The 343,610-nt window shown below is 37.7% G+C and carries 326 protein-coding genes, 4 tRNA genes and 1 pseudogene (1 of these 331 only partly in view); 178 read left to right on the forward strand and 153 right to left on the reverse strand.

Translation table 11 applies throughout. The annotated features are described in order from the left end of the window. Positions 1-284, forward strand: the 3' end of a protein-coding gene (locus V3Z67_RS04605; RefSeq protein WP_330442202.1) for a TonB-dependent receptor. It extends 1,909 nt beyond the left edge of the window; 284 of the gene's 2,193 nt are visible here — the last part of the coding sequence; the start codon falls outside the window, past its left edge; the stop codon is at positions 282-284. A gap of 37 nt (positions 285-321) precedes the next feature. On the opposite strand, the gene V3Z67_RS04610 is transcribed toward V3Z67_RS04605, so the two are convergent. Together V3Z67_RS04610 and V3Z67_RS04615 are read right to left on the reverse strand one after the other, a co-directional pair. Further along, positions 322-801, reverse strand: coding sequence for an SRPBCC family protein (locus V3Z67_RS04610; protein ID WP_330442203.1), 480 nt, complete (start codon positions 799-801; stop codon positions 322-324). Beyond that, complete coding sequence (locus V3Z67_RS04615) at positions 801-1,229, reverse strand: Rieske (2Fe-2S) protein (RefSeq protein ID WP_330442204.1); 429 nt, start codon at positions 1,227-1,229, stop codon at positions 801-803. Before V3Z67_RS04615 ends, V3Z67_RS04610 begins: the two co-directional genes overlap by 1 nt. 167 nt (positions 1,230-1,396) lie before the next feature. Here V3Z67_RS04615 and greA point away from each other — a divergent pair, with 167 nt between their 5' ends. Further along, positions 1,397-1,873: a transcription elongation factor GreA gene (greA, locus tag V3Z67_RS04620; protein ID WP_035136006.1), complete on the forward strand. Its 477-nt coding sequence runs from the start codon at positions 1,397-1,399 to the stop codon at positions 1,871-1,873. Between the two features lie 17 nt (positions 1,874-1,890). Continuing rightward, on the forward strand, positions 1,891-2,280 hold the full coding sequence (locus V3Z67_RS04625) for an HIT family protein (RefSeq protein ID WP_330442205.1): 390 nt from the start codon (positions 1,891-1,893) through the stop codon (positions 2,278-2,280). A 34-nt stretch (positions 2,281-2,314) separates the two neighbouring features. Here V3Z67_RS04625 and V3Z67_RS04630 read toward each other — a convergent pair whose 3' ends face one another. Next, positions 2,315-3,463 carry a sensor histidine kinase gene (locus V3Z67_RS04630; protein ID WP_330442206.1) on the reverse strand — a complete coding sequence of 383 codons (1,149 nt, stop codon included), beginning with the start codon at positions 3,461-3,463 and terminating at the stop codon, positions 2,315-2,317. A gap of 158 nt (positions 3,464-3,621) precedes the next feature. Between V3Z67_RS04630 and V3Z67_RS04635 the strand changes: the two genes are divergently transcribed. Together V3Z67_RS04635 and V3Z67_RS04640 are read left to right on the forward strand one after the other, a co-directional pair. Continuing rightward, positions 3,622-4,500, forward strand: coding sequence for a flavin reductase family protein (locus V3Z67_RS04635; protein WP_330442207.1), 879 nt, complete (start codon positions 3,622-3,624; stop codon positions 4,498-4,500). Positions 4,501-4,549: 49 nt separating this feature from the next. Then, the gene (locus V3Z67_RS04640) at positions 4,550-4,936 is read left to right on the forward strand and encodes a DUF3127 domain-containing protein (RefSeq protein ID WP_330442208.1); all 387 of its coding nucleotides are present in this window, start codon (positions 4,550-4,552) and stop codon (positions 4,934-4,936) included. A gap of 35 nt (positions 4,937-4,971) precedes the next feature. Here V3Z67_RS04640 and V3Z67_RS04645 read toward each other — a convergent pair whose 3' ends face one another. Together V3Z67_RS04645 and V3Z67_RS04650 are read right to left on the reverse strand one after the other, a co-directional pair. Continuing rightward, positions 4,972-5,607 (reverse strand): hypothetical protein, encoded by a 636-nt coding sequence (locus V3Z67_RS04645; protein WP_330442209.1) that lies wholly within the window; start codon positions 5,605-5,607, stop codon positions 4,972-4,974. 846 nt (positions 5,608-6,453) lie between these two features. After that, on the reverse strand, positions 6,454-7,119 hold the full coding sequence (locus V3Z67_RS04650; RefSeq protein WP_330442210.1) for a hypothetical protein: 666 nt from the start codon (positions 7,117-7,119) through the stop codon (positions 6,454-6,456). A 283-nt stretch (positions 7,120-7,402) separates the two neighbouring features. On the opposite strand from V3Z67_RS04650, the gene V3Z67_RS04655 reads away from it, so the two are divergent. The 5 genes from V3Z67_RS04655 (at position 7,403) to V3Z67_RS04675 (ending at position 12,570) form a co-directional block, all read left to right on the forward strand. After that, the gene (locus tag V3Z67_RS04655; RefSeq protein ID WP_330442211.1) at positions 7,403-9,112 is read left to right on the forward strand and encodes an AraC family transcriptional regulator; all 1,710 of its coding nucleotides are present in this window, start codon (positions 7,403-7,405) and stop codon (positions 9,110-9,112) included. Between the two features lie 61 nt (positions 9,113-9,173). After that, positions 9,174-10,883 carry an AraC family transcriptional regulator gene (locus V3Z67_RS04660; protein WP_330442212.1) on the forward strand — a complete coding sequence of 570 codons (1,710 nt, stop codon included), beginning with the start codon at positions 9,174-9,176 and terminating at the stop codon, positions 10,881-10,883. A gap of 75 nt (positions 10,884-10,958) precedes the next feature. Then, the gene (gene aat, locus V3Z67_RS04665; protein ID WP_330442213.1) at positions 10,959-11,594 is read left to right on the forward strand and encodes a leucyl/phenylalanyl-tRNA--protein transferase; all 636 of its coding nucleotides are present in this window, start codon (positions 10,959-10,961) and stop codon (positions 11,592-11,594) included. Positions 11,595-11,634: 40 nt separating this feature from the next. Further along, positions 11,635-11,994, forward strand: coding sequence for a hypothetical protein (locus tag V3Z67_RS04670; protein ID WP_330442214.1), 360 nt, complete (start codon positions 11,635-11,637; stop codon positions 11,992-11,994). A gap of 105 nt (positions 11,995-12,099) precedes the next feature. Next, the gene (locus V3Z67_RS04675; protein WP_330442215.1) at positions 12,100-12,570 is read left to right on the forward strand and encodes a hypothetical protein; all 471 of its coding nucleotides are present in this window, start codon (positions 12,100-12,102) and stop codon (positions 12,568-12,570) included. Positions 12,571-12,618: 48 nt separating this feature from the next. Here V3Z67_RS04675 and rpmA read toward each other — a convergent pair whose 3' ends face one another. Both rpmA and rplU read right to left on the reverse strand, forming a co-directional pair. After that, positions 12,619-12,879, reverse strand: coding sequence for a 50S ribosomal protein L27 (rpmA, locus tag V3Z67_RS04680; RefSeq protein WP_035135155.1), 261 nt, complete (start codon positions 12,877-12,879; stop codon positions 12,619-12,621). A 24-nt stretch (positions 12,880-12,903) separates the two neighbouring features. Continuing rightward, the gene (gene rplU, locus V3Z67_RS04685; RefSeq protein ID WP_035135157.1) at positions 12,904-13,263 is read right to left on the reverse strand and encodes a 50S ribosomal protein L21; all 360 of its coding nucleotides are present in this window, start codon (positions 13,261-13,263) and stop codon (positions 12,904-12,906) included. A 202-nt stretch (positions 13,264-13,465) separates the two neighbouring features. On the opposite strand from rplU, the gene V3Z67_RS04690 reads away from it, so the two are divergent. Beyond that, positions 13,466-14,791, forward strand: coding sequence for a M16 family metallopeptidase (locus V3Z67_RS04690; protein WP_330442216.1), 1,326 nt, complete (start codon positions 13,466-13,468; stop codon positions 14,789-14,791). A gap of 15 nt (positions 14,792-14,806) precedes the next feature. Next, positions 14,807-16,858: a M16 family metallopeptidase gene (locus tag V3Z67_RS04695; protein ID WP_330442217.1), complete on the forward strand. Its 2,052-nt coding sequence runs from the start codon at positions 14,807-14,809 to the stop codon at positions 16,856-16,858. 70 nt (positions 16,859-16,928) lie between these two features. Here V3Z67_RS04695 and V3Z67_RS04700 read toward each other — a convergent pair whose 3' ends face one another. Further along, positions 16,929-17,795, reverse strand: a complete 867-nt coding sequence (locus V3Z67_RS04700) for a DMT family transporter (RefSeq protein WP_330442218.1) — start codon at positions 17,793-17,795, stop codon at positions 16,929-16,931. Between the two features lie 114 nt (positions 17,796-17,909). On the opposite strand from V3Z67_RS04700, the gene V3Z67_RS04705 reads away from it, so the two are divergent. After that, on the forward strand, positions 17,910-18,452 hold the full coding sequence (locus V3Z67_RS04705) for a heavy-metal-associated domain-containing protein (protein ID WP_330442219.1): 543 nt from the start codon (positions 17,910-17,912) through the stop codon (positions 18,450-18,452). A 48-nt stretch (positions 18,453-18,500) separates the two neighbouring features. Here V3Z67_RS04705 and gldD read toward each other — a convergent pair whose 3' ends face one another. Genes gldD through mutY form a run of 4 tightly spaced genes read right to left on the reverse strand, consistent with a single transcriptional unit; the run spans position 18,501 to position 21,935 of the window. Then, positions 18,501-19,070, reverse strand: coding sequence for a gliding motility lipoprotein GldD (gene gldD / locus V3Z67_RS04710; RefSeq protein WP_330442220.1), 570 nt, complete (start codon positions 19,068-19,070; stop codon positions 18,501-18,503). Next, positions 19,070-20,356, reverse strand: coding sequence for a gliding motility-associated protein GldE (locus tag V3Z67_RS04715; RefSeq protein ID WP_330442221.1), 1,287 nt, complete (start codon positions 20,354-20,356; stop codon positions 19,070-19,072). Before V3Z67_RS04715 ends, gldD begins: the two co-directional genes overlap by 1 nt. Before the next feature lie 23 nt (positions 20,357-20,379). Further along, entirely contained in the window at positions 20,380-20,853 is a 474-nt protein-coding gene (locus tag V3Z67_RS04720; protein WP_330442222.1) for a single-stranded DNA-binding protein, read from the reverse strand. A 41-nt stretch (positions 20,854-20,894) separates the two neighbouring features. Continuing rightward, a complete protein-coding gene (gene mutY / locus V3Z67_RS04725) occupies positions 20,895-21,935 on the reverse strand; it encodes an A/G-specific adenine glycosylase (protein WP_330442223.1) in 1,041 nt (346 codons plus the stop codon). Between the two features lie 147 nt (positions 21,936-22,082). Here mutY and V3Z67_RS04730 point away from each other — a divergent pair, with 147 nt between their 5' ends. The 7 genes from V3Z67_RS04730 to V3Z67_RS04760 all read left to right on the forward strand — a co-directional run bounded on the left by V3Z67_RS04730 (position 22,083) and on the right by V3Z67_RS04760 (position 29,832). Beyond that, entirely contained in the window at positions 22,083-22,379 is a 297-nt protein-coding gene (locus V3Z67_RS04730) for an HU family DNA-binding protein (protein ID WP_035135169.1), read from the forward strand. A gap of 393 nt (positions 22,380-22,772) precedes the next feature. Then, on the forward strand, positions 22,773-24,329 hold the full coding sequence (locus V3Z67_RS04735; RefSeq protein WP_330442224.1) for a ribonuclease E/G: 1,557 nt from the start codon (positions 22,773-22,775) through the stop codon (positions 24,327-24,329). Between the two features lie 96 nt (positions 24,330-24,425). Next, positions 24,426-25,817 (forward strand): DUF4041 domain-containing protein, encoded by a 1,392-nt coding sequence (locus V3Z67_RS04740; RefSeq protein ID WP_330442225.1) that lies wholly within the window; start codon positions 24,426-24,428, stop codon positions 25,815-25,817. Between the two features lie 96 nt (positions 25,818-25,913). Continuing rightward, the gene (locus V3Z67_RS04745; RefSeq protein WP_330442226.1) at positions 25,914-26,735 is read left to right on the forward strand and encodes an SDR family NAD(P)-dependent oxidoreductase; all 822 of its coding nucleotides are present in this window, start codon (positions 25,914-25,916) and stop codon (positions 26,733-26,735) included. A 66-nt stretch (positions 26,736-26,801) separates the two neighbouring features. Further along, positions 26,802-27,698, forward strand: a complete 897-nt coding sequence (locus V3Z67_RS04750; RefSeq protein WP_330442227.1) for a helix-turn-helix domain-containing protein — start codon at positions 26,802-26,804, stop codon at positions 27,696-27,698. A gap of 387 nt (positions 27,699-28,085) precedes the next feature. Continuing rightward, positions 28,086-29,201 carry a DUF6438 domain-containing protein gene (locus tag V3Z67_RS04755; protein WP_330442228.1) on the forward strand — a complete coding sequence of 372 codons (1,116 nt, stop codon included), beginning with the start codon at positions 28,086-28,088 and terminating at the stop codon, positions 29,199-29,201. Positions 29,202-29,280: 79 nt separating this feature from the next. Further along, the gene (locus V3Z67_RS04760) at positions 29,281-29,832 is read left to right on the forward strand and encodes a dihydrofolate reductase family protein (protein ID WP_330442229.1); all 552 of its coding nucleotides are present in this window, start codon (positions 29,281-29,283) and stop codon (positions 29,830-29,832) included. 3 nt (positions 29,833-29,835) lie between these two features. Here V3Z67_RS04760 and V3Z67_RS04765 read toward each other — a convergent pair whose 3' ends face one another. Both V3Z67_RS04765 and V3Z67_RS04770 read right to left on the reverse strand, forming a co-directional pair. After that, positions 29,836-30,297: a hypothetical protein gene (locus V3Z67_RS04765; RefSeq protein ID WP_330442230.1), complete on the reverse strand. Its 462-nt coding sequence runs from the start codon at positions 30,295-30,297 to the stop codon at positions 29,836-29,838. Between the two features lie 58 nt (positions 30,298-30,355). Then, complete coding sequence (locus tag V3Z67_RS04770) at positions 30,356-31,228, reverse strand: AraC family transcriptional regulator (protein ID WP_330442231.1); 873 nt, start codon at positions 31,226-31,228, stop codon at positions 30,356-30,358. Positions 31,229-31,413: 185 nt separating this feature from the next. Here V3Z67_RS04770 and V3Z67_RS04775 point away from each other — a divergent pair, with 185 nt between their 5' ends. Beyond that, complete coding sequence (locus V3Z67_RS04775; protein WP_330442232.1) at positions 31,414-32,001, forward strand: hypothetical protein; 588 nt, start codon at positions 31,414-31,416, stop codon at positions 31,999-32,001. A 65-nt stretch (positions 32,002-32,066) separates the two neighbouring features. Here the strand turns inward: V3Z67_RS04775 and V3Z67_RS04780 are convergent, their stop codons facing one another. The 4 genes from V3Z67_RS04780 to V3Z67_RS04795 all read right to left on the reverse strand — a co-directional run bounded on the left by V3Z67_RS04780 (position 32,067) and on the right by V3Z67_RS04795 (position 40,789). Then, positions 32,067-32,348: a hypothetical protein gene (locus V3Z67_RS04780; protein WP_330442233.1), complete on the reverse strand. Its 282-nt coding sequence runs from the start codon at positions 32,346-32,348 to the stop codon at positions 32,067-32,069. Further along, positions 32,349-34,718 carry a penicillin-binding protein 1C gene (pbpC, locus tag V3Z67_RS04785; protein WP_330442234.1) on the reverse strand — a complete coding sequence of 790 codons (2,370 nt, stop codon included), beginning with the start codon at positions 34,716-34,718 and terminating at the stop codon, positions 32,349-32,351. Further along, complete coding sequence (locus V3Z67_RS04790) at positions 34,691-40,207, reverse strand: alpha-2-macroglobulin family protein (RefSeq protein WP_330442235.1); 5,517 nt, start codon at positions 40,205-40,207, stop codon at positions 34,691-34,693. Before V3Z67_RS04790 ends, pbpC begins: the two co-directional genes overlap by 28 nt. A 138-nt stretch (positions 40,208-40,345) precedes the next feature. After that, a complete protein-coding gene (locus V3Z67_RS04795) occupies positions 40,346-40,789 on the reverse strand; it encodes a nucleoside deaminase (RefSeq protein WP_330442236.1) in 444 nt (147 codons plus the stop codon). Positions 40,790-40,866: 77 nt separating this feature from the next. Between V3Z67_RS04795 and V3Z67_RS04800 the strand changes: the two genes are divergently transcribed. Continuing rightward, positions 40,867-42,636 (forward strand): 1-deoxy-D-xylulose-5-phosphate synthase, encoded by a 1,770-nt coding sequence (locus V3Z67_RS04800; protein WP_330442237.1) that lies wholly within the window; start codon positions 40,867-40,869, stop codon positions 42,634-42,636. A 47-nt stretch (positions 42,637-42,683) separates the two neighbouring features. Then, positions 42,684-43,631, forward strand: a complete 948-nt coding sequence (locus V3Z67_RS04805; protein WP_330442238.1) for a DUF3078 domain-containing protein — start codon at positions 42,684-42,686, stop codon at positions 43,629-43,631. 5 nt (positions 43,632-43,636) lie between these two features. Here V3Z67_RS04805 and V3Z67_RS04810 read toward each other — a convergent pair whose 3' ends face one another. The 5 genes from V3Z67_RS04810 to V3Z67_RS04830 form a co-directional block, all read right to left on the reverse strand. Further along, entirely contained in the window at positions 43,637-44,983 is a 1,347-nt protein-coding gene (locus V3Z67_RS04810; RefSeq protein ID WP_330442491.1) for a deoxyguanosinetriphosphate triphosphohydrolase, read from the reverse strand. A gap of 32 nt (positions 44,984-45,015) precedes the next feature. Then, on the reverse strand, positions 45,016-45,240 hold the full coding sequence (locus V3Z67_RS04815) for a hypothetical protein (RefSeq protein ID WP_035135186.1): 225 nt from the start codon (positions 45,238-45,240) through the stop codon (positions 45,016-45,018). An 83-nt stretch (positions 45,241-45,323) separates the two neighbouring features. Further along, on the reverse strand, positions 45,324-47,726 hold the full coding sequence (locus V3Z67_RS04820; RefSeq protein WP_330442239.1) for a ribonucleoside-diphosphate reductase subunit alpha: 2,403 nt from the start codon (positions 47,724-47,726) through the stop codon (positions 45,324-45,326). Between the two features lie 73 nt (positions 47,727-47,799). Further along, positions 47,800-48,777, reverse strand: coding sequence for a ribonucleotide-diphosphate reductase subunit beta (locus tag V3Z67_RS04825; RefSeq protein WP_330442240.1), 978 nt, complete (start codon positions 48,775-48,777; stop codon positions 47,800-47,802). 247 nt (positions 48,778-49,024) lie between these two features. Next, positions 49,025-49,612 (reverse strand): DUF3109 family protein, encoded by a 588-nt coding sequence (locus V3Z67_RS04830; RefSeq protein ID WP_330442241.1) that lies wholly within the window; start codon positions 49,610-49,612, stop codon positions 49,025-49,027. A 116-nt stretch (positions 49,613-49,728) separates the two neighbouring features. Between V3Z67_RS04830 and V3Z67_RS04835 the strand changes: the two genes are divergently transcribed. The 3 genes from V3Z67_RS04835 to V3Z67_RS04845 all read left to right on the forward strand — a co-directional run bounded on the left by V3Z67_RS04835 (position 49,729) and on the right by V3Z67_RS04845 (position 51,190). Beyond that, entirely contained in the window at positions 49,729-50,304 is a 576-nt protein-coding gene (locus tag V3Z67_RS04835) for a MarC family protein (protein WP_330442242.1), read from the forward strand. A 70-nt stretch (positions 50,305-50,374) separates the two neighbouring features. Then, positions 50,375-50,569 (forward strand): hypothetical protein, encoded by a 195-nt coding sequence (locus V3Z67_RS04840; protein WP_157484110.1) that lies wholly within the window; start codon positions 50,375-50,377, stop codon positions 50,567-50,569. A gap of 9 nt (positions 50,570-50,578) precedes the next feature. After that, positions 50,579-51,190: an FAD-dependent oxidoreductase gene (locus tag V3Z67_RS04845; RefSeq protein ID WP_330442243.1), complete on the forward strand. Its 612-nt coding sequence runs from the start codon at positions 50,579-50,581 to the stop codon at positions 51,188-51,190. Between the two features lie 48 nt (positions 51,191-51,238). On the opposite strand, the gene V3Z67_RS04850 is transcribed toward V3Z67_RS04845, so the two are convergent. Genes V3Z67_RS04850 through V3Z67_RS04860 form a run of 3 tightly spaced genes read right to left on the reverse strand, consistent with a single transcriptional unit; the run spans position 51,239 to position 53,932 of the window. Next, complete coding sequence (locus V3Z67_RS04850) at positions 51,239-52,852, reverse strand: S41 family peptidase (RefSeq protein WP_330442244.1); 1,614 nt, start codon at positions 52,850-52,852, stop codon at positions 51,239-51,241. A gap of 1 nt (position 52,853) precedes the next feature. Continuing rightward, the gene (locus tag V3Z67_RS04855) at positions 52,854-53,288 is read right to left on the reverse strand and encodes a deoxycytidylate deaminase (protein WP_330121850.1); all 435 of its coding nucleotides are present in this window, start codon (positions 53,286-53,288) and stop codon (positions 52,854-52,856) included. Between the two features lie 56 nt (positions 53,289-53,344). Further along, positions 53,345-53,932 (reverse strand): HupE/UreJ family protein, encoded by a 588-nt coding sequence (locus V3Z67_RS04860; RefSeq protein WP_330442245.1) that lies wholly within the window; start codon positions 53,930-53,932, stop codon positions 53,345-53,347. Positions 53,933-54,097: 165 nt separating this feature from the next. Here V3Z67_RS04860 and V3Z67_RS04865 point away from each other — a divergent pair, with 165 nt between their 5' ends. Further along, positions 54,098-54,529 carry a tellurite resistance TerB family protein gene (locus V3Z67_RS04865; protein ID WP_035135207.1) on the forward strand — a complete coding sequence of 144 codons (432 nt, stop codon included), beginning with the start codon at positions 54,098-54,100 and terminating at the stop codon, positions 54,527-54,529. Between the two features lie 30 nt (positions 54,530-54,559). On the opposite strand, the gene fbp is transcribed toward V3Z67_RS04865, so the two are convergent. Next, on the reverse strand, positions 54,560-55,567 hold the full coding sequence (gene fbp, locus V3Z67_RS04870) for a class 1 fructose-bisphosphatase (RefSeq protein WP_330442246.1): 1,008 nt from the start codon (positions 55,565-55,567) through the stop codon (positions 54,560-54,562). Positions 55,568-55,678: 111 nt separating this feature from the next. Here fbp and V3Z67_RS04875 point away from each other — a divergent pair, with 111 nt between their 5' ends. Next, on the forward strand, positions 55,679-56,152 hold the full coding sequence (locus V3Z67_RS04875; protein ID WP_330442247.1) for a GNAT family N-acetyltransferase: 474 nt from the start codon (positions 55,679-55,681) through the stop codon (positions 56,150-56,152). Beyond that, positions 56,149-57,405, forward strand: a complete 1,257-nt coding sequence (locus V3Z67_RS04880) for an aspartate kinase (RefSeq protein WP_330442248.1) — start codon at positions 56,149-56,151, stop codon at positions 57,403-57,405. The genes V3Z67_RS04875 and V3Z67_RS04880 overlap by 4 nt, the downstream gene beginning before the upstream one ends. Positions 57,406-57,433: 28 nt before the next feature. Here the strand turns inward: V3Z67_RS04880 and V3Z67_RS04885 are convergent, their stop codons facing one another. Beyond that, on the reverse strand, positions 57,434-58,507 hold the full coding sequence (locus V3Z67_RS04885) for a mechanosensitive ion channel family protein (RefSeq protein ID WP_330442249.1): 1,074 nt from the start codon (positions 58,505-58,507) through the stop codon (positions 57,434-57,436). Between the two features lie 449 nt (positions 58,508-58,956). On the opposite strand from V3Z67_RS04885, the gene V3Z67_RS04890 reads away from it, so the two are divergent. Continuing rightward, positions 58,957-59,271, forward strand: a complete 315-nt coding sequence (locus V3Z67_RS04890; protein WP_330442250.1) for an HPF/RaiA family ribosome-associated protein — start codon at positions 58,957-58,959, stop codon at positions 59,269-59,271. A gap of 88 nt (positions 59,272-59,359) precedes the next feature. On the opposite strand, the gene V3Z67_RS04895 is transcribed toward V3Z67_RS04890, so the two are convergent. Together V3Z67_RS04895 and V3Z67_RS04900 are read right to left on the reverse strand one after the other, a co-directional pair. Continuing rightward, positions 59,360-61,060: a DUF6029 family protein gene (locus V3Z67_RS04895; RefSeq protein ID WP_330442251.1), complete on the reverse strand. Its 1,701-nt coding sequence runs from the start codon at positions 61,058-61,060 to the stop codon at positions 59,360-59,362. 4 nt (positions 61,061-61,064) lie between these two features. Beyond that, positions 61,065-61,544 (reverse strand): TlpA family protein disulfide reductase, encoded by a 480-nt coding sequence (locus V3Z67_RS04900; protein WP_330442252.1) that lies wholly within the window; start codon positions 61,542-61,544, stop codon positions 61,065-61,067. A 316-nt stretch (positions 61,545-61,860) separates the two neighbouring features. Between V3Z67_RS04900 and V3Z67_RS04905 the strand changes: the two genes are divergently transcribed. From V3Z67_RS04905 to V3Z67_RS04920, 4 genes are all read left to right on the forward strand, one after another. Next, positions 61,861-63,348 carry a T9SS type A sorting domain-containing protein gene (locus tag V3Z67_RS04905; RefSeq protein ID WP_330442253.1) on the forward strand — a complete coding sequence of 496 codons (1,488 nt, stop codon included), beginning with the start codon at positions 61,861-61,863 and terminating at the stop codon, positions 63,346-63,348. A gap of 114 nt (positions 63,349-63,462) precedes the next feature. Continuing rightward, positions 63,463-64,230 (forward strand): T9SS type A sorting domain-containing protein, encoded by a 768-nt coding sequence (locus V3Z67_RS04910; RefSeq protein WP_330442254.1) that lies wholly within the window; start codon positions 63,463-63,465, stop codon positions 64,228-64,230. Positions 64,231-64,263: 33 nt separating this feature from the next. Then, entirely contained in the window at positions 64,264-65,325 is a 1,062-nt protein-coding gene (locus tag V3Z67_RS04915; RefSeq protein ID WP_330442255.1) for an Omp28-related outer membrane protein, read from the forward strand. Positions 65,326-65,382: 57 nt separating this feature from the next. Beyond that, positions 65,383-66,363 (forward strand): sugar phosphate isomerase/epimerase family protein, encoded by a 981-nt coding sequence (locus V3Z67_RS04920; protein ID WP_330442256.1) that lies wholly within the window; start codon positions 65,383-65,385, stop codon positions 66,361-66,363. On the opposite strand, the gene V3Z67_RS04925 is transcribed toward V3Z67_RS04920, so the two are convergent. Then, on the reverse strand, positions 66,351-67,235 hold the full coding sequence (locus tag V3Z67_RS04925) for a 3-keto-disaccharide hydrolase (RefSeq protein ID WP_330442257.1): 885 nt from the start codon (positions 67,233-67,235) through the stop codon (positions 66,351-66,353). The genes V3Z67_RS04920 and V3Z67_RS04925 overlap by 13 nt on opposite strands. Positions 67,236-67,369: 134 nt before the next feature. On the opposite strand from V3Z67_RS04925, the gene V3Z67_RS04930 reads away from it, so the two are divergent. Both V3Z67_RS04930 and V3Z67_RS04935 read left to right on the forward strand, forming a co-directional pair. Further along, entirely contained in the window at positions 67,370-67,570 is a 201-nt protein-coding gene (locus V3Z67_RS04930; protein ID WP_035135249.1) for a YqaE/Pmp3 family membrane protein, read from the forward strand. A gap of 68 nt (positions 67,571-67,638) precedes the next feature. Beyond that, on the forward strand, positions 67,639-69,783 hold the full coding sequence (locus V3Z67_RS04935) for a glycoside hydrolase family 97 protein (protein WP_330442258.1): 2,145 nt from the start codon (positions 67,639-67,641) through the stop codon (positions 69,781-69,783). 48 nt (positions 69,784-69,831) lie between these two features. Here V3Z67_RS04935 and V3Z67_RS04940 read toward each other — a convergent pair whose 3' ends face one another. From V3Z67_RS04940 to V3Z67_RS04965, 6 genes are all read right to left on the reverse strand, one after another. Next, positions 69,832-70,437 (reverse strand): hypothetical protein, encoded by a 606-nt coding sequence (locus V3Z67_RS04940; RefSeq protein WP_330442259.1) that lies wholly within the window; start codon positions 70,435-70,437, stop codon positions 69,832-69,834. Then, positions 70,427-70,930: an RNA polymerase sigma factor gene (locus V3Z67_RS04945; protein ID WP_330442260.1), complete on the reverse strand. Its 504-nt coding sequence runs from the start codon at positions 70,928-70,930 to the stop codon at positions 70,427-70,429. The genes V3Z67_RS04940 and V3Z67_RS04945 overlap by 11 nt, the downstream gene beginning before the upstream one ends. A gap of 7 nt (positions 70,931-70,937) precedes the next feature. Beyond that, positions 70,938-71,798, reverse strand: coding sequence for a TraB/GumN family protein (locus V3Z67_RS04950; RefSeq protein WP_330442261.1), 861 nt, complete (start codon positions 71,796-71,798; stop codon positions 70,938-70,940). A gap of 26 nt (positions 71,799-71,824) precedes the next feature. Next, complete coding sequence (locus tag V3Z67_RS04955; RefSeq protein WP_330442262.1) at positions 71,825-72,037, reverse strand: hypothetical protein; 213 nt, start codon at positions 72,035-72,037, stop codon at positions 71,825-71,827. Positions 72,038-72,132: 95 nt separating this feature from the next. Beyond that, positions 72,133-72,849, reverse strand: a complete 717-nt coding sequence (locus tag V3Z67_RS04960; protein ID WP_330442263.1) for a YoaK family protein — start codon at positions 72,847-72,849, stop codon at positions 72,133-72,135. A 341-nt stretch (positions 72,850-73,190) separates the two neighbouring features. Beyond that, the gene (locus V3Z67_RS04965; protein ID WP_330442264.1) at positions 73,191-73,601 is read right to left on the reverse strand and encodes a hypothetical protein; all 411 of its coding nucleotides are present in this window, start codon (positions 73,599-73,601) and stop codon (positions 73,191-73,193) included. A 602-nt stretch (positions 73,602-74,203) separates the two neighbouring features. On the opposite strand from V3Z67_RS04965, the gene V3Z67_RS04970 reads away from it, so the two are divergent. The 8 genes from V3Z67_RS04970 (at position 74,204) to V3Z67_RS05005 (ending at position 81,811) form a co-directional block, all read left to right on the forward strand. Further along, a complete protein-coding gene (locus tag V3Z67_RS04970; RefSeq protein ID WP_330442265.1) occupies positions 74,204-75,523 on the forward strand; it encodes a site-specific integrase in 1,320 nt (439 codons plus the stop codon). Positions 75,524-75,525: 2 nt separating this feature from the next. Continuing rightward, positions 75,526-76,404 (forward strand): hypothetical protein, encoded by an 879-nt coding sequence (locus tag V3Z67_RS04975; RefSeq protein ID WP_330442266.1) that lies wholly within the window; start codon positions 75,526-75,528, stop codon positions 76,402-76,404. 158 nt (positions 76,405-76,562) lie between these two features. After that, positions 76,563-76,844 carry a helix-turn-helix domain-containing protein gene (locus V3Z67_RS04980; RefSeq protein WP_330442267.1) on the forward strand — a complete coding sequence of 94 codons (282 nt, stop codon included), beginning with the start codon at positions 76,563-76,565 and terminating at the stop codon, positions 76,842-76,844. 8 nt (positions 76,845-76,852) lie between these two features. Further along, positions 76,853-78,331: a hypothetical protein gene (locus tag V3Z67_RS04985; protein WP_330442268.1), complete on the forward strand. Its 1,479-nt coding sequence runs from the start codon at positions 76,853-76,855 to the stop codon at positions 78,329-78,331. A 323-nt stretch (positions 78,332-78,654) separates the two neighbouring features. Continuing rightward, positions 78,655-79,812 carry an HNH endonuclease gene (locus V3Z67_RS04990; RefSeq protein ID WP_330442269.1) on the forward strand — a complete coding sequence of 386 codons (1,158 nt, stop codon included), beginning with the start codon at positions 78,655-78,657 and terminating at the stop codon, positions 79,810-79,812. 2 nt (positions 79,813-79,814) lie between these two features. Then, positions 79,815-81,038: a nucleotidyltransferase gene (locus V3Z67_RS04995; RefSeq protein WP_330442270.1), complete on the forward strand. Its 1,224-nt coding sequence runs from the start codon at positions 79,815-79,817 to the stop codon at positions 81,036-81,038. After that, a complete protein-coding gene (locus tag V3Z67_RS05000; protein WP_330442271.1) occupies positions 81,022-81,489 on the forward strand; it encodes a hypothetical protein in 468 nt (155 codons plus the stop codon). The genes V3Z67_RS04995 and V3Z67_RS05000 overlap by 17 nt, the downstream gene beginning before the upstream one ends. A gap of 1 nt (position 81,490) precedes the next feature. Then, entirely contained in the window at positions 81,491-81,811 is a 321-nt protein-coding gene (locus V3Z67_RS05005; RefSeq protein WP_330442272.1) for a DUF3892 domain-containing protein, read from the forward strand. A 51-nt stretch (positions 81,812-81,862) separates the two neighbouring features. Here V3Z67_RS05005 and V3Z67_RS05010 read toward each other — a convergent pair whose 3' ends face one another. After that, positions 81,863-82,432, reverse strand: a complete 570-nt coding sequence (locus V3Z67_RS05010) for a hypothetical protein (protein ID WP_330442273.1) — start codon at positions 82,430-82,432, stop codon at positions 81,863-81,865. Between the two features lie 314 nt (positions 82,433-82,746). Here V3Z67_RS05010 and V3Z67_RS05015 point away from each other — a divergent pair, with 314 nt between their 5' ends. The 8 genes from V3Z67_RS05015 to V3Z67_RS05050 all read left to right on the forward strand — a co-directional run bounded on the left by V3Z67_RS05015 (position 82,747) and on the right by V3Z67_RS05050 (position 93,345). Next, positions 82,747-83,175, forward strand: a complete 429-nt coding sequence (locus tag V3Z67_RS05015) for a lipocalin family protein (RefSeq protein WP_330442274.1) — start codon at positions 82,747-82,749, stop codon at positions 83,173-83,175. A 3-nt stretch (positions 83,176-83,178) separates the two neighbouring features. Beyond that, positions 83,179-83,829 carry a hypothetical protein gene (locus V3Z67_RS05020; protein WP_330442275.1) on the forward strand — a complete coding sequence of 217 codons (651 nt, stop codon included), beginning with the start codon at positions 83,179-83,181 and terminating at the stop codon, positions 83,827-83,829. 119 nt (positions 83,830-83,948) lie between these two features. Continuing rightward, positions 83,949-85,664 (forward strand): type I restriction-modification system subunit M, encoded by a 1,716-nt coding sequence (locus tag V3Z67_RS05025; RefSeq protein ID WP_330442276.1) that lies wholly within the window; start codon positions 83,949-83,951, stop codon positions 85,662-85,664. Beyond that, positions 85,664-86,893, forward strand: a complete 1,230-nt coding sequence (locus V3Z67_RS05030; protein WP_330442277.1) for a restriction endonuclease subunit S — start codon at positions 85,664-85,666, stop codon at positions 86,891-86,893. Before V3Z67_RS05025 ends, V3Z67_RS05030 begins: the two co-directional genes overlap by 1 nt. A gap of 83 nt (positions 86,894-86,976) precedes the next feature. Further along, a complete protein-coding gene (locus tag V3Z67_RS05035; RefSeq protein WP_330442278.1) occupies positions 86,977-87,867 on the forward strand; it encodes a hypothetical protein in 891 nt (296 codons plus the stop codon). 1 nt (position 87,868) lies between these two features. Beyond that, on the forward strand, positions 87,869-88,498 hold the full coding sequence (locus V3Z67_RS05040; protein ID WP_330442279.1) for a hypothetical protein: 630 nt from the start codon (positions 87,869-87,871) through the stop codon (positions 88,496-88,498). After that, positions 88,498-90,162 (forward strand): RNA-binding domain-containing protein, encoded by a 1,665-nt coding sequence (locus V3Z67_RS05045; RefSeq protein ID WP_330442280.1) that lies wholly within the window; start codon positions 88,498-88,500, stop codon positions 90,160-90,162. Before V3Z67_RS05040 ends, V3Z67_RS05045 begins: the two co-directional genes overlap by 1 nt. A 165-nt stretch (positions 90,163-90,327) precedes the next feature. Next, positions 90,328-93,345 (forward strand): type I restriction endonuclease subunit R, encoded by a 3,018-nt coding sequence (locus tag V3Z67_RS05050; RefSeq protein ID WP_330442281.1) that lies wholly within the window; start codon positions 90,328-90,330, stop codon positions 93,343-93,345. A gap of 395 nt (positions 93,346-93,740) precedes the next feature. On the opposite strand, the gene V3Z67_RS05055 is transcribed toward V3Z67_RS05050, so the two are convergent. The 4 genes from V3Z67_RS05055 to V3Z67_RS05070 form a co-directional block, all read right to left on the reverse strand. Beyond that, positions 93,741-93,828 (reverse strand) — tRNA-Ser (locus tag V3Z67_RS05055). A 47-nt stretch (positions 93,829-93,875) separates the two neighbouring features. Further along, positions 93,876-94,907: an asparaginase gene (locus V3Z67_RS05060; protein ID WP_330442282.1), complete on the reverse strand. Its 1,032-nt coding sequence runs from the start codon at positions 94,905-94,907 to the stop codon at positions 93,876-93,878. Continuing rightward, positions 94,897-96,033 carry a 1-acyl-sn-glycerol-3-phosphate acyltransferase gene (locus V3Z67_RS05065; protein WP_330442283.1) on the reverse strand — a complete coding sequence of 379 codons (1,137 nt, stop codon included), beginning with the start codon at positions 96,031-96,033 and terminating at the stop codon, positions 94,897-94,899. Before V3Z67_RS05065 ends, V3Z67_RS05060 begins: the two co-directional genes overlap by 11 nt. A gap of 68 nt (positions 96,034-96,101) precedes the next feature. After that, positions 96,102-96,869, reverse strand: a complete 768-nt coding sequence (locus V3Z67_RS05070; RefSeq protein ID WP_330442492.1) for a TatD family hydrolase — start codon at positions 96,867-96,869, stop codon at positions 96,102-96,104. 96 nt (positions 96,870-96,965) lie between these two features. Here V3Z67_RS05070 and V3Z67_RS05075 point away from each other — a divergent pair, with 96 nt between their 5' ends. Beyond that, positions 96,966-97,403: a retropepsin-like aspartic protease gene (locus tag V3Z67_RS05075; RefSeq protein WP_330442284.1), complete on the forward strand. Its 438-nt coding sequence runs from the start codon at positions 96,966-96,968 to the stop codon at positions 97,401-97,403. A 65-nt stretch (positions 97,404-97,468) separates the two neighbouring features. Then, entirely contained in the window at positions 97,469-97,921 is a 453-nt protein-coding gene (locus V3Z67_RS05080; RefSeq protein ID WP_330442285.1) for a hypothetical protein, read from the forward strand. 50 nt (positions 97,922-97,971) lie between these two features. Here the strand turns inward: V3Z67_RS05080 and V3Z67_RS05085 are convergent, their stop codons facing one another. From V3Z67_RS05085 to V3Z67_RS05100, 4 genes are all read right to left on the reverse strand, one after another. Beyond that, complete coding sequence (locus V3Z67_RS05085; RefSeq protein WP_330442286.1) at positions 97,972-98,922, reverse strand: hypothetical protein; 951 nt, start codon at positions 98,920-98,922, stop codon at positions 97,972-97,974. 227 nt (positions 98,923-99,149) lie between these two features. Then, on the reverse strand, positions 99,150-99,518 hold the full coding sequence (locus tag V3Z67_RS05090) for a hypothetical protein (protein WP_330442287.1): 369 nt from the start codon (positions 99,516-99,518) through the stop codon (positions 99,150-99,152). A gap of 218 nt (positions 99,519-99,736) precedes the next feature. After that, positions 99,737-100,963, reverse strand: a complete 1,227-nt coding sequence (gene odhB, locus V3Z67_RS05095; protein ID WP_157484154.1) for a 2-oxoglutarate dehydrogenase complex dihydrolipoyllysine-residue succinyltransferase — start codon at positions 100,961-100,963, stop codon at positions 99,737-99,739. A gap of 56 nt (positions 100,964-101,019) precedes the next feature. Further along, a complete protein-coding gene (locus tag V3Z67_RS05100; RefSeq protein WP_330442288.1) occupies positions 101,020-103,797 on the reverse strand; it encodes a 2-oxoglutarate dehydrogenase E1 component in 2,778 nt (925 codons plus the stop codon). A gap of 115 nt (positions 103,798-103,912) precedes the next feature. Between V3Z67_RS05100 and V3Z67_RS05105 the strand changes: the two genes are divergently transcribed. The 4 genes from V3Z67_RS05105 (at position 103,913) to V3Z67_RS05120 (ending at position 106,619) form a co-directional block, all read left to right on the forward strand. Next, positions 103,913-104,452: a hypothetical protein gene (locus V3Z67_RS05105; RefSeq protein ID WP_330442289.1), complete on the forward strand. Its 540-nt coding sequence runs from the start codon at positions 103,913-103,915 to the stop codon at positions 104,450-104,452. Between the two features lie 33 nt (positions 104,453-104,485). Next, positions 104,486-105,457, forward strand: a complete 972-nt coding sequence (locus tag V3Z67_RS05110; protein ID WP_330442290.1) for a hypothetical protein — start codon at positions 104,486-104,488, stop codon at positions 105,455-105,457. 33 nt (positions 105,458-105,490) lie between these two features. Beyond that, a complete protein-coding gene (locus tag V3Z67_RS05115) occupies positions 105,491-106,099 on the forward strand; it encodes a hypothetical protein (RefSeq protein WP_330442291.1) in 609 nt (202 codons plus the stop codon). 124 nt (positions 106,100-106,223) lie between these two features. Next, on the forward strand, positions 106,224-106,619 hold the full coding sequence (locus tag V3Z67_RS05120) for a hypothetical protein (RefSeq protein ID WP_330442292.1): 396 nt from the start codon (positions 106,224-106,226) through the stop codon (positions 106,617-106,619). Positions 106,620-106,666: 47 nt separating this feature from the next. Here V3Z67_RS05120 and V3Z67_RS05125 read toward each other — a convergent pair whose 3' ends face one another. From V3Z67_RS05125 to V3Z67_RS05155, 7 genes are all read right to left on the reverse strand, one after another. Further along, a complete protein-coding gene (locus V3Z67_RS05125) occupies positions 106,667-107,050 on the reverse strand; it encodes a CDI toxin immunity protein (RefSeq protein WP_330442293.1) in 384 nt (127 codons plus the stop codon). A 16-nt stretch (positions 107,051-107,066) separates the two neighbouring features. Continuing rightward, the gene (locus V3Z67_RS05130; protein ID WP_330442294.1) at positions 107,067-108,032 is read right to left on the reverse strand and encodes a hypothetical protein; all 966 of its coding nucleotides are present in this window, start codon (positions 108,030-108,032) and stop codon (positions 107,067-107,069) included. Between the two features lie 77 nt (positions 108,033-108,109). Continuing rightward, positions 108,110-108,601: an ankyrin repeat domain-containing protein gene (locus V3Z67_RS05135; RefSeq protein ID WP_330442295.1), complete on the reverse strand. Its 492-nt coding sequence runs from the start codon at positions 108,599-108,601 to the stop codon at positions 108,110-108,112. Positions 108,602-108,629: 28 nt separating this feature from the next. Continuing rightward, complete coding sequence (locus V3Z67_RS05140; protein ID WP_330442296.1) at positions 108,630-109,187, reverse strand: hypothetical protein; 558 nt, start codon at positions 109,185-109,187, stop codon at positions 108,630-108,632. A gap of 72 nt (positions 109,188-109,259) precedes the next feature. Further along, positions 109,260-109,829: a hypothetical protein gene (locus tag V3Z67_RS05145; protein ID WP_330442297.1), complete on the reverse strand. Its 570-nt coding sequence runs from the start codon at positions 109,827-109,829 to the stop codon at positions 109,260-109,262. A 347-nt stretch (positions 109,830-110,176) separates the two neighbouring features. Beyond that, positions 110,177-110,527 carry a hypothetical protein gene (locus tag V3Z67_RS05150; RefSeq protein ID WP_330442298.1) on the reverse strand — a complete coding sequence of 117 codons (351 nt, stop codon included), beginning with the start codon at positions 110,525-110,527 and terminating at the stop codon, positions 110,177-110,179. Next, positions 110,527-111,501: a polyprenyl synthetase family protein gene (locus V3Z67_RS05155; RefSeq protein WP_330442299.1), complete on the reverse strand. Its 975-nt coding sequence runs from the start codon at positions 111,499-111,501 to the stop codon at positions 110,527-110,529. The genes V3Z67_RS05150 and V3Z67_RS05155 overlap by 1 nt, the downstream gene beginning before the upstream one ends. A gap of 142 nt (positions 111,502-111,643) precedes the next feature. On the opposite strand from V3Z67_RS05155, the gene V3Z67_RS05160 reads away from it, so the two are divergent. The 8 genes from V3Z67_RS05160 (at position 111,644) to V3Z67_RS05195 (ending at position 123,696) form a co-directional block, all read left to right on the forward strand. Further along, positions 111,644-112,243 carry a TetR/AcrR family transcriptional regulator gene (locus tag V3Z67_RS05160; RefSeq protein ID WP_330442300.1) on the forward strand — a complete coding sequence of 200 codons (600 nt, stop codon included), beginning with the start codon at positions 111,644-111,646 and terminating at the stop codon, positions 112,241-112,243. An 80-nt stretch (positions 112,244-112,323) separates the two neighbouring features. Continuing rightward, positions 112,324-112,917, forward strand: coding sequence for a TetR/AcrR family transcriptional regulator (locus tag V3Z67_RS05165; protein WP_330442301.1), 594 nt, complete (start codon positions 112,324-112,326; stop codon positions 112,915-112,917). A gap of 29 nt (positions 112,918-112,946) precedes the next feature. After that, positions 112,947-114,320 carry a TolC family protein gene (locus tag V3Z67_RS05170; RefSeq protein ID WP_330442302.1) on the forward strand — a complete coding sequence of 458 codons (1,374 nt, stop codon included), beginning with the start codon at positions 112,947-112,949 and terminating at the stop codon, positions 114,318-114,320. 19 nt (positions 114,321-114,339) lie between these two features. Next, complete coding sequence (locus tag V3Z67_RS05175) at positions 114,340-115,497, forward strand: efflux RND transporter periplasmic adaptor subunit (protein WP_330442303.1); 1,158 nt, start codon at positions 114,340-114,342, stop codon at positions 115,495-115,497. Positions 115,498-115,520: 23 nt separating this feature from the next. Beyond that, positions 115,521-118,979, forward strand: coding sequence for an efflux RND transporter permease subunit (locus tag V3Z67_RS05180; RefSeq protein WP_330442304.1), 3,459 nt, complete (start codon positions 115,521-115,523; stop codon positions 118,977-118,979). 267 nt (positions 118,980-119,246) lie between these two features. Further along, positions 119,247-121,694 carry a TonB-dependent receptor gene (locus tag V3Z67_RS05185; protein WP_330442305.1) on the forward strand — a complete coding sequence of 816 codons (2,448 nt, stop codon included), beginning with the start codon at positions 119,247-119,249 and terminating at the stop codon, positions 121,692-121,694. Between the two features lie 64 nt (positions 121,695-121,758). Then, complete coding sequence (locus tag V3Z67_RS05190) at positions 121,759-122,490, forward strand: DUF4198 domain-containing protein (RefSeq protein WP_330442306.1); 732 nt, start codon at positions 121,759-121,761, stop codon at positions 122,488-122,490. A 12-nt stretch (positions 122,491-122,502) separates the two neighbouring features. Next, positions 122,503-123,696 carry a PepSY-associated TM helix domain-containing protein gene (locus V3Z67_RS05195; RefSeq protein ID WP_330442307.1) on the forward strand — a complete coding sequence of 398 codons (1,194 nt, stop codon included), beginning with the start codon at positions 122,503-122,505 and terminating at the stop codon, positions 123,694-123,696. Between the two features lie 124 nt (positions 123,697-123,820). Here the strand turns inward: V3Z67_RS05195 and V3Z67_RS05200 are convergent, their stop codons facing one another. Further along, positions 123,821-124,174, reverse strand: a complete 354-nt coding sequence (locus V3Z67_RS05200; protein WP_330442308.1) for a toxin-antitoxin system YwqK family antitoxin — start codon at positions 124,172-124,174, stop codon at positions 123,821-123,823. Positions 124,175-124,583: 409 nt separating this feature from the next. Between V3Z67_RS05200 and aspS the strand changes: the two genes are divergently transcribed. The 16 genes from aspS (at position 124,584) to V3Z67_RS05280 (ending at position 140,206) form a co-directional block, all read left to right on the forward strand. Then, positions 124,584-126,329: an aspartate--tRNA ligase gene (gene aspS / locus V3Z67_RS05205; protein WP_330442309.1), complete on the forward strand. Its 1,746-nt coding sequence runs from the start codon at positions 124,584-124,586 to the stop codon at positions 126,327-126,329. A 382-nt stretch (positions 126,330-126,711) separates the two neighbouring features. After that, positions 126,712-126,906, forward strand: a complete 195-nt coding sequence (locus V3Z67_RS05210; protein WP_035135311.1) for a cold-shock protein — start codon at positions 126,712-126,714, stop codon at positions 126,904-126,906. A 295-nt stretch (positions 126,907-127,201) separates the two neighbouring features. Next, positions 127,202-127,570 (forward strand): NADH-quinone oxidoreductase subunit A, encoded by a 369-nt coding sequence (locus V3Z67_RS05215; protein WP_330442310.1) that lies wholly within the window; start codon positions 127,202-127,204, stop codon positions 127,568-127,570. A 53-nt stretch (positions 127,571-127,623) separates the two neighbouring features. Beyond that, positions 127,624-128,175, forward strand: coding sequence for an NADH-quinone oxidoreductase subunit B (locus tag V3Z67_RS05220; protein ID WP_035135315.1), 552 nt, complete (start codon positions 127,624-127,626; stop codon positions 128,173-128,175). A 6-nt stretch (positions 128,176-128,181) separates the two neighbouring features. Then, positions 128,182-128,718, forward strand: coding sequence for an NADH-quinone oxidoreductase subunit C (locus V3Z67_RS05225; RefSeq protein ID WP_330442311.1), 537 nt, complete (start codon positions 128,182-128,184; stop codon positions 128,716-128,718). A gap of 13 nt (positions 128,719-128,731) precedes the next feature. Continuing rightward, on the forward strand, positions 128,732-129,967 hold the full coding sequence (locus V3Z67_RS05230) for an NADH-quinone oxidoreductase subunit D (RefSeq protein WP_157484172.1): 1,236 nt from the start codon (positions 128,732-128,734) through the stop codon (positions 129,965-129,967). A 5-nt stretch (positions 129,968-129,972) separates the two neighbouring features. Beyond that, positions 129,973-130,497, forward strand: a complete 525-nt coding sequence (locus V3Z67_RS05235; RefSeq protein WP_035135321.1) for an NADH-quinone oxidoreductase subunit NuoE family protein — start codon at positions 129,973-129,975, stop codon at positions 130,495-130,497. 21 nt (positions 130,498-130,518) lie between these two features. Then, positions 130,519-131,886: an NADH-quinone oxidoreductase subunit NuoF gene (gene nuoF, locus V3Z67_RS05240; RefSeq protein WP_330442312.1), complete on the forward strand. Its 1,368-nt coding sequence runs from the start codon at positions 130,519-130,521 to the stop codon at positions 131,884-131,886. A gap of 57 nt (positions 131,887-131,943) precedes the next feature. Further along, entirely contained in the window at positions 131,944-132,987 is a 1,044-nt protein-coding gene (locus V3Z67_RS05245) for a 2Fe-2S iron-sulfur cluster-binding protein (RefSeq protein ID WP_330442313.1), read from the forward strand. A 2-nt stretch (positions 132,988-132,989) separates the two neighbouring features. After that, complete coding sequence (nuoH, locus tag V3Z67_RS05250; protein WP_330442314.1) at positions 132,990-134,021, forward strand: NADH-quinone oxidoreductase subunit NuoH; 1,032 nt, start codon at positions 132,990-132,992, stop codon at positions 134,019-134,021. A gap of 64 nt (positions 134,022-134,085) precedes the next feature. Further along, the gene (locus V3Z67_RS05255) at positions 134,086-134,631 is read left to right on the forward strand and encodes a NuoI/complex I 23 kDa subunit family protein (RefSeq protein WP_330442315.1); all 546 of its coding nucleotides are present in this window, start codon (positions 134,086-134,088) and stop codon (positions 134,629-134,631) included. A 1-nt stretch (position 134,632) separates the two neighbouring features. Then, positions 134,633-135,136, forward strand: a complete 504-nt coding sequence (locus tag V3Z67_RS05260) for an NADH-quinone oxidoreductase subunit J family protein (protein WP_330442316.1) — start codon at positions 134,633-134,635, stop codon at positions 135,134-135,136. Position 135,137: 1 nt separating this feature from the next. Beyond that, on the forward strand, positions 135,138-135,458 hold the full coding sequence (gene nuoK / locus V3Z67_RS05265) for an NADH-quinone oxidoreductase subunit NuoK (RefSeq protein ID WP_035135337.1): 321 nt from the start codon (positions 135,138-135,140) through the stop codon (positions 135,456-135,458). A 6-nt stretch (positions 135,459-135,464) separates the two neighbouring features. Beyond that, positions 135,465-137,348, forward strand: a complete 1,884-nt coding sequence (gene nuoL / locus V3Z67_RS05270) for an NADH-quinone oxidoreductase subunit L (protein ID WP_330442317.1) — start codon at positions 135,465-135,467, stop codon at positions 137,346-137,348. A gap of 10 nt (positions 137,349-137,358) precedes the next feature. After that, positions 137,359-138,795 carry a complex I subunit 4 family protein gene (locus tag V3Z67_RS05275; protein WP_330442318.1) on the forward strand — a complete coding sequence of 479 codons (1,437 nt, stop codon included), beginning with the start codon at positions 137,359-137,361 and terminating at the stop codon, positions 138,793-138,795. Between the two features lie 16 nt (positions 138,796-138,811). Continuing rightward, a complete protein-coding gene (locus tag V3Z67_RS05280) occupies positions 138,812-140,206 on the forward strand; it encodes an NADH-quinone oxidoreductase subunit N (protein ID WP_330442319.1) in 1,395 nt (464 codons plus the stop codon). Between the two features lie 71 nt (positions 140,207-140,277). Here the strand turns inward: V3Z67_RS05280 and V3Z67_RS05285 are convergent, their stop codons facing one another. Continuing rightward, on the reverse strand, positions 140,278-141,030 hold the full coding sequence (locus tag V3Z67_RS05285) for an SDR family NAD(P)-dependent oxidoreductase (RefSeq protein ID WP_330442320.1): 753 nt from the start codon (positions 141,028-141,030) through the stop codon (positions 140,278-140,280). Between the two features lie 147 nt (positions 141,031-141,177). Between V3Z67_RS05285 and V3Z67_RS05290 the strand changes: the two genes are divergently transcribed. Both V3Z67_RS05290 and V3Z67_RS05295 read left to right on the forward strand, forming a co-directional pair. After that, positions 141,178-142,452 (forward strand): Y-family DNA polymerase, encoded by a 1,275-nt coding sequence (locus tag V3Z67_RS05290; RefSeq protein WP_330442321.1) that lies wholly within the window; start codon positions 141,178-141,180, stop codon positions 142,450-142,452. Then, complete coding sequence (locus V3Z67_RS05295; RefSeq protein WP_330442322.1) at positions 142,439-142,888, forward strand: LexA family protein; 450 nt, start codon at positions 142,439-142,441, stop codon at positions 142,886-142,888. Before V3Z67_RS05290 ends, V3Z67_RS05295 begins: the two co-directional genes overlap by 14 nt. Before the next feature lie 34 nt (positions 142,889-142,922). Here V3Z67_RS05295 and V3Z67_RS05300 read toward each other — a convergent pair. Further along, positions 142,923-143,002, reverse strand: a tRNA-Leu gene (locus V3Z67_RS05300). A gap of 152 nt (positions 143,003-143,154) precedes the next feature. Between V3Z67_RS05300 and V3Z67_RS05305 the strand changes: the two genes are divergently transcribed. The 4 genes from V3Z67_RS05305 to V3Z67_RS05320 all read left to right on the forward strand — a co-directional run bounded on the left by V3Z67_RS05305 (position 143,155) and on the right by V3Z67_RS05320 (position 146,005). Then, complete coding sequence (locus V3Z67_RS05305) at positions 143,155-144,096, forward strand: ribose-phosphate pyrophosphokinase (RefSeq protein ID WP_330442323.1); 942 nt, start codon at positions 143,155-143,157, stop codon at positions 144,094-144,096. Between the two features lie 30 nt (positions 144,097-144,126). Then, a complete protein-coding gene (locus V3Z67_RS05310) occupies positions 144,127-144,732 on the forward strand; it encodes a 50S ribosomal protein L25/general stress protein Ctc (RefSeq protein WP_330442324.1) in 606 nt (201 codons plus the stop codon). A gap of 77 nt (positions 144,733-144,809) precedes the next feature. Further along, entirely contained in the window at positions 144,810-145,433 is a 624-nt protein-coding gene (gene pth, locus V3Z67_RS05315) for an aminoacyl-tRNA hydrolase (RefSeq protein ID WP_330442325.1), read from the forward strand. Between the two features lie 77 nt (positions 145,434-145,510). Further along, the gene (locus V3Z67_RS05320; RefSeq protein ID WP_330442326.1) at positions 145,511-146,005 is read left to right on the forward strand and encodes a hypothetical protein; all 495 of its coding nucleotides are present in this window, start codon (positions 145,511-145,513) and stop codon (positions 146,003-146,005) included. A gap of 53 nt (positions 146,006-146,058) precedes the next feature. On the opposite strand, the gene V3Z67_RS05325 is transcribed toward V3Z67_RS05320, so the two are convergent. Continuing rightward, entirely contained in the window at positions 146,059-148,332 is a 2,274-nt protein-coding gene (locus V3Z67_RS05325) for a zinc-dependent metalloprotease (RefSeq protein WP_330442327.1), read from the reverse strand. 191 nt (positions 148,333-148,523) lie between these two features. Between V3Z67_RS05325 and V3Z67_RS05330 the strand changes: the two genes are divergently transcribed. The 10 genes from V3Z67_RS05330 (at position 148,524) to V3Z67_RS05375 (ending at position 160,883) form a co-directional block, all read left to right on the forward strand. Then, on the forward strand, positions 148,524-149,459 hold the full coding sequence (locus V3Z67_RS05330) for a bifunctional riboflavin kinase/FAD synthetase (RefSeq protein ID WP_330442328.1): 936 nt from the start codon (positions 148,524-148,526) through the stop codon (positions 149,457-149,459). Then, positions 149,456-150,772 carry an HTTM domain-containing protein gene (locus tag V3Z67_RS05335; RefSeq protein ID WP_330442329.1) on the forward strand — a complete coding sequence of 439 codons (1,317 nt, stop codon included), beginning with the start codon at positions 149,456-149,458 and terminating at the stop codon, positions 150,770-150,772. Before V3Z67_RS05330 ends, V3Z67_RS05335 begins: the two co-directional genes overlap by 4 nt. Positions 150,773-150,980: 208 nt before the next feature. Further along, positions 150,981-151,445 (forward strand): hypothetical protein, encoded by a 465-nt coding sequence (locus V3Z67_RS05340; protein ID WP_330442330.1) that lies wholly within the window; start codon positions 150,981-150,983, stop codon positions 151,443-151,445. 72 nt (positions 151,446-151,517) lie between these two features. Continuing rightward, a complete protein-coding gene (bioB, locus tag V3Z67_RS05345) occupies positions 151,518-152,600 on the forward strand; it encodes a biotin synthase BioB (protein WP_330442331.1) in 1,083 nt (360 codons plus the stop codon). Positions 152,601-152,715: 115 nt separating this feature from the next. Next, positions 152,716-154,371 carry a tetratricopeptide repeat protein gene (locus tag V3Z67_RS05350; protein ID WP_330442332.1) on the forward strand — a complete coding sequence of 552 codons (1,656 nt, stop codon included), beginning with the start codon at positions 152,716-152,718 and terminating at the stop codon, positions 154,369-154,371. A 192-nt stretch (positions 154,372-154,563) separates the two neighbouring features. Beyond that, entirely contained in the window at positions 154,564-155,499 is a 936-nt protein-coding gene (locus V3Z67_RS05355) for a PorP/SprF family type IX secretion system membrane protein (protein ID WP_330442333.1), read from the forward strand. Between the two features lie 20 nt (positions 155,500-155,519). Next, positions 155,520-157,382: an OmpA family protein gene (locus V3Z67_RS05360; RefSeq protein WP_330442334.1), complete on the forward strand. Its 1,863-nt coding sequence runs from the start codon at positions 155,520-155,522 to the stop codon at positions 157,380-157,382. 154 nt (positions 157,383-157,536) lie between these two features. Next, the gene (locus V3Z67_RS05365; protein ID WP_330442335.1) at positions 157,537-158,409 is read left to right on the forward strand and encodes a cupin-like domain-containing protein; all 873 of its coding nucleotides are present in this window, start codon (positions 157,537-157,539) and stop codon (positions 158,407-158,409) included. A gap of 69 nt (positions 158,410-158,478) precedes the next feature. Continuing rightward, a complete protein-coding gene (locus V3Z67_RS05370) occupies positions 158,479-158,952 on the forward strand; it encodes a regulatory protein RecX (protein ID WP_330442336.1) in 474 nt (157 codons plus the stop codon). Positions 158,953-159,041: 89 nt separating this feature from the next. Beyond that, positions 159,042-160,883, forward strand: coding sequence for a tetratricopeptide repeat protein (locus V3Z67_RS05375; RefSeq protein WP_330442337.1), 1,842 nt, complete (start codon positions 159,042-159,044; stop codon positions 160,881-160,883). A gap of 803 nt (positions 160,884-161,686) precedes the next feature. Here the strand turns inward: V3Z67_RS05375 and V3Z67_RS05380 are convergent. The 4 genes from V3Z67_RS05380 to V3Z67_RS05395 form a co-directional block, all read right to left on the reverse strand. Next, positions 161,687-162,847, reverse strand: coding sequence for a beta-ketoacyl synthase N-terminal-like domain-containing protein (locus V3Z67_RS05380; RefSeq protein WP_330442338.1), 1,161 nt, complete (start codon positions 162,845-162,847; stop codon positions 161,687-161,689). Positions 162,848-162,937: 90 nt separating this feature from the next. Then, the gene (gene bioA, locus V3Z67_RS05385) at positions 162,938-164,230 is read right to left on the reverse strand and encodes an adenosylmethionine--8-amino-7-oxononanoate transaminase (RefSeq protein WP_330442339.1); all 1,293 of its coding nucleotides are present in this window, start codon (positions 164,228-164,230) and stop codon (positions 162,938-162,940) included. Position 164,231: 1 nt separating this feature from the next. Further along, the gene (gene bioD / locus V3Z67_RS05390) at positions 164,232-164,849 is read right to left on the reverse strand and encodes a dethiobiotin synthase (RefSeq protein WP_330442340.1); all 618 of its coding nucleotides are present in this window, start codon (positions 164,847-164,849) and stop codon (positions 164,232-164,234) included. Then, complete coding sequence (locus V3Z67_RS05395) at positions 164,846-165,259, reverse strand: putative signal transducing protein (RefSeq protein ID WP_330442341.1); 414 nt, start codon at positions 165,257-165,259, stop codon at positions 164,846-164,848. The genes bioD and V3Z67_RS05395 overlap by 4 nt, the downstream gene beginning before the upstream one ends. 163 nt (positions 165,260-165,422) lie before the next feature. Between V3Z67_RS05395 and V3Z67_RS05400 the strand changes: the two genes are divergently transcribed. Next, positions 165,423-166,553 (forward strand): AI-2E family transporter, encoded by a 1,131-nt coding sequence (locus V3Z67_RS05400; RefSeq protein ID WP_330442342.1) that lies wholly within the window; start codon positions 165,423-165,425, stop codon positions 166,551-166,553. On the opposite strand, the gene V3Z67_RS05405 is transcribed toward V3Z67_RS05400, so the two are convergent. After that, positions 166,525-167,673: an aminotransferase class I/II-fold pyridoxal phosphate-dependent enzyme gene (locus V3Z67_RS05405; RefSeq protein ID WP_330442343.1), complete on the reverse strand. Its 1,149-nt coding sequence runs from the start codon at positions 167,671-167,673 to the stop codon at positions 166,525-166,527. The genes V3Z67_RS05400 and V3Z67_RS05405 overlap by 29 nt on opposite strands. Positions 167,674-167,799: 126 nt before the next feature. On the opposite strand from V3Z67_RS05405, the gene V3Z67_RS05410 reads away from it, so the two are divergent. Genes V3Z67_RS05410 through V3Z67_RS05425 form a run of 4 tightly spaced genes read left to right on the forward strand, consistent with a single transcriptional unit; the run spans position 167,800 to position 169,596 of the window. Beyond that, on the forward strand, positions 167,800-168,300 hold the full coding sequence (locus V3Z67_RS05410; protein WP_330442344.1) for a DUF2975 domain-containing protein: 501 nt from the start codon (positions 167,800-167,802) through the stop codon (positions 168,298-168,300). 8 nt (positions 168,301-168,308) lie between these two features. Next, entirely contained in the window at positions 168,309-168,815 is a 507-nt protein-coding gene (locus tag V3Z67_RS05415; RefSeq protein WP_330442345.1) for a DUF2975 domain-containing protein, read from the forward strand. 9 nt (positions 168,816-168,824) lie between these two features. Beyond that, the gene (locus V3Z67_RS05420; RefSeq protein WP_330442346.1) at positions 168,825-169,367 is read left to right on the forward strand and encodes a hypothetical protein; all 543 of its coding nucleotides are present in this window, start codon (positions 168,825-168,827) and stop codon (positions 169,365-169,367) included. A 4-nt stretch (positions 169,368-169,371) separates the two neighbouring features. After that, entirely contained in the window at positions 169,372-169,596 is a 225-nt protein-coding gene (locus tag V3Z67_RS05425; protein ID WP_035131343.1) for a helix-turn-helix domain-containing protein, read from the forward strand. Positions 169,597-169,915: 319 nt separating this feature from the next. Here V3Z67_RS05425 and V3Z67_RS05430 read toward each other — a convergent pair whose 3' ends face one another. The 6 genes from V3Z67_RS05430 to V3Z67_RS05455 form a co-directional block, all read right to left on the reverse strand. Continuing rightward, positions 169,916-170,473 (reverse strand): hypothetical protein, encoded by a 558-nt coding sequence (locus V3Z67_RS05430; RefSeq protein ID WP_330442347.1) that lies wholly within the window; start codon positions 170,471-170,473, stop codon positions 169,916-169,918. 71 nt (positions 170,474-170,544) lie between these two features. Next, positions 170,545-170,829 carry a F0F1 ATP synthase subunit epsilon gene (locus V3Z67_RS05435; RefSeq protein WP_157483507.1) on the reverse strand — a complete coding sequence of 95 codons (285 nt, stop codon included), beginning with the start codon at positions 170,827-170,829 and terminating at the stop codon, positions 170,545-170,547. Positions 170,830-170,913: 84 nt separating this feature from the next. Beyond that, the gene (gene atpD, locus V3Z67_RS05440) at positions 170,914-172,425 is read right to left on the reverse strand and encodes a F0F1 ATP synthase subunit beta (protein ID WP_330442348.1); all 1,512 of its coding nucleotides are present in this window, start codon (positions 172,423-172,425) and stop codon (positions 170,914-170,916) included. 339 nt (positions 172,426-172,764) lie between these two features. Continuing rightward, positions 172,765-174,612, reverse strand: coding sequence for a glutamine--fructose-6-phosphate transaminase (isomerizing) (gene glmS, locus V3Z67_RS05445; RefSeq protein WP_330442349.1), 1,848 nt, complete (start codon positions 174,610-174,612; stop codon positions 172,765-172,767). A gap of 17 nt (positions 174,613-174,629) precedes the next feature. After that, positions 174,630-176,255: a DUF4270 domain-containing protein gene (locus V3Z67_RS05450; protein ID WP_330442350.1), complete on the reverse strand. Its 1,626-nt coding sequence runs from the start codon at positions 176,253-176,255 to the stop codon at positions 174,630-174,632. Positions 176,256-176,277: 22 nt separating this feature from the next. Then, positions 176,278-177,084, reverse strand: a complete 807-nt coding sequence (locus V3Z67_RS05455) for a glycogen/starch synthase (RefSeq protein ID WP_330442351.1) — start codon at positions 177,082-177,084, stop codon at positions 176,278-176,280. 109 nt (positions 177,085-177,193) lie between these two features. Between V3Z67_RS05455 and panC the strand changes: the two genes are divergently transcribed. The 8 genes from panC to V3Z67_RS05495 all read left to right on the forward strand — a co-directional run bounded on the left by panC (position 177,194) and on the right by V3Z67_RS05495 (position 187,055). Continuing rightward, positions 177,194-178,039 (forward strand): pantoate--beta-alanine ligase, encoded by an 846-nt coding sequence (gene panC, locus V3Z67_RS05460; protein WP_330442352.1) that lies wholly within the window; start codon positions 177,194-177,196, stop codon positions 178,037-178,039. 13 nt (positions 178,040-178,052) lie between these two features. Continuing rightward, entirely contained in the window at positions 178,053-178,403 is a 351-nt protein-coding gene (gene panD, locus V3Z67_RS05465; RefSeq protein ID WP_035131358.1) for an aspartate 1-decarboxylase, read from the forward strand. A gap of 1 nt (position 178,404) precedes the next feature. Continuing rightward, positions 178,405-179,364 (forward strand): lysylphosphatidylglycerol synthase transmembrane domain-containing protein, encoded by a 960-nt coding sequence (locus tag V3Z67_RS05470; protein ID WP_330442353.1) that lies wholly within the window; start codon positions 178,405-178,407, stop codon positions 179,362-179,364. A 41-nt stretch (positions 179,365-179,405) separates the two neighbouring features. Then, the gene (locus V3Z67_RS05475) at positions 179,406-180,542 is read left to right on the forward strand and encodes an alpha/beta hydrolase (RefSeq protein WP_330442354.1); all 1,137 of its coding nucleotides are present in this window, start codon (positions 179,406-179,408) and stop codon (positions 180,540-180,542) included. A 5-nt stretch (positions 180,543-180,547) separates the two neighbouring features. Then, positions 180,548-181,909 (forward strand): DNA repair protein RadA, encoded by a 1,362-nt coding sequence (radA, locus tag V3Z67_RS05480; protein ID WP_330442355.1) that lies wholly within the window; start codon positions 180,548-180,550, stop codon positions 181,907-181,909. A gap of 11 nt (positions 181,910-181,920) precedes the next feature. Beyond that, complete coding sequence (locus V3Z67_RS05485; protein WP_330442356.1) at positions 181,921-183,912, forward strand: biosynthetic peptidoglycan transglycosylase; 1,992 nt, start codon at positions 181,921-181,923, stop codon at positions 183,910-183,912. A gap of 63 nt (positions 183,913-183,975) precedes the next feature. After that, on the forward strand, positions 183,976-185,613 hold the full coding sequence (locus tag V3Z67_RS05490; protein WP_330442357.1) for a DUF4139 domain-containing protein: 1,638 nt from the start codon (positions 183,976-183,978) through the stop codon (positions 185,611-185,613). Positions 185,614-185,684: 71 nt separating this feature from the next. After that, positions 185,685-187,055 carry a PQQ-dependent sugar dehydrogenase gene (locus V3Z67_RS05495; RefSeq protein ID WP_330442358.1) on the forward strand — a complete coding sequence of 457 codons (1,371 nt, stop codon included), beginning with the start codon at positions 185,685-185,687 and terminating at the stop codon, positions 187,053-187,055. Positions 187,056-187,129: 74 nt separating this feature from the next. On the opposite strand, the gene V3Z67_RS05500 is transcribed toward V3Z67_RS05495, so the two are convergent. Both V3Z67_RS05500 and V3Z67_RS05505 read right to left on the reverse strand, forming a co-directional pair. Then, positions 187,130-188,092, reverse strand: a complete 963-nt coding sequence (locus V3Z67_RS05500) for an OmpA family protein (RefSeq protein WP_330442359.1) — start codon at positions 188,090-188,092, stop codon at positions 187,130-187,132. 35 nt (positions 188,093-188,127) lie between these two features. Then, entirely contained in the window at positions 188,128-188,889 is a 762-nt protein-coding gene (locus V3Z67_RS05505) for an exodeoxyribonuclease III (RefSeq protein ID WP_330442360.1), read from the reverse strand. Positions 188,890-189,080: 191 nt separating this feature from the next. On the opposite strand from V3Z67_RS05505, the gene V3Z67_RS05510 reads away from it, so the two are divergent. Beyond that, positions 189,081-190,904 (forward strand): lysophospholipid acyltransferase family protein, encoded by a 1,824-nt coding sequence (locus V3Z67_RS05510; RefSeq protein WP_330442361.1) that lies wholly within the window; start codon positions 189,081-189,083, stop codon positions 190,902-190,904. A gap of 47 nt (positions 190,905-190,951) precedes the next feature. Here V3Z67_RS05510 and V3Z67_RS05515 read toward each other — a convergent pair whose 3' ends face one another. From V3Z67_RS05515 to V3Z67_RS05530, 4 genes and pseudogenes are all read right to left on the reverse strand, one after another. Continuing rightward, on the reverse strand, positions 190,952-191,335 hold the full coding sequence (locus V3Z67_RS05515; RefSeq protein WP_330442362.1) for a DUF805 domain-containing protein: 384 nt from the start codon (positions 191,333-191,335) through the stop codon (positions 190,952-190,954). Between the two features lie 129 nt (positions 191,336-191,464). Beyond that, entirely contained in the window at positions 191,465-191,881 is a 417-nt protein-coding gene (locus tag V3Z67_RS05520) for a VOC family protein (RefSeq protein WP_330442493.1), read from the reverse strand. Beyond that, positions 191,861-192,829 (reverse strand): annotated as a pseudogene (locus tag V3Z67_RS05525) (2-hydroxyacid dehydrogenase); the annotation flags it as partial. The gene V3Z67_RS05520 and the pseudogene V3Z67_RS05525, both read right to left, overlap by 21 nt. Before the next feature lie 45 nt (positions 192,830-192,874). After that, complete coding sequence (locus V3Z67_RS05530) at positions 192,875-194,224, reverse strand: ammonium transporter (RefSeq protein ID WP_330442363.1); 1,350 nt, start codon at positions 194,222-194,224, stop codon at positions 192,875-192,877. 295 nt (positions 194,225-194,519) lie between these two features. On the opposite strand from V3Z67_RS05530, the gene V3Z67_RS05535 reads away from it, so the two are divergent. Beyond that, complete coding sequence (locus tag V3Z67_RS05535) at positions 194,520-195,287, forward strand: Eco47II family restriction endonuclease (protein WP_330442364.1); 768 nt, start codon at positions 194,520-194,522, stop codon at positions 195,285-195,287. Here the strand turns inward: V3Z67_RS05535 and dcm are convergent. Both dcm and V3Z67_RS05545 read right to left on the reverse strand, forming a co-directional pair. Continuing rightward, positions 195,263-196,504 (reverse strand): DNA (cytosine-5-)-methyltransferase, encoded by a 1,242-nt coding sequence (dcm, locus tag V3Z67_RS05540; RefSeq protein ID WP_330442365.1) that lies wholly within the window; start codon positions 196,502-196,504, stop codon positions 195,263-195,265. The two genes, V3Z67_RS05535 and dcm, sit on opposite strands and share 25 nt — an antisense overlap. Before the next feature lie 143 nt (positions 196,505-196,647). After that, positions 196,648-197,058, reverse strand: coding sequence for a hypothetical protein (locus tag V3Z67_RS05545; RefSeq protein WP_330442366.1), 411 nt, complete (start codon positions 197,056-197,058; stop codon positions 196,648-196,650). Positions 197,059-197,234: 176 nt separating this feature from the next. On the opposite strand from V3Z67_RS05545, the gene V3Z67_RS05550 reads away from it, so the two are divergent. After that, positions 197,235-197,453, forward strand: coding sequence for a hypothetical protein (locus V3Z67_RS05550; RefSeq protein WP_330442367.1), 219 nt, complete (start codon positions 197,235-197,237; stop codon positions 197,451-197,453). Here the strand turns inward: V3Z67_RS05550 and V3Z67_RS05555 are convergent. Further along, positions 197,450-198,931: a tetratricopeptide repeat protein gene (locus V3Z67_RS05555; protein ID WP_330442368.1), complete on the reverse strand. Its 1,482-nt coding sequence runs from the start codon at positions 198,929-198,931 to the stop codon at positions 197,450-197,452. The two genes, V3Z67_RS05550 and V3Z67_RS05555, sit on opposite strands and share 4 nt — an antisense overlap. A 542-nt stretch (positions 198,932-199,473) precedes the next feature. Between V3Z67_RS05555 and V3Z67_RS05560 the strand changes: the two genes are divergently transcribed. From V3Z67_RS05560 to V3Z67_RS05575, 4 genes are all read left to right on the forward strand, one after another. Next, positions 199,474-200,886 (forward strand): dicarboxylate/amino acid:cation symporter, encoded by a 1,413-nt coding sequence (locus V3Z67_RS05560; RefSeq protein WP_330442369.1) that lies wholly within the window; start codon positions 199,474-199,476, stop codon positions 200,884-200,886. A 61-nt stretch (positions 200,887-200,947) separates the two neighbouring features. Then, entirely contained in the window at positions 200,948-201,541 is a 594-nt protein-coding gene (locus V3Z67_RS05565) for a Crp/Fnr family transcriptional regulator (RefSeq protein ID WP_330442370.1), read from the forward strand. Between the two features lie 98 nt (positions 201,542-201,639). After that, positions 201,640-201,927, forward strand: a complete 288-nt coding sequence (locus V3Z67_RS05570; RefSeq protein WP_330442371.1) for a hypothetical protein — start codon at positions 201,640-201,642, stop codon at positions 201,925-201,927. A gap of 159 nt (positions 201,928-202,086) precedes the next feature. Beyond that, positions 202,087-202,374: a hypothetical protein gene (locus V3Z67_RS05575; RefSeq protein WP_330442372.1), complete on the forward strand. Its 288-nt coding sequence runs from the start codon at positions 202,087-202,089 to the stop codon at positions 202,372-202,374. A gap of 122 nt (positions 202,375-202,496) precedes the next feature. On the opposite strand, the gene V3Z67_RS05580 is transcribed toward V3Z67_RS05575, so the two are convergent. Continuing rightward, on the reverse strand, positions 202,497-202,946 hold the full coding sequence (locus tag V3Z67_RS05580) for an OsmC family protein (protein ID WP_330442373.1): 450 nt from the start codon (positions 202,944-202,946) through the stop codon (positions 202,497-202,499). A gap of 95 nt (positions 202,947-203,041) precedes the next feature. Between V3Z67_RS05580 and V3Z67_RS05585 the strand changes: the two genes are divergently transcribed. The 3 genes from V3Z67_RS05585 (at position 203,042) to V3Z67_RS05595 (ending at position 206,115) form a co-directional block, all read left to right on the forward strand. Then, entirely contained in the window at positions 203,042-203,533 is a 492-nt protein-coding gene (locus V3Z67_RS05585) for a DinB family protein (RefSeq protein ID WP_330442374.1), read from the forward strand. A gap of 366 nt (positions 203,534-203,899) precedes the next feature. Beyond that, a complete protein-coding gene (locus tag V3Z67_RS05590) occupies positions 203,900-204,952 on the forward strand; it encodes a glycosyltransferase family 9 protein (protein ID WP_330442375.1) in 1,053 nt (350 codons plus the stop codon). A gap of 77 nt (positions 204,953-205,029) precedes the next feature. Beyond that, a complete protein-coding gene (locus V3Z67_RS05595) occupies positions 205,030-206,115 on the forward strand; it encodes a hypothetical protein (protein WP_330442376.1) in 1,086 nt (361 codons plus the stop codon). Between the two features lie 75 nt (positions 206,116-206,190). Here the strand turns inward: V3Z67_RS05595 and V3Z67_RS05600 are convergent, their stop codons facing one another. The 14 genes from V3Z67_RS05600 to V3Z67_RS05660 all read right to left on the reverse strand — a co-directional run bounded on the left by V3Z67_RS05600 (position 206,191) and on the right by V3Z67_RS05660 (position 218,859). Beyond that, the gene (locus tag V3Z67_RS05600) at positions 206,191-207,228 is read right to left on the reverse strand and encodes a hypothetical protein (RefSeq protein WP_330442377.1); all 1,038 of its coding nucleotides are present in this window, start codon (positions 207,226-207,228) and stop codon (positions 206,191-206,193) included. Between the two features lie 6 nt (positions 207,229-207,234). Further along, entirely contained in the window at positions 207,235-207,699 is a 465-nt protein-coding gene (locus tag V3Z67_RS05605) for a hypothetical protein (RefSeq protein WP_330442378.1), read from the reverse strand. A 25-nt stretch (positions 207,700-207,724) separates the two neighbouring features. After that, complete coding sequence (locus V3Z67_RS05610; RefSeq protein ID WP_330442379.1) at positions 207,725-208,024, reverse strand: hypothetical protein; 300 nt, start codon at positions 208,022-208,024, stop codon at positions 207,725-207,727. Then, complete coding sequence (locus tag V3Z67_RS05615) at positions 208,021-208,326, reverse strand: hypothetical protein (RefSeq protein ID WP_330442380.1); 306 nt, start codon at positions 208,324-208,326, stop codon at positions 208,021-208,023. The genes V3Z67_RS05610 and V3Z67_RS05615 overlap by 4 nt, the downstream gene beginning before the upstream one ends. A 219-nt stretch (positions 208,327-208,545) precedes the next feature. After that, on the reverse strand, positions 208,546-209,838 hold the full coding sequence (locus V3Z67_RS05620) for an HlyD family secretion protein (RefSeq protein ID WP_330442381.1): 1,293 nt from the start codon (positions 209,836-209,838) through the stop codon (positions 208,546-208,548). A gap of 2 nt (positions 209,839-209,840) precedes the next feature. Further along, positions 209,841-212,036, reverse strand: a complete 2,196-nt coding sequence (locus V3Z67_RS05625) for a peptidase domain-containing ABC transporter (RefSeq protein ID WP_330442382.1) — start codon at positions 212,034-212,036, stop codon at positions 209,841-209,843. Between the two features lie 4 nt (positions 212,037-212,040). Further along, positions 212,041-213,342, reverse strand: coding sequence for an amidohydrolase family protein (locus tag V3Z67_RS05630; RefSeq protein WP_330442383.1), 1,302 nt, complete (start codon positions 213,340-213,342; stop codon positions 212,041-212,043). Between the two features lie 2 nt (positions 213,343-213,344). After that, on the reverse strand, positions 213,345-214,469 hold the full coding sequence (locus tag V3Z67_RS05635) for a hypothetical protein (protein WP_330442384.1): 1,125 nt from the start codon (positions 214,467-214,469) through the stop codon (positions 213,345-213,347). Positions 214,470-214,474: 5 nt separating this feature from the next. Further along, entirely contained in the window at positions 214,475-215,512 is a 1,038-nt protein-coding gene (locus tag V3Z67_RS05640) for a PDZ domain-containing protein (RefSeq protein ID WP_330442385.1), read from the reverse strand. A 206-nt stretch (positions 215,513-215,718) separates the two neighbouring features. Next, positions 215,719-215,961, reverse strand: coding sequence for a hypothetical protein (locus tag V3Z67_RS05645; RefSeq protein ID WP_330442386.1), 243 nt, complete (start codon positions 215,959-215,961; stop codon positions 215,719-215,721). 365 nt (positions 215,962-216,326) lie between these two features. After that, a complete protein-coding gene (locus tag V3Z67_RS17450) occupies positions 216,327-216,986 on the reverse strand; it encodes a lysostaphin resistance A-like protein (protein WP_442902258.1) in 660 nt (219 codons plus the stop codon). 72 nt (positions 216,987-217,058) lie between these two features. Then, the gene (locus tag V3Z67_RS05650) at positions 217,059-217,262 is read right to left on the reverse strand and encodes a hypothetical protein (RefSeq protein WP_330442387.1); all 204 of its coding nucleotides are present in this window, start codon (positions 217,260-217,262) and stop codon (positions 217,059-217,061) included. A gap of 157 nt (positions 217,263-217,419) precedes the next feature. After that, entirely contained in the window at positions 217,420-218,061 is a 642-nt protein-coding gene (locus tag V3Z67_RS05655; RefSeq protein ID WP_330442388.1) for a response regulator, read from the reverse strand. 726 nt (positions 218,062-218,787) lie between these two features. Continuing rightward, positions 218,788-218,859 (reverse strand) — tRNA-Arg (locus V3Z67_RS05660). Positions 218,860-218,965: 106 nt separating this feature from the next. On the opposite strand from V3Z67_RS05660, the gene V3Z67_RS05665 reads away from it, so the two are divergent. Both V3Z67_RS05665 and V3Z67_RS05670 read left to right on the forward strand, forming a co-directional pair. Beyond that, positions 218,966-219,247: a uracil-DNA glycosylase family protein gene (locus V3Z67_RS05665; RefSeq protein WP_330442389.1), complete on the forward strand. Its 282-nt coding sequence runs from the start codon at positions 218,966-218,968 to the stop codon at positions 219,245-219,247. Beyond that, positions 219,195-219,548, forward strand: coding sequence for a uracil-DNA glycosylase family protein (locus V3Z67_RS05670; protein WP_330442390.1), 354 nt, complete (start codon positions 219,195-219,197; stop codon positions 219,546-219,548). Before V3Z67_RS05665 ends, V3Z67_RS05670 begins: the two co-directional genes overlap by 53 nt. Positions 219,549-220,310: 762 nt before the next feature. Here the strand turns inward: V3Z67_RS05670 and V3Z67_RS05675 are convergent. From V3Z67_RS05675 to rseP, 3 genes are all read right to left on the reverse strand, one after another. After that, positions 220,311-220,619: a hypothetical protein gene (locus V3Z67_RS05675; RefSeq protein WP_330442391.1), complete on the reverse strand. Its 309-nt coding sequence runs from the start codon at positions 220,617-220,619 to the stop codon at positions 220,311-220,313. A 143-nt stretch (positions 220,620-220,762) separates the two neighbouring features. Then, positions 220,763-220,836, reverse strand: a tRNA-Asn gene (locus V3Z67_RS05680). Positions 220,837-220,998: 162 nt separating this feature from the next. Then, positions 220,999-222,342 (reverse strand): RIP metalloprotease RseP, encoded by a 1,344-nt coding sequence (gene rseP / locus V3Z67_RS05685; RefSeq protein ID WP_330442392.1) that lies wholly within the window; start codon positions 222,340-222,342, stop codon positions 220,999-221,001. 220 nt (positions 222,343-222,562) lie between these two features. Here rseP and V3Z67_RS05690 point away from each other — a divergent pair, with 220 nt between their 5' ends. The 5 genes from V3Z67_RS05690 (at position 222,563) to V3Z67_RS05710 (ending at position 228,283) form a co-directional block, all read left to right on the forward strand. Beyond that, the gene (locus tag V3Z67_RS05690) at positions 222,563-223,639 is read left to right on the forward strand and encodes an NADH:flavin oxidoreductase/NADH oxidase (RefSeq protein ID WP_330442393.1); all 1,077 of its coding nucleotides are present in this window, start codon (positions 222,563-222,565) and stop codon (positions 223,637-223,639) included. 247 nt (positions 223,640-223,886) lie between these two features. Beyond that, on the forward strand, positions 223,887-224,930 hold the full coding sequence (locus V3Z67_RS05695; RefSeq protein ID WP_330442394.1) for a Gfo/Idh/MocA family oxidoreductase: 1,044 nt from the start codon (positions 223,887-223,889) through the stop codon (positions 224,928-224,930). Positions 224,931-224,936: 6 nt separating this feature from the next. Further along, the gene (locus V3Z67_RS05700) at positions 224,937-225,890 is read left to right on the forward strand and encodes an aldo/keto reductase (protein WP_330442395.1); all 954 of its coding nucleotides are present in this window, start codon (positions 224,937-224,939) and stop codon (positions 225,888-225,890) included. A 141-nt stretch (positions 225,891-226,031) separates the two neighbouring features. After that, positions 226,032-227,237 carry an MFS transporter gene (locus V3Z67_RS05705; RefSeq protein ID WP_330442396.1) on the forward strand — a complete coding sequence of 402 codons (1,206 nt, stop codon included), beginning with the start codon at positions 226,032-226,034 and terminating at the stop codon, positions 227,235-227,237. A gap of 50 nt (positions 227,238-227,287) precedes the next feature. Beyond that, the gene (locus V3Z67_RS05710) at positions 227,288-228,283 is read left to right on the forward strand and encodes an aldo/keto reductase (protein ID WP_330442397.1); all 996 of its coding nucleotides are present in this window, start codon (positions 227,288-227,290) and stop codon (positions 228,281-228,283) included. 134 nt (positions 228,284-228,417) lie between these two features. Here the strand turns inward: V3Z67_RS05710 and V3Z67_RS05715 are convergent, their stop codons facing one another. After that, positions 228,418-230,331, reverse strand: coding sequence for a M1 family aminopeptidase (locus V3Z67_RS05715; RefSeq protein WP_330442398.1), 1,914 nt, complete (start codon positions 230,329-230,331; stop codon positions 228,418-228,420). Between the two features lie 144 nt (positions 230,332-230,475). Here V3Z67_RS05715 and serS point away from each other — a divergent pair, with 144 nt between their 5' ends. The 9 genes from serS to mgtE all read left to right on the forward strand — a co-directional run bounded on the left by serS (position 230,476) and on the right by mgtE (position 238,990). Then, complete coding sequence (gene serS, locus V3Z67_RS05720) at positions 230,476-231,747, forward strand: serine--tRNA ligase (RefSeq protein WP_330442399.1); 1,272 nt, start codon at positions 230,476-230,478, stop codon at positions 231,745-231,747. A gap of 110 nt (positions 231,748-231,857) precedes the next feature. Next, positions 231,858-232,232 carry a hypothetical protein gene (locus V3Z67_RS05725; protein WP_330442400.1) on the forward strand — a complete coding sequence of 125 codons (375 nt, stop codon included), beginning with the start codon at positions 231,858-231,860 and terminating at the stop codon, positions 232,230-232,232. 114 nt (positions 232,233-232,346) lie between these two features. Then, entirely contained in the window at positions 232,347-232,901 is a 555-nt protein-coding gene (locus V3Z67_RS05730) for a hypothetical protein (RefSeq protein ID WP_330442401.1), read from the forward strand. A gap of 92 nt (positions 232,902-232,993) precedes the next feature. After that, entirely contained in the window at positions 232,994-233,707 is a 714-nt protein-coding gene (locus tag V3Z67_RS05735; protein ID WP_330442402.1) for a hypothetical protein, read from the forward strand. Between the two features lie 2 nt (positions 233,708-233,709). Next, positions 233,710-235,488 carry a tetratricopeptide repeat protein gene (locus tag V3Z67_RS05740; protein WP_330442403.1) on the forward strand — a complete coding sequence of 593 codons (1,779 nt, stop codon included), beginning with the start codon at positions 233,710-233,712 and terminating at the stop codon, positions 235,486-235,488. A 19-nt stretch (positions 235,489-235,507) separates the two neighbouring features. Next, positions 235,508-236,395, forward strand: coding sequence for a restriction endonuclease (locus tag V3Z67_RS05745; RefSeq protein WP_330442404.1), 888 nt, complete (start codon positions 235,508-235,510; stop codon positions 236,393-236,395). Between the two features lie 100 nt (positions 236,396-236,495). Next, positions 236,496-236,813, forward strand: coding sequence for a DUF4286 family protein (locus tag V3Z67_RS05750; protein ID WP_330442405.1), 318 nt, complete (start codon positions 236,496-236,498; stop codon positions 236,811-236,813). A 55-nt stretch (positions 236,814-236,868) separates the two neighbouring features. After that, a complete protein-coding gene (gene rsmA, locus V3Z67_RS05755; RefSeq protein ID WP_157484637.1) occupies positions 236,869-237,648 on the forward strand; it encodes a 16S rRNA (adenine(1518)-N(6)/adenine(1519)-N(6))-dimethyltransferase RsmA in 780 nt (259 codons plus the stop codon). Beyond that, complete coding sequence (mgtE, locus tag V3Z67_RS05760; RefSeq protein WP_330442406.1) at positions 237,638-238,990, forward strand: magnesium transporter; 1,353 nt, start codon at positions 237,638-237,640, stop codon at positions 238,988-238,990. Before rsmA ends, mgtE begins: the two co-directional genes overlap by 11 nt. Here mgtE and V3Z67_RS05765 read toward each other — a convergent pair whose 3' ends face one another. Beyond that, positions 238,991-239,398: a hypothetical protein gene (locus tag V3Z67_RS05765; protein ID WP_330442407.1), complete on the reverse strand. Its 408-nt coding sequence runs from the start codon at positions 239,396-239,398 to the stop codon at positions 238,991-238,993. It lies immediately after the preceding gene. Positions 239,399-239,443: 45 nt separating this feature from the next. Between V3Z67_RS05765 and V3Z67_RS05770 the strand changes: the two genes are divergently transcribed. Then, positions 239,444-239,965 (forward strand): nuclear transport factor 2 family protein, encoded by a 522-nt coding sequence (locus V3Z67_RS05770; protein ID WP_330442408.1) that lies wholly within the window; start codon positions 239,444-239,446, stop codon positions 239,963-239,965. A 139-nt stretch (positions 239,966-240,104) separates the two neighbouring features. Here the strand turns inward: V3Z67_RS05770 and V3Z67_RS05775 are convergent, their stop codons facing one another. Continuing rightward, complete coding sequence (locus tag V3Z67_RS05775; protein WP_417368019.1) at positions 240,105-241,052, reverse strand: L-threonine 3-dehydrogenase; 948 nt, start codon at positions 241,050-241,052, stop codon at positions 240,105-240,107. A gap of 219 nt (positions 241,053-241,271) precedes the next feature. Here V3Z67_RS05775 and V3Z67_RS05780 point away from each other — a divergent pair, with 219 nt between their 5' ends. Then, a complete protein-coding gene (locus tag V3Z67_RS05780) occupies positions 241,272-241,946 on the forward strand; it encodes a hypothetical protein (protein WP_330442409.1) in 675 nt (224 codons plus the stop codon). A 47-nt stretch (positions 241,947-241,993) separates the two neighbouring features. Beyond that, positions 241,994-245,302 (forward strand): transcription-repair coupling factor, encoded by a 3,309-nt coding sequence (gene mfd, locus V3Z67_RS05785; RefSeq protein WP_442902259.1) that lies wholly within the window; start codon positions 241,994-241,996, stop codon positions 245,300-245,302. Between the two features lie 35 nt (positions 245,303-245,337). Here the strand turns inward: mfd and V3Z67_RS05790 are convergent, their stop codons facing one another. The 5 genes from V3Z67_RS05790 to V3Z67_RS05810 form a co-directional block, all read right to left on the reverse strand. Then, positions 245,338-246,429 (reverse strand): MBL fold metallo-hydrolase, encoded by a 1,092-nt coding sequence (locus tag V3Z67_RS05790; protein ID WP_330442411.1) that lies wholly within the window; start codon positions 246,427-246,429, stop codon positions 245,338-245,340. A 78-nt stretch (positions 246,430-246,507) separates the two neighbouring features. Then, a complete protein-coding gene (locus V3Z67_RS05795; RefSeq protein ID WP_330442412.1) occupies positions 246,508-247,068 on the reverse strand; it encodes a TetR/AcrR family transcriptional regulator in 561 nt (186 codons plus the stop codon). A 126-nt stretch (positions 247,069-247,194) separates the two neighbouring features. Beyond that, complete coding sequence (locus tag V3Z67_RS05800; protein ID WP_157484627.1) at positions 247,195-247,857, reverse strand: aspartate kinase; 663 nt, start codon at positions 247,855-247,857, stop codon at positions 247,195-247,197. A gap of 77 nt (positions 247,858-247,934) precedes the next feature. Continuing rightward, positions 247,935-248,294, reverse strand: coding sequence for a YraN family protein (locus tag V3Z67_RS05805; RefSeq protein ID WP_330442413.1), 360 nt, complete (start codon positions 248,292-248,294; stop codon positions 247,935-247,937). Beyond that, positions 248,294-249,274, reverse strand: a complete 981-nt coding sequence (locus tag V3Z67_RS05810) for a S66 peptidase family protein (protein WP_330442414.1) — start codon at positions 249,272-249,274, stop codon at positions 248,294-248,296. Before V3Z67_RS05810 ends, V3Z67_RS05805 begins: the two co-directional genes overlap by 1 nt. Positions 249,275-249,437: 163 nt before the next feature. Between V3Z67_RS05810 and metG the strand changes: the two genes are divergently transcribed. Further along, positions 249,438-251,573, forward strand: coding sequence for a methionine--tRNA ligase (gene metG, locus V3Z67_RS05815; protein ID WP_330442415.1), 2,136 nt, complete (start codon positions 249,438-249,440; stop codon positions 251,571-251,573). A 141-nt stretch (positions 251,574-251,714) separates the two neighbouring features. Here the strand turns inward: metG and V3Z67_RS05820 are convergent, their stop codons facing one another. Continuing rightward, positions 251,715-252,344 (reverse strand): nitroreductase family protein, encoded by a 630-nt coding sequence (locus V3Z67_RS05820; protein ID WP_330442416.1) that lies wholly within the window; start codon positions 252,342-252,344, stop codon positions 251,715-251,717. Positions 252,345-252,569: 225 nt separating this feature from the next. Here V3Z67_RS05820 and V3Z67_RS05825 point away from each other — a divergent pair, with 225 nt between their 5' ends. Beyond that, complete coding sequence (locus V3Z67_RS05825; protein ID WP_330442417.1) at positions 252,570-252,887, forward strand: hypothetical protein; 318 nt, start codon at positions 252,570-252,572, stop codon at positions 252,885-252,887. Then, positions 252,887-253,789: a histone deacetylase family protein gene (locus tag V3Z67_RS05830; protein ID WP_330442418.1), complete on the forward strand. Its 903-nt coding sequence runs from the start codon at positions 252,887-252,889 to the stop codon at positions 253,787-253,789. Before V3Z67_RS05825 ends, V3Z67_RS05830 begins: the two co-directional genes overlap by 1 nt. Before the next feature lie 37 nt (positions 253,790-253,826). Here the strand turns inward: V3Z67_RS05830 and V3Z67_RS05835 are convergent, their stop codons facing one another. From V3Z67_RS05835 to V3Z67_RS05855, 5 genes are all read right to left on the reverse strand, one after another. Further along, positions 253,827-258,680, reverse strand: coding sequence for a DNA repair ATPase (locus V3Z67_RS05835; RefSeq protein WP_330442419.1), 4,854 nt, complete (start codon positions 258,678-258,680; stop codon positions 253,827-253,829). 121 nt (positions 258,681-258,801) lie between these two features. Further along, positions 258,802-260,835, reverse strand: coding sequence for a flotillin family protein (locus V3Z67_RS05840; protein WP_442902260.1), 2,034 nt, complete (start codon positions 260,833-260,835; stop codon positions 258,802-258,804). A gap of 130 nt (positions 260,836-260,965) precedes the next feature. Then, on the reverse strand, positions 260,966-261,619 hold the full coding sequence (locus V3Z67_RS05845) for a hypothetical protein (RefSeq protein WP_330442421.1): 654 nt from the start codon (positions 261,617-261,619) through the stop codon (positions 260,966-260,968). A 13-nt stretch (positions 261,620-261,632) separates the two neighbouring features. Beyond that, complete coding sequence (locus tag V3Z67_RS05850; RefSeq protein ID WP_330442422.1) at positions 261,633-262,349, reverse strand: PspA/IM30 family protein; 717 nt, start codon at positions 262,347-262,349, stop codon at positions 261,633-261,635. A gap of 4 nt (positions 262,350-262,353) precedes the next feature. Continuing rightward, positions 262,354-262,749 carry a YbjN domain-containing protein gene (locus tag V3Z67_RS05855; RefSeq protein WP_330442423.1) on the reverse strand — a complete coding sequence of 132 codons (396 nt, stop codon included), beginning with the start codon at positions 262,747-262,749 and terminating at the stop codon, positions 262,354-262,356. A 207-nt stretch (positions 262,750-262,956) separates the two neighbouring features. On the opposite strand from V3Z67_RS05855, the gene V3Z67_RS05860 reads away from it, so the two are divergent. After that, positions 262,957-263,703 (forward strand): helix-turn-helix domain-containing protein, encoded by a 747-nt coding sequence (locus V3Z67_RS05860; protein ID WP_330442424.1) that lies wholly within the window; start codon positions 262,957-262,959, stop codon positions 263,701-263,703. Positions 263,704-263,734: 31 nt separating this feature from the next. On the opposite strand, the gene V3Z67_RS05865 is transcribed toward V3Z67_RS05860, so the two are convergent. After that, on the reverse strand, positions 263,735-264,067 hold the full coding sequence (locus V3Z67_RS05865) for a single-stranded DNA-binding protein (RefSeq protein ID WP_330442425.1): 333 nt from the start codon (positions 264,065-264,067) through the stop codon (positions 263,735-263,737). A 163-nt stretch (positions 264,068-264,230) separates the two neighbouring features. Between V3Z67_RS05865 and V3Z67_RS05870 the strand changes: the two genes are divergently transcribed. Genes V3Z67_RS05870 through V3Z67_RS05880 form a run of 3 tightly spaced genes read left to right on the forward strand, consistent with a single transcriptional unit; the run spans position 264,231 to position 266,949 of the window. Continuing rightward, complete coding sequence (locus V3Z67_RS05870; RefSeq protein ID WP_330442426.1) at positions 264,231-265,799, forward strand: bifunctional GNAT family N-acetyltransferase/carbon-nitrogen hydrolase family protein; 1,569 nt, start codon at positions 264,231-264,233, stop codon at positions 265,797-265,799. A 5-nt stretch (positions 265,800-265,804) separates the two neighbouring features. Continuing rightward, the gene (locus V3Z67_RS05875) at positions 265,805-266,161 is read left to right on the forward strand and encodes a hypothetical protein (RefSeq protein WP_157484613.1); all 357 of its coding nucleotides are present in this window, start codon (positions 265,805-265,807) and stop codon (positions 266,159-266,161) included. Further along, on the forward strand, positions 266,161-266,949 hold the full coding sequence (locus V3Z67_RS05880) for an SDR family oxidoreductase (RefSeq protein ID WP_330442427.1): 789 nt from the start codon (positions 266,161-266,163) through the stop codon (positions 266,947-266,949). The genes V3Z67_RS05875 and V3Z67_RS05880 overlap by 1 nt, the downstream gene beginning before the upstream one ends. Before the next feature lie 186 nt (positions 266,950-267,135). On the opposite strand, the gene V3Z67_RS05885 is transcribed toward V3Z67_RS05880, so the two are convergent. Both V3Z67_RS05885 and V3Z67_RS05890 read right to left on the reverse strand, forming a co-directional pair. Next, the gene (locus V3Z67_RS05885; protein WP_330442428.1) at positions 267,136-267,798 is read right to left on the reverse strand and encodes a response regulator; all 663 of its coding nucleotides are present in this window, start codon (positions 267,796-267,798) and stop codon (positions 267,136-267,138) included. Between the two features lie 164 nt (positions 267,799-267,962). Next, positions 267,963-270,014 (reverse strand): M13 family metallopeptidase, encoded by a 2,052-nt coding sequence (locus V3Z67_RS05890; RefSeq protein WP_330442495.1) that lies wholly within the window; start codon positions 270,012-270,014, stop codon positions 267,963-267,965. 165 nt (positions 270,015-270,179) lie between these two features. On the opposite strand from V3Z67_RS05890, the gene V3Z67_RS05895 reads away from it, so the two are divergent. The 5 genes from V3Z67_RS05895 to V3Z67_RS05915 are packed head-to-tail and all read left to right on the forward strand — an operon-like array spanning position 270,180 to position 274,242. Next, positions 270,180-270,872: an SCO family protein gene (locus V3Z67_RS05895; RefSeq protein ID WP_330442429.1), complete on the forward strand. Its 693-nt coding sequence runs from the start codon at positions 270,180-270,182 to the stop codon at positions 270,870-270,872. 55 nt (positions 270,873-270,927) lie between these two features. Then, positions 270,928-271,167 carry a FeoA family protein gene (locus V3Z67_RS05900; RefSeq protein WP_035131503.1) on the forward strand — a complete coding sequence of 80 codons (240 nt, stop codon included), beginning with the start codon at positions 270,928-270,930 and terminating at the stop codon, positions 271,165-271,167. After that, on the forward strand, positions 271,167-273,272 hold the full coding sequence (gene feoB, locus V3Z67_RS05905) for a ferrous iron transport protein B (RefSeq protein ID WP_330442430.1): 2,106 nt from the start codon (positions 271,167-271,169) through the stop codon (positions 273,270-273,272). Before V3Z67_RS05900 ends, feoB begins: the two co-directional genes overlap by 1 nt. 2 nt (positions 273,273-273,274) lie before the next feature. Then, positions 273,275-274,111: a hypothetical protein gene (locus V3Z67_RS05910; protein WP_330442431.1), complete on the forward strand. Its 837-nt coding sequence runs from the start codon at positions 273,275-273,277 to the stop codon at positions 274,109-274,111. 2 nt (positions 274,112-274,113) lie between these two features. Next, a complete protein-coding gene (locus V3Z67_RS05915; RefSeq protein ID WP_330442432.1) occupies positions 274,114-274,242 on the forward strand; it encodes a FeoB-associated Cys-rich membrane protein in 129 nt (42 codons plus the stop codon). A gap of 39 nt (positions 274,243-274,281) precedes the next feature. On the opposite strand, the gene V3Z67_RS05920 is transcribed toward V3Z67_RS05915, so the two are convergent. Together V3Z67_RS05920 and V3Z67_RS05925 are read right to left on the reverse strand one after the other, a co-directional pair. Then, positions 274,282-276,168: an Nramp family divalent metal transporter gene (locus V3Z67_RS05920; protein ID WP_330442433.1), complete on the reverse strand. Its 1,887-nt coding sequence runs from the start codon at positions 276,166-276,168 to the stop codon at positions 274,282-274,284. Position 276,169: 1 nt separating this feature from the next. Next, positions 276,170-276,823, reverse strand: coding sequence for a metal-dependent transcriptional regulator (locus V3Z67_RS05925; RefSeq protein WP_330442434.1), 654 nt, complete (start codon positions 276,821-276,823; stop codon positions 276,170-276,172). Between the two features lie 87 nt (positions 276,824-276,910). Here V3Z67_RS05925 and V3Z67_RS05930 point away from each other — a divergent pair, with 87 nt between their 5' ends. Further along, positions 276,911-279,265 (forward strand): TonB-dependent receptor, encoded by a 2,355-nt coding sequence (locus V3Z67_RS05930; protein ID WP_330442435.1) that lies wholly within the window; start codon positions 276,911-276,913, stop codon positions 279,263-279,265. 65 nt (positions 279,266-279,330) lie between these two features. Continuing rightward, positions 279,331-280,467: a lycopene cyclase family protein gene (locus V3Z67_RS05935; protein WP_330442436.1), complete on the forward strand. Its 1,137-nt coding sequence runs from the start codon at positions 279,331-279,333 to the stop codon at positions 280,465-280,467. On the opposite strand, the gene V3Z67_RS05940 is transcribed toward V3Z67_RS05935, so the two are convergent. From V3Z67_RS05940 to recA, 4 genes are all read right to left on the reverse strand, one after another. Beyond that, complete coding sequence (locus V3Z67_RS05940) at positions 280,464-282,320, reverse strand: hypothetical protein (protein ID WP_330442437.1); 1,857 nt, start codon at positions 282,318-282,320, stop codon at positions 280,464-280,466. The two genes, V3Z67_RS05935 and V3Z67_RS05940, sit on opposite strands and share 4 nt — an antisense overlap. Continuing rightward, on the reverse strand, positions 282,317-282,865 hold the full coding sequence (locus tag V3Z67_RS05945; RefSeq protein WP_035131519.1) for an RNA polymerase sigma factor: 549 nt from the start codon (positions 282,863-282,865) through the stop codon (positions 282,317-282,319). Before V3Z67_RS05945 ends, V3Z67_RS05940 begins: the two co-directional genes overlap by 4 nt. Positions 282,866-282,890: 25 nt before the next feature. Beyond that, complete coding sequence (locus tag V3Z67_RS05950; protein WP_330442438.1) at positions 282,891-283,313, reverse strand: hypothetical protein; 423 nt, start codon at positions 283,311-283,313, stop codon at positions 282,891-282,893. A gap of 103 nt (positions 283,314-283,416) precedes the next feature. Next, a complete protein-coding gene (gene recA / locus V3Z67_RS05955) occupies positions 283,417-284,421 on the reverse strand; it encodes a recombinase RecA (RefSeq protein ID WP_330442439.1) in 1,005 nt (334 codons plus the stop codon). A 143-nt stretch (positions 284,422-284,564) separates the two neighbouring features. Here recA and V3Z67_RS05960 point away from each other — a divergent pair, with 143 nt between their 5' ends. From V3Z67_RS05960 to V3Z67_RS05995, 8 genes are all read left to right on the forward strand, one after another. Beyond that, the gene (locus V3Z67_RS05960) at positions 284,565-285,932 is read left to right on the forward strand and encodes an AAA family ATPase (RefSeq protein ID WP_330442440.1); all 1,368 of its coding nucleotides are present in this window, start codon (positions 284,565-284,567) and stop codon (positions 285,930-285,932) included. After that, positions 285,925-286,575, forward strand: coding sequence for an HNH endonuclease (locus V3Z67_RS05965; RefSeq protein ID WP_330442441.1), 651 nt, complete (start codon positions 285,925-285,927; stop codon positions 286,573-286,575). Before V3Z67_RS05960 ends, V3Z67_RS05965 begins: the two co-directional genes overlap by 8 nt. A 116-nt stretch (positions 286,576-286,691) precedes the next feature. Further along, on the forward strand, positions 286,692-288,035 hold the full coding sequence (gene trhO / locus V3Z67_RS05970; RefSeq protein ID WP_330442442.1) for an oxygen-dependent tRNA uridine(34) hydroxylase TrhO: 1,344 nt from the start codon (positions 286,692-286,694) through the stop codon (positions 288,033-288,035). Between the two features lie 201 nt (positions 288,036-288,236). After that, positions 288,237-289,631, forward strand: coding sequence for a PSP1 domain-containing protein (locus V3Z67_RS05975; RefSeq protein ID WP_330442443.1), 1,395 nt, complete (start codon positions 288,237-288,239; stop codon positions 289,629-289,631). Further along, complete coding sequence (locus V3Z67_RS05980; RefSeq protein WP_330442444.1) at positions 289,615-290,112, forward strand: gliding motility lipoprotein GldH; 498 nt, start codon at positions 289,615-289,617, stop codon at positions 290,110-290,112. Before V3Z67_RS05975 ends, V3Z67_RS05980 begins: the two co-directional genes overlap by 17 nt. 10 nt (positions 290,113-290,122) lie before the next feature. Next, entirely contained in the window at positions 290,123-292,438 is a 2,316-nt protein-coding gene (locus V3Z67_RS05985; RefSeq protein ID WP_330442445.1) for a penicillin-binding protein 1A, read from the forward strand. Positions 292,439-292,509: 71 nt separating this feature from the next. After that, positions 292,510-293,211 (forward strand): CoA transferase subunit A, encoded by a 702-nt coding sequence (locus V3Z67_RS05990; protein ID WP_035131533.1) that lies wholly within the window; start codon positions 292,510-292,512, stop codon positions 293,209-293,211. Between the two features lie 2 nt (positions 293,212-293,213). Further along, positions 293,214-293,873 carry a CoA transferase subunit B gene (locus tag V3Z67_RS05995; protein ID WP_035131535.1) on the forward strand — a complete coding sequence of 220 codons (660 nt, stop codon included), beginning with the start codon at positions 293,214-293,216 and terminating at the stop codon, positions 293,871-293,873. 161 nt (positions 293,874-294,034) lie between these two features. Here the strand turns inward: V3Z67_RS05995 and V3Z67_RS06000 are convergent, their stop codons facing one another. From V3Z67_RS06000 to V3Z67_RS06025, 6 genes are all read right to left on the reverse strand, one after another. Next, entirely contained in the window at positions 294,035-294,661 is a 627-nt protein-coding gene (locus V3Z67_RS06000; RefSeq protein WP_330442446.1) for a class I SAM-dependent methyltransferase, read from the reverse strand. Further along, complete coding sequence (locus V3Z67_RS06005) at positions 294,661-296,349, reverse strand: ABC transporter ATP-binding protein (protein WP_330442447.1); 1,689 nt, start codon at positions 296,347-296,349, stop codon at positions 294,661-294,663. Before V3Z67_RS06005 ends, V3Z67_RS06000 begins: the two co-directional genes overlap by 1 nt. A gap of 51 nt (positions 296,350-296,400) precedes the next feature. Beyond that, positions 296,401-297,114 (reverse strand): 3'-5' exonuclease, encoded by a 714-nt coding sequence (locus V3Z67_RS06010; protein WP_330442448.1) that lies wholly within the window; start codon positions 297,112-297,114, stop codon positions 296,401-296,403. Between the two features lie 3 nt (positions 297,115-297,117). Next, positions 297,118-298,332, reverse strand: a complete 1,215-nt coding sequence (locus tag V3Z67_RS06015; protein ID WP_330442449.1) for a serine hydrolase domain-containing protein — start codon at positions 298,330-298,332, stop codon at positions 297,118-297,120. Between the two features lie 94 nt (positions 298,333-298,426). Then, positions 298,427-298,903: a methylated-DNA--[protein]-cysteine S-methyltransferase gene (locus V3Z67_RS06020; protein WP_330442450.1), complete on the reverse strand. Its 477-nt coding sequence runs from the start codon at positions 298,901-298,903 to the stop codon at positions 298,427-298,429. A 127-nt stretch (positions 298,904-299,030) separates the two neighbouring features. Beyond that, positions 299,031-299,471 (reverse strand): DUF1573 domain-containing protein, encoded by a 441-nt coding sequence (locus V3Z67_RS06025; protein ID WP_035131552.1) that lies wholly within the window; start codon positions 299,469-299,471, stop codon positions 299,031-299,033. Between the two features lie 170 nt (positions 299,472-299,641). Between V3Z67_RS06025 and V3Z67_RS06030 the strand changes: the two genes are divergently transcribed. Together V3Z67_RS06030 and V3Z67_RS06035 are read left to right on the forward strand one after the other, a co-directional pair. Then, positions 299,642-300,922: a sensor histidine kinase gene (locus tag V3Z67_RS06030; RefSeq protein ID WP_330442451.1), complete on the forward strand. Its 1,281-nt coding sequence runs from the start codon at positions 299,642-299,644 to the stop codon at positions 300,920-300,922. Further along, the gene (locus tag V3Z67_RS06035; RefSeq protein WP_330442452.1) at positions 300,919-301,605 is read left to right on the forward strand and encodes a response regulator transcription factor; all 687 of its coding nucleotides are present in this window, start codon (positions 300,919-300,921) and stop codon (positions 301,603-301,605) included. Before V3Z67_RS06030 ends, V3Z67_RS06035 begins: the two co-directional genes overlap by 4 nt. A 51-nt stretch (positions 301,606-301,656) precedes the next feature. On the opposite strand, the gene V3Z67_RS06040 is transcribed toward V3Z67_RS06035, so the two are convergent. From V3Z67_RS06040 to hemA, 13 genes are all read right to left on the reverse strand, one after another. Then, positions 301,657-302,067: a c-type cytochrome gene (locus V3Z67_RS06040; RefSeq protein ID WP_330442453.1), complete on the reverse strand. Its 411-nt coding sequence runs from the start codon at positions 302,065-302,067 to the stop codon at positions 301,657-301,659. Between the two features lie 45 nt (positions 302,068-302,112). Further along, positions 302,113-303,090, reverse strand: a complete 978-nt coding sequence (hemB, locus tag V3Z67_RS06045; RefSeq protein WP_330442454.1) for a porphobilinogen synthase — start codon at positions 303,088-303,090, stop codon at positions 302,113-302,115. 12 nt (positions 303,091-303,102) lie between these two features. Continuing rightward, positions 303,103-304,056 carry a DUF4421 family protein gene (locus V3Z67_RS06050; protein WP_330442455.1) on the reverse strand — a complete coding sequence of 318 codons (954 nt, stop codon included), beginning with the start codon at positions 304,054-304,056 and terminating at the stop codon, positions 303,103-303,105. Then, positions 304,047-304,949 carry an oxygen-dependent coproporphyrinogen oxidase gene (hemF, locus tag V3Z67_RS06055; protein ID WP_330442496.1) on the reverse strand — a complete coding sequence of 301 codons (903 nt, stop codon included), beginning with the start codon at positions 304,947-304,949 and terminating at the stop codon, positions 304,047-304,049. Before hemF ends, V3Z67_RS06050 begins: the two co-directional genes overlap by 10 nt. Then, the gene (locus tag V3Z67_RS06060; RefSeq protein ID WP_330442456.1) at positions 304,939-306,792 is read right to left on the reverse strand and encodes a hypothetical protein; all 1,854 of its coding nucleotides are present in this window, start codon (positions 306,790-306,792) and stop codon (positions 304,939-304,941) included. The genes hemF and V3Z67_RS06060 overlap by 11 nt, the downstream gene beginning before the upstream one ends. Positions 306,793-306,820: 28 nt before the next feature. After that, positions 306,821-307,369 carry a GNAT family N-acetyltransferase gene (locus V3Z67_RS06065; RefSeq protein WP_330442457.1) on the reverse strand — a complete coding sequence of 183 codons (549 nt, stop codon included), beginning with the start codon at positions 307,367-307,369 and terminating at the stop codon, positions 306,821-306,823. Between the two features lie 6 nt (positions 307,370-307,375). Next, positions 307,376-307,744, reverse strand: a complete 369-nt coding sequence (locus tag V3Z67_RS06070) for a hypothetical protein (protein ID WP_330442458.1) — start codon at positions 307,742-307,744, stop codon at positions 307,376-307,378. A 72-nt stretch (positions 307,745-307,816) separates the two neighbouring features. Next, entirely contained in the window at positions 307,817-308,839 is a 1,023-nt protein-coding gene (hemE, locus tag V3Z67_RS06075; RefSeq protein WP_330442459.1) for a uroporphyrinogen decarboxylase, read from the reverse strand. 35 nt (positions 308,840-308,874) lie between these two features. Further along, on the reverse strand, positions 308,875-309,558 hold the full coding sequence (locus V3Z67_RS06080) for a uroporphyrinogen-III synthase (protein WP_330442460.1): 684 nt from the start codon (positions 309,556-309,558) through the stop codon (positions 308,875-308,877). 12 nt (positions 309,559-309,570) lie between these two features. Beyond that, positions 309,571-310,257 (reverse strand): potassium channel family protein, encoded by a 687-nt coding sequence (locus V3Z67_RS06085; RefSeq protein ID WP_157484574.1) that lies wholly within the window; start codon positions 310,255-310,257, stop codon positions 309,571-309,573. Positions 310,258-310,268: 11 nt separating this feature from the next. Continuing rightward, entirely contained in the window at positions 310,269-312,005 is a 1,737-nt protein-coding gene (locus V3Z67_RS06090; protein ID WP_330442461.1) for a TrkH family potassium uptake protein, read from the reverse strand. 3 nt (positions 312,006-312,008) lie between these two features. Beyond that, positions 312,009-312,929, reverse strand: a complete 921-nt coding sequence (hemC, locus tag V3Z67_RS06095; RefSeq protein WP_330442462.1) for a hydroxymethylbilane synthase — start codon at positions 312,927-312,929, stop codon at positions 312,009-312,011. Next, positions 312,926-314,182 (reverse strand): glutamyl-tRNA reductase, encoded by a 1,257-nt coding sequence (gene hemA, locus V3Z67_RS06100; RefSeq protein ID WP_330442463.1) that lies wholly within the window; start codon positions 314,180-314,182, stop codon positions 312,926-312,928. Before hemA ends, hemC begins: the two co-directional genes overlap by 4 nt. A gap of 228 nt (positions 314,183-314,410) precedes the next feature. Here hemA and V3Z67_RS06105 point away from each other — a divergent pair, with 228 nt between their 5' ends. From V3Z67_RS06105 to V3Z67_RS06150, 10 genes are all read left to right on the forward strand, one after another. Further along, positions 314,411-315,283 (forward strand): helix-turn-helix transcriptional regulator, encoded by an 873-nt coding sequence (locus V3Z67_RS06105; protein WP_330442464.1) that lies wholly within the window; start codon positions 314,411-314,413, stop codon positions 315,281-315,283. Further along, on the forward strand, positions 315,283-315,621 hold the full coding sequence (locus V3Z67_RS06110; protein WP_330442465.1) for a hypothetical protein: 339 nt from the start codon (positions 315,283-315,285) through the stop codon (positions 315,619-315,621). Before V3Z67_RS06105 ends, V3Z67_RS06110 begins: the two co-directional genes overlap by 1 nt. 45 nt (positions 315,622-315,666) lie before the next feature. Continuing rightward, positions 315,667-316,137 carry an Appr-1-p processing protein gene (locus tag V3Z67_RS06115; RefSeq protein ID WP_330442466.1) on the forward strand — a complete coding sequence of 157 codons (471 nt, stop codon included), beginning with the start codon at positions 315,667-315,669 and terminating at the stop codon, positions 316,135-316,137. A gap of 107 nt (positions 316,138-316,244) precedes the next feature. Further along, a complete protein-coding gene (hemH, locus tag V3Z67_RS06120) occupies positions 316,245-317,276 on the forward strand; it encodes a ferrochelatase (protein WP_157484570.1) in 1,032 nt (343 codons plus the stop codon). Further along, positions 317,277-318,617, forward strand: a complete 1,341-nt coding sequence (locus V3Z67_RS06125; RefSeq protein WP_330442467.1) for an MATE family efflux transporter — start codon at positions 317,277-317,279, stop codon at positions 318,615-318,617. Beyond that, complete coding sequence (locus tag V3Z67_RS06130; protein ID WP_330442468.1) at positions 318,617-319,168, forward strand: CopD family protein; 552 nt, start codon at positions 318,617-318,619, stop codon at positions 319,166-319,168. Before V3Z67_RS06125 ends, V3Z67_RS06130 begins: the two co-directional genes overlap by 1 nt. 8 nt (positions 319,169-319,176) lie before the next feature. Next, a complete protein-coding gene (locus V3Z67_RS06135; RefSeq protein ID WP_330442469.1) occupies positions 319,177-320,682 on the forward strand; it encodes an ATP-binding protein in 1,506 nt (501 codons plus the stop codon). An 11-nt stretch (positions 320,683-320,693) separates the two neighbouring features. After that, positions 320,694-321,476 (forward strand): enoyl-CoA hydratase/isomerase family protein, encoded by a 783-nt coding sequence (locus V3Z67_RS06140; RefSeq protein ID WP_330442470.1) that lies wholly within the window; start codon positions 320,694-320,696, stop codon positions 321,474-321,476. A gap of 100 nt (positions 321,477-321,576) precedes the next feature. After that, positions 321,577-323,130, forward strand: a complete 1,554-nt coding sequence (locus V3Z67_RS06145; protein ID WP_330442471.1) for a hypothetical protein — start codon at positions 321,577-321,579, stop codon at positions 323,128-323,130. 75 nt (positions 323,131-323,205) lie between these two features. Then, positions 323,206-324,777, forward strand: coding sequence for a hypothetical protein (locus V3Z67_RS06150; RefSeq protein WP_330442472.1), 1,572 nt, complete (start codon positions 323,206-323,208; stop codon positions 324,775-324,777). Positions 324,778-324,809: 32 nt separating this feature from the next. Here the strand turns inward: V3Z67_RS06150 and V3Z67_RS06155 are convergent, their stop codons facing one another. The 4 genes from V3Z67_RS06155 to yiaA all read right to left on the reverse strand — a co-directional run bounded on the left by V3Z67_RS06155 (position 324,810) and on the right by yiaA (position 327,612). Beyond that, positions 324,810-325,367, reverse strand: coding sequence for a GDYXXLXY domain-containing protein (locus V3Z67_RS06155; RefSeq protein ID WP_330442473.1), 558 nt, complete (start codon positions 325,365-325,367; stop codon positions 324,810-324,812). Then, complete coding sequence (locus V3Z67_RS06160) at positions 325,357-326,628, reverse strand: DUF2157 domain-containing protein (RefSeq protein WP_330442474.1); 1,272 nt, start codon at positions 326,626-326,628, stop codon at positions 325,357-325,359. Before V3Z67_RS06160 ends, V3Z67_RS06155 begins: the two co-directional genes overlap by 11 nt. 105 nt (positions 326,629-326,733) lie before the next feature. After that, on the reverse strand, positions 326,734-327,051 hold the full coding sequence (locus V3Z67_RS06165) for a hypothetical protein (protein WP_330442475.1): 318 nt from the start codon (positions 327,049-327,051) through the stop codon (positions 326,734-326,736). A 72-nt stretch (positions 327,052-327,123) separates the two neighbouring features. Then, positions 327,124-327,612 (reverse strand): inner membrane protein YiaA, encoded by a 489-nt coding sequence (yiaA, locus tag V3Z67_RS06170; RefSeq protein WP_157484562.1) that lies wholly within the window; start codon positions 327,610-327,612, stop codon positions 327,124-327,126. Positions 327,613-327,737: 125 nt separating this feature from the next. On the opposite strand from yiaA, the gene V3Z67_RS06175 reads away from it, so the two are divergent. Then, positions 327,738-329,258 carry a hypothetical protein gene (locus V3Z67_RS06175; RefSeq protein WP_330442476.1) on the forward strand — a complete coding sequence of 507 codons (1,521 nt, stop codon included), beginning with the start codon at positions 327,738-327,740 and terminating at the stop codon, positions 329,256-329,258. On the opposite strand, the gene V3Z67_RS06180 is transcribed toward V3Z67_RS06175, so the two are convergent. From V3Z67_RS06180 to V3Z67_RS06200, 5 genes are all read right to left on the reverse strand, one after another. Next, positions 329,231-329,878, reverse strand: a complete 648-nt coding sequence (locus tag V3Z67_RS06180) for an HD domain-containing protein (protein WP_330442477.1) — start codon at positions 329,876-329,878, stop codon at positions 329,231-329,233. The two genes, V3Z67_RS06175 and V3Z67_RS06180, sit on opposite strands and share 28 nt — an antisense overlap. A gap of 52 nt (positions 329,879-329,930) precedes the next feature. Beyond that, a complete protein-coding gene (locus V3Z67_RS06185) occupies positions 329,931-330,929 on the reverse strand; it encodes an acyl-ACP desaturase (protein ID WP_330442478.1) in 999 nt (332 codons plus the stop codon). A gap of 5 nt (positions 330,930-330,934) precedes the next feature. After that, positions 330,935-331,669, reverse strand: coding sequence for a lysophospholipid acyltransferase family protein (locus tag V3Z67_RS06190; protein WP_330442479.1), 735 nt, complete (start codon positions 331,667-331,669; stop codon positions 330,935-330,937). 132 nt (positions 331,670-331,801) lie between these two features. Beyond that, a complete protein-coding gene (locus V3Z67_RS06195; protein ID WP_035131614.1) occupies positions 331,802-332,212 on the reverse strand; it encodes a BrxA/BrxB family bacilliredoxin in 411 nt (136 codons plus the stop codon). Positions 332,213-332,294: 82 nt separating this feature from the next. After that, positions 332,295-333,044, reverse strand: coding sequence for a lysophospholipid acyltransferase family protein (locus tag V3Z67_RS06200; RefSeq protein WP_330442480.1), 750 nt, complete (start codon positions 333,042-333,044; stop codon positions 332,295-332,297). Between the two features lie 75 nt (positions 333,045-333,119). On the opposite strand from V3Z67_RS06200, the gene trpS reads away from it, so the two are divergent. After that, complete coding sequence (gene trpS / locus V3Z67_RS06205) at positions 333,120-334,091, forward strand: tryptophan--tRNA ligase (protein ID WP_330442481.1); 972 nt, start codon at positions 333,120-333,122, stop codon at positions 334,089-334,091. Between the two features lie 102 nt (positions 334,092-334,193). On the opposite strand, the gene dprA is transcribed toward trpS, so the two are convergent. Then, on the reverse strand, positions 334,194-335,297 hold the full coding sequence (gene dprA, locus V3Z67_RS06210) for a DNA-processing protein DprA (protein WP_330442482.1): 1,104 nt from the start codon (positions 335,295-335,297) through the stop codon (positions 334,194-334,196). A gap of 102 nt (positions 335,298-335,399) precedes the next feature. Between dprA and V3Z67_RS06215 the strand changes: the two genes are divergently transcribed. Together V3Z67_RS06215 and V3Z67_RS06220 are read left to right on the forward strand one after the other, a co-directional pair. Then, positions 335,400-336,353, forward strand: a complete 954-nt coding sequence (locus V3Z67_RS06215) for an SPOR domain-containing protein (RefSeq protein ID WP_330442483.1) — start codon at positions 335,400-335,402, stop codon at positions 336,351-336,353. A gap of 72 nt (positions 336,354-336,425) precedes the next feature. Next, positions 336,426-336,938 (forward strand): acyl-CoA thioesterase, encoded by a 513-nt coding sequence (locus V3Z67_RS06220; RefSeq protein ID WP_330442484.1) that lies wholly within the window; start codon positions 336,426-336,428, stop codon positions 336,936-336,938. Positions 336,939-336,996: 58 nt separating this feature from the next. On the opposite strand, the gene V3Z67_RS06225 is transcribed toward V3Z67_RS06220, so the two are convergent. From V3Z67_RS06225 to V3Z67_RS06250, 6 genes are all read right to left on the reverse strand, one after another. After that, positions 336,997-338,256 carry a murein hydrolase activator EnvC family protein gene (locus V3Z67_RS06225; protein ID WP_330442485.1) on the reverse strand — a complete coding sequence of 420 codons (1,260 nt, stop codon included), beginning with the start codon at positions 338,254-338,256 and terminating at the stop codon, positions 336,997-336,999. 21 nt (positions 338,257-338,277) lie between these two features. After that, the gene (locus V3Z67_RS06230; protein ID WP_330442486.1) at positions 338,278-339,054 is read right to left on the reverse strand and encodes a DUF4292 domain-containing protein; all 777 of its coding nucleotides are present in this window, start codon (positions 339,052-339,054) and stop codon (positions 338,278-338,280) included. 3 nt (positions 339,055-339,057) lie between these two features. Further along, positions 339,058-340,413 carry a tetratricopeptide repeat protein gene (locus V3Z67_RS06235; protein WP_330442487.1) on the reverse strand — a complete coding sequence of 452 codons (1,356 nt, stop codon included), beginning with the start codon at positions 340,411-340,413 and terminating at the stop codon, positions 339,058-339,060. Positions 340,414-340,417: 4 nt separating this feature from the next. Beyond that, a complete protein-coding gene (locus V3Z67_RS06240) occupies positions 340,418-341,428 on the reverse strand; it encodes a sugar phosphate nucleotidyltransferase (protein ID WP_330442488.1) in 1,011 nt (336 codons plus the stop codon). Positions 341,429-341,534: 106 nt separating this feature from the next. Beyond that, complete coding sequence (gene dut, locus V3Z67_RS06245; RefSeq protein WP_330442489.1) at positions 341,535-341,969, reverse strand: dUTP diphosphatase; 435 nt, start codon at positions 341,967-341,969, stop codon at positions 341,535-341,537. 66 nt (positions 341,970-342,035) lie between these two features. After that, entirely contained in the window at positions 342,036-343,493 is a 1,458-nt protein-coding gene (locus V3Z67_RS06250; RefSeq protein WP_330442490.1) for a lipopolysaccharide biosynthesis protein, read from the reverse strand. Between the last annotated feature and the right edge of the window lie 117 nt (positions 343,494-343,610).

Consider the following 343,610-nt stretch of genomic DNA (forward strand, 5'->3'; position numbering starts at 1 on the left):
TAAAAAACTTCCAGATTACTTTGCTTTCAAAGTTTGTGGGAGAACAGTTTATGAATAACATTGAACAGCCTGAATCTAAGCTTGAAAGTTATTTTGTAAACGACCTTAACCTTAACTATAACTTTGAAACCGGTTCTTTTATAAAAGAAGTAGTTTTAAGCGGAGTAATAAATAACATTTTTGATGAAGAATATATATCTAACGGATACATGTATGGCAGCACACCATACTTTTACCCACAGGCAGGTATTAACTTCCTGCTTGGCGCAACATTGAAATTTTAATTTTCGAGTATAGTTAACCAATAAAAAATCCTGCCGTTTATAACGACAGGATTTTTTTATGCTTTGCACTGTCTTCAGCAAACTCTTTTATTGTTTGGTTTCGCTTTTCCAATAGCCTCTTCATGTATTGTTTTAAAAATAATCGGTCTGACATTTTTCCCAGCAAACCTAAAGGACTTTTATAATCAAACACATCGGTCATAACGGTTACTCCGTTCTTCTCCTCAAAATAATGATGATGTACAAAACTTTTAAAAGCTCCGTCTATCATTTCATCGGTAAACTTATTAGGATAGTCAAAAAAAGTAATCTTTGAGGTAAGTATTTGGTAAAAGCCCAAATGCTTTGCTCTCCATGTTACACTCTCCCCCTCCCCCATAAGCCCTGAGGTTTTTCCGGCGATAGCCTCTTCACTTGTTTGTACAGTAGATAGTTTATGTAAATCTATGCTTCGGGACAGGTCAAACACAACCTGCATTGGTGCATTAATAGTTGTTATAATGGTTATAACAGGCATTAATTATACACTCTTATAACATTTTCATTTATAATCTCTACCCTATACGGTTTTAACGGAAATTCTACCTCACTGGTTGCAAGACCAGTAAACAGGTTATATTCTACATCGTCGCATGGACAAACGGCATTAATCCCATTAATTTCGAGCGTTGAGCATGAACTCAACTCCTGGTTTGGGCAACTGGCCTCAAAAGCCGTATAACCTCCACCGGTATTCATTACTATAATACCTCTAATACCTATCCCTGCCTGACCTATATAAACCGGACTACTGGTAAACTGCAACTGCGAATATAACGGCAGGCTCATGTCTATATTTATAGAAAAAGCATAATTAGGCAGATACCTGTTGTTATTATTGTAGTCGTCCTTGCTACAGGATGACAAAAAAGCAACTGCAAGCAGCAGTAACAGATATTTTCTCATTTTGATAAATTTTTACTGTATAATTATGAAACAAATTTAATTTATTTAACTTTGACAAACGCATTAGCGCGAATTTAAAAATTGACGTAATAAAAAAAATAGTATCTTTGTGATATGAAAAATCCCGTCCTGATGGGATTTTTTCTATTTATATAAACGATGAAGTTATGAGTACAGTATCTTACTACACAGCAGAAGGATTAAAAAAATTAAGAGATGAGTTAGATCATCTTAAAGCTATAGAAAGACCAAAAGCTTCTCAGGCTATTGCCGAAGCACGTGATAAAGGAGACCTTTCGGAAAATGCAGAATATGATGCAGCAAAAGAAGCACAGGGACTTCTTGAAATGAAAATAGCTAAAATGGAAGACCTTCTTGCTAATGCACGACTTATAGACGAGTCTCAACTTGACCTGTCTAAAGCACTGGTACTTTCTACAGTAAAAATTAAGAACCAGGCCAATGGCATGGAAATGAAGTATACCCTGGTAGCAGAAAGCGAAGCCGACCTGAAAACAGGAAAAATATCGGTTACCTCACCTATTGGTAAGGGGCTTTTAGGAAAATCAGTGGGAGAAGTTGCTGAAATTAAAGTTCCAAACGGGACGCTTCAGTTTGAAGTACTTGAAATTACAAGAGAATAACCTTTAAACTTATCGCTATGAGTTCCATATTCACTAAAATTGTAAACGGAGAAATCCCGGCATATAAAGTAGCCGAAGACGATAAATTTCTTGCCTTTCTGGATGTAAACCCAAATGCTAAAGGACATACCCTTTGCATACCTAAGCAGGAAATAAACAAAATTTTTGATATGGAAGAAGACCACTATCTTGAACTGATGAAGTTTTCAAGAAAAGTGGCAAAAGCGCTTGAAAAAACAGTAGCATGTAAGCGTGTGGGTGTTGCGGTTGTAGGTCTTGAAGTACCTCATGTACACGTTCACCTTATCCCGTTAAACGAAATGGACGAAATGCGTTTTACCAATAAGGTAAAACTTGAAAAAGAAGAATTTGAAGAACTGGCAAATGCTATAGATGCCAACCTTTAAAAAATAAAAAAGGCACTTTTAAAAGTGCCTTTTTTTATGCTTTGCGGTAACTTGCCTGCATGGTGGTACCTACACCAATTTCAGACTCTTTTACCTTAATCTTTCCTTTATGATATTCTTCAACTATACGTTTGGTTAAGGATAGTCCTAATCCCCAGCCTCTCTTTTTAGTAGTAAAGCCCGGCTCAAAAACCTTTTTAAACCTATTCTTTGCTATTCCCTTACCGGTATCGGTTACCTGAATTTTAATCAACTCTCCGGTATCCTCCAGCACCACTTTTAGTGAACCTTTACCTTTCATAGCATCTACTGCATTTTTAACCAAATTCTCTACAGTCCAGCTGTGCAGTTCTCGGTTAAGCATAACGTAAACAGGACAGGTAGGCGCCTTAAATAAAAACTCTACCTGGCTTGAAGTACGTGACCTTAGGTATTCAAACGAATGTTCGGTCTCGGCCACAATATCAAGTTTTTCAAGCACGGGTTCAGATCCAATTTTGGAAAAACGGTCGGCAATGGTTTGTAATCTACTTACATCTTTTTCCACTTCGGTCACAGTAGTCTCATCCACATTATCAATCTTCATAATCTCTATCCACCCTAACAGTGATGAAAGTGGTGTACCTATTTGGTGAGCGGTCTCTTTTGCCATACCCGCCCATAACTTATTTTGAGTTGCCATTTTTGATGCTCTGTAAAAATTAAAAACAACAGCACCAAACAGCACTATAATAAGTATTAAGGCAATAGGGAAATATTTAAGCTGATTGAGCAGAAAGGAGTTACCATAATAAACAAACTGATGTTCTGTAGGAGAGAGATCCATCACTATAAAGTTATTCTCTCTTTTAATATCCTCTATATATTTTTTGAGCTTCACAGAATCTTTTACAATTTCCTCACTAACATTACTAATATCCTTCAGGTTGCCTTCAGAGTCTGTCCAAACTGTTGGAATAGTGGTATTTTTACTCATTATCCGTCTTAGAAACTCAACATCAGTAGTACTTTCTGCCTTGTTTAATTCCTCAAGAGAATCTGCCCAAATCTCCATTTTATTCCTCTCTTCATATTTAAAAACCTGAAAAAGATAATAGGTATTCCATAGTATTAATACGACTATGAGAAAAGATGCCAGAATAATAAATCCGCGGGTAAAATTCCTGTTGTTAGAAAACTGCATACAATGGTATTTGTGGTCTAAAGATACTAAATATGGTAAAAGTGCGGGCATTTATAACGATACAAAGCAGCGTTTATTATTTTGTTATTAACTCTGCTTTGGTAAAATGGTTTAAGTAGTCAGGAAAATTTATCTTTGCATAAAACACAATTTTTGCAATGCTTAGTATAGATCCAAAAGAAATACCTGCAGCAAAGCTACAGGGCTACCTTCAGGGAGCCGTAGGCCCAAGGCCGATAGCTTTTGCCAGCACGATTGATAAAGACGGAACCCCTAACCTTTCTCCGTTCAGTTTTTTTAATGTATTTAGCTCTAACCCACCAATACTGGTATTTTCGCCGGCACGCAGGGTTAGGAACAATACAGTAAAACACACGCTTATTAATGCCGAACTTAACCGTGAGGTGGTTATCAACATAGTGAATTATGCTATTGTACAGCAGGCTTCGCTAGCGAGCACCGAATATGGTGAGGGAGTTAACGAATTTATCAAATCGGGGCTTACCATGCAGCCGTCAGATATCGTTAAGCCATTCCGTGTAAAGGAATCGCCTGTGCAGTTTGAATGTAAAGTAAACGATATTATAGCATTAGGTAACGATGGTGGTGCCGGTAACCTTATTATATGTGAAGTGGTAAAACTACACGTAGACGAAAGTGTACTGGATGAAAACGGAGCTATAGACCAAAACAAAATTGATTTGGTTTCCCGTATGGGTGGTAACTGGTACAGCCGTGCCAATGCAGGCCTTTTTGAGGTTGAAAAACCACTTACAACACTTGGAATTGGTGTAGATGCCATACCTGATTTTGTAAAGGAAAGCACTGTTTTTAACGGAAACGACCTAGGCAAGCTGGGCAATGTTGAAACTTTGCCTACCGAAGAAGAAATTGATACCTTTGTAGAAGAGTCTTTTGAGGCTAAAGCTGTTTTAAGCGCTGATGACGACACTAAAAAATTCCTAAAAGCAAAGGAGCACCTAGATAACAATGAGGTAGCTACGGCGTGGAAATTACTTTTAGCAACAAGAAAATAATACGATTGACTGCCTTGTAGCAGTAAAACAATAAAATAACAATTTGAACATGGAAGTTACAGGAAGAATTAAAATGATTGATGAAACTAAATCTTTTGGAAGCAACGGATTTAGAAAAAGAGAATTGGTAGTTACAACAGATGAGCAATACCCACAGCACATCCTTGTTGAGTTCACTCAGGACAAGTGTGATTTACTTAACAGCTATACCGTAGGAGAACCTGTTAGAGTTTCCATTAACCTTAGAGGCAGGGAGTGGGTTAACCCACAGGGTGAAACCAAATACTTTAACTCTATACAAGCCTGGAGAATTGAAAAACTTCAACCTGCTGCACCGGCACAACAAACGCCTCCGCAACCGGGTCCAAACTCATATGACTCTTTTGAGCCTGCAACAAATTACAAAGAAGAAGATCACGACGATCTTCCGTTCTAATACAACTAAAAAGCCCTGTTTTAAACAGGGCTTTTTTAATAATCACTCGTAAGTGTTTTTACTTCTAACTGCAAGCCAATAGAAAAATCTTGCTTCTTTTTGTATATATTATTCTCTTCTGCTTTTAAGTAACGACAGTACCCGTCTTTAGCTTTATAATTTACAGGAGCATAATAGTAGCAATCCCTACAGGAAGTATCTGTAAGCTTTTTTACAGATATAAAAAACTTATTGGTTTTATAATTGTATTTTGATAAATCTAACTCAACTTTTTTTAACCTATCATTCGTACACTCCTCAAGCGCTATTAACATAGGTTCACTATTCACCTTCTCACCAACACTATAATCATCATTAACCTCATACAGCGTAACTTCAAACTCTGTTTTATTAACTTTAAATGTACTGTAATCTCGTCCACCAAATTCTATAACATGAGCTATTTCTGTAAAAAAAAGTTTAATCACCTGTATAGTACCTTCCGGCAGACTATCTGTTAAATAAAAAACAGGATCTTCAGTAAAATACAGGTTACTATTTACATAAACCTGTTTAAAGTTACCACATTTTACTTTTTTTACTTTAGGTTTTTTTACATCTTTTTCAACAACAACATCCTGTAAGTGGATAACATCCTTTTCAAGGTTTTGAGAAAACAAAATTGTAGGCATTAAAGCCACAAAGCAAATTAAAAAGCGACTAAACATGTAATAAAATTTGTACCTAACTAACGACATACTATAATTAGTATTGTAGTTTATTAAAAAAATAAAGCCCCGAATTACTTCGGGGCTTTTGTGTTGAAAAAGACAACTCTCTTTTTGCAACAACCCAATAACATATTAAAGTCCCTGTTTAAAGCAGATATGGAAAAGCAAAACAAGGATACTTATCACAAGTACCGGATATAATTCTCATAGCAATTTTTTTTAACACTAAACAGCAGTCTGACCTAACTAAGTGTGTAATTTTAATTTGTTTCTAAGCCTCCGTCCCTAAGGATATTACAAGGTGTGGGGATAGGAGACCTAAAAACTTTATAGCTTAACAATTAAATACAACGAACGTAAAACCCCTTTTAACAAACTAAATAATAACCTTAACCTGTTTCTAATTTAAAAACGCAGAACCTAAAACATTAAATAGCATTCCGTTTGTATTAACCATTAGCCTACTTATAAATAATTTTATTTTTAAGCCTTCGCCTTTAAGTATATTACAAGGTGTGGAGGCAAAGGACTTAAAAACAATATGCGGCTGTGTAAACTGTATATAACTGATTCCCTTTACTAACTTTAAAACCTCAGTCTCCTGCCTTAAGTATATCATTAGGTGTGGAGCAGGAAAACCAAGGAACATTATGAACAAAACCCTATACTCAATACATCAAATAACAGTAAATAATCAATCCTTTCATTAAAGAGCTTTTAGCTCCTGCCCTTAAATATATTATCAGGCGTGGAGGCAGGGCAACCAAAAGCATTGTGATTACTCTTCTATCAAAAACTAAACTATTACTACAATGTAAGTGCTGTTACTACAGCCGCATTTAATACTGCTTGTGCAGGACTGTCAATACCGCCGGAAAGACCCGCTGCCATAATTGAATTACTTCTTGACCAATCATCATCATCCCCTCCGTTTGATGGAGATTGCATTAAACCGCGACATTTAATAGTCAACAAACAAGCATTTAAAACAACCAATTTTTCTTCTTCATCTATCTTCATGTTTGAAGTTATATTATCAATAAGATTATTTAATAACATATCAATATCACTACTTGATTTTATTGTACTATTAAAAAAATCATCAATCAAATAACCTGCCTCAGCACTTAAACTTAAATTATTACTTACTTCTTTAGGGTAGATAACAATTCTATCTAAATCTAATTCATTTAAAACTACTTTATCACTACCTGTCAATCCAAGAAAATTTTTACTTGAGGCAGACAAATCAAAAACCTGATTCATTACAATACCTGTATCATCATCCCCACCCTTATAGTAAACTTTATATGCATCAATGATTTCATTTAAAGCTCTTACTTCTACACTTTCAGTGGCATCTATTTTCAGATTAACCTGTGCTTCTTTTTCAAAATTTTCATTAAAACTATCTTCACTACATCCTACTAAACTCATTATAGCAACCGCCATAAACAAAGAAAATCTTTTCATAACTTTTTTTTTAGATTTATTTCTTTGTCTACTTCCCGGGCAGTAAACTTTTGTCTTGTTATCGATACAGGGCAAAACTATGGGAGATGAAAAAGGCCTGCAAAAGGTTGTTCTGCAGATTTATAAATCTGCAGCTACAAATTCTTTAATAAACTGATTATCAGTTAAAAAATTTAACTTTTTTGATTTTGAAAAAGATGTATTTTTGCAGAGAATACATTGTTTAAACCCCATAACAAACTAATTATGCCTTTTTAAAAAGCTTAAAAAGGCACGACCTATCATGAAATCTTATTATTTATTTATTTTATTGCTTTATAATTTTTGTGCAATTGCACAAAATGGCATTAAAACACCTGACTCACTTGAAGACAAATCATACGACGAATTAATCTCAAGAATAAATGACTCTAAGCAAGACAGCATTCTTAACTTAATATATATTAATACGTATATCCAAAAATCAAAAAAAGAAAATGACCCCGAACATTTAATGATAGGATACAGAAAAGCTCTTATTCATTTTAAAGAAGAAGTTGCTCTAAAATATACAGACAGTATAGCTAAAATTGCATTTTCTCTAGGAGATGATATGTTAATAGGAAGGTTATATATAGATAAAGCCATTATATATTATACTTCTAAAAACTACGAGAAATGCCTTTCCAATTATCTACTAGCTGATAAATATATTAATGAAGAAAATGACATCTACACACAATACAAAATCAAATATGGCATTGCCAATATGAAATTATATCTTGGCTATTTCGACGAAGCCATAAGTTTATTTTCTGAGTGCAGTGAATTTTATAAAAACAGAGAAGGCTATAATAACTCTCAGGGATATCTTTATTCACTAAGATCATTAGGCCGTTGTTACAATCAAATTAAAGAATATGAAAAATGTACTGAAATAAACAATTTAGGCATAGAAAAATGTATCGGAAAAAAATATGATCTAATAAAAACATATTTTGTACAGTCAGAAGGAATAAACCAATACGGAAAAAAGAACTATGCTAAATCTATTGACCTACTTAAAACTTCACTTCCAAGAATAATTGAGAATGATGATTTTCTTAATGTAGCTATTAACTATATGTATTTAGGAAAAAGTTACATAAAATCAGAAAAAGAAGAAATTGGCATAACCCTCCTTCAAAAGGTAGATAGTATTTTACAAAAGCACAATTATGCTAATCTGGATTTAAGACAAACCTATGAGGATTTTATAAATTATTACAAAAAGAAAGGCGACCTAGAAAACCAGTTATTGTATACCAACCGATTACTGGATGCCGATAAAATACTTGAGAAAAACTATAAAGATCTTATATCTACCATACACAAAGAGTATGATACTGCCGAACTGGTTGCCTCTAAAGATAATCTTGAAAAAACACTTAAACGTAACAAAATAATAAGTTATACAATATATGGTTTAAGCAGTATTATCATACTGATAATAACTTATATGCTTATTGCCAACTATAAAAAACAAAAAGTATACAAACAAAAGTACGAAGAGCTTATTGCCAAAACCAGTGAACGTGAAAAGCAACCGGAAGAACCTGTCCAAATAACAAAGGTTGTTACTGATGAACTCGATATTAATAAGGATATAGTTTTCAAAATACTAAAAGGACTGGAAGCTTTTGAAAACAAAGAAGAATATCTGGGTATAGGCCTAACACAGTCGGCACTGGCAGAAGAGCTTGACACCAATACCACCTATCTGTCTAAAGTAATAAACCATTATAAAGGCAAAAACTTTAACTCCTACCTTAATGAGTTGAGGGTAAATCATGCCGTATCATTATTAAAAAACAGCCCTACCCACCGCAGGTACACTATAAAAGCACTTGCCGAAGAACTTGGTTTTAGTAATCCCAGAAGTTTTTCAGATGCTTTCTTTTCCCAAACAGGTATTAAACCGTCTTACTTTATTAAGCAGATTGAAAAAGAACCTGACTTATTAATGAGTGCTTAAAATACAATTCCCATAAATCTAAAATGAGCCTTTTACTAATAGTAAAAGGCTATACTCCCCCATGAAACCGCCTTACTTATTCCTTTTTCTGTTATTCCCTTTTTTTGCTAAAGCACAAACAAATTCTAAAATACCCGATTCTTTATCAAAGAAAAGTTATGATGAATTAACCGATTGTATTGATAATCATGATTTAGACAGTACTACTATAAATCTGTTCATAACAGCTTATATCGAAAAGTCAAAAAGAGAATCAGACACTTTAAATCTAATTTCAGGATACAGAAGTCTTTTAAACAGAAAACCTCAAACACTAGCGCTAAAATATGCCGATACAATTTTCAAACTGGCAAACACATTAAAAGAAGATGAAGAAATAGGCCATGCATATCTTGACAGAGCGGTCATATACTATATTTCTAAAAACTACCAAAAATCTCTGGATAATTATTTAGAGGCAGACAAATACATTAATGAAACAAATGATCCATATACCCAATACAAAATCAAATATGGAATAGCGAACATCAAATATTATTTAGGCAATTATCAGGAAGCTTTAGAACTATTCACCAGTTGTAAGGATTTTTACAAAAAAAGGGAAGGACGCAACAACAAGCTGGGCTATCTTCACACACTCTGCTCTACCGGACAATCATATTTTAAACTCGGTCAATATGAAAAATGCAGCGAAACAAACAGGGCAGGAGTAAAAGATAGTAAAGACCCAGTTTATAAAGTAATCCATAATTATTTTCTTCAGTCTGAAGGTATAAATCAGTTTGCTAAACAAAATTACAATGAAGCCATAAAGTATTTATTAAAATCACTTCCCGAAGTCACCAATAACAATGATTTTGTAAATATTGCAATCAATGATATGTATCTGGGTAAAAGTCACATTAAGCTTAACCAAGAAGAAACAGGTATAAACTACCTACAGAGGGTAGACTCCATTTTACAAAAACATCATTATGCCAATCTTGACTTAAGAGAAACCTACGAGCTATTTATAAATTATTACAAAAAAAAGAATGATCTTGAAAACCAGTTAAAATACACCAATCGATTACTGGAAGCCGACAGGATACTTGAAAAAAACTATAAGGATCTTATCCACACAATACATAAGGAGTATGATACTGCCGAGCTGGTCGCCTCTAAAAACAATCTTGAAAAAATACTTAAACAAAATAAGGTAATAAGTTATAGTATATATGGAGTAGGGAGTATTATCATACTGGTAATTACCTTTATGCTTGTAGCCAATTATAAAAAACAAAAAACATACAGGTTAAAATACAACGAACTTATAGCCAAAACAAAAGAATATGAAAACCAGCCTGAATTACCAACAACAGTCCCTAAAGTTACACTGGAAGACCTAGATATAAATAAAGAGATTATCTCAAAAATACTCAAAGGCTTAGGGGAATTTGAAAAGAAAAAAAACTATCTAAACTCAGGCATAACCCAGTCGGCTTTGGCAGAGGAATTGGAAACTAACACTACCTACCTGTCTAAAGTAATTAACCATTATAAAGAGAAAAACTTTAACTCCTACCTTAATGAGTTAAGAGTAAATCATGCTGTATTATTACTAAAAAACAGCCCTACTCATCGAAGGTACACCATAAAGGCTCTGGCTGAAGAACTTGGCTTTAGTAACCCGCGAAGTTTTTCGGATGCTTTCTTTTCCCAAACCGGTATTAAACCTTCCTACTTTATTAAACAGGTTGAAAAAGAACAGGGACTACAGCCTGAAGAATAAATGATATACACCTATCACTTTTATCAAAATAGGTAAATGCTTACCTTTGAGCATTAAATAAAAGTACATTAATCCATGTATTATCTTTCCAGAGACCTTTACTTCCCTCCTGCCTGCCAAGCCTCACCCGAAGGTATTGTGGCTATAGGCGGCGACCTGTCTCCTGAAAGACTGCTTCTTGCCTACCACAACGGTATATTCCCGTGGTTTGAAGATGACGAACCCATACTATGGTGGTCACCGCCGGAAAGAATGGTGCTTTTCCCTAATGAACTCAAGGTATCTAAAAGCATGCGCAATATTATAAACAGGGGAATTTTTAAAGTTACCTTCAATACTGCTTTTAGAGATGTTATTACTAACTGCCGCAATATAAAACGTGATGGACAACCCGGCACATGGATAACTCCCGAAATGGTAGACGCCTACTGTGAACTTAACAGTCTGGGTAAAGCAAAATCAGTAGAAGTTTGGCAAGATGATGTACTTGTTGGAGGGCTATATGGTATTGATCTTGGTCATATATTTTGTGGCGAAAGTATGTTCTCTAAAGTATCTAATGCCAGCAAGATAGCCTTTATCGCTTTGGTCAAACAACTGGAAATGGCAGGGTATTTGCTTTTAGACTGCCAGGTATACAACGATCATCTTGCAAGCCTGGGTGCACGCGAAATATACCGTGAAGATTTTTTAGACATCCTAAAACGTTAAAATAAAACCACTTATACTTAAATAAAGTATATTTGCGCCCGTGAAAGAAAATTTCAAAAAAATATCATTATCCTTAATTGCTCTTATATATCTGTTAGCAACAGGTATATCAGGTAATCATACACCCGACTTTAATACTAACATAGTAAAGTCAAAAGAGCAGGTATTTTTCACTAAAACCGACTTTAAGTCTTCTTTCCATTCTGCCACAAACGAAACCAAGCTTTTAGAGACTGATGCAAAGAAGGCAGATGTGCCATTTTATAGCATAATAAGCAGTCTTAAAGCAATAACCTGGTTTATTCAGGACAACTATTCTCAATATCTGTTCAATAATGGAGATTCACTGCTCCGCTTTACTTCTACAGATATTATTTACCCTTTCCATTTTTTTTGGTAAACACCTAAGTCATTTTACAGCAGCCATATCCATGGCTAAAACTTTTACACGCCGGCAGTAAAAACTGTATGGCAAACTCATTATAAACATATAACAATTCAAAAAATGGACTTAGGTACAGCAATAATAGGTGGTGTATTACTTTTAGTATGCATTATACCTATAGTAATAGCACATAACAGCAGTAATAAAAAATATAAAAAAACACTGGGAGCATTAAGCGATTATGCAGCAGAGAAATCATGTAAAATAAACCAACAGGATATTTGGATACACGCCGCTATTGGTATAGACTCCCAAAATCGTATGCTCTTCTTTTTAAAAGGCGACAGTAATGCACACACTATAGAACATATTGATTTAAACAAAATAGAAGAAAGCAGGGTTGTCACTCCCGATAGCAGGGAAAAGTCAGACCGTATTAACAGGCTGGTACTGGAACTCCAACCGGCAAACAACAGTGAACAACCAGCAGTGCTGGAGTTTTATAATGCTAATGTTTCCATGCAGCTTGCAGACGAACTGATACTGGCTAAAAAGTGGAAACAAATAATTAATGATATGGTAGGTGCCTAAAAACAAAAAGCCCACTCAATGAGTGGGCTTTTGTATTGTTGCAAATTCTTAAGCTTCAAATGGAACTATAGAAACAAAAGATTTGTTGTTAGCTTTTTTCTGGAACTTAACAACACCGTCAACTTTAGCATGTAAAGTATGATCTTTACCCATGTAAACGTTTTCACCCGGGTTGTGTTTAGAACCTCTTTGTCTAACGATAATGTTACCGGCAATAGCAGCCTGTCCACCATAAATCTTAACGCCTAGACGTTTCGACTCTGATTCTCTACCGTTCTTGGAACTACCGACACCTTTCTTGTGAGCCATGATGTTTTAGTTTTTAATTGTTAATTATTCTTCTGTAGCTTCCGCTTTTTTAGTCGCCTTTTTCTTAGTACCACCAGCTGTAATTCCTGAAATTACAATTTGTGTTAATGATTGACGGTGACCATTTTTAACTTTGTAACCTTTTCTTCTTTTCTTTTTGAAAACGATTACTTTGTCTCCTTTTAAGTGTTGTAACACTTTGGCTTCAACTGAAGCACCTTCTATAGCCGGGGCGCCAAGGGTAACTGTTCCGTTGTCATCTAGTAAAAGAACTTTTGCAAATGAAATTGCATCTCCTTCTTTACCTTCAAGACGGTGAACATAAACCTTTTGGTCTTTGCTAACTTTAAATTGCTGCCCTGCTATCTCTACGATTGCGTACATAACAATATGGTTTAATTAATTTTTTGAGTTTGCAAATATACAACTTAATATTTATCACACAACAGGTTAGCACAAAAAAACAAAGTCAAAAATCATATTTGTAACCCCCTAATTATCAATATTTAAAAAAAATGAAAATTTATTGTAACAAATTGCCGAAATTGCGTACCAATTAGCAAAATCAAAAATATTATTAATTTTTATGAAAAAATCTTTAATGGCTTTGGGTTCACTTCTTATGCTTAGCGGAGTAGCTTCGGCCCAAAAAGTAGCATTTGAGGAATACGATCTGGATAATGGTCTTCACGTTATCCTACATCAGGACAAATCGGCTCCTGTTATCGTTACATCAGTTATGTATCACGTAGGTTCTAAGGATGAAAACCCTGAGAGAACAGGATTTGCTCACTTTTTCGAACACCTTTTATTTGAAGGTACAGAAAACATCGCCCGTGGCGAATGGTTTAAAATAGTTACTGCTAATGGTGGGAACAACAATGCCAATACTTCTGACGACAGAACGTACTATTACGAAGTTTTCCCTTCTAACAACCTTGAGCTTGCCATTTGGATGGAATCTGAAAGGTTAATGCACCCGGTAATCAACCAAATTGGTGTTGATACTCAAAACGAGGTAGTAAAAGAAGAAAAAAGACTACGTGTAGACAACCAGCCTTACGGCAACCTTATTGCACAGGTTAAAAAGAACCTGTTTAAAGTTCACCCGTACCAGTGGGCTACTATTGGTTCTATGGACCACCTTGATGCCGCAACTCTTGAGGAGTTCCAGGCTTTCAACAAAAAATTCTATATTCCTAACAATGCCGTTTTAGTTGTAGCTGGTGACCTTGACATCAACCAAACTAAAAAATGGATAGATCAGTACTTTAGCGCTATACCTAAAGGAACACCTATTTCACGTAAGCATTTTGAAGAAGCTCCTATTAAAGAAACTATTCACGCTACATATGAAGATCCTAATATTCAGCTTCCAATGGTTGTTGCTGCTTACAGAACTCCTTCTATGAAAACAAGAGATGCAAGAGTACTTGACATGATCTCTACGCTATTAAGTGGCGGTAAGAGCTCAAGAATGTACAAAAGAATTGTAGACGAAGAGAAAATGGCACTTCAAATGGGCGCTTTCAGTTACAATCAGGAAGACTACGGCTCTTACATCATTTACGGTATCCCAATGCAGGGACACACTGCTGAAGAGCTTGTTGCGGAAGCGGATAAAGAAATCGTAAAGCTTCAAACTGAGCTTATCTCTGAGAACGAAATGCAAAAGCTTAAAAACCAGTACGAAAGTCAGTATGTTAACAGTAACTCAAGCATAGAGGGTGTTGCAGAAAATCTTGCAACTTACTACCTTCTTTACGGTGATGTTAACCTTATCAATACTGAAAACAGTATTTACCAAAGCATTACAAGAGAAGAAATCAGAGAAGTGGCTAAGAAATATCTTAACCCTAACCAAAGATTAATTCTTGATTACGTTCCAGCTACAGATAAAGCACAAAACTAAGCATACAGAAATATCATGAAAAAAGTTATATATATATTAGCCGGCTTGTTTTTATCAGTGACTTCAATGCAGGCTCAAGACAGACCAATGCCACAACCAGGTCCTGCCCCAACAGTAAACGTGGGTAAACCTGAAACTTTTAAACTTAAAAACGGTTTAAGAGTACTTGTTGTGGAAAACCACAAACTACCTAGAGTATCTTACACCCTTACAATGGACAACGCTCCTTATGCTGAAGGAAGCAAAAAAGGTGTTTCAGACCTTTTAAGTGCTGTAATAGGTAGCGGTACTAAAAAAATATCTAAAGAGAAATTCAATGAAGAAATTGACTTTTTAGGTGCTAACATCAACTTCTGGGCAAGTGGTGCTTCAGGAGGCGGACTTTCAAAATATTCTAACAGAATACTTGAGTTAATGGCAGACGGTGCCCTTAACCCGGTGTTTACTCAGGAAGAGTTTGACAAGCAAAGAGACAAAATGATTGAAGGTCTTAAATCTGACGAGAAAAGCGTTCCTGCTGTATCGTCAAGAGTTACAGATCTTTTAATTTACGGTAAAAACCACCCTAACGGTGAGTATGTAACCGAAGAAACACTTAACAACGTTACTCTTAATGATGTTGTCAGCAACTACAACACTTACTTCGTTCCTGGTAATGCTTACCTTGTAGTAGTAGGTGACGTTAAAGTAAAAGACGTTAAAAAACAGGTAGAGAAATTATTCGGTTCTTGGAAACCTGCTGTTGCTCCAAATGTAAGCTACACTGATCCTAAAGATGTTCAGTACACTCAAATCGACTTTGTCGATATGCCAAACGCTGTACAGTCTGAAATCTCTGTAGTAAACGTTTCTACACTTAAAATGACTGACAAAGATTACTTTGCTGCTATACTTGCTAACCAAATTCTTGGTGGTGGTGGTGAAGGCCGTTTATTCCTTAACCTTCGTGAGGCTCACGGATGGACTTATGGTTCTTACTCTTCTCTTGGAGCTAACAAACGTGTTACTTCTTTCCGTGCTACTGCATCTGTAAGAAACAACGTTACTGACAGTGCTGTTGTCGAGATACTAAACGAGCTTAAGAAAATAAGAACTGACCTTGTAAGCGAGGAAGATCTTAAAAATGCTAAAGCTAAATACATAGGTAACTTTGTAATGCAGATTGAAAAACCATCTACAGTTGCAGGTTACGCTCTAAGAACAGAAACTCAAAACCTTCCTGAAGATTTCTACGAGAACTACATTAAAAACATTAATGCGGTAACTCCGGAAGACATCAGAAATGCTGCTCAGAAATACTTCAAGGTTAACAACTCAAGAATCGTTATTGTTGGTAAAGCTGCCGATGTATTACCGGGACTTGAAAGTCGTAAAATTCCTATTAACTACTACGACAAGTTTGGTGCTCCTGCTTCAAAACCTGTACTTAACAAACCGGTTCCTGCAGGTGTAACTGCTAAAACTGTTGTAGAAGGATACATTAACGCTATTGGTGGTGAAAAAGCTCTTAAAGAAGTAAAAACACTTTACACTAAAGCAAGTGGTACTATACAGGGAACTACTCTTGATATGGTTGTAAAAACATCTGCAGATCACAAAATGGCTTTTGAAATAACAGCTATGGGCATGAGCATCATGAAACAGGTTGTTAACGACAAAGAAGGCTACATGATTCAGCAGGGGCAAAAAATGCCTATTGAAGGAGAACAACTTGAAGACATGAGAAAAGGTGCAGTTCCTTTTGATGAGCTTTCTCTGTTAAGCAATAATGATATCACTTTAACAGGAATAGAATCTTTCAACGGTACTGATGCTTATGCTGTTAAAAACGACAAAACTACACTTTACTTTGACGTTAAAACAGGTTTAAAAATTGCTGAAGTAATTGAAGTTGAACAAATGGGGCAAAAAGCTTCACAAACTTCTACCTACAGCGACTATAAAGAAGTTAAAGGAATTAAAATTCCATTTAAAAGAGGCCTAACAATGGGCCCTGGTATGGAAATAGAAATGACTGTATCTGAAGCTAAAATCAATGAAGGTGTTAGCGATGCTGACTTCCAATAATCATTAAAGATTTTTGATATACAAAAAAGGCTGCCTATTGGCAGCCTTTTTTATTATGTAATTATAAACTTTATTTCCTCGCTGAGAAATATACTCCTACTAAAATTATAAGTGCCCCAAAGCCCTGTGCAAGGCTTAACGACTCATTATCCAATAGACCCCATATACATGCCACAACCGGAATTAAATAAGTTACCGATGATGCAAATACAGGCGAAGACATTTGTATAAGCCTAAAGAAAACAATATTAGCAATACCTGTACCTACTATCCCTAGTATAGCAATATACATCATGGCTTTTTGCGCTTCTGGATTTACCACAACATCTGAAAAGCCCGAGCAAAACAATATAATTATAGCCGGAATAAGCATTACCGAAAAGTTACCTACGCTAATACTAAGCGGACTCAAATCTGACAGGTATTTCTTAATCAGGTTTACATTTAGAGCATAACATATAGTAGCCACAACAACAAACAAAGCATAAAAGTAATTTTGATTTGGGTTATCCATTGCGCCGTTATACACAAGCAGTATACTCCCTATTAAACCTATAACAACTCCAAAATACTGCCTCCTTTGGAACTGTAAACCAAATAGCAGCGCCCCCATAACAAGCGTATTAAGCGGCACTAACGAGTTTAGTATAGCACTTACCGAACTGTTTATCTCGGTTTGCGCCACAGCAAACAAAAAAACAGGCATAAACGTACCTACAAGCGCTGTAAGAGCAATATATTTCCACAGACCCAACGGAATTGTTTTAAGACTCTTAAAACCTATTATTAAAAGGAACAGTCCGCAAAAAATAATACGCAAAGCCCCCATTTGAGAAGCGGTTAATCCCTCAAGGCCACGCTTCATGAGTATAAACGAACTACCCCATACACATGCTAATATTATTAGCAAATACCATTTTAAATTTTTAGACTGCATACTTTTTAACTTATTTGAGTCCAAAAATCCGTTATTTAAAACTACCCGACAATAGTTTTTTCATATTTTTGTAAACTCTTTTACACGAGTTTATTAACTATAACAGTATACATTATGAACAGTATTAAAAAAATTGCATTTTTTGCTCTAACAGCCGCCCTTTTTGCAAGCTGTAAAGACAATGCTAAAAACAACATGGAAGCTCCGGAAGGAACTACTAATGATACTACGGCAACAGCTCATGAAACAGCTGCTAACCTTGAAACTACAACCTTTAAAATTGACGGCATGACCTGCCCACAGGGATGTGCTGCCACAATTGAAAGCAAACTTGCAGGTATGGAAGGCGTAGAGGATGCTAAGGTTGATTTTGAAAGCAAAACAGCTACGGTATCGTTTGACGCTTCAAAGCAAACTCCTGAAACATTAGTTACTAAAGTTGAAGGTATTGCTGATGGTGCTTACAAAGTATCTGATGTAAAATCTTCGGGAGATAAAGCTTACTACAGCGTAGACCAGGAAAAAGAAAAAGCGAAAACAACAACTAAGAAAGCAGGCGGTAAATCATGTACTTCTGGTGAGAAAAAAGAAGGTAAAAGCTGTTGTGGCGGAGCTAAAAAATGCTCATCTGAAACTAAGAAAGAAAGCAAAATGTAATTTCTTTTAAACGATATAAACAAAAAAGCGGCTATTAAGCCGCTTTTTTTATTTCCATTGAATGCTCTCCATTAAAGTTCGCATATCGTTCTTTATATAGTTTGCCGCAGGCATTAACGAGTCGTAATTAGGTTTTACATAAAAGTATAGCGATCCGCTCACAAAATGGCTCACACTATCTGTTACATAAAACTGGGCATTTGTAGCCGCATCTCCCCCTACCTGATAAAACATCCCGTAAAGTTTTTTCTCCGGAATCATAAAAGGCTGCTCCTGTATACCATCGGCTTTTATAACGTGCTCGTAAGTATGTTTTTGAGCATCTCTTAAAAGTCTATTCAAATCGTTATTAACAGGGTTGTAAGTAAGATAAACTGTAGCTTTCATATCAGGATAACGAATATCCAGATTGCAATTACCCTTATCCACTATAGTAGCCTTAGAGTTAGCTGCAAAACTAAAAGCACAGTCTTCATTATACATCATGTAATCAGCTTCCTGATAATCAAGCCTTAAATAAGCTTCAGGCTTAGGCACTACATCTTCTCCACACGATGTAAAAACTGCGATTGCCGGAAGAAGCACTCCTAAAGCAAAAAATCTTTTAATGGTATTCATTATATAAGTGTAACCTTAATTTGTTTAATCCTTCTCTTATCAACAGATTCGACGGTAAATATATTGCCATTAAAACTAATTTTTTGTCCTTTTTTAGGAAAATTTCCCGATATCTCTAAAATAAACCCACCCAGGGTTTCGGCTTCACCTTTTGCATCGTCAAATTCCTCTTCATTAGCATCGGTAATCCTGTAAAAATCTTTCAGACTTATCTTTCCGTCAAAAAGGTAATTGTTATCATCTATTTTAGAGTATATAATATCTTCGTCGTCAAATTCATCGCTAATATCTCCTACTATTTCCTCAAGAATATCTTCCAGACTAATAAGCCCCGATGTTCCTCCGTACTCATCTACCACAATAGCAAGGTGATTTTTCATTACCTGAAACTCTTTAAGTAAATCGTCGAGCATTTTGTTTTCGGGCACAAAAAATGCCGGCCTTATTATTTCCTGCCAATTGAACTCATCTTTATCAATATGTGGAATAAGATCCTTCACAAAAAGCACCCCTTCAATCTGGTCAATATTATCACTATATACAGGAATCCTTGAAAAGCCTTTATCTATAATTTTAGGAAATATCTCCTGAAAGGTTTCCTCAATCTCCAGTGCAAATATGTCTATACGCGGACACATTACCTGTTTCACATCGGTATTACCAAAAGACACAATCCCCTGTAATATCTTCTGTTCCTCCTGCGTAGCATCACCATAATCAGTAAGCTCTAACGCCTGCGAAAGCTGATCTACAGAGAAGTTGGTTTTTTTATTCCCAAACCTCTTGTTAAGTGCCAGTGTTACCTCACGCATAGGCACACTTATAGGGGACAGTAGTATATTAAGTAAATATAAAGGATAGGCAATACGCTGTGAGAAACGAATACTGTTTCTGGAAGCATACAGCTTAGGCATTACCTCACCAAACAACAACATACAAAAAGTTACCAAAAGTATTTCCAGCCCAAACCTAAGAAAAGGCGAAATTACATTAGCAAACAAATTAGACGACAACCTGAAGAACAGGATAATTACCGCCAGATTAAAAATATTGTTTGTAATAACTATGGTAGCCAGTAGCTTTTTAGGCTTATCAAGCAAAGTAGAGAGAAGCTTCCCTTTTTTAGGATTCTCTTCATTGATCTTATCAAGATCGTTTGGTGTTAGTGAAAAAATGGCTACTTCTGTTCCCGACATGTAAGCGGAACATATTAGCAGGATAAGTATCCCTGCTGCACCTATAAAAAGGTTATAATCTTGAAAGTAACTCGAGGGGTCAGGATCCAAAATAATGCAAATTAGTTAAACAATCAGAACGGAAGGTCGTCATCAGGAGCCGGTACATTTTGCGGTGCCGGATTTGCGTTCCTTGCAGGTTCGCTTCCCTGTGTGTTACCATAATTAGGCTTAGCCTGGGCATTACCACCACCATTGCCTTCAATATCCTTTTTAGTGGTTAAAAAGGTAAACTCGGTAACCTGAATTTCCGTTGTATACTTAGTACTGCCGTCTTCAGCCTGCCATTGGCGCGACTTAATACGGCCTTCAATATAAATTTTATCTCCTTTGGTAAGGTATTTTTCACAAATCTCTGCCGCTTTATTCCTCACCACAAGGTTATGCCATTCGGTAGAAGTAATTTTCTCGTTAGTCTGTTTGTTTATATACACCTCGTTTGTAGCAAGAGGAAATCTGCCTATACAGTTACCTCCCTCAAAGTAATGTAATTTTACATCATCTCCCAAGTGCCCTATAAGCATAACTTTATTTAACGTTCCGTTCATGGCTTTTACTGTGTTTACTCAAAAATACTAAAAATTAGTTACTATACCCAATGCTTATCTATAAAATTATGGATAACCACAGGGACAGGCAGCTCCCTCAATTCACTATGGGAAAGTGCATTTTTTACTACATTATTGGTACTCACCTCCCAAAACCTGATATGTAGGTGTTGGTGTGAAAGTTTATGAATCACATTTACAGGGGTAAGTAATTTTATATCGGTTACCGGAAAATCAAATCCGGGAAAAGTATTTATTAACTGAAACGTTTCTTTTTCGGGCACTTCGGTTACAGTTTCCAGTAGCGGAAATTCATATAGGTTATACCATATCCCTTTTGCAGTACGTTTTTGCATAAGCGAATTACCATTGGCATCTTTAACTATTAAATAATTGAAGTAGCGATTGGTGACTTTTATCTTTTTAAGTTTAACAGGTAACTCACTTACCCTGCCCGTAGCATAAGCCACACAGTTAGCATTGAAAATACAGTTGGCACAATCAGGGCTTTTAGGCACGCATTGCAGGGCACCAAACTCCATAATTGCCTGATTGAAGTCGGCAGCATTATCTTTAGGTAACTGGGAACCGGCAAGCTCCCTGAACTCGGCTTTCGCCTGAGTTGAAGAAATATCGGTATCCACACCAAAATAACGCGACAGTACTCTATACACGTTACCATCTACCACAGGTACAGGCTCACCATAGGATATAGAAGCAATGGCTGCTGCAGTATAATCACCCACACCCTTTAGTTTTAAAAGCTCTTTATAAGTAGCAGGAAATTTTCCGTCAAGGTTATAAGCTACTTGTTTAGCGGTAGCATGCAGGTTACGTGCACGGGAATAGTAGCCAAGTCCCTGCCATAGTTTAAGCACTTTTTCTTCTGGTGCATTTGCCAGATCAAACACGGTTGGAAAAGCTTTGGTAAAACTTAAAAAGTAGGGTAAACCCTGAGCCACCCGCGTTTGCTGAAGCATAATTTCTGACAGCCATATAAAATAAGGATTGTCAGTTTTTCGCCACGGCAAATCGCGCTTATTTTGTAAATACCACTGAATTAGAGACTTATAAAAAACCATTATTACTTATTAGCCAACAAAAGTAAAAGTTTATGTTATTAAATTTTAATACATTAACATTGAATAATTGTTTTTTTAATTCATATATTTGCAAACTCAAAAATTTGGACAAGTAAAATATCTAAATACTTATAAATAAGAATAAAAATGACGAAAGCAGACATCGTAGCGAAAATCTCGGAAAAACTGGGTCTTGAAAAAGGTGATGTACAAGCAACAGTTGAGTCTTTTATGGAAGAAGTAAAAAACTCCCTGGAAACCGGAGATAATGTTTATCTAAGAGGTTTCGGTAGCTTTATTATTAAAACCCGTGCCGAGAAAACCGGTAGAAACATTTCTAAAAACACTACCATTAAAATCCCTGCACATAACATTCCGGCATTTAAACCAGCAAAAATATTCATTGACGGAGTAAAAATGAATACTGAAGTCAAAGTAAACTAATTATTAATCACAAAACCTTAACACTATGCCAAGTGGTAAAAAAAGAAAAAGACATAAGGTAGCGACTCACAAACGTAAAAAGAGAGCGAGAGCTAACCGTCACAAAAAGAAAAAGTAGTTTAATACTACTTTTTCTTTTTTAAGAATTAAGTTCATTGATATTGGCTTTACATAAAAATTTAAGGCACAACACAATAGACTCTAAACCCCGTTTAAAATCTATTTCTAGCCTAAATTTTAAAAAGCCGCCGGGTAATTTATACCTGTAAAAAAATTATTGTTTAATCCATCTGTATAGAGTTGGTAGTTTCGGGTTCCGTGTTCGGCGTTTTATATTCCTAATACAAAACGACAACCAGTAACGGGAAACCTCTTAACCATGTGCGGATAAAAATGTACAGTGTGAACAAGGAATTAATTATCAGATCCAGTTCAGAAGCCGTAGATTTTGCCTTATTAAAAGATGGAAAACTAATTGAATTACACAAGGAACAGGAAGATAAAAACAAGTTTTCTGTTGGCGATATATTTATAGCCAAAATAAGAAAACCGGTTGCCGGCCTTAATGCCGCCTTTGTAAATGTAGGCTTTGAAAAAGATGCCTTTTTACATTATCATGACCTGGGGCCTAATTTGCCCTCCCTGTTAAAATTCATAAAACTTGTAAGCGCAGGTAAAATAAAAGATTTCACCCTTAAAAACTTCCCTTTTGAAAAAGAGATCGACAAAGACGGAGCCATTACAGATGTATTGAGCGCTAATCAGTCGGTTTTGGTTCAGGTAGTTAAAGAACCCATATCTACAAAAGGCCCAAGGATAAGCTCAGAGCTTTCACTGGCCGGAAGATATGTTGTACTGGTTCCTTTCTCAGACAGGGTTTCAATTTCACAGAAAATTGACTCCAAAGAAGAAAAAGACCGATTAAAAAGACTGGTTCTGTCTATCAAACCAAAAGGTTTTGGTGTTATTGTGAGAACAGTAGCCGAAGGCAAAAAAGTAGCCGAACTGGATAAAGATTTACAAAACTTGCATGACAAATGGATTGCAATGTGTAAACGTATCCCTACAGCCCACCACCCTTCTAAAGTTTTGGGCGAAGTAAACAAGGTTTCCTCTATGCTAAGGGACATATTCAACGATACCTTTACCGGTATTTATGTTGATGATGAGGACCTATTTTATCAAACAAAGGACTATCTGCAGGAGATAGCTCCTCAAAAAGCGAATATCGTTAAGCTATACCAGAACAGGGATTTGCCTCTATTTGAAAAATACAATATTGAAAGGCAAATTAAAACTTCATTTGGAAAAACCGTTTCCATGAGCAAAGGTGCCTACCTTATTATAGAGCATACCGAAGCACTGCACGTTATAGACGTAAACAGTGGCAACCGCTCTAACAAGGCACAAAGCCAGGAAGACACAGCACTTGAAGTAAACCTGATTGCTGCTGCAGAAATTGCAAGGCAGCTACGGTTAAGGGATATGGGCGGAATTATAGTTGTCGATTTTATAGACATGTCTAATCCGGATAACCGAAAAACCCTTTACGATTTCCTTAAACAGGAAATGAGCGACGATAAAGCCAAACACAAGATCCTGCCTCCTAGTAAATTTGGGCTTATCCAAATTACAAGGCAACGTGTACGGCCTGAGGTTAATATTAAAACCAGAGAAGAAAACCCTAACAAGGTTGCCGGGGAAATTGAAGCCCCTATACTGGTTGTAGACCGTATCACGGCCGAATTAGAAAGAATTGTAAAAAGCCATAAAAAAATAGTGCTTAACGCACACCCTTTTGTGGCAGCATACCTTACCAAAGGTTTTCCATCTATACGTTCAAAATGGTTTTTTGAACATAAAAAATGGGTGAAAATCATACCACGTGACGCTTACACGTATTTAGAATACCACTTTTTTGATAGCAAAGGAAACGCTATCAGCGAATAAAGTTTAAAAAACCGTTTCAAAATTTTTGGAACGGTTTTTTTGTTTAATCTTATTAAGATTTTTTTTAAGTTTATAAAAACTAACACACCTTACATTATGGGATTTTTTGATTTTTTAAAGAAAAAAGAATTAGAGCAAATTAAAACCTTACAAACTACTATTGAGCGCTATAAACCTTTATTAAACATTGAAGAAGAAGTAATAAAGAAAGAAAACGAATTCAAAGATCAAATCGTCGAAAAGGAAAAAGAGTTAAATCTTTTAATTAATCAAAAACAGGAAAGGATTAACTCTTTAGAATCTGAATACTCAGATTTAAAATCTAACTATCAAAGCTCAAAAGAAGTTTATTCAAGACTAAGAAAGGACATAAATCTATATGAAAATAAAATGGATTTTATTGAATATGGAGTCTATGAGCCTGTTTATGATTTTGAAAAATCTGATGACTATCGTGAAGAATTAAACAACATCAAGAATAAACAAAAACAAATGATACAATCTGAAACAGCCGCAACCTGCAGTGTCAATTGGACAATCGACGGTAGTTTTTCAAAAGGAAAATCTTCTACAAAAAGACTTATTAAACTTGTTTTACGAGCTTTTAATGGTGAAAGCGATTCGCTAATAGCAAAAGTAAAATGGAATAACATAAACCAGATAAAAGAAAGAATTAGAAAGTCATTTGAATCAATAAATAAATTAGGTGAAGGAAATGCCATATCTATAAGCCATAAATATTTTGAACTAAAAATTGATGAGCTAACATTAGAATACGAATATCAAGCAAAAAGACAAGAAGAGAAAGAGAAAATGAGAGCTCTTCAAGAAGAATTAAGAGAAGAAGAGAAAGCTAAAAGAGAATTTGAAAAGGCACAAAAAGAAGCTGCAAAAAAAGAAGCTGATTTTCAAAAAGCACTAGAAAAAGTACAAAAGGAATTAGGTCTAGCTGACTTAGAGTCACAAGAAAAATTAAAAAAACAAATTGAAACTTTAGAAGCCCAGCTTGAAGAAGCTCGTTTAAAAAAGGAAAGAGCCTTATCAATGGCACAGCAAACGAAAAGGGGGCATGTGTATATAATATCGAATATTGGCTCTTTTGGAGAGAATATATATAAAATAGGCATGACACGACGATTAGAACCATCGGATCGTGTTAGAGAGTTAGGCGATGCATCAGTTCCTTTTCAGTTTGACATTCATGCTATGATATATTCGGATGAAGCCCGTACTCTGGAATACGAACTTCACCAAGCATTTGCAGAAAAAAAAGTCAATATGCTAAATTATAGACGAGAATTTTTCAATGCTACATTAGAAGAAATTGAATCTAAAATAAAAGAGTTAGGTTTTAAAGCAGAATTCTCTACAATCCCAGAAGCGATGGAATATAGAGAAACTCAAGTAATTTTAAACAAAATAAAAAATCAAGAAACAATTAAAACTGTTGATGAGCTAATAAATGAAGAATATCCTTCCGAGCTATAATCTCCGTCAAAATGTATTATACTTCCCTACTTTTGTATAAGTGCTAAGGTATACCCCCAGCATAAATTTGTATCATTAATTTTAAATGATGCAACCATGTCAAAAACAATTTTTATAACCGGCGCTTCAAGAGGATTTGGTCGCCTGTGGGCCGAAGCCTTTTTAAACCGTGGCGATAAAGTAGTAGCTACTGCCAGAAACACTCAATCCCTTAATGACCTTAAAGAGAAATATGGCGAAACTATACTAACCCTTCAGCTGGATGTAAACAGCCGCGAACAGAGTTTTGAAGCCGTTAATAAAGCCAAAGAACATTTTGGGCAAATTGATGTAGTAATAAACAATGCCGGCTACGGACTGTTTGGCACCATTGAGGAGACCAGTGAGGAAGACGCCCGCCAGCAAATTGAAACCAATGTATTCGGGCTGCTTTGGGTTACCCAGGCGGCACTCCCTATTATGAGGGCTCAGGGTCATGGTCACATCATACAGGTATCAAGTGTATTGGGTATTACCACACTGCCTAATTTAGGTATATACAACGCATCTAAATTTGCTGTAGAAGGCCTTAGCGAAACACTGGCAACAGAGGTAAAAGACTTTGGCATTAATATCACTCTTGTAGAACCAAACGGTTTTGCTACCGAATGGGCAGGAGCTTCGGCTAAACAATCTGAAAACATTCCGGCTTACGATAAGGTAAGAGAAGCTTTTACCGAAGGTATGAGCGACTCTGATATTTTTGGTATACCAGAAGCTACTATCCCTGCAATACTTAAACTGATAGACGCACAAACACCGCCTCTTCGCCTGTTTTTAGGTAAAGTAGCTCTGCCATGGGCAAAACAAACCTATGAGCAACGCATTAATGAATGGGAACAATGGAATGATGTGGCAACTGCTGCACATGGTAAATAATAACGTCCATTTTTACTAACTTTACATTAGCACCCTAGCGGGTGCTAATGTTTATACTTTAAAGTTATGCAGCATTTTAAAAGCTTAAGCGAGTTTAACCGTTATAACGGTTTTCCACCACCCGAGAATCCTTTACTGGGCATGGTAGAATGTAGCAAGGTAGATCCTTGTTCTATTATCCAGGAAGAATTTACCAGTGATTTTTATGCCATTATGTTTAAGAAAATGAAATCGGGGGTAGTTTTGTACGGACGTACAAAATACGATCACGATAACGGTTCACTATCGTTTGTAAAACCTAGGCAGATTATTCAGCTGGATAATATCGAACTGGAAGAAAATGGTTTTATAATATACATACATGAGGATTACCTTAACGGACACGGCCTGCATAATGAAATAAAAAAATACGGCTATTTTGACTATGAAGCCAATGAGGCGCTGCATATTTCAGCAAGAGAAGAAGAGATTATCTGGGATTTATTTTACAGGATTAAGTCGGAGTACAACAATAACACCGATGAGTACAGCCGAGACATTATCCTTACCCATATCGATTCCATACTCAAATACTCACAGCGTTTTTACAAAAGGCAGTTTATTAACCGCAAACAGCTTTCTGGCAAAACCATCTCTAAGTTCAATGAACTATTGGGTTCCTATTTTGAAAACGGACAATTAAAAGAAAGCGGACTGCCAACAGTAAAAACAATGGCTGACTCCCTAAATCTTTCTCCGCGTTACCTCAGCGACATGCTAAGGCAGGAAACAGGAAAAACAGCTATAGAGCTTATCCATATCTACCTTATTACCGAAGCCAAACATTTGTTACAGGCATCGGAAAACACGGTTGCCGAGATTGCTTACCTGTTAGGGTTTGAGAATCCTCCCTATTTTACAAGGCTATTTAAAAAAGAGGCAGGAATGACTCCTAACGAGTACCGTAAACAGTTACTCAATTAACAATCAATATATACCTGATCCGCTAAAAGCGGCTTATTTTTTTACCCAAACAACCCTTTTTTATCCTGACTCCCTCTTATGTTTTAATTTGATTTTAAGAACTTTGAATCTCAACAAAAAAAGTTGGGGTTTAAATCATGAGGTAATGAAATTTATAGAGAATCAAGTAATTGGGACAGATGAAAAAACAATAAATAATTAAAATTGTTTATGAATTATAGAACATTAAATTTTATTTAAACTCCCTTATTTTCACACAAGTTCTAGGTTAGCTGATATATATAACTTTGTATCATCAAAATTAAATAATACAACAAAATGCTTTTAAACTTAAACAACTAATAATAAAAAATCTTCAAAACAGTTTCAATTATAAATAGCCAAACCATGAAAAATTATTTTTTCTACCTTTTTTTAATTGTATTGATATCTTGCGCAGATAGAAATAAAAAGTATTGTTTTAATGCCTCAACAACAGATGATCAAATATCTGCATTATATATAGCTGTTTCAAATCAGGATTCTGAAATTAATGGTAATCTATATGAACAATCATTAATAACTAAGACCAGAAAATCAGGAAAAACTCCATCTCTTAAAAATGAAACAGAGATTGAAAATTATCTAACTGAAATAGACTCTTTTTATAGAAATTTTAAACTAACAGCAATTAAAGATATGAATCTGACTGAAGATACTATCATAAAAACATTTGCTCATAATCTAGGTATAAATAAAAGTTTCTATAAATATGATATTGACAAAAACGGTCATGATGATATAATAACAACGGGGTGTTTTTATTGGCCTGAACAAAAGTACTGTTCCTTTAATAGCATAGCTCTCATGAATACCGGAAACGAATACGTCATTAAACCTCTTCTAAAAAGTCATAATTCCTCATTGGTTCCGGTAATCATACCCGGAAATAATACTTTTTTAAAAATCTATAACCCACCGATAGCAATACGTGGATATACTCTACAAAAAGGTTACAGCACAACTCTTACATATAAATTTGATAATTTTATAGAGTACAATCCAAATCCTATCCAAAAAAACATTCAAAGGATTGAGTTTGGAACCACACCATGCTATGGAACATGCCCTGTATTTCAAATCATTATTGATAAAAACAGAAAAGCTTATTACATAGCTAAGTATTATAATTTTACTCAAAAATTACCAGAGGATTTAGCCAAAGAGGAAGGTTTTTTCACAACAAATTTGAAAAATGAAGATTTTAACAGTATAGAAAAAATAATCAACTATTTAGATTTTAATAATTTAAAACCAGGATATAGTGTTTATCACACTGATGCCCCAAGCTGCTTATTGAAAATTACTTATAACGATGGTAAAAGCAAAATTATAAATGATTACGGATTATCGGGCACTTATGGCTTAAAAATACTTTACGCTTTATTAACCGATCTACGAAATAATCAGGAATGGATTAAAACCGATGAAATTGAAGGTATAAGAATTAAAGACCTCTATTAACCCCCTTCTTCTGTCCTGTATACCCCCTGTATTTTATTCAGATTTTAAGAACTTTGGATATACCTAAAATCAAAACAGTATGAGAAAGTTAACAATGTACAACTTTATTACCCTTAACGGGTTTTATAAAGGAATAAATGAAGATATAAGATGGCACAGGCATGGCAGTGAAGAAGAAGGCTTTTCACAAGACAGCCTGCAACACAAAAACACCCTTGTTTTTGGTCGTGTTACCTACCAAATGATGGCTTCCTATTGGCCCACAGCTATGGCTATGGAAAGTATGCCCGAAGTGGCAAAAGGCATGAACAGCGCCGAAAAAATAGTATTTTCAAACACGCTTACTCAGACCGATTGGCAAAACACAAAAATCCTTACTGGTGATATTATAGAAACTATGCGTAACCTGAAACAGCAATCCGGTAATGACATGACCATACTGGGCAGTGGCAGTATAGTATCGCAAATGGCCAATGCCAATCTTATAGATAACTATGAAATTATGATTGACCCTGTGGCAATAGGCAACGGTACTCCATTATTTAAGGGTATTGACAACAACCTAAACCTCAAACTCACCAATTCACGGGTATTTAAAAGCGGGGTAATATTACTTAGCTATGAGCCGTAATAATTATTCGGCAGTTTCAACACTAATTCCTAAGGCTACTACATTAGGCAAATAAGGTAACAATCCTACTTTATTGGTAAGGGTCACTGTGTAATTACCTTTTTCCAGATTAAAATTTTCTTTTACCTCCTGTTCCAAATCACAAACATCACCCATACAGCTGGTAAGATTTTCCCCTTGTTCATCTTTTAATAGTAAGTCGGTCGTAAAAATTTCTTTACTTCCGCCCTCTTTTTTAAAAGTAACCTCAACAGGAACTTTATCATATCCAGGTTCATATACATGAGAAAACAGGATTAGAAGGTTTGCCTTTTTCACATCTTCATTAATTTGAAAAGAAAAACTTTTAGTATCGTTTTTCTCCCATCGGTTATTATCAAAACCTTTTATGGTTTCACTATATAATCCAAATTGTGTACATGAAGCCATAATAAGCAGTGGGAGCAGTAAAAACAGTTTTCTCATAGTAAGTTATGGTTTGTATTGTGTTCCAATATACATAATTTACCATAAATCTCAATACTTATTTAATAACCGATTTAAGCTCTTTTCTGTATTGTGATGCGCTTTTACCTGTAAACTCCTTAAAGGCTTTATTAAAGTGACTGAAATTATTAAATCCGCTTTCATAGCATACCTCCGTTATCCCAATAGGTTTTTCTGCCAGTAATTTTGAAGCGTGTACCACACGATATTCATTAACAAAGCGTGTAAATGTCTTATTGGTTATCTTTTTAAAATATCGGCAAAAAGACGGTACGGTCATACTCACCTTATCGGCAACCTCCTCCAGCGGAATCTGTTCCTTAAAATGATCTTTCACATAATTAAAAACAGTATTCAGGCGGTTATTGTCCTGCACCTGCATTTCCATAGTAAGTCCCTGTGCGTTGAGCACCTTAAAATCAGAAGCCATTTCCAGATCATTCAATATATCCAGCAGGGCAAGTAATCGTTTAAAATAAGGCATATCGTTAAGCTCCTCAATTTTCTCCCCAAGCCTTGCTTTGGTTTCCTCGCCAAAAGCCAGTCCGGTTTTAGCTCTTTCAAAAAGATGCTGAATATTTTTCATTTCGGGTATACCTAAAAAACCCTGCCCTAAAAAATCAGGTTTCATTTGTATTACCGTTTCATTCCTGTTTCCGGTGGTGCTGTCGGTAAACCCACAATGTGGCAGGTTGCTGCCTATAAGTATTAGGTCGCCATCAGTGTAATAAGACAAATGCGTACCTATTTGCCTTTTGCCCGAACCGCCGTTTACAAACACCAGTTCTATTTCCGGATGGTAATGCCAAACATGTGCTTTTACATTTGCACTCTGCACATACTGCGAATAGTAAAACGAACTACCGAAAGCAGGTTCAATTACCTCAAAAGTAGCCTTTAGTGATTTCATGTTTTCGATTTTTCAGACTTTACAAAATTACCTAAAAATTACACATATTTACCAAAATTAACACTATAACGTTTTAGTAAAGTTAATATAGCATATAAATTAGAAAATTGTGTAGTAATCACCACCGCTTAAACATAGTAATTTAGCAACATAGAAACAGGAGTTGAACCTTAAAACTTTTAATTATGAAAAATTTTGCGAAAATTGGTTTAGCCTTAGCGATGTTATTAACAACGTTTGGTGTTAGTGCGGGTGAATATGATTTTTCACTGAAAGTGACAAACGAAACAGGAAAAACAGTTAGTTTTTCTGTGGTGGATGCAGAAACAGTTACATTCTCTATATATAACAGTAAAGAAGAATTAATCTTTAACGAAAAAGTATCAGGATCTAACGCGATTAACAGAACGTATGACCTCACTGCTTTCCCTGAGGGTATTTACTACCTTGAGGCAGAAACTGCAGCAAAAGTGGCACGTTATGAAATAAGCGTTGTAAAAGAGACTGCTTCTATTTCTGAAAAAGCTGTTGAAGAGACTTACAAACCGGTTATCTCTAAAAGCGGAGATACTTTTATTGTAACCGTTCCGGGTAAAGTAAACACTCCTATAAACATCACTCTTTATGATGAGAACAGCGGAGAGCTTTACAACCAGAACCTAAAAGATGGTAAAGTGGCTAAAAAGTTCAATACTTCAAAAATTTTCTCAAAAGAGTTGACTTTTGTAGTAAGCTATAACAACAAAATTTTCACAGAGACCATTTCAAAATAAACCCATAATTAATTCTGAATATGCGGCAGCTTCCTTTTTGATAAGGGAGCTGTTTTGCTTTTATATCAACAGGTAATATTAACCACCAGTAGCTGTAAAATAAGTAATATTACCGGGAGGAAAAACAATAGCAGGCACATCCATATATAACGCCCGCCATCCTTAACCACATGTAAAATAATCAACACCAAATTACAAAACGCTGACAGCATTAAGTATAATAGATAATAATATCCCAACTCATCAGGAATATCTGTAACTAAAAAAACTGTAGGCAGTATAAAAAGAAGCAGTTCTGTTATAATAACCTTTTTACTTATAGGTCTTAAATCAAATGTAATCGTCATTTATTTACTTATTACTTCTATTTTACGTTTCAGTTCATGTCCCCGTTCATCGGTAACGGTTAGGTAATAACTTCCTGTTTGGGTTATTACAGGCATTTCATGGAACGTTTGGGTTTCTCCTAGGTATTGGTCGTCAAGATACCAAAAAAGCCTTGCATTTGCCCTTGTATGGGCTGCCTTAAGCACAATAGGCTGTAATTCCCCGTTAAAATCTTTGGTTAGATACATCTTACTGTCATCTTTAGGATAAATAAAATCCATAACGTTAGCTGTAGTACCTATACAGTCGTCCCTAAACGGAGGCAGGGAAACATAGTTAAGATGGTTGCTCCTGTAATACCATTCCATTACCGGAGGCAATACAAACCATGATTTGGTTACTATATTGTCTACATTTTCGCAATTACTGTTTACCTGATACTGCCCATCGGCATCCAAATGTACCAGCCTGTGATACGGACAGGTTTCGGTTTGCCTGTGGGTCACAGGAATCCACTGTTTGGAAACAGGGCAGTCCGGTCCCGCCAAATGTCCGCTCAACGCACAAATATCGGCTTCTTCCAAATCGTTATAAGGTGTTTCAAACCAGTTTTTAGGTCTTGGCATAATGTTAAACACATCAAACAGTACAGGGGCAGCACTTCCTACCCCGGTAAGGCTTGGCCGTCCCTCACCCGATGCATTACCAACCCACACACCAACCACATACCTTGAACTTGTACCTATAGCCCAGGCATCACGACCTCCAAAACTGGTTCCGGTTTTCCAGGCTATTTCAAGTGATGAATCATAAAACTTCCAGGCTTCGTCACCCTCGGGGCGGTTTACTTCTTTCATGGCATTATAAGTAAGCCATATTGAACCGGCACCTAATAACGGTTTACTGAAGCCTTCATCTCCAAAATCCCTCTTTACACTACTGTCCCAGTTAAGGTCAACAAACTCATTTTCTCTGTATTTGGCATCATGGGCTGTATAGTAATTAAGTGTGGAGCTCAGCCCTGCGTAAGCACGGCACAAATCCCATAGGTTAGATTCGGCACCTCCCAGTATAAGCGATAAGCCATAGTGATTAGGGTGCTGTTTTATATCCGATAATTTCAGTCGTTGCAACTGCTCGTAAAAACGATAAATCCCGTAGTCCTTCAGCATAAGTACGGCAGGTACGTTTAACGACCTTGCCAGTGCCTTTTGTGCGGGTACGGCTCCGTCATAGGTATTATTGAAATTTTTAGGACTATACCCCGATATGTAGGTAGGTACATCTGCAACCAAAGTATTAGGTAATAGTTCGCCATCGTTTAGCATGGAAGCAAACAATAATGGCTTTAGTACGCTTCCTGTACTCCTTGACGCAGGAATAATATCCACATCCTTTTGGTGTGCCTTATTTGTGGGAGAGTTGCCTACATAGGCTATAATATCCCTTGTTTTTACATCTACTACCAATATGGCTAGATTGTAAATCTCGGTTTGTTTGTATTCACCATAATAACGGGCAGCGATTTGGTTTACCCTGTTTTGTATCCTGTTACTTACTGTGGTTTTTATACGTTGCCCTTCATGGGTTTTGGCAATATTCTGTAACAGGTGCTGTGCAGCCTGCGGAAGCTCATACGGTTTTTGCGGAAGTTCTTCCAGTATGGAAAGTTCGTAGGTATCCCTGTCAATCACCTCTTCTTCGTACAGCTTTTTTAAGAGCCTGTTACGTTTGTTTAGTAGTCTTTGCTGATTTTTACCCGGATAGATAAGGCTTGGAGCATTAGGCAATACTGCCAGTGCAGCTGTTTCTGCCCATGATAACTGGTGTGGCTGAACGCCGAAATAACGCCATGATGCCATTTCCAGTCCTACTACGTTACCTCCATAAGGCGCATGTGCCGCATACAGGTTTAGTATCTCATCCTTACTGTACCTAAACTCAAGGCGTGTTGCCAGTATAAGCTCAATGAATTTTTCAAAGTAACTGCGCTTTTTACCGTCTCTTGAAAGGCGTATTACCTGCTGGGTAAGGGTACTGCCACCCCTAACCACTTTGCCTGCCCTGTAATTTTGCCCTATTGCCTTAACAATGGCTACGGGATTAAAACCCGGATGACCGTAAAAATACTGGTCTTCAAAATAAACAATGCACTTTTTGAATTTGTAAGGCACGCTGTCCTGAGCAGGAAAGCGCCATTGCCCGTCGGCAGCGATACGTGCCGAAAGTAAATCACCCTCTGCACTTTCAATCACTGTTGAATACGGCTCCTGAAAAAGTACTTTTGGTAAAGAAAAATAATAGATAAGCAACAGGATAAAACCTATTCCAAGTTTTATCCTGCGCTTTTTAATACGGTTTATTATTGCTGTTTTTCTACTTTCACCCATTGTCCCCTTGTTCTCGCTATATACGAGTCATCATACATTGCCTCACACTGTACACCCGGCAGGTAATAACTTCCCGGATATGACGCATTAAGCAGTATCCTGAATGTTTTGGTTTGATGCGGGGTTATTGTGAAATAGAAATTAGTCCTGTCATCTCTTATATCGGTATAATCCACCTTGTTTTCGGTAGCTTCTCCAAAGTCGGTAAACCTTGTATTTACTATTTCCCAACCTGAAGGTATTATTTGGGTAAGCGCCACATTATCTACCCTGTCTCCTGTAGTATTGGTTACATATACCTCAGCAACAAACTCAGTTCCCTGTGTAAGAGAAACAGGATTAATACTATTACCGGCCCTGTCCTTAAAGTTTATCCTTGTAGTAAATCCTTTTTGTTCGGTTTGTTCCTGCCCTACAGGCAATATACCGCTGTAAACCACTTTTACATACAACGTTGCACCTTTGTTATTTTTAACCGTTACCGAATTATTAGCAGATACTGTAAGTACCCTGTCGGCAAACGTTTTACCCGTTGTAATATTTTGCGACTTACCGGCACTGGTGTAAGCTACATCAATACCTTTACCGCCATTCTCTTTTGCAAATTTAGACATGGCATACAAACAGTAAGCCGTAGTTTGCGTACTCATCCATTCTTTAGACGACAAGGCTTCTGCAAGCTTGTTAGCTACATCAAATGCTTTTTGTTTCTGTCCTAAAACAACCAGTGTTTCCAGCGCCATAGCCCTGTTACGTTCGGCCGACCCATAATAGTAATAATGACCTCTTCCGCTACTGTAATCACTATCTATATTGCTTTGGTTTAGTAGTGACTGTCCGGTATTTTTCTGTCCGGCAAGGGCATAAGCGGCTGCAAGCCTTAATTTCGCCTGGTTGCTTATTCCTCTTGTTTCCCTTAACCTGTTCATTGACGACAGGTCGGCAGCTCCTGCAAGCGCCAGCGTATATAACCTGTAAGCCTGTGCAAAATCGTTATGATAGCCTTCGCTGTAACGCCACTGCCTTGCCATTTTCTTTTGGTACGACAGCCACTGCTTTTTGGCATTTAACGGTAAAGCATATCCTTTTTTCTCTGCTTCTATAAAGAAGTGTCCTACGTAACTTGAACCCCAGTCGTCCGGATTTTCATTACCCGGCCAGTACACAAAACCTCCACTTGCTACCTGGAACTGTGCCAGCCTTTCTATACCGGCAGCCACGTTACGTTGTATTTTCTGTTTTCTTGCCTCGTCTATATCGGCAATATCACTTAGGTACAACTGTGGGAACACACTTGATGTGGTTTGCTCTAAACATCCGTGCGGATACTGTATAAGATAATCCAGTCTTCTGTTAAAGTCTATTGAAGGGAATGAAGACACCTCCAGTTTGGCTTTATTACTTCCCGGAACTCCAAAAGATTCCCAGTCTATAGTTGCCGAACTGTTAGGGTCAAGCACCACCGTTTTAAAGTCGGTCGTTACAGGGTTAGGATTCATTATATCCAGTTCTACCTCATAACTTGCCTTTTCATTACCCGAGAAGGCCTGTATCTCAACCTTACCGATACCTGTTAGGTTACCCACCTCAAGATCGAAGTAAGCTACTTTTTCATCCGGACTGTTAAACGATACGGTTTGTTTTGCCGCACCATTCACGATAAATCCGTTATTGGTTTTTATCTGTACGGTTACGTTCTTAACGTGTTTCTCCATGGCAAATACCGTTACCGGAAGGGTTACCTTCTCGCCCGGTGTTACCTTTCTTGGTAATGATGCCAACAGCATTAACGGACTCCTTACCGGAGTTGCTTTCTCTGCACTTCCGTAAGCACTTTGATCTTTGTTTGATGCCACAACCATGGTACGCACTGAACCTACATATTTTGGCAATGTAATTTCGTGTGATTTTGTTTCTCCCTTACTTATAGTAAACGGACCCAAATACACTACCACAGGTTTAAATCGGTTGGCTTTTTTAGCCTTACCTCCACCAAGATCTTCGTCACCACCTATACTGAATATTTGGTTTACCTTACCTCCGTAAGCTCCAATAACATCGTCATATACATCCCATGTTTTAACACCCAGCGCTTCTTTAGCATAGAAACTATTCCATGCATTTGGTGTTTTAAAACGGGTAAGATCTAAAAGTCCTTCGTCAACAATAGCCAGTGTATAGGTCATTCCCTTACCTGTTTTCTCATTTACCTTAACGGTAAATTTCTGTTCCGGCCTAAGTACATCCGGCATACTAATTTGAGGTTCCAGTATGGTATTTTTATCTACCACCTCAATAGGGATAATACCATACAGCCTTATAGGCGAATCGTTTTTACTTGTAGCGTGTGGCTGAATCATGGTAACGTTCACATACACATTAGGCGCCATTTTTGCCGTTACAGGAATTTCCATCTGGGTTTCGCCTTTTTCGGTTTTTACCCAATAGGTTTCAAGCACTTTTGATCCGTTTTCTAACGAAACCAAAGCCCTTCCTCCTTCACTTGAAGGGAATGAAACTTTTACTTTTTCGCCTACACTGTATTTCTCCTTATCAGTAGTGAATACAAGCATTTTTGCCTCATCACCTCCGTTATTTTTAGTACGACCAGACCAGTATGGATAATCTATAAGTATAGTTCCCCCTGCCGAGTGTCCGCCATCTTCATCGGTAACCCTTATCAGGAACCTGCCCCATTCGTTTTTATCGGTAGAGAAGTTAAAGCTTGCCTTACCGTTAGCATCGGTTGTGATATCGGTCTCATAGTAAGGAGTATTTGATATCGCCGAACTGTATGACGATACATTACCGTGAGAGGCATCCCACCACCAACTCCATTTTACTTTAAATACTTTAGCCGTAAGCTGTCGCTTAGCCTTAGGTTTACCGTTATCACTTACGGTTGCTACCTCAATTTTATTGCTCTTACCGTTTTCAAGTATACCGTATTTATTTCCCTCTGGAAGCCTAACTCCTACATAGGTATCATAAGGCGAATAAGTAGATGTTATAACATCGGTACTAAAGTCACCACCTTTCTCGTAGGCTTTGGTCATGATAACCGTTTTAAGCATACCCGGCGCACGCACCTGTAGTTTAGGTTGTAGTGTTACTGTTGCCGTACCGTAAGCATCGGTCTTACCTGCAAAAATGTTCATCTCCTCGGTACTGAATCGTTGTGCCGGGTCGTCAAACTGGTAATTTACATAACCTTTAAATGTAGTTTTCTGGTTCAGGAACTTGGCCTGCATTTCCAGTTTCAGGTCTTTTGCCACAGCACCGTGTAACCAAGCCACATCTACCTTAGCCACATTTTTTTGTGAGGCATAAATGGTTTTTCCGTCAAAACCGTTTTTTATTTTAAGCCTGTTTGGCTTAATGGTTTCAATTTTTATGCTTTTATAGAATTTAGCCCCTCCTACAGATACCACAGCCTGCCAGTTTCCTGTTGGCGCCGACTGCTGCGTAGGTACAATGAACTTATAATGATTTTTAGCGCTGTGCGACTGTACCGTTTCATACACCATTTTACCGTTAGGATCACTCAGCCTAAGTTTTATTGGGTGTGATGGTGGCAGTTTAGCCGCTTTATCGTTTAGTATAAAGCCAATGAATAAAGTATCTCCCGGGCGCCATACACCACGCTCACCATACACATAACCTTTAAGTCCTTTTTGCAGACGGGTACCGTCTACATCAAAATTACTTACCGATTGCGAGTTACCTTCACCCATTTTTACATAGGTCGTATTGTCTCCTTTTTTAACAATAGCAAAATAAGCATGCTTATCACTGGTTAAGGTAATGGCACCGTCACCGTTTGTTTCTCCCTCTGTCAGTTTTTGTTGCTGGTAGTTATAAATAGCTACTTTTGCTCCGGCTACAGCCTCGGTAGTGATTATACTGCTTACCGTAAAATAGTAGCTGTTATCCTCACCACGCTTAGCAATAACACCAAGATCACTTGCCAGTACATTCGTCGCTATATCCCTGTTATAGAAATAAGAGTTGGTACATGGATTATCCCTGTCCCTCCAGTCGTAATCATAATCGTAGTAGTCGTAGTAATCATAATCACCTCTCATACCAGGGTAGTACTCTTCCAGTTCCTGCTCTTCTTCAACTTCTGCTTCACTACTTTTTTCACCCGAATCACATTTATATAATGAGTAGGACTTCTTAATGCCCATTTCTACCCTGTATATTGCTCCCCTTTCTGGAGTTATAATAGTTGACAGATCCAGCGCATAGGAATTCCATTTGCTGTAATCGGCCATCTTATCAGTATTCAGTGTAATTGTTTTTTTAGCAACCGGTAGAGCTACGTTTCTTATATAGCTTCCGTCAATTTCGTTTTCCTGTAAAAACTGTAGTATGTTGTTTTCATATATCCTGTACACCTTAACATCTACCGCACTAAGATTTACCGCCTGAAAATTAAGTTTAAGATTATTAGAACCCGGCAGTATGGTACCACTCTTTAAAAATTTCACTTCCGGCTTTAACTGTTCAAACAATACTTTGGTCGAATAGGTCTCTTTGGTTTTATAACCATCAGTACTTTCTATACCCTGAAAAACCTCAACCAATAAGTTACCTGTTAATGCATCCGAAAAGAATACCTTTAGCAGGTTACCGTCTACCGAGAATTTTAGGTTACTCACCCCCTGTACCGATACCAGTCCGTCAAAATTCTGTTCTTTTTTAAGCGGGTCTGAAAAGTTAATATACATCACCTGACTATCGGCAAGGGAAACATCTATACCGATAACCTTAAAGTTATTTTTCCCCGGAATGGTAAATTCTTCCGATCCTTCCCTTTCAATATCAAAGGGTTTACCGTTCCATATAATTTTTATATTGGAATCTTCCTCCTGTCGCTGTATACTGTCTATTATAAAAGGAAATTCTGTTTGTGAAGCCAGCTTCTCATCAAAACGGATAGCCAGCTGCCTGCCGTCCTGTTCGGCCCTTACCAGTTTTTTTGCCGTAGCGGCATCAATGTAATCACTGGTTCTAAGCTCGGCATTAAGGAACTGTAAGTCCTTACTGTAAGACTGTAAATCTTTTGTGGTTACCATAAAGTCCTGCTCCAGCGTTTTTACGATGAAGTTAAAATCCTTCAGTTCTTTAGGCAGGTCTATAAATTCAGACAGATGCAGGCTAACCCTATACTCTGTACCTGATTTAAGAGGCTGATCTGGCTTAAAAGCAATCATGTTACCCGGAAGGTAAATTACCTTACCTGCTACCGAAGGCGATATACTGTAATAATCGCTGTCCAGTTCCTGGTTTAACTGCCATTCCTTTTTATCAAATGCTAATCCCACGCCAATATCGGCATGTGTAGATATTACTCCCGAGGTGAAACTCGTGATGTATTCCCTGTATTGGGAGAAATCAGACTCAAAATCTTCAGAAGATTTTTTTGAACACGAATGCAAAATGGTAACAGCTGCAAAAAGCAGTATCAGCTTAAAGATTTTCATAGGCCGGTATGATTTGTTTTACAGATAGTTATAACACAAAATTACAACTAAAACAGGATTGGTTTTATTGTAGTAAATTTATGATTAATTGATTAAAAATCAGCTACCCTAAATCAGTGATTTTTAATAAAAATGAAATTAACGCCTCTTTTTAAAGAATTCTTTCATCAAAACCGAACATTCATCAGCCATAACTCCGGTTACCACCTGTGTTTTGGGATGTAGTTTTGCCCCCATAACCTTATACCCCCTGTGAGTATCATCTGCGCCATATACCACTTTTGAAATCTGGCTCCAGTACAACGCCCCGGCACACATCTGGCAGGGTTCGAGCGTTACATACAATGTACAGCCTGTAAGATATTTACCGCCTAAAAAATTAGCTGCCGCTGTTATGGCCTGCATTTCGGCATGTGCCGTTACATCTGTAAGCAACTCGGTTAGGTTGTGGGTTCTGGCAATAACCCTGTTGTCCACCACTATAACAGCACCTACCGGTATTTCGCCTTTATCAAAAGCTTCATGCGCCTCGTTAAGTGCTTTTTTCATAAAATACTCGTCGGTAAAAATATCTTCTGTCATCAGGGTTGACCAATTGTTTTGTATTGCCATTCAAAAATAGGAAACTATATTGTAAATTTGTCCTTTCAAAACCTATAATGTCAGGCAATTTACTCTCACATATCCAAACCCCCTCAGATTTAAGAAAACTGACCCCCGAACAGCTCCCTGAGCTGGCACAGGAGTTGCGCGATTTTATTATTGATGTGGTTTCGGTTAAGGAAGGGCATCTTGGCGCAAGCCTTGGTGTGACAGAACTTACCATTGCACTGCATTATATTTTTAATACTCCCGAAGATTTACTGGTATGGGACGTGGGTCATCAGGCATACGGACACAAAATACTTACCGGACGCAGGGATAATTTTGATACCAACAGGCAATTTGGCGGTATTAGTGGATTCCCGAAAAGAAGCGAAAGCGAATATGATACCTTTGGGGTAGGTCACTCCTCTACCTCCATATCAGCAGCACTGGGTATGGCTATTGCTTCGCAACTTAAAGGTGATACCAATAAAAATCATATAGCCGTGATTGGTGATGCTTCCATTGCATCGGGTATGGCATTTGAAGGGCTTAACCATGCCGGGGTAACCGATGCCAACCTACTGGTTATATTAAACGACAATGCGATAGGCATAGATCCAAGCGTAGGAGCATTAAAACACTACCTTACTCAGGTTAAGGAAGGAAAGAATCCGCGCCAGAACAATATGATAAAATCCCTGAATTTTGACTATTCAGGACCTATTGACGGGCACGACCTTCCAGCACTTACCAAAGAGCTGCAACGTCTTAAAAACAAAAAAGGACCACGTTTCCTTCATATTATAACCACAAAAGGTAAAGGCCTTAAAAAAGCCGAAGAGGATCAGGTGAAATACCATGCTCCAGGAAAATTTGATAAAATTACCGGAGAGATCTTAAAAATTACCGATGAAAATCTGCCTCCTAAATATCAGGATGTATTCGGGCTTACCCTTACCGAACTGGCAGAGAAAAATGAAAAGATAATAGGCATTACTCCTGCTATGCCATCGGGCAGTTCCATGAAGTTTATGATGGAAGCCTTCCCAAAAAGGGCTATTGATGTAGGTATTGCCGAACAGCACGCCGTAACCCTAGCCGCCGGTATGGCCACACAGGGCATGACGGTATACTGTAATATTTACTCTACCTTCCTGCAAAGAGCATATGACCAGATAATACACGATGTGGCACTGCAAAATCTACCGGTAATTTTTTGCCTGGACAGGGCAGGATTAGTTGGGGAAGACGGGGCTACCCACCACGGGGTTTTCGACATTGCATACCTTAACTGCATACCTAACCTTGATGTTTTTGCTCCGCTTAACGAAAAAGAATTACGCAATATACTCTACACAGCACAACTGGGGATAGAACGACCTATAGCCATTCGTTACCCGCGTGGGCGTGGTGAAAGCACTAAATGGCAATTGCCTTTTGAGAGCATTCCTTTCAGCAAAGCGAAACAACTGCAACAAGGCAGTAAAGTAGCCATAGTATCTACAGGAGCTATAGGCAACAATGTAACTAAAGCGCTAGACGACGTTGACAATTCCGAACTATTTTCCCACTATCACTTCGGCTATATTAAACCGATAGATGAGGAAACATTACACACAATATTTTCTACACATAAAACGGTTATTACCATAGAAGACGGCACAATAATTGGAGGATTTGGAAGCATTGTGTCCGATTTTGCCGCCAAACATAATTATTGTAATAAAATTATTACATTAGGCGTTCCGGATGAATTTATTGAACATGGAAGTATAAACCGTTTACAACAATACTGCGGCATTGACGTTAAAAGCTTAAAAGATATTTTTTCAGCTTATTAAAAATACCGACTTTTGCATCGCATCTATTTAATATACCGATTAGTAAAATGAGAATAAAAGCCTTTCTTGCATTATTATTTATTATTATAAGCACCAAAGCATTTTCACAAGTTATCATAACCACTACATTACCTGACAGTATAAGCCATTGGGACAAGACCAATAAAGTAGGACTGGACATTAACCAGGTAGCTTTTATCAACTGGAGTGTAGGGGGTAACAATGCTATATCGGGAGTTATAAAAGGTGAATTTGACCGAAACTATACCAAGAAAAATGTAAACTGGGCAAATGAGCTTATACTTCGCTACGGACTGAACAGTCAGGAAGGACAGGAAGTACGTAAAACAGAAGATAAAATTCAGCTAACTTCTACTTTTGGTTACAGGAAAGACACTATTTCCAACTGGTATTACAGTGCCAAGTTTAATTTTAACACTCAATTTGCCAACGGTTATGCCTATCCTAATACCGATGATGAAATATCCGGCCCTTTTTCACCTGCCTATATATTTCTTGGTATTGGTTCTGAATACAAGCGTAAAGATTTAGGCCTTACTGTTTACATGTCTCCGCTTACTAACAAGACAACTTTAGTATTAAACCAAACCCTCGCCAACAAAGGAGCTTTTGGTGTGGACAAAGCTATTTATGATGATCTTGGCAATCTTATAAAGTCAGGTAAAAACTCACGTACCGAAGTAGGTACACTTTTAACAGCTCAGCTAAAAAGGCAGATATTTAAAAACATCATGATGGATCAGCGTATATCCCTTTATTCTGATTACATTAATAAATTCGGAAATATCGATGTAGACTGGCAGCTTCAGCTGGACATGACCGTAAATGAATATGTAAAAGCCAATATAGGTACCCAGCTTATTTATGATAACGACATAAAATCTACCAAAGAGGTGGAAGGCGAAGTAGTAACAGCAGGACCAAAAATACAGCTAAAGCAAATGCTTGGCGTAGGCCTTAGCTATACTTTTTAATCTATCTAGGCTTTTGTATTTCCGGTAATGGTATTGTATAATAACAATGCCTTACCATCTGTTAGCGTAGACACAAAGTGGCATATATGCAACAACCTGTCATATAAGTTCATCTTATCTGTAATAAACCTTTCAGGAAGCATTTTTAAAACTAACTTATCATAGTTACTTTCTGTGCCGTCAAACTTGTTATTATAGGCTGTACAAAAGGTGTCCAGCAGTGTATTGATAATACGATACCCTATTATCTCTTTTTCTACTACCTCTCTACTCTGGTAAATATTTTGAATACTAAGATCAATGATATCCTTCATTTGTGCTGTGTACTTACCCTGATCGGTTAAGGCATAAGGATATTCGCCTTTCAGTATTTTCTCCTCATTTTCTATAAACACATCAACAGCATCGTTAATCAGGCTGCTAATCGCCAAAGCACGCAGGTAACTTATCCTGTCCTCTTTAGTCACAAGTGTATTGTATTTTGCCACATCAATACTGCCTTTTACCAGTTTGATTAGATACTCCAATGCAAACTCTTCAGGTATAAGCCCTAGGTTTATACCATCTTCAAAATCGATAATGGTATAGCAAATATCATCGGCAGCCTCTACAAGATAAGCCAGCGGATGGCGCTCAAAACCTATATCATTCCCAGTTTTATTCGGGATAAGCCCAAGCTCTTTTGCTACATCCTGAAAAAAGTCTTTATCGGTTTGAAAGAAGCCATATTTCTTATCGGCTATATTAGCTGTCGGTTTTTTAGGCAGTGACTCCTTAGGGTACTTCATAAACGCACCCAGTGTAGCATAAGAAATACGGAGTCCACCCTCTATACCCGGCCTTGAAGCCGAAAGCAGGTTAAAACCGTTTGCATTACCTTCAAAATCTATCAGGTCCTGCCACTCCTTATCGGTAAGATCACTTTTATACTGTTGCCCCTTACCGGTTTTAAAGTACTCTCCTATTGCTTTTTCACCCGAGTGTCCAAACGGAGGGTTACCTATATCGTGAGCCAGTGCAGCAGCAGCCACAATTGCCCCAAAATCATTCATTTGGTAACCGTGTGTATCCCGAAGATACGGATGTTTCTCGATAATTTTTTTACCTACAAGCCTTCCTAAAGAACGTCCTACAACCGAAACCTCAAGACTATGCGTAAGCCTGGTATGTACAAAATCGGTTTTGGAAAGTGGTATAACCTGTGTTTTATCCTGCAGGCTTCTAAAAGCCGATGAGAATATTATACGATCATAATCTACCTCAAAGCCCAAACGGGTATCGTCCTGCTCCCTGCGGAGGCGCTTACTGGTATCACCCTGCCTTTTAAGCGACAGTAGTTGTTCCCACTGCATCATTGTAGCCATAATTAATGAGGGATTGCCCCTTATTTTTTATTATTAAACAAAAAGAAATCCTTCGACTTTTTAGGATACTTGTCGTAGCTCTTATCGCTTGGATTCTCAATAACCGACCTGATGTTTACTTTATCACCCAGTTTAAATTCGGCCGTTACGCGTTTATAATCTAACAGGTATTCACCGCAAAAAAAGTTTCCTTCTTCGTCTTTCTCAATAATACCAGTATAGATATCCTTCTTGTCTTTTGACATATGTTTTAGTTTAAAATTATTTTTAACCAAATAAGGAGCATTACTGCTCCTTACCTTATTTATTATTTATGTTTTGCCATCAATTACGATCCGCACATTTCACAATCGTCCGGTTCAGCATTACGGGAACGCTCAATCATTGCCTGAAATTCTGTAACCGACATTGCTTCTGATTCGCCCGAAGCATTAGCTACAGCTGCAACAGGTTCTGCTTTTTTCTCGTTATTAAGGGTAAACTTAATAGCGTCAACAGCACTCTTAGTTCTTAAGTAGTACATACCTGTTTTAAGTCCGCTCTTCCATGCATAAAAGTGCATTGATGTAAGCTTTGAAAATGTTGCATTTTCCATGAACAGGTTAAGTGACTGTGACTGGTCAATAAAGTAACCTCTTTGGCGGGACATATCGATAATGTCTTTCATACTCATTTCCCAAACCGTTTTGTAAAGGTCTTTTATATCCTGAGGAATAATGTCTATATGCTGAATAGAACCGTTAGCCCTCATAAGCTCCTGCTTAAGCTCTTCGTTCCATATACCCAGTTTCACAAGGTCTTCAAGAAGGTGTTTGTTTACTACGATAAACTCACCCGAAAGTACCCTTCTGGTATAAATGTTAGAAGTGTAAGGTTCAAACGCTTCGTTGTTTCCTAATATCTGAGAAGTTGAAGCAGTAGGCATTGGTGCCATTAACAGTGAGTTTCTCACACCGTGCTCCATAACTTCTTTTCTTAAAGAAGCCCAGTCCCAACGACCGCTTAGTTCTTCATCTTTTAAGCCCCAAAGGTTGTACTGGAACTCACCCTGAGAAATTGGAGAACCTTCAAAAGTTGAGTATGGTCCTTCTTCTTTCGCCATTTCCATAGAAGCGGTTACAGCTGCAAAGTAAATGGTTTCAAAAATCTCCTGGTTTGCTTTCTTAGCCTCATCACTTGTAAACGGCATACGCATCATGATAAAAGCATCTGCAAGACCCTGTACCCCGAGTCCTACCGGACGGTGGCGCATATTAGAGTTTTCTGCCTCAGGTACCGGGTAGTAGTTTCTGTCAATTACCTTGTTAAGGTTACGCGTTACACGTTTGGTTACATCATACAGGTAATCGTGGTTAAACTTACCTTCTTCCACAAACATTGGTAATGATATAGAAGCAAGGTTACAAACCGCAACCTCATCGGCAGCAGTGTACTCCATAATCTCTGTACAAAGGTTTGAAGAACGGATAGTACCCAGGTTTTTCTGGTTTGACTTTCTGTTAGCCGCATCTTTGTAAAGCATGTATGGCGTACCTGTTTCGATTTGAGACTCAAGTATTTTTTCCCAAAGCTCACGTGCTTTGATTGTTTTTCTTCCTTTGCCGGCAGCTTCGTATGATTCGTACATTTTCTCAAATTCCTCACCATACACATCATAAAGTCCCGGGCATTCGTTAGGACACATTAATGTCCATTTAGCATCTTCCTCCACACGTTTCATGAAAAGGTCAGACGTCCACATAGCATAGAATAAATCTCTTGCTCGCATTTCTTCCTTACCATGATTCTTTTTAAGATCAAGGAAGTCAAAAATATCAGCATGCCATGTTTCAATATATACAGCAAAGCTACCTTTACGCTTACCTCCACCCTGGTCTACATAACGGGCAGTGTCGTTAAATACGCGAAGCATAGGCACAATACCGTTTGAAGTACCGTTTGTACCACGAATGTATGAACCTGTAGCTCTTACATTGTGAATAGAAAGACCAATACCTCCTGCAGACTGCGATATCTTAGCAGTTTGCTTTAATGTATCATAAATACCGTCAATACTGTCGTCACGCATGGTTAACAGGAAGCATGAAGACATTTGCGGTTTTGGTGTACCAGAGTTAAATAATGTAGGAGTTGCATGCGTAAAGAACTTTTTAGACATAAGTTCATACGTTTCAATAGCTGCCTCGATATCATCAATATGGATACCTATAGACACCCTCATAAGCATGTGTTGCGGTCTCTCTACAATCTTACCGTTTATTTTAAGCAGGTAAGAACGCTCTAGGGTTTTAAATCCGAAATAATCGTAGTTAAAGTCCCTGTTATAAATAATGGTTGAATCTAAAACCTCAGCATTTGCCATGATTACCTCATAAACCTCGTCTGACAGAAGTGGGGAAGCCTGACCGGTTCTTGGGTTTACATAGTTATACATATCGTGCATCGTTTCCGAGAACGATTTTTTGGTATTTTTATGCAGGTTAGACACCGCAATACGCGCTGCAAGCTGAGCATAATCAGGATGCGTGGTTGTCATCGAAGCAGCAGTTTCAGCCGCAAGGTTATCCAGTTCAGATGTGTTTACACCATCATATAAACCTTCGATAACACGCATAGCTACCTTTACCGGATCGACTAATTCATTAAGCTCGTAGCATAATATCCTTATTCTGTCCGTGATCTTGTCAAACATTACCGGCTCTCTGCGGCCATCTCTTTTTACTACATTCATAAGGCAACAATTTAGGGGTTAATACACTGGGCGTACCCGACGCCCGTTTTAGTTAGTTGGGGTTATATTTTTATTAAAAGTCAGCGTCAAAACTAATTTTCTGAGAATCGGTATCCTTGTTAATTACACCGGCTTTCTGATACTCAGAAACCCTTTTCTCAAAGAAGTTTGTTTTACCCTGAAGTGAAATCATATCCATAAAATCAAACGGGTTACCCGAGTTGAATTGTTTTTCACAACCAAGCTCAACTAAAAGCCTGTCGGTAACAAACTCAAGGTACTGCGTCATCAAGGTAGCGTTCATACCAATAAGACTTACAGGAAGTGATTCGGTAATAAACTCTCTCTCTATAGTTAACGCATCTATAATGATTTCTTTAATTCTTTCTTTAGGAACCTTGTTTACAAGGTGGTTGTTGTGCAGGTGAACCGCAAAGTCACAGTGCACACCTTCATCTCTCGAGATAAGCTCGTTAGAGAAGGTTAGCCCCGGCATTAAACCACGTTTTTTAAGCCAGAAGATAGAACAGAATGCACCCGAGAAGAAAATACCCTCTACAGCTGCAAATGCAATAAGTCTTTCTGCAAACGAATCAGACTCTATCCATTTAAGTGCCCACTCTGCTTTTTTCTTAATAGCAGGGAATACCTCAATGGCATGGAAAAGCTGATTTTTCTCTACATCATCCTTTACATACGTATCTATAAGGAGTGAGTACGTTTCACTATGAATGTTTTCCATCATAATCTGGAAACCGTAGAAAAACTTCGCTTCAGCATACTGAACCTCGTTTACAAAGTTCTCAGCAAGGTTTTCGTTAACAATACCGTCAGAAGCCGCAAAGAATGCTAATATGTGCTTTATAAAGTATTTCTCATCATCATTAAGCTTAGTATTCCAATCGGTAAGATCCTGATGTAAATCTATCTCTTCTGCCGTCCAGAAACTAGCCTCCATTTTCTTGTACCAATCCCAAATATCGTGGTGTTTTATCGGAAAAATTACAAATCGATTCTTGTTTTCTTGTAAAATTGGTTCTACTGCAGACATATCTTTTTGACTTTTATGGTATTATAAAAATGATTTTTTTGGTAAAGCGGCAATACAAAGATTGGCATTTGTATCAATAAATGAAAGGCAAACTTATTCACAATCGGGCATAGTTTTTAACAACCCTAATTTTAACAGGCAATAAAAATCACATTCGCAATGTATTGATTGCGAACATATTGCATAAAAATAAATTTACGAATTATTTTGCGGTTTTCCCGCAATTGACGGGGGTTTTTAAAGCATTTTAACGTCTTCTTGGAGAAGGGTCGTCCTTTAAATCCTCTGCCACCTTTTCAAGTTCGGCATACCAATCGGGACCAAACCTTCTTACCAGTGCTTCCTTTACAAATTTGTAAACAGGAACTTCAAGCTCCTTACCTAAAGCACAGGCAGGATTACATATATCCCAGCGGTCGTAGTTAACCGCCGCAAACTCTGTAAAATCTTTTACACGCACAGGGTATAAATGGCATGAAACCGGTTTTTTCCAGCTTACAATCCCTTCGTTGTATGCCTGCTCAATACCGCAAAGTGCAGTATCGCCGTCAAAAATAACGTAGGCACAATCTTTATTATCTATAAGCGGAGTTTCCAGGTCACCATCGGTACCGGTTACCCACACTCCCTGAGCCTCTATAGCTTCAACACCTTCTTTTCTTAAAAAAGGCTTAACCTTCGGATAAATTTCCTCCAGTATCTTTGTTTCCTCTTCACTTAATGGAGCTCCTGCATCTCCGTCTACACAACACGCTCCCTTGCATGCCGTTAAATTGCACACAAATTCTTTCTCTAAAATGTCCTCAGACACTATTGTTTTACCCAGTTGAAACATGCCGCAAAGATAGTCAAAGTTTAGCTGTGTTAATCACCCAAAACGTCACTTGAAAAATTTTAACTATATATCTCTATATTATTAATACTTTTGTTAATTCTTAAAAACAAACTAAAATGGGATTTGACTGGAAAGAAATCTTCACCATCAGCATGGTGCTTTTTGCGGTTATAGACATTATAGGTAGTGTGCCTATTATAGTAGACCTTCGTAATAAAGTAGGGCACATACAGTCGGAAAAAGCATCTCTGGTTGCTGCTATAATCATGATTGCCTTTCTATTTGTAGGAGAAGAAATTCTTAAACTTATAGGAATAGATGCCAGCTCGTTTGCCGTTGCAGGTTCGTTTGTACTGTTCTTCCTGGCACTGGAAATGATATTAGGCATACGTCTATATAAGGAAGACAACCCTAATACGGCATCTATCGTACCCATTGCCTTCCCACTTATTGCAGGGGCAGGTACCATGACCACCATATTATCCCTACGTGCCGAATATGAAAAAATAAACATCATCATAGCCATTGTTATAAATATACTGGTAGTATATATAGTACTAAAAGCCTCTGCTAAAATAGAAAGGCTTTTGGGAGAAAACGGCCTTGGTGTTATCCGTAAGATTTTTGGAGTGATACTTTTAGCGATAGCTGTTAAATTATTTGCCGCTAATGTTAAAGGATTATTCGCTTAGTTATATATTTATTACATTCACAGTCTATGTTTTAATTAAATCAGACTGTAACTATTTAAGATTTAATAGAATGAAAATTTTAATTTACACACTACTGGCGATTGCAGTTGCCATAATTATATTTAACATCACCTTACTTGATTTCAGTAATCTTTTAGAAGGCAATAGTCTTATAGCCCTTATAGGGATTGTAGCATCACTTTGTGCCGTTTGCATCCTTCTTATATTTAAGATGGCTAAAAGTATTGAAGAAAAAACAAGATAAGGGAAAAGCATGTTTGACGTTTTAATTATTGGCGGAGGGGTATCTGGCGTATCCTGCGCACTTATATTGGGCTCTGCCCTAAACAAGCCTTATGCACAGGGCAAAAAAATAGGAATATTTACACACCAGAAAGCATCATCATTACAGGATGCGCTATTCAACAATGCTTACGGAATACCACAGGGAAAACTAGGCAGGGAGATCATGGAAGAAAGTCTTGACCACCTGCATAGCGCCTACCCTGATGTGGAGCAGATTGAAAAAGAAAAAGTTATTAAAGTGGAAGGCGAAGCCGGAAACTTTACAGTCACTACAAACAAAAACACCTACAACACAAAAATTATAGTGGTTGCCATAGGGTCGGCTAATACTTTTGCTATTGAAGGTCTTACGGAATATGTTATACCACATAAAAAAGCCATGCCAGAAAAAAACAGGATACAGCTTAAAAATGATGACCATTTAGTAGCCGAAGGCATTTATGCAGCAGGAACACTTGCCGGATGGAGAAGTCAGCTTTCTATCGCTGCCGGAAGTGGCGCATCTGTAGGTGCAGATATCCTTACATTATGGAATAACGGAATCCCGTCGCAACATCACGACAGCACACGGGTAAAATAATAACAGGTAATTTCAACAGATTAAAAGCCGTAGTGGACCGGAAAATAACTATTTTTTCTCATCAGCCAGTACGGCTTTTATCATATTATCTTCTCCCAGCACCATTTTATAATAAGCACTATCACTTACCAACTGCCTTACAAACTCGGCAGCTATATAAAACTTAACTCTTTGTTTGTGCTTAGCCAAATCAAATATCAGTCCGTTGTCAGACAGGTATTTTGCAAAGTGAGCGTAATACTTATCGGTATTTAAAACCTTATCAGCAACTTCTATTTCATTAAGAGAGCTAAACTCTTTTCTATGTTTGTCCAACTCTTCAAAAACAAAATAGCTTACAAAGCCCGACTGCATTATCATGCTTACTCCCTCATCACCGTGTTTACCCTCCATAGGCACAAATAAATCAGGGATTATACCTCCTCCTCCATAAACAGTACGTCCTTTAAGGGTTTTGTATTTTAGAGTATCGGCTATTTTAATACTGTCGGCAGCATAAAGCTCTCCGCTTTCATAGCGTTTAGAAAAATCATTAAAGTATTCATCACCACCATGAGCATAACTACGCTGTATAGACCTGCCCGATGGCGTATAGTAACGCGCAACAGTTAATCGCACAGCCGAACCATCCCCTAAAGGCATTTCGCGCTGCACAAGTCCTTTTCCAAACGAACGGCGACCTACAATAGTCCCTCTGTCATTATCCTGAATAGCTCCGGCTAATATTTCACTTGCCGATGCACTGTTTTCGTTTATCAGTAAATACAGTTTACCGTTTTCAAAGTCCCCCTTATCGGTAGAATAGGTAATATCTTCTCTGTCTTTTTTATTCTTTGTTTTTACTATTACCAAATCATCCTGCAAAAGATCATCGGCAATATCAACCGCCATTTCAAGATAGCCTCCGCCATTATCCCTTAAGTCAATCATAAGCGACTCTGCTCCCTGACTCTTTAAATCAAGCAACGCCTTATGAAATTCCTCATAAGTAGTTTCGGCAAAACGGTTAATTTTTATGTAGCCTGTTTTATTGTCAAGCAACACTGCGGCATCAACACTTTTTATAGGTATTATATCCCTAACCACATTTACTTTAAACTGTTTGCCTTCGGTTTTACGGTAAACGGTAAGCTCTATAGATGATCCTTCTTCACCTTTAAGTTTAGAGAAAAGGCTGTCGTTAGGCAACTTCCTGCCATAAAGCTGATCGTTACCCGCAAACAGTATACGGTCTCCGGCTTTTATACCTGCCTTATCAGACGGTCCCTGAGGTACCGGCTTAATAATCGCAACAGAATCTTTATACATATAAAAGTTAACCCCTATACCCACAAAGTCACCCTTCATGCTTTGGGCTACCTGCTGCATATCTTCTTTAGCAATATAAACCGAATGCGGATCCAGTTTTTCCAGTATGTTGTTTACGGTAAGATCGACAATGGAGTCGGTATTTACATTATCCACATAGTCGCTCTCAATAAAATCCATAAGCCTGTTAAGCTTGTTTTTATGGGAGTTTTTGGAAATAAATATTCGGTTTCCGGAGAATACATTAAAAAAGTTACCCATAATCACTCCGGACGCCAGGGCTACTGCGATTATAATAGGCAGGTAAATTTTATTCACCTGATTGTTTTTTGGCCTGATATCTCCGTTTTCCATATTACTCTGTATCTAAATCCTCTACATGCACCACTTCTACCCCTGCCCTCATTAAAAAGTCGATACCCGAATTATCTTTATAACTGCTTTGGTATACCACTCTTTTAATACCCGACTGATGTATTAGCTTACTACAGTCCTTACAGGGAGACATGGTTATGTAAAGTGTAGCCCCCTCACACGATTGTGTGGAACGCGCTACTTTTAATATTGCATTTGCTTCGGCATGCAGTACATACCATTTTGTAAGGCCTCCGTCATCTTCACAGCAATTCTCAAAGCCCGATGGGGTACCATTATATCCATCAGATATTATCATTCTGTCTTTTACAATAATTGCACCAACTTTTTTCCTGACGCAATAAGACAGCTGTCCCCATTCTCTGGCTATTCTTAAATAAGCCTTATCGTATTTGTTGAGTTTTTTATCCTTCATTATCCAAGCCTACATTCAAATTTAAGCTTTTTCACTTAATTTATTATGCTATTTATTTACCAGATACGATTATGAATTATCATAGGCACCACTACCCCTGCCACAAACGAACAGGTAACCAGTATCCAGTCTCTTTGTGAGAAACGTAAAAAGGTTTGTACCGCCCACGACAGTATTAATACTATAAGTACTATAATTACCTGAGCCACCTCTATACCCAATGCAAATTCCATTAACGGAACCAGTTTATCTCCGCTGTTATTTGCCACAAGCATTTTAAAATAGCTTGAAAAACCAAGACCATGTATTATCCCAAAAAACAGGGTAGTAAAGGCGAGGAAGTTCACATTATCTCTTTTACCTGATTTATTAGCCCGAAAAATATTATACACTGCCGTTATAAAAATAGTGACCGGAATAAGGAACTCCACTAAACTTGATTTCACAGATATAATATCATACACGGCAAGTATAAGCGACATACTGTGCCCTATGGTAAACAGGGTTACCAGCAACAATACATTTTTCCAGTCCTTAAAAACATAAGGTACGGTTAAGGCTACAATAAAAAGTACGTGGTCATAAGCGTTGATATCCAGCACATGGTAAAGCCCCTGCTGAAAGTATAATTGAAATTCCGACATAATATAGATTCAGTATTTGCAAGCTGTAAACTTACATCAATTTTTACAAAATACCTTACTGGAAAAACGCGATTAAGACATAATATTGTCAAAAACTTTTAAAAAAATACTCCCGACATAAAATATAGAATTATATTTGCCGAAAATTTATAACATATAGAAATTATGTCTATTTCAGATTTATTTGACAGCGGCTTTAAAAACAGAAACAAAGGACACTTTTCGGCTATTGTAAGAGTAGCAATGGAAAACGGTCACGTGAGTTCTGAAGAAAAAGCGTTTCTTGACAAGCTTGCCAAACAACTTGAAATTTCGGAAGAGGAATATCTTGAGATAATGGCAAACCCGTTAAAATATCCTATTAACCCTCCATACCTACACGTACACAGGCTGGAGCGTTTATACGACCTGTCAAGAATGGTATATGCTGATCACATACTGGGACCAAAACAAAAAGAGATTCTTACCCGTTTTGCCCTTGCCCTGGGCTTTACACCAGGAAACGTAAAATACATTGTAGACAAAGCACTTTCGCTTTTAGTATTAAACGTAGACCTTGACACTTTCCTTTACGAAATGCAACACATGAATAAATAAAAAAAGCCCCGATATCGGGGCTTTTTTTATTTATTGGTATTTCTGCATAAACTCATTTGCTTTATCAACCATGCTCTCGCTTCCGCAGAAGAACGGAACACGTTGGTGCAGTTCGGTTGGCTGGATTTCCATAATCCTGTTAAACCCGTCTGAAGCCTTACCTCCTGCCTGCTCTGCAATAAAGGCCATAGGGTTACATTCATAAAGCAGTCTTAACTTACCTTTTGGCGACTTAGAACTGGTAGGGTAAATATAAATACCTCCCTTAATCATATTGCGGTGAATGTCTGACACCAGGCTACCTATATATCTTGACGTATAAGGCCTGTCCCCTTCTTCAGTCTGGCAATACTTGATATAGTCTTTAACTCCTTGCGGGAAATGTACATAGTTCCCTTCGTTAATAGAATAGATATTTCCGTCCTTAGGAAACCGCATATTAGGATGCGACAGGTAAAAAGTACCAATAGCAGGGTTAAGCGTAAAACCGTTTACCCCGTGACCGGTAGTATATACCAGCATGGTAGAAGTACCGTAAATTACATACCCGGCAGCAACCTGATTTACCCCCGGCTGAAGGAAATCTTCCTTGGTTACCGGTGTGCCTACTGGCGTTACTCTCCTGAAAACAGAGAAGATTGTACCTACAGATACATTCACATCTATGTTAGATGAACCGTCTAACGGATCCATAAGCACCACATATTTGTTATTATGCAGCCCATCTTTGCCCTTTATTGTGATAAAGTCATCATTCTCCTCAGAGGCGATACCACAAACAATTTCGCGGTTTATTAGTGTTTGCATAAACGTTTCGTTTGCATACACATCCAGTTTTTGCTGGTCTTCACCTTGTACATTTTGTTCACCAAAAGCACCTACTATATCCACAAGCCCGGCCTTATTTACCTTATAATTAACCACTTTAGCGGCTAATCGTATAGAGTTAATAAGCCTAGACAGCTCGCCCGAAGAATACATAAACTCTTCCTGCTTTTCAATAATAAACTCTCCCAGTGTCTTGTTGCGTTCTTCCATTACTATAACGTTGTAGTTGTGTTGAGGGCACAAATATCGATATTTTTGTGATATGATAATAATTTATTCTTATATAGCTAAATAGAATGTATTTTTGCCCAAATTTTGCTTATGGTTATTCGAAAAGGAAAGAAAGAAGACATGCCGGCCGCACTGGAACTTATTAAAGAACTTGCTGTTTTTGAAAATGAACCAGATGCGGTTGTGGTAACTGTTGATGAACTGGAACGAGACGGATTTGGCTCTAACCCTTTATTTAAAACCTTTGTTGCCGAAAAAGACAACGAGATTATAGGTATGGCCCTATTTTATTACCGCTATTCTACCTGGAAAGGAAAAACCATACACTTGGAAGATCTTATAGTTAAGGAAGCCTACAGAGGCACGGGCGCCGGAAGCGCTCTTTATAAAGAAGTTATAAAGTTTGGCAAACAGGAAGGCGTGCGCCGCATTGAATGGGCTGTACTAAACTGGAACCAGCATGCGATTGATTTCTACGAACGATCGGGGGCTACGGTTTTTCAGGACTGGTTAACAGTGCAAATGGACGAAGAAGGAATTACAAAGTTTACACTTAATTTATGAGAGTATTTAAATTTGGAGGAGCATCGGTAAAAGATGCCGACGGTATTAAAAACGTGTATGATGTTTTGCAGAAAGTAGGGCACGAAGATGTGCTTGTTGTTATTTCTGCCATGGGTAAAACAACTAATGCCATGGAGGTTGTTATCAAGAACTATTTTGATAAATCTCCTGAGCTTAAGTCATCCATACAGGACGTTAAGAAATACCATAACCAAATACTACTTGACCTGTTTGACGACGAAAACCATTCGGTTTTTGCTGCTATCAACAGTCTTTTTGGTGATCTTGAGTATTTCCTTGAGCATAACAAATCGCCTAACTATAACTTTGTTTACGACCAGATAGTAAGTATGGGAGAGCTTATCTCCACTACTCTGGTAAGCCACTACTTTAACCACCGCGGACTTAAAAACCAGTGGGTAGACGTAAGGGAGTTTATCAAAACGGATAATACTTACCGTGATGCTGTTGTAGACTGGGAACAAACACAGCAAAACATTAAAAAAGGTATTAAAAAGAAAATCCTTAATATCACCCAAGGCTTCTTAGGATCTGATGAAAACAGCTTTACCACAACCTTAGGAAGGGAAGGATCTGATTATAGTGCCGCTATTTTTGCTTACTGCCTTAATGCCGAAAGCGTAACTATATGGAAAGATGTACCGGGTGTACTTAATGCCGACCCAAGGTATTTTGACAATACGGTACTACTTAACCAAATCTCTTACCGAGAGGCTATTGAACTTGCGTTTTACGGAGCATCGGTTATTCACCCTAAAACATTACAGCCGCTTCAAAGAAAAGAAATCCCGTTATACGTAAAATCGTTTATTAACCCGTTATTACCGGGAACAAGCGTTAGCAAAGGGTCTGATCTTGAGCCGCAAACCTCATGTTTTATTGTTAAAAAAGGACAGTTGCTTATATCACTTTCATCACTTGATTTCTCTTTCATTATGGAAGAAAACATCAGTGAAATATTCAGCCTGTTGCACAAATACAAAATGAAAGTACACCTTATCCAGAACTCTGCCATTAGTTTCTCGGTATGTGTGGACGATAAGTTCAATAACTTTAATGAACTTAAAACAATACTTTCTAAAAAATTCAAGGTAACTTATAATGAGGATGTTTCCCTTTATACCATCCGTCACTTTGATGATAAGTCGGCAGATGCCGTTACCGAAAACAAAGAGGTTTTGGTACGCCAGTTAAGCCGTGAAACTTTACAATTAGTAACTGTAGATCTATAAAAACAAAAGCCCCTTTAAAGGGGCTTTTTTATTGTTCGCTTTTTCCTGCTGGTTCTGTTTCTTTATCCTTTATACCTTCTTTCAGTGTAACCCTTGTAAAAGGTAAACTGTCGGGATAATTTTTCTGGATAAACTCAATCAGTTTTTCCCTTACATACACTCTTAAATCCCATGATATGGAAGAATCACTGGAGCTCATAAGTGCGCGCAGCTCCATCACTTTTTCACGGGCATCGGTTACCTGAAGTACATTTACCTGTCCGTCCCAAAGGTCAGATTCTTCCAATAGTTGTGTAAGTTCTTCCCTCACTTTATCCACTTCCACCTTAAAATCAGTATAAATGAAAACCGTACCCAGTATATCTGCCGAATTGCGGGTCCAGTTTTGAAACGGTTTCTCAATAAAATAAGTGGTAGGAACCACCAGCCTGCGTTTATCCCAAATTTTAACCACCACATAAGTAAGGGTTATCTCTTCAATCTTACCCCATTCACCTTCAACAATAACCACATCATCCAAGCGAATAGGTTGTGTAAGGGCTATTTGTATACCTGCCAGTAGCGTTCCCAAAGCCTTTTGTGCCGAAAAACCAATAATAATACCCGCTATACCTGCCGAGGTTAAAAAACTAATCCCTATTGAGCGTATGCTTTCAAAACTCATAAGTGCCACCCCAATAGCACATATCACAATAAGAAATACAACTACCCTTTCCAATATGGTAAACTGTGTGTAAATTCTTCGGGCAGCCAGATTGTCGGAAGCCGAAATATCATACCTTCTTACCAGTACCGTTTTGAGTACCTTTATAAAAATGATTAGAAACCAGGTAATACTCAGTATAAAAAGCAGTGTCCCAATATGCCCTACTATTTTTGAAGCTTTTACATTAAACACACTGCTTGCCACACCAATGCGTAGCGCAAGTGCCGAAATAAAAATGATAAGCGGAATTTTAATGCGGTTAGCAAAATTTACAGGCAGTATATTACGAGGATCCTTACCCACTTTTTTAAGAATGTAAAAAATTATACTGAAGGTAACTACCAGTCCGGCTATACTTATGGCAATATACTTAAGGAGTGTTGTGTCGATATTCATGGTCAGGTATTTTAAAAAATAATCTTTAAAGTTAAAAAAACACACAGCCTCATAATAGACATTAAAGATTATATTAACATAATTACCTAAAAAACAAAAGTAAGTATTTAAAGCAACCATAGTAACTTAACCGTTGTATTGAAGCCCCTCCTGTAAACACTCCGGTAGTAAAATCAATCTTTTCTAACATAAAAAGGCATCCATTAGCAGAGCCTTTCCTGTTAAAAAAGACATTATTTTTCTATAATAAACCTGTGTATCTTTTGGCCATAATCATTATTAACTTCAAATGAGAAAAAAATTACGCCATCAGGGGTAATAAGGTAAATTTTTAACGCTTTTTTTTAGAACTCCCACTGCAAAAGCTATTCAATAATTTCGTAAATTGCATAGACCGCACCACGTTTGATGCGGGTAATTTTAATGAAATAACTTTAAATTTCAGAATTATGCAAATTAACATAAATACCAACAATCACGTTGAAGGAAGCCAAAGAATGAAAGACTACTTTCAAGGAGTAGTAGCCGATTCATTAAAACGTTTTGAAGACAAAGTAACCCGAGTAGAAGTCCACTTAGGTGACGAAAACAGCCATAAAGAAGGTGATACAGATAAAAAATGCACCATTGAGGCACGTATTGCAGGCATGCAGCCTGTTGCTGTTACAAACCACTCTAACACGATTGAAAAAGCTGTAGACGGAGCCATTGACAAAATCAAGAAAGTACTGGATTCTACTTTCGACAAAATGAGAGCGCACTAATAAGCTAAATAATTTACCATGAAAAAAGCCGCCCGGGATACCGGAGCGGCTTTTTAAATTAAGTATGTAAAGTATAGTAGTTTTTAAATTAAAATGCTGTACTAAGCGATAGTGAGAAACCGGTACTTTCAGGCACAAAACGACACACACCACCTACACATACAAGTCCGCCACGTTGTCTACCATAGTTAACCGCAAGCCTTGAAGCACCTATACGATAAGCACCACCAAAGTTGTAGTAATGATTTCTTCTTGACTCATCATCATTACCATAGTTAATTATATCCCAAACGTAAAACGAATACTTATCGTTAAGATTAAGCTCTACAGTACCACCTGCCCAGTTTTTAAAATCGGCATCGGCCCACATGTGCTCACCCTCCACACGAATAGATTTTGACGGAGAGAAATTATAAGTAGCCTCAGCAGCAACTATATTAGTATTTACCTTTTCACCACCCTGTAACCATTGTTTGTTATAAAACTGGTTTACATAGTAAAAACCGGTATGCCAGTTTTCAGAAAGCTTTTTCTTAACCTCGATATTATAGTCAGAATAGTATTTTTCACCTACACCAAAGAATTTGGTATCATAATCTGCAGGAGCCAACCTATATGACCCCGGAAGGTTATACCAGCTTGAAATGTTAACACCTATATTAGTACCGTATTTACCCCCAAGAGCAGTTTCGGGCGCTATATCATAAAAAATATCAATTTGTCCACCAGTCTCACCTGCTTTCATGATTTCAGCTCCCTGAAAATCTACTTTTGCCTGAGCCTGATATACATAAATATTAGCCAGGTTAGAGTGATGCTGCTTTGTTAATGCAGGTACAAAGTTCAATACCTTATCATTAAAGTTTAAACTGGTTGTCTCTGTAGTAGCAAAGGTAGGCTCCCTTTCAGAAAGGAAACTCATGTTTTCAATTCTCCTGAAAGTAGCATCGACACCCAAACCGTTTGCAGAGTAACCAAGATTAAGCAATACTGCACTCCCCGGTTTGATAAAATCATTGTTTATTTTATTCTGCAGGTCAAGTACAGCGTCTTTTTGCTTGTAGTTGTACTCCCCCGATACATAAAAAGAACCGTGAATAAAGTTTACCCTACCGGCAAAAGCATTAGTAAGCTCATCAAAATTAGGATTGGTTATATACGTTTTCTCGTAGCGACCAACATAAGTAAGTCCTACAGAAAGATCTGACTCTTCAAACGAAAGCAGCTTATCTAAATTAAAATCAGAATCAAAGCCATATATTTTTCCTTTAGCTACATCAAAACCTGTTCTTTGCTGACCATAAAGAGCCGTTAACCTAACATTATCACTAGGCCTGTATACAACCCTACCCCCTCTAAGAGCGGTATTGATACCTAAAGAACGGTCTTCCCAAGCCCTTAAAAGTAACCCGCTACCAAACTGCTCGTAGAAATAACCGGCAGTAGCATCAAATTTCTCCGACTTATAGCTTAAATAGTAAATACCTACATTAGTACCTTTAAACCCTGGATTATAGTTTAACAGTGCATTAGGTTCATAAGCCTCACCCTGCACACCTGCTGTCCAGTTTTTATACTGATAATTTAAATAAAGGTAGTTGTTAGACCTGATTGGATCTTCAGGATGATCTATATTTCTTTCCTTATCGTTAAGGTACCATTGGGAATTAGATTCAAAACTACCGTAAACCTTACCATAATCTTTTTTCTCCTGTTCTGTATCTTCCTGTGCAAACACAGATGTTGTACATAATGATAATGGTAATAAAAGTAATAGTGCCTTTTTCATTAGCTTACAGCTCCTTCAGTTTGTTATACAGTTCTTCTTCTGCTCCCTGGCTATAACCGTTGTGTACATATACCACTTTTTTGTTTTTCACAACTACAGTATATGGTACGTTTGCAATACCCAAAGCTCTTTTCAAATCCTGATTAGTATCAAGAAGCACCTGATAAGGCCACTTTTTACCATTAAGTAACGGTTTTACTCTTTTTTGAGTACGGCTATCATCTACAGATACCGCTACAACTTCCATATTAAGCTCTTTAGACCATGCAGAATATTTTTCATTTATAGCATCAAGTTCCTTAATACAAGGTGCACACCAGGTAGCCCAAAACGAAAAGACATAGATTTTATCTTTCTCAGCAAAATCACTCTTTACGTTATAGCTCTTATTATCAGATGATTTGATTGTCACATTTGGCATTTCCTTTTGGGCGTACATAGCTGTACCCACCAAAAACAAAAATAGCATTAGAATCTTTTTCATTTGTGTTTCAGTTTTATTAATTACAGTTTTCCAGTTAGGTCGCAATATTAAAAATTTTTTAACAGTAATCAGCACTTTTTTTCTTAAAAAAAATTTCTAAAAACCTATCGAATTAGTAGAGAAATAGACTGATTGCTAAACTTTTAGTATTAATTTTACTACTTTATCATAAAAAATCGTTCCAAACGTAACTTTTTTTGGATTTTTTTTTTGACATAAGTTTTTTTTGTATACTTTCGGAAAAAATTTTTCTATTATTTTTTTGTTAAAACTTATTTATTAAAAGAAAACTCTAACTTAAAATTACCATTTTTCTATGAAAAAATTATTACTTTTAGGGTTAATGCTATTAGGCGGTCTTACTGCAAAAGCGCAGGAAGCAGGTTTACCTGACGGAACTGTTGCTCCGGATTTCACCGCTGAAGACATTAACGGAAACACACACACCCTTTCTACGTACTTAGAAGAAGGAAAAACAGTTATCCTATACATCTCAGCTACATGGTGTAGTCCTTGCTGGCAGTTCCACAACACGCACTATCTTGCAGATTTATATGAATCTTACGGACCAGGCGGATCTGATGAAGTTGTTATACTATATGTAGAAGGAGACCCGGCTACTACTCTAGCAGATATCCAGGGAACAGGATCTAACACTTGGGGTGACTGGACAGCGGGAAGCCCTTTCCCAATTCTTGATAATGCTCAGATTGCTGATGATTATGAAATTGCCTTCTTCCCAACATTATACATGATTTGCCCAGAAACAGGTACTACAACTCAAATAGACAGAAATACTCCTGCCGGTTTTGTTGAAACTATCGAAGCTACTTGTGGTGGTACTCTTACAGGTATCCCAACCCGTGCTGAAGCACGTGGCGTTGACAGAAGATTTTGTTCTAACGCAGGCGAAGCTAGTGCTATTGTACGTAACCTTGGTACAGAAGACATTACAACTGCTACTGTTGTTCTTAAAGAAAACGGTTCTGTAGTTGCTACTGCAACTTACAGTGGAGATGCTATTGCTCAGTTTAGCAATGGAGTAGTTACTTTTGATGAGTATGAATTTGACGCTAACGCTGATTATACTGTAGAGATCACTCAGTACAACGAAGTTACAGGTAGTGATGACGAATTACTTTCAACTGAAGCTACTTTTACTTTAAATGCTGCTGATGAGAACCTGTCTGGTATAAACATTAAAGTTGATATCTATACTGACTACTACCCTGGAGAAATGTCTTGGAACCTATTAAACAGTGCTGGTGATGTAGTTGCTAGCGGCGGTCCATACCAACCAGGAACTGAAGACGAGTATGGTGGTGGTGGTCCAGATGCTCTTACTGTTAAAACGGAGTACTTCACTTTATCAGAAGACATCGACTGTTACTCAATTGAATTACTTGATTCATTTGGTGACGGATGGTCTGCTTACAACCAAGGTGACTTTGTAGGTGTAAAAATATTCACTGGTTCTCAAAGCGTATTTGAGGCTCAGGTAGGTAACTTCGGTCCTCGTGCTTTTGGAGAAACTATTTTCAAAACTACAGGTCAACTTGATAACCCTACATTCCAAACTGCTAAATTTGCTGTTTATCCAAACCCAACTTCAGGTATCTTAAACTTTACAACAGAAGAAACTGTTAATGTAACTGTAGTAGACCTATCTGGTAAAGTTGTATTTACAGCTAACAATATCAATGATGGAGATTCTATCAACCTAAACTCTCTTCAAACAGGTATGTACATCGCTAAAATTAACGGTGAAACTACTGAAAGAGTAGAGAAAATTGTAATCAAGTAATTTATTACAATATATAATATCCTTACAGAAAAGCTATCGGTAATTGTAAAAGATTACCGGTAGCCTTTTTGCTTAAATAGCACACAATACACACTAAATGTTAAAAAAAATACCATGAAAAAAATTATTCTTTTTGCCGGGCTATTATTTTGCTCGTTAACAAATGCACAGGAAATTGTATCTGTAGTAAATGATGGAGTAGAAATTGAAGACGGACAGGTTTTCATTTTCAATCAAACACACACATTACAGGTTCCTCGAGAAGTAAAGGTTAAGGTAACTAACTTAACAGATGCCGACATTAACCTAAAAATGAGAATGGAGTCTATCACTAATAATAGTGAAGGACAAAACGTACAGTTTTGCTTTGCAGAGTTTTGCTACTTTGATATTCAAGAAGGAACAACTGTTCCTGCAGCGGTAGGTCAAACCCCAGAGGGTTACATAACATTAGCTCCGGGAGCATCTAACCCTAATGGAGACCACTTTGCCAATGGTTATACCGGTGATACCCAGGGTGAGCCTGTAGAATACACTATAGCTCTCGTACAGGTTGATGCCGAAGGAACTCAAATAGGTGAACCTCTACGTACTTTTACTTACAAATATGATGCAAATGCAATGAGTGTAGATGATTTCAACTCGCTACAAAACATGGGTATTGCTTTAAATAACACTATAGTAAAAGAAGAGCTTAACCTAAACTCAGCATACAATGCTACTATGCAGATTTATGCTATTAACGGACAGTTAGTTAAAACCGCCGAAATCAGAACAGGAGCTCAGTCTCTTAATTTATCTGACCTAAACGCAGCAGTTTATATTGCTAAGTTTACAACTGAAGAAAACAAAACAGCCCAAATAAGAATTGTAAAAAACTAATTTGAGAAGATATTCTCTGCTAATTTTTGCATAATGAAACGTTTTATACTACTTTTTGCCTTTATTTCAGCACTGCTTTCATCGTGCTCGTCAGACTATACTATCCTAAAATCTGTAGGATCTGTTATATTAAAACCAGACAGCTCGGTAAAACTGATTGATGGTACAATAACTTTCACAGTAAGCAGTGTAACCAATAACGAAAGTGAGGATATTACCCAGGAAGCCGTTATTTATATAGACGGCGAACCTATTACAGGTAACACCTTTTCTTCGGGAACAGTGGGTACTTTTGAGGCCAAAGCCATATATGCAGGCTTGGAGTCAGATCCTGTAGTTCTTACCTTTCATGACGGTTCTGAAATAAACTTTGAAAAAAGAGTACTTATTGAAGACTATACAGGTACATGGTGCGGATACTGCCCAAGGGTAGCACACGCTATTGAACTGCTAAAGGAAGAAACAGATAACGCTGTAGCAGTAGCAATACACAGACCAACTTCTAACGAAGCCAGTCTGAACTACGATCCATATAACTACGACGCATCTGAACTTGAAGCTTTGCTAAGCACAGTAGGTTACCCTAAAGGATACCTTAACAGAATGACTTTATGGCAAAGCCCTGAACCAAACAACCTAAGTCAGGCTATAGGTCTTACACAAGGACTAAACCCAAAACTGGGTATAGCAATAACATCAGTTATTGAGGAAACGACTATAAACCTTGATGTAAACGTTAAATTTGGTAAAGATTTTACAGGAAGCGGAATCAAATTAGTGGTATATGTTCTTGAAAACGGTTTAATATACGATCAGGTAAACTATACCTCTTATTATGGTGGCGACCATATAGTACACGGTTTTGAGCATAACCACGTGCTTAGGGAGTGCCTTACACCTCTTTTAGGTGAGGCAGTTACCGGAGACATGACTATTGCCAATACTTTTACAAAATCATTTAATATACCTGTACCTGCAAATGTAGAAAATGCAGCAAACCTTGAGTTTGTGGCGTTTATAACAGATGCCGATGGTAATGCCCTAAATGTTAGGAGTAATTACCCGGGTGAAGATCAGGTATTTGAAGAATTATAAAAAATAATTTATATTTTTAAGCCTCCCCTACGGGAGGCTTTTTTATTTCTGCCCATTATGAACAGACGTCATTTTATATCATCTACAGGTAAAGCTGCACTGGCTACAGGAGCACTATCAGGATTTATCAGTCCTATTTTAGAAAACCTATTGGAAAACAATTGTAAAGAACCTTTCTTTAAGTTGTCACTGGCACAATGGTCGCTACACAAAGTCATACTGGAAACGAAAACACTTTCCAGTCTTGACTTTGCAAAAAAAGCCAGACAACTGGGATTTGACGGCATTGAATATGTATCGCAACTATATAAACTGGATGAATCTAACCAAAGTGCTTCCCTTAAAAAACTGGTAAAGGAACTAAAACTGAGAAGCAGTGATGAGGGAATTAAAAACGTACTCATAATGGTAGATAATGAAGGTGAACTGGCCGCTGTCAATAAAAAAGACCGCGATCAAGCCATTGCAAAGCATTCCAAATGGGTTGACGCTGCTGCCGAACTGGAGTGTCACTCAATAAGAGTTAACCTTTTTGGCACAGGTACTGAACAGGATTTTAACCTATGGCTGGAAGCATCGGTAGACGGATTGAGTCGATTGTCTCAATATGCAGCAAATAGCAATATTAATGTGATAGTTGAAAATCATGGAGGATTATCATCCGATAGTGAAAAACTCACTCAGGTAATAAAAGCCATAAACCATCGCAACTGCGGTATATTACCCGATTTTGGAAACTTTTGCGTAAAACGACAGGGTGGCGAACGTTGGGGGACTCCATGTATTGAAGAGTATGACCGTTACAAAGGTATGCTGGAAATGATGCCTTTTGCACATGGTGTTATCGCTAAATCATACGACTTTGACAAAAAGGGTAACGAAACTACTATTGATTACTATAAAATGCTTCAAATAGTAAAAGACGCAAATTATAATGGTTTTATAGGTGTGGAATATGAAGGTAACCGATTAACAGAAGAAGAAGGGATTCTTGCTACTAAAGCACTACTATTAAAAGCGGCAAATCAGTTAAAATAAGCTGCATATTCGTGTGGTAATGCTTCAATATTTTTAATTTTTACATCTTTAAAATAAGCCTCGGCTGCCTCGCTTTGCAATTGTATTTTCCCTTTTGTAAGTGGGTAATTTTTCCCCTCTTCCACATAGCGGGAGTTTTGAAGCACCATTACGACCTCACCGTTTACAATATGAAGACTTTTATCTCCAAAACATATCAGTTCCAGTTGGGTCCACTCCCCTTGCTCGCTTTCATTATCAACACTCCTTAGGCAAAATCCACCATAGTTTGATGCGGTTCCTATAGGCAAAAAAGGCTGCTCATGCCCGGCAACGGCGTTCATCACCCCTTCAGGTAAAAAGGCTCTAATATCAATAGCCGCATTAGCTATGTTCCAGTAATCACCTATGTGTCCTTCCATAATCTGAAATTCCTGCGAAAGCATCCAGGCGCGCCAGTAATCCTTACCGCTCTCCCCTACCGAATGGTATAGTATACCGGTATCTTTAAGTTTATCCTCACGGGGGATCCATTTCTTATCACCCCACTTCACTTTGACTTTTAAATGATAGTTTTCAAACTCTTCTTTAGTAAATACACAACCATAACGCTCACCACTCACTTTTAAAACAGGCTCTCCGTTTTCCTCAATCATGATAAACACCCCTTCAGCATCATTATCATAACCTAGTGGCTCAATTGCGTTACCAAGGCTATCTGTTGGTATACTCCCATTATAATCTGTAGTGTGTTTATAGCTAAGGTATTTCCCCCATTGGGACATGTTATTATCCAACAGGCATTTCCAGTCTTGTTCTTCCTGTTCCTGTTTACATCCGGAAAGGGAAATAGCTACTAATAAAAATAACGAGGCAATAGTTGTTTTAAACATGTAAGATTGGTTTTACAAACAGCGAAATATACTCTTTATTTTTTTAATCAGGTATGCTAAAACCGTCATATACTAGTACTTAATTTGCAAATCGTGTGTATAACGCTTACTTTTATGGCTTCATTACTATTGTTATGCGTTACGTTATAGCTTTTTTCTTTCCGTGGCTTTCCCTTTTCTTTCAGGGTAAAATCCTTTCGGGCATAATATGCCTTATCTTACAGCTAACCATAATAGGCTGGCTACCTGCTTTTATATGGGCTTTTACCTCTTTAAACAGGATGTATGCCGACAGAAGGACACGCAAAATTATAGCGGCTATGCCAAAACGGTAAACCTTCATATTATCCCCTTACCTCAGGGATCAATATATATTCTTTAACTATCATCTATTAATAAAAAAATGAAAAAAGTAATTTTCGCCTTATGTTTCTGCCTGGCAGTACTCGCAAATGCCAATGCACAGGAACTTAAATCCCCGAACGGGAATTTTAACCTCAAATTTTTCCTCGAAAACGACGGAACCCCTGCCTACTCACTTACCTACAAAGGTAAAGAGGTATTAAAACCAAGTAAACTGGGACTTGAGCTTAAAGACGATGAAAAATCCTTACTTAACGACTTTACTCTAACCGATACCAAAACCGCAACGTTTGACGAAAACTGGACTCCGGTTTGGGGAGAGGTTAAAACCATTAGAAACCATTATAACGAACTTGCCGTATCGCTTAACCAAAAGGGTAGCGACAGGCAAATGGTTATACGTTTCCGCCTTTTTGACAACGGACTTGGTTTCCGTTATGAGTTTCCGCAGCAAAAAAACCTTGTGTACTTTATTATCAAGGAAGAAAGAACACAGTTTGCCATGACGGGCGACCATACCGCTTACTGGATTCCAGGGGATTATGATACTCAGGAATACGATTATACCGTTTCAAAACTAAGCGAAATAAGAGGTCTAATGGAAAAATCGATTACTGCCAATGTATCGCAAAAATCGTTCTCTCCTACAGGGGTACAAACCTCACTTATGCTTAAAACTGCTGACGGAATTTACATTAACCTTCACGAAGCAGCCCTTATAAACTATGCCTGTATGCACCTTAACCTTGACGATAAGAATATGGTGTTCGAATCATGGCTAACCCCTGATGCTCAAGGCAACAAAGGTCATGTTCAGGCTCCGTTTAACACACCGTGGCGTACTGTTATAGTAAGTGATGACGCCCGCGATATTCTTGCCTCAAAAATTACCCTTAACCTTAACGAGCCTTGTAAACTAGATGATACATCATGGATCAAACCAGTTAAATACATTGGCGTATGGTGGGAAATGATTACAGGAAAAAGTACTTGGGCATATACCGATGATTTACCATCGGTGCAACTGGGTGTAACTGACTTTAGTAAAGTAAAGCCAAACGGAAAACATGCTGCAAACACAGCTCATGTTAAAGAATATATAGATTTTGCCGCTAAACACGGTTTTGATGCCGTACTTGTAGAAGGCTGGAACGTAGGTTGGGAAGACTGGTTTGGTCACTCTAAAGACTATGTTTTTGACTTTGTAACGCCTTATCCTGATTTTGATGTGACCGGAATTAGGGATTACGCTAAATCAAAAGGTGTAAAAATGATTATGCACCATGAAACCTCATCATCTGTTCGTAACTACGAGCGCCATATGGATGCAGCTTATAAATTTATGAAAGACAACGGTTATGATGCCGTAAAAAGCGGATATGTAGGTAATATACTTCCAAGAGGAGAAAACCACTACAGCCAGTGGATTGTAAACCACTATCAATATGCTCTTGAAAAAGCTGCCGAATACAAAATAATGGTTAATGCTCACGAAGCAGTTCGCCCTACAGGCATTTGCCGCACCTACCCTAACCTTATAGGTAACGAGTCGGCAAGAGGCACAGAATACCAGGCTTTTGGCGGAAGCAAGCCTAATCACGTTGCCATGCTGCCGTTTACCCGTTTAATTGGCGGACCTATGGATTATACACCGGGTATATTTGAAATGGAAATCAGCAAATTTAGCCCTAACAACAACTCACATGTAAACAGCACACTGGCTAATCAGCTGGCGTTATATGTTACTATGTACAGTCCGTTACAAATGGCTGCCGATTTACCGGAACACTATAACCAGTTCCTTGATGCCTTCCAGTTTATTAAAGATGTTCCTGTAGAATGGGACGACAGTAAATATATTGAGGCAGAACCGGCAGAGTACATCACAGCTGCACGTAAGGAAAAAGGTACTAACAACTGGTTTGTAGGTAGCGTAGGCGGCTATGAAGCCCGTACCTCAACCATTAAGCTGGATTTCCTTGACAAAGGAAAAACATACATCGCTACTGTTTATGCCGATGCTAACAATGCACACTACAAAACCAACCCACAGGCGTATACCATTACAAAAGGTATAGTGACCAGTAAAACAAAACTGTCTCAGTTTGTTGCTCCGGGTGGTGGATATGCCATAAGTATTATCGAAGCTACAAAAGCGGAAACAAAAGGTTTAAAAAAGCTGTAAGACTGTTTTATTTATACAAAAAGCTCCCTTTTTGAGGGAGCTTTTTTATTATTCTTCTTTTAGTTCATCAATAACTTTTCTTATCTCTTTGGCATATTTGCCATAAAAGTATCTTACCCATATCTCCAGAACAACACCCATTGTTAAAACTGAAGCCACAATAACAACAAACATCGTTATTACAAACGAATCGCTTAAAGTATTTATATCAATCCCCTTTTGCTTATAAAACAGATATGCCACTAAAAAAAGCACCATAAACGGAGTTAAGGCAAAACCGAATGTTTTGTAGATTTCCATATTAAGACGAATGTCAAAATAGGTTTCATACAAACTGTCTTTGGTTGTAAGATCTGTTTTATTTATCCTTTTATAAAACATATAGAGCTTTACTAAATAATAAATACATATAGCTACAAATAAGCTATAAATCAAATAAAACAGAAAAAATGTTTCTTTTGGAAAATGATATATAAAAGGCGTAAAAGCTATTACAACAATAGATATTACCTGATATATAAACTCCTTTTTTAAATTTTTCCTAATCTTGTCCAGTGGCGTATTTGCCGACTGTATTTTCTTTAAACTGCTGGGCATTTCCACCTTATCGGTTTTTTCATTATCCCAAGCCGATTGTATATCGTTAAAATCCATACCCCTGATTTTTAATAATTTCTTTTAATTTTTCTTTTGCTCTGTTAAGCTTTACTCTGGCATTACCTTCGCTAATCCCCAGATTCTCCCCTATCTCCTTATGCGAAAACCCTTCCAACTGATAAAAAATAATGGCCTTATCAATTTTATCCAGTTTTTGAACTGCGCGGTAAAAATGCTCCAACTGACTTTCCTTTATGTCATCTTCCCCTTCTTCCTCCTTTATATCATGCGATACCATACTGTGAGTATCAACCTTTCGTTTTTCCTTCCGGAGGAATACTATAGAAGTATTTATAGCCACACGGTACATCCAGGTGGAAAAGCGGCTTTCTCCCCTAAAGGTGCCATAAGCCTTCCAGAGCTGGCAAATAATCTCTTGGAACAAATCCTGCTGATCGTCCGGATTGTCCATGTACATTTTAGAGACTTTATATAAAATCCCCTTATGTTCACTTATTTTTGCCAAAAACTCCTTTTCGTTCCCTTTCAAAGCACTACTATTTCAACACAGGTTTTACACTGTATCCGGCATTTCTTAATAAGTTAATAACTCCGTTCTCACCCGGTAAATGACCTGCTCCTACCGCAAAAAATACCGGTTGTGCCTTCATAAGTTCAGGCATTATTGCAACCCAGTTTTTATTACGGTTATCCAGCATTATGGTTTTTACCTCAGCATCCATAAATTTCTCATCAGTAATCATTTCATATAGTCCGTTAAGATTCTCCTCTTTGTATATGGCAACCATCTCATCAAAGTATGAAATATCATAATATTTTAACTGATCAATAAACTCCTCATCAGTGTACGATTCACTGAACCCTGTAACCTGAGCCTCCACTTTTTCCAATCCCAGTATTTCCCTTTTATTAACCATTGCCTGCTGCATAAACTCTACCTCATACATTTTTGGCGGACAGTTTAAACTTTTAAACATTACTACACTCATAATACCTATTAGCGTATAATTCTCAAACTGACTCGCTTTTACACCAAGTTTGGTTTGTAAAAAATTGTCCAGTGTTGCATAATCCTCTTTGCTTAATCTTTCACTAAGAGGTGTGGTTGAAGTAGTCATGCTTTGCATAGCCATTAGTTCGGACGGATCGTCAAAATCGAGTTCCAATGCTAGCTTATCGGTATTTTCAAAAGCTTTTTCTACCTTTTCCTTAATAAGGAAATCGTCTTCACACATCATGTGCATGGTTCCGTACAGATAAGATGGTTCGGTTAACCCGTTACCCGATATTTCCCATAAAAGTGAATTCTCTAATTTTACTTTTTTCTCCTGAGCGTGCAAATTGCCCGACAAGACTACCGCTGCAAAAACTACTGCTAATTTGATTACTTTTTTCATAATCGATTGTTTTGATTGACTGATGATTAAACTTCCTTATTATTTTTAAAATACTGCGTAACTGTAGGTGTAAGCCCCTTCATTAAAAATATTACTGAAAAGAGGAATAACAGACTCTGAAAATGTTCCTCAAATACAAAATGACTTACTAAAGTATAACTAAGCCCTGCTGCTCCTAAAAAGACAAGCAAAAGGCTAACAATACTATTTTGCTGTGTTACTTGTGACTTATTTTTCATAATTGTTTTGATTGATGTTATATAGAGTAAGTAACAACAAACATCAAACGTTACAGAAAAAATGAATTATTTTTAAAAGTAGATTATGGTATATGTCAATGTCTTTGTAACACCTTTCTTTTAATGACATAGAATTTAAGCAGTATATAGTCGTAAAGCAAGGCTAATATAAGCGCTGAGCTCGCTATAAAAAGAACTCTCAGCTTTAAGTAGTAGTAAGCAAATCCACCTGCTATACCCCCGGCAAAAAAACATACTATAATAGCCAATTTTAAATAGATACTTCTTTTAAGGGTAAAGTTCTCATTGGTCTTTCTGTAAAACAAAAGCTGAGACAGTTCAATACCCAAGTCTGTAAATATGCCTGTTAGGTGTGTTGTTCTTACTACCGACTGCGATACCCTAGTTACCAAAGCATTTTGCAAACCCATTGCAAACAACAGAATACAGGCTAATACATCAGGCTGATTAAAGTGTAAAGTGGCTGCTGTAATTAAAAGAATAATTTCAAGCAGGATGGGAACAACATAGGAAAGATTTTCCCTTTTGCGGACAATAGTCTCACTTATAAGATTGGAACAAAAGGCTCCGGCGAGGAAACTCACCAGAAACCACAGGTAAATAACAGCGCTGGAGAACTCTTCGCTTACAAAAGTTCTTGAAAAGAAAGCAAAATGGCCCGTTACATTTGTTGTAAGTACATTTACCGATAATAGCCCTACAATGTTTACAATCCCAGCCACAAAAGATAAAAGGGAGGCCAACCTGAGGTTATGCCCATATGATCTTCTTTTGCCTTTATGACGAAACATTTATTATAATTTTTGCAACATAAAGATACTGTTTTTCTGAAGAAGATTTTAGTCGATACTTGAGGGTTTAAAAAGAGCATGCTCTCGGAATAATACAAAAATAAATCATGACCACAATTGAAGATTTTGATGTAATTATCAAGCTATGTTTGAACTAAAATAATTTTACTTTCATACTAGCCATGATTATATTTAAATTTATACAGATAAAATTGTATTATGAGACTATTAAAATTATTAATTACACTTTGTGTTTTTATATCTACTCCTGAACAAAAACAAAGGCAACTCTAAGGATGCCTTTATTTTGCTTTAAAGTATGCACAAATTGCAAATCAGTGCTATCGGGTATCAGGACATAATCCTTTTAAATTATCGCAATAATATAATTCAAAAATGCCCTTGTCTCTCTCCAAACAAATATCTGTATCCTCTTCAAAATAATAACAATCAATGTCAGGAGAATATATTTTAATACTATTTATGATAGGCGCAATAGAGCTAAAAGATCTTAATCTCAAGTTATAATTACCTTGTAATGCAATTTTTTTACAATTACTTATTTTTTGTTTTTCTGATACAATCTTATAAATTGAGTCTTGCTTTTTCGCGTAAATTAAATAATAATTATTAATTGAGTCAATTTTATAAATATTATAATATGCTTCATTTATAGTATATCTTCTCTCCATACTTTTACAAGAAATTAATATAAAATATATTCCTATGACTAATGTAAAATAGTTTTTCATGGTTATAATATTTTTAAGGAACAAAAAGAATAGGATGTGATTTCTGGTTAACGCCTAATCCTTTAAATGTATGAATTTCCCCTCTAACCTTATTAGGACTATTAAAACTTACAGGTTTATTATTTGCATCATACCAATATAGTAAGATCATTAATCTCTAAATTACTGTTATTGACTCTTTCAATATTTTTAATCGAAAATTTCATAAATAACTGATATACAAAACAATACTACAAGTTTAAATTATTTTATATACTATAAAGAAATTGCTATACAACAACTCTCTATAAAGTCCCATAACTATATTAATAAAACTTAGATATACAACAATTGTTAAATTATTTATTGCAGATAATTTAACAATTCTCCAAAAACAAAAAATCCTTACAAAACCGAACATCAGTTTTATAAGGATTTTACTAGCAGAGAGGAAGGCTCTCCAACTATTGTATTCAATTATTCCTTTTTATATCTAAAACACCTATAAATAAAGAGAATACATAAAAACAAAATATAAATAGATACATTTAAACATAACTAAATTTAGACCTTGTTGACTAAATGTTGCCTAATTATTTATCTTTGCCATATAAATCCAATATATGGCTACTATTAAATTTTTACTTCAAAGCACAAGCAGTACTGCACCTATTTACCTTAGACTGTCTTTAGGAAGAAACAATACATTAAAACGAAAAACTGGTTACATCATTGATGCAAAAGCTTGGGGCAGTAACGGATTCCCTAAAGAGCGAGATGCAAACAGCAAGAACATAAAAGGACAACTTTTAAAACTATCAGCTCATGTCATTAATGAATATAATTCAGATAATTCTAAAGGAACCAATATAACTGGAGAATGGTTAAGTGAAGTCATTGAAAAGTTCCATAATAGAAAGGAGCCGGAGCAAAAAGAATTTCTCACAATATATGGAAACTCTTTTGTAGAGGCTTTACCTAATAGAGCACCAACGAATGGTGGAAAAGGAGTAAATAAAGATACTGTAGGTAAATACAAAACCATAGTAGACAAACTAAAAGGTTTCGAAGAATATAAAGGGAAGAAGTATCTAATTAAAGATGTAGGGATTACTTTTAGAGATGAGTTTATCAAATATTTAATTGAGATAGATGGATTAAATAGTAATACTGCCGGAAGATATATAAGCTTTGTTAAAACCATTATACTGGATGCAAGAAAACATGGTTATGAAATCAGCCATCAAATAGACAATTTTAAAGGCTATACTGTAGACGCCCCTATAATCACACTCTCCTTTGAAGAAATTGAAAAAATTAAGAAAGCAGACCTTTCATCTGACAAACTACAAATAGCAAGAGATTGGCTTGTAATAGGATGCTATACTGGGCAACGTGTTAGCGACCTCCTTAGAATGAATGAAGGAATGATAACTAAAGTACAGAGATATAACTTGCTAACTATTGTTCAACAAAAAACTAAAAAGACTGTTCAAATACCCATACATCATGAAGTAAAAGCAGTACTTGAAAAGAGGAATGGAGAGTTCCCCCCTACCTTCGCTAAGACATCAGACAGTAACAGTGCTATGTTTAATAGGTACTTGAAGGAACTTTGCAAAGAGGCTGGCATAGACACTCCTACTAAAGGAAACCTTATTGACCCGGATACCGGAATTTACGGTACAGGTATATACCCTAAACACATGCTTATTTCTTCTCATATATGCCGAAGAAGTTTTGCAACAAACTTCTATAGTCAGCGTGAATATCCTACCCCATTGTTAATGAGTGTGACCGGACATGCTACTGAAACAATGTTCCTGAACTATATTGGCAAAAAACCATTAGATTATGCTCTTCAACTTGCCGAAATTTGGGAATCAAAAGCCAACAACAAGAAAAATAAAAACAAATCAGAATTAACCACATTAAAAGCCTGAATATGATACCTGAACAATTTACATCTACAAGAGAACAATACGAAAGGTATAAAGATTTTATAATGCTATATCATGAAGACAAACTTCAAGAGATATATGATTTAGGACTTGAGACTACACTTAGAGACCCAAAAACAGGCTTATACTGGGATGATCTTTTAAACGACTCCTTTAGTCAAGAATATTTACGATTAACTGAAAGTTCTTCATATTTTGAAGGCTGCCAACACAGCATCTATATAAAAACATATAAAGAAAGACTTAATGAGTACATTAAACTTCATCCTGATGCTGATGAATCGCACTTTATAAAATCAGAATATGATGCTGCAAACAGTATAAGGGAGTTTCACTATGGAACCAAGGAACAGTTAACTAATTTATTTATAGCAACCGAAAAAAGGAAGAAGTTCTTATCTGAAAGATTAACTACAACTGGACACACACCTGAACTATCCAATTCAGAAACAAAAAATAGTGAAAATGCTAACCCTGAACAAACCCCAACAGTATTTGGCAACTATAACTATCAACTAATCTATAACATTTATGAAGAATTGAGAGACTTATTACCTCCCAACCTTAATAAACAAAATTTTACAAATATTTTTTTATTAACTGAGAAGCCTACACATAAAATTGATTTTATTGGAGCAAACATCTCAACATTTGCATACCTCATTAATAACTTACACCAATACTTTACAACTGAACTTCGCAACAAAACTATTTACAACCAATGGTGGGCTGACAGGTTTACATTTAATGGCTCTTCCAGAGACAAAAAGGGAATTTCAACAATATGTAGCGCAGTCAGGAAGGGTGACAAAACACCTGATAGACGAGAAACCATTAATAAAGTAATTGCTTTATTAACTTAAACCTGTATATCCTCTATAAATTTATTCCAAAAAAAACACCCCGCTTAGAATCAGACATTTGGATATTTATTTTAGATACTTTTTCTTTTAGCATCCCTCCCCATCCCCCATTTCCCCCCAGTGCTTTGCATCATACATAACCTTTAAACGGATACATTATGATGCAACAAAGCACTATTTTAAATCAAGTATCTCCTGAAGATCTCCATAATATGATTATTGAGGGGGTTAAAACTTGTCTTAAAGATTTAAGCAATTACCTACAGCCAAAGAAGCCAGATGAACTACTGACTCGAGAAGAAGCTGCTAAGAAGTTAAAAATCAGCATTAGCACACTAAATAACTGGGTAGGTAAAGGTATCTTACAAACCTACGGAATCGGAGGCCGGGTATATCTCAAAAACAGCGAGATAGAGCAAGCTATGGTTAAACTTAATTAACCATAGTCATGCATACAAAACTTAATAGAAGAGGCATAGTTTATTTGCCTAAAACTCTTAATGACCATATTAAATCATTACCAAACAAAAAGGGGATTGACAAATCATTTTTATCATATATACTTCATCTAATATTGAAAGAGCAAACAAAAAGAAAGTTTAATGCTAACATGTGGGTAAACATTTCATCTAAAACCTTAAAGAGATATGAATTTATTGCTAATAACACCCTATATGGTTACAAAAAACATTTAGATTACTTAGAGGACTGTAGGGTAATTGAGAGAAGTAAGTCATATAGCATCATTAACGAGATAGCTAAAGGACATAGAGTAAATAATAGTCTTTTTCGAATTACAGACGAGTTAACACAGGTTACTCTAACCCCAAGACTGGCACTAAAAGTTGATAGCTTATATAACAAAAGAAAAATAAAGGCAAAGAGAAGCACCTCTCACCTAACAAATTGGCTTGACAGCAATACATTTACTATTGATTCAGACACTGCATTATTGTATACCAACACTAAGTATGCAGTACAACCGGATAAACGGATGGCAAGAGTTAGGGAAATCCTCGAGTTTGACAACATACAATACTCCCGGGAAGGAAAAGACGGTAGGCTGCATACAAACCTTACAAGGCTACCATCAGATTTAAGAGAATTTGTCACTTATGAGGGCAATCAATTATACACCTTAGATTTACCAAATAGTCAGCCTTTAATGCTGTCTATTTTAATAGATGCCTTTTTAAATGAACTCAGTATAGAAGTAAGTAAAGAAAAACCAAGTATTAACTATTTAGCACGTCGTATTAATAAAGTTATAAAAAAGTATTGTTATATAACAGGCATACCTAAAACTAATAATGTTATAACTAATAGTAATAAAATATCTTATGCTTTATCTTCTATAATGTTTCCGAAAGAAACAAAAAATATTGACTATGAAACAATTAGCAAGTTCAAAACTTTAGCAAGAACTAAAAAATTATATGAGTATGTAGGTCAGGAATTATTAGATCGAGGAATTATTAAACAGAAAGGAAGCATGTATGAGGTATTACTTACTGACGAGGTTTTAAAACAACCTTCTGTTCAATCCTATGATTCCCTGAAGGAATGTGGAAAAAAAATAACCTTTTATGCATTATACTCATCAATCCGGAACTCTAACAAAGCTATTAAAGCTTTTAAGGCACTATTCCCGGGCGTATTTAAAATAGTTGATGTGATGAAAGGAGAGGAAAGCGGTGGCTACAGGTCTTTTTCATCTTTACTCCAAAACATGGAATCTAAATTCATATTAGACTACTCCACTAAGAGGATAGCTAACAAGTATCCTATGATGCCTTTAGTAACTATACACGATAGTGTAGCTACAACAAAAGAATATATTTCAACATTAAAACATGAATTTGAGATTGACTTTTATAAACATTTTGAAATCAAAATAAACACAACTATTGAATCTTGGCGAAAATAAGTTAAGACTTAAAAATATTCTACCCTACATCGATATAGTGATGACAAAAAATCAGTTTTTTCACTTACACAGTAAAAATATGACAATATGGCACTTGGAGTAAAAATCCCGCTATAGCTATTCATAAGGACTTATTAATAAGAAATTTACATGTATTTTGTCAGAAACAGACAGCGATGGTATAGTGATTGAAACAAGTTAGTACAGATGATTTGGAGTCCCCCAAGACTTCCGCATTTTACAAGAAATTACTACATAGTATAATTTCTTTCCGGAGAACTTCAATGCCGTAAAAGTTTGAATTTACTAAAATTAGTTATTTTATGTCTAAAACAGAAACAGACCAAGCTACTAAAAAACGCAGACCCAAAATTCCTGAAAAGGTTCAACTAAAACTTTGGCTAAAAGCCGGTGGAAGATGTCAGTATAGAAACTGCAATGAAAATCTTTATGAAGACAAGTTAACTTTTAACCAATTAAACAAAGCCTATATGGCTCACATTTACGGTTATGCTAAAAACTCAGCAAGATATGATGCAGTACACTCTCCTAAACTTGAAACTGATTTTTCTAATTTAATGCTATTATGCGATGCCTGTCATAGAAAAATTGATAAGGAAGAAAAAGATACTCATCCAGCTCCATTGCTAATAGAGATGAAACGAGAACATGAAGACAGGATTGAGAATTTAACATCAATTAAAGAAAATGTAAGAACAAATATAGTTTTCTACAACAGTAAAATAGGTGAGTTTAACCCTCCAATGGAATTAGAACCTATACAACAAATGCTTATAAACAGAAACCTTTACCCTGTAAGGGAAGTAATTACATTAGCACCAAACAACACAGTCATTCCAGATAATAATCCGTTGTTCTGGCAGTATGAAGCAGAATCATTAGAAGGCTTCTTCCAAAATAAAATTACACCCTATTTCCAATCGGATTCACTAAAGCACTTTTCTTTATTTCCTTTTGGAACAATGCCTTTACTGATAAAGCTTGGTACCCTTTTTGGTGACAAATATGACGTTAAAACATATCAACTTCATAGAGAACCAAGAACTTGGGAATGGCAAGAATCTTCTGATTTTACAGATTTTCAATTAATTCAGCCAGAAAACGTAAATGGGTTTCCTGTGTTAAACATATCACTAAGTGCAACAATTGATAATAATCGAATTAAGAGCCTATTTTCTGAAAAAGACCTATCAATTTGGACTTTGACTCACGATAATCCAAACGTCAATTTTTTAAAGACAGAAGAAATTTTATCTAAATGGAGAACCATTGCTCGTGAGACCTTTAGCAGAATGAAAAACATGCATGGCCATGATGCTGAACTTCTTGTATTTCCGGCAATGCCGTTATCAGCATCTGTTGAATTTGGCAGGGTATGGAATCCTAAAGTGGACTTGCCAATGGTTATTTATGATGGCAGAGATGTGTTCAATAAAGCTATAGAAATAAAAAGAAGTTAATCATGGTGAATATTATACAAAAAAGAGAATATTTAGAAGGGGTACTAAGGAAAATGGTAGAAATTCTTGACATAACACCTACACAGCACAAGGAAGCTGTTGAGAAATATCAAGCTGTAACTAATTATCTTAAAGAAGACGACAATATTGCAAGGTATGGTTTAGAAATGTATCCGCAAGGTTCCTTTAGCTTAGGCACCGTGACTAAACCTGATTCTGATATAGATGAGTTGGATATTGACCTTGTATGTGAGCTTACGAGTGCTAATCATAACGACTTTTCACAATATCAACTTAAACAACTTATCGGTAATAGGTTAAAATCCGGCAGATACAAAGACATGCTTGCTTCACCCGACGGGAGAAGATGTTGGAGGATAGATTATGCCGAATCAACTCGTTTTCACTTGGATATTTTACCATCTATTCCCGACAAATCAAGAACAAATGTAACCTTTTTACATGTTAAAGATTATTCTAAATCTGCTATAAGCATAACAGACAAGCAGGATGATAATTACTATCGAATTAATGAAAACTGGCATAAATCCAACCCAAAAGGTTATTTAGAGTGGTTTAAAAAGCAAATGATAGTTCAGTTAAACGAGAGTAAGAAACTTTTTTCTGCACGAAACAATGTTAAGATTGATGAAGTACCGGACTATGAGGTTAAAACACCTTTACAACGTGCCATACAAATAATGAAGCGACATAGAAATACAATGTTTTGCAACACTCCTGGCTTAAATTATGATGATAAGCCTATTAGTATAATAATAACAACTTTGGCAGCAAAAGCATATTCTAATGAGGCAAATCTCTACGATGCCCTGATGAATATTCTTGCTAAAATGCCGGACTACATAAATTACAAATATATTAATGGCAGAAAAGTCACTTGGATCGAGAATCCAGTTGACAGTCGTGAAAACTTTGCTGATAAGTGGGAAACCTACCCTGTAAGAGAAAAAAACTTCTATTTATGGATAGAAGAGGCTAAGGAATATTTCAGAGCCTTGCTTCAAAAAGAAGGCCAGCATGTGTTGAATGAATCTCTACAAAAAGGCTTCGGGGATAAGCTTATAAAAAAGACATTCAGTGCTATTGGAGAAGATACTCGTATACAAAGAGAACGAGGAGCTTTAGGGGTCACTATGACAGGAATAATAAATGAATCTGCTCCTAAAAAAGTACATAACCACACTTTTTATGGGAAGAAGGAATAAAAGGAGACAAAAGAGCAGGAAAATAAGTATTCCAATACAAGGTGCTTTATTAAAAAAGTATTATCCTAATTCTTCTCTATCGAGTTACATGGGATTAAAATTGGTATGGGAGGCTGAGTTAACACCAACCCCTTTTAGTCAAAGCTATAAAGTTAGAATTGAGTACACTTTAGGGTATGCTCCAAAAACCTTTGTAGTACACCCTAAAAAACTTAGCCTTTATACAGGTGAAACATCACTCCCCCACGTATACGATAACAAGAAGCAAAGGCTGTGCTTATACTACCCTGATGGAAAAGACTGGCATCAGGGTATGTCTCTGGCTGATACAATTGTTCCTTGGACTGCTGAATGGCTTTACTTTTATGAGAACTGGCTAAATACAGGAGTGTGGCACGGAGGTGGCGAACATCCTCCAAGAAAAAAAAAGAAGAACATTAAAAACAAATAATATGGCAGAATACAAAATATCAGGTGTATGGAAAAATGAAAATAACACTATAACACATTATGCATTTCACACACGTACAGCGAATGGACATACAAGAGCAGAAAAAGTTAGTAAGTCCGAAGCAATAAGAAGATTGGAAATATCAGGTAATGTGGCTTTTGTGTGGATATGGAACTACTCAGAAGCACTTTGGAACACTAAAGAAAAAGTACATGTGGTTACCGGGAGCACAGGCAAGTACTTACGTTCTAACCATGATGGTACTGAAAGAAACAATCTCGCCCATTTAATTGATTATGATTGGTTAGAACAAGAAGAATAACCTCAACTATATTTAGTTCAATAAAGCTCATTAAATGGGCTTTATTGAGTTTTATAAAGATTCAGGTGCTGAAATAGTACATTTAAGTCCGTGGCATTTTACAATTGCCCTATATTTATTACCTAATCTATCTTCGTAAACAACCTCAATTTCAGATTCAATCTCTCTTACTGGTTTTCCTGAATTATTTTGTGTAAAAATAAATCTTCGAGTTGTATCTGATAGTATAGCCTGACTAAAAGGCTGTTCAAGTTCCCAAGGAAGATGTTTATTAACTTCATCCATTTCTAAATCTCCCGACAACACTTTAAACTCTAAAAGTCTACACCAAGCTCCTTTATTATTCAAGTCAAAATCTACACAATTGTTAGGTCTTGTACTCATACCATTAAGCCATAAATAGGGTTGATATCTCAGTTCTAAATCTCTTTCCAAAGTAATAGCAACACGCTCTAAATCTGATATACGCTTACCTTTTTTATAATCTTCATAGAGAAGATAGAGAAAAGTTAAAAATGTAGCTACACTACCTAAAGCATTTGCAAATTGCAATAACATATTAAGTTGTCCTTCTCCAACCCTAATACCTAAAATATTATAAATTGGTTCTGAAAATTCCATAAGGTTTATTTTTAAAGTAAGGTTAAGTAAATATAAGTTTATTAATTTTACAGTCAGAAAAATTTGAAAAATATAAGAACAAAAAAGTAAGAACATATCATTAATAGAATAGCGTTAGCTTTTTAATCTGTCTTTGAAAATCGCCAATTTTACAAATACACACAGATTATGAACTATCGCTCACGGCTGGCGTGGGCTTGGTTTATATGTGTGTAGGGCGTTTGGCGATGCCTCAAAGACTATAGGCTATTGACCCACGCTCATATTTATATAACTTTCACTTTAGGGTCAGGGGTGAGTAAACCTTACAATCAATGAAAAATTTATTTTTTTTGGCTTCCATAGCCTTCCTTGCCCTATCTTCTTGCTCAGGAGATGACAACAATTCAACTACACCACAAACCTCTTTAACAGGGACATGGCAATTACAGGAAACATCACTAAACAATGAAGCCTTCGAGCTATCTCCTTGTCAGCTACAGAATACTATTGAGTTTACAGATACCGGACGAGTAACTTTCAGGTACTATTATGGCAATAATACCGAGAGTTGTCAAACAGATGCTATAGAGACCGGAGACTACATTAAAAATGGTAATACCGTTACAATAACTTGGGATGAATCTGATGAAGGCATGGAAGTATATCAGTTAACTGTTACAGAATTATCTGATACCAACTTAAAGTGGCAAACAAATATAACCGGAGAAGGACAGCTAAAGGAAACCTATTTAAAACTGTAGAATATGAAATTATATTCAAGGATAGTAGGAATAATTCTTACAGCAGGATTATTCACATCATTAGTATGTTTAATCGTGGCATTAATAGTAAGCGAAGATACTCAAGAGAAGTTTGTGTACACGTTCACAATGATACCATGTTTAGCATTCCTGTACTTTATGTTCCTTCACAGGTTTGGCTTCAGTTTAAAGCCTAAAGAAACCAACTATACAAAATTTACACTTATTCTTACAGGCTGCTCCTTCATACTGATAGCTTCTATACCTACATGGAATTTACTATCACAAATCAGAAAGGAAAAAGAATATGAAATTATGGTTGACCGTGGAGAATACATTACTCCTACGGGGCTTGTAAGTTCTCTTAAAACAAAATACAACAAGGGTAACATGAAATACATTGTTGACTTAAAAAAGTCAGGCATAGTTCCTTTTGAAAAAAATTTCAGAAACTTTATAGTATTACAAGACGAAGAAGGATTTCGTTTAAAGGCTTTTGAGTTAAAGGGGTACACTACTTACAAAAAAGACAGCATTGGTACTTTAGAATCAATTACTATTAATTCTGAACAGGATATTGAACTCGATGAGTATATAAAAATTAAAAAATGGGATATACTACGAACAGATGAAAAAGGCAATCCTTTACAATAATCAAATAGAGTTAGAAGCTACTTAAGCTAACAACTTTACTCCATATTTATTACTTTAAGGCTTGTCATGACAAGCCTTTTTGTTATATTTTAGCACCTCAAAACAATAAGGAAAACAAAATGGGTATAAAAGAATCTGCTAACTTTATCTGGTCAATTGCCGACCTTTTAAGAGGAGATTATAAGCAAAGTGACTATGGCAAAGTAATACTTCCTTTAACAGTACTGAGAAGGCTGGATTGCGTACTGGAAAGTTCTAAAGAGAAAGTTCTAAAACGATTTGAACAAGTCAAGACCATGAACATTCAAAACCTTGACCCAATCCTTAACAAGGAGGCAGGATATAATTTTCACAACCGAAGCAAATTCGATTTTAATAAATTAATAGCTGACCCTAATAATTTAGCATCTAACCTTAGAGACTATATTAATGGGTTTTCTGACGATGCCAGAGAAATCATAGAACAATTTGAATTTGACAACCAGATAACAAAACTTGACGATAATAACCTCCTATTCTTAGTACTAAAACGCTTTCAGGAGGTTGACCTACATCCTGAAGTTATTTCCAGTGTGAGCATGGGGTACATGTTTGAAGAACTTATACGAAAATTTGCAGAGCTTAGTAACGAAACGGCCGGGGAACACTTTACCCCTCGAGAAGTTATCAAGCTAATGATTCATATCCTATTCTTGAATGATAACGACATTCTGACCCAAAGAGGTAAGAGAAGAACAATATATGACTGCTGTGCAGGTACAGGGGGTATGCTCTCAGTAGCAGATGAGTACATAAGAGAACATAATGAGCATGCACACCTTGAAATGTTTGGTCAGGAACTAAATCCGGAGTCTTATGCTATCTGTAAGGCGGACATGATCATTAAGAATCAAAACCCCACTAACATCCGGAAGGGCAATTCAATATCAGATGATAAGTTTGAGGATAAGCAATTTGACTACCTCATTACCAACCCACCGTTTGGGGTGAAGTGGGAGAAGTTCTCTAAACCAGTTATTGATGAGCATAAAGCAAAAGGGCATGCCGGGCGATTTGGTGCCGGACTACCTTCTAAAAGTGATGGCTCCTTCTTATTCCTAATGCACCTCATTTCTAAAATGAAGCAAGATGATGAAGGTTCTAAACTGGCTATAGTATTTAATGGCTCTCCCCTATTTTCAGGCTCTCCAAGTTCTACTAAAAACGAAAGCAGCATCAGGCAGTGGATAATAGAGAACGACATGCTGGAAGCCATTATAGCCCTTCCCACACAGCTTTTTTACAATACCGGTATAAGCACATACATTTGGGTACTGAACAACCGTAAGAAAGGAAAAAGAAAAGGAAAAGTACAACTTATTAATGGGGTAGATTTCTTTAAAAAGATGTCGAAATCGTTAGGAAACAAGCGCAATGAGATAAGTAAAAAACAAATTGAAGAGCTAACCTCTGTGTATGGGGAATTTACAGAAACCAAGATTAGTAAAATATTTGACAATACCGACTTTGGCTACCATAAAGTAACCGTAGAACGACCACTATATAAAGACGGCAAGAAAGTAATAAGTAAAGGCAAGCCCAAACCGGACACCTCATTACGTGATACAGAGAGTATACCCCTGAAAGAAGACATTCAAGCCTATATGGAGCGTGAAGTGCTGCCACACGTGCCGGATGCATGGATAGATGAAAGCAAAACCAATATAGGTTATGAAATAAACTTTACCAAGTATTTTTATGAGTACAAGCCTCTAAGGAGCTTGGAGGAAATACGTGCTAATATACTTGCATTAGAAACTGAAACCGATGGTTTACTTAAAAAGGCTATTGTATAATGAAAAGATACGAAGCTTATAAAGATACGAATATTGAGTGGATAGGACAAGTTCCGAACCATTGGAAAATTGTAAGGCTAAGATATTTAAGCTCCATTACAACAGGTGATAAGGATACGATAAATAAAGAGGATGATGGATTATATCCCTTTTATGTACGTTCAAAAAAAATAGAGAAAATTTCTACGTTCAAATACGATGAAGAAGCTATTCTAACACCGGGTGATGGAGATATTTGTAAGATATGGCACTATATTGATGGGAAATTTGAATGTCATCAGAGAGTATATAAGTTGAGTGATTTTAAAGAGGTTAATGGTAAGTTTTTATACTATTACCTGTTAACTAATTTTGAAAACGATGTAATTAGGCTTTCGGCTAAATCAACTGTTGACTCCCTCAGAATGCCAATGTTTCAAAATTTTGTAGTTGTCTTTGGTAGCTTTGAAGAGCAACAAGCCATAGCTAACTACCTTGACCGTAAGACCTTAGAAATAGACTCCCTCGTAGAAAAGAAAAAGCAACTCATAACCCTACTACAGGAAGAGCGTACAGCAATTATTAATCATGCGGTAACCAAAGGCATAGACCCTAATGTAAAATTTAAGTACACTGGCATAGAATGGATTGGTGAGATACCTGAACATTGGGAGGTGAAGAGGTTGAAGTATGCTTGCTCTCTCATTAATAATAAAACTTCTGAAAAACCGGAATATATTCTTGCTTTAGAAAACATTAGTAGCTGGTCAGGAGTTATCACTGGCAATCCTTATAAAAATAATATGGAAGGGGACGTTAACCTATTTAAGAGAGAGGATATTCTTTTTAGCAAATTAAGACCTTATTTAGCCAAAGTAACAAAAACCGAAAGGGACGGGGGCTGTATAGGTGAGTTACTGGTTCTAAGAGCAAAAAAAGGTATTATTTCGGATTTTTTATTTTACAGGATGATTTCCGAAGCTATAATAAATATAGTAGATGGTTCCACTTATGGAACTAAAATGCCAAGAGCAAGTTGGGAAAAATTCATTAGCCTAATTTATATCCCTATACCACCATTACATGAACAAGAGAAGATCTGTAATTTCATAAGAAGTAAAGTTTCAGAAATAAACAACGTTATTTCTAAAACTGAAAGAGAATTAGAATTACTTGAAGAATATAAAATAGCCTTAATAAGTGAGGTAGTAACTGGCAAAGTGGATGTAAGGGAAGAAATTGTAAATTAGCATTCTAACCAATAAACCAATCAATGAACTTATCGGTAGAATATAAAGATAGCACAGGGACTATTGCTAATAACACTTACAATATGTCAAGACTTGCTTTTGCAAAACACTTTGCAATAGCTGGTCAGGGTTATGCACCTAAGCCCCAAAAATTAATGAGGGCTATCGCAATGTTTTTACACTACAGTTCATACTTACAAAAACGAGAATTTCAAAACAATAGATTTTCTTTACCTCCAATACAACTTTCCGACCCTACCGAAAAAGGTCAATTTTCAAACCTCGCAGGTAAGGCTATTGCTGACTTTTTATCAAAAAGAATTGATAAGAGTATTTTCACGATAAATTATGAAGCTGCAATGCGAATGAAGGAAATGCCATTAAATGTGGGAAGACCTGACTTAATAGCTTTTAGGCAGAACTCAACCGATAGCAATGCAATGTTCGCAATAGAGGCTAAAGGTTTTCAAAAGAGCAGTAGTGGTGATATGAGTGTTCACAAAGCCCAATCAAAAACAGGAGGAATAGCTGTTAACTTTACGGTCGCCTGTGTTTCTTATAATCTTTACAATAAGGTTAAGTGCAAGTACCACGACCCCTTCAATGACAATATTAGTTACGATTTAGATTTAGTAACAAAGTTAACCAAGAATTACTATGCGGGGTTATTAGGCTTCCTCAATAACAGATTTTTTGAGTATAGTGAAATTGATTATAATGGAGAAAAATTTTATGCTGTAAGATTGAGACACAGATATTTTGAAGAAATACTTCAAGAGTCTTTGTTAAGAAATTTTTGGTGGCATGAGTTTTATGACTTTAGTCCGTCTCTTATATTACCGGGAAATATCAATGATTTAGCAAAAGAAGGTATTTGGAAAGGTACAATTCCATTTAGTTTTGAAACAAACTCAGAAAACAGCTACATCTACATAGATAATGATAGAATCGGACTTAGCTTAAGAAGATGGTAGTATGGAAGCATTAGTAACACGCATTAATAATATGATTAATTTCTGCTGGGAAAGCTTCTCAGCTAAGGTGGGCTGTGGGCTTATTGAGGTTAATAAAGAAGCCTCTATGCAGCTACATTTTGCATACATCCTTAAAAATGCTGCCGATTTAGTATTATACAATAAAGACGAGCAGGTAACCATAGAGCTTGAAACCTCCATCCCAGTTAACGGCAGATTTAGAGAATGTGATATTGTAATACGTATTGAGAAAGCTGACAAACTGTACTTTCTTCCTATAGAAATGAAATGCTACAAAACCAAAAGTTCAAGCGGTGGTTTAAGAGGAGCACAAGACCTGTTCCGGTATGGTATATATGAAGACCTGCAATTGTTAGAAAACTACTGTAGTGAATCTATTTTACAGGGCATACAGCTAACTATGACAGATAGTAAGAACTTTGTATATCCAAAAAGTAAGACAGGTAAAAGCTGGGTATACGATATTTCCCATGGCAGTACAATTTCAGAGATACTTTGCCTTGACACTCCTATTGGAGGCAAGCCCGTTTCGGTATCTTTAAATAAAAATTATATATTTGATTGGAAGCAGGTAGGAAACTATTACTTCCTTCAACTAAAAGGCATATAATGGCATTACCAATAAACATAGAAGACTTATTATCCGGAGCTATTGTTGAAGGCACCCGAATGGAGTTTAAGGAGGGTTGGAATCCTGCACCTATTATGCGCTCTGTATGTGCCTTTGCCAATGATTTCGAGAATGAAGGTAGCGGTTACATCATAGTGGGTGTTGAAGAAAAAGATGGAAAGCCAATACGCCCTGTAAAAGGTTTTAATCCTGATCATTTAGAGAAAGTCGAAAAAGAGCTTATAGGATTCAGTAATTTAATTAAGCCCTCTTACTATCCCCGACTATCTTTAGAAACCATAGACGGAAAGCATGTACTTGTCCTATGGGTTCCTGCCGGAAGCAATAGACCTTATAAAGTACCGGATGATGTTTCAGCCAAACACAAAACTTACAATTACCGGATACGATACCGTTCCAATAGCATTGTCCCTAACGAAGAGCAGGAAAGAGAGCTTATAGAACTGACTGCTAAGATACCATTTGACGACAGGGTAAACAGTCAGGCTAAAGTTAGCGACCTGAGCTTTGCCCTGATGCGTGACCACCTTGAAAAAACGAAAAGCAAACTCTACGAAGACAGCTTAAGAATGAGTATTGAGGAGTTAGCTCAGCAAATGAACTTAAGTCAGGGAACTAAAGAACACTTATTCCCTAAAAATGTTGGACTGCTCATGTTCACCGAGCATCCGGAACGTTATTTTAAAGGAGTACAGATAGATGTTGTAGAATATCCCGAAGGCTTGGCAGGTAAAAACTTTACAGAAAAAACCTTTACAGGCCAGATACAAAAACAGCTTACTGATGTACTGTCTTACATTCAGACAAACATCATAAAAACCAAGGTAACTAAATTTAGGAATAAAGAGCAAGCAGAAAGTATTGTAAACTACCCTTATGATGCTATTGAGGAAGCACTTTCCAATGCTGTTTATCATAGAAACTATGAGTTGCAAGACCCTATAGAAGTAAGGGTTTTACCGGAAGCAATAGAAATAATAAGCTATAGTGGTGTTGACTCTTCCCTTAAGCAAGCTGACTTTGATAAAGGTGTTGTAAGGGCAAGACGTTATAGGAACCGAAGGATAGGTGAGTTTTTAAAAGAGTTAAGGCTCACCGAAGGGCGGGGTACCGGAATACCTACAATACAACGGGCTTTAGAAGAGAACGGTTCAGATGAAGCCAAGTTTGATACTGATGAACCGGACAGGAAGTATTTTCTCGTTGAGATTCCAATACATAAGTCTTTCCGGGATTTTAGAAACCAATTTGCTGAATTAGGTAAATCTTTAATAAACTTCAAAAAAGGTTTTGAGTCTTACACTAAAACCTTGGAAGAGGTATTTGCTCATGAAGAACAGCCTATTACTTTTGATGTTATTGAAAAATATATAGAAATAGCTAAGACTCTTAGCCATGAACAAAAACTCGTATTACATTTTGTAACCACCCCTAAGAAGAGAAAGGAGATTTTGGAAGACTGTCTTGATCTAACAAACCAGTCTAAAAACTTTACTACCCATGTAGAGCCTCTTATTGAGATGGGACTTATTGAACGTACTTTAAAAGATAAACCCACAAGCCAGCTACAGAGATACGTTATAACAGATAAAGGTAATGCTGTAAAACATGTACTTGATGAACGTGATTTTTACCATACTTAAGAAGTAACTATGTCAGTAACTAAGATAATAACTAAGTCTAAAGTTAGGACAGGAGATAAAATAGTAACTAAGACGGTAACTAAGGTAGTAACTAAGTCTAAAGATAAAGTAGTAGGTTAAGTTAAAGATTATACACACTTGACAACTACAGATAAAAATAAAGGTATGGCAATACATACAGAACTAACTTTTGAAGCTGCTATAGAAGCTTCTTTATTAGAACATGGAGGTTATGTAAAAGGCTTCTCACAAGACTTTAATCCAAACATGGGTATATTCCCAAGTTATGTAACATCATTTCTTAAAGAGTCACAGCCTAAAGCTTGGGATAAAATCTCAGCTATGCATAAAGAGGAAGTAGAACAGAAAGTAATACAAAGGTTGCTTAAAGAGCTTGACTTAAGAGGCTCCCTTGATGTTATACGTAAAGGTTTTACAGACTATGGGGTTAAATTTAACATGGCTTACTTTCAACCGGAAACCAGCTTAAACCCCGAAGCATTTACATTATACCAAAAAAACCATTTAAGTGTCACCAGACAGCTTTATTATGAGCGTAAGGGCAAGAACTCGCTTGACATGGTATTATCTCTTAATGGGCTTCCTATAGCTACAATAGAGCTTAAAAATCAGTTCACAGGCCAGTCTATTGATAATGCACAAAAACAGTATGTATATGACCGAGAACCTTCAGAACCAATATTCCAATTTAAAAAACGTTCGTTAGTTCATTTTGCTGTAGATACCGATGAGTGCTATATGACAACTAATCTTGCAGGAAAAAACACTCGTTATTTACCCTTCAACCTGGGTTCTGATAACGGAGCAGGAAACCCGGTAAATAGAAACGGTTACAGAACATCTTACCTATGGGAATATGTTTGGGCTAAAGACAGTTTCATGGATATTTTAGCACGATTCCTACACCTCAAAGTAGAAGAGTTTACACTTAATGGTGTAAAGAAAAAAAAGGAATCATTAATTTTCCCCCGCTATCATCAGTTAGATGTAGTAAGAGAGGTGGTAAAAGATGTAAGGGAGAAAGGTGCCGGGCAAAACTACCTTATACAGCATTCGGCAGGTTCCGGTAAATCTAACTCAATTGCATGGCTCTCCTACAGGCTTTCAAGCCTCCATAGTAAAGCAGACGAAAGGATATTTGATTCTGTCATTGTCATAACCGACAGGAAGGTACTGGATAGCCAATTACAAGACACCATATACCAGTTCGAGCATAAAATGGGGGTGGTTCAAAAGATTGACAAAAACTCTCAACAATTAGCCGATGCAGTTACGGCAGGTGCTAATATCATCATAACCACATTACAAAAGTTTCCGTTTATACTCGACAAGATTGGAGAACTCCCCAACCGTAAATATGCTGTTATTGTAGATGAAGCACACTCATCTCAAGGAGGTGAGGCAACTAAAAAGATGAAGGAGGTGCTTTCTGCGAAGTCGTTAGAAAGTGCTGAAGAAGAGGAATTATATTCAGGACTTGATGAAGATGCTGAAGACCAGATAAGGAAGTCGATGGCAGCCCGGGGCAGGCAGGACAATCTTAGTTTTTTTGCATTTACAGCAACACCTAAAGCCAAGACTGTTGAAGTATTTGGCACAATAAAAGATACATCAGGAAAACCCAAGCCTTTTCACCTCTATTCTATGAAGCAGGCTATCGAAGAGAAGTTTATTTTAGATGTGTTAGAAAATTACACTACTTATAAAACCTATTTCAGGCTATCTAAGAAGATAGAAGATGACCCTAATGTAAATAAAAAGAAAGCTGCAAGAGCTATAGGCAGGTTTCTATCTCTACATCCACATAATCTTGCACAGAAAACAGAGGTAATGGTAGAGCATTTTAGGCAGGTAGTTTCAAAAAAAATTGGTGGTAAGGCTAAGGCTATGGTGGTAACAGGTTCCAGACTACATGCCGTCCGTTATAAAGATGAGTTTGACAAATACATACAGGCTAAAGGTTATAATGACATTAAAACCCTTGTAGCATTTTCGGGAAAGGTTATGTATGATGTTTTTCCTGAAGGAGTAACAGAATCAGAAATAAATGGCTTTGGAGAAAAAGAATTACCTAACAAATTTGCATCAGAAGAATATCAATTACTGATAGTGGCTGATAAATACCAGACAGGATTTGACCAACCTCTTTTACACACTATGTATGTAGATAAGAAGCTCTCTGGCGTTAAGTGTGTACAAACTCTCTCAAGACTAAATAGGATGCATGTGGGTAAGGAAGATACTTTTGTCCTCGACTTTGCAAACGAGACACAAGATATACTGGATTCTTTCCAACCTTACTACGAGCTTACTACAATTGAATCATCAACCGACCCTAACCACTTATATGACCTGAAGACAGAAATAGAAAAAGGTCAGGTAATCTGGGAAAGTGAAGTTGACAGCTTTTGTAATATATTTTTTAAGTCTGCCGTAGAACTGTCTGTAAAAGAGCAAGCAAAACTTAACGCATATATAGATCCGGCAGTAGAAAGATTTAAAGGGTTACCTCAAGAAAACTCAGAGCAAGATACAATCAGCAATCAAATCAATCAGGAAAACTTTAAACATGCATTACAGTCCTTTGTAAGACTATACTCCTTCCTGACACAAATAATGCCCTTCTCCGATATTGATTTAGAGAAGCTATATGTATATGGCAGATTCCTTTTAAAAAAGCTTCCAAGGGGTTCTAAAGACGTTTTTAAGCTTGGTGATGAGGTTTCATTGGAATATTACAGACTTGACCTAATATCAAAACAAAAACTTGTTTTAGAGCCCAAAGGTGAATACGATATTACCGGAGGAGGAAGTGCCGGGATAAGACTTCAAAATAAAGAAGAACAAGCAGCACTCTCAAGCATCGTGGAATTACTTAACAAAAAATTCCAAACTGAATTTACAGAAGCAGACAGATTATTCTTCGAACAGATTGAAAAAGAGCTATTAAAAGATGAGAGACTAAAGGAACAGGCAAAAGCTAACACCGAAGAAAACTTTGGTTATGGCTTCTATGACATTTTCCTTGACAAGTTAATTGCTCGCATGGAGCAAAATCAAGACATCTTCTCAAAAATCATGGATGACAAGGAGCTTGGAGGGCTTGTAACAAATTACTATAAGAAGAGAGTTTATAATACTTTAAGTAAGCAGCCATTATAAGAAAATTAACGACACATCACATACTGTATATGAAATAGCCCCTCCTTCTCAAAAAGGGAAATGTCTTTTTTTGAGGGGGTGGGGTCATCCAATAACTTAATTACTAAAAAAAATTTAGACTTTTTTATATTATCAACCCTGAGTACTGGCTATCCTAATAAGAGTTAATAGCAATATATATTGAACACCCCTTATTATATACCCTTTTACCCCTCCAAAGTAAGACATAATAATACGTTGATAATATCTGAGCAGCAGAATTTAACACTCCAAGTTACAGCATTCACTTACCCTTATACACTATACTCCTTTAAGAACATTGACTATATGTTGACTAATTTGTAAAAAATAAATCCTTACAAAACTGAATACCAGCTTCATAAGGATTTTATCAGCAGAGAGGAAGGGATTCGAACCCTCGATGCCCTTTTGGAGCATACACACTTTCCAGGCGTGCGCCTTCGACCACTCGGCCACCTCTCTAAATTATTGCGGCTGCAAAAATAGTATTAAATAGTTTATATCAAAAATTATTGTGACAATTCTCCACAAATAGGAGCTTCGAAGATTGTTTTAAAATCGGCTACAGGCGTACCTTTACCTAAAAGGTACATCAGTTTAGTTATGGCAGCTTCGGTAGTAATATCAGCCCCCGAGATAACCCCTATTTCCTTTAGCTTGGTACTGGTCTCATAATGTCCCATATTAACACTACCGCCCGAACATTGCGTTACATTTACAATGTACAGTCCGCGGTTAATGGCATCCTGCAGTATGTTTATAAACCAGTCTTCGGTAGGTGCATTGCCTGAACCATAGGTTTCCAGCACTACCCCTTTAAGTTCCGGAGTATTCAGTATGGAAGTAAGCACCTTTTCGTTAATGCCCGGAAATATTTTTATGATAACCACATTATCGTCCAGCTTATAATACACGTTAAGATCCTTGTTTCCGTCAGCTTTAAGCAGTAATTCCTTATTGATTTTTAAATGCACACCCGATTCTGCCAGTGGCGGATAGTTAGGCGATGTAAAGGCATTAAAATGCTCGGCACTAATTTTAGTTGTGCGGTTACCCCTGTACAGTTTGTATTCAAAATACAGTGATACTTCCCTAACGCCAGGATGATTGTTATGCCTTAACGAAGCGATTTGAATAGCTGTGATAAGGTTTTCTTTAGCGTCGGTACGCAGGTCACCAATAGGAAGCTGAGAACCTGTAAATACAACAGGCTTGTTAAGTCCTTCCAGCATAAAGCTCAATGCAGAAGCCGAGTATGACATGGTATCTGACCCGTGCAGGATAACAAATCCGTCAAAGTCATCATAATGCTCTTCTATCATTTTGGCCATTTGAGCCCATTGGGCAGTGTCCATGTTAGAAGAATCTATAGGAGTTTCAAAAGACACCGTTTCTATGTTACAGTCCAGCTGTTTTAGTTCGGGTATCCTTTGTAATAGTTTTTTAAAGTTGAAAGCTTTTAATACACCGGTTTCAAAATCTTTAACCATACCAATGGTACCTCCGGTGTAAATAAGTAATATAGTAGGCTTAGATTGCATTTTGATATTTCATTTTATTAACCACCGGATTGGCATACATAGCCAGGAAACCTTCTCTTAAAACCTTATTATCGTTATCAATACGCATTTCAAGGCGTCGTTCAAACAACTGTTTTTCCTTATCGGTATAATATTTTGAAAAACGGGTAGTATCGTTCAGTAAATCGTAAGCAATATAATTAGTAGGCCAAAGCTTGTATGTAGTAAGTATCGACTCGTCTATTACCTGAGCCAGTGCCTGTATTTGCTTGTTTTGATTATCAAACTCATCGGCAATCTTATCCAAATCGTCAGTAAGCATATCGCCCACATGGATATGGATTCTTTTCTTTTGCCCCATGATTCCGCTTAACAGCGTAATGAAATCCTCATTCTTTTCCTTAATGTAAATCTCATCTTTGGCTTTAGCCAAAAGCTGTGGCATTTTCAGCATATCGGTAGGATCATACTCATACGATATGGAAACCGGAACAATTTTAAGCTTTTTAAAATAATGCATAAGGTTCTTCTCGTCAGATCCCATTGCAAGCATTTTAAGCACACCCTGCTGGGTAGCATCGTCACCGTCTTTAGTTCTACCCTCGCGCTGTGCTATCCAAACCGAACGGTTTTCACGGTTAAGCAACTGGCAAATGTATTCAGACATCAGTTTAGAGCTTTGCAGTAATTCCCTTGGCGAAAGATTACGCTGTACCAAAAAGTTTCGGTTAAGTCGTGACAGCACATGTAAAAAGGTTTTCTGCACCAAGTTATCACCAATGGCAGAAGCCGTCATTACAAGTCCGTGATCGTATAATGAAACATTAAGCAGTGAGGTATCCAGTATTATATCCCTGTGGTTTGAAATAAACAGGTAAGGAGTATGCGGTTCCAGTTTTTCGAACCCTGAAGTGGTAAGGCCTTCTGAGCTTTTTTCCAACACCTTTTGTACGGCGTGGTAAATAAAATTAATCTGAAAATCCCTTTTAGAATGCGTCTTTCTCAGTTGCTCAGCCCACACCGTTTCTTCAACATCGGGGAAAGCAAAACTCATAAGCGCTTTCATCATAGGGTGATCTACAACGCTACAAATAGCTTCATTCACCTCGGTATCATAAAAGGGCCTGATATGGTCAAATTTCGACATGTACTTCTTTAGGGTTAAAACAGTTTACAAAAAAACAAAAAAAATATCAATTTTACAGGAATTCTGCGTTAAATCCCGAAAATATCCAAAGCATTCTTTGTTGTTATTTCGGCTATTTCAGTCAGGTTTTTATTATAAATAAGCGCCAGTTTTTCAGCTACCAGTTTAGTATAACTACTCTCGTTTCGCTTACCCCTGTGAGGCACAGGCGAAAGATAAGGCGAATCGGTCTCCAATACTATATTACTGAGTGGTATATCATTAAGAAACTGATCTATCTTACCGTTCTTAAAAGTTACCACCCCGCCAATACCTAATTTCATGTTATAGGATATAGCCTGCTGTGCCTGTTCAAAATTTCCGGTAAAGCAGTGGAAGATTCCAAACAGGTCGTCCCCTTTTTCAGACTCCAGTACTTCAAAAACCTCATCAAAAGCATCCCTGCAGTGAATGTTTATTGGCAAATTATATTTTTTAGCCAGCTGTATTTGGTGTTTAAAGGCATACTGCTGTTGCTTTAATGTCGATTTATCCCAATACAAATCAATACCTATTTCTCCCACGGCGGCAAACTTACGGCTGGCAAGTTCGCGCTCCACATGAGCCAGTTCTTCCTCATAATTATCTTTTACATAAGTAGGATGCAATCCCATCATTAAAAATACATTATCAGGATATTTAGCCTCAAGTTCATACATGGATTGGGTGTAAGATGAATCTATAGACGGAACAAACAAACGGGTAACTCCGGCATCAAAGGCACGTTGTATCATCTGGTCGCGGTCTTCGCTAAATTCTTCACTGTATAAATGGGTATGTGTATCTGTCAAAATCATCATAAAAGCTTTTGGGCTGCAAAATTACAAAGCCTTATGGTTTTTTGCCTTAATAATATCATATTTTAAAGTATTTTTGGAATGCAATAAAAAATTATGGAAAACTTACACCTCACACTTAAAGAAAAAGGCTACAAACGTATAAAATTTAAAATATCAAAAACACAACACCTTTTAATAAAAGGAAAAATAAACGGGATTGCAGGAACTTTTATCCTGGACACAGGAGCTTCAAACAGTTGTGTGGATTTTGAAGGCATTGAACGTTTTGAACTTAGCGCAGACGACTCTGACACTAAAGCTGCAGGAGCAGGAGGTATAGGTATGATCACACAAACATCGGTAAAAAATACCCTGCGACTGGGACACTGGAAGGACAAAAACTTCGGACTGGTAATTTTTGACATGTCTCACGTTAACGAAGCGCTTAGGCAATACAAAGCCAAACCTGTACAAGGTATTTTAGGCGCTGATATATTAATGAAAGGAAAAGCAATTATCGATTATTACAATCACTGCGTTTATCTAAAATAATACAACCTGACCTTTACACGTAGCTTTTTTCTGTATATTGCGCAACCAACCAAACAACTCAAATTATGAAAAAAGCACTTTCGCTGATACTTTTCAGCTTTATGACCGTTGCATTAACCTCATGCACCGAAGAAGACGATACCCCATCACAAGGAGGGTCGGTTAAGTTTAAACTTGAGGGAACACAAAAGGAACACGTTATTTGTATTATTACCCAAACAGAACCTCAACCGGGAGAAACCATACTGGTACTTACCTCATCAAATACCGAGGAAACAGGTGTTTTCCGTTACGAGATAGCCTTAGGGGACACCGGTAGCAACATTACACCCGACTTTATTGCTTACCAGCTTTCTAACAAAATGATGGTGGCTAATGAAGGTGAATACCAAACCAACGTATCTGTTAACAGCGACGGACATTTAAAAGGAACGTTCTCGGGCATCTTTAGAAGTAACCTCGCCAATGATGATGAATTTATCACCATTACCGATGGTACTTTTGATGTACACTACTAATATTTGATAGAGTATAAAAAAAAGCCCCTGCAATGCAGGGGCTTTTTTTATTATGCGGCTACGCTATCGCTATCACCACTAGAAGAATTCGAACTCCTTATAATCTCAACTGAAACCCTTATTAAAGATTCAAGAGTAGGTTCTCCATCAGAATACTCCACTAATGACGTCACATCGATATTAGATCTAATTTTAGACTTATCTTTTACATAAAATGTTTTATCTCTAGAATCAAGCGATAAAACAAAAGAAACTTCATCAAAAGACTCATTGAAAACCTGTACTTGCTGATAATCTAAATATCTTTCTCTATATAAACGATATAAAACATTTTTATAATCAACAGTAAGAGAATCGCTATTAAATCGTAAAATCCTCTCAAAAACCCCTGGATTAGGAGTCCCCTCGCTTAAAAGCTGCTCTTCAAAAGTAGAAAAAAGAGCCTTCCTTATTAACTTAATCTCTTTTAAATCACCAAATTCCAACATTCTGTTTAAAAGAAAATAATCTGGAGCATATTCTAACTTAACACGATAATCCAAAAAGCCTTTAAACTTTAAAAAGTCATTAAAAGAATTTTCTAAAACTCCTTTAATAGCATGATTCGATTTCTTTTGTATTACTACATATGCATATTTAGCACCTGAAGGAACATCAATATAGAAGAAAAAATTTCTACTTTGTAAATCACGTTCACCAACATTGAACAAAATATCATTAGTAACTCCTTCTTTAATCTTCAGTTTTTCGCCTGTATATGCCGAATCAAAATAGCCATACAAGTTTCTGTTATCGTTATTCAAGGTCTGAAGACCATCTAAGGTAAAAGTTCTAAGATTACCAGTACTATCAGTATAACTCACAATATTTCTATGAATATAGTCACAGTAGTCATTAATAGTATTTAATAAGTCGTCTTCTCCGTTAAAACGACTAAGAATTTGCTTCTCTGAAACTTTATTCGTCAGAGAAATTCTGTAAGAAACTAAAATTGTTTTCATTTCTTTTCTTATTTGTTTTTTTAAGCCTCTACGGTAATGAAGCGTTAAAACCGAATTTGATTTTTGGAAAAGAATTATTAAAAACTTATTTTTGTGGAAGTTTTTAACATGAGATGAGGTAATCTCAATTCATTCAATAAATTTAAAAGCTTTGGACGGCATTAAATTTAAAACTTATCAAATTTCCAAAGGGTGTTTATTCACCCTTTATTTATTTTCTATCCCTCTTACCTGCTTCTTTTAGTTAATAAATAAAACTCAATATCATTTTCAGTTTCTTTTTTAATATCGAAGATTATAGTTTCATTTTTATAATCTATACCTCTTTTATCAAAAACATACTTTAAATTTATATAGAAGTAATCACCAGCTTTTGAAACTTTAAAGGCTTTATCATTTTCTGGTGAAGACACCAAATACAAAAAATCGTCTTGATTTTCTTCATTAAAACCTACTAAAAAGTAAGTGTTCTCATTAATCCCTATAAATTCCTGAGCAGCAGCAGAAAAGCCCAATTTACCAGTTTTATGTATAGTCGCCTTTATAACTCCACCACCTTTACTTGCATCTTCAAAAAAAACAGCATCTAATTTCATAATACTTTATTTATAAAAACAAAGCTATACATATTTTCTTTAAAATACAATACGATAACACCTGTTTTATAAACATAATTTATTCTCTTATGCATTCTCTTTTAATTTTACACACAAAAAACGCACTTAATCGTATTTATTTACACTTTATCTGTTCGGTAAATAAAAAAAGCCCCTGCATTACTGCAGGGGCTTTTTCGTTGTATACTGACTTTTTATTATAGTTCTAACGCTTTTCTTGCATTACCATCCATAAGCAATTCTACCGGATTTTCTAATCCTTCTTTAACCGCTACTAGGAAACCTACAGACTCACGACCGTCAATAATTCTGTGGTCATAAGAAAGTGCCACATACATCATTGGGTGAATCTCAACTTTACCGTCTACAGCAATAGGACGCTCAATAATGTTGTGCATACCAAGAATACCTGATTGCGGAGGGTTAATAATTGGAGTAGATAACATACTACCAAATACACCACCGTTAGTAATAGTGAACGTACCACCTGTCATATCGTCTACAGTGATTTGTCCGTCACGCGCACGAAGGGCAAGACGCTTAATCTCTGCCTCAATACCACGGAAAGTTAATGCCTCAGCATTTCTTACCACCGGCACCATAAGTCCTTTAGGTCCTGACACTGCAATAGAAACGTCTACAAAGTCATAAGACACTTTGTAATCGCCATCCATCATAGAGTTTACATCAGGATATAGTTGTAATGCTCTAACAACTGCTTTAGTAAAGAATGACATAAAGCCAAGGCTTACACCAGCGTGTTTCGCTTTAAACTCATCTTTAAACTCAGCACGTACTTTGTTTATAGGCGTCATGTTCACCTCGTTGAACGTAGTAAGCATAGCTGTTTCGTTTTTAGCCGAAACCAAACGCTCTGCCACTTTTCTTCTAAGCATAGAAAGCTTAGTACGCTCACTGGCACGGTTACCACCTGTAGGAGTACCCATAGAGGCTTTTGCATTTACAGCATCATCTTTAGTTACTCTACCGCCTTTACCTGTACCTGTTACAGTAGCAGGATCAATGTTTTTCTCGTCTAATATTTTTCTTGCCGCAGGCGAAGGTGTTCCTGTAGCATATGTTTTCTCTGCAGGAGCTTCTTTCTTAGGCTCTTCTTTTTTCTCTTCAGCTTTTGGAGCCTCTTCTTTTTTCTCCTCTTTAGCAGGAGCAGATCCTTCCGGTTTTGCCGCACCAGTATCTATAAGGCAAACAACCTGGCCTACAGCTACTGCATCTCCTTCTTCAGCTTTTAGTGTAATGATACCGCTAGCCTCAGCAGGAAGTTCTAGTGTTGCTTTATCTGAATCAACTTCGGCAATTGCCTGGTCTTTTTCTACATAATCCCCGTCACTTACCAGCCATGTTGCAATCTCAACTTCTGTTATTGATTCCCCCGGCGAAGGAACTTTCATTTCTAAAATCATGTCAGTATAATTTTATTTGCGTTGTTGTTAATCTATTGAAAATCAAAAATACGATATTAATTAAATAAATCTTTATCAAAAACCATTGCTATAGCAGTAGCATGACGTTTTTTAGCACGTGTATAACTACCTGCTGCAGGAGCACTATAGGCTTTTAATGATGCCACCCTGAACTTAACCTCGGTAAAGTTCATTAACATGTAGCTGTAAGCCCCCATGTTTCTTGGCTCTTCCTGCGCCCACACATAATCGTCGGCGTTAGAATATTTGGCAATCACCTCTTTTAACTGCTCTATCGGTAACGGAAACAGCTGCTCCAGCCTTACAAAAGCCACATCGTCACGACCAAGGTTTTCTCTTTCGGCTACAAGATCGTAGTAGAACTTACCGGTACAGAATACCAGTGTTTTTACTTTTTTAGCATCTGCTGCCGGATCGTCAAGCACCTCGTGGAATGTTCCTTCTGCAAGTTCCTCTACTGTAGAAACCGCTGCAGGGTGACGCAGTAAGCTCTTAGGTGTAAACACGATAAGTGGCTTTCTGAACGTGGTTTTCATCTGCCTTCTTAATAAGTGAAAGAAGTTAGCAGGCGTAGTACAGTCGGCTATATACATATTGTGGTTAGCACAAAGCTGCAGGTAACGCTCCATACGCGCAGAAGAGTGTTCTGCACCCTGACCTTCATAACCGTGTGGCAGTAACATTACAAGACCGTTTTGGTTATTCCATTTATCTTCGGCTGCCGAGATGTACTGGTCAATCATAATCTGAGCACCGTTTGAAAAATCACCAAATTGTGCTTCCCAAATAGTAAGTGTTCTTGGACTTGCCAATGCATAACCGTAATCAAAACCTACAACACCATACTCTGAAAGCAGTGAGTTATAAACCTGGAAATTACCGTTTTGCTCTTTAAGCCTGTTAAGTAGCACTACCTCTTCTTCAGAGTCTTCTACTTTAACAACAGCATGACGGTGAGAGAATGTACCCCTCTCCACATCCTGACCGGATAAACGAATGCTGTATCCTTCTGTAAGAAGTGATCCGTAAGCTAAAAGCTCACCCATTGCCCAGTCCAGCTTATCGTTATCGAAGTACATTGCCTTACGGTCGTTGATAAGCTTTTGTATCTTATTAATGAATTTTTTGTCTGTAGGAAGTTGCGTGATAACTTCAGCAATTTCGTCAAGCATCTCTTTAGAGAATGCCGTGTTTACTTTTTGAAGCATTTGCTCTTCTGTAGCCTGAGAGAACCCTTCCCACTCGTTTTGCATAAACGGAGTGATAATCGTAAGATCCTTTTTCCTTGAAGCCTCAAGGTTTTCTTCAAGCACAGCTTTGTACTGCTGCTCCAGCTCTTTCACAAAACCTTCCTGAATTACACCACTGCTTAAAAGCTCGGCAGCATAAATATCTCTTGGGTTTTTGTGCTTAGCGATTATTTTATAAAGTTTTGGCTGTGTGAAACGAGGCTCATCACCTTCGTTGTGTCCGTACTTTCTGTAACCTAAAAGATCAATAAATACGTCTCCGCCAAATTTCATTCTGTAGTCAAGCGCAAACAACATAGCGTGCACCACTGCCTCTACATCATCGGCATTTACGTGAAGTACCGGAGAAAGAGTAACCTTAGCAATATCTGTACAGTAAGTAGATGTACGTGCATCAAGGTAGTTAGTGGTAAAACCAACCTGGTTATTTACTACAAGATGGATAGTACCTCCGGTTTTGTAACCGTCAAGACCAGCCATTTGTACAATCTCATACACTATACCCTGGCCTGCAACCGCAGCATCACCGTGTAGCGCAATAGGAAGTACTTTAGAGTTGTCTTCAGGGTAATACTTATCCTGTTTTGCTCTTGCAATACCTTCAATCACTGCACCTACAGTTTCAAGGTGCGACGGGTTTGGTGCAAGGTTAATATTTATGTTTTTACCTGTTCTTGTTTTCTTGTCGGCAGTAAGACCAAGGTGGTATTTTACGTCACCGTCAAACAGGGCATCATCATCATAATCCTTTCCGTCAAACTCACTAAAGATATCTGATGTTGACTTACCAAAAATATTAGCAAGTACGTTTAGACGTCCCCTGTGTGCCATACCCATTACAAACTGCTCTACACCTTTTTCGGCAGCAGCCTCGACAAGGGCGTCAAGTGCCGGGATAAGAGCCTCTGCACCTTCAAGCGAGAAACGTTTTTGACCCACATACTTAGTATGAAGGAAGTTCTCGAAAGCAACAGCTTCGTTAAGTTTTAAAAGGATGTGTTTTTTAGCCTCATCAGAGAAAGCCGGTAAATTTTCATTTACACCAAGCCTGTCCTGAATCCACTTTCTAACCTCAGGGTTACGTATGTACATATACTCAACACCAATGTGCTGGCAGTATACTTTTGTTAAGTGATCGATGATTTGCCTAAGAGTAGAAGGCTGTAAATTGATCTCTTTTGCTGCATCAAAAACAGTATCTAAATCGGCGTTGGAAAGCCCGAAGTTTTCAAGCTCTAAGGTTGGAGTGTAAGTCCTTCTGTCCCTAACCGGATTGGTTTTGGTAAAAAGGTGTCCTCTTGTCCTGTAGCCTTCAATTAGGTTAAGTACCTTGAACTCTTTTTGTATCTTTTCAGGTACTCCCGAAAAGTCTGGCGCTGCTGTGCCATTTTGTTGTGGAGTGGCTTCAAATAAGCCTGACCCGTAATCCGAAGCTGCAAAGTCAAATCCCTGGAAAAAACTTCTCCAGCTAGGCTCTACACTGTCAGGATTTTCTATATATTGTTCATACAAATCTGCAAAAAAAGCAGTATGTGCTGCGTTTAAAAAGGAAAACCTGTCCATACTAATGTCTTTATGACCTTTGTTTTAAAAAATTTTATGCAAAAGTACAATATTTGTAATAATCTTTCAGTGTTTTTTATATATTTATATTCATAAACCTACAACCTTTACCAACATGAAATCAGGCTTTTTGAGTTTTTTAACAAAAACGGGCATCGCATTGGCTTTTTGCCTTAGTTGCATAAGCGCCAAAGCCCAAAATAATAGTGATTTTTGGAGCAGGGTACGTTTTGGCGGTGCCATAGGCGCTTCCTTCGGAAATAACTATACCGATGTTACCCTTGCACCGGGCGCATTATATGAAGTTAACCAGTATTATGGCGTTGGTTTATCCCTGCAGGGAACCTATGTACAACAAAAGGATTTTTATGAATCGTGGATGTATGGAGGCTCAATAATAAACGTTTTTAACCCTATACCGCAAATACAGCTTTCTGCCGAACTGGAACAACTAAGGGTAAATCTTGATTTTGACGAGAGATATACCGATTTTTATGGCAATCAGGACAGGGATTTTTGGAATACCGCACTGTTTTTAGGAGCAGGTTACCGCGCTCAAAATGTAACCTTCGGCATACGCTACAATGTATTGTATAACGACAACGACTACGTTTACAGCGAAGCCTGGATGCCATTTATAAGGGTTTATTTTTAACCAACCAATAAAACCATCACCAAATACATTAAAATGCAACCCACGTTACTTAAAACCCTCTTTCTATTTATAGCAGCGAATACTTTTCTATTTGCACAGGAACCAAATATTGAAACCAAAATAAAAAACAAAAAGGTTGACTACTACATCATTCTTGAACAAAAAATAAAAAGTGAGCCATACGAGAGTAATACAAATTTCATTACCCCTTATGCACAACCTTTAATTTTTAAGCGAAAAGAAAAAGGAATACCCGATCTTTTAGTGTATTATTATTTCACCAAAAACGACTCTATCGTAAAAAAAATACTGTATGAATGGGATGTAAACAACTTTGAGGACGAAGAAAACAACCCAAAACCCCAGTCATTTCAGAAAAAAATGATCAAAAAATACAACAGTATCCTATCAACCATCACATCAAAATACGGAGAAAGCACCTCAACAGGAAGTCTTGCTGATTTATCGCAGGCGGCCACCGAAAACGGAATAAAGAAAAGTGATGAATGGAACACAAATGATACTGAGGCAGAATTATACATTACCCTTTCTAACTATTACAATAAGGAAGGAATTATAACCACCCCAACGACTCACAAAATAAGATATTACCTAAAAGAGACATCCAAACAGAATGCGCAGGCTTCAATCCAGGAAAAGCAAACTGCTTTAGACAGCAACTTTAAAAAATTTATAACCAGTGTAGAAAACAACAACCTTGCGGAAGCTAAAAACCTATGCTCACAAAAAATAAGACATAGTATTACTCAGGAACTAATTAACCAAATAAAACCGGAACTTACAGGCGACAGCAAACTAATACCATATATGGCAGGCATGCAAATAATGCAGGATGGCAACTCTTACCCAATGATAAAATACAAATACGAAAACGACACCAACACTCCGCCTGCAAAACTTGTAAATGTATTTTTTGACAACGACAATACTATTTTAGGAATCCAGCCAATAGAACGCTCTGAATACAAGGCAACCCCGAATTAAACTTTAAACATCAAAAACAAATAAAACTACACCATGATAGTATTCGGAGTCGGGTCTACCCGCAAGGAAATTGGACGCGGTAAAATAAGAACAACCTGTATTAAATGCCAGGAACCAACCAATATCAACATCTTTATAATTCAGCGCTATGCTCATGCCTATTGGATTCCGTTTTTCCCTTCAGGGAAAAAAATCATTTCAGAATGCACTAACTGCGAACACCTTTTAGAGAAAAAAAACTTTCCCGAAAAATACTTAAACGGCTACAAAGAGATAAAGTCAGGCATAAGAACACCTATATGGATGTATACAGGTCTTGGCATTATTGGGCTTATTCTTATTGCAATTTTCGCATCCAGAGAACAAAAATACTCTGAAAATACCGAACTCATACTATCACCTCAAAAAGGTGACATTTATGAGGTTAGACTTCCTGACGAACAGTACACCATTTACAAAGTAGACAAAGTAGAAGGCAATACTGTGTATTTTTTTGAAAATGAATACATGACCGATAGGTTAAGTGGCGTTGAAGAACTTTCACAAAAACCATTTACCACAGAAAGTTATCCGGTAATGAAAACCGACCTTAAAGTAATGCTGGAGAACCACGAAATAATGGATATAGAAAGACCGGAATAAAAAGTTGTTTATTTTATTTACAGGGGAGGTAGAATAGTAATTAAGAAATCACAACTATCTTTCTAAATCATACCAACTGCGCTAGCTCATTATAACAGAAATATCAAATAATTAATTTTACAAAATGAAGAAATGCTTAACTCTTACTATAATAGCAACAGGCATGTTTCTAATTAGCTGCAACAACAGCAAAGAACCTCTTAAAACATTAAGACCAAGCACTCAAAAACTAATCAATCCAGGCGAATGGATTAGCGAAACCGACTCTATGGCTGGTATTAGTATTAGAGAAAATAGACTGGCTTTTTTTAAGGATATGAAGTTTACCGCAGACAAAGTTTACGAGTACGAACTTATCGATTCCATATACATATACCCTAAAGCAGAAAACAAAGTTGGAGAGTACCTGATAATTAAAAAACCGAAAGACACACTTCGTTATCAGATTATAACTAAATCTGAAAATATTCTGATTTTAAAAACCGACAACAAAGAGGAAAAATTCACTATTAAAAACTAGGTTCAAACACATTAGCCTTTCAATTAAAAAAGCTACCCCAATAGCCCTTAATTGGTTTTTACCAATTTTATTAGCCTGTCATGAAAGAACTCAATTATTACCTTTTTTGAATTCACAACCAACCATGTATCAAAACTAACCGCTAAAACATCGTCAATATTTTCCAGAAAAGAAGCAACAGTAGTTTCAATAACCGGCAATGACATGTCGTTCCACAACACAAGGCACTTATCCTCAGCACTAATATGATTTAGTATTTCTCTTGAGTTTTGTATCTCTTCAAAATCGTTTAAATTCTCCCAATCAATCCTACCATACCAGGTAATAGGTACACTATTTTCAAACTTTTTAAATACTACAGCTGTTTCAGTTTTATCTAACACCTTGGCAGACTCCCCAAGAACTTCAATACACTCTTCAAATAAATTCATAATCACATTACGACATTTAGTTTAATTTAAATGTTATCCCTGCTGATTTCTGCCCTTTAAGTGAAATAGCTAACAATCCATTTCCCTCAATAACAGTTGCCTCCTGTAAAGTAACCTCCCCATTATTATCAATAAAACTGGAAGCTATTTGCTTACCCCCTAACAAAACCATATTCTCATCAAAAAGCAGGTACCCTACCTCCTTAACCGAATTATAGGCACTTAAATAAAAAACTATTATCCTTTTATCTGCCAGCACTTTTGAATCAATAAAACAACCATTTAACAATCTTACCTCATCCATACCGGGCAACTCTGCTAAGTCAGCCTGAGGAGAGCAAAATTTTAACGGTATAAGATTTAGGTTTTGTTCAAAAAAAACCTTCCCAAAAGAAAGTGTTTTCATTTCTCTTTGAGGTATTACATCTGTTTTCCTATTAAAATCTATACAGTCCGACTCTTCACAATCTAACCTATAAAAAGGGAAGAATCCATCCATCTGTTTATAAACCATATATTCAGTAGTATTCTCAGGACTTAATTTACCCACAATCCTGTTAGGATATACTACCGCAGACTTAGACTCTAATTCCGTTCTCCAGGCAATACATTCAAAACTAACCAGTTTTTGATTCTTATCATACAAATTCAGAAAACACGTTGGTGTGTTTGTTTCCTCATTTTTAAAAAATAAAATCACTGCCAGACAATCATGATAATCAAACTTACCATACACATAAATAATACTTTCATTATTGGGTAGTATAAGCGAAAAAGAATTGTCTTCATTTTTTAAAAGCCCCGAAACATCTCCATACCTCACGGGAGTATAGTTATCAATTTCGCTAAAGTTAAAATCATCAACTACAACCGGAAGATTAAGGTATTTTACATCGTCAAAAAAATATTTCTTTCCCTCCTGACAAAAACCGAGAGAAGATATAAAGACACCAATTATTAAAAAGTAATATAGTTTTTTCATTGACTAAGTATTTCTATTACCGGAAGCAATTATTCTTCATCCGCTTTCACAAGCCGTTAAGTTAAACACAGACGACTTTATTTCTTTAAAAGTGGCTTAGAATCATAATTTGCCATCACATTAGAAAGCCCTAACGGAGATACTCCGTGTTTGTTTTCAATATTTTTATCTGCTCCCTTCTCTAATAAATAACTAATATAAAACGGATCATCATTTCTATACCACATAACGGCAATCCATAATGGCGTATTACCCTCTTCATCTACAGCATCTATATCTACATTATACTCCACAAGCTGAACAACCAAATCTCGTTTTTTAAGTTTAACAGCTAAATGCAATGCGCTGCTTTTAGGCGATTTTGACTGTAGTGAATTCAAATCAAACCCTTCACTAAACAACATATCAAGAAACTGTTTACTGTCAATAGCCAAACTCTCACTATTTTTCAGATAATAATGCAGTATGTTATTACCATGCTTATCGTAAGAATTAACATCAAAATCTAAAAATAAATTTTCTATTTCATTATTCAACAGTCTCACCTTTACTTCTTCAATACTTGCCATACCTATAAAACCTACAAGGGTGTTTTAATTAAACAATTTTGACATTATGCTTTTCCTGTATATCATAAACCAAACCATATGCCTCATCAGTATAAAAACCTGAGTTTTTCCATTCCAATAAAACCGTATTGATTTCACACTCGAGATGTTTTAAAAAATCAGTCATCATAAAATTATGAACTATATAATTACCATTTTCAAAATAAGACACCTCTCCTATCCTTTTATTATTAAGCCCGATATAGAAAGTAGGCAAAAAAGTTCCACTCAGGGTAAAAGTATGATTTGAAAAATAATCTTCCAGCTTATGCAGGTAATCATCAATGCTGTAATTTTCAATATTATCAAACAGTAAACTTCTTAGTTCGGCTATACTTAAATCATCAGGATTGTTAATTGGGATTTCTTTTTCAAGATTATACCTTACTCTATAATACCATTCAACAACTGGGAGTAAATTCCACTCCTGCTCAAAAAGCAACTCATCATTAAAAGACAAACTTATCCTGCTCCAAATTTCATATTCAGAACCAGATTCATTTTTATACGGATTATTTCTTAATTCAAACGTAAACCTTAAATCCATTTTATCAGTTTAATATATAAATCAACCTCTTCTTTATTAAAGAGATTAGGGAAAAACACTTTACAATCAGGCTTATTCATCAGCATTATCTACAGAAACCCAGTCTTCAAAATCAAAATCCCTCCAAATTTCGGTATCGTAAATCATTGAAAGGTTATTAACCACTTCTTTTGTCTTTCCATTCATATAAAAATAACACTTAACCCCTTCATGATCGAAAGGATTTTGCGGATCTAAAAGCCTGAAAAAATAAGCCTTATCTCGAGTTAAATTTATTGATGCATAATGCAAAAAACCTCCGGGGTCACCAAATATACACGGACCATCCATTTTTTCATCCATAAAACCTGAATAATAGTATGACGCCTGAAACCACACCTCAACTTCTCCGTATTTATTTTTAGAAAAAATATACTCGAACATGTATTCCTTTAGCTCTATGTTTTTATACAGTTTTAAGAATGAATCCAAAACTTTGTCAAAATGTTTTCTTTCTTCATCCGTAGGAATATATGCCGTATTTTGAGGAAACCAACTATTTGGTTCTGAAAGCCCACTTTTTACCAAATCATACTCAAACATAATCTTTTTTGAAGAACATGATACCAAAAGAAAAAGCATAACAATACTAATAACTCTCATAATTCCACCTGTACTTAAAGGTTAACAAAACAGAGTATTCTAAACTGATTTATAAATATATAAATCTCTTTTTGTATTAATTGATGATAGGAATATTTTTAAAGAATTTACCTGCAAAAATATCGCTTACCTAAAAAGAAGAGCAGAGAAACAAAAGAAATTAGCGATGAAAGTAAAAAGGCATATACCATTAAATACACCATCCATAAAAGGAAGTTACTATAACAGTCAACATAATGCAGAAACGAAGAAAAAAGCCAGGTAAAAATGACTCCGCTAATACTTACTATAAAAATCTTCGTTAAAAATGATATCTTTTTCTGCATTGTTAAGGTGTGTTATTATAATTAAAACCTGTTTCTAAACCATACCTTTTGCCATTCCCTTTTAAGTATTAAAAAAGCTACCTGTTCGGCCAGTTCGCTAAGATCGCCCCCATTAAGGCTTTTTATTTCTTTTTCAGGAACATCTATTATATACAGCAGGTTAAGGTATTCGCCAAATTTATACTGAATTAGCTTATACACCTTTTCATGTAGCTCCATTTTAATGTTTATAGGAGTAATGGCAACATCAAAATCTACCGGTTCATTTGCCAGCGCAAAGTCCTTATTAACCTGTTCAACCAGTTTAACATAAAGCGACTCTTTCTGTGCTTCAGAAAGCAGTAAATCAGTATTGGCAGGAGCTGTATACATTATACCTTGCGTTGCATTAAGTTTTCACCAAAAGCCCTAAGCATGGCTTTTTTACTATCATCAATATCCAGTTTTTCCAGCATATCAAATGCTTTAAGTGTATACTCCTCAATAGCATTTTTGGTTTGAACATCAGCTCCGCTTGTGGTAAAAATATTCTTTACTACCTCCACCTTTTCATCACTGTTTTCCGGCTGCAGGCAAAACAACTCTTTAAGCTGCTCTTTACTAACGTCGTCACCGTGTTGCAGCGCCATTAAATAAAGGTACGTTTTTTTGTTTTCAATAATATCACCACCTACCTGCTTACCAAAAGTTTCGGGGTCACCAAAAGCATCCAGGTAATCGTCCTGTAACTGGAAGGCAATACCCAGATTTCGGCCAAAGTCATAAATCAAATCGGCATTCTCCTGAGAGGTGTTTGCCACTATAGCACCCATTTTCATGGCTGCACCTACTAACACTGCCGTTTTGTATTCAATCATTTTAAGATATTCCGGAACGGTTACATCATTCCTTTCCTCAAAATCAACATCCCACTGCTGCCCTTCACACACTTCAAGTGCTGTTTTACTAAATAGCTTTGCCAAATCACGGAAGGTCTCCGGCTCATAAGCCTCAAAATAACGGTAGGCCATTATAAGCATAGCATCTCCCGAAAGGATAGCGGTATTGGTATTCCATTTTTCATGCACGGTTTCCTTACCTCTTCTCAGAGGGGCATCGTCCATAATATCATCATGCACCAGTGAGAAATTATGAAAAATTTCAACTGCTACTGCCGCCGGAAGAGCTTCTTTGCAGTCGGCATTAAAAATTTCGGCAGCCATTAAAGTGAGCACCGGGCGCATTCTTTTACCTCCTAACGATAAAATGTAGGCTGCTGGCTCATATAAATTAACCGGATCTTTTACTACTGAAAGTGCATTGAAATAATCTGAAATTACCTGCTGATAGTGCGATATAGCTTGCATGAAATATTTTTTTGCAAAAGTAAACCCTTTCAGTTTTTTAACCAAGTATTATTTTTTTGATGAAATTTTACAAAAAAACTACGGAAACTTTTTTGGTTTTAAAAGTTTCCTTCATACATTTGCCCTCATCTTAATACATTGAATGAGAGATACTATATTAAAAAAAGCAAACGAAATGTTTCTTGCCTATGGTTTTAAAAGCGTTACCATGGACGACATTGCAACAGAGCTGGGAATATCTAAAAAAACCATATATCAGCACTTTGCAAACAAAAACGACCTGGTAGAAGCAAGTACCGACCATTTGTTTGAAACAGTATCATGCGGTATAGATAACATTAGGGAGCAGGATAAAAACTCTATTGAAGAGATTTTTATCATACGTAGCTTTATGATGCAGCAGTTAAACAACGAGAGTGCCTCTCCGTTTTATCAGCTGCAAAAGTTTTTCCCAAAAATATTCTCATGCCTTCGCGCCAAACAGTTTGAAAAGATGAATGACTGTATGATAGAAAACCAGGCTAAAGGCATAGAACACGGCTTATACAGGCCGGATATAGATGTAAACTTTATATCCAGAATGTATTTTACCGGATTAACCGGTATTAAGGATAGTGATGTTTTTCCTACAGACCAGTTTAATGCATATGAGCTTACACAAAAATTCTTAGAATATCATTTAAGAGCCATAGTCACACCAAAAGGATTAAGCATACTGGAGGGTTTGATAAAAACCGATTAAATAAAATTTAACATAAAAGTTTGTTACAAACAGCCGACTTTTGCGTTAACAAAAATGTCAAACATTAAAGTTAAACAAATATGTCAATACAGGAAATAGACATAGACACCGAAGAGTTGATTAAAGAAACCGCCAAAAGAGTATTTTTTGGCGAAGGCCGTTTTAAGGCCACAACACAGGAGATTGCCGATGCCGCAGGTGTAAACAGGACGTTGATAAACTACTATTTCAGATCCAGAAATAATCTCTTTGAAATTGTTTTTGAAGATGCCCAAACCAAGGAAAATGCCATAGCAGAACAGATTATTTTTTCTGACCTGCCTTTCCACCAAAAAATAGAGAAATACCTTGACCTGTTTTTTGAGCAGGCAAAAAAGTACCCTTATCTGGAAATATATATGGTTACACAAATGAATCAGGGAAGTTGTTTTAAAGATCCCGATACCATGAACAGGATGCTGGACAAGTTTTACCTTGAAATAGCTTTAGAGATGGAAAAAGGCAATATAGCCAAAATGAGGCCTGAACAGTTTATGCTAAACCTTATATCGCTTACCTCCTTCCCTGTTTCTATGCGCCCCCTTTTACAGGAAAGCATGGGCATGAGTAATGAAGCTTACGATTCACTTATAGACGAGCGTAAGAAAATAGTAATGGATACCCTTTTTAAATAATAATCATCAAATCAATTAACACAGTTAGTATGGAGAAAATCATCAATTCTTTAAACGGTAAAGCCATAAGGCGTTTTGCTGCTGCATTGATTCTCTTGTCTGTACTCCCTTCACAGGCACAGGAAGAGCCCCAAAGCTATTCCTTTAGCCTTAACGAGGCAATACAGCATGCCATGGAATATAACTACAAGGTTATAAACTCGGGCAGGGATATAGAAGCTGCAAACAAGAAAAAATGGGAAACCATTGCAACGGGTTTACCACAAATTAGCGCAAGCGGTAATTACCAGTACAATTTCGAGCTGCAAAAGTCGGTTGTACCTGCCGAATTCTTCGGTGGTAACCCGGGCGAATTTGTAGAAGTGGCCTTTGGCACAAAGCATTCGGTAGATGCTAAGGCTACACTTAATCAGCTGATTTTTGACGGAACATACATAGTAGGCCTTAAAGCGGCAAGGGTATATCTGGACTACTATGAAAGCTCTAAGCAAAAAACAGACATCGACGTAAAAGAACAGGTTATTAACGCTTACGGTAATGTATTGCTACTGGAAGAAAGTGTTCGCATCCTTGAAAAAAACAAGGAAACACTGGAAAAAAATTACCGCGAAACCAATGAAAGCTTTAAAAACGGGCTATCGGAAGAGGAAGATGTGGAACAAATTTCCATTACACTTGCTACCATTAACAGCTCCCTTAAAAACTCAATAAGGGTAAGGGAAATTTCCCTTAATATGCTTAAAATAATATTAGGTATTGAATTGGAAGATCAGCTTGCACTTACCGATAATCTGGAAGACCTGACCACAGATAACCTCGATATTACCGTTGCAGCAGAAGGTTTTAATGTAGAACAGAATATTGACTACAGGTTGGGACAGATAAACACCATTCAGAAAGAGCTTTTAATGAAGCAGGAAATGAGCAAAGCACTACCTACACTTTCTACAAACCTTGCTTTTGGTTACAACGGGTTTAATGACAGCTTTGATTTCTTCCAGAGAAATCAGCAATGGTTAAACTATTCGTACTTAGGGTTAAGTCTTAACGTGCCTATTTTCAGCAGCCTTGGACGTAGTGCCAGGACACAGCAGGCAAGAATCGCTTTAGAGCAGGCAAAAACACAACAGGAAGAGCTGGAGCAAAACCTTAAACTGGAATACCAGCGCGCTAAAAGTGAGTATGAGTACAGTATTGAAGAATACTTTACTTCAAAAAACAACCTTAAGCTTGCAGAGCGTATTGAGAACAAACAACAAATAAAATTTAAAGAAGGTTTATCCAGCAGTTTTGAGTTTACCGAAGCACAACGCCAGTTGTATTCGGCACAGCAAAGCTTTCTGGAGTCTATGACCGAAGTGATAAACAAAAGGGCTGCCCTTGAAAAACTAACCGCACAATAAAACACCTAAAATTTAAGAGATGAAAAAATTAGCATATATCACTACACTATCCCTTATGATGTTTTCATGCGGGGAAAAGAAATTAAACGTAGACGAAGTCGTTGACACCAATGATATAAAAAAGATAAGGGAAGCACGCGAACAGGTACAAACCGAATATGATAAATTGACTGCCGATCTTGCCAAAATAGATAAAGCAATCGATTCACTTGACCCTAACAGAAGCCGTGTACTTGTTAGAACCATAACCGTTAAGGATACATCGTTTGTACACTATATAGAGATACAGGGTAATGTAGATACTAAACAAAACATACTTATCTACCCAGAGATATCTGGTATACTGCAACAGCTTAATGTAAAAGCCGGGCAAAAAGTATCTAAAGGACAGGTACTGGCAAGAATAGACGATGGTGGTATTAGCGCACAGCTGGCACAGGCTCAGGCGCAGTTAAGCCTGTCGCAGACTACTTTTGACAGACAGAAAAGGCTTTGGGATCAAAAAATAGGTAGTGAAATACAATACCTACAGGCTAAAACCTCACTGGAAAGTCAGCAAAAAGTGGTAGATCAGCTTCAGTCACAATTAAACAAATCGGTAGTAAGAGCTCCGTTTACAGGAACTATAGACGAGGTAATGACTGAAAGAGGTAAAGTTGTAGCTCCAGGTCAGGAACTGTTCAGAATAGTAAACCTTGGCGACATGTATGTTTCAGCTACCGTGCCTGAAACCTATTTAAGTCAGCTAAAACTTGGTGCACCTGTAGAGGTACATCTTAACGCTATTGGTAAAACTTATAAAGGTAAAGTACGTCAGGTAGGTAACTACATTAACCCTAATAACAGAACTTTTGGTATTGAGGTAGCACTTCCAAACCCAGACAACCTATTACGCCCTAATCAGGTAGCAGTACTTAAAATTGAAGATTACAAAACCGACACTGCCCTATTGCTTCCTGAAACAATTATTCAGCAAAAAGCAGGCGGAAGACTTGTAGTATACGGCTTAGACAAATCTAACAAAGAAGAAATCAAAGCTGTTGAGAAAACCATTGAAACCGGTTATACTTCTAAAGGTTATGTTGAGATCAAATCAGGTATCAAAAAAGGCGACGAAATTGTTACCGATGGTGCTAAGAGTATAAAAGAAGGCTCAACTGTAGAAATCATTAAATAAAACAAACTCATAACACAACCAAAATGAGTAAAAAAATAGAGAAAAGTTTCGGTATTTCCACCTGGGCCATTAACAACAAGATGACAGTTTATGTTATCACGGCTATTTTATTTCTGGGCGGACTTATCTCCTACTATTCCATGCCAAGGGAAAGCTTCCCTGAAATTAAGGAGACTAAGATATATGTAAGCTCCATAAATCCCGGCAACTCTGCCGAGGATGTGGAGAAACTAATAACCAAACCCCTTGAAGACGAGTTTAACAACATATCGGGGGTTACAAAAATCACCTCAAACACACTGGAAGACTATTCCATGGTACTGGTGGAGTTTGATGAGGATATTACTGTTGAAGATGCTAAGCAAAAGATTAAAGATAAGGTAGATAAGGTAAAGGCTGATACTGAGTGGCCAACCCTTGACGGTGGTGCTAAAGTAGAGCCTAACGTATTTGACCTTAACATTGCCGAGGAGACTCCTATACTAAACGTTAACCTTACGGGTGACTTTACATCGGAGAAACTAAAGGAGTTTGCCGAATATCTTGAAGACCACATAGAAAGGCTTCCGCAAATTAAAGAAGCTGCCATTCGTGGTGCAGAAGACAAAGAGGTCGAAATTGCTGTAGACATCTACAAAATGGCCTCTGCAAAAGTAAGCTTTGACGATATTATCAATGCCGTAAAATATGAGAACAAAACCATATCTGGTGGTAGTGTAACGTTAGACGGTATCAAGAAAAATATTAGGGTAATTGGTGAAATCAGTGATCCGGCACAGCTTAACAACATTATCGTTAAGCATCAGGACGGTAAAGTATACCTTAAGGATATAGCAAAAATTACCTTTAAAGAAAAAGAAAGAACCACTTATGCCAGGGAATATGGCAACCCTGTAGTTATGCTTGACATCAAAAAGCGTAGCGGTAAAAACATGGTTGAAGCTGTAGATGGCGTTAAGGAGATAATCAGCAAGGCACAGGAAAACTATTTCCCTAAAGGGCTTAATATTACCTATGCTAATGACCAGTCTACAAGAACCATTGCCCAGGTAGACGACCTTGTAAACAACATCATTTTTGGTGTGGTACTGGTGGTTGTGGTACTTATGTTTTTTCTTGGGTTACGCAATGCTATCTTCGTAGGTATAGCTATCCCGTTATCCATGTTCATGTCATACATGATACTGGCAGCACTGGGTATTACCCTTAACACCATGGTACTTTTTGCCCTTGTAATGGGACTGGGTATGCTGGTAGATAATGGTATTGTGGTTGTAGAAAACGTATACTCACTTATGAGTCAGGGTATGTCGCGCAAAAAAGCAGCTATCGAAGGTATTGGTGAGATTGCATGGCCTATTATAGCCTCTACTGCTACTACACTGGCGGCCTTCTTCCCGCTTGGTTTGTGGCCGGGTACTATGGGTAAATTCATGATCTATTTCCCTATGACGCTTTCTATCGTACTGGGTTCATCACTGTTTGTGGCACTGGTTATTAACGCTATGTTCACTTCAGACTTTATGAGGCTTGAAGAGAAAGAGATGCCTAAAAAGAAAATGATATTGCTTAGTGCCATTATTGGGGGTATAGGGTTAATAACTCTTGTTATAGGTTTCTCAAGTGGATCTGGAGCTGCAAAAGGTATGGGTAACCTTATGCTGTTCTTTGTAATCATGATGTGGGTATACAAGTACTTCCTGCTTAAACGTATGGACAAGTTCCAGAGAAACAGTTTGGTTTGGCTTGAAAACAAATACCAAAACTTCCTTGATTTTGCACTTACAGGTTACAGACCACGCTTGTTCTTTATAGGTACCTTTGGTATACTTATCGCATCGTTTATTGCTGTTGGTGTAAGTCAGCCTAACGTATTATTCTTCCCGGAAAACCAACCGAACCAAATTATGGTTTATATAGAGTTCCCGGAAGGTACAGACATTAAGAAAACCGATGCCTTTACCAAAATCATAGAGGAAAAGGTATATAAAATTGCCAAACAATATGTGGAAGACGGCAGCAACTACATGGTAGAAAGTGCCATTGCACAGGTAGGACAGGGTGCCGGAAACCCGCAAACCGATGGCGGATCTGAAAACGACATGCCTCACAGAGGTAAGGTTACACTTACCATGACTGAGTTTAAATACCGTAAAGGTAAAAACAGCCAGGATGTGATGGATGAAATCAGGAATGCTGTTAAAGGTTATGCAGGGGTATCGGTAATTGTAGAGAAAGAACAAAATGGTCCGCCGGCAGGTTATCCGGTTAATATCGAAATTACCGGAGAGGATTATGACCAGATGCTTGCTGAGGCAGAGCAACTGAAAGCCTTTATTAATACCAAAAACATCGCTGGTATTGAAGAACTTAAAATAGATGTAAACAAACAAAAACCGGGAGTAGATATCAGGGTAGATATTGATAAGGCGGGTCAGCTTGGTATTACATCAAGCCAGGTAGGACAAACCCTTAGACGATCTATATATGGTGAAAAAATATCGACTTACAAGGAAGGGAAAGATGACTATGAAATTAATGTAAGACTGGAGGAAGATCAGCGTAATGACAACGCTGTTCTTTACAATCAGCCGGTAACATTCAGAAATCAGGCAAACGGGCAACTGGTACAGGTACCAATATCTGCCATCACCGATGCTAAGAACTCTGTTACCTTTAATACTATAAAAAGAAAAAACCTTAAAAGGGTAATCACTGTTTACTCTAACGTTACCACTGGCTATAACGGTAACGACATTGTAGCACGAATCAAAAAGGAACTGGCAACCTACAAAATGCCAAGCGATATAACTTATGCCTTTACAGGAGAGCAGGAAGAGCAGTCTAAAAACATGGGCTTCCTTGTTAAAGCGCTTCTTATTGCACTGGGTGGTATTGTACTTATCCTTGTGGCACAGTTTAACTCGGTTTCCAAACCTATTATCATCATGACATCGGTATTACTGAGCTTTGGTGGTGTATTCTTCGGTATGGTATTCCTTGGCGATGACTTCGTGATTATCATGACCATGATGGGTATTATATCCCTTGCGGGTATTGTGGTAAATAACGCCATTGTACTTATTGACTATACCCAACTCCTTATTGACCGTAAACTGGCCGAAAAAGGAATGGATAAAGACGAGCTACTTACTAAAGAAGAGTATAAAGAACTTATTGTAGAAGGTGGCCGTAGCCGTTTAAGACCGGTACTTTTAACGGCAATTACAACCGTACTGGGGCTTGTACCACTGGCAATAGGGCTTAACATTGACTTCTTTAACCTGTTTATTGAATACAATCCAAAAATATACCTGGGTGGTGACAACGTAATCTTTTGGGGACCACTGGCTAAAACTGTTATTTACGGTTTGATATTCGCCACGTTCCTTACCCTGGTTATTGTACCGGTTATGTTCTTTATGCTACAGAAAATTAAAATCTGGCTTAAGAAAAAACCTGCCGAACCTACCCTTCATTAATACTCAATTATATAATTTGTAAATAGCCAAGCAATCTTGTTTGGCTATTTTTTTTGGTTTTACACTTCAAAAAAGCCATTATATCACTATTAATATTTAACTCATGACCTGATTTTTTTTCACTTCTTTCAAAAAAAGGACTAATTTTTTAATTATAATAAATCTAAATAAACGTTTTTTACATTTATTTAGAATAATTAAAAATAATTTGTCTGGTTGTTTATTGCCCTGTACTTTTGTGCCCATAACAAATACCCATTACAAACAATGAACAACTCAATATTAAAGCAATTACTGTTTTGCTTCGTTTTAATGTGTTCGGTAACTGTATCGGCACAGGAAAGAGCCAAAATAAACGGTACTGTAACTTTAAGCGGAAACACACCGGCCGAAAACATTTCGGTTGTGCTTAAAGGTTCTTCTTTTTCTGCTGTAACCAATTCGGTAGGTAAATACGAAATCAAAAACATCAAACCGGGTACTTATGTACTTCGTGTTTCTGCCATCGGTATTACTCCGGTAGAGGAGAACATTACCCTTGAGGCAGGACAAACCATAACAAAAAGCTTTACCCTATCTGAAAGCCTTGAAGAGCTTAACGAAGTGGTAATTGACGGTAAAGGAAATAAGTTTACCAGAACACAAAGCAGGGTAGTTTCTAAAATGCCTTTAAAGGATATAGAAAACCCTCAGGTATATAACGTTATTACAAGCGAGCTTTTAAAAGAGCAGGTAGTTACTAACTTTGACGATGCTCTTAAAAATGCGCCTGGTATAGACAAACTATGGGAATCTACAGGTCGTGGTGGCGATGGTGCCGGTTATTTCTCTTTAAGAGGTTTTGCAGTACAGCCAACATTGGTTAACGGCTTACCAAGTATTACAAACGGTAGCCCAGACCCAGCTAATATGGAGAGTATTGAGGTTGTAAAAGGTCCGTCGGGAACTTTATTTGGTAGCTCACTGGTTTCTTACGGTGGTTTAATTAACATAAATACTAAAAAGCCATACAATTACTTTGGCGGAAACATGTCATACACTGCAGGTACTTACGGATTAAACCGTTTCACTGTAGATGTTAACACTCCGCTAAACGACAGTAAAAATGCTCTTTTCCGTTTAAATGCGGCTTACCACACAGAGAACAGCTTTCAGGATGCAGGATTCAAAAAATCACTTTTTGTAGCGCCATCTATCTCTTACAAGGTGAACGACAAATTGTCTTTCCTTGTTAATACTGAATTTTACAACGGTAAAAGTACTAACCAAACAATGCTTTTCCTTGACCGAGGTGCTGAACTTAGAGTTCATGACATGAACGAATTGAAATATGACAGCTACCGCTCATACACCGGTAACGACCTATACATTGAAACACCTACCTTCAGTATACAGGGACAAATGTTCTATAAAATATCTGAGCAGTGGACATCTCAAACTGTATTCTCAAGAACATCGGCCAAATCAGACGGATACTACTCATACTTATATGAAGGTACTCAATATACTCCGGTAACAGAAGGTATCGTACTTAACCGTTACATCAACAAACAAAACTCTGAAACCTACGGTACAGATATTCAGCAAAACTTTATTGGCGACTTTAATATCGCAGGCCTTAGAAACAGAATGGTTGTAGGTTTTGACTACTTTAACAGAAACGTAACAAACAACAGCAGCCCTTATGTAACAAATGGTGCAATTTACATAGGTGACAACCTACAACAGTTTAATGAACTTGTATTAGGTATAACAGATCCTGCTGCTTATACAGATGAAACAGGCGTGCTTACACAGGCAGGTACTGATGCTCTTTTAGGAAACAGTCAAATAAACCCTATAAAAACAAGTCAGGAAATATTCAGTGCTTATGCTTCAGATGTTATTAACATTACCCCTTCCCTATCGGCTATGTTAAGTTTAAGGGTAGACCGTTTTGCTAACAAAGGTAACCTTAGCACTAAGGCAGACGATTATAACCAAACGGCGCTTTCTCCAAAATTCGGATTAGTATACCAGCCTATTCTTGATAAAGTATCGGTTTTCGCTAACTACATGAACGGATTTAGCAATGTAGCCCCAATCGTTTCGGGTACAGGAGAGGAAACTTTCACTTTTGACCCAGAGCAGGCCGATCAGTTTGAAGTAGGTACTAAATTAAACCTAATAAACAATAAAGTAACAGCTACATTAAGCTATTACGATATTAAAGTAACAAACACTGTACTACAGGTAGCCCCAAATAAGTATACTCAGGGTGGGGAGCGCACAAGTAAAGGTTTTGAAGCCAGTGTAGTGGCAAGCCCTGTAAACGGACTTAACATTATAGCAGGTTACAGCTACAACGACAGCCGTCTTGATAAAGCGGCAGAAGGTGACGACTTTGTAGGCAGAAGACCAGAGAGTGCAGGTCCGCAAAACTTGGCAAGCCTTTGGGCAAGCTATAAGTTTACTACAGGTAAACTAAACGGTTTCGGTCTTGGATTTGGTGGTAACTACGGTAGTGAGAACAAAATATTTAACCGTAACCTGGGTGGTACATTCACACTTCCTGAGTACACCGTGTTAAATGCATCTGTTTTCTATAATGCAGAAGCCTTTAGCATCACTCTTAAAATGGATAACATTACAAATAAGGAATACTTTAAAGGTTGGTCTACAATCAGCCCGCAAAAACCAAGAATTTTTGCTGCTAACTTAACGTATAACTTCTAAGAAATAATAACAAAACAATCCCCTTCCTGTAATAGAAGGGGATGTTTTAATTTACATAAACACCATGAAAAAATCAGTTTTATTATTGCTTTTACTTTTGGTTTCAGCAAACTCTTTCGCACACTTCATGTGGGTAGAAACCGCTATGACAGGTAAAGTAAACCAAAAACAGGAAGTAAAGGTTTATTTTGGCGAATATACCTATGGTATGATTGAAGAAGTAAACGGCGAAGCGTTTAATAAAATGAAAAAGTTTACGGTATGGGTTGTGGCTCCAAACGGAGAAAAACAACAACTTGAAATGAAAGCCGGAGAAACTTTTTACAGCGGTTACTTTACGCCAAAAGCAAACGGTACACATACCGTAGTGCTTAATAATAATGAAATTGATGTGGTAGATTATACTCAGTACGATTTCGGAATATTTAAAACCCATTACCACTCGGTAGCAAAAGTGGAAGTAGGCAATAAAACTGCCGAAACTGCCGCTATAAATCCTGAGGGACTTACAATTGTTGATCTTACTAAAAAAGTACATACTGAGAAAGGTGAAACCGTTTTAAAAGTTTTATATAAAGGCCAATCGGTAAAGGAACAGGAAGTAACTGTATTCATTTCTGACCTATGGTCTAAAAAAGTATATACTGATGAAAAGGGTGAAATCCGTTTTACATTACCGTGGAACACAAAGTACATCCTTGAGGTAACCCACAAAGAAGAAGTACCGGGAAGCTACAACGGACAGGATTATCAATTTATATGGCATTCTGCCACTTATGCAATCCCTCTTGGATAAAAATAAAGCCTGATGAGTAAGCAGAAAGGTAAAAAGAAAAAAGGTTTCAAACACTGGGTTGGCAAAGCCCATTTATGGCTCGGATTAGCATCCGGGCTCATTGTTTTATTGCTGTCGGTAACAGGGTGCATTTATGTTTTTAGCCAGGAAATAAACGGAGCCATTCGTAAGGATGAAATTTATGTCCCTAAGGTAAAGGAAACACGCCTGCCTGTAAGCAAGCTTTGGAATGAAACCCAAAAAACACTGGGCGATTCCATAATAATAAACAGGGTTGATGTATTTAACAACCCCGAAAAATCGGTACGTTTCTTTTGTTATAAAGGAGCTACCGAGAAAAACTCCGTATTCTATTTCAGGAATATAGACTATTACTATACAGTATATACTGACCCCTACACAGGTAAGGTACTGGGCATTTATGATGAAAAGAAAGACTTTTTCAACATAATTAAAATGCTACACTGGAGCCTGTTACTTGAAACCGAAATAGGACAGCCCGTAGTAGGCTGGGCTACCTTTATTTTTGTGATAATGCTTATTACAGGTATTATACTGTGGTGGCCTAAAAATAAGGCTGCCCGCAAACAACGCTTTAAATTTCAGTGGAAAGACAGTACCCAATGGCGTCGCAAAAACTACGACATCCATAACATACTGGGCTTTTATATATCTACCATCGCTGCGATAATTGCCTTTACGGGTATGGTTTGGGCCTTTACCTGGTTTCAGGCTATAGTATATGTTGCCGGATCACAAAGCCTTACTCCTCCTGAGGTTAAAAGGGAACAATCTGTATTTTTAGAAAAAAGTGACAAAGATGCTGCTTTTGATACCGCCATTCAAACAAGCATGGAAAGGCACAGTACTGCCGATGCTTTTGGGGTAAGCAAAGCTGCCGATTCCACAGGAGTTATTAGTGCTTACATACAGCAACATGAGGGAACCTATTATGTAAACCATCAGTTGCAGTTTGACCAATATACCGGTAGGCTATTAAACGAAAGATTACACGATGAGAAAAACTTTGGCGAGAAACTTATAACAGCTAATTATGATATCCACGTAGGAGCCATTTTAGGTATTCCGGGTAAGATAATCGCTTTCATTGCCAGCTTTATAAGCGGCTTGCTACCTATTACAGGTTTCCTTATATGGTGGGGCCGTAAAAACAAAAAAGCAAAGCATGCCAAGGCTAAAAAATAAAGTTATATAAAAAACCACCTTTCCACAATCTTAGATTGGTAAGTGATTAGTGTATTCTATTTTTACAAAAAAAAGGCTGTAAGTATACTACTTACAGCCTTTTCTCAATAAATAAATCAACGACTTACTTATTTACAACTACAGCTTCTTTAGACCACTTTTTAACATCTGCGATCCTGCTGTCTGTATAATCTACCTCATTAAGGATAGACCCGGTCCAAAAGAACCATTTTCCTGTTTTATTTCCGTTAGTGTACTCACCTATTGCCTGCTTTGTTCCGTCTTCATTATAAGCCACCCATGTTCCGTGAAGCTTACCGTCTTTATTATAAGAACCTTCTTTTTTTATTTGTCCGTTATCATAATAAAAAGTAGCTTTAACTGTTTGGCTTTCTAACTCATATTTTGGCTTTACGTTTTCCTGTGCTGAAATTAAACCTGCTGATAATAGCATCCCGGCAATAATAATCTTTCTCATATCAGTTTTGTGTTTATATTTACCATTTATATATACGAATATACAAAATAATTTTACATTAAATATACGTTGAGTTAACAGTTTGGTAACATTGAATTAAAATTTAACATACAGGTTATGTGAATATTAGCCAAAACACCTGTAAACACTGGGATTTACAAATAAAAAGCTTACTATTGAAAAAATCGCATAAATTACTATTAATACATAACAAAACTGTATTATTTTAAGTTTTTACGTACTATTTTATCTTTACTACCCTATTCGCTTAACATTAAATTTACATTAAAAACACTGTACACAAATCAAGACTTACACCTATATATATACATTTATAATTTTTGCGGTCACAAACTCAGGCATTATTCGTAATTGTTTCTAAATTTGCACTCTAAAATTAATTGAGATAATGTATAGAAGTCATAATTGTGGAGAGCTTAACGCTTCACATATCAACCAGGAAGTAACTCTAGCAGGATGGGTACAAAAAACACGTAACAAAGGTTTCCTAATCTGGACTGACCTTAGAGACCGTTATGGCGTAACACAGTTAATATTTGACGAAGCCAGAACCCAGAAAGATGTTTTTGAACTTGCCGAAACCCTTGGTCGTGAATTTGTAATTCAGGTAAAAGGTACCGTTATAGAGCGTGAGTCTAAAAACCCTAATATGGCTACAGGAGATATCGAGATCCTGGTTAAAGAACTTACTATACTTAACGCAGCACAGGTACCTCCTTTCACCATTGAAGATGAAACCGATGGTGGTGAGGATATCAGGATGAAATACCGTTACCTGGACATTCGTCGTAACCCGGTTAAAAACAGTCTGCTATTCCGTCATAAAGTAGCAATGGAGGTAAGAAACTATCTTTCTGCACAGGGCTTTATAGAGGTAGAAACACCTGTACTTATAAAATCAACTCCCGAAGGAGCACGTGACTTTGTCGTACCATCAAGAATGAACGAGGGTCAGTTTTATGCACTTCCGCAATCACCACAAACCTTTAAGCAGTTGCTTATGGTAGGTGGTATGGACAAATACTTCCAGATTGTTAAATGCTTCCGTGATGAAGACCTTCGTGCCGACAGACAGCCTGAGTTTACACAAATTGACTGTGAAATGGCATTTGTGGAACAGGAAGACATCATGCAGGCTTTTGAAGGACTTGCAAGCCACCTTTTAAAAGAACTTAAAGGAGTGGAAACAGGTGCTTTTCCAAGAATGACCTATGATGAAGCCATGAGAAAATACGGTAACGACAAACCGGATATCCGTTTCGGAATGGAATTTGGTGAACTTAACGAAGTGGCACAACACAAAGATTTCGGGGTATTTAATAACTCTGAGCTTGTAGTTGGGATAGCCGTACCGGGCGGAGCAGCTTATACACGTAAAGAAATCGATGCACTTATTGACTGGGTAAAACGCCCACAAGTAGGCGCAAGCGGTATGGTATATGTAAAATGTGAAGAAGGCGGTACTTACAAATCATCTGTAGATAAGTTTTACGATCAGGAAGATCTTAAAAAATGGGCAGATATTACCGGTGCTAATGCCGGAGACCTTATATTAGTGCTTTCGGGCGATGCCTTTAAAACACGTACACGCTTAAGCGCCTTACGTATGGAACTGGCAACACGCCTGGGCTTAAGAAAACCGGATGAGTTTGCACCACTTTGGGTTGTAGACTTCCCGTTATTAGAGTGGGACGAGGATAGTGAAAGATTCCATGCTATGCACCACCCGTTCACATCGCCAAAACCGGAAGACATTCCGTTATTGGAAACCAATCCGGGTAAAGTAAGAGCAAACGCTTATGACCTTGTATTAAACGGTAACGAAATAGGCGGTGGCTCTATCAGGATACACGACAAGGATGTACAGGCACTTATGTTTAAACATCTTGGATTTACAGACGAAGAGGCTAAAGCACAGTTTGGGTTCCTAATGGATGCATTCCAGTATGGTGCACCACCACACGGCGGACTTGCATTTGGTTTTGACAGGCTGGTAGCGATACTTGGCGGACAGGAAACAATCAGGGACTTTATTGCATTCCCTAAAAATAATTCAGGTCGTGATGTAATGATCGATGCTCCGTCTGTAATCAACAATGCACAACTGGAAGAGCTTCACATTAAGCTGAAGTAATTTCAATACCCATAAACAGATACATAAAATCCGGATTTATTAATTATATACACCTAATTATATAATAATAAACCCGGATTTTCATTTTTTTAAAATGCTTTTACAACTTACAAACTTCCCTCTCTTTATAGCAAAAACAAAATCTTAATATTGAAAAAAGGCACAATTACAGCCTTAGCAATATTAACAATTCTGCAAACAATATTATAAAGACTAATACATTTAACTTATTAGTTAACTGGAATTTTCAACATTAATTTTAAAATTTCTTAACAAAGAAGTGCAAATAAAAAAAACTTCAAACTTTTTTAACATTTTTTCTTTGCCATATCATAATTAAGATTACCTTTGGGTTATTATTAATTTTTTTTATATTACCCTTATGCGCACAGGCAAAGTAAAATTTTTCAATGAATCTAAAGGTTACGGTTTCATTGTAGACGACGAAACAGGCAATGAAATTTTTGTTCATGCTACCGGAATCAACGTAGAAAATCTTCGTGAAGGAGATAAAGTAAGCTACGAAGAAGAAGAAGGAAGAAAAGGTAAAGTAGCAGCTAAAGTTGCTATTATTTAATATACTGAATTATTAAATTACCTCTTACAAAGGCTTAAAGCTGCTCTGGTGAGCAGCTTTTTTTATTGCATAATTCCCAGTAAAAACACAGTTTTTTAATTCTTTCTTTAAGATATAATTAACATAAAAACCCTGTTTTTGGTAATTCGGCATACACAGCAAAAACAGCCTTTTATTATTTTTATTAGTTCTAAATAAAAATTAACCATATACAACTTCATCAATCGGCAAATCCTTTAAATAGTTCACACAGGACATGTATATTTGTGAATTGATTTAATAAAAAGACCCGATTATGCAATCTTCAACTCAGGTAGATTTCTATCCTATATTAATGCAAACCCTACTGGCGGTAGGCTTTGTGGCTGCAACCATTGCTGTATCAAACTTTTTAGGACCTAAAAGGAGCTCCATAAACAAAGACAAAAACTTTGAGTGTGGTGTAGAGTCTGTAGGTAACGCACGTATTCCTTTCTCTGTAAAGTACTTTCTGGTAGCTATCCTATTTGTATTGTTTGACGTAGAGGTAATATTTATGTACCCTTGGGCTGTTAACTTCCGCGAAATGGGATTTGAAGGCTTTTACAAAATGGGTATCTTTATGACCCTGCTTGTTGTTGGGTTCTTTTACGTTATCAAGAAAAAAGGATTGGAATGGGAATAGTATCAGGTATGCTTTTTGTAGCATAATAACCTGATAATCAAAATTAAATTACTATGAGCAATTCATCAGATATAAAATTAGTAGACGCTCCTGAAGGAGTTCAGGGCGAAGGATTTTTTGCAACCAAACTAGACTCTGTAGTAGGTTTGGCACGTGCTAACTCACTATGGCCTTTACCATTTGCAACTTCTTGTTGTGGTATTGAGTTCATGGCAACAATGGCATCACATTATGATGTGGCACGTTTCGGGTCTGAGCGTATGAGTTTCTCTCCGCGCCAGGCAGACATGCTACTGGTTATGGGTACCATTGCCAAAAAAATGGCACCTATATTACGTCAGGTTTATGAGCAAATGAGTGAGCCTAGATGGGTAATCGCAGTAGGTGCATGCGCATCGTCAGGCGGAGTATTCGATACTTACTCAGTACTACAGGGTATTGACAAAGTAATTCCGGTAGACGTATATGTACCGGGATGCCCTCCAAGACCGGAACAGATTCTTGAAGGTATTATGAGCCTGCAGGAGATTGTAAAATCAGAATCGGTTAGGCGAAGAAACTCTCCTGAATATAAAGAATTATTAGCTTCTTATAATATTTCATAAAGTAATATGGCTTTAGAAACAACTGTTATACAGGACAAGCTTACAGATAAATTTGGTAACAAGGTAACCGGATTTGTTCAGCAACACGATATATTTACCTTTGAGGTAGACTCCAACTCAATGAACGATGTAATGCGTTTTCTTAAAGAAGACGATACTTTACGCTTTAACTTCCTAACCGATATTTGTGGTGTACACTATCCTGATTTTGAGAAGGACAGACAGTTTGCCGTGGTTTACCACATGCACAACTGGATGGACAATGTACGCATTAGGTTTAAATGTTTTCTTAACGGAGACAAACCTGAGGTAGACACTGCCACAAACCTATTTTTAGGAGCTAACTGGCAGGAGCGCGAAACGTATGACTTTTATGGTATTATATTTAAAGGTCATCCGCAGCTTAAAAGGATACTGAATATGGACGAGATGGAATCGTTCCCTATGAGAAAAGAGTTCCCTATGGAAGATGGCGGCCGTACCGATAAGGATGACCGTTTCTTTGGTAGGACAACCGACAATGCTAATAATAACCTGAAATAATTTTTGATATAAAATGTCAGACCTGTTATTACCACCAGAACATCGCTATGCCAAACAGATTGAAGAGAGGCGTAATGAAGACGGCAGCGAACTATCTGTACTAAACCTTGGGCCTACACACCCTGCCACACACGGTATTTTCCAAAACATCCTTTTAATGGATGGTGAAAGAATCCTTGATGGCGAAGGTACAGTAGGATACATACACCGTGCTTTTGAAAAAATTGCCGAAAACAGGCCGTTCTATCAAATTACTCCGCTAACAGACAGGATGAACTACTGTTCTGCCCCAATTAACAATATGGGTTGGTGGATGACATTAGAAAAAGCATTAGGTATAGAAGTACCTAAAAGAGTACAATATCTAAGGGTTATTATTATGGAACTTGCCCGTATTGCAGACCATATTATATGTAACTCAGTACTTGGTGTGGATACCGGAGCCCTTACAGGTTTCCTTTATGTATTCCAGTACAGAGAAAAAATATACGAGATATACGAAGAGATATGCGGAGCCCGACTTACTACAAACATGGGACGCATCGGCGGATTTGAAAGGGACTGGAGCCCTGCCGCTTTTAAAAAAATCAACGAGTTTATGGACGAATTCCCAAAAATTTGGGAAGACTTTGAAAACCTGCTTACACGTAACAGGATTTTTATGGACCGTACCATTAACGTTGGTCCTATCTCTGCCGAAAAGGCAATGAGCTATGGCTTTACAGGTCCTAACCTTAGGGCAGCGGGCGTAGATTATGACGTTCGTGTTATGCAACCATACAGCTCTTACGAAGACTTTGAATTTAATGTACCGGTTGGTAAATCAGGAGATACTTACGACAGATTCTGTGTGCGTAATGCAGAGGTTTGGGAAAGCCTTAAAATTATACGCCAGGCACTTGATAAGCTTCCTGAAGGACCTTACCATGCCGATGTACCGGACTATTACCTTCCTCCAAAAGAAGACGTTTACACTAACATGGAAGCGCTTATTTACCACTTTAAAATCGTTATGGGTGAAGTACCTGTTCCGGTTACAGAAGTGTATCACCCTGTGGAAGGCGGTAACGGAGAACTTGGTTTCTACCTTATTACCGATGGTAGCCGTACACCATACAGATTACACTTCAGAAGGCCGTGTTTTATATACTACCAGGCTTTTAACGATATGATTAAAGGACAAATGCTGTCTGACGCAATTGCAACACTATCAAGCCTCAATGTTATTGCAGGCGAACTAGACGCTTAAGGATTATGGAAATTTCAAACGCAAAACAGGTTATCAATATAGATGCGCAACTTATGGAACGCATCAACGAACTATTAAGCCACTACCCTGCCGATAAGAAAAAATCAGCATTGCTACCGGTACTTCACGAAGTACAGGATGCTCACGATAACTGGCTTAGTATAGAGCTTCAGGATAAGGTGGCCGAAATACTGGAAATTAAACCTATTGAGGTTTATGAGGTGGTTTCTTTTTATACCATGTACAACCAAAAGCCTATAGGCAAATATATGTTTGAATTTTGCAGAACTTCATGCTGTGCCATTCGCGGTGCCGAAAATCTTATGGATTATACCTGCGAAAAACTGGGCATTAAAGAAGGTGAAACCACTCCCGACGGTATGTTTACCGTAGTAGGTGTTGAGTGCCTTGGAGCATGTGGTTATGCACCAATGATGCAGCTGGGCGACTACTACAAGGAAAACCTTACCAAAGAAAAGGTAGACCAGATTATTGAAGATTGCAGGAACGGCAAAGTTAATTTACACTAGGACCATTATACCAAAGTAACAATGGGAATGAAAATATTATTAGAACACGCAAACGTACCGGGGATTAAAACCTACGAAGTATACCGCCAAAACGGAGGGTACCGCTCTGTAGAGAAAGCCATAAAAAGCATGACCCCGGATGAAGTTGTGGAACAGGTTAAAGCTTCAGGATTAAGAGGACGCGGAGGGGCTGGTTTCCCTACCGGACTTAAATGGAGCTTTATTGATAAAAAATCAGGAAAACCAAGACACCTGGTATGTAATGCCGATGAGTCTGAGCCGGGAACCTTTAAGGATCGCTATCTGATGGAATACATCCCTCACCTGCTTATTGAAGGTATGATTACCTCAAGTTATGCATTGGGCTGTAACCTTTCTTACATCTATATACGTGGCGAGTATATGTGGGTATTCCGCATATTAGAAAAAGCAATCAAAGAAGCCTATGCTGCAGGTTGGCTGGGTAAAAACATATTAGGTTCTGGCTACGACCTTGACCTGCACGTACACTGTGGTGCCGGAGCTTACATTTGTGGTGAGGAAACTGCACTTATTGAATCGCTTGAAGGTAAAAGAGGTAATCCAAGAATCAAACCTCCGTTCCCTGCGGTAAGCGGTTTATGGTCTAACCCAACAGTGGTAAACAATGTAGAGTCTATCTCTGCCGTGCCATGGATTGTAAACAATACCGGTGAGGAATATGCCAAAATAGGTATTGGGCGATCTACAGGAACAAAACTTATATCTGCTTCAGGTCACATTAAAAACCCTGGGGTATACGAAATAGAACTTGGCTTAAGCGTGGATGAGTTTATGAACTCTGACCAGTACTTAGGCGGTATGATGGATGACAGGCCTTTAAAAGCCTTAGTTCCGGGAGGTTCGTCGGTGCCAATCTTACCGGCAAACCTTATCTTTAAAAATGCCGAAGGAGGTGACCGTTTAATGAGTTACGAGTCATTAAGCGAAGGTGGATTCCAGTCGGGCTCTATGCTGGGCTCAGGTGGTTTTATCGTGTATAACGATACTACCTGTATTGTTCGCAACACATGGAACTTCTCCCGTTTTTACCACCACGAGAGCTGCGGACAGTGTTCGCCATGTCGTGAAGGTACAGGATGGATGGAAAAAGTACTTCACAGAATTGAAACCGGTTACGGTCGTGAGGAAGATATTGAGCTGCTATGGGATATCCAGAGAAAAATTGAAGGCAACACCATTTGTCCGTTAGGAGATGCGGCAGCATGGCCGGTAGCAGCAGCTATACGCCACTTTAGGGAAGAGTTTGAATACCACGTTCGTTTCCCAGAAAAAATTAAAAACAGAGATCACTTTGTTGCCGAGCCTTTTGAAAAGGTGAGACATCTGGTAGCAAAGCAGGAAATATAACTGAGTTATTAAGTTAAAGTCGAAAGTACCAGTAAACTTTCAAACCAAGGATACAAAATGAAAGTAACAATAGACGGTCAGGAAATAAATGTAGAACCGGGGACCACCATCCTGCAGGCTGCAAGAATGATAGGCGGAGAATCTGTGCCGCCGGCAATGTGCTACTACTCTAAACTAAAAGGTAGCGGTGGTAAATGCCGTTGCTGTTTAGTAGAGGTTTCTAAAGGTAGTGAAGCCGATCCAAGACCTATGCCTAAACTAATGGCATCGTGTGTAACCGGTGTTATGGACGGTATGGAGGTAAAAAGCATCTCTTCTGAAAGGGTGCTTGATGCCAGAAAATCGGTAACCGAATTCTTATTGATAAACCATCCGCTGGATTGCCCAATTTGTGATCAGGCAGGTGAATGTGACCTACAGAATCTAAGCTTTAAGCACGGTTCGGCAAAAACACGTTACATAGAAGAAAGAAGAAGATTTGAGCCGGAAAATATTGGTGACAAAATTCAGCTTCACATGAACCGCTGTATTCTTTGCTACCGTTGTGTTATGACAGCCGATCAGCTTACTGATAACAGGGTACACGGAGTTGTAAACCGTGGTGATCATGCTCAGATTTCTACCTGTATCTCTAAAGCAATTGATAATGAGTTCTCAGGAAACATGATTGATGTTTGCCCTGTAGGAGCTCTTACAGATAAAACATTCCGCTTTAAGCAAAGGGTATGGTTTAACAAGCCATACAATGCTCACAGAGACTGTGACAAATGTTGCGGTAAAACTACACTGTGGATGTTTGGTAACGAAATACAAAGGGTTACTGCCCGTAAAGACCAATACCATGAGGTAGAGGAATTTATTTGTAATGAGTGCCGTTTTGACCACAAAGATGTTAATGACTGGGTAATTGAAGGTCCTAGAAAATTCGAGAAAGATTCTGTAATCAACCAGAACAACTATACCCGAGAAATTGAACCAGTTAAAATTGATACCGAAAAGAACATTTTATTAGGTAGGGACAAAGACAGGAAGAAAATAAGTATGCCTGACGTGCCGCTTAAGGAAAAAGAAGAAAAGGTATATAAAGAAGGTAACGTATAGATATGGAACAGACAATAGTAATAGAAAAAGGTATTTTTATTGTTATAATATTTGCCATCACCATGTTAATGGCAATGTATGCTACACTAGCCGAAAGAAAAATTGCTGCCTGGCTTCAGGATCGTATAGGACCTAACCGCGCCGGTAAAGGAGGTATACTACAACCTCTTGCCGATGGTTTAAAACTTTTTGCCAAAGAGGAGTTTTTCCCTAATACGCCAAACAAATTCCTGTTCATAGCAGGACCTGCCATATCTATGAGTACAGCATTAATGACGAGTGCCGTTATTCCGTGGGGCGATAAGCTTCACCTTTTCGGGCGCGACATTATCCTTCAGGCAACCGATATTAACGTTGCCATGCTGTTTATTTTTGCAGTATTATCCATAGGTGTTTATGGTATTATGATAGGCGGATGGGCTTCTAACAACAAGTTCTCCCTTATGAGTGCCATGCGTGCCGCTTCACAAATGATTTCGTATGAGGTTGCTATGGGACTTGCAATCATTGCTCTTGTAATGATGACAGGTACACTTAGCCTTCGTGAAATGGCTGCACAACAAAGCGGTATGAACTGGAATGTATTTTACCAGCCGGTAGGATTCCTTATATTCCTTGTATGTTCATTTGCCGAAACAAACCGTACCCCGTTTGACCTTGCTGAGTGTGAGGCCGAGCTTATTGGTGGTTACCACACTGAATACTCTTCCATGAAAATGGGATTCTATCTTTTTGCAGAATATGCGAGTATGTTTATCTCCTCTACTATTCTTGCCGTACTTTACTTTGGGGCTTACAACTATCCGGGTATGCAGTGGGCAGAAGAGAACTGGGGTGTTAACATCGCTAACATTATAGGTATAATGGTATTATTTGCCAAGTTGTGCTTCTTCATATTCTTCTATATGTGGGTGCGCTGGACAATACCAAGATTCCGTTATGACCAGCTAATGCGCTTAGGGTGGCAAATGCTTATCCCGCTAGCCATAGCAAACATTGTAGTAACGGGAATAGTTATTTTGCTTACTCAGTAAGCTACTGATCTAGAGAAATTAATTGAATACCTCCTGCACAAGGGCGGATTAATAAAAGATAAAAATGTCTATAGAAACCATATCATTATCGGGAAGAAAAAAAGAGGTTTCCAACAAAAAGATGAGTTTTTGGGAAAGCCTTTATCTTGTGGCGATAGTTAAAGGATTACTTATTACAATCCGACATTTATTTAAAAGAAAGGTAACCATTAAGTACCCTGAACAAACCAGGGAACTTAGCCCTGTTTACCGTGGCCAGCACATGCTTATGCGTGATGAGGAAGGAAGAGAACGTTGTACTGCCTGTGGGCTTTGTGCGCTGTCGTGCCCTGCCGAAGCAATTACCATGAAAGCGGAAGAAAGAAAACCGGAAGAGAAACACCTGTACAGGGAAGAGAAATATGCATCTATCTATGAAATTAACATGCTTAGATGTATTTTCTGCGGACTTTGTGAAGAGGCTTGCCCTAAGCAGGCTATTTACCTTACTAAATCAAGAGTAATGGTAAAACCTTCAAGCGACAGGGAAGATTTCATCTACGGAAAAGAAAAACTGGTTATGCCACTTGATATGGCTATTAAGAACACTCAAATGAAAACGGCTAATTAATATGCTTACAGTATTCTATATTTTATCGGCCATTACACTGGGAACTGCATTTTTGACTATTCTTAGCAAAAACCCTATCCACAGTGCTATCTATCTTGTACTTTGCTTTTTCTCTATAGCAGGACATTACTTACTGTTCAATGCTCAGTTCCTTGCAATTGTACACATTATTGTTTACTCAGGAGCCATCATGATCCTGATGCTCTTTACCATAATGCTCATGAACCTCAATAAGGAAGATGAACAAAACAAATCAGTACTCACCAGGTTTGCGGCAGCTATAGCCTTAGGACTTGTGGCTTTTGTACTACTGGCAACGTTTATTAAAGCACAGCCGGTTATTGAGAGTTACCAGGTTTCAGGTCAGGATTACCAGTCTATTAAAGTACTGGGTAAGGTACTGCTTAACGAGTATATGGTTCCGTTTGAGTTTGCTTCGGTACTGCTTCTTGTATCTATGATTGGAGCCGTATTATTGTCTAAAAAAGAACACATAAACAGCTAGTATGGAAAATATATTACAACAGATAGGTATTGAGAACTACATTTATCTTTCCACATTACTATTTTGTGTAGGTGTGTTTGGAGTTCTTTTCAGAAGAAACGCTATCGTGATGTTCATGTCTATAGAAATTATGCTAAACGCAGTTAACCTGCTTTTAGTAGCATTTTCTACATACCATCAGGATGCTGCGGGACAGGTATTCGTATTTTTCTCCATGGCTGTTGCAGCAGCAGAAGTTGCCGTGGGTCTTGCCATTCTTGTGGCCATTTATAGGAACCTGAATAACATTGATATTGATAGTTTAAAAAAATTAAAAGGATAACGCCTAATGGAGACTAATTTGGCATTAATACTACTTCTAGCCCCTTTTATAGGGTTTTTGATTAACGTATTTGCAGGAAAAAAATTAAGCGGTAACCTGCCGGGTATACTGGGTACAGTTGCCGTGGCTACGTCATTTGCCGTAACGCTTTCGTTCTTTTTACAGGTAAGCAGCTCAAAAGAGCCGGTAATGATAGACCTGTTTGAATGGATGCAACTTGGAAACTTTAACGTACATATTGCTTTTCAGCTGGATCAGCTTTCGCTGTTATGGCTAATGTTCGTAACAGGTATCGGTACGCTAATCCACATGTACTCCATCAGCTACATGCATGATGATGAAAACGTACACAAGTTTTTTGCATACCTAAACCTTTTCATTTTCTTTATGATTACCCTTGTAATGGGTAGCAACCTGCTTATTATGTTTATAGGCTGGGAAGGTGTAGGTTTATGTTCATACCTCCTTATTGGATTTTGGTACAAAAACCACGATTACAATGATGCAGCTAAAAAAGCATTCATTATGAACCGTATAGGTGACCTTGGTTTCCTTATCGGTATCTTTATACTGGGTTTCATATTCAACTCACTGGATTATACAGTTATAAGAACTGCTATTGAGAGTGGCAAGCTTCTTGAACCATCATGGGGAATTTCTATCGCTGCACTATGTTTATTTATTGGTGCTTGTGGTAAAAGTGCTCAAATTCCGCTTTACACATGGTTACCCGATGCGATGGCGGGTCCTACCCCGGTATCGGCACTTATCCACGCAGCTACCATGGTAACTGCAGGTATCTTTATGATTACAAGGCTAAACTTCTTGTTTGACCTTGCTCCAGAAGTACAAAACATTATTGCCATAGTAGGTGCTGTAACATCACTTATTGCAGCCTCTATAGGTTTAGTTCAAAACGATATCAAAAAAGTACTGGCTTACTCTACTGTATCACAGTTAGGTTTAATGTTCCTTGCTTTAGGCTTAGGTGCTTATCAAATAGCAGTATTCCATGTTATTACACACGCTTTCTTTAAAGCTTGTTTATTCCTAGGTTCGGGGTCTGTTATCCACGCTATGCACGGCGAGCAGGACATGCGTTATATGGGTGGTCTTCGTAAGGTGATGAAAGTTACATTTATTACTTTCCTTATCTCTACCCTTGCCATTTCGGGCTTACCACCATTCTCAGGATTCTTCTCTAAAGACGAGATATTAATGACTGCTTTCCATCATAACAAACCACTTTGGGTTATTGGGTCGGTAGCATCTATCATGACAGCATTCTATATGTTCCGTTTACTTTACCTTACTTTCTATAAAGATTTCAGAGGTACAGAGGAGCAGAAAAAACATTTACACGAGTCTCCGGGACTTATTACATTCCCTCTAATAGTACTGGCTATATTAGCACTTGTAGGAGGTGCTATAAGCTTACCTGGTAACAGCTGGTTAAACGAATACTTAGCTCCTGTTATCGCTAAGCAAAGTGAACACCACCACATGGGTACTACAGAGTACATGCTTATGGGTGTAGCCATTATAGGTGCATTTATAGGTATTGGATTAGCTTATGCTAAATATATCAAACAGTCTGCTGTACCGAGTCAGGACAGCGAGATTACAGGCTTTGCCAAAGTACTTTACAACAAGTTTTATGTTGACGAAATATACACAGCCCTTATAGTAAAACCTATTTATGCACTGGGTAGCTTCTTTAAAAATGCTATCGAGGTTGCTATTTCAGGCTTTATTTTCGGCTTGGGTAAACTTGCCAACGTATTAGGCACCGAAGGCAAAACACTCCAGAACGGAAGCATTGGTTTTTACCTGTTTGCTTTTGTACTGGGTATATGTTCAATAATCGTTTATATCTTTTTAGCAAAATAATTCATACCTGATGGACGTATCATTTATACTTATCACTTTACTGATTGGAGCTGCAGCTACTTATTTTGCAGGAAATAAATGGGCTTCAAAAGTCGCACTGCTATTTAGTGTTGCTGCTTTTGCTGTCACGCTTTGTACAGTAAACCTATTAAACAATGGCGAAAACGTAAACTCTGTAACCTACTGGATTAAAAATCCAATGATATCCATTAGCCTTGTTGGTGACGGACTATCACTTATAATGGTGTTGCTTACAACCTCGCTAACAGCAATTATAATACTTGCTACATTAAAAAATACGTTTAAAAACGCTAAGTCTTTTTATGCTCTTATACTATTTATGGCATTTGCCATGGCTGGTACATTTTTAAGCGCAGACGGATTTGTATATTATATATTCTGGGAACTTTCGCTAATCCCTATTTACTTTATTGCCCTTATTTGGGGGGGTGGTGAGGCCGAAGCCAGAAAAAAAGATGTTATTAAATTTTTCATCTACACTTTTGCAGGTTCACTATTTATGCTTGTGGCATTTATTTACCTGTATCAAAAAACAGGATCTTTTATAAACGGAGCACTTGTAAGGGTAAACCTAACAGACAAGGAGCAGTTTTGGATTTTCCTTGCTTTCTTCCTGGCTTATGCTATTAAAATTCCGATTATACCATTCCACACATGGCAGGCAAACGTGTATCAAAAAGCACCTTCTGCCGGTACAATGTTACTATCAGGTATCATGCTTAAAATGGCAATATACAGTATAATAAGATGGCAGCTTCCTTTAGCTCCGGCTCCGGCAAAAGAGTACATGCATGTACTTATTGCACTTTGTGTAGCTGGTGTTATTTATGGTTCAATACTGGCATTAAAACAGCAGGATCTTAAAAAATTACTGGCTTACTCATCACTTGCACACGTTGGTCTTATAGCTGCAGGTGCCTACACCCTTACACTTGATGGTTTAAGAGGTGCAGTACTGCAAATGATTGCCCACGGTTTTGTAGTGGTAGGTCTTTTCTATGCTGCCGAGATTATCATACGCAGATATAACACTACTGAGATAAGCGAAATGGGAGGCATACGTATACAAACTCCGCGTTTCACCTCTATGTTCATGATACTGGTACTGGCTTCTGTTGCGCTGCCTGCTACCTTTAACTTTATTGGAGAGTTTGAATTACTTTACAGTTTGGCACAAACCAATATATGGATTGCCGTACTGGGAGGAACAACCATTATATTAGGTGCATTTTATATGCTTAGAATGTTCCAGCAGGTAATGCTTGGTGAGCAAAATGCTAAGCCGTTTGCCGATGTTACTTTTGGTGAAGGTTTTGTATTTGTAACTATAATAGGTATTTTATTATTCTTTGGTTTATATCCTAAACCAATAATAGACTTTATCACACCGGCACTAGAGAACACATTAAATTTAATAAACAGATAATTAAGCCCGATAAGAAATGACTACATTAATAGCTATTGCAGGATTAGGGATTATATGCCTTATAGCTGAAATTTTCAACCTGAGAAAAGCAATTGTACCGGTTACTATTATCGGTCTATTGGCTATACTGTGCCTAAACGTGGTAAATATACCGGGTGTTCACGTGGCTAATTTAAATATGGAGCAACGTTCGTTCTATAATAACATGATTATTCAAAACAATTATGGAACACTTTTCTCTTCACTGTTTATAGTACTTACCATATTTTTGGTAGCACTAAGTCCTGACTTCCATAAAGAGCACAAAGCCAAGTTATCTGATTTTATCTCCATAAAACTGTTCCTGCTTGCAGGTGCTGTTGCCATGGTTTCTTTTGGTAATATGGCGATGTTCTTCCTTGGTATAGAAATCTTATCCATATCACTTTATGTACTTGCTGCCAGCGAACCTAAAAACGTTAGCAGTAACGAAGCCGGTATGAAATACTTCCTTATGGGATCGTTCGCATCAGGACTTATCCTGTTTGGTATTGCTTTAATATATGGTGCTACCGGCGCATTTGACATTGCTGCAATTTATGAAGCTGTAAGTACAGGTGTTGCAAAAGGATGGTTTTTCCCTGGTGTGGTATTACTTACCATAGGATTACTGTTTAAAATAGCAGCGGTACCATTCCATTTCTGGGCTCCCGATGTATACGAAGGATCGCCTGCCCTAACTACAGCTACCATGAGTACGCTGGCTAAAGTTGCGGCAATGGCTGCCTTTTATAAACTGATGAGGGGTATTAACCTTGAAGTGCCGGGAACTTATGTAACCGTACTTATAATAGTTTCTGCTTTATCTATGTTTGTAGGCAACCTTACGGCATTAAAACAAAACAATGTTAAGCGTATGCTTGCATTCTCTGGTATATCACATGCCGGTTTTATGTTGATGGTATTCCTTAACCCACCGGTAACAGCAGGTACTTTATTTTACTATGCAGCAGCCTATACCCTTGCCGGTATTGCAGCCTTTGCAGTAGTAATAAGCGTTTGTGGTGATAAGAGAAACGAAGAAAGCTTTAAGTTTAACGGACTTGGTAAAACAAACCCGTTAATGGCTGCCGTACTTACATGCGCATTGCTATCTATGGCAGGTATCCCTATTTTCTCCGGGTTCTTCGCTAAATTCTTCCTGTTTAACCAGGCATTAAAAGCCGGACAGGTTGCTATTGTTATCATAGCTGTGGTGAACTCTATAATAAGTGTAGGATACTACTTTAAACTCATCCTTGCTATGTACACCAAAGAAAGTACCGAAGAAAAACAGGTCGTTCCGTTTGCTTATACAGCTGTAGCTGTAGTTGCAATACTGCTTAATATCCTTTTAGGTATTTTCCCAGACATGGTTTTAGGTTACCTATAGTCAATAACAAAATTATATAAAAAATGCCCGTTAAATAACGGGCATTTTTATTTTATATATTCTTCCAACAATTATATTGAAGTATATCCGCCATCGGCAATAACATAGCTTCCGGTGGTAAACGAAGACCTATCCGAACTTAAAAAAGTAACAAGTTCTGCTATCTCCTGCGGAGTACCCAGCCTGTTCATAGTGCTTTTTGAAGCTACGGCTTCCATCATTTCCTTATTTAAATGATCTGTCAATAATGGAGTTTCAATATAACCCGGTCCTACGGCATTACACCTAATATTTTTTTGCCCATACTCGGCTGCAATATTTTTGGTAAGACCAACAACCCCATGTTTAGAGGCTGTATACGCCGGACTGTTTGGTGCGGCTACCGTACCGTGTATAGAAGCAATATTTACAATACTTCCTCCACCATTTTTCATCATTTGCTCAATTTGGTAACGACAGGCATAAAACACTCCGCTAAGGTTAAGAGCAATCACTCTGTCCCAACCGTCAATATCATACTCTCCCGTTGGTGCGGCAGGCCCACCCATACCAGCATTGTTACAGGCAACATCAAGCCTGCCATATTTAGCTACAACAGCCTCAACCACTTTTTTGTTATCCTCTGCTTTAGAAGAATCTGCCTTAATAAAAAAAGCCTCTCCTCCGGCTTTCTTAATAGCAGCTACGGTTTCCTCGCCGTGTGCTTCATTAATATCAGTAATTACAACTTTTGCGCCTTCACGGGCATATGTTTCTGCAATGGCCCTTCCTATCCCCGATCCTGCACCGGAAACAACAGCCACTTTATCTTTTAATAATGACATAATATATGTTTTTAATTGTCCTATAAATTTACGGATAAAAGTCCGTTATACCCCACTACACAAGGGTTTTAGACTTTTTTTAACTGACAGACAAAAATTATATAAGATTATTTTCATATATAATAGAAAATAATCTAAATTTGTACTATGTATGCATTAATTGACTGTAATAACTTTTACGTTTCCTGCGAGAGGGCTTTCCAGCCCCAATGGCAGGATAAACCTGTTGTAGTACTGTCTAATAACGACGGGTGCATTATATCACGAAGTGAAGAAGCTAAAGCACTTGGCGTACCAATGGCCTCCCCTGAATTTAAAATAAGAGAACTATTACAGCAAAACAATATAAAGGTGTTTTCATCCAATTACCCCCTGTATGGTGACCTGAGCGAAAGAGTTATGAAAATTATGGAAGGATTTACCCCAAATGTAGAAGTGTATAGTATAGACGAAGCATTTTTGGATTTTAACGGCATTGAAGTAATCGACTTCTATACTTATGGAACTGAAATGAAAGAAAGGGTTTGGAAATGGGTCGGACTACCTATATGCGTTGGATTTGCTCCTACCAAAACATTATCAAAGGTAGCTAACAGGATTGCCAAAAAATATCAGGAAAAAACCGGAGGCGTATACGTAATTGACAATAATGAAAAACGCCTAAAAGCCATAAAATGGCTAAAAGTAGAAGACGTTTGGGGTATAGGCCACCGAACAGTAAAGAAACTAAAGGCAAGAAATGTAAATACGGCTTACGATTTTACCCTACCCCATATAGAACCATGGATAAGAAAAGAAATGGGTGTAGTAGGGATGCGCATTAAGTATGAACTGGAAGGAAACCCTGCTATTGGTGACGGACAGGTGCCGGAAGTAAGAAGAAGCATTGCCACCACGCGTACTTTCCCAAAACAGATAACCGACTTTGATTTACTACGCGAACGTATTACCACCTTTGCTATGGTCACTGCCGAAAAACTGAGAAAACAAAAAAGCTGTTGCCAAACCATTATTGTAACCCTTGTGGCCGATAAGCATAAAACCGAAACCTCAAAGTATTATTACAGCAGGGCTTTGTTACTTCCTTTCGCTACACAGTCTGGCATTACTATAAGCAATACTGCTATATCACTACTGAAAGGCCTGTTACCGGAAACAGTTTCTGTAAAATTTAAAAAAGCCGGGGTTATCGTATCAGACCTTATCCCCGAAAATACACGCCAGTTTAATTTATTTACAGACGAAAACCCAAAGCACATGTCTCTCATGAAAACATTGGACAAGGTTAATGCAAAAATGGGCGAACGCGTAATACGACTCGCCTCACAGGAAAAAAAGACATGGGACATGAAACAAAACATGCTCTCACCCAGATATACCACTAATATTAACGAAATATTACAGATAAATGTTGACAGTTAGTAATAAATACAGGGCGCTTAATGTATATGCTCCTGATATGGAGAGTAAAAACGGACTCCCGTTTGTTTCTCACGGGGTATCGGCAGGATTTCCATCTCCGGCGCAGGATTTTATGGAAACAAGAATAGATCTCAATAAAGAGCTCTCTAAAAATCCGTTAAGTACTTTTTATATAAGGGTATCGGGCAATTCCATGATCGATGCCGGTATAAACAATGCCGACATACTGGTGGTAGACCGCAGCCTGGAACCTGGAAACGGAAAAATAGCCGTATGCCTAATAGATGGTGAGTTTACCGTTAAAAGACTATTAACCGAAACCGACAACTTGTACCTTATGCCCGAAAATAAAGCTTACAAACCTTTAAAGGTTACTGAAGAAAACCAGTTTATGGTTTGGGGAATAGTGACTTATGTGATTAAGAAAATACAATAAAAAAACCCGAAAGCCAAAAGCTAACGGGTTTTTGTACCTGGAGTGGGAATCGAACCCACACACCGTAGTACACGAGTTTGAGTCGTGCGCGTCTACCAATTCCGCCATCCAGGCTATTAACGGTTATTGTGGCTGCAAATGTAAAAAATAATTCCAATTGAGCCGAAAAATAACCCAAAAAAACTTCCAGAGTTCAATTAAATTCCTAAATTTGCACCTCGTTTACGAAAACAACACACTAAATAACTACAAAACAAGTATTTAAGATGTCATACATGGAGCCGGAAGCAAAGATATTTTCATGTTCTAACAGTGTATATCTGGCAGAAAAAATCGCCAAAAGTTACGGTATAGAATTAGGTAAAGTTACCTTTTCAGAGTACAGTGACGGTGAATTTCAACCATCATTTGAAGAGTCTATAAGGGGACTTCGTGTTTTCCTTGTTTGCTCTACTTTCCCAAGTTCAGACAATCTAATGGAATTATTACTGATGATAGATGCTGCTAAAAGAGCATCTGCAAGACACATCACTGCAGTAATACCTTACTTTGGATGGGCAAGACAGGATAGAAAAGACAAACCAAGGGTTCCGATAGGAGCTAAACTGGTTGCTAAGCTTCTTGAATCGGCAGGCGCTACAAGAATCATGACTATGGATCTTCACGCTGACCAGATTCAGGGCTTCTTCGAAAAACCGGTAGACCACCTGTTTGCATCTACAATATTCTTACCGTACGTTAAGAGCCTTAACCTTGAAAACCTTACCATCGCCTCTCCGGATATGGGTGGTTCAAAAAGGGCTTATGCATACTCTAAATTCTTAGGTAGCGATGTAGTTATATGCTACAAGCAGAGAAGAGAAGCTAACGTTATCGAGACTATGGAGGTTATTGGTGATGTTAAAGGACGTAACATTGTTCTTGTTGACGATATGGTTGACACAGGAGGTACGCTTACAAAAGCTGCCGACATGATGATGGAAAGAGGTGCATTAAGCGTAAGAGCTATATGTACACATCCTATACTCTCTGGTAGTGCTTATGAGAAAATTGAGAATTCTCAACTTCTTGAGCTGATTGTTACCGACAGTATTCCGCTTAAAAAAGAGAGCAAAAAAATACGCGTAGTTACGTGTGCTGAACTGTTTGCTGATGTAATGCATAAAGTAAACAGTAACAACTCAATAAGCGGTAAATTTTTAATGTAATTTATTTTTATTAATTAATATATTTCACAAATGAAATCAATTACGATCAAAGGATCTGAAAGAGAAAGCGTGGGCAAAGCGGCAACGCGTGCGGCACGTAATGCTGGAATGGTACCTTGCGTGTTATACGGAGGAGATCAGCCAGTACACTTTACTGCAGAAGAAAAAGGATTTAAAAGCCTTGTTTACACTCCAGACGTACACACTGTGGTAATTGACCTTAACGGTAAAACTTACAACGCTATCCTACAGGATATCCAGTTCCACCCTGTAAGTGATAAAATCCTTCACATGGACTTCTATCAACTACATGATGATAAAGAAATCACTATGGAAGTACCGGTTAAAGTTATTGGTAACTCTAAAGGTGTTATGGCTGGTGGTGTTTTACGTCTTAACCAACGTAAACTTAAAGTTAGAGCCTTACCTACTAACCTTCCTGACTTTGTTGAAGCAGATATCACTAACCTTGAAATGGGTAACAAACTTTATGTTACTGAAGTTCCTTCAGACAACTTTAAGTTACTTCACCCGGACAACACTGTTGTTGCACAGGTAAGAATTTCACGTGCTGCAATGAAAGCTGCTCAGGAAGCCGCAAAAGCTGCAAAAGAAGCTACAAAGAAGAAAAAATAATCAATCTTCTATTATACAGAAAAGCGTCCTTATACAGGACGCTTTTTTTTATTCTGGTTATTAGCTATTTTTGAACCATGAAATGGCTTACAAACCTTTTTAAACAAAACACGACAGTAGACACTACCGATCCTATGAAAAAATATCTTATAGCAGGCCTGGGCAATATAGGTGCCGAATATGTAAACACACGCCACAATATTGGTTTTAAAGTAGTAGACAGGCTCGCGCAACAGGAAGGAGAATCGTTTGAAACCGCTAAACTGGGAACTCTGGCACAAGTTAAGGTAAAAGGCAGAACCCTTTTCCTGCTAAAACCTAACACTTACATGAATCTTAGTGGTAAGGCTATAAAATACTGGATGGACAAAGAAAACATCCCTAAGGAAAACCTGCTTGTGGTTACTGATGACCTTAACCTTCCTTTCGGAACAATACGAATGAAAGCGAAAGGTAGTGACGGAGGCCATAACGGACTTAAAAATATTCAGCAGATACTTAACTCGGTAGAATACCCGCGCTTTCGTTTCGGCATAAGCGATGAGTTTAAAAAAGGTCAGCAGGTAGACTATGTTTTAGGCGAATGGAGCGAAGAGGAAAAAGCAAAACTTTCTGAAAGACTGGATGTAGCCTGCGAAGCCATTAAATCGTTTGCCCTTGCCGGACTTAACAACACCATGAATACTTTTAATGGTAAATAATTCCTAATTACACCAGTGTTTTAACCATTAATATGTAATTTGGCGTAAAGTTTGTTTTTATAAACTAAAATAAAACTATGAAAAAACTTACTATAGTTCTAGCCTTTGCTGCTATGCTTAGCGCATGTGGAAGTCAAAAAACTCTTTTACAATCAGGCAAATATAACCTGCAAAGCGAATGCCCTGCAAACGGTGACTGCACTTTCATAGTAGCGAAAGACAGTAGTATGACTTTGGTTGAAGATGGGGTAGGTAAAATGCGTTACAATATGACCAGTCATGAAGGCAAAAGTATCTTAACATACAAATACAATAAAAAATCAGACCCACGTGCACAAGATGATTTTTACAGTGAAGAGGTTATTATTGAAACTAACAGTGATATAGCCTCTTTAAATAAAGACAGTGAAATCAAAATGTTGTTTGGAGTATTTTGCTACTGTAAAGGTGTAGCAGGATATTATGAGGTAAAAGACGGTTATGCCGAATACAGGGACGGCAAAGTGATTATAACCGTACCTAAAGTTATCGAAAATCAAAAAACCAATATCATTATAGCTGATATAAAATAAAAAAAGGCGCTTATTTATAATAAGCGCCTTTTTTGTATGTGTTAAGTAGTAAATTACTGAACCACTATTCTTTTCACTTCTTTTCTGCTACCATCCTGAACGTTTACAAGATAAACTCCGGATTGTATTCCCTGCAAATTAAGCTCTTTAGAGATTAAACCTGTATTGGTATATACATTACCAAATATCTGTCTGCCTCTCATATCGTAAACTGAAATGTTGATATCATTAGTAGAATCAGAATTAAACTGTACAGTAAAGCTACCATTGTTAGGGTTTGGATAAAGTGTAAAACCGTCAAGACCAAAATCTTCAACGCCTGCAATATCAGTAATAGTAAACCCTCTTAAATTCACAGCATAAAAAATATTACCTACAGCCTCAACTAAAACTCTGCAATTTGTAGCAAGAGGAGTATCTGTAGGAACAGTGAATGACTCTGAACCGTCATTTGGAGTGTTTTCAACAAGCATTTCAAATGTTGCGCCTCCATCTGTAGACAATAAAATATTAACATTAGATACATTGATAAGACCGCTATCAGTACCAGCCACATCCCAGGTAACAGTTTGGCTGGTACCTGTTTGCCATGCAACATTAAATTCGTCTTGAGAAGTAACCTTAAATGGACCTGCAGAACTTAAAACAGACACCTGTAAATTACGTCTTGCTGTTTGCCCTCCGTTTGGTACAGCATTATCTCTTACAGTAAGTGCAAAATTAAGTGTTCTTGCTACAACTGGTGTAACCTCCCATGTTGGTGTCAGGTTATTTGCTAACACACTGCTAAAGCTAGGCATATATCTTACTGAAGACTCTGTAGGACTTAAAGATCTATATAACGGACCAGAACTCGAAATAGGGCTTGGTGAACCTGTAGTAGCTGTACCATTAGCATCGGTTTCTTCCCAGCAATAAGTAAGAGCATCACCATCTGCATCTGTAGCATTACCTCTTAAAACATATGCTGTAGTAGCAGGAATGTAGTATGAAGGTTGATCAAAAGCATTAATTTCAGGAGCAGTATTATTGTTAGGTGTCTCAACTGCACAAGTTGCTGAATTACTAACAAAATCAAATATCTGTACTAAGCTTGCCGCATGGAAATAGTCATCCGAGTGCTGTTGCACATCGGCATTAGCACATATACCGGCATACCCCATAATCGTAGTACCGCTACCGGGCTCAACAGCAGTAAACCCTGATCTGTTACCATTACAACTCCCTGTACCTCCACCACTTGCATTAAATGTGTGTGTAGCACTAAACTGGTGCCCCATTTCGTGAGCAACATAATCAACATCATAAGAATCACCCACAGGAGCAGCACTACCTGTAACACCACGAGCCTTGCTTGATGTACAAACACACCCCAGCTGAGCAATACCTCCTCCGCCTGTACTCACAACGTGACCAATATCGTAGTTTGAAAAACCTACTCCGTTATCAATCACATCCTGCACTTCGTTTAAAAGAGTTCCGCCGCTTTCACCAGAAAATGGATCGGTTGCATTTGTAACAAAAATTATATCATCATTACCGTCTATTATCTCCATTGTAACAGCAGCATCTCTCTCATAAATACCATTTACCCTTGTCATTGTAACATTCATAGCAGCAAGAACAGCTTCTTTCTTTTGTGAAGTTGTTCCTGAGGTAACACCTGCAGCCTGCATATGGAAAAGCGCATAAGAATAAGTACAGGTCATTGCAAGTCTGTAAGTTCTTAAAGTACCATCATCTGCCAGTACGTTTTTAGGCGCAAACTTAGCACCAAACTGTGCCGGCATATCTGCATCAGGAGCATCACAACTAAAAGACCTGCTTCCTACAGGAAGACTGGATTTATTATACACTATATAGTTTTGAAGATCTTTTGTAAATGTATCTATATAATAAGTACCATTTGTTGTAAAAGCCATTGAGTGTAATCCAAAAAGCGTAGTACTGAAACGGATCATTGTTGAAGGATTATCTATGCCCTTACCAATATACGAGCGTATACCAGGATATTTTGCCACAAGACCCGGATGCATTATAGATGCTTCATAGATAACAAATTTTTCCATTTGCCCTGTAGGTGTAGGGAAATAAACAACAACATCAGATGTTGTTAAATCTTTTCTTGACGGGGCAGTAGCAAGAACATTTTTCATCGCTTCGAAATCAAGATGGTAAAGTCCGTACTCTGCAGGCATATCAGTACGATCTGATTTTTCTAAAGGAGCTACACGCTCTTCAGATACTTCTCTCCAAAAATTCGATTGCGAATAGCCACAAAGTGTTTGCATTATGACTATCAGGGGAATTAATAGTTTTTTTGTCATTGTAGTAGTAGTATTTTTATCATAGCCGACAAATATAGCAATTAATAAGCCTAAATATTAGCGTTTTAGCATTGAAAAAATGTTAATATTGAATTTTAACCTAAAAAAAAACGACTTATTTTAAATAAATTCAAATCAGTAATTCATAATTAACTAATCTTATTAAATTTGCTAATTATAACTATTAGCCTTTGAAAATATTCAACTCTATACAGGAATTTACTACTAACGCACCTACTATTGTAACCCTTGGTACTTTTGACGGAGTGCATAAAGGACACAAGAGCATTCTTGAGAAAATAACTTCAAGCAGTAAAAATACAGTTTGTGAAAGTGTGTTGCTTACTTTTTTTCCGCATCCGCGGATGGTTTTGCAGCAAAATACAGATATAAAACTGCTTAATACAATTAAGGAAAAGGCTATGCTGCTGGAGCAACACGGTATAGACAATCTTATTATACACCCTTTTGACCATGCCTTTTCAAGACTAACTGCCGAAGAGTTTGTAAAAAACATACTGGTAGACAAGTTTATGGTAAGGAAAATTATAATAGGATACGACCATCGTTTCGGACGAAACAGGACTGCCGATATAAACGACCTTATACAATATGGTGAGGAATATAATTTTGAGGTAGAACAAATTTCAGCACTCGAGATTAATGAAGTATCCGTAAGCTCTACCAAAATACGCAATGCCCTAAATGCCGGTTATCTTGAAACTGCAAACAGGTATTTGGGCTACCCTTATTTCCTTACCGGAAATGTTGTTAAAGGAAAACAGCTGGGCCGAACCATAGGCTTTCCTACCGCTAACATCAACATTACCGAGAGCTATAAATTAATACCAGACAAAGGTGTATATGTAGTATCTTCCGAAATAGCAGGCAAAACGGTATACGGAATGATGAATATAGGCAACAACCCTACAGTGGGTGGTGTAGCTGAATCCATTGAGGTGCATTTCTTTGATTTTAACAGCGACCTTTACAATCAGGAAATAAGAATAAATATTCATTACAAGATACGCAATGAAATAAAGTTCCCAAGCGTTAACCACCTAAAAGAACAACTCAAGGAAGACCAAAAAACATCTTTAGAATATATCGCCACAAAACTGACATGAAACCACGCCTTTTCCAGCAAATAGACAATAGCCCTCTTATTATATTCAGAATATTTTTCGGCTTTCTGCTTGCCTGCGAAACTATTGGCGCCATCCTCACAGGGTGGGTAAAAGAAAATTTCATCGATGTTCAGTTCACCTTTAATCACATAGGCATGGACTGGCTCCAACCCCTACCCGGCCACGGCATGTATTTCTACTTTATTACTATGGGTATATTAGGCCTACTTGTTATGTTGGGCTATAAATATAGATGGACGCTTGGCGCATTTACCATAATGTGGGCCGGAGTTTACTTTATGCAAAAAACCTCATACAACAACCATTATTACCTGTTATTACTGGTTTGTTTAATAATGTGGTTTTTACCCGCAAACACTTATGCCTCTCTAGATGCTAAACAAAACCCCAGTATAAAAAGCCTAACTATGCCTGCATGGTGCTCATGGATAATGATAGCACAGGTAGCAATAGTATATTTTTTTGCCACCATTGCTAAATTTTACCCTGACTGGCTGGACGGCACCTTTACCAAGAACCTGCTGGACAGATCGGTTAAAAATGAAACATTACACGACTTTTTTACTCAAAAATGGTTCTACCTGTTTATTGCCTATGCCGGTATTGCTTTCGATTTACTGATTGTCCCTTTACTGCTTTTCAAAAAAACCAGAACATGGGCCTTTATAGCTTCACTAATATTTCACATCTTTAATTCCATCACATTACAAATAGGCATATTCCCTTATTTTGCACTGAGTTTTGCGGTTTTCTTTTATCCGCCCGAAAAAATGCGTTCGCTGTTCTTTAAAAAGAAACCACAAATCACTACTATTCAGGAAACAGGAAAGGACTACAAAAGCACACTGTATTACTTTTTTATACCTTATTTAATTATACAGCTACTACTACCTATAAGACATCATTTCATTAAGGGGGATGTTTTTTGGACTGAAGAAGGCCATCGCCTAAGCTGGCGAATGATGCTACGTACCCGAAACGGATATACCCGCTTTAAAGTGGTAGACAAAAACACCAACGAAATCATTTTTTACAATACAAACAGTAAACTTACCCCTAAGCAGTTTAACAGCATGCGTACCAAACCCGATATGATTTGGCAGTTTGCACAGCGAATAAAAAACGAATTTAAGGAAATGGACAGGGATGTTGCTATTTATGCCAATACTTCTGCCGGAGTAAATGGTGCTCCAATGAAAAAACTTATTGACCCCGATGTCGATTTAGGCGAAGCCAAATGGGATTATTTCTTCCATAACGACTGGATACTACTTCACGAAGACAAGCAATAAACCTTATCATCACTGGTTTTAACCAAATTTTAAAACAGTAATATTTATTGTATTAAAATTTTATTAATTCTTTTATTTTTTCATGTTTTAATTAGTAAATTCGATAAGAGATTGAGTCAATCCGTGTCTTACAAACTTTTGAAAGAAAATACACTTAAAAAAGCCATAAGGCTATAAAACAATTAATTAACGAATAAAACACAAGGCTATGAAAGTTTCAAGAATAATAACCAATGGTATCATTATTTTTATAGGTATTGGACTATTTTTCCTTTTAATGGAAAAACTGGGGTTGGGAGATAAAATTTACCTTAGGCTGGTAAACTTCATTTTTGTGATATATGGTGTAAACAGAACTATTAAACAGGATTATAAAGAACATATAGATGGTTACTTCACTAATCTTAGTTCGGCATTCTTTACAGCATTTACCAGTTTAATATTAACCATATTTGCATTTATCGCTTATGCCAATGCCAGAGGAGGTGAAGAATATATCCATACGTTTGTAAACCACTACATTTTTGGAGGCACTCCGTCACTATACCAATTCTGTATCGGTCTGTTTATTGAAGGGCTTGCAGCCAGTGCCATAGTATCGTTTACACTAATGCAGTTTTGGAAAGATAAAGTAGAAAAAATCAACAAGGTAGACGACGTAAATCATAACTAAGTAAAGTTTAAAGTGTTTTTTCGGTTGTTATAACGGAATTTGCTACTTTTGAACCAACTTTAAAATTCCGTTATGAATACAATTAGACACGACTGGACGAAGGAAGAAATCATTGCCCTATATAACAAGCCATTAATGGATCTGCTGTATGAAGCAGCAACGGCTCACAGACAATTTCATGACCCTAATGTAGTACAGGTGTCTACCCTGCTATCAATTAAAACAGGAGGTTGCCCTGAAGATTGCGGTTACTGTCCGCAGGCTGCACGTTACCATACTGATATTGAAGGGAACGACCTTATGACTGTTTCTCAGGTAAAAGCTCAGGCATTACGTGCCAAATCGAGCGGATCATCAAGAGTATGTATGGGTGCTGCATGGCGTAATGTGAAGGACGGACCTGAATTTGATCAGGTACTTGAAATGGTTAGAACCATCAACAAACTGGACATGGAGGTTTGCTGTACACTGGGTATGATTACCGAAAATCAGGCACAACGCCTTGCAGAGGCAGGCTTATATGCATACAACCACAACCTTGATACATCTGAAGAATACTATAAAGAAGTAATCTCTACAAGAGGATACGAAGACAGACTACAAACTATTGATAACGTAAGAAAAACAAACGTTACCGTATGTAGCGGTGGTATTATTGGTATGGGAGAAAGCGTTGAAGACAGAGCCGGAATGCTTGTTGCTCTTGCTTCATTAAGTCCACAACCGGAATCTGTACCTATCAATGCACTTGTAGCTGTAGACGGCACTCCACTTGAAGATGAAAAACCTGTTGAGATTTGGGACATGATTAGAATGGTAGCAACTACCCGTATCGTTATGCCTTTAACTCAGGTTAGACTTTCTGCAGGAAGAACTCAAATGTCAAGAGAAGGACAGGCAATGTGCTTCTTTGCAGGTGCTAATTCTATTTTTGCAGGAGACAAATTACTTACTACCCCTAACCCGGATGTAAACGAAGACATGAAAATGTTTGAAATGCTTGGTCTTATCCCTCAAAAACCATTTGCTAAAAAATCTCAGCCAAAAACGGTTGAAGCAGAAGAGTCTGAATTTGAAGCAATGGGTGAAAAACCAAAATGGACACGCCCTGGACATGCAATTGAGCGTAACCTGAAAGCATCAGGTAAAATCTAAACATTTATTTACCCGATATACGTTAAAGCTTCTCCTTTTAAGGAGGAGCTTTTTTTATTTACATTAATTATATATTTATATTTGAAGAAATTACCCACATTACCATTGCTCACTAATGCTTAAAAAGAAATTCCATATCAACCTTTACATGTTACTTATGCTACTGTTTGCCATAAACCTTTCGGCAAATACTATACAGCATTGTGACTCGCTTATCAAACAAGGGGTTGATGCTATGTGGAAAAAAGAGCATGTAAAGTCATTGGAGCTATTAACAGAAGCCCGAAATCTTGCCGAGAAAAACCACTGGTACGAGCAGGTTTTTCTGGCCACAAATAACATAGGTGCTAATTATTTCACCATGCTTGATTATGGTGAAGCCCTTAACTATTACCTGGAAAGCTACACCATAGCAGTTAAGGAACTGGATCCGCAACACGAAATGGTAGTACTTAACAACATTGCTATTATTTACACCAAAGAAAGGAATTTTGAAAAGGCCGAAGAGTACTTTAAAAAAGCCTATGAGATAGCCAAAGAAAAAAAAGACTCTCTCAAAATAGGGCTCTATGCCATGAACCTTGGCGGAGTAGCCAATGAAACTAATAGGCTGGAAGAAGCCAAAAAATACATAATAGAGTCTATTCCGTTATTAAAACAACAGCCCCATTTATTGGTTTTAGCCGAAATATGCTTAGCCGAGAACGAACTGCTTAAAGGGAGTACCACTCTGGCTCGCGAAAAAGCACAGGAATTATATACCTCTACTGATAACCTGGATTATAATGATACCGGAATCTCCCTTATGCTCATTATTGTAAAGAGCTATTTAAAGGAAGGAAAATACAACCAAGCTATAACTGCTGCCAATAAAATACTTACCGGAAAACCAAATTTAGAGAACAAAAAAACAGTATATACATTACTGGCAGATATCTATTTTAAAGATAAAACATACGATAAAGCACTACAATATAAAGACTCTGTATTATGGGCCGAAGTACAGCTTAACGATATAAAAAACGGAAAATTACTTGAAACCAGTAAAGTAAAGTTTGAAATACAGGACTATAAAAACCAGATAGCCCTGAATAAGGAAAAACTAAACACCGAAAGAAAAACATTTTACAGTATTATAGCAGCTATTGTTGCTCTTGTAATAATACTGGTACTGATACTCCGAAACAGATCGGTTAAGCTAATGCAAAAGAAACTCGTAGCCGAAAGAAATGAAAAAGCGATAGCACTGGAACTGGCACAGGAAAAAAATGAGAATCTGCTATTGGAAAAACAAATTCAGGACAAGGAGAACAAAGCCAAACTGGAACAGGAACGACTTAAAAATGAGATAGAATCACGTAACAGAGAACTATCGGCAAAAGCATTATACCTATCACAACGCAACACTATACTTGAAGATATACTTACCTCACTGGGAAAAGTACCCGAGCTTTCTAAAAACGAATCGCTGGCAGGACATATCAAAACCCTTAAAAGTCATCTTAAAGACGAAAACGAATGGGAAAACTTCCTTACCCACTTTGAAGAGGTTAACCAAGGGTATATAACAAGGCTAAAAACACTCCATCCTTCCCTAAACGCTAACGATGTAAGGTTTATATGCTATGTATACATGAACCTTAGCACTAAGGAAATAGCCTCAATGCTTAACATTACTGTAGAAGCGTGCCGAAAGCGAAAGGAACGTATAGCTGCAAAATTAGAACTACCGGATAGTTCCCACCTATACAGTTACCTCTATACTGTTTAGCTGCAATACTTTAGTAAACACTAAAATATTATATTACAAAAAATGATATTTTTAACTCAACTTATAAAAATATCACAAAAATTTCTATCTTTAACCAGCATGAACAAAGCGCTCGCTTAAAAAAGGCGTTTTGCTCACCCCAACATTAACTATACTAAATAACTATACAAACACTACTAAAAATTACTTTTTATGAAGAAATTATACCTTGCGGCGCTTTTAGCGCTGTGCGGTCTGGCAGATGTTTCTGCCCAGCAGGATCCGCACTATACGCAGTACATGTATAACATGAACGTGATCAACCCTGCCTATGCGGGTTCAAAGGAGAACTTATCCTTTGGGCTGTTATACCGCAAACAGTGGGTTGACATAGAGGATGCGCCAACCACGGCGACCTTTTCGGGCAGCAGCCCTGTGGGCAAGAACGTAGGATTGGGACTATCGGTAATCAATGATGAAATCGGTCCTGTAAAAGAAACCAACGTGTATGCCGACTTTTCCTATACTCTTAACCTTGGCGGAGAGCACCGTTTAGCCTTAGGTATTAAGGCGGGTACTACCTTCCACGATGTAGGCCTTTTCAGTGACATCGGTAACGGTAACGTTCCGGCATTGGATGACCCTGCTTTTCAGGAAAACGTAAACAACACTTATTTCAATGTAGGAGCAGGCTTCTTCTACTACACCCAGAAGTACTACCTTGCTTTTTCGGTACCTAATATGCTGAACAGCAAACACCTTGACATCAATTACAGTGGTCAGGACTTTCAATTCGGGTCGGAAACCCAACACTACTTCCTAACGGGAGGTTATGTATTCCAGTTATCGGAAAATGTAAAGCTAAAGCCATCGTTTATGCTTAAATCAGCCTTTGATGTATCGCCATCTGTTGACGGATCGTTAAACGCATTGTTCTTTGAGCGCTTTGAGATAGGAGCTACCTACAGGATAGATGACTCATTTGGCGGTATGGTAAACTACAGGATTACACCCAACCTTAGATTAGGTTATGCTTACGATCATATCGTGTCCGACCTAAACATCACCACCCCTTCTTCGCATGAGATCATGCTTTTGTTTGATTTGAACTTCCCGAAGAAAGTATCCCGTTCACCACGTTATTTCTAACCTAAAAGCGACCACGAAAGATGAAGAACCTATATATCAGTTTAAGTTTTATGCTGGCAGCACAGTTTGCCATGGCACAAAATAAAGACACGGAAAAAGCAGATAAACTATTCAGCCGTTTTGAATACATTGATGCTGCCGACGAATACATGAAGCTTACCAACAAAAAAGACCCATATGTATACAGGCAGCTTGCTGAGAGTTACTATAACATGTTTAACAGTAAAGAAGCCATTAAATGGTATGAAAAGGCTGTTAAATCTAAGCAGGACTCTGAGATTTATTACCACTATGCCCAGATGCTGAAGGCCGAAGGCAGGTATGAGGAAGCTAATGCACAAATGCTCACTTTTGCCAAAATGGCACCTAAGGATCAAAGAGCAATCATATTTATGAAAGATCCTGATTATCTTCCTAAACTAAAAAGTCAAACTAAGCTTTTTGACGAGCAATACTTAGACATCAGTGATAAAAAATATACCGATTTTGGTGCTGTATTAAACGACGATAAGTCTTTTTACTTTACCAGTACGCGTAACACCGTTCGCAGAAAATATGGCCGTAACGAAGAGCCATATCTTGATTTATATGTCGCTACCTATCAGGGAGACGGTAAATTTAGCAGCCCAGAACCGATTACTGAGATAAACAGTAAATGGCACGATGGTCCTGCAACTATTACAGCCGATGGTAACACGATGTACTTTGCCAGTGAAAGTTTTAAAGAGGGAAAATTTGAGAAAGACAACGGTCAGCAAACCGGACTACTTTACATCTTTAAAGCTACTAAAGTAAACGGAAAATGGGGTAACGTAGAGGCTTTACCGCTTAACGACAAGCGTTGGTCATCTGCTAACCCATCGGTTAGTGCCGATGGCAAAACCCTTTATTTCTCTTCAAACAGAACAGGTTCAATGGGTGAAACTGACATCTGGAAAGTAGACATTAAAGGCCCTAACTCATACGGAAAACCAGAGAATCTTGGACCAAAAGTAAATACAGAAGGTAGGGAAAGCTTCCCTTACATAACATCAGACAATAAACTTTTCTTCTCTTCAGAAGGACGTAAAGGATTTGGTGGTTATGACGTATATATGATAGACTTAAACGGTGACAAGGAGGCTATTAATCTGGGAGACCCTATCAATACTCCTAAAGACGACTTCTCATTCACCTTTAACGCTTCACAAAACGTTGGTTTCTTTGCCAGTAACCGTTTAGGAACAGATAACCTTTACATGGCTACTCCTATTTGTGGTGTGGAGGTTATAGTTACCGTTAGGGACAAAAAAACCGGAAAAATTATTCCGGCAGGAAAAGTAGCTATACTTGACGACAGAAATAACGTAATCGAGACCAGAACAGCAGATGCAAACGGTAAGGTTACCTACAGTGTAGACTGTGACACTGATTACACAGTACAGGCATCAATAGAAGGTTACAAGACAGATAACTTCCCGGCAGAGAAGAAACACGGTGGTGAAGTTGCGGTAATGGCCGATCTTGAACCGCTAGACGATCTTATTGTAGGCGACAGGGTAGTACTAAACAGTATTTATTTTGAATATGATAAAAGCAACATTACCCCTCAGGCAGCCTTTGAGCTAAACAAACTTGTAGATGTAATGAAGTCATACCCTGAAATGGTTATCGAGGCACAAGCACATACTGATAGCCGAGGTAGTGATGACTACAACATGAAGCTATCTGAACAAAGAGCGAAATCTGTAATGCAGTATGTTGTATCACAGGGCATATCAAGAGAAAGGATAACCGGAAAAGGTTATGGAGAGACTATGCCTAAAGTAAACTGTGGCGACAACTGTACTGAAGAAGAGCATGCTAAGAACAGACGTAATGAGTTTGTTATAATAAAAAGATAAGCCGTTCTAATTTAACAGAAGGTTAAAAAAAGCAGCCCTATGTGGCTGCTTTTTCAATATTTAACCTTTTTTTTATAAATTATTTGCACGGCTATACTTTACATTTTGGTAACGCTTTAGTAATTTTGCTCTGCATTTAACTTCAGCATTATTTATGCCTTTACACCTAACTGAAATAGAACGTGTAAAAACCATCTCAAAAGAAGATTTTTACAATAACTACGTGAAAAAGCAAAAACCTGTAGTAATTGAACAATTAACTCAGGATTGGCCTGCTTACGAAAAATGGAAACTGAATTATATTAAGGATTTAGCCGGAGACAAGACTGTACCTCTGTATGACGACCGTCCGGTTTCACATGAAGACGGATTTAATGAAGCACATGCCGAAATGAAAATGTCTGAATACATAGACCTGCTTCAGTCAAAACCAACAAACTATCGCATATTTCTATATAACCTGATGAAGGAAGTCCCTTCACTTCAAAAAGACTTTAAATGGCCTGATTTAGGCTTACGGCTTATAAAACAACTCCCAATGTTGTTTTTTGGAGGAGAAAATTCAAAAGTATTTATCCATTACGATATTGATTATTCTAATATACTGCACTTCCATTTTCACGGTAAAAAAAGATGTATACTTTTTGCTCCAAACCAAACTCCTTACCTGTACAAAGTACCGCATTCATTAATTTCAAGAGAAGATATTGATTTTGACGACCCTGATCTTGAAAAATGGCCGGCACTACAACATGCTGAAGGACTTGTAGCAAACCTTGAACACGGTGAAATGCTATATATGCCCGAAGGTTACTGGCATTATATGAAATACGTAACCCCGGGATTCTCCATGAGCCTAAGGGCACTGCCTAGAAAAATAAGCAACCTGTCTAAAGCTGTTTACAATATATTTGTAATGAGGCATTATGACAACTTTATGCGACGATACAAAGGGCAGGCCTGGATTGATTATAAAAACGAACAAGCTGTTAAGCGAACACACAAAAAGCTTAATATACCTGCATAAAAATAGTAATCCCGTTCGGCAAGAATGGGATTATTATTTACCTTTAAACACTAGCCTCATTCTTTATTTATGCACAAAACCTATACTGTTGAAGAAGCCAAACGAAAACTGGAGCAATACTGTGCCTACCAGGATCGTTGTCATGCAGAGGTTTTACAAAAATTAAAAGGCATGAATATGATTTCGCAGGCATGTGATGTTATTATCACCCATCTTATAGAACATAATTTCCTTAATGAAGAACGCTTTGCCAAAAGCTTTGCCCGAGGTAAATTCAGAATTAAAAACTGGGGGCGCATCCGTATAAAAAACGAGCTTAAACTTAGGGATATTTCACGTTTTAATCTTGAAACAGCCCTAAAAGAAATCCCAGACGGAGAATACCTTGAAGCTTTTCACTCCCTTGCCGAAAAACAATGGGATAACATAAGGGAAACCAACATCCAAAAGAAAAAAAAGAAGCTTTTTGACTTCCTGATGCGTAAGGGTTTTGAAAGTAATTTGATTTATGATAAACTCAGTGAATTAGCTGCCCAATCATAACTTAAATTATCTTAACAAAATGTTAAATAAAATTTAGTACCTTAGCAGTCCCCACAAATATATGTTAACGTAAAAATTCCCCTAGCGCTATGAGAACAAGAATTCTTTTGGCCACTCTGCTTGTTGCGGCCTTTTGTTACGGACAAGAATTTAACTTCAAAGAACTGAATACCAAAGGTAGGCAACTCATGCTTACCAAACCCGACAGTGCCATTGTATACCTTAAAAAAGGCATGCAGGAAGCCGAAAGGATTAAAGCTCCTGATACCATTTTTGGCGACTTATATCATCTATACGGTATACGAGATCTTATGCTCAACAAATTTGATTCGGGTATAATATACTTTAAAAAAGCGGCAGAATACAACAAAAACTACCCTGACAAACAGGTAAGGTCATTTTGTAATATTGCTATATGTTACAGAAACTTAGGCCAGCTTGACAAATCAATAAAACAATTAAATGAAATACTCAAGTCAGGTAAACAAACCGAAAAAACACTTGCTATAGTATATGGCGAACTAGCCTCAAACTATATGCAAAAGTTTGAAAACCAAAAAGCCATTAACAGCCTTCTTAAAGCCATAGATGTTCTAAAGGAGATGAAAGATGACTCTGAAGTTTACCCTATAAAGCAAAAGCTGGCTAATATTTATATGCTACAGGGCAATTATGAGTTTGCTATAGATCTATATGATGAAAGTATTGCCGGATTTAAGAAAAGAGGTGATAATAAGAACCTATCATACACTTATCTCAATAAAGCCGAAAGCCTTATACAGCTTAATAAACTGGATGAAGCCAAAGAAAACCTGAACTTAAGCATTAAATGGCTAAAGGAATACCAGGACATAGCGGTACTTGGCGTAGCTTATTCTAAAATAGGGCATATAGAAGCTCGCGAAGGAAATGAAGCAGAGGCTCTTGGCTCATATGAATATGCTATGGAAAATCTTAGCGCCTCAAATTCACCATATATTATAAGAGTAGGTCTTGAATATATAAATCATCTTAACCGAAATAAAAAATATAAAAAATCACTGGCAGTTATTGATCAGGTCATTGAAAGTGAAGCCTATAAGAATATTAATCTTGAAGACAGGATGTATTTTTCACAGGCAATGGCAGATACTTATAAATTTACCGGTAACTACAAAAAGGCGACCGACAACTATACGGAAACCATTATCCTGAAGGATTCTATCGCTAAAATGGATAAGGAAAATGCCCTAAACGAAATAGAAGCTAAGCTCCAAAACGAAATACAGCGTGAAAAAAATATAGCTCTCACAAACAGCAACAAGGCGCTTGAGGAAAAAATAAGCAAAAACAAAATTATAACCTGGCTTAGTATTATAGGAAGTCTTGTAATCATCATATTAGTGCTTACTATATTGAGATCGGCTAAACTTAAAAACCGACTACAAAAAGAAGCTCTCAAGACCATTGCTGCCGAAAAGAACTTACTGGAACAGCAAAGCCAGTATGATAAGGAAATTTATGAAGCCCAAAAAGAACGCATTACAGAAAAGCAAAGAGAGCTTACATCGAGTGCACTAAGGATGGCAAACCTTCAGGACAGTATAAACGACATTATAAACAAATGCCTACGCAAGGAGATTATAAATATTAATGATGTAAGAAAGGAGCTCCAGCTACTAACCAAACAAAAAGATTACTGGAAACAGTTTGAAACGCGTTTCAATAAGGTACACCCTAACTTTAACCATTCGTTGGCAGAGAAATTTGACAACCTTACAAAGAATGATTTAGAGTTCTGCTCCCTTTTAAAGCTGAATTTAACTAATAAGGAAATCGCATCCCTGTTACAAATTTCGCATGAAAGCGTAATTACCAAAAAATATAGGATTAAGAAAAAAATGAATATTCAGGAAGATGTAGACTTTGAAAAGATACTTATGGAAATTTAGACTTCTTTTTTCTTACATTTATCACTATCCAAAACATAGACAATCACAATACATTGAAAAACAATATTTTAACCGTTAAAAAAAATAGCCTTGTCTATAGTTTGTCTATCAAAATTTCGTTAAAAACCAAGGTCTATATCTTAAATTTGTAGCATACAACTCGACAAAGTGATTCATAAATCCGACGAGTGGTTGTTTGGTAAAATAATAGTTCTTGAAATTTCCTGCTTTATATTACTAAATAACTGGTGCTATTTTAGACTCATGATATGAAATACACGCCCCGTATTTTATGTTAAAAAATCCAACACCGGTGATTGCAACGCCCCCTGTAATCATTGGTGTTTTTTTTTGTAAGACACCTCCTTCAACACAAGTAATCCCCTAACTCACTATAAATTATGATAAAAAATAAAGAAAACTTCATAAAAAATTAAAATAACAAGCTACTATTTATCTTGTATTTTACACTATTTTCTGCTTATTATACAACGTTTCGCTTATATTAGTATTTAGATTATAAATAAAATACTTGTTAATTAAAATATAAACAAAAATTCACTCCCTTAACCATAAATAATTATATATCAGTATATTTGCCCCGATTTAAAGCTAAATAATTATTTATTATTTGTGCTTAACGAATTGAATTTTAATTACAAGAGGTTATATAAAACAACTACCACTAACTAAAAAGTAAATGGTTAGTTTTTAAAGCATATTATGGGTTCTTAGTCCCGTAATGTTTAGTAATTTTTTAGTTGGATGCAAGGAACCCCCTACTCAGTAAGGGGTTTCTTTTTTTATTTAGATACCAGTATACTAACTGCATTACCACCGAAACCAACAGCATTTACCAATATCTTTTTAAGTTTTTTATCCTGAACAAAAGGAACATCTTTAGCAAACGGAACATTTACAAACTGCTGTTTGTTAAGCATCATCACAGCAAGCTCCAGGCTTAATAGCCCCGAAGCACCAAACGTATGCCCTATTTTCCACTTGTTAGTAGTAATTAACGGTAACTTATCGCCAAAGAGTTTTTTTATGGCATTAAGCTCCGAAAAATCACCCTTTATAGTTCCCGGAGCATGCATTACAACGGCATCAATTTCACTTTTATCAATACCCTCAATAGCCATAAGCATGGACTTTTGTAAACAATCGGCATCGGCAGATATGGAAACACTATGTTTTAAAATCTCTGTAGAGTAACCTATACCTTCAACATAAGCAAGAGCATTTTCTTTTTTTCCTGCTTCCAGGCATGCTATTGCCGCACCTTCACCAAGCACCATGGTATTCATCTCTTTTTCCATGTCAAGCGCATGGCAGGGATACTCTCCTTTTTGGGTAGAGTATATTTTCATGGCCTGCATTTGGGCAATAGTAAAAGGCGTAAGCGGTGCTTCGCTTCCTCCTACCATAAACTTATCAGACATACCACCTCTTATCCATGCCACGCCATTAAGAAGCGCGTGCAGAGCTGTTGAGCAGGTTATGGAATGCGAAATATCGGGTCCGGTGCTTTTAAGGTCGTGTGCTACCCAAGATGAAATATTCCCTAAAGTGGTAGATGGCGAAGCCTGAACCCCTGCCTTACCGGTTTCAAGAAATTCCCTGTAGTGATTCTCAAACAATTCGGTTGCACCTCTGGAAGAGCCTATATTAATCCCGAAAACGTCTCCTTCTTTCCATCCTGACTCTTTTGCAGCTGTTCTCGATGCCAGTATAGCAAACAGTACAGATTTGTCCAGATTTCTGTATTTAAGATCTGACTCAGCCAGTTGCGCTATCCTTTCAGTAAGCTCATCGGTAAGTTTTGCTGCCGGAACACTCTTTCCGCCTATTTCGGTATATTGGATTTTTGTGCTTGTTTGCAGATAATTTTCCCATACCTGTTGGGCAGTATCGCCTAACGGTGAAAGGGAAGCTATGGAAGTTATGGAAACAGGTGTTGCCAAAATAATAGAATTTGCCTGCAAAAGTAAGGCAAACAATAAAAAAAACCGAGGATTAACCCCGGTTTATATGTTTTAGCTCTACTTTAGTTTTTAAACTATTTCATCTATTGCCTGTTTCACAACACCATAAACCTTATCCAGTAGTTCATTACTTATAATATATGGCGGAAGTATATAGATGATATTTCCTACAGGCCTTAGTATCACTCCGTTTTCAATAAAGAAATTATAAAGTTTGTTTCTAAAATCTCCATAGTAGCTCTCATTACCATCACGCTTAATCTCAAAAGCCATTATAACACCTAGTACACGTGCATTGATAACCTTTGGGTGATTTTCAATCTCAGCTATAAAATCAAGATGACTGGCATTAATACGGGCAAGGTTGGCTTTCATCTCATCTTTAAGCAATAATTCCAGTCCGGCTAGTGCTGCTGCACATCCTGTTGGATTAGCCGTAAAGGTATGTCCGTGAAATAAGGCTTTGTTTATATCATCATCATAAAAACCTTCAAAAAGCTCCTCGGTAAAAGTGGTTATCGCCATAGGTATAGTACCGGCTGTAAGCGCCTTGGAAAGGCACATCATATCGGGCTCAACGGTAAGATAATCACAGGCAAATATTTTTCCTGTTTTACCAAAGCCTGTCATCACCTCGTCGGCAATAGTGAATACTCCGTGTTCTTTACACACTTTAATCAGGTTATCAAGAGCCTGTGGTTCATACATTACCATACCTGCTGCCCCCTGTACCAACGGCTCAAATATAAACGCCGCATATTCTCCGGTAGCCGCCAGTTCCTTTATGGTCGCCAAACTCTTTTCCTCTTCTCCTTTTACAGGTACAGGAACACGAACTACCTCTACCAGCGAGCCTTTGAAAGCTTCGGTAAAAAAAGAAATACCACTCGCTGCCATAGCTGCAAAGGTATCACCGTGAAAAGCCTCTTCAAAAGCCAGTATCTTGGTACGTTTTTCACCTTTATTAAAATAATATTGAAGCGCTACTTTAATGGCCACTTCTACAGCTGTCGATCCGTTATCTGAAAAAAACATCTTCTTCTGGCTACTCGGTAGTATCTCTACCAGCTTTTCCGAAAGTACAACTGCAGGTTCGTGTGTAAACCCACCAAACAGCACATGTTCCAATGATGTTAGTTGTTTATAAATAGCATCAGCCACATGCTTATTGCTATGCCCGTAAGGATTAACCCACCACGAAGCAATGGCATCTATATATTCTTTTCCGTTCTCGTCCCATAAAAGGGCTCCTTCACCTTTTACAATCCCTATAGGTTTTGCAGCGGTTTTATGTTGTGTATAAGGGTGCCACAGGTGTTTGCTGTCGCGCTCTGTAAGCCCCTTTGTATTTCGAATACTCATGTTATAAGTTTTTCAGATTTTCCCTAAAATCGTCGGCATATTGCAGCACAACGTTTTTATCAAAATAAGGTTCTTCCTCAATACGACCAATCATTTTTATACCTGTGCGTTTTAGTACTACTTCTTCGGTTGAAGGAACTTCGGTTCCGTTAAAAATAATCCCGGCTACTTCTATCCCTCTGCTTTTTAATACCTCAAGGGTTAACAGGGTGTGATTGATACTCCCCAGGTAATGACGTGATACTATGATTACCTTATAATCAGGCTGAATCAAATCGACTATAGAATCGGTATCGTTTAGGGGGACAAGTAATCCTCCGGCACCTTCAATAACCAAATGGTTTTTGGTAGCAGGCTCTTTAATCTTTTTCAAATCGATAGTAATACCGTCTATCTGTGCTGCAAGGTGCGGACTCACAGGTGTATTAAGTGTATAGCTGTTAGGATGAATAGCCGTTTTATTATTGGTTAAATAGCGTTCAATTTTATGACTGTCTGAATTGTCTAAATCGCCGGCCTGTACAGGCTTCCAATAGTCGGCTTCAAGGGATTCGGTTATTATGGCCGATGCTATGGTTTTACCCACATCAGTACCAATACCGGTTACAAATAGTTTCATTCTATATTAAATTCATTTCCGCAGTTGTTACAGCGGTATTTGTATTTCGTGTAAAACGGAAGTGCCACCGCTATAAAAGTAAAAAGGAATGCAAAAAGCGATTTTATATCTTTAATGGTAGTACCCAGTTCAATTTCATGACTGCTACACTTGGAGCAGGTTAAAGGTTTACCCTGTTCATCAAGCGAATAGCGGCTAACATCCTGTAAAACCTCTGTCGCCCTGTCTTTATCTTCATAACGTACTAACAGCTTTACCCCACCTATGGCGTTACTTACCAACGGATCGGTATCAATGGTATTATTGTCTTTCATAAAAACCTCAATACCTTCGGCTTCCAGTCTTCCTTTTATAATTATCGCTTCAGATGAATACTGAAACGATGCAACTTTTACAAAGGTGTTTTCCATATCGCAAATTTATTAAATAAGCTTTCCACCACCGAGGCAGCTTGTTTTTTTAAGGATTTTAACTAAAATACAACAGTAATTTTAATAAAACATTACCAATACACAGCTGTTATATTAGTTAATTTTGACAATCTCCCTGCTAATTTAACATGTTTTTACTTATATGAACACTGCTAAGGTACCGGCTTACATAAAGTCTGTTTACATATCTCTGCTTATTATAATTATCATATTCTTTATGGTAATAGCTAAGCCGATATTAGTCCCGCTGGTTATATCCGGCTATATTGCCATGTTACTTACTTCGTCCTGCAACTGGCTGGAACGCCGAAAAGTACCACGATCTGTAAGTGCTGCTATATGCCTGCTTATATTTATTTTTGTAATATCGGGACTGCTATTGTTTATCTACACTCAGGTTAAGGGCTTCGCTAACGATTTAGGAGGAGATCTTTATGACAGGGTAAACGCTTTTGTTATAGAAGCCAATGCCTGGTTTGATAAACATATGGGGGTAGACCTGGGTATGCGAAACGGTTTTGAGATTAAAAAGGCTGTTGAGATGGTACAGACTGATGAGGCTCCGCCTACCCAAATACTATGGTCTACCATTAGCATGCTAGGCGATATAATACTACTACCTGTTTATATTTTCTTTTTATTGATATACAGAGATCATCTTGCAGTTTTTGTGGCTAAGGTTTTCAGGAAATCAGACAGTGACGAACTCCTGGAAAAACTAACCTCAATAAGAAAAATTGTGTATGCTTACATATCGGGTGCAGGTAAAGTAATGGTTATACTTGCCATTGCTAATACCGCCGTATTATTTGCCCTGGGAATTGAACACGCTATCTTTTTCGGGGTGCTGGCAGGGATACTTAACATCATCCCTTATTTGGGTCCGTGGATAGGGGTAACACTACCATTATTATTCTCCCTGATAACCAAAGACAGCTTTTTTTACCCTGCCGCTATATTGGTATCATTCACATTCATTCAAATGCTTGAAGGCGCTTTTCTTACACCAAAAATCACCGGAAGCAATGTTAATCTTAATGCCCTTATTACCTTTTTGGGACTGCTTATTGGCGGAGCCATTTGGGGCGTTGTGGGAATGATTATCATAATTCCGAGCATTGCCATACTCAAAAAGCTTTTTGAAATGCACGAAGACACAATGCCTTATGCCTATCTGTTTGGAGAAGAAGACAATAACTGGTTTAAAAAACGAACGAGAAAAAAACGTAAAAAACAGGAAACCGTTACAGATGAAGAAGCTCCCGGAGCTTAGTAAGCACCTGCGTTATTTCCTTATGTGTAGTGTAACTATGCAAACAAAACCTTAATCGTTCCTGCCCCTGTGGCACAGTAGGCGAAAGTATAGGCTTTACATTATACCCCGCCTGTTGTAATGACAACGCCATGTTTTTAACCTTATCGTTACCCGAAACTATAGCACAATGTATAGCCGAATCACTTGGTATAAAGAGTTTAGCTAAATCAAGCCTGTTTATCTCCTTGGCAAAAAAAGCTATATTTTGTTTTAACTGATTTTGAGCTTCCCTGTTTTTTTCAAGATACTGGTAAGCCATATAAATTACGGCAAGCGAATGTGGCGGTAAAGCCGTAGTGTAAATAAAACTACGCGCAAAGTTTAAAAGATACTCCCTTAAACCATCTGGCCCCAATACCGCTGCACCATGACAGCCAAGCCCTTTACCAAAGGTCATTATACGGGCAAAAACCCTGTCTTCATACCCCATTTGCTGTATAAGACCTTCGCCCCGGTTGCCAAAAATACCCAACGCATGAGCCTCATCAATTACAAGTCTGCAATTGTATTTTTCGGCTACAGCCAAAAACTTTTCAATATCAGGGCAGTCGCCATCCATTGAGAAAACCGATTCGGTTACTATATACACCTCGGCCTCTCCTCGTTTGTGTCTGCCTATCAGGTTTTCAATATGACAGGGATCGTTATGACGGAACTTAAATGATTTGGCATTGCTAAGCCTTAGTCCGTCTCTAATTGAAGCATGGATGTATTCGTCATACAATACCACGTCATCCTTTTGCGGAACGGAAGAAAAGAACCCCACATTAGCATCATAACCCGAATTGAACACCAATGCCGAAAGACTGTTGTGAAATTTGGCTATAAAAGCCTCGCTATCCCTATATAAAGCATGGTTACCGCTTATTAATCTGGAACCGGTAGCACCGTTGCTAACCACATTAGCAGAAAGCAGGTATTGATGTGCTTTTTGGAAAATTTCATCAGATTGTGAGAAACCCAGATAATCGTTTGAAGAAAAATCTACCAGCCCTCCAGCTTCGGTTAAAGTACGCAGTGCATTAGTCTCTTTTCGTTGCTGTAGCTTGAGTTGTAAGGATTTCGGTAGTTTTTCCATAACTCAAAAATACGGAAGATTATGCAGCCCTGTATTTCAAAAAAATATTGTTTTTTAAAAATTAATTATTGTTTTTCGATAATTTACATATATTTGCATCAAACAAACCAATCAACTTTACCTACAATGAGCAAAATAAAAATATTAAACTGGATACTTAAAGGCCTTATTCTCATAACCACGCTAGGAATAGCACTTAATATATACCTGTATTATTCCACACTACGACACGATCATTTTTTTAACTCTTTAAAAATCAATGCTTTTTATTATCATTACATTTCACCATTAAAAGCAATATTATTCCTCTCTTCAATAATTTGCCTACAAATTTCAATAGGCTCTTTTATCAAACACAATTTCTTTAACCCCAAAAGTGTAAAATACCTAAAGTATAGTGGAGTTTTACTATTAGTATACAGCCTTGCAGGAATAGCTTTCACCATAATTTTTGTCCTTGCCAATAACTCTTTAAAAGACAGGTTCCCGGATATGGATAGCATGGCATACCTTTTTAAAAGTAATAGTCATATCGCTACACTGATTATAGCTATAGGGATCTTTATAGTAGCCGATATAGTTAAATCAGGAGTTACTATTAAACAGGAAAACGAATTAACGATATAATAAATACCATGAAACGACTTTTAGCACTAAAAACAATTATCAATATATTATTTGCCCTTGCAGTAATACCGGCAATATTTGGCCTGCCCTTTATTTTAATGACAGCCATAATGCCCGACAGGATACCGTTTTCCCTTAACGGCGACGGAGATAAATTTGCCAACATACACGGTGCAGAACTGATAATAGCACTGCTTGCTGTATACATATCTTATGTGTTACTGGTTTACGCAGTATACCTGTTTAAAAAGGCATTAGAAAGTTTTAAAAAGAAACGCTTTTTTGACGAGGCAGTAATTGTTTCCTTTAATCAAATGGGAAAAGCCATAATACTAAGCTGGATTATAGGCACCTTACCTACAGTATATTTTTCCCTTTTGCAGGGCAAAGCGAGCGTAAGCCTGGGCTTTAACACCTCATTATTCACACTGGGTCTTGGTTTCTTTTTTATAGTACTTAGCGATGTTTTCCTTATGGCAAAACATCAAAAAGAAGAAAACGACTTAACCGTTTAAACAATTACTATGAAAAATTACATAATGAAACATATAAATGTTATTATTACCGCATTAAGAATACTACTGGCCGTAGCAGCAATAATGGCTGTATATAACATTGGTGTTGGAATATTTATAATCATAAAAAACAACCGTGAACTTGCTCACGACTTTTTAAATCAAACCTTTAATCTACCTGAGTACACCATAAGCGAAGAAACACAGCTGGCAGGTATTTTTGCTATATTATATGGTGCTTTTTTAGGTTACCTTATATACGGCATTAAACGTTTTTACAAATGCATGAGGAAAATAAAAAATGGGAAAATGTTTTATAACGACCAAGGGGAAGACTTTAGAAAAGCAGGCTCTGCAATAATCACTTTCGCCAAAGCAAAATTTGTATTATACAGTTGCACAGCACTGGTATTACACTTTGATGTACCGTTTTTATTCAAACAAATTTTACCTTTTTTAGGACTATACCTTACAGGAAAGCTACTTTACATTATGGCTTATATGGCAGAAAAGGGAGAATTTATACAGGAAGAAAACGAACTAACAATATAAGCCTATGCCTATTATCATTAACTTAGACGTTATGCTGGCAAAGCGAAAAATGCGCTCTAACGAGCTCGCCGATAAAATAGGTATAACAACAGCTAACCTTTCCATACTTAAAACAGGAAAGGCTAAAGCGATTCGTTTCAGTACGCTGGAGGCCATTTGTAAGGAACTGGATTGCCAGCCCGGAGATATTATGGAATTTATAGACGAAGAAAACGATAGTAACCAATGATATACCTGCTATTTCTTATACCAATATTGGCTACCGTGATATCGCCAAAACGGTTTCCTTTATACGCTACGGTGTTTATTAGTATGTATGCGTTTTACGGATACCTCTGGATTGATGAACACTTTATCTATACCGGAAAAGCCGGATGGAAGGGTTTTGATCTATTTATGTTGACCATGCTAACAGGACTATTTTATTTTGCAATACACACCCTGTTTATATTTTTTGGATGGCTTAAGGAAAATAAAAAAATGATGCGGACACACATAGTAGGACTTATACTATTTACTGTTCATGTCATAGCGATATTTTCTTAAAGTTACAAATCATCAACCCATTCCTTATTAAAAGGATCTGTAGCATCAAGCAAATCAGTATTAAGTTTTACCGCTAACTGACGCCCCATTTCTAAAGAAGCTTCAGGATAACCGTTTGAATATATGGTAAAGTGCTTAGAGGTATTGTACCATACATTTACATCATAAACATAGCCACTACTATCGGTACGCCCGTCGCCATCACTATCTTTAGACCATGCCTGCCTGAATACCGATATATAGTCAATTTCAGGTAATTCAATCCATTTACCGGCTTTAAAAGGACCTACAACAACCTCTTTTTTATATTTCCTGTTTTCAAGATCAAAATAAACGTTGTTTATAGTAGAGAACTTAAGAGCATACCCAAACGTAATTATAGAAAGCGAAATAATAGCAATAACACCTTTAAAAGATTCCATACTAAAGTCTAAAAACAAACTAACAACTGCAATAAGAAATAATACAACGGTTGCTGTATAAAAAAGGGCTGCAATTATGGTTTGCCAAAACGGACGCCTACCCTCACTTATAATAACATTGTCTAAAGTTTTCTCCATAAAACAAGTATAATAAAAAAAGCCCTGTAGTACTACAGGGCTTTCAATTTATATCTAAAAATAATCAAGATTTAGTCAACTAAGATAATCACCTTGTTATCTTTCATTTCCAGCGTACCGGAATTTACAGACAGAAGGAATTTCTGGTCTTTGTCTGACTTTACAAACTTTCCGCCAAAAGAGTTGTTACTCTTAAAATCAGAAACTTCGATTTTTATGTCACCAGCAGCAAGTATCGATACGATATTAGCGTGGTGGTTTAACATCTGGAATTCACCATTTACTCCCGGTACAGTTACTGATGTAACTTCTCCTTTAAATAAGTGGCCTTCCGGTGATACTATTTCTAATAACATAGTTTAAAGTTTTGAGTTTAGGGTTACGTGCTTAGCGTTAACGGATGAACCATGAACTGCAAACCCGAAACCCCGAACTTTTTATTATGCCTCGCTTAACATTTTCTGACCTGCCTCGATTACATCTTCGATGGTACCTTTAAGGTTGAAGGCAGCTTCCGGTAGGTGATCTAGTTCACCATCCATGATCATGTTAAATCCTTTGATTGTATCTTTAATACTTACTAATACCCCAGGGATACCTGTAAACTGCTCTGCTACGTGGAATGGCTGAGAAAGGAAACGTTGAACACGACGAGCGCGTGATACCGATAGTTTATCATCCTCACTAAGTTCTTCCATACCAAGGATAGCAATAATATCCTGAAGCTCTTTATATTTCTGAAGAATATATTTTACTCTTTGTGCACAGTTGTAATGCTCATCACCTAAGATTTGCGGAGTAAGGATTCTTGAAGTAGAATCAAGAGGGTCTACCGCCGGGTAGATACCAAGCTCAGCAATTTTACGTGAAAGTACTGTTGTAGCATCAAGGTGGGCGAAAGTTGTAGCCGGCGCCGGGTCAGTTAAGTCATCCGCAGGCACATATACCGCCTGTACAGAAGTAATAGATCCTTTTTTAGTCGAAGTAATACGCTCCTGCATAGCACCCATCTCTGTAGCTAGAGTTGGCTGATAACCTACCGCAGATGGCATACGACCAAGAAGTGCAGACACCTCAGAACCAGCCTGAGTAAAACGGAAGATGTTATCTACGAAGAAAAGTACGTCTTTCCCCTGTCCGTCACCTGCTCCATCACGGAAATACTCAGCAATTGTAAGACCTGAAAGCGCAACACGTGCACGTGCCCCAGGTGGCTCATTCATCTGTCCGAAAACAAATGTAGCCTTAGACTGCCTCATACCTGCTTTATCTACTTTAGAAAGGTCCCAACCACCGTTCTCCATTGAGTGCATGAAATCGTCACCGTATTTAATAATACCAGACTCAAGCATCTCACGAAGAAGGTCATTACCTTCACGTGTTCTTTCACCTACTCCTGCGAATACAGAAAGACCACCGTGACCTTTTGCAATATTGTTAATCAACTCCTGAATAAGTACCGTTTTACCAACACCAGCACCACCGAAAAGACCAATTTTACCACCTTTTGCATAAGGCTCAATAAGGTCAATTACTTTAATACCGGTAAATAAAACTTCTGATGAAGTTGACAGATCCTCAAATTTAGGTGCCTGACGGTGAATAGGTAAACCATTCTCACCCTCTTTAGGCAAATCACCAAGACCGTCGATAGCATCTCCAACAACATTAAATAAACGTCCGTAAACGTCTCCGCCAACAGGCATCTGGATAGGGTTTCCTGTTGCAACAACTTCCTGCCCTCTGCTTAATCCGTCAGTAGAGTCCATGGAAATAGTACGAACAGTATTCTCACCTACGTGAGACTGTACCTCCAGTACCAGTTTTGAACCATCTTTTTTAGTGATTTCTAATGAATCATAAATTTTTGGAAGCTCAGCGTTTTGGGTGTTAAACACCACATCTACAACCGGCCCGATAATCTGTGCAACTTTTCCTATTCCTTTAGACATTGCTTATATATTTATTTAACAGCTATTTACGTTTCCTGAAAAAACCTCTTTTTTTCGAGCGCAAAGATAGTTTTTTCCAAACAAAATATCCAATTTATTTTTTGCATTTTTTGCAACAAAAAGCCTGATTATTAAAAATACACTGCAATTATCCCCCTATACAAGGTTTCATTTATGAATTTCAAAAATAAAAATACACTTTACTCTTCCATTTTTAAAATAATCAACTCAATATCATAACCCGATTTTAAAGCCTTCTTCGCAACAAAAATTATATTCCACAAAAAAAAGCCGTTAAGTAAATCTTAACGGCTTTTTTTTAATTATTTTATTTTAAGATTACTCTACCGTAACCGATTTTGCCAGGTTTCTCGGTTGATCCACGTTACAATCTCTCATTACCGCAATGTGGTAAGAAAGCAACTGCAACGGTATTGTGGTTACCAGCGGAGAAAGCGCATCGGAAACTTCCGGAATCTCAATAACATGGTCAGCTAAATCTTTCACCTGAGTATCTCCTTTTGTAACTACAGCGATAATTTTTCCGCTACGTGATTTAATTTCCTGTATGTTACTTACAATTTTATCATAGTGCTCTTGCTTTGGCGCCACAACAACAACAGGCATTTGCTCGTCAATAAGAGCGATAGGCCCGTGCTTCATTTCTGCCGCAGGATAACCCTCTGCATGGATATACGATATCTCTTTAAGCTTTAAAGCTCCCTCAAGTGCCACAGGGAAGTTATACCCCCTACCTAAATAAAGACAGTTTGAAGCATCTTTATAGGCAGCTGCTACTTTTTGAGCAACATCGTTAGTTTGAAGCGCTTCTTCCACTTTTTGCGGAATTAGCTCCATTTCCTGTAGGTATCTAAAATAGTCTGATTTTGTAAGCGTACCTTTAGCATTTGCCAAACGTAAAGCAATAAGCGTTAACACCGTAATTTGTGTTGTAAATGCTTTTGTAGATGCTACACCAATCTCAGGACCTGCGTGAGTATAAGCTCCTGCATGAGTCTCTCTCGATATAGATGAACCTACCACATTACAAACTCCAAATACAAATGCTCCGTTCTCTTTTGCCATTTTAATAGCCGCAAGCGTATCGGCAGTTTCACCCGACTGAGATATTGCAATAACAACATCATCTTTATTTATAATCGGATTTCTGTACCTAAATTCAGAAGCATACTCTACCTCTACCGGGATACGTGCAAACTCCTCAAAAATATATTCGGCTACTAAACCTGCGTGCCATGAGGTACCACAGGCAACTATAAGTATCCTGTTTGCATTAAGGAATTTTTGAAGATTATCTTCAACACCGGCCATTTTAATCATACCTGTATCTGCATGAAGTCTACCTCTGTAAGTATCCTTAATTACATTAGGCTGCTCATAAATCTCTTTAAGCATAAAGTGGTCGTAACCGTTTTTCTCTATCTGCTCAAGGTTCATTTGCAGTTCCTGAATGTAAGGATCCACTAACGAGTCATCTTTAATTTTTCTTATTTTAAGCTCTTTTCCAAGCCTTATTACCGCCATTTCCTCATCTTCAAGATATATGGCATTTGAAGTATATTCAATAAAAGGAGAAGCGTCTGACGCGATAAAGAACTCATCCTGACCAACACCAATCGCCAACGGACTACCTAAACGGGCAGCTACAAGCTCATTTGGCTTCTTTTTATCAAAAACCACAATAGCATAAGCACCTACCACTTGGTTTAAAGCTACCTGAACAGCTTTACCCAGTTTAAGGTTATCTTTCTTCTGTACATCTTCAATCAGATTAACTAACACCTCGGTATCAGTATCTGATTTAAAAGTGTATCCTCTTTTAATAAGTTCTTTTTTCAAAGGCTCGTAGTTCTCAATAATACCGTTGTGTATTATTACAAGCTCTCCCGAGTTAGAAAAGTGTGGGTGTGAGTTCACATCGTTTGGCACACCGTGAGTAGCCCACCTTGTATGCCCCATACCAATAGTACCGGCAGATGTCCCCTCCTGTTTCGCTCTCTCTTCTAAATCTGAAACTTTACCTTTTGTTTTGGAAAGTTTAAGGTCATTCCCATCATAAAGAACCACCCCGGCACTATCATACCCTCTGTATTCAAGTCTTTTAAGACCTTTAATAATAATCGGATATGCTTCTTTGTGTCCTATATAACCAACAATTCCACACATAATTTTTAATAATTTGGTTAATTTGGTTTGGTATAATAAATTTCTAGCTTAAGTCTTTTATCTTCCGGAACATTAGCACTCGCTTTACTTCCGTAAAGTACTGTTCCCATCGGACTTATTACCGATGATACGGGAGCCGACTTAACTTCAGTAGTCCAGGTTGTAAACGGAGCCCTTAAGGCTGCATTCGAAATCTGACTTATAGACTCAGTCACAGCAAGCCCAATAACTACGTTTGTAGAATCTTTGTTAACTATATTATTTACGTGGTCTGTAATACGAACTTTATAACGTAGCCCTTCCCCATCATCATCATACTCAAGAATCCCGCCATAAATATAACGGCTGTATTTAGGATTAGATGAATTTGTGGTTTGATCTACATAATAATCATACAAAGGCCTTTTGTTTTTAACATCATAAAGATACAATCTGTTTGGCTCAATTGCATTAGCCATAGCCGCTTTGTCTATGTAAAAAGTAAGATTTGCTTCATTTATAAGCACTCTTTCTCCTGTTACAGGATCTGGCTTAAGGAAATCAAGATCTACCTGATCCAGAATATTTATATACCCTAACGAACCTTCGCCACCCTTAACATACAAACGCTCATCACCCTCTACTTCATCTGAAGAACCTATAGCAGAGGTAAACGTATCGTTATATGTATTATCAAATAGATTTACGGTATTACCCGTTAAGTTAAGAGTAATGGTTTTACTTGTAGTTTCCACATTACCCTCATCATCAAGCACAGGCTCTCCGTCAGTACCCAGTTTTGTATCTGTGTAAAGTATAACAATTTTACCATCTGTAAAATCCATCATACCCATTGCGCTATCACTACCCACCTGCTCTACGTCAAAATAAAGCCCTCTAAAGTAATCCTTAAAAACATTATTGTTTACAAGGCTTCCTTCGGGAGCATTAAAAATCTTCTCAGTAAAGAAATCTTTGTTAAGCTGAAGATACATACCCGGTTTAAATCGCTCAACAAGTTTTTCACTTCCGTCTTCAAGTGTAACCCTTCTGTCTATTTCAGCTTTACTGAAATAGAATTCATTGTTCTCATCAGCATTTGCACTATTGTTTAGTAAAACAGAGCCTTTATAAGCATCGATTAGCGAGCGGTCGTCTGAGTAATATTTCTGAACTCCGTCTTCAGATCCCGGATCAGTACTTCTAAGGTAATATCCGTTTTCAAAAATATTCAGTTTTATCTTGCCATTCTCGCCACCAAAAATAGAATCCAGGGTATAGGTACTTTCGCCATCAGTATCAGTACTTTCAAGATTACTGAAATATGGCACATACAAATACACTGTATCTATCACCGGGTTGGTTAGTGTTGGGTTTTCACTGGCCAGTGTAAGCTGAGTTACAAAACGGGAAATGGTTTTTCCAAAAACAGGGTTATCATATACCCCCAGTGAATTTATAGGCATGTTATTAGTTTGCACTGATCCTGTAGACTTATCAAAAGCTACAGCATTAGCAACATACTTTTCAATACCGTTATGATGTATATCATCCTGAATTATATCAGAACCTACCTCATTATAATCATAATCACAAGCTATTACACCCACAAGAGCAACAGTACCCAAAGCAACAGCAAGTTTATTTAGTATTCGGCTTTTCATAGAATTTTTTTAATATGTTTTTCTATAAAACCTGATTTTTATAGAAATTAGTATACTCCTCTGCAAATTTATCTTTAGGAACATACGGCAGGAATGGTTTTCCTGAAGCCTCAACAAACTTAACCATATCATCAGAAACATTTTCTGAAGCTATGATAACTGCGTCAGAATGCGCTATGGATGCTTTAAGTATATTTTCATAATTTGGTTCGGCAAGATGCTTAACATCACTTTCAGGAACATCATCAAAGACCACCTTTTTGATCATTTCATTATCCAGTGTACCGTCAAAAGACTGACCGTATACCGAAGTAACGATTTTTGTATCAGCAAAAAGTGCTTCATCTTTATAAAAATGTTTCATATAGATAGGCAACATAGCAGCCATCCAGCCATGAACATGAATAATATCCGGAACCCAGTTAAGTTTCTTAACAGTTTCCACTACTCCTTTTGCAAAGAAAATAGACCTCTCGTCGTTATCCGGGTAAAGCGTTCCGTCTTCATCGGCAAAAGTTGCTTTTCTTTTAAAGTACTCGTCGTTATCAATAAAATAAACCTGAATCCTCTCTTTTGGTATAGAAGCCACCTTAATGATAAGTGGCATATCCATATCATTCACCACCAGGTTCATACCTGACAGGCGAATAACCTCATGTAACTGATGCCTTCTTTCATTTATATTACCGTAGCGAGGCATAAAAATCCTGATTTGCCCGCCTTGGTCGTTTATCATTTTTGGCACGTCATACGACATCAAAGACACTTCATTTTCAGCCAAATAAGGTACTACTTCAGATGATACATATAATATCCTCTTATCCTCCATTGTAAATATTAGATTTTAGAATTGGGTATAAAAAACACGCAAAATTAAACAATTTTATGCATTTTATCACTAAAATATTAATTTTGCCTCCAATTTTAATTACAAATTAATGCTCATTTTCAACAACAAAACCGATTTAAAAGCACAGTTAGCCAAGCTTAGGGAAACTAACTCGGGCGTTGGTTTTGTACCTACTATGGGAGCCCTGCACAACGGTCACCTCTCTCTTTTAAAGGAGTCTGTAAAGCACAACAGCCATACTGTTATCAGTATTTTTGTTAACCCAACCCAGTTTAATAATCCCGAAGATCTGGAAAAATATCCGCGCACACTGGAAACAGATGTCGATAAGATTAAAACGGTAAGTGAGAAAATTATTGTTTTCGCACCCAGTGTTAAAGAAATGTATGAGGATAACATTACATCGGCAAACTTTTCTTTTGACGGACTGGAAAACCAAATGGAAGGACGTTTCAGGCCGGGACATTTTGACGGAGTGGGTACCATTGTAAAAAAACTGTTTGAAATAGTAGAGCCTGATAACGCTTACTTTGGCGAAAAGGATTTCCAACAGCTTCAAATCGTTAAGAAGATGGTAGAAAAAAACAATATGCCGGTAAATGTAGTTGGTTGCCCTATACTAAGAGAGGAAAACGGGCTTGCGATGAGTTCACGTAACCAGCGGCTTAGTAATGAAGATAAAACCAAGGCAGCATTAATTTACAAAACCTTAACCGAGGCAAGACAATTATTTGACAACCATTCCGTTGAGTATATTACCAAATATGTAAATAGCATTTTCAAGGCGCATCCGGAGTTTGAAATGGAGTACTTTGAAGTAGCTGAAGAAGATACTCTGCTACCTGCCACCATTAAGGAAAACAAAAAATACCGTGCTTTTATTGCTGTTTTTTTAAGTAATATTCGCCTAATAGACAATATTTCATTAAATTGATTACCTTTGCGCCATGCAAATTCAAGTTGTAAAGTCCAAGATTCACCGCGTTACGGTGACTGGAGCCGATTTAAATTACATAGGCAGTATAACTATTGACGAAGCGTTAATGGAAGCTGCAAACATTATTGAAGGTGAAAAAGTTTCCATAGTTAACATTAACAATGGTGAAAGACTGGAAACTTATGTGATAAAAGGAAACAGGAACAGCGGAGAAATAACACTTAACGGTCCGGCTGCCAGAAAAGTACAAAAGGGAGATATTATTATTATCATCTCTTACGGTATCTTTGAATTCGAAGAGGCTAAAACATTTAAGCCTTCTATTGTTTTCCCAAATGAGACAGACAACTCGCTAACATAATTTGAAAAAAAAGTTAAGCAGAATATTAAGTATACTACTCCCACTTTCGTTGGGAGTTTTTTTAATTATATACATATTCAGGCAGTTTACCCCAGAGGAATCATTAGCTGTTAAAAACAGTTTTAAAACAGCCAATTACCTGTATGTAGGTATTTCGCTTTTAGTAGGCATAACCGGATTTTGGGCACGCGCCTACCGCTGGAAATACACTCTTGCACATATAGGCTATACCGCGCCTTTTCATGTAAAATTTAGCGCTGTAAGCATTACTTACCTTATGAACATGCTTGTTCCCCGAAGCGGGGAAGTAAGTCGTGCCATCGTTTTAAAACGATATGCCGATGTACCTTTTGACAAAGGACTGGGAACCATAATCTCCGAAAGAATAATAGACCTTTTCCTGCTTATCATTGTACTGGGCGCCACTGCTATTTTACAGTTTGATGTTGTAAAAGAACACCTTGCCGATGTACCTTTTAAAAAACTACTTATTTACGGGATTATAGCCGGAGTTTTGTTTTTAGGCTCTATCCTGTTTTTTATATACTCAAAACTAAGCTGGGTACTAAAACTCAAAGCAAAAGTATCAGGACTTATTGAAGGTGCACTAAGCGTTTTTAAAATGCCTAACAAATGGCCTTTCCTGTTGCTTTCGGTTTATATATGGTTCTCTTATGTACTCATGTTTTACATAACCATTTATGCCTTACCGGAAACCGCTAGTCTTTCTTTCGGGTCAGTAGCAACCGCCTTTGTGGTAGGCAGCCTTGTTATCACTTTCACTAACGGCGGAACAGGCTGGTTTCCTGTGATTATAGGTAAAACACTTACCATTTACGGGATACCTTTTACTGCCGGAACTGCCTTCGGTTGCATTGTTTGGGGATCGCAAACAGGTCTTATTTTTTTACTTGCCGGCCTGTCATTTTTATTATTGCCTTTACTTCAAAAAAGCAAATAATCGCTATATTTCCACTTTCAACTAAAAACCGACCAAAAGCAATGAAAAAAATTACCTTACTGTTGCTGATTTTTGCTTTTTGCAACACCTACGCCCAGCAGCTTACCACTGAAGAAATTGCATCTGAAGCACTAAAAGAAAACAGACTCGTAACCGTAAAATTACCAAGCTCTTACGAACGCAACAAAGACAAAAAATACCCATTACTTGTATTACTTGACGGTGATTACCTGCTAGACCCTTTCGCAGGTGTACTATCGTACACTTCCTATTGGGACGACCTTCCGGAAGTTATAATAGTAGGAATTAGCCAGCCCGACAGGGATATGGACTGTGAATGGGAAAGCGAAAGCGGACTACCACAGGAAAAAGGAGAAAAATTCTTTGATTTCATAGGTCGCGAAGTTGTACCTATGATGGAAAAAAAATACAGGGTATCTCCTTTTAAAATTATAGCTGGTCACGACGTTACTGCCGGATTTGCTAACTTCTTTCTGTATAAAGACGATCCGCTTTTTAATGCCTATATCATGATGAGCCCGGTACTGCCTGCAGAAATGGAAACCCGTATACCTGCAAGGTTCAAGGCTATAGACAAACCTATTTTTTACTATCTGGCTACTGCCGATGGCGATGTAGGACGACTTAAGAACAAAATAAAAGTAATGGACGAGAACATTAAGGCTGTGACCGAAACTAAGTTCCGTTACCTTTTTGACGAGTTCATTGGGGAATCCCACTATTCATTAGTACCAAATGCCATACCAAGCGCATTGTATCATATTTTCTCTTCTTACCAGCCTATCACGTCAGATGAGTTTCAAAAACTGGCAGCACAAACTTCAGGTTACGTGCAATATCTTGAAGACAAGTATGATATGATTGAAAGGGATCTTGGTGTAAAAATGACCGTTCGCCTTAACGACTTTAAAGCCATCGAAGCGGCTATTATAAAAAATGGTGCTTTTGGCGAGTTTAGAGATTTGGCAAACGTAGCAAGAAAAAACTATCCTAAAACCATAATAGGCGAATACTATGAGGCGCTGTATTACGAACATACAGGCAACATTAAAAAAGCTATCAAAGTATACAACAACAGTTTTAACTTTGAGGAAATAGGCGGGATAACTAAAGATTATATGCTTGAAAAAGCAGAGAGTTTAAAAAATGAGATGTAATATTTATGGCTAAGTTAAAAACAGCTTTTTTTTGTCAGAATTGCGGCACCCAGTACTCTAAATGGCAGGGACAGTGCAATTCGTGCAGGGAATGGAACACCATTGTTGAAGAAGTAATCCAGAAGGAGGAAAAACAGGCATGGAAACCATCGTCTCCCGCAGTTAAAAGAGCTGCAAAGCCATTACGCATTAATGAAATAGACTCTTCTCAGGAAATTCGCCTTAATACGGGCGACGGAGAATTAAACCGTGTACTGGGCGGTGGCCTGGTACCCGGTTCACTTACCCTTTTAGGCGGTGAACCCGGCATAGGTAAAAGTACGCTGCTTTTACAGATATCGCTTCGACTTCCTTACAAAACACTTTATGTATCGGGTGAGGAAAGCCAGAAACAGATAAAAATGCGTGCCGAAAGGATTACTCCATCGGCAGACAATTGCTTTATCCTAACCGAAACCAAAACACAGAATATTTTTAAGCAAATAGCTGCGATTGAACCCGAAGTAGTGATAATCGACTCTATCCAAACACTGCATACTGATTTTATAGAATCGTCTGCCGGAAGTATCTCACAGATAAGGGAAACCACTGCCGAGCTTATTAAGTTTGCCAAAGAGACCAATGTACCGGTTATCCTTATTGGCCACATTACCAAAGACGGTAGCATTGCCGGACCAAAAATACTGGAGCACATGGTAGATACTGTACTTCAGTTTGAAGGTGACCGAAATCATGTATACCGCATACTCCGTTCCCTCAAAAACCGATTTGGATCTACTGCCGAACTGGGCATTTACGAAATGCTGGGAACAGGGCTTAGAGAAGTGGCAAACCCTTCGGAAATACTAATATCCCACAAGGAAGAAGAACTTAGCGGTACAGCAATAGCCACCACTATGGAAGGCATGCGCCCGCTTATGGTAGAGATACAGGCATTGGTGAGTTCTGCTGTATATGGTACTCCGCAGCGAAGCACAACAGGCTACAATGCCAAAAGGCTCAATATGGTACTCGCCGTACTTGAAAAAAGAGCCGGATTCAGGCTCGCAGCAAAAGATGTCTTCCTTAACATTACCGGCGGTATAAATGTAGACGACCCGGCTATTGATCTGGCCGTAGTGGCAGCCATATTATCTTCTAACGAAGACATACCCGTAGGAAAAGACTTTTGTTTTGCGGGAGAAATAGGACTTTCGGGAGAAATTCGCCCCGTTAACCGTGTGGAACAACGCATTTTAGAAGCCGAAAAATTAGGTTTTTCCACTATTTTTGTATCTAAGTACAATAAGATTTCACTTAAAAACACCCTGATAGAAATAAAGCTGGTCTCTAAAATAGAAGATGTAGCAGGTCATTTATTCGGGTAACAGGATACACTATGCGAAAAATCAATCCTAAAAAAGCAGCTATACTCACCCTTAAAATAGTTGCCGCACTACTGGTACTTTTAATTATAGGCTTTTTTGCCTTTCGCAATACATTTTTAAATAAGGCTATAGATAAGACTATAGCCAAAATGAATACCGAATACAACAGCACGTTTACTGTTGGCAATGCCTCTTTTAAAGGGCTGTCGGGTATCGAAGTCAGTAATGTATCATTAAAACCTAAACAGGGTGACACACTACTGAAAATAGAAACTGTAAAAACAAGCATTAACCTGTCACGCCTTTTAGCAGGCGAAGTACAGCTGGGAATGCTTGAAATGAAAAACGGTTACATTCAGTTAATTCAAAACGAAAAAGGGAAAAACTTTGAATCGTTCCTGCATCGCAAAAAGGGAACGGTATCAAAAACCAAAAGCGAAGGTCCTGATTATGCCCGTAAAACATACAAGCTGCTACATAAGTTATTAAACCTTATCCCTACCGATATGCAGCTAGAAAACCTGGCACTTACCGTTAACGATAACGGACGCAGGGTAAACCTCAACCTGAAACAGTTAAGGCTGGTTAACGAACAGCTGGAATCGTTTATGGCAGTGGAGACCGACAGCCTTTCGCAAAACTGGGAGGTAAAAGGTTTTGCCGATCCAAGAAACAGGCAGGCCGACCTTAAGTTTTACAACTCAGACAAAGGCAGGATTATTGTCCCTTACCTTGACGAGCGTTTCGGACTTAAATCAGGTTTTGATTCCATCAGGGTAAATGTAGAGAATATAAACCTTAGCGGAGATGAGTTCAGGGTAGACGGTTTTGCTTCTATTGGCAATTTTATGGTAAATCATCCCAAAATTTCCAAAAAAGATGTAGTAATAAACAGTGCCCGTTTTGACTACCATTTTCTTTTCGGACCTGATTTTATAGAACTGGACAGTACCTCTGCCATGCAACTCAACAAAATAAAAATACAGCCGTTTGTTCGTTACAGTATAGAGAAAGACACCGTTTACCAGTTAAAGGCAACAATTCCTGATATGAAGGCACAGGAGTTTATCAACTCCCTGCCTAACGGACTGTTTACTCATTTTGAAGGGATGGAAGCCGATGGTAATTTTAGTTATCAGCTTGACTTTATGTACAACAAAAACAAACCCGACGATATTGTTTTTGACAGTAGCCTAAAAAAAGAAGGCTTTAAAATCAAAAAATACGGAGAGGCCGATTTGGGTAAACTCAACAGCTCGTTTGTATACAGGGCTATTGATAACGGTGTTAAACAACGTCCTATAGTTGTGGGTCCGGATAACCCTAACTACACACCGTATGACCATATCCCCGATTTCCTTAAAAATGCTGTACTAACAAGCGAAGATCCTTCGTTTTTCCATCACAGGGGTTTTATTAACGAGGCATTTAAACAAAGTATCGTAAAGAACATACAAACCAAAAAATTTGCACGTGGAGCCAGTACCATAAGTATGCAGCTGGTAAAAAATGTTTTCCTTACCCGCGAGAAGACCCTTTCACGAAAACTCGAAGAAATACTGTTGGTTTACATACTAGAAAACAACCGTATTGCCAGTAAGGAAAGAATGTTTGAAGTATACCTCAACATTATTGAATGGGGACCTAATGTATATGGCGTGGGCGAAGCGGCACAATATTATTTCCAAAAACCACCATTGGTGCTGTCACTGGACGAGTCGGTTTATTTAGCAAGTATAATCCCGAGGCCTAAAAAGTTCATGTGGCGCTTTAACGACAGGGGCGAGCTAAGAGATTTTGCCGTAACACACGACAACTATATCAAGAAACTAATGGTAAACCGTGGGGTGATTCAGGCGAATGACACCACTGGTCAAACCGGACAGATTGATGTTACCGGACCTGCAAGAGAATGGCTTAAAATTAGGGAAGAAGCCGTACCGGAAATTGACACTACCGAGACAGCAGGATTCTTTAAAAAACTATTTGGCGGAGAAAATTAACCCCTTCTCCCAACCTTAAACCCATTTTTATGCTCTATAACAATAAATGCAAATTAAATTGTTATGAGAGCACTTCTGATTATTTTATTATTGGCCGGCAATGTAATGGTGGCACAAAAACCGGTATTTACAAATGCCGAAGCTAAATCGGCTACCGTATATTTTAACGGCGCCGAACTTACCCATACAGCAAACGTAAAACTTCCGGCAGGTACAAGTGAGATAGTTATTAAAAATGTAGCCGATTACCTTAACGAGAGTACAGTGCAAATTGGCGCACCTTCTACCCTTACGGTACTTTCGGTACAGTTTACCCGAAATTACATTTCAGAATATACGCCGGATGAAACCTCTCCGCAGGTAAAACAGGTGCGCGACAGTATTACCCTTTTAACTCAAGAATTTAGAAGGATCATAAATGCCAAAACATCTGAAGAAAAGATACTGGAATTACTGGACAAGAACAATCAGGTATACGGTCAGGATTCGGGGTTAAGTGTAGCCGAGCTTATGAAAATGGTAGACTATTACAAAGCCAAAAGAACTGAAACTGCAAATACCATAAATACATTATTGACACAGGAGAAAAAAATCGCTGAAAACATTACCCGCCTTAACCGAAAACTGGAGGTAAACACCAGTAAAACAGAAAAAGACTCACAGGGCAAACTGGTATTACAGGTAATGAATGAAACGGCAGGTAATGTTCCGCTTTCCATAAGCTACCTTACACAAAGTGCCACATGGTCTCCTTTTTATGACCTTAGAGCCGAAAGTATATCTGAACCTATTAACATGATGTATAAGGCACAGGTAACACAACAAACCGGAGTTGACTGGAAAAAAATAAAACTTACCTTATCAAGCGGACAGCCTAACCAAAACAATGAGGCACCTATATTAAGCGCTTGGTTTTTGAGATTTAACCCAGCTTATGCGATTGAAGACAGAGCAAATGCGGCCGTCTTAAACAATTTACAGGGAGCGGTAGCTGGGGTAAAAATTTCATCGGGCAGAGGTGCTCCGGGAGCAGTAGATACTATATATAAAAGAGAATCTTCCCTTGATGAATATGTAGCCATAACTGAAAACCAGCTTACGGTTTCGTTTGATATTGATGTGCCTTATGATATTTTAAGCAATGGTAAAAAACACAGCGTTACACTGAAGGAAATAAAACTTCCTGCCTCATACAGGCATTATTCGGTTCCAAAACTGGAAAAAGAAACTTTCCTGCTTGCCGAAATAGAAGACTACTCCAAATACAACCTATTAAGCGGTGAAGCCAATATTATTTTTGAAGGTATGTATGCCGGAAAAACATACATAGACCCAAACAGTACCAGTGACACTCTAAGGTTAAGTATGGGTCGTGACAAAAAGGTATCGGTTAAAAGGGAAAAAGTGGCCGATAAGTCGGGATCCAAGTTCCTTTCATCTTACAAAGAGCAAACCTTTACCTACGACCTCACTGTAAAAAACAACAAAAAAGAAACCGTATCACTAATGCTAAAAGACCAGTACCCTATTAGTACTGATAAGGATATTCAGGTAGAATTACTGGAAAGTGATGGTGCCAAAATAAACAAAGAAACCGGAGTTTTAACTTGGGGACTGAAGCTAAAACCGGGAGAGAATAAGAAACTTCGTATAAGCTATAAAGTACGCTACCCGAAAGACAAACCCATTTATAACCTATAAGTTTATGTTAACCAGCTTGTTGTATTATTAATTTATTATTACTTTTAAAAAACAACCAATACAATTTAGCTATGAAAACACTATTTACTTTTGTTGTTTGCCTCTGTACAGGGGCTGTTTTTTCACAGGCACAACCCGAACTGGAAATGTATGCTACAGGGTTTAATTCGCCGGTAGTAATAACCAATGCCGGAGATGAGCGCATATTTATAGCCGAGCAGGGCGGGCTTATCCGTTTTATTGATGATGTAAACCCTGATGCAACTACCTTTCTGGACATAAGCGATCTTATCTCAACCGGAGGGGAACGCGGACTGTTAGGACTGGCTTTCCATCCTGACTATGCCACCAACGGATATTTTTATGTAAATTATACCAATGGCGACGGCACAACAGTTATTTCCCGCTTTACTGTAAGTGATGCAGATGAGAATGCTGCCGACCCCGACAGTGAAGTAATGATGATAAACGTACCACAGCCATTTAGCAACCATAACGGTGGTTGCCTACAATTTGGACCGGATGGTTACCTGTACATTGCTATGGGTGATGGCGGTAGCGGTGGTGACCCTAATAACAATGCCCAAAACCTGGAAAGTTATTTAGGGAAACTGCTTCGTATAGATGTTCAGGACGATGGCTCGTATGATATACCGGGAGATAATCCTTTTGCAGGAACAAGCAATGTAGAGGAGATTTGGGCTTATGGATTACGTAACCCGTGGAAGTTTTCGTTTGACTCGGCTACTGGTGATTTATGGATTGCCGATGTGGGTCAAAATGCGATTGAGGAAATAAACAAAGTTGACGGGACCTCGGCAGGACTTAACTACGGATGGCGTTGTTACGAAGGCAGTGACGAATATGACATGAGCGAATGTGTCGGAGTTACAGGAACCGTAATGCCTTATGCGCAATATACCCATAGTGAAACAGGAGGCTGCTCTATAACAGGAGGATATGTTTACAGAGGAACTATGTATCCGGGTATGCAGGGTATGTATTTCTATGCCGACTACTGCTCTAACGTGGTAAGCTCTGTAGATACCGAAGCAAACATAGAAGAGGTTCAAGCCGTAGGCGGAAGTAACTTTACCACATTTGGCGAAGATGCAAACGGAGAGCTATACATTACAGGAATGAGCGGCATTATATACCATATAAAAGATGCTAATCTTGGACTGGAAGATGTTAACGGTAGTCAGTTTGCTGTTTATCCTAACCCGGCATCACAAAACCTGTTTATAAAAAATAATACTGTGAATACTCCTTTAGAGAGGGCTCACATATATGATACAAGCGGAAAAGTGCTTTTAAACAAACCGCTGGAAAATATTGAACTGAACAGTCTTGATATATCAGGACTTTCAAACGGCTTATACATTTTAGCTCTTACCGATGTAAACGGTTCTAAGTATAATTATAAGCTGGCAGTAAAATAAAGTACACAACTATCCTTGATTAAAAAAGCCCGGAAGCAAATACTTCCGGGCTTTTTGTTTCTGTATAAATCAGCTTATTCTATATCGTTAAGCATTTTTGAAATTTCATCCAGTTTTGGTGTAAGGATAATTTCTATCCTTCTGTTTTTAGATCTTCCCTCTGCAGAATCGTTATCAGCTACTGGAGCAAATTCTCCCCTACCGGCTGCAGTTAAGTTTTTAGGGTCAACACCTTTATTATCACGAATAATGTTTACAATAGCCGTAGCACGTTTTGTAGAAAGATCCCAGTTATCAGCAATCTGTCCTGATCCGTTATAAGGTACATTATCTGTATGTCCTTCAATAAGTACAGTAATATCAGGGTTAGTAGCAAGTACTTTAGCTACTTCAGTTACTGCTCTTTTCCCTTCAGTACCTACTGTCCAGCTCCCGGAGTTGAATAACAGTTTATTCTCCATAGACACATATACCTTCCCGTTTTTGTGCTCTACAGTAAGACCTTTACCTTCAAAACCGTTAAGGGCTCTTGAAAGGGTTTCTTTAAGCGCTCTTAAACCTTCTTCCTGAGCAGCAATCATACCTTCAAGCTCATCTACACGTTGTGAACGCTCCTGCAAGTCGCTTTTCAGCTTGTTTAATCTTTCCTGCTCGGCAGCAAGGGCTTTTTCTTTAGCCTCAAGTTCGGCTAAAAGCTCCCTGTTCTTTTTCATATTACTGTCAAGCGCAGCACTACTGTTTTTCTCTAATGCACTGTAGGATGCCTTAAGGTTGTCAAGGCTGTTTTTTGTTGCAGCATAATCGGCAGCAAGTTTATCTCTTTCCTCTTTAGCCTTATCCAGTTGTGACTGTAAATCTTTCGACTGAAGATCAAGGTTGTTTTTCTCCTGAGCCAGTGTTGAATTTTCATCGGCCAGGGCACGATTTTCTTTTTTAAGATCGGCATATTTATTTTCCAGATCCTTATAAACCTTTGATGACACACACGATGTAGTAAGTGCCATTAAAAGTATACCTGCAGTAATTTGCTTTACCATTTGTGTATTCGTGTATTTAGTAATTAATTAGGTTTTTATTCAAATTCCACTACTATAGGGCAGTGGTCACTGTGTTTGGCTTCGGGTAAAATAACAGCCCTTGTAAGCCTTTCACGCATAGGCTCGGTAGCCATGGCATAATCTATACGCCATCCTTTGTTATTGTTACGGGCATTGGCCCTGTAACTCCACCAGCTGTAATTGTGCGGTTCCTTATTAAAATGACGGAATGTATCTATAAACCCGTTTTTGATAAAGGCATCCAGCCAGGCTCTTTCCTCCGGAAGAAAACCTGATACTTTTGCATTTCGCACCGGGTCGTGAATATCTATCGCTTCGTGACATATATTGTAATCACCGCATATAATAAGGTTAGGGATTTCTTTTTTCAGGTTATCCACGTAGTCGTGAAAATCCCTCATGTATTGAAACTTATGCTCTAACCTGTCGATATTAGTACCTGACGGCAGATAAAGACTCATTACCGAAAACGTATCAAAGTCAAGCCTTATATTACGTCCTTCAAAGTCCATATAATCAATTCCTGTACCATAAACCACATTGTTTGGCTTATGCTTAGAGAATATTGCCACACCGCTATATCCCTTTTTTTGGGCCGAAAACCAATAGTGATAGGGGTATCCCGCAGCCTCAATTTGCTGTACGTCTACCTGATCGTGAGTTGCTTTTGTTTCCTGCAGGCAAATAATATCGGGGTCGGCTTGTGTTAACCACTCCATAAACCCTTTTGTAAATGCTGCCCTTATACCATTTACATTGTATGAAATAATCCTCATTTTCCCTTTTTATTTGGTTCAAAAATAACCAAAAAAGGATGAATATAACAATTTGTGCAACAATACATTATAACCGACTTGTTTTCAGAAAACTACAAAAAAACTCATCTTTTACTGCCTTAAAAACAATAATCGCCCCCACCGTTTGTTCAGAATTGTTATCTTTGTTTCTTGCAGTAACACTAATGTAAATGAGCTTAGTTACCTCTAAAGAAGTTGCAAAAGCAATTAAGGCCGATAAATATGGGGTTTTGGGAACCTTTTCAGGCTGGTTGCTAATGAAAGTTCTAAAGATATCAACCCTAAACAAAATATATGATAGGAACAAACATCTTGAGGGTGTTGAGTTCCTTAACTCTATATTGAACGAATTTCAGATTAAGTTTGAAATTCCTGAAGAAGACTTAAAACGCATCCCTAAACAGGGACCTTACATAACCATATCAAACCATCCGCTGGGAGGCATAGACGGCATACTACTTTTAAAATTAATGGTTGAAAAAGATCCAAATTTTAAAATTATTGCCAACTTTTTACTCCACCGCATTGAGCCACTTAAACCGTTTGTAATGCCGGTTAATCCTTTTGAAAACCATAAGGATGCAAAATCGAGCGTTGCCGGGATTAAAGATGCTTTAAGACACTTGAGTGACGAAATGCCTTTGGGAATTTTCCCTGCCGGGGAGGTTTCTACCTACAAAGACGGAAGACTGCTTGTAGACAAGCCATGGGAAGAAGGAGCTATTAAGCTTATTAAAAAAGCACAGGTTCCGGTTATACCTATTTACTTCCATGCTAAAAACAGCAGGCTGTTTTACTGGCTGTCTAAAATAAGCGATACCATGCGTACGGCAAAACTGCCAAGCGAACTGCTTACACAAAAAGACAGAGTTATAAAAGTAAGAATAGGCAAACCTATATCGGTTGCCGAACAAAAGGAACATGAAACTGTTGAGGCTTACTCAGAATTTTTAAGACGAAAAACCTATATGCTTGCAAACCCATTTGAAAAAGGCACTAAGCTTATAGATGCTTCCAACCTTACTTCGAGCCTTAATATTAAAATACCAAGAAGCCCTAAAGAAATTGCAGGTCCGGCTAACCATTCCCAAATACTTTCGGAAATAAAGCTTTTAAGAAAAGGGGATTATCGCCTTTTACAAAGCAAAAACTATGAAGTGTTTTTTGTTTCGGCAGATAAAATTCCGAACATCCTACATGAAATAGGCCGACTTAGGGAAATTACCTTCAGGGAGGTAGGCGAAGGTACTAACGAGTCACTTGACCTTGATAAATATGATAAGTATTACCACCATATGTTCCTTTGGGACGAAGATGCCAAATGCATTGCCGGGGCTTACCGTATGGGGCTGGGTACCGAGATTTATACCAAATACGGTATAGATGGTTTTTATCTGCACGATCTTTTCCGTTTTGAACCGGAACTGTATGATATGATGTCAAAATCCATTGAAATGGGCAGGGCATTTATTATTAAGGAATACCAGCAAAAACCAATGCCTTTATTCCTGTTATGGAAAGGTATTGTACACACCACATTAAGATACCCTGAACACAAGTACCTTATAGGCGGGGTAAGTATTAGTAACCAGTTCTCTGAGTTCTCAAAATCGCTGATGATTGAGTTTATGAAGTCGCATTATTACGACCCTTACATAGCCCAATACATTCACCCGAAAAAAGAATACAAAGTAAAACTTAAGGATGCCGATAAGGATTTTGTTTTTAACGAAACCGAATCAGACCTTAATAAGTTTGACAAGATTATAGAAGAAGTGGAACCTAACAACCTTAGGCTTCCGGTTCTTATTAAAAAATACATTAAGCAAAACGCTAAGGTTATTGCCTTTAACGTAGATCCGTTGTTTAATAACGCTATTGACGGATTAATGTACATAAGGATAGCCGATTTGCCGGAAAGCACCGTAAAACCGGTAATGGAAGAGTTTCAGGCCGAACTGGAACGTAAACTTTCCGAAAAAGAAGAACAATAAAAAAGCCTTCCGTTTGGAAGGCTTTTTTATTGTAAAGCGGATATTTATTATTGCTCAACACCTATTTCATCAACTTCGTTATAAGGATTTTTAGGATCTTCACCATATTGGTTAGAACCGCTATCTCCATCAGTAGCTAAAACTACAATTAACCAAATTGCACCAATTAATGGTATAAGACCTATTAACAAAAACCATCCGCTCTTATTTACATCATGGAGTCTTCTTACAGCCACAGCTAAACCAGGAAGAAGCACAGCTAAACTATAAATATCACCTATAAAATTTAATTCAAGCACATAACCTATAATCGCTAAAAATATAGATATCAAAACATTACATAGAGTAAAATACCAATATTCACTTCTTCTTGCCCTTCCGTTAAAATTCACATAGTTATCTCTAACTACTTTTAGATACCAATTAATCATTTTTTACTTTTATTGTTTGGTTTGTCCTACTCTTAAGGATTTTCGGTTACTCCCTGTTATATTGTTCAGCTCAAAATGCGAAAATAGTTTATTTCTTACAATAATTTATTTCCTCAAAAATATTTTTAGTTAAAGAAATACTCTGTCAATAGGTTCCCACAACTCTATTTTATTACCTTCGGGGTCTACTATCCAGGCAAACTTGCCATAATCATACGCCTCGGGCTCACCAACAAGGGTTACACCTTCCTCTTTTAGTTTAACCAGCAAACCATCCAGATTATGCACTCTAAAGTTTTGCATAAACTGTTTTTGCGAAGGCTCAAAGTATTTGGTGTCGGCTGCAAAAGGCGACCATTGTGTAGATGCTTTATTTCCTTTGTCATCCATCCACCAAAAAGTACAGCCATAATCATCGGTATTAAGACCAAGGTGTTTTTTATACCAGTCTTTAAGCTTAGACGGATCTTCACTTTTAAAGAAAAACCCTCCTACTCCTGTAACACGTTTCTCCGGCTCATTGGCTTCCGTTTCCCCGAAATACAGCGCTTTAATTTTATCTACAATAACCTGCGCCAGTCGTTCGTGGCTTTCAAAAGTCCATCCGGCAATATGCGGAGATAACAGCACTCTGTCAGAATTCAGCAGGTACTGAAAAGCTTCAGGTATATTATCATCTGTAAATAAATGTTCAAATGAAGATTTCTCGTATTCCAATACATCCAGTGCAGCACCTAAAATTTTACCGCTCTCTATAGCATCAGCTAAATCTTTAGTTACAACACTTTTTCCACGTGCCGTATTTATTAGCCAAAACGGTTTGGCAAAAGCATTGATGAAGTCGGCATTCACCATTTTATTAGTTTCGGGAGTCCAGGGTGTGTGCAGGCTAAGTACATCTGCTTTTTCCTGTAACTCTTGTAGCGAAACCTGTTTGGCATTCGCATCAGCCACCATTGGTTTTATATCATAGCACAATACCTCAACATCAAAACCACGTAGTTTTTTGGCAAACGATTTACCCATATTACCATAACCGATAATACCTACCGTTTTGCCGTCAAGCTCATGCCCACGATTCCCTTCCCTTATCCATTTACCCGAACGTATTTCCCTGTCGGCACGGTTAAGGTTATTGAATAGCGACAACAGCATACCCAAAGCCTGCTCCCCTACCGCGTTACTGTTCCCTTCGGGAGCAGCAATAAGGTTTACGCCTTTGGCCTCTGCATAATCACAATCAATACTCTCCAGCCCTGCACCTACGCGGGCTATGAACTGAAGGTTTGTTGCCTTGTCAAGAAAAGCTTTATCGATATCAAAACGGCTACGGATAACAACACCGTTATATTCGTGAATTTTAGCTTCTATTTCCTCTTTGGTCGATTTGTAGTCGGCGTGATTTTCAAATCCGGCCTGTTCCAACTGATCCCATAAAACAGGATTGTTGCTGTCTATATGTAAAACCTTTACGTTTTTAGCATTTAAAGTCATGTCACTTGTATTTGTGACACAAAGTTACCAAAGTTTATTACATATTTATGAAAGCGTTTCGTTATGCTGCGAAAGATCCAACCCCAGTTGTTCTGATTCTTCCGAAACACGAAGCGGAATAAACAGGTTAGTGAATTTGTACAGCACTAAGGCTCCAAAGAAAGAAAAAAGCGCCACAAGCACTAAGGCAATCATGTGGTGTGTAAAAACACCCCATCCGCCATGCAGTAAGCTAGCGTTTTCACCCTCGGCAAAAATAGCCGTAAGTATCATACCCATAATACCGCCTACACCATGGCAGGCAAAAACATCAAGGGTATCGTCTATTTTTTTAAGCTGTTTCCAGTGTACCATTACGTTAGACACTATAGCAGCCGCAAAACCGAAGAATATACTTTTAGGAATAGATACAAACCCGGCAGCAGGTGTAATAGCTACAAGCCCCACAACAGCACCTATACAACACCCCAATGCCGAAACCTTCCTTCCGTTAAGCCTGTCAAAAAAGGCCCAGGTAAGCATAGCCGAAGCCGAAGCAATGGTTGTAGTAGCAAATGCCATGGCTGCAGTATGATTTGCCGCCAGTGCCGACCCTGCATTAAAACCGAACCAACCAAACCAAAGCATCCCTGTACCAAGAAGTACAAAAGGTATATTAGTAGGTATGTGTTCTACATTTTTACGTTTACCCAATACCAGCACCCCAGCTATGGCGGCAAAACCGGCACTCATGTGTACCACGGTACCTCCGGCAAAATCCTTCACGCCAAAGTAAGCACCAAGGAGTCCGTTAGGATGCCAAACCATATGGCACAACGGTGTATAGATAAACAGACAGAAAAGACATATAAATAAAAGGAATGATATAAAACGGATACGTTCTGCCAGCGACCCCGTAATGATCGCCGGAGTGATAACGGCAAATTTCATTTGGAAAAGGGCAAAAAGGATAAACGGAATGGTTGATGCCATTTGCGCATGCGGATGTTCGTCTACAAAATCGAAAAAGGCAAAATCGGTTGGATTACCTATAATACCATATTTCACTCCGTTGATAGTTATACCTATAGACTCTCCAAAAGAAAGACTGAATCCTACCGCTACCCATAACAGACTTATTACCCCAAGACAGATAAAGCTTTTAAGCATAGTAGAGATTACATTCTTTTTCCCTACCATCCCCCCGTAAAAGAAGGCTAAGCCCGGTGTCATAAGCAATACCAGGCACGAAGCCGTAAGCAACCAGGCCACATCGGCAGGTACTATGTTATCGGTACTGTTAAATTGTGAAGTTGTTTCGGTAGGAGAGGCATGCTCCCAAAACAATCCGGTTATAGCAACCGCAGCAGTTATAAAAAAAGCAACAATCCAGCGTTTTTCTAATTTTTTCTCCATAATACCCCTTAAAATTACAGGGTTAAAGATATAAAAATATAGTTTTTTAATTATTACAGTTTATATTTTTGAGGGTATTTTAAAAACACCCCTGCTTTTACCATTTATTTTTTTGATTTATTAATGAATGCTTTCAAAAAGATTTCTTCTTCTAAATTAGTCAGTACTTTTTTAATATCCCAACCGGAAATTAGTTTTTATACGATGATTTTTCGGCTTCCCTTTTTTGAACATGAATTCTTCTTGTCTCATTTTTAAAAATTTTAATACTTTAGCCTCAATAAAACTTCACCTTATGAAAAACAAATATGTAGATTTTATTTCCGATGAGCATCTAATAAAGTGCATAGCCAACCTCCATTCTTCCTACTTGGCAGCAAAAAACGACATAACTAAAAAGAAATTTTACAAAAACAAAGTTGATATTATAAAATTAACTTTTGATTCTTCTTTCAACAATATCAATGAAGAAGATTTAATACAATCAGAAATATTAAGACAAATCGACAAATCAATTAATAATTCTATTGGGACATTTCACGAACAAGTACTGGGTGGCGTTAAAGGATTTGAGGTTGGTCAATTAAGCGGATTTGATATTAAAGCCAATGATGATACATTATTTGCCGATATTAAAAACAAGCACAATACAATGAACAGCAGTTCTTCTGAAGCTTTATTTCAAAAACTTTCAAGATATGCTGACACTCATAAAAAAGCCAAATGCTACTGGGTACAAATCTTAGCAAAGTCAAGTTTTTGCGAACTATGGAAAGGTGATATAAACGGCAAAGAATATAGCCATAGTAGAGTTTATAAAATATCCGGCGACAAATTTTACGAGTTAATAACTAATCAAAAGGATGCTTTTTTTAAGCTATACAAGTCCCTTCCTACAGCTATTAAAGATTATTTATCTTCCATCCAAGAAACCACTACTAAAACAAAGGAAGACTCAGCTTTGGATGAAATTAAAGACGAAATAGAGAAATCAAACCGCACAATTATTGATCAAATTTCCTTTGAAAATTTTAGTTATTATTTAGGTTTTGATAAATTATAATATCTATTTAAAAAATTAACTATTGAATAACCTATTTCCCTCCCCAAATTTACTGGCACAGCATTCCCAATTTGTTTATACTGCTGGGATGCTGAACCTTTAAAACCCCATTCATCAGGAAATGTTTGTATCCTAGCATATTCCCTAACAGTAAAAGGCCTTGTCTCTTCGGGATGGCATCGCTCAGTTTGTTTTTGAGCAGGACTACATGTCAAAGTAAGACAAGGTTCATCCCAGCCTATCCTTCTAGCCATACCTGTTTTACCTCCTCCTAAATAAAAACTTTTACCCATAAATTCCTTTTGAATATCTATCGGCAAATCTCTCCAATATCCTTTTTGAGGAACTAAATCAAGTACATCTTTTTTACTTTTAGGATATTTTGCACCTACAGACTTAGGAACATCAAAGTCATACAACTCTCCTTTTTTAAGTGCATCAGATAAATTATAAATCTTTTTATACGGTTTCGGGTATTCGTAATCAATTGAAATATCTTTTCTAACTCCTACCAGAATTAGTCGTTCTCTTTTTTGAGGCACTTTATAGTTTATCGCTTTCAAAACCTTAACAGGCATGACCCTATAGCCTATTTCATCTAAAACAGAAATCATTCCTTGTAGAGTCCTTCCATTATCATGGTTTAATAAACCCCTTACATTTTCCCCAACACATATTAATGGCTTTACTTCATTTATTACACGAGCAAATTCATAAAAAAGGGTACCTCTTGCATCTTCAAAACCTAATCTTTTTCCTGCATAACTAAATGATTGACATGGAAACCCTCCAGTTACAACATCAACCTCATTTTCATATTTAGAAAAATCAAAATTCTTTATATCCCCTTCCAACACATTCCATTTAGGCCTGTTACTCCTTAAAGTATCACAAGCCCATTTATCAATTTCATTTAAGGCAATACATTTTATACCCGCTTGCTCCAAACCAACAGCAAGCCCTCCTGCACCTGCAAAAAGCTCAAGAACTGTATAATTTTGTCGAGGTTCAATAAAATTTGTCACCTCTTTTTCGAAATCTTCGGAGAAGAAATTTTTAAACAACAATAAATCTTCTTTTTTGTAAACCCTATAATTACTAACAGGCTCTCTTACCGCTAAGAGCTTACCATCATTATCCCAACGTCTAAGCGTTTCTTTACTCTTACCTAGTAATTCAGAAGCCTCTGAAAGCGTATAGTAATCTTTTGTAACCATATTACTCAACATTATACATTGGTTACAAATTTAATTCAAAAACAATCTTTTTTTTAAATCTAAAGCATATATTTATTAACAATCATAAAACAAAAAAACCGGCTTACGCCGGTTATCATTTTATAAAGTATGTAGTGTATGTATTAGTATCTGGCTACTCTTCTGCGAGGGTGTTTATGGTAATGTTTTGCATGTTTAACCTTTTTAACTTTATACGATTTATAGTAAGTATAAGGAGTTCTTCCGTAATAATTGTTTACCACCACTTTCTGGCAATGGTGAAAATCATAGTTTCTGTAAGCTACCGGTACATAAGCCGTGCGTACCCAAGCCCCGTTTCTTACATATAGATAGTTTCTTGCATTTATGTCGTAATACACATTAATTTCGGGCATATAATAATACCTTGCTTCCACATGTGTAGCCGGCACCCATACTGCAGGCGCTGGTGCCGGAGTACCAATGTTCATGTTTACACTTACAGACACCTGGGCTTTTGCAAGTGCTCCTGTCATCAAAAATAGTCCAACGAGTAAAATTCTAAGTGCCTTCATAATTATTCAGTTTAGGGCTGTTTCTAAAAACTAAAAAACAGCGCGGTTTTGTAACTGCAAAGCCAACAACCGTGCCTAAAAGTAGGCGTGCATATAATTTTTATTTAAAAAATTCTGCAAAACACTGAAAAACAAGACTTTATTTTTTAGTAATTTTATAGTTTAATCCCTCACTTATGGAAACAAAAAAAGAAATAACCGAGAAAATTTTTAAGATAACGGTGCTTATTCAGGAGAAATATCCGCAGTTGTCAAGCTATTTGGGAGAGGTACAGGAAACACTTCCGGCACTGGAACACCCCGAGGTAGACTCAAACAGCCTTTCTAAATATTACGAAACGCTTGAAACCATGTTGCAGGACTATCTTATGGAACATCCTGAATTGGAGGGTTAATTAATAAGATACAGCAGGAAGTCTTCAACCGATTTATAATCTTCCCTGAGCAGTTTCTTTTTAAGGCGCATTTTGCACACTCTTACACTTTGTGGCGAAATGCCTAGTATACTTGCCATGTCTTTTCCGTTTAGCTCCAGGCGCATTAATACCATAATGCGTATTTCGGCTTCAGTAAGGTTTATCTGACTGTCTTTTATCCTTGAAAAGAAGTCGGGATAAATGGAATTAAAACGTAGCCTGAATTTTTCCCAGTCGTCATCGGTAAGTATTTTTTGTTCCAACAATTGGGCTACATCCTCCTCACTTACCTCTTCGTTAACAATCAGAATTTCATTTTCTTTCTCTTCCTTCAATTCATTTATTATGGCATTCTTTTTAGAAAGGTCCAGTATATAGGTTTTAAGCTCCCTTTCCTTTACATCTATCATGCGTTGGGAATTGTATAAATCCAATTCCAGCTGACTCTTTTTAAATCGTATTTGGGATAGGTACCTGTACACAAAAAAAGCAATAATCAACAATACTATAAATACACCAAACCCTATAAAATACAATCGGTTTTTGGCTATCTTCTTTTCGTTTTGCAGGTTTTGGATTCGCAGGTTTTTTACCTCAACCCCCAACCCTGCCTGATAGCGTAACAGTTGCTCCTTTTGATTGGACTCCAATATTTCACGCTGACCTTCATAATACTTTTTATAATAATATAGTGCCGAATCGGGTCTGTTAAAACGTTCATGATTGCGCGACAGCTCCATATAGGCCTCACTAATACGTACCTTACTGTTAAGTTTAAGACTGAGCTTTAGGCATTTTCGGGAATTTTCAAATGCTTTAGCCTTGTTCCCTTTTAAGGCATATACTACCCCAAGGTTTTGGTAAGCCGTGGCCATACCTTCGGTGTAATGATTATCAAGGCATTCTTCCAGTGATATGTTGTAGTATTTTAAGGCCGCATCCAGTTGATCTCCGTAGCGGTATATCTGCCCCTGGTTATTGTAGGCAAGAGCCAAATCCCTATGGTCGTCAAGCCCCTTAAATATATCTATCGCCTTATTGTTAAACTCAAACGCTTCATTAAAAATACGCTTCTCCTTTAATATAAGAGCCCTGTTAGTATAGGTTAAACCCAGTAGTTGGGGTAAATTGAGCTTTTCTGCCAGTTGTGCAGCCTCGTTATAACACTCCATTGCAGCCTCATTATTTTCAAGGCGCCAGTATATTAAACCCAAACTGTTAAGCAGGTTAGCCATATGTACCTCATCGTTAGTTTGTTTAACATGTTGATAGGCTTCGGTAAAATACTTTAGGGCTTCTTCATAATTACCCATACGCCAGTGATTGTTACCCAAATCGGTTAACGATATACTTTTTTTAACAACTTCGTCGGGTAAATCAGGGGTTTTGCTGGTGTCTGGTTTACATGAAATAAAAAAGAGCATCAGGAGCAGTATTGCCCTAACGTAATTTTTCATAAATGTGTCTCTTTAATAGCTTGGGTCAAATGTAAATCTTATTACCGACTAATCAAATCAAAAGTCAACAATTTGCTAATGAGTGTTTTGATCGTTTTTACCATTAACACGTAAAGACAGTAACTTACTAAAATGTCACACTTTTTCGGTTATAAAAACGGATAAATTCAATGTAACTCTCCTGAAACGGTATAAAACAAAAAAACCTTACGGCAAGCCGTAAGGTCTGAAAAAACATCGCACTGTAATCACTACCACTATGAAGGTGCGAGTTTAGCTAGTTCATCCTTAAAAAAATAGCGCACAAAATCCTATATGGATTGTTTATTAATTTTGGGTATGCAAATGTAATGATAAGTACTCTATAAGCGACAAAAATTTATGTTGACATACGTGTTGACAACATCACTTTATATTCTTTACATTGAAAAGAATGAGGTTTATTAGGCAAAAAAGTTATTTTTCAGTTATTTTTACCGCGCATTAATAATCATTATGTAATTTTTATCCTGCAACAGGACGTTACAGCACAAAATCATCATATGAATTCAAAGTACATTAATTATTTTGCCTTTATTATAATTTCGCTAACCTCAATTGTTTTTGCCGTGAACTATTTTTTCACGGATGCAATACCACATGCGGTTACACAATTCTTTATATGGGCATCGGTTTTCGGACTAACTCTTTTTGCCGTTAAAAAGCGTAGCCTTACCACTTGGATACTGGTATGCCTTGTTATAGGTGCAGCAATAGGACATGAATGGCCCGAAGCCGGACAGGGATTACAGGTTTTAAGCAAGATTTTCCTAAAGCTTATCAAAACCATTGTTGGTCCGCTTATTTTTGCTACTCTTGTTTATGGTATTGCAGGGCACAGTAATATTAAACAGGTAGGCCGTATGGGCTGGAAATCACTCCTGTACTTTGAAATTGTTACAACACTAGCCCTGTTTATAGGTTTAGCTGCAATAAACATTACTAAAGCGGGTGAAGGTATTATTCAGCCAACAGACGTAACAGAAACCATACAGGCTGCCGAACCTCAAACATGGCAACAAATTATACTGCATATTTTCCCAGAAAACATAGCTAAATCAATGGCCGAAGGTGAGGTATTACAAATAGTAGTATTCAGTGTGATATTTGGTATTGCCCTGATTATGGTGCCCGAAAAGAAACGTAAAGTAATGGTAGACTTTACCCAAAGCCTTAGTGAGGTAATGTTTAAATTTACCAATATAGTTATGTACTTTGCTCCTATAGGTGTAGGTGCAGCTATGGCATATACTGTAGGACACATGGGGCTTAGCGTACTTATTCCGCTACTAAAACTTTTACTAACCCTATATGGTGCGCTGCTGGTATTTGTACTTATTGTATTTGTACCTATAGCCTTATTTATAAAACTGGATTTAAGAGCCTTTATTAAAGCTATTGGCGAACCGGTATCTATCGCATTTGCCACAACAAGTTCGGAAGCAGCTTTACCACGTGCAATGGAGGCAATGGAAAGCATAGGGGTTCCGCGTAAAATTGTTTCATTTGTAATGCCTATGGGCTATAGCTTTAACCTTGACGGAACAACTCTTTACCTATCTTTGGCCAGTGTATTTGTGGCACAGGCAGCAGGTATAGACCTTAGCATCGGCGAACAGCTCATTATGGTGTTTACCCTTATGGTAACCAGTAAAGGTGTTGCGGGCATACCAAGAGCGTCGCTGGTAATACTTATGGGTACAGCTGCGTCGTTTAACCTACCTGTATGGCCTATATTTATTATACTGGGTATTGATGAACTAATGGATATGGCCCGTACTTCAATAAACGTGGTGGGTAACTGTTTGGCTTCGGCAGTAATTGCCAAATGGGAAGGTGAGTTTGACCCTACCCTGGAAGCACAGGAGGTATTTAAAACCGAACTTTACGAAAGTCATGACGACGAAAACAAATAAATAAAAAGCCGCACAATGTGCGGCTTTTTATTTATTACATTTATATACTTATAACCCCATTATGATAAAGGAAGATATACTACTGGAGTTTGGTGCCCGTAAGTTGCACTTTAAAAAAGGGGAACCTATTTTTAGTCAGGGGGATCTCCCTAAGTATTATTACCAGATTATAAGTGGGGAAATTAAAATGAATAATTATAATGAGGAAGGTAAGGAATTCATACAGGGACTGTTTAGTGAAGGAAATTGCTTTGGCGAGCCTCCCCTTTTTCTGGACAGGCCTTATCCTGCAGGAGCGGTAGCCACAAACGACACTTCCCTTTATGCGCTCCCTAAAGAAACTTTCCTTAAACTACTGCACTCCCACCCTGACACTAATGTAGCAATGACAGTTAACCTTGCACAAAGGCTGTATTATAAGGCCATTATGGCTTCAGAGATATCTTCTCAGGATGCAGAACACCGTATAATAACCCTTATCGACTATTTTAAGAACGTTATTAATGAAAGTGAAAACGAGCAATATAGAGTAACCCTAACCCGCCAGCAGATAGCCGACCTTACCGGACTAAGGGTAGAAACGGTTATAAGAGCCATAAAATCACTCGAAAAGCAGGGTGAATTAAGTATTAACGAACGAAAAATATTCAGATAAAGTATACTGTAATAATAATTTACCGAACATGATATTTATCATAAAACAAAGGATATCAGCATCTTAAATTTGTACTATAAATTTAAAACATTACTGGTATGAGCACTTATGATAAATTTTTAGACAATTACACAAAAGGATTTATGGGCTTTAATACTTTAGCCATTTTAGCCCAAAGCTGTTTAGGTGGTATCGCTGCCATGTTTGTACTTCAAAACGGTAATACACCGGCACAAATGATTCAGCTGTTTTTTATAACCATATTCTGTTCTGGCTTTAACGGTAGCGTTTTAGCTCAGCAAAAACCTAAAGTAGTGTTTAACCTACTTATCACTACTGTAATACTAAACTTTGCCATCATCTTATTAAACGTTTTTATACTCTAATCAATTTTCTTACTAAAACCTAACACAACGTTTGTTTTAATGTTAGAGGGTTGCCCGTAAAAAGGCAGCCCTTTATTTTTTTGATTATGATTCAGGTCATAAAACCGAAAGCGACTCCAAAAGTAACTTTGGTATAACAAACGTTAAAAGGTTTTAGTCATGAAAACATATCAAAAATATCTGGAAAGCTACAAAAAGGGGTTTATAGGGTTTAATACTCTTGGTATACTATTTCAAAGTTGCTTAGGATCGGCGGCGGCGATGCTCGTATTACAAAACGGCACCAGTCCGGCACAAATGATTCAGCTTTTTTTCATAACCATTTTCTGTATGGGATTTAACGGCAGTGTACTAGCCCAGCAAAAACCTAAAATAGTATTTAACATGCTAATTGCTACCATAACAGTAAGCACTGTTATAGCACTGCTCAATCTTTTTATTATTTAAATTATTGGGGCTGTATCAAAAATGATTACCTATTCTTTGACGAAAGTAAAAATCTCTATCAATTCTACTTGAGATTCTTCATTTCACTACGTTACATTCAGAGTGACATTTTTGATACAGCCCTATACTTTACCTTCCGGTTCATGCAGTACCGGGAAATTACAGGAGTTTGCTATAAAACACATCTCATTGGCTTTTTGATGTAGCTCGTTTGCCTTATGTAGCATACTTTCTTCCTGCACTGTGACCACAGGACGCAATATAACTTTTGCAAACCTGCCCGATCCGTTTGAGGTTTCTTCCATCTCTCCAACAGCATTATCCTCATAAGCCGTTACTATGACTTCGGCTTCCAAACACAAATGTAAATACCATAACATATGGCAGGATGATAGGGAAGTCAAAAGCATTTCCTCGGGGTTATATCTCGAACTGTCTCCCCTAAAAGCAGGATCTGACGAACCCAAAATAACGGGTTTATCCTCTGTTTGTATATCATAATCACGGGTATAGCTAGTGTAACTTTTTGTACCTGTCCATTGCAGTTGCGTGGAATAATGATGTGTTTTCATACCCCTAAAATTAAAGCTAATTTTTCAATTCACTACTGACATACGGTTGTCACTACCCCATAATAATTTTGCTTCATAATCAAAAATCATCAGTTATGACAACAGTATCAGCACTAACAGCAAAGCAGTTTTTAAATCATTGGAAAGGACACCGCGGCCTTACCAGAAAGGCCATTGAAGCTTTCCCTGAAGAGGAACTTTTTAGTTACAGCATAGGAGGCATGAGAACTTTTGGCGAGATAATGCTTGAAGTAGTAAGTATTGCCTATTATGGTGTGGAAGGGGTAACTACCGGAACATGGAGAAACATAGAGAACCTGCCTTATTTCACAACCGAAAAAACAATAACCACCAAACAGCAGTTATTGGAGTTTTGGGATAAAACTACAGCCTACATTGACCAGGAATGGGAAAAATTGCTTAGTCTGGATTTTGAACAGCCTATCAAATCATTCGGCACCTATGAAAACACTATCTATTCCTCAATGTTGTACTGGATAGACAACGAAGTACACCACAGGGGACAGGGATATGTTTATTTAAGAGCCTTAGGCATTACACCTCCGTTCTTTTGGGAACGTTTCTAATACAGGAGTACAATCATCATCAAATCAATCAACAAAGAAAAAGGGACACCGTTTGGTGTCCCTTTTCGTTTTAAATACCCAATTAAAGCACCATCTTTGTGACAAGATTTTATAACACAAAAATAAAGGTATACACCTCTACTGTTCAAAGCTTTTCAATGATTACATGTTATAGCAGCATAAGAAAATTTTATAACGTATTGTTTTAAATTTAACTTGTTATTAGTAAGCACCTTTAACAGAAATCAAATAGTGTTTTGACATATCAATCCTTAAGAATGGATAAATATTAAATAAATGTGTACGTATTCTCATTTTTTTTAACTATTTATGCCCTTACCTAACGAATATAATCTTAGAATAACCATGGGTGGCCTAAAAAAAGTAAATGTTGTAAGGAGAAATATAATGCGTAGCCTTACGCGGAATATTGGTGTTACAAATCTGGAGAAGGATTTTAAGTTAAAGGAAAAACCTGAAATTAAAAGAATACTGATAATACGTCCAAACAAAAGGCTTGGTAACCTATTGCTTATCACTCCGCTTTTACAGGAAGTAAACGAGGCCTTTCCGGATTGTAAGATTGATATTTTTGTGAGAGGCGGACTTGCACCTATACTTTTTGAAAACTACAGTAACGTAGACCGTATTATAAAACTGCCGGGCAAACCTTTTAAGGAACTTATCAACTATTCGCTTGCATGGCTTTCGGTTAAAAAGAAACGCTATGATATGGTTATCAACGTGGTTAACTCCTCTTCATCGGGAAGGCTGTCTACTAAGTTTGCCACTGCAAAGTTTAAACACTTTGGTGATGTTAGTGACAAAATAAAGGAAATGTATCCTGATAGTAACCATATGGCTAAATACCCTGTTTATAACTTTAGGTACTTTTTAAGCAAACTGGGTTATGAGAAAAACGATAAGCCTGTACCACCGCTAAACCTAAGACTAAGCAACAAAGAGCTTGAACAGGGTAAGCACATTGTGAAAGATATTGTAAAGAATGATAAAAAAACCATTGCCATATTTACTTTTGCCACAGGCGACAAATGCTACAAACCTGAATGGTGGGATCCGTTTTATGAGAGACTAAAGTCCGAATATGCCAATGACTACAATATTATTGAGATACTGCCTGTAGAGAATGTATCGCAAATTGATTTTAAAGCTCCTACCTACTACAGTAAAGAAATAAGGGAAATAGGCGGTGTAATGGCAGCCTGTGAAGTGTTTATAGGTGCCGATAGTGGCATGATGCACCTGGCAGCGGCTTCGCTTGTTCCAACCATAGGGCTATTCTCTTATACTAATCCCGCTACATACGGACCATACAATAAAGGCAGCGAATCCATAAACACTAACGACACAACTATGGACAGCTGGATAGAAATTATAAATAAAGCCTTAAAGGTATAAAAATACCCTTTATTAGGTATTTCACAAAACCCTGTATATCAATAAATTGCTTTTAAATAATTTTAAAACTTTTTATTATGTCGTGGGGTTTAGTTTTTGCCGGTGTATCAGCAGCCTCTGGTCTTTTCAATGCTATTGATGAGAGCCATGCAAACCGTAGAATAATTGCTGATTTAAATGAAATTAAGAATTATCTGAAAGATCTGAAAAAAACGCTGAGACTAGTACAGCAACAGAATGAAGAAATTCTTAATAAACTTAACGAACTGCCTGAACAAATAAGGCAAATTGTCGACGAAATTGTTTCGACTTCCTTACTGGAAGAGCGCTACTCGTACATTAATGATGTTTGGGAAAACTTCCTGGTTTTAAGACGATGGAGACGTGTTGGAATAAGGAGCGACGAATGGAGAAGATATTCTGATGCTATGAACTATATTTTTGATCATGAAAACAGAGTTAGCAAACTTTTTAACTTAATAAGCATTTGTGAGTTTGCACTATGTATTACCAGAGGACGTACCAAATCACTCGTGATATTAAGGCTTGACCAAAAATCTGAAACAATTAAGCTGTTATCTGACGATTATGAAACTAAAATAAATAGTTTACTTGACAAGCTTAAAATTGATTTAGATAATACAAATTACATTGTTAGCCACAACCTATCGGCCAACCTTAACGATATTGAAAATCTAACATTCCAACAACATCCTAACAGGTTAAAAACCGAGAATTATACCGAAAGAGTATGTGAAACAAGAAGAAGCGGAGGAAGACTTGACAGGATGTACACTGTTTGCAGAAACGAACATAGAACCAGACAGGTTACCGATACTGCTTACAATAACGCAAGGGATAATCATGTTAAAAGCATTAACTCGCAAATAGCCTTTATAAAAGACCAGATAAAACATTTTGCAGAATTATGTGCAGTATATAAAACATTAGTTAATTACAGGCAAAGAATCTCTAATAAGTCACTTAATGAAGTTTTTACCGAAGAAAATTCTGTTTACTTCACAAAGGATGACCAAGTAGCTTTATCTAACCATCCAATTGATGACTCTGATTTTGAAGCCTTTTTACATTTTGACAATATTATAGATGGAGATGATGTTGAGCTATCTATAACCGAAAGAGAGTCTTTTAATGTTATTTAGTCATCCAGACTAACATTCCTTTTGTAAAAATTTAATAAACAAAAAGCCACTCGTACAAGTGGCTTTTTGTTATAACTATTTTTTCGTTTTAATATAATGAAGATAGATTGTATTGCATTTAATTTCCAGTAAACCTGTTTTAAAATTTTCACCTTCTTTTAAATAAAAACCTACCCCTTCATTAAGATAAGCGTTTCGGTATGGATTATTATGACCAATAACAATCCCTTCACTAAATTCCTTTACCTTTTCTAAAGCACCATTATTTATCCTCGCTATATACATTGCATTACCATTTACCATTATCAGGAAAAGTTCATTATTGTAAACAAAAGCATAAGCAATATACTCTTCAGGGAAATCGTTATAATAATAAGCCTCTTCCCCTGATTTATAAACAGTTTCCACTCCCTGTAATGACCTTCCCAGCTCTCCATTGTCAAATACCTTAAGTCCGTCTTTTTTTATTTTGTTATAATAAAAACCTTCTCTTACTTTATTTAATTTACGGGGGTCGGTCACTTTTACAACCTGTGTATAAGTCACCAAATAGAAGGCTCCGTTAATCTTATAAACTCTTGGAAGCAATATATTAGCGTCGTATTCAATTCCGGTTTTTTTATCCTTAAATATGGTTGCGGCACCCCACTCACCATAATCCAAGGCATACACATAGAAGTTATCATCCTCAAAAACACCTTCATCTGTAACTTTGGTTTTTAACCAGGCCTCTTCACCCTTATCCCAATAATATGAAACAGCATCTGGCATAAGTGGGTTTTCTTTTAACACTATACTGTCGTTTTGAACATAAATTCCGGTGTTCCATGTGCCATAACCAATGAGCTTAGCCTTACCAAGTATTTTACCTTTTTTATTAAAAACACAAAAGGTTCCTTTGGGGATAAAAGTCGGTTCATCTTTAACCTCTATAAAATCAGAATAATAAATATCCTTATATTTTAATGGATATACAGATCTCCCTTTTATATTCAGTTCAATGGTATCACTTTTTATTGTAAACCCTTTCTCTTCTTTACAGGGTAACTCTTTCTCCTCTTTACAGGATAACAGCGTAAAAAACAGGAATAGGTATAACAGTGTTTTGTGCATAGCGGTTTATTTAATTACCAAAGTAACCCCTACTTCTCCTTCGTTATCTAAAACATCCTGATTATAGACCTTTTTACCCAATATCTCCTGAGCTTTTTTAATATCGTCAAGCTCTCCACCTAACTCTAACTTAAAAACAACAGAGTTTAAATCGTTTTCCGACTCCAAAAAATCAGACACATATAAACTATACTTATCTAATATATCTTCTAACGGGTATTGGTTATTATTATCGGTGGTATCTTCCAGTTTATAAGAAATACACATGCGGTAACCGGTATCATCTTCATCATTCATATCGAGATAAATTCCGTTTTCCACAAACTCATATATTTCCTTATTTTCATATTTGGGAGATGTATATAACGAGATATTCGTCATTACATTATACTCTTGCCTAAGCTCCTGATGATTTGTATTTAAAGAATTGTGTTTCTTTTTACCTCCTAATAACTTGTTGAATATTCCCATTGTTAATTGTGTTTGGTTTGTATAGTTACCCTTTATGTAAAATTAAATCGGGATCATTACAATGAATATTATAACCTACCACCTTCGTATCAATGAGGAAATAATGGTCATAATAATCTAAATCAGGATTTATATATCTTAACTGATAAGGAGTACCGAAAAGTAGTCTAAATTTTCTAGGCACACTAACTTTTAAAAAATAACCATCAATGTAACAAAGCTTAAAATATTCCGGAGTTCCTTTTAAATTATAAACAATCTTATTTTTTTTAAAAAACTCCCGAGGTTGCATTTCAGGCTTCTTAAAATCAACGTTTACCTTCAATCTTTTTTTAAAGTAAGATTATGAAAATCTAATGTATCTGATATATAAGGCTCTGTAAAAAATATTTCACCCGAATTTTGTAAATCGCTACGTTTTATAAAAGCCGATTTAAAACCATTTTCCATATCTTTTAATTCAATAAAAAAATATACAAAAGGTGTATCACTCATTCTATCACTTTTATATGTATCAATAACAAAATACCCCTTAACCCTAACAGTATCAACACTTACTTTATCAACTTCCTGTGCAAAGCAATTCCCGCATATCATAAAAATAAAAACAAACCATATAGCTTTCATGATAATCTTATTTTAAAATTTGATTGATTTTTGTAGCTCTCTAACAGATAAGAACAAACTGTATGTTACATTTACCCTGCAACACAACTAATATAAACAAAAAACCCGCTTATTTACATAAGCGGGTTTTGTAGCCCCTACTGAAATAAATTCCAACTTTCTAGTTGAAGATTTGGAACATATTTTTAATATTATAAGCTAAAAACAATATTAAATATACTAATAGTGGCTGTACAAGTCTCTAAATTGATATAACAACCGCTCTATTAATCGCAAATCCTCTGTAATAATACTAGCAGATCCAGACATTTCCTGTTGAAATAATATTTCTTTATTGTATGAAGTATTTAATTTATCGGGTAGTGAAACGTCAATTAGGATGTTACCTTCTGTGTCTGGTGTTAAAGCAATATAATCTACTTTACCAATAAGCATTCCAAATTCCCGGTCAGGATAATTTGCTAATCGAATATTTACTGATTGCCCTTTTTTTATTTTACCAGAATTTTGTGCAATAGCTGTTACTTTTCCTATATATTTATCATTATTGGGAATAACTGCAAAAACATTATCCCCTGACACTACATTTTGATTTTCTTTCCAAACCTTTAAAAATGAAACAGTACCGTCAATTGAAGAACGTAAAACAAAACTTAACTCCCACTTTGCGATAGCCTCCTTTAACTGTCTAAAAGATTGTACTGCATTTTTATATAGATTGACATCATCACGGGTCTCATTAATTTTAGTAGTCTGACTGTTTCTTTTAATGTCAATTATAGACGACTTGGTTTGAGATATTGACGTTACAAGATTTTTTAAATCTTTCTCAAACTGATAGTATTCAAGGTTTTTTATATCCCACTCTTGAGTCGCAATCACACCTTTATTATGAAGTTTCTCAAATCTTTCAAGCTCCCGTTTCTTTATTAACAACTCCTTTTTAGCTATACTGAGCTGCTCTACTAATATTGACAATCTTTGCTGAAGCTGTAAAACTTCACTCCCTTGTGCTACTTTTTCAACATTGTAAGGGTTCAAATCATTGTTAAGTCTATATAATGTATATTCTTTTTCAAACATAGCGTATGAAGATGCTATTTCTCCCAACTTCAGTCCCTTTAGTTTTTCAAAAGGAAAATAGAAAATTTCATTTTGAAGTGTAATAGTATCTGTAATTCTTTTAAGCTTTAATACGTCTTCATAATCAGCTGTATTTTCAATTATTGCAACCGGAGTACCTTTTTTAATCAATTCGTTATTATTAACTAATATTTTTTCAAGATTGCCGGAACTTTTGGCTATTAATTTTTCTGGCGGCGTAGCTGTGGTTATTATAATATCTGCAGTAACGATATCCGGATATTTAATAATATATGCGAGTAAAATCATTAAAGCTATAAAACATAGCACAATAGTACTACCCCACCTTACAATTGATTTTGGAGGTGCTGACAGAATATCCTTTACTTCTTCACTATAAATTTTTAAATCCTCTTCTACTTGATCCATATTTAATTACCTAATTCAAGTTGATTTTTTACCAGTTCGTAATACTTGCCTCTTTTCATTGTTAATTCTAGATGATTTCCCTGTTCTACAACCTCTCCATCCTCTAAAACTATAATATTATCTGCATTCTTAACAGTACTTAAACGGTGTGCCACGATAACTGATGTTCTTCCTTTTAAAAAAGTATTTAGTTTTTCCATTATTATTTTTTCATTGTTTGCATCTAATGAACTAGTTGCTTCATCAAAAAAAACATATTCAGGATCTTTATATACAGCCCTTGCAATCATTAAACGTTGTTCCTGGCCTCCACTTAACCTAATACCAGAAGTCCCCAGTTCTGTATTAAGCCTATTAGGTAGCTTTTCAATAAAATCTTCAATATTAGCTATATTTGATGCCGTTTTTAGCTTGCTCCTATCTATAATTTCATTTTGTTCAGACTCTGATATATTTCCCGCAATAGTATCATTAAAAATAAATGTTTCCTGTAATACGGCACCACAACTCATTCTCCAATAGTCATTATTAATTGTGTTTAAATCAATATTACCAATGCTAATTGTACCACTCGTAGGCTCATAAAATTTTAGTAATAGTTTTATTAAAGTCGTTTTTCCACTGCCACTAGCACCAACAATAGCAGTTGTTTTTCCCTCTGGAATTTCTATATTCAGATTTTTCAAAACCAACGCTGAAGACTTACTCCCATATCTATAGTTTAAGTCTTTAATAATTATTGATTTTTTTTCCGGTAGCTCTTTTACCTTTTCCTTCTTTATCGCATCTTCATCGTCTCTGGAATGTACCTGCCATAAGCGTTCAAGACTTATTTTTGCATCTTGCCAAAGCTGAATAAATCCAATAAAATTATTCAATGGTAAATTTAATTGTCCTACTATATATTGTATAGAAAGCATCATACCTAGAGTAATTTCACCATTAACAACTGCCGTGGCAGATAAAAAAGTAATAATAATATTTTTTAATTCGTTGATAAAATTAGATCCAATACTTTGATATTGTGCAAGCTTGAGACTACTCATAGAGGTTTTAAACAGACTAATTTGCACCTGCTCCCATTTCCATCTGTTTTTTCTTTGAGAATTATTTGTTTTTATATCCCTTACACCATTAATCATTTGTATTAATGAGGTTTGACTAGCCGACTGTTCATCAAAACGTTTAAAATCCAATTCTGCTCTCTTTTTGAGAAAAAAAAAGGTATACCCCACATAACAGATTGCACCTGTAAAAAAAACAAAAAATATCTTTAAATTATAAAAAGCCAAAACCCCACTAAAAACTAAAAATAATATTATTGAGTAGATCATATTAAAAGAAGACGAAGAGACAAAGTTTTGTACTCTTGAATGATCTTGAATTCTCTGAAGATGCTCTCCGGTATTACGAGTGTCAAAAAAATTAATGGGAAGCTTTAGCATTTTAAACAAAAAATCTGACACCATTTTTATGCTAAATCTACCTGAAATATGTAAAAAAAGCCATTCTCTAAAAATTGAAACCAAAGTTTGAGAAAGAAATAACATGATTTGAGCCAGCAGTATTAAATAGATAAAAGATATATCCCGATTATTAACGCCAATATCTACAACAGACTGCATCAAAAAAGGCATTAGGAACTGAATTGTAGTACCTACTAATAAACCAATTAACAACTGGTTTATCAATTTTTTATACGGTTTTAAATAAGGCAATAAAAAACTAAACCCTTTAGTTTTCGTTTTGTCTTCTTCTAAATTATAAAAGGCCGCATTAGGTTCTAATAATAAAACAAATCCTGTTTTGTCCTGAGAAGAAGTCCAGGCTTGTAAAAAATCCTGATGAGAATATTCAAGTAACCCTTGAGCAGGATCGGCTACATAAATTTTATGTTTTGAGGTTTTATAAACTACAATAAAATGTTTTTGCCTCCACGGTACGATAAAAGGAGTAGGAGCCTCATTTACAAGACCATCCAATGAAATTCTCATTCCAAGAGTTCTCATTTCTATAACTTCAGCAGCATCTGCTATACCGGCCATCGTAACCCCTATTCGGCTTATACCTGCCTTATCTCTTAAAAATTCTCTTGAGAATGTTTTGCCATGAAATTTAGCGACCATTCGTAAACAAGTTGGACCACAATCTTTATTGTCCAATTGCTTGTAGAATGGAAATTTATCTTTTTTGAGCATTCTTTTATTGAACTGTTTTTAAAATATCTTCTCGTATTCTATTTAATTCATTTTTATCTAAAAAATGCTGGTTGTAATATACACCTTCCACATTTCTCAATGCTTTTAAATCCTTTAAAGGATTAGTATCAAGTACTATGAAATCGGCATTTTTACCTATTTTAATAGCTCCGTAATTCTCCCCAAAAAAGCTAGCAAAATTAACTGTAGGCATTTTTAGAATCTCAAAATTAGATAGATTTGAATTTTTTAATAACTCCATTTCTCCAAGTACACTAAAACCTGCAATTGTAAATCTAGATGAAGAATCAGGACTTAAAATCATCGGAACACCTGCTTCATTTAATTCTCTAATGATTTTATATTTTTCATTTAGCGATTTTAACTCACTAGCCACTTCTTCCTCATATGCTTTTTCACCAACTTTTTCACGATACTTTTCTGTATCCTCAACCCACTCCTGCATTTTAGTTTTAGAAACAAATTCCATCCCAGGCATGTTACGGCATTCTTCTATTGTAAATTGGCCTGATCCAATACTATACCATAATAAAGTAGGACAAATTGTGATGCCTTTTTCCAGTAATAAAGTAATTCTTTTTTTTATGGTCTCAGAACTTTCTCCTGCGAGACCTCCCAAATGCTCAAATGAAGTATAATTAGAATTAAAAATAACAACCTCGCTTAACTGATTTCCAGAAGCTAAACGGGGATAATGACCAGCAATAGGCATTTTATATTTTTTACAAATACTATCAAAATTTTTAAAAAGATCTTGACTTTTGATACTTAAAATTTTAATAAAATCCAGTTCACGCTCTTTAGAAGCTCTCACAAAATTTTCTATTTCTTCTATTGTCATATCATACCCTCTGCTTATAGGAGGAGCAGAAAGATATAACTTTGGATAATAACTGTTCGCTGAATTAAATTTTTGACGCCATAGATAATGATCCCAATCACCACGCATTGAGCGTAGTTTTGTTACTCCATTAATAAGATTGAGTTTCAGTACAGTTTCCATTTCTTGTTCTGTAGCAGGAAAATGTACGTGAGCATCAGATAGTGAAGGCATTATATATTTACCCTTTAAATCAATTATTTTTATAGCTGTTAAATTTGATTTTTGGGCATTTTCAATAATAACTATTTTTCCATCTTTAATAGCTACATTTTGATTTTCCAAAACCTCGTTTGAAGTTAGAGTAACTATATTAACATTTTTTAAAACTACATCATAATTTTGATTTTGACTAAAAATTAGTTGTGTGAACAATAGTATTATTGGTAAAATTATTTTTTGCATACTTAATTAATTAAAAAATTATAAATTCCTTTTTTATCTTTTTTTAAAAATTCATTATAAGAATTTGTCATACAAAAATCATTATATCGAAAATCTAAATCACGATGACTTAAATCAAATTCATCTCTAAGGCTATCATATTTTTGCAGTATCTTCATACATTTTTCATCTAGCGATTTATAATACTTTATACCTTTATCTGTAAAAACACCCTCTAAATCAATCAATTCCAATCCTGTTCTAAACCTTAAAAACTGATCTGCAAGCCTTCCTAATAATTCATGTTTTTCCCGTCCGGAAAAAACATCTTTTGATAGTAATATATCAAAACACTCTACTCTTTGGGTAACTGTAAATAACCCATGAAAAGAACCATAAACAGTACGATAATCCCACTCCTGTCCTGTTAAGCTTCTCATAACTGTGTTATCTACATCTATCTTAAAATAATCCTTTCTGTTGTGAGTAACATAGCATAAAAAATTATGAGATCCCTGATGAATCAATTCTTCAATAAAATAGATAAGGTTATTATCGCCTATTACATAAAGATATAACATCCCTAAAGTTTCAATGGTCGTGAAATTTATAATTTTAGGATTATCATGCAGGTAAATTTTATTATTAGAAGAAACAAGCTCAGAATAAAAACTTGGCAAATTTTCCTTAATAATACAAATAGCTTCTTCTAGCTCCTTATAATAATTTTGCCATGTTGGGTTGTGTGGGGGGGTTGAATCTAATATGTGTCCCTTGTAATACTCTACAAAGTATTTTTTCATTACAGGATGACACGTTTTAACTATTTCAAACGCATCTATCTTTAAAATTTCTTCAACTTTTTCATTTTGAGAATTAAAATACCCCATGTTAGGGATATAGGCAATTCCATCTTTCCCCAAGGAATTTTGAACCTGCAAAGCTTCCTTTTCAACAAAGTAGCCTTGTAATATTTCTGTTAGCATCTCTGCTGCAAACAAGTTATCCTTTTTACTATTGAAGTATGCAAAAAGCAATGGCTCCAAAAAAATATTATCATCTTCAAAATCTACTTTTTCCAACAAAGATGGATTTTCTTTGTAAATGAGAAGTTTAACAGTATTTATTATTTCAGTTTGATTGTCCATTCCTTTTAAGATTTTATAAAGACATTAAGCTTAAATTTTATTTCTTTTTCTTCATCTCCCTGCTTTACTTTCAAATTCAAGACATCATTTGCCCTGAGTTTGTCAACAAAATGGTCAAGGTCAATATTCTCTACCGGAATATTATTTACCTCAAGTATTTCGTCGTCCATCCTTATTCCCTTCCTATATGCTTCGGTGTCCTCTACTATACCTGCTACATACCACTTTTTCCCTGCATCGTAAAAGGATACACCACGATACAGTTTGCGTTCATTTTTATTAAAATTTTTATTTGGTTTTACCCATACCTTTTCTTTCTGATGGTCAAAAATGATATGAAAATCATCTAATACATCGTTACCTATAATCCCCATATAGTGGGAATTTGCTAACATCCCCAAAGTATCTGTTGAAACGGTTGTTATCAAATTCTTTAATTTAAATTCCCCTAATTCAACAGCAGAAACAGGTAAGAAATAACCATTGGAATTTCCACCAACTCCGCCTTTAGTAAAGACTTTCTTTTTATTATTACTATTATAAATACCATCAGTATTATAAACATGGCTATTAAAAAAAGTTCTAGTAGACCCTGTGTCAAGTAAAAACTTTCCCTGTATCATTTTTCCGTTTTTCAATGTGATAGATAACGGAAGATAAATTCGGTTATCTTCAAAGTGTGCGTTTATTGATTTATACCCTTTGACCGAATCTATAAAGATGATTTTTTGGGAAATATAATCTATCAAATAAGGTTTTTGAGCAAAAGTTTGTATTCCGGTAATACCATCAACTTTTTTATCAAGCATGCCTTTCAAATCAACCATAGTGGTTGTACTCGAAAAACCAAATTCTTTATTACTAAATTCAAAATAAATAGTATCTGCAATTAATTTAAAAGTCATTGTGGAGTTTCCAACACCTCGTCCTTCGATGTCTATGGTTTTGTAATTAAGCGAATTTATATCACAAAACATAGAGTCTAAAGTTATTCCACTCCAACCAGTATCAAAAAGAAAATTACCACAAATTTTGTTTTTCATCTTTACATCGAGGTTTATATGACCATTGTATCGAATAGGTATTGAGTCCATTTGAGTCATTCTCTTTGAACACGAAATAATTGGTAATATGGATAAAACGTATAGGAGAAGGTGTTTTTTCATAGGTTTAATTTTAATAGATAAGCGGAGAAATCTCCGCTTATCATAAAGGTAACTAGCCTAAATTAGAATATGTTTGTGATAAATCAAAATTTATATATGACTCCACCTTCAATAATTGTACCCCCAGTTTTTGTATCATATTTAAAGTTAGCCTTTAATTCCCAAGATCCTTTATCTTCAGCAGGAGGTGCTGCTGGAGCCGGTGCTGCCGGAGTCTCTGAATCATGACAATCGTTATTTGTTCCTCCAGAAATTGTTTCTAATAAATCATTTGAAGCTACTGCTTCTGCTCTTAGTCTAAGAGCTTCTAAAGTTAATTTACTCATTTTTAAATTTTTTAATTGTTAATAAGGTTGTACAATGCGCAGTTGTATTGACACAATATTAACATAGTTAGAGTAGAATAACTTGTGTAAATGATAAACTTTAACAAAAATGAGTTTAAAAACACCTTAAATGTTAAAATAACCGCAAAGGCACAATTTTAGAAAGAATTCTTATCAAAATTTTAGAGCAAAATTTGTTACATGAAAATTATAATGCAATACATCTGTTTATGTTTCTATATATACAATAGGCTTAGGCTATATTATTTTGATGCCAAATATTTTAGAATTATCTATTCACAAACAAGTTTAAAATAAACTTTTCTTCCGAGATTAAATTGTATCACTTATTGAAAGAATAGTTATTATTTTAAAACCAAAGTAATAAAATTCATTAGTATGTGAAGTATTATACTGTATCTAATATCTCTTGTTTTTAAATATGCTAGACAAAGAATAATACTTCCAATAAAAAAGATTAATGAATTATTAAGATCTAAATGACAAAAACTAAATAATAAACTTGTGATAACAATGGAGATATAAATATTATATCTGGAGAATAAATTTGCCAAAATCAATCTTCTAAAGAGTAATTCTTCTAAAATAGGAGTAATTAGTAGTAACCTGATAAAACTGTAATATGAAAAAAATGACTTATCATTAATGATACTAAATTTTTCAATTGTAAAATCTATTCCTGAAAAATCTAAATTATAAGAAAAAAATGGGTATTTAAATATAGGGCTTATATAGACCCAAATGAAAGCTAAAATTAGAAATATAAACGCTAATCTAAAGTCGAAAATAGAATTTTTTACTAATACCTTATTTTTATTAAAAAAGAATTTTGAAGCAACTAAAAATGTAACCAAAAGACTCAAATCTATTGCTACCTGAACACCAATTTCCATGTTCATGCGTGGAAACAGGATATAAATAAGTAGAGTAAAAAGGAATTCTAATATAATTAGCAGAATTATTACAGAGATAACTTTAAATAATATAATATTTCTTTTTAGCATTGAAATTATTTATTGTTAGGCATTAAAAAAAATCAAAGAGGTTATTTAGTTAAATAACCTCTTTTTAAAATATTAATCGTCAAATAACCATCTTAAAATAGCCTCTCCTAAAGGAGTGTATCCAGGTCTTGGTTGATTTTGAACATGTTCTACGTGATTCATAACTGCATTGTCGTGACAATCATTATTAACTCCTCCCGAAATAGTTTCTAATAACTCTGATGAAGCAACTCCTTTTGCTCTTTCTTTAAGAGTGTCAAAATTTAATTTACTCATGATTTAAAATGTTAAACGTTAATAAAATTTATACAATGCGCAGTTGTATTAACAATACTAACATGATTAAAGATTAAAACATATACAAACAAGTATTGTTTAACAAAAAAGAAAGTAAAACTACTATAAATGTTAAAATTTATTAAATTTTATAAAACTAAACAAATCCTTGTTGAATTGCTGTTTTGACTAAAGAACTATCATCTTCAACTTTAAAAACTTTTTTCATATTTGCAACCCTTCTTTGTATTGAGCTCGTTGTTAATAGAACTACATCCTTTAAGTCTTTAACTTTATATCCTCTTGATAAATAGAATAATATTTGTCTATTATAATCTTCCATCATAATATCTTTTTTTAAAACTTCAAAAACACAATTTCTAACCGTTGGGCTGTGATATGAAGATCCAGCTAATACGATATTAGTTATTTCACCTAAGTTTTCTATAGAAATATCGTTCTTAATAGCAATGCCATCTGGTGCTATTTTTTTTATGATATCATAAATTAGCACAACCTCCTGATGTGCTGTAATTAGTAAGGCTTTGGTTGATTTATTAACGTCTCTAATAATTTTAATTAAATCAGCGCCATTTGTTATGTTATCATATGCAGGTATATTATAATCTAAAATAGCTAAATCATAAAATATGTTTTTTTTTTCATAAGCGATAATAGCTTTGTAAGCCTGTTCCGAATTACTCAATAAATCAAAACTAGAATTTGAATAAAAATCTTTTAAAATATTTTTATAAATAGATAATGTTAGTGGATGATCATCCACAATAAGAATATTCATTTGTAAGGTGTTAATTGAATGTAAGACTGTAAAATTATAAAATAAATCTACATTTATTCTATTAAACTGTAACTTTCAAAGTTGGTCAAATAATTTAATTTACTTCATCCGTCGAGCCCTTTCTTATTATTAAAAAGTATTAGACTTACTGATTAATCTTCAATATTAAGTAGCTGTAAAGCATAGCAGTGTCCCCCCGCCCACGACTCCGGAGTATGGGCGGCAAGATGCTGTTGTCCGACAACGGGACATCTTGCCGATTGCGCCAGAGGAGGCAATCTCCCCCAAATTCAATATTTTCCAGGACATACAAATTGCCTTAAAAGGTGCAAGCAGTCTCCGGCGAAACTGTTGCCGTCAAAAAGTATAAGGGCAGGTTAAAGTACCTGCCCTGTTTTCATTTCTGTAATGCTTACTTAATTCAGCGTAAAAATTCCACTATCGTTTTTGGCAAAACCTGCGCACAATTCAAAAGCTTTTTGCGCCCTTGTTTGTGCTGTTCCTCCTGTAAGCTCTCCAGATTAGACACCCTCTATAAATAAGGAGATATAAGAAAGAAAAGAGAGATCATAAGTTCGATATTTCCGGAAAAGATATGTTTTGACGGAAATGAATGTCGAACTTTTAGAGTCAATGAAGCTGCTAGATTCATGTTTTTGATAAACAGCAACTTACAAAATAAAAAAGACCAGAAAAGAGATGATTTTTCACTCCTTTCCGGTCTTGTAGCCTCGACAGGAATCGAACCTGTATCAAAAGTTTAGGAAACTCCCATTCTATCCGTTGAACTACGAGGCCTGATATTAGAGGTGCAAAAATAGAAAGTTTTTAGTTGTTAGCCAAACAAATTCACACCATGCTCCTTATAGTTATTTTTTTAACTTTATACTGAAAGCTATTAACTATGAACGAACTTTTGTCCCAAATACAACATTGCACACAATGTAAAGAACACCTACCCTTTCCGCCAAAACCGATTGTACAGGCTCATGCTGATTCTAAAATAATTATTATTGGGCAGGCACCGGGCCTTAAAGTCCAAAACTCAGGCATACCATGGGACGATCAAAGTGGAAATGAATTGCGAAGATGGCTAAATGTTACTACTGAACAATTTTACAATCCGGGGCTGTTTGCCCTCATCCCCAATGGGGTTTTGCTATCCCGGCAGAGGGAAATCGGGTGATTTACCTCCAAGACCCGAATGTGCCTTTTTATGGCATAAAAAACTACTGGAAGCAATAACAAACCCGCAGCTTATATTATTGATGGGTCAATATGCTCAAAAGTATTATTTAGGCAATAAAATAAAGCCTGCTCTAACCGATACTGTAAAGGCTTATAGCGAGTTTTTACCGCATTACCTACCCTTGGTACATCCTTCGCCCAGAAACAAGATATGGCAAAAGAAAAACCCCTGGTTTGAACAGGAAATTGTACCCCAGCTACAGGTTATAACAAAAAAGGTTATACAGTGTAGAGATTGACTATAAAACAAAAAAGCAACCCGAAGGCTGCCTTATTTATTATGATACAATTTCTATTCATTCAATTTTAAAATCAATCTACAATATAAACTTTCTTATCAAAATCATACTAATCCAAAACAAAAAAATTGTAAAAACCAATATAAACATAAAATATACTTTAGCCTTATAAAAATTATAGTTAAACTTCTTTCTATATTTTTCAACTATCAAATAGTAGTTAGATTTTTTATACCTGAAATAGAAAAAAAGATTAGTTGTTACTGCTATTACTCCTCCAAAAAGATAAATTAAATTTTTATCATATTTTAATAAATTAAAATTCATACTCAATGAATAAATAAATAAGCAAATATTCATCAAAAATGAAAAACATATTATTGATACACCATTTCTTGCTCTTTGATAAACACCTGATTTATCAGAATTTCTTCTTCCTATAAGAAAAGTGTATGCTAAATAAAAAATATAATCAAATAAAATCATTTTTAATCAAATAAGTTTTGCACTTTTTGTTCAATACTATTACCTGTGAATATATAAGAAACCAACTGTCCTCCTCCATAAAGTGCAACCCCTCCAACTATAGTGGCGGCAGCATATAAACCTGTAACAATTACAAAACTTGCATAATCAGCTATCGTTAAATGTTGAGTTGGATCAGATATTTTTGGACCATAACTAACAGTTGCTGCAATTTGACCTACACCCCCCCCATTATTTGACCTCCTGTATTAATAAGTTTACCAAAGGCTTTTATTTTCATAACCTAATAGAGGCACTAATTAATTGTAAAGAATAAATTCTTCTCGATTTATCAATTATCTCTATATGTATTTTTTTATAAGCTTCCTTGAATAAGGATATAATTTGACTTAATAATGTTATATTTTCAAATCTTTGTGTTAGATCTATAAATAAATCCTCACTATCATCAGGCAAAACAGATATTCTTTGAATATAATTATTACATAAAGACACCTTACTATCACTATTAACTTCCCAACCTTTTTTAGTAAAAATTTCATGTATAGTCAGCGTTTGAGAAGGAGAAATATTTTTTTTATTCATATTTCTATATAATAATAGAATATAAATATATAAAAACAGCGTATTAATCTAAACCAAAGAAAAAATACCCTAGCATAAACATTCATCACCTTTATGAACCGCTATAAAACAAAAAAGCCAGTCGTAATGACTGGCTTTTGTAGCTCCCCCTCTTGGGCTCGAACCAAGGACCCTCTGATTAACAGTCAGATGCTCTAACCAACTGAGCTAAGGAGGAAACTGTATATTTTAAAAGTAGTGCTGTATTTTCAATTTCTTCAGCTATTACTTAATCTTTCTAAGAACTTGTGTTTGCTAATATTGTTGCCTTTATTGCGGTGCAAATATATAACCATTTTTAATTTTCGCAAACAAATTCATGAAAAAAATTTGAAAAATTTTACTTGCCCATTATCAGCTTAAAAATATCGTTCCCGTTTACGAGTAACACCAGCGATATAAGTATAACAAAGCCAGTAATTTGGGCATATTCCATAAATTTATCACCCGGTTTACGACCTGTAATCATTTCATATAATAAAAACATTACATGTCCGCCATCAAGTGCCGGAATAGGCAATAAATTCATCACACCAAGCATAATTGATAACAATGCAGTAATGTTCCAAAACGCTTCCCAGCTCCATGTATTAGGAAAAATATCAAATATGGCATAAAATCCTCCTACACCTTTGTAAGCACCCGTGCTTGGCGTAAATATAGCTTTAAGCTGAGTGAAGTATTTACTAAGCTCATCTTTACTTCTTTTCAAACCGGCAGGAACAGATTCAAAGAAACCATACTTTTCCTGGCTTATTTTGTAATACCCTAATTTCTCAAGGTTACTAAGGCTTAAAGAACTTCTCATAACCCCAAGCTTACCTTCATCATTAAAGCTTATTTTTACAGGTACTTCTTTTTCATCCCTAAAAACAACCGCATCAAAAGTTTTTCCTTTATTACTTTCTGCAATAGCAATTACCTCATCTGCATATTTTGTTTCCTGTCCGTTAATAGAGACAATAACATCTCCTTTCTTTAAAACATCCTTATTAACCGAAGAATCGTCAAGTTTAGCTACCACAAAAGGGTATCTTAATGATACTAACGGAGCTTTCTCTCCGTCCATCAGTTTATCAATAAGATCTATTGGTAAATTAATATCCTGAACAGTACCGTTTCGCTCAATAGTAACCGTTTTGGCAAAAAGCACGTCATAAGCAACATCATTAAACTTCTCTACCTCTTTCCCATCAAGTTTAAGTATTTTATCTCCGTCTTTAAACCCTAAATCTTCCGCAACCGGATTTACAACAGCAACACCATCTTTAACTTCGCTGTTAGCAATATAAGTTTCACCATACACATAAGCCATACCTATGTATATAATAATGGCAAGTATAAAATTTACCGTTACACCACCCAGCATAATGATAAGGCGTTGCCATGCCGGCTTTGAACGGAACTCCCACGGTTTTGGTGGTTCGGCCATCTGCTCTTTGTCCATACTTTCATCTATCATACCGGCAATTTTCACATAACCACCCAAAGGCAGCCACCCGATACCATAAACGGTTTCTCCTATTTTCTTTTTGAATAGCGAATATTTTATATCAAAGAAAAGATAGAACTTTTCAACTTTTGTCTTAAACAATTTAGCCGGGATAAAATGTCCTAGCTCATGCAATACAATTAATAACGATAAACTCAATAAAAACTGAGAGAGTTTTATTACTACTTCCATTTGTTTATTTTAGATAACTCTGTTAACGCACAAAAATAGTGTTTTCTGATTAGTATCGTCATTTAATTTTATTGTATAAACCATTTAAATGTTTGTTAATAATGTGAAATACTATTTTAACTTCGGTTTTTGTAAGGTAACTTTACAGATAATACAAAATCCGGCATCTACGGATTAATACAAAAAACACATTTTTTGTTCATTTTAAAACCGCATTACTATGACCTCAAAACTGTTTTCGTTACTACAGATAAAAAGCATTATACTAAAAAACCGAATTGTAATTTCGCCTATGTGCCAGTATTCGGCCCATAACGGTTTTGCAAACAACTGGCATCTTGTACACCTTGGATCACGTGCTATAGGTGGTGCAGGACTTATAATACAGGAAGCTACAGCTGTTTCACCCGAAGGCCGCATTACACCCGAGGATTTAGGTATATGGAGTGACGAACATATCGAAAAATTAAAAGAAATTACATCGTTTATCCTAACCGAGAATGCCGTGCCGGGAATACAACTGGCACATGCGGGAAGAAAAGCAAGCACCTCACCACCATGGCAGGAAAGACGCCTGCTTACCGAAGCCGAAAACGGATGGCAAACCCTTGCCCCAAGCGCTATTCCTTATTACGATAACAATCCGCATCCGCCAAAGGAAATGACAAGGGAAGACATTCAAAAGGTAATTCAGGATTTTAAGGATGCTGCACGCCGTGCACACGAAGCATGCTATAAAGTTCTCGAAATACACGCTGCACACGGTTATCTTATCCACCAGTTCCTTTCTCCGCTTTGCAATAACAGAACCGATGAGTATGGCGGAAGTTTTGAAAACCGTATCCGTCTGCTACTGGAAATACTGGAAGCTGTTAAAACCGAATGGCCTAACGATCTGCCTTTATTTGTAAGAATTTCAGGGACCGACTGGGCTCCTGGCGGCTGGGACATAGATGAATCGGTAACACTAGCTAAAATCCTTAAGGAAAAAGGCGTTGATGTGGTAGACTGTTCCTCAGGCGGGGCAGTACATCATCAAAAAATCCCCGTAACACCGGGATACCAGGTACCCATAGCCGAACGTATTAAAAAAGAGACCGGTATTCACACAGGAGCTGTAGGGCTTATTACTAATGCACATCAGGCAGAAGAAGTACTGTATAAAGAACAGGCCGACCTGGTGTTTTTTGCACGCGAATCGCTTAGGGATCCCAACATAGGACTTAACTTTGCACATGAACTAAAGGCCGATATTATATGGCCTAAACAATATGAAAGGGCACAACTGGAAGATTAACTTTTAGCTTAATATTCCTTGTTTTGTGTTACGTGTTTTCACGTACACCCATAAGGCATTCAGCTTTGTGACGTAAGCAAATTAAATACTGAATCTTTAAAAAAGATTTGCTGTTTGAGCAAAGCGAGTTCAAATCTTTTAGATGAAGTAGATAATTTGTAGTCTAAGAAGATGCAGCCTTGAATTTTTGGTTCTTTTGTTTCAAGACAAAAGAACAATATGAAAGCAACATCTATTAATAATTATTATGCAAAAAATAAAAGCTGCCCTACTGTCTTACGGATTGTCGGGCAAAGTGTTCCATGCTCCTTTTTTAGAACTGCATCCGCGTTTTGAACTCACCGGATCATGGGAACGCAGCAAAAAACTAATACAACAGGATTACCCCAGCGTAAAAAGCTATGCCTCCCTAGAAGAGCTTTTACAGGACGATGTCGATTTAGTAGTGGTCAACACTCCGGTGGAAACACACTATGAGTACGCCAAAAAAGTACTGGAAGCCGGTAAACATGCTCTTGTGGAGAAAGCATTTACCACAAACGCTACCGAAGCCGAAGCACTTCGCGACCTGGCAAAAGCAAAAGGACTTAAACTTTGCGTATACCAAAACCGCCGCTGGGATAGTGATTTTAAAACCGTAAAGGAAGTTGCAGACGAAAACCTACTGGGGGACATTGTAGAAGCCGAATTCCGTTTTGACCGTTACAATCCTAGCCTTAGCCCAAAAACCCATAAGGAAACCCAAAATGCAGGTGCCGGTGTACTTAAAGATCTTGGTCCCCATATTATAGATCAGGCAGTACATCTTTTCGGTTATCCTGATTCGGTTTTTGCTGATATACGAATAACCCGAGAGAACTCACTTGTAGACGACCTTATAGATATCCTGTTATATTATCCTGACAAAAGGGTAAAGATAAGAGCAGGATTCTTTTTCAGGGAAGCCGTTCCGTCTTATGCGGTTCACGGCACTAAAGGCTCTTTCTTAAAAAGCCGTGGCGACATACAGGAAGATGTATTGCGAACAGGCCAAAAGCCAACACTGGAAGGCTGGGGTATAGAACCCGAAGAAAAGGCAGGAATACTCCATACCGAAAAGAACGGCGAAGTATTCCGTGGGCACATCCCTACACGTCCCGGTAATTACTACGGGCTTTTTGACGCCCTTTACTACGCTATTACCAAAGATAAACCCGAACCGGTTACTGCCGATGAAGCCTTGCAGGTAATGAAAATTATTGATGCTGCCCTACAAAGCAGTAAAGAGAAAAAAGTAATCCAACTAAAATAAATAACAATGCAAAAAAGACAATTAGGAAAGTCTGACCTGCAGGTTTACCCCATAACATTTGGAGGAAACGTGTTTGGATGGACTATAGATGAGAAAACATCGTTTGAGATACTTGATGCCTTTATAGGATCGGGGTTCAACTTTATAGATACTGCCGATGTCTATTCCCGCTGGGCAGAAGGAAATCAGGGAGGAGAGTCGGAAATCATAATAGGCAATTGGCTTAAAAAGAACAACAACCGTGATAAGGTTATCATTGCCACAAAAGTAGGCAGCGATATGGGCAGCGGTAAAAAGGATCTTTCCAAAAAATACATTATAAAAGCTGCCGAAGATTCGCTTAAAAGACTTCAAACCGATTATATAGACCTGTACCAAACCCATTGGGACGACCCTACTACACCAATAGAGGAAACCCTTGAGGCTTACGACCAACTTATAAAAGAAGGTAAGGTTCGTTTTATTGGAGCGTCAAATCTTTCTACCGAAAGATTACAGGCTTCGATGCGTATTTCCTTTGAACAGAAATTACCTGCTTACGTAACCTTTCAGCCACATTATAACCTTTATGAGCGTGAAGTTTTTGAGAAAAGCCTGGAAGAAGTATGCTTACAGCACAACCTTGGAGTAATAAACTATTATTCGCTCGCCAGTGGTTTCCTTACCGGAAAATACCGCAGCGAGGCCGACTTAAGTAAGAGTCAGCGTGGTGGAGGCGTAGCAAAATACCTTGATGCAAGAGGCCAGAAAATACTGGCTGCTCTGGACAAAGTTGCTAGCGAACTTAACACCTCTCAGGCGACCGTAGCCCTAGCATGGCTTATACATCGCCAGTCGGTAACCGCACCTATAGTTAGCGCTACCAATCTAAAGCAGTTGGAAAGCATTACCAAGGCTCCCGATTTGTCCATAACACAAGAGCAATTGGATTTCCTTACTCAGGAAAGTGCATGGCATTAATATGCCACAACATTATGATAAAATTGTATAATTAAAAACCAAAGTAAGTTTCTACTTTTAACCAGTAAAAAAGTCCGTTACAAAAACAAAACATTTCCTCATATACAATTCATTCACAACCCAAAGCAAAACCGCAATACTATGGCAACAGGTGTACTGCAACACAAAAAGCACTACAGGGATGCAAAGTCCTATTACCTCAACAGGGTTAGATGGGCCGTATCACTATATTATTTTGCCATGGGATTGTGTTTTGCCACATGGGCCAGCCGTATTCCCGATATTAAAAGTATGCTAAACCTTTCCGAGGGCGATTTGGGTACGGTACTCTTTGCTATCCCTTTCGGGCAGTTGTTCATCATGCCTTTTTCGGGGACACTAGCTACAAAATACGGCAGTCATAAAACTGCTGTCGCAGGGCTTAGCCTCTATGTTATAAGCTTGGTTACACTTGGGCTTGCTACACAGCGTGACCATTTGTTACTGGCACTTTTCTTTTTTGGTGTATTTAGTAACCTCACCAACATCTCTATAAACACTCAGGGTATTTATGCCGAAAGCCTGTACAAACGTGCTATTATGTCGTCCTTTCACGGGGCATGGAGCATTGCAGGATTTACAGGAGCAGTTATAAGCCTTGGCATGACAGCTTTGAATTTGAGTCCGCTACTGCACTTTGCCATAGTTTCGGCTATACTGCTGGTTGTAATAGCGACCAACTATAAATATCTGGTAAGGGTTAAAAACAAACCAACCGAAGAGAAAAAGAAAAAAGGACTACCTAAAATAAACCCTGCCCTGTTATGGCTGGGCATCATCGGGTTTTGCTGTATGCTGAGTGAAGGTATAATGTTTGACTGGAGCGGCGTATATTTTAAAGATGTAGTTAAAGCCCCCGAAAAACTCGTGGTACTAGGCTATACGTCATTTATGCTCATGATGGCAAGCGGACGCTTTTTGGGTGACTGGGTAGTACAAAAATTCGGGCGTAAAAAAGTTTTACAGGTTAGCGGTTCCCTTATATCTCTTGGATTATTTAGTGCCGTACTACTACCCTATGTGGTAACAGCCGCACTTGCCTTTATGCTTGTAGGTATTGGTGTATCTACAGTAGTACCAAGCGTGTATAGCCTGGCAGGAAGAACTGAGGGTATTGCCCCTAGTATAGCACTTACAATGGTTTCGAGCATCAGCTTTTTAGGCTTTATGCTTGGGCCTCCGGTTATTGGCTATATAGCCGAAGCCTGGGGACTTAAATTATCTTTTGCCATAATTGGTATCTTTGGGTTTATCATTACCATAATGGTAAGCCGCATCAAATCGGTAAGTGATTTGTTTATTAGATAAAATACTTATCGGTTTATTCATTTACATAACAATTAAAACATTCAGCTAAAATGGAATATAGAAAAATAGGAAATTCTGATTTAAAACTATCTGCAATAACCTTTGGAGCATGGGCTGCCGGAGGATGGATGTGGGGTGGCACCGAACGTAAGGATGCCATACACGCTATTCAGGCTTCATACAACGAAGGCGTAACCTCTATAGACACTGCACCAATTTACGGGCAGGGCGACAGCGAAGAGATTGTTGCCGAGGCCATTCAGGCCATTTCGCGCGACAAGGTTGAGATCATTACAAAATACGGTATGCGCTGGGATTTGGCAAAAGGCGATTTTGCCATGAAAAGCAAAAACAATATGGGTCAGGATATAGACATCTACAAATATGCCGGCAAAGAAAGTATCATTAAGGAATGTGAAGACAGCCTTAAACGATTAAAAACCGACTATATTGACCTGTACCAAATACACTGGCCCGACAGCACTACTCCTATTCAGGAAAGTATGGAGGCCGTAGCACAGCTTATTAAAGAAGGTAAAGTGCGCTATGCCGGGGTATGCAATTACAATGCTGCACAGGTACAGGAAGCCGATAAATATGTAAACATAATTTCAGACCAGGTGCCTTACAGTATGGTAAAACGTGACATTGAAAGGGAACTTATCCCTTATACCATAGAATCGGATAAATCTATAATTGCTTACAGCCCACTGGAACGCGGACTCCTAACTGGAAAAATGCAGCCGGGACACAAGTTTGATGAAGGTGACCATCGTGCTAACCTGTATTTCTTTAAAGATGAAAACCTAAAACGTACTGCCGAATTTTTAGACAAACTTCGACCGTTAGCCAGTGATAAAAATGCAACATTATCTCAACTGGTACTTCGCTGGACCATAGAGCAGCCGGGCATAACCATTGCGCTTGCCGGAGCAAGGAATGCAGAGCAGTCGGTTCAAAATGCAAAAGCGATTAATATAAAGCTTTCCAAAGAAGAAATAAACTTTATTACGACAGAGCTTAACAAGCTTGAGCTGATAAAATAAAAAAAGAGGTCTTAAGGCCTCTTTTTTTATATCTCCTTGTCATTTTGACGACAGGAAAAATCTCTGGTTATAACTGTGTGAGATTTCTCCCTCCATTTCATTGCGGTTCGAAATGACAGTTATGTATATTTTTTTTATTCTTTTATGAATTTAAGGGTTGTTTTACCCCCGTTTGTAATCAGGCTTATAAAATGAATCCCTGATGGTAACTGAGCCACATTCCATTGTGTTTGCGATCCTGTTTCAAACTCCTTTTGCCCTAAAGCATTATAAAACACTGCTTTTTGCACTATGGCATTTTGAGGCAGCGTAACCTGCAACTCATCTTTAACCGGATTAGGGAACAGCTTTACCTGAGACAGTTTAAACTGAGCTACAGCAAGGCTGGCACTATTGGAACAAATAATATCCCTCTCCGGGTCAAACTCAAATCCTGCTACTGTAAAAGGCACATCTACTACAAACTGTTGTCCACTAAAAGTATGATTCAGTTTTACATCAAATGTTTCCCCATCGGCACTAAGCAATCTTATTTTTACAGGCATTTCAAAGAAATCAACCATAGAACCGGTTTGATCCTGATTAATGGTAATCTGTACCTGTCCGCCTCCTATATCCTGAGTAGTTACATCATAAATAGGGTACCCCTGACTGTATATCCAATCGTTAAAAAATACGGTAAGATCCATTCCAGATACCGCTTCAAGGTGCGCCTGTAAATCGGGAGTAGTGGCATATCCAAAAGCCAGGTTTTCATCGTTAAGATAATTGCGCAGTCCCTGATAAAAATCCTCATCACCCATAATATAACGAAGCATATGCACTACCATGGCCCCTTTATTATAACTAAGCCTGCTGCTAAAAATACGGCCTACACTATTCAGCTCTGCTTCAGGAACGTAAACCGTCCCATCGGGCGCTGATGTGATACTGATAATTCTTTGGGCTTTCCAGTTTATAAAATTATAATTACCGTCAAGGTTTTCTATTACCAAACCAGAAAGGTAGGTTGCAAAACCTTCGTTAAGCCATATATCACTCCATGTACCGCAGGTTACCTTATCGCCAAACCACTGATGTCCCAGTTCGTGTGCTATAAGGTTCCTGTCAAAATTCCCCATAAAAGATACTGTGGTATGCTCCATCCCTCCGTTAATGTTACACTGGGCATGCCCGTACTTTTCGTTAGCAAAAGGATAGGTGCCAAAAAGGCTTTCATACAAATCCATTATAGGCAGGGTTGTTGCCAGCGGATCCAGTGAAGCCTCATAATTTTCAGGGTAAATATAATTTACAATAGGGAACGTATTAGGAGCTGTACCCGCCTGTTGCGTGTACACACTATATTCGGTAACTGCTATAGCTATAAGGTAAGCCGGAATAGGATATTCATGTTTAAAATGGGTTGTTTTATTGCCTTCGCCATCCAGTTCCTGTGACTGCTCTACCCCGTTAGAGACACTGGTGTATTCCTGCGGTGAAGTTATATAAACATCAATACTGTCTATCTTATCATTTAAATCCTGCTTGCACGGCCACCAGTCTTTCGCACCATAAGGTTCGGAAAGCGTACTCATAACAGGAATACCGTTATGCGTTGCAAGATTAAAAGCCTGTTCCTGTGTAGAGGGCGTTCCCGAATAGGTTATAGTAACCGTACCCTCTTCACCCTCGTTTAACTGTTGTGCCAGTGTTATTACCAGTTCGTTTCCGCTTTGGGTATACGTAAGGTTATTTTCCCCACTTGTTACTGAGGTTACGTTTAACTGACTGGTAAGATCAAACGTTATGGTGGTCATATTTTCCAGTGCGGTATAATTTGTAGTAACAACCCCCGAAATATAAAACTCGGCAGGATCTACCTCAAACTGCAACATGTGGTAAGTAATATCATAATTGGCAGTATTAGGATTTGTAGTAAGATCCTTAAGCTGAAAGGCCGATTTCATTTCGGCTTCGGCTATCTGCTGTGTTTGTATATCAGTCTCCTGCGCATGGGCTGTATAAAGCGCAAAAGCACACAAAAGGGCAAGTATATTTTGTTTCATTATGGCAATTTTTTCAAAAGTAAACAGAAATTGCTGTTTTCTAAAGCGTTAATAATAAAAAAGCAAACTTTTAAACTTTGGTAAACCACAACCAATAATTAAAACAATTCATTAAATTTGCTCACTTTATTAAAAACCATATCCATGTTACAGACAGTATTTATTAGAGAAAACAGAGAGAAAGTAATTGAGGCTTTGGGCAAAAGAGGTTTAGATGCTACCGAAATGGTAGACGGAGTAATTGCCCTTGATGAGAAAAGAAGGTCCACACAGGTGGAGCTTGACACTGTTTTATCCGAATCCAATAAGCTGTCAAAAGATATTGGTGGACTGATGAAAGCAGGCGAAAAGGAAAAAGCCATGCTTTTAAAAGAAAAAACGGGTCAGTTAAAAGAGCAGAGTAAAGATCTTGGTGACGAACTTAACAGGGTATCTGAAGAGTTACAGCAACTGCTTTACAAAATACCTAATATCCCGGCAGATATTGTTCCGGCAGGAAAAACCGCCGATGATAACGAAGAGGTTTATAGTGAAGGTGACATCCCTACTCTTTATGAAGGTGCATTACCACACTGGGAACTGGCAAAAAAATATGACATTATTGATTTTGAACTGGGTACTAAAATTGCCGGAGCAGGTTTCCCTGTATATAAAGGCAAGGGTGCAAGGCTACAGCGTGCGCTTATTACCTATTTCTTAGACAAGAATACAGAAGCAGGTTATAAAGAATACCAGGTACCTCACCTTGTTAACGAGGCTTCGGGTTATGGTACAGGGCAGCTACCGGATAAAGAAGGACAAATGTACCATGTAGGTATGGATGATATGTACCTTATCCCTACGGCTGAGGTTCCTGTAACCAACTTCTTTAGAGATGTTATTGTTCAGGAAAACGAACTGCCTGTGCTTTGTACGGCTTACACTCCATGTTTTAGGAGAGAAGCAGGATCGTATGGTGCACACGTGCGCGGACTTAACCGTTTACACCAGTTTGACAAGGTAGAAATTGTAAGGGTAGAACACCCTGATAACAGTTATGCTGCTCTTGACGGAATGGTAGAACACGTAAAAATGCTTTTACAGGAACTAAAACTTCCATACAGAATATTACGCCTATGCGGTGGCGATATGGGTTTCACAGCGGCACTTACTTATGACTTTGAGGTATTCTCAACGGCGCAGGACCGTTGGCTGGAAATCAGTTCGGTTTCTAACTTCGAGACGTTCCAGGCAAACAGACTTAAGCTTCGTTTCCGTGATAAAGACGGTAAAAACCAACTGGCGCACACCCTAAACGGAAGTTCACTGGCATTGCCAAGAGTACTGGCGGGTATACTTGAAAACTACCAGACTCCGGAAGGTATTGTAGTACCGGAAGTTTTACGTCCGTACACCGGTTTCGATATAATTGATTAATAAACTTATTACTACATTTAAAACGCGGGTAATGCTAAAACAGGTATTACCCGCGTTTTTTTTATTAACCTTTTGGCCGGTGGTAGTCTAGAACAATAATAATTTTATTTATGAAATTAACATTTAAAATATTACTTGTAATTTATTTTGTAATCATGCTATTTGCACTAGTTGCGTGCATTATTGGTTATTGCAGACATAAAGATGAAAATGTTTATATTAAAAATACTGTTGACTATCAGTTAAACGGATTTGTTAATAGAGAAGGTCATTATCATGATAAAGCATATGGCTATTTTCTTGGAATATCCAATGACTCTCTAAATATGTTTTTAATAACCGAAAGTTCTCTTTCTTACGATAAAGAAAGAGGTTCAATAGGATCGTTTATAGAAATAGGTGATTCAATATACAAAGATAAAAACAGCAAAACTGTTACAGTTTACAGAAATAAAAAAATAAAATGTACGTTCATTTTAGAATAAAAAATGAATATTTTAAGTCAATCTACCTTTAGAGAATACAGTGGTAAAGGAGGTACAATAGGTCGAAATTATAACTACATTAGTTGTTGGAGCTAACTTAAAAGATAATTGATTATGATGAAATATATTATTCTAATTTGTTTTTACGTGATTGGTGTTAACCATGTTAATGCACAAGACAAGACTATATTTGGTAATAATGAAGTTTGTGAGAACACCATTAAACTAGAATATGTTTTTACAGGACCCGTGTTGATGAAATTCAGAGATTTATTTGAGGCAAATAAGATTAACTTTATTAATGCTAAAACCAAATGTACTTCTGTTGAGACTAATGAAAAAGGTATTGAGATAATACATTTAGGAGTTTCTATCATAGAGATTTACTATAAGGATAATCATCATCAAAAAGTTTATGATAAATTACTGGATTTATGTAAGCAAAATGATTGGAAAAAATATAGGGTAGAACTTGATTATTTTAAACCGGGAAAAATAGTGATACTAGATAAAAGTCAGTCTATGGTTAAAATTATATCATCTAACTTTTGTTCCAATCCAAAAAAACTAAACGAACTTATCAATTATATTAAAAACAATAATAGCTTTGATAATCTGTTTTATGTTGAATGTGGCGGTTATAATTTAACAGAATTGACTGGCAGGTAGTTTTATCAAAACTCAATAAAAAATTAGTACAGAAAAGCTACTGTAAAAGGTAGCTTAATTTATAAGTAAATTTGTTACTATACCATAGTGTTATGAAAAACTTACTTTGCTTTATTATCCTTTTTGTATATACCACCGGTTTTGCACAAAGTACCGAAACAATTATACCCCAACAGGGTAAAACTACAGAGGATTTTATACCTAAAGGCTGGAAAATTATATCAACCGCTTTAGGCGACCTTAATAAGGATAAAGCAGAGGACATAGCAATAGTGATTGAAAATACAGATCCCGCCAACTTTACTGCTAATGAAAATTTTGGTCCACAAACCCTCAATCTCAATCCGCGTTACCTGCTTATACTGTTTAAAAATAAAAATGGCTACACGCTTAATACGGTAAACAAAACCTTTATTCCATCGGCTAATACTACCGAAAGTCCCTGCCTTGATGATCCTTTTACCACTGCCGATGAAATGTCAATTACAAAAGGAGTGCTTACTATAAATTTTCGTACCTGGCTATCCTGCGGGAGTTATGGGATAAGTAATGAAACCTTTAAACTACGCTATCAAGACAGCCATTTTGTACTTATAGGCTATGATTTGTGGGAGTCAAGCAGAAATGCCGGAGACATAACGGAAACCAGCATTAATTTCCTTACCAAAAAGAAAAGCATAACTACAGGAGAAAACCTTTTTGAAGAAAACAATCAAAATGAACATCAAACCGTTTGGGAGGATGTAAAAATCAAGGAATTGATTAACTTAGCAAATCTGAAGTGGCCTAACGAAATTGAGTTTTAATTATGAAAAAAGTATTTGCCTTTATAGCCCTTATATGGTCGGTTGCGGTATTTGCCCAAAACGAACAGCTGGCTCAAAACTATTTTGAGAGAGGCGAGTTTGAAAAAGCCCTGCTTATATACCAGGATTTAGAGGCTTCACATCCGGGTAATACCTTTTTTCTTCAAAAAACCGTAGCCTGCTATCAGCAAATGCAACAATACAATAAGGCTGAAGAACTGATTAACGAAAGGCTGGAAAAAACAAAAAGACCATTTTTGTATGTAGAGCTGGGTTATAACTATCAGTTACAGGGCAATACTGAAAAAGCCGAAAGCAATTACGAAAAAGCGATTAATTCAATCAATGAAAACGCCACAAACGTATATGCAGTAGCCCAAAACTTTGAGCAGAAAATTTTACCCGAAAGAGCCATTAAAGCCTATGAAACAGCTACAGCCATAAACAAAAGCATGAACTTTGATTATCAAACAGCCATATTACAGGGACAACTAGGCAATATGGATTTGATGATTGAAAAACTGCTTAGTTTTGCTTATAACAATCCGCATAACCTGCCTGTTGTAAAAAACCAGCTTTCAAGGTTTATGATGCAGGATGCTCAGGAGTCCTTTAACGAAGCTCTTCGCAAAGCACTGCTGGTAAATACCCAAAAAAATCAGGATATTTTCTGGAACGAATTTCTAAGCTGGTATTATGTTCAGCAAAAGGATTACGGTAAGGCATTCATTCAGCAAAAAGCAATCTTTAGGCGTGACCCAAATACCTTTAGCAACATCATTACATTGGCAAGGCTTGCTGCCGAAGAAAACGAAACAGAAACGGCAAAGGAAATTTTTACTTACATTCTTGAAAACAGTGATGTGGCTTCGGTACAGTTATATGCACACCAATACCTGATATCTGAAGATATTAAAGATGCTAATGAAGGTGATTTTGCTGCTATAAAACAACGTATAAACGACCTTTTGGAACAATATGGCAGCGGCCCAAACACACTGGACCTGCAAATACTCAAAGCCGACTTTGAGGCTTTCCATCTTAAAGAAAGTAATACCGGTATTGCAACGCTTAATCAGGCGCTGGAAATTGGGCTTAACCGTTACCAGAAGGCCGAGGTAAAAATGAAACTGGCCGATATATTATTGCTGGATGAAAAATTCAATCAGGCAATTATTTATTATGCCCAAATTGAAGACGAACTTAAAAACGATGAGGTAGCACACGAGGCAAGTCTTAAGGTTGCAAAAGCCAGTTACTTTAAAGGTGATTTTGAATGGGCTCAAAAACAGCTTAAAGTTTTAAAATCATCATCATCACAGCTTATTGCAAACGATGCGCTTGAACTTTACTTATTGATTATAGACAACACGGTTGAAGACAGTACTCAAACCGCCTTAAAGAAATTTGCCCGTGCCGACTATAAACTGTACCAAAACAAAAAACAGGAAGCTCTTGACGGCTTTAAGGATATACTGGCTAACGACAAAACCGAAAGCATACAGGATGTTACCCTACTCCGTGTAGGCCGTATGTATGAAGATTTGAAACAGTATGACCTTGCCCTGCAATACTACAAACAGATAATAGACAATTATGCCGAAGGGATTTATATTGACGAAGCCCTGTTCTATTCGGCAGAGATATATAACAAAATACTGGAAGACCCCGAAAAGGCAATGCCCCTGTATGAAAAAGTGATTTTTAACCATGAAGACAGTATTCACTTTGTTGAGGCCCGAAAACAATACAGGCGCCTTCGCGGTGATGCAAATAGTTAGTTAATAATACCAAAAATAAATGACCGAATTACCTAAATTCCATGAGACTTTTGATCCTATATTGGACATCCTTAGAGATGGTAAAACATATGCAACTCGTGATATGCAAAATATGGTAATAAAAAAATATTATTCGCATTTACCTGAAAATCTACTAACTGAAAAAACGAAATCAGGAGAAAACTTATTAAATAACCGTATTGCTTGGGGTAAATCCTATTTAAAAAAAGGAGGGTTTATAACTTATCCTGAAAGAGGTCTTGTAAAAATTACTCCCAAAGGCTTGAAACAGAAAATTAGTTTAACACTGTCTGCTGTTGAAGGAGATACGAATCTTTTAAATTTTTACAAACATGAGAGTTTTAAAAATGATTCTATAGAAAAAACTACTTTAAAGACTTCATCTCCTCAAGATCTAATCGACAATGGTGTAGCTCAAATTGAATCAAAAACAAAAGCGGAATTATTAGATAAATTAAAAACTATTGACCCATATTATTTTGAAAAAGTAATTTTAATTTTATTGAAGAAGATGGGATATGGGGACTTTATAGAAACAACAAAAACAGGAGATGGTGGAATAGATGGAATTATCAACGAAGATAAATTAGGGCTGAATAAAATTTATATCCAAGCAAAAAGGTTTTCGGCTAATAAAGTCAGAGAAATGGACATAAGAAATTTTATTGGTGCAATGAGTGGTGATACAAATAAAGGAGTGTTTGTTACGACCTCTCTGTTTGATCAATTAGCAATAAAAAAAGCAGAAAATGCACACCATAAAATAATATTAATTGACGGCAAAAAATTAGTAGACCTCATGCATGAATTTAATGTAGGGATTCAGATAAAAGCTGTATATGAGGTTAAGCAATTAGATGAAGACTTCTTTTTAGAACAAAATTAAAATCTAAAAAAGACTACAAAATTTAAAGAGTATTAAAAATTGTACCTTTGCATTGATTCTTCCCAATAACGGGAATAGTAAATCACCAAACTTACATTTCATGATAATATATAACGTAACAATAAATATAGACGATTCTGTTCACGACCAGTGGGTTAACTGGATGAAAGACAAGCATATTCCGGAAATACTGGCTACCGGAAAGTTTACCGAAGCTAAAATGGTACGAGTGCTAATCGTTGAGGAAATGGGTGGTACTACCTACTCTATACAATACTTTACAGAGAGTAAGGATATGCTGGAAAGGTACTATCAGGAAGATGCGCCTAAGTTTAGGGAAGAAGGCATGAGGCTTTTTGGCGACAAAATGCTTGCCTTTAGAACCGAACTTGAATTAGTACACGAGTTTAAACGTTAATAAACAACCCGCTGCCTGTAGCCTGTACAGCTTGCAGGCTCATATATAAATGAAGATGGATAAAGTTAGAGCAAAAAAACACCTTGGGCAGCATTTCCTTACAGACGAAAATATTGCTAAGAACATCGCCGATGCCCTAACGCTGGAAGGGTATAAAAAAGTACTGGAAATAGGTCCCGGTATGGGGGTACTTACCAAATATCTTTTGGAAAAACCCATAGAGACCTATGTTATTGAAATTGATAACGAATCGGTTGAATACCTTAACGCACATTACTTTAAGCTACACGGCAAAATTATATCTGAAGATTTTTTAAGATATGATATTACCAAAGTTTTTGGCGATGAACCTTTTGCCATAATAGGAAACTTCCCGTATAACATTTCGTCACAAATTGTGTTCCGTGCGCTTGAAATGCGCGACCGTATCCCAGAGTTTGCAGGAATGTTCCAAAAGGAGGTTGCCGAACGTGTTTGTGAAAAAAAGGGCACCAAAACCTATGGAATCCTATCAGTATTAACTCAGGCATTTTATGAGGCAGAATACCTGTTTACCGTACCAGAAAACGTATTTAACCCACCTCCAAAGGTAAAATCGGGCGTATTGCGTTTAAAGAGAAAGGAAAACTATAAACTGCCTGTAAATGAAAAACTGTTTTTTAATGTGGTAAAAACTGCCTTTAACCAGCGCAGAAAAACACTTCGTAACAGTTTAAAAACATTCAATCTTTCTGATAATTTAAAGGAAGATAGTATCTTTGACCTTCGTCCGGAGCAACTGTCTACGGAGGACTTTATTGAACTAACAAAAAAAATAGCGGCTAATGGAGTTTAAAATCAGCAGAGATTTTATTGCTCAGATAGAGCAATTAATAAGTGAAAACCGTGAAAAGGAATTACAGGATCTCCTTGAGGATATTCACTATGCTGATATCGCCGAAATTATGGGCGAGCTGGACGACTCCGGCGCTATTTATATTTTCCACATACTTGACAGCGAAAAGACGGCCGAGATACTTCTGGAAATTGATGAAGAAGTAAGGGAGAAAATCCTTCGCGAACTTTCATCAAAAGAAATTGCCGAAGAGCTTGACGAACTTAGTACTGATGACGCTGCCGATATTATTGCCGAACTGCCTCAGGATCGTAAGGAAGAGGTAATCTCTGAACTTGTAGACGTAGAGCACGCAAAAGACATTGTTGACCTTTTGCGCTATGATGAAGACAGTGCCGGTGGTTTGATGGGTAAGGAGCTTGTAAAGGTTAACGAAAACTGGAACGTACTTACCTGTGTAAAAGAAATGAGAGAACAGGCTGTAAATGTACAGCGTGTACACTCCATTTATGTGGTAGATGATGAAAACAGACTAAAGGGAAGACTTTCCTTAAAAGACCTGCTTACCACCTCTACCAAAACCCCAATTAGTGAAGTTTATATCCCTAAAGTGGATTTTGTAAAAGTGGATACCCCAGATGTGGAGGTAGCACGTATAATGCAAAAATATGACCTGGAAGCGATTCCGGTTGTAGATGAGCTTGGCAGGCTCGTGGGCCGTATTACTATTGATGACATCGTAGACGTTATTAAGGAAGAGGCCGACAAGGATTATCAGCTGGCAGCAGGTATCTCTCAAGACGTAGAGGCTGATGACAGCATAATCGAACTTACCCGCGCGAGACTGCCGTGGCTTGTTTTAGCTCTTTTAGGCGGATTTATAAGTGTAAGACTGCTAAATACTTTTAGCGGTGCTATGGACAACCATAAAGAACTTTTCTTTTTCACTCCGCTTATTGCTGCGATGGCAGGTAATGTTGGTGTACAATCGTCTGCGATTATTGTACAGGGTTTAGCAAACAACAGTATTAGCGGATCATTGTGGAGAAGGCTTATCAAAGAAATCCTTTTAAGCCTATTAAACGGTTCGTTACTGGCTATTATCCTTATTGCCGGGAGCCATATCATTTTAGGTGTTAGCTACGAACTTGGACTAACGGTGAGCGTATCACTGGTTTCGGTTATTATCATTGCTTCACTTATAGGCACCTTTATACCTATTTTCCTTAATAGAGTAGGTATTGACCCTGCTTTGGCTACGGGTCCGTTTATTACTACCAGTAACGATATTTGCGGTATCCTTATTTACTTTACCATTGCCAAACTGATATTAGGGTTTTAATTAATGATGAGCTTGGACATCAATTTCTATTGATATAATTTTCATGCCTTCAATATAAAAAACTACATACTCTACATTACTTCCTGCTAATTCAACCACATAATAGTACTTGTAGGTATCCAAATGATCCTTATAGTTACTGCTCCATATACTTTTATGTGATGTAGACAAAGGAAACTTTGTTTTGAGGTCATTTTCATGATCTCCAACTTTTAACCCGTCTACAATAATATCATCATTTTTGACAACAATATGAATACTTTCTTTTATGTCTTTCTTATCAAGAATTTGCCCTTTATAAACTATTTTTTCAAGAGAAATAATATCTGAAACCTGAGATAGATCTCTTTCCTGAGCCAAGGAAAAGACTGAAAAGAAAAGAAAAAATGTAAGGATTAGATGTTTCATTAAGGTGTGCTTTAAGAATTTACTATTTTTACTTAAAACGTATTTATGAAAAAATTATTTCTGTTGCTTTCTGTCTTATCCATAGGAACAACACTACTTATACCCAAACATATCTCTCTAAATCCTGAAAAGGAAAAAGATATTATTAACCAGTTACTAAACAACTGGCATGCAGCCGCCGCTAAAGCCGACTATAACGGATATTTTGAAAAAATAGCCGACGATGGCATTTACATAGGCACCGATGCTACCGAGAACTGGGACAAAAAAGCCTTTGCTGCTTTTTCCAAACCTTATTTTGACAAAGGGCGTGCATGGAACTTTAAAGCTGTTGAGCGTAATGTTTACTTTAGTAAAAATGGTAAAACTGCTTGGTTTGACGAACTGCTTGACACCTGGATGAAAGGCTGCCGCGGATCGGGCGTACTGGAAAAACGGGGAGGCGAATGGAAAATAAAACACTATGTACTTTCCATGACTATACCTAACGAAGTTACCGGAGAGGTAATCCCTTTAAAGGCAAAATATGAAGATGCTTATATCCAGAAACTGAAACAGAAAAAGTAACTACTTGAATACTCTGTCATTTCGATACGCAGCATAGCGAAGTGAGAAATATCAGCTATTTATAACCAGATTTCTCCATTTCACTAAATTTCAGTCGAAATGGAAATAAAAAAGCCCCAAATTATTGGGGCTTCTTTTATTATTCTGCTTTGGCACTTAAATGCTCTAACATATCTGTTGTCATGGCATCAAGGTCAAACTCATGTTTCCAGTTCCAGTCCTCTCTTGCACTGCTGTCGTCAATACTTTGCGGCCAGCTGTCGGCTATCTTCTGGCGGAAGTCAGGCTCATAAGAGATGGTAAAATCCGGCATATGTTTCTTAATTGATTCTGTAATCTCTTTCGGGGTGAAATCCATTGCCGAAAGGTTGTATGAAGAACGTATTTTGATATTCTCGGCTGGTGCCTGCATAATCTCTACAGTAGCACGAATAGCATCATCCATGTACATCATCGGCAGTCTTGTTTCCTCACTAAGAAAACAGTTGTACGTACCGTTTTCAAGTGCTTTGTGGTAAATATCAACAGCATAATCGGTAGTACCACCACCCGGTAATGTAGACCAGCTTATAAGACCCGGGTAACGGATGCTTCGTACATCCACACCATACAGGTTATGGTAGTATTCGCACCATCTTTCACCTGATTGTTTAGAGATACCATATACGGTAGAAGGCTCCATTACAGTATACTGTGGTGTGTTTTGTTTAGGCGTTGTAGGCCCGAACACAGCTATACTTGAAGGCCAGAATATTTTTTCGATTTTCCCGGCTTTGGCTAAATTAAGCACGTGGAAAAGAGAGTTCATGTTCAAATCCCATGCAAAAGCAGGGTTTTTCTCGGCAGTAGCCGATAGTAATGCAGCCATCAGGTAAACATCGGTCACATTATATTTTTCAATAACCTGTTCAATCTGATTAAAATCCAGAGCATTTACAACCTCAAACGGTCCCGACTCAACAAACTCAGGATCTGTTTTTCTTACGTCTGAAGCGATTACATTGTCTGTACCGTAAATACTTCTTAGCTTTTTGGTTAATTCTGTCCCAATTTGCCCACAGGCTCCAATAATTAGAATAGCACCCATAATTTTAAGTTTAGTGGCTGCAAAGATAGCGTTTTAGCATTATCAAATCCATTTATTTAACTGCTATATAAAACATTTTTTTTAAAGATTGTGATTTACTTACCAACCTTATTGCCATATTCTTAAAATGAAGTCGGTTTTTATTTCATACTAATTATTTTATGGGCACGCAGGCATATTGGCCTAACATTTGTAAATTTGCTTTGCAATAAAAACGCTATGAAGTATTTAAAACTCATTATATTATTTTGCTTAACTACCATTGTACTGTCCTGTAACGACGACGAAAAAATAAGGGAAGCCGAAGCATTAAGGGCAAAACAACAGAGTGAAGCCATATTAAAGGTTATTAGTGAGAACTGGAAGTTTAATATCCCAACAGTAACGCCACGTGTAAAAACTAAACTGGACGGATGGAACGAATGGCACAGTTTTAAAAGTGAACTTGCCGATAAACCTACAGGCTCACTAACTGCATACCGAAATAAGGTAAAAGCCATAGCAGAAAAGGCCGATGAGCTAAACAAAAACATACCTGCGTTTTTTAATAAACCACAGGTAAAAAGCCGCATTATGGTAGTGGTAACTAAAATAAGAACCCTTTACACTTATATTAATCTTGATGTGGTGCAAAAGGATAAAATTATTACTGCCATTGATGAAATTTCTAAAGAAACCATATCACTGCAAAATCAACTGGATGAATTGGTTAAACTAAGTGAAATCCCTAAAGAAAAAGGCGAAGAAGACCTACTCAAGGCTTTAGACACCATTCGTATGGCTAACCCGGACATGATACCGGATGGAAAACCACAAATAAAAACTCAAAAACCTCAAGTTTTAACACCTGTATCTCCATTTAAAAGAGACCTAAAACCGAAATCAGAAAATTGAAACCGGAAATTTTAGAAAAATACAGCCAGTCGGCCAAAGTAAAACAAATAAGCGAAAGCCTGCAGCAACGTGAAAACAAACTGCATGTAAAAGGGCTTGTGGGTTCGTCCCTGTCGTTTGTTACGGCTCCGTTATTCAGGCTCACCCAGCTTCCATTCCTGCTTATACTTAAAGACAAGGAAGAGGCTGCATATTACCTTAACGATTTAGAACAGCTTATAGGGACAGATGATGTATTGTTTTACCCCGGCTCCTACCGCAGACCTTATCAGATAGAGGAAACCGATAATGCCAATGTACTACTGAGAGCAGAGGTACTTAACCGAATCAATTCGCGTAAAAAACCGGCAGTTATCGTTTCGTATCCCGAAGCGCTTTTTGAAAAGGTAGTTACCCGTAAGGATTTGGACAAGAACACCCTTAAAGTAGCGGTGAATGATCAGGTATCTATCGATTTTATAAATGAGGTATTGTTTGAATATGAGTTTCGCCGTGTAGATTTTGTAACCGAACCGGGAGAGTTCTCTGTTCGTGGTGGTATTGTAGACGTATTTTCATTCTCTAACGATAACCCTTACCGGATAGAATTCTTTGGCAATGAGGTAGACAGCATCCGCACCTTTGATGTGGAAACACAGCTATCACTTGAAAAGCAGAAAAAAATTACGGTTATCCCGAACATGGAAAACAAGTTTATGCAGGAAAGCCGCGAAAGCTTTTTAGACTACATAAACGAAAAAACCGTACTCTTTATACAAAATACCGAAGGACTTTTAAGCCAGCTGGACAACCTGTTCAATAAGGCCGGTGATGCCTTCGAGAAGCTAAGTAAGGATATTAAGCACGCTTCACCCGAAGAGCTTTTCCTTAACCAGCAGTCGTTCATAAAAAAGGCTTTGGATTTTACCATTGCCGAAATGGGCTCTAAGCCAATATTTAAAACCCAAAAAACTTTTGAGTTTTACATACAGCCGCAACCATCGTTTAACAAACAGTTTGACCTGCTGCTTAACAATCTTAACGATAATCATACTAACGGATATAAAAACTACCTGTTTTGCGCGAGCGAATCGCAGGCCAAGCGTTTTCATGATATTTTTGAAAGCCTTGACGAAGTAAATCACGAAGACATCCGTAAGCAATATAAAACCATTGTATTCCCTATTTATGAAGGATTTATAGACGAGGAAAACCAATTGGTTTGCTATACCGATCATCAGATATTTGAGCGTTACCACAAGTTTAATATCAAGAACGGGTATTCCAAAAAACAAACCATTACGCTTAAAGAGCTTAACTCATTATCTGTAGGTGATTATGTTACCCATATTGACCACGGTATTGGTAAGTTTGGCGGATTACAAAAAATACAGGTAGAGGGCAAAACACAGGAAGCCATTAAGCTGGTATATGCCGATAATGATATAGTATATGTAAGCATACATTCGCTACACAAAATATCAAAGTACAACGGAAAAGACGGCACACCTCCCAAAATTTACAAACTGGGATCGAGCGCCTGGAAAACCCTTAAACAAAAAACCAAAGCAAGGGTTAAGCATATTGCCTTTAACCTTATACAGCTGTATGCCAAACGCAGGCTGGAAAAAGGTTTCCAGTATGCCCCTGATAGTTACCTGCAGGCCGAACTTGAATCGTCTTTCATTTATGAGGACACCCCCGATCAGATTACGGCAACCCGAGATGTAAAAGCCGATATGGAAAGTGAACGCCCAATGGACCGCTTGGTGTGTGGTGATGTAGGCTTTGGTAAAACTGAGGTTGCCATACGTGCCGCCTTTAAAGCGGTAGACAACGGTAAACAGGTTGCCATACTGGTACCTACTACCATACTGGCTTTTCAGCATTATAAAACATTCCGCGAACGTTTAAAGGATATGCCTGTCTCCATTGGTTACATAAACCGTTTCCGTACGGCAAAGCAAAAAAGCGAAACACTTAAAGACCTTGCCGATGGTAAACTGGACATTATTATAGGCACGCATCAGCTTACCAATAAAAACGTAGTGTTTAAAAACCTTGGACTTCTAATAGTAGACGAGGAACAGAAGTTTGGTGTAAACGTAAAGGACAAACTTAAAACCATTGCCCAAAACGTAGATACCCTTACCTTAACAGCTACCCCTATCCCAAGAACGCTTCAGTTCTCACTGATGGCAGCAAGGGATTTATCAGTAATCACTACACCTCCGCCCAACCGTTACCCTATAGAAACACAGGTGGTAGGCTTTAATGAGGAAATTATACGTGATGCTATTTCGTATGAGATACAGCGTGGCGGACAGGTATACTTTATAAACAACCGTATTGAGAATATTAAGGAGGTTGCCGGAATGATACAACGTCTTGTACCGGGAGCTAAAGTAGGTGTAGGCCACGGCCAAATGGAAGGTAAAAAGCTGGAAGAGCTCATGCTTGCCTTTATGGATGGCGATTTTGATGTACTGGTAGCCACTACCATTATTGAGAGCGGACTTGACGTTCCTAATGCCAATACCATTTTTATAAACAATGCAAATAACTTCGGGCTTAGTGACCTGCACCAAATGCGTGGGCGTGTAGGGCGAAGTAATAAAAAGGCATTTTGCTACTTTATAACACCACCGTATTCTGCCATGACTGAAGATGCCCGTAAACGTATACAGGCACTGGAGCAGTTTAGTGATTTAGGCAGTGGGTTTAACATCGCTATGAAAGACCTTGAGATTCGTGGTGCGGGCGACCTACTGGGTGGTGAGCAAAGCGGATTTATAAACGAGATAGGTTTTGAAACCTACCAGAAAATTATGAACGAAGCCATAGAGGAACTTAAGGAAAATGAGTTTAAGGACCTGTATGAGGAAGTAGAAGGCACTACCGAAAAAGAATATGTAAAAGACATACAAATTGACACCGACTTTGAACTGCTGTTCCCAGACGAGTATGTAAACAACATTACCGAAAGGCTTAACCTATATAACGAACTGGGTAATATTAAGAACGAAGAAGAACTGGTAGCTTTTGAGCAAAAGTTAACGGATCGTTTCGGGGCATTGCCAAAACAGGCCGAAGCATTGCTTACCAGTATGCGTATTAAATGGGTAGCTACAAAAATGGGTATTGAAAAACTGGTACTTAAACAGGGTAAAATGCTGGGCTATTTTGTATCAGACCAGCAATCGGCCTTTTACCAGTCGGGCAATTTCCATAAGGTACTTCAGTTTGTACAAAAAAACCCAACGCTTATCCGTATGAAGGAAAAACAAACCAAAAACGGACTGCGATTACTTATTTCTTTTGATAATGTAAAATCAGTGAAGAAAGCCAAAGAGCTTCTTGATATGGTTTTTGAATAAAATAAAAAAGCACTGATTGTATCAGTGCTTTTTTATTACTCTATAGTATTCCACCATTCTTCTTTAACAGGTTCCCCTATAATATTTACCTTTTCACCAATCATAGGTGTTAGTAACGGCAGGTTCTTTTCTGCCGCTGCTTCGGTTACCGTTTTTATAGATTCATCCCAGGCATGCAGTGCCAGTGAGAATTTTGACCAGTGTACCGGCATCAGCCTTTCGGTCTTTAAGTCGGTCGCAGCCTGCGCCACCTGTTCGGGCATCATGTGTATGTATTTCCAGTACTCGTTATATTGTCCGCATTCCAGTATAGCAAGATCAAACGGCCCATACTTATCACCTATCTCTTTAAAGAAATAATCGTATCCTGAATCTCCTCCCAAAAACAGTTTCATGCTTGGTGTTTTAAATACAAATGATACCCATAGCGCCTTATTCCTGGTAAAGCTCCTACCCGAAAAGTGCCTTGCCGGAGTAACATCTACCGTAAATCCGTCACCTAAATCCACATGCTCACCCCAATCCTTTTCTTCAATAATAGCTGTGTCATACCCCCAGTACTCAAGGTGCTGTGCCGTACCTAATCCTGTTACCACCTTTTTAACTTTAGGTTTCAGTTTCAAAATGGTTTCATAATCCAGATGATCCCAGTGGTCATGACTTATAAAAAGTATATCTATTTCCGGTAAATCCTCTACCGTGTAGGCATCACTACCCGGATATGCCTTATTGGTAAAAATAACCGGTGATACACTTCCGCTAAATACAGGGTCTACCAGTATGGTTTTGCCGTCTGCCTGCATAAAGTAGGATGAATGTCCAAACCACACCAGTACATTTTCCTCTGGCTTCAAATGTAGCAGGTCTTCCTTCTTGGTGGGGATACTATCCTTTGGTTTATTGCGCTCCTTTTTCCCGAAGAAAAACTCCTTAAATACGGTATAATAACTTGTACCTTCAGCCAAATCGGGCGTATGGCTAAGATTCTGGAATTTGCCGTCCCTGTAATTAGGTGACTGTTTAATCCTTTCCAGCCTTGCCCCGTCGGGCTGTTTACCAAACTGAGGCTGTTGCATAAAAATAGCTATTGCTACTACCAGCAACGCAATGACGATTAGTATTGACATAAATATTCTCTTAATTATTTTTTTTACTCTTTTCATTACATTGATTGACTACTCACTCTAATTTGTGTTGAAATTTTTTTAGGACAACATACCCCAAAGCATATCCAGACTATCCTGTATTACCTGTTGTTGTTTTGTTTTACTGAAATTGTTTTTGATAAGGTAGGTATACAGCCCGAAAATATGACTCCCCATAATGGTATAAATAAAGTCGACATCACGCGCCTTTATCACTCCGGCATCAATAGCCTCCTGTATCTGGTCGCAACTCTTTTTTAATGACTTCTTTACCTCTTCGGGCGACAATAATGCTGCAAACGGCGAATTGGTAAACAACTGAGTGTAATAAAACTCATCCCTGTTTTCCATAGACCATTCCAGTACCGCTTTAAACTGTCCTTTGAAATAGGTTTTGGCATCGGCATCAGGCTTAACCTGCTCATCTATGTAAGCTCCCATCTTGGACTTTATATAAAGGTAAAGCGAAACAATAAGATCTTCCTTGGTTTTATAATAATGGAACAGGGTACCATTTGCCACACCGGCCTCTTTAGCTATTTTGCTGGTAGGGGTTGCATGGAACCCGTTTTGCACAAAAAGCCTTAAAGCTGTAGTTAATATGATTTCCTGTTTATCCATTTTTTTATATTGACCGACTAATCACTCTACAAAAGTATATCTAATTTTTCAATAAAACAATAAACCCCTTCTAAAAAAGAAGGGGTTTATTGAAAGTAATATTTTGCAATAATCGTTTTACTCTGATTAGCTTAGGTTCTTTAGGTCTTTTATAACCTTAAAGGCAACATCTACCTCCTGCTCGCTTACCAGTATGGTAAACTCATAAGAAGTTGAAATAACCTCGTTGATAATAATACCCTCCCACGCCAGTCTCTGGAAAATGTAGTAATAAACCCCCGGAGTGGAAATGTTATCCTTTGGAAGCTTTACCGTAATAGAGGCCAGGTTATCGGTACGTTCAATTTGTTTTTCGTCGACAAAAAGTTTCTCAACGATGTGATTAATGGATGAACTTACCACGATATTGGTTTCGTTTACACCTCTTGAAGAGGTATAGAAAACCTCAGGGAACGAATTGATATTTGAAATCAAATCGGCCTGCTTGTTTAAAATCGTGTCGGAAATAGCAAAAGTGTAATCCGTTAATGATGACCTTACCGTGATCTCGCCAATAGATCGCAGTACTTTTACAATTTTGTGATTCACCCTGAAATCAAGGTCTTCAGAAAGTCGTTTAAGGGACATTACAACGGCTCCCTGTTTTACATCTTTCCCTATCTCCTGTTCAAGTTCCGGCATCATGGTCCTTGCAAGGGAGGTAAGGTTAATGATCCCTTGTGACAAAGCACTTAATAAAAAGGGCTTGGTCTTGATGTAGTGTTCCACTACAGAAGAAATAGTTTTCATAGCTTAAATGGTTGTTACGTAAAGTCTTTTCCCGTAACAAATATAAAAAATAAAAATAATTGTTAAATATTTAACAACTAAAAATAAAAAAAAGCGTCAACTATATGTTCTATAACAAAATCGCCCTTTTTGTTATAAATCGATACAATGTCAAAACGTATCTCTACATCAAGGTCATTAACTGTAACATATTCATCTACAGCCTTTACCAGTAGTTTTATCTTTTTTGGAGTTACAAAATCCTGCGGAAGCCCAAAATCAAGGCTCGATCTGGTTTTTACTTCCACAACGGCAAGTGTATCATCTTTTTTGGCAATAATATCAATTTCGGCTTTTTGATACACCCAGTTGGTCTCCAGTATATCATAGCCGTTTTTGCGTAAAAAGTCGACAGCAAGCTCTTCCCCCTGTTTACCAAGGTCGTTATGCTTAGCCATTATTCAAACACTACTTTAGTACCTTTGGCAGTTACCTCTAAGGTAATTTCTTTACCCATAACAAGCGCTCTGTTATCTTTCATGTGTCCGGCAGGAAAATTAAAACAGATAGGGATATTGTAGTCTTTGGTAATATCCTTAATAATTTCGAGAGCATCGTGCCCCCACGGAATGTCGTTATCATTCATTTTGGTCATTCCACCTATAATAATACCTTTTACGTTTTTAAAATAACCGTTACGTTTCAGGTTCATCACCATTCGGTCTATATGGTACAGGTATTCGTCAAGGTCTTCAATAAATAGTATTTTATCTTTATAATCTGCTTCCGATTCAGACCCTACAATACTATACAGCACCGAAAGGTTACCCCCTACAAGCTCCCCTGTTGCTTTGCCTGCTTTGTTGAAAGAATGTGGTTCAATATTATATTCCAGCTTTTCACCAAACAAAGCCTTGCGAAGGGTTTCCTTAGCCTCACTGGTAGCATGTAAAGTGCTTACACACATAATACCGTGTATGGTAGCTATATCCATGTTATTGATATGACTGTGCAGTACGGTAGCATCACTAAACCCTATAATCCATTTAGGATGTTTTTTGAAGTTGTCAAATTTTACCCTGTCTATCATTCTCACGGTACCGTAGCCCCCTTTGGCACACCATACCGCTTTGACAGACGGGTTATCTATCATCTCCTGAAAATCGGTTGCACGCTGCCAGTCGGCCCCGGCTAACTGATTGTTTTCTTTACCTATGGTTTTTCCAAGTACCACGTTAAGCCCCCAGCTTTTAAGCAAATCTATGGCCGGCTGCAGGTGCTGTGCTTCAATTTTACGGGCAGTGGCAACAATAGCCACAGTATCTCCTTTAGTAAGATATGGCGGAATTTTCATAAGGTTTTGTGCTTGTATTTGGGATGTGAACTGTATTACTGTTAAAACTAAAACGGCTTTTAAAATCGTGATTCTCCTTTGCATTCGTTTATTTTTTCAGTTAAACAAACTTAACGAAAAATATGGACTAAGCCCGATCACAATTCTTAACAATTATACAAAATTAAACAGGGCAGCATTACTATAATAAGGTAGAATAAATAACGCTAATTATTTGTACTTTTGCGTTTCAATTTAAATTTTCGAGATGTTACAAGATCCAAAAAGATATACTGTTACGGCAGCATTGCCTTATACCAATGGTCCTATACACATAGGCCACCTGGCGGGTGTTTATGTTCCTTCTGATATTTATTCACGTTTCCTGAGGTTACAGGGCAAAGACGTGGCTTTTATATGCGGAAGTGATGAGCATGGTGTAGCCATATCTATGAAAGCGAAAAAAGAAGGCATTACCCCACAACAGGTAATTGATAAATACAACAGTATTATCAAACAGTCTTTTGAAGATTTTGGAATCTCTTTTGACAACTATTCACGTACCTCGGCAAAAGTACACCATGAAACAGCAAGTGAGTTTTTCAAAAAGCTGTATAATGACGGTAAGTTTATCGAAGAAGTGACCGAGCAGCTTTATGATGAAGAAGCACACCAGTTCCTGGCCGACCGTTTTGTAACGGGCACCTGCCCTAAATGTGGCAACGAAGAGGCTTATGGTGACCAGTGTGAAAAATGTGGTTCATCACTTAACGCTACCGATCTTATTAACCCAAAATCGACCATAACCGGATCTAAACCGGTATTAAAGGAAACCAAACACTGGTTCCTTCCGCTGGATCAGTATGATGCTTTTTTAAGAGAGTGGATACTGGAAGGTCATAAAAACGACTGGAAACCTAATGTATTCGGTCAGGTAAAATCATGGCTGGATGACGGACTTAAACCACGTGCGGTAACCCGCGACCTTGACTGGGGTATCCCTGTACCTGTAGAAGGTGCCGAAGGTAAAGTACTTTATGTTTGGTTTGATGCGCCTATTGGTTACATCTCATCTACAAAAGAGTGGGCTCAGCGTGAAGGCAAAGACTGGGAGCCTTACTGGAAAAGCAACGATACTAAACTGGTACACTTTATAGGAAAGGATAATATTGTTTTCCACTGTGTGATTTTCCCTGCTATGCTTAAAGCCGAAGGATCGTACATACTGCCTGACAACGTACCTGCAAACGAGTTCCTTAACCTTGAGGGTAACAAACTGTCTACTTCTAAAAACTGGGCAGTATGGTTACATGAGTACCTTGAAGATTTCCCGGGCAAGCAGGATGTATTGCGCTATGCTCTTACATCAAACGCTCCTGAAACAAAAGATAACGACTTTACCTGGAAAGATTTTCAGGCGAGAAACAATAACGAGCTGGTTGCCATTTTTGGTAACTTTATTAACCGTGTAGTTGTACTTACCAACAAGTATTACAACGGGGTTATACCTGCTCCAAACGAGTTTAGCGATGTAGACGAGGCGACACTTACCGAAATGCGTGCCTATCCTGCAGTTATTGCTAGCTCTATAGAGCGTTACCGCTTTAGGGAAGCCCTTGGCGAACTGATGAACCTGGCCCGCCTTGGTAACAAATACCTGGCCGATGAGGAGCCTTGGAAAATGATTAAGGAAAATCCGGAAAGGGTAAAAACACAAATGTATGTGGCGCTACAAATCGCCGCAGCCCTATCAGTACTTTCAGAACCGTTCCTTCCGTTTACAGCAGCTAAGCTTAAAGACATCCTTAAGTTAAACGATGTTCCTCATGCTATACAGACTATGGGAGTTGTTGATGAAACCCTAAGCTTTAATGATGCCAAAGGATCATCTCATAAACTTTCATGGAATGACATCGCTGTCAAGCACGAACTTATCCCTGCCAACCACCAAATAGGACAGGCAGAACTGCTATTTGCTAAAATTGAAGACGAAGAAATACAAAAACAGGTGGATAAACTTGAAGCTACAAAAACAGCTAACAATACTGCTAATAAAAAAGCCGAGCCTCAAAAAGAAACTATCGCGTTTGAAGATTTTGCCAAAATGGACATCCGTACGGGTACTATTCTTGAAGCCGAAAAAATGCCGAAAGCCAATAAGCTTTTAGTATTAAAGGTTGATACGGGTATTGATGTACGTACTATTGTTTCGGGCATTGCCGAAAGCTTTAAACCGGAAGACATTATTGGTAAACGTGTTAGTGTACTTGTTAATCTTGCTCCTCGTAAACTGCGTGGTGTGGAGAGCCAGGGTATGATACTAATGACCGAAAACACAGATGGTAAACTGGTTTTCATTAATCCGGATGCCGATGGCGTAAACAATGGTGAAATGATTAGTTAATCTATACCGAAAAACTATAACACCCTGTCATTTTGAGCGCAACAAAGTGGAGCAGAAGAATCCCTAAAAAGATTCCTCCCATCCCTTGGAATGACAACAAAATAAAAAAAGGCTCCCGATTGGGAGCCTTTTCTTTTATGATTAGTCTAATTCCTTAATCAGCTCGTCTTTACTCTTTCTGGCTTTTTTCATGGTAAGTAACCAGTCTTTTTCCTCATCACGATAGCCTAAAGGCAGTAACAGTACGCTCTTAAAGCCCTGCTTATCCAGTCCTAAAAGTTCATCTAACGCCGCAGGGTTAAAACCTTCAATAGGGGTAGCATCTACCTTTTCGGTAGCCGCTGCCGCAATGGCAAAACTAAAAGCGATATACGCCTGGTGTGCCGCATGGTTAAAGTTAACCTCTGCCGGACGATTTACATACGACTTGATTAAAAACTGACGGTACTCATCCCATTTTTCGCTAAAACCACGCACGGCATACATACTCTTAAAGGTTTCTGTAATGCGTTCTTCGGTATAATTATCCCATGCTGCAAATATCAAAAGGTGCGAGCAATCCCTTATTACAGTTTGGTTATTAGCTACAGGCATAATCTTGTTTTTAAGCTCCTCACCCTTTACCACAAGCACTTCAAAAGGCTGTAATCCGCTTGAAGTTGGCGCCAACCTTACCGCTTCTAAAATCCTATTTATTTTGTCGTCTGCTATTTTTTCGCCATTCATGGCTTTGGTAGCATATCTCCAGTTTAAATGTTCTAAAAATTCCATATATATTGTTTTTGCGAGTGCAGGGTTCTTTTTTACAACCGTAAAACACAAACACCTGTCTTCTCATTTTCCCTGCAAAAATACAACGATATATAGGAATGTACCATAAAGTTAGCTTTATTTAACCAACCGACTGATTATTACGGCAAAACCACAACAAATAAACTCCTAAAGCAAAATAAATTACCTAACTTTATATAGGTCGATTTTTTAAATTCAAACCGTATGAGCAGTAACACCAAAAAATTCCTAACCTTTATCGCACTGCTTTGTATTATCTTCGTTTTGGCAGACATCTTTTTATGGGTTAATGTAGCCAACACCTATGAAACCGAACCCGAAATGTGTTCGGCTTATATGAGGTATTATCCTGACACTATCAGAAACACTCAGGGACTTGTACTATTCCCAATGATATTGCTTATTTTTGCTTCACTCTATTTTATTCGTTCGGCCAGAACCAATTTTGCTAAAATAGTTGGAGCTACCTTTGCGGTGCTGCTGGCCATTTTTTTACTCTGGAAAATGTTCTCTTTTTATTAATGTTACCTATAGCTTACCACCCTATTTACAAACACCCGTTACCGGAAGGTCACCGCTTTCCTATGATAAAGTATGAACTGCTGCCACAACAGCTTTTGCATGAAGGTACGGCTGTACAAAGTGATTTCTATTCGCCTTCCCTGCCCGATATGCAACATGTACTTGCCGTACATAAAAAGGAATATGCAGATGAACTGGTTAACCTTACACTCGATCCTCGTGCGGTTAGAAAGATAGGTTTCCCGCTTTCGGAAGAACTGGTGGAAAGGGAACTGCGCATTACCGAAGGTACTATTTGGGGTTGCCACAGGGCTATGGAACATGGCATTGCCTTTAATATTGCCGGAGGCACACACCATGCCTACAGTGACAGGGGTGAGGCTTTTTGTTTGCTTAACGATCAGGCGATAGGGGCACAATACCTCATCAATAATAAACTGGCAAAAAAAGTACTGATAGTAGACCTGGATGTGCATCAGGGTAACGGTACTGCCGAAATATTTGAAGGTAACAGCAATATATTTACCTTTTCCATGCACGGCAAAAGCAACTATCCTTTTAAAAAGGAAACGTCAGATCTTGACATTGCCTTACCGGATAATACCGATGACAATGAATACCTCACCATACTTGAGGAAACACTCCCGAAATTGATTAATACCGAAAAGCCCGATTTTATTTTTTACCTGAGTGGGGTAGATATACTCGCTTCAGACAAGTTGGGAAAATTAGGCTGCACCATAGACGGATGCAGGCAACGTGATGAATATGTACTCTCACTGTGCCACAAACTGAATATACCCGTGCAATGCAGTATGGGTGGCGGTTACAGCCCTGATATTAAAATTATTATAGAGGCACATGCCAATACTTACAGAACGGCAAGACATATATATGTATAAAAAAAGCGGGGCAATTGCCCCGCTTTCTCTTTCATAGCTATTTCTCCCTCAGCCCCTGGCGCAATATTTCTTTGATGCCTTCAATATGATCGGTAAATTCCATTACCTGCGAAAGCATCTGCGCCATCTCGTTCTTGTCTCCAAAGCCTTTCAGCTTGTTATTTTTCACGAAGGTCTCCTTAATGGAAGTCCATCGCTCTTTATCTTCTTCGTTAAGCATACCTGTCATTTCCTTAAACTTTAACAGGTTTGCCTCTGCTGCACTGGTAAGCGTTTGTGTTTCGTTTTGATAATGCGATAACAGTAAAGTATCTATCTCAGCATCATTCATTACAGGTACAATTTTACCCACCAGTTTATTCATATCACGGTACGATCCCTGCAGCCTGAAAGGCGGTTCGGTACGGTAGGCATCCTCCATCGCGGCCGATGCTATATAAGCGGCATTCGCCTTAAGCACTACCCTGCGCACCTTAATCACTTTATCCAGTAGTGAGATGTAAGTCTCAATATCCTGCTTCGTGTGGTTCCCCTTAAGCTCCAACCCGTCACGCTGACCGCTTTGGGCCATAGTGATAAGCGGATACAGGTCGTCCATATTTTTTGATGCCAGTTGTGCCAATACCGGGTTTGAAGTAAGCGCATTTTCAATAAGGCTCAGTTCAAACAGTTGGGCAGTGTTGCCAATTACATCACCCAGGTTATAAATATCAGCACGGTTAGCAAGCATATCCGGTATTCGGAACTTCTCTCCTGTTTCGGTATACGGGTTACCCGCCATTACCACACAGAATTTCTTCGCCTTCATGTCATACGTTTTAGGCTGTCCGTTATACACACCTTCAATCTTACGGGTACCATCGGCAAGCGAAATGAACTTTTGCAGAAACTCAGGACTGCAATGCTGAATATCATCCAGATACAGCATCACGTTATTACCCATTTCCAAAGCAAGGTTCAGTTTTTTAAGCTCTTCCCTTGCTGCGGCATTATTTGCCGACGAAGGGTCTACCGATGTTACCTCATGGCCTATGGCTGGTCCGTTTATTTTCATAAATACCAGTCCAAGCCTGTTTGCCAGGTATTCCATAAGGGTTGTTTTACCATACCCGGGTGGCGATACCAACAGTAACATCCCCGAACGATCGGTACGGCGGTTCTCGCCTGCACTACCCAACTGTTTGGCAAGGTTGTCACCAAATAGCGGAAGGTACACCTGATCGATAAGTTTGTTACGCACAAACGAAGTCAACACCTTTGGCATGAACTCATTAAGCCTTAAATCGGTTTTAAGCTGCTGGGTAAGCTTATGTCGCTCTGCCCTGAAAGCCTCAAATGCCGGTACATCTACAGTAAAATGCCTTTCCATAAGTTCGGTAAAACGATGGTAATGGAATTTGTAAACTCCATCAGTTATCGTGTTATGAGAACCTGCAAGCCCTGTAATATCCTCATCGGGTTCAATGCTTACCTTTTTGTCTGCAAGTTCATGCCTGTATAACAGCAATGCTGCTACCTCACTAATGTATTCGTTACTGTCCTGCTGTCCTGTTTGACTCAGGAACGACGACACCCATTGGGTTGCCAGCTGAATGGCGGCTTCGGTATCGGAGGCGTTTTCAATATTATGTCGAAAAGCAACAGCGGCACCCTTATTTTCCAGCATTTTTATAAAGCTATCAGCCAGTTGCGAAGCTTTATGACTTATACTGAAGGCATCATCATTTTTAAGTTCCTCAAACAGGTAACCGGCAATGGTATATGCATCTGTACTGCCGGCTTTGTTTAAGGTTCCCTTAGCGAGGAATTTTTCTAATTCCTGCGTAAGTTCTTCAACTATATAATCAAATTCTGTACTGTTTGGGAAGATACTTAAAACTCCTCCCGCTGCTTTTATTTTACTGTTTAGCTTATTGCGTTGCTCCTCTGGCAAACTGTACCAAAAGAATTGTGCATAAGCCCTAACTACCGGACTGTAACGTAACAGCCCCAATGTGTGGTGCTTAGTTACCAGTACTTTTAAAAGCTTAGTGGCATCTGCATCATGAACCCCTTTTACATAACCTTCGGTATAGTTTTTAGAGGTTTCATCGCTAACCAGTTTTGCCAGTTGCTCATCGGTAAAGTCGTTTAAATCTTCAGGATTGTAGTTCCTGAATATTTTATACGCCAGGTAAGCACCTCTGTAAATATTATCGTTCTCTGAAACCAGTTCCTGATCCCAGTATTTTTGTGATGAAAGCAGGCTCTCGCTTTTCAGTTCCTGATAGAAATCGGTTCCCGTTAGGTGATAATTCAGCCTGCCGTTCCTGTAAACTATGGTAAGATCCAGAGGTTGTTTATTTACCGCAAACCTGTGGTTACCGAAACGGATAATATTATCTCCGTCCTCATACAGTTCCTGTCTGTCCTTAAGCTTGCGAAGAGCGTCCTCACGAGCCGACTTCAGCTCGGTTTCAATCGCCTCGGCCTTCCCTGTATCTTCCAGTTCCACCAGTTGTTTTACCAAATCACGAAGTTTGGCAATCATCAGGTCGGAAGCAAAATACCCGTTTATATCCTCAACCGAGTTAAACGTAAGTGCCTTTGCTGCCACATTTTTAAGAATACGCTGTGAAGCATTCTCTATGGCAACAGCCTTTTTATTTCGGGCCTCGGTAAGGCCGTTCTTTTTGGCTTCAAAAGCAGCATAAACCTCTTCCCTTTTTTCGATTATCGATTCGGTAAACTCCTCATAATCGGCAAAACGCGCTTCCAGATCCTCCAGCTGAACCGATATCTTATTAAGTAATTCCTCTGTTTTCTCCGGAGTATCTGCTCTGTCCAGTGCATTAACAATACTCTGGTCAATCAGTTTAATCTGGGCGGCAAAATCGGCCTTAGCCTCTTTACCTCCCAAAGAGGATATTTTGTTCTTTATCTCTGCCTTTAACCTGTTAAGGGTGGCAAAAATCAGGGATATGGTATTAATGATTTGGGTTGACTGAGAGGTGTCTTCAATTTTAAGATTGGACACTATGTCAATCAGCATTTCCAAGTCGGCAGTAATACCGTTTACCTCATCTTCCAATTTACGCGCTTCGATAACCGTAGCGATGTCTTCCAGTTCTCCCTGCCTTTCCTCTACACGCTTATGGTAAGGTACAAGCGCTTTCTCGTCCATTAGGAACTGCACACAGTTTTGTGAAATTACTTCAGTTTGCTCTACTATCTCCTCTTCCAGCTTAGTGATAAAGTCGGCATCGGTATAGCGCACTTCCCTTAGGCTGATTACCTCCCCGCGAAGGGTGCGTAACCCTGCAAGATCTTCCACAAAAACATCTATGTCATCAAGCGGTGAACTTTTTATTTTTTCAAATAACGTTTGGGCTTTCTGCTTCAGCTCATCTGTAAGCTTTTGTGCATTTTGCCTTAGCTGGACTACCTTTTCAAACTCGTCTATCGCTGCATTTGCCGTATTGCGTATTTCGGTAAGCGGCAGGTTTAGTTCAAAGGTCTCTTTTGATGTAATCCAGTAATAGGTATCCAGGATGTTCCGTGAAAGTCTGGTAAGGTCGGCATACAACCCGTCATAATCATCATCCTTATTAAGCAGGGTAATAATAGACTGGCTGTCGGCCATGGCCTTAACGATATCCTTATTTCCTATTTTGTATATGTAGCTGTCCTTGTGCTGGGAAGGCATAATATCTCCCTTTACAAAAGGCGTTTGCCAAATTTGTATAAGATGGTTTTTAGTTTGCTCTTCCGAAGCTTTAAAGTAACACAACTCCCCGTTTTCCAACAGCGTAAAACCGTTACAGATTATAGGGGTGTTTACCTGTTGTGTAATAAGGTTATAGGACATTAATACATACTGCCCGTATTTTTCCTCATAAAACACATACAGAAAATCTTCTCCGTTTGGCGAGGCTATCCTTTCCTGAAACAGCAGGTTTTCCAAACTGTTTTCAAAAATTTTATACTCACCTGTTTGCAGGTAATATCCGTTAGAGAAAATGACACCATGCTCATCGGGCAAAAGTATTGCCGATGTAGCAAGGCTATCTACCTTTCTAACCTCCTGCAGTTTATGATTATAGATAAAAAACCTGGCCTCCTCCTGAAACGGCTTAATCTGTAAGGTGACAAGGTTACCCAAATCGGCAAACTTGTAGATTCCGTCGTCTAATGTTTGGTCAGGATGAATAACTTCTTCGTCATAAATTCCTTTACCCGTAGCAGTATTATCTTCAATTTTTATGGTTAGCGTTCCGCCCACAGTTTCCACAAACATCCTGTCCAGTATGGACACGTGCGGATGCTTGCCGTACCTATGCATATCGCGGGTGGTTTCCTGCCAGTTAAAATCATGCTGCCTTGGAAAACGATATTCATGATCGCTCCTGTTATCCTGGTAGACCAGGTTATTGTCTTTAATTAGCCATTTAAAAGTTTTTACATCACTTATCCTGTCACTTATCTGAAAAACCATGTGCAGGTAGTTTCCTGTTATAAAGAACTTACGGAACTCAGTATCCCTGTAGTATTTGTACAGGTTAAAAAAATCTGTAAGGAAAGTCTCGTCTGCAATAAGGTCAAGCCCCTGCTTAACGAATTCCCCGTCCTGATAAGAATAGATACTGAATACGTCTTCGGTCTTAATATCAGTGCGCAGCCCGAAGTGCACATTGTAGCCAAAAATACATTTATCACCTATGGTCACTATATCACTGGGGATACAGCTGTTATCGGTAATAATCCTGTTGTTGGCTATAAGTTTGGTTTCTATGCTGCCAAAAACCTCTTTTCGTGCCTCATTAAGTTTGTGCAGCCTGCCCAAAAGGTCGTTTTTTTGGGTTTCAAGACGGCTGCGTATAATTTCATATGTACCGCCTTCCAGTGTACTCATGGTTGGTTTAGTTTTAATAAGTTAAGTACTGCGCCCGGGCGCAATGCCTTTGAAAAAGAAGGGTTAATCCCCGCACAGTGGCAAGCTGCGCGGGAAAAAAATATAAAAAATCAAATAAAACTTATCCTAGTTTTTTGTTAGACAGGCCAAGATTTTTAGCCATATCCATAAGCTTTGAGAACAAGCCCTGCTCACCTTCGTCGTTACTGCGTTTTTGCAGTTCCATAAGTAATCCGGCTACTGTAAGGTTTTTAATATCCTCAGACGTGATGCCGTATTTATCTGCAAAACCTTTTATTCTCTCTAAAAGATTCTCACTGCCTTCGCCTCCTTCGCCCAGTACCGCATCTTTAATCTCTGTAATGTTTTCAGAATGGTTTACCAGCCTGTCAAATCCTTTAGCCTTAGTGATTTGTCCAACAATTTGCTCGAAGAACATAGTCTCACCACCCACAATATCAATTTTAGCAGCCTTAAGCGCTTCGCCAATCACATTAGCCTGTGCATCGGCAATATCTTTCTGGATGTTTATATGAGCCAGATCTACCTGAAGTTCTTTGTTTAGGCGTAGTTTGAACTCTTCGTGCTCTTTACCTACACCGTCAAGTTTCTTCATAGCTTCTGCTTTCTCTTCAATACCGCTAGCTTCTGCAAGAGCTTTCTCTTTAATTATATCGGCCTCAGCAACACCAAGTTGTTTTTCAGCTTCTGCTTTCGCTTTAATACCGGCAGCTTCAGCAAGAGCTTTTTTCTCAATAATAACCGCATCAACAATACCTTGCCTTTCACTAGCCTCAGCTTTTGCATGCATTACCTGAGCCTCAGATAACCCTAAAGTAGCATCTTCCTTAGCTTTAGCATCTGCAAGTATTTTTCTTGCCTCAGCCTCTTTCTCGCTGGCAGCCATTTTAGCAGCAGCCTCGATATTGATCTCTTCAGCTTTTTGTTTAGCAGCCTCTTTCTCTGCCTCGGCAGCTTTAAGACGTTTAATGTACATCTCTTCACTTTCTTTCTCTGCAAGCGTAACAGCCACTTTTTTCCTTCTGTCTGCCTCTTTGAAAGCTTCGATATCCTTCATGTTTTCCTGCTCCTGAACCACGCCTTTTTCAAGTACAACCCTGTCGCGGATAACATTTTGTATGTTTTTACGCTCTACCTCAACTGCTTTGTCTTTCTCAATTTGAGCAAGCGTAACGATACGTTCCCTTTCGGTTTGCTCCAGCGCACGGTCTTTTTCTACCCTTTCGGTTTCTACAGCCGCAGTACGCTCTTTGTTTTTAGCCGCTACAATTACAAGCCTGTCTTTATTTTCTTCAGCCACCTGAACTTTTTCGGCAGTAGCGATTCTTGCTGTTTCAGACTTAAGTTTTTCTTCTTCGGCTACTTTAGCAATCTCTGCCTCTTCACGGGCTTTGATATTTGCAATTTCACGTTTTTGTTGTTCTTCCTTCTCTGCCAGCTGACGATCTAACGCAAGGATAGCCTCACGTGCTTCTACGTCCTGCTTACGGATGGTTTTTTCCTCATCCCTCCTGATAAGGTTTGACTTAATATTTTGTGCCGCAGTAAGCTCTGTAATTTTCTTAATACCTTCAGAATCAAGGATGTTATCTGCTTTAAGATGGCTTATTGGTGTTTGTTCCAAATCATCAATAGCACAGTCGTCAAGTATGTATCCGTTAAGGTCGGTACCGATAATAGAGATAATCTCCTCACGGAATTCACTTCGCGCCTCATACAGTTCAACAAAATCAAATTTCTTACCTACAGTTTTTAATGCTTCCGAAAACTTGGCATCAAACAGGTTTCTAAGTACATCAATCTCTGACGCTCTTTCACAACCAATGGTTTGTGCCACATTAATAATATCGGCAGTAGATTTGTTAATTTTTATAAAGAATGTAACTTTAATGTCTGCACGCACATTATCTTTACAAATAAGCCCGTTTGCTCCTGTACGTTCCACATCAAGCTTTTTAACGGAGATATCCATAATCTCCATTTTGTGAAGTACCGGAACTACCAGTCCGGCATTGTAGAATACTTTAGTTCCTCCGGCACCGGTTCGTACCAGTACCTTGCCCTGTATGATTTTTTTATACATGGATATTATCCATACTAAAGCGCCGATGAATACTATGATTCCGGCAATCATACCAATGAGTAATGCATTTCCTGCCATTTTAATTTTAATTGGTTAAAAAATATATTCAATAATGGTTCGTATCACAGCCGTAACGGCCGCAATAAATTGAAAGATAACTGATAACATGGTTGGTTAGTTTTTAATATTCGAATTTTTCAACGAGGTAAAATTTCCTGTCTTCACTTTCTCCCACTATAACCGCCTGCTGTCCTGCTACTAGTTTTTCTTCAGTATTGCTTTTAGCATAAATTTTTATGGGATCTCCGTTTACCGTCAGTTCCACCTGGCCTATTTTATCGTGTGCTATGGCAGATACAACACTGCATCTTCTCCCTAAAAAATCTATCTCGGGCTCACCTTTATGGTTTACCTGCTTGTAGAGGTAGCCAAGGGGCTTGCTTAAAATTTTCACAATAAAAAGGCTGAGTATAAAATTTGGGATAAGCAGCAGTACTCCCAGCCATATACTTTCTACTCCAAGATAATAGGTAACGTTAACCCCTATAAACCACATGGAGAAAAAGATGATGGTAAATATGAACATGAGCGGGAGTTCGTCAAAATTAAAATACTCCAGCACCCTCATAAATCCGCTGCCTTCTGCCGCGTTCTCACTCCCGGTAACATCACTGTCAAAATCAGCATCAATATCTGCCGCGTCAAAATCAACGCTAAACAAATCAGGATCCAGTCCTGCTATGATAACCAATAGCCAGTACAGTACCATTACGATAGACATAATGGAGAAAAACGCATTGACAGGTGAAAAAGAAATTTCTATTAATTCCTTCATTGTTTTTTATTTACTACTCTTGCGGACTGTTGCCTAAACCCATCTGCTCTTTTAATTTTTCGAGCTCACTGGTGGCTTTTGTTTTTTTAACATCAACAGCCCTGTTAATTTCATCGTCTACAGATTTAGATGCATTGGCAATATCACCATAAGCTTCGGCAAGTGCCTCTTCCTGATTCACTTTTTCCTTCATACGCTCCAGCAGTGATATGGTACCGTTGCTGTCTATTTTTGCCATTTGCTTGTTCAGGCTCTTAGTAGCATCTGCCACCTTAACCCTTGAACGCAATATTTTAAGTTCGTTTTCCCACTTACTTATATTGTGCTTAATGGTTTGCACATTACCCTCCATTTGCACCACATTCTGGTCAAACTTCTCCTTATCACCTTCGGCTCTTTTCTGGTGACCCAGCGCCTCTTCTTTTTTAACCAGCGCTTCGGTAGCCAGCCTGTCGGCCTCAGTCGCATCCATTTCACCTTTTTGTGCCTTCTTTAAAATAAGCATGGCTTTCTCGGTATAATCTTCGGCTGTATTGCCGTATTGTTCCACTTCATTTTTGGCACGAATGCTCATAGCCTTAACCTGAGCCAGTGCTTCCAGACTTTTATCAAGATCCTCTTTCATATCCCTGATTCCCTGTTCGGTCATTTTTATAGGATCTTCCATATTGTCAATCGTGTGATGCACTTCGGCCTGCCCAATTTTAAATAATCTTCTTAGAAATTTCATAGCTTTAATTTTTTGAAAAGTTTATAATCTGTTCCGAATACTCACTCAACAGCAGGCTGAGCGAATTTAATGTTGCCTCAAACTCATTTTGATCTAAATTCTCGAGTTGAAGTGAGTCTCTGAAAATTACTTTTCGACCTGTATCATCAAGAACAAAAGCCCCATGAATAATATCGCGGTTTTTTTGAAGCAGCTCCTTAAATACATTCACAGCATCGGGCTTTACCTCAAACAAAAACTGCTCAAAAATAACGATAGGATGTGCTACACATATAATAAGGTTAACAATACCATCCTGCTCGCTGTTCACTACAAAAACACCATCTTTAGCATTCTCGTATTTTATTTCCAGCTGAAGCTCATTCAGGTAATTTTTTACCACTCCAAAATAATCTTTCATCTTACAGGTATTAAATAATTTATAAAACTCGTTGTTTTTACTTTTTTAAGCAAGTTAAGCGCAAATGTTTTTTAAACTTTTTTTACAACTTTTTAACTTAACATGCTCACCATATTAGCATTATTTATTACATTTGCTAATATTGTTAGTACAAATTTACAACAATTAACATAATTTGCAAATAAAATTAGCAAAAATATTTTTAGTATGTTTGGAAAGAACCTAAAAAAGATACGAAGTGTAAGGAATATGAGTCAGCAGGAATTCGCCGATCTCTTTGATTTAAAGCGTGCTACGCTTGGGGCATATGAAGAAGGACGAAGTAATCCTAAAATCGACACGGTTATAAAAATTGCTAATTATTTTAGCATTGGGTTAGATGAATTATTGACAAAAGAGTTAACCGTAAACCGCTTATTACGGTTTAACGAGGCCATAACAACAGAATCTTCTTACAGCAATGATGGATTTGATGGTGTGCCTTGTGTAACCGAAGATGTAAAGCAGCACTTTTTAGATATTTTTGCTAATAATATTAGCAATGAGGGACTACCAACTCTAAAACTACCCCATGTTTCGGGCAAGGATAAGATGGCTTTTGTGATAGACGACCTTACTATGAGTGGCGGATCTAACGGTTTTTTCCCAAAAGATACTATAATTGGTATAACCGTTCCGCTAACCGAATTAGCAACTCTGGCAGGTGAGCTAAGCGTAATAGTTGCCAACAATCAAATTTACTTTAGGAAACTTACTTACAATAATAATACGGTAATGCTAACGGCAAACCACCCCGGCGTAGAGCCTGTACTGATAAGTACAGGAGATATTAAAGCTGCCTGGAGGGTAGTACATGTTTTTCGCTACACCATGCATAGCGGAGACAGTGCACTGGAACAACGACTACAGCAAATGGAAAATACTATAGCCTCATTAAGGCAAAAACCATGGTAAATAAAAAAGGCGCTTTCAATAAGCGCCTTTTTTATTTACCGAAAAGCAATACATCACTTACTATAACTTCGGTTATATACCGTTTCTCCCCGTTACGGTCATCATAAGTTCTGTGTGTTAGTTTACCTTCTATAGCTACCTCCTTACCTTTCTTTACATATTTCTCCATAATCTCGGCAGCCTTGCCCCACGCGGTTACTGTATGCCATTGGGTATCGGTTTTCTTTTCCCCTTTGTCGTTATAATAGGTCTCATTTGTAGCAATAATTAATCGGGCTAGTTTTTTACCTGCCTCAAAAATTTTAATCTCAGGGTCGTTACCTGCGTTACCTATTAACTGTACTTTGTTTTTTAATGCATTCATGGCGTTTACTGTTTTTAATGTTATTGTTATTTAAACTGTACAGTGCAAAGATGTAGCAACCTTAAAACTTTAACCGGTTTTTAACTATTTACTGTCGGTTATAACTATTTGTAAACGTTTGTAAATGGCTTTTTGTCGTATATTTACTTAAAACCAAAAATTTATGCAGATTGAGATAAATAAGGTTGAATTACGCAACCTTCAGATTGAGGATTACAAACAGTTAAAAATTTCCATGCAGCATGCCTACAACGACATGGAAGAGCCGTACTGGACAGAAAAGGATATAGAAAAACTATTAAAGATTTTCCCCGAAGGCCAACTTGTTATTTTGGTAGACGGCAAAGTGGTTGGGTCGGCCCTTTCACTTATTGTCGATTATAAAAAGGCAACCTCCACACATACTTATGATAAGATTACCGGCAACTCGTCGTTCAAAACACACGACTATGACGGGGAGGTGCTTTATGGTATAGATGTATTTATACACCCTGAATATCGCGGACTTCGATTAGGCAGGCGTTTATACGATGCCCGTAAGGAACTATGTGAACAATTAAACCTTAAATCGATAATATTTGCCGGAAGGATTCCTAACTATAATGAACATTCTAAAGACCTAAGCCCTAAAGAATATATAGACAAGGTGCGCCTTAAGGAACTACATGACCCTGTACTTTCTTTTCAGTTAAGCAACGACTTCCACGTTATACGTGTAATGCGCAACTACCTGGAGGGTGATAAGAGTTCGCAGGAATATGCCGTACTAATGGAGTGGAATAACATTTACTACGACAAAAGCCCAAAACTTATTAATACCGTAAAGAGTGTTATCCGCCTTGGACTGGTACAGTGGCAAATGCGACCGCTACCTAACCTTGAGGCACTATTTGAACAGGCCGAGTTTTTTATCGATGCGGTATCGGGCTACGGTAGTGATTTTGCTCTGTTCCCCGAACTGTTTGTGGCTCCGCTTATGGCCGACTTTAACCATCTTAGTGAAGCCGATGCTATTAGGGAGATTGCCCGCTATTGTGAGCCTATCAAAAAACGCTTTCAGGAAATGGCTATTTCTTACAATATAAATATCATTACCGGAAGCATGCCTATGTTTGAAGACGGTAACCTGTATAATGTAGGTTTCCTTTGTAAAAGAGATGGTAGTAGTGAAATGTATGCCAAAATACACATCACACCAAACGAGGTACATTACTGGGGTATGAAAGGCGGTAATGAGATCAAAACATTTGATACCGATTGCGGAAAAATAGGTATTATGATATGTTATGATGTGGAGTTCCCGGAATTGTCACGACTACTTTCTGATGAAGGTATGGATATATTGTTTGTACCTTTCCTTACCGATACCCAAAACGGATATACCAGAGTAAAACACTGTGCACAGGCCAGGGCTATTGAAAATGAATGTTATGTTGCTATTGCCGGATGTGTGGGTAACCTGCCGGGGGTAAATAATATGGATATTCAGTATGCGCAAACGGCTGTGTTTACACCATCTGACTTTGCTTTTCCTTCAAATGGGGTGAAGGCCGAAACAACACCGAACACCGAAATGACGCTTATTGTAGACGTTGACCTTAACCTTTTGAAAGAACTACATGAGTATGGTAGCGTTCGTATTTTAAAAGACCGAAGGGACGATTTATATAAAATTAAAAAGATAAATATTACCAAACCGTCTCCTACTGATAACACATCAACCAAAAAATAAATGCAATGTCCAGAACCTGTCCAGAGTGCGGAGATATTATTGTAGGTCGTGAAGACAAAAAGTTTTGCAGCGATGCCTGCCGCAATGCCTACAATAACAAGATAAACAAAGACAGCAATAACTATATGCGCAACATTAATAACCGTTTGCGCAAAAACTACCGTATACTTGCAGGGATTAACGTAGAGGGTAAAACTAAAACAACAAAGTCAAAGCTTTTATCAAAAGGTTTTGACTTTGATTATTTTACTAACCTGCTGCAAACCAAAAACGGCAATACCTATTATTTTGTTTACGAACAAGGATACATGCCGCTTGAAAACGATTATTATATACTGGTTAAAAAAGACATTTCACAATAATGCAGATATCATTATTAGGCTGCGGGTGGCTAGGGCTACCGCTTGCCGAATCATTTATAGAAAAAGGATTTACCATTAAAGGATCGGTTACATCACCCGAAAAACTGGAACTATTAAAAAGCAAAGGCATACAGCCATATTTGGTTTCCCTAGCTTCAACTTCAGTAGACGGAAATGTGACAGAGTTCCTTGCTAAAAGTGATATTTTAATTATCGATATTCCGCCAAAATTAAGAAAGCAAGGAAGCGAAAGCTTTACCAAAAAAATAGAACAGTTTATTCCTTATATAGAACAGGCAACGGTAGGTAAAGTTTTGTTTGTAAGCTCAATATCGGTTTACGGACAAAAAAATGATGGTATTGTTACCGAAGATACTCCTCCGTTTCCTGATACCGAATCGGGCAGGCAACTACTTGAAACCGAAAAACTCCTTGTATCAAACCCAAATTTTAAAACAACAGCACTACGTTTTGCAGGATTATATGGAGGAGAAAGGCACCCTGTACATCATTTAGCCGGCAAACAAAACCTACAACAGCCTAATGCCCCGGTAAATTTAATAGACCGTGATAGCTGCATAGGAGTTATAGAAGCCATTATAAACAAAAACAGTTGGGGAGAAGTTTTCAACGCAGCCTTATCCCAGCATCCTACACGAAAAGAGTACTACACACAAAAAGCACAGGAAATGCAACTTGCTTTACCCGAATTTACGGAAGACAATAGTACTACAGGAAAAATAATATCATCACAAAAAATAAAAACAGCTTTAGGTTACAGCCTATAAAAAAGAACCGCACAAACAACTACATATTTGTGCGGTGAACTAATAAATTAAAGTAAGGTGATGGTTAATTTAGATATAGAAACGGCTTAAGGAAAACCTAATTGTAAGGTTTTCCTCATTTTTACATATTTATTTTTAATAGGAATAATCTTTTTATAACAAATCAGAAATGGCAATTATACCTACCTATATGTAGCCTAGTTTTCTCGCAGTATTTATAAGATCTTCATCGTCACCCTTTACATCCAGGGCACGCTTTAATTTATACTTTCTCTTCTCTATTGCACTGGAAGATAACGGTATATACTTTTCAAGGTTTTTATTTTTAATCCCTTTAGAAAGTAGCTGAATAATTTTCAGGTCTGTAGCATCAAACACTATGCCTTTTTCTACGCGTTTAATATGGTCACTAACGGTTTTTGAGTGATAAATTTCATTTTTCATCACCTTATTAAAACCATCAATAAGTTCATCAGTGCTACAATCGCTTTTGTTAATAAAACCTTCGGGCTTCACTTTATGCAATATCCTTTCCATGATGTCCATTTCTTTATGCATAGTCATCATAATAATTTTGCACTTAGGCATATGGTTTCGTACAAGCATGGCAATATCCTCTCCCGAAAAAAGTTTCTTCTCGGGAAAATTAGGAATGCTGTAATCAATAACAGCGACATCAAAGGGTTCGGTTTGGTTTACTATAACTTCATATCCTGTTTTACAGTCGGTCGCTTTAGTAAACTTCAACCTGTGGGGCTGTGCTATCTCAAGATTCTTAAATATGGAGAGGTACCCTTCCAGGACTACCACATGATCATCAATAGCAAGAACGTGTAAGGAATTTTTCAATACGGCTATATCATTTATTTTCAGGTGAAACAAAATTAAATGTTAAATAACTAATGGCGTTACGGGAAACCCGCATTTAACACATGATTATGTTTTTATCTGAAAAACAAAACCCTACGGGAATCCGTAGGGTTTTTATTTATATGCAATTTGTAGATTTTATACTACCAAATCTTAACACGTTTATCCGGCTCAACATACATACCGTCGCCTTGTTTAATATCAAATGCTTTATAGAAAGCATCAATATTTTGCAGAGGCACATAAGCTCTGTACATACCCGGAGAGTGAGGGTCGGTTTTCACCTGATTCTTAATCGCTTCATCTCTCATTTTTGTTCTCCATATAGTTGCCCATGATATAAAAAAACGCTGTTCCGGCGTGTAACCATCTATAAGACCAGGGTTACCATGTTCTTTAAGGTATAACTGTAAACCATCGTAAGCAGCATTTACACCACCAAGGTCACCTATGTTTTCACCAAGAGTAAATTTACCGTCTACATAAATACCCGGTAATGGCTGTAGTTGACTGTATTGATCGGCAAGTGCACCACCAAGACCTGTAAATTTCTCAAGGTCTTCGTCACTCCACCAGTTAACAAGGTTACCATCTGCATTATAACGTGAACCGCTATCATCAAAACCATGAGAAATTTCGTGACCTATTACAGCCCCAATACCACCATAGTTAACAGCCTCATCTGCTTTATAATCATAAAACGGAGGTTGTAATATACCTGCCGGGAAAACAATCTCGTTGTATGAAGGGTTAAAGTAAGCATTTACAATTTGAGGAGCCATGTGCCACTCGTTTTTATCTACCGGTCTTTTAAGGTCTTTTTTATCCTGCTCAAACCTCCAACGGGCAACAGCCTTCATGTTAGAGAAGAAAGTACCACCATCTTCCGGACCTTTAAGAGTAAGTTCAGAATAGTCTTTCCATTCGTCAGGGTAACCAATTTTCACTTTTAACCTTCTAAGTTTATCGATGGCATTTTGTCTTGTGCTTTTTGCCATCCACGGAAGGTTGTTAATACGGTTCTCATAAGCAAGCATAACATTTTTAATCATGCTCTCTGCTTTTTCCTTAGCCTCCGCAGGGAACTTTTTAGCAACATATAGCTTACCTAAAGCCTCACCTACAGTACCGTTAATGGTTTGAAGTGCATTTTTATCACGGGTTTCCTCTTTAAGGGCACCTCTTAATGTTTTACTGTAAAACTCCCAGTTAGCAGTTTCAATATCAGTAGTAAGGTATCCGGTAGACTTGTTTAAAAGTGTCCATTTCAGGTAATCCTTCCATGTATCCACATCACCTTTAGCTAAAATATCCTGTAAAGCTCTCATGTATCTTGGCTGAGACACTACAATAGTATCTACATCACCTATACCTGTATCTTTAAGGAATTTATCCCATCTGATTATTGGAGTAAGCTTTTGCAAATCTTCAATTGCCATTGGGTTATAGGTCTTTCTGCTATCACGACGCTCTACCCTGTCCAGTCTAGGCTCTGCCATAGCTGTTTCAAAGGCAAGAATATTTGCTGCTGCTTTTTTAGCCTGCTTGTCATTATAGCCTATATACTTAAGCATTCTGGTAACATGCTCCTCATACTTAGCTCTTTTCTCTTTTGAATCCTCATCGTCAGAAACATAATAATCCCTGTCCGGTAAACCAAGTGAACCTGTACCAAGGTAAAGTGTATTCTTATTGCTGTCTTTAGCATCAGCACCTACACCAATACCAAAAAAGCCCATTCCGCCTTCCGGCTCCATGTCGCTTAACAACTGCTGAAGATCGTGTACGTTTTTAACCTGATCTATTCTTCTCAGGTATGGTTTTAAAGGCTCAGTTCCCATCCTGTTACGGGTAACCGTATCCATAATAGTTCTGTAAAGGCGTGCTGCCTTACCTTCATCGGTATCGGCTTTAAGAGTTCTGTCTGCTGCCGCAGCCTTTAAAATTTCAAGAGCATCATTATTTGTATTTTCCCTTAGCTCATCAAAACTACCCCAACGGGTTTTGTTTCCGGGAATCTCGGTCTGGTCAATCCAGGTTCCGTTAACATATCTGAAAAAATCATCTGCCGGACTTACTTTCTTATCCATATAAGAAAGGTTAATACCATGACTGTCTGATTTTTGAGCGTTACAAACCGCTGTTCCTAAAAATAAGGCTGCTGTAGCGATTTTTACATTTCTATTTAATTTCATCATTTAAAGTTTAAACCTTCGGTTACAAAAATATAAAGTTAACATAAATAGCATAGCATAAACATATTAAATATATCGTTTTCGATACTTTAACAATGCATAACTAACAATAAAAGGACAACAATCGCGCCCCGTTTTGTAAATTTGCGAAAAAATTACCCAAACATGTTTTCATTCTTTAAAAAATACAGGATTTTTTTCATTGTATTCTTCATAATTTCCGCCATTATACTTTCCCTTTTTTATAATGCACTAAAGCCGGCAAAAACATTAAAGGTTTACAGTCCGTCTGACGTAAACCCCGAACTGGTAGACACCACCATACAATATGTGGCACGCAACCATAAAATTGCCGATTTTGCCTTTGCCAACCAAAATGGTGATACCATAACCCAAAACGATTATAAGGGAAAAATATATGTAGCCGATTTCTTTTTCACTACCTGCCCTACTATTTGCCCTATTATGACGGATAATATGGTATGGCTTCAGGATAAAATTAAAGATAATCCAAAAGTGATGTTATTATCACACTCGGTAACACCGGATATTGACAGTGTACCCGTGCTTAAAGCTTATGCCGAAAAGAAAGGGGTAATAGACGCCAAATGGAACTTGGTTACAGGCGATAAAAAAGATATTTACTACATAGCCCGAAAATCGTACTTAGCAGTAAAAACAACTACTTCCAGCGAGCTGTATGATATGGTACATACCGAAAATTTCATACTGGTGGATCAGGAAGGAAGGATTCGCGGATTTTATAACGGCACCAACTTGGACGAGGATGTACCAGGGGAGAAAAACGTAAAACAACTGCTTGAAGATATTAATTGGCTTTGTGAGCATGAAAAGTGAGGCTATTTGAATATTAATTCATAATTTTGCAGTCTTAATTTATTCTAAATAAGCTTTGAAAACTTCACTTGCAGGGCTAAAAAAAGGACAAAAGGCCATTATAACCGATTTTAATATCGATGCCATCCCGTTAAAGTTACTTGAAATGGGGTGCCTTCCCGGCAATGTTGTAGAGCTTTTACAAATTGCCCCTTTGGGCGATCCAATCTACATCAATGTAAACGACAGCCATGTGGCAATTCGCATGGAAACTGCCGAAGAAATTGATGTCGAAATAATAACTGATACTATTTAATGGCAGCCCCTACTATAAAGATAGCTTTAATTGGTAATCCCAATACCGGAAAAACGTCTGTTTTCAATCAACTCACAGGTCTTAACCAGCAGGTAGGTAACTACCCCGGCATTACTGTTGAGCGAAAGCAGGGTTCGGTAAAATTACCCGGAAACATTAAAGGTACCGTTATAGATTTACCGGGAACATACAGCCTTAATGCCAGCTCTATAGACGAGAACGTTGTTATAGAACTGTTGCTTAACCGTAACGATAAAGATTTTCCCGATGTAGCCGTAGTGGTAACCGATGTGGAAAACCTAAAACGTAACCTACTGCTGTTTACCCAAATTAAAGATCTTGAAATTCCTACCATACTGGTGGTTAATATGGCCGACAGGATGGATCGTAAAGGGATTAGCCTTGACCTCCCTTATCTTGAAGAGCACCTTAATACCAAAATAGCACTGGTTAGTTCCCGTAAAGGAATTGGTATTGATTCCCTTAAAAAACTTATACTGGATTATAAAAACCTTTCTACAGAGCCGTGCCTTAATGCATCGAGCATAGATCCTGAGTATTTTAATAAACTAAGGAATGCTTTCCCAAACCAATTGCTGTACAAACTATGGCTGGTTATTACACAGGATGTGAATTTTGGCGCACTGGAAAGAAACGAAATACAAAACAGCTCGTTTACCAAAAGTAAGTCAGAGCTTAAAAGGCTTCAGCAAAAGGAGACCATTAAGCGCTACCAGTTTATAAACGATGTGCTGAAAGGCGGACTTACAGTTGACTCCTCTAAAGCAAAAGACCTTAGGGCAAAACTGGACCGGCTGCTTACGCATAAAATATTTGGGTACATTATTTTCTTCTGTATTCTTATGCTTATATTCCAGTCCATCTTCGCATGGTCTGCCATCCCGATGGATTTTATTGATGAAAGTTTTACCAAACTTAGCTCATGGGCTTCAAAATCGTTACCTCCCGGTAAGCTTACAGAGCTTGTTGCAAACGGTATTGTGCCGGGTATAGGCGGTGTGGTAATTTTCATTCCGCAAATTGCTTTCCTGTTCCTGTTCATATCATTACTGGAAGAAAGTGGTTACATGAGCCGCGTGGTATTCCTTATGGATAAGATAATGAAACGCTTTGGCCTTAGCGGAAAAAGTATTGTTCCGTTAATATCGGGTACAGCCTGTGCTATCCCGGCTATTATGGCCGCAAGAAATATAGAGAACTGGCGCGAAAGGCTTATTACCATACTGGTTACTCCTTTCACCACCTGTTCGGCAAGGCTGCCTGTATATACTATTCTTATTTCGCTTATTATACCTAATCGTATGGCGCTGGGCTTTTTTAATCTGCAGGGGTTAACTCTTATGTTGTTATATCTTTTAGGTTTTGGCGGAGCTATACTTTCTGCCTATCTTCTTAATAAGATTCTTAAAACAAGGCATAAAAGCTTTTTTGTTGCCGAAATGCCTAACTACAAAATGCCTTTGTTTAAAAACGTTGCTATTAACGTTATAGAAAAAACAAAAGCCTTTGTATTTGGTGCCGGTAAAATTATACTTGCGCTATCTATAATAATATGGTTTTTAGGTTCACACGGGCCGGGCGACAACTTTAAAAATGCCGAAGCTCATATAACACAGCAGCCCCAATACATGAATCTTTCCCAAGATGAGATTGATAACGAAGTTGCTGCTTATCAGTTAGAAAACTCTTATATAGGTATAATAGGTCAAACTATTGAACCTGTTATAAGACCTTTAGGTTACGATTGGAAAATTGGCATAGCTATTGTGTCATCTTTTGCTGCAAGAGAAGTGTTTGTAGGTACACTTGCAACCATATACAATATAGGAAGCAGCAGTGATGATGAAGCTACTATTAAGCAGCGAATGGATGCCGAGATTAATCCGGCAACAGGGGATAAGGTATTTAATTTTGCCACAGGAGTATCATTGCTATTGTTCTATGCTTTTGCCATGCAGTGCATTAGTACACTGGCAATAACAAAAAAAGAAACCAACTCCTGGAAATGGCCCCTAATACAACTGTTTGGCATGAGTACCTTTGCCTATATAGTATCGTTAGTAGCCTACCAGCTTTTAAAATAACGATGAAAAAAATAATCTTAGCATTTTGCTGCACCTTACTAATCGTTGCGGGAGGATACTCCCAGGACAAACTGAACAAATCAAAGAGTGAATTAAACGATAAGAAAGATTCTAATACCAGTGCCGGTCAGCAAAAAACAACAAGTTCCTCTTCGTCGTCGTCAGGAGACGAAGGAATCGGTTTTCTGTTTTTAGGGCTTATGGGAAAAGCTGTTGCCTTCACTGCAGGTATAGCTGTTATAGGGCATTATGGCATTGAAAATCATTTACACTTTGAACAAACAGAATATCCGTACTATCTGCCGGAACACGGTAATTATTTTAATGCCGAAGTGCATGATAACGGAAACATAAATAATTTCAGGTTCGACCTTAAAGACAAGTTTCTTTACAACAACGGTAACCTGTTTGGCAATCATCTGGAGGCAAAATTGAGACCTTTTCAGTACCTTTATGTGAAAGCCGACTATTACCAGTTGTTTGAATTTCAGGAAAACACGTCAGACAACCTCTCGCTGTTCTATTTTAATTTGGGATATGACAGGATACGTTTAAGACGTTTTAATTTAGGATGGACAATAGGAGCCTCATACATAGCCAATGATGTAAACAAGTTCGGTTTTTCATTTGGCGCCAATGCCGAGTACTTCAGTAAAAAGAATGTAAGTTTCCTGGCAGGAGCCAAGTGGTCGTTTATTAACGACAAGCCGGTACACGCCTACGAGATTGAAGGTCGGTTTCACCGTAAAAACTACTTTATAAGCGTAGGCTTTGAGCATCTTGATATTGCTTCACCCAATTATAATTTTGCAACCGTAGGCGGGGGCATTTATTTGTAGTTATGAATATACAGGATATAATAGTATATATACTCGTTGCCGGGGCAGCAGCCTTTTTGGTAAAGAAATTCTTTTTTAAAAAGAAAAAGAAATCAGGCAGTTGCGGCAGTGACGATTGTGGTTGCCATTAAACTTTATACGGAGCCATTCTTTTTTAAGCATAATACGGTTTAATCTTTAATAATAAGTACCGGTATCTTAACCTTATGCCTTACGGCATCTACAGTAGTTCCAAATATAATGTCCTTAATCCAGTTGTGCCCGTGAGCTCCCAGTATCAGGATGTCATAATGTGATCCATCCTTATTGATAATAGCCGGAATTTGTCGTTTAGGACTACCAAAGCTTAGTTCAGTTTTAACCCTATAGCCTTTTTCCTCAAGGCTTTTTTTGTAGGCTTTAAGGTAATCTTTATCGCTTGAGGTCTCATAGTCATGCGCCTGATCGCCATACATCATAGCTCCCACGGTTTCCACTATATGGATAAGTGTATATTGGGCATCCTTACCTCCCATTTGCAATGCGCTGGATATGGCACGGGTATCGGTTCTGGAAAAGTCAAGTGCCAGTGCAATACTCTTATATTCCTTAACACCATTTTCCTCATTAACAATAATTTCATCAATATGCGGAACCAGTTTTTCGTGTTTGTCTTTTTTATGGATTAACGGCCTGAAAATAATATATAGTAATAATATGGCAGCTCCAACAGCTAAAGGCACTACAAGCAACCATATATACACAGGATGTTCTGACGACTCTACCCAGGCTCCTATCTCATCATAAACCAGTTTGGCATTAAGCGCCACAATTACCAGCGCAATTATCCACGAAGCAATTTTGGTAAACGGTCCAATAGCAAACTCGTTCATTTTCTTTTTATCGCTTACAAAATGAATAAGTGGTATAATGGCAAACCCAAGCTGGAGGCTAAGTACTACCTGGCTAAGCAAAAGCAGTTCTCCTGTTGCCTCTTCTCCCAAATATACTATGGCAATAAAAGCGGGTACTATAGCCAGCAGGCGGGTAACAATACGCCTTACCCAGGGTTGTATCCTAAGGCTAAGATAGCCCTCCATAACAATTTGCCCGGCAAGCGTACCGGTAATGGTAGAGCTCTGACCAGCAGCAATAAGTGCCAGGGCAAACAGTACCGACGCCCAGTCGGTCCCTAGTAACGGAGCAAGTAATTGATGGGCATCCTGAATATCAGCCACCTCATGCATACCGCTGTTAAAAAAGGTAGCAGCAGCAAGTATAAGTATGGCTGCATTTACAAAAAATGCAAGGTTAAGTGCTATAATCGAATCAATAAAATTATACCGGAGCGCCTGTTTTATTCCTTTAAACGAACGGTCAAACTTTCGGGTTTGCACCAGTGACGAATGCAGGTACAGGTTATGTGGCATAACCGTTGCCCCTATAATACCTATAGCAATATACAGTGCAGCACTATTAGGAATGGCAGGTACAAGCCCCTTCACCACCTCGCCCATTTCGGGCTTGGCAAAAAACATTTCTGCCAAAAAAGAAAACCCTATAATACCGATAAGCGCTATGATGAAAGCCTCCATTTTTTTGATTCCCTTATTTAAAAGGAACAGCAGTAAAAAGGTATCCAACATGGTGATACTTACACCCCAAAGTAACGGAATATCAAACAACAACTGTAAACCTATAGCCATACCCAGTACCTCGGCAAGATCACAGGCGGCTATGGCAATTTCGGCAAGACCATATAATATATAATTGACTCCTTTAGGATAGGTTTCCCTCGATGCCTGTGCCAAATCCCTTCGGCTAACAATTCCCAGCCTGGCACTAAGGCTTTGTAAAAGCAACGCCATAATGTTTGACATAAGCAGTACCCAAAGCAGCTTGTAACCAAACTGGCTACCTCCGGCAATATCGGTTGCCCAGTTACCCGGGTCCATATACCCCACGCTTATCATATAAGCCGGACCAAAAAAGGCAAGTATCTTTTTCCATACAGAAGTATTCTGTACAATATTTACCGACTCATGTACTTCCTCCAGGGAGTGGCTGTTTTTTGTCATACTACAATGGTTTTACAAACAGGTTGGCCGCAATTTTATTAGAAACACTAAGCGGTTTGTCGTTCACTTTTAAGCTAAGTGACTGGTCAAAATGTTCGCGGGATACAATCTCTATAGCCGATCCCAATGCTATTTGCTGCTTATCCAAATATTGAAGGAAAGAAGAAGAACTGTCTTTAACGCCTACACAAATCACTTTAGTATTAAGGCTGGTTTCACTTAACAGCTGTTTTTCCACTTTGGCTATTTTACCGTTACGGTCGGGTATAGGGTCACCATGCGGATCTTCCGTTGGGAAGTCCAGAAATTCGTCAAGCTTATCAATAAGTTTTTCTGATTTTATATGCTCCAGCTGTTCCGCCACATCATGCACTTCGTCCCATGAAAAGTCAAGCTTCTCTACCAGAAACACTTCCCATAGCCTGTGTTTTCTCACAATCATCATAGCATGCTGCCTTCCCTTGTCAGTTAGTGAAACACCCTGATATTTTTTATAGGCTACAAGCTCCTTTTCAGCAAGTTTCTTCACCATATCGGTTACAGAAGACGGTTTACTCTCCATTTCATTAGCGATGGCATTGGTAGTAATACCCTTGTTATTACCAATGGATAAATGGTAAATAACCTTAAGGTAGTTTTCTTCAGAATATGTCATTACACGTTAATTATTAAACAAATATAAATAATTAATTTGTTATGTTGAAAAACATTTTTAGTTTTGTCTAAAAATATAGTTTGTTAAATGAAAAAAATAATTTACTCTTCCTTAATATTATCCTGCTTTTTTTCTTGGGCTCAGGAAGAAGCAAGTGCTTTGCCTCAAAGTAAGGTTAGCACTCCTGTTGAAAAAACACAGGGAACAGGCACCGTTAAAGGGCAGATTACCGAAAAAGGAAATCCCCTGCCTTTTGCCAGTGTGCATGTAAAGGAAACGGGAAATGGTATCTCTGCCGACGAAAACGGAAAATACAGCATAAAGCTGCCGGAAGGGAATTATACTATAACAGTATCATCTGTAGGATATAAAACCAAAGAAAGAAGCATAACTATTACAGTCAATAGTGATACTGTATTGAATGTGGATGTGGAAAGTTCATCCCTTAACTTAGACCAGGTAGTGATTACCGCCAGCCGAAAACAGCAAAGACGACAGGAAGCCCCTGTTATTGTTACGGTTACCAACTCGGCGATATTACAGAAAACCGAATCAATAAGCCTTGCGGAGGGATTGAATTTTCAACCTGGGCTACGCATGGAAACCAATTGCCAAAACTGTGGTTTCAGTCAGGTTCGAATGAACGGACTGGACGGAGCCTATTCGCAGATATTACTGGATAGCCGCCCGGTATTTTCGGCACTTAACGGTATTTATGGATTGGACCAGATTCCTACCAATATGATTGAACGCATTGAGGTAGTACGTGGTGGTGGTTCGGCATTATACGGATCTAACGCTATTGCAGGTACTATAAACATTATAACCAAAGACCCTGTAGAGAATAATTTTGAAGTAAACAGCCACTTCGGACTTATAGATGGTAAACAACCCGATAAGGCTTTATCCCTTAACGGAACCGTGCTTAATGAAGACCTTACACTTGGACTTCAGTTTTTCGGGATGTTGCGCGACAGGAATCCGTATGATGCTAACGATGATGGATTTACCGAAATCACCCGTATGGAAAACCGAACGTTTGGTTTTAAAGCCTTTCACCGTTACCTGAACCGTCGTAAACTTACTGTGGACTTCCATACTATTAATGAGTTTAGACGTGGCGGTAATGAGTTAGACCTGCAGCCTTTCCAGTCGGATATTACTGAACAGATACGCTCTAAAATGACAGGCGGCGGATTAACCTATGAGTTTACCAACGACAATCTGGATAATAGCTTTTCCCTGTATGCCAATGCACAACAGTCAAAAAATGAAAACTTTTATGGCGGAAGGGTAGATGATACTTTCGGGAATATAGATTATGAGGAGAGTATTCGTGGTTATGGAAACACTCAGGTAACCACTTATATTACCGGAGGGCAGTGGATACACACCCAACCTGGCTTTTTAGGCGGAAGAGGTACTTTTACCACAGGTGCAGAATATAAAAGCGAACATATGACCGACCGTAAACCGGGGTATAATGCTTTTGTAGATCAGCAGTTAAACATACTGGGCATTTATGTTCAGGAAGAATGGCAGGTAAATAAAAGGCTAAAGTTACTGGGAGGCTTACGTGCCGATTTCCATAATGCAGCTCAGGAAGATGTGATTATAAACCCGCGTGTTAGTATATTATATGATCTTAAAAAGAACCTGCAATGGCGCACCAGCTACGCCAAAGGCTTTAGGGCTCCACAGGTTTTCTCAGAAGACATTCACGCCCGTATCGCTGCCGGAGAAGTAAGTCTTATCCGATTATCAGACGGCTTAAAATCAGAAACATCACACAGCTTTCTTACCTCTCTTGACTGGAGTAAAGTTACCGAGCATCTTGAAGCAGGAGCTACGTTTGAGGTATTCTATACCCGACTGAACAATCCCTTTATACTGGAACAGATAGAGGAAACGATTTGGGAAAAACGAAATGGTGCCGGAGCAAATGTATATGGTATTAATTTAGAAGGAAAATTGGCTCCGCATGAACAATGGCAGTTTCAGGCAGGAGCTACTATTCAAAAAGCCATGTATGAAAAAGCGGTAGACTGGAGCGACACGGCTAACAATACCAATAAGAACTTTTTCCGTTCCCCAAACTTTTATGGCAACATGATTGCCACTTATGCCCCGGTAAAACAGTTTCAAAACAATCTAACCACTGTATATACCGGAAGCATGTATGTTCCCCACTATGAAGGATATATCGCCAGTGACGAACTTTACAAATCTGAAGGTTTCTTTGAGGTAAGCTGGAAAAGCTCCTATACTTTTGATTTGCAGGACGGCTTTCAGCTACAGGCGAGTGCCGGTATACAAAACATATTTAACGCCTATCAAAAAGATTTTGATCTTGGCGCTAACCGTGATGCGAGTTACATTTATGGTCCGGGTCGACCAAGAACTATATTTATTGGTCTTAAAATAGGGACAAACCTTTTATAATTCCCCCCAATAACATTCAGGGCTTATCAGGATAAATTCATACTTTTATCGTGATAAGCCTATTTATGAAACATTACCATTACATTTTTTCCGGAAGCGGACTTTCTGCCCTCATGACTGTCTATAAAATGGCACTGTTAGGAAAGCTGACCGATAAACCCATTTTGCTTTTAGACAGTAGCAGCAAACAGCAAAACGACCGAACCTGGTGCTTTTGGGAAAAAGAAAACGGCAATTGGGACACCATTGTAAGCAAACAATGGGACAGTGCCTGGTTTCATGGTGAAGATTTTAAAAAGGAATTGGATTTCGGGAGTTACAAATACAAAATGGTGAAGGGGATCGGCTTTTACAGCCATATACTTTCTAAACTAACTAGTTACAGCAACGTACACATTGTACAACAAAAGGTAACCGGTTTTACTGATTATGATACCCATGTACAGGTAAATACCAAAACTGAAAACTACACCTGCGATAAACTGTTTAATAGTATTTACAATCCTCAAACCGCAGCAAAAGGGAAATATCCGGTTTTACAACAACACTTTAAAGGTTGGTTTATAAAAACCAAGATGCCTTTTTTTGACGAAAGTAAAGCAACGTTTATGGATTTCAGTATTCCGCAAAAAGGAAACACAAGGTTTATGTATGTGTTGCCCAACTCCCCTAACACAGCCTTACTGGAATACACCCTGTTCTCAGAACATCTTTTACCGGAAAAGGAATATGATACCGCTATAAAGGAGTACCTTCTCAACCTTGGTATTACAGATTATGAAATTACCGAAACCGAAAAAGGCTGCATCCCTATGACTTCCTATCCGTTTTGGAAAAACAATACTAAAAACATATTGAATATAGGCAGCGCCGGAGGATGGACCAAAGCCAGCACAGGCTATACCTTTAAGAATACCGATAAGAAAACAGAGGAACTGATTGATTTCCTGGATAAGGAAACTGATTTCAGGAAATTCTATAAAAAGAACCATTTTTGGTTTTACGACTTGCTTTTACTGAATATACTGTACCGCAGCAATGAAAAAGGGAGCAGTATATTTTCGGCTATGTTTAAAAAAGGGAAAGCCTCACTTATATTTAAGTTCCTTGATGAGGAAACCTCATTTAGTGAAGACCTAAAGGTAATTGCTACATGCCCGAAGGGCCTTTTTGTAAAGGCACTCATGAGAAATATATTTTAGAATTTAAAGCTGATACCCGAGTACAACCCAATAAAGTAAGGCTTGAAGTTACCCGAACTTCCGCTAAAGGTATTTACCTGGTATTTAAATGTTGGTTCAAAACTGGCTTCAAATGAGTTCCAGAAATTATACTTAAACCCTACCCCTAAGTTGGTACTAAAGTTTACACTGTTTACGTTACTGGCTTCACCCACCTCAGTACTATATCCCTGATTAGATATAACACTTACGTTATTATCATTAAGGAAAAGCGTACTGAATCCGCCTATAAGATTAATCCCGAACTTACTTTTCAATAACTTGTATGACATTTCCAGCGGCACCTCTATATAACCCATTTTCTGTACCATTTGCCCTTCAAAACTTTGGTTAGAAAAAATATTGGATGCAAATGTAATTGACGTGCCCGCACCCGGACCACTGGCAATTACACCCTGTACATCTCCGTTATTAGGCGCTACATTCTGGCTTTGCACTACAATGTTAGCAGCTCTTCCTGCTGCTGCAATATTATTTGTACCTCCATTCATGGAAGCATAATAGGCTACATCATTTGTGGCATAGCTAAGGTTTACAGTATTAATGCCCGAACGTACCGAAAGCCTGTCGGTAATCGCATAGTCAATACCTACACCATAACTCATATCGGCATCATAGTTTTTACTGTTTGATGCAAACTGCGCATCAATAGGTGAACCCTGCGACATAGAGTTATAAAACAACGGAGCTACCTGCGGCTTTATGTTCCATTTATAGTTTTTAACGGCATCGGCTATAGCCTCATCTTCATCTTTACCTTCCTGCTGTTCACGAAGTAATTTATCCAGTTCATTTTCCGTTTCGGCAGCAACTGCAGTTGTATCGGTTTCATCAGTAGCATCTGCCAACTCGCTATTTTGTGCATTTATCTGATTATTCAGTAAATCTTCTCCCTGTTGGGTATTTATAAGATTATTTTCTCTGCCAATAGTATTTGCGTTTGTATCGTTACCCGATACAGCACCGTTAGCATTTTGCTGATTTTGTGTTTCATCATTAGCCGCAACTCCGGTATCATTACCACTATTGATAATACCATTAGTATCGGTCAGGTTACTGTTATTCCTCTCCTGGTTTGAAGGAGAAACACCTCCGTTATCATTACCTGAACCTGAAATCCTGCTATTGTTATTTTGTTGCGCAACAGCACGATTAGCCTCCTGCTGAGTGGCAGGCATACCGTTTTCTGTAATGATCGCATTACGGTTATTGGCGTTCCCTACATTATCAGCATTTGAAGTCGAATTTGTTTTATTACCTGCCTTGTTTGCTGTATTATTATCATAAGCAACTGTATTATTACGACTGTTATTCCTATTGGTAATTACAGTATTATCAGTATTAATAAGGCTATTGTTAGTATTTGCATTGTTTGAATTATTACCACCCTCCTGTTCGGCAGCACTATTGCTTTGAGAACCAAAACCATTTTGCCCGCTCTGGTTTACAGTAGTATTATCTGGCGCATCATCACTTGAGGTAACCACGGCATTTTCGGCATCAGTGGCAGGCACTATGCTATTATTGTTATTATCCTGTTTGTTTTGTTTAGCACCGTCTAATACAACTTTGTTGGTGTTAGTATCAATACCATCTTTATCCCCACCGGTAAATAACGGAAGCGTAAGCAGCATACCTATTATTAGGGCTGCAGCAATACCGCCAAGCCTAACCCATATAGGTATAACTCTTCTTTTCTTTTTCTCAGGCTGAAGTTCGGCTTCAATTTTTCCCCATAGCTCGTCGGGCGGAGCTACCTCAAAGTCCTTAAACTTCTCCTGAAATAATCTGTCTATGTGTTTCTTTTCACTCATTTTGCCGACTGTGCTTTAGTCCCGCTCTTGTGAGCTTCAATTTTTTCCTTCAATATTATTCTTGCCCTGGCAAGGTTTGATTTAGAGGTTCCCACTGTTATACTGAGCATCTCTGCTATTTCCTTATGCGAAAATCCATCTGTCACATATAGGTTAAAAACCATCCTGTACCGGTCGGGCAGCTGCTGTATTATTGAAAGGAGAAAATCCATGGATACCGAATCATCTTCAATCTCCAGACTGTCTTCCTCGTCAGGAATGTTTTCATTAACCAGTTCTACAACACCTTCTGTCCTGTATTTTTGAAGAACGTTGTTTACCATTACCCTTTTTGCCCATCCCTCAAATGAACCCTGAAAGCGGTATTGGCCAATTTTTTTAAATATGAGCAGAAACCCGTCCTGCAAATTATCCTGAGCATCCTCATAATTGCGCGAGTATTTAAGACATACTGCAAACAGCTTTGAGGCAAAAAGCCTGTAAAGCTGCTCCTGTGCCTTAATACTGTTGTTTTGGCAATCCTGTATTATCTGCTCAAGCCCCAATAGATTTATATTTTAGCAATTATTACTACTGTGCTATCGGTACCTCCATCTCCATGTAGGTATTATGTCCGTCGCCATCTTTACCTGTATAAAATTTAAACAGGTATGACGTTCCGTTATAATCCGGATTGCATGAAAACGTAAACGAAGCCTCTTCGGGCTCCATACTTTCAAGGCTTTCACAATTAGCATCTTCAATAACCAGTGTTTGCACAGCTATTACAAGCGCATTACCATCCTGACTATAATAGAACCCATCATAAAAATAACAGTCTGTAGGCCTTTTGTACTTTACATTTATCTCATAGGTTTCTCCGTGCACAAAGTATTCCGGCATAGTTACTTCCACGGCAGGTACAAACTGCACATGGAACTGCGGATTATCCTCGTCCATTGAGCATGAAGTGATTAAAAATAAAGTAACAAAAAACAAAACAAGCTTTCTCATAAAAACCTTTTCAATTCTATTATACAAATATGATGCTAAAATGCGCAAAAGGTTGCGTTTAAACACAAAAAAAACCCGAAATTATTCGGGTTTTTAACTTTATTTAGGCAACACTTGCTTTAATTGCCTCTTTAATTTTCTCTTCCAGTTCATCGGCGAGTTCAGGGTTGTCCTTAATCAGGGACTTCACAGCATCTCTACCCTGCCCCAGTTTTGTATCGCCGTAGCTAAACCAAGAACCTGATTTCTTAACGATGTCAAACTCAACCGCAAGATCCAGTATCTCACCCGTTTTGCTTACTCCTTCGCCATACATAATATCGAATTCGGCAGTTTTAAATGGTGGCGCTACTTTGTTTTTCACAACTTTCACTTTAGTACGGTTACCTATTACATTATCACCGTCTTTAATTTGAGATGAACGACGAATATCAAGCCTTACCGAAGCATAAAACTTAAGTGCGTTACCACCCGTAGTGGTTTCGGGGTTACCAAACATAACTCCGATTTTTTCACGCAGCTGGTTAATAAAGAATACCGTACAGTGTGTTTTACTGATGGTAGCGGTTAGTTTACGTAACGCCTGTGACATAAGACGTGCATGCAGACCCATTTTTGAATCTCCCATCTCCCCTTCAATCTCGCTTTTTGGCGTAAGTGCCGCAACCGAGTCAATTACCACAATATCAATAGCACCCGAACGGATAAGGTTTTCGGCAATTTCCAGTGCCTGCTCCCCGTTGTCCGGTTGTGATATAATAAGGTTCTCAATATCTACTCCTAATTTTTCGGCATAATGACGGTCAAAAGCATGCTCGGCATCTACAAACGCAGCAATACCACCGGCTTTTTGCGCTTCGGCAATAGCGTGCAGGGTAAGGGTTGTTTTACCCGATGATTCCGGACCATATATCTCTATTATCCTTCCGCGCGGGTACCCGTTTACCCCAAGGGCAAGGTCTACACCCAGCGATCCCGAAGGGATAACCTCCACTTCCTCTACGGCCTGGTCGCCCAGTTTCATTACCGTACCTTTACCGTATGCCTTATCCAGTTTATCCAGCGTTAGCTGCAGTGCCTTTAATTTGGCTTCTTTATCTCCGCTCATGTTTTGCTTATTAATTTCCAGTAAAATTAGTGCTTTTTTTTGTCGTAACAATATTAATAGAAAAAAATCTTATATGAAAATTTTCTTTTAAAAATGTTACAATTTTTTTTGTAGATTTATCGGAATTTAAACCTTACCTTTTTATGATCGATAAAATTATATTTCGAGATAAAGCATATCAACTTCTTTTATATAATGATTTAGAAAAAAATGAAAACATTTTCACCACGATCATTGGTAAAAATGGCACTGGAAAAAGTACTCTATTAAGTTCAATAGTTTCTGAATTACTCAATAGTTATAATGATAAATTTTTCAACGAAAATGAATTAGGCTTTAAATTTAAGCCCCACTCCCTTCTAAGCCTTGATATTCCTCCACAATCAATTATTGCAGTTTCATCCAGCCCTTTCGATAAGTTTCCTTTAACTAGAAAATTAAACGATATAGAAAGTTATACATATTTAGGATTAAGAGACTTATCTAGTATGAATTTTGGTCTTTCCTACATGTCAAAAATAATATCTTCATTAATCGAAAGTATTTACGAAAAATCTATTCACTGGGATAATATTGCTGAAGTTTTAAATTATCTAGGCTATAAAGATTCTATTAAAACTAGATTTAGCGCCAATATATCCAAATCTTCAATCGAAGAAATTTTATACCAAAAAGGTCCTTATTACGAACACTTATTTACCAAAATAAATATTAAAACGACTAATAAGCGATTTTTTTTAAACACGCATGGTGAAATTGACAGAGAAAAATACGAATATTTCAAATATTTGCTATACAAATTATTACACAGCTCATTTGAATATAGATATAATAAATCACTAAATATCACATTAAATGAAAACCAAATAGCATTAGAATCAGAATTAAGTTTGTCTCTTGATGAAATTATATTTTTAATCCACTCTGGAGTATTCAAACTCCGAGATATCGGATTAGTTAAATTATCCAGAACATCAACTTACTCAATAAAAGATTCAAGCTCTGGCGAACAAAGTGTTATTTTAAGTATATTAGGTATTGCGAGCAAAATAACTAACAATTCTATTATCTGCATTGACGAACCTGAAGTATGTTTACATCCTGAATGGCAAGAGAAATATATTCAAATTCTAACAAAGACTTTTTCTAAATTTAAAAATTGCCACTTTATCATAGCAACGCACTCTCCACAAATAATTTCAAAATTAAGTCCAAAAAATTGTTTTGTTATTTCTATGGAAGACGCATCTATTAAAAACGCTAAAGAATACATTAACAATTCTATAGACTATCAACTTGTTAATGTATTTAAGTCACCTGGATATAAAAACGAATATTTAAGCAGACTTGCTTTCACAATTTTTTCTAAAGTAAGTAAAAACAAAATATTTGATAGTGATGATATAAAAAACTATGAGATATTAAAAAAATCTTATAAATCACTAGAAGACCAAGACCCTGTAAAAGAGCTGACATCAGTATTATTTGAATTATATAAAAAATATGCCTGATATTTCAAATCCATATATTTTCAGTCGAGAATTTAAAGATCGACTAGAGAAAAAATTTTTAATACCTGAAGCTGATTATAAAAATTGGCAAGATGATGATATCACTGACATCCGATCAGACATAAGAGATTATTACAGAACAGAACAGTCTGGAAAATGCGCATATTGTAATCAATTAATTTCTTTAGTTTCTGCTGGAAACGCACAGGTTGAACATATTGTCCCAAAATCAAAACATCTTAAATTTATTATCGAACCAAAAAACTTATGTGTTATTTGTGCAGATTGTAATGAAATAAAAAGAAACCAAGAGGTTTTAAATGATGTACCTGATATTACAAAAAAAGGTATTAAAAGGTACCCAAGAGTATCTTCCTCTTTCAAAATTATACATCCTCACTTTGATAAATTCACAGACCACTTATTAGTCATAAATGGATATTATATCGACAAAACAACTAAAGGAGGCTATACAATCGTTTTTTGTAAATTAAACAGAAAGCTTCATAAATTAGGGTATGAAACTCCTATTTTCAATGATTTAGAAGTTACGGAATTAATGAGATTATACCTTGAAGAAAAAGATTCTATAAAAAGAATGTATATGCTGGCTAAATTTAAAAAAATGTTGATTCTCATTTAAAAAGCTATTATACTTAATCTTTTCCCTATCTTTGCCGCCCGGTTCTTCCATTTAGAGCCGGGAACATAGATACATAGATATCACATAACTTTCTGAAACTTAAATTTTTGTATAGCATGCAACTGTTCAACACTTTAAGCGCCGAAGAAAGAGCCGAGCTTATAGAGCAATCGGGCAAGCAGCGCCTTACGCTGTCTTTCTACGCTTACGCGCACATTCAAGATCCGCAACAATTTAGAGACGACCTGTTCAAGGCCTGGAACCAACTGGAGGTTTTAGGTAGGATATACGTGGCTAAAGAGGGTATTAACGCCCAGCTTTCGCTTCCTGCCGATAATTTTTATGAGTTTAAGGACTTTATAGAAACCTATCCTTTCATGAAAGGCATTAGGCTAAATGTAGCGGTAGAGCAGGACGACCTTTCGTTCCTGAAACTTACCATTAAAGTGCGTAGCAAGATAGTTGCCGATGGCCTTAACGATGATACTTTTGACGTAACCAATAAAGGGGTACACCTTAAAGCAAACGAATTTAACTCCATGCTTAGCGACCCTAACACCATAGTAGTGGATATGCGTAACCACTACGAGAGCGAAATAGGCCACTTTGTTGGTGCTATTAAGCCCGATGTTGACACCTTTAGGGAATCCCTACCAATTATAGAAAATCAGTTAGCCGAACATAAAGAGGACAAAAACCTGTTAATGTATTGTACAGGGGGTATTCGTTGTGAAAAGGCAAGTGCTTTCTTTAAGCACAAAGGTTTTAAAAACGTATACCAGCTTGAGGGTGGTATTATTGAGTACACCCGTCAGGTAAAAGCCGAAGGTATTGACAGCAAATTTATTGGTAAAAACTTTGTATTCGACCACCGTTTAGGCGAGCGTATTACCGATGATATTGTATCGCAGTGCCACCAGTGCGGTAAACCGTGTGACAACCACACCAACTGTGCTAACGAGGCGTGCCACCTACTGTTTATTCAGTGTGACGACTGTAAGGCTGCCAGCGAAAACTGCTGTAGCGAAGCCTGCCAGGAAATAATACACATGCCGGAAGAGGAGCAAAAAGCACTTCGCCGCGGTATTATGAACGGCAACATGATCTTCAAAAAAGGAAAATCAGAGAAACTGACTTATAAGAAAACCGGCGATGCCGTAACGAGTACGCCACTTGCTAAGGCAAAAACGGTTAAAAAGGTAAGAAAAGTGCTTGTTGGTAAAGGAGACCACTACTTTACAAAAGCATCTATCGCACAGTTCACCATAGAGAACCACGAACTTAACACCGGAGATAAAATCATGATTGTTGGTCCAAGCACAGGGGAGCAGGAACTGGTTTTAAACAAAATGTTTGTTAACGGTAAAGAGGGTAATACTGCAGTAAAAGGTGACAGAATTACCTTTGAGGTTCCGTTCAGGATACGCCTTTCAGACAAGCTGTTTAAGGTAACAGAATAAAACATATACCACATACATATAAAAGCCTGTACAATGTGCAGGCTTTTTTTATTACAGGCACTGATAATCAGGCTTCACAACAGGCTTTGCGCTTTATGATTACATTCACGAAATATTAGGTTAAAAATACTATCTTTACACACAAAATCATTTAAGAATCAGTAGCGGTATCATCCGCGATCAATATATATTTTAGAAATTATGGCATGTACAAACTGTTCTACGGGCTCCAAAGACGGAACGCCCAAAGGATGTAAAAATAATGGGACTTGCGGGACGGACAGTTGTAACAAACTTAGTGTTTTTGACTGGCTTTCTAACATGAGCCTGCCGGGTGGTGAAGAGGTATTTAACTGTGTGGAGGTTCGCTTTAAAAACGGAAGAAAAGACTTTTACAGAAATAACGAAAAACTTACGCTAAGCATGGGCGACATTGTCGCTACCGAAGCTTCGCCGGGTCACGATATAGGGATTGTAACCCTAACCGGGGAACTGGTTAAGGTACAAATGAAAAAAAAGAATGCAGATCCTAACGGGGAGGTACTTAAAATATACCGTAAAGCAACCCAAAAGGATATTGATATATGGAGCGAAGTACGCAACAGGGAAGAACCGATGAAGGTTATTGCCCGCGAGCTGGCTATTAAACTTAATCTTGAAATGAAGATATCAGATATCGAGTTTCAGGGTGACGGTTCTAAAGCTACGTTCTACTATACCGCTAACGACCGTGTGGACTTCCGTCAGCTAATTAAAGATTATGCCAGGGAGTTTGGTATCAGAATCGAGATGAAGCAGGTTGGTTTCCGTCAGGAAGCGGCAAGGCTTGGAGGTATCGGTTCCTGCGGTAGGGAACTTTGCTGTTCTACATGGTTAACCGACTTTAGGAGTGTAAACACTTCTGCAGCGCGTTACCAGCAGCTTTCGTTAAACCCGCAAAAACTGGCAGGACAGTGTGGTAAGCTTAAATGCTGCCTTAACTACGAGCTGGACACGTATCTTGATGCGCTTAAAGAATTACCGGATCTTGACACTAAGCTATACACCGAAAAAGGTGATGCTATTTGCCAGAAGGTAGACATTTTTAAAGGGCTTATGTGGTTTGCTTATACTAACAATATGGCGCACTGGCATGTTATTAGTGCTGATCAGGTTAAGGAAATTATAGACCTTAATAAGGAACACAAGCGTATTGCCGCGCTAGAGGATTATGCTGTTGAGCCGGACACTACAAGCGAGGATAGTATTGAGAAAAGCTTCCAGAATGTGGTGGGTCAGGACAGTCTTACGCGTTTTGATAAACCGAAAAACAAAAAGAAAAGACCTTCTTCCAAAAAGAAAAAGGTTACCGCTGATGCTCCGGCAGCAGAGAAGCCTGCAAAAGCAGCTAAGCCTAACCAAAACCGCAACAACGGTAACGGTGGCAATAACGCTAACAATAATAAACCTGTTAACAAACAGCAGGGAGGCGGTGCTCCTAAAGAGGGAGGTAACAGGCCAAACAACAAACAGGGAGGTAATAATAACAGGAGGAAAAAACCTTCTAACAACAATAATAAACCATCATCTGATAATAAAAATGCTGATAAGAAATAGCCTTATAGCCTTAGGACTGCTTTTCCTTACCGCATCTTGCGACAAAAAGCGCGTATTTGACGACTACAAGGCCTTTAACGGCACATGGAATAAAGACAGTATCGTTTCGTTTCAGTTTGAACAAAACGATACCGTTACTCCTTACAATATGTTTGTTAACATAAGAAACAACAACAATTACCCGTTTAATAATATATTCCTTATTGTAAACCTGGAACAGCCGGACGGTGTTACAGTTACCGATACGCTGGAATACATGATGGCAAACCCTGATGGTTCGCTTATGGGTAAAGGTTTCTCTGATGTTAAGGAAAGTAAACTTTGGTACAAGGGCTTTGATGGAGATTATAATTTCCCAAAGGCCGGTAACTATACCGTGAGCATTGAGCAGGCCGTTAGAAAAGCGGGCAGTATACCCGGTGTAGAGGAGCTGGAAGGCGTTACCGAAGTAGGTTTCAGGATAGAATCTAAAGAAGAATAAAAATATAGTTATGGCAACAAAGAAAAAGGGTGCTGCAAATAACAATAAGCAACCGGAGAATTTCTCTAAATACATTAAAACATTCTGGAAGATATACATCGTTGGGGTACTGATGGCTGTATTCTTTTTCCTTTTTGCTTCGTGGGGACTGTTTGGTCACATGCCTACCTTCGAGGAACTGGAAAATCCGGAGTCTAATGTTGCTACCGAGATTATTTCTTCAGACGGTGAAACACTGGGTAAATTCTACACCCAAAACCGTACTCCGGTAAAGTTTGCCGATTTGCCACAAAATCTGGTTAATGCATTAACCTCAACAGAGGATGAGCGTTACTACGATCACTCGGGTATTGATGCCAGAGGTACTCTAAGAGCCGTTGTATTTTTAGGAAGCGATGGTGGTGCCAGTACCATTACCCAACAGCTCGCCAAAAACCTTTTTCACGGGGAGGGTTCAAGAAGTCTTCCTAAAAGGATAGTTCAAAAAGCCAAAGAATGGGTTATAGCTACGCGACTGGAAAAACAATACACTAAAGACGAAATTCTTGCCATGTACTTAAACACGGTAGATTTTGTTAATCAGGCCGTAGGTATACGTTCGGCTGCAAAAATATATTTTGGTAAAGAGCCTAAAAACCTTACAGTAGAAGAGTCGGCTGTAATTGTAGGTATGCTTACCAACCCTTCAAGATTTAATCCTAAATCACATCCTGACCGATCTAAATACAGAAGAAACATTGTTTTCCATCAGTTAGCGAAAAACGATTTTATTACCGAAGAGGAGAAAAAAGCATTACAGGCTAAACCTATTGAACTACACTTTAGCCCGGAAACGCATAACGAAGGTATTGCCACTTACTTCCGCGAGTACCTAAGGGAATTTATGGGTAAATGGGTAAAGGATAACCCTAAAGAAGACGGAACCGAATATAACATCTACAAAGACGGTTTAAAAATATACGTAACTATTGACTCCCGCATGCAAAAGTATGCTGAGGAAGCAGTACAGGAACACCTTGCCAACCTGCAGGAACAGTTTTTTATTGATAATGAAAAGAATAAAAACGCTCCTTTCAGAAACATCTCTCAGGAAGAGACAAAAAGGATAATGGAAAGGGCTATGAAAAACTCCGATCGCTGGAGAATGATGAAGGCCGAAGAGAAAAGCGACGAAGAAATACGTAAGTCATTTGATGTAAAAACCAAAATGAGGATTTTTACATGGAAAGGTGAAAAAGATACCATTATGACTCCTATGGATTCCATAAGGTATTACAAAAACTTCCTGCAAACCGGTATGATGTCCATGAGACCACAAACGGGGCACGTTATGGCATGGGTAGGTGGTATAGATTATAAATACTTCCAGTACGACCACGTAGCACAGGGAGCAAGACAGGTAGGTTCTACCTTCAAACCATTTGTATATGCTACAGCTATAGAGCAGTTGCACATATCTCCTTGTGACTCTATTAACGACTCTCCTTATACCATGCCTAAAGGCAAGTTTGGTATTGAACAGCCCTGGAGTCCAAGAAACTCTGACGGAAAATACAGAGGTATGATTCCATACAGTGAAGCACTTGCAAATTCTGTAAACACGGCTTCGGCAAAACTTATGGAACGTGTAGGTCCAAAAACAGTGGTAGATCTTACCCATCGTCTTGGTATTACATCAAAAATACCTGAACAGCCTGCTATTGCACTGGGTGCCGTAGATGTTACCGTAAGCGAAATGGTTGCTGCCTACAGTACTTTTGCTAATCAGGGACTATATATCAAACCGATAGTAATTACACGTATTGAAGATAAAAACGGAGTAGTACTTTACCAGCCGGTAGCAAAACCGGTAGAGGTGTTTAGTAAAGATATTGCTTATACGGTTATTAAACTTCTGGAAGGTGTTACACGTGGAGGTTCAGGTACAAGATTAAGAACTGGAAAAACAACTCTTCCTTATTATAAACGAGTAACCGGACATCCATATCAGTTCCCTAACCCTATTGCAGGTAAAACAGGTACAACACAAAACCAGTCGGACGGTTGGTTTATCGGTATGGTGCCCGATTTGGCAACAGGCGTTTGGGTAGGTAACGACGACCGTGCAGCCCACTTTAGGACTATTACATATGGACAGGGTGCTACCATGTCACTCCCAATATGGGCGCTATATATGAGAAAATGTTATAATGATAAAACAATTACTGTATCTGATAAAGACTTTGAACGTCCGGAAAATCTAACTATAGACGTGGACTGTAAAGAGAAGAAAGAAACAGAAGTGGATTCCACCGCAGTAAAACAAATAGATTTAAGCGAATTCTAAATCTCATAAAAAAACGCCCTTCAAGAGGGCGTTTTTTTATATATTTATCCCTCAAAACTAAAATACATTGTATGATTAATAAAAAAGTACAAAACGTTGAGGAAGCTTTACGCGATATAAAAGACGGGATGACTATAATGCTGGGTGGTTTTGGCCTTAGCGGTATTCCTGAAAACAGTATTGCCGAACTGGTAAAAAAAGGCACTACTAACCTAACCTGTATTTCAAACAATGCCGGAGTGGACGATTTTGGTCTGGGACTATTACTACAGAAAAAACAAATCAAAAAAATGATTTCTTCTTATGTGGGTGAGAATGCCGAGTTTGAAAGACAAATGTTAAGCGGTGAGCTTGATGTTGAACTTACTCCACAGGGAACACTGGCAGAAAAATGCCGTGCTGCACAGGCAGGTATCCCTGCATTCTATACTCCTGCCGGATATGGTACCGAAGTTGCAGAAGGTAAAGAAGCGAGAGAGTTTAACGGTAAAATGCATATTCTTGAAGAGGCCTATAAAGCCGATTTTGCTATAGTAAAAGCCTGGAAAGGTGACGAAGCAGGTAATCTTATTTTTAAAGGTACTGCCAGAAACTTTAACTCCTGTATGGCAGGGGCAGCAACAATAACTGTTGCCGAAGTGGAAGAACTGGTTCCTGCAGGTGAGCTTGATCCTAACCAGATACATATTCCTGGGATATTTGTGAAGCGTATTTTTAAAGGAGAAAAATACGAGAAAAGAATTGAGCAACGTACAACCAGAAAACGTAATTAATCATGGCATTAGGTAAAGAGCAAATCGCAAAAAGAATAGCAAAAGAAGTTAAAGACGGATACTTTGTTAACCTTGGTATTGGTATCCCAACCCTGGTTGCCAATTACGTAAGGGAAGATATATCGGTAGAATTCCAGAGTGAGAATGGTGTACTGGGCATGGGGCCTTTCCCTTATGAGGGAGAAGAAGATGCCGACGTAATCAATGCAGGTAAACAAACCATAACCACATTACCGGGCGCCTCGTTTTTTGATTCGGCAATGAGTTTTGGTATGATCCGCGGGCAGCACGTAGACCTTACAATTTTAGGAGCTATGGAAGTGGCTGAGAACGGAGATATTGCCAACTGGAAAATTCCGGGTAAAATGGTAAAAGGTATGGGTGGTGCTATGGACTTAGTAGCTTCTGCCGAAAACATCATCGTAGCCATGATGCATGTAAATAAAGCAGGAGAATCTAAACTATTAAAAAGATGTTCGCTACCGTTAACCGGTGTGGGTTGTGTTAAGAAAATTGTTACCGAACTGGCTGTTCTTGAAATAGTGCCGGAAGGATTTAAACTATTGGAACGTGCCCCTGGCGTAACTGTTGAAGATATTAAAAATGCTACCGAAGGAACCCTGATTGTTGAAGGAGATATTCCTGAAATGGTAATAGATTAAATAAACAAAGAGCTGCCTGAATTGTTTTCAGGCAGCTCTTAGTCATTTCGACGAAAGGAGAAATCTCAGATAAATTTAGATTTATTTCATTAGTTCGGCTTACAGCCTCGTGTCTCGACTTCATTCCATTACGCTCGAAATGGAAAATTCAAATAGCTTTTTTATTTCCTCCTGAAACTGCAAAAGGTAAAATTCTGTACAGTATCAAACGGGGTTTTATGATCCAGGTTAATACATTCTATAGTATTAAAATACGACTCAAAACGTGAAGCCAAATCTTCCTTAGAGTACTGCTTGATTTCAATACCACTGCATTTTAAAGGTCCGTTTTCCGAAAAAGTCCCTATGACAGCGATCCCATTATCGGTAATGGCTTTCACAGCATTGCTAATATAATTAGCAACATCATTATCATTGGTTAAAAAATGGAAAGCGGCACGATCAAACCAAAAATCATATTTTTCGGCAGGGGTAAATTCGGTAATATCACTCACTATCCAATTCACTTTCCCGGCATTCTTACCCAGTCTGTTTTTGGCTCTTTGCAATGAGGCTTCAGAAATATCCAAAACCGTAATGTTAGTGTAACCCAGCTCCAAAAGAGCATCGGCAAAAAAACTATCCCCTCCGCCTATGTCAATAATCTTTGCATCTTTAGGTAAATTAAATTTACTCACATACCCTAAAGCCGTTTCGGGGTTGGGCTGGTACCAGCTTACCTGATTAAGCTGTTTGGTAGTATATATATTTTCCCAGTGTCTCTTTCTGTCAAATTCGGTAGTCATCATCAGTTTCCTTTTGGTATCGCTTCAATAAATTTTTTAGTATATTCCTTTTGCGGATGCTCATACAGGGCATCGGCCTCATTCATTTCCTCAATCTGTCCTTTATTCATTATCAGTACCTGATCGCTCATATACTTAACTACGGCAAGGTCGTGTGAAATAAAGACGTAGGTAAACCCGAAATTCTCTTTAAGTTCGTTTAGCAGGTTAAGCACCTGTGCCTGCACCGATATATCGAGCGCGGAAACAGACTCATCACAAACTATCAGTTTAGGTTGCAGGGCAATAGTTCGCGCAATGCCTATACGCTGACGCTGCCCTCCCGAAAACTCGTGCGGATAACGGTTAAAATGTTCTTCTCCCAGTCCTACCCTGTTAAGTATTTCGATGGTTTTTTCCCTACGTTCCTTGTCATTTTTATACAGCCCGTGCACCTTCATAGGTTCCATTATCGCTTTACCTACAGTTATCCTTGGGTTTAGGGATGAATAAGGATCCTGAAATATAATTTGTATTTCCTTGCGGAGTTCCCTTATTGCAGATGTACTAAGTTTAGTAAGATCCTGTCCTTTGTATAATATACTTCCGGCTGTGGCTTTATCCAGTTGCAGTATGGCATTACCCAGTGTAGATTTACCACAACCCGACTCGCCCACCAGCCCCAGTGTTTCGCCTTCATAAATTTTAAAGCTTACATCGTTCACTGCCTTAAATTTTAAATCACGACCAAACAATCCTGCTGACGAAACGTATTCCTTTTCCACATTAATTACCTCCAGTAATGGTAACTTGCTGTATAGTTTTTCATGTTCTTCCTTACGCTGTTGCGGAGTCACCTCGGTTTTATCAACGGTCTCCTCTAGGTAATCCTGAATGGTAGGCAGTCTTTTAAGGCGAACATCCAGCGATGGTCTCGAGTTTATAAGTGCTTTGGTGTAGGTATGTTTTGGGTTCTCAAATATATCTCCTGCCTCCCCCTGCTCTACAATATTACCTTTGTACATTACCAGTACCCTATTAGCAATTTCAGATACGAGCGACAGATCGTGCGAAATGAATATAATACTCATTTTGGTTTCCTGTTGCAGTTCCTTAAGTAGCAATATTATTTCTTTTTGTACGGTAACATCGAGTGCTGTTGTAGGCTCATCGGCAATAAGTATTTTGGGTTTACAGGCAATAGCCATAGCTATCATGACCCTTTGCTTTTGCCCTCCCGAAATTTCGTGTGGATAACGGTTGTATATCTTTTCGGGGTTTGGGAGTTTTACCTTTTCAAAAAGGGAAAGTACCGTAGCCTTAATTTCTTTTTGTGAGAGTGAAGTATGTTCCTTTAATATCTCCTCTACCTGATAGCCACATTTAAGCGACGGGTTAAGGGAACTCATAGGTTCCTGGAATATCATGGCAATATCATTACCTCTAATATCCCTTATCTCCTTTGCGGTTAACTGCGAAATGTCTCTACCCTCAAACGCAATACTTCCCTGTGTTACCTGTAGTATACCTTTGGGCAGCAGCCCCATAACTGCCAGTGAGGTGACCGACTTACCGCTACCCGACTCGCCCACTATACCCAGTATCTCATTTTGCTCAAGTGTAAAAGTACTGTCGTGCACAATGGGCATCCATTGTCCTTCTTTCCTGGCCGAAATTGTTATATGGTTTATATTTAGCAGGCTATCACTCATGTGGTAAAATTAAAGGTTTCCTAAAAATGGGTTTGTAACAAAAGTAACCTTTTATACGTGTATTATTTCCTCTTCTATCAAAAGGTCCTCACGACGGAAACGCAATAATATTTGTGCTACGGCAATAACATCCTTTTCACAGTAGGTTACAATACGGTCTATATTCTTTTCTATGTAATATACCTCGCCTACCTGACTACCGTCTATATCTCCTTTTGGCGAAGGTATACCCAATACTTTGGTAAGCAGTTTTAATGAGGTGAAACTTTTATAATCGCCAAACTTCCATAACTCCATGGTATCCAAATGTGGCACTTCCCACGGTTTTTTGCCAAAAAGGTTCAGTTTGTTAGGGATGGTAATTCCGTTTATTATCATCCTCCGGGCTATAAAGGGAAAATCAAATTCCTTGGCATTGTGTCCACACATTATGTGTTGTGGCTGACTAAAATGATTATTAAGCAGGTTGCTAAAGTCCTTTAATATCTTATCTTCCTCCCCAAAAAATGAGGTAACTCTAAAATGCCTTATATCACCACGAAAGGTAAAGAACCCTGCCGAAAGGCAAACTATTTTACCAAACTCGGCCCAAATACCTGCACGGTCATAAAACTCCTCGGGAGTATATTCGTCCTTACGCTGGTAAGCTGTTTTTTGTTCAAACAGTGATTGTGTTTCCTCGTCCAGCAAACCAAAGTGCCTCTCCTCCGGAACGGTTTCAATATCTAAAAAAAGTATATTTTCAAGGTTTATCCTCTCTATCATAAATTATTCCTCCTTTTGAGCTTCTTCCATAGTCATTTGCAGGCTATTACCTTTACCCTCATCAGGTTTAAGCATTCCCATCATTTTATAAGCCTCATCTACATATACATAAAAGTCGTTGCTATGAGGGTCCTGTGCTGTTTGTAATCCTTTGGTATGTCCTAAGCGTACGATAATCACATTATCCTGTGGTACTACAATTACAAACTGCCCCAAATGCCCACGCATGTAATACATTTTTTTGTTTAGGTACTGGTTTATCCACCAACCATAACCGTATTGTGGTGAATCGGGGAAGCGCGGTGTTACCATTTTGTTCACGTAAGCCGAATCGATAACCTGGTTACCATTCCAGTTCCCTTCATGCAGAAACAGTTTACCAAAACGGGCAAAGTCACGCGCATTACTGGCAAAACAGCAGTAGGCTTTTTCAATTCCGTTTGGTTCATCAAGCTGCCATAACGCAGGGTTTTCTGCACCCATAGGTTTCCAGAATTTATCCGACACATACTCAGACAGTGTTTGCCCCGTGGCTTTGGTAATCACCATAGCCAACAGTTCGGTTGCACCGCTTACATACACAAACTCTTTACCCGGCTCCTCGGTCACTTTTACATCAAGCACCGTTTGCGGAAGGTTATCATCAAAGTAGGCACGGGTAGTTACTGAAAACGGACTGCTGTACTGCTCCCCCCAGTCTAAACCTGTAGCCATAGACGAAAGGTCGCCCACGGTAAGTTTGGCGGCATAACCTTCTTTATATTCAGGATAAAAATCAGATACTTTTTGGTCAATGCTTTTTATCTTTCCTTCCATAATGGCTTTGAAAAGCGCAGCCGAAACAATACTTTTTGCCATTGAGAACGAATTGGTTTTGGAATCCTTACCATAACCATCGTAGTAGCTTTCATGCCAAATACTGTCGTTTTTAATAACAAGGTAGGCTACCGTTCCCAGTTTTTGGTGGGTATCCTCCAGTCTTTCGGTTGCAGGAACCTTGTTATAATCTATGTGGGTTGCCCAGGGCTGTCCTGTGCCGTTTTCCACCACACGATTATCAAAGTACTCGTAGTCGTCCAAAAAGGCAGTGGTTTTACCGTTAAGGTATACTACCCTTACTGCTTTTATTAAATAGTCTACATTAAAAATATATAGTAATGCTACTATGGCTGCAATGATTACAACAAGCCATATAATGAATTTTTTAAGAAATCTCATTGGGTTGGTTTTAATGACTATGGTTACGAATTTACATAATTTTTGCTACCATAGCACCAAACCGGTGTGCGGAATGTGTTAAGAAAAAACCGAGTTAAAAAAGGGACTGCTGCTTTACAGGGTTTTCATGCTCCAGCAGCCATTTTTTACGCCACAGTCCACCCGCATACCCTGTAAGCGAACCATCACTTCCTATAACCCGGTGGCAGGGCACCACTATCCATAACGGGTTTTTACCATTGGCACTCGCCACTGCCCTTATAGCTTTTACATCTCCCAGTTTTATGGAAAGATCCTGGTAGGAAGTAGTTTTACCAAAGGGTATTTCCAGCAGGGCATTCCATACCTTTTTCTGGAAATCGGTACCTTGAGGATTAAGCTTAAAACTAAAATCAGTTCGTTTACCGTTAAAATATTCCTGTAACTGTTGGGCTGCTTCTTGTAATTCCTGCGGTATGGTTTCCGATTGTTTAATATCCTTATCATCCAGAACAGAAATTTTAGACACACCTTCTCCGTCCCCTTCTATAAGGGTAATACCAAGGGGTGACTGTATATATGCTTCTGCCATGATAAGAATATTTTACAGGGTTAAAATAGTCACATAACCCTCTGTTTACTATTAAAAATCAATCGTTTTTCATAAAAAAACCATCAGTTGCCTGATGGTTTCTTATCGAATTGCTATGAAAACTTAGTTATTGCTGAGCAACAACTTTACCTTTAATCGTAAGTACTTTTTTCACGTCGCTATCATTAGTAGTAACTGTAATAGTTTTAGTAAAGTTACCCGGATTAGCTGCATTATAAGTTGCCGTTACACTACCTGTTTCTCCCGGTTTAATTGGAGTTTTAGTATAGTTAGTAGCTGTACATCCGCAAGATGCTTTTACGTGAGTAATTAATATCGTTTGATCTGTAGTGTTTTTAAATGTAAACTCGTGAGATGCAGGATGTCCTTTTTCTACCTCACCAAAGTTGAATACGTCTTCAGTCCAAGTGATTTTTGATGGCTCAGAAGTTTTAGCTTCTGTAAGGTTCGTCACTTTTTTAGCAGTCGCTGTTTGAGCATTTGCTGAGTTAGAAACAAAAAATAACGCTCCTACCACTGCAAATAATGAAAGTTTTAATGTTTTCATAATTTGAATTATTAAATTTGGTTAATACTGTTTTTCGCTTTGTAATATCACAAATATATTTACTAAAATCCACAAATTTGTTAATCAGATTCAAACTCTTGTTAATAACATGTTAACGTGTTGTACAGTAGCGTTTTTTAAAGTAATATCGACCTGATAAAATGGGTATTTTGAAATTCAGTAAATTAAATATAGTCGTATTTATAGGGTTTATCGCCATAGGCGGAGTGCTAATCATGCAGCTGCTTATGCTAAACCAGGCCTATACTTTTGAAAAAAAGGAAGTTGGCGAAAAAATACACTTTGCCCTACAGGATGTGGTAAATAAAATATACCGCGACAATAATAGTGACCTGCCTGCTGCTTCGCCTATTAAAAAAGTATCGGAAGATTATTATGTGGTAAATGTAGATGATGCCTTTGAGGCTCCTATACTGGAATACTATCTTAACCTGGAATTTCAGAAGGTAAAACTGGACATGGATTATGAATATGCCATTTACGACTGCGCGTCAGACGAGATGGTTTATGGAGAATATATTACAGACAGCGGCACTTCGGTCAAAAACGAAAAGAAGTGTGAAAACTGCTTTACCAAAAAAGAAGGGCTGGTATATTACTTTGCCGTGCGTTTCCCCGATCTTAAATACAGTTATATTTCGTCACTACAGCAATACTGGATATACACAGGAGTCCTGTTTCTGGTACTGGTTATTTATGTATATTCAGTTTTCCTAATGCTGAAGCAAAAAAAGTACAGCGAGCTCCAAAAGGACTTTATCAATAACATGACCCATGAGTTTAAAACACCGTTGTCGTCCATACTCATTGCGTCAAACTATGCGGTAAAACAACCGGAAATTGAAGCCAATCCTAAACTAAATAAATATTTAGACATTGTTATTGAGCAAAGTAATAAACTCAACCAGCATGTGGAGAAGGTACTTAACGTGGCCAAGTCTGACGGAATGCACCGCGGTATCCATAAAAAGGAATTCAATATTATGGATTCCCTTGAACTGGTTAGGGATAACGCACTGCTTAAATACAATCATGCTACCATAAACCTAAACAGTGCTAAGGGCGATTACAATATATATGCCGATGAGTTCCATTTTTATAATATTGCGTTCAATATAGTGGAGAATGCCGTAAAGTATGGTCCCAACGGAAGTACACAGGTAAATATTGACCTTGTGGAAACACCTAAAAAACTGGAAATACGATTTACCGATAACGGCCCGGGTATTCCTAAAGGTCATTTGGATTATGTGTTTGACCGATTTTACCGTGTGCCGCGTGAAAACAAGGAGGAGGTTGAAGGCTTTGGTCTCGGATTATTTTATGTAAAAAAAATATGCGATCTTCATAAATGGAAAATCAGCATTATAAATAACCCTGATAAAGGTATTACCGTAACCATTGCCATACCTAAAAAGAGCATATTATGAGCAGGAAAAAAATACTCTACGTAGAAGACGATAACACTCTGGCTTTCCTCACATCAGATAATTTGGAACAGCATTATGAGGTAGTACACTTCGCTAACGGAAATGAGGCTTTTGAAGCTTTTAAAAAAAGTGCTTTCGACCTTTGTGTACTGGATATTATGTTACCCGGAATGGACGGCTTTGATCTTGCAGCAGCAATACGCGAACTGGATGTGGAAATCCCTATTATTTTCCTTTCGGCAAAAACCCTTAAAGAAGACCGTATTAAAGGGCTTAAACTGGGTGCCGACGATTATCTTGTAAAGCCATACAGTATTGAGGAACTTATATTAAAAATTGAAGTGTTCCTGCAACGCAGCCAAAAGCATGTGGCAGTGAAAAATATAACACACACCATAGGTGCTTTTGTATTTGATCCCGAAAATTATGCCCTTACCAAAGGGAAAGAAACCATAATGCTAACCGAAAGAGAAGCCGCACTCCTAAAACTATTTATAGAGCATAAAAATACTATACTGAAACGTGAAGTGATACTGAAATCGCTGTGGGGTACTGATGATTATTTTATGGGACGAAGTATGGATGTATTTATTTCCCGATTAAGGAAAATTTTCCGTGAAGACGAAAACATCCGTATAGAGAACATACCAAGAATAGGCTTTAAACTGGTAGCCCCCGAGTAGTATTCGGTGTTCGATAACCGGCACAGCAATTATCGAACACCAATACCTGTATTACTTTTCAATAATACTGTACATATAATCTTCCAGTGCTTTCAGTTCTTTGTCTGAAAAGTTTTTGGTAATGTAAAAGTTGGTTTTCATTACCTCATATTGTGACGGATCTACCAAGGGTTCTCCCTTTCCTTTTAGAAACTGAACCATATCCCCGTTTTTCTCTTTATATATTTGGGCTATTTGAGCTATGCTTGGCCCAATTACTTTTTTCTCTGGTTTATGACAGGAAAAACAATTTCCTTTACCGTTAAAAATATCACGCCCTAAAGCAACAGAAGGATCTTGGGATATACCCGCAGCCTCAGCGCCTTCATCAGATGATTTAGTAGTAACAATAGTTTCTTTTTTCTCTTCCTGCTTGCATGAAAACAGCGAAACAATTAATAGCAGTAGTAGTAATTTTTTCATGGTATAAAAATATGCCCCAACAGTTGGCGATGGGTCAATATAATATTATTTGTTTAAAAGTATAGCGGCTTCTTTAGCAAAATAAGTCGAAATAATATCGGCCCCTGCACGCTTAATACAATGCAGTTGCTCCAGCATTATCCTGTCGTGATCCAGCCATCCCTTTTCGGCAGCAGCCTTAACCATGGCATACTCTCCCGAAACCTGATATACCGACACCGGAACATGTACCGCATTTTTCACCTCGCGTACAATATCAAGGTAAGCGATACCCGGTTTTACCATTACAATATCAGCTCCTTCTTCCACATCATGCAATGCTTCCTTAATCGCTTCAATACGGTTGGCATAATCCATTTGGTAGGTTTTCTTGTCACCAAATCCGGGAGCAGAATCAAGCGCATCCCTAAACGGTCCGTAGAATGATGAGGCATACTTAGCACTGTAACTCATGATACCCACATTGTGATGACCATTTTCTTCTAACGCCTTACGGATAGCCAGCACACGGCCGTCCATCATATCACTTGGCGCAACAAAATCGGCTCCGGCATCGGCATGGCTTAAACTCATACGGGTAAGTGCATCAACGGTAGGATCGTTAAGTATTTCTCCGTTCTCCACAATACCGTCATGACCGTAAATAGAATATGGATCAAGAGCCACATCGGGCATAACTACCATACCCGGCACAGCATCTTTTATAGCTTTAATAGCCTGTTGCATCAGTCCGTCTGGATTCCAGGCTTCCTTACCGGTATTATCTTTAAGGTTATCGCTAACCTTTACATAAATATTTACTGCCTTTACTCCAAGACTCCAAAGTTCTTTTACTTCCTTCACCGTTAAATCTATGGAACGACGGAAAATACCCGGCATAGACGGTATAGGGATTTCTACATTTTGCCCTTCGGCAATGAACATAGGGAACATAAAATCGTTTGGTGTAAGAACCGTTTCCCTTACCAGCGCACGCATGGCATCGGTTGTTCTTAATCTCCTGTTTCTGTGTATAGGGAACATGTATTTGTATATTTAAATTTTTATTTTCTCTTTTATCTCTTCTGTTTTTTCCTTCAGGAATCTTGGCGGATCAAACCTGTAACCAAAAAACAACGTACTGTAACCAATAGTATCATCCATATTTACAGCCGTATCGGCATCATAATTAGATGCCATACCTTTTACATAAACCCCGCCGTAAAAGGTTTCTGAATTGTAACCCAACGACAGCGTAAAAGCTGCCTGAGTTAAAAAGCGTGTATCGCTAACACTACCATCTTTTGTGTAGGACATGCCCGCACCTACAGACAGACCTCCGGCAATAAGTATGTTTTTTGCCATTACCCAGTTGTAATGATATGCCGGAGCCAATGCCACATCTACAAAATAACTCTTACCTCCCAGTTGTGGTTCTTTCCTGCCGTTAAACTCGGTATAATAATAACTTAATGACGGCGCAAAACTTCCCGTACTTTTAAGTTGTCTTTCATTTTGAAAAGCCAGTGCCCTAAACGAAAAATTATCATTGAACACATAACTGGTACTACCGCCAATTTTTATGGTTTTTAATCCTGACAGGTATACGCTTTCATAATTATCGGCCTCCAGTGAAATACCTTTTTGGTAATACAGGTCAAAATGCTGCATCCACTTTCCTAAAAACAGGTTAAGCCCTAATGACGTCATCTTACTATCCCTGTTGTCCTTATTCTCTGCAAAGAATTTAGGGGCAAACCCCAGATTAAACGATATAAAATCGTACTGTACGGTTACACCCAGTGTCCTTCTTTCATTAGGAACCATATTTATAATTGTCCCTATATCCTCATAATCAAGAGTAAACTGATTTGAAGTGTTGAGCGTAAATAATTGTACGGATAACTTATCGGGGAATTTTTGGATATAGGCATTAGTAATACTGTCGGCCTGTGCAAAGCAACCCGAGCCTGTTAGCAATACCGCCCCTATAAATCCTTTTATACCCAATTAATCGGTTTCATTAATACTTCTATCAATTTCTCTTCCTCACTACCCTTTTCAGGATGATGGTCGTATATCCATTGTACATGTGGCGGTAAACTCATAAGGATACTCTCTATCCTACCATTGGTTTTAAGCCCAAAAAGCGTACCCTTGTCATGTACCAGGTTAAATTCCACATAACGGCCACGGCGTATTTCCTGCCATGTCCTGTTCTCTTCTGTATATTCTGTATCTTTTCTTCTTTCAACAATAGGCACATAAGCCTCAAGGAAACTGTTACCTACTTCGGTCACAAAGTCATACCAGTTTTCCATACTAAAGCTATCGGTAGCCTTACAGTGATCAAAAAACAGTCCGCCTATACCACGCGCCTCATTGCGGTGTGCATTCCAGAAATAATCGTCACACTGTTGCTTAAATTTAGTATAAAATTCCGGATTATGCTTATCACAGGCTGTTTTACAGGTTTGATGGAAGTGTTTTGCATCTTCCTCAAAAAGGTAATAAGGCGTTAAATCCTGACCACCGCCAAACCAGCTGTTTACCAGGTTACCCTGTTTATCATACATTTCAAAATACCTCCAGTTGGCATGTACTGTTGGTACAAACGGATTTTTAGGGTGTATTACAAGACTCAGTCCGCAGGCAAAAAAATCAACATCGCCTACATTAAAATAAGCCTGCATTGCCTTAGGTAACGGACCGTGTACGGCAGAGATATTCACTCCTCCCTTTTCAAACACATTACCGTTTTCTATAACACGGGTACGACCGCCGCCGCCTTCAGGGCGTTCCCAAAGGTCCTGCCTGAATTTTGCTTTGCCGTCTACCGCTTCCAGCTTTGATGTTATAGTATCCTGTAAATCCTGTATGTATTGGTAAAATTTATCTTTCATCATAATACCCTTCTTCCTCGTAAGTATAATCTAGTTTATATTCCTTTTTTAGTTTTTCTACTTTTTCTCTTTCCCCAAATATGTAATAGGTAGTCTGGTCACCGGTATCAACAGAAACGAATTCTTCTTTAATACCTTCTTCCTCTAGCATGGTATTCACTAAATCTACAACTGTTGTAACATTATACCAATCCCTATAATTTTCAGGGAATATTATATAGCATTTATCTTTATGAATTACATACAATTGTGTATCAATACTTTCCTCTGGAGAGGCATCAAACTTGACTTCCTGATAAGCCTTTACCCCTGATAATTTACCCCTTGTATGTTTTACAAAATTTAGAAGAAGATTATCATTATCGGCTGGATAGGAAATTGATTCTGTATCAAATTCTATACTTATACCAGCTTTATATAGACTTTTGTATATAACCATATCACCATAAAAAAAATCATTTGTCTTAAAAACAACAGCATCAAAATCATTGTCAACAAGACCTATATCCCTGATATATTTATCAGTATACTCCTCTGTTTGATTAACCCTGTCATAGCGCTCAAGCATTTCCTGCTTTATAATATCATCTTCAATATATGCTTGGGTCAACTCTGTAAAATTGGGTAAATACTTAAATATATCTGTAAAAAACCATGCTTCTTTTCGTCTTATTTTTTCAATTAAATCAAACTTTTTGAAAAGAGCCACATATACTTCCGGTGCAAGCTTTTTCTCCTCAGAAATCTTATAACACAATTGATTAAAATTATTTAGTACAGTAAACTGGTGCGTATTCTCAATTATTTCAATTTGTTTTTGGGCATCATAAGTACCAAAAGCCAGCCTGTTAAATTCACTCTCAAAAAACATTTTGGCTTCCTCATTTTCAAAGCTTTCTACACTTTTCAAAACAGTGTCTTTTATTTCCTCTTTCTGCTTTTTATCTCCATGTTTAAGAACATCAAATATGCACTGGAGAATAAGCTCTTCCTTTCTTTTTTGTGAAAGAGTACTCCCTGCTATAGTATATGTTTCACCAGAAACATGAATTTCTCCCTCTATCCTAAAATCAGATACAAGGTATGTATCTCTTGATGGTCTGTCTTTAAAAAAACTTTCCTTTACCGGATTATTCAAAACTATCTCCGTCATAAAATTTAGGATTTTAGCTTTTATCTCTGGCGTTCCGTTTTCAAGAAAAGGTCTAAGATCTCCTACAAACAGCGCACTGCTTTTTACCTCATTAGGACTAATACAATAGTCTACTGTTTTTTCACTTGTTCCGTCACTACCCAGCCAATATAAAATACGGTCTTTATTTGTCGATTTTCCCGACAACAACCTTTCTTCAAACAGTTTAATGTAACCCTCTACTCTGTTATAACCTAAAAACTGAACTATTGTACGCTCCAGCTCAGGTTCTTCAATTAAAGGAAACAGTTCTTTTTTAACTGAATCGTCTAAAAAAAGTCTTGTTCTTTTAGTAGTATCATCTTCCAGTTCCAATTCATTAAATAAATCACTAATTGCTGATTCGTCACGACTTTTTAGTATTGCGATAATTTGCGGAATAGTTGTTTTATCCCCTTTTTTGTAACGCTCCCCAAGCGTATTTTCCTTAGCAAGCTTCAGTTCATTTTCCTTTATTTCCTTTTCCCTGTTTCGGGCATCAATGTAACGGTTTATTAATGCCACATTCTCTTTATCAGTTATAACAAAAAGCTGAGGAGTCTCACGCCCCATACTTATATCGGCTATTATACTGTTAATCCTACTACTGTCTGATTTCATATCCTGAGAATATACAACATGCATATTTACCACACTGATTAAAACCAGCATGAAAAACTTTAACCCTTTTAGGCAATTGCTATTTCCCATTGTAGTACTCTGATTTTAATAGTCCGAAATAAATAATATCTTCAAACTCGCCGTATCCGTTCCTGAATTCCTGCCTAAGTATACCTTCCTTCACAAACCCGTTTTTTTCGGCAACGCGCTGGCTGCCCCTGTTTACCGGAGAGGTACATATAAAAACCTTATTCATCCCTATTTCTGTAAAACAGAAATCAACAGCATTAGCTACCGCTTTTGTTATTATCCCTTTGCCCTCATAATCCATATCTATAAAATAGGCCAGTTCACATTTACTGGTCCTTACAGAAATGTTTTTAACCACCACATAACCTATAAGTTTTGTGGTAAGCGGACTGCGCAGATAAAAGTAATAACCTTCTTTTTTCTGTTCGGTTTCCAGTGCCTGTGTAAGGAACTGTTCGGTTTTCTCAAGGTCAGAATTGGCAAAAGCCGTAATTGGAAACGTTTTGCGTATGTGCTCCCTGTTCCTGTCCACAAGGTTAAAAAACTCCTGCGGAAGTATTTGTGCTATACGGTCTGTTCTCCAGCTTACGGTTTCCATTGCCTGCTATTTTAACCGGGATATTTTGTTTGCTATATCAAAAGAAAAAACTTTGCTCCCTGATTGTATGTAACTATATAAAGATACAGCCTTTTGTTTTAGTTCGCTGTAATTTTCCTTTTCAGAAAGCTTTGCCAGGAAGTCGGCAAAAAGCTCCATATTCTGCCAGTCTGTACCAGCCTTTGCCAAATGGTTATTAAGCGCTTCCGGAGTAATGGTTTTAAGTTTTGTCAATGATAAACCTATCCCTTCAAGCTGGGCATCTGCATCATTATCACTCCATCCGTCGGGTACAAAAACAAGGGATATCAGTTTTTTAAGCTGATTGTTTATCCTTTCGTTGTCCTCATCCCTTAAACCTAAACTAAGCGGCATAACATTGTGGTGTTTCGTAATCAGTGTACAGTAGCCTGCCCTAAAGCCTGCTACTGTTCCTGAATACTACTATTAACGATATTCTTTTACTGCGTCGATAAATGCCTTGGCATGATCTACCGGAATATTTGGTAATATACCATGACCAAGGTTAACGATATAATTGTCCTTACCAAACTCATCAATCATTTGATGTACCATTTTCTTAATGGTTGGTATAGGTGATAGTAATCGTGAAGGGTCAAAGTTACCCTGTAGTGTTATCTGTCCGCCCGATAAGTAACGTGCATTACGTGCCGAACAGGTCCAGTCTACACCAAGTGCCGAAGCTTTACTTTGTCCCATTTCGTTAAGGGCAAACCAACATCCTTTACCAAACACGATAACGTGAGTTTCGGGAGCCAGAGCCTCAACAATCTGGTTAATGTATTTCCATGAGAATTCCTGATAATCTACCGGAGAAAGCATACCTCCCCAGCTGTCAAACACCTGTACGGCATTTACACCTGCTTTCACTTTTTCTTTAAGGTAAGCTATGGTAGTATCGGTTATTTTTTGAAGCAGTGCATGGGCTGCTTCCGGCTGAGAGAAACAAAATCCTTTTGCCGTATCAAAGCTTTTAGAGCCTTTACCCTCTACTGCATAACAGAAAATTGTCCATGGTGATCCTGCAAAACCTATTAGCGGCACCTCATCATTAAGCATCTCTTTTGTAAGCTTAATAGCATCCATTACATAACCAAGTGACTCATGAATATCCGGTATGCGCACCTGCTCCACATCCTGTACTGTACGTATAGGGTTTGGTAAAAACGGACCTACATTCTCTTTCATAAGCACCTCAATACCCATAGCCTGTGGTACCACAAGGATATCAGAAAATAAGATAGCTGCATCCGGCTTAACGATACGTATTGGCTGAACCGTGATTTCGGCTGCAAGTTCCGGTGTCTGGCAACGGGTAAAAAAGTCATATTTGTCCCTTAGTGCACGAAACTCAGGTAAGTATCTTCCTGCCTGGCGCATCATCCATACCGGTGGCCTTTCTACTGTTTCGTTGCGTAGCGCTTTTAAAAATAAGTCGTTCTTGATCATTTTTTCTGTTTATTACTTTTCCTCTCACAAGGTTTTTAAAACCTTGCAGGATTATCTTTATAATAATTAATACATTGTATAATCACATTTTCCACCGAAGGGTGGTTTGCGACCACTATATTTTCTGTTATTCCCTGTAAAGCCTTTGCGGTGGTTGTCCCTATGCAAAAGCAAACAGTATTGCTTATTTCATTTTCCTGAAGAAAGCTCTCAATCCCCGACGGACTGAAAAACAGTACTCCGTTCAGTTCGGCGTTTATTTTATGTGGCGTTAATGCCGTTTCATATGCCTGTATTTCGGTAAGCCTTATACCTGCTCCTTTAATGGCTAACGGCAATGTGTCCTGCCTCAGGTTTCCCGAAAAGAATACAAACTCCCTTTCCTTATACTGCTGTAGTATTATTTGGGAAAGGTCTTTGGCATAATCGGCATAAACCTCAACTGTATATCCGTGCTGTTGTACCAGTTCGGCTGTTTTGGTTCCCACACAAAAAATACTGCTCCCTTTATATTGTGTACTCCTGCCGCTAAGCAGGAAACTTTTAAATGCATTCTGACTGGTAAAAATCAGGTTATGGGGTATATCACCCAGTTCAAATGGTTTGTTTACCGTAGTAATAAAGTCGGCTTCCAAAACACTAAGTCCTGCATTAAGCAAATACTGCCTGTGGTTTCCCTGCAGTTTTTTAGTGGATAATATACGGATACCGCCTTCCAAATCTTTACTGTTTTACCTGCGGCTGCAAAATTTGCCCACATCTTTATTAAGGCCAAATACCACAAGTATATCGCCTTCTTCTATAACCGTATTCTTGTCTACAAATCCTTCCGACTGCTGTACGAAGTTTGTAGTACCTAAAATGGTTTTTCTTACTTTTCTCCTTAATATGGTAATAACTCTAAGCGTAAACTTTTCCTGAAAGTTTAATTCTTCCAGTGTTTTCCCGGCAAATTCTGGTCCGGCTTTAAGTTCTGATATCGAATAGTTCTTATCAATATTAAAGTTATCTACTATCCCCTTAAGGTTAATTTTCTTGGCGAGCCTGTCGGCAAAATCCTGCTCAGGGTGAATAATATTCTCAATACCCATTGCATTAAGTACCGTATCGTGAATAGGAGATAATGAACGTCCAATTATTTTTGCATTGGTAAGCTTTTTAACTACCGCTGTGGCAATAATGGCTGCTCCCTCGTTCTCACCAATGGCAATAACAGCAATATCGGCATCCTTTATAGGGAGTGCCTTATAGGCCTGCTCGTTAGTAGCATCCATACATATGGCATGCGAAATTTTATCCTTAACGATATTTACCTTATCCATCTTATTATCAATCCCAATAACCTCATTTCCGGTCTCTGTCAGGTTTACCGCCAGTGACATCCCGAAATTTCCCAATCCAAAGATGATAATCTTCATATTCTTTTATTTTAGTTAATTAAAATGTTCTCTTCCGGGTAGTTATAGTTTTGCGTATGCAGTCGTTTCATCATACCTATTAAAAGGTTGAGTAAACCTATCCTACCAAAGAACATTACACATATTAAAACATATTTACTGCCTACACTAAGCCCTGCCGTTATACCCAGGCTAAGCCCAACGGTACTGAAGGCCGAGAACGTTTCGAATGCTATTTGTATAAGGGTAAAATCTTTCTCAAAAAACAGTATCATTAAAATACCCAAACCTATTACCATTAACGATATACATATAATGGCAAAAGCACGTTTAACCGACTGGTTGTTTATTTTTCGGCCTCTTAATTCGATGTGTTCCTTACCTTTTGCAATAGCCACTATATTTAGTGTAGCCAGTGCAAAGGTACTGGTTTTTATACCACCTCCGGTAGATCCCGGTGAGGCACCAATCCACATTAAAAAGATAACAAAAAGGATGGCTGGCATGGAAAGATCGGCAAAGTCAAAAGTATTAAATCCGGCAGTTCTGGCTGTAACCGAGGTAAATGCCGCCGAAGTAACCTTACCATAAAATGATTCGTTTTGGAACAGGTGCCCTTTCTCTGCAAAAAAGAAAAACAGCGTACCTCCTGTTAACAGTATGGCTGTGGTAATTACCACTATTTTGGAGTTTAATGTAATAACCCTTACTGTGGTATACATTCTCCTGTTTGCTACCATACTCATTACAAATCGCTTTATGTAGCGCAAAAAGTTGAATACTATATTATAACCCAATCCGCCCAATATAACAAGGTGCATTATAATCCACTGGAACTGGTATGCCTCCTGCAGTGCTGTATCGTTCAGTCCGCTGGAAAGTGTAGAGAACCCTGCATTACAAAAAGCCGAAATGGAATGGAACAACGAGAAGAAAAACTTGTTCTTTATCTCGGCAACATCATTAATACTATAGTAAATAAAAAAGGCTCCTACTATCTCTATACTCAGGGTAAATACTACCACACGCATAGCCAGGCGCATTACATCATGAAGCCCTTCGCTCTCCACAAAACTACTCACATTCATCCCTTCCCTAAACGAGGAACTTTGCTTAAAGAAGTAAGCAAAAAAAGAGGTAAAGGTAAGCATCCCTATACCGCCCACCTGGATAAGAACCAGTATTACCGTTTTACCCATAAAGGTAAAATCTTTAGCCGTGTCAAGTACTACGAGTCCGGTAACACACACCGCACTAATTGAGGTAAAAAAGGCATCGGTAAAGGTTATGCCGTTTGTTGTGGCATTAGGCAGCATCAATAAAAAAGCCCCTATAAGCCCCACAATAGCAAAACTTCCCACAAACAAAATAGTAGGGTTATAGTAAATGTCGTATAACTTACGTATAAGATTAGTAAGTCTTAAAAAGAAGTAAAGTATAAGGCCCGTATCGAGTATAAAGTTTACATCGTTAAGCCGCCCATACTCGTCACCCGTTATAAAAGCTATTGTGGCCAGTATAAAGGTAACTACAAGCACGAGCATATTGGCCTTAAACATTTTACGCCTTCCGGGTTTGTAGGCATGCTTAATCCTTAGCATATTAAAACCTATAAGGAGCAGTACCAAAAAGGTTAAATAAAGTGTTTTATGATTAAGCCAGTCTGTTATGATATTCTCATAGCCAAAATCAAAAATCAGGAAGACTATTAAAAGGATGTCAATAAAACCGTATATTTTTGATAATGTATATGACAGGTTTCTAGCCATTGCCTATTTTTTAAGTTTTTCGCGTATCTCCGCCATTAATTCCGTTCCGCCATTCGCAAGCACTTCTTCAGCACAGTCATTACCAAAGTTACTAAAGTCTCCCGAGACTGCCATAGCTTTCTCAACGTGTATTTTCTGCTTCCCGTCTATAGAGAGCAGTACACCTTCAAAGCGAATCTCGTTATCTTCAATTGTAGCCAGTGCACCTATAGGAGCTGTACAACCCCCTTCAAGTTTCTTTAAAAACTGACGTTCTATATGCGTAGCCACTTCGGTTTTATTATCGTTTAGTTTTGCAACTGCTTCCCTTGTGTAGGTATCTTCCTCCATCGCTACAACAAGCATAGCGCCCTGTGCAGGGGCAGGTATCATCCAGTCCAAAACCAGGTGGTTTTCAGGAAGCAGGTTTATACGCTCCAGTCCGGCACTTGCAAATACAGCACCATTCCAGTCGTTTTCATTAAGTTTTCTAAGTCTTGTATTTACGTTACCACGCAGGTCGGTTACCTTGTGGTTAGGGTGCCTGTTAAGCCATTGTGCCTGCCTGCGAAGGCTACCCGTAGCAATAGTACCCGCATCGTGTAAAAAATCAAGGTTCCCTTTGTGTACCAGTATATCACGTACATTAGCACGCTCTAATACCGCAGCCTGTACTATACCTTTCGGCAGGGCTGTAGGTACATCTTTCATGGAGTGTACGGCAATATCCACCTGCCCTTTTATCATAGCGACATCAAGGGTTTTAGTAAATATACCTGTTATCCCAAACTCGTAAAGGGGAATATCTAAAACAACGTCGCCGTCTGATTTTACTGCTATAATCTCGGTAGCATATCCTAAATCATTCAGCTTCTTTTCTACAGTATGAGCCTGCCAAAGGGCAAGCTCACTATCTCTTGTGCCTATTCTGATGGCTTTGTTCATTTCGAAGTATTTTCAATCTTAAAGACTTTCTCTATCCACTCGATGCTCTCATCTACCATGGTATCGTTGTCTTTTAAGTGATTGGCAAAATGTGTTGTAATTTTATGAATTAATCGTTTGCTGATTATCTCAGCCTGTTCCTCATCAAAATTACTTATTTTTTTGCGTTGAAAGCTAAGTTCGGTCTCTTTTATTGAGTTAAGCTTTTCTTTAAGGGCATGAATGGTAGGGGCAAACTTCCTGGCATTCATCCAACTGATGAATTCATCCTTAATTTCCTCAATGATTAATTCGGCTGCAGGAATGTGTCTTTTCCTTTTCTCCAGCGTATCATCGGTAATTTTAGAAAGGTCATCAAGGTGCACAACAGTGACATTGTCCAGCTCCCTTACATTATCATGAACATTTTTAGGGATGGATAAATCAAGTATTAAAAGTGGTTTATTTAATACCAGTATATCTTTATCTATGGTTGGCACAGGTGCTCCTGTAGCCACAACAAGTACATCGGCCTTTGGCACTTCCAGCGGAAGCACATCATAGTCCTTCACCACAAGGTTAAACTTACCGGCAACCTTTTCTGCCTTTTCCTTAGTCCTGTTAATTAAAACGATGTGTTCGTTTTTGGTATGCTTAACAAGATTCTCGCAGGTATTGCGGCCGATTTTTCCGGTACCGAAAAGCAGTATGTTCTTATTGGAAACATCCTGCACATTATTCATAATGTACTGAACCGATGCAAAAGAAACCGAAGTGGCTCCCGAGCTAAGTTCCGTTTCATTCTTTATTTTCTTACTTGCCTGTATAACACTGTTTACCAGCCTTTCCATAAAGGCATTGGCAAGTCCTTTTGATTTAGATTCCACAAAACCGCTTTTAAGCTGGCTTATAATTTCAAAGTCACCCAGTATCTGGCTGTCCAGCCCGGTACCTACCCTAAAAATATGATTAATGGCTTCTTTGCCTTTAAAAACAAAAGCCACCTGTTGGAATTCCTCTACAGAACCCTGACTGTTATCACAAAGTAATTTGATTAACTGGAACGGGTGTTGTGCAAACCCGTATATCTCTGTCCTGTTACAGGTAGATATTACAACAAGGCTGCTTACCCCTTCATTTTTAGCCTGCTCAAGCACATCTGTCTTTGCTTCATTGCCCAAGCTAAACTTACCCCTAATCTCGGCATCTGCCTTTTTGTAGCTCAATCCTATTGCATAAAAGTATAGGTGCCTCGATAAGTTATTATTCTCCATAGTACTCACTTTCCTAAAAGTATCACAAAATTATCATTAAGGCTTATTAAAAAATAACGCTCAAAGTTCTTTTTGTATCGCTGTGGGATATTTTAACCCAAAATGTATTTTTAATGCTTAAATACCCTAAATTTGCAATGAAATCAATGTTTTGCGAAAATATAGTTTAGAACAATTCTAAATAAAAGGATTTTATATTTTAAAAAATCCCGCTAAAAAAATATCGCTATGGGTTCTCACGAGGAAATTAAAATTGAGGATGATTTTTTTGTACTGCGTTTCCAAAACGACAGTGACGAAACCTCTCATTTTGAAAGGGATGTAAACACCGATTTAATTCAGTTTCACTTTGGATTAAAAGGCAGGGCCAAATTTATATTCAACCAGGGGCGTTATGCCTTAGACCTAAGGGAAGAGGTATCGCTTTTTCTGTACAATCCGCAAAAAGAACTGCCGGTACACCTTGAAATTGCACCACATTCATGGGTAATTTCGGTACTTATTTCTATAAAAAAGTTTCACAGTTTTTTCTCGGAAGAAGCCGATTATATTCCGTTCCTGAGTTCAGAGAATATTGACAAGAAATACTATAAGGACGATAAGATTAACCCGTCTATGGCTATTGCGCTAAACCAACTGTTTAACTTTAACCTGCACCAGTCCATAAGGAAACTGTACTTTAAGGGAAAGGTATACGAGCTGCTTAGCCTGTATTTTAATCGTAATGAAGATGCCAATACAGAGCAGTGTCCGTTTTTGGTAGACGAGGACAACGTAATAAAAATAAGGAAAGCTAAAGATATTGTTATTGCCAACATGGCCGAACCACCGGGACTGCAGGAACTGGCAGACCAGGTAGGCATTAACCTGAAAAAGCTTAAAATGGGCTTTAAGCAAATTTATGGCGACAGTGTGTACAGCTTTTTGTTTGACTATAAAATGGAGTACGCCCGCAAGCTGCTGGATAGCGGCACTTATAATGTAAACGAAGTAGGTTTGCGAATAGGTTACAGTACTGCCAGCCATTTTATCGCTGCTTTTAAAAAGAAGTTTGGCACTACCCCTAAAAAATACCTGATGTCTATAAACCCTAATACCTAATGTGGACACCAATAACTTTAGCCGAATTAAACAGCCTCATTAAACCGGAAGAATTTGATTTATCCGTTAAACAGTTATGGGAACTCATAAAAACAGAACCCGAAAAGTGGCAGGAATCAAAATATGGTAATGAAAGGGGTGGTTTTTGGGTTGTGGCTATTTTTGGAAAAAAAGTTATCTGGTATAATGATATTGAAGAAGGATTTAATATATCATCATACACTGTCTATGGTGAAATAGATTATTATTATTGTAACCAGGATGAGCTTAAGCACGTTTTAATAAACTTGCACAACAATAACAAGTCATTTAACAGAAGTGAACCTGAAGGACTTTAAAAATTAAGTATTCGCTAAAAATAAAATTGCAACCAACACAAACCAATGAAAGATATAAATTATATAAAAGGCGATGCCACTAACCCTCAGGATGAAGGCAACCGCATTATAGTACATATTTGTAACGATATAGGCGGATGGGGCAAAGGTTTTGTTATGGCTGTTTCCAAAAGATGGCCCGAACCGGAAAAACAATACAGGGAATGGCACAAATCTGGTGAGAATTTTAATTTGGGTGAAGCCCAGTTTGTTCAGGCTAACGAAAACACATGGGTAGCCAACATAATCGGTCAACATAAAATAAATAAAGACGAAAGCGGTAATCCACCCATACGTTATGAAGCTGTTTTAAGCGGACTGGAAAAAACCGCAGCTTTTGCTAAGCAAATAAATGCTTCTGTACACATGCCAAGAATAGGTTGCGGTCTTGCCGGAGGAACCTGGGATAAAATTGAGCCGTTAATCATTTCGACACTATCAGAAAAAGATATTGCTGTTACAGTTTACGATTTTTAAAACCGCAACATTCAACATTCGTTAAAAATAAGATTTTTGATATTCCGAGCATGGTTTTTGATGACCTTTGCCGGACAAACACTAAAAACAACAACAGTAAGATAAACATGAAAGGTGTATTGTTAGTTAACCTTGGATCTCCGGACAGTCCGGAACCAAAAGACGTAAAGCCATATCTGGACGAGTTCCTTATGGACAAGTATGTTATAGATGTTCCTTTTTTACTAAGAGCTCTTTTAGTTAGGGGTATCATTTTAAGGAAAAGGCCGGAAGACTCGGCAGAAGCCTACAAAAAAATATGGTGGGACGAAGGGTCTCCGCTTATCGTACTTTCTGAAAGGATGCACAAAAAAGTGGTACAAAAAACCGAACTCCCTGTAGCACTGGCTATGCGTTACGGTAAACCATCTATAGAAACCGGATTACAGCAACTGGCAGACCAGGGTGTGACCGAAGTATTGCTTTTCCCGCTTTATCCGCAATATGCCATGGCTTCTACCCTTACTATTTTAGTGTTGGCAGAAGAAATTCGCAAAAAGAAATTCCCGCAAATGACATTTACCGATGTCCCTGCATTTTACAATAAGCCCGACTATATTAAAGTACTGGCAAACTCTATTAAAGGCTCACTGGAAGGTTTTGATTATGACCACCTGCTGTTCTCGTACCACGGTATACCGGAACGCCACATAAGGAAAACCGATGTAACCAAATCACATTGTAAAATAAACGATACCTGTTGTACAACACCATCGGCAGCACATAAATTCTGTTACCGTCACCAGTGTTATGAAACAACCAGACTGGTTGTGGAGCAACTGGGCATCCCTGAAGATAAATATTCGCTTACTTTCCAGTCAAGGCTGGCGGGCGACAAATGGCTTGAACCTTATACCGACATCGAAATAAACAACATGCCGGCAAAAGGAATTAAAAACCTTGCCGTAGTTACCCCTGCTTTTGTGGCAGACTGCCTTGAGACGCTGGAAGAAATTGCCATGCGTGCCAACGAAGACTTTAAAGAGCACGGAGGCGAAAACTTCCATGCTATTCCTTGCCTTAATGATAATAATGAATGGGTTGATGTGGTGGCAAACTGGATAAACGAGTGGGCTAACGCAGAAAAACCTGTGGTATAAATGTCAATAACCTCTACGGATTTAGCTAATAAGGACATTAAGCAACTGCTTTTCAGGCAGTCGGTCCCTGCTTCCATAGGCATCCTGTTCATGACAGTTAATGTCCTTATTGACACTATATTTGTAGGCCGTTGGATAGGTGCGCTGGCCATAGCAGCCCTATCGGTTGTTATGCCCATTACCTTTTTCATATCCTCCATGGGTATGGCCATCGGTATAGGTGGTAGTTCTGTACTCTCCCGCGCATTGGGTAAGGGCAACCGCGAAAAAGCCCTTAATACCTTTGCCCATCAAATCATGATGACCTTTGGGATTGCATCGTTATTTGTAATTATAGGGTTCTTTTTTAGTGAAGAGGTACTTTTTGCCTTTGGTGCTAACGGAGATATAATGGTTCCGGCTAAAGAATTCTTTTTACCCATACTTTTTGCCGTGCCTTTTCAGGCATTTTGTATGACGGGTAACAACGTTATACGTGCCGAAGACAAATCCCGCCATGCTATGGTGGCTATGATCATTTCGGCAGTTTCAAATATCATACTGGATATTATATTCATAAAGATATTAAACCTTGGTGTATTTGGCGCTGCTCTGGCAACCTCACTCTCCTTTTTCCTTTGCTTTTTGTACATCCTTTGGTTCTTTATTTATAAAAGCGAACTGAAATTGGAACTAAAGCATTTTGTTTTCCACAAGGAACTGGCGCGCGAAATACTATCGTTGAGCTTTGTAACTTTTGCAAGACAGGGAGTAATAAGTATACTGGCAATTATTCTTAACCATACCTTATATGCCGAAGGTGGCGAGCATGCCGTTGCCGTATATGGTATTATAAGCCGTATGCTTATGTTTGCCCTTTTCCCGGTACTGGGAATTACGCAGGGTTTTATGCCTATTGCCGGATATAACTATGGCGCTGAAAACTACAGCAGAGTTAGGGAAACCATTTTTACTTCTATAAAATATGCTGCGCTTTTTGCCGTAATCGTTTTTATAGCGGTGCTCACTTTTGCCAAACCTATAGTATCGGTATTCACTACCGATGCCGTTGTAATAGCCGATACCCCGGGTGCTTTGCGATGGGTATTTGCAGCATCACCTATTATTGCTGTTCAGCTTATAGGAGCAGCTTATTTTCAGGCAGCCGGTAAGGCAACAAAAGCCCTATTACTAACGCTTTCCAAGCAGGGCTTTTTCTTAATCCCGCTGGTGCTTATTTTACCACAGTTTTTTGGTATTTTTGGTGTGTGGGTTTCATTCCCCATTGCAGACGTGCTCTCTACCATAGTAACAGGGCTGTTTTTAAGGCAGGAAATGACACACCATCTTAAAAAACAATAATGGAATATAACTACATAAAATCATTGCACCTCATTTTTGTAATAACCTGGTTTGCGGGGCTTTTTTACATAGTGAGGCTATTTGTATACCACCTGGAGGCTAATAACAAGCCTTCGCCTGAAAAAGAAATACTTATCAAACAATACAAAATTATGGCTTACAGGCTGTGGTATATTATCACTTGGCCATCGGCAGTACTGGCAAGTATTTTTGCCTACTGGATGCTGTTTTTTACCGCTACGGGTAACGCATGGCTGTCTCAACCCTGGATGCATGTAAAGCTGGGATTTGTATTCCTGTTATACCTGTATCATTTAAAATGCCACTCTATTTTCAAACAACTGCAGTGTGATGAAATAAAACATACCTCAAACTTTATGCGTATTTGGAACGAAGGGGCTACCATAATTTTATTTGCCGTTGTTTTTTTAGTAATTTTAAAAAACGCCGTAAACTGGATTTATGGCGTGGTAGGTATTTTACTATTCTCCATACTAATAATGCTTGGTTTTAAGTTTTATAAAAGGATTAGGGAGAAAAACAACTCGTAATGCGTTAAATGAAGCAGCAGTTTAAGATAAGAAAATGGTCGCTAAGGGTAAGGATATTCCTTTCCATGATATTGGTGACTCTTATAGCCTCGCTACTTATTGCTGCGGTTTCCATTTACCAGTTTGGAAAAGAGGCAAAAGAATACCATGAAGACAGGCTGGAACGAAAGGAAAATGCCATAAAGGAGCATATCAATTACATTCTTTCTACCACTACCTACCCGCTCTCTACCGAAAACCTTCCGCTTATTTTCAGGGAAAGGATTCATGAACTGGCCAATATCCACGGGCTGGAAGTAAACATTTATGATCTTAACGGGCGTTTATTAAAATCGTCAAAAGCCGGATTCTCGGTAGATACCGTAGACAATACTACCATACCCAAAAACATTTTGAGAGTACTGCGCAGTACTGCCGAAAAACGCTATGTAGACCTTAAGAATATTGACGGGCAAAAATTCCGTTCCTCCTACAGTTACCTTAACGATACCAAATTCAAACCACTGGGAATACTTAACCTTCCCTACATAAAGGACGAAGGGTATTATGAAAAGGAACAGCGCAATTTCTTTATGCGTTTTGGGCAAGTATATTCCTTTATGCTCCTTATTTCGATAATTGTAGCCTATTTCCTTTCCAGCTTTATTACCAAATCACTTAAAGCGATTAGTGAAAGGATAGCGGAAACCCGACTGAGCCAAACAAACGAAAGAATACACATGGACGATTCTCCCCAGGAAATCAACCAGCTTGTAAAGTCATACAATGCACTGGTAGACGACTTGGAAGACAGTGCTACAAAACTGGCACAAAGCGAAAGGGAACAGGCATGGAGAGAAATGGCAAAACAGGTAGCACACGAAATTAAGAATCCGCTTACCCCTATGCGTCTTACGGTACAGAGCTTTCAGCGCAGGTTTGATCCAAATGACCCCGATATTAAGAAAAAACTGGATGAGTTTTCGAAAACACTAATCCAACAGATAGACACGATGAGTTCGGTGGCATCAGCTTTCTCGAGCTTTGCATCAATGCCGGCACAACAAAATGAAACGGTTAATATCGTTAAGATTGTCCAGCTGGCACTTGAAATATTTAATGAAGGTTTTATCTCCTTTATCGCCGAGGAACCGGATATTACTACCCGTATGGACCGTACCCAGTTAATACGTATTATTACCAATTTGGTTAAAAATGCGATACAGGCCATACCGGAAGATCAGCACAACCCTATTGTACAGGTACGTGTTTACCGTGAAGGCAATTTTGTAAAAATAACGGTTAAAGACAATGGTAAGGGAATAAGCGTAGAGAATAAAAATCGTATTTTTGAACCTAAATTCACGACCAAATCAAGCGGTATGGGACTTGGGCTTGGGATTATTAAGAACATCGTGGAGAATTACCACGGAACCATCTCCTTTGAAAGTGAACTTGGCAAAGGCACTAAATTCCTCGTTTCCCTACCAATTACCGATATTGATTTACCTAGTAAAGAAACAGACAATAACTAAAATAAACTCAAATGAACTACGAAAATATTTTAGCGGAAAAAGAAAACGGGCTTGCTGTAATTACCATTAACAGACCCACAAAGCTAAACGCACTAAACAAAGCTACCATACAGGAGCTTCACGAGGCTTTTAAAGCCCTTGATGCTGATAAAGAAGTAAAAGCTATTATTGTAACCGGAAGCGGTGAAAAGGCTTTTGTTGCCGGAGCCGATATTTCGGAATTTGCCGATTTTGATGTAGCTCAGGGTGGCGAACTGGCAGCTAAAGGTCAGGAGCTGTTATTCGATTTTGTAGAAAACCTTTCTACTCCGGTTATTGCCGCAGTAAACGGTTTTGCCCTTGGTGGCGGACTGGAGCTTGCCATGGCAGCACACTTCAGAGTAGCGTCAGAAAATGCTAAAATGGGATTGCCGGAAGTATCTCTTGGTGTTATACCGGGTTATGGCGGTACACAACGTTTACCTCAGCTTGTAGGTAAAGGCCGTGCTATGGAACTAATTATGACTGCAGGAATGATAGGTGCCGAAGATGCGAAGGCTTACGGACTGGTAAACCACGTAGTGCCACAGGCAGAGCTTGTAGATTTTTGTAAAGGTATTGCCTCAAAAATCATGAAAAACTCACCTGTTGCAATATCTGCAGCTATTAAGGCTATCAATGCTAGCTTTACAGACGGTGTTAACGGATATGAAGCAGAAATCAAAGCGTTTGGTGAAGCGTTTGGTACTGCCGATTTTAAAGAAGGAACTACCGCTTTCCTTGAAAAGAGAAAAGCAGATTTCCCGGGAAAATAATACAACTATTCAATTAAGATAAAAATCCAGACAATTGTCTGGATTTTTTGCTTTCTTATTTAAAAAAGTAAAGATATATTTGTACTTTAACATTTTTTTTATGAGAAACATATTACTAATTATTTCGTTTATCCTGAGTATTTTTCACACCGCTGCTCAGGAAGCAGACATTCCCTGTAAAGTGAAGAAAAGCGATGTATTTAAAGATGAGTACAAACATTCAAAAATTCTGTTAGTAGAAGAAGATTCAAACGGTGGCGTATTTATTGTACGTGCATATCAGGGTAGTCTCTTATCCGGAGCAACACGTGGATTTTATTTTGAGCATTATGATGCCAATCTGCAACTCATTAAAGAATATGAATATGAGCTTAAACTAGGTGTACTAATAGGTATTGTTGTGAATAATGACATCGTTCACATGATTGATTATGGCTATGATAAAAAGAAAAAACAATATGTATGCTCTGCTAATTCAGCCAATATTAAAGACTTCAAGTTTACACAAAAAGAACTTTTCTCACTGGAATGGGATGAAGTTAAAACTCCGGGGCTATTTAATTTCGGAAGTATTGATAATGATTACATAGCCAACTTTATAACAAATAACGACAAAACAGCTTTTGCTGTAACTGTTGATGTTGACGATAAAAACAATAATGAAAAACACCTAATACATATATTTGACAACAATCTTAACCCTACACTTAAACACGAATTTAAGAGAGAGGTAAAAGACAGGAAATATAAATACGAAAACATAGATATATCTGAAGACGGAAAGGTAGTTTATGTTTTAGGCAGGGTAAAAGATAAAAAAGAAGGAAAAAAAGGCGGAAGCAAAAAATACCATTATGAGCTTACCCGTATTACCCCAAGCGATGCTAAAATACAAACTTTTGACACCGATGAGCATTACGCACAATCTCTTAAAACGGTTTATAAAAGCGATAAAATTTCCTGTGTAGGTTTTTATTCTGACAGAAACGATAACCGTTTTAAAGGCCTTTGTTACTTTGATATGGACCCTGTAACCCTTGATAAAAAAACCACTAAATTCAATGAGTTTACAGAGCAGTTCCTGATAGATAAATATGGAAAGAAAAAAGAGAAAGAACTTAAGAACATCTCTTATAGGGATGTATTTTTAACTCCTGATAATGACATTGTATTTAATGCTGAAGAGTATTATATAACTACCCATCAAAGAGCAAGTCAAAACGGCATGAGCACAGGCGTATATTATATTTATCATTATGATGATATTGTTACAGCAAAAATTTCACATGAGGGAGAATTACTTTGGGCAAGAAATATTAACAAGCGTCAACAAACAAGTGGTAACGAATCTTACATTTCATACACCTCAATGATTGTAGATAATGATACCTATTTCTTTATCAATACCGGAGAAAAGGTGAAAAAACTTCGTAATGACAGGATACAGTTTGGACAAAAATCAGCCAAAAAATCAAACCTTAATGTAATTAAAATTAATCATAACGGTGAATTTGAGTTTAAGGAAATACTTGATGACAAGGATAATGAAGTTCCGTTTATGGTAGCATATGGAGCCACTACTAAAAAAGGTAACAACATTTACTTTTTAGGTAGAAAAGGCAGAAAAAAACAGCTGGTTAAATTTTCCTTATAAAATAAAAAGCCCCTCACTGAGGGGCTTTTTATTTTATTATTTTTGCCTCACCAACAAACCAATTTATTATCACTAATGAAAAAAATCTTATTAGGGCTTTCCCTCTTGCTATCCCTATGCTTAAACGCACAGAATATTAACTGTGCTATTGAAACAATAGACATTAACAACTCTAAAAATTTCTCATACTATGCCCGTGAGGTAATTGAAAAACCCAATGGAGAAAAATTGTTTATTTGCGATGGTTATAGAAAAATTGTGTTCTATACTGTTGATGAAGATAACAACTTAATAAAGCAAGAAAAATATACAATAGGAGAAGATAATGAATTAATTTCTCTTTACACTTTTAAAAACAAGATCTACATTTTATATATACATTACGATAAAAAAACATCAAGTATTTATGCTTCATCTTCAGATATAGATACACTTAATTTTACATCAAAAAAAATATTTACCGGCAAAGTAGGTCATTTTCAGGAATTAAAAGATATTGACATAGATTATACTACTCCCGTAAGATCATCAATGGTAGGCAATGCCCTTGTGGTTAGTAATGATCATTCTGCTTTTGCATTTTGTTTACCACCTGGTGATACTAAAAATGATGATACAAAGAGTAAATTGATAATTTACAGCAGCGAAACTCTTGATCCGATTTTGGAACACACTTTTAATGATGAGGATGATAAAAAGTTTATTTATCATTATAAAGCCTTTACTCTTAAAGATGATATGAAAACGGCAATTCTTTTAGCCAAAATTACAATAAGACCAAACAATCCGTTTAGCACAAAAACAGATGGGTATGACAACCGTTACTCGCATTATGAAATAGAACGGTTAACCTCTTCAGGATTTGAAAAAAAGATTCTCACAACCGGGTCTTCCTCTCCAAGAACACTAACAATGATTGAGGAAAATGACAATATAAAACTATTTGGATTTTACTCCCAGACAAATAAATTTCGTTTAAAAGGAGTATGTTTCTTTAATATTGACAGCAATTCATTTTCTGTAAAATCAAGTAATTTCTCGCCTATATCTTCTCAGCTTAACATTGATATTAACGATAAACATATATATTGGCCAGATTTAATAAAAGGAGTTCATACTGCTGATAACGGAGATAACCTTATTACTTTTGAAATCAGATCTAAAGTTCAAAGCAATATGACAGGTGGACAAAACCGACTTATTAAACCCTATTTTTATACGTCTTATGGTAATATCTATGCAGCAAGAATTGATTCTGAAGGGAATTTAATTTGGCTTAGAGGAATACAAAAATCCCAATCCGGACATAGGGGTAGTGCTCATCTTTCTTTTTCTACTTTATTTAAGGATAATGAATTGTATGTATTTCTTAATACTGAAGAAATTAAAGTAGCTAAAAACGGAAGAATTAAAATATCAACAGACAAGGCAGAAGATGCCGATTTTACTGTTTTAAAATTTGATGCAAAAGGCAATTACACCTATAAAACTCTTTTAGACCATAACGAAGTTAAAAGCTATATTCATCCGTTTGTAGGAGCAACACCTAACAGTGAGAATAGTATTTACTTTTATGCTTCCAAAAGAAAACAACACCCTTCAGGAAGGGTAGATACCTATCAGGAAATTTATAAAATCAAACCATAAATAATAAAAAAGCCCCTCAGTGAGGGACTTTTTTATTCCTGTTGTTCCATAACATATTCCCTTATGGGTTTATCATCAACAATAACATCCTTTAAATAGGTTTGGCCATCTTTTATGGCTACTAATGCATATGCAGGTTTAGGGTTCTTGGCAGCACTGTATTTCCTGTAGGCAACTTCTGCCTGAGGGGCTTTACTTTCTTCCATATAAAAGCGGTCAAAAGGAAAACTAAGATGCAATCCGTTTGTGCTAAAATAATAGGTCTCTGCTTTAAAGTAATCTCCTTCTTCCGGTTCCTCTCTCAAAACTTCCTTTACCCGGGCATACCCTTCACTGTCTTTTTCAATACTAACATATAGATCCTGTCTCATATCCATAAGAGAATCGGTAGTTTTAAAACTCTCTGCTTCAAAACGCAGAGTGATATACTTACCCCTAAAAGGGTCACTAGGATCTATTGGTTGGGTTTTAAATTTATAAACTGTACCCTCATCATTTATCTTCTCTGTATCATATATCATTTTTAGCGGAACAAATGCCTGAACTATCGCCACAACCACAAATACTATAAACATGTTTTTAGTTTTCATCTTCCGGTGTATTTAAAACATTAGCTCTTTTCTTTTTAACAAGCATGGAATTGGCCACAAAAAAGCCAACACCCACACAAACAAACAGTACACCTCTCAATGCAAAAGTCATATTGGTATCAAAAAAACGACATATAATAAGCGCCGCAATAATTGTTAACCCGAAATTAAGCTTCCTGAAATCAACCTTATCAATACCCTGCTTTACGGTTATTACCCCAAGTGCTAAAACCATTACATTATCCAGTATTGCCGCCAGTACACTGTTTGCCATACCTATAAGGTACACAGCCGGAAACAGTACCGTTACTGCCTGAAAGGTATTTTTATAGAACTGTTTACCTCCGTTTATTATCGCCATATATACCATACCCCCAAACAATATTGCCCAAAGTATAATATAGTAACTTTCTACAACCTGTTGGGTTTCCATTTCTTCCCATACCCATTTAAAGGAAGAGAATAGCAATATAAAGGCAATACCAACCGACCCCAGTCCTAAATAATCATTGCGGCTTTCCAGTTTTGGTAAAAGTCCGGTATTATATATAAAGCCCAGTAGTGCCATGTAAACAAGGAAACCAAACTCACCTACCCCGGCAAGAAAAGCTCCAAGGGTTATTATAAGGCTTAACGGAAAAAGCAGATTAAACAGCGAGGTAATCCTGCCAAAAGGATGTTCCTTTAACCTCCTTAAATAAAAAGGAATAAAAGCACCTAAAAGTAACAGGTAAGGCCACGGCCTTTCGGTTTCAAAATAACCCGCTACAACCGCATAATAGGTAATAAAGCCCAAATGCAGAAATGCTACCATATTGGACCTCAACAAATACATTAAAGGCATACACAGCAAAGTCCAGCTTAAAAGATAACCCTCAAGGTCTCCGGGTATATTGTAAATTTGAGCAACAAGAGCTATTGATGAACCTACCGTAAAAAACAACAGTATAGCTGCTATATCCTTAAAGAGCTGACTCTTATTTTTAAATATAGCATATCCGGCAGCAACCTGACATAACAGTAAAGGTGCAATTGCCAATATGGTTTTTACTGTTTTTGAGAAATTATCCCAGTTATGGGCAAATATCAAAATAATGCCCAGCCCCACAAGTATAGCGCCTATACTACCAAAAATCATTAGGGTATTACTCCCCTGATCTTCTTTTTTTGCGGCATAATACCGCTCTATGTCTTTTGCCGTTTGTTCACTGATAATATTATGACTTATCAGTTCGGGCAAATCTTTAATTATCGAACTCATAGGTGATTGGTTTTAAATTAAAAATAAGATTTTTATTCTTTATGAACATCCCTAAGCTTCAGCATATCAAATAACCGCTGTTCCTTCTCGTTGTCAAATCCTGATTTACATTAAAGAAAATAGTTGCCAGTAGAATAAGATCCCTGATAGGATAGTTAATACAAATGAAACTGTTTTAAGAAACCCTATCCTTATGGAGTTAGCAAAAACAAGTACAGAAACAGCCAACATACCACAATTAATAAGCGTTAGGGTATAATCTCCCCTTAAACTTAATGGAAAGTATGACAGATAGGCTTGTTTTGTTTCCTCAAAACCTTCATATTGTGCACAAGCTTTAAACCATAAAACCATATCGGCAATGGTGGTAAAAAGACATACCAACCCTAGGCTATATAAAATTATTTTTACTCTATTTTTCATAGTAAGATAATTGATGGTTAAAAAAAGCCCCGCAGTAGCTTCGGTAAGGTAAAGGTACCGCAGGGCAATCCGCTAAGCGTTTGGATTCTCCTTTTCAAATGTCTTTAAGTCGCGGGTATTTTTTTGTACGGCTATTGCAGCAAAGAGGCTAAGGGCAAACGACATTCCGTAAAAGCCTTTTTCGCTGAGTTCAAGGTCGGCGTTCCATAGTCCTATTATTAATAGTATTACCGATGCAAATGTGGTAAACCAGCTTATGCCATAATACATATCGGTTACCGGGATGCCTTCCAGCCTGTCCCTTACACTTTTTTGTACCGATACTACCGAGAAGAGCCCGAAAAGCAATATGGTAAAATAATATCCCTTTTCATTAAGCAGCATTGCCCCAGCGTTAAAAAGTCCTATACAGTAAGAAGCCATTCCTATAATAAGGGCACACCATGAAGCACCCACAAAGGCATTACTTGGTTTAGTTGCCCCTTGTGCAGTTGTTGTTTTCCTGAATTTGTTTTCCTGTGTGAAGGTATCATTCCCTTCGTTTGTTTTTAGCGGATCCATAATTTTTGGTTTTTGATTATGAAGCAAATCTCACATAAAACAACAGGGTACAAAACCTAAAAAACAACAAAAAATGATGATATATTATTTATATTTACATCACTAACCGTTTAAGTAATTTTAATATGAATGCATTAGGGGAAATTATATCTATAATGTCAACAGATGATAAATCAGCATTTATAAAACATCTGAACAACAAAAACAAACGAAAAGACACTCTTAACACCGACTTGTTTAAATTACTTGAAACTGATGATATAAATATTAAAAAAAAGCTTTACGGCACTTCAAAAAACACTGATGCCTACCATGCGCTACGCAAAAGGGTATACGACAGCCTTATTAGTTTCATGGCTAACCGAAGCTTTGAAAGTAATACCGATGATGAGCACGAAATAACGCGGCTGCTTATGGTTAGCCGTGTGTTTTTTGAGCATAAACTTTACAAAGAAGCCTTTAAGTGCCTTACTAAAGCCGAAAGTAAAGCCTTCGCTACCGAGCATTTTTCCCTGCTTAACGAAATCTACCAAACCCAAATACAGTTTGCCCATTTTGACCCTACGTTTGATCTTGATAAGGCAATTTCCAGTTTTGCCGCAAATAATAAAAAGCTGCGAAATGAGGAACAGCTTAATCTTGCCTATGCGGTTATGCGCCGGGAATTGGGCGAGATTTACCATAAAGGGAAAATTACCGATATACAGCAGTTAATAACCGGCACCATGAAATCGTTTGGAATATCGTTAAGGGAAGTACTTACTTTCAAATCACTTTACCAAATGCTTTTTATTGCAAACGAGTATGCCTCTATAAACAGCAACTACAGCCTTATAGAGCCTTTTTTGGAAAGAAGCTACCGATTTATAATTACCCGTCAGGAACTGGCTCAAAAACATCTGTATTACCATATTTACATATTGTATTTTATGGCCAATATTCATTTTAGGAACAGGAGGTTTACGTTGTGTTCACAATACCTGGAGATAATGGCTGCCGAAATGCAAAAGCAAAATAAAAAGTACTACAGCCGTTTTATTGCCCGATACTATTTGCTGCATCTGCTTAACGAAAATTACTACGGCAATGGCGAAACCACACTTGTAATAATGACAAAGGCATTGGCAGAAACAAAAAAAGCCGACCCTACCGACAGAAACGATCTTATATTTTTTGCCGTGATATTTTGGTTACAGCATAATAATGCCCGCGAAGCCCGAAGGTACATGCGCGAGTTTATCCATTCTGACAGCTGGTATGAAAAAAGAATGGGAATGGACTGGGCCATAAAACGCAGCCTGGTAGAAATTGTAATGCATATCGAACTGGAAGATACCGAACTTGCCCTCTCCCGACTGAAAGGTTTTAAAAGACGCTACAATAAATACCTAAGGGAGGTAAACGAAGAAAGGGTGCTGGTATATACTGCCTTAGTGGAAAAATATATACTGGACAAAGCTACAGCACAAAATGATACATTTAAAAAACAGTTGGATTTATTAACACAACATGCTGTTAACGAAAGTGGTGATGTGTTTGTACTAAGCTTTATAGGGTGGTTACTGGCAACCGTACACAAAAAACAGGTTTACCCTACCATTCTTAACCTGATAAATAATCACTTTTCCCCGTTCCATTCGGCATAGAACTGGGAAAGAAAATCTTCCATATACCTATGGCGTTCTTCGGCAAGTTGCTTACCTGTTTGGGTATTAATCTTGTCTTTAAGCAGTAATAGTTTTTCATAAAAATGATTAACCGTTGGCGCAGTACTAGCCTTATATTCCTCTTTGGACATATTTAGGTTAGGCTGTATGGAAGGGTCATATAACGCCCTGTTTTTAAAGCCTCCGTAATTAAAGGTGCGGGCAATGCCTATAGCACCAAGCGCATCCAGCCTGTCGGCATCCTGAACAATATCCAACTCAACCGATGAGAATTTCTTATCAAAATTCCCTCCCTTAAACGATATATTCTCTATAATCCCCACTACCTGATCGATTATAGTTTCACTTATATTTTCCTGCTGTAAAAACCTCCTTGCCGTTTCCGGGCCCACAGTCTCATCGCCATCATTAAATTTACTGTCGGCTATATCATGCAACAAGGCTCCTAGCTGTACTACAGTAAAGTTACACTCTTCTCCTTTTGCAATAAGCAGGGCATTATTATACACCCTTTCTATATGAAACCAGTCGTGACCGCCCTCAGCACCCTGTAATTGCTGTTTTACAAATGCTTTTGTTTTTTCTATAAGGCTATTCATATACAGGAAACTATATAAGATTAAAAAAGCTGCCCGAAAGCAGCTTTATATATTATTTTATCAGTGCAGGCTGCACCCATTTAAAAATGTGTGACTCCTCTGGTATTACAATTCTTTCAGATATTCTTGCCATCCTGTCCGGAAGCTTCATAAGGTAATCCCTTGCTTTCTCGGCTTCGGCAGTAAGACCGTCAATTTTATCAATTTGCCATTTGGCAATCAGTTTTCTAAGTATATCCACATAGTCCATAGCGGTATACACCCCTATACGCTGTGCCGAATCAGAGAACTGCTCAAAAGCACTTCCTATAGCATTACCCGACTCCCTTAAAAAATGGGCTGGCATAGTAATTTTAAGCTTCATCATGTGCTGGAAAGCCAACATCATTTCACTTGGGTCTACTTTAAAAATCCTGTCTACAAATTCACTGTATGCCATATGGTGACGCATTTCGTCTCCCGCAATAAGCTTACACATTTTAGACAGTTTATTATCTCCGTATTTTTTAGCCAGCTGCGACACACGGTTGTGTGAAACATAAGTAGCCAGCTCCTGGAAGCTTGTATAAACAAAGTTTTTATATGGATCCCTGTCAGTACCAATATCAAAACCATCGTTAATAAGGTGGTGTGTGGTCATTTCCACTTCACGCATATTTACCCTTCCGCTAAGATATAGGTATTTGTTAAGTAAATCGCCGTGGCGGTTTTCTTCACCAGTCCAGTGTCTTACCCATTTGCCCCATCCGTTGCCCGGGCCTTTCTCTACCTGTTCAATACCTTCCACATCCATTAGCCATGACTCGTAGGTAGGCAGTGCTTCTTCGGTAATAGTGTCACCCACTAATACCACCCAAAAATCATACGGAAGATCTTTAGCAATCTCTCTAAGCTCCCTAAGCTCTTCCTCAAAACTCTCGCTCTGCGTATCAGGCAGCATATCTGATGGCTGCCATATCTTCTCTACCGGTATAAGATAGTTTTCCACAAAAGAATCAATGTTCTTTTCCAAAAAGTGCATCACTTCTAAGCGGACGTTTTTTATAGACATAATTTCTAATTTTTTATTCCTTGTACAACTGCGTTCTCTGTTCTCTCCATTACCTCTTCAAAAGGAATATTTTTTATGGCAAAAGGTTCCTGTACTGTAAAAGTAACTCGGGCACCTAATCCTAACGGATACTGACCGTAACGGTTCAGTTTCCAAGAATTATTAATACTAACAGGCACAATGTAAGCACTTGGTGCGAACTTACAAAGTATTTTAAGCCCGTTTTCCGAAAACTTTTTCGGGTTCCCGTTTTTACTTCGGGTTCCCTCAGGAAAAATTACTGCCGATCGTGTATTCTTTTCAATGTAGGTAGCAATCTGTTTTATGGCAGGTAAGGCTTGCTTTGGGTCTTTTCTATCTATTAAAACGGAACCGCCATGCCTTAAATTGTAAGACACGCTTGGTATTCCTTTCCCTAATTCTTTCTTACTTATAAATTTAGGGTGAAATTTCCTCATAAACCAAATAATAGGAGGAATATCATACATACTCTGGTGATTGGCCACTATAATAAGCGGTACACCGGTAGGCACTTTCTCTATCCCTTCAAACTTATAGGTAGTCCCTAATATATGTGTTGTTCTTACCAGAAAGAAGTTAAGTATATCAACACTCTTTTTATGCGCCTGATAACCAAATACGTTAAGACAAATCCACTGTACCGGATGAAATATCAGGAGAAACAGCAGAAAAACCAGGTAATATAGTATCGATATAGGATATGACAATATTTTGCCCATATATGTTTTTAAAAAATTCGCGTAAAAGTACAGTCTTTTTAGTTAATAATAAAAACATTTAGTATGCCTGCATACTATTGCAAAAAGAAAGCCGCACCAAGGGCGCGGCTTTAAACTTTAAAAGAGCTTTTATTAGCAATGTTCGTCGTAAGCATCTTTAAGGTTTTCTGCAATCATTTCAGCAGGACGCCCTTCAATATGATGACGCTCAAGCATATGCACAAGCTCACCGTTTTTAAATAATGCCATACTTGGTGATGACGGAGGGAAAGGGAACATAAGTTCTCTCGCTGCATCAACAGCTTCTCTGTCTACACCTGCAAAAACAGTAACAAGCGAACTTGGCTTTTTACCATTATCAAGGCTCATTTTCACACCAGGTCTTGCATTTCTTGCAGCACATCCGCAAACAGAGTTTACTACTACAAGTGTAGTACCTTCTTTAGAAATCGCTTCTTTTACCGCGTCTGGTGTATATAGTTCTTCAAAACCTGCTTCCGATAGTTCGGCACGCATTGGTTTTACTAGTTCTTCTGGATACATAATATATTTATTCTTTAAAAAAGTTATTTAAACTGACTACAAAGATACGTATTTTTTAGCCAAATACTTTTTAAGCAAAGTGTTAAGCTTTTCGTTTTTGAAACTGAAGCAACTGCTGGTAAATCACCTCCCGGGTTCTCTCTTTCAGCTGTTTTTTATCGTCAAGGGTAAGTCCTTTTGTTTCTATAAAGTGATGAACCCTAGCCCTCATAAGTCCCGGAGTCCCACTAAAAAAGGTAAAGGAGAATCGTTTTTTATTGTCGGGAAACGTCATGGGCACAATCGGTATCTGGTGCTCTATAGCCAGGCGGAAAGCTCCGTCTTTAAATTCATCCAGCAGTACATTCTCATCATCGGGCACACCGCCTTCGGGGAAAATACAAATACTTAGCCCCTGGTGCAGTCTTGCCTGTGCGCGCTGAAACACTTCAAAACGGCTTTTGGAACTTTCCCTGTCTACCAGTATACAGGTACGTTTATAAAAGAACCCGAAAACCGGAATTTTTACAAGTTCCTTTTTCCCTACAAAAACAAACGGATTTTTAGAGATTATAAGCATCAGCATTATATCGGTCATAGAGGTATGGTTAGCCACAAGCATGTAGCTTTCTCCTTTTACAAACTTTTGCTCACGCTTAACGGTGTAGTAAAAGCCCATCCCGAAAAGTATGATTTTTGCCCATACCCTTGCCAGCCTGAAAAACTGCGGATAGGTTTTCTCTGAAATGATGGTAAGTATAAGTAAAGGCGACATTATGATTATAGGGACACCCATCAGGATATAAAACCAGATGCGCCAAAGTGTCCAAAAAATCACCTTTAATATTTTCATGCTGCCAAATGTAAGAATTCAATCCCTATTTTTTGGTAAAACCTTTTACCTTTGTGTAAATTTTAAAAGCATATCATGGCAAAAATATTAACTGGTATCCAAAGTACGGGAACCCCTCATTTAGGCAACCTTTTAGGTGCTATTATACCAGCCATAGAAATGGCTAACAAACCGGAGAACGAATCGTTTTTATTTATTGCCGACCTTCACTCTGTTACACAGATTAAGGACGGAAAAACCCTGCGTGAAAACACGTATAGTGTTGCTGCTACATGGCTTGCATTTGGTCTTGACGTAAACAAAGTAATTTTTTACCGCCAAAGCGACGTTCCTCAAACAACAGAACTAAGTTGGTATTTAAGCTGCTTTTTCTCATACAAACGATTACAGTTAGCACACTCCTTTAAGGATAAGGCCGACAGACTTTCAAGCGTAAATGCCGGACTGTTTACTTACCCTATGCTTATGGCTGCCGATATATTATTGTATGATGCCGAATTTGTTCCTGTAGGTAAAGATCAGGATCAGCACCTTGAGTTTACGCGTGATGTAGCTTCTACTTTTAACAGCCAGATGGGCGAAACTTTTGTGCTACCAAAAGGCGTTAGCAGTGATGAAACTAAAATCATTCCGGGTACCGACGGGGAGAAAATGAGTAAGTCACGCAACAACATTATCAATATTTTCCAGGAAGACAAACCGCTTAGAAAGCAAATAATGTCTATAGAAACCGACAGTACTCCACTGGAGGAACCTAAAAATCCTGATACCTGTAATGTATTTGCCATTTATAAATTACTGGCAACACCAGAGCAAACCGAACAAATGAGAGCCAACTACCTGGGTGGCAACTATGGTTATGGTCATGCTAAAAAGGCTTTATTTGAACTTATTACTGAGAAGTTCAAAGAGCCAAGAGAGAAGTATAAATACTATATGGAAAACCTTAATGAAGTAGACGACCTTCTAAAAATAGGATCTGAAAAAGCGGCTGTTATTGCAAACGGTGTACTTGGAAGAGTACGTGAGAAATTAGGTTTCAACTAATACACTTCAATATAAAAAAACAAAGCCCGATTAATGTCGGGCTTTTGTTTTTTTATAGCGATTTCTACTTCAGACGAAACGAAAGACAAATTAAATACTAATTTATATTGCTTCAAAAAGTTTTCCGGGCAACGGCCTTATTACTCCTTTAAGTTCCATAGTAAGTAATAATGACGAGAGTTTAAATACAGGCATACCACATTCCAGCGCTATAATATCCATTAGTTCCTTACCGTTTTTCTGCAAAAAGTCATACACCTTTTGTTCCTCATCTTCCAGTGTAATAAAAAGCTGTTTTTGCACAGCGGCAGGCTTCTGCTCTTCAATATCCCAGTTAAGCATATAAAGCAAATCGGCAGCACCGGTTAGCAAGTGTGCCCGCTGACTTTTTATAAGATCGTTACAACCTGCACTATATTTATCGGTTATACGTCCCGGCACAGCAAACACATCCCTGTTATAATCGTTAGCAATATTTGCCGTAATAAGCGAACCGCCCTTATCGGCACTTTCTATAATAATAGTCGCTTCAGATAATCCTGCTACAATACGGTTACGCTTTACAAAATTCTCTCTATCGGGATTTGAGCTGCTCCAAAACTCGGTCAAAAAACCTCCGTTCTCCTCCATTTTAGCCATGTACTTTTTGTGTACTTTAGGGTATATCTGGTTCAGTCCGTGCGCCAGCACCCCTACTGTTTGCAGGTTGTGTTCCATAGCCAACTGATGGGCAAAAATATCTACCCCATAAGCAAACCCGCTTATAATTACAGGGTTTAGCGGAGCAATATCTTCAATAAGCTTACGGCAAAAATCAGCACCATAAGATGTCATTTGCCTTGTACCTACTATACTTATGGTTTTCCTTCCCTCAAGGTTTATATTCCCCGAACTGAAAAGCAGTACTGGTCCGTCTATGCAGTGTTTCAGTCTTTCGGGATATTCCTTTTCTGTATATAATAAAGGCGTTATTTTTTCCTCCTGTATAAATTTCATTTCAGCTTCGGCCAGCTTAAAAACCTCCTTATCCTGAAGGCTTTTGTAAAGCACCTCGCCAACACCCTCTATAGCAGTAAGCTGTTGCTTTTTTGCCTCAAAAACCGCTTGGGCACTCCCTAAATGATTAATAAGTTTTTTTGCCACTATATCCCCCACACCATCTATCCTGAGCAGGGCCAGTGTGTTAAACAATTCGTTGTCAGTCATTAGTAATTTTAAAGGTTGCGAATAAAATTGGTTTGGCGCAATTGTTAATAAAATTTGTGAATAAAATTTTGCAACTGCAGTTGATTCGTTAAATTTGTTGTTATGATGATAGAGAAACACATATCGGCGCTACTATATCGTTACCAGTGCGTTATCGTTCCGGGCTTCGGTGCATTTTTAACCGAAACCAAGTCGGCCAGCATAGATACAGATACTAATACGTTCTATCCTCCTAAAAAGCTAATTTCTTTTAATGCGAATTTAAAGAATAATGACGGGCTTTTAGCCAACCATATCGCTTTACAGGAAAAAATTTCTTACGAACAGGCTGTAGAAGACATTAAAAAGATGGTTGCCGTTTGGACAGACCAACTTGAAAACGGCGATAAGCTTATACTTAAAAACATTGGTGACCTTACTTACAACAATGAGGGCAGCCTTGTGTTCTATCCTAACACTCCGGTTAACTACCTTACCGATTCTTTCGGTTTAGGCAGCTTTACCTCTCCTGCTATTAAACGTGAAGTTTACAAAGCAGAAGTTGAAGAACTTGAAGAAGAAGTACCGGTACTGTTCACTCCAGAAAAAAGAAAGAAAAACTACTCTTTCCTTAAATATGCAGCAGTATTTGTTGCAGCATTATCTATAGGAAGTGCAGGTTTTAAAGTATACTACGACAATAAAATAATAACAGAAACCCGTATTGCCGAACAGCATGTACAGGAGCAGGTAAATCAGGAAATACAAACAGCAACGTTTTTCCTTGATCCTATGCCGGCAGTAAAACTTACCGTTAAGGAAGATACTGCAGAAGCAGATGAGGAACTTTACTATCACATTGTTGCCAATGCTTTTCGTAGTGAGGCTAACGCTAATAAAGCAGTAAACCAACTAAAAGCCCAGGGCTTTAAAGCAAGAAAACTGGACAAAAACAAGTATGGTTTATACCCGGTGCTTTATGAAAGTCATACCACTTATGAGGCAGCTCATGAAAATCTTAACAAAATAAGGAAGGAATATAACAAAGAAGCATGGCTTCTTGTTAAAGATTTATAAAAATACCGTCCCACGCTACAGCGTGGGATTTTTTTTGCCTTTTCTGTACTATCTTTGCCAAAAAACAATTACATGCAGGCAAAATATCCTACTGATTCTATGTGCATTATGACCGATTTGGTCTTACCCGGAGAAACTAACCCGCTTAACAACCTTTTTGGTGGTGAGCTACTGGCGCGTATGGATCGCGCTGCAAGTATTGCTGCCAGGAGACATTCAAGGAGAATTGTAGTTACCGCCTCAGTTAATCATGTTGCGTTTAACAGATCTATTCCTTTAGGGAGTGTGGTAACGGTTGAAGCTAAGGTTTCACGCACCTTTAAAACATCTATGGAGATTTTTATTGATGTATGGACAGAAGACCGCGAATCGGGCGTTAGGGCAAAAGCAAACGAAGCTATTTACACCTTTGTTGCTGTTGATGAAACAGGCCGACCTGTAGAGATTGCTCCTATTGAGCCTCAAACAGAACTGGAAAAACAACGTTTTGAAGCAGCATTAAGAAGAAAACAACTAAGCCTTGTTCTTGCAGGAAAAATGAGTCCGCATGATGCAACCGAACTGAAAGCATTATTTATAGAATAAAAAAAGGAAGCCATTGGCTTCCTTTTTGTTTATTATCTTTTTGTAATATTCCCTATTACTATTTTAAAGGGTTAAGCCACTGTTGCGGGTTAAGGTAACTTGCATTTTGAACTACATAGAACTTAAGTACTGTTTCTCCTGTAGCCTCATTTGTCCATACCTTACCTAAAGTTTGTTTAATATCTATCTTATCCCCTTTATTTACACTTACACTACTTAAATTAATGTATATGGTCCAATAATTACCGTGACGTACCATTACTGTATAAGCTCCGTCATAAGAAGATGTATGGGTAATCATAGTTACTTCTCCGGCAAATACAGCACGTACATTGGCTCCTTTTGAAGTACTGATATCAACACCGTTATTCTCCAGTTCACTAAGAACCTTTACCCCGGCTGCCTGCCCCCTGTAAGAACCATATCCCTGCGAAATATAGCCTCTTTCTACCGGCCAAGGCAATTGCCCTTTATTGGCTTTAAAGCTATCTGCTAAAATTTTTCCTTCTTTTGTTAGCGGTAATTCATTTTTACCGGATCCACTCACTACAACATTTTTTGCATTCTCTTTAGCGGCTTTACGCTTAGCTTCTTCTATCGCCTCACGAATAAGTTTATCTATCTGTTGCTGTAGTTTCTTTTCTTCCTGTTGTTTCTTTTTAAGATCGGCGGCATATTTCTTTTTATCCTTCTGTATTACCTTAACAAGTGCGTCCTGTTCCTTTTTATCGGCCTCAAGTTCTTTCTTCTGTTTCTCTGTTTCGGCCAGCAGGTTTTCCTTTTCTTTTTTCTGTTCCTTCAGTTTTGCCAGTAACGCTTCAAGTTCATCCATTTTTTCTTTCAGTTCTTCAGCCTGCATTTTCCTGAAGTTAGCATACTGCTTCATGTACTGAATACGCTTGTAGGCCTGCAGGAAATTCTCTGAAGACAGAATAAACATTATTCTGCTTTGGTCAGATCTGCTTTTGTATGATTTAACTATCGTATTAGCATAATCTTCCTTAAGCACCTCAAGTTCTTTTTCAAGCTTGTTAGCTTTTTTCTGATTTAAGTAAATATTATCCGAAAGCAGTCTGCTTTGTTTTTGTATAGTATTAATAAGGTTTTGCGTAAGCCTTATTTTAGCCTCGCTTTCCTTTATTTGTACTAAAACCGATTTTTCTTTTTTATTCTGGGTGCTTATTAAGCTTTGAAATTCTTTTATCTCCTTTTGAAGTTGTGCTCTTTCTCGTTCCAGCTTTTTTTGTTCGGCAGTGTTTTGCCCCCAGCTTAAAGCGGTGGTACATATAAGAAGTAAAGTAAGAAGCGCTCTTGTCATTTTCTCCGTTTCGGTTAGTCTCTATTCTATAAATATACGATCCATGCCTTGTGGTACCTTGTAGGTAAACCTTAGGTCTTCGTTATCAAAGGTAACATTCTTGTATTCAATCTCAATGTATACCTTATCGGCTTTTTCGGCCTCTACCATCACACCTGTAGGTATAACTGATTTTTCATGGTCCCTGAATCCCGGGTAGTTAACCGTAAGTTTTTGTGCTTCATACCCTTTATACTCTATTACCTGTTTCTTTAACAGCAGGTTAGCCGCTTCAAAAAGAAACTCTTTAAAAACACCATTGTCTTCTTTACCCTGTAGTTTATACAAACCTTCCTCAAGTGAAGCTTTGTATTTGCCATCGGCTAAGTTGTCCATGGCACGACCGGTAATTATATTTTGAACCTTATCATAATCAAGATCGGTACCCAGCCAGTCACTCAATATCTGGAAATCGCCTTCAAAATATTCCTTTTGGGTATTTACATAGTAGCTTACCTTATCTTTAGTGATTAATGCTTTAGCAATTGGGAATCCCATTACAGTAGCATTAACCCATATCATTTCATCTTTTTTAATCCTTATATCAAGAGTAAAGTTATACGAATCTCCTCCGCCTTCATAATGAGCACCGGCTCTTATTTGCAGGTTATCAAATTCCAAAGGATTTTCATAATGTCCTTTTACTATCTCTTTAACCGATTTTTCCTTTTCAGCATTTTTTTCAGATATAAGACCCTGTTTCGACTTACAGGAAACAAGCACAGTAATAAGCAGTAAGGCTGCTGTTATTTTTTTCATGGATTATTCTCCGGGTTTTAGCAATTTATTGGCTTTAGAAAAATAAGCCTCTTTTTTCTTTTCATCTCCAAGCCCGGCATAAGCCTCTCCCAGTTGCCTGTTAAAACCTGCCTCAAGCTCAGTATCCTCTACAACAAAGTCTATTCCGTTTTCAAGCCATTCTTTTGCTTTTTTAAACTGCTGCTGTTTATTTGCTGCTAATCCTGCAAAATAATACAGTCTGGCGTGCGTAGGGTACAGTTCTGTATACTGTGTTGCCATATTATACAGCTCGGCAAAATTATTATCTTCAGCATAGCTGTACAACAGTAATTCTATAGTCTCTATATCATCGGCACTGGTCTCCAAACTTTTTTGGAAGTAGTGAATAGCCTGATTAAAATTCCTTTTAGTAAAAAAGAACTTAGCAACTTCTTTAGGAACATTAATCTCTTTGTCATCTTCAAAATAACCTACCGCCCTGTCTAAGTCGGCTTCATATTTTGGATTGTTGTTTGTATAGATAAGAAATTCGTTAAGTACCCTGTGCTTTATTTTGCGATCAATTTTATCACTCCCCAAAACCCTGAACATAGACTTGGCTGCCTCATCTCCTTTATTATCGTTAAGATTAAACTTAAAGAGACTTACCTGAGCCCAGTCTGACTCCGGAATTTCCTTTTGTAACTTCTCGGCTATTTTTGCCGCTTTTTCTTCCTCGTTACTTTCAGAGTACAAATAAATCAGTTCTAAATAATTGGATTCTTCTTTTGGGTTTTTCCTTATGGCTTCCTCAAGGGCTTGTTTTTCAGGTTTATTATACCTGTTATCACTAAGGATTTGCAGTTTATACATTTCCCTGCGCTCAGTATGTCCTACTGTTTCTTCCAGTTCGTTAATAAGTGAAAGTGCCTTATCATACTGATCTGTATACATGTATAACGATACCAAATCTTCCTGATAATACTCTTTTCGCCATTCGGTAAGCTTAAGTACTATGGGTATAGCACTATTGTAATTTTGGGTTTGGTAATATACATCATAAAGCCCCACCCAGTACCAACGGTTTGTCGCATCTAGCTGAGTAGCTTTTAAAAAAGCTTTCTCGGCCTCAGGGTAGTTTTTAAGGGCTAGGTAATTTTTGCCCATTTCATGGTATACTACCGGGTTGTTTGGCTCTTCGGCCTTGCATACTTCCAGGGCCAATAGCGCCTTATCATAATTTTCTATTCCTTTTTGTTTTAGTGCTTCATAAAAGTTATTTTCAAACTTGTCACTGGCCAATGCAATTTTATCGGGCTCCTCCTGGGCACGGGAAACTGCAGGGGCTAATAACATCCCTGAAAGCAATAATCCGCAAAAAAGAATTTTTCTGTTCATATATTTACTCTATAACCGAATAGTCTCCAATACTTATACTGGTAAACTTACCGTTAAATGTAGCGTGGTTACCTATCATGGCATTATCCAAATGAGCATTTGTTATTACCGCATTGGTTTGTACCAGGCTGTTTTTAATCTCACTGTTCTCTACTCTTGTATTGTTACCTAATGATACATTAGGCCCAACAGTAGCATTTTTAAGTACTACATTTTCACCTATAAAACACGGAGGAATAATAGTACTGTTTTCAGTCACTACCGATGATGATACCATTTGCTCACCATCTTTATGTAAAAAGTTAAGCATTCTTGAATTGGTCTCTACAGTTACATTTTTGTTACCACAGTCCATCCATTCGTCTACTTTACCCGGCACAAACTTCAGCCCTTTTTGCTTCATGTTTTCAAGTCCGTCAGTAAGCTGATATTCACCGCCTTTTACAATGTTATTATCCAGTAGGTACTGTAATTCCTCACGTAGGGCTTCACCACTTTTAAAGTAATAAATACCTATAATTGCAAGATCTGAAACAAACTCTTTTGGTTTCTCTACAAAATCTACAATCTCTTTTTTATCATTTAACTGAACAACACCAAAAGCGCTAGGGTCATCAACCTGTTTTACCCAAATAACGCTGTCTGCTGTAGTATCTAACGTAAAATCGGCCCTAAAAAGTGTATCGGCATAAGCCACAACTATAGGTCCGCTCATAGATTCCTTAGCACTCATAATAGCATGAGCAGTACCAAGAGGCTGCTCCTGATAGTAAATAGTACCTTTAGCACCCAGTTTTTCGGCAATGGCAACAAGGTCTTTCTCTACCTGAACGCCAAAATCCTTATGTATTATAAAGGCAATCTCTTCTATTTCCTGATTTATCACACCTGCAATATCCTCCACCAGCCTGTGTACAATAGGTTTTCCTGCAATAGGTATTAACGGTTTTGGTACAGTAAGTGTGTGTGGGCGTAGGCGTGAACCTCTTCCCGCCATAGGAACAATTATTTTCATTCTTATTCTGTTATTTCTATATTGTCGTGTTTAATGAGTGTAGTATACTTAATGGTATTCTCAAAACTTCCGGACAAAGTTGGTTTTATGATTTGATTTTTACTTATTATTTTACACCAGTACTGCCAAAACCTCCGGCTCCACGGCTCGTTTCGGTTAGTACTTCTGCCTCCAGCCATTCGGCACGCTCATGCTTGGCTATAACCAACTGAGCTATCCTTTCCCCGTTCTCAATAGTTACCGGTTCATTAGACAGGTTTACCAATATAACCCCAATTTCTCCGCGATAGTCAGCATCAATAGTACCCGGACTGTTAAGTACCGTAATTCCTTTCTTTGCTGCCAGCCCGCTTCGTGGCCTTACCTGTGCTTCATAACCTATAGGCAATTCCATAAACAATCCTGTTTTTATTATAGCCCTTCCCAGAGGACTCAATACTACTGGTTCATCTATATTAGCCCTAAGGTCCATACCTGCAGAGGCTTCTGTTTCATAATTAGGTAAAGCGTGATTGGATTTATTGATAATTTTTATTGTCATTACGGTAAATATTTATATTTCAAATATATCAAAAATAGCGTGTAAAAGTGCTGTTTTAATAGTGTATTATTTCCTTTTTAGCACTCTGTTAAGGGTTTCTTTTTCGTTTTGGTAAATAAACAGGCTGTAAACAATTATAACAGCTGCACCAACGTAGTAGTTTTCCCTAAAATAATAAAAGTAAACAAGGGACATGGATATGGATAACCCAAGGTAACCTCCTATTTTTTTTAGGTCGTAAGGAATAGGGTAGTACCTGTTCCCTAAAAAGTATGAAATAATCATCATGGTACCATAGGCCGAAATGGTTGCTATAGCCGAACCCATATAGTCGTATTTTTCAATTAACAGAAAATTTAGCCCCAAGGTAACCAATGCCCCTACAATAGATATGTAGGCACCCATTTTGGTTTTATCGGTAAGTTTGTACCATACCGAAAGGTTGTGGTAAATACCTAAAAAGAAATTAGCCAGAATTATAAGCGGAACTACTTTCATCGCTTCCCAATACTCCGGGCTTTTTATTAAAAGTACCTTTATAATATCGGCAAAAACAACTACACCAACCAGTATAAGACTACCAAAAATTATAAAGTATTTGGTTATCATAGCATACGTTTTTGGTGCCGATTCATTTTTAGCATAGCTGAAAAAGAAAGGCTCAATTCCCAGTCTGAATGCTGTGGCATAGAGCGTCATGAACAGCGCTATTTTATAACAGGCTGAGTATTGCCCTACTTTGGCCTTGGCAATATCTTCAGGTAATAGGTTTTCCAATAATATCCTGTCAAACGATTCGTTAATGGCAAATGCAATACCGGCTACTAAAACCGGCAGGCTATAACGCATCATTTTTTTCCAGAGTGCCTTATCAAAACTCCAGTTTATTTTAAAATAGTGCGGAGCCAGTACTAACAACGTAAGGAAACTTGCTATAAGGTTAGAAACGAAAATATAGCCTATCTGGAAATTTTCAATGTAAATCATTCCCCAAAAACTACTTGGCTTTGCTACAGCCCAATCAGGTAATAACGCTATAAACACTACATTAAGCCCAAGGTTTACAGCGACATTTCCCACTTTGACACCGGTATAATAGAGAGGCCTGCCCTGTGCCCGTAATTTGGAAAAAGGTATTATTACCAGTGCATCCAGCACCAGTATCCATATTGTATAAGTAATATACTGCTCTTCAATACCCGACCAGTTGGCAAGGTAAGTTCTGCCTAAAAGTGCCAGAAACAAAAAACCAATAGATGACCAGAAAAGTGATATAGTGGAAGTACTCTCTACCTCACGTGAATTATCTGTACTGTAAAACCTGAAAAAAGAGGTTTCCATACCATAAGCCAGTATCACATTGAACAGTACAATCCACGAAAAAATTACGTTTACATCACCATACTCATCATCCGGAAGATACTTAGTATACAGTCCTACCAAAAGGAAACTAAGCATCCTTGGTACAACCGTTGCCAGTCCGTAAATAGCGGTTTGCTTGAAAAGGTTTTTAAAGAGACTCAAAAGTTAGTCGATTTAGTAAAACAAAAGTAACTATATAAAATGACTAGTCCTAAAATAGCGATACAGGATTAATAATAGTAAAAATACATTTTTTAGACAGAAGTAGCTTTCGGTTTA

The sequence above is a fragment of the Flavobacterium sp. C4GT6 genome (assembly GCF_036347315.1).
Classification (GTDB): Bacteria; Bacteroidota; Bacteroidia; order Flavobacteriales; family Flavobacteriaceae; genus Flavobacterium.

Coding starts and splice junctions, on each gene's coding strand:
- V3Z67_RS04610 (WP_330442203.1), bottom strand. CDS start 801: ATGCCTGTTATAACCATTATAACAACTATTAATGCACCAATGCAGGTT.
- V3Z67_RS04615 (WP_330442204.1), bottom strand. CDS start 1,229: ATGAGAAAATATCTGTTACTGCTGCTTGCAGTTGCTTTTTTGTCATCC.
- greA (WP_035136006.1), top strand. CDS start 1,397: ATGAGTACAGTATCTTACTACACAGCAGAAGGATTAAAAAAATTAAGA.
- V3Z67_RS04625 (WP_330442205.1), top strand. CDS start 1,891: ATGAGTTCCATATTCACTAAAATTGTAAACGGAGAAATCCCGGCATAT.
- V3Z67_RS04630 (WP_330442206.1), bottom strand. CDS start 3,463: ATGCAGTTTTCTAACAACAGGAATTTTACCCGCGGATTTATTATTCTG.
- V3Z67_RS04635 (WP_330442207.1), top strand. CDS start 3,622: ATGCTTAGTATAGATCCAAAAGAAATACCTGCAGCAAAGCTACAGGGC.
- V3Z67_RS04640 (WP_330442208.1), top strand. CDS start 4,550: ATGGAAGTTACAGGAAGAATTAAAATGATTGATGAAACTAAATCTTTT.
- V3Z67_RS04645 (WP_330442209.1), bottom strand. CDS start 5,607: ATGCCTACAATTTTGTTTTCTCAAAACCTTGAAAAGGATGTTATCCAC.
- V3Z67_RS04650 (WP_330442210.1), bottom strand. CDS start 7,119: ATGAAAAGATTTTCTTTGTTTATGGCGGTTGCTATAATGAGTTTAGTA.
- V3Z67_RS04655 (WP_330442211.1), top strand. CDS start 7,403: ATGAAATCTTATTATTTATTTATTTTATTGCTTTATAATTTTTGTGCA.
- V3Z67_RS04660 (WP_330442212.1), top strand. CDS start 9,174: ATGAAACCGCCTTACTTATTCCTTTTTCTGTTATTCCCTTTTTTTGCT.
- aat (WP_330442213.1), top strand. CDS start 10,959: ATGTATTATCTTTCCAGAGACCTTTACTTCCCTCCTGCCTGCCAAGCC.
- V3Z67_RS04675 (WP_330442215.1), top strand. CDS start 12,100: ATGGACTTAGGTACAGCAATAATAGGTGGTGTATTACTTTTAGTATGC.
- rpmA (WP_035135155.1), bottom strand. CDS start 12,879: ATGGCTCACAAGAAAGGTGTCGGTAGTTCCAAGAACGGTAGAGAATCA.
- rplU (WP_035135157.1), bottom strand. CDS start 13,263: ATGTACGCAATCGTAGAGATAGCAGGGCAGCAATTTAAAGTTAGCAAA.
- V3Z67_RS04690 (WP_330442216.1), top strand. CDS start 13,466: ATGAAAAAATCTTTAATGGCTTTGGGTTCACTTCTTATGCTTAGCGGA.
- V3Z67_RS04695 (WP_330442217.1), top strand. CDS start 14,807: ATGAAAAAAGTTATATATATATTAGCCGGCTTGTTTTTATCAGTGACT.
- V3Z67_RS04700 (WP_330442218.1), bottom strand. CDS start 17,795: ATGCAGTCTAAAAATTTAAAATGGTATTTGCTAATAATATTAGCATGT.
- V3Z67_RS04705 (WP_330442219.1), top strand. CDS start 17,910: ATGAACAGTATTAAAAAAATTGCATTTTTTGCTCTAACAGCCGCCCTT.
- gldD (WP_330442220.1), bottom strand. CDS start 19,070: ATGAATACCATTAAAAGATTTTTTGCTTTAGGAGTGCTTCTTCCGGCA.
- V3Z67_RS04720 (WP_330442222.1), bottom strand. CDS start 20,853: ATGAACGGAACGTTAAATAAAGTTATGCTTATAGGGCACTTGGGAGAT.
- mutY (WP_330442223.1), bottom strand. CDS start 21,935: ATGGTTTTTTATAAGTCTCTAATTCAGTGGTATTTACAAAATAAGCGC.
- V3Z67_RS04730 (WP_035135169.1), top strand. CDS start 22,083: ATGACGAAAGCAGACATCGTAGCGAAAATCTCGGAAAAACTGGGTCTT.
- V3Z67_RS04735 (WP_330442224.1), top strand. CDS start 22,773: ATGTACAGTGTGAACAAGGAATTAATTATCAGATCCAGTTCAGAAGCC.
- V3Z67_RS04740 (WP_330442225.1), top strand. CDS start 24,426: ATGGGATTTTTTGATTTTTTAAAGAAAAAAGAATTAGAGCAAATTAAA.
- V3Z67_RS04745 (WP_330442226.1), top strand. CDS start 25,914: ATGTCAAAAACAATTTTTATAACCGGCGCTTCAAGAGGATTTGGTCGC.
- V3Z67_RS04750 (WP_330442227.1), top strand. CDS start 26,802: ATGCAGCATTTTAAAAGCTTAAGCGAGTTTAACCGTTATAACGGTTTT.
- V3Z67_RS04755 (WP_330442228.1), top strand. CDS start 28,086: ATGAAAAATTATTTTTTCTACCTTTTTTTAATTGTATTGATATCTTGC.
- V3Z67_RS04760 (WP_330442229.1), top strand. CDS start 29,281: ATGAGAAAGTTAACAATGTACAACTTTATTACCCTTAACGGGTTTTAT.
- V3Z67_RS04765 (WP_330442230.1), bottom strand. CDS start 30,297: ATGAGAAAACTGTTTTTACTGCTCCCACTGCTTATTATGGCTTCATGT.
- V3Z67_RS04770 (WP_330442231.1), bottom strand. CDS start 31,228: ATGAAATCACTAAAGGCTACTTTTGAGGTAATTGAACCTGCTTTCGGT.
- V3Z67_RS04775 (WP_330442232.1), top strand. CDS start 31,414: ATGAAAAATTTTGCGAAAATTGGTTTAGCCTTAGCGATGTTATTAACA.
- V3Z67_RS04780 (WP_330442233.1), bottom strand. CDS start 32,348: ATGACGATTACATTTGATTTAAGACCTATAAGTAAAAAGGTTATTATA.
- pbpC (WP_330442234.1), bottom strand. CDS start 34,718: ATGGGTGAAAGTAGAAAAACAGCAATAATAAACCGTATTAAAAAGCGC.
- V3Z67_RS04790 (WP_330442235.1), bottom strand. CDS start 40,207: ATGAAAATCTTTAAGCTGATACTGCTTTTTGCAGCTGTTACCATTTTG.
- V3Z67_RS04795 (WP_330442236.1), bottom strand. CDS start 40,789: ATGACAGAAGATATTTTTACCGACGAGTATTTTATGAAAAAAGCACTT.
- V3Z67_RS04800 (WP_330442237.1), top strand. CDS start 40,867: ATGTCAGGCAATTTACTCTCACATATCCAAACCCCCTCAGATTTAAGA.
- V3Z67_RS04805 (WP_330442238.1), top strand. CDS start 42,684: ATGAGAATAAAAGCCTTTCTTGCATTATTATTTATTATTATAAGCACC.
- V3Z67_RS04810 (WP_330442491.1), bottom strand. CDS start 44,983: ATGCAGTGGGAACAACTACTGTCGCTTAAAAGGCAGGGTGATACCAGT.
- V3Z67_RS04815 (WP_035135186.1), bottom strand. CDS start 45,240: ATGTCAAAAGACAAGAAGGATATCTATACTGGTATTATTGAGAAAGAC.
- V3Z67_RS04820 (WP_330442239.1), bottom strand. CDS start 47,726: ATGAATGTAGTAAAAAGAGATGGCCGCAGAGAGCCGGTAATGTTTGAC.
- V3Z67_RS04825 (WP_330442240.1), bottom strand. CDS start 48,777: ATGTCTGCAGTAGAACCAATTTTACAAGAAAACAAGAATCGATTTGTA.
- V3Z67_RS04830 (WP_330442241.1), bottom strand. CDS start 49,612: ATGTTTCAACTGGGTAAAACAATAGTGTCTGAGGACATTTTAGAGAAA.
- V3Z67_RS04835 (WP_330442242.1), top strand. CDS start 49,729: ATGGGATTTGACTGGAAAGAAATCTTCACCATCAGCATGGTGCTTTTT.
- V3Z67_RS04840 (WP_157484110.1), top strand. CDS start 50,375: ATGAAAATTTTAATTTACACACTACTGGCGATTGCAGTTGCCATAATT.
- V3Z67_RS04845 (WP_330442243.1), top strand. CDS start 50,579: ATGTTTGACGTTTTAATTATTGGCGGAGGGGTATCTGGCGTATCCTGC.
- V3Z67_RS04850 (WP_330442244.1), bottom strand. CDS start 52,852: ATGGAAAACGGAGATATCAGGCCAAAAAACAATCAGGTGAATAAAATT.
- V3Z67_RS04855 (WP_330121850.1), bottom strand. CDS start 53,288: ATGAAGGATAAAAAACTCAACAAATACGATAAGGCTTATTTAAGAATA.
- V3Z67_RS04860 (WP_330442245.1), bottom strand. CDS start 53,932: ATGTCGGAATTTCAATTATACTTTCAGCAGGGGCTTTACCATGTGCTG.
- V3Z67_RS04865 (WP_035135207.1), top strand. CDS start 54,098: ATGTCTATTTCAGATTTATTTGACAGCGGCTTTAAAAACAGAAACAAA.
- fbp (WP_330442246.1), bottom strand. CDS start 55,567: ATGGAAGAACGCAACAAGACACTGGGAGAGTTTATTATTGAAAAGCAG.
- V3Z67_RS04875 (WP_330442247.1), top strand. CDS start 55,679: ATGGTTATTCGAAAAGGAAAGAAAGAAGACATGCCGGCCGCACTGGAA.
- V3Z67_RS04880 (WP_330442248.1), top strand. CDS start 56,149: ATGAGAGTATTTAAATTTGGAGGAGCATCGGTAAAAGATGCCGACGGT.
- V3Z67_RS04885 (WP_330442249.1), bottom strand. CDS start 58,507: ATGAATATCGACACAACACTCCTTAAGTATATTGCCATAAGTATAGCC.
- V3Z67_RS04890 (WP_330442250.1), top strand. CDS start 58,957: ATGCAAATTAACATAAATACCAACAATCACGTTGAAGGAAGCCAAAGA.
- V3Z67_RS04895 (WP_330442251.1), bottom strand. CDS start 61,060: ATGAAAAAGGCACTATTACTTTTATTACCATTATCATTATGTACAACA.
- V3Z67_RS04900 (WP_330442252.1), bottom strand. CDS start 61,544: ATGAAAAAGATTCTAATGCTATTTTTGTTTTTGGTGGGTACAGCTATG.
- V3Z67_RS04905 (WP_330442253.1), top strand. CDS start 61,861: ATGAAAAAATTATTACTTTTAGGGTTAATGCTATTAGGCGGTCTTACT.
- V3Z67_RS04910 (WP_330442254.1), top strand. CDS start 63,463: ATGAAAAAAATTATTCTTTTTGCCGGGCTATTATTTTGCTCGTTAACA.
- V3Z67_RS04915 (WP_330442255.1), top strand. CDS start 64,264: ATGAAACGTTTTATACTACTTTTTGCCTTTATTTCAGCACTGCTTTCA.
- V3Z67_RS04920 (WP_330442256.1), top strand. CDS start 65,383: ATGAACAGACGTCATTTTATATCATCTACAGGTAAAGCTGCACTGGCT.
- V3Z67_RS04925 (WP_330442257.1), bottom strand. CDS start 67,235: ATGTTTAAAACAACTATTGCCTCGTTATTTTTATTAGTAGCTATTTCC.
- V3Z67_RS04930 (WP_035135249.1), top strand. CDS start 67,370: ATGCGTTACGTTATAGCTTTTTTCTTTCCGTGGCTTTCCCTTTTCTTT.
- V3Z67_RS04935 (WP_330442258.1), top strand. CDS start 67,639: ATGAAAAAAGTAATTTTCGCCTTATGTTTCTGCCTGGCAGTACTCGCA.
- V3Z67_RS04940 (WP_330442259.1), bottom strand. CDS start 70,437: ATGGATTTTAACGATATACAATCGGCTTGGGATAATGAAAAAACCGAT.
- V3Z67_RS04950 (WP_330442261.1), bottom strand. CDS start 71,798: ATGAAAAAAGTAATCAAATTAGCAGTAGTTTTTGCAGCGGTAGTCTTG.
- V3Z67_RS04955 (WP_330442262.1), bottom strand. CDS start 72,037: ATGAAAAATAAGTCACAAGTAACACAGCAAAATAGTATTGTTAGCCTT.
- V3Z67_RS04960 (WP_330442263.1), bottom strand. CDS start 72,849: ATGTTTCGTCATAAAGGCAAAAGAAGATCATATGGGCATAACCTCAGG.
- V3Z67_RS04965 (WP_330442264.1), bottom strand. CDS start 73,601: ATGAAAAACTATTTTACATTAGTCATAGGAATATATTTTATATTAATT.
- V3Z67_RS04970 (WP_330442265.1), top strand. CDS start 74,204: ATGGCTACTATTAAATTTTTACTTCAAAGCACAAGCAGTACTGCACCT.
- V3Z67_RS04975 (WP_330442266.1), top strand. CDS start 75,526: ATGATACCTGAACAATTTACATCTACAAGAGAACAATACGAAAGGTAT.
- V3Z67_RS04980 (WP_330442267.1), top strand. CDS start 76,563: ATGATGCAACAAAGCACTATTTTAAATCAAGTATCTCCTGAAGATCTC.
- V3Z67_RS04985 (WP_330442268.1), top strand. CDS start 76,853: ATGCATACAAAACTTAATAGAAGAGGCATAGTTTATTTGCCTAAAACT.
- V3Z67_RS04990 (WP_330442269.1), top strand. CDS start 78,655: ATGTCTAAAACAGAAACAGACCAAGCTACTAAAAAACGCAGACCCAAA.
- V3Z67_RS04995 (WP_330442270.1), top strand. CDS start 79,815: ATGGTGAATATTATACAAAAAAGAGAATATTTAGAAGGGGTACTAAGG.
- V3Z67_RS05000 (WP_330442271.1), top strand. CDS start 81,022: ATGGGAAGAAGGAATAAAAGGAGACAAAAGAGCAGGAAAATAAGTATT.
- V3Z67_RS05005 (WP_330442272.1), top strand. CDS start 81,491: ATGGCAGAATACAAAATATCAGGTGTATGGAAAAATGAAAATAACACT.
- V3Z67_RS05010 (WP_330442273.1), bottom strand. CDS start 82,432: ATGGAATTTTCAGAACCAATTTATAATATTTTAGGTATTAGGGTTGGA.
- V3Z67_RS05015 (WP_330442274.1), top strand. CDS start 82,747: ATGAAAAATTTATTTTTTTTGGCTTCCATAGCCTTCCTTGCCCTATCT.
- V3Z67_RS05020 (WP_330442275.1), top strand. CDS start 83,179: ATGAAATTATATTCAAGGATAGTAGGAATAATTCTTACAGCAGGATTA.
- V3Z67_RS05025 (WP_330442276.1), top strand. CDS start 83,949: ATGGGTATAAAAGAATCTGCTAACTTTATCTGGTCAATTGCCGACCTT.
- V3Z67_RS05030 (WP_330442277.1), top strand. CDS start 85,664: ATGAAAAGATACGAAGCTTATAAAGATACGAATATTGAGTGGATAGGA.
- V3Z67_RS05035 (WP_330442278.1), top strand. CDS start 86,977: ATGTCAAGACTTGCTTTTGCAAAACACTTTGCAATAGCTGGTCAGGGT.
- V3Z67_RS05040 (WP_330442279.1), top strand. CDS start 87,869: ATGGAAGCATTAGTAACACGCATTAATAATATGATTAATTTCTGCTGG.
- V3Z67_RS05045 (WP_330442280.1), top strand. CDS start 88,498: ATGGCATTACCAATAAACATAGAAGACTTATTATCCGGAGCTATTGTT.
- V3Z67_RS05050 (WP_330442281.1), top strand. CDS start 90,328: ATGGCAATACATACAGAACTAACTTTTGAAGCTGCTATAGAAGCTTCT.
- V3Z67_RS05060 (WP_330442282.1), bottom strand. CDS start 94,907: ATGCAATCTAAGCCTACTATATTACTTATTTACACCGGAGGTACCATT.
- V3Z67_RS05065 (WP_330442283.1), bottom strand. CDS start 96,033: ATGTCGAAATTTGACCATATCAGGCCCTTTTATGATACCGAGGTGAAT.
- V3Z67_RS05070 (WP_330442492.1), bottom strand. CDS start 96,869: ATGATTTTGACAGATACACATACCCATTTATACAGTGAAGAATTTAGC.
- V3Z67_RS05075 (WP_330442284.1), top strand. CDS start 96,966: ATGGAAAACTTACACCTCACACTTAAAGAAAAAGGCTACAAACGTATA.
- V3Z67_RS05080 (WP_330442285.1), top strand. CDS start 97,469: ATGAAAAAAGCACTTTCGCTGATACTTTTCAGCTTTATGACCGTTGCA.
- V3Z67_RS05085 (WP_330442286.1), bottom strand. CDS start 98,922: ATGAAAACAATTTTAGTTTCTTACAGAATTTCTCTGACGAATAAAGTT.
- V3Z67_RS05090 (WP_330442287.1), bottom strand. CDS start 99,518: ATGAAATTAGATGCTGTTTTTTTTGAAGATGCAAGTAAAGGTGGTGGA.
- odhB (WP_157484154.1), bottom strand. CDS start 100,963: ATGATTTTAGAAATGAAAGTTCCTTCGCCGGGGGAATCAATAACAGAA.
- V3Z67_RS05100 (WP_330442288.1), bottom strand. CDS start 103,797: ATGGACAGGTTTTCCTTTTTAAACGCAGCACATACTGCTTTTTTTGCA.
- V3Z67_RS05105 (WP_330442289.1), top strand. CDS start 103,913: ATGAAATCAGGCTTTTTGAGTTTTTTAACAAAAACGGGCATCGCATTG.
- V3Z67_RS05110 (WP_330442290.1), top strand. CDS start 104,486: ATGCAACCCACGTTACTTAAAACCCTCTTTCTATTTATAGCAGCGAAT.
- V3Z67_RS05115 (WP_330442291.1), top strand. CDS start 105,491: ATGATAGTATTCGGAGTCGGGTCTACCCGCAAGGAAATTGGACGCGGT.
- V3Z67_RS05120 (WP_330442292.1), top strand. CDS start 106,224: ATGAAGAAATGCTTAACTCTTACTATAATAGCAACAGGCATGTTTCTA.
- V3Z67_RS05125 (WP_330442293.1), bottom strand. CDS start 107,050: ATGAATTTATTTGAAGAGTGTATTGAAGTTCTTGGGGAGTCTGCCAAG.
- V3Z67_RS05130 (WP_330442294.1), bottom strand. CDS start 108,032: ATGAAAAAACTATATTACTTTTTAATAATTGGTGTCTTTATATCTTCT.
- V3Z67_RS05135 (WP_330442295.1), bottom strand. CDS start 108,601: ATGGCAAGTATTGAAGAAGTAAAGGTGAGACTGTTGAATAATGAAATA.
- V3Z67_RS05140 (WP_330442296.1), bottom strand. CDS start 109,187: ATGGATTTAAGGTTTACGTTTGAATTAAGAAATAATCCGTATAAAAAT.
- V3Z67_RS05145 (WP_330442297.1), bottom strand. CDS start 109,829: ATGAGAGTTATTAGTATTGTTATGCTTTTTCTTTTGGTATCATGTTCT.
- V3Z67_RS05150 (WP_330442298.1), bottom strand. CDS start 110,527: ATGTATACAGCTCCTGCCAATACTGATTTACTGCTTTCTGAAGCACAG.
- V3Z67_RS05155 (WP_330442299.1), bottom strand. CDS start 111,501: ATGCAAGCTATATCGCACTATCAGCAGGTAATTTCAGATTATTTCAAT.
- V3Z67_RS05160 (WP_330442300.1), top strand. CDS start 111,644: ATGAGAGATACTATATTAAAAAAAGCAAACGAAATGTTTCTTGCCTAT.
- V3Z67_RS05165 (WP_330442301.1), top strand. CDS start 112,324: ATGTCAATACAGGAAATAGACATAGACACCGAAGAGTTGATTAAAGAA.
- V3Z67_RS05170 (WP_330442302.1), top strand. CDS start 112,947: ATGGAGAAAATCATCAATTCTTTAAACGGTAAAGCCATAAGGCGTTTT.
- V3Z67_RS05175 (WP_330442303.1), top strand. CDS start 114,340: ATGAAAAAATTAGCATATATCACTACACTATCCCTTATGATGTTTTCA.
- V3Z67_RS05180 (WP_330442304.1), top strand. CDS start 115,521: ATGAGTAAAAAAATAGAGAAAAGTTTCGGTATTTCCACCTGGGCCATT.
- V3Z67_RS05185 (WP_330442305.1), top strand. CDS start 119,247: ATGAACAACTCAATATTAAAGCAATTACTGTTTTGCTTCGTTTTAATG.
- V3Z67_RS05190 (WP_330442306.1), top strand. CDS start 121,759: ATGAAAAAATCAGTTTTATTATTGCTTTTACTTTTGGTTTCAGCAAAC.
- V3Z67_RS05195 (WP_330442307.1), top strand. CDS start 122,503: ATGAGTAAGCAGAAAGGTAAAAAGAAAAAAGGTTTCAAACACTGGGTT.
- V3Z67_RS05200 (WP_330442308.1), bottom strand. CDS start 124,174: ATGAGAAAGATTATTATTGCCGGGATGCTATTATCAGCAGGTTTAATT.
- aspS (WP_330442309.1), top strand. CDS start 124,584: ATGTATAGAAGTCATAATTGTGGAGAGCTTAACGCTTCACATATCAAC.
- V3Z67_RS05210 (WP_035135311.1), top strand. CDS start 126,712: ATGCGCACAGGCAAAGTAAAATTTTTCAATGAATCTAAAGGTTACGGT.
- V3Z67_RS05215 (WP_330442310.1), top strand. CDS start 127,202: ATGCAATCTTCAACTCAGGTAGATTTCTATCCTATATTAATGCAAACC.
- V3Z67_RS05220 (WP_035135315.1), top strand. CDS start 127,624: ATGAGCAATTCATCAGATATAAAATTAGTAGACGCTCCTGAAGGAGTT.
- V3Z67_RS05225 (WP_330442311.1), top strand. CDS start 128,182: ATGGCTTTAGAAACAACTGTTATACAGGACAAGCTTACAGATAAATTT.
- V3Z67_RS05230 (WP_157484172.1), top strand. CDS start 128,732: ATGTCAGACCTGTTATTACCACCAGAACATCGCTATGCCAAACAGATT.
- V3Z67_RS05235 (WP_035135321.1), top strand. CDS start 129,973: ATGGAAATTTCAAACGCAAAACAGGTTATCAATATAGATGCGCAACTT.
- nuoF (WP_330442312.1), top strand. CDS start 130,519: ATGGGAATGAAAATATTATTAGAACACGCAAACGTACCGGGGATTAAA.
- V3Z67_RS05245 (WP_330442313.1), top strand. CDS start 131,944: ATGAAAGTAACAATAGACGGTCAGGAAATAAATGTAGAACCGGGGACC.
- nuoH (WP_330442314.1), top strand. CDS start 132,990: ATGGAACAGACAATAGTAATAGAAAAAGGTATTTTTATTGTTATAATA.
- V3Z67_RS05255 (WP_330442315.1), top strand. CDS start 134,086: ATGTCTATAGAAACCATATCATTATCGGGAAGAAAAAAAGAGGTTTCC.
- V3Z67_RS05260 (WP_330442316.1), top strand. CDS start 134,633: ATGCTTACAGTATTCTATATTTTATCGGCCATTACACTGGGAACTGCA.
- nuoK (WP_035135337.1), top strand. CDS start 135,138: ATGGAAAATATATTACAACAGATAGGTATTGAGAACTACATTTATCTT.
- nuoL (WP_330442317.1), top strand. CDS start 135,465: ATGGAGACTAATTTGGCATTAATACTACTTCTAGCCCCTTTTATAGGG.
- V3Z67_RS05275 (WP_330442318.1), top strand. CDS start 137,359: ATGGACGTATCATTTATACTTATCACTTTACTGATTGGAGCTGCAGCT.
- V3Z67_RS05280 (WP_330442319.1), top strand. CDS start 138,812: ATGACTACATTAATAGCTATTGCAGGATTAGGGATTATATGCCTTATA.
- V3Z67_RS05285 (WP_330442320.1), bottom strand. CDS start 141,030: ATGTCATTATTAAAAGATAAAGTGGCTGTTGTTTCCGGTGCAGGATCG.
- V3Z67_RS05290 (WP_330442321.1), top strand. CDS start 141,178: ATGTATGCATTAATTGACTGTAATAACTTTTACGTTTCCTGCGAGAGG.
- V3Z67_RS05295 (WP_330442322.1), top strand. CDS start 142,439: ATGTTGACAGTTAGTAATAAATACAGGGCGCTTAATGTATATGCTCCT.
- V3Z67_RS05305 (WP_330442323.1), top strand. CDS start 143,155: ATGTCATACATGGAGCCGGAAGCAAAGATATTTTCATGTTCTAACAGT.
- V3Z67_RS05310 (WP_330442324.1), top strand. CDS start 144,127: ATGAAATCAATTACGATCAAAGGATCTGAAAGAGAAAGCGTGGGCAAA.
- pth (WP_330442325.1), top strand. CDS start 144,810: ATGAAATGGCTTACAAACCTTTTTAAACAAAACACGACAGTAGACACT.
- V3Z67_RS05320 (WP_330442326.1), top strand. CDS start 145,511: ATGAAAAAACTTACTATAGTTCTAGCCTTTGCTGCTATGCTTAGCGCA.
- V3Z67_RS05325 (WP_330442327.1), bottom strand. CDS start 148,332: ATGACAAAAAAACTATTAATTCCCCTGATAGTCATAATGCAAACACTT.
- V3Z67_RS05335 (WP_330442329.1), top strand. CDS start 149,456: ATGAAACCACGCCTTTTCCAGCAAATAGACAATAGCCCTCTTATTATA.
- V3Z67_RS05340 (WP_330442330.1), top strand. CDS start 150,981: ATGAAAGTTTCAAGAATAATAACCAATGGTATCATTATTTTTATAGGT.
- bioB (WP_330442331.1), top strand. CDS start 151,518: ATGAATACAATTAGACACGACTGGACGAAGGAAGAAATCATTGCCCTA.
- V3Z67_RS05350 (WP_330442332.1), top strand. CDS start 152,716: ATGCTTAAAAAGAAATTCCATATCAACCTTTACATGTTACTTATGCTA.
- V3Z67_RS05355 (WP_330442333.1), top strand. CDS start 154,564: ATGAAGAAATTATACCTTGCGGCGCTTTTAGCGCTGTGCGGTCTGGCA.
- V3Z67_RS05360 (WP_330442334.1), top strand. CDS start 155,520: ATGAAGAACCTATATATCAGTTTAAGTTTTATGCTGGCAGCACAGTTT.
- V3Z67_RS05365 (WP_330442335.1), top strand. CDS start 157,537: ATGCCTTTACACCTAACTGAAATAGAACGTGTAAAAACCATCTCAAAA.
- V3Z67_RS05370 (WP_330442336.1), top strand. CDS start 158,479: ATGCACAAAACCTATACTGTTGAAGAAGCCAAACGAAAACTGGAGCAA.
- V3Z67_RS05375 (WP_330442337.1), top strand. CDS start 159,042: ATGAGAACAAGAATTCTTTTGGCCACTCTGCTTGTTGCGGCCTTTTGT.
- bioA (WP_330442339.1), bottom strand. CDS start 164,230: ATGAGTATTCGAAATACAAAGGGGCTTACAGAGCGCGACAGCAAACAC.
- bioD (WP_330442340.1), bottom strand. CDS start 164,849: ATGAAACTATTTGTAACCGGTATTGGTACTGATGTGGGTAAAACCATA.
- V3Z67_RS05395 (WP_330442341.1), bottom strand. CDS start 165,259: ATGGAAAACACCTTTGTAAAAGTTGCATCGTTTCAGTATTCATCTGAA.
- V3Z67_RS05400 (WP_330442342.1), top strand. CDS start 165,423: ATGAACACTGCTAAGGTACCGGCTTACATAAAGTCTGTTTACATATCT.
- V3Z67_RS05405 (WP_330442343.1), bottom strand. CDS start 167,673: ATGGAAAAACTACCGAAATCCTTACAACTCAAGCTACAGCAACGAAAA.
- V3Z67_RS05410 (WP_330442344.1), top strand. CDS start 167,800: ATGAGCAAAATAAAAATATTAAACTGGATACTTAAAGGCCTTATTCTC.
- V3Z67_RS05415 (WP_330442345.1), top strand. CDS start 168,309: ATGAAACGACTTTTAGCACTAAAAACAATTATCAATATATTATTTGCC.
- V3Z67_RS05420 (WP_330442346.1), top strand. CDS start 168,825: ATGAAAAATTACATAATGAAACATATAAATGTTATTATTACCGCATTA.
- V3Z67_RS05425 (WP_035131343.1), top strand. CDS start 169,372: ATGCCTATTATCATTAACTTAGACGTTATGCTGGCAAAGCGAAAAATG.
- V3Z67_RS05430 (WP_330442347.1), bottom strand. CDS start 170,473: ATGGAGAAAACTTTAGACAATGTTATTATAAGTGAGGGTAGGCGTCCG.
- V3Z67_RS05435 (WP_157483507.1), bottom strand. CDS start 170,829: ATGTTATTAGAAATAGTATCACCGGAAGGCCACTTATTTAAAGGAGAA.
- atpD (WP_330442348.1), bottom strand. CDS start 172,425: ATGTCTAAAGGAATAGGAAAAGTTGCACAGATTATCGGGCCGGTTGTA.
- glmS (WP_330442349.1), bottom strand. CDS start 174,612: ATGTGTGGAATTGTTGGTTATATAGGACACAAAGAAGCATATCCGATT.
- V3Z67_RS05450 (WP_330442350.1), bottom strand. CDS start 176,255: ATGAAAAGCCGAATACTAAATAAACTTGCTGTTGCTTTGGGTACTGTT.
- V3Z67_RS05455 (WP_330442351.1), bottom strand. CDS start 177,084: ATGGAGGATAAGAGGATATTATATGTATCATCTGAAGTAGTACCTTAT.
- panC (WP_330442352.1), top strand. CDS start 177,194: ATGCTCATTTTCAACAACAAAACCGATTTAAAAGCACAGTTAGCCAAG.
- panD (WP_035131358.1), top strand. CDS start 178,053: ATGCAAATTCAAGTTGTAAAGTCCAAGATTCACCGCGTTACGGTGACT.
- V3Z67_RS05475 (WP_330442354.1), top strand. CDS start 179,406: ATGAAAAAAATTACCTTACTGTTGCTGATTTTTGCTTTTTGCAACACC.
- radA (WP_330442355.1), top strand. CDS start 180,548: ATGGCTAAGTTAAAAACAGCTTTTTTTTGTCAGAATTGCGGCACCCAG.
- V3Z67_RS05485 (WP_330442356.1), top strand. CDS start 181,921: ATGCGAAAAATCAATCCTAAAAAAGCAGCTATACTCACCCTTAAAATA.
- V3Z67_RS05490 (WP_330442357.1), top strand. CDS start 183,976: ATGAGAGCACTTCTGATTATTTTATTATTGGCCGGCAATGTAATGGTG.
- V3Z67_RS05495 (WP_330442358.1), top strand. CDS start 185,685: ATGAAAACACTATTTACTTTTGTTGTTTGCCTCTGTACAGGGGCTGTT.
- V3Z67_RS05500 (WP_330442359.1), bottom strand. CDS start 188,092: ATGGTAAAGCAAATTACTGCAGGTATACTTTTAATGGCACTTACTACA.
- V3Z67_RS05505 (WP_330442360.1), bottom strand. CDS start 188,889: ATGAGGATTATTTCATACAATGTAAATGGTATAAGGGCAGCATTTACA.
- V3Z67_RS05510 (WP_330442361.1), top strand. CDS start 189,081: ATGAGCTTAGTTACCTCTAAAGAAGTTGCAAAAGCAATTAAGGCCGAT.
- V3Z67_RS05515 (WP_330442362.1), bottom strand. CDS start 191,335: ATGATTAATTGGTATCTAAAAGTAGTTAGAGATAACTATGTGAATTTT.
- V3Z67_RS05530 (WP_330442363.1), bottom strand. CDS start 194,224: ATGGAGAAAAAATTAGAAAAACGCTGGATTGTTGCTTTTTTTATAACT.
- V3Z67_RS05535 (WP_330442364.1), top strand. CDS start 194,520: ATGAAAAACAAATATGTAGATTTTATTTCCGATGAGCATCTAATAAAG.
- dcm (WP_330442365.1), bottom strand. CDS start 196,504: ATGGTTACAAAAGATTACTATACGCTTTCAGAGGCTTCTGAATTACTA.
- V3Z67_RS05545 (WP_330442366.1), bottom strand. CDS start 197,058: ATGAAGGCACTTAGAATTTTACTCGTTGGACTATTTTTGATGACAGGA.
- V3Z67_RS05550 (WP_330442367.1), top strand. CDS start 197,235: ATGGAAACAAAAAAAGAAATAACCGAGAAAATTTTTAAGATAACGGTG.
- V3Z67_RS05555 (WP_330442368.1), bottom strand. CDS start 198,931: ATGAAAAATTACGTTAGGGCAATACTGCTCCTGATGCTCTTTTTTATT.
- V3Z67_RS05560 (WP_330442369.1), top strand. CDS start 199,474: ATGAATTCAAAGTACATTAATTATTTTGCCTTTATTATAATTTCGCTA.
- V3Z67_RS05565 (WP_330442370.1), top strand. CDS start 200,948: ATGATAAAGGAAGATATACTACTGGAGTTTGGTGCCCGTAAGTTGCAC.
- V3Z67_RS05570 (WP_330442371.1), top strand. CDS start 201,640: ATGAGCACTTATGATAAATTTTTAGACAATTACACAAAAGGATTTATG.
- V3Z67_RS05575 (WP_330442372.1), top strand. CDS start 202,087: ATGAAAACATATCAAAAATATCTGGAAAGCTACAAAAAGGGGTTTATA.
- V3Z67_RS05580 (WP_330442373.1), bottom strand. CDS start 202,946: ATGAAAACACATCATTATTCCACGCAACTGCAATGGACAGGTACAAAA.
- V3Z67_RS05585 (WP_330442374.1), top strand. CDS start 203,042: ATGACAACAGTATCAGCACTAACAGCAAAGCAGTTTTTAAATCATTGG.
- V3Z67_RS05590 (WP_330442375.1), top strand. CDS start 203,900: ATGGGTGGCCTAAAAAAAGTAAATGTTGTAAGGAGAAATATAATGCGT.
- V3Z67_RS05595 (WP_330442376.1), top strand. CDS start 205,030: ATGTCGTGGGGTTTAGTTTTTGCCGGTGTATCAGCAGCCTCTGGTCTT.
- V3Z67_RS05600 (WP_330442377.1), bottom strand. CDS start 207,228: ATGCACAAAACACTGTTATACCTATTCCTGTTTTTTACGCTGTTATCC.
- V3Z67_RS05605 (WP_330442378.1), bottom strand. CDS start 207,699: ATGGGAATATTCAACAAGTTATTAGGAGGTAAAAAGAAACACAATTCT.
- V3Z67_RS05615 (WP_330442380.1), bottom strand. CDS start 208,326: ATGAAAGCTATATGGTTTGTTTTTATTTTTATGATATGCGGGAATTGC.
- V3Z67_RS05620 (WP_330442381.1), bottom strand. CDS start 209,838: ATGGATCAAGTAGAAGAGGATTTAAAAATTTATAGTGAAGAAGTAAAG.
- V3Z67_RS05625 (WP_330442382.1), bottom strand. CDS start 212,036: ATGCTCAAAAAAGATAAATTTCCATTCTACAAGCAATTGGACAATAAA.
- V3Z67_RS05630 (WP_330442383.1), bottom strand. CDS start 213,342: ATGCAAAAAATAATTTTACCAATAATACTATTGTTCACACAACTAATT.
- V3Z67_RS05635 (WP_330442384.1), bottom strand. CDS start 214,469: ATGGACAATCAAACTGAAATAATAAATACTGTTAAACTTCTCATTTAC.
- V3Z67_RS05640 (WP_330442385.1), bottom strand. CDS start 215,512: ATGAAAAACAAAATTTGTGGTAATTTTCTTTTTGATACTGGTTGGAGT.
- V3Z67_RS05645 (WP_330442386.1), bottom strand. CDS start 215,961: ATGAGTAAATTAACTTTAGAAGCTCTTAGACTAAGAGCAGAAGCAGTA.
- V3Z67_RS17450 (WP_442902258.1), bottom strand. CDS start 216,986: ATGCTAAAAAGAAATATTATATTATTTAAAGTTATCTCTGTAATAATT.
- V3Z67_RS05650 (WP_330442387.1), bottom strand. CDS start 217,262: ATGAGTAAATTAAATTTTGACACTCTTAAAGAAAGAGCAAAAGGAGTT.
- V3Z67_RS05655 (WP_330442388.1), bottom strand. CDS start 218,061: ATGAATATTCTTATTGTGGATGATCATCCACTAACATTATCTATTTAT.
- V3Z67_RS05665 (WP_330442389.1), top strand. CDS start 218,966: ATGAACGAACTTTTGTCCCAAATACAACATTGCACACAATGTAAAGAA.
- V3Z67_RS05675 (WP_330442391.1), bottom strand. CDS start 220,619: ATGAATAAAAAAAATATTTCTCCTTCTCAAACGCTGACTATACATGAA.
- rseP (WP_330442392.1), bottom strand. CDS start 222,342: ATGGAAGTAGTAATAAAACTCTCTCAGTTTTTATTGAGTTTATCGTTA.
- V3Z67_RS05690 (WP_330442393.1), top strand. CDS start 222,563: ATGACCTCAAAACTGTTTTCGTTACTACAGATAAAAAGCATTATACTA.
- V3Z67_RS05695 (WP_330442394.1), top strand. CDS start 223,887: ATGCAAAAAATAAAAGCTGCCCTACTGTCTTACGGATTGTCGGGCAAA.
- V3Z67_RS05700 (WP_330442395.1), top strand. CDS start 224,937: ATGCAAAAAAGACAATTAGGAAAGTCTGACCTGCAGGTTTACCCCATA.
- V3Z67_RS05705 (WP_330442396.1), top strand. CDS start 226,032: ATGGCAACAGGTGTACTGCAACACAAAAAGCACTACAGGGATGCAAAG.
- V3Z67_RS05710 (WP_330442397.1), top strand. CDS start 227,288: ATGGAATATAGAAAAATAGGAAATTCTGATTTAAAACTATCTGCAATA.
- V3Z67_RS05715 (WP_330442398.1), bottom strand. CDS start 230,331: ATGAAACAAAATATACTTGCCCTTTTGTGTGCTTTTGCGCTTTATACA.
- serS (WP_330442399.1), top strand. CDS start 230,476: ATGTTACAGACAGTATTTATTAGAGAAAACAGAGAGAAAGTAATTGAG.
- V3Z67_RS05725 (WP_330442400.1), top strand. CDS start 231,858: ATGAAATTAACATTTAAAATATTACTTGTAATTTATTTTGTAATCATG.
- V3Z67_RS05730 (WP_330442401.1), top strand. CDS start 232,347: ATGATGAAATATATTATTCTAATTTGTTTTTACGTGATTGGTGTTAAC.
- V3Z67_RS05735 (WP_330442402.1), top strand. CDS start 232,994: ATGAAAAACTTACTTTGCTTTATTATCCTTTTTGTATATACCACCGGT.
- V3Z67_RS05740 (WP_330442403.1), top strand. CDS start 233,710: ATGAAAAAAGTATTTGCCTTTATAGCCCTTATATGGTCGGTTGCGGTA.
- V3Z67_RS05745 (WP_330442404.1), top strand. CDS start 235,508: ATGACCGAATTACCTAAATTCCATGAGACTTTTGATCCTATATTGGAC.
- V3Z67_RS05750 (WP_330442405.1), top strand. CDS start 236,496: ATGATAATATATAACGTAACAATAAATATAGACGATTCTGTTCACGAC.
- rsmA (WP_157484637.1), top strand. CDS start 236,869: ATGGATAAAGTTAGAGCAAAAAAACACCTTGGGCAGCATTTCCTTACA.
- mgtE (WP_330442406.1), top strand. CDS start 237,638: ATGGAGTTTAAAATCAGCAGAGATTTTATTGCTCAGATAGAGCAATTA.
- V3Z67_RS05765 (WP_330442407.1), bottom strand. CDS start 239,398: ATGAAACATCTAATCCTTACATTTTTTCTTTTCTTTTCAGTCTTTTCC.
- V3Z67_RS05770 (WP_330442408.1), top strand. CDS start 239,444: ATGAAAAAATTATTTCTGTTGCTTTCTGTCTTATCCATAGGAACAACA.
- V3Z67_RS05775 (WP_417368019.1), bottom strand. CDS start 241,052: ATGGGTGCTATTCTAATTATTGGAGCCTGTGGGCAAATTGGGACAGAA.
- V3Z67_RS05780 (WP_330442409.1), top strand. CDS start 241,272: ATGAAGTATTTAAAACTCATTATATTATTTTGCTTAACTACCATTGTA.
- V3Z67_RS05790 (WP_330442411.1), bottom strand. CDS start 246,429: ATGTCAATACTAATCGTCATTGCGTTGCTGGTAGTAGCAATAGCTATT.
- V3Z67_RS05795 (WP_330442412.1), bottom strand. CDS start 247,068: ATGGATAAACAGGAAATCATATTAACTACAGCTTTAAGGCTTTTTGTG.
- V3Z67_RS05800 (WP_157484627.1), bottom strand. CDS start 247,857: ATGAAAACTATTTCTTCTGTAGTGGAACACTACATCAAGACCAAGCCC.
- V3Z67_RS05805 (WP_330442413.1), bottom strand. CDS start 248,294: ATGGCTAAGCATAACGACCTTGGTAAACAGGGGGAAGAGCTTGCTGTC.
- V3Z67_RS05810 (WP_330442414.1), bottom strand. CDS start 249,274: ATGCAAAGGAGAATCACGATTTTAAAAGCCGTTTTAGTTTTAACAGTA.
- metG (WP_330442415.1), top strand. CDS start 249,438: ATGTTACAAGATCCAAAAAGATATACTGTTACGGCAGCATTGCCTTAT.
- V3Z67_RS05820 (WP_330442416.1), bottom strand. CDS start 252,344: ATGGAATTTTTAGAACATTTAAACTGGAGATATGCTACCAAAGCCATG.
- V3Z67_RS05825 (WP_330442417.1), top strand. CDS start 252,570: ATGAGCAGTAACACCAAAAAATTCCTAACCTTTATCGCACTGCTTTGT.
- V3Z67_RS05830 (WP_330442418.1), top strand. CDS start 252,887: ATGTTACCTATAGCTTACCACCCTATTTACAAACACCCGTTACCGGAA.
- V3Z67_RS05835 (WP_330442419.1), bottom strand. CDS start 258,680: ATGAGTACACTGGAAGGCGGTACATATGAAATTATACGCAGCCGTCTT.
- V3Z67_RS05840 (WP_442902260.1), bottom strand. CDS start 260,835: ATGATTGCCGGAATCATAGTATTCATCGGCGCTTTAGTATGGATAATA.
- V3Z67_RS05845 (WP_330442421.1), bottom strand. CDS start 261,619: ATGAAGGAATTAATAGAAATTTCTTTTTCACCTGTCAATGCGTTTTTC.
- V3Z67_RS05850 (WP_330442422.1), bottom strand. CDS start 262,349: ATGAAATTTCTAAGAAGATTATTTAAAATTGGGCAGGCCGAAGTGCAT.
- V3Z67_RS05855 (WP_330442423.1), bottom strand. CDS start 262,749: ATGAAAGATTATTTTGGAGTGGTAAAAAATTACCTGAATGAGCTTCAG.
- V3Z67_RS05860 (WP_330442424.1), top strand. CDS start 262,957: ATGTTTGGAAAGAACCTAAAAAAGATACGAAGTGTAAGGAATATGAGT.
- V3Z67_RS05865 (WP_330442425.1), bottom strand. CDS start 264,067: ATGAATGCATTAAAAAACAAAGTACAGTTAATAGGTAACGCAGGTAAC.
- V3Z67_RS05870 (WP_330442426.1), top strand. CDS start 264,231: ATGCAGATTGAGATAAATAAGGTTGAATTACGCAACCTTCAGATTGAG.
- V3Z67_RS05875 (WP_157484613.1), top strand. CDS start 265,805: ATGTCCAGAACCTGTCCAGAGTGCGGAGATATTATTGTAGGTCGTGAA.
- V3Z67_RS05880 (WP_330442427.1), top strand. CDS start 266,161: ATGCAGATATCATTATTAGGCTGCGGGTGGCTAGGGCTACCGCTTGCC.
- V3Z67_RS05890 (WP_330442495.1), bottom strand. CDS start 270,014: ATGAAATTAAATAGAAATGTAAAAATCGCTACAGCAGCCTTATTTTTA.
- V3Z67_RS05895 (WP_330442429.1), top strand. CDS start 270,180: ATGTTTTCATTCTTTAAAAAATACAGGATTTTTTTCATTGTATTCTTC.
- feoB (WP_330442430.1), top strand. CDS start 271,167: ATGGCAGCCCCTACTATAAAGATAGCTTTAATTGGTAATCCCAATACC.
- V3Z67_RS05910 (WP_330442431.1), top strand. CDS start 273,275: ATGAAAAAAATAATCTTAGCATTTTGCTGCACCTTACTAATCGTTGCG.
- V3Z67_RS05915 (WP_330442432.1), top strand. CDS start 274,114: ATGAATATACAGGATATAATAGTATATATACTCGTTGCCGGGGCAGCA.
- V3Z67_RS05920 (WP_330442433.1), bottom strand. CDS start 276,168: ATGACAAAAAACAGCCACTCCCTGGAGGAAGTACATGAGTCGGTAAAT.
- V3Z67_RS05925 (WP_330442434.1), bottom strand. CDS start 276,823: ATGACATATTCTGAAGAAAACTACCTTAAGGTTATTTACCATTTATCC.
- V3Z67_RS05930 (WP_330442435.1), top strand. CDS start 276,911: ATGAAAAAAATAATTTACTCTTCCTTAATATTATCCTGCTTTTTTTCT.
- V3Z67_RS05935 (WP_330442436.1), top strand. CDS start 279,331: ATGAAACATTACCATTACATTTTTTCCGGAAGCGGACTTTCTGCCCTC.
- V3Z67_RS05940 (WP_330442437.1), bottom strand. CDS start 282,320: ATGAGTGAAAAGAAACACATAGACAGATTATTTCAGGAGAAGTTTAAG.
- V3Z67_RS05950 (WP_330442438.1), bottom strand. CDS start 283,313: ATGAGAAAGCTTGTTTTGTTTTTTGTTACTTTATTTTTAATCACTTCA.
- recA (WP_330442439.1), bottom strand. CDS start 284,421: ATGAGCGGAGATAAAGAAGCCAAATTAAAGGCACTGCAGCTAACGCTG.
- V3Z67_RS05960 (WP_330442440.1), top strand. CDS start 284,565: ATGATCGATAAAATTATATTTCGAGATAAAGCATATCAACTTCTTTTA.
- V3Z67_RS05965 (WP_330442441.1), top strand. CDS start 285,925: ATGCCTGATATTTCAAATCCATATATTTTCAGTCGAGAATTTAAAGAT.
- trhO (WP_330442442.1), top strand. CDS start 286,692: ATGCAACTGTTCAACACTTTAAGCGCCGAAGAAAGAGCCGAGCTTATA.
- V3Z67_RS05975 (WP_330442443.1), top strand. CDS start 288,237: ATGGCATGTACAAACTGTTCTACGGGCTCCAAAGACGGAACGCCCAAA.
- V3Z67_RS05980 (WP_330442444.1), top strand. CDS start 289,615: ATGCTGATAAGAAATAGCCTTATAGCCTTAGGACTGCTTTTCCTTACC.
- V3Z67_RS05985 (WP_330442445.1), top strand. CDS start 290,123: ATGGCAACAAAGAAAAAGGGTGCTGCAAATAACAATAAGCAACCGGAG.
- V3Z67_RS05990 (WP_035131533.1), top strand. CDS start 292,510: ATGATTAATAAAAAAGTACAAAACGTTGAGGAAGCTTTACGCGATATA.
- V3Z67_RS05995 (WP_035131535.1), top strand. CDS start 293,214: ATGGCATTAGGTAAAGAGCAAATCGCAAAAAGAATAGCAAAAGAAGTT.
- V3Z67_RS06000 (WP_330442446.1), bottom strand. CDS start 294,661: ATGATGACTACCGAATTTGACAGAAAGAGACACTGGGAAAATATATAT.
- V3Z67_RS06005 (WP_330442447.1), bottom strand. CDS start 296,349: ATGAGTGATAGCCTGCTAAATATAAACCATATAACAATTTCGGCCAGG.
- V3Z67_RS06010 (WP_330442448.1), bottom strand. CDS start 297,114: ATGATAGAGAGGATAAACCTTGAAAATATACTTTTTTTAGATATTGAA.
- V3Z67_RS06015 (WP_330442449.1), bottom strand. CDS start 298,332: ATGAGATTTCTTAAAAAATTCATTATATGGCTTGTTGTAATCATTGCA.
- V3Z67_RS06020 (WP_330442450.1), bottom strand. CDS start 298,903: ATGGCAGAAGCATATATACAGTCACCCCTTGGTATTACCCTTATAGAA.
- V3Z67_RS06025 (WP_035131552.1), bottom strand. CDS start 299,471: ATGAAAACATTAAAACTTTCATTATTTGCAGTGGTAGGAGCGTTATTT.
- V3Z67_RS06035 (WP_330442452.1), top strand. CDS start 300,919: ATGAGCAGGAAAAAAATACTCTACGTAGAAGACGATAACACTCTGGCT.
- V3Z67_RS06040 (WP_330442453.1), bottom strand. CDS start 302,067: ATGAAAAAATTACTACTACTGCTATTAATTGTTTCGCTGTTTTCATGC.
- hemB (WP_330442454.1), bottom strand. CDS start 303,090: ATGTTCCCTATACACAGAAACAGGAGATTAAGAACAACCGATGCCATG.
- hemF (WP_330442496.1), bottom strand. CDS start 304,949: ATGAAAGATAAATTTTACCAATACATACAGGATTTACAGGATACTATA.
- V3Z67_RS06060 (WP_330442456.1), bottom strand. CDS start 306,792: ATGCTGGTTTTAATCAGTGTGGTAAATATGCATGTTGTATATTCTCAG.
- V3Z67_RS06065 (WP_330442457.1), bottom strand. CDS start 307,369: ATGGAAACCGTAAGCTGGAGAACAGACCGTATAGCACAAATACTTCCG.
- V3Z67_RS06070 (WP_330442458.1), bottom strand. CDS start 307,744: ATGCCGCTTAGTTTAGGTTTAAGGGATGAGGACAACGAAAGGATAAAC.
- hemE (WP_330442459.1), bottom strand. CDS start 308,839: ATGATCAAGAACGACTTATTTTTAAAAGCGCTACGCAACGAAACAGTA.
- V3Z67_RS06085 (WP_157484574.1), bottom strand. CDS start 310,257: ATGAAGATTATCATCTTTGGATTGGGAAATTTCGGGATGTCACTGGCG.
- V3Z67_RS06090 (WP_330442461.1), bottom strand. CDS start 312,005: ATGGCTAGAAACCTGTCATATACATTATCAAAAATATACGGTTTTATT.
- hemC (WP_330442462.1), bottom strand. CDS start 312,929: ATGAACAAAGCCATCAGAATAGGCACAAGAGATAGTGAGCTTGCCCTT.
- hemA (WP_330442463.1), bottom strand. CDS start 314,182: ATGGAGAATAATAACTTATCGAGGCACCTATACTTTTATGCAATAGGA.
- V3Z67_RS06105 (WP_330442464.1), top strand. CDS start 314,411: ATGGGTTCTCACGAGGAAATTAAAATTGAGGATGATTTTTTTGTACTG.
- V3Z67_RS06110 (WP_330442465.1), top strand. CDS start 315,283: ATGTGGACACCAATAACTTTAGCCGAATTAAACAGCCTCATTAAACCG.
- V3Z67_RS06115 (WP_330442466.1), top strand. CDS start 315,667: ATGAAAGATATAAATTATATAAAAGGCGATGCCACTAACCCTCAGGAT.
- hemH (WP_157484570.1), top strand. CDS start 316,245: ATGAAAGGTGTATTGTTAGTTAACCTTGGATCTCCGGACAGTCCGGAA.
- V3Z67_RS06125 (WP_330442467.1), top strand. CDS start 317,277: ATGTCAATAACCTCTACGGATTTAGCTAATAAGGACATTAAGCAACTG.
- V3Z67_RS06130 (WP_330442468.1), top strand. CDS start 318,617: ATGGAATATAACTACATAAAATCATTGCACCTCATTTTTGTAATAACC.
- V3Z67_RS06135 (WP_330442469.1), top strand. CDS start 319,177: ATGAAGCAGCAGTTTAAGATAAGAAAATGGTCGCTAAGGGTAAGGATA.
- V3Z67_RS06140 (WP_330442470.1), top strand. CDS start 320,694: ATGAACTACGAAAATATTTTAGCGGAAAAAGAAAACGGGCTTGCTGTA.
- V3Z67_RS06145 (WP_330442471.1), top strand. CDS start 321,577: ATGAGAAACATATTACTAATTATTTCGTTTATCCTGAGTATTTTTCAC.
- V3Z67_RS06150 (WP_330442472.1), top strand. CDS start 323,206: ATGAAAAAAATCTTATTAGGGCTTTCCCTCTTGCTATCCCTATGCTTA.
- V3Z67_RS06155 (WP_330442473.1), bottom strand. CDS start 325,367: ATGAAAACTAAAAACATGTTTATAGTATTTGTGGTTGTGGCGATAGTT.
- V3Z67_RS06160 (WP_330442474.1), bottom strand. CDS start 326,628: ATGAGTTCGATAATTAAAGATTTGCCCGAACTGATAAGTCATAATATT.
- V3Z67_RS06165 (WP_330442475.1), bottom strand. CDS start 327,051: ATGAAAAATAGAGTAAAAATAATTTTATATAGCCTAGGGTTGGTATGT.
- yiaA (WP_157484562.1), bottom strand. CDS start 327,612: ATGGATCCGCTAAAAACAAACGAAGGGAATGATACCTTCACACAGGAA.
- V3Z67_RS06175 (WP_330442476.1), top strand. CDS start 327,738: ATGAATGCATTAGGGGAAATTATATCTATAATGTCAACAGATGATAAA.
- V3Z67_RS06180 (WP_330442477.1), bottom strand. CDS start 329,878: ATGAATAGCCTTATAGAAAAAACAAAAGCATTTGTAAAACAGCAATTA.
- V3Z67_RS06185 (WP_330442478.1), bottom strand. CDS start 330,929: ATGTCTATAAAAAACGTCCGCTTAGAAGTGATGCACTTTTTGGAAAAG.
- V3Z67_RS06190 (WP_330442479.1), bottom strand. CDS start 331,669: ATGGGCAAAATATTGTCATATCCTATATCGATACTATATTACCTGGTT.
- V3Z67_RS06195 (WP_035131614.1), bottom strand. CDS start 332,212: ATGTATCCAGAAGAACTAGTAAAACCAATGCGTGCCGAACTATCGGAA.
- V3Z67_RS06200 (WP_330442480.1), bottom strand. CDS start 333,044: ATGAAAATATTAAAGGTGATTTTTTGGACACTTTGGCGCATCTGGTTT.
- trpS (WP_330442481.1), top strand. CDS start 333,120: ATGGCAAAAATATTAACTGGTATCCAAAGTACGGGAACCCCTCATTTA.
- dprA (WP_330442482.1), bottom strand. CDS start 335,297: ATGACTGACAACGAATTGTTTAACACACTGGCCCTGCTCAGGATAGAT.
- V3Z67_RS06215 (WP_330442483.1), top strand. CDS start 335,400: ATGATGATAGAGAAACACATATCGGCGCTACTATATCGTTACCAGTGC.
- V3Z67_RS06220 (WP_330442484.1), top strand. CDS start 336,426: ATGCAGGCAAAATATCCTACTGATTCTATGTGCATTATGACCGATTTG.
- V3Z67_RS06225 (WP_330442485.1), bottom strand. CDS start 338,256: ATGACAAGAGCGCTTCTTACTTTACTTCTTATATGTACCACCGCTTTA.
- V3Z67_RS06230 (WP_330442486.1), bottom strand. CDS start 339,054: ATGAAAAAAATAACAGCAGCCTTACTGCTTATTACTGTGCTTGTTTCC.
- V3Z67_RS06235 (WP_330442487.1), bottom strand. CDS start 340,413: ATGAACAGAAAAATTCTTTTTTGCGGATTATTGCTTTCAGGGATGTTA.
- V3Z67_RS06240 (WP_330442488.1), bottom strand. CDS start 341,428: ATGAAAATAATTGTTCCTATGGCGGGAAGAGGTTCACGCCTACGCCCA.
- dut (WP_330442489.1), bottom strand. CDS start 341,969: ATGACAATAAAAATTATCAATAAATCCAATCACGCTTTACCTAATTAT.